Origin of the sequence: Fulvivirga marina (assembly GCF_016775155.1) — a bacterium.
GTDB classification, from domain to species: Bacteria; Bacteroidota; Bacteroidia; order Cytophagales; family Cyclobacteriaceae; genus Fulvivirga; species Fulvivirga marina.
Map to the genome: position 1 here is coordinate 230,685 of NZ_JAEUGD010000042.1, position 461,373 is coordinate 692,057.

The 461,373-nt window shown below is 39.8% G+C and carries 364 protein-coding genes, 8 tRNA genes, 2 pseudogenes, 3 CRISPR repeat arrays and 2 riboswitches (2 of these 379 running past the window's edge); of the genes and pseudogenes, 187 read left to right on the top strand and 187 right to left on the bottom strand.

Going from position 1 to position 461,373, the window contains the following annotated elements:
- The 6 genes from JMN32_RS11780 to JMN32_RS11805 all read left to right on the top strand — a co-directional run.
- Window positions 1-105: the end of a darcynin family protein gene (locus JMN32_RS11780; RefSeq protein WP_238354444.1), read on the top strand. 336 nt of this gene lie to the left of the window's left edge; the window shows 105 of its 441 coding nt (coding positions 337-441); the start codon falls outside the window, past its left edge; the stop codon is at window positions 103-105.
- 122 nt (window positions 106-227) lie between these two features.
- Window positions 228-1,088: a hypothetical protein gene (locus JMN32_RS11785; RefSeq protein ID WP_202856528.1), complete on the top strand. Its 861-nt coding sequence runs from the start codon at window positions 228-230 to the stop codon at window positions 1,086-1,088.
- 94 nt (window positions 1,089-1,182) lie between these two features.
- Window positions 1,183-1,719 (top strand): RNA polymerase sigma factor, encoded by a 537-nt coding sequence (locus tag JMN32_RS11790; RefSeq protein WP_202856893.1) that lies wholly within the window; start codon window positions 1,183-1,185, stop codon window positions 1,717-1,719.
- 32 nt (window positions 1,720-1,751) lie between these two features.
- Window positions 1,752-2,222: a hypothetical protein gene (locus JMN32_RS11795; RefSeq protein ID WP_202856529.1), complete on the top strand. Its 471-nt coding sequence runs from the start codon at window positions 1,752-1,754 to the stop codon at window positions 2,220-2,222.
- Between the two features lies 1 nt (window position 2,223).
- Window positions 2,224-2,700: a hypothetical protein gene (locus tag JMN32_RS11800; protein WP_202856530.1), complete on the top strand. Its 477-nt coding sequence runs from the start codon at window positions 2,224-2,226 to the stop codon at window positions 2,698-2,700.
- 11 nt (window positions 2,701-2,711) lie between these two features.
- Window positions 2,712-3,830 (top strand): hypothetical protein, encoded by a 1,119-nt coding sequence (locus JMN32_RS11805; RefSeq protein ID WP_202856531.1) that lies wholly within the window; start codon window positions 2,712-2,714, stop codon window positions 3,828-3,830.
- Window positions 3,831-3,916: 86 nt separating this feature from the next.
- On the opposite strand, the gene JMN32_RS11810 is transcribed toward JMN32_RS11805, so the two are convergent.
- Window positions 3,917-4,243 (bottom strand): GNAT family N-acetyltransferase, encoded by a 327-nt coding sequence (locus JMN32_RS11810; RefSeq protein WP_317191776.1) that lies wholly within the window; start codon window positions 4,241-4,243, stop codon window positions 3,917-3,919.
- Window positions 4,244-4,256: 13 nt separating this feature from the next.
- Window positions 4,257-4,544, bottom strand: coding sequence for a hypothetical protein (locus tag JMN32_RS11815; RefSeq protein ID WP_202856533.1), 288 nt, complete (start codon window positions 4,542-4,544; stop codon window positions 4,257-4,259).
- Window positions 4,545-4,615: 71 nt separating this feature from the next.
- Here JMN32_RS11815 and JMN32_RS11820 point away from each other — a divergent pair, with 71 nt between their 5' ends.
- Window positions 4,616-5,374 carry an SDR family NAD(P)-dependent oxidoreductase gene (locus JMN32_RS11820; protein ID WP_202856534.1) on the top strand — a complete coding sequence of 253 codons (759 nt, stop codon included), beginning with the start codon at window positions 4,616-4,618 and terminating at the stop codon, window positions 5,372-5,374.
- Between the two features lie 47 nt (window positions 5,375-5,421).
- Here JMN32_RS11820 and JMN32_RS11825 read toward each other — a convergent pair whose 3' ends face one another.
- Window positions 5,422-6,798: an MBL fold metallo-hydrolase gene (locus tag JMN32_RS11825; RefSeq protein ID WP_202856535.1), complete on the bottom strand. Its 1,377-nt coding sequence runs from the start codon at window positions 6,796-6,798 to the stop codon at window positions 5,422-5,424.
- Between the two features lie 113 nt (window positions 6,799-6,911).
- Here JMN32_RS11825 and JMN32_RS11830 point away from each other — a divergent pair, with 113 nt between their 5' ends.
- The 4 genes from JMN32_RS11830 to JMN32_RS11845 all read left to right on the top strand — a co-directional run bounded on the left by JMN32_RS11830 (window position 6,912) and on the right by JMN32_RS11845 (window position 13,078).
- Window positions 6,912-9,041 carry a WG repeat-containing protein gene (locus tag JMN32_RS11830; RefSeq protein WP_202856536.1) on the top strand — a complete coding sequence of 710 codons (2,130 nt, stop codon included), beginning with the start codon at window positions 6,912-6,914 and terminating at the stop codon, window positions 9,039-9,041.
- Window positions 9,042-9,077: 36 nt separating this feature from the next.
- Window positions 9,078-9,548 carry an NfeD family protein gene (locus JMN32_RS11835; RefSeq protein ID WP_202856537.1) on the top strand — a complete coding sequence of 157 codons (471 nt, stop codon included), beginning with the start codon at window positions 9,078-9,080 and terminating at the stop codon, window positions 9,546-9,548.
- A gap of 2 nt (window positions 9,549-9,550) precedes the next feature.
- Entirely contained in the window at window positions 9,551-10,546 is a 996-nt protein-coding gene (gene floA, locus JMN32_RS11840; protein WP_202856538.1) for a flotillin-like protein FloA, read from the top strand.
- 570 nt (window positions 10,547-11,116) lie between these two features.
- The gene (locus JMN32_RS11845) at window positions 11,117-13,078 is read left to right on the top strand and encodes a tetratricopeptide repeat-containing sensor histidine kinase (RefSeq protein WP_202856539.1); all 1,962 of its coding nucleotides are present in this window, start codon (window positions 11,117-11,119) and stop codon (window positions 13,076-13,078) included.
- Here JMN32_RS11845 and JMN32_RS11850 read toward each other — a convergent pair.
- The 3 genes from JMN32_RS11850 to JMN32_RS11860 form a co-directional block, all read right to left on the bottom strand.
- Window positions 13,037-13,333, bottom strand: a complete 297-nt coding sequence (locus tag JMN32_RS11850) for a hypothetical protein (RefSeq protein ID WP_202856540.1) — start codon at window positions 13,331-13,333, stop codon at window positions 13,037-13,039. The genes JMN32_RS11845 and JMN32_RS11850 overlap by 42 nt on opposite strands.
- Window positions 13,334-13,401: 68 nt before the next feature.
- On the bottom strand, window positions 13,402-15,186 hold the full coding sequence (locus JMN32_RS11855; protein WP_202856541.1) for a 4Fe-4S binding protein: 1,785 nt from the start codon (window positions 15,184-15,186) through the stop codon (window positions 13,402-13,404).
- Between the two features lie 10 nt (window positions 15,187-15,196).
- Window positions 15,197-16,522 (bottom strand): NAD(P)/FAD-dependent oxidoreductase, encoded by a 1,326-nt coding sequence (locus JMN32_RS11860; RefSeq protein ID WP_202856542.1) that lies wholly within the window; start codon window positions 16,520-16,522, stop codon window positions 15,197-15,199.
- A gap of 212 nt (window positions 16,523-16,734) precedes the next feature.
- Here JMN32_RS11860 and JMN32_RS11865 point away from each other — a divergent pair, with 212 nt between their 5' ends.
- Window positions 16,735-17,466 carry a DUF547 domain-containing protein gene (locus JMN32_RS11865; RefSeq protein WP_202856543.1) on the top strand — a complete coding sequence of 244 codons (732 nt, stop codon included), beginning with the start codon at window positions 16,735-16,737 and terminating at the stop codon, window positions 17,464-17,466.
- Between the two features lies 1 nt (window position 17,467).
- Here the strand turns inward: JMN32_RS11865 and JMN32_RS11870 are convergent, their stop codons facing one another.
- The 3 genes from JMN32_RS11870 to JMN32_RS11880 form a co-directional block, all read right to left on the bottom strand.
- Window positions 17,468-18,475, bottom strand: coding sequence for an ABC transporter ATP-binding protein (locus tag JMN32_RS11870; RefSeq protein ID WP_202856544.1), 1,008 nt, complete (start codon window positions 18,473-18,475; stop codon window positions 17,468-17,470).
- Window positions 18,472-19,512, bottom strand: a complete 1,041-nt coding sequence (locus tag JMN32_RS11875; protein ID WP_202856545.1) for an iron ABC transporter permease — start codon at window positions 19,510-19,512, stop codon at window positions 18,472-18,474. The genes JMN32_RS11870 and JMN32_RS11875 overlap by 4 nt, the downstream gene beginning before the upstream one ends.
- Before the next feature lie 92 nt (window positions 19,513-19,604).
- Window positions 19,605-20,741, bottom strand: coding sequence for an ABC transporter substrate-binding protein (locus JMN32_RS11880; RefSeq protein ID WP_202856546.1), 1,137 nt, complete (start codon window positions 20,739-20,741; stop codon window positions 19,605-19,607).
- A 69-nt stretch (window positions 20,742-20,810) separates the two neighbouring features.
- A riboswitch (cobalamin riboswitch) is annotated at window positions 20,811-21,050 on the top strand.
- A 102-nt stretch (window positions 21,051-21,152) separates the two neighbouring features.
- On the opposite strand from JMN32_RS11880, the gene JMN32_RS11885 reads away from it, so the two are divergent.
- From JMN32_RS11885 to JMN32_RS11925, 9 genes are all read left to right on the top strand, one after another.
- Window positions 21,153-23,069 carry a TonB-dependent receptor plug domain-containing protein gene (locus tag JMN32_RS11885; RefSeq protein WP_202856547.1) on the top strand — a complete coding sequence of 639 codons (1,917 nt, stop codon included), beginning with the start codon at window positions 21,153-21,155 and terminating at the stop codon, window positions 23,067-23,069.
- Window positions 23,070-23,082: 13 nt separating this feature from the next.
- Window positions 23,083-24,171 (top strand): YncE family protein, encoded by a 1,089-nt coding sequence (locus JMN32_RS11890; protein ID WP_202856548.1) that lies wholly within the window; start codon window positions 23,083-23,085, stop codon window positions 24,169-24,171.
- A 71-nt stretch (window positions 24,172-24,242) separates the two neighbouring features.
- Entirely contained in the window at window positions 24,243-24,629 is a 387-nt protein-coding gene (locus JMN32_RS11895; protein ID WP_202856549.1) for an acyl-CoA thioesterase, read from the top strand.
- Window positions 24,630-24,661: 32 nt separating this feature from the next.
- Complete coding sequence (locus tag JMN32_RS11900) at window positions 24,662-24,781, top strand: DUF5522 domain-containing protein (protein ID WP_238354461.1); 120 nt, start codon at window positions 24,662-24,664, stop codon at window positions 24,779-24,781.
- Complete coding sequence (locus JMN32_RS11905; protein WP_202856551.1) at window positions 24,778-25,281, top strand: bifunctional adenosylcobinamide kinase/adenosylcobinamide-phosphate guanylyltransferase; 504 nt, start codon at window positions 24,778-24,780, stop codon at window positions 25,279-25,281. The genes JMN32_RS11900 and JMN32_RS11905 overlap by 4 nt, the downstream gene beginning before the upstream one ends.
- Before the next feature lies 1 nt (window position 25,282).
- Window positions 25,283-26,335: a nicotinate-nucleotide--dimethylbenzimidazole phosphoribosyltransferase gene (gene cobT, locus JMN32_RS11910; protein WP_202856552.1), complete on the top strand. Its 1,053-nt coding sequence runs from the start codon at window positions 25,283-25,285 to the stop codon at window positions 26,333-26,335.
- Entirely contained in the window at window positions 26,332-27,105 is a 774-nt protein-coding gene (locus tag JMN32_RS11915) for an adenosylcobinamide-GDP ribazoletransferase (RefSeq protein WP_202856553.1), read from the top strand. The genes cobT and JMN32_RS11915 overlap by 4 nt, the downstream gene beginning before the upstream one ends.
- Window positions 27,090-27,650: an alpha-ribazole phosphatase gene (gene cobC / locus JMN32_RS11920; RefSeq protein WP_202856554.1), complete on the top strand. Its 561-nt coding sequence runs from the start codon at window positions 27,090-27,092 to the stop codon at window positions 27,648-27,650. The genes JMN32_RS11915 and cobC overlap by 16 nt, the downstream gene beginning before the upstream one ends.
- Complete coding sequence (locus JMN32_RS11925; protein ID WP_202856555.1) at window positions 27,643-28,356, top strand: Dph6-related ATP pyrophosphatase; 714 nt, start codon at window positions 27,643-27,645, stop codon at window positions 28,354-28,356. The genes cobC and JMN32_RS11925 overlap by 8 nt, the downstream gene beginning before the upstream one ends.
- Here JMN32_RS11925 and meaB read toward each other — a convergent pair.
- The gene (gene meaB / locus JMN32_RS11930; RefSeq protein WP_202856556.1) at window positions 28,351-29,328 is read right to left on the bottom strand and encodes a methylmalonyl Co-A mutase-associated GTPase MeaB; all 978 of its coding nucleotides are present in this window, start codon (window positions 29,326-29,328) and stop codon (window positions 28,351-28,353) included. The genes JMN32_RS11925 and meaB overlap by 6 nt on opposite strands.
- A gap of 117 nt (window positions 29,329-29,445) precedes the next feature.
- Between meaB and JMN32_RS11935 the strand changes: the two genes are divergently transcribed.
- Window positions 29,446-30,723 carry a CHASE2 domain-containing protein gene (locus JMN32_RS11935; protein WP_202856557.1) on the top strand — a complete coding sequence of 426 codons (1,278 nt, stop codon included), beginning with the start codon at window positions 29,446-29,448 and terminating at the stop codon, window positions 30,721-30,723.
- A gap of 112 nt (window positions 30,724-30,835) precedes the next feature.
- Window positions 30,836-31,729, top strand: a complete 894-nt coding sequence (locus tag JMN32_RS11940; protein ID WP_202856558.1) for a hypothetical protein — start codon at window positions 30,836-30,838, stop codon at window positions 31,727-31,729.
- 61 nt (window positions 31,730-31,790) lie between these two features.
- Here the strand turns inward: JMN32_RS11940 and JMN32_RS11945 are convergent, their stop codons facing one another.
- Window positions 31,791-32,213, bottom strand: coding sequence for an Hsp20/alpha crystallin family protein (locus tag JMN32_RS11945; protein WP_202856559.1), 423 nt, complete (start codon window positions 32,211-32,213; stop codon window positions 31,791-31,793).
- 215 nt (window positions 32,214-32,428) lie between these two features.
- Here JMN32_RS11945 and JMN32_RS11950 point away from each other — a divergent pair, with 215 nt between their 5' ends.
- Complete coding sequence (locus tag JMN32_RS11950; protein WP_202856560.1) at window positions 32,429-33,667, top strand: Nramp family divalent metal transporter; 1,239 nt, start codon at window positions 32,429-32,431, stop codon at window positions 33,665-33,667.
- A 122-nt stretch (window positions 33,668-33,789) separates the two neighbouring features.
- Window positions 33,790-33,863: transfer RNA gene (locus tag JMN32_RS11955), tRNA-Asn, on the top strand.
- 162 nt (window positions 33,864-34,025) lie between these two features.
- Here the strand turns inward: JMN32_RS11955 and JMN32_RS11960 are convergent.
- From JMN32_RS11960 to JMN32_RS11980, 5 genes are all read right to left on the bottom strand, one after another.
- Window positions 34,026-34,226, bottom strand: a complete 201-nt coding sequence (locus tag JMN32_RS11960; RefSeq protein ID WP_202856561.1) for a LysM peptidoglycan-binding domain-containing protein — start codon at window positions 34,224-34,226, stop codon at window positions 34,026-34,028.
- 192 nt (window positions 34,227-34,418) lie between these two features.
- On the bottom strand, window positions 34,419-34,940 hold the full coding sequence (locus JMN32_RS11965) for a response regulator (RefSeq protein ID WP_202856562.1): 522 nt from the start codon (window positions 34,938-34,940) through the stop codon (window positions 34,419-34,421).
- Between the two features lie 167 nt (window positions 34,941-35,107).
- Window positions 35,108-36,739, bottom strand: a complete 1,632-nt coding sequence (pruA, locus tag JMN32_RS11970; RefSeq protein WP_202856563.1) for an L-glutamate gamma-semialdehyde dehydrogenase — start codon at window positions 36,737-36,739, stop codon at window positions 35,108-35,110.
- Between the two features lie 78 nt (window positions 36,740-36,817).
- Window positions 36,818-37,513 (bottom strand): YjjG family noncanonical pyrimidine nucleotidase, encoded by a 696-nt coding sequence (locus tag JMN32_RS11975; RefSeq protein WP_202856564.1) that lies wholly within the window; start codon window positions 37,511-37,513, stop codon window positions 36,818-36,820.
- On the bottom strand, window positions 37,513-37,896 hold the full coding sequence (locus JMN32_RS11980) for an ArsR/SmtB family transcription factor (protein WP_155177223.1): 384 nt from the start codon (window positions 37,894-37,896) through the stop codon (window positions 37,513-37,515). Before JMN32_RS11980 ends, JMN32_RS11975 begins: the two co-directional genes overlap by 1 nt.
- Before the next feature lie 116 nt (window positions 37,897-38,012).
- Between JMN32_RS11980 and JMN32_RS11985 the strand changes: the two genes are divergently transcribed.
- Window positions 38,013-38,645 carry a carboxypeptidase-like regulatory domain-containing protein gene (locus tag JMN32_RS11985; protein WP_202856565.1) on the top strand — a complete coding sequence of 211 codons (633 nt, stop codon included), beginning with the start codon at window positions 38,013-38,015 and terminating at the stop codon, window positions 38,643-38,645.
- A gap of 319 nt (window positions 38,646-38,964) precedes the next feature.
- On the opposite strand, the gene JMN32_RS11990 is transcribed toward JMN32_RS11985, so the two are convergent.
- Both JMN32_RS11990 and JMN32_RS11995 read right to left on the bottom strand, forming a co-directional pair.
- Window positions 38,965-39,696 (bottom strand): tetratricopeptide repeat protein, encoded by a 732-nt coding sequence (locus tag JMN32_RS11990; protein WP_202856566.1) that lies wholly within the window; start codon window positions 39,694-39,696, stop codon window positions 38,965-38,967.
- A gap of 3 nt (window positions 39,697-39,699) precedes the next feature.
- A complete protein-coding gene (locus JMN32_RS11995) occupies window positions 39,700-40,284 on the bottom strand; it encodes an RNA polymerase sigma factor (RefSeq protein WP_202856567.1) in 585 nt (194 codons plus the stop codon).
- Between the two features lie 127 nt (window positions 40,285-40,411).
- Here JMN32_RS11995 and JMN32_RS12000 point away from each other — a divergent pair, with 127 nt between their 5' ends.
- From JMN32_RS12000 to JMN32_RS12015, 4 genes are all read left to right on the top strand, one after another.
- Window positions 40,412-41,413 carry a hypothetical protein gene (locus JMN32_RS12000; RefSeq protein WP_202856568.1) on the top strand — a complete coding sequence of 334 codons (1,002 nt, stop codon included), beginning with the start codon at window positions 40,412-40,414 and terminating at the stop codon, window positions 41,411-41,413.
- Between the two features lie 196 nt (window positions 41,414-41,609).
- The gene (locus tag JMN32_RS12005) at window positions 41,610-43,604 is read left to right on the top strand and encodes a PKD domain-containing protein (protein ID WP_202856569.1); all 1,995 of its coding nucleotides are present in this window, start codon (window positions 41,610-41,612) and stop codon (window positions 43,602-43,604) included.
- On the top strand, window positions 43,547-46,282 hold the full coding sequence (locus JMN32_RS12010; protein ID WP_202856570.1) for a CHAT domain-containing protein: 2,736 nt from the start codon (window positions 43,547-43,549) through the stop codon (window positions 46,280-46,282). Before JMN32_RS12005 ends, JMN32_RS12010 begins: the two co-directional genes overlap by 58 nt.
- Before the next feature lie 61 nt (window positions 46,283-46,343).
- Window positions 46,344-46,418, top strand: a tRNA-Pro gene (locus JMN32_RS12015).
- A 75-nt stretch (window positions 46,419-46,493) separates the two neighbouring features.
- On the opposite strand, the gene JMN32_RS12020 is transcribed toward JMN32_RS12015, so the two are convergent.
- The 14 genes from JMN32_RS12020 to JMN32_RS12085 all read right to left on the bottom strand — a co-directional run bounded on the left by JMN32_RS12020 (window position 46,494) and on the right by JMN32_RS12085 (window position 71,462).
- A complete protein-coding gene (locus JMN32_RS12020) occupies window positions 46,494-47,312 on the bottom strand; it encodes a CheR family methyltransferase (RefSeq protein WP_202856571.1) in 819 nt (272 codons plus the stop codon).
- Window positions 47,309-50,194, bottom strand: coding sequence for a PAS domain S-box protein (locus JMN32_RS12025; protein WP_202856572.1), 2,886 nt, complete (start codon window positions 50,192-50,194; stop codon window positions 47,309-47,311). Before JMN32_RS12025 ends, JMN32_RS12020 begins: the two co-directional genes overlap by 4 nt.
- A 3-nt stretch (window positions 50,195-50,197) precedes the next feature.
- Window positions 50,198-50,785, bottom strand: a complete 588-nt coding sequence (locus tag JMN32_RS12030) for a hypothetical protein (RefSeq protein ID WP_202856573.1) — start codon at window positions 50,783-50,785, stop codon at window positions 50,198-50,200.
- An 11-nt stretch (window positions 50,786-50,796) separates the two neighbouring features.
- Complete coding sequence (locus JMN32_RS12035; RefSeq protein ID WP_202856574.1) at window positions 50,797-52,536, bottom strand: chemotaxis protein CheA; 1,740 nt, start codon at window positions 52,534-52,536, stop codon at window positions 50,797-50,799.
- A 24-nt stretch (window positions 52,537-52,560) separates the two neighbouring features.
- Window positions 52,561-53,595 (bottom strand): chemotaxis-specific protein-glutamate methyltransferase CheB, encoded by a 1,035-nt coding sequence (gene cheB / locus JMN32_RS12040; protein ID WP_202856575.1) that lies wholly within the window; start codon window positions 53,593-53,595, stop codon window positions 52,561-52,563.
- An 11-nt stretch (window positions 53,596-53,606) separates the two neighbouring features.
- A complete protein-coding gene (locus JMN32_RS12045) occupies window positions 53,607-53,963 on the bottom strand; it encodes a response regulator (protein ID WP_202856576.1) in 357 nt (118 codons plus the stop codon).
- 4 nt (window positions 53,964-53,967) lie between these two features.
- Complete coding sequence (locus JMN32_RS12050) at window positions 53,968-54,423, bottom strand: chemotaxis protein CheD (RefSeq protein WP_202856577.1); 456 nt, start codon at window positions 54,421-54,423, stop codon at window positions 53,968-53,970.
- Between the two features lies 1 nt (window position 54,424).
- Window positions 54,425-54,964: a chemotaxis protein CheW gene (locus tag JMN32_RS12055; protein ID WP_202856578.1), complete on the bottom strand. Its 540-nt coding sequence runs from the start codon at window positions 54,962-54,964 to the stop codon at window positions 54,425-54,427.
- Between the two features lie 4 nt (window positions 54,965-54,968).
- The gene (locus JMN32_RS12060; protein ID WP_202856579.1) at window positions 54,969-58,439 is read right to left on the bottom strand and encodes a PAS domain S-box protein; all 3,471 of its coding nucleotides are present in this window, start codon (window positions 58,437-58,439) and stop codon (window positions 54,969-54,971) included.
- Between the two features lie 478 nt (window positions 58,440-58,917).
- Window positions 58,918-60,441: a sensor histidine kinase gene (locus tag JMN32_RS12065; protein ID WP_202856580.1), complete on the bottom strand. Its 1,524-nt coding sequence runs from the start codon at window positions 60,439-60,441 to the stop codon at window positions 58,918-58,920.
- 53 nt (window positions 60,442-60,494) lie between these two features.
- Window positions 60,495-62,741 (bottom strand): PAS domain-containing sensor histidine kinase, encoded by a 2,247-nt coding sequence (locus tag JMN32_RS12070; protein ID WP_202856581.1) that lies wholly within the window; start codon window positions 62,739-62,741, stop codon window positions 60,495-60,497.
- A gap of 88 nt (window positions 62,742-62,829) precedes the next feature.
- The gene (locus JMN32_RS12075) at window positions 62,830-68,019 is read right to left on the bottom strand and encodes a PAS domain S-box protein (protein WP_202856582.1); all 5,190 of its coding nucleotides are present in this window, start codon (window positions 68,017-68,019) and stop codon (window positions 62,830-62,832) included.
- 2 nt (window positions 68,020-68,021) lie between these two features.
- Entirely contained in the window at window positions 68,022-68,654 is a 633-nt protein-coding gene (locus JMN32_RS12080) for a response regulator (RefSeq protein ID WP_202856583.1), read from the bottom strand.
- Between the two features lie 690 nt (window positions 68,655-69,344).
- Window positions 69,345-70,822: direct repeats of the CRISPR family, unit length 30 nt; unit sequence CTGCTAATCGTACCTAGGAGGAATTGAAAT.
- Between the two features lie 424 nt (window positions 70,823-71,246).
- A complete protein-coding gene (locus tag JMN32_RS12085) occupies window positions 71,247-71,462 on the bottom strand; it encodes a hypothetical protein (protein WP_202856584.1) in 216 nt (71 codons plus the stop codon).
- Window positions 71,463-71,736: 274 nt separating this feature from the next.
- Here JMN32_RS12085 and JMN32_RS12090 point away from each other — a divergent pair, with 274 nt between their 5' ends.
- Both JMN32_RS12090 and JMN32_RS12095 read left to right on the top strand, forming a co-directional pair.
- Complete coding sequence (locus JMN32_RS12090; protein WP_202856585.1) at window positions 71,737-72,129, top strand: hypothetical protein; 393 nt, start codon at window positions 71,737-71,739, stop codon at window positions 72,127-72,129.
- Window positions 72,130-72,133: 4 nt separating this feature from the next.
- Window positions 72,134-74,758 carry a DUF4132 domain-containing protein gene (locus tag JMN32_RS12095; protein ID WP_202856586.1) on the top strand — a complete coding sequence of 875 codons (2,625 nt, stop codon included), beginning with the start codon at window positions 72,134-72,136 and terminating at the stop codon, window positions 74,756-74,758.
- Window positions 74,759-74,807: 49 nt separating this feature from the next.
- Here the strand turns inward: JMN32_RS12095 and JMN32_RS12100 are convergent, their stop codons facing one another.
- From JMN32_RS12100 to JMN32_RS12115, 4 genes are all read right to left on the bottom strand, one after another.
- On the bottom strand, window positions 74,808-75,512 hold the full coding sequence (locus JMN32_RS12100; RefSeq protein WP_202856587.1) for a LytR/AlgR family response regulator transcription factor: 705 nt from the start codon (window positions 75,510-75,512) through the stop codon (window positions 74,808-74,810).
- Window positions 75,509-77,497: a histidine kinase dimerization/phosphoacceptor domain -containing protein gene (locus JMN32_RS12105; protein ID WP_202856588.1), complete on the bottom strand. Its 1,989-nt coding sequence runs from the start codon at window positions 77,495-77,497 to the stop codon at window positions 75,509-75,511. Before JMN32_RS12105 ends, JMN32_RS12100 begins: the two co-directional genes overlap by 4 nt.
- Before the next feature lie 123 nt (window positions 77,498-77,620).
- Complete coding sequence (locus JMN32_RS12110; protein WP_202856589.1) at window positions 77,621-85,165, bottom strand: LamG-like jellyroll fold domain-containing protein; 7,545 nt, start codon at window positions 85,163-85,165, stop codon at window positions 77,621-77,623.
- 303 nt (window positions 85,166-85,468) lie between these two features.
- The gene (locus JMN32_RS12115) at window positions 85,469-86,566 is read right to left on the bottom strand and encodes an adenylate/guanylate cyclase domain-containing protein (protein ID WP_202856590.1); all 1,098 of its coding nucleotides are present in this window, start codon (window positions 86,564-86,566) and stop codon (window positions 85,469-85,471) included.
- Between the two features lie 323 nt (window positions 86,567-86,889).
- A CRISPR array of direct repeats spans window positions 86,890-88,642; the repeat unit is 30 nt; unit sequence CTGCTAATCGTACCTAGGAGGAATTGAAAT.
- Window positions 88,643-88,939: 297 nt separating this feature from the next.
- Between JMN32_RS12115 and JMN32_RS12120 the strand changes: the two genes are divergently transcribed.
- On the top strand, window positions 88,940-90,163 hold the full coding sequence (locus JMN32_RS12120) for an IS4 family transposase (protein WP_317191780.1): 1,224 nt from the start codon (window positions 88,940-88,942) through the stop codon (window positions 90,161-90,163).
- Window positions 90,164-90,788: 625 nt separating this feature from the next.
- Here JMN32_RS12120 and JMN32_RS12125 read toward each other — a convergent pair.
- Window positions 90,789-90,977 (bottom strand): hypothetical protein, encoded by a 189-nt coding sequence (locus JMN32_RS12125; RefSeq protein WP_202856591.1) that lies wholly within the window; start codon window positions 90,975-90,977, stop codon window positions 90,789-90,791.
- 48 nt (window positions 90,978-91,025) lie between these two features.
- Between JMN32_RS12125 and JMN32_RS12130 the strand changes: the two genes are divergently transcribed.
- A complete protein-coding gene (locus JMN32_RS12130; RefSeq protein ID WP_202856592.1) occupies window positions 91,026-91,211 on the top strand; it encodes a hypothetical protein in 186 nt (61 codons plus the stop codon).
- Here the strand turns inward: JMN32_RS12130 and JMN32_RS12135 are convergent, their stop codons facing one another.
- Window positions 91,212-93,152, bottom strand: a complete 1,941-nt coding sequence (locus tag JMN32_RS12135) for a tetratricopeptide repeat-containing sensor histidine kinase (RefSeq protein ID WP_202856593.1) — start codon at window positions 93,150-93,152, stop codon at window positions 91,212-91,214.
- Window positions 93,153-93,255: 103 nt separating this feature from the next.
- On the opposite strand from JMN32_RS12135, the gene JMN32_RS12140 reads away from it, so the two are divergent.
- The 11 genes from JMN32_RS12140 to JMN32_RS12190 all read left to right on the top strand — a co-directional run bounded on the left by JMN32_RS12140 (window position 93,256) and on the right by JMN32_RS12190 (window position 106,811).
- Window positions 93,256-93,978, top strand: coding sequence for a LytR/AlgR family response regulator transcription factor (locus tag JMN32_RS12140; protein ID WP_202856594.1), 723 nt, complete (start codon window positions 93,256-93,258; stop codon window positions 93,976-93,978).
- Window positions 93,979-94,095: 117 nt separating this feature from the next.
- Entirely contained in the window at window positions 94,096-95,127 is a 1,032-nt protein-coding gene (locus tag JMN32_RS12145; protein WP_202856595.1) for a hypothetical protein, read from the top strand.
- 29 nt (window positions 95,128-95,156) lie between these two features.
- Window positions 95,157-97,967 carry a hypothetical protein gene (locus JMN32_RS12150; RefSeq protein ID WP_202856596.1) on the top strand — a complete coding sequence of 937 codons (2,811 nt, stop codon included), beginning with the start codon at window positions 95,157-95,159 and terminating at the stop codon, window positions 97,965-97,967.
- A 15-nt stretch (window positions 97,968-97,982) separates the two neighbouring features.
- On the top strand, window positions 97,983-98,930 hold the full coding sequence (gene cas7d, locus JMN32_RS12155; protein ID WP_202856597.1) for a type I-D CRISPR-associated protein Cas7/Csc2: 948 nt from the start codon (window positions 97,983-97,985) through the stop codon (window positions 98,928-98,930).
- Window positions 98,930-99,598, top strand: coding sequence for a type I-D CRISPR-associated protein Cas5/Csc1 (gene cas5d, locus JMN32_RS12160; protein ID WP_202856598.1), 669 nt, complete (start codon window positions 98,930-98,932; stop codon window positions 99,596-99,598). Before cas7d ends, cas5d begins: the two co-directional genes overlap by 1 nt.
- Window positions 99,591-101,633, top strand: coding sequence for a type I-D CRISPR-associated helicase Cas3' (gene cas3, locus JMN32_RS12165; protein ID WP_202856599.1), 2,043 nt, complete (start codon window positions 99,591-99,593; stop codon window positions 101,631-101,633). The genes cas5d and cas3 overlap by 8 nt, the downstream gene beginning before the upstream one ends.
- Before the next feature lie 34 nt (window positions 101,634-101,667).
- On the top strand, window positions 101,668-102,465 hold the full coding sequence (gene cas6, locus JMN32_RS12170; protein ID WP_202856600.1) for a CRISPR-associated endoribonuclease Cas6: 798 nt from the start codon (window positions 101,668-101,670) through the stop codon (window positions 102,463-102,465).
- A 59-nt stretch (window positions 102,466-102,524) separates the two neighbouring features.
- Window positions 102,525-103,025 carry a CRISPR-associated protein Cas4 gene (cas4, locus tag JMN32_RS12175; RefSeq protein WP_202856601.1) on the top strand — a complete coding sequence of 167 codons (501 nt, stop codon included), beginning with the start codon at window positions 102,525-102,527 and terminating at the stop codon, window positions 103,023-103,025.
- Window positions 103,026-103,089: 64 nt separating this feature from the next.
- Window positions 103,090-104,094, top strand: coding sequence for a type I-B CRISPR-associated endonuclease Cas1b (gene cas1b / locus JMN32_RS12180; RefSeq protein WP_202856602.1), 1,005 nt, complete (start codon window positions 103,090-103,092; stop codon window positions 104,092-104,094).
- A 1-nt stretch (window position 104,095) separates the two neighbouring features.
- Complete coding sequence (gene cas2 / locus JMN32_RS12185) at window positions 104,096-104,356, top strand: CRISPR-associated endonuclease Cas2 (protein ID WP_202856603.1); 261 nt, start codon at window positions 104,096-104,098, stop codon at window positions 104,354-104,356.
- Between the two features lie 207 nt (window positions 104,357-104,563).
- Window positions 104,564-105,851: direct repeats of the CRISPR family, unit length 30 nt; unit sequence CTGCTAATCGTACCTAGGAGGAATTGAAAT.
- A 345-nt stretch (window positions 105,852-106,196) separates the two neighbouring features.
- Window positions 106,197-106,811, top strand: a complete 615-nt coding sequence (locus tag JMN32_RS12190) for a transposase (protein WP_202856604.1) — start codon at window positions 106,197-106,199, stop codon at window positions 106,809-106,811.
- 93 nt (window positions 106,812-106,904) lie between these two features.
- Here JMN32_RS12190 and JMN32_RS12195 read toward each other — a convergent pair.
- The 4 genes from JMN32_RS12195 to JMN32_RS12210 form a co-directional block, all read right to left on the bottom strand.
- A tRNA-Asp gene (locus tag JMN32_RS12195) sits at window positions 106,905-106,978 on the bottom strand.
- Window positions 106,979-107,157: 179 nt separating this feature from the next.
- The gene (locus JMN32_RS12200) at window positions 107,158-116,472 is read right to left on the bottom strand and encodes a Tc toxin subunit A-related protein (RefSeq protein ID WP_202856605.1); all 9,315 of its coding nucleotides are present in this window, start codon (window positions 116,470-116,472) and stop codon (window positions 107,158-107,160) included.
- A gap of 13 nt (window positions 116,473-116,485) precedes the next feature.
- Complete coding sequence (locus tag JMN32_RS12205; protein WP_202856606.1) at window positions 116,486-124,108, bottom strand: SpvB/TcaC N-terminal domain-containing protein; 7,623 nt, start codon at window positions 124,106-124,108, stop codon at window positions 116,486-116,488.
- 222 nt (window positions 124,109-124,330) lie between these two features.
- A complete protein-coding gene (locus JMN32_RS12210) occupies window positions 124,331-124,732 on the bottom strand; it encodes a hypothetical protein (protein WP_202856607.1) in 402 nt (133 codons plus the stop codon).
- A 440-nt stretch (window positions 124,733-125,172) separates the two neighbouring features.
- Between JMN32_RS12210 and JMN32_RS12215 the strand changes: the two genes are divergently transcribed.
- From JMN32_RS12215 to JMN32_RS12230, 4 genes are all read left to right on the top strand, one after another.
- The gene (locus JMN32_RS12215; protein WP_202856608.1) at window positions 125,173-127,755 is read left to right on the top strand and encodes a tetratricopeptide repeat protein; all 2,583 of its coding nucleotides are present in this window, start codon (window positions 125,173-125,175) and stop codon (window positions 127,753-127,755) included.
- Window positions 127,756-127,852: 97 nt separating this feature from the next.
- Window positions 127,853-129,466, top strand: coding sequence for an alkaline phosphatase PafA (pafA, locus tag JMN32_RS12220; protein ID WP_202856609.1), 1,614 nt, complete (start codon window positions 127,853-127,855; stop codon window positions 129,464-129,466).
- 128 nt (window positions 129,467-129,594) lie between these two features.
- Window positions 129,595-131,097: a sodium-dependent transporter gene (locus JMN32_RS12225; protein WP_238354445.1), complete on the top strand. Its 1,503-nt coding sequence runs from the start codon at window positions 129,595-129,597 to the stop codon at window positions 131,095-131,097.
- Window positions 131,094-131,213 (top strand): MetS family NSS transporter small subunit, encoded by a 120-nt coding sequence (locus tag JMN32_RS12230; RefSeq protein WP_202856610.1) that lies wholly within the window; start codon window positions 131,094-131,096, stop codon window positions 131,211-131,213. Before JMN32_RS12225 ends, JMN32_RS12230 begins: the two co-directional genes overlap by 4 nt.
- A gap of 164 nt (window positions 131,214-131,377) precedes the next feature.
- On the opposite strand, the gene JMN32_RS12235 is transcribed toward JMN32_RS12230, so the two are convergent.
- From JMN32_RS12235 to JMN32_RS12255, 5 genes are all read right to left on the bottom strand, one after another.
- On the bottom strand, window positions 131,378-132,274 hold the full coding sequence (locus JMN32_RS12235) for a hypothetical protein (protein ID WP_202856611.1): 897 nt from the start codon (window positions 132,272-132,274) through the stop codon (window positions 131,378-131,380).
- Window positions 132,275-132,405: 131 nt separating this feature from the next.
- Complete coding sequence (locus JMN32_RS12240) at window positions 132,406-135,060, bottom strand: ABC transporter permease (RefSeq protein ID WP_202856612.1); 2,655 nt, start codon at window positions 135,058-135,060, stop codon at window positions 132,406-132,408.
- Window positions 135,060-135,389, bottom strand: coding sequence for a PadR family transcriptional regulator (locus JMN32_RS12245; RefSeq protein WP_202856613.1), 330 nt, complete (start codon window positions 135,387-135,389; stop codon window positions 135,060-135,062). Before JMN32_RS12245 ends, JMN32_RS12240 begins: the two co-directional genes overlap by 1 nt.
- Window positions 135,390-135,548: 159 nt before the next feature.
- Window positions 135,549-138,176 carry an ABC transporter permease gene (locus JMN32_RS12250; protein WP_202856614.1) on the bottom strand — a complete coding sequence of 876 codons (2,628 nt, stop codon included), beginning with the start codon at window positions 138,174-138,176 and terminating at the stop codon, window positions 135,549-135,551.
- The gene (locus tag JMN32_RS12255; RefSeq protein ID WP_202856615.1) at window positions 138,169-138,495 is read right to left on the bottom strand and encodes a PadR family transcriptional regulator; all 327 of its coding nucleotides are present in this window, start codon (window positions 138,493-138,495) and stop codon (window positions 138,169-138,171) included. The genes JMN32_RS12250 and JMN32_RS12255 overlap by 8 nt, the downstream gene beginning before the upstream one ends.
- 176 nt (window positions 138,496-138,671) lie before the next feature.
- Between JMN32_RS12255 and JMN32_RS12260 the strand changes: the two genes are divergently transcribed.
- On the top strand, window positions 138,672-139,133 hold the full coding sequence (locus tag JMN32_RS12260) for a hypothetical protein (protein WP_202856616.1): 462 nt from the start codon (window positions 138,672-138,674) through the stop codon (window positions 139,131-139,133).
- Between the two features lie 17 nt (window positions 139,134-139,150).
- On the opposite strand, the gene JMN32_RS12265 is transcribed toward JMN32_RS12260, so the two are convergent.
- The 7 genes from JMN32_RS12265 to JMN32_RS12295 form a co-directional block, all read right to left on the bottom strand.
- Entirely contained in the window at window positions 139,151-139,978 is an 828-nt protein-coding gene (locus JMN32_RS12265; protein ID WP_202856617.1) for an alpha/beta hydrolase, read from the bottom strand.
- Between the two features lie 11 nt (window positions 139,979-139,989).
- Entirely contained in the window at window positions 139,990-140,895 is a 906-nt protein-coding gene (locus tag JMN32_RS12270; protein WP_202856618.1) for an SDR family oxidoreductase, read from the bottom strand.
- Complete coding sequence (locus JMN32_RS12275) at window positions 140,895-141,758, bottom strand: peptidylprolyl isomerase (protein ID WP_202856619.1); 864 nt, start codon at window positions 141,756-141,758, stop codon at window positions 140,895-140,897. The genes JMN32_RS12270 and JMN32_RS12275 overlap by 1 nt, the downstream gene beginning before the upstream one ends.
- Window positions 141,745-142,695 carry a hydroxymethylbilane synthase gene (gene hemC, locus JMN32_RS12280; protein ID WP_202856620.1) on the bottom strand — a complete coding sequence of 317 codons (951 nt, stop codon included), beginning with the start codon at window positions 142,693-142,695 and terminating at the stop codon, window positions 141,745-141,747. Before hemC ends, JMN32_RS12275 begins: the two co-directional genes overlap by 14 nt.
- Before the next feature lies 1 nt (window position 142,696).
- On the bottom strand, window positions 142,697-143,815 hold the full coding sequence (locus JMN32_RS12285) for a DNA polymerase III subunit (protein WP_202856621.1): 1,119 nt from the start codon (window positions 143,813-143,815) through the stop codon (window positions 142,697-142,699).
- 5 nt (window positions 143,816-143,820) lie between these two features.
- Complete coding sequence (locus tag JMN32_RS12290) at window positions 143,821-145,008, bottom strand: GlmU family protein (protein ID WP_202856622.1); 1,188 nt, start codon at window positions 145,006-145,008, stop codon at window positions 143,821-143,823.
- 191 nt (window positions 145,009-145,199) lie between these two features.
- The gene (locus JMN32_RS12295; protein WP_202856623.1) at window positions 145,200-145,445 is read right to left on the bottom strand and encodes a type B 50S ribosomal protein L31; all 246 of its coding nucleotides are present in this window, start codon (window positions 145,443-145,445) and stop codon (window positions 145,200-145,202) included.
- Window positions 145,446-145,700: 255 nt separating this feature from the next.
- Here JMN32_RS12295 and JMN32_RS12300 point away from each other — a divergent pair, with 255 nt between their 5' ends.
- From JMN32_RS12300 to JMN32_RS12320, 5 genes are all read left to right on the top strand, one after another.
- Complete coding sequence (locus tag JMN32_RS12300; protein WP_202856624.1) at window positions 145,701-147,386, top strand: hypothetical protein; 1,686 nt, start codon at window positions 145,701-145,703, stop codon at window positions 147,384-147,386.
- A 72-nt stretch (window positions 147,387-147,458) separates the two neighbouring features.
- Entirely contained in the window at window positions 147,459-149,282 is a 1,824-nt protein-coding gene (locus JMN32_RS12305) for an ABC transporter ATP-binding protein (protein ID WP_202856625.1), read from the top strand.
- Between the two features lie 75 nt (window positions 149,283-149,357).
- Window positions 149,358-149,705 (top strand): hypothetical protein, encoded by a 348-nt coding sequence (locus JMN32_RS12310; RefSeq protein ID WP_202856626.1) that lies wholly within the window; start codon window positions 149,358-149,360, stop codon window positions 149,703-149,705.
- Between the two features lie 6 nt (window positions 149,706-149,711).
- Window positions 149,712-150,290, top strand: a complete 579-nt coding sequence (lpcA, locus tag JMN32_RS12315; RefSeq protein ID WP_202856627.1) for a D-sedoheptulose 7-phosphate isomerase — start codon at window positions 149,712-149,714, stop codon at window positions 150,288-150,290.
- Window position 150,291: 1 nt separating this feature from the next.
- Window positions 150,292-151,830 (top strand): YifB family Mg chelatase-like AAA ATPase, encoded by a 1,539-nt coding sequence (locus JMN32_RS12320; RefSeq protein WP_202856628.1) that lies wholly within the window; start codon window positions 150,292-150,294, stop codon window positions 151,828-151,830.
- Window positions 151,831-151,957: 127 nt separating this feature from the next.
- On the opposite strand, the gene JMN32_RS12325 is transcribed toward JMN32_RS12320, so the two are convergent.
- A complete protein-coding gene (locus tag JMN32_RS12325) occupies window positions 151,958-154,105 on the bottom strand; it encodes a TonB-dependent receptor plug domain-containing protein (RefSeq protein ID WP_202856629.1) in 2,148 nt (715 codons plus the stop codon).
- A gap of 272 nt (window positions 154,106-154,377) precedes the next feature.
- On the bottom strand, window positions 154,378-157,548 hold the full coding sequence (locus JMN32_RS12330) for a sensor histidine kinase (protein ID WP_202856630.1): 3,171 nt from the start codon (window positions 157,546-157,548) through the stop codon (window positions 154,378-154,380).
- 361 nt (window positions 157,549-157,909) lie between these two features.
- On the opposite strand from JMN32_RS12330, the gene JMN32_RS12335 reads away from it, so the two are divergent.
- On the top strand, window positions 157,910-158,689 hold the full coding sequence (locus JMN32_RS12335; RefSeq protein WP_202856631.1) for a carboxylesterase family protein: 780 nt from the start codon (window positions 157,910-157,912) through the stop codon (window positions 158,687-158,689).
- 56 nt (window positions 158,690-158,745) lie between these two features.
- Here JMN32_RS12335 and JMN32_RS12340 read toward each other — a convergent pair whose 3' ends face one another.
- From JMN32_RS12340 to JMN32_RS12390, 11 genes are all read right to left on the bottom strand, one after another.
- Window positions 158,746-159,570: a CheR family methyltransferase gene (locus JMN32_RS12340; protein ID WP_202856632.1), complete on the bottom strand. Its 825-nt coding sequence runs from the start codon at window positions 159,568-159,570 to the stop codon at window positions 158,746-158,748.
- Window positions 159,570-161,675 carry a PAS domain-containing protein gene (locus JMN32_RS12345; RefSeq protein WP_202856633.1) on the bottom strand — a complete coding sequence of 702 codons (2,106 nt, stop codon included), beginning with the start codon at window positions 161,673-161,675 and terminating at the stop codon, window positions 159,570-159,572. The genes JMN32_RS12340 and JMN32_RS12345 overlap by 1 nt, the downstream gene beginning before the upstream one ends.
- Window positions 161,676-161,680: 5 nt before the next feature.
- The gene (locus tag JMN32_RS12350; protein ID WP_202856634.1) at window positions 161,681-162,229 is read right to left on the bottom strand and encodes a hypothetical protein; all 549 of its coding nucleotides are present in this window, start codon (window positions 162,227-162,229) and stop codon (window positions 161,681-161,683) included.
- A gap of 43 nt (window positions 162,230-162,272) precedes the next feature.
- Window positions 162,273-164,060, bottom strand: a complete 1,788-nt coding sequence (locus JMN32_RS12355; RefSeq protein ID WP_202856635.1) for a chemotaxis protein CheA — start codon at window positions 164,058-164,060, stop codon at window positions 162,273-162,275.
- Window positions 164,061-164,108: 48 nt separating this feature from the next.
- Entirely contained in the window at window positions 164,109-165,140 is a 1,032-nt protein-coding gene (gene cheB, locus JMN32_RS12360; protein ID WP_202856636.1) for a chemotaxis-specific protein-glutamate methyltransferase CheB, read from the bottom strand.
- Between the two features lie 3 nt (window positions 165,141-165,143).
- The gene (locus JMN32_RS12365) at window positions 165,144-165,509 is read right to left on the bottom strand and encodes a response regulator (protein ID WP_202856637.1); all 366 of its coding nucleotides are present in this window, start codon (window positions 165,507-165,509) and stop codon (window positions 165,144-165,146) included.
- A gap of 13 nt (window positions 165,510-165,522) precedes the next feature.
- Window positions 165,523-165,984: a chemotaxis protein CheD gene (locus tag JMN32_RS12370; protein WP_202856638.1), complete on the bottom strand. Its 462-nt coding sequence runs from the start codon at window positions 165,982-165,984 to the stop codon at window positions 165,523-165,525.
- Window positions 165,971-166,504 (bottom strand): chemotaxis protein CheW, encoded by a 534-nt coding sequence (locus JMN32_RS12375; protein WP_202856639.1) that lies wholly within the window; start codon window positions 166,502-166,504, stop codon window positions 165,971-165,973. Before JMN32_RS12375 ends, JMN32_RS12370 begins: the two co-directional genes overlap by 14 nt.
- 4 nt (window positions 166,505-166,508) lie before the next feature.
- On the bottom strand, window positions 166,509-170,705 hold the full coding sequence (locus JMN32_RS12380; protein ID WP_202856640.1) for a PAS domain S-box protein: 4,197 nt from the start codon (window positions 170,703-170,705) through the stop codon (window positions 166,509-166,511).
- A gap of 14 nt (window positions 170,706-170,719) precedes the next feature.
- Entirely contained in the window at window positions 170,720-171,469 is a 750-nt protein-coding gene (locus tag JMN32_RS12385; protein WP_202856641.1) for a ParA family protein, read from the bottom strand.
- Between the two features lie 762 nt (window positions 171,470-172,231).
- Window positions 172,232-173,020: an XRE family transcriptional regulator gene (locus JMN32_RS12390; protein ID WP_202856642.1), complete on the bottom strand. Its 789-nt coding sequence runs from the start codon at window positions 173,018-173,020 to the stop codon at window positions 172,232-172,234.
- Between the two features lie 203 nt (window positions 173,021-173,223).
- Between JMN32_RS12390 and JMN32_RS12395 the strand changes: the two genes are divergently transcribed.
- From JMN32_RS12395 to JMN32_RS12420, 6 genes are all read left to right on the top strand, one after another.
- The gene (locus JMN32_RS12395) at window positions 173,224-173,625 is read left to right on the top strand and encodes a YbjN domain-containing protein (protein WP_202856643.1); all 402 of its coding nucleotides are present in this window, start codon (window positions 173,224-173,226) and stop codon (window positions 173,623-173,625) included.
- Window positions 173,626-173,640: 15 nt separating this feature from the next.
- Complete coding sequence (locus tag JMN32_RS12400) at window positions 173,641-174,354, top strand: PspA/IM30 family protein (RefSeq protein ID WP_202856644.1); 714 nt, start codon at window positions 173,641-173,643, stop codon at window positions 174,352-174,354.
- Between the two features lie 164 nt (window positions 174,355-174,518).
- Entirely contained in the window at window positions 174,519-175,067 is a 549-nt protein-coding gene (locus JMN32_RS12405) for a DUF4178 domain-containing protein (RefSeq protein ID WP_202856645.1), read from the top strand.
- 37 nt (window positions 175,068-175,104) lie between these two features.
- A complete protein-coding gene (locus JMN32_RS12410; RefSeq protein ID WP_202856646.1) occupies window positions 175,105-175,830 on the top strand; it encodes a hypothetical protein in 726 nt (241 codons plus the stop codon).
- 23 nt (window positions 175,831-175,853) lie between these two features.
- Window positions 175,854-176,717, top strand: a complete 864-nt coding sequence (locus tag JMN32_RS12415; protein ID WP_238354446.1) for a DUF350 domain-containing protein — start codon at window positions 175,854-175,856, stop codon at window positions 176,715-176,717.
- A gap of 125 nt (window positions 176,718-176,842) precedes the next feature.
- Window positions 176,843-178,387, top strand: coding sequence for a polyamine aminopropyltransferase (locus JMN32_RS12420; RefSeq protein ID WP_202856647.1), 1,545 nt, complete (start codon window positions 176,843-176,845; stop codon window positions 178,385-178,387).
- Here JMN32_RS12420 and JMN32_RS12425 read toward each other — a convergent pair.
- The 5 genes from JMN32_RS12425 to JMN32_RS12445 all read right to left on the bottom strand — a co-directional run bounded on the left by JMN32_RS12425 (window position 178,384) and on the right by JMN32_RS12445 (window position 183,341).
- A complete protein-coding gene (locus tag JMN32_RS12425) occupies window positions 178,384-179,901 on the bottom strand; it encodes an NAD(P)-binding protein (RefSeq protein ID WP_202856648.1) in 1,518 nt (505 codons plus the stop codon). The two genes, JMN32_RS12420 and JMN32_RS12425, sit on opposite strands and share 4 nt — an antisense overlap.
- A 2-nt stretch (window positions 179,902-179,903) precedes the next feature.
- The gene (locus JMN32_RS12430; RefSeq protein WP_202856649.1) at window positions 179,904-181,013 is read right to left on the bottom strand and encodes a hypothetical protein; all 1,110 of its coding nucleotides are present in this window, start codon (window positions 181,011-181,013) and stop codon (window positions 179,904-179,906) included.
- A 3-nt stretch (window positions 181,014-181,016) separates the two neighbouring features.
- On the bottom strand, window positions 181,017-182,453 hold the full coding sequence (locus tag JMN32_RS12435) for a spermine/spermidine synthase domain-containing protein (protein WP_202856650.1): 1,437 nt from the start codon (window positions 182,451-182,453) through the stop codon (window positions 181,017-181,019).
- Complete coding sequence (locus tag JMN32_RS12440) at window positions 182,450-182,752, bottom strand: S-adenosylmethionine decarboxylase family protein (protein ID WP_202856651.1); 303 nt, start codon at window positions 182,750-182,752, stop codon at window positions 182,450-182,452. The genes JMN32_RS12435 and JMN32_RS12440 overlap by 4 nt, the downstream gene beginning before the upstream one ends.
- Window positions 182,753-182,900: 148 nt before the next feature.
- A complete protein-coding gene (locus JMN32_RS12445; protein ID WP_202856652.1) occupies window positions 182,901-183,341 on the bottom strand; it encodes a Dps family protein in 441 nt (146 codons plus the stop codon).
- A 195-nt stretch (window positions 183,342-183,536) separates the two neighbouring features.
- Between JMN32_RS12445 and JMN32_RS12450 the strand changes: the two genes are divergently transcribed.
- The 6 genes from JMN32_RS12450 (at window position 183,537) to JMN32_RS12475 (ending at window position 188,290) form a co-directional block, all read left to right on the top strand.
- Window positions 183,537-184,019: an NADH-quinone oxidoreductase subunit A gene (locus JMN32_RS12450; RefSeq protein WP_202856653.1), complete on the top strand. Its 483-nt coding sequence runs from the start codon at window positions 183,537-183,539 to the stop codon at window positions 184,017-184,019.
- Window positions 184,020-184,040: 21 nt separating this feature from the next.
- Entirely contained in the window at window positions 184,041-184,562 is a 522-nt protein-coding gene (locus JMN32_RS12455) for an NADH-quinone oxidoreductase subunit B (RefSeq protein ID WP_202856654.1), read from the top strand.
- 2 nt (window positions 184,563-184,564) lie between these two features.
- Entirely contained in the window at window positions 184,565-185,050 is a 486-nt protein-coding gene (locus tag JMN32_RS12460; RefSeq protein ID WP_202856655.1) for an NADH-quinone oxidoreductase subunit C, read from the top strand.
- Complete coding sequence (locus JMN32_RS12465; protein WP_202856656.1) at window positions 185,051-186,268, top strand: NADH-quinone oxidoreductase subunit D; 1,218 nt, start codon at window positions 185,051-185,053, stop codon at window positions 186,266-186,268.
- A gap of 2 nt (window positions 186,269-186,270) precedes the next feature.
- A complete protein-coding gene (locus tag JMN32_RS12470) occupies window positions 186,271-187,767 on the top strand; it encodes an NAD(P)H-hydrate dehydratase (RefSeq protein WP_202856657.1) in 1,497 nt (498 codons plus the stop codon).
- Window positions 187,768-187,921: 154 nt separating this feature from the next.
- Complete coding sequence (locus JMN32_RS12475) at window positions 187,922-188,290, top strand: T9SS type A sorting domain-containing protein (RefSeq protein ID WP_202856658.1); 369 nt, start codon at window positions 187,922-187,924, stop codon at window positions 188,288-188,290.
- 184 nt (window positions 188,291-188,474) lie between these two features.
- Here JMN32_RS12475 and JMN32_RS12480 read toward each other — a convergent pair whose 3' ends face one another.
- From JMN32_RS12480 to asnS, 3 genes are all read right to left on the bottom strand, one after another.
- Window positions 188,475-191,774, bottom strand: a complete 3,300-nt coding sequence (locus JMN32_RS12480) for a sensor histidine kinase (RefSeq protein WP_238354447.1) — start codon at window positions 191,772-191,774, stop codon at window positions 188,475-188,477.
- A 115-nt stretch (window positions 191,775-191,889) separates the two neighbouring features.
- The gene (locus JMN32_RS12485) at window positions 191,890-192,372 is read right to left on the bottom strand and encodes a glycine-rich domain-containing protein (protein WP_202856660.1); all 483 of its coding nucleotides are present in this window, start codon (window positions 192,370-192,372) and stop codon (window positions 191,890-191,892) included.
- A 458-nt stretch (window positions 192,373-192,830) separates the two neighbouring features.
- Window positions 192,831-194,273 (bottom strand): asparagine--tRNA ligase, encoded by a 1,443-nt coding sequence (asnS, locus tag JMN32_RS12490; protein WP_202856661.1) that lies wholly within the window; start codon window positions 194,271-194,273, stop codon window positions 192,831-192,833.
- Between the two features lie 149 nt (window positions 194,274-194,422).
- Here asnS and rpoN point away from each other — a divergent pair, with 149 nt between their 5' ends.
- Genes rpoN through JMN32_RS12505 form a run of 3 tightly spaced genes read left to right on the top strand, consistent with a single transcriptional unit; the run spans window position 194,423 to window position 197,279 of the window.
- Window positions 194,423-195,862, top strand: a complete 1,440-nt coding sequence (gene rpoN, locus JMN32_RS12495; RefSeq protein ID WP_202856662.1) for an RNA polymerase factor sigma-54 — start codon at window positions 194,423-194,425, stop codon at window positions 195,860-195,862.
- Window positions 195,863-196,483 (top strand): PA-phosphatase, encoded by a 621-nt coding sequence (locus tag JMN32_RS12500; protein WP_202856663.1) that lies wholly within the window; start codon window positions 195,863-195,865, stop codon window positions 196,481-196,483. It abuts the gene before it with no gap.
- Window positions 196,484-196,499: 16 nt separating this feature from the next.
- Window positions 196,500-197,279, top strand: a complete 780-nt coding sequence (locus JMN32_RS12505; RefSeq protein ID WP_202856664.1) for an enoyl-CoA hydratase/isomerase family protein — start codon at window positions 196,500-196,502, stop codon at window positions 197,277-197,279.
- Between the two features lie 74 nt (window positions 197,280-197,353).
- On the opposite strand, the gene JMN32_RS12510 is transcribed toward JMN32_RS12505, so the two are convergent.
- Window positions 197,354-198,118, bottom strand: a complete 765-nt coding sequence (locus JMN32_RS12510; protein WP_202856665.1) for a porin family protein — start codon at window positions 198,116-198,118, stop codon at window positions 197,354-197,356.
- Between the two features lie 194 nt (window positions 198,119-198,312).
- Between JMN32_RS12510 and JMN32_RS12515 the strand changes: the two genes are divergently transcribed.
- Both JMN32_RS12515 and JMN32_RS12520 read left to right on the top strand, forming a co-directional pair.
- Window positions 198,313-198,386 (top strand) — tRNA-Arg (locus tag JMN32_RS12515).
- Between the two features lie 340 nt (window positions 198,387-198,726).
- Window positions 198,727-200,244, top strand: a complete 1,518-nt coding sequence (locus JMN32_RS12520) for a family 43 glycosylhydrolase (RefSeq protein WP_202856666.1) — start codon at window positions 198,727-198,729, stop codon at window positions 200,242-200,244.
- Window positions 200,245-200,447: 203 nt separating this feature from the next.
- Here the strand turns inward: JMN32_RS12520 and JMN32_RS12525 are convergent, their stop codons facing one another.
- Both JMN32_RS12525 and JMN32_RS12530 read right to left on the bottom strand, forming a co-directional pair.
- A complete protein-coding gene (locus JMN32_RS12525) occupies window positions 200,448-200,696 on the bottom strand; it encodes a hypothetical protein (protein ID WP_202856667.1) in 249 nt (82 codons plus the stop codon).
- A gap of 165 nt (window positions 200,697-200,861) precedes the next feature.
- Window positions 200,862-201,692 (bottom strand): 5'-nucleotidase, lipoprotein e(P4) family, encoded by an 831-nt coding sequence (locus tag JMN32_RS12530; protein WP_202856668.1) that lies wholly within the window; start codon window positions 201,690-201,692, stop codon window positions 200,862-200,864.
- 277 nt (window positions 201,693-201,969) lie between these two features.
- Between JMN32_RS12530 and JMN32_RS12535 the strand changes: the two genes are divergently transcribed.
- From JMN32_RS12535 to JMN32_RS12565, 7 genes are all read left to right on the top strand, one after another.
- A complete protein-coding gene (locus tag JMN32_RS12535; RefSeq protein ID WP_202856669.1) occupies window positions 201,970-202,389 on the top strand; it encodes an HYC_CC_PP family protein in 420 nt (139 codons plus the stop codon).
- A gap of 82 nt (window positions 202,390-202,471) precedes the next feature.
- Window positions 202,472-206,278 (top strand): efflux RND transporter permease subunit, encoded by a 3,807-nt coding sequence (locus JMN32_RS12540; protein ID WP_202856670.1) that lies wholly within the window; start codon window positions 202,472-202,474, stop codon window positions 206,276-206,278.
- Window positions 206,268-206,978 carry an acetolactate decarboxylase gene (locus JMN32_RS12545; protein ID WP_202856671.1) on the top strand — a complete coding sequence of 237 codons (711 nt, stop codon included), beginning with the start codon at window positions 206,268-206,270 and terminating at the stop codon, window positions 206,976-206,978. Before JMN32_RS12540 ends, JMN32_RS12545 begins: the two co-directional genes overlap by 11 nt.
- 1 nt (window position 206,979) lies before the next feature.
- Complete coding sequence (locus tag JMN32_RS12550) at window positions 206,980-208,242, top strand: TolC family protein (RefSeq protein ID WP_202856672.1); 1,263 nt, start codon at window positions 206,980-206,982, stop codon at window positions 208,240-208,242.
- A gap of 70 nt (window positions 208,243-208,312) precedes the next feature.
- Window positions 208,313-209,386, top strand: a complete 1,074-nt coding sequence (locus JMN32_RS12555) for a class I fructose-bisphosphate aldolase (RefSeq protein WP_202856673.1) — start codon at window positions 208,313-208,315, stop codon at window positions 209,384-209,386.
- A 17-nt stretch (window positions 209,387-209,403) separates the two neighbouring features.
- Window positions 209,404-211,158 (top strand): efflux RND transporter periplasmic adaptor subunit, encoded by a 1,755-nt coding sequence (locus JMN32_RS12560; protein WP_202856674.1) that lies wholly within the window; start codon window positions 209,404-209,406, stop codon window positions 211,156-211,158.
- Between the two features lie 29 nt (window positions 211,159-211,187).
- A complete protein-coding gene (locus tag JMN32_RS12565) occupies window positions 211,188-211,805 on the top strand; it encodes a DUF3347 domain-containing protein (RefSeq protein WP_202856675.1) in 618 nt (205 codons plus the stop codon).
- A 155-nt stretch (window positions 211,806-211,960) separates the two neighbouring features.
- Here the strand turns inward: JMN32_RS12565 and JMN32_RS12570 are convergent, their stop codons facing one another.
- The 7 genes from JMN32_RS12570 to JMN32_RS12600 all read right to left on the bottom strand — a co-directional run bounded on the left by JMN32_RS12570 (window position 211,961) and on the right by JMN32_RS12600 (window position 220,534).
- Entirely contained in the window at window positions 211,961-212,548 is a 588-nt protein-coding gene (locus tag JMN32_RS12570) for a phospholipid scramblase-related protein (protein WP_202856676.1), read from the bottom strand.
- A gap of 171 nt (window positions 212,549-212,719) precedes the next feature.
- Window positions 212,720-213,124, bottom strand: coding sequence for a DUF1987 domain-containing protein (locus tag JMN32_RS12575; protein ID WP_202856677.1), 405 nt, complete (start codon window positions 213,122-213,124; stop codon window positions 212,720-212,722).
- 3 nt (window positions 213,125-213,127) lie between these two features.
- The gene (locus tag JMN32_RS12580) at window positions 213,128-213,688 is read right to left on the bottom strand and encodes a SiaB family protein kinase (protein WP_202856678.1); all 561 of its coding nucleotides are present in this window, start codon (window positions 213,686-213,688) and stop codon (window positions 213,128-213,130) included.
- Window positions 213,689-213,728: 40 nt separating this feature from the next.
- Window positions 213,729-216,299 (bottom strand): SpoIIE family protein phosphatase, encoded by a 2,571-nt coding sequence (locus JMN32_RS12585; RefSeq protein WP_202856679.1) that lies wholly within the window; start codon window positions 216,297-216,299, stop codon window positions 213,729-213,731.
- A gap of 20 nt (window positions 216,300-216,319) precedes the next feature.
- Window positions 216,320-218,395 (bottom strand): TonB-dependent receptor plug domain-containing protein, encoded by a 2,076-nt coding sequence (locus tag JMN32_RS12590; protein WP_202856680.1) that lies wholly within the window; start codon window positions 218,393-218,395, stop codon window positions 216,320-216,322.
- 23 nt (window positions 218,396-218,418) lie between these two features.
- Window positions 218,419-219,798: a fibronectin type III domain-containing protein gene (locus JMN32_RS12595; protein ID WP_202856681.1), complete on the bottom strand. Its 1,380-nt coding sequence runs from the start codon at window positions 219,796-219,798 to the stop codon at window positions 218,419-218,421.
- Between the two features lie 280 nt (window positions 219,799-220,078).
- Window positions 220,079-220,534: a hypothetical protein gene (locus JMN32_RS12600; protein ID WP_202856682.1), complete on the bottom strand. Its 456-nt coding sequence runs from the start codon at window positions 220,532-220,534 to the stop codon at window positions 220,079-220,081.
- A 307-nt stretch (window positions 220,535-220,841) separates the two neighbouring features.
- Between JMN32_RS12600 and JMN32_RS12605 the strand changes: the two genes are divergently transcribed.
- Both JMN32_RS12605 and JMN32_RS12610 read left to right on the top strand, forming a co-directional pair.
- Entirely contained in the window at window positions 220,842-221,123 is a 282-nt protein-coding gene (locus JMN32_RS12605; RefSeq protein ID WP_202856683.1) for a hypothetical protein, read from the top strand.
- A gap of 498 nt (window positions 221,124-221,621) precedes the next feature.
- Entirely contained in the window at window positions 221,622-222,269 is a 648-nt protein-coding gene (locus tag JMN32_RS12610) for a cation transporter (protein WP_202856684.1), read from the top strand.
- A gap of 139 nt (window positions 222,270-222,408) precedes the next feature.
- On the opposite strand, the gene JMN32_RS12615 is transcribed toward JMN32_RS12610, so the two are convergent.
- The 3 genes from JMN32_RS12615 to JMN32_RS12625 are packed head-to-tail and all read right to left on the bottom strand — an operon-like array spanning window position 222,409 to window position 225,394.
- Complete coding sequence (locus JMN32_RS12615; RefSeq protein WP_202856685.1) at window positions 222,409-222,645, bottom strand: acyl carrier protein; 237 nt, start codon at window positions 222,643-222,645, stop codon at window positions 222,409-222,411.
- Between the two features lie 51 nt (window positions 222,646-222,696).
- A complete protein-coding gene (locus JMN32_RS12620; protein WP_202856686.1) occupies window positions 222,697-224,052 on the bottom strand; it encodes a sensor histidine kinase in 1,356 nt (451 codons plus the stop codon).
- On the bottom strand, window positions 224,042-225,394 hold the full coding sequence (locus JMN32_RS12625) for a sigma-54-dependent transcriptional regulator (protein ID WP_202856897.1): 1,353 nt from the start codon (window positions 225,392-225,394) through the stop codon (window positions 224,042-224,044). Before JMN32_RS12625 ends, JMN32_RS12620 begins: the two co-directional genes overlap by 11 nt.
- A gap of 302 nt (window positions 225,395-225,696) precedes the next feature.
- On the opposite strand from JMN32_RS12625, the gene JMN32_RS12630 reads away from it, so the two are divergent.
- The gene (locus JMN32_RS12630) at window positions 225,697-226,365 is read left to right on the top strand and encodes a TapB family protein (protein ID WP_202856687.1); all 669 of its coding nucleotides are present in this window, start codon (window positions 225,697-225,699) and stop codon (window positions 226,363-226,365) included.
- A gap of 155 nt (window positions 226,366-226,520) precedes the next feature.
- Window positions 226,521-227,315 (top strand): SDR family oxidoreductase, encoded by a 795-nt coding sequence (locus tag JMN32_RS12635; protein WP_202856688.1) that lies wholly within the window; start codon window positions 226,521-226,523, stop codon window positions 227,313-227,315.
- 161 nt (window positions 227,316-227,476) lie between these two features.
- Here the strand turns inward: JMN32_RS12635 and JMN32_RS12640 are convergent, their stop codons facing one another.
- The 4 genes from JMN32_RS12640 to rsfS form a co-directional block, all read right to left on the bottom strand.
- On the bottom strand, window positions 227,477-228,292 hold the full coding sequence (locus tag JMN32_RS12640) for an NHL repeat-containing protein (protein ID WP_202856689.1): 816 nt from the start codon (window positions 228,290-228,292) through the stop codon (window positions 227,477-227,479).
- Complete coding sequence (locus JMN32_RS12645; RefSeq protein ID WP_202856690.1) at window positions 228,270-229,049, bottom strand: UDP-2,3-diacylglucosamine diphosphatase; 780 nt, start codon at window positions 229,047-229,049, stop codon at window positions 228,270-228,272. Before JMN32_RS12645 ends, JMN32_RS12640 begins: the two co-directional genes overlap by 23 nt.
- A gap of 102 nt (window positions 229,050-229,151) precedes the next feature.
- The gene (gene ftsH / locus JMN32_RS12650; RefSeq protein ID WP_202856691.1) at window positions 229,152-231,209 is read right to left on the bottom strand and encodes an ATP-dependent zinc metalloprotease FtsH; all 2,058 of its coding nucleotides are present in this window, start codon (window positions 231,207-231,209) and stop codon (window positions 229,152-229,154) included.
- Window positions 231,210-231,272: 63 nt separating this feature from the next.
- A complete protein-coding gene (rsfS, locus tag JMN32_RS12655; RefSeq protein WP_202856692.1) occupies window positions 231,273-231,650 on the bottom strand; it encodes a ribosome silencing factor in 378 nt (125 codons plus the stop codon).
- A gap of 42 nt (window positions 231,651-231,692) precedes the next feature.
- On the opposite strand from rsfS, the gene JMN32_RS12660 reads away from it, so the two are divergent.
- From JMN32_RS12660 to JMN32_RS12675, 4 genes are all read left to right on the top strand, one after another.
- Window positions 231,693-232,445: a biotin--[acetyl-CoA-carboxylase] ligase gene (locus JMN32_RS12660; protein ID WP_202856693.1), complete on the top strand. Its 753-nt coding sequence runs from the start codon at window positions 231,693-231,695 to the stop codon at window positions 232,443-232,445.
- 138 nt (window positions 232,446-232,583) lie between these two features.
- Entirely contained in the window at window positions 232,584-235,844 is a 3,261-nt protein-coding gene (locus tag JMN32_RS12665) for a WD40/YVTN/BNR-like repeat-containing protein (RefSeq protein ID WP_238354448.1), read from the top strand.
- Window positions 235,845-235,884: 40 nt separating this feature from the next.
- Complete coding sequence (locus JMN32_RS12670) at window positions 235,885-237,801, top strand: CocE/NonD family hydrolase (protein WP_202856694.1); 1,917 nt, start codon at window positions 235,885-235,887, stop codon at window positions 237,799-237,801.
- Window positions 237,802-237,935: 134 nt separating this feature from the next.
- Window positions 237,936-238,850: a glutaminase gene (locus JMN32_RS12675; protein ID WP_202856695.1), complete on the top strand. Its 915-nt coding sequence runs from the start codon at window positions 237,936-237,938 to the stop codon at window positions 238,848-238,850.
- A 4-nt stretch (window positions 238,851-238,854) separates the two neighbouring features.
- Here JMN32_RS12675 and JMN32_RS12680 read toward each other — a convergent pair whose 3' ends face one another.
- A complete protein-coding gene (locus JMN32_RS12680) occupies window positions 238,855-239,742 on the bottom strand; it encodes a cation diffusion facilitator family transporter (RefSeq protein ID WP_202856696.1) in 888 nt (295 codons plus the stop codon).
- 103 nt (window positions 239,743-239,845) lie between these two features.
- Here JMN32_RS12680 and JMN32_RS12685 point away from each other — a divergent pair, with 103 nt between their 5' ends.
- From JMN32_RS12685 to JMN32_RS12730, 10 genes are all read left to right on the top strand, one after another.
- A complete protein-coding gene (locus JMN32_RS12685) occupies window positions 239,846-241,177 on the top strand; it encodes a sialidase family protein (RefSeq protein ID WP_202856697.1) in 1,332 nt (443 codons plus the stop codon).
- A 114-nt stretch (window positions 241,178-241,291) separates the two neighbouring features.
- Window positions 241,292-242,650 (top strand): serine hydrolase domain-containing protein, encoded by a 1,359-nt coding sequence (locus JMN32_RS12690; RefSeq protein ID WP_202856698.1) that lies wholly within the window; start codon window positions 241,292-241,294, stop codon window positions 242,648-242,650.
- Between the two features lie 320 nt (window positions 242,651-242,970).
- The gene (locus JMN32_RS12695) at window positions 242,971-247,119 is read left to right on the top strand and encodes a hybrid sensor histidine kinase/response regulator transcription factor (RefSeq protein ID WP_202856699.1); all 4,149 of its coding nucleotides are present in this window, start codon (window positions 242,971-242,973) and stop codon (window positions 247,117-247,119) included.
- 292 nt (window positions 247,120-247,411) lie between these two features.
- Entirely contained in the window at window positions 247,412-250,522 is a 3,111-nt protein-coding gene (locus JMN32_RS12700; RefSeq protein WP_202856700.1) for a SusC/RagA family TonB-linked outer membrane protein, read from the top strand.
- Window positions 250,523-250,536: 14 nt separating this feature from the next.
- Window positions 250,537-252,129 carry a RagB/SusD family nutrient uptake outer membrane protein gene (locus tag JMN32_RS12705; RefSeq protein ID WP_238354449.1) on the top strand — a complete coding sequence of 531 codons (1,593 nt, stop codon included), beginning with the start codon at window positions 250,537-250,539 and terminating at the stop codon, window positions 252,127-252,129.
- Window positions 252,130-252,152: 23 nt separating this feature from the next.
- On the top strand, window positions 252,153-254,009 hold the full coding sequence (locus JMN32_RS12710; RefSeq protein WP_202856701.1) for a hypothetical protein: 1,857 nt from the start codon (window positions 252,153-252,155) through the stop codon (window positions 254,007-254,009).
- A gap of 19 nt (window positions 254,010-254,028) precedes the next feature.
- Window positions 254,029-255,648 carry a cellulase family glycosylhydrolase gene (locus JMN32_RS12715; RefSeq protein ID WP_202856702.1) on the top strand — a complete coding sequence of 540 codons (1,620 nt, stop codon included), beginning with the start codon at window positions 254,029-254,031 and terminating at the stop codon, window positions 255,646-255,648.
- A gap of 23 nt (window positions 255,649-255,671) precedes the next feature.
- Window positions 255,672-258,113, top strand: coding sequence for a beta-galactosidase GalB (gene galB, locus JMN32_RS12720; protein ID WP_202856703.1), 2,442 nt, complete (start codon window positions 255,672-255,674; stop codon window positions 258,111-258,113).
- A gap of 10 nt (window positions 258,114-258,123) precedes the next feature.
- A complete protein-coding gene (locus tag JMN32_RS12725; protein WP_202856704.1) occupies window positions 258,124-260,511 on the top strand; it encodes a glycoside hydrolase family 31 protein in 2,388 nt (795 codons plus the stop codon).
- Between the two features lie 109 nt (window positions 260,512-260,620).
- On the top strand, window positions 260,621-263,074 hold the full coding sequence (locus tag JMN32_RS12730) for a glycosyl hydrolase family 95 catalytic domain-containing protein (protein ID WP_202856705.1): 2,454 nt from the start codon (window positions 260,621-260,623) through the stop codon (window positions 263,072-263,074).
- Between the two features lie 190 nt (window positions 263,075-263,264).
- On the opposite strand, the gene JMN32_RS12735 is transcribed toward JMN32_RS12730, so the two are convergent.
- From JMN32_RS12735 to JMN32_RS12755, 5 genes are all read right to left on the bottom strand, one after another.
- Window positions 263,265-264,935 carry a M1 family metallopeptidase gene (locus JMN32_RS12735; RefSeq protein WP_202856706.1) on the bottom strand — a complete coding sequence of 557 codons (1,671 nt, stop codon included), beginning with the start codon at window positions 264,933-264,935 and terminating at the stop codon, window positions 263,265-263,267.
- 332 nt (window positions 264,936-265,267) lie between these two features.
- On the bottom strand, window positions 265,268-265,609 hold the full coding sequence (locus JMN32_RS12740) for a hypothetical protein (RefSeq protein WP_202856707.1): 342 nt from the start codon (window positions 265,607-265,609) through the stop codon (window positions 265,268-265,270).
- 93 nt (window positions 265,610-265,702) lie between these two features.
- On the bottom strand, window positions 265,703-268,678 hold the full coding sequence (locus JMN32_RS12745; protein WP_202856708.1) for a glycoside hydrolase family 9 protein: 2,976 nt from the start codon (window positions 268,676-268,678) through the stop codon (window positions 265,703-265,705).
- Window positions 268,679-268,863: 185 nt separating this feature from the next.
- Window positions 268,864-273,168, bottom strand: coding sequence for a hybrid sensor histidine kinase/response regulator transcription factor (locus JMN32_RS12750; RefSeq protein WP_202856709.1), 4,305 nt, complete (start codon window positions 273,166-273,168; stop codon window positions 268,864-268,866).
- A 209-nt stretch (window positions 273,169-273,377) separates the two neighbouring features.
- Window positions 273,378-273,665, bottom strand: a complete 288-nt coding sequence (locus JMN32_RS12755) for a hypothetical protein (RefSeq protein ID WP_202856710.1) — start codon at window positions 273,663-273,665, stop codon at window positions 273,378-273,380.
- 190 nt (window positions 273,666-273,855) lie between these two features.
- On the opposite strand from JMN32_RS12755, the gene JMN32_RS12760 reads away from it, so the two are divergent.
- Together JMN32_RS12760 and JMN32_RS12765 are read left to right on the top strand one after the other, a co-directional pair.
- On the top strand, window positions 273,856-274,872 hold the full coding sequence (locus JMN32_RS12760; RefSeq protein ID WP_202856711.1) for an ABC transporter ATP-binding protein: 1,017 nt from the start codon (window positions 273,856-273,858) through the stop codon (window positions 274,870-274,872).
- Window positions 274,873-275,122: 250 nt separating this feature from the next.
- Window positions 275,123-275,770, top strand: coding sequence for an NUMOD4 domain-containing protein (locus JMN32_RS12765; protein WP_202856712.1), 648 nt, complete (start codon window positions 275,123-275,125; stop codon window positions 275,768-275,770).
- A 108-nt stretch (window positions 275,771-275,878) separates the two neighbouring features.
- Here JMN32_RS12765 and JMN32_RS12770 read toward each other — a convergent pair whose 3' ends face one another.
- The 4 genes from JMN32_RS12770 to JMN32_RS12785 all read right to left on the bottom strand — a co-directional run bounded on the left by JMN32_RS12770 (window position 275,879) and on the right by JMN32_RS12785 (window position 279,599).
- Complete coding sequence (locus tag JMN32_RS12770; protein WP_202856713.1) at window positions 275,879-276,646, bottom strand: acyl-CoA desaturase; 768 nt, start codon at window positions 276,644-276,646, stop codon at window positions 275,879-275,881.
- 218 nt (window positions 276,647-276,864) lie between these two features.
- A complete protein-coding gene (locus tag JMN32_RS12775; protein WP_317191777.1) occupies window positions 276,865-277,521 on the bottom strand; it encodes a sigma-70 family RNA polymerase sigma factor in 657 nt (218 codons plus the stop codon).
- Window positions 277,522-277,581: 60 nt separating this feature from the next.
- On the bottom strand, window positions 277,582-278,928 hold the full coding sequence (locus JMN32_RS12780) for an MATE family efflux transporter (RefSeq protein WP_202856715.1): 1,347 nt from the start codon (window positions 278,926-278,928) through the stop codon (window positions 277,582-277,584).
- A gap of 119 nt (window positions 278,929-279,047) precedes the next feature.
- Window positions 279,048-279,599: an NUDIX domain-containing protein gene (locus JMN32_RS12785; protein WP_202856716.1), complete on the bottom strand. Its 552-nt coding sequence runs from the start codon at window positions 279,597-279,599 to the stop codon at window positions 279,048-279,050.
- A 134-nt stretch (window positions 279,600-279,733) separates the two neighbouring features.
- Here JMN32_RS12785 and JMN32_RS12790 point away from each other — a divergent pair, with 134 nt between their 5' ends.
- Complete coding sequence (locus JMN32_RS12790; RefSeq protein WP_202856900.1) at window positions 279,734-280,336, top strand: ribonuclease HII; 603 nt, start codon at window positions 279,734-279,736, stop codon at window positions 280,334-280,336.
- Between the two features lie 36 nt (window positions 280,337-280,372).
- On the top strand, window positions 280,373-281,134 hold the full coding sequence (locus JMN32_RS12795; protein WP_202856717.1) for an NRDE family protein: 762 nt from the start codon (window positions 280,373-280,375) through the stop codon (window positions 281,132-281,134).
- A 5-nt stretch (window positions 281,135-281,139) separates the two neighbouring features.
- Here JMN32_RS12795 and JMN32_RS12800 read toward each other — a convergent pair whose 3' ends face one another.
- Both JMN32_RS12800 and JMN32_RS12805 read right to left on the bottom strand, forming a co-directional pair.
- Window positions 281,140-281,835: a hypothetical protein gene (locus tag JMN32_RS12800; protein ID WP_202856718.1), complete on the bottom strand. Its 696-nt coding sequence runs from the start codon at window positions 281,833-281,835 to the stop codon at window positions 281,140-281,142.
- A gap of 48 nt (window positions 281,836-281,883) precedes the next feature.
- The gene (locus JMN32_RS12805) at window positions 281,884-282,237 is read right to left on the bottom strand and encodes a hypothetical protein (RefSeq protein WP_202856719.1); all 354 of its coding nucleotides are present in this window, start codon (window positions 282,235-282,237) and stop codon (window positions 281,884-281,886) included.
- A 125-nt stretch (window positions 282,238-282,362) separates the two neighbouring features.
- On the opposite strand from JMN32_RS12805, the gene JMN32_RS12810 reads away from it, so the two are divergent.
- The 15 genes from JMN32_RS12810 (at window position 282,363) to JMN32_RS12880 (ending at window position 294,627) form a co-directional block, all read left to right on the top strand.
- Window positions 282,363-283,310 (top strand): TetR family transcriptional regulator C-terminal domain-containing protein, encoded by a 948-nt coding sequence (locus tag JMN32_RS12810; RefSeq protein ID WP_202856720.1) that lies wholly within the window; start codon window positions 282,363-282,365, stop codon window positions 283,308-283,310.
- 44 nt (window positions 283,311-283,354) lie between these two features.
- Entirely contained in the window at window positions 283,355-283,795 is a 441-nt protein-coding gene (locus JMN32_RS12815; RefSeq protein WP_202856721.1) for an acyl-CoA thioesterase, read from the top strand.
- Window positions 283,796-283,815: 20 nt separating this feature from the next.
- The gene (locus tag JMN32_RS12820) at window positions 283,816-284,682 is read left to right on the top strand and encodes an alpha/beta fold hydrolase (protein WP_202856722.1); all 867 of its coding nucleotides are present in this window, start codon (window positions 283,816-283,818) and stop codon (window positions 284,680-284,682) included.
- Window positions 284,679-285,230, top strand: a complete 552-nt coding sequence (locus JMN32_RS12825; protein ID WP_202856723.1) for a hypothetical protein — start codon at window positions 284,679-284,681, stop codon at window positions 285,228-285,230. The genes JMN32_RS12820 and JMN32_RS12825 overlap by 4 nt, the downstream gene beginning before the upstream one ends.
- A 191-nt stretch (window positions 285,231-285,421) precedes the next feature.
- Complete coding sequence (locus tag JMN32_RS12830; RefSeq protein WP_238354450.1) at window positions 285,422-286,135, top strand: ABC transporter ATP-binding protein; 714 nt, start codon at window positions 285,422-285,424, stop codon at window positions 286,133-286,135.
- Window positions 286,136-286,147: 12 nt separating this feature from the next.
- A complete protein-coding gene (locus JMN32_RS12835; protein ID WP_202856724.1) occupies window positions 286,148-286,696 on the top strand; it encodes a cob(I)yrinic acid a,c-diamide adenosyltransferase in 549 nt (182 codons plus the stop codon).
- Window positions 286,697-286,779: 83 nt separating this feature from the next.
- Window positions 286,780-287,844 carry a branched-chain amino acid aminotransferase gene (locus JMN32_RS12840; protein ID WP_202856725.1) on the top strand — a complete coding sequence of 355 codons (1,065 nt, stop codon included), beginning with the start codon at window positions 286,780-286,782 and terminating at the stop codon, window positions 287,842-287,844.
- Between the two features lie 147 nt (window positions 287,845-287,991).
- Window positions 287,992-288,732, top strand: a complete 741-nt coding sequence (locus tag JMN32_RS12845) for a prolipoprotein diacylglyceryl transferase (protein ID WP_202856726.1) — start codon at window positions 287,992-287,994, stop codon at window positions 288,730-288,732.
- Window positions 288,722-290,116 (top strand): radical SAM protein, encoded by a 1,395-nt coding sequence (locus tag JMN32_RS12850; RefSeq protein ID WP_202856727.1) that lies wholly within the window; start codon window positions 288,722-288,724, stop codon window positions 290,114-290,116. Before JMN32_RS12845 ends, JMN32_RS12850 begins: the two co-directional genes overlap by 11 nt.
- Complete coding sequence (locus JMN32_RS12855; RefSeq protein ID WP_202856728.1) at window positions 290,113-290,319, top strand: hypothetical protein; 207 nt, start codon at window positions 290,113-290,115, stop codon at window positions 290,317-290,319. The genes JMN32_RS12850 and JMN32_RS12855 overlap by 4 nt, the downstream gene beginning before the upstream one ends.
- A 38-nt stretch (window positions 290,320-290,357) precedes the next feature.
- Window positions 290,358-290,864 carry a DUF2628 domain-containing protein gene (locus tag JMN32_RS12860; RefSeq protein WP_202856729.1) on the top strand — a complete coding sequence of 169 codons (507 nt, stop codon included), beginning with the start codon at window positions 290,358-290,360 and terminating at the stop codon, window positions 290,862-290,864.
- Between the two features lie 15 nt (window positions 290,865-290,879).
- Entirely contained in the window at window positions 290,880-291,371 is a 492-nt protein-coding gene (locus JMN32_RS12865; RefSeq protein ID WP_202856730.1) for a hypothetical protein, read from the top strand.
- Between the two features lie 103 nt (window positions 291,372-291,474).
- A protein-coding gene (prfB, locus tag JMN32_RS12870; RefSeq protein WP_202856731.1) for a peptide chain release factor 2 occupies window positions 291,475-292,570 on the top strand; the annotation gives its coding sequence in 2 pieces (ribosomal slippage) (window positions 291,475-291,534 and window positions 291,536-292,570; 1,095 coding nt in all).
- 167 nt (window positions 292,571-292,737) lie between these two features.
- Window positions 292,738-293,928, top strand: coding sequence for an MFS transporter (locus JMN32_RS12875; protein WP_202856732.1), 1,191 nt, complete (start codon window positions 292,738-292,740; stop codon window positions 293,926-293,928).
- A gap of 9 nt (window positions 293,929-293,937) precedes the next feature.
- Window positions 293,938-294,627 carry a lysoplasmalogenase gene (locus tag JMN32_RS12880; RefSeq protein ID WP_202856733.1) on the top strand — a complete coding sequence of 230 codons (690 nt, stop codon included), beginning with the start codon at window positions 293,938-293,940 and terminating at the stop codon, window positions 294,625-294,627.
- A 39-nt stretch (window positions 294,628-294,666) separates the two neighbouring features.
- Here JMN32_RS12880 and JMN32_RS12885 read toward each other — a convergent pair whose 3' ends face one another.
- Window positions 294,667-295,359 carry a head GIN domain-containing protein gene (locus JMN32_RS12885; RefSeq protein ID WP_202856734.1) on the bottom strand — a complete coding sequence of 231 codons (693 nt, stop codon included), beginning with the start codon at window positions 295,357-295,359 and terminating at the stop codon, window positions 294,667-294,669.
- A gap of 128 nt (window positions 295,360-295,487) precedes the next feature.
- On the opposite strand from JMN32_RS12885, the gene JMN32_RS12890 reads away from it, so the two are divergent.
- Both JMN32_RS12890 and JMN32_RS12895 read left to right on the top strand, forming a co-directional pair.
- Window positions 295,488-296,378: a hypothetical protein gene (locus JMN32_RS12890; RefSeq protein WP_202856735.1), complete on the top strand. Its 891-nt coding sequence runs from the start codon at window positions 295,488-295,490 to the stop codon at window positions 296,376-296,378.
- On the top strand, window positions 296,375-296,998 hold the full coding sequence (locus tag JMN32_RS12895; RefSeq protein ID WP_202856736.1) for an IMPACT family protein: 624 nt from the start codon (window positions 296,375-296,377) through the stop codon (window positions 296,996-296,998). Before JMN32_RS12890 ends, JMN32_RS12895 begins: the two co-directional genes overlap by 4 nt.
- Before the next feature lie 81 nt (window positions 296,999-297,079).
- Here JMN32_RS12895 and JMN32_RS12900 read toward each other — a convergent pair whose 3' ends face one another.
- The 4 genes from JMN32_RS12900 to JMN32_RS12915 form a co-directional block, all read right to left on the bottom strand.
- Complete coding sequence (locus JMN32_RS12900; protein WP_202856737.1) at window positions 297,080-298,906, bottom strand: PAS domain S-box protein; 1,827 nt, start codon at window positions 298,904-298,906, stop codon at window positions 297,080-297,082.
- Between the two features lie 164 nt (window positions 298,907-299,070).
- A complete protein-coding gene (locus JMN32_RS12905; RefSeq protein WP_202856738.1) occupies window positions 299,071-299,652 on the bottom strand; it encodes a 3'-5' exonuclease in 582 nt (193 codons plus the stop codon).
- A 3-nt stretch (window positions 299,653-299,655) separates the two neighbouring features.
- Complete coding sequence (nhaC, locus tag JMN32_RS12910; protein WP_202856739.1) at window positions 299,656-301,110, bottom strand: Na+/H+ antiporter NhaC; 1,455 nt, start codon at window positions 301,108-301,110, stop codon at window positions 299,656-299,658.
- Window positions 301,111-301,165: 55 nt separating this feature from the next.
- Entirely contained in the window at window positions 301,166-302,293 is a 1,128-nt protein-coding gene (locus tag JMN32_RS12915; RefSeq protein WP_202856740.1) for an NAD(P)/FAD-dependent oxidoreductase, read from the bottom strand.
- Window positions 302,294-302,470: 177 nt separating this feature from the next.
- On the opposite strand from JMN32_RS12915, the gene JMN32_RS12920 reads away from it, so the two are divergent.
- The 7 genes from JMN32_RS12920 (at window position 302,471) to JMN32_RS12950 (ending at window position 308,463) form a co-directional block, all read left to right on the top strand.
- Entirely contained in the window at window positions 302,471-302,977 is a 507-nt protein-coding gene (locus JMN32_RS12920) for a DUF4442 domain-containing protein (RefSeq protein WP_202856741.1), read from the top strand.
- A 109-nt stretch (window positions 302,978-303,086) separates the two neighbouring features.
- Entirely contained in the window at window positions 303,087-303,569 is a 483-nt protein-coding gene (locus tag JMN32_RS12925) for an Mpo1 family 2-hydroxy fatty acid dioxygenase (protein ID WP_202856742.1), read from the top strand.
- Between the two features lie 10 nt (window positions 303,570-303,579).
- Window positions 303,580-303,969, top strand: coding sequence for a sugar 3,4-ketoisomerase (locus JMN32_RS12930; protein WP_202856743.1), 390 nt, complete (start codon window positions 303,580-303,582; stop codon window positions 303,967-303,969).
- A gap of 11 nt (window positions 303,970-303,980) precedes the next feature.
- Window positions 303,981-304,898 carry a hypothetical protein gene (locus JMN32_RS12935; protein ID WP_202856744.1) on the top strand — a complete coding sequence of 306 codons (918 nt, stop codon included), beginning with the start codon at window positions 303,981-303,983 and terminating at the stop codon, window positions 304,896-304,898.
- Between the two features lie 6 nt (window positions 304,899-304,904).
- The gene (locus JMN32_RS12940; protein ID WP_202856745.1) at window positions 304,905-306,308 is read left to right on the top strand and encodes an oligosaccharide flippase family protein; all 1,404 of its coding nucleotides are present in this window, start codon (window positions 304,905-304,907) and stop codon (window positions 306,306-306,308) included.
- Window positions 306,305-307,225 carry an O-fucosyltransferase family protein gene (locus JMN32_RS12945; RefSeq protein WP_202856746.1) on the top strand — a complete coding sequence of 307 codons (921 nt, stop codon included), beginning with the start codon at window positions 306,305-306,307 and terminating at the stop codon, window positions 307,223-307,225. The genes JMN32_RS12940 and JMN32_RS12945 overlap by 4 nt, the downstream gene beginning before the upstream one ends.
- On the top strand, window positions 307,219-308,463 hold the full coding sequence (locus JMN32_RS12950; RefSeq protein ID WP_202856747.1) for a hypothetical protein: 1,245 nt from the start codon (window positions 307,219-307,221) through the stop codon (window positions 308,461-308,463). Before JMN32_RS12945 ends, JMN32_RS12950 begins: the two co-directional genes overlap by 7 nt.
- Here the strand turns inward: JMN32_RS12950 and JMN32_RS12955 are convergent.
- Both JMN32_RS12955 and gmd read right to left on the bottom strand, forming a co-directional pair.
- Window positions 308,460-309,383: a GDP-L-fucose synthase family protein gene (locus tag JMN32_RS12955; RefSeq protein WP_202856748.1), complete on the bottom strand. Its 924-nt coding sequence runs from the start codon at window positions 309,381-309,383 to the stop codon at window positions 308,460-308,462. The genes JMN32_RS12950 and JMN32_RS12955 overlap by 4 nt on opposite strands.
- Window positions 309,380-310,456 (bottom strand): GDP-mannose 4,6-dehydratase, encoded by a 1,077-nt coding sequence (gmd, locus tag JMN32_RS12960; RefSeq protein WP_202856749.1) that lies wholly within the window; start codon window positions 310,454-310,456, stop codon window positions 309,380-309,382. The genes JMN32_RS12955 and gmd overlap by 4 nt, the downstream gene beginning before the upstream one ends.
- 67 nt (window positions 310,457-310,523) lie before the next feature.
- On the opposite strand from gmd, the gene JMN32_RS12965 reads away from it, so the two are divergent.
- Window positions 310,524-311,384: a glycosyltransferase family 2 protein gene (locus tag JMN32_RS12965; protein WP_202856750.1), complete on the top strand. Its 861-nt coding sequence runs from the start codon at window positions 310,524-310,526 to the stop codon at window positions 311,382-311,384.
- Here JMN32_RS12965 and rsgA read toward each other — a convergent pair whose 3' ends face one another.
- The 4 genes from rsgA to JMN32_RS12985 all read right to left on the bottom strand — a co-directional run bounded on the left by rsgA (window position 311,385) and on the right by JMN32_RS12985 (window position 314,777).
- Complete coding sequence (gene rsgA, locus JMN32_RS12970; protein ID WP_202856751.1) at window positions 311,385-312,308, bottom strand: ribosome small subunit-dependent GTPase A; 924 nt, start codon at window positions 312,306-312,308, stop codon at window positions 311,385-311,387.
- Window positions 312,308-313,549: a 3-deoxy-D-manno-octulosonic acid transferase gene (locus tag JMN32_RS12975; RefSeq protein WP_202856752.1), complete on the bottom strand. Its 1,242-nt coding sequence runs from the start codon at window positions 313,547-313,549 to the stop codon at window positions 312,308-312,310. Before JMN32_RS12975 ends, rsgA begins: the two co-directional genes overlap by 1 nt.
- 71 nt (window positions 313,550-313,620) lie before the next feature.
- The gene (locus tag JMN32_RS12980) at window positions 313,621-314,250 is read right to left on the bottom strand and encodes a peroxiredoxin (RefSeq protein WP_202856753.1); all 630 of its coding nucleotides are present in this window, start codon (window positions 314,248-314,250) and stop codon (window positions 313,621-313,623) included.
- 32 nt (window positions 314,251-314,282) lie between these two features.
- Window positions 314,283-314,777, bottom strand: a complete 495-nt coding sequence (locus JMN32_RS12985) for a Fur family transcriptional regulator (RefSeq protein WP_317191778.1) — start codon at window positions 314,775-314,777, stop codon at window positions 314,283-314,285.
- 144 nt (window positions 314,778-314,921) lie between these two features.
- Between JMN32_RS12985 and JMN32_RS12990 the strand changes: the two genes are divergently transcribed.
- Window positions 314,922-315,944 (top strand): DUF6588 family protein, encoded by a 1,023-nt coding sequence (locus tag JMN32_RS12990; RefSeq protein WP_202856754.1) that lies wholly within the window; start codon window positions 314,922-314,924, stop codon window positions 315,942-315,944.
- Window positions 315,945-316,020: 76 nt separating this feature from the next.
- Here JMN32_RS12990 and JMN32_RS12995 read toward each other — a convergent pair whose 3' ends face one another.
- Complete coding sequence (locus JMN32_RS12995; protein ID WP_202856755.1) at window positions 316,021-316,794, bottom strand: enoyl-CoA hydratase-related protein; 774 nt, start codon at window positions 316,792-316,794, stop codon at window positions 316,021-316,023.
- A gap of 266 nt (window positions 316,795-317,060) precedes the next feature.
- On the opposite strand from JMN32_RS12995, the gene JMN32_RS13000 reads away from it, so the two are divergent.
- Window positions 317,061-317,552: a low molecular weight protein-tyrosine-phosphatase gene (locus JMN32_RS13000; RefSeq protein ID WP_202856756.1), complete on the top strand. Its 492-nt coding sequence runs from the start codon at window positions 317,061-317,063 to the stop codon at window positions 317,550-317,552.
- Here JMN32_RS13000 and JMN32_RS13005 read toward each other — a convergent pair.
- Window positions 317,549-318,796, bottom strand: a complete 1,248-nt coding sequence (locus tag JMN32_RS13005; protein WP_202856757.1) for an aspartate kinase — start codon at window positions 318,794-318,796, stop codon at window positions 317,549-317,551. The two genes, JMN32_RS13000 and JMN32_RS13005, sit on opposite strands and share 4 nt — an antisense overlap.
- An 86-nt stretch (window positions 318,797-318,882) precedes the next feature.
- Here JMN32_RS13005 and fbp point away from each other — a divergent pair, with 86 nt between their 5' ends.
- Window positions 318,883-319,875 carry a class 1 fructose-bisphosphatase gene (fbp, locus tag JMN32_RS13010; protein WP_202856758.1) on the top strand — a complete coding sequence of 331 codons (993 nt, stop codon included), beginning with the start codon at window positions 318,883-318,885 and terminating at the stop codon, window positions 319,873-319,875.
- Here the strand turns inward: fbp and JMN32_RS13015 are convergent.
- Genes JMN32_RS13015 through yihA form a run of 3 tightly spaced genes read right to left on the bottom strand, consistent with a single transcriptional unit; the run spans window position 319,872 to window position 321,278 of the window.
- Window positions 319,872-320,183, bottom strand: coding sequence for a hypothetical protein (locus tag JMN32_RS13015; RefSeq protein WP_202856759.1), 312 nt, complete (start codon window positions 320,181-320,183; stop codon window positions 319,872-319,874). The two genes, fbp and JMN32_RS13015, sit on opposite strands and share 4 nt — an antisense overlap.
- Complete coding sequence (locus tag JMN32_RS13020; RefSeq protein ID WP_202856760.1) at window positions 320,183-320,629, bottom strand: DUF5606 family protein; 447 nt, start codon at window positions 320,627-320,629, stop codon at window positions 320,183-320,185. The genes JMN32_RS13015 and JMN32_RS13020 overlap by 1 nt, the downstream gene beginning before the upstream one ends.
- A 49-nt stretch (window positions 320,630-320,678) precedes the next feature.
- Window positions 320,679-321,278 (bottom strand): ribosome biogenesis GTP-binding protein YihA/YsxC, encoded by a 600-nt coding sequence (gene yihA, locus JMN32_RS13025; RefSeq protein ID WP_202856761.1) that lies wholly within the window; start codon window positions 321,276-321,278, stop codon window positions 320,679-320,681.
- 215 nt (window positions 321,279-321,493) lie between these two features.
- Here yihA and JMN32_RS13030 point away from each other — a divergent pair, with 215 nt between their 5' ends.
- The 4 genes from JMN32_RS13030 to JMN32_RS13045 all read left to right on the top strand — a co-directional run bounded on the left by JMN32_RS13030 (window position 321,494) and on the right by JMN32_RS13045 (window position 325,971).
- Window positions 321,494-323,605, top strand: coding sequence for an OmpA family protein (locus tag JMN32_RS13030; protein WP_202856762.1), 2,112 nt, complete (start codon window positions 321,494-321,496; stop codon window positions 323,603-323,605).
- A 201-nt stretch (window positions 323,606-323,806) separates the two neighbouring features.
- A complete protein-coding gene (ubiE, locus tag JMN32_RS13035; RefSeq protein ID WP_202856763.1) occupies window positions 323,807-324,529 on the top strand; it encodes a bifunctional demethylmenaquinone methyltransferase/2-methoxy-6-polyprenyl-1,4-benzoquinol methylase UbiE in 723 nt (240 codons plus the stop codon).
- Window positions 324,478-325,215, top strand: coding sequence for a type IX secretion/gliding motility protein PorT/SprT (porT, locus tag JMN32_RS13040; protein ID WP_202856764.1), 738 nt, complete (start codon window positions 324,478-324,480; stop codon window positions 325,213-325,215). The genes ubiE and porT overlap by 52 nt, the downstream gene beginning before the upstream one ends.
- Complete coding sequence (locus tag JMN32_RS13045) at window positions 325,216-325,971, top strand: SDR family NAD(P)-dependent oxidoreductase (protein ID WP_202856765.1); 756 nt, start codon at window positions 325,216-325,218, stop codon at window positions 325,969-325,971.
- Here the strand turns inward: JMN32_RS13045 and JMN32_RS13050 are convergent.
- From JMN32_RS13050 to cdd, 12 genes are all read right to left on the bottom strand, one after another.
- Window positions 325,966-326,604 (bottom strand): alpha/beta hydrolase, encoded by a 639-nt coding sequence (locus JMN32_RS13050; protein WP_202856766.1) that lies wholly within the window; start codon window positions 326,602-326,604, stop codon window positions 325,966-325,968. The genes JMN32_RS13045 and JMN32_RS13050 overlap by 6 nt on opposite strands.
- Before the next feature lie 65 nt (window positions 326,605-326,669).
- Window positions 326,670-327,104 carry a hypothetical protein gene (locus JMN32_RS13055; protein WP_202856767.1) on the bottom strand — a complete coding sequence of 145 codons (435 nt, stop codon included), beginning with the start codon at window positions 327,102-327,104 and terminating at the stop codon, window positions 326,670-326,672.
- 18 nt (window positions 327,105-327,122) lie between these two features.
- Window positions 327,123-328,025, bottom strand: a complete 903-nt coding sequence (locus JMN32_RS13060; protein ID WP_202856768.1) for a hypothetical protein — start codon at window positions 328,023-328,025, stop codon at window positions 327,123-327,125.
- A gap of 79 nt (window positions 328,026-328,104) precedes the next feature.
- Entirely contained in the window at window positions 328,105-331,209 is a 3,105-nt protein-coding gene (locus tag JMN32_RS13065; RefSeq protein WP_202856769.1) for an ATP-binding cassette domain-containing protein, read from the bottom strand.
- Between the two features lie 51 nt (window positions 331,210-331,260).
- Window positions 331,261-331,623, bottom strand: coding sequence for a DUF1987 domain-containing protein (locus JMN32_RS13070; protein ID WP_202856770.1), 363 nt, complete (start codon window positions 331,621-331,623; stop codon window positions 331,261-331,263).
- Window positions 331,624-331,660: 37 nt separating this feature from the next.
- Window positions 331,661-332,191, bottom strand: a complete 531-nt coding sequence (locus JMN32_RS13075; protein WP_202856771.1) for a SiaB family protein kinase — start codon at window positions 332,189-332,191, stop codon at window positions 331,661-331,663.
- Window positions 332,192-332,298: 107 nt separating this feature from the next.
- Entirely contained in the window at window positions 332,299-335,838 is a 3,540-nt protein-coding gene (locus tag JMN32_RS13080; protein WP_202856772.1) for a PAS domain S-box protein, read from the bottom strand.
- A 48-nt stretch (window positions 335,839-335,886) separates the two neighbouring features.
- Window positions 335,887-336,744 (bottom strand): GAF domain-containing protein, encoded by an 858-nt coding sequence (locus tag JMN32_RS13085; RefSeq protein WP_202856773.1) that lies wholly within the window; start codon window positions 336,742-336,744, stop codon window positions 335,887-335,889.
- 6 nt (window positions 336,745-336,750) lie between these two features.
- Window positions 336,751-337,344 (bottom strand): chemotaxis protein CheB, encoded by a 594-nt coding sequence (locus JMN32_RS13090; protein WP_202856774.1) that lies wholly within the window; start codon window positions 337,342-337,344, stop codon window positions 336,751-336,753.
- Between the two features lie 15 nt (window positions 337,345-337,359).
- Entirely contained in the window at window positions 337,360-338,178 is an 819-nt protein-coding gene (locus JMN32_RS13095) for a CheR family methyltransferase (RefSeq protein ID WP_202856775.1), read from the bottom strand.
- 108 nt (window positions 338,179-338,286) lie between these two features.
- Window positions 338,287-340,629, bottom strand: coding sequence for a GAF domain-containing protein (locus JMN32_RS13100; RefSeq protein ID WP_202856776.1), 2,343 nt, complete (start codon window positions 340,627-340,629; stop codon window positions 338,287-338,289).
- 56 nt (window positions 340,630-340,685) lie between these two features.
- Window positions 340,686-341,171, bottom strand: a complete 486-nt coding sequence (cdd, locus tag JMN32_RS13105; RefSeq protein WP_202856777.1) for a cytidine deaminase — start codon at window positions 341,169-341,171, stop codon at window positions 340,686-340,688.
- Window positions 341,172-341,382: 211 nt separating this feature from the next.
- On the opposite strand from cdd, the gene JMN32_RS13110 reads away from it, so the two are divergent.
- Window positions 341,383-342,717 (top strand): saccharopine dehydrogenase family protein, encoded by a 1,335-nt coding sequence (locus tag JMN32_RS13110; protein ID WP_202856778.1) that lies wholly within the window; start codon window positions 341,383-341,385, stop codon window positions 342,715-342,717.
- A gap of 35 nt (window positions 342,718-342,752) precedes the next feature.
- Here JMN32_RS13110 and JMN32_RS13115 read toward each other — a convergent pair whose 3' ends face one another.
- Both JMN32_RS13115 and JMN32_RS13120 read right to left on the bottom strand, forming a co-directional pair.
- A complete protein-coding gene (locus JMN32_RS13115) occupies window positions 342,753-343,271 on the bottom strand; it encodes a hypothetical protein (protein WP_202856779.1) in 519 nt (172 codons plus the stop codon).
- 45 nt (window positions 343,272-343,316) lie between these two features.
- On the bottom strand, window positions 343,317-344,612 hold the full coding sequence (locus JMN32_RS13120) for a tetratricopeptide repeat protein (protein WP_202856780.1): 1,296 nt from the start codon (window positions 344,610-344,612) through the stop codon (window positions 343,317-343,319).
- Between the two features lie 139 nt (window positions 344,613-344,751).
- Between JMN32_RS13120 and clpB the strand changes: the two genes are divergently transcribed.
- Window positions 344,752-347,358, top strand: coding sequence for an ATP-dependent chaperone ClpB (gene clpB / locus JMN32_RS13125; RefSeq protein WP_202856781.1), 2,607 nt, complete (start codon window positions 344,752-344,754; stop codon window positions 347,356-347,358).
- A 154-nt stretch (window positions 347,359-347,512) separates the two neighbouring features.
- On the opposite strand, the gene JMN32_RS13130 is transcribed toward clpB, so the two are convergent.
- The 5 genes from JMN32_RS13130 to rlmD form a co-directional block, all read right to left on the bottom strand.
- Entirely contained in the window at window positions 347,513-348,040 is a 528-nt protein-coding gene (locus JMN32_RS13130; RefSeq protein ID WP_202856782.1) for a hypothetical protein, read from the bottom strand.
- 332 nt (window positions 348,041-348,372) lie between these two features.
- Window positions 348,373-348,591: an ion channel gene (locus JMN32_RS27740; RefSeq protein WP_202856903.1), complete on the bottom strand. Its 219-nt coding sequence runs from the start codon at window positions 348,589-348,591 to the stop codon at window positions 348,373-348,375.
- A gap of 123 nt (window positions 348,592-348,714) precedes the next feature.
- Window positions 348,715-349,062: a TM2 domain-containing protein gene (locus tag JMN32_RS13140; protein ID WP_202856783.1), complete on the bottom strand. Its 348-nt coding sequence runs from the start codon at window positions 349,060-349,062 to the stop codon at window positions 348,715-348,717.
- A 2-nt stretch (window positions 349,063-349,064) separates the two neighbouring features.
- Window positions 349,065-349,373: a DUF2752 domain-containing protein gene (locus tag JMN32_RS13145; protein ID WP_317191779.1), complete on the bottom strand. Its 309-nt coding sequence runs from the start codon at window positions 349,371-349,373 to the stop codon at window positions 349,065-349,067.
- A gap of 4 nt (window positions 349,374-349,377) precedes the next feature.
- A complete protein-coding gene (gene rlmD, locus JMN32_RS13150; RefSeq protein WP_202856784.1) occupies window positions 349,378-350,799 on the bottom strand; it encodes a 23S rRNA (uracil(1939)-C(5))-methyltransferase RlmD in 1,422 nt (473 codons plus the stop codon).
- A 61-nt stretch (window positions 350,800-350,860) separates the two neighbouring features.
- Here rlmD and JMN32_RS13155 point away from each other — a divergent pair, with 61 nt between their 5' ends.
- Complete coding sequence (locus tag JMN32_RS13155) at window positions 350,861-353,530, top strand: T9SS type B sorting domain-containing protein (protein WP_202856785.1); 2,670 nt, start codon at window positions 350,861-350,863, stop codon at window positions 353,528-353,530.
- A gap of 7 nt (window positions 353,531-353,537) precedes the next feature.
- On the opposite strand, the gene JMN32_RS13160 is transcribed toward JMN32_RS13155, so the two are convergent.
- On the bottom strand, window positions 353,538-354,269 hold the full coding sequence (locus JMN32_RS13160; protein ID WP_202856786.1) for a hypothetical protein: 732 nt from the start codon (window positions 354,267-354,269) through the stop codon (window positions 353,538-353,540).
- A 224-nt stretch (window positions 354,270-354,493) separates the two neighbouring features.
- Here JMN32_RS13160 and JMN32_RS13165 point away from each other — a divergent pair.
- Window positions 354,494-354,566: transfer RNA gene (locus JMN32_RS13165), tRNA-Lys, on the top strand.
- A 108-nt stretch (window positions 354,567-354,674) separates the two neighbouring features.
- Here JMN32_RS13165 and JMN32_RS13170 read toward each other — a convergent pair.
- Window positions 354,675-354,800 (bottom strand): annotated as a pseudogene (locus JMN32_RS13170) (transposase); the annotation flags it as partial.
- A 146-nt stretch (window positions 354,801-354,946) separates the two neighbouring features.
- Here JMN32_RS13170 and JMN32_RS13175 point away from each other — a divergent pair.
- Entirely contained in the window at window positions 354,947-355,777 is an 831-nt protein-coding gene (locus JMN32_RS13175) for a DUF6597 domain-containing transcriptional factor (protein ID WP_238354452.1), read from the top strand.
- An 82-nt stretch (window positions 355,778-355,859) separates the two neighbouring features.
- The gene (locus JMN32_RS13180) at window positions 355,860-356,333 is read left to right on the top strand and encodes a VOC family protein (protein WP_202856787.1); all 474 of its coding nucleotides are present in this window, start codon (window positions 355,860-355,862) and stop codon (window positions 356,331-356,333) included.
- Between the two features lie 105 nt (window positions 356,334-356,438).
- On the opposite strand, the gene JMN32_RS13185 is transcribed toward JMN32_RS13180, so the two are convergent.
- Complete coding sequence (locus tag JMN32_RS13185) at window positions 356,439-358,937, bottom strand: PAS domain-containing sensor histidine kinase (RefSeq protein WP_202856788.1); 2,499 nt, start codon at window positions 358,935-358,937, stop codon at window positions 356,439-356,441.
- 213 nt (window positions 358,938-359,150) lie between these two features.
- Between JMN32_RS13185 and JMN32_RS13190 the strand changes: the two genes are divergently transcribed.
- Complete coding sequence (locus tag JMN32_RS13190; protein ID WP_202856789.1) at window positions 359,151-361,358, top strand: helix-turn-helix domain-containing protein; 2,208 nt, start codon at window positions 359,151-359,153, stop codon at window positions 361,356-361,358.
- Window positions 361,359-361,490: 132 nt separating this feature from the next.
- Window positions 361,491-362,408 carry a tetrahydrofolate dehydrogenase/cyclohydrolase catalytic domain-containing protein gene (locus JMN32_RS13195; protein WP_202856790.1) on the top strand — a complete coding sequence of 306 codons (918 nt, stop codon included), beginning with the start codon at window positions 361,491-361,493 and terminating at the stop codon, window positions 362,406-362,408.
- Window positions 362,409-363,500: 1,092 nt separating this feature from the next.
- Here the strand turns inward: JMN32_RS13195 and JMN32_RS13200 are convergent.
- The 6 genes from JMN32_RS13200 to JMN32_RS13225 form a co-directional block, all read right to left on the bottom strand.
- Window positions 363,501-364,040: a response regulator transcription factor gene (locus tag JMN32_RS13200; RefSeq protein WP_202856791.1), complete on the bottom strand. Its 540-nt coding sequence runs from the start codon at window positions 364,038-364,040 to the stop codon at window positions 363,501-363,503.
- A gap of 310 nt (window positions 364,041-364,350) precedes the next feature.
- Window positions 364,351-364,809, bottom strand: coding sequence for a YybH family protein (locus JMN32_RS13205; RefSeq protein WP_202856792.1), 459 nt, complete (start codon window positions 364,807-364,809; stop codon window positions 364,351-364,353).
- On the bottom strand, window positions 364,796-365,182 hold the full coding sequence (locus JMN32_RS13210) for a KTSC domain-containing protein (protein ID WP_202856793.1): 387 nt from the start codon (window positions 365,180-365,182) through the stop codon (window positions 364,796-364,798). Before JMN32_RS13210 ends, JMN32_RS13205 begins: the two co-directional genes overlap by 14 nt.
- Before the next feature lie 126 nt (window positions 365,183-365,308).
- Window positions 365,309-365,851: an O-acetyl-ADP-ribose deacetylase gene (locus JMN32_RS13215; protein WP_202856794.1), complete on the bottom strand. Its 543-nt coding sequence runs from the start codon at window positions 365,849-365,851 to the stop codon at window positions 365,309-365,311.
- A complete protein-coding gene (locus JMN32_RS13220; protein ID WP_202856795.1) occupies window positions 365,832-366,269 on the bottom strand; it encodes a cytochrome B in 438 nt (145 codons plus the stop codon). Before JMN32_RS13220 ends, JMN32_RS13215 begins: the two co-directional genes overlap by 20 nt.
- 71 nt (window positions 366,270-366,340) lie before the next feature.
- Complete coding sequence (locus tag JMN32_RS13225; protein WP_202856796.1) at window positions 366,341-367,987, bottom strand: S8 family peptidase; 1,647 nt, start codon at window positions 367,985-367,987, stop codon at window positions 366,341-366,343.
- 432 nt (window positions 367,988-368,419) lie between these two features.
- Between JMN32_RS13225 and egtB the strand changes: the two genes are divergently transcribed.
- The 6 genes from egtB to JMN32_RS13255 all read left to right on the top strand — a co-directional run bounded on the left by egtB (window position 368,420) and on the right by JMN32_RS13255 (window position 372,930).
- On the top strand, window positions 368,420-369,676 hold the full coding sequence (gene egtB / locus JMN32_RS13230; RefSeq protein ID WP_202856797.1) for an ergothioneine biosynthesis protein EgtB: 1,257 nt from the start codon (window positions 368,420-368,422) through the stop codon (window positions 369,674-369,676).
- Between the two features lie 13 nt (window positions 369,677-369,689).
- Window positions 369,690-370,640, top strand: coding sequence for an L-histidine N(alpha)-methyltransferase (egtD, locus tag JMN32_RS13235; protein WP_238354453.1), 951 nt, complete (start codon window positions 369,690-369,692; stop codon window positions 370,638-370,640).
- Between the two features lie 191 nt (window positions 370,641-370,831).
- A tRNA-Leu gene (locus tag JMN32_RS13240) sits at window positions 370,832-370,916 on the top strand.
- Between the two features lie 53 nt (window positions 370,917-370,969).
- Window positions 370,970-371,053: transfer RNA gene (locus tag JMN32_RS13245), tRNA-Leu, on the top strand.
- A 185-nt stretch (window positions 371,054-371,238) separates the two neighbouring features.
- Window positions 371,239-372,249 (top strand): LacI family DNA-binding transcriptional regulator, encoded by a 1,011-nt coding sequence (locus JMN32_RS13250; RefSeq protein WP_202856798.1) that lies wholly within the window; start codon window positions 371,239-371,241, stop codon window positions 372,247-372,249.
- 204 nt (window positions 372,250-372,453) lie between these two features.
- Window positions 372,454-372,930: a helix-turn-helix domain-containing protein gene (locus JMN32_RS13255; protein ID WP_202856799.1), complete on the top strand. Its 477-nt coding sequence runs from the start codon at window positions 372,454-372,456 to the stop codon at window positions 372,928-372,930.
- A 40-nt stretch (window positions 372,931-372,970) separates the two neighbouring features.
- Here the strand turns inward: JMN32_RS13255 and JMN32_RS13260 are convergent, their stop codons facing one another.
- Both JMN32_RS13260 and JMN32_RS13265 read right to left on the bottom strand, forming a co-directional pair.
- The gene (locus JMN32_RS13260) at window positions 372,971-374,380 is read right to left on the bottom strand and encodes a tetratricopeptide repeat protein (RefSeq protein WP_202856800.1); all 1,410 of its coding nucleotides are present in this window, start codon (window positions 374,378-374,380) and stop codon (window positions 372,971-372,973) included.
- Between the two features lie 151 nt (window positions 374,381-374,531).
- On the bottom strand, window positions 374,532-374,681 hold the full coding sequence (locus tag JMN32_RS13265; protein WP_202856801.1) for a hypothetical protein: 150 nt from the start codon (window positions 374,679-374,681) through the stop codon (window positions 374,532-374,534).
- A 510-nt stretch (window positions 374,682-375,191) separates the two neighbouring features.
- Here JMN32_RS13265 and JMN32_RS13270 point away from each other — a divergent pair.
- Window positions 375,192-375,413 (top strand): hypothetical protein, encoded by a 222-nt coding sequence (locus JMN32_RS13270; protein WP_202856802.1) that lies wholly within the window; start codon window positions 375,192-375,194, stop codon window positions 375,411-375,413.
- A gap of 243 nt (window positions 375,414-375,656) precedes the next feature.
- Here JMN32_RS13270 and JMN32_RS13275 read toward each other — a convergent pair whose 3' ends face one another.
- The 8 genes from JMN32_RS13275 to JMN32_RS13310 all read right to left on the bottom strand — a co-directional run bounded on the left by JMN32_RS13275 (window position 375,657) and on the right by JMN32_RS13310 (window position 385,813).
- Complete coding sequence (locus JMN32_RS13275; protein WP_238354454.1) at window positions 375,657-376,652, bottom strand: hypothetical protein; 996 nt, start codon at window positions 376,650-376,652, stop codon at window positions 375,657-375,659.
- A gap of 493 nt (window positions 376,653-377,145) precedes the next feature.
- Window positions 377,146-379,512 carry a penicillin-binding protein 1A gene (locus JMN32_RS13280; protein WP_202856803.1) on the bottom strand — a complete coding sequence of 789 codons (2,367 nt, stop codon included), beginning with the start codon at window positions 379,510-379,512 and terminating at the stop codon, window positions 377,146-377,148.
- A gap of 4 nt (window positions 379,513-379,516) precedes the next feature.
- The gene (locus tag JMN32_RS13285; protein WP_202856804.1) at window positions 379,517-381,964 is read right to left on the bottom strand and encodes a leucine-rich repeat domain-containing protein; all 2,448 of its coding nucleotides are present in this window, start codon (window positions 381,962-381,964) and stop codon (window positions 379,517-379,519) included.
- Entirely contained in the window at window positions 381,951-382,790 is an 840-nt protein-coding gene (locus JMN32_RS13290) for a hypothetical protein (protein WP_202856805.1), read from the bottom strand. The genes JMN32_RS13285 and JMN32_RS13290 overlap by 14 nt, the downstream gene beginning before the upstream one ends.
- A 180-nt stretch (window positions 382,791-382,970) precedes the next feature.
- The gene (locus JMN32_RS13295) at window positions 382,971-383,546 is read right to left on the bottom strand and encodes a hypothetical protein (protein ID WP_202856908.1); all 576 of its coding nucleotides are present in this window, start codon (window positions 383,544-383,546) and stop codon (window positions 382,971-382,973) included.
- A 31-nt stretch (window positions 383,547-383,577) separates the two neighbouring features.
- On the bottom strand, window positions 383,578-384,126 hold the full coding sequence (locus JMN32_RS13300; protein ID WP_202856806.1) for a nucleoid-structuring protein H-NS: 549 nt from the start codon (window positions 384,124-384,126) through the stop codon (window positions 383,578-383,580).
- A 284-nt stretch (window positions 384,127-384,410) separates the two neighbouring features.
- Complete coding sequence (locus JMN32_RS13305) at window positions 384,411-385,313, bottom strand: Cbp1 family collagen-binding glycoprotein adhesin (RefSeq protein ID WP_202856807.1); 903 nt, start codon at window positions 385,311-385,313, stop codon at window positions 384,411-384,413.
- A 62-nt stretch (window positions 385,314-385,375) separates the two neighbouring features.
- The gene (locus tag JMN32_RS13310) at window positions 385,376-385,813 is read right to left on the bottom strand and encodes a response regulator (RefSeq protein WP_202856808.1); all 438 of its coding nucleotides are present in this window, start codon (window positions 385,811-385,813) and stop codon (window positions 385,376-385,378) included.
- A 243-nt stretch (window positions 385,814-386,056) separates the two neighbouring features.
- On the opposite strand from JMN32_RS13310, the gene JMN32_RS13315 reads away from it, so the two are divergent.
- Window positions 386,057-386,473: a DUF1801 domain-containing protein gene (locus tag JMN32_RS13315; protein ID WP_202856809.1), complete on the top strand. Its 417-nt coding sequence runs from the start codon at window positions 386,057-386,059 to the stop codon at window positions 386,471-386,473.
- A gap of 26 nt (window positions 386,474-386,499) precedes the next feature.
- Here JMN32_RS13315 and JMN32_RS13320 read toward each other — a convergent pair whose 3' ends face one another.
- The 10 genes from JMN32_RS13320 to JMN32_RS13365 form a co-directional block, all read right to left on the bottom strand.
- A complete protein-coding gene (locus tag JMN32_RS13320) occupies window positions 386,500-386,973 on the bottom strand; it encodes a hypothetical protein (RefSeq protein WP_202856810.1) in 474 nt (157 codons plus the stop codon).
- A gap of 75 nt (window positions 386,974-387,048) precedes the next feature.
- Window positions 387,049-388,404 carry a sigma-54-dependent transcriptional regulator gene (locus JMN32_RS13325; protein ID WP_202856811.1) on the bottom strand — a complete coding sequence of 452 codons (1,356 nt, stop codon included), beginning with the start codon at window positions 388,402-388,404 and terminating at the stop codon, window positions 387,049-387,051.
- 116 nt (window positions 388,405-388,520) lie between these two features.
- The gene (locus JMN32_RS13330) at window positions 388,521-388,982 is read right to left on the bottom strand and encodes a response regulator (protein WP_202856812.1); all 462 of its coding nucleotides are present in this window, start codon (window positions 388,980-388,982) and stop codon (window positions 388,521-388,523) included.
- A 2-nt stretch (window positions 388,983-388,984) separates the two neighbouring features.
- Window positions 388,985-391,597 carry an ATP-binding protein gene (locus tag JMN32_RS13335; protein WP_202856813.1) on the bottom strand — a complete coding sequence of 871 codons (2,613 nt, stop codon included), beginning with the start codon at window positions 391,595-391,597 and terminating at the stop codon, window positions 388,985-388,987.
- Between the two features lie 290 nt (window positions 391,598-391,887).
- On the bottom strand, window positions 391,888-392,541 hold the full coding sequence (locus JMN32_RS13340; protein ID WP_202856814.1) for a phosphoadenylyl-sulfate reductase: 654 nt from the start codon (window positions 392,539-392,541) through the stop codon (window positions 391,888-391,890).
- Window positions 392,542-392,549: 8 nt separating this feature from the next.
- Complete coding sequence (locus JMN32_RS13345) at window positions 392,550-393,134, bottom strand: precorrin-2 dehydrogenase/sirohydrochlorin ferrochelatase family protein (RefSeq protein ID WP_202856815.1); 585 nt, start codon at window positions 393,132-393,134, stop codon at window positions 392,550-392,552.
- Entirely contained in the window at window positions 393,124-393,876 is a 753-nt protein-coding gene (gene cobA / locus JMN32_RS13350; RefSeq protein WP_202856816.1) for a uroporphyrinogen-III C-methyltransferase, read from the bottom strand. The genes JMN32_RS13345 and cobA overlap by 11 nt, the downstream gene beginning before the upstream one ends.
- Window positions 393,873-395,999 (bottom strand): HEPN domain-containing protein, encoded by a 2,127-nt coding sequence (locus JMN32_RS13355; protein ID WP_202856817.1) that lies wholly within the window; start codon window positions 395,997-395,999, stop codon window positions 393,873-393,875. Before JMN32_RS13355 ends, cobA begins: the two co-directional genes overlap by 4 nt.
- Window positions 396,000-396,168: 169 nt before the next feature.
- On the bottom strand, window positions 396,169-397,347 hold the full coding sequence (locus JMN32_RS13360) for a trans-sulfuration enzyme family protein (protein ID WP_202856818.1): 1,179 nt from the start codon (window positions 397,345-397,347) through the stop codon (window positions 396,169-396,171).
- Between the two features lie 21 nt (window positions 397,348-397,368).
- Window positions 397,369-397,716, bottom strand: coding sequence for a 4Fe-4S binding protein (locus JMN32_RS13365; RefSeq protein ID WP_202856819.1), 348 nt, complete (start codon window positions 397,714-397,716; stop codon window positions 397,369-397,371).
- 273 nt (window positions 397,717-397,989) lie between these two features.
- Window positions 397,990-398,115, bottom strand: a riboswitch (SAM riboswitch).
- Window positions 398,116-398,384: 269 nt separating this feature from the next.
- Between JMN32_RS13365 and JMN32_RS13370 the strand changes: the two genes are divergently transcribed.
- On the top strand, window positions 398,385-399,434 hold the full coding sequence (locus JMN32_RS13370; RefSeq protein ID WP_202856820.1) for a M42 family metallopeptidase: 1,050 nt from the start codon (window positions 398,385-398,387) through the stop codon (window positions 399,432-399,434).
- Window positions 399,435-399,455: 21 nt separating this feature from the next.
- Window positions 399,456-400,094 carry a carboxypeptidase-like regulatory domain-containing protein gene (locus JMN32_RS13375; RefSeq protein WP_202856821.1) on the top strand — a complete coding sequence of 213 codons (639 nt, stop codon included), beginning with the start codon at window positions 399,456-399,458 and terminating at the stop codon, window positions 400,092-400,094.
- Window positions 400,095-400,142: 48 nt separating this feature from the next.
- On the opposite strand, the gene crcB is transcribed toward JMN32_RS13375, so the two are convergent.
- The 3 genes from crcB to JMN32_RS13390 all read right to left on the bottom strand — a co-directional run bounded on the left by crcB (window position 400,143) and on the right by JMN32_RS13390 (window position 402,146).
- Window positions 400,143-400,523, bottom strand: coding sequence for a fluoride efflux transporter CrcB (gene crcB / locus JMN32_RS13380; protein WP_202856822.1), 381 nt, complete (start codon window positions 400,521-400,523; stop codon window positions 400,143-400,145).
- A gap of 3 nt (window positions 400,524-400,526) precedes the next feature.
- Window positions 400,527-400,970, bottom strand: coding sequence for a hypothetical protein (locus tag JMN32_RS13385; RefSeq protein WP_202856823.1), 444 nt, complete (start codon window positions 400,968-400,970; stop codon window positions 400,527-400,529).
- A 132-nt stretch (window positions 400,971-401,102) separates the two neighbouring features.
- Window positions 401,103-402,146, bottom strand: a complete 1,044-nt coding sequence (locus tag JMN32_RS13390) for a hypothetical protein (RefSeq protein ID WP_202856824.1) — start codon at window positions 402,144-402,146, stop codon at window positions 401,103-401,105.
- Window positions 402,147-402,599: 453 nt separating this feature from the next.
- On the opposite strand from JMN32_RS13390, the gene JMN32_RS13395 reads away from it, so the two are divergent.
- The 4 genes from JMN32_RS13395 (at window position 402,600) to JMN32_RS13410 (ending at window position 405,660) form a co-directional block, all read left to right on the top strand.
- A complete protein-coding gene (locus JMN32_RS13395; protein ID WP_202856825.1) occupies window positions 402,600-403,139 on the top strand; it encodes an RNA polymerase sigma factor in 540 nt (179 codons plus the stop codon).
- A gap of 4 nt (window positions 403,140-403,143) precedes the next feature.
- A complete protein-coding gene (locus tag JMN32_RS13400) occupies window positions 403,144-403,932 on the top strand; it encodes a HEAT repeat domain-containing protein (RefSeq protein ID WP_202856826.1) in 789 nt (262 codons plus the stop codon).
- Window positions 403,933-404,008: 76 nt separating this feature from the next.
- Window positions 404,009-404,779, top strand: a complete 771-nt coding sequence (locus JMN32_RS13405; RefSeq protein WP_202856827.1) for a DUF4097 family beta strand repeat-containing protein — start codon at window positions 404,009-404,011, stop codon at window positions 404,777-404,779.
- 131 nt (window positions 404,780-404,910) lie between these two features.
- Window positions 404,911-405,660, top strand: a complete 750-nt coding sequence (locus JMN32_RS13410) for a hypothetical protein (RefSeq protein WP_202856828.1) — start codon at window positions 404,911-404,913, stop codon at window positions 405,658-405,660.
- 107 nt (window positions 405,661-405,767) lie between these two features.
- On the opposite strand, the gene JMN32_RS13415 is transcribed toward JMN32_RS13410, so the two are convergent.
- A complete protein-coding gene (locus JMN32_RS13415; RefSeq protein ID WP_202856829.1) occupies window positions 405,768-406,211 on the bottom strand; it encodes a DoxX family protein in 444 nt (147 codons plus the stop codon).
- 199 nt (window positions 406,212-406,410) lie between these two features.
- On the bottom strand, window positions 406,411-406,905 hold the full coding sequence (locus JMN32_RS13420) for a hypothetical protein (RefSeq protein ID WP_202856830.1): 495 nt from the start codon (window positions 406,903-406,905) through the stop codon (window positions 406,411-406,413).
- Window positions 406,906-407,034: 129 nt separating this feature from the next.
- Between JMN32_RS13420 and JMN32_RS13425 the strand changes: the two genes are divergently transcribed.
- The 3 genes from JMN32_RS13425 (at window position 407,035) to JMN32_RS13435 (ending at window position 414,904) form a co-directional block, all read left to right on the top strand.
- Window positions 407,035-412,623, top strand: coding sequence for an alpha-2-macroglobulin family protein (locus JMN32_RS13425; protein ID WP_202856831.1), 5,589 nt, complete (start codon window positions 407,035-407,037; stop codon window positions 412,621-412,623).
- Between the two features lie 227 nt (window positions 412,624-412,850).
- A complete protein-coding gene (locus JMN32_RS13430; RefSeq protein WP_202856832.1) occupies window positions 412,851-413,432 on the top strand; it encodes a hypothetical protein in 582 nt (193 codons plus the stop codon).
- A gap of 11 nt (window positions 413,433-413,443) precedes the next feature.
- On the top strand, window positions 413,444-414,904 hold the full coding sequence (locus JMN32_RS13435; RefSeq protein ID WP_202856833.1) for a flotillin family protein: 1,461 nt from the start codon (window positions 413,444-413,446) through the stop codon (window positions 414,902-414,904).
- Between the two features lie 282 nt (window positions 414,905-415,186).
- Here the strand turns inward: JMN32_RS13435 and JMN32_RS13440 are convergent, their stop codons facing one another.
- The gene (locus JMN32_RS13440; protein ID WP_202856834.1) at window positions 415,187-416,755 is read right to left on the bottom strand and encodes a hypothetical protein; all 1,569 of its coding nucleotides are present in this window, start codon (window positions 416,753-416,755) and stop codon (window positions 415,187-415,189) included.
- A gap of 168 nt (window positions 416,756-416,923) precedes the next feature.
- On the opposite strand from JMN32_RS13440, the gene JMN32_RS13445 reads away from it, so the two are divergent.
- From JMN32_RS13445 to ilvA, 10 genes are all read left to right on the top strand, one after another.
- The gene (locus tag JMN32_RS13445) at window positions 416,924-418,090 is read left to right on the top strand and encodes a 2-isopropylmalate synthase (protein ID WP_202856835.1); all 1,167 of its coding nucleotides are present in this window, start codon (window positions 416,924-416,926) and stop codon (window positions 418,088-418,090) included.
- A 14-nt stretch (window positions 418,091-418,104) separates the two neighbouring features.
- Window positions 418,105-419,505, top strand: a complete 1,401-nt coding sequence (gene leuC, locus JMN32_RS13450; RefSeq protein WP_202856836.1) for a 3-isopropylmalate dehydratase large subunit — start codon at window positions 418,105-418,107, stop codon at window positions 419,503-419,505.
- Window positions 419,506-419,509: 4 nt separating this feature from the next.
- Window positions 419,510-420,100, top strand: a complete 591-nt coding sequence (leuD, locus tag JMN32_RS13455; RefSeq protein ID WP_202856837.1) for a 3-isopropylmalate dehydratase small subunit — start codon at window positions 419,510-419,512, stop codon at window positions 420,098-420,100.
- A 76-nt stretch (window positions 420,101-420,176) separates the two neighbouring features.
- Window positions 420,177-421,253, top strand: coding sequence for a 3-isopropylmalate dehydrogenase (gene leuB / locus JMN32_RS13460; protein WP_202856838.1), 1,077 nt, complete (start codon window positions 420,177-420,179; stop codon window positions 421,251-421,253).
- Window positions 421,254-421,498: 245 nt separating this feature from the next.
- Window positions 421,499-422,389 (top strand): branched-chain amino acid transaminase, encoded by an 891-nt coding sequence (locus JMN32_RS13465; protein ID WP_202856839.1) that lies wholly within the window; start codon window positions 421,499-421,501, stop codon window positions 422,387-422,389.
- Window positions 422,390-422,392: 3 nt separating this feature from the next.
- Window positions 422,393-424,072 (top strand): dihydroxy-acid dehydratase, encoded by a 1,680-nt coding sequence (gene ilvD / locus JMN32_RS13470; protein WP_202856840.1) that lies wholly within the window; start codon window positions 422,393-422,395, stop codon window positions 424,070-424,072.
- Between the two features lie 3 nt (window positions 424,073-424,075).
- Window positions 424,076-425,806, top strand: a complete 1,731-nt coding sequence (ilvB, locus tag JMN32_RS13475) for a biosynthetic-type acetolactate synthase large subunit (RefSeq protein ID WP_238354455.1) — start codon at window positions 424,076-424,078, stop codon at window positions 425,804-425,806.
- Between the two features lie 2 nt (window positions 425,807-425,808).
- Window positions 425,809-426,348: an acetolactate synthase small subunit gene (gene ilvN / locus JMN32_RS13480; RefSeq protein WP_202856841.1), complete on the top strand. Its 540-nt coding sequence runs from the start codon at window positions 425,809-425,811 to the stop codon at window positions 426,346-426,348.
- 55 nt (window positions 426,349-426,403) lie between these two features.
- Window positions 426,404-427,450, top strand: coding sequence for a ketol-acid reductoisomerase (gene ilvC, locus JMN32_RS13485; RefSeq protein ID WP_202856842.1), 1,047 nt, complete (start codon window positions 426,404-426,406; stop codon window positions 427,448-427,450).
- 121 nt (window positions 427,451-427,571) lie between these two features.
- Window positions 427,572-428,834, top strand: coding sequence for a threonine ammonia-lyase IlvA (ilvA, locus tag JMN32_RS13490; protein ID WP_202856843.1), 1,263 nt, complete (start codon window positions 427,572-427,574; stop codon window positions 428,832-428,834).
- A gap of 87 nt (window positions 428,835-428,921) precedes the next feature.
- Here the strand turns inward: ilvA and JMN32_RS13495 are convergent, their stop codons facing one another.
- A complete protein-coding gene (locus JMN32_RS13495; protein WP_202856844.1) occupies window positions 428,922-430,097 on the bottom strand; it encodes a M57 family metalloprotease in 1,176 nt (391 codons plus the stop codon).
- Window positions 430,098-430,279: 182 nt separating this feature from the next.
- Between JMN32_RS13495 and pbpC the strand changes: the two genes are divergently transcribed.
- From pbpC to JMN32_RS13510, 3 genes are all read left to right on the top strand, one after another.
- Window positions 430,280-432,652, top strand: a complete 2,373-nt coding sequence (gene pbpC, locus JMN32_RS13500; RefSeq protein WP_202856845.1) for a penicillin-binding protein 1C — start codon at window positions 430,280-430,282, stop codon at window positions 432,650-432,652.
- An 89-nt stretch (window positions 432,653-432,741) separates the two neighbouring features.
- Window positions 432,742-433,974, top strand: a complete 1,233-nt coding sequence (locus JMN32_RS13505; RefSeq protein ID WP_202856846.1) for an OmpA family protein — start codon at window positions 432,742-432,744, stop codon at window positions 433,972-433,974.
- 80 nt (window positions 433,975-434,054) lie between these two features.
- Window positions 434,055-435,323: an OmpA family protein gene (locus JMN32_RS13510; RefSeq protein WP_202856847.1), complete on the top strand. Its 1,269-nt coding sequence runs from the start codon at window positions 434,055-434,057 to the stop codon at window positions 435,321-435,323.
- A 58-nt stretch (window positions 435,324-435,381) separates the two neighbouring features.
- Here JMN32_RS13510 and asnB read toward each other — a convergent pair whose 3' ends face one another.
- The 3 genes from asnB to JMN32_RS13525 all read right to left on the bottom strand — a co-directional run bounded on the left by asnB (window position 435,382) and on the right by JMN32_RS13525 (window position 442,380).
- A complete protein-coding gene (gene asnB / locus JMN32_RS13515; RefSeq protein WP_202856848.1) occupies window positions 435,382-437,280 on the bottom strand; it encodes an asparagine synthase (glutamine-hydrolyzing) in 1,899 nt (632 codons plus the stop codon).
- A gap of 12 nt (window positions 437,281-437,292) precedes the next feature.
- Window positions 437,293-439,386: an ATP-binding protein gene (locus JMN32_RS13520; RefSeq protein WP_202856849.1), complete on the bottom strand. Its 2,094-nt coding sequence runs from the start codon at window positions 439,384-439,386 to the stop codon at window positions 437,293-437,295.
- A 69-nt stretch (window positions 439,387-439,455) separates the two neighbouring features.
- Window positions 439,456-442,380, bottom strand: coding sequence for an FAD-binding and (Fe-S)-binding domain-containing protein (locus JMN32_RS13525; RefSeq protein WP_238354456.1), 2,925 nt, complete (start codon window positions 442,378-442,380; stop codon window positions 439,456-439,458).
- A 120-nt stretch (window positions 442,381-442,500) separates the two neighbouring features.
- Between JMN32_RS13525 and JMN32_RS13530 the strand changes: the two genes are divergently transcribed.
- From JMN32_RS13530 to JMN32_RS13540, 3 genes are all read left to right on the top strand, one after another.
- On the top strand, window positions 442,501-442,971 hold the full coding sequence (locus JMN32_RS13530) for a C40 family peptidase (RefSeq protein WP_202856850.1): 471 nt from the start codon (window positions 442,501-442,503) through the stop codon (window positions 442,969-442,971).
- A gap of 34 nt (window positions 442,972-443,005) precedes the next feature.
- Window positions 443,006-443,079, top strand: a tRNA-Ala gene (locus JMN32_RS13535).
- Between the two features lie 230 nt (window positions 443,080-443,309).
- On the top strand, window positions 443,310-443,921 hold the full coding sequence (locus JMN32_RS13540; protein WP_202856851.1) for an Lcl C-terminal domain-containing protein: 612 nt from the start codon (window positions 443,310-443,312) through the stop codon (window positions 443,919-443,921).
- A 21-nt stretch (window positions 443,922-443,942) separates the two neighbouring features.
- On the opposite strand, the gene JMN32_RS13545 is transcribed toward JMN32_RS13540, so the two are convergent.
- Window positions 443,943-445,106 carry an acyltransferase family protein gene (locus JMN32_RS13545; protein WP_202856852.1) on the bottom strand — a complete coding sequence of 388 codons (1,164 nt, stop codon included), beginning with the start codon at window positions 445,104-445,106 and terminating at the stop codon, window positions 443,943-443,945.
- 432 nt (window positions 445,107-445,538) lie between these two features.
- On the opposite strand from JMN32_RS13545, the gene JMN32_RS13550 reads away from it, so the two are divergent.
- Entirely contained in the window at window positions 445,539-446,090 is a 552-nt protein-coding gene (locus JMN32_RS13550; RefSeq protein WP_202856853.1) for a hypothetical protein, read from the top strand.
- A 126-nt stretch (window positions 446,091-446,216) separates the two neighbouring features.
- Here the strand turns inward: JMN32_RS13550 and JMN32_RS13555 are convergent, their stop codons facing one another.
- A complete protein-coding gene (locus JMN32_RS13555; RefSeq protein ID WP_202856854.1) occupies window positions 446,217-446,795 on the bottom strand; it encodes a Crp/Fnr family transcriptional regulator in 579 nt (192 codons plus the stop codon).
- A gap of 105 nt (window positions 446,796-446,900) precedes the next feature.
- Between JMN32_RS13555 and JMN32_RS13560 the strand changes: the two genes are divergently transcribed.
- From JMN32_RS13560 to JMN32_RS13570, 3 genes and pseudogenes are all read left to right on the top strand, one after another.
- Complete coding sequence (locus JMN32_RS13560; RefSeq protein ID WP_202856855.1) at window positions 446,901-447,476, top strand: HD domain-containing protein; 576 nt, start codon at window positions 446,901-446,903, stop codon at window positions 447,474-447,476.
- A gap of 505 nt (window positions 447,477-447,981) precedes the next feature.
- Window positions 447,982-448,323: pseudogene (locus JMN32_RS27525) on the top strand (transposase); the annotation flags it as partial.
- A complete protein-coding gene (locus JMN32_RS13570) occupies window positions 448,320-448,931 on the top strand; it encodes a transposase (protein WP_202856857.1) in 612 nt (203 codons plus the stop codon). The pseudogene JMN32_RS27525 and the gene JMN32_RS13570, both read left to right, overlap by 4 nt.
- Window positions 448,932-449,022: 91 nt before the next feature.
- On the opposite strand, the gene JMN32_RS13575 is transcribed toward JMN32_RS13570, so the two are convergent.
- The 3 genes from JMN32_RS13575 to JMN32_RS13580 all read right to left on the bottom strand — a co-directional run bounded on the left by JMN32_RS13575 (window position 449,023) and on the right by JMN32_RS13580 (window position 450,060).
- Window positions 449,023-449,646: a hypothetical protein gene (locus tag JMN32_RS13575; RefSeq protein ID WP_202856858.1), complete on the bottom strand. Its 624-nt coding sequence runs from the start codon at window positions 449,644-449,646 to the stop codon at window positions 449,023-449,025.
- Between the two features lie 118 nt (window positions 449,647-449,764).
- Window positions 449,765-449,956: a DUF6686 family protein gene (locus tag JMN32_RS27745; protein ID WP_394369170.1), complete on the bottom strand. Its 192-nt coding sequence runs from the start codon at window positions 449,954-449,956 to the stop codon at window positions 449,765-449,767.
- Window positions 449,914-450,060: a hypothetical protein gene (locus JMN32_RS13580; protein ID WP_202856859.1), complete on the bottom strand. Its 147-nt coding sequence runs from the start codon at window positions 450,058-450,060 to the stop codon at window positions 449,914-449,916. Before JMN32_RS13580 ends, JMN32_RS27745 begins: the two co-directional genes overlap by 43 nt.
- A 274-nt stretch (window positions 450,061-450,334) precedes the next feature.
- On the opposite strand from JMN32_RS13580, the gene JMN32_RS13585 reads away from it, so the two are divergent.
- From JMN32_RS13585 to JMN32_RS13600, 4 genes are read left to right on the top strand one after another with little or no spacing between them, the layout of a single operon-like run.
- The gene (locus JMN32_RS13585; RefSeq protein ID WP_202856860.1) at window positions 450,335-450,796 is read left to right on the top strand and encodes an OsmC family protein; all 462 of its coding nucleotides are present in this window, start codon (window positions 450,335-450,337) and stop codon (window positions 450,794-450,796) included.
- Between the two features lie 10 nt (window positions 450,797-450,806).
- Window positions 450,807-451,202 carry an amino acid-binding ACT domain-containing protein gene (locus JMN32_RS13590; protein WP_202856861.1) on the top strand — a complete coding sequence of 132 codons (396 nt, stop codon included), beginning with the start codon at window positions 450,807-450,809 and terminating at the stop codon, window positions 451,200-451,202.
- Between the two features lie 7 nt (window positions 451,203-451,209).
- Window positions 451,210-451,899 carry an ArsR/SmtB family transcription factor gene (locus JMN32_RS13595; protein WP_202856862.1) on the top strand — a complete coding sequence of 230 codons (690 nt, stop codon included), beginning with the start codon at window positions 451,210-451,212 and terminating at the stop codon, window positions 451,897-451,899.
- 40 nt (window positions 451,900-451,939) lie between these two features.
- Window positions 451,940-452,410 carry a DinB family protein gene (locus JMN32_RS13600; protein ID WP_202856863.1) on the top strand — a complete coding sequence of 157 codons (471 nt, stop codon included), beginning with the start codon at window positions 451,940-451,942 and terminating at the stop codon, window positions 452,408-452,410.
- 1 nt (window position 452,411) lies between these two features.
- Here JMN32_RS13600 and JMN32_RS13605 read toward each other — a convergent pair whose 3' ends face one another.
- The 4 genes from JMN32_RS13605 to JMN32_RS13620 all read right to left on the bottom strand — a co-directional run bounded on the left by JMN32_RS13605 (window position 452,412) and on the right by JMN32_RS13620 (window position 457,494).
- The gene (locus tag JMN32_RS13605) at window positions 452,412-453,164 is read right to left on the bottom strand and encodes a LytR/AlgR family response regulator transcription factor (RefSeq protein ID WP_202856864.1); all 753 of its coding nucleotides are present in this window, start codon (window positions 453,162-453,164) and stop codon (window positions 452,412-452,414) included.
- A 1-nt stretch (window position 453,165) separates the two neighbouring features.
- Window positions 453,166-454,992, bottom strand: coding sequence for a sensor histidine kinase (locus JMN32_RS13610; protein ID WP_202856865.1), 1,827 nt, complete (start codon window positions 454,990-454,992; stop codon window positions 453,166-453,168).
- Window positions 454,993-456,195, bottom strand: a complete 1,203-nt coding sequence (locus tag JMN32_RS13615) for a histidine kinase (protein WP_202856866.1) — start codon at window positions 456,193-456,195, stop codon at window positions 454,993-454,995.
- A 141-nt stretch (window positions 456,196-456,336) separates the two neighbouring features.
- A complete protein-coding gene (locus JMN32_RS13620; RefSeq protein ID WP_202856867.1) occupies window positions 456,337-457,494 on the bottom strand; it encodes a hypothetical protein in 1,158 nt (385 codons plus the stop codon).
- A gap of 204 nt (window positions 457,495-457,698) precedes the next feature.
- Here JMN32_RS13620 and pyrF point away from each other — a divergent pair, with 204 nt between their 5' ends.
- The 4 genes in view from pyrF to JMN32_RS13640 are tightly spaced (at most 43 nt apart) and all read left to right on the top strand, a layout consistent with a single transcriptional unit that may run on beyond the window.
- Window positions 457,699-458,517 carry an orotidine-5'-phosphate decarboxylase gene (gene pyrF / locus JMN32_RS13625; RefSeq protein WP_202856868.1) on the top strand — a complete coding sequence of 273 codons (819 nt, stop codon included), beginning with the start codon at window positions 457,699-457,701 and terminating at the stop codon, window positions 458,515-458,517.
- A gap of 4 nt (window positions 458,518-458,521) precedes the next feature.
- Window positions 458,522-459,799, top strand: coding sequence for a DUF2851 family protein (locus tag JMN32_RS13630; RefSeq protein ID WP_202856869.1), 1,278 nt, complete (start codon window positions 458,522-458,524; stop codon window positions 459,797-459,799).
- On the top strand, window positions 459,796-461,067 hold the full coding sequence (locus JMN32_RS13635; protein WP_202856870.1) for a hypothetical protein: 1,272 nt from the start codon (window positions 459,796-459,798) through the stop codon (window positions 461,065-461,067). Before JMN32_RS13630 ends, JMN32_RS13635 begins: the two co-directional genes overlap by 4 nt.
- Before the next feature lie 43 nt (window positions 461,068-461,110).
- Window positions 461,111-461,373: the 5' portion of an acetyltransferase gene (locus JMN32_RS13640; protein ID WP_202856871.1), read on the top strand. It continues 376 nt past the right edge of the window; the window shows 263 of its 639 coding nt (coding positions 1-263); it begins with the start codon at window positions 461,111-461,113; the stop codon falls past the right edge of the window.

Consider the following 461,373-nt stretch of genomic DNA (forward strand, 5'->3'; position numbering starts at 1 on the left):
GATACGGAGCTTTTTAGCAAACCATATATTGAGCTAAATGATGTAATCATAGGGGTAGAAAATGGCTTTCAGCGTTTTGAAGAAGAGGAGTTTAATAAAGAGTGATATTCTTTTATATTTTCTAGCTTCTCACTAATAGAGAAAAGATTTATAAAAAAAATCGTTTCTCCATTAAACCTTTTCATAGCAGCCACATCTAACTGGCACAAAACAAAACTAATACGACTATGAAAAGAATCAGCACATTAAAAAACGTGATATTTTTTGCAACATTTGCAGCTTCTTCGTTTTTGTTTCAGGCCTGTAGTGAAGACGAGAATGAGGTGACTACCGTTTCTGCAGAAGAAGAGCTGGGTATTGTTGAAAATAGTAGTGAAACAGAAACCGTTGTGGATGAGGATCTGCTGCTTATGGATCAGGCAGTTGCAGAAATATCAGCTTCCGGTGGGAGAATCGAAGGGGACAGTCTTTGTGTAATTGTTATTCGTGATGAGGTAGCAAAGACTATTACATTAGATTTTGGAGACAGTTGCATTGGTCCATATGGCAGAGAGCGTTCGGGAAAAATCATCATTACTTACGGAGGCACTTTTGACGATGATATGGCAAACAGGGTAATAACTTTTGAGAATTACTATGTGAATAACAAGAAGATCACCGGTGCTATTTTACTTCGTGATATGAATAGAAATGTAGATGGTAACCTGACTGCTACCAGGGCTTTAGAGGGTTATACTATTCATTATCCTGATGGAAATACTTTTGTAATGAATGGGGCAACAACCAGAGAATGGATTGAAGGTGAAGGAGATGGAATAGTTGCCAGCAATGTATTCAAAATTACCGGTGCCTATGAAGGTGTTTCAACGAGAGGCAGGGGCTTTACACATACTATTACTGAACCAATAATTATGAACTTTGGCTGCCGGGCCAATGGAGGGTTTGTTAGAATTAGTGGAGTTAAGGAAATGGTTATCAATGGTATAGACCGAAACAGGACAAGAACAGTAGATTACGGTGACGGATCATGTGATAATGAATTTACGGTAACCATTAACGACAGGGTTTACACAGTCACTGCTTCTTAATCGAGATTTATATTTAGGAAATTAATAACTTATTGTGGAAGAAGTTGTCATAAACGGCAACTTCTTTTATCTACTTGAAGCGAAACCTCTAATTGTGGAAGAAGCAGAGTTAGTCCGGTTATTTCAACAGGAAGGTTCTAAGCGTGATACCTTTGCTAAGCTGGTACAGCAGTATCAGCAGAAGGTATATGGTATAGTAAGAAAAATGGTTGTTAACCATGAGGATGCTGATGATGTGGTTCAGGAGGTGTTCGTGAAAGTATGGCATAATTTGGATAAATTTAAAGGAGAGTCTGGATTGTTTACCTGGATTTACCGGATAGCAACAAATGAAAGCCTGCAGTTTCTTCGTAAAAAGAGGAGACGCATGTTTTTCAGTGCTGACATTACTGAAGTGCTTATTAATAACCTGACGAGTGAAGTACATTTAGATGGGAATGAAATACAACTAAAGCTACAAAAAGCGATATTACAGTTGCCAGATAAGCAAAGGCTTGTATTTAATTTAAAATATTATGAAGGATTGAAGTATGAGCAGATAGCAGAGATAACAGATAGCAGCATAGGAAGTCTAAAGGCCAGCTACCATCATGCTACAAAAAAAATAGAAGAATATTTGCAGCGTGATTAAACCTTTAACCATGAAGAACATCTAATAAGTAAATGGAAAGGGATAAAAGAAATATTGATCTTAATAAAATCCCCAAAAAGGATATTTATACGGCTCCGGAAGGTTATTTTGAGGCCTTGCCGGATAATGTCCTGAAGAAGATCGATGAGGGTGATAAAGGAAAAGAGATAACCTTACGGGTTAATTGGAAGGTTGTAGGGTATGTGGCTGCAGCTTCAATACTACTGCTGGTTGCTACACTTATTGGTTTGCAGAATAATAAAACTGATAGAGTTAGTGCAGAAGATTTTCTTGCCAAGGTTTCAGATTCAGACTTGGTGTTATACTTACAGCAATCTGAAATCGACGCTTATGAAATTATGGAGGTCACAGATATAGAAAACCTGGGGCTGACCTTTGGTAATACTGGGGATTTTATAGAACCTCAGTTGAATGATCCGGATTTGGAATTGCTATATGAACAGTATGGAATATCTCCTGATGAAAATTTACAAATGTTTTGAAATGAGAAAGTTAATAATGGTTTTGTCGTTGGTGTTTATAAGCACTTTTTTGGTGGGCCAGAGTAAAGAGGGGCTGAAGAAAATAGAGAGCGCTCGCATAGCTTTGATTACCGAAAGGCTGGAGTTGACACCAGAGCAGGCTGAAAAATTCTGGCCCCTTTACCGTGAGTATAGTGAAAAACGCAAAGCTTTACGTCAGGAGTTTGTTGAGGCCCGGCAGTCGGTTGATAGAAAGAATATGACAGAAGAAGAAAGCAAAATGCTGTTGAATAAAGGCCTTGAATTAAAAGAAAGACAGCTGAATATAGATCGTACCTATGCCGAGAGACTTACGAGGGTGATAAGTACTCAGCAGCTACTCCAGCTTCGAAAAGCAGAGGATGATTTTCGGAGGATGCTGTTAGAGCGTCTTGAAAGGAGGAGGGACCAAAGAGACAGGATAAACAGCAGACAGGAAAGAAGAGATAACGATTTTTAGACGGGTGTACATTGAATAACATAGCACGTTATATATCCATGCTTCGGAGGTTATTTTTCCTCCGGGCCATTTTGGTTGTGGCTCTGCTCATGGCTCAGAGTCCACTTTATAGTCAGCAAGAAGAACAGAGCCCTTCGCTAGAGGAGCTATATAGCGAATTGGACTCACTATTTGCTAATGAAACTATCCCTGATGAGCTTTTTAACCTTGTTGATAGCCTATTGACTTTGGATAGTGCCAAATACTCTTCACTTAACTTGAGGCTGGGATATGTCAGTAATATAGTTAGTGCAGGTCGTAATTTTGGTTTTGATCAATATGGATTCTCACCAGGAATTGCTTACTATCATCACTCTGGTATTTTTACCGGTATAACCGGTTATTTTAGCAATGAATATAATCCGGGTTATTACCTGAATACCTTTAATTTTGGGTATATACATACTTTGGGTGAAAAGTGGGTGTTGAGCGTAGCACATGACTTCTATTTATTTAATGACAGTATTGAATATCATAGCTTTGATAAAGTAGCACAAGCTTCCATTTATTTTCAAAAAAAATGGGCTGATGTAGGTGCTGACTATGCTCTTCTCTACGGTAACGATAAAGCACATCGATTAACTGTCCGTGCTAATGGAAGATTGAAAATCAAGACGTTGGGGTTCATTAACAGTATAACCTTCATGCCCGGAGCATCATTTCAGTGGGGGAATGCCAATGTATTTTATTTAAGGCAACCAAGAACAGCTGCTACTGACCTGAATCAGATTGTTCAGGAAAATAACTATCCAAAATTGGAGTACGGAGGGTATCGTAGGCTGGTTTATTTGCTGGAGTCAGACCGTCAGCTTGCTGCTGCCTCTTATTTGAGAGAGAGAGGTTATACCAGAGACCAAATTGAACACACAATAGCATCCTATTACAATGGAGAGTTTACAGTCGAGGATACGTTTGGGTTTATGAACTATAGTTTTTCGTTGCCGGTATCTATAACGGCAGGTAAGTGGAACCTCCTGCTTAACTATGCCTACAACTTACCCGTAGCTCTTCCAGGTGAGGAAATTGAATACTCGGCTAATGGTTATTTTAGCACTACATTGTCTTACCTCATTTACTGGCAAAAGAAGTAAAAACTATCCTTTCTGGATTAACTGGTGTGAAAGGGGTTATTAAATAAAGCATTGTTTATATTAACTCCCATCCTGAAAAAGAGAGGTTAATTAATACTCTTTTTCATAATTATGTAGTTAATGCCGGCTTTGGAAAACTTTTGTTTGGTCTGTTTTAAACCAAACCTTTCATAAAACAAGCACTTTTCTTCTCTGGCGTTACACCAGATGCTATGAATTTCTGATGAGAGGTACTCGTTCATGACATAACGGAGTAACTTTGATCCATATCCCATGCCCTGCTTATCTACAAGGGTGGCGAATTTTCTAAACTGGAGTTGATTATCCTTTAGGAATAGAGAAACAACAGAGACCAATTTGTCATCTACAAACAGTCCGTAATGGGTTCCTGAGTGGTCTTCTGGTAGCTGCACAAATTCTAAAGGTCTATCTGGCCACATAACCATATGGCGCAGAGGCCATGTTTCTTTGGCCTTGATCTTTCGTATTTGCATGAAATGCTGTTGCTACCTTTTTGCCGTTAATCCGGCCACTTTGAATGGGAACATCAAAATGGCTGTTACTAGGTTGAATATACCACTGATGGCAAAACCCAAAAGCTGGAAAGGCAATAAGATCAACCAGATAAATATTACCAAAAGCGCTAATGGCCAGCAAAGAGCCAGCAAGATGAACCACAGTATAAGTCCTATAAAAAATCTCATAATTTCTCATACGCTTAAAAATTAAAAAGGTTGGTGATCCGAGGTATGACTTTTAGGAGATAAAATGTCTAAATTTACCCTATGCAAATAGATTTAACTCATAAAGTTGTTCTTGTTACAGGGGCCAGTCGCGGCATCGGCAAGTCCATAGCAGAGGTATTAGGGGAAGCTGGGGCTTCGGTGGCCGTACATTGTAATAATAACTTAGAATCAGCGCAAAAAATAGCTGGGAGTATAGGGAATGCCTCAAAAGCATTTCAGGCAGATCTGGGGGGTGCTAAAGCTACAGCGGAGCTACTCAACAAAGTGTTGTCTCATTATGGTCATCTGGATGTTCTTATAAATAATGCTGGCATTGCCATATCCTCTAATTTGGAAATTGATGATGAGCAATGGCTGCAACAATGGAACAAAACTATAGCCGTAAACCTTACTGCCCCAGCTATACTTTGCAGACTTGCCATTCCTCATTTTATTGAAAGGAAAGAGGGAATAATAATTAATATTAGTTCACGTGCTGCCTTCAGAGGGGATACTGCGGACTACCTGGCATATGCAGCTTCGAAAGGAGGGCTTGTGGCTTTAACCAAGTCCATTGCCCGAGCCTATGGTAAACAGGGAATAACCGCTTTTGGTGTTGCTCCTGGTTTTACCAGGACAGAAATGGCGCAGGATTTTATTGATGCCTATGGTGAAGACTATGCTACTAAAGATATTGTGCTTTCAGAGCTAACCGAACCTGTTGATATAGCCCACACGGTTTGCTTTCTTGCCAGTGGCCTGTCAAAACATGCTACAGGAGCAACTATTGATATTAATGCGGGAAGTTATGTGCGATAATTGAAAGGGCTTCCGAAGCCTTTGAAAACTTCGGAAGTCAATAATATTTATGCCTCCACAGCCTCGCTTTCAATTTCTACCCCTGTATCCTTAATAGCTCCAAAGCCACCATACACATTGATGGGGTTTTTAAACCCTTCTTTTTTCATAATGGAAGTAGCAATCATGGACCGGTAACCTCCGGCACAGTGTACTATATAGTTTTTTTCCTTATTCAGACTTTTAAGGTTGCCAGGCATATCTGATAGTGTGATGAACTGAGCTCCTTTAATATGAGCCGTGTTGAATTCACCAGGTTTGCGTATGTCAATTAAAGTATCCCCTTTTTGTAAACGTTCAGCTACATCAGAGGAATTTATAGAATTTATTTTTTCTAGTTCCTCATCCCAGCTTTCAAGACCTCCTTTCAGGTAACCTTTTACCTTTTCATACCCCACGCGAGCTAATCTCAAAACTGCGTCATTTTCCATACCAGGCTCCACGATCAATACCAAAGGTTGATTGATATTAATGAGGGTACCTACCCAAACAGCATACTGGCCGTTAAGCCCTATATTGACCGCGCCATTAATAAAGCCCTTTTCAAAGTCATCAGGTATTCTTGTATCCAGAACTAAGGCCCCTTCTGCTATCAGTTTTTTAAACTCGTTAAGTTCTAATGCAGCCTTATTTTTATCCATAATGCTGTCGATGGAATCATATCCTTTCTTATTGATCTTTGCATCTTCAAAGAAGTATTTAGGAGGAGGGAGCATGCCATCTGTAACTTTGGTAATAAACGCTTCTTTACTCATATCCTGAAGCGCATAGTTGGTGGCTTTTTGTATGCCAATGGTAGAGTAAGTCTCTTTGCCTATGTTTTTTCCGCAGGCAGAGCCTGCACCGTGTGCTGGATAAATGATCACGTCATCTGCCAGGTTTTTTATTTTTGAATTGAGCGAGTCATACATCATTCCAGCGAGTTCTTCCTTGCTCATCACACCGTCTAGCAAGTCAGGTCGACCTACATCACCTACAAACAAAGTATCACCTGTAAAAATCGCATGGTCTTTTCCTTCTTCATCCTTTAACAGGTAGCATGTTGACTCTGGTGTATGACCGGGGGTATGTAATACTTTAAGGGTAATTTTTCCTAAAGTGAAAATTTCTTCATCTATAGCATTATATATTTCATATTCTGTGTTGGCATTGGGGCCATAAATAATCTTTGCACCGGTTTTTTGTGATAAATCTATGTGACCGGAAACGAAATCAGCATGAAAATGTGTTTCGAATACGTACTTGATCTTTGTGTTGCGTCTTTCAGCTAATTCGAGGTATGGTTCCACTTCTCTAAGTGGATCAATAATGGCAGCTTCACCATCTGATTCGATATAATAAGCTGCTTCAGCAAGGCAATTAGTGTAAAGTTGCTCTACGTACATAAATTCAGGTTTTATCAAATGGCAAACTTAAAACCAAAAACTTCGAAATAAAATTAAAAGGCTGATTTTCACTTGAAAATAGCATATTTTAGCAATTGAGATTACCGTGTCGAATGAAATACTTTTTTTACCTCATTATTTTTTTAACTTCTCAGAGCATTTTTGCAAGTCCGGATTACAAAAGTTCTGATTATCAATTATTTGAAACGAAGGGTAAGCAAGGGGTCAAAGATAATCAGGGGAATGTGCTTATTCCTGCCCAGTATGAAGAGTTGGGTTGGAGCAAGGGAGGCTTTGAAATAGTCAATAATATATTGGGCTACCGCACAAATAATATGTGGGGGCTGATTAGTCTGGATAATCAGATTATAACAGAAACTACATATACAAAGCTTTACCCCGGCAATAAGGGACTCTTAATTGCAGCAATGAAGGGTAAAGTCTCTCAAAGAGATTTTTTGGGGGTATTATCTACCGATGGTAAGATAGTGATCCCATTTAAGTATGCCTCAGTGAAGCTGACAGATCTGCGGGCCATTGTGGCCAGCAAGCCTGGCAGGCATTATATGTACGGAGTAGTTGACCTTGGAGGTAAAGTTATTGTTCCATTAGAATACAAAGAGGTTACAGCATTGGGCGGTTTGCGTTTTGCAGTTAAAAATTTTGAAGGAAAAACGGCCATTTTCAGTGATAAGGGTAAGCAGATCATTGGTTTTGGCCTTGATAGTATCAGCAATTTTCGAAATAACCTTGCCATTATATATGATAATCACCTAAGGGGACTTATTGATGCTCAGGGCCAGATAGTTGTGCCGCTAGGAAAGAAAAACTTCAGAATCTCTAACGATGAAGTTGAGGTGCTTTCCTTTAGTCAGTGGGATGTTTTGGATCATAAAAACAATACTATAGGGAGTTATAGTTATGATCAACTTGAGATCTATGATGCGGAAAAACTACAAGTGTATGCCAATGGCAAAAGCTGGCTTATAGACCAGGCTGGTACTGCGTTAACCCCGCAGCACTATACTGACCTCGGTAAGGAAGAGGGGGGGCATTTTGCTTTTGAGTATAAAGGGCAATGGGGGGTTATGAAGCAAGGAGGGGAATTGCTTATACCTGCCAAGTTTGACTCCGTATTCCTTTTTGAGGATATGATATATGCCAGGGAAAACGTGGCTGGAGTATTTAAATGGTCACTTTATGATGGCTATGGAGTTAAAAAGTCAAATCACTATTACGATAATATTCGAGAACGTACCAATTATTTCTTTCCGGTGAGTCGGCAAGGGTACTGGGGGTTTATTGATAGAGCAGGAGAAGAAGTTGTACACTGCGTCTATGATGATGTGTCACCTTTCATAGAAGGTATGGCGGTAGTTAAGTTTCATGGAGAGAATGGTATAATTGATAAGTTTGGTTCATGGGTAGTACTGCCTCAAAAATCTAGGGTGGAGATCATCAATAGCAAATATTACATTACCCAGAAAGGTAAGCTCACTACACTGAAGAGCTTTGAAGAAGGGACGGTATACTTTACTGAAAACAAGGTAGAGATCAAGGAAAATTACCTGCTTGAGCATCTTTCCGAAGGAGGGCTCTGGAAAATTGATTTTGAAGGCAGGATATTCAACTCATTGGGAGAAGACAGGTATCAGGAAGTAAGGCCTCCGTCAGAAGGCTTTTATGCCGTAAAGATTGATGGTAAGTATGGATTTATCGATGCTCAAAATCGCTTACGAATAGCAAACCGTTATGATGAGGTAGGCTCTTTTCAGGAAGGCCTTGCTGCATTTAAGCTTTTGGGGCGTTGGGGTTTTTTGGATAAGTGGGAAAGGATAATAATTCAACCTGCATACAAATCATCCTCAACATTCGAGAGTGGTCTTGCCATTGTATCTAATGATAAAGGGAAAGGCTTAATAAACTCCAAAGGTGAGCAGCTCTGCACATTTGAATACGACGAAATTCAGCGACAGGATAATGATCGGTTTTTGGTTGCAAAATCGGGTAAACTGGGTCTGCTTAGCAGCACAGGTAAATTAATGATCAATGCCAAATATGATGAGCTTAAAGACCTGAACAATGGCTTTGCTATTGTTAAAAAATTCGGCAAATATGGTTTGGTCAATATCAATGGAGTAGACATAATACCGGTCATGTATGATCAGCTTATTTATAACATGCACAATGACCAGTACCTGGCTATGAAAAAATCTGAATGGGAAGAAGTGCGGCTTCCATAAATTTATTAGTTTTAACTTTCCAATTTTTACATATTTATGGCTGAGTGGATTACCGTAATCGCCCTAGTTGTGATAGGGTTATCATTGATTATTGCAGAAGTGATTTTTGTGCCTGGTACTACACTCGTAGGCATTATCGGAATGGCCGCGACTGGTTTTGGTATATTTTTGAGTTTCTCGTACTTTGGGAGTGAAGTAGGCTGGGGGATTACTGTCGGCAGTGTCATTTTGTTTGGAATATCCTTATATTTCAGTCTCAAAGGCAATACCTGGGATAGGTTTTCATTAAAGAGTACCATAGATAGCAAAGTGAACGAAGGCCTTACCAGTAAATTAAAAGTGGGAGATGAAGGTATAGCTATGTCAGCCATCCGGCCAATGGGAAAGGCCGATTTTCATGATGTCGAGTATGAAGTACGGTCGATGGGTAATTATATCGACAGTGGTACGACTGTTAAAATTATTAAAATTGATATTAATAACATTTTTGTAGAACCAATCAACTAACCATGGAAGGAATAGTTTTAATATTTATTGTTATCCTCGGAATTGTAGTACTTTTTACATTCTTCTACTTTATCCCTGTTGGATTATGGATTACGGCCAGATTTTCAAATGTAAAAGTTGGTCTGTTAGAATTAATGCTGATGAGGATTAGAAAAGTTCCTCCTGGAGTAATTGTAAATTCACTTATCACAGCTACTAAAGCTGGTTTGATACTTACAACAAAGGAACTTGAAACTCACTACTTGGCCGGAGGTCATGTGCCATCTGTGATCAAAGCACTTATATCTGCTGATAAGGCAAATATTAACCTTTCATTTAAGCAGGCAACCGCCATCGATCTGGCAGGTAGAGATGTATTTGAAGCTGTACAGATTTCGGTAAACCCTAAAGTTATTACAACCCCTAAAGTAGCAGCGGTAGCTGCTGATGGTATTCAGCTTATCGCCATAGCGAGAGTTACTGTAAGGGCTAACATTCAACAGTTGGTTGGTGGCGCCGGAGAAGATACTATTCTGGCAAGGGTTGGTGAAGGTATTGTAACCTCCATTGGTTCTGCTGATTCCCATAAAAATGTATTGGAGAATCCAGATAAAATATCCAAACTTGTATTGCAAAGAGGTTTGGATGCTGGTACCGCGTTTGAAATTCTGTCCATTGATATTGCTGATGTGGATGTGGGTACTAATATTGGTGCAAAACTTCAGACAGATCAGGCGTCTGCTGACTTGAAAGTAGCTGAAGCCAAAGCTGAAGAAAGACGAGCGATGGCTGTGGCTCATGAGCAGGAGATGAAAGCTAAGGCTCAGGAAGCTCGTGCTAAAGTAATTGAAGCAGAAGCAGAAGTGCCTAAGGCTATGGCAGAAGCTTTTAGGAGCGGAAACTTGGGCATTATGGATTACTATAAAATGGATAACATCAAAGCTGATACAGAGATGAGAGAATCCATTGCCAAACCTAGTGGTAAGTCATCTTCAAAAGACAAAGGTGATAAAAAATAGAAAAGGCCTAGTTTAGTTATATATTGAAAAGGCTGTGCTGAGAGGCATGGCCTTTTTATTTATTTCAGAGAAGCCTGGTTAATCGATTCAAACTTTGAAAAAGCTGGCTGAATTCTTTAATGTTGATCGGCTTTTTTATATTCACATACAGCTCGGAACCTCTCCCACCACTTAAGTATGGCTTTGTTTTGTAAACTTTTTCCATGGCGACAGCAGGTTTTTATTCAAAGATTTCAATAAAGTAACTGTCTGATGCGCCTATGACTAAATATGTACGATCAGTTACCAGTTCTTTTTTAGCATCGGCAAATGGTCATCAATTACTTTTTTGAGCTCATTTTTGCTTACCGGGTAACGGACGACAAGCTAAATGACTATTTTATCCATAATATTTGTATATTAGTTTGTTAAGTCAAGATAGAAATACCTTTAGTTAAGGGCTGACTATGATAGTGATAATTTCGCCTTAAGGTGTTACCCATAATGACTATCAGATATATATAATCTGATAATATATAACAACTCCTTACGTGTGACGTTTTTCTGGAGTTGATTAAAGAAATCTATTTAATGAGTAGGAGAACAGGTAAAGTAATGATTGTTCTGTTAATGCCTTTATGGATATCCGTACCAATAGTGGCGCAGGATGCTTCATTGATAGATTCGCTAAAGGTAAAACTTGACCAATCAGCTGATACTGCTCATATTGACATCTTGTTTCTTCTCTCTATTAAATACCAGCACTTCAAACCTGACTCAGCCATGTATTTTGCCAGGCAGGCCTTAAAGGAGTCTCAGAGTATAGACTACTTTAAAGGACAGGGAGATGCTTTAATAAGTATCGGGAGGTTAAAACGTGATAAAGGTAACTACAGCGAAGCGCTTGAGGACCTTTTCAGGTCGTTGAAAATTTACAAATCTATTTCAGATTCTAGTCAGATTGGTAATGCCTTGAATGATATAAGCATAGTTTATGCGTATTCTAAAGATTATGATCAATCCCTGGTTTACTTTAATGAAGCTCTGGACATTTTTCGGAAGACAGGTAATGAAAAAGGGGAATCGCAGGCATTAAATAATATTGGTCTTATTTATCTGGAGAAAAATGATCTGGAACAAGCCGAGACGTATATGCTTCGCTCTTTAGCTATAAAGAAAATTAGAAATGATCTTCCTGATATATCAAGTGGATATGCTAACCTAGGGTCAATTATGGCGCAGGCGGGAGAGAAAGAAAAAGCCTTACAATACTACCTTCAGGCCAATGATCTATTTTTAAAAACAAACAACAAAACCGGGTTAGCTAGTAATTATATTGCGGTTGCCGGTTTGGAATTAGACGCAGGCAATATTGAGCAGGCTAATATTTATGCACAGGAAGCCCTGGCTACTGCTGAGAGTATTGATTCTAAACCTTTTATTGAAGAGTCGAGTGCCCTTCTTGTTGGTATTGCGGAGGTAAAAGAAGACTACAATACCGCATTTAAATATTTGAAGATCAATAGTGCCGTAAGGGATAGCTTGTATAACGAGACCAACTCTCGTCATCTGGAGGAGTTAAAAGCCAAATTTAACGAAGAGGAAAACCTGAGGGAAATAGCACTATTAAAAAAAGATCAGGAAATCCAGAAGGCCAATATAAGACAGAAGGACATTTTTGCTTATGCATTAATTGCCGTTACTTTTCTCTCGTTGATCATACTGGCACTGGTCTATGTTGCTTATAGGACAAACAGAAAGAAAAGAGAAATGCTGGCATTTAAAAACGAGAAAATACGCAGCCAGCGGGAAGATCTGAGAAGGTTAAATCAGGATAAAGACCAGCTTTTCTCCATTATATCTCATGACATTAAAGGGCCACTTAATTCTTTAAGGGGATTTTCTCATCTATTGATCCATCATGTAGATAAAATATCTCCAGATGAAATAAGAGAAATGGGAGCTCAGATCAATCAGTCACTTGAAAACCTGAATGAACTTTTAGATAACTTATTAGCCTGGTCTACCCGGCAGTCGGGGCAGGGAAAACTGAGAATAGAAGAAATTAATATCAATGACCTAATACACAAAAATATTGAGTTATACAGCTTAACAGCTGCATCTAAACAGATTAGGCTGGTTGACAACACCGAAGGGGATGTTATTGCGCTTGCAGATTATAACTCAGTGCATACTATATTGCGTAACCTGATATCCAACAGCCTCAAGTTCTCATACCCTAATAGTGATATTGTAATTGGCGCAATGCAGTATCAGGACCATGTATCTGTTACGGTTAAGGATGAAGGTGTGGGTATGTCAGAAGCAGTGGTTTCGGAGCTTTTTAATTTGAGTAAGCAAAAGAGCCAAAAAGGGACTTCCAATGAGCGGGGAACTGGTTTTGGTTTGATCCTGTGTCAGCAACTCGTGACTGAAAACAATGGTACGATAAGTGTCAAAAGTGAGGTCAGGAGGGGGAGTGAGTTCACTTTTACCCTGCCAGTACCTAACTCACATAAAGTATCTCATAATACCATGGGCAGCGAGGCTTAACAAGGCTGCTGATACAATTACCGAAATGCAAGCTACTAAAATCATTTTTATAGTATCGTTTCGCCTTTGTTCAATTACTTTGCCTCTGATTTTTAGTAATTCTTTGGTAGATGCCTTTCGGTAAACCAGATTTTCCTTTTTGGATATTTTACGGTAGGCCTCCTTCATTTTGAAGTATCCGGATTTGTTAAGAAGATTGTTGTTATTCCTCATCCGGGAAATCATGTCATAAATATGTCCTGCACCTCCTGCCATATTTTAGTTGTATGAATCATAAGTGAACTTGGCTAAGACTATTGCCGAAATCTGTGTGTTTGCCATTGTTAGGTTTTCATCTTAACACCCTCATTTCCAATAAGTATTGCCTCCCCAAATCTGCCTTTAGGGTCTTTGTTTTCCAGCTTTAGAACACCTCGAGGACATACAGATGAGCATACTCCGCAGCCGACACAAGATGCTCTTACAATGTTTTGCCCCTTTTGAGCATACGATCGTACATCAATTCCCATTTCACAATAGGTAGAGCAGTTACCACAGCTAATGCATTGGGCACCATTAGTAGTAATTCTAAATCTTGATTTGAACCTCTGGACTATGCCCAGATAAGCAGCCAATGGGCAACCAAATCTGCACCATACTCTACTGCCCATAAAAGGATAAAACCCGACCCCAACTACACCGGCAAATGCCGCGCCGATAACAAAACCATATACAGACCTGAAATCATAAGTGCTAATGCCGATGATTTCACTGCTTCCGGTAAAATAAGTGTAGAGAGTGCCAAATGTCATAACCACAACAAAGACCAGTACACTATGGATCATCCAGCGCTCAATTTTCCAGGCTTTTAATGATTTGTCAGAAAGCTGTCTGTATGGATCACCCAGAGTTTCGGCAAGTCCACCACAACCACAAACCCAGGAGCAGTACCACCTTTTTCCATAAAAATAAGTGATGATGGGTACACCAATTAATGTCAGGATGATTCCCCACATGAGCATTCCTAATCCTATAGAACCAGTTTGGGTAAGGTTTTCGATGTTGTAGTCAAAGAAAAAGGTATAGTTCAGTGGCCAGATGTTCTTTAGGTCCATGCTGGGCTTGTTCAGCCGAATAAGTATTTCCGGGATTAGGAAAGCAAAGGCCACTTGGAAGAAAATGACAGAATACGTTCTTATCATTTGATATTTGCTATGCCGGTATTTAATGATCATTCTAATCCCCATTACACCAATGGCAAGTGTGTACAAAAATCCGTAAAAGAACCATTGACTTGCTTCGTTTCCATTCAGGACTAAACTAATCGGGTCCACCAGGATCATCCAGCTTGTCATATATTCAGGAAACCAGTAAAGAATTACGTAAAAGCCAATCAACAGGAAGCCTACCATATATCCAATCCAGCCCCTTCCACTATTAGGACTATGGAAAATATGATCATTCTTTATCCCGGGCAGAAGTCCCAGTTTAGGGAGAATGTACATCAGGGCACCTACCACTCCAAGGCCGATGGTAAGTAAAAGCCACAAAAGTGTATTTTCAGTGATAGGCCCAAAACTTGATTGGCGAGTAAGTGCCAGTTTTAAGGCCTTGATCTTATGATCGCCATAACCCTTTTCATTGATAACGTTAGCGTTAATATTATTTTTGGTGTTTTTCAGGTGTTCCTCCAGGCTGGCTAAGTCTGAATATTCCCTCCCTTCCATCCAACTGGTATAATCCTTCAGCTTTTGTACTTTGAACTTACCCTCCTCACTTCCATCAAGTGCACCTGAAATTTTCTCAGTACTATACTTAATGCCTTGCTCTGAAAACTGAGTTAATACATTATTTATATCTTTATTAGTAAGTGAGAATCGAGATTTCACCTCTTTATTTGAAGATTGAAGATAATGCTCAATGTCCTTGTTGAAGTTGACATTAAAACTGTAGGTTTTGTCCTTCATAGGAGCAAGATCCCTAGCTATCATTTTAAGTTCGGAATCACTGGAAACAGCGCTCATAAATGCTTGTTCCGTCAGTTGATACTGGTTAAGAAATAGTACAGAAATCAGCATGACAGAAGCCGTTATAAAAATGGACATTCCGGTTTTTTGTAATGCACTCATAGTTCTTTAATTAAAAAATGCCCAGTACTTTTTTTCTTTTTATGGATACTTTAGAGTCAGGGTAGTCAGCTTTATAGGCGCTGATGATATCCTCTTCATAAGACTTAAAGAATTCAGGATCAAAATTGGCTTCTTTTAAGTGCTTCAATACATGATCGATACTTACACTGTTTTTCAGCCATTGATCGAAAAATTCATGTCTGAGTCTAATGCCAAAAGAATTGATGCCCAAAAAAGTTTTGCTTACTTTATCGAAAACAAAATGCATGGCCAGTTGCTCCGATTCATGCTCCCAATAAAATTCAGCTTCATTTTCTTTAAGTTTATTCCAAACCCGACCATAAGTCTGGTATTCTATATCAAAAAACTTGGCAGAGTTAAACCAGGGGCCTGGTTGATAAGCCGTTTTATTACCACTTACGGTTTGGGCGACTGTTTCTCCCATTATTCTTCCGGTGTACCATACCTGCTCTACAGGTGCCCGTCCTGGAGGTGGGTGCTTATGTTCAGCGCAGTCACCAATGGCATAAATGTCAGGAATGTTAGTCTCCAAAAACTCATTGACCAGGATACCACGATTGGTCTCTATCGTGGACTCTTTTACCAACTTAATATTAGGATGCACGCCAGCAGTGAGTCCTACAAACTGACAAGGGATTTCTACGCCATCTCCAGTGACTACAGCCCGTACGTACCCATGATCATCCGATAGAATCTCCTTTAATTCAGTTTTGAGTCGCAGATCAATATGATGTTGTTTGATATGGCGACTGATCATAGAAGCCTCCTGTTGAGGAAGTACATTATCCCAAAATTGACTCTCCCTGACTAGGAAACTTACAGGAATATTTCTGGAGTTAAGCATCTCGGCTAACTCAATACCAATGAGACCACCACCTATTATTACTCCCCTGTTTATATTTTTGGTATGATCTTCAATTTTTTTCAGGTCCTGCAAACTGACCATGCCACTTACACCTTTGAGGTCTTGCCCCGGCCAGCCAAACTTGTTAGGCTGTGCACCAGTGGCTAGTATCAAAATGTCATAGGAGAGTGGCTTATTCTGGTCAAATAAGAGCTTTTTTGACGAGGTATCGATCGCTTTTACATAATCGTGAACAAGGTTGATCCTATTTTTTTTCCAAAACCAGTCTTCGTAAGGTTTGGTATGCTCGTACTTCATATGGCCCATGTAAATATACATCAGGGCAGTTCTGGACCAGAAATATTCAGATTCGGCAGATATTACAGTGATATTGAAATCGCTGTTCTTACGAATGTGCCGGGCGGCTGTTATCCCCGCTATACCGTTTCCAATAATCACCACATGCTTCATAGTAAAAGTTAGTTAAACCAGGTGTTGACTTCTACGGACATAATGCATCAGACGTTCAATAAAATATGTATGATGTCAACTGCCCGACATGATCCGTTAAATTACAATTTACTTAATTGTGAGCACATACATAAATCATCAATATGTCTGATTACTGACAAAACGCTTTTGACGGCATTGCGTATATAGGCTTAGTTTCAAACACAAAAATTATGAAAAAACTGGTTATTGCAATTCTATTAGGTATTATATGGGCGCCGGTAGCTAATGGTGCCGATAGCTACAACTTTAATAATTTTTTTAAGCAGTCTGACGACTTTTTTAAGAAGTACGTACAGCATGGAAGAGTGGCTTATGAAGCTATTAATAGCCAGTTCTCAGAGATAGAATCATTGTATAACTCAATAGGTGATGCTGATCTATCTAATGCTTCAGATGATGAGGTGAAGGCCTTCTATATAAATGCTTATAATCTTATAGTAATATATCAGGTGTCAAAATACTATCCCCTCAAGTCACCCCTTGATCAAAGCGGTTTTTTTGATAAAGTGAAACATAAGGTAGCAGGGGTTCCCATGACCCTAAATTTTCTGGAAATTAAAAAACTGATATTAACCTATAAAGATCCCAGGATACATTTTGCTCTGGCTTGTGCAGCAGTAAGCTGTCCGCCTCTAGCCAATTTTGCCTATATGCCTGAGCAGCTTGATCAGCAATTGAATAGCAGAACAAAACTTTCCCTCAATGATCCTGTTTGGCTAAAAGTCAGGGCGGATCAAAACAAAGTGTACTTGTCAAAAATATTTGAATGGTATAGCAAAGATTTCGTAATGAGTGGTGAAGGCTCTGTTCTTCAATTTATCAATAAATATCGCTCTAAGAACATCCCGACATCATATGCTATAGCATATTATGAATATGATTGGAGCCTTAATGAGCGCTAGATTAAAATTGCTGGGTGTTTAGGTAGTTAATAAGCTCCTCAAGGGTATTGGTGACAACGTTACCTTTATGCTTTACTTCCCAACTTAGGTTTTTAGAAGCATTTACCACAATACCATACTCACTCTCGTTAGAGATTTCATAGCCATTCCTTTCCAGTGCATTTTTTGTCCAGAGGAGTTGATAACCAGAGCCTTGTAAAGAGACTTTCTTTCCCAGGCTTTTCTTTTTTAATTGCCCCGTTCTAAGGTCGAACCCCTTAAGTTCAAACACTTTGTCAATTGCTCCATTAAGCACCATATCTTCCGGAAAGCCTGAAAGCACCGGTACATGATGTCCTGCCAGCCATAGCCTGTCGGCAGACTGTAATGCGAGATCCAGCTCATGAGTGGCAATGAGTATAGATTTGCCCGTTTTTCGGGTTAGGTCTTTTAATAAATTAATAATGGCAACGCGGTTGTTCAGATCAAGGTGTGCTGTTGGTTCATCCAGGATCATGACGGGAGTATCCTGACATAAGGCACGTGCAATCATCATTTTTTGTAACTGGCCATCACTAAGTTCATGCACCTTCTTATCTGCATAAGCGGAGACCCGTGCCAGTGCTATGGATTCTTCAATTTTCTGGAGATCGTTGTTGCTGAAATCAACCCTCCAGCCCAGATATGGGTATCTACCTAGTCCTACTAGTTCCCGTCCGGTCATGTTTCCCGCGTTAATGCCATCTGTAAGTACAAGGCTCATTTTGGTGGAGAGTTCGGCTGTTGAAATAGCGGAGAGGTCCATATGGTCAATTATAACTTTGCCAGATAATGGGTTTTGTACCCCTGCCATGGTTCTGAGTAAAGTTGATTTTCCTACACCGTTGGGTCCCATAAAGCAAACAAGTTCACCATGCTTCAGGTCAAGGTTAATGTTTTTTAGAATCACCAGATCCTGCTTTCCCGTACGATACCCCACGGCAAGGTCCCTTATTGAAAGCGCTATATCGTTATGGTCTTCTTCTATCATCCTGAAAAAGAGTGTTTAATACTTCCTCTGCGTAGAATAACCCAAATTACCACAGGAGCTCCCAGAAGAGAAGTGATTGCATTAATGGGCAACACGTGTTCACTGCCTGGGAGTTGAGAGATGATGTCGCAGACCAACATCACTATTACACCACTCATAGCTACGGCTGGAATCAATATCTTGTGGTTAGATGTGTTGAATAAAAGCCGGGTTAGGTGCGGCATGGCAATGCCAATAAAAGCAATGGGACCACAAAATGCAGTAATACTCCCAGCGAGCAGGCTGGTGCTGATAATGATCCAAAAACGGGATGCCTTGATATTAATACCCATGCTCCGCGCATAGTTTTCACTCAACAGCAAAGCATTCAAAGGTTTTACCATAATAAAAGAGATCATTATCCCCATACCGGCAATTGCCAAAAGTGCAGTGATCTCATCCCAATTGAGTCCACCAAGACTCCCAAAGGTCCAGAAAAGATAAACCTGTATTTCTTCGCCAGAGCTGAAGAACTGTAAAATGCTAACAATGGCACCTGTAAGGCTTCCAAACATGAGACCTATGATAAGCAATGTCATACTGTCGCGGACTCGTAAGGAAACGATTACCACTAAAAGCAATACAAGCCCAGAGCCTAAACTGGCAGCCGATACTACCAGCCAGCTTGTTAGCCCCGAGGCAACCAGGCTACCGGTAATGGAAATCCCTGCCAAAAGTAACAAAGCCACACCCAGGCTTGCACCCGAGCTAATACCCAAAACAAAAGGTCCAGCCAGAGGGTTTCTGAAAAGTGTCTGCATCAACAGGCCGCTAATGGATAATGAAGCCCCAACGGCTATAGCGGTAGTTGCTTTAGGTAGTCGGAAATTAAGAATAATGTTTGTCCAGCTATTTTTGCTTGCTTCACCCCCAGATAATACATTCAGGACTTCATCAAAGGGAACGGAAACACTTCCCAGACTAATATTAATGATAAATAATATCAGGATGGCAAGGGGAAGTAACAATGTTAATTTTATGGTGTGTGATCTATCCAAGCATCCGAGGTTTTACCTGCCATTCATTTTATTACTTGTAAAGCTAGCAACTTTTGCACATTGCATTTTAAACATATTTGCTCTCACTGCTTCTAATTTAACTTTTCGTGAAAATAAAGCTCATGATCAGGAAGTAATTCAGGGTGAAATATCTTGATCAGGTCAGCCAGTATCAGGTCAGGCCTGAGGTAGCCGAGCTCCAGATATTCATTGCCACCAGTAGCGCCTATGCGTGCATTATAGCTATAGACATTTCCTTTTTTGAAAGCACTGAAACGGGAGTACCTCTGGTCCGCTTCCTTTATTTCCTCCAGTGAGTTGAAGGAAGCCACACCTACCCAGTAACCGGCATCATGAGCTTTTTCATATACAGATTCGAAACTAAGCTCAAGAAAACCAGTAGTAGAATCCTGCCACAAATAATGTGCACCGGCATCGGCAAATAGTTTGGCTGCATTATTTTTTCCGCCAGGAAGATACCATGTGTCTCCATAAACCACCCCGCTATATAAGGTAGGCATCGAATCTACCTTAGCGGCTTTAGCTTTCATATTTTGATAGTTGTTTTCAATGGCTTTGAAAACGGAATCAGCCAAATACGATTTATCAAAAAATAATGCCATGAACTTGATCCACTCTGCCCGGCCCAATGGATGTTTTTCGAGGTACTCTGCATTGATAAGTATTGGGATACCCGCTTGATTCATTTTTCGGAACTGCCCATAATCACCAGTAATGGTGTATCCCATTACTGCTTCGGGGTCAAGCTCCAGAAGGCGTTCCATATTCATTTCTTTATCAATACCTAATTCGGTTACAAGTCCGGCATCAACCCTTTTACGCATTTTCTCCGAACTAATGTAGTCAGTTGTGGTAAAGCCAACCAGACTCTCGGTTTCGTTAATATAATCGAGTAAAGGTATGTGAGTGGTAGAGGTGCATGCAATGCTTTGCAAAGGGACCTCCACAACCTGGACATCGTTTTCATGATCGGGGATTGCCTGACCTCTAGGAACTAGTAAATACTTAAAACCTTCTTCTGCACCCTGGTAGGGCTTGGGCACCTCTACAAATGAATATCCATTTTTAACGGATACCCTGAAGCCGGTGGCATACTGAATCTCTATTGGGGTAACGTCCATTTTTTTATGGATTATACGTTCTTTAGAGGGGGTATTGCAGGCTATGGCTAAAATTGAAAAAATAGAAATAACTACTTTTAGCTTCATGATCAATGGTTTTTCGTGAATTGCATAACAATATTAACCATTTTGCTTAGAGCTATTTAATTCTTTCCTAACTTTGACACGATTATTGGTTCATGATCAGCCGTTTCGGACTTGTCATGATGAAAAGGGAATCCGGTGATTCAGCTATGGGCTGATTATTCCGGAGCTGTCCCCGCAACTGTAATCCCGACCTGTACATCTGTGCAGATAATACGCTTTGATCATCTTTGCCACTGTTCCGGTTAGCTGGAATGGGAAGGTTCTCAAAGTCGGGTAAGCCAGGAGACCTGCCAGTAGTTTTTTTAATCTGAGCCTTCGGGAGTTGAGGCTATAAGAAATGACGCTAGGGTATATATTATTCCGCCCATTTCTTAAATGGCTTCTATTTAAGGCTTATTAAAGAGTTGATGAATGAGCTATTTGCGATTTATTTTAATGACTTCACTTGTGGGGTTTTTAGTGCAGCATGTGACTGCCCAAGAAGATACCACTGCTTTGATTCTTGATGCGGTTAACATCCAAGGGTCGAGGTTGGATAAATTTACCATTGGTGAGAAAGTAGAGAAAATTTCATCTATACATAGAGAGTCGACGGCTTACAGTAGCCTGTCTGAATTATTATTCAACTTTTCAGGAGCTAATATCAGATCGTATGGGGTGAGCGGCCTTTCTACACCATCAGTAAGAGGTACAGGTAGCAATCATACAGCAGTTTTTTGGGAAGGTGTAAATCTGCAAAGCCCTACCAATGGAAGCTTGGATTTAACCCTTATGCCTGTAAGCTTTGTAGATGATGTTTCTCTTCAGTATGGTGGCGCAGGGTCACTTTTTGGTTCAGGTACATTAGGAGGAGCGATTCATCTAGGTACGGCAGTGGCCATATCAGAAGGCTTTAGTGGTAAGTTCTTTCAGCAGCTGGGTAGTTTTGGCAGCACCTATACGGGGGCAAATATAAACTGGAGGCATCAGCGGGTTCGCTTGTCCTTGAGAGGTTTTGTAAATCATGCCGATAACGATTTTACATATTATAACCGATATACCGTTAGGGATGAAGAGCAAAAGAACGCATCGATAGATCAGCAGGGGGTACTATCTGAACTGTATTACCAGCTGACCGACAACAGTGATATTACTTTTAAATATTGGTATCAGGATAACCTGGTACATATTCCTGATCCAGCTTCTGCTGGTGGTAATACTAAAGCCACACAGGCTGATGAGTTTCATAGGGTGGTTTTAAAGTGGAAAAACCAGTCAGCGAATAGAATGCTTCGTGGGCAGTCGGCTTTAGTACTTCACCATTTGGAGTATGATGATAAAATCACTGATGTATCCAACACACAATCACTGTCCTGGATCAGTGAGTTTGAAGCAACTTACAAATTAGGTAAATCCACATGGCTGGATGCAGGTATAAATAATACTTATGATCGGGCAGAAGTAGCTAGTTATGGAGATGAAATACCACTGCGAAACCAGACAGGTCTTTATATTTCATCTAAAAAATTAATTGCTGAAAAGCTTGAGGTTAATTTGGGATTGAGGGAAACATTGAGCAGCGGAGATTTGTCTCCGATCATGCCATCGTTAGGTTTGAACTATGCCTTGACTAATGATTTTTCTTTAAAATCTAAAGTGGCCAGAAGTTATCGCATCCCTACTTTTAACGACCTTTATTGGAAGGGAGCAGGAGCTATGGGTAATCCTGATCTGGAACCGGAACTGGGTTGGAGTGCAGAAATAGGTGTATTATCAGAGAAGGAATTTGACAGATCTCGTTTGTCATTGGAAGTTACTGGTTTTAGCAATACCATTTCGCAATGGATACAGTGGGTGGAGGTGGAATCTGTATGGAGTCCGGTCAATGTGCAGAAAATCTGGGCGCGGGGAGTAGAATTAGGCCTGAAATATGGATATCAATTGTCAGATGATTGGAAGTTACAAACATGGAGTAACTATAGTCTTACCAAGTCTACAAAGCAGGAAGTTGGCAATGGCGGTAGCATTCAGGAACTTGATAAGCAGGTGACCTATACACCTTTGCATCAAGCCAAGGCGGCTGTTAATCTGGTGCACAACCGTTTTGCGTTTGGAATAAATCAAATTTATGTAGGAGAGCAGTATATAACTGGTGACAATAGAAGAACACTGGATGCATATGTGGTGACAGGAGTTTCTGCGTCCTGTCAGTTCCTGCTTTCTCAAAAGCATAGTTTCAAAATTTCAGGACAGGTAAAAAATGTCTTTGACAAAGATTATGAGGCACGTAATGCCCGACCTATGCCTGGGCGTAATTATCATTTAAGTATTATATATCAATTTAATTAGAGAATAAACCAAAATGAAAAATCAGTTTTTAAAGCGAGTATTGTTTGGCCTTTTAATCACCTCTTCTGCTTTATTAGGAGCATGTTCTGATGATGAAGGTGCCAGTCCGCAGCCAGGGCAGGATGGCTTTTTTGTGCTTAATGAAGGCGGTTTTGGTAATGGTGATGCCAGTCTTTCATATTTTGACAAAGCCACTAATACTATGATCAACGATGTGTTTTTTAACAACACAGACAGGCCTTTGGGCGATCAGGCACAGTCTATGAGCATACACAATGGTAACGGTTATATTGTAGTTCAAAACTCTGAAAAGATAGAAGTTATTAATGCGGAGAGCTTCGCTTCTTTAGGAACTATCAATACAGAAGCAGGAATAGCTTCGCCAAGGTATTTTTTGGGTATAGATGAAACGAAAGGTTATGTGACTGATTGGGGAGCTGATAAAGTGACTGGAACTGTCAAGGTTGTTGATCTTCAGACGCTAAAAGTGATTAAAACTATTGATGTAGGTCAGGGAGCTAACAAATTGGTGCGCGTAGGAGATAAGGTATATGTGGCCAATAATGGTGGCTGGGGGTATGATAATAAAGTGGTTATTATTGATATCAATGCAGACGAGGTTGTTGGAAACATCATAGTTGGTGATAATCCTTCAGCGATTAAAGTTGATAGGAACAATAATATTTGGGTAGCAGGTAATGGTAAGAAGGTATATAACTCTGACTGGTCGGTGGATGAGGCCAACAGTACTGCACCTTTTATTGCCAAGATAGTTAATGATAAAGTTTCATTGAAGTTGGAATTTGCCAGTGTATACGAAGGATTAAAAGAGGTGGTAATGAATAATGCTGGAGATCAGTTTTATTTTAACGCTTCAGAAGCAGTTTATAAAATGAGTATCGATGCAACCGAGCTACCGTCAACTCCATTTATTGAAAAATCTTTTTATGGTTTGTCAGTAGATCCTTCTACGGATAATATTATAGGTGCAGAAGTTCCTAACTACACCTCCGCCGGTACCGTATATCGTTACAGTAGTGCTGGTGAACTCATCGACAAGTATACTGCGGGTATTGCGCCAAACGGATGCGCATTCAGATAATGTAGTAAACAGAGACATTCTATAGAGACTCACAGCAGTTTCTGTAGAATGTTTTTTAAAATAAAAGATTAATGACGGATATTGAAACAAGAATACAACAGTCTAAAACGTCCATTTTTAAGGCTGTTTTCCCAAATACAACAAATCACTACGATACCCTATTTGGAGGTGCAGCTTTACAATTAATGGATGAGGTGGCCTTTATTGCAGCTACTCGGTTTTCCCGCAAACGTGTAGTTACCGTTTCTTCAGAAAGGGTCGATTTTAAACATCCAATCCCTGCTGGTACGTTGGTGGAATTGATTGGTACGGTGTCGCATGTTGGAAAAACGAGTCTTAAGGTACAGGTCGACATTTTTATAGAGCAGATGTATTGCGAGGATAGAGAAAAGGCTATTCATGGGGAATTTACCTTTGTGGCTATAGATGATAATAAGAACCCAGTGAGCGTACTATGAAGCTGCAAAAGGGGAGGGAAGTAGAGGAGTCCATGTACTACATCGAAAACGGGCTGTATGTCTTCACGGAAGCCTGTCATTTGAAGCGTGGATACTGCTGTCAGAGCGGTTGCCGACATTGTCCGTACGGGTTTAAAAAGAATAAGAAATGATCATTTTCATTACGGGGGGAGAAAGGTCGGGTAAGAGCAGATATGCTCAGGATTTGGCCTTGGCTCAATCAGGGAACCCTTACTATCTGGCAACTTCCAAAATTTGGGACGATGATTTCAAGGAAAGGGTAAAGCGACATCAGGAAGAAAGGGATGATCGCTGGACGAGTATTGAAGAACAATTTGAGATATCAAAAGTATTACCTGAAAAAGGAGCGGTGGTTGTAGACTGTGTTACCTTATGGCTTACCAATTATTTTTCAAAATATAAAGGAGATAAGGAACAAGTAGTAAGTGAAGCCAAAGCTGAACTGAACAAATTGTTAGGCTATCAGGGGGTGCTGATCATTATTTCCAATGAGTTGGGAATGGGATTACATGCCAGTACAAAATCCGGGCGTGACTTTGTAGAATGTCAGGGCTGGATCAATCAATTTATAGCATCAAATGCAGATGAAGTCTATTTCATGGTTTCAGGTTTACCCTTAAAAGTAAAATAACATGGCAAGCATAAAGTTTTGTGACCGCAAGGTACTGAATGATATTCAACATAAAATAGATAATAAGACCAAGCCGCAGGGAGCATTAGGGGGGCTTGAAGAGATAGCTCTTCGGGTAGCACTGATCCAACAAACTGATTCATTGCAGCTGTCAAAACCCTGCATGGTTGTTTTTGCAGCTGACCACGGCATAGCCAGGGAAGGAGTTAGTGCTTTTTCGCAGGAGGTTACAGTACAGATGGTACAGAATTTTTTGCACGGAGGGGCCGCGATCAACGTATTTTGCAAGCAGCATGATATCAAATTACATATAGTTGATGCAGGTGTTAATGCAGACTTGTCAGACCACCCGGGCCTTATACACAAGTCGGTTGGTAAGGGTACGAAAAGCTTTCTGTCAGGAAAGGCCATGAGCTTTGAGCAATGTGGGAGGGCGTTAAAGGCAGGTGAGGAAGTAGTTCTGGAAGTTGCTGCCACTGGTAGTAATATTATTGGGTTTGGAGAGATGGGGATTGGGAATACATCTTCAGCCAGTATGATTACCAGTTTGCTTTGTGGGCTGCCTTTGAAAGATTGTGTGGGTAAAGGTACTGGACTTGATGAATCTCAATGGCACAAAAAGCTGGAAGTGCTTCAAAGAGCACTTGATTTTCATCGATTACCTGCACAAAGTGATGGAATAGAAGTACTGACTACCTTTGGCGGTTTCGAAATAGCGATGATGTCAGGCGCTATGATGAACGCGGCTGAATTGGGTATGGTGGTACTGGTTGATGGATTTATTGCAACTTCAGCTTTTCTGGTGGCCCATGCGCTCCAGCCTGCTATCCTGGATTATGCTATTTTTTGTCATGTTTCTGAAGAGCCTGGGCACCAAAAGGCTCTGGAGTTTCTGGGAGTGAAACCGGTACTTCAGCTTAATATGAGACTGGGAGAGGGAACAGGTGTTGCTGTAGCCTATCCGGTTATTCAATCATCCATTAACTTTTTTAATGAGATGGCTTCTTTTGAGGAGGCCGGAGTTTCCGGAAGAGACGAAGTAAACCGCGTATGAAACGAGAGGTACGACTGTTTTTTACAGCGTTGATGTTTTATACACGCATTCCATGTCCAAAGTGGGTAGATCATTCAGCCGAATACCTTAATCAATGCACTAAATATTTCCCTTTGATCGGTTGGCTGGTCGGAGGTGTATGTGCGGCTGTTTTGTGGCTGTCTATGCTCATTTTTCCGGTTTCCGTTGCGGTTATTCTGTCTATGACTGCTGGTATACTGGTTACGGGTGCATTTCATGAAGATGGGTTTGCTGATGTGTGTGATGGGTTTGGTGGAGGATGGACAAAATCAAAGATTCTTGAGATTATGAAAGATAGTCTTATTGGTGCGTACGGAGTAACAGGCCTGGCACTCATCTTATTGATGAAATTTTCTTTGCTGACTTCAATAACAGAACAAGTGGATGCTCTAATGTTATTGGGTGTTTTGATAGCTGCGCATGCCATAAGCAGGATGGCTCCCGTATTTATGATCTACTTCGGGGAGTATTCCAGAGAAGATGCTACCAGCAAAGTAAAGCCTGTAGCTAAAAAATTATCTTCAATCAATTTTGCGATCTCTATTGTTATAGGATTGTTGTCCATAGTGTTGTTGCAAGATGTGTGGTATCTGCTTTTACTCATACCTGTTCTTATGGCTACGTGGTTATTGTATCGGTATTTTTATAAGTGGATTGATGGGTATACAGGGGATTGTCTTGGGGCAACACAACAGGTAACAGAAATAATTTTCTATCTTTCAATATTCGTTATATGGAAGTTTACTTAATTCGACATACCACTCCACATATTGAAAAAGGCGTATGCTATGGTCAGTCTGATCTTGATCTTGTTGAGACTTATATTGAAGAGTTTAAGACCGTTGAAAGCAAGTTGCCTGGAGAATTTGACGCCTACTATACTAGTCCTTTGAAGCGTTGTCTGAATCTGACCAAACACCTGACTGAAGATTTTTCAACAGATCATCGACTCATGGAGTTTAATTTTGGTGATTGGGAGATGAAGAAGTGGGATGATATACCCAAAGCACATATTGATCAATGGATGAAGGACTTTGTGAATGTAATGGTGCCTTCAGGAGAAAGCATGGCAACTATGGAAGAACGAGTGCGGGCATTTTTCACTGAATTGGTCGTAAAAGAATATGATCGTGTTGCTGTGATCACCCATAGTGTTGTGATTCGGATTGTGTTGTGCCATGTGGAGGGGTTGCCATTGAAAAGGGCTTTTGAAAGACCTTTGGATTATGGAGATGTGGTTAAGGTGGAGCTGGATGACCAGATTTTGAGAGCCAATAAGAAACTCAATGCCTAAAATTCCCATTACAGTGAGTTGGAGCGGGGGTAAGGACTCCGCATATGCATTATTCAAACTTCTGACGTCAGGTGAATACAAAGTGAAAAGCCTGCACACTGTCTTTGATGCCGAATTAAAAAGAGTGGGCTTGCATGGAGTGCCTGAACATTTGATTGAGGCGCAGGCGCTTGCTCTGGATATTCCTTTGGAGAAAATTTACCTGCCTAAAGATGATTCACACCAGTCTTACGAGGAGGTGATCAGGAAATTTTGTGAATTGCAAAAATCCGCAGGAATAGAGCATGTTATGTATGGTGATATTTTTCTTGAAGACCTGAAAGCTTATCGGGATAAACAGTTAAGCTCGATGCGTATGCAGGGAGTTTACCCAATATGGAAGATGAATACGCTGGAATTAGTCCGGCAGTTTATCGATGATGGGTTCAAGACCACAGTCTGTGCGGCTAATACTGCTATGTTTAACAAAACGCAGGTAGGAAAGACGATTGACCACGAGTGGATTGATCATTTAAGGGAAGGTGTAGACCCCTGTGGTGAAAATGGTGAATTTCACTCCTTCGTTTACGATGGACCTTTGTTTCGCACTAAAGTAGATTTTAGAAAGGGCGGAATTGTGGAGAAACACTATGAATATAATAAAAGGGAGGATGATGGTAGTGTTACTCCTATGCGGTCCGGTTTCTGGTTTCAGGAGCTGCTATAGCCTAATCAACTCTCTTGCTGCTGCCTGCGGTGTTATTTTTCCAAAACCAACCTGCTTTTCCATTTCAGGTATTAGTTTGGCTACTTCCGGCTTATGGTAAAAATTGTTCTTCAACAAATAGCCTATGGTTTCATGCATCCAGCTTACATTTTGGTGTCGTCGAAGCTGATCAAGGCCTGATGTCATGTGATCGAAATATTGTTCTATCATTTGCCATATTTCATCCAGCCCTTGCTGCGTTACGGCAGAGCAGGTCAATACTTTGGGAGACCAACCCGTGTCAGATGGAGGGAATAAATGCAGGGCATTTTGATATTCAGCCTTGGCTTTTTTCGAAGCAGCAATATTTTCCTGATCCGCCTTGGTAATGGCAATTGCATCAGCCATCTCCATGATGCCCTTTTTAATGCCTTGTAGTTCATCTCCAGCACCGGCAAGCATAAGTAATAAGAAGAAATCAACCATGCCTTTGACGGCCACTTCGGATTGTCCTACCCCTACAGTCTCAATGAAAATGGTTTCATAGCCAGCGGCTTCGCACAAAAGCATGGTTTCCCGGGTTTTATTGGCGACCCCTCCCAGCGATGCTCCGGTAGCAGAGGGTCGAATATAAGCGTTACGATGGTGTGACAGCTGTTCCATGCGTGTTTTGTCACCTAATATACTTCCCCCACTTTTTTGGCTGCTGGGGTCTACAGCGAGTACGGCCAGCTTCTTTCCCATTTCAGCAAGATGCAACCCCATGGCTTCTATAAAAGTGCTTTTCCCAACGCCCGGTACACCGGTAATGCCTATTCGCTTCGAGCTTCCGGTGTGAGGAAGGATCTTCGCAAGTACCTGTTCTGCTAATATCTGATCTTCGGTAAGATTACTTTCGACAAGGGTGATGGTACGGCTTAAAACTATGGTATTACTTTCTAGTACACCGTCTACATATTCGTTTACACTTAGTCTTTTCCTTCTTGATGTCATACGCAGCAAATCAAGGCATTAATTTAAATTATATTACTTAAAACTGCCTAAAATTTATATTTTTACTATTGCGTTGTCCGAAAAATGGGCTGAATTACTTTAAAATTATCTGTGTCTATGGGAAGGAAATTCTGGATAGATTGTATCCTCGGAACCCTCTTTATTTTTTGCATTATGTTGGTGATATTCAATATATCCCAATTTCAGATTTTTGATGCTTTTGACCCTGTAGGTGAAGCATTGGAAGATATGGAGATGACCGATGTTGCTTTTTCACAGCTCAGAGAGGATCCGGTCCCTGATACGAACATTGTCATTGTTAATATTGGAATGTTGAGCAGGGCAGAAATTGCCCGCCAGCTTCAGATTATCAATCAGTATGACCCCTCCGTTATTGGATTTGATAGCTTTTTTAATTTTAGAAGTGCAGATACATTAGGTGATCTTGCCCTTAGCAATGCGTTTTCTGAGGTTAAGAACCTGGTGATGGTTACCAAGTTGCTTCAAACAGACTCTTTAAAAATAAAACGTTCGGGAGATGATATTTATGATTCACTGGAGGTTTCACATGAGCTTTTCCGTCAAGGGGCGCACCTGGCTTTTGCTAACCTTGATACAGATGCAGAAAATCAGGAGGACTATAAAACCTGTCGGGCATTCCCTACAAGACGTATTGTAAAAGGGGAGGAGCAAGTGGCTTTTGCAGTTAAAATGGCAGAATTATATAATCCGGCTAAGGTAGAAAAACTGAAAGGGAGGAATAAACCCACTGAAGTAATTAATTATAGAGGCAACCTCGTAGATTTCTTTGGTCGTACAGGGTATCCCAACATGTTTTATGCTCTTGATGTAGACGATGTTTTTAATGAAAATTTTGTCCCTGAAATGATTAAGGGTAAGATAGTCTTGTTTGGTTTTATGGGGTCGGATTTTTTTGACACCTCCTGGGACGATAAATTCTTCACCCCGTTAAATAAAAATTACGCAGGCAAAGCTAACCCAGACATGTATGGTGTAGTGGTACATGCTAACATTATTTCTATGATACTCAAGGAGGATTATGTCAATGAACTAACGGATAAGGAAGGTGTAGGAATACTGGTAGCTATATTAATATGTTTTCTTAACGTAGCGCTTTTCTCTTACGTGTATTTCAAGCTGCCTGATTGGTATGACGGGATAACTAAGTTAGTGCAACTGGCTGAAATAATGCTTATTATATTTTTAATGGTAATTGTTTTTAGTGAATATAGTTTTAAGCTAAATTTGGTGATTACACTTGCTGCAATTGCGCTTGCAGGTGACGGTCTGGAGGTCTTTTATGGGGTGGTTAAGAATCTATTTAACAGAGAAACCAGGAAACAACTGTTTACCATTCGCCGTAAAAAAGTATAAAAGATTAAATTATTTAAATAATCTTATTTACTATTGAAATTATAAAATAATAAATCAGATGTGTGAAGATCGTATGGTTTTCATTTAGATTATCAAAAATCAATTTAAACTCATGAAAAAGAATGTATTTGTTTTAACGTTCATGCTCATTTTTGTGGTGGGGGCATCCTTTGGTCAAGGGTATACTTTTAAAGTATTGGCCAATAAAGGAGCAAATAAGGTGAAGTCAGGTTCAGAATGGCAAGCGCTTAAAACCGGGGCCTCACTGCAGGATGGTGATGAGCTTATTATTTCTGAAAATGCTTATCTGGGTTTGGTGCATGCAAGTGGAAAAACACTGGAGGTAAAAGCACCAGGAAATCATAAAATAACAGATTTGGCTGCCAAGGTGAATACTGGAGGGTCCAGTGTTGCAAGCAAATATGCCGATTTTGTATTGAGCAAAATGTCGGCAGAAGGAAAGAAGAACAGATTAAGTGCAACAGGGGCTGTGCATAGAGGAAGTGGCGATGCTATACAAGTGTTTATGCCTAGTTCTGTAGGAGTGTTTAATGATAACGCCATTATTAGATGGGACTCTCTGGATGGTCAGAACATGTATGTGGTTACGCTGAAGAATATGTTTGATGACGTATTACTTTCTATGGAAACTGAAAATCCGAACATAGAGCTTGACCTGACAAACAGCAAAATTGCTAAAGAGAATGTGGTTTTACTTTCAGTAGCATCAAAAGGTGATGCGGAGATCAAATCAGGCACTTATGCTATTAAGCGTTTGACTAAGGCAGATGCTGAGCGAGTAAAAGGGACATTAAATGAGTTGATGTCAGATGTTAATCAGGAGACTGCACTTAATAAGTATATACTCGCAGGGTTCTATGAAGAGAATAACCTGCTGATTGATGCGCTTACCAGCTATGAAGAGGCTATAAAACTAGCTCCTGAAGTGGAAAGCTATAGAGAGGCATATGTAGAGTTTCTGTTGAGAAACAGGTTGAATGAATAAAGAGAAAGTCAAAAGCAATAAAAAAGCGACTGTTTTGCAGCCGCTTTTTTATTGCTTTTAATTAGCTAACTTTTATTGTGCTTTTAGAATCTTTTTTCTCAATCAGCGGCAATTTGATAGTTAGGATGCCATCTGCATAATTAGCGCTGACTTTTTCTTGATTAATTTCTTCTGAAAGATTAAATGCTCTTCTGAATTTCCCATAACTGGATTCTTGTTTTTGAAGTTTCTCCTTCATCTCATCTTTTAAAATCCTTTCTCCACTTATTTCCAGTACATTGTTCTCAAGGTTGATTTCAAAATCTTCTTTTTTCATGCCTGGAACAAAAAGCTGTAGTTCAATTTCTTTTTCGCCTTTAAAGATGTCAACCGCCGGCTTGAAGTTAATATTACTGTTTGTTTTTTCTCTGAGAACACTCTCTATCAAATCTCCAAAAGTGCCTGGTACAAAATCGTTTAGTGGATTGTATCTTACTAATGTCATGGCTTATAAAAATTTAAGTTTATTATTTTATTCATTTTACCTCTACACCATTGAAAATTGTACCAGAGCAAATTTCACCCCCTAAAACCTTAATTAATGCGTCATAATGTCACTTATTATATTCTTTTAACACTGAATTAATGTCAACTTGACTTGTTTTGGGTATTTAGTTTTGGAAAAGGAATTTTATATCTTGTGGCGCAAAATGCTTAAACATGAACGATAAGGTTAGAAACTTTCTAAAAACGTTAGGTCCGGGAATTGTATTTGCCGGAATGTGTATAGGTGTATCTCATCTGGTGCAGTCCACTCGGGCCGGGGCTGATTATGGGTTTACATTATTGATAGCTGTTATAGCGGCAAACCTTTTTAAATATCCGTTTTTTGAATTTTCATCTCGTTATACCGGAGCTACAGGGTTAAGTATACTAGACGGTTATGCTAAAGTGGGTAAGTGGATATTATGGGTATATGGTATCATGACGATTGTTACTATGTTTATTGTAAGTGCTGCCGTTACTTTTGTTGCAGCAGGTCTGCTTAGTAATCTAATGGGAGTAGAGTTAAACACCAACTGGTGGGCGGCCATCATTTTGGGAGTTTGTATTATTGTGCTAGGTAGTGGTAGGTACGGAGCTTTAGATAGTCTTTTAAAAATTGTAAGTATAGTATTGCTAATCTCTACAATTACAGCAGTGGTTGTTGCCTTTGCAAAAGGGCGTCCTGATCCGGTAGAGGGCTTTATTCCAAAGGAGCTGAATAGTACTGGTGGTCTCATATTTCTGATAGCTCTCATGGGCTGGATGCCTACGGCCGTAGATATGTCAACGTGGACAGGTCTTTGGGCTGAAGCCAGGATAAAGCAAACAGGTTATAAGCCCACGCTAAAAGAAACTTTGCTGGACTTTAATATTGGCTACTCTATTACTGCTTTGCTGGCTGTTATCTTTTTGTCGCTTGGAGCTCTGGTAATGTATGGTAGCGGTATTGAATTGTCAAACAGTGCGCCTGCATTTGCAGGGCAGCTTTTGGGTATGTACACTTCTTCCATAGGGCCTTGGAGTTACTTTATTATAGCAGTAGCCGCTTTTAGTACTATGTTCAGTACGTCTATTACAGTACTGGATGGATATGGGCGGACAATGGAGCGAATTGTGAAATTGATTTTTGATGGAAAAAAGAAGGTAGGCTACATTTATTGGATTGCACTGATTGCCGTTGGAGCTTTCCTTGTGATATCTCAATTTTTAAATGATCTGAAAAGCCTGGTTGATCTGGCTACTATTGTTTCATTTGTAATAGCACCCTTGGCGGCATTTTTGAATTATAAAGTCATTTTCTCAAAGGATATTACCGGAGATTTTGTGCCGCCTAAGTGGCTGAAATTACTTGCAATGGCAGGCTTGGTATTTTTATCAGCTTTTACTTTGATCTATTTTTATGTCCTTATTTGACGTTTTCAAAGGGGAATGAAAATTTCTTTAAATTTTTAGAAATTATTATTGCATATATTAAACTGAAGTTTTAATATTGCACACCCAAATGAGGGAAACATATCGAAAAGATACTTAATCATTCCCCCTTAGCTCAGTTGGTTAGAGCGGCTGACTGTTAATCAGTAGGTCCTTGGTTCGAGCCCAAGAGGGGGAGCAGAAGCCTGACGAAAGTCAGGCTTTTTTTGTTTAGGGTTTTAGGTATCTATTTTTTTAAGAGTTACACTATTTTCAGGTTTCACCTTGAAGAAGCGGGGAGCCTAGTGTAAAATACTTCTCATTTGTGGAGTACTTATTCCACAATGTTTTAACTTCATTGCTATTTAGGAAGATTTGGTATGATCAGTTTCTGGCCTGTTTTTATGTTGTTGGGACCTTTGATTTTATCAATATTGGCTTCGTAAATATGCTTCCAGAGTGAAGGGTTTCCGTAAAATTCTCTGGCTATAGTAGTGAGAGATTCACTTTCCTTGACTATATGTATTGTTCTGATGCCTTTACTTTTTATTTGTGTTGTCATGGTTATGGAGGGGTTGTGGATTTTGGCCTTTGAGCGAATCCAGTTATACGATACTTTATTGAGTAATGGTGTAAAAAGTATGCCAGAGTAAATTTCAGGGGGTGGGTAGTGGTATCTGGACAATGATTAGCAACTGATCGAAAAGGCTGGGTTAAATAGTGATTTGGTGAAGATTGAAGCGTCTAATTAAGGTTAATGGTTCAGGATATCAATAACCAGTCTGTTAAGCTCCATTAGGGCTTCATTGTCTTTGATGATGTAATCCCGGAGACCATTTTCAACAAATGCATCCCGAAGATTAACATCGATGTCATTTAAAATGAGTACCTTCTGATTTGGGTTTGTGTTAGTTATTTTTTCTAAAGTTTCCTGACCTGTTAGGGCATTAGGGAGGCCTTTGTTAATATAGAAGTTAAGTAAGATAAGGTCAGGGTTCAGTGAGAGGTTTTCGATACAACTTCTACCAGTTGCAAAATTTCTTACCTTGAATTTGTAGAGGTTGTCTGTGTCTGATTTGATCTCCAGTTTGCTGAAATGTGTATTTAATATCTGAAGAAAATGAGGGTCATCGTCAACCACAAACACCAGTAATTCTTCTTTTTTAACCTCCTTGGCGGCAGCCAATTCTGAAGGGAATTTAATACGGATAATATCGTTTTGAAGCGATCGCGTATTGCGGTAATCGTCTACCTTGCTCAAAGAAAATCGTGGCATTCAGGTAAGGGTTATGGGGTGTTTAAGGTTTTTCTTCCTTTACAAAACTTACATGTATACAAAAATAGCATTTTTGATTTATTTTCATAACTTTTTGTAAAATACTGTTTAAGATACAAAAAAAGGCGAGGTTTAACCCCCGCCTTTGCTATTTCAGTATTTATCTTTTACCCCTCCTGAAGAAAAGGATATCTGTAATCTGTTGGTGGTATAAAAGTCTCCTTAACAGTTCTTGGAGATACCCATCTCAGCAGGTTGAGTGCTGAACCTGCTTTGTCATTGGTTCCTGAAGCTCTTCCTCCTCCAAATGGTTGCTGACCTACTACTGCACCTGTTGGTTTGTCATTGATGTAGAAGTTACCAGCAGCGTTTACCAGTTTTTTAGAAGCAAGCTCAATAGCATACCTGTCTTTGGAAATGATAGAGCCTGTAAGTGCATAAGGAGAAGTGCTGTTAACTAGTTCCAGAGTTTCCTCAAATCGCTCTTCCTGATATACATAAACTGTTACCACTGGTCCAAAGATTTCCTCGCAAATAGTTTTTGACTGAGGGTCTTTGGTTACTACAACTGTAGGCTCAATAAAATACCCTTTAGATTTATCACATCCACCACCTGCAATGATCTCACTCATGTCATTGTTTTTGGCATAATCGATATATCCGGCGATTTTATCAAAAGCTTTTTCATCGATAACGGCATTGACGAAATTGCTAAAGTCCTCAGTTCCCCCCATTTTGATATCTTTCAGGTCTTCCTGAATGTATTTTTTCACATCATCCCAAAGGTTGCCAGGAACGTAAACCCTTGAAGCTGCAGAACATTTTTGTCCCTGGAACTCGAAAGAACCTCTTACAATAGCAGTTGCAACTTCTTTGGCATTCGCCGACTTGTGGGCAACTATAAAGTCTTTACCTCCAGTTTCACCAACTATTCTAGGGTATGTTTTGTACTTGTCAATGTTCTGGCCGATAGTTTTCCATAGATGACGGAATACGCCAGTGCTGCCTGTGAAGTGAAGGCCAGCAAAATCAGGGTGGTTGAATACCACATCGCCTGCAACGGGTCCGTCAACGTATATCAGGTTGATAACACCATCAGGCAATCCTGCTTCTCTAAATACTTCCATGATAACCTGAGCAGAATAGATTTGCGTATAAGCAGGTTTCCAAACTACAGTGTTACCCATCAATGCCGCTGATGCAGGCAAGTTTCCGGCAATAGCAGTGAAGTTGAATGGAGTAATGGCGAACACGAAACCTTCTAAAGGACGGTACTCAAGCCTGTTCCATACACCTGGAGAAGACTCAGGCTGATCCTGATAGATCTCGGTCATGTAATGTGCGTTGAAACGGAGGAAGTCAATTAGCTCACAAGCGGAATCGATCTCAGCCTGGAAAGCATTTTTAGACTGTCCTAGCATAGTAGCTGCATTGATCCTGGCGCGGTAAGGACCGGCAATGAGATCGGCCGCTTTTAAAAATATGCTGGCTCTGTGCTCCCATGATAACTCTGCCCATGCTTCTTTAGCACCTAAAGCTGCATCTATAGCTTGCTGTACATGTGAAGAATCTCCCTCATGGAAATACCCCAGCACATGCTGATGGTCATGAGGAGGATTTAAGGGCAACTTTTTACCAGTTCTGATTTCTTCAGAACCGATGTACATGGGAATATCAGCCTGTTTAGCTCTGGCTTCTTCAATAGCCTTTTTCAAACTAGCCTTTTCAGCTGAACCCGGTCCGTAAGCAAGTACCGGCTCATTTTCAGGGAACGGTACATTGTAAACTCCTTTTGGCATACTCTATAAATAATTATGTAAGAAATGATGTGTTTAGGCATGCAAATTTAAGCCATTACTTTGTAAAATCCGACCGGGCTACAGGATATTCATAAGCTGGCTCAGGCAATTGATCTCCAGGTGTATACTTTCTCGGTGCTCTTTCTGCAACGGATTGAAATAGACGGAATCGATAGATGCACCCTTGGCTCCGAGAATATCAGCCAGGAGGTTGTCGCCAATCATCAAGGTGTTGTGGCAGGCCGAACCGGCTACCTCTAAAGCGTGGTTGAATATCTCTTTTGAAGGTTTGCGGTGGCCTATAGTCTCTGAGGTTATCATGCCACTGAAGTAGCTTTTTAGGTTGGATTTTGACAGCTTTATTTCCTGTACATCGTCGAAACCGTTGGTCAGGATATACATGTCATATTTTTGTTTCAGGTATGAGAGCGCATCATGAGCAAAAGGCAATAGGTTTGTTTTGGTAGGACAGATATTTAGGTAGTCGTCAGCCATGCGAAGAGCAAGCTCAGAGTCCTGGATGCGAAAATGATTCAGGATTCGGTTAAAGCGCTCCTTTCTTATCGTACTCCGATCAATTAGCCCATGGTCATACTGGCGCCAAAGCCCTGAGTTTACCTTGCTGAAGCGGTAGTTGAACTGATCAAAAGAAAAGCCGCAGAGGGTTTTGAGTTTGTAGTTGATGTAAATTTCATTCAGGGTTTCTCGAGAGTTTTTATCATAATCCCATAGGGTGTGGTCAAGATCAAATAAAATTACTTTGTATTTCTGCATTAGCTCTGCCAGTTTCTCGTCTGTAGTTTGTTTAATGCCAGTTCTCTGTTTGAATACATCGTTTTATAAGCCTCAAGGTCACCACGTAGAACCTGATCCTTTTGTAGGAATTGAAATATTTGGTTGATGATGTCATAGACCTCATCTTTTAAATGATAGAATACCCATTGGTCTTGCTTGCGTGTGTTCAATATACCTGAATTTTTCAGGTATATAAGATGTCTTGATGTTTTGGTCTGGGTGAAATCCAGGATCAGTTCTAAGTCAGAAATACACATCTCCTTATTTTTGAATATAAGGTGAAGTATGCGAAGCCGGGATTCATCAGAGCAAGCTTTGAAGATTTGGGAGCCAAAGGACAAACTAAAATTTTTTAATCTCATGGTTAAGGTCTGGTTGAATCAAAATTAAAATAAATACTGAACATTATAAGGAAAATTGGCGTTCAATTGATATCTTCGAAATCCTATACATCCATAGTTTTAGTACGTTGAAGTGTTTGAAAAAGGTTCGTGGAAAGTATTTATGGCTTGCGGTATTGCTGGTTGCAGTGCTCGTCCTATCCAAGGTTGATGCTCAGGCTCAAGGTAAGAAAAAAGTAATTCAGCTTTCTGGTATTGTACTGGGAGAGGACAGTGTGTCCGGCATTCCTGGAGTACATGTGTATGTGCCAAAAGCCGGGAGAGGAACAACCACTAACCGGGTTGGGTATTTTTCAATGCCTACGCTTGTGGGTGATGAAATCGTGATCAGTGCGATTGGCTATGAAAAGCAATACTACAGAATACCTGATACCGATAAGGAAAACCTGACGATATTGATTGAACTGGTTTCTGATACAACCTTTTTGGAAACCGTTGAGATCATGCCTTTTCCAACAGAAGAGGTTTTTAAAGAGGCTGTGCTAGCTCTTAATCTGCCTGTAAGAGAGGATGTAAATAATGAAAACCTAAATGATGAGTTGCTGGCCCTGATGTTGCAGACCACGCCTATGGATGCTAATATGAATCATAGATACTATATTGATAACTGGGTGCAGTATCAGGGGGATAAATTCGGCCCAAGACCCAACCCATTATTAAATCCATTTAATTGGGCCAGGTTTTTCAAATCCTTGAAAAATAAAAACTAATTGATCGGGTCTATATCGCAAAAGATACGATAATAAGAATAAATAGTACTAAGTACACCACGCCAATCAGCCACTTGTAAAATCTAAATTCTGCACCTTTCATTGTAGTAAAGTTTTCTTTTAATATAAGAACAGCAGAAGGCGTGCCAAATTCTAAAATCCTCTTTAAAGTGGTTTAATCGCTGCTTTTGAGATGGGTTTGTTGGTTTTGAGCTCTACTTTTGGGATTTTGTTTATTATTGGGAAGATTGAGCCAGGAAACGTAAATGGCAGAATTTGTTACCAGCAGACTATTTAAACTTACAAACAGGACCAAGGGTCAAAGTTTATCTAGTAACTCTTTTGATCTATTGAAATATGGGGAGGTTTCCGGTATTTGTTCTAGTTGCTTTTTACAGGCATTGGTCTTATCCTGTCTGAGATAGCCAAGAGCCAGATACCAACTTGCGGCTGACTGAAATACTGATTTGCCCTGTGCTACATCTGTCAGCAGATTTTCGGCTGCTGTATAGTTGTCAATTTCGATATATGAGATGGCCAGATAAACTTTTAATCTGGGGTTCTCAGGGTCCGCTTTGAGTAGTTGGTTTAGAAGTTTAGCAGCTTCAGTGTACTTCTTGCCGTTAAAAGCTTCTTCAGCAGCCATTGTAAGTGACTGATTTTCGCTTCTACTGGAGAGTGTCAGGGGCTCATAATCAGAGTAATCGTTATAGTTGGGGCCTGATGGCCAGCTAATAATAAATACAAAACTAAGAGCTAACACAATACATGCAGCGGCTGCCCAATAGATGTTGCGTAAGGGTATGGTTCTTCCATTTTTCTTTGATGATGCAAAAAACTCAGATGAAACGGCTTCTAATGTTAACTTAAGGTCTTCTTCCCCGTGCTTACTTTTCTCCTGGGCCTTAAGACTTTCGCTTACCTCTTTATATACCCTTACTTTTTTCGCAAATTGTTCATCCTCCATTCTGGAATCAAAATCGTTCTGCTCATCCTCAGTCAGGTCATTATTCAGGTATTTTTCTATAAGGTGATATTCTTCCGCATTCATAGGCTACAACTCGTTAATGTTCTTATATTCCTTTGATTTACGAACTAGCTCTGTTAAATGTCCCATGCATATCGATTTTTTCTTTCGCACATAGGCATACGATACGCCAAGTTTTTCAGCTACAGTTTTCATAGAGTCTATTTTCATGGTAAGCTTGATCAGCTCACGACATTTTTCACTCATTGCATTTAACTTATCTATTAGCAGCTTACTTTTTAGTTCATACAATTCAGTACTGTCAACAGTCTGTTCGCTTTGTCTGTCAACAGATGCAAGATCTTCTTCAATTGTTACCTCCTTACGGTCAGTATTTTTTAGTTTATTCCACCACCTTCTCTTGCACAGCAGAAAAAAATAAGCATCAAAAGGGCATGTGAGCACCAATTTTTTTTCGAATGCCTGCTTGTATATCACTATTAATGTTTCCTGTATAACATCTCTCGCATCGCTGTCATCACCATTATTCTTTTTTATAAAGGCTACCACTTTGCCGGAAAATTTTTCATAGATCTCTCTGACCATGACGCTGTCATTATGAAGAAGCGCTTCAATATACCGTTGGTCGCTATGAGCTTTTGGGCTATCCATTGTGGGCAAGAGTGCTAAACAAGTTCATTTTTTTGTCTTCTGAAATTTTATTTAAAAAAACTTCTTCCGGATGGGTAACAATTTGTGAGGCAGTTGATCTAGGGGTGTAATCAAAAAATTGAAAATCATGAAAACTTTGAAATTTTTAACCAATCTTGTTTTTATTTTTAGTATGATGTCTGTCACCCTCATTGGGTGTAACAATGATGATCAGGAGATACCTAACCCTGATGTGAAAGTTCCTGATGGAGAGGCATTGCAGAATAAGTACGTGGAGTTTCTGGAATCTGAAACCCAGACTTTCTCTATTAATATTGATAATGGAGGTTCTGTTACCAGTGCTCAGGGTACTTACCTATATTTTAGTCCGAACTCCATGCAGGACGCTCAGGGAAATGAAGTAACCGGTGATATCGACATTGAATTTATAGAGCTTTATGATAAGGCACAGATGCTTTTAGGGGATAAGTCTACCCGTGGTCGTCAGGAAGATGGTTCTATTGCTACTCTCGTTTCCGGTGGTGAGTTTTTTGTAAATGCACAAAAAGATGGAGAGCAACTGCAGCTTATGCCCGGTATTGGTTTTCAAATTATGGTGGAGACTGATAATCTTGATATGGGTATGCAGTTATTTGTAAATGAAAACGAGGATTGCGTGGAGGTAGATTGTGATGTGATATGGGAGCAGGCCAATGGGCGACTTGAGGCAGGAGATGCTCAGGGAGGGAATGGTGAAGGCGGAGGTGTATACTACGGCTTTGCAGATAACTTTGGATGGACAAATATTGACAGATGGTATAGCGATCCGAGGCCTAAAACAACTCTGTTTGTAGATGTGCCAGAAGGTTATGATAATACCAATTGCGGTGTTTTCCTTTCTTATGACGGAGAACCTACGGCATTGGCTAAGCTTGATGTGTATGATGAGGAAACGGAGCTTTTTACAGAGCACTACGGTCAAATTCCGATTGGGTTAGAGGTGCATTTCATAGTGCTATCAGTGATAGATGATCAGTATTACTATGCTATTCAAGGGGCTACAATTACAGAAAATCATGTAGAGATCATAGGTGATCTAAGCCCAATAACAGAGGCGGAGCTTATACAGCTGGTTGAAGCACTTCCCTAGTTGGGAATTATCAATAACTACCCAGTCCCTCTCCTTGGAAAAGGAGAGGGTTGAGCGATTTGTGGTGTGTCAGCTGGCAGGTTTATCAAAATTTGAAACACCTGCCATACGAACACTATATTTGGCTTGAACTATATTTTTGATATATTATCGCTTAGCTTTTCCCTCATAGGGAGATATCAACTTAACCACTACCATGCAACGGATCATTATTTTCATAACTATACTCTCTCACAGCTATATGGTGAAGGCTCAACTGGTTACGGATACCACTGCCAGAAAAGCTGAAATACTATATAATCAATATGAAAACAAAGTAGAGCTTAAAGCAGATGCCCCACCTTTGGTGCAGATTTCAGGTGCTCCGGAGGCGTTTTATACCTATTTTTGGGAGTTTGGAGATGGGCATTTCAGTTTTGAAGAGAAACCAGAGCATGTGTATAAGAATAGGGGAGAATATAACGTCAGACTTCAGGTTACTAATAATTATGACAATGGTAAACCACCGCCAAGCCGTCCTAAAACCATTAATGTAAGCAAAATAAACCATCAGTCGGATCCACTTTCTACCGAGAGGGATTTTCAGGGGCTGGCTATGCTGAAGACCAGAGAGCCGGTGCCCGATGAGGAAATGGTTGTAGTGATGAAATACAGAAACGATTTGGGCTATGCTACTAATGGGAAGTTGTATGTTTATTATAATGAGCGAAAATATAGAGCTAACAATTTTGAGATCAGTGATGTAAGAACTCATCATAATGAAAAGCCGGCTGAAGATATGCTTTTGTCAGCCCATTTCAATACCAATTCCAAGGGAGTACCTGACATGGCCTTGGCATCGGCTAGTCTGGGAGGGCGTCCGTTTCCCTTTTTTCAAAACCCGGGCGATTCTATAAGAAATCATGTTTTTATTACCGAAGAGGAGTCAGAGCAGGAGTTTAGGGATAAGCTCATATTTAGGTTTGAAGATCTTGCCCCAAAGGAGGAGAGAAATGTATTCTTCACCATTAAAACTACTCCCGAAATGCTCAAGGACACCAGTGCTATAGTAAAAATAAGAGGTGTCTTTGTACCTGATGAAAGATCTGAAAGTCACCATGTCAAAGATCTTGAAATGGAGATCACTACTTCTCACGACCCTAATAAAATGGCGGTTTCTGATACGCGGATTAATTATCGACTGGTGGATAAAAAGAGACTGAAATATAAAGTTCGCTTTCAAAATAATGGAGAGGGCCCGGCTACCACCATAAGGCTGAATGTTAATGTGCCCGAAATCATCGATAAAAATACCCTTAAAATACTTGATACTTATCCGGAGTGTCCTGTTTGTCCGGATAGTGACTCATTGCGTGTGAGTTATAGTTGTATCGATACGGTCTTTTCAGAAAAGCAGGTCTCTTTTATTTTTAATAACATCTATCTGCCAGGAAGCAACCAGAAAGGGGTGTATAAGTATGATTCTACTAAGGGTTTTGTGAGATATAGTGTAAAGATGAAAGACAAAGCGCCTAAAATAAACTCTGCCAGCCGTACAGCTATTATTTTTGATAAGAATGAGCCTATACTTACCAACTTTAGCAAGACTCATTTCAAGCCTGGGCTGTCATTGGGTGTAATGTCAGGCTACAATTCTATAGCACTGCTCCACAATAGTACGAATTACTTTATTGGTATCACGGCCTCCCCCTACAAGCCATATCGGGGATACTTGCAGGCCGAACTTCAGATTAGTAAAGGCACTTATGATAATAGCCGGAGTTATGAATTGAGAACGGAACTGGAGCCGGGCTCTGGTATTATGGACCTTACTGTAGTCGATGAGCAGATGGATTATGAGTATATGGATATTACTTTGGTTCCGATATCATACAGATACAACTTTAATAAATTTATTGGAGTAGGGGGAGGAGTACAGATATCTGGTAGATTGTATGAAGAGCTTGAGCAAACTTCTGATTACGAGTATTTTATTGAGTTTCCTCAAAATAGAATAGAGCCTAATCAGAATAAACCCAATGAAACTATTGTTTATGATGAGCGAGATAGTAGGTTCGAAATTAATCCAGGTGCTTTTGCAGACCTAAACTTGGGCTCGATCAGGATAGGTCCAATTGTGGGGGCAAGGTATATATGGCAGCTCAATGCCCCACACCACATCTGGGCATTTTACTTGCTCTGGAAATTTTAGATTTTGATATGTTAATCAGGTTTCTCCTTAGTTTTAGTATAGCCTTTTGTTCGATTGCTACTGAACAATCAGTTGCTGGTGGGGAGGCATTTCAGCAGCGAATAGATGAGCTTATCAAACAGGATAGCCTAGATGCGTTTATTTACACTTATCTGGATGAATTTCTGAAAGATCCGACTTACGAGCGTCTCTATTTATTTGAAGAGGCAGATGAGAAACAGTGGAGAGATCCCAAAAATAAGCAGGAGTACCTAGCCAGTACCATTTTTCTATGCAATAAGGGTTATTATCTCTTGCAGTACAGTCTAGTTGATGAGGCGGTAAGGGCCTATGAGATAGCCTGGAGTTATGATCAGAGGTTCGCTATTGATGGGTTTGATATTATTGAATATTGTCTCAAACCATTGGGGAATGCCTACAGTATACTTGGGGATTATGCTAGTGCAGAAAGTATTATTAAGAGCTATTTACTAGAGGCTCAAAAGAAAGGGTTGAGAGATCAGCAAGTTTCGGCATTGATTAACCTGTCCATTGTTTATCATGATACAGGCAAAAATAAGGAGGCAATAGAGGTTTTAAGCACGGCCCGAAATAGCAGTCCGGGAAAGGCGGGCCTTGTCTATTCTAACCTTGCGAAAAATTACCTGAATATAAATGAGCTTACAGAAGCCAGGGCATATGCCCTGAAAGCTGCTCAGGCTTTTGAAAAAATGGAGGCAGTGGAAGATTTAGGTTATTTAACCAATGTATATAGCATACTGTCATCAATCAGCCTAATGAAAGGCGATAGTGCGGAAGCCTTGAACTATTTGGGTAAAGCAAGACATTTAATGGAAGCTCATCCATTGGTAAAGTCAAGGGAGTATGCAAAAGTGATTGTGCTGGAGGCTGGGATACTTTCTGCGATGGGTGACTATGGTGGTTCTTTAAATAATTATAACCAGGCGCTTCAGCAGTTGATCCCTCAGTTTAAACCGTACAAATGGTTTCCCTCTGAGGAGATGTTGTATGCAGAGAATACGTTCAAAGAGATATTTGATGGTATGGCGAATGTTTTTGTATCACTTGATTCGCCGGATCAGGCCATTACCTGCTACAAGAAGAGTTTTAGTGTAGAGGAAAGGTTGAAGCAAAACTATGGATACAATGAGTCCAAGTACTTGCAGCAGGGCGAGAACCGCTGGCGTGCAGAGCAGATGCTGGCGTTATTTTATAGGTTATTTGTATTGACTAAAGACATTCGGTATATCAGAGAAGCCTTTGAGGTGGCTGAAATGACCAAGTCAATAGCGCTTAAAGATAAATTGTATAATCGAATGGCATGGGAAAGTTTTGCAGGAGACCCCTTATTCGTGAAAAGGAAGAAATTGGCTTTGCGCAGATCAAGGGCAGAAGCTGCTTTGGTGCAGGAGCAGCTAAAAGGGAAGCAGGCTGATATGGGCACTATTGAGTACCTGATGGACAGGAAGAACAAAGCTGCGATGGATCTAAAAGTGCTTGAAAGGAAAATGCCTGGTTTAGCTATTAAAAATAACGGGCAGACCAACCTCGATAGTTTACAGCACAAGGTGAGGCTTAATCAACTGACTTTAGTGGAGTATTTCTTTGGTACAGAGGCTTTGTATGCATTTGTGTTTGATGGTTCATCTGTAAAAATGTATCGAAACAATGACATCGAGCAGGTTAGAGAGGCCGTAATCCAATATGGTGCTCAGTTTACTGATGAGGTAAAGATCAATGCTGCTCCGGATATCTTTGCAGGCCTTTCGCAGAGGTTATTTGGTATACTGCTTCCTTTCAGCGTTGATCATGGCTTGCTGATTATCCCTGATGGCCTGCTCAACTTTATTCCATTTGAAGCTCTGTTGACTGGTAAGCCTACTTCAGCAGACTTTAGTCAATGGCCCTGGCTGATCTATAAAAGCCCCGTTTTTTATCAGTATTCTGCAGCACTTTATTTGAACGATTTTCAAAGAGGGGAGCTTTCTGCTGATAAGGTACTGGGTTTTTTTCCGCGCTTTGCGGATACTGACCGCTACCTGAAATACTCGCAAAATGAGCTTGATGAGATACGTAAATATTTTGATGGCGATTTTCTTAGCAATAATGAGGCTACTAAGCAGGCTTTTATAAGCCGAGCTCCTGACTATCCGGTCATTCATCTTTCTACCCATGCGAAGCCTGGCGGCTTTCATGAGCCACCCTCTGTGGCTTTTGCGGATTCAGCATTGTATCTGCCTGAGGTGTTTGGTCTTGATTTAAATACCCGGCTGCTGGTGTTGGGTGCATGTGAAACTGGTATAGGAAAGCTTTATAAAGGTGAAGGGCCTTTGAGTTTGGCCACCGGCTTTTTACATGCCGGGGTAAATAATATAGTACTGTCATTATGGAAAGTAAATGATTACTCCACATCAAGGCTAATGGCAAATTTTTACAGAAACTATAATGAAGAGCCATTGGCCTATGATGCTCTGCATCAGGCCAAGTTAGATTACCTGAAAGATAGAAACGTTGGTGTGGATAAAAAATCACCTTACTATTGGGCTCCATTTGTATATTATGGAGGTCATGATTCGGATGGTATAAATCAAGAGCTGGGATTCAGCCTTTACATGCTTTTTGTGGTAGTAGCAGTGGTTGGAGTGGGAGTATGGTCGTATTACCGGAAATTGAAGTGAAATTTTTTTGACTTTGTGCTTACGTAAGTAATAAAATATCCCTAATATTGCGGTCCGGTTTCGGGATGTGGCGCAGTCCGGTTAGCGCACCACGTTAGGGACGTGGGGGCCGCTGGTTCGAATCCAGTCATCCCGACAGAAATTAAAGCAGAATCTGAAGAAGGTTCTGCTTTTTTATTTTCTAACAATACAGAGAACTAAGTTTGAATGGTTAATTTATTCTTCTAAATATTCTTTGGTTTAGGTCATAAAATTCAAAGCGTTCTTTGTCTATAATTGGCACAAGAGCATCAAAAAAGCCTATGATTAACAATCCTCCTGTGTTTAAACAGTCATAAAATTTATTAAGTACTAACTTCTTGGCTCCACTATCAAAGTAGATCATAACATTCCTACAGAATATAATATCATACTTTTCATGATTTTGATCAGTAATCAGATTGCTCACTTTGAATTTGACATCTCTAATTAAAGATAAATCCATTGCTCCTACTTTACCTTGTTGTTCATAATATTTTTCTAATGAACCCTGACCTGCATATTTTAAATAATTATGATCATAATCTTGAAGTTTTAACAAATGATACTTTCCTTCTTGTGCGCTTTTTAATGCATCAGAATTCATATCAGAGGCCAGAGATCGCAACCTGCCTTCAAGTCCAATTTCACGAGTTAAAATATTTAGTGAAAAAACTTCTTCTCCTGTAGAACAGCCTGCATGCCATATTGATATACTTTTTTTATCTCCAATCAATGTTGGCAATATATCTTTTAGTCTTATCCAAAAACCAGGGTCTCTGAACATTGCTGTTAAGCCCACTGATAATTCATTAACAAAAGGACTTACAAACTCTTTTTCTTTAAGAATCTTAACCCACAGCTCATGAATAGAGTTTAATTTAAATACTGATAATGCCCTGATTATTCTTCGCTTCAGAGATTTAGGTTCATAACAAGTAAAATCAACGCCATGCCTCTGCATGATGGCTGCAGTTAAAGAATTGATTTCTTCATCAGATATATCTATCATTTGGCGGCTATTTTTACAATCATCTCTTTATCAATAAGTATCATAAGTATTCTGGTGATGTCATTACCTGAATTCTTTATGGGATGGAAGACAGCCCTAAATATTCTAATATTACCTTCCTGAGATACATGTGATATTATATCTTCCACTACCTGATCCCTTTCATTTTTTTTAACTATGTTGTTCATATGAGCAACACTGAAATCTGTCTTGAAAAAATCACTTATAGGGCGGTTACGTAATTCAAGTTTTGATATTCCAAAATCATTATGAAATATTTGATTTGCCTTAGCGCATTTGCCTTCAGGGGTTAATTCTATTACCGGTACAGTATTTTTAAAAGCCCCTAACAACTGAGTATTATTTATTTCTCTTTCCTTTTCCAGTGTATTAAATTGGGCAAACATTTTAAAGCTTTCAATTTCACCATTTGTAGACATCACCGGATTAAATGTTCCTAGTAGCCATAAATTTTTACCTTCTTTGGATTGCTGTTTAAATTGGCCTGTAAAAAAATGGCCTTCCATAAGGTTACTCCACATCATTTCATTTTGTGGCTTTTTGCTCTCCTCACTTGTTAGCAAAACCTCATACCCTTTACCTAGTAGGTCACTTAAATCATATCCGGAGATATCCAGATATACCTTGTTAGCATTTATAATTTTAGCGTCTTTATCAAACTCTAGAATGGCTATAGTTTTATTCAGTGTTTCTAAATGACTGCTTAACTCCTTTCTTTGATTTTCAGTTTGGATATGCAGCTCCTTTTCTTTTGTTACATCTGTGGCGTATTTTATTATTTTCACGGTCTTTCCCTCAATATCAAGCAAAGGGTTGTAGACACCTCTCATCCATATTTCCTCTTTATCACGATTGATCCTCCGAAATTCTCGATTTATAAACTTTCCGGATTTAAGGTCTGCCCACAATTGTTTGTACTCAGGAGAGTTGATATCTTCTTTAGGGATCAGAATTTCATGATGTTTGCCTATTAATTCTTCCCTTTTGTAATTAACTATCTTTAGAAAATTATCATTTACCTCTATGATGTTCCCGTTTATATCAAATTCTATAACGGCATTTGATCTGTTAATAGCTTCTAACTTATTTTTATAATCTAGTGCTGAGATTTTTGTTTCGGTAATATCGGCCTGAACTGAGATGTATTTATCTACTTCTCCATTTTCATTTTTTACAGGGTTTATAGCCATAGACACCCAATAGGAATTTCCCTCTTTATCATAGTTTAAGATTTCTTCATATAAAGATTCTTCAGATTCAAGTTTTTTTCTAATTCTTGCTAATGTGTCCTTATCAGTATTTTTCCCTTGTAAGACGTCACCTGGCTTCTTCCCAAACATATCATCCAGAGTATACTTAGTTAATCTTGTGAAACCAGGATTTACATATTCCACAAGTCCTTCAGCATTGGTTATAATTACTGAATTATTGGTGTTATCTGCTACCAGGGATAACCGTTCGAATTCCTTTTCTTTTTCCTTTCTTGCAGTAATGTTAAGTAAGAGAACTAAAATTTTGGATAGGTTTCCTGAAGCATCCTTTACTCCTGAATAGTTGGCATTTAGCCAAACTACTTTACCTGACTTTGATTTGATTTCAAGCTCACACTCATAGTTTTCACCTCCTTCCACTGAAGCCCAGAGATTTTCAATATGATTAGGAAGTAATAAGCTTGATCTATTTCTTAATTCATCAGTACTAAGGCCAATAATATTATTAATGCTTTCATTCGCAGTTATGATGTTGCCCTTTGTGTCAAACTCAACAAGACCTTGTGAGCTATTAATAGCTGAAAAAAGTCCATCAATTTCAATCTTGCCCCTTTGGAGCTCTTCTTGAGTAGATTGAAGCTTCTCCATATGATGCCTCATTTCCTCTTCCTGAGATCTCAACTCTTCAGACATTTGCTGAGACTTAGCAAGAAGATTCTTTGTATGTTGGTTTATTTTAGCCGAAGAAACTGTAGAGGCTACTACTTCAGCTACTTCTTTTAAAAATTCTACTTTATAGGGAGGTAATATTTCGAATGAAGCTAATTCAATTGCTCCGTAGCAAATATCATTTACTAAAAGTGGTACAATAATAATATTATTGGGAGTTGCCTCTCCTAAACCAGATGTAATATTGATATAATCATCAGGAATATCTGTGAGGAAGATAATTTCTTTTTCAAGCATTACCTGACCTATCAACCCTTGCCCCTCTTTAATTCTATTTTCTATAAATTTCTTTCTGTCATAGGCATAGCAAGCAGATAGCTCGAAAAATCGCTCATTCTCTTCTTCATACTGAACAAAAAAAGCGCCCTGATTTACCCCAACGTATTTTACCATATTACTAAGGATGATAAAGCTTAATTCCTTTAAGTCTTTATCATCTGTTCTTAATAGCTCACTAAATTTTGCCAACCCCTCATTTTGCCAACTTCTTCTTTTTTCCTCCTCATTTATTTTGATTTGATTCTCTGACAGGGCTACCAGTGTAGAACCAATGGGACCATTTACATCGAGGTGTTTAAACTGAAAGGTTTCATTACCGAGTGATTTAACAAAATCAATAACTTCCTGCATTTTGAAATGCATTGATTGGATGTGAAAAGTTATCTGAGAAAAAGACTCTGATACCTTTTGAACAGGAATTACCCCACTGTCAATCTGGGCTGAGAATTCCTTGAGATTTATAAGTTTATTTGCGATTTCATTCACTAACCAAAGTGTGGCTAAAAGACTTATTGCCAAAAATACAGTGGAAACAAGTGTATTATTTAATATATGTAGCGATGCAGCCGATATACAGGTAGATAACACAATCGCTATTATCAGAACGAGTACTTTTCTTCCTAGAAGCTTGAATTTTTTCATATCCTAGTTGTCTAAGTCATTGACTATTTCAAGTATGCGTTTGTCCATCTTCCAAAGAAAAATGGGTGATATCATTTTGTGATTTGCGAATAGGAATGTAGAATTTGTTAGAACATAATGACCTTCATCTTCCAATTTAAGTGAGTTGTGGAAATCGGTCATATTATCAAATTTCAGTAACGCTGGAACATCTCCATAGATCCTTAAATTGAGCATGTTGGAGAGCTCAGTTATTACAGCTGCTGAAATGATGTTATCGATTTCTAATAGTATAATATTTTCATCTAAGGTTGAATTTGAACCAAATGAAGCAAGACTCATTTGAGAAATAGTGATTTTCTCTTTTTCATTAAAAATCAAATAGCTAACTCCACTTAATTGACCTATTATTTCAGTCTGAAGAATAGTAAGGTTATCCTGGTGATTATATTTCTTTAGTAAATAATTATGATCTGAGCATAATTCAACATGGGCTACTTCAATCATTACTTGCTGTCCTGTAAGCTTAGAAAAGGATACTGCGGCATTTCGGTAGCCTTTTGAAATGATTTCACTCATTAATAATTGTTCTTTTTCGGTTATCGTTATCATCAGCCAGGAATTTAAATGGACAAAGCATTTTTAGTTGAGAAATTTCTTGAGAAGATCAGGTTGCTGATTTCCGCAACATTTAGAACTAGACATACGTGCCCATTTCCCATTATTGTGACTCCACTTATTAGCTTAACTTTATCAAATGGCCGCATTAATGGCTTTTCAACAATCTCCTTTTGTTGTAGAAGTTTGTCAACAACAAGCCCAATTGTGCGATTATTATATGACACAATAACAATATCAAGCTTCTTCTCAGGGTGGACTTCATTAAAGCTTTTATGCAAACTGTTAGGTCGGTAAACAGTTAGGTCGAGTATATCTTTCAGAAAAACAATTGATATTATGTTACCGAGATAGGTGGAAACAAGTCCGTTAGCAACTTTATGAATATCTGGTTTATAAAGTGATACTACTGCTTTAGTATAAGATAGGGGTATCGCAAATGTTTCGCTATCTAATTCAAATAGCAATGTGCCTTTTACAGCCATTGAAGATGGTAGTCTTAAAGAGAAAGTAGTGCCAATGCCTTTTTTAGTATCTACCGATATATTTCCACCAATTGAATCTAATGCTTTTTTGACAACATCCATTCCAACTCCTCTGCCTGATATGGCTGTCACTTGATTCATGGTACTAAAACCAGGTTCGAAAATTATCTGAACCATTTCATTATCGGATAATTGATTGGCATCATCTGGAGAAATAAGACCCTGTTTGATGGCTTTCTTTCTAGCTGCGTCAATGTCAATACCCGCTCCGTCATCAATTATCTCAATTATCACAGCATCACTTTCACTACGAGCACTTAGAGTAATTACTCCCTCTTCTTTTTTATTATTTTTCTTTCGTATTTCAGGTTTTTCAATCCCATGGCCAACTGAATTTCTGATCAGATGAATGAGAGAATCACTTATTATCTGGAGAATATTTCTATCAATTTCAGTTTCTGTACCTTTAAGCACTAGTCCCACTTTCTTTTTCTCAAGATTAGCCGCATCTCTAACTACTCTATGGAATTTATTAAACAAAAAGCCAACCTGAACTAACCTAACATCCATTACAGAATATTGGAGATCTGAAGATATTCTATTGAGACGTGTGTATTCATTAGTCTTTACTACTCCAGAATTAGAGGCAATTATTCTGTCTCTTTCAATTACCAATTCTTCAACCAGATTGAGAAGATTATCCAGCTTTCTCACTGGAACTTGAACGAGGTCTGAAAAGCTTATTTTTGAATTATCATTCTCAGGTTCTTCATCTAACGGATCAAAAATAGAATCTTCTTCAACCGATGTATCATTAGCTGGTGAAACATTATCTTCTACACTTTTTTCTTCTCCTGAAGATTTAGCTAATGCTTCATTTTTTGTAGTCCTTAAAAGGACTTCCATTTTCGTCTTTATCCCTCTAAATTTTACAGCTTTATTATCTTTAATGGCATTTATTAACTTTCCAAGGGTGTCTAAAGCTTTAAATAATGTGGTGAAAATTGAATCTTCAAGCACCAATTTACCTTCTCTTGCTTCACCAAAAAGATCTTCTAAAATGTGGGAAAAATCCGACACATTTTTAAACCCCATTCCTGCTGCATTACCTTTTAATGTATGTGTAATTCTAAATATTGCATTAATGGTTTTTTTATCGCCAGGGCTCTTCTCCAGTTGTGTCAATAGTCTATTCAACTCCTCATAATTCTCAAGAGCTTCAGCTAAAAATATTTCCTTATATTCTTCTTCTTTAGACATGACTATTTATGTTTAGACTTCATATTAAAAGCAGCTCATAACAAATCCTGGTATTTCATTTAGATTGACCACATAATCAATTGCACCAATGTCTATTGCAGACTGAGGCATCCCATTGACTACACATGATTTACCCTCCTGTGCGATGGTCAAACCGCCTTTTTCTTTCATTTTTAGAAGGCCCTGACTGCCATCTTTACCCATCCCGGTAAGGATGATACCGATACCTTTGGTACCATATATTTCAGCAACCGATAAGAACATGCAGTCCACTGAGGGGTTGTTAAATTCTTTAAAAGTTTTCTTACTTACTCTAAAATAAGCTTCACCCTTTTCATTTAACCCAATCTCGTAATTGTCCGTACCAGGTGTTATATAGATAGTACCCTTTTTTAGAGCTTCATTTCTTTTGGCTAATCTTATATCTAAAGGAACCAATGTATTCAAGCGATGAGCAAATGATTCCAAGAATCTCTCAGGCATATGTTGGACAATAACAACAGGAACCATTAGGTTTTCAGGTAGCTGTTTAACTATTAATTCAATTGCACGGGGACCACCTGTAGAAGATCCTATCGCTATTATATGGTAAAGTGAATTTTTATCGAATGTATGTTTATTCGTGTTTACTTTATTCTGCTGATGGTTTAGAACATTGGAATCAAATCCTGAGGCAATCTTGATTTTATCTTTTAGTTTTTTGAGTTCATTTTTAAAATCTTCCGGGTTTTTTGTTTGTGGTTTATCTATAAAATCAAACGCCCCAGCATTAAGTGCGTCAAATATTTCAGGTGTTGTTTTACCTAAAGAGCTTAATAAAATAATAGGTAATGGATTGTTTGACATGATTTCTTTCACGGCAAACAACCCGTTGAAATCAGGCATAAGCATATCCGTTACTACCACGTCTGGATGAAGTTTCCTTGCCATTTTTGCACCTTCCTTGCCATTAATTGCAGTGCCCACAACTTCAATTTCAGGGTCAGAACGTAACGCATCGGATATCATAATTCTCATGAGACCAGAATCTTCAATTAGCAGTGTTTTTATTTTTTTCAACTTCGCCAGATCTAAGCTTTAGCCACTGCACCAAGTAAAATTTCAGATGTAAAGGGTTTAACGATATAGTCTAAAGCTCCCAGGCTCATGCCTTCTGATATCACCGAATCCTGGCCAACAGCGCTTATCATGATCACCTTGGAAGTAAGGCCCTCTTCTTTGAATACTTTTAAAATATCGGTGCCTATCATATCCGGTAAAATGTTATCAAGTGTTATAATATCAGGCATTAATTCGAAGGCTAGGTCAATTGCTTCCTCACCATTGGCAGCTTCTCCAATGATGGAGTATCCACCTTCACTTAGAGCGTCCTTAATAAGTGTTCGCATATAAAGTGAGTCATCTACTACAAGTACACTTTTACTCATTTCATTAATTGTTTATATGGTTATGAAATTTTTGTTGAGGGGTACTAACTATTAACTCCCCAGTGGAAATATTCAATCTTGCGGTTCTACTCTCATTACCACCCAAGTCTTCTGATTCTATCAGTATCCTCATTTTTTTTAGATCCTTCTTTACTGAATCGACATTTCTTTTCCCGATGCAATAAGATTCCATGCTGAAAATATTTGCACCACCAACAAGTCTTGCCCTGATGGTTAAAGGCTGACTTCCTAGCAATAGCATTTCACTGATCATGGCAGTAATGATATTGAAGCCGCCACATTTATCAGAAGGTGTCATTATGTGTGCACCAGCTCCAATTCTTTTGAATTTGTCATAGAGGAACACACCAACACATGAGCCTAAACCGAAGCAAATAATTTCGCCAGGAGAATTAGAAACAGCCCACTCGCTCAACCCTAAAACATGTGTTTGTTTCATGTTATTGAGATTTCGCATCTTCAAGAGCGGCTAAGGTTTCTAATTCTGGCTCGTCGAGCACTTTGAAAATATCAATTAGAATAATTAGTCTATTATCTAATTTGACAAGGCCCTTGATATAATCTGAATTCAAGTTGTTGTCATGAATAACATTTACTGATTGCTCTATATTACTGGATTTAATAGTTAAAGTATTGGGCACTTCTGTTACTAAAATTCCAACCTTATAATCCTCACTTTCTATAACCAATGTGTAATTATTGGCCTCATTAGCTTCAGCGGTTGTTGTGGCTTCTTTTAACCCAAACTTCTCCTCGAGATCAACAATGCCAATAATATTACCACGAATGTTTGCTACGCCTTTTACAAAACTTCGTGTTTGTGGCATTTTGGTGATATTCGGAGTTAATACCACTTCCTTGATTTGATCAATATGGATTCCATATTCCTCATCACCTTGTCGAAATACTATCAATTGCTGAGAAGCGACCAGTTGCTCGGTTTCTACAGTTTTCGCTTCATGTTTTTCCTGATCTAACATGTTATTAGCGTTTTCTTAATGTGAATTGATTAACCCCTGCCTGAAGTTCAGCGGCAACAGCTGATAGTTGATCACTTGCTGCTGCTATTTCTTCCATACTAGAGTCAAGCTCTTGAGAGCTGCTAGCAACCTCCTGGGTGCCAGCAGCTGTTTCTTCAGCTACTACTACTATCTGCTCGATGTTTTTAACCACGGTATCTATCGACTTTTTCTGACCCGATGTAGCTTCCTGTATTTCTAATGAATAACTAAAAGTCTCATCACTTGATTTAGCTATTTGCTGGAAGATGCTTTCAGCTTCTACAGTGGCAGTATTGCCATGCTTAACGCTTACTTCCATTGTTTCAATGGCCTTGCTCGCTGATGAGGTGTCTTTCTGGACATCTTTGATGATTTTTTCAATATCAATTGCCGATTTTCTTGAATCTTCAGCCAGTTTTCTAATTTCTTCAGCTACAACTGCAAATCCACGCCCGGCATCTCCAGCCCGAGCAGCCTCTATAGCCGCATTAAGAGCTAATAAATTAGTCTGTGCTGCAATGTCAGTAATTACATTTAACGTCCTGGCTATTTCTTCTGCCCGTTCCGTCAATACTTTAATTGAAGAGGCTGTTAAATCGGCAGAAGAACTTATTCCTGTCATATTATCCACAAGCTCCTTAATTATTTTAAGTCCTAATTCAGAGCTTTCTTGTCCATTTTCAGCTGCCTTATTTATTAAATTTGCTTTACTCTCCATTTCAACTGCAGAGTTCATTACTTCCTCAGCTAATTTAGATGACTCATCTGTTTTTGAAGCCTGATCTTGCGCACCTTTAGACATTTGAGATATTGCAGAGGCAACCTCTGTAGTATTGCTCTTCATACTTTGACATTGCATCAGCATGCTGTCTGCCGAATTTGCTACTTGTTGAGCCCCATCATCTATGGTACTTAAAAGAGCATTCAGGTTTTCTAAGGCTTTATTGAGAGCATCTCCCATTTCTCTAACATATCCATCGGCATTCATTTCAAATGAGGTAGTCAAATCCCCTTCAGCCATTTTATTAACGATATCCTTAACTTCCATTACTGGGAATTTGACGAATGAAATGTCAGTAGCTATTTCTATTATTCTTGCAATATTTCCATTCTCATCGGCAACAGGAGCGTAAGCAGCTTGCAACCAAACTTTGCTGCTATCCTTTTTGATTCTAAGAAATTCCCCTTGTTGCACTTCACCGTTAGCAAGTGCTTTCCAGTAAGATTTATATTCTAAAGAGGATATATAATCCTCATCGCAAAATATTTTATGATGTTTTCCTTTAATGTCATCGACATTACTATAGCCCATGGTTTTAAGGAAATTATCATTTGCAGAAACTACGGTACCATCAGGATCATATTCGATAAAACCCCAACCGGTATCAACGGCCTTTTGTAGCTGAGAGGCTTTTAGTTTTGCTTCACGTTCTTGAGTTATATCTTTTATAAATGCAGTGTACTGCGTGGTTCCTGCTGCAACTACTTTACTAAGTGATAGATTTCCCCAAAAAGTACTACCATCCTTCCTTGTCATCTGAAGATCTCGGCCTAGGCCAACAACTTTATTCACTCCTGTATCTAAATTGGATTTTACATAATTGTCATGATTCGCACGATGTTCTACTGGCACTATCATTTTGACATTTTGACCAATGACCTCATCTCTACTATAACCAAACATTTTCTCTGCGGCCTTATTAAAAAAGGTCACAAGTCTGTCTTCATTAATTGTCACTACAGAATCTAATGCCTGCTCTAAAATTTCCCTGTTTTTTATCTTCTCTTCAACCTCTTCAGTTATGTCTTTAATAAAAGCGGTAAATTGAGTTTTGCCATTAAATTCAACCTTACTTAATGAAAGGTTACCCCAAAATTTAGAACCATCTCGTCTGGTCATTTCTAAGTCACGGCCTGAGCCAACAACTTTGTTCACTCCAGTCTCGATATTGTCACTGATATACTTGTCATGATTACCACGGTGTTCAATGGGAACAATCATTTTTACATTTTTACCAATTACTTCTTCTCTACTGTAACCGAACATTTTTTCTGCAGAACTGTTGAAAAACTCAATTATTTTATCAGAATTAATGGTGACAACAGAATCTACAGCTTGTTCAAGAATTTGAATATTCTTCTGCTTTTCCTCAACCTCATCTGTTATATTTTTAATGAAGGCAGTGTATTGAAGCTCACCACCAACATTAACTTTACTTAATGAAAGGTTACCCCAAAATTTGGAACCGTCTCGTCTGGTCATTTCTAAGTCACGGCCTGAGCCAACAACTTTGTTAACTCCGGTTTCAATATTGTCACTGATATACTTGTCATGATTATCACGGTGTTCAATAGGAACAATCATTTTGACATTTTTACCAATAACTTCGTCTTTTGAATAGCCAAATAAAAGCTCTGCTGAGTTATTATAAAATGTGATTAATTTGTTTGAATCTATTGTGACAATGGCATCAACAGCTTGTTCAAGAGTCTGTTCAATTCTCATTTGAACTCGTTTCATTTCTTCTTGAGTGGTGGTCATTTCCTCAAGATTTTGTCTTAATTCTTCTTCCTGAGACCTAACTGATTCTAGAGCTTCTTGAATTTCAGCTTTTTCGGCTGTTACATCAAAGGCCACTTTTATTACTTTTACAACCTCACCTTTTTCATTGCTTACCGGAGTGTATGATGCTTGAAGCCAAACCTCTCTTCCGTTTTTACCAAATCGCCTAAACTTTCCTGTTTGAGGTTCCCCATTTTTAAGTTTGTTCCAAAAGGCTTTATAGTCCTTTGATTTCGAATAATCTTCTTCAATAAAAATGCTATGGTTATTTTTGATAATATCCTTTTTGGCATAGCCCATTATCTTTAAGAATTTCTCATTTGCATCAATTATAATCCCTTTGGGGTCAAATTCGATGGATGCAAAGGCAGCATTAATAGCATCCAATTTGCCTTGTAGATTTATGTCAATATTTTTTTCTACTGATCCATTATCATTGCTTTTACTTGTAGGCTTATTTTCTTTTGATAATTTGGTGTTTGCCATAGTTGTATTGTTTGATATCCCGAGAATGTCTTTTTTTGTTTTGGAAACTATGTCCATAATTTCCTCTTGTATAGCCGTATCAATTTTTAGTGTTACTAGTGTGGAGGTTAAATGATTGGCTACTGCATTGAAATGCGTTTCGTTAAGTCCTTTCTTAAGCAGGGGTTTGTGAGCAGCGGCCAATGATTTTCCGGTATATTTGACGGGGGCTCCAAAAGCATACATCAAGAATGATGTCATTTTATGCTTTTGCTCACCAATGTCAATTCCATCAAAGAATGGAGTCAATAATGAATCCTCCATTATCTGCTTATATAGAATTTCACTTGCTTTTTCAAGCAACTTTTTTCCTCCAATTCTTTGATAAAGAGTTGATTCTGTAGTTATTTTTTTTTCAGTTGACATGCTGTTTTTTTAGTTTAAGATGCCGTGAATTATTGCTGTTTTTTCAGTATTCATGTCCAGATTCTTCGCTAATTTTCTTATCCTGATAGTGGGCGTTTGGCAACTCGCAAACCTTAATTGTTCGTACATACTCACATACGCACATATAGACGTTCGGGCGTGCATAGTATAAATACTTCTTCAAGGTTGGACTTTAAACCGCGTAGCCAAATTCTAATTTCGAATTCACTGCATTCCAATTCATCATTAGGGCTGTATTCTATACCTACTATCTTTTTTGATACCACACACTATACCGTTATAAAATTCCGCATGCACCTGAGTTCTAAGTGTCTTCATAAACAACACTTTATATAACTTGAAAGTAGCCTTAAACCTGAACTGATTAAATACCTGATTACTCGGTAATTAATGAGTGTGAAATGGAAATTTTAAGGAGTATGTATACTATTTCGTTACGTAGTTATACGTAACGCATCTATTGATTTTTCAGGTTTGCTTTCATTGAAATTAATCGTCCTTTTATATCATTAGGGACATTAACTTCTACTATGGTACCCTTTTTTACTTCTGAATTAACAGTTATAGTTCCATTGAGTTTATTAAGAGTTTCTTTAACTATATACAACCCTATACCTGAACCTTTCGACCGGTGTGTCCCTCTGAAGAACATGTCAAAAATATTAGGTAAATGACTGTCTGGAATGCCTATGCCAGTATCACGGATTTCTAACCATAGTCTATCAGGGTGATGGTGGCTATTAATTTCTACCGTATGTATTGCATTATTTGGGTCATAGAATAGTATTGCATTTTTAATAACATTGGTAATAATAACTTTCAACCGTTCAGAATCTGAATAGAAGGCAAAATCATCCTGACAATTAATACTAATTTTGGTGTTTTGATATTCTGTCTCATGGTGCAATTTATCTATGGTCTCCTTTATTAATTTTCTAGTGTCAATTCTTGTGCTCTGAACTTTAGAACCGGAATTTTGAGCCAGATCAATTGTATCCTCAAGTATACCCTTAAGTATGTTGGTACTTTTCTTTATCATTTGTGTATACTCGGATACAGCCTCAGGAATTTCTCTATCCATATCAAGAAGCTGGCATAACCCTAAAATTGTGGTAAGCGGTGACTTTAAATCATGGGATACACTATAAAAAAATCTATCAAGCTTTTGATTTAATTGTTTTAGTTCAGCATTTTTTTGTTGAAGAGTAATTTTGTTTTGGCTTAAGTCAGAAAGGCTTATAATGGAGAAATCAATAAACTTCTTATTTTCATTATCTACATATTTTGACCCGCTAAGAATACCTTCAAAAACTTGACCATACTTTTTCTTAAACATTATCAACTCATTAACGATAATGCCATCTGAGTCAATCAGATTAAGGATATTGTTGCTTTGTTCGGTGTTATTAAAAATTACCGACATAGAATTTTCTAGAAGTTCCCCTTCATTGGAATAGCCGAACAATTCCAGCATTTCATCATTGACGTATACAATATCACCACACTGATATGCACGAAAATTCGCATTATTTAGATTTTTGTGAATTGATTGAAGTATTAAATCTCTCTTGGTTACTTCTTGCTCTTTACGCTTAAACTCAGTAATGTCCTTAAAAGTGAAAATGAATAAATATGGCAGGTCTGCAACATTCAACTTTACTGAAATGCCTGTTATTTTTAACCATTTGCTATTATTGTCATTAAATACATGTACATCACTTTCAATATAATCTGTTTTTCCCTTAAACAGAGACTTTAGCTCTTTACCTATTTCTTTGGAATTCCCCCCAAGCATGTCGGGAATATTTCTCGGTATTAAAGCATTGGAAGAAAGGATATTCTTTGATATCTCAAGGGCCTCTAAGTTGTATTTTATGATTTTTCCTCTGGCATCAGATAAAACTAAACCCGTTTGTACTTTATGGATAAATGATCTTTTCAATAAATCAAAATCAGAGATATGTTTACTTGTAGCTTTCAATTTTCATTGTTTATGATTTGTATTCCAATGACTTTGACTCAGTAACATTTTGGTCAACTAATCAATTTTTCAAGTCCATATTTTGGAACTGTGTCTTCTTCAATAATCCAATGCTCAGGCAATTCAAAATAGATATCCGAAAAAGAGTTTATTATGACAATTACCTTCTTGAAATGAGTGTTAATCCATTCCTTTTCCGCCAACACTTCACTGGTATTTGCACCACTCCAATCAATAATTAATATCGAACTATTACTAATTTTCGATTTTTTTAAATACTTAAGAAGTCTAATGCCAGCAAACTCGATATTATCATCTATATACTTTTGCTTAAATAATACATGATTAGATTTATAGGTACTTAAATATCTTACCGAAGCTATATGCTCAATTTCTACAGGAAGATGTAGAGATATTTTGGTGCCCTGTTTTGGCTTACTAACAATTTCAATTTCACCCTTTAGTTTACTGACCAGTTCCTTTACGATGGCAAGGCCAAGTCCTGTGCCTCCTTCAGTTTTTTCTAAATAGTTATTAGTTGTAAAAAAAGGTTTAAATACCTTTTCTATATTCTCCGCCAGAATACCAACTCCAGTGTCTTCTAAAGTGATTTTCAACAGTGATTTTTCAATATCCGGAGCGAAATAAACAAAAGCCCCTCCGGAGCTGGTGTACTTTAAAGAATTTGACAATAAATAATAAAGAACTTGATAAATAGAATTGAAGTGACTTTTTAATGTTACAGCTTGATGTTCATTACATTCAACATCCAGGATTAAACCCTTTTCTAAAAACTTACTTTTAAATTCTGTTTTTATTGCTTGAATTACTTTACTCAAGAGGAATCTTGATTTCAGTAATGGGTAAACATTAGAACTTAATTCAGTGTAAAACAGAATATCATTAAAAACATTATTTAAGTAATGTGATGATTCTAAAAAGTCAGTTAGTAATTTTTTGTTTATTTGAATCTTGATATGCTCAGGTAAGGCTTCATTAAAACTTATTATTGTACTAATGGGAGTTCTTATTTCATGACTCATCATTGAAAGAAATCTATCCTTGACTTTCAAGGTGTTTATTGCTCTATTCTTTTCTTCGAGTAGCTTTTCTTCCAATAATTTTTGCTCAGTAATATCAGTGATTATACCAATGAATCTTGTCTCATTATTTCTAAGTTTAAAAGCACTAGATTTTATCCAAATCCACTTCATAATACCTGACGGTGTAACTATTCTATACTTCAGGTTTAACCGACCATCTTGGTGCTTATCTTTATGTTTTTGCACATAGTCTATGTCGTCTTCGTGGACGAAATCGATAGTAATGTTATTTTTACCATTAAATTCATTTGCATTAACCTCTAGTAAGTTGTTAATGGAAGGACTTACATATAATATCTTTTCATTTGTTCTTAAAAATAGTACCTCATCTAACCCTTCAGCGAGGTGCTGAAACTTCAGCTCACTTTCCTCGAGTTTGACATGCACTCTACTTTTGTAGGTTATATCATGCAAAGCCCCAACCACCTTTATGGGCTTGTCATTTAAATCACTAATTACCTGAAAAAAGCACTTTAAATTCAGCTCATTACCATTTCCATCAATAATTGGAAAATTCAATACCTGTCTCTTTTTAACAGACATTATTTCATCTAGATTTCTTTTTACAACCTCTTGGCCTCTGGGAGTTAAAAAGGGAATTACATCATTTAAAGAATTGACCTCTAATAAATTGATTCCAAATTTGACTTTACTGATATTTTCTGACCATGAAATGGTATCGGTAGCAATATCATATTCAAATGACAAATGATTCTTGGGATAAATGTTGGGAGCAAGACCTGGATAAGATTCCCCTATTTTTGTTTTATACCTTCTTTTATTAATTAAAATTTTTGCCGCTTGGCTAAGAATAACTTCCGCAATGAGTTTATGGTGTGCATTTAATTGATTTTCACCAAAAGCTATTTTGATTACGTAGTAATCGGCTGATGAAACTTCACTTCTTATGAGAATATATATTACACCCTTTTCATAATGGATGTAAGATTGATGGTTTATAAATTCTTGCAGTACTTCTGCAGGAACATCTATATCACCATTATTAAGCGCATTATTTTGGTAATAAAATAGCTGTTTGTTGCTGCTATTATGATTTCTAAAAAGCAATACAAATGCAGCACTAAAATTGTCTACTAGACTATCGGCAATTCTTAGCAGATATTTCTCGATAGAACCATCAGTCACGTCACTGCTAACCAGAGCTAGCAATACTTTCGAATAATTGATGTCATCCATACCCCTCTGTTGAAATTTAACTGAAAGGTATTACCCTTATTAGAAAGTTACAGTAAGTGTTTCTACGTTAAAATGGGGCAGGTTTTTACTAATCTATTAAGTATAGTAAATCATTAATTTTGAGTTGAATAATCTTAATATTACTCTTAAACCTACTATTAATTTTTTCAAGTGATTGACATTCATTAAATATTGTTAATAGCTTGGCGTGCTGTAATTGGCTGATTATTGGGCTAATTTTATGCATTTCTCTTTTAACATTAACTAAATCACCTTCATCACTATACTTCTTAATGTTGGCATTGAATATCTTCAAATCTTGTTTAAGTATATCTTTAAACTCTTTTAATTTGAGAGGCTCAGCTTGAAAAGCCCGCTCGTAATATTGAAAATTAAATGGTAAGTTTCTGTGCGACTCAACTCTATTGAGATATTTATCTAGCAAATCTAAAAGATGCTGGGAATTCATGGGTTTTGTTATGATATCATTCATGCCAGATTCCACAATTTTATTTTTAGCCATTTCACTGATATCTGCGGTAAAAGCAATAATGGGTATATTTTTTAATTCATCTGATCCTCTTCTTATTAACATAGAAGTTTCATATCCATCCATTCCTGGCATTTGAACATCCATCAAAATTAAATCATACTTTCTTTTTGATAATTTATTAATTGCTTCTTCACCATTATTGGCTATGTCACACACAATATTTAAATCCTCAAGAAAGGTTTGAACTAGAAATTGATTAGTATAAACATCTTCAATGTAAAGAATTCTCTTTCCATTAAATTCATTTCTTAAAGAAAGCCTTTTAGATATTGGTGCACTTTGATTAGCTTCATCAAGTATCGTTAACTCCAACGGAATTTCAACATGGAAACTAGACCCCTGACCAACTTCACTTTCTACGTCAATTTTACCATCAAAAAGACCCACCAATTTTTTGACAATAGCGAGACCAAGACCAGTTCCACCTTTCTGATGGCTAATATTCATTTTGCTCTGTTCAAATAATTCAAATATTATTTTTTTATCACTCTCATTAATTCCTATTCCTGTATCCTTTATGGTGAAGCGAATATTAGCTATTGACTTGGATAACTTAACCATTCTTGCTTGTATTGTTACCTCACCAGAATCAGTAAATTTGATGGCATTCAGTACCAGGTTATTTATTATTTGCTTTAACCGGGTAACGTCACCATTGACGTACTTGGGCAAGTCCGTACAAAGAAATAGCCTTAACAAAACCCCCTTTTCATTAGCCAATATTGCAAAAGTGTTTTTGGCTTCTAGCAGGAGATCATGCAGGTTAAAGGGCTGTTTAATAATTTCAACTTTATCTGCCTGAATCTTTGTGAAATCAAGTATATCTGTAATCAATCTCATCAAATTGTCAGCCGACAACTTCAATGTTTTTAACATTTTTAGCTGACTTTTCTTTGGATTTTTATTTAACAGTATTTCACTTAATCCAATTACTGAGTTCAAAGGGGTTCTGATTTCATGGCTCATTATAGAGAGAAAATCCTCCTTTATCCGAGAAGCTTTTTCCGTCTCTTTTTTCGATTCCTCTAACTCAGCTTCCCGTTCTTTTAATTTTGTAATATCACTGCTCAATGAGAAGTAATAATAATTATCACTTAAGCCATTGATTTTAAAAGGTACTATCGTTTTCAATAACCAAAAATAGGACCCATCCTTAGCCTTGTTCTTGACTTCCCCCCGCCATATTTTTCCAGCAATTATGGTATTCCACATATCTTTGAAGAATTCTTTGCTGTGGTACCCGGAATTAACAATTCTATGCGACTGCCCTATAACTTCATCTTCATCATACCCGGATATTTCTTCAAATTTCCGATTTACCTCTAATAAGTCTCCCTTATGATCTGTCGCCGACAAGATAGCTATTTCATTAATGGCATTGTTTCTTACGCTTAATTTGGTGTTTAATATCTCTAGCTCTGTTTTAGAGACAACAAGCTGTTTGTTTTGGCGTTTTATGAGTGAATTTTTTTGATCAACCTCCTCAATACGCAAGGTTAGTTCGCGAGTTAGGTCTTTAAATTTATTGTTGGATTTAACAAGATCAGCGTTTAATATTTTTAGCTTTTCCTGTGCTAACACCCTTTCATGGGTATTATGCGAAGTAGAAATAAACTGCTCGAAGTTTCCTTCAATATCATACGATAATTTAAGTGAATGCTCAAGCCAAATAAACTGGCCTTTTTTGGTTTTACACCTTGTCTCAATTACAAGAATCTCATTTTGTTGTTCAATGGCTTTACTTAATTCAGACCTCACCAGTTGAGCATCATCATCATGTACACAATCTAAAAATGCTAAATTTTTAAACTCTCTCAAGCTATAACCAAGTACTTGGGTGATGGAGGGAGACACATAAATATTTTCAAAATTTGAATTAAAAATACAAATTATATCAGTGACGTTATCAGCTAATAATTTGTACAGAGACTGGCTATCTCGCAATTTCTCCTCTGTTTCTTTAAGTTCCGTTATATCTACGAATGATGCATGCCGGCATTTTTCACCTTCGTAAATAATATCCTTAACAGAGACTTGACATTTGAATGGCTTTCCATTCGCTTTTAAGTATTCACAGATGAAAGTTTCGTTCAAAGGCTTTCCTTGCTCTACTTTTGTTAAGCGTTCTCGTAGAATACTTCTCCCATTTTCACTTGCGTGATCTAAAATGGATTTTGATAAAAAAGATTTCAATGAACTATAACCAAACATTTTAAACAAAGCGGGATTAGCAAATGATATTTTATTGCCCTTTGCTATTCCAATGCCCATTGAGGTACTTTGAACCAATGAACGGTATTTTTGTTGACTTTCGTTTAACTTTTGATTTGTAACCTCAAGTTCCTTTGTTCTTTTTTTAACTAACGCCTCAAGATTAGACCTGTATTTTTCAAGTTCAAGCTCGATATTTTTGTATTCAGTAATATCTGTTGCAGTACCTAATGATCTTAAGGCATTACCATTTTTATCTCTGGTGGTTTTGCATTGTTCATGTATATATTTAAGGTTGCCCTTTTTTGTAATTACCCTATGTACAATACTGTATTCAGAATTGTTATGAATATGATCTAAAAATGCAGCATTTACTTCATCATGGTCATCCGGATGAACTAATCCCAAAAAAACATCATAATTTGCAGGGCCTGAATTTATTGGAAGTTCAAGAAGTCTATAAACTTGTTCCGACCAGTATAATTTGTTTTCAACAATATCTAATTCCCAGCTACCGACTTTACCAATTTCCTGAGCTTGTTTTAATGCCAGTTCACTTGCTTCTAATTTATCCCTTTGATTTTTAAGATTACTTATATTTTTACTTACAGTAGCCATTTTCATAGGTTTCCCTGTAAGCGGATCATTGATTATAAAAATATCGAAGAGTACATCAATCAATTCTCCTGTAGAAATGTTCTTAAACTTACTTTCTCCAGCCCATCTTCCTTCTGTAGCTATCGCAGGGGATATCGTTTCTTTGATTTGTTTCTTTCCCTCATCATCAAAGTAATCAAGAATGTGTGTTTGTTGGTAATCGTCACCCATGCCTAATAGGCGATGAGCATAATCATTTACAAATTGTATATTACCGTCCAAGTCAGAAATCCCGATAATATCTTCAGCATTTTCAACAATTAAAGCTAATTGATGTAGTTCTTTTTCTACCTTTTTGTTTTCGGTAATGTCAGCAGCATAGCCAATCATTCCATAGGGAATACCCTTTTCATCCTTTAAAAGAGACAATGATATATCAAGGTTAATTCTATTACCTTGTTTGGTAATACCAATTGCTTCTGTCCTATGCGAATCATTTTGGATAAGTTTACCCATTATCTCATTAGCCAGGTGCTCATGTTGATCATCAGGGTAAAGCATAGTTATGTGATTCCCTAGCATCTCTTCACGAGAATACCCATTAATCAATACAGCTCCGTGATTTACATAGGTCATGATGCCATTCATGTCAACACAGATAATGGATAAATGGCTATCATCAATGGATTGTGATTGCTTTAGAATTTCATGCTCTTTTATTTTCAACTGAGTAATATCATTGCCAATGCTTAGTACTTCAATCAAATTACCGTTTTGATTAAACGGGTGATTGGTCCAACTCATCCACACACGTGTACCATCTTTTTTTACATTTTCATTTTCACAAATACCAAATGCTTCAGGGTCTGATAATACATCATTTACCATTTGAGAGAGGTCATTACCCAATGAATCAAATTCAGGTACAATAGTTCCAATCACCGGTTTTCCTATCAACTCATTTTCGTTGAACCCAAAATATTCATAGGTAAATTTGTTGGCAAAACCTATTGTGCCATCGGCTCTCAGTTTAATAATACAGCTGTTAGCATTTTCAACTATATCCCTATATAGTTTTTCGGTAGCAATAGGTGCTCTTTGAGATATTGCCTCAGAGGTAATATCCCTTGCTAGTATTAGACAACCAATCAACTCACTATCTGAGTCAAAAATGGGTTTCCCAAGAATAGAAAAGTGCTTTAAACCTTCAGGAGAGAGTATTTTTGTGTCAAAATTGGTTTCCTTTTTATGTTTAAAAACGTACTCAACATGCTTAACTGTCTTATTCTTTTCTTCAATATCTGGTTGAAAGTCAAGTAAATTTTTACCCACAAGTTGATCTTGTTTGTAATTGGATGTGTTCCTATTTACTTCATTTATTACAAGGTTTTTGTCGAGTACTAAAATGATGTCTGATAAGCAATTGCAAACCGATTCATATAACTCATACTGAGATTGTGTTTGTTCTTTCTCAGCTAATAATGAATAAGAATGTATGACCTGATCTAAGGCCAACTCAACGTAAGTAGCTGGAACAGGTAGTTGCTTTGAATTTGAAAAGCCTAAATAAAGATGGCCTTTGTATTTATTGTGAAGCACTGGAAAAACCCAATAGGTACTTATTAATTTGGATTTAAATAAGCCTACGAAATCTGCTTCAGTTTTATTGTTTCGCGTAATTAATTTAGGCTTCTTAAGACCTTTGTGATATGTATTATTTTCTACAACGTTATTAACACCATCACCATTTGTGAAAATTAATTTTGGATGAGATTTAAGCTCATCCTTCATAAATGTGATAACCGATTTTTTGAGACTACTTGAGTCGTTACTTTTCTGAATTAATTGATTTAATTGCCTTAAGAATCTGGTGCCTGGCTCGTGCTGTAATTCTCCATGGTTAATTGATTTTTCCAAGTTCAAATAATTTTGTTTTCAATAGCAATCTTTACCAGCTCAGCAGTGTTTTTAATTCCAAATCGATTTAAAATTCTGCTTCTGTGAGTTTCCACTGTTCTTTTGCTAAGCGCGAGGTTATTTGCGATTTCCTTACTTGATTTTCCCTCACTTATATATTTGATAATTTCCTTCTCACGGTTAGATAAAGAAGGAATTGACCCAAAATCATTCACCTTAGAGAAAACGTTATTAATTAGTATGGATGATACTTCAGAAGAATAATGCTTGTTACCTTTCATTACTTTTCTTATTCCATACACAAGGTCATCAGGGTCAACATCTTTATGGATATAGCCATCAACATCATATTCAATAGATTTTATTAGATAGAATTCCTCTTTATGCATGCTAAGCATGATGAGTTTGATGTCTTTACGCTTTCTTCTAAAACTGTTAACCAGTTGCAACCCACTTTTTTCTCCTAATGATATGTCAATTAAATATAAGTCTGGGTTATCAGTCTCACAATTCTTCAATGCATCATCAGGATCTGAGTATTCAGCTATCAGAGACATATCCTCCTCCTGTTTTATAATGCTTGAAATTGCAATTCGAAATAATTTGTGGTCATCAATTATTACAATTTTTATCATACCTGATAATTACTATTTTATACACAAGTTATGAAAAAACTCTGATTATTAACTTGTTATAATTAGAAAATATAGAGCGTTGCATCCCGACCAAGTTTGTCCAAAACTAAACACGAAGGTTATGTCTATTTGGGTCGATTAGGTCAAGAAACTTTTGCCACTATAAAATAAATACATTATTACACTTTATTGTATTGAGGGAAAAGTAAAAGAATAAAAGAACAATACCATTACGTATAAATACTTAATAGTCATCTTGTTTGCACTAGCTGTAAACTACTTGTCACTTTAGCTAAAGGCGTTTTTTCGAGGTCGGTGAGGTATTTTTAGGGTCCTTTTTATTATAAAAACCTTGTTACCTACTTTTGTGTAGCCGAGTAGTGCCTAGCTGATGTTTCTCTGCATTAATCCACGTTTGTGTTTCTCAAACTTTTCTATTCAGCACTTATTAAACATAATCTGCATGTCAGATAGCCATACACGCGTCGAACACATTGATTTTTCAGGTAAACCTCTTTAGTAAAGGGAAGGGTATTTGCTTTTTGTGTTGATGATCAGTGACTTAATCAAGTCGTCGATACCCGGATAAAATTATATGATCTGGGGTAGACGACTTTTGATGGTAAATTAATGCTTTGATAAGTTGATTTATTTCAAAATAAGGATGATTTTTACCATTGCCTATCACGGCTGCTAATCGTACCTAGGAGGAATTGAAATGCCCTTCAAACGGTTTTGGCTTGGTCGCCTTGGTTTCTGCTAATCGTACCTAGGAGGAATTGAAATTGGAGTGCCCCTGGTGAATTAACAAAAGTAGAAGACTGCTAATCGTACCTAGGAGGAATTGAAATCTAGCTCTTCATAATCCATTTTTGAGAAAGGTTTGCTGCTAATCGTACCTAGGAGGAATTGAAATTTTGCTGAGGCGGAAACGTCCATTCCGGATATCGAGGCTGCTAATCGTACCTAGGAGGAATTGAAATAAGTAATCCGACCTAATACAATCTTGTTGATCAGCTGCTAATCGTACCTAGGAGGAATTGAAATAACATAAAAAACTATGGAATACGCTAACGAAACCCTACTGCTAATCGTACCTAGGAGGAATTGAAATCTTGGGACTGCAAGCCCGATAAAACGGGCCTAGAACTGCTAATCGTACCTAGGAGGAATTGAAATTGATCTATAATGCTTTGTTCGATTGGAGTTATTTCCCTGCTAATCGTACCTAGGAGGAATTGAAATATTCATGACAGGACTTACAGAATGAATGATAAGTTCTGCTAATCGTACCTAGGAGGAATTGAAATAGGCCAAAGGAGGATTAAAAGCCGAGGCCCCCAACTGCTAATCGTACCTAGGAGGAATTGAAATAGAATCTGTTGCAAAGGCAGCTCCTTTTTCAGTTTCCTGCTAATCGTACCTAGGAGGAATTGAAATACCGTTATATGGGACTTCTTTGCCAAACATTTGAAACTGCTAATCGTACCTAGGAGGAATTGAAATAAGGCAGTAACTTACCAGCAATGGATGGAGATTGACTGCTAATCGTACCTAGGAGGAATTGAAATAGGGGGTAGTGACTATTTGGGATATATTCCAGCACTTCTGCTAATCGTACCTAGGAGGAATTGAAATAAGAATCACCCGTTGTACTCAGTTTATGCCCCGGACTGCTAATCGTACCTAGGAGGAATTGAAATTTTCGTGAAAAGCACCATATCTACGGTTTTACGGTTTCTGCTAATCGTACCTAGGAGGAATTGAAATTGGGAGACATTCCAGGTGCCCCAACAAATAGTGAATCTGCTAATCGTACCTAGGAGGAATTGAAATTCACGTAGCTTATAGCTGACTCAGAAAGCCTTACAGCTGCTAATCGTACCTAGGAGGAATTGAAATAGAACAAAAGTAAAAATCATAATGCATCATTTCCGGACTGCTAATCGTACCTAGGAGGAATTGAAATAAAGATAGAATGATGATGATCGAGAAAGTCAAATCAACTGCTAATCGTACCTAGGAGGAATTGAAATTTATACGCAAGACAATCAACATATGTCTGATCTAACTGCTAATCGTACCTAGGAGGAATTGAAATATGACGGGGCACACCCTTACCTGAAGCCAGGCTTTACTGCTAATCGTACCTAGGAGGAATTGAAACCAAGCTTTAGCCCGTGGGTAGGATAATGCGGCTTGGTTCACGAGGGGTAGTGCGGCATGGCAGCGGGTACGAGTAAATGGGTTTGTAGGGATACACCCTCTGCCTTTGGCATCTCCCTCGAGGGAGAATTTAGTGATTGTACCTAGGAGGAATTGAAATGTTTTTTGGCGTGATGAATGGTTTGTTAGCAATGTGGCTCTGCTAATCGTACCTAGAAGGAATTGAAACCAAGCTATTGCCGAAGGAGTGGTGATGGGACTTAGTTCACGTGCATTTGACTTTAAATTATACTTAATGTGTTTACAGTTACTAAGGCTGATTGCTAATCTATTTCAATATATTCTGACTTCCCACCTGTTTTGTCTCCGTTTAACCAATTCCAGTCAAACCTGAGTCCGATCCTGCCGTTTTGTTCTATGGTGATTTTACCTTGCGACTGTCCGGCATTGAAAAAGTAGTTCAATACGGTCTACACCTGTTTGCTTTCCAACGATTGAACCTTCAACAATAGCCCCTCCTTTGTAGGTTCCGGTAATTACCTCACCAGATTGTTTGTAATGAAATATGGTTTCATTTGAAGAGAGACCTTTGTTGTTTTCAATGGCAATAAATCTTTTGTCATGCAGGTTAATTTTTTTCATACGATAAGCTCAAAATAGTTAGAAATGCCAAGAATAACTTTTTTTGTTAAAAGTAGTCTGGTTTGTTGACTCCTGTTGTCTGTTGGAGCTTATAATATAGTTTTTGTGCCGTTTTTAATATAAATCATTATTGACCATTGAAATAAATTGATCGGGGAATTGGAGTGAATGGCTAAAGTATAGTTTGCCTTAGTTGCAATTAATGGTGTATTCTTATTAATTAGGCATTCAGAATATTGATGGCTTTTAATTTGTCTTTTTTAATCTTTCCTATATGCATTTGATTACTATCAAAGATGAAACCATTGGAGGTGACATTCTCAATGAAATAAAAATCCAGATTGACCGCGAAAGCATAAAAATTAAGGATCTGATTGCTTCTCGGGTTACAGCAGAGGTAAATGCCTATAACGACAGGCTTCCTGAATACTATAATGGCTTGGTAAAACCTTCTGATTCAGAGCAGACGCTGAATGGCTACAAAATGAAAAAGCGGAAGAAAGTAGATGCTGAAAAGCAGGTTTACATTGCTTTGGAAGCTTTCCAAGCTAACGGATTTTTCATTTTAGTAGATGATGAGCAGTGCGAAGACCTGGAGCAGGAAGTACTTGTGAATGAAAATACTTCCATTAGCTTTTTGAAGTTGACACCATTAGTAGGAGGTTGAGGAAATGCTTAAAAACTGGTTTAACAAAATCTCGAAGAAGGTTTCTTTACAGAGTGAAACGGCAATAGAATCTAAAAATGACCCTGATGGATTTGAACCCATGATCAGGGATTTGTTTCAAGAAGCCAAGGAGCATAATCGGAGTTTTTATGGCTCTCTAAAATTAACGAATTGCGCTACTTATGATAAAATCAAAAGCAGCAGTGATGAGTTTAAAATAAAACTGATCTTAAGCCTTCCGGAGGTTATTATCGAGGAGGTTAAATCTACAAGAGGGGGTGACAACTGGAAGAAGCTTGAAGAAAGGCGCCATATCAATGGCCTGAGGATACATATACTTGGCGCACTTCTCAGAACAAAAATTGCTTTTTCAGAGGATCACCTGATCAGGTTAATGGTTCTTTTCAAAAAGAACACTACCAATTACTTTACCTTTACTCAATGGCCGATTGGTTTAGCTATTACCCAGATAGAGAAGCATATCAAAGCCAATGGACTGTCAGAGTCGCTTAGAACTTACCTCGAAGACGTGTTGAAATGGTCGCACTTTGACAGCCAACGAAGTTATTGGGGGTCAGATGTACAGAAGGCCAAAACAAAACTCGAAACTATCCTTTTTGAAAATAGTGACTCCAAACTAGTAGCCCCTCCTTACCACCTGAATGAGCAGGATAAATTCGGACCTTTTGTGAACCAGAAAGTTGGGGCTATGGATGAAAAGGAGGCTCAATACTGGTACCAGTTTTTCTACCACGCCTTGACAGCTACCGGAGGAAAGCCCACCAAAAAATACCTGACCACCAGCAAGGCAATTGTTACTGATATTGGGAACCATAAATTCAAGTTATTTGCCACAGAGTGTGTCAATTTTGTGGCGCAACTGAAACCCGAGGAGACAACTCATACCCACCGTTATAATGATGGAAGAGAGTACACCTATTCTTCCTGGACCTTTCTGGAAGAGAAAAATGCTGTGATCCTGAAAGGAATGGTGTGGTCGCTGGTTCAGTTTCATGATAGTAAAACGCTGTCGTTGTTGGGTGATCTGACTGATCGCGCCTTTAAAAAGATTCCGGGAGTAGGGCCGGCAGCAGCAAGCGTTGGCAATGCTGCTATCTATGTATTAGCTCACAGTAAAGGCCTGACAGGGGTGAGCCAGTTATCGAGGTTAAAACTGAAAGTCACTCAAAACAATACTAAAAAACTTATACAAAAGTATCTCGATGAGGCATCATCTAAACTTGGTATCACTGCAGAAGAAATAGAAGAAATTTCTATCCCTGATTTTGGATTGTCAGACGGCAAAAAAGAAATTGAGTTTGATGATTACAAGCTTGTTGTTGAAATAACCGGAGTAGGAAAAACAACGCTGACCTGGCTAAAACCGGACAGAAAAGAGCAGAAATCTGTTCCGGCTTTTGTGAAGCAATCAGCAAAACTGAAGCAACGACTTACCAAAGCCAAAAGTGAGGCCAAAAACATTCAGAAGTATACTACAGCACAGCGAGACCGGATTGACCGTTCGTTTATTCTCGACCGGGTGTGGGATTATGAGCACTTTGAAAAGTATTACCTCAACCATGGGCTGGTATCATTCATTGCAAGGAAGCTGATATGGGTCATTAAGAATGGTGCTGAGCCTCAAAGCGCTATCTTCATAGACGGCAGGTGGCAAAACATCTCGGGTGAAGAAGTTCCTATATCGAAAGAAACAAAGGTTTCTTTATGGCATCCTATTTTTGATTCTACCGAGACTGTACTTCAATGGAGGAACAGGTTAGAAGAGCTCCGATGGCAACAACCCGTCAAGCAGGCCTATAGGGAGATCTATTTGCTTACCGATGCGGAAGTCAACACTAAATCTTACAGCAACCGTATGGCTGCTCATTTGCTCAAACAGCACCAGTTTAACTCACTGGCAGGGATCAGGAACTGGAAGTATCAGTTAATGGGAGCCTATGATGATGGGCGTGATAATGAAATAGCCACCTTGTCTTTACCCACCTGGGGACTGAAGGCAGAGTATTGGATTAATGAAGTATACATGGATGGGTCTTTCAATGATGCCGGAATTTGGGACTACGTGGCGACCGACCAGGTAAAGTTTGTGGATGACGATGGCCGTACAAAAGATTTAATCGAAGTGCCAAAAATCGTTTTGTCAGAAGTGATGCGGGATGCAGACTTATTTGTGGGGGTGGCTAGTGTAGGCAATGACCCAGCCTGGCAGGATTCCGGCGGCGAACGTGTGAGGCAATATGGTGACTACTGGCAACAGTATTCGTTTGGTGACCTGAATGAAATGGCTAAAACGAGAAAACAGGTGCTGGAGAAGATCGTTCCAAGGCTGAAAATTAAAAATGTAGCGAAAATAGACGGTAAGTTTTTGAGAATAAAGGGTAAGGTGCGAGAGTATAAGATACACATTGGAAGTACTAATATTTTAATGGAGCCTAATAATCAGTACCTGTGTATTGTGCCCGCATCCGGCTCAAAAGCGGAAACGAAGAATGTCTTCCTTCCATTTGAAGGTGACCGTGGGCTTTCCCTGATTATCAGTAAAGCCTTTCTTCTGGCCGATGATGATAAGATCGAAGACCCCACCATTTTAAGCCAGTTGAAAAGGTGATAGAAGTTCCAAAACTATAGCAGGCGGAGCATTTTTATAATATAGTGCTTTAATGATCTAATAGGGACAATAGGTTTTTGCGATACTTTTTAGAAACAGGTATCCTAACCGGAGGCAGAAAAACTGTAGTGTTAGAAATAGCTTTGATGTAGCTTGCATTGATGGCGTACCGCTGATGTACCCTGACGATGCTGGCGCAATGCAGCAATTCCAGGAAGGACTCCAGTTTTTCTCTGATGGTATATCTGCCCTCTTCAGAGTATATGTCTATATAGTTGCTATCTGACTTAATATATTGAATTTTGGCCACTTCCAGTTTTACTTGTAAACCTCGATTTTTTATAAAAATGGAATGATCCTTAGCAGGCTTTGACGGTTCAGGATTATAAAATGAGCGAAGTGCAATTGAAATCGTGGTTATTAATGTGGGCTCATTATAAGGCTTCATCAGATACCCATTGGGATGTAGCGTTTTTAGTTGATCCAGTGTGCTTTTATCACCATAAGCGGTAAGGAATATTAGCGGCATGTTGCAGTCTGACCGGATTTTTTGTGCGAGCCAAATCCCGTCATGCTCACCGGTTAGGTTGATGTCTACCAGCACAATGTCGATTTCTTTACTTTTTATTTCACTCCAGGCCTTTTCTGCACTTGCAGCGCTTCCTGCAATATCATAGTTGTTATCTTCTAAAGATTGTATTAGCGCCGCGCGGGCTACAGCCATATCTTCTACTACATATACTTTTTCCATCATTCATCTGAAAATTGAACGGTTACAGTTACCCCGTCTTCTCCCTTTATTTCAAGACTACCCTCCATTTCTTCAGCCAGCATGTAAATCAGGCGAAAGCCCATGGTTTTGGTCAGGTTCTTTTCAAAATTGTCAGGTAGTCCCTGCCCATTGTCGCTATATTTAAATACATACTGTTTTGTTTTATTCTGCACCATACTCAACTTTATACTTCCTTTATGCCCTTTAAAAGCATATTTCATAGCATTGGTGAGTAATTCACTAGTCATCAAGCCAATGGGGATAGCCTTATTTATAGATAGGTAAACATGAGATGCGGAGACAATAACGGTGATGTCATTTGCTTCGGAGTTATCAAAAATCCTTTCAGATAGTTTATTCAGGTATTTTTCCATCTGCACGGTTGAACCGTCCTCTTGCTGGTATAACATTTCATGAACCGAGGCTATGCTGCTTATGTAATTTTGAGAGTCATCCAATAGCTTAAGCATCTCCTTGCTTTTGATTTTTCTTGACTGTATCCTTAAGAGGCCGGAAATTACTTGCAGATTATTCTTTACCCTGTGATGAACCTCTTTTAACAGCAATTCCTTCTCTCTTACTGATGCTTGCAAACTTTTTCTTTGATGCTCGATAGTGTTTTTATCTTTTCTTGATTTGAAGTACAGGTAACCTGTTATCGTAAAGACCAGAAGCAAAAAAACTAAAACGAACCACTGCTGCATCGCTACTTTTTCCTTTATCAACAGCGCTTCTTTCATTTGCAGAAGGTCCCTATCTTTTTTTTTACTTTCGTAGCTTACTTTGGCTACCATATTGTCGCGTTCCACCTGAAGGCGCCTTATGGAGTCTTCCAGCTGATCCGCTTTATCAAAATATAGCATCGATCGCTTTGTTTCGCCTTCTAATAGTAAAATTTTCCCTTTTAATTGATAGCTTTCAATCTTTGTATCAGTATGTACGTAGGAGTTGATGCTGGCCAGGGCACTGTCAACATACAACTCGGCTAGTAAAGGCTTGTTGAGCGCCATGTAAGTTTGTGCCAGCTTAAAAAGCACTGCTGTTTTGATGGGATACTCTCCGCTTACAAAGCATGACTTTCGTTCTTCTTTATACACAGCCAGGGCTTTTTCGAATGCTCCACGATCAAAATCAATATCAGCGATGTTCCCTTTGATCACCATTTTAAAGCAGTTTTTGTATTCATCGGATTTTTCCGTAATACCCTTCCGGTTAGGTTTTTTGAGCTCCGAGAGAGCGCTGTTATAATATTCCATGGCTTTGGTGTAATTGCCAAGGTGATAATAACAAAGCCCGGCATTATTGTTCATGCTTGAAACCATAAGTTGATTGCCAATAGAGTCAAATACTTTCATTTGTCGGATAAAACCATTGGCGGCCTGATCATAATTTTCACTTTTGTAATTGATCATAGCAATATCGTAATCGGTCGTAAAACCTTTTGGCCTCCAGCCATTTTCCAAGTGTTGATATTTTTCCAGAAGAGGTATTAGCCCAATGATCTCACTATAGGCCTCCAGCTGCCTGTAATTGTTATACAGTATGCCGGATATTCTGTTAATATCATGAGGAGAATAATATTCTTCATATTCCAATAATTGATTGCCCAACTTTAGTGTTTGCTCCTGCCGCTTCAGTTTGTCAAACAATAGAAGCTTGAGGAGCTTATTCGACAGCACATCATCGATTTCCCCTTTTGATTTGCTCCATACTTCAGCCTCTTTAACAATAGGTAAAAGATCCTCATAAAAGCACATGCCATCGACCATATCATCTTTAATCAGGGCTTTAAGGCTTTGTAAAGCATCAAATTCACTTCTTGAATTAATTCTCGCGGGTAAGTTTTTTGCAAGAGAGTCAGGTGTAAAAGTCCGCCCATGTAAATAGGAGGTACTAACTATAACTATAAAAAGGGTAATGGCGTAGATGGACAACGCTCTGCATTTGCTGAGGTAGTGAAATAACATATCAATGGCTGAAGAACATGTATAAAATTGGAGGAAGTTTATATAAAACAGGCCATGGACGTACAGTTTTTTACATAGGAATACAGGAAAGAAACATTCCGTCCTGTATTCCAGTGTATTACATTACTCCACTTCCTTTATACGCCACCAGTTAAAATTCCAACTCTCACCATTTCCGGCAGAAGTAATAGTGAATTCTTCTGTCCCTGCTTCCAACTCTATATAGTGTGAGATGGTTTGCCAGTTTTGCCAATCTCCAGTGTTAGGTATGTCAAGTTCCTTTGTTGTACCGTTAACAGCTAGTGAAAGCTTTTGACCATCATATGGAGAAGCTACTCTGTACTCTATTTTATAAGTACAGGTATTAGGGATATTTATTTGGTCATATTTTAACCATTCATCAGAATACAATGACCCTACATCAACACCACCTCCATAATCAGAGCAAGTCTCTTGGGTTATTCGACTGCTTTTGTCCGAGTAATTTTCGGCCTGAATTAGGAGGGGAGCCTCTGAAATTCTCCACCAGTCAATATTCAAAAACTCGCCATGGCTTGATTCTGCCAACAGGCGGATATTACACATGCCTTTAGTCAGGTAAACCAACTGGGAAACAGTGGTCCAGTTTTGCCAATCTCCCGTATAAGGTATGTCGATAGTAGCTAAATCTGTATTGCCATTGTTGGTTTGAAGCTTCATTTTACCTGAGCAGGTGCTATCATTGCCAGCAACTCTAAATTCAAGATTATAGTAGCCATTAGCCGGAATATTTATGTAATCATATTGCAGCCAGTCACCATCTGCTATGTTGCCGGCATATACAATTCCGGGAGTTTCATAATGAATAACTATTCCCATTGACTCCGTGCAGTCTTCAGCCTGAATTTTTAAGCGGAAAAGGCCATCTTTCTGATCCGGAGCAATATAGGCAGCCATATAATTATGTAATTGATTGGCTAATTTTTGGGCCTGCAAATTTGGTAAACTCATAGACTCTACCAGCACGGCTATATTCTCATCGATAATCTGGATGCTTGGGGGAAAACCGGCATGTTGAATGGATGGCAACTCATCACGAACCTGTTGTTCATAGCCCAAAAGAACCTTAATAATAATACTGTTACGGGCAACGCTGATGTCATCCGGCCTTTGATTCTGGTTAGGTATAGTAACATGTTTTATGTTATCCGCATCTTCAGCATTTTCTTCCGGTGGTACACGATTTACATAGGTTACTCTATGAAATACCCGCCAAACATCATTAGGTCTGGTTAGTGCATCTTTCAAAGCAATGGCATTGGGATCATCCGGATTATCGAGCCAATCCTTATCAATAATCTGTTTGTCAGGGTGACTCGTTTTGGCCAAGGCGTCAAAATTTTCCTTGTCAGGATCCAGGTAGAAACTCATGAAGCGGTACCCCAGCACCTTACCCGGGCATGGGGCTGCCTGGTAATTGATTGGGTACTGCCCGGTTTCAACGAGTGGAGTAAAGTTAGCCTCATTGCCGTTGATCACTACACTAAATATGCCTGCTGTATCTTCTAAAATCCAATTGTCATTTGCATCCTGGTAGATGGTATAGTTAGTGGTATACTCTTCAGGTTGATATCGAACGCGGATTTTAGTTACTACCCCGGCATCGATCAAAGCGGAGGTCAACGAATCTGTAGGACTAAGATAACTAAAATCTCCAGGTGTTAGCGGACGTTTTCCCCAACCATCAACAGCTATATTTTCGATAGGGATTGCCTGCTTGCCCAGAAAGCCTTCACCATCTACTTTGGACTGGAGATTAAAGGAAGCAGTGTCTCTGTGGGCGCTGGTATGCAGGCCTTCCAATGTACCACTTAACCCTAATTTAAAATCACCTTCGCCTCCAAAATTCCATCCCATTCCAATTAAAAATTCAAATTCCCCTTCTAAATTATAGGAAAGTTTGCCCTTGAAATTAAGACCAACAGCCTCTCTTCTGGTAGCTCCTTCTGAAATCTCTTCGCTGAATAAGCCTCCATCTGCTGTCCACACATAGGTATTAGCTATGCTTCTGTTGGCAACTTCTTTTAACCAACTTTCTTTCGATCTTAGCGCATTAGGGGTTGCAGCTATTAAGCTGGAAAAATAGTTTGCATATTCAGCTTGCTGGCGCCTGATTTTTTCTTTTGTGCTATACGCTTCCTGCACCTTATAGTAACTTCCTTTTTCTGAAACGCCGAGGTCTTTATAATTAATATCCTTGTCAAAGCCGATGCTACCATCAAGAGAACCATTTTTTACATAATTGGGGTTAAGCTTAAACATAATGACATTAGTGTCTGGCGGAATATTCGAATCTACTACGGGTAAGTAGCCTAAAGTGGCCCCGGTACGTTTTGAGCGGACAGCGTAATAATCAGCCACCAATGATTTGACAATTGCGGCCCCCATATTATTTGGCCTGTAGATACGCTTAGGTTGTACTCCAAGCTGGTCAGCAGGAAAACTTCCCAGATTATATAGGTTCTGTTCAAAGGCCCCATCCACGATAATGTCACTGCTGGTTTGTGTATTGTGAGAAATGCGACCACTGGCTACCAATTGCCCACCAACGCTCATGTTTAGTGTAAAGCCTCCTGTTCCTGTAAAATCACCCGTAATAATATTGGCTTTTACGGGAAACGAAATACCTATATTGGCATCGCCTTCTGCTCCGGAAGTTATTGTTCCTGAGAAAGATGCGCCTCCCTTTAGGGTACTGATTCCATTATAAACCACCTCATCACCCTGTTCTAAGGAAATGCTTGACGCCCCCAAATACTTGTCAGGATTACTGGCTTGTTCGATACCTAAATTTTCACTAGGTAAAGGTGGAGCTCCTTCAATGAAACCAATGATCTGTGCATCGGTCTGTATTTGTCCCAAATAAACCAATTCCGTGGCGTCTGGTTCCTGGTCGGTGTCCAACAACCAAGAGGTACCGTCAGACTTGATACCAATATGTACGCGTCCGGCGCCTGCACTAAGTTCGGCAATAGCAGGAGGAGCACTGAGCGGCATATTTGCTGCTTCCTGCGTGGTAACGCCATTGCTGATGTTGATAGCATATTGCACATCATCGGATACAGGAGGCGGATACTGAAGGTCAGAGGTTTCACCCGGCCAGATTTGATTGGGAACATAAGTGTTTCCTGAATGAGATGAAAGCCTGGCATCACAAGGGTTAGAGGTTAGGTCAGTCAAGGCTATGGAGCTACCAGTTGTCACCCCTTGATTGTCACTGCATGGCCAATAGGCAACCAACCCTTCTTCATCTCCGCGTAAGGTGTGTTGCATGGTACTCCTGAGCTCTCTTTGTTTTCTCTCAATGTCCCATACCCTTACTTCTGCCAAATAACCATTATAAAAATTACCTCCGTTGGGTGACCCTAACCAGGATTCAGTAACCATATTTACGGTCCCCGTATTAAGCATTTCTACTTTGGCACCATCAATAAACAAAGTCCAGTAGGATGTGATTGGGGTTGGCACCCAAAAAGGGTCACCCTCATCTACACTATCAATATTCTTGACGCCCATAATTTTTCCCGGGTTGCCACCTGTTTCATCACGTACTTCCTGCCCCTTGCCTTCATCAAAACTCCAGTAAGCGGCGAGGTCAACGTGTTCTGAAGGGTTGTCAATGGCTCTTTTTTGGTAGTAGGTAAGCTGTTCAGGAAGCCGTGCAGTTGTCCATATACGGATGTCATCAACAATGCCCGACAGTATGCCAGAATCGTTTTCGTCCGTTTTACCTATGTAAGGCGTTGCGTCGCTATCAGCTAGTTCGGCAGGTACTTTACTTGAGTCAATTTCTGAGCTAATTGGATTAGCATTATTGATATATAGTGCTAATGAAGGCTCAATAGATGCAGCATAGAAATAAGCATCTCCCTGTACTTCAACACTTACGGAATTAACGGCGTTGGTAATACGAGGCTGAATGCTAAAATCCTCTCCAAAATCTGTTGCACTAGGTGGTGAGTCTAGCTTCCAGTAACCGCGTAATCCAGCCTCGGCTGTTGAAACCGGAGCGTTCAAGTGATCGATGATTTGTTGCTGTGTGCGAGCCATGGACCAAAGTCTTACTTCTCTCATGCCACCCTGATAGTGTTTTTGAATTCCAGAACCACTATTATCCAGCGCTGCGGCTAGTAGCCAGCCGGATGCAGGCATAGCAGAGGGCTTTTGGTAATTAGATAACGTTTCAATCTCATTTAATTGAGAAACCCCGTTGATATATACTGCATAATTTAGTTGGGAAGCACTTAGCCAGTTGATTACTAAAGCGATATGGGTATCGGCGTTTGCATCGTCTATATTTTCTGCAAAAGGTATTGCTATACCTGTGTTAAATGTCCTTAAAGCGCCAGCTTGAGGAATATAAATACGAACCTGCAACTCTCCATCATTTTGTAAGGCAAGTGAAAATAAAGAGTGTTGACCATCTTCACGCCCGCAAGATATTAGGGTGGATAAATCACTACTCTGGGATTTGTTTTCGGGGCGAACCCACATTTCAACAGTCATTGCATCCGACAGACCTTCATTTTGCAATACTTCAGCATATGCATTAATGGAGTCGGTGAAATAAAGCATATTTTGTGCTCCTGCTGCCTGGTAAACGCCGCTCAGGTGAGTCCATTCTCCGGCATTGAGGGCACTGGATCCTATAGCAGTATATTCTTCACCCTGGCTGTCATGGATCGAAAACATGGGCTTTCCCTCATCGTCAAGCGCCAGCATGAACCTTTGGTCATCTTTGGTATCTGCCCATTGAGATATGATTGGTTGAGGCTTTTCTTTATCTGAGCTCGGCTCATCAGGGCAAACCCAGGCCTCAACAGTAATGGCTTTGCCCGGCTGACGTTGTAGTTCACCACACTTTATATATGCTTCATCATGCAAATGGAGACCCCAACTGGAATGATAGGCAGCGGCCAGGTGTGTCCAGGTTGATGTATCAGGAATTGGCATTTTAGAGATGGCTATTACGGTATCGTCTCCCTCATTTTTGGCTGCGTATAATAGGTTATGCTCAGTTAGGCCAAAAACATAAGGGGTACCGTAGCCTTGATAAAGAATAGTATTGGTTTCGCTATGGGATTGGCTAATGGCCCAGGCTTCTACCGTTACGTCCCCGCTGAGTTTAAGTTTTTCACTTTCGGCAAGCTCAAACATTGCATTTTGAACTGCAGCCGGAATGGGGTCTAATACCCATCGAGGGTCCACACCTGCCATATAGGTATATTTTATGTCGGTCAGGTCGTCAGGCACAAATTGATCCAGGTCCTCATCTAGCTGGTGAATACCACTGGCAGCAAATAGTAGTGAAGCATGTGGCCTTAAGCGATCAGGCAGGTTAATTTCCTCTAGGGTTTCTCCATCATCAGTACGTGTCACATGGCTTGCATAGTCATATTTTGCAGGTGCATTAGGCTCTTCTGCTGAATCTGGCATTCGGCCGTTAACAATATCCACGATGTCCGAAAGTTTGGCAGGAAGGTTTGTCCATGTTTCACATAAACCGGAGCCATTGGTACCAAAGTCAACGGTTTGATTTTCTGTCATAGTGATGACTAAGCGACCTTCGTTATTTGAATCTTCTGCAATCTCTACCTGGCATTTATTAAAATCAGTACCCGCAGAGAGTGCTGTAAACAGCAGTTTGGCGGTATTTTTTGTTTCTTCCGGGTTTTTCCAGGAAAGGATTGTTTTTACCCTTTGTGTGCGGGTGTCATAATGCAAAGAACCCCAGAGATCATCATTTCGCCGGTAAGCCATACGAACCAAACCATCTGCACTGGGCAATAATGAAGCAGGGCCATTATTGTCAATGTCAGGGAGTAACGTGCCTCGGATACTTAGCATGCCGGCATCTCTTACGAGCATGGGCATACTTATTTGGGCAGGTGATGCTGCCCTTATCCAACGGCCACCTGTCACTGCATTTTCATCTGATGCGTTGTCAACACTATTGGTTAAAGTATTTCCCTGACCTTCGTCCAGTTGATAAATTAATTTGATATTGTTATGACCGGATACATCTATATTTTGATTTTCGATCAGTTCCTCCTGAGAGAGTTCTGTGTTCCATAGACGGATTTCGCTTACAGCACCTTTGAAGAACGAATCGGTTATTTTATCGCTTTTCCCGATCGAACAACATAGGGTTTGATAACTTAATCTTTGACCATAGAAGTTTTGAAAAGCTGCTCTTCCATTTATATATAAACTTATGTAGCCATTTGATGCTACAGTCATGGATAGGTGTGTCCAAATATTGGGTAATAATGGAGGTGAATCCGTCGGACATTCTACCAGAGTACCTAAATAGGCAAATAGACTCAGGTTGAATTCCTTATCTATTTTTATCCCAAAACTTTTATCATCGTCTGTTTCCAGTTCAACAAGATATTGATCTTGTTCGGGGTCTTCATAAGCCATAACCCAGGCTTCAATGGTAATACCACCATCAGGAGCAACCTGATTTGAACTTTGAGATGGCAGACTTATGTAGTTACTGCGTCCGTTTAGTTCCAGGGCAGTGCCATAGAAGGGGGCGTTGTCAGGGCTTAAAGCTATTGAAGCTAAGTCACTTTCCATCCATGTTTCGGTGGGTGAACCGGCAAGCCTTCCGTTTAAGCCCAGGTCAAGGTCTAATACTCCAAAAGGTGAATTGTGCTGACTGAAGCAGACTAAAATACCCGCATTAGTCAACATGCTGATGGAGTCTCCATCTTTTGTTTGCGCTGGTTCCTGGCGATAATAAACTGCTGCGGATATGTTACTTGCGTTGGCAGGCAATTGATACTTTGCAGAAGGTTCTAACAAAGGGTACCTGGTTCCATTAGTGTTAAGGTCAAAACCGTCCAGTTGTGACATATCGAAAGGTACCTGAAATGATCCCGGAATAGAATAGGTTAATAAGGCGCCCGGAGCAGTAAAAATGTGCCATACAAATTTCTTGTCGACAGAAACTTTAACCACATCAAAGCAATCTTTATTTGAAAGTTCTATACTGAGAGGGAGCAAATGGGCCGGTTCCGGAAAGGGTTCTCCATCCATGGATTGGCTTCCTAAACTATCCTTATCGGAAGCAGGAATATCTGCGTTTTCACTACGGATATAGCGGGTTTCTGTAGCATGAGTCAACGTCATGTTTTGCTGCTGGAAAATAAATCGGTCTACCAATAAACCGACAGGAAAGAGATTATCTGAAGTTTCTTCTCCTGATGAAGGAGGGATATCCGAGTTTAATGATGTAGTCCTGAATAAATAAATGTAATCTCCATCAGATACAATCACGAAGGGGTTGGCCTGTGTGAGTGATGCTGAAGTATTGGGGTTCCCATTAGCATCTACACCGGGGATATCCCGGGTGAGCAAATTCATGCCCGGTACACGAATTTGTGTAGCACAGTCTAAAGAAATTAGTTCTGTCCAGCCATCATCTATAGAGAGGTCGGCGGAGTCGATGTCTTCTGCTACTTCAGCACCCACTGAAGGATCTAGCACACACCAGAATACTTCATCATACTTATTGTCATCGCCTGACCGTTTTGTAGGCGATGAGGCGAAGGCAAAGGTGTAGCCCTGATGTGTAATGGTTTTAACATTACTGAAGGTACGTTCTTCGTTTCTGATTTTCATAGGTTGTTGATTTGTTGATTTAACACTAATCCGAATTTTCATGCATCAAGCGCAGTACATGAAAAGGGGCTATGAATCTGGTTCTTTTAAAGGGCGTTTCACAAAAATTGTGAAGTATGGGTGGTTTTTTGTGAAGTATTGATGCACTTTAAGTTAGCCCTAAGGAAATAGGACTCAGGTGATATGGGAGTAACCTCATCAATGGTTACCCAGCCGTTTGGGGTGAATATTCTCCAAAGGAAGCCGAGAGCGATACTATTGATCCGGTACCTGAAGGGTGTGTTCAGGACTTGAGGTGAAATACTAACTGCTCTTCAGTGTAAAAAGCTCCATAGCCTTGGCCCTGCCCCGGAGTTCCTGCGTGCCTATCGGGTAGAACATAAACTTTGTGTCAGGGGCGAGTTCATTGACTAGTTCTTTTGAAATGATAATATCAACATGGTAGGTGTTGCAGAGGCCTTGTATCCTGGATGTTGTATTCAGCACATCTCCGGTAAAGATAATTTCTTTTTTGAGTGCTCCGATCTCTCCAGTTGTTACCTTGCCACAATGTAGCCCGGCCTTAAAGGTCGGGGTGACACCAAATTTTTTTAAATACCATGAAGATTTTTTCTTCAGGTCAGCTTTCATGGCAAGAAAGCAATGGATACAGTGGTTGTTTTTAATGCCTTTCTCAAAAGGCCATGAAATCACAATTTCATCACCTATATACTGATATACCTCTCCGTGGTTTTTCAAAATGGCATCGGAGAGATCGTCATAATATTTTTTGAGCAATTCAAAGTACATAATGTGTCCAAGCTGTTCTGCTATGGCTGTTGAGGATTTCATGTCGAGAAACATAAACACCCGCTTCTCTTCCAAAGGCTTATGGTATTTACCAGTAAAAAAGTTAAAGAGTATTTTTTGTCCGATATTCTCGCTGATCTCTGCGTAGAAAAGTGAAATGAGCAGTGATACAGCCATCTGCACGCTGGTACTGACATTTCCAAGACTGGTTAGGTAGTCATAAAACCTCTGCCAGATCAAAGGATCAAATACATGAGTATGTAGCTGCATACTGACAGCAATAGGGAAAGCCACCAGAATAACCATAAACAGAAAAAGCGTGTAGACGAGAAGTTTATAGAGAATCTTTATGGCAAAGCTCTCATTAGAGAAAACCTTTTTAAGTAACACCACTTCAACTACGCCAATAAAAAGGCCGACCCCTAAAACGACCAGGCTGGCAAAAGCAAATATATCAGAGCTCATCTGTATGGCTGCTGTTGGGGAGTAATTATTCTGACGACCGATCGCAGCATATTCCACGAACAAAAATGTCCAACCTAAAAGTAACCAGATAAGCCCGAATGGAACAATACGGCTGATAGTCCTTTTAGTTTGAGGAGATAAAGACATAAGCTTAAAGCCAAAGTGAATTAATCGAGGTCGAACTTACTGATAATTTGTGGTTTTGGAAAATAGAGGTGGTTTGTTTCACTTCACGTTGAGGGTTAATCCAGATAGTTTTTTGTCGTCTACCTTTGTGAAGTCCTTTGTTTAATACATGCAGTGTGGTTGTGGTAATGGTTTTAAATTCTGAAAATCAAGTATTTACGTGAGTCGTCGAACCCAGGGGTAAATTATATGATCTAGGGAGGACGACTTTTGAGCTTAAATATTTGATAGGATAAGTTGCTTTATTTCGAAATTAAGGTGAATTTTACTCATATGCCCATCGGCTGCTAATCGTACCTAGGAGGAATTGAAATGTGCTTCGTGCACCTGGCTAAGCTTGAGGTAGGTTCTGCTAATCGTACCTAGGAGGAATTGAAATAGGCCTGAAAGTAATGCTGCTACGTTATTCATTTTCTCTGCTAATCGTACCTAGGAGGAATTGAAATTGATATTGCCGAACATCTTATTTTAAATTTCTCCATCTGCTAATCGTACCTAGGAGGAATTGAAATATATTATACTCAACCAACATGGTAAAGGGTATACAACTGCTAATCGTACCTAGGAGGAATTGAAATAATATCACTGCTTTTGTTGGCGACAAGATACAAGTCTGCTAATCGTACCTAGGAGGAATTGAAATTCGAGCAGGTGCCAAAGTTTGCTATCAGCTCTAACTACTGCTAATCGTACCTAGGAGGAATTGAAATATCTTTAATAGCAGCTCTGGAGGCTGAAAAATTAGCTGCTAATCGTACCTAGGAGGAATTGAAATTCTTTTGGGATGCTAACACGATTGTTTTTGATCATAAGCTGCTAATCGTACCTAGGAGGAATTGAAATTGGGCAATGAAAAAGGTAAAATTTCCTAACCCTACTGCTAATCGTACCTAGGAGGAATTGAAATCGGTGACAAGAAATGCCGCACCAGTTGCAGAGGGGCTGCTAATCGTACCTAGGAGGAATTGAAATTTCGATAGACTCATCATTGTCGATAAAAATCTGTACTGCTAATCGTACCTAGGAGGAATTGAAATTATGTGAGAATAATGTTACAACTGCAAAAAAAATAATACTGCTAATCGTACCTAGGAGGAATTGAAATCAACCGTCTATAATAGCCAAAAGATTATCTTGTATACTGCTAATCGTACCTAGGAGGAATTGAAATTCCATCCGCGATATTCTTTCCGGAGCTAAAGAAGCTGCTAATCGTACCTAGGAGGAATTGAAATATTGAAGGAGCAGGGCCAGAAGTATTAGGCCAAGTTCTGCTAATCGTACCTAGGAGGAATTGAAATGTAGCACGTAGCATTGATATATGTTTAGTTGAGTGCTGCTGCTAATCGTACCTAGGAGGAATTGAAATTGATAATACCGAAGGTATAGGGGAAGATATACTGGCCTCTGCTAATCGTACCTAGGAGGAATTGAAATCCTCGATAGGGTTAAGTTTCCTTGAGTGCTTAATGCCCTGCTAATCGTACCTAGGAGGAATTGAAATTGTATTAAAGGTCCTGTAATCGCATTGAAGCAAAGCGCTGCTAATCGTACCTAGGAGGAATTGAAATTTATCAGAAGGAGCTGCATGCGCTGCCTGCCGATGCTGCTAATCGTACCTAGGAGGAATTGAAATAGGATAATGAATGTAATGCTTAACCGATCCACAAAATCTGCTAATCGTACCTAGGAGGAATTGAAATGCGGGTCTTCGGTTGCAACTTTCTCGACCGCTTTTTGCTGCTAATCGTACCTAGGAGGAATTGAAATTTGACCTTTTGGTCATGGCAATTGAGAAGCTGGAAAACTGCTAATCGTACCTAGGAGGAATTGAAATAATATACGAAAATAAATTAAACAAACAGTGGGTACTGCTAATCGTACCTAGGAGGAATTGAAATTTCAGCTGGGAATATGAGTAAAAAGTAATAAAGCATAACTGCTAATCGTACCTAGGAGGAATTGAAATTGGGTAATTTCACACCCTTACTATGATCGAATTGTTGTCTGCTAATCGTACCTAGGAGGAATTGAAACCAAGCTTTAGCCCGTGGGTAGGATAATGCGGCTTGGTTCACGAGGGGTAGTGCGGCATGGAGGCGGGTACGAGTAAATGGATTTGGAGGGATACACCCTCTGCCTTCGGCATCTCCCTCAATGCTATTAAGTTAAGGAAAAAAAGCCGATCAAGCTGGACTTGATCGGCCGTCTCTTTTATCTTCGAGACATAATAAATATATCGAGATATGAATTTAAAGAAAGAAAATGAGATGGTGAAGAACTCTGGAGGTTCTTCAAAAAAAACTCTTTGATTTTTTACGAGACCCCGAGAAAATTTCCCTCTATAAACAATCTTCCGGGGATTTTAGCAGGTCATCAGCTTTATCCTTTGAAGTAGTTGTAGGCAGCATCCTTAATTTGTTCAAAGAGTCTGTAGAATTTAACCTTCAGAATATATTGCCCTCGCTCTCTGTCAGAGCAGTTACAGGTAGTGCTTTTTCGCAGGCGCGTTACAAGGTCAAACCTGAAGTTTTTCGTGACCTTCTGGAGTTTTTCAAAGAACCATACTGTGGTTTGGAAAAGAAACTTTGGAAAGGCCACATTCTTCTGGCCGGAGATGGAAGTACATTAAATTTACCTGCATCCAAGGATATTGAAGCTTACTTTGGGGTTCATTCAGTCAACCAATTAGGAACCAAAAGATATTTGGCGCGGGCTCTGCTGATCTATGATGTCCTTAACAACTTTATAGTCAGCGGACATATCTCCTCAATGAAAACCGGTGAAAAAAATCTTCTAAGGGAGTGGTTGTCCACTGCTTTAATAAATGATAACCACATTTTGATTCTTGACAGGGGCTTTGGTAATTTTTGCACCTTTAAAGAGCTACTTGGCAAAGGGATGAAATTTTGTGTCCGCCTGCCCACGAATAACAGCAACTTTGCCAAGAGGGTGATCGATGATGAGCGGGAGGACTTTATAACCCGTTGGGAACCTAGCCCTAAAGAAAGGGAAAACAGTCGGAGCAACCAGCTTGATTGTGTCCCTATTCAGGTAAGGGTGATTAAAGTCAGGCTCACTACCGGAGAAACAGAGATATTGGTCACCAACCTTTCTGATCAGCAGAAGTATACTTCCAAAGATATGGCTGACCTTTACAAGCTTCGGTGGGGAGTAGAAGAAGGGTTTAAAAACCTGAAACCAAAAATGAAAATAGAACAATTTGGATGCAAAAAGGCTGCAGGCATTTTTCAGGAATTCTATGCCCATATCTTCTGCATTAATATGGTATCCCTTACAGGTATTGTTGCCAATAAATTAATAGAGAAAAGAACGCGTCACAGAAAATGGAAATACAAATACAACTGGAAAAATGCTTACAGGTTTATAAGGGAAAAGCTTATTGAATTCCTGTTCTGCAAGGCAACCAGCACGTTACTGGATAAATGGCTCAAGCAGATATCAAGTTCTATTGTTCCTGAAAAACCAGATCGACACTTTCCAAGAGACACAAGATCCAGTAACAGAAAAGGCAGAATAACCCAATTTAACAAATAACACCAGCCTGCTCTAAAATAGTTAATTTAAAAATATCGCCACCCAAACCATGCTTCCAAACTGGGAGAGAGGGATTGCTATGTTATAATCTGCCAAACATAAAATTTAGACTAACTCAAAACATATGAGAAGAGTCTAAATAGACTATACTAAATCTTAACTTAATAGCATTGGCATCTCCCTCAAGGGAGAATTTAGTGATTGCACCTAAGAGGATTTGAAATACGTCTGGGTATTGTCTATAATCCCCAAGAGAAGCCTTCTAATCGTACCTTGAAGGAATTGAAAGACCTTTGCGCCGTAACCCATCCGCTTATAAACCGGACTGTTAATCGCACCTAGAAGGATTGAACCCGAACTACAGCTTGGGAGTACTATGGTCTTCCTCCCACACCCATAAGAATTATTGAATAACTCCCCCAAATAATGCCCTTTCATCCAGCATTTTGCCAGCATTCTCTTGGTGTGCTGTGTGACTGTATCATGTGTGTAAATTTCTTATTAACAGATTGTTAAAAATTATTTTTAGTATTTATAAGCATAGTTTTTCGGTGCTATGGGGTGCTGAACGCATTTTTTCACATTTGCTTCAGTTCCTGATGGCAACGTGCCAGATGGATGCATCCTAAGTAAGGCTATCACCGCGGAAAGAAGCCTTAATAGCACCGACATACTTTAATGGACCTGTTGTCCGGCCCAGGGTTGGACAAAGCCATAAACTAAAAAAGTATGTCATCAAGGATTGAGATGAAAGATAAACTGGTACAGGAAGGTCAGCTTTATCCGGACCCTCTTTCCTTCTTCCTCCTGCCATGAGGAGCATGTTTAAACATGTTTCACTGCTTAAAAAAAGGAGGGTTCAATGAGAAATCTACTTAAACAACTGATGGCTGTAATAGTACTAACTGTTAGTCTGGCGGCCTGCGAAGATCATGATGTAAAACCTGTAAATGCAGATGCGCCAAAGATTGATGTGCTGAATGGACAGGCGGATGGTACCGGAGATGGAGAAGATGAGGGTGATCCTATCATTCAGGAAACTCCATAATTATAAAAGGGTGGGTTTCGGCTCACCCTTTCTTTTAAAGCTCATTTCAAATTCAGATGATCCGTCTAAACCATACTCAATCGTTGCCCGCAGTTGTTTGCTAAGTAAATTGATAAGTGTATTCCCTTCGCCTTTTTTACTAATATTCTCAGAAAATCCTTTTCCTCCATCTTTAAGATTAAATATGATGACTTCATCATCTGTTTTCATGAGTTTCATGTCAAGGGTAAGGTGATCATTTTCATCTTTACCATACTTGATAGCATTAGTAATCACTTCATTAATAATTAAGGCAAATGGGTTGCACTGATGCTCTGGTATCCTAATAGGTTCCAGCTCACCTGTTATTGTATACTGCGAGCTATCCAAGGTTGAAAGGGAACACAGATTATGCGCTAGTTCATGGATGTAATCAGCCATATTGATCCATTTCCCTGCCGATTTTGAGGTATTACCCAATAGGTGGTATACGGAAGTGATAGCGTCTGCCTGGCTTCTTATTTTTGATATTGCCATATTTTCTTTGTTCTCAGGATCATTTTCCTGAATAGTGATCAGGCTACTAAAGATGGTTAACAGGTTGCTGGTTCGGTGATTAAGTTCCTGATATTTAATACGCTCTGTTTCTGCTTTTTGAGCATGTAGTTCGGCTTCAGCGGTGGCTACTTTAGCTTTGGTGTTTCTTAGTTTAGCAAATAACAGAGCTCCTATTAATAGCATGATAAAAACAAGGATTATCCACCGAGTGGTTATTTTATTTTGTTGGTAAGTGGCTGCTTCTTGCTGTCTTTTGACAGCTTCCAATTCAAAAGCATTTTTCCACTTGCTTACACTAAATAAGGCTTCATATCGGGTAGCCAGGTTTTGCTTTTCTTCATTATACAAAGAGTCTCTTAATGATAGGATCTGATCGTTCAAAGCCAGTGCTCCAGCATAGTTCTCTTGTCTTCTAAGCTCCTCCTGCTTTAATTCTAAGTATTCAAGTTTTATAGAAGGGACTAAGGATAAAGTCTGAGCCAGGGAGTCTGCCTGATGCATGTAATACTGAGCCTCATCATTTTTCTGTTTGATATGGTATAAGTTAACAAGCTCCAGGTAACTTTTAAATAATGACGAAGATGAGCCGTGTTCTCTACGAAGATGATAAGAAGTCAAAAGGGCTTCTTCAGCCTGATCAAAAAGCCCTTTATCCATATAAGCCTGTGCGAGATTGAGATAAGTAATAGCGAGCTTATTGGGAGCTGTTTTTAATTGTAAGCTTTGCTTGAAGTAATAAATGGCAGAGTCTAAGGCGCCTTTATCACGATAAAAATTGCCTAGATTATTGTAGACTGTTGAGATATGTGCTGTGTCCTTAAACTCTTCAGCCAGCGAAAGGGATTTGTTGAAATAATATTCAGGTGATTTGGCCCCGGATTTACGGATGGTAGTGGCCAAAAAATTATACCCTTTCATCAGAGCTTTTTTGTGATCTAATTTTTCAAGAACCGTGATCCCTTTGTGTAGGTTGACCATGGCGGAATCATAGATGTCCAGGTTTCGGTATGTCCACCCGAGATTGAGCAATGCTTCGCCATATAAGGTGTCAAAGCCATGCTCTTCATATGTGTTAATAGCTTCTAAATAAAGAGGAAGGGCATCACTTAACTTGTATTGGCTGACATACGAACTGGCAAGATTACTTTTGCACTTGCCTTCGTTTTTATAATTCTTTTCCTTTTGAGATAATGAAATACATTCGATGAATGCTGAGTCGGCAGATTGATACTTTCTCCGTATTAAATGTTGTATGCCTTGCTTTTTAGCCCGGTCAGAGTTGGTTTCACTGGGGCTTTGCTGGCTATAAGCACAAAACGGAAGGGTAGACCCTAATAAGCATGAGGAGAATATGAATAGTTTTAGGATACAAGTAATCCCTCGAAGTTTAATATTATTTATCATGCTGATAATCATGCACATAGATATATTGAGTTGTGGGTAGCCAAATCAAAACGTTATTTTATATTAATTTGGGAGTCTAATTTTAATAATAATATCTCGTAATATGAATAATATCAGGTCGGCGAAGATCATGTTAGTAGAAGATGATACGATGGTGGCACTTGAGCTTATAAATCGTTTAAAGCGGTTTGGACATTTTGATGTCATCACCTATGATACCGGAGAGGAAGCCATTAGCAAGTTTACCGAAGACAGGCCTGATATAGTGATCATGGATATTAAACTGGCGGGTGAGCTGGACGGAGTAAGTACTGCAGAACGTTTGCATCAATTGAGAAAGGTTCCGACCATATTTCTTACCGATCATGCCAACCCTGAAGTAATGCACCGGATATCTTTTCTGGATATTGTTAATTTTCTGGTCAAGCCTTTTGTTGATAGCCTCGTGATGCAAAGCATTGATAAGGCGCTGGCAGTTACTGAGAAATCTGACACCGTATTTATGCCTTTGAAAGAAGGCAGATATGAGAAAATGGCTATCAAAGACATTACCTATCTTGAGGCAGATGGATCATACTGTACGATTCACTGTACCCATGGAAAGAAGTTGGTCAATCATTCCAAAAACATGAAAGTTGTTCATGGGCTTATCATACAAAGTGCTTCACAACCTGAGAAATTCGTTAAAATCCACAAATCTTATATCGTCAATAAGGACCATATTACAGGCATACAAGGCAATCAACTCATCATGGATGGGGACGAGAAGGTCAATATTGGTAAATCCTTCCAGGCAAAAGTAAAGGCCATGCTGAATATGCTCTAATCCTTTCACAAAGCAATATCCTCTTTGGCAAAGTATTTCATGGCTTTGACAAAACGAATTATTAGCACCCAATTCTAATCATCAAATTGCCTTCATAATCATCAAAATGAAGACAATATGGCTGATAATGGTTATCCGGTTGAAGCATGCTTAGAATTACTGAAGGAGTTAGCTTACAAACATAATTATGGTCCTGACGGTCCCGGACTATATAAGCTGGGTAAAGATTGTGAAATAGGTGTACCCGCTGAGTATCTAAAAAACAGCTATTATGAATTCAGTAACCTACTGAAAACCAATCCTAAAGCAACTAAAAGCTTTAAGAATAATTATTTTGATGTAATTGCCAGAGAAGTAGGTTGTAGTGATTTAAAAGACTTTGTTTCCAGGAAAGGTTATAGCGTTCCACAACCAACAGAATATCAGGCCAGCCATCATGTTCTTTATCAAAGAAACCCACCAGAAGCGGCAGAATGGATCGACAAATATGTACTCGGAGCAAGAGTGCTTCCTGCGTTACTTGGCGTGATGCCTCTGATGATTCTTATATACGCCCTCCTGATCGACAGAAATGAGCGCTCATCTTCCATTTACATCATAGGGTTACTCATTTGCGTGGCCCTGGCCTGGGGATTGAGCGGTTGGCTGGCCACGCAAGGTAAGCGTTGGGAAAAACGGCTGTTCTTTTCTGAAGGACGTAAAGGTTTTGCTACGGCTTACATGATGCTTTTTAGCATAAGATCTAAATATTCAGACAATCAAAAGGTACAATATCGTCAAAAGATTACAAGATATTTTGGTATAGAGTTTCCCAGCAAAGAGGATGAGCTTGAGGATGATAAGCTTGCCTTGCAAAAGCTTCATCGGGCAGTTTTTACGCTCAAAAATGTCGTGAAGTCGGTAGTCATACGCTCTGCACTTATTCGCTATGGCTTTCTGCGCAACCTGATCCCTGCTGCTTTGCTTGCCGCAGTGCTATGTGCGCCAGGTCTGCTTTATGCCTGGTGGCAGGCTGACCTTTTATTCGTGATTTTACTCGGACTATACGCCTTTGCCTCTATCTACTACTATTTGTTTCATGAGAAAGCAGTACGAAGGGCTTCCGAAGCCTATGCCCGATACCTTATCGACGAATTTCTCAGCAGATAGTTCATTCACTTAACATTAATAAAATGGCTATGAAATACCAACTAATAGAAAATTACTTTGAAACCCCGCTTTTTCAGTCTGTAGTACAAGAGTACTTCGATTCCGTACTGGGAAAGTTAATGGCGAACCATACCACTACGGCGGCCAAAGGGCTATATATTGTGGATGGGCAAAAACGTGCAGATTACTACGACATGCCCTATCATATCCACATTCTTACCGGGCTCATTCCGGCGCTGTTTGTTTATGAGCAATACATGCTCAAGAAGGGCTATGCAGAAGACCCTGATGCAGAACTATACCTTCGTGTGTTCATGCTGGGTTTTACTTTTCATGATGCCAACAAACTGTTGCATGCCACACAAACTATAGATCGGTCTGATTTGGAAATAGCCGTGTCGCAGCTTGACGAGCATGTGGCTGAGTTGGGGGTATATGAGTTTATGCCTGAGTATGACCAGTACAAAAGCAATATCTATTACCTCGCTCTTTCTGTAGAGGATGGGAGCTGGGTGGCCTCTGAAGATTATCCGGTTACGCTCAATCGCGATGAGGTTGCGGGTGTACAACGACACCTCTGCCACCTGGCGGATGGATTGGCTTCAATTCAAAACGAAAATCTTGAGAGCATTGAAAGACTCTATGACAGTGTAAAGCGCAAGCTTAAAGGCATTATGGGTACAATGCCCATGGAAGTGTCTTATGTTAAAGTGCGCCACAATCCCTATACCTTGTTGAGTCAGAACCTTTTGAATGTAGCCAGAAAAGTGCTGCTGAAAAATGGTAAAAAGGTGATCTTGGCTTTAAGAGAAGGTTTTGTCTTTTGGGGTGAGCCGGTTACAGAGCAAGAGCATGACCTGATAGCGCAGGAGTACCAGAGCGGCAGTGCTGAGGATATCAAATGCGTTGACCTGACCAACATTGATGCACAAAAATGCAAGTTCGGTTTTGTCGGTTCAACACCCTTTACGGTTGAAGTGCTTGAGGAGATCATTACCTCCATGAAAAACAAGTTTTTAGCACTATCGCCGAATACCAATGTCAAAATCAGTGATTATGAAGGTTTCTTTGCCTTCACTAAACAGTTGATTGCCACCTATAACCTGCCTATGGAGTGTAGGGACGAGAACGGGCGATTGATACTGAACTACCAGGAAAGCTTCAACGATAGCCAGGATGAAGAATTCATGATTGTTTATAACCTGCACAAGGTACAATGGCTGAATGCTAAGGATAATGCTACCTGGCTGCAAGACCTGAAGCGACGGCAGGAGAGTGATGAAAATCTACCCATGCCAGTGGTTTTGAAGGATACAGGAGAGGAATTAAATGCCATACCGCAGTTTCTGGGGTACATCGATGAGCGCGTAAGCAGTACCAGTGCGCTTTATAAAACCTATCTCAACTTTATCAAGACCTGGAAGGTGACAATGGAGGAGGATGTTGAAGAGTACATTGTTCAATTGAAAGAAGACATCATTGCTCATTTCGAACCTGAGGAGGTCGGTGATTCCGTCAAACAGCAACTCTTCGACCGGTACTTCGAATGTCCCGGCAATGTTAACCTAAAGTTTTTAGAGACTTACAACCCTGAAGTGCCTGCCAAGCGGGAAATGTGTGCCTTTACCGGCTCTGAAGGTACGGTGCCCTATAAAGCGGAAGTTGCTTTTGCTATGAAGGCCAGGGGTTTTAGCAATCGTACCGTAACATCACTCAACAACAACACCAGTCACATATCGGCCCTTTTTGCTGAAGAGAATAAACTAAGGGCCTCCCTTTTTAGTGTGGGTGATGCAAACCTCGTCATGTATCATGACTTTTTCGAGGCGAGGCTGGACGTTGACCGCGATATTGTTACCAGTTGTGTAAAGGCCAAAAACGAATTAAGGCTGTTGGAAGATGGGACCATTGAGTTTGATAAAAGTTCAAAATTCCAATACAACTTATATAACCTCGATTTTATCAAGTTGCCACCCAAGGTAGAGCCTACCTTTTTCCTGGTCAGGAAGTGTCTCAGGCTAGTACAGCACATGGGCATTCGTACCTACCTGTCGGGTATTATGACACCTTATACACCGCACAAAGCTGTTTTTCATTTCGATAACCCGCCACGGTTTCTCAAACAATTGGGCTGGGACAGCATACGGCTGGTGGAGGTGCAGGAAGTATTGGACGAAATGTACCTGGTGTTGCTCTTCGGTAAAGATCGGATAGAAAGCAACCTGCTTAAAATAGCGCAAAGCAGACGCGCTTACTTCATGCTCTATTACCTGCTGCCCAAGGAGAACAGGAACAGAGTTCATGATACACTTAGCAAATTTTATAACAAGTATCTCAAAAATGATAATGCAATGACAGTAACAGAACAACTCGTGAAGCTGGCGGTACAAATAGATGTCGGCTTTAAAAGTGGTGCGGAAGAAACATGGATGATCCGCACCGCTACAGAATACCTGCGCAAATACCATAAGCAAGGCAGCAGCCGCGAAGATATCATCCAGAAGATATGCGGAGAGATCTACCGCAAGCTCAGAATGCAAAAACAGCAGGATATGGAGGTCATCAAGGCGTTTGCCACGGCAGTTTATGATGAGCTCTTTATCAAGGATTGGAAAGGGGTAATACCTTCAGTCAATGTAGAGAAGGATTGGATATACCAGTTTGCCTTTCTTTTCAAGGAGCATTCCCTGATCAGGATGAGGGAAGCTACCGCCCGAAGGGTGCAGCAGGAACTATTGGCCGAATCGCTTGAAATCAATGAAGAGAATGTGAAGGAAAAATTACCCAAGCAGAGTAAAAACTATGCTTCTGCATACCTCAGTATCATCAATAACCTTTAAATAACAAATATCATTATGAATACATTATATGACCTGATCCCGGAAAAACACTTTGCAGGCAGCCTCAAGCAAAATGCATTGGGTTCAATAAAAATAGCCATTCTACGCGAAGTAATTGGCAATGCTATTATACGAAGCAATTACCCGGATGAAACCATCACCTTCAAATTGTCAGAAAATCGCGATGTGGTAGAGGTGCCGGCACGTAAGCTTAAAAGCCGTGAGAAATTATTGGGCTTAAAGCTATGCAGGGAGTTTGGTGTAGTGGATGAGGAATTGCGTTATAACATCATCAAAAAAAGTGAGCAGTTGGCTAATCCGAATTCCGTGCTTTTTGGAGACAGCGTTACGGAAAGTGGAGATGCCGTAGCACTCACCAGCAGGGTTATTTACGACTGGGCCTACTCCTTACGCGATGTGAATCAAATAACCGCCACCTTACAGCACAACGCATTAAGTGAAGGTGGTACCATGTGGAATGAAGAGGAGGGCAAGCTTCGACAATCACTTTTTCAGGTGCAGTATGTGAAGCCAGGTACTTATCTACCTCACTTCATCACCCTGGAAAATGTAACTCCTGAGCTGTTCATTCATTTGCTGATTTGCGTCATGCATGAGTCTCGCTACTTTGCTCAAAGTACCACTACCAGCGCCGGAAATGTTAAAAATCATATACTGGGCGTTGGGTTCTCAGATTTTGAGCAGCCCGTAAATAGCTATGCAATCTCTAAAAACTGGAATGGCGATAGTGTAGATTATGAAAGTGTATCGGGTGCCATTAATGAGGTCATGGGCAAAGCGTATGGCAAGGATGGTTATGTGACTGGTGACAAGTTTACTGAGTTGATCAGTCAGCTATGGGAAGATAAGCAAGGTATGCAGCAGCTATATACCAAGGCCCAGGAAGATTGTACACAATACCTGAAGGATATCCATATCATCAACAAAAAAGGTAAGAAGTAATGGAGGCTCAGGTAGTTAGACTGACATTGCTCAGCCACCTGTTCTACTTCACTGAAGTCTCAGGTGGCAGCACATCGGCGGCTGTAACCGGTGACTTTTTAGGAGACCTGGCTCTTAACTATGCTTTCAGAAATGCATTTGGGCAGCGGGATTACACTTATCGAAAAAGACCGAATTATCAGGAAATAGCGGATTTCGGTTTCTATTGCACGGTAGCAAGACCGGTAGAAAGGCACCATAAAACGGAGGCCTACATTCAAAACACGTTGTTTAATGTAGATGGCTATATTGATGTTAAGGCCATTGAAAAGTCCGGTAAGTCACCTTTTAAGAATTTCCGGCAAGTTCAGGGTATACGTGCAGGGTCTGTTTTTGAAGCACTTCTTCTCTCTCAGCAGCCTGTTAAACTGCCACCCGTTATCAGAATGGGTCGTGCGCTCGAGACCATGGTATTGGTAGAAACTGTGCCTGAACAAAATGGGCAGGAGTTTTGGCTCAATGCTTTCTCACTCAAAACAGTGTTTGATAACCTGGATAAGGCCACGAGTGTAATGATGGAGAAAGGAAAGGTCAATTTTTCCTTCATACTGGAAAACTACAACCTCATCCGCCAAATGGATAAAGAGGAAGTGCAGTCCATATTTAAACCGGTGTTTGGTCATGGATAGTTTTAAAGTGAACATACTGCCGCAATATGTAAAGCAGACGGAGGAGGTGGAGCAGATCAACGGAAACGCCTGTCGTCTGCATGAGGTGCAGAAGCGGATCAAGCTTGACTTTGATAAGTTGCCGGAGTTTACGGTAATCACGGCGCCTACAGGTACAGGCAAGAGCTATGCTTTTCCCTTTCCTGCTCTTAATGCACAAAAACAAGTTAGGGGTATTGGAGGCAGTGCAAAAGTAAGGGGATTAATTGTGCTGCCGACCAATGCCCTGATCAAAGAACTAACGGCCAGCTTTCAGGCTACTTACCCTCAGCTTGTAACCTGCCAGCTTACAGGCACTGAGCTGACCAAAGCCGGAGTAAAAGGGCATGACCGATGGAAGAAAGCTATCGAACTGGCAGAGGGGAGTGATCTGATCATCACCAACCCTGACATACTTAATTTTGCGATGCATGGAGGTTATCATCAACTGGCGCATCATAACAAAACAGGGGCAACACGTTTTAGCCGGTTTCTAGGTGCGTTCAGCTATATCATTTTTGATGAATACCACCTCTATGACGAGGCCCAGATTGCCAATATTTTGACAATGGTCAAGCTGCGACACCTGTTTTTACCTCACCATGACCCTGCTAAAGGTATGGGCAGTAGTGTACGTTTCCTTTTTGTATCCGCCACCCCTGAGGAAGGGCTTAAGACACTTCTGGAAGGCGAAGGGTATGCCTATGAGGAAATTATTGAAGAAATAGTGGATGATAGTAAAGACGCTCGGCCGATCCATGGTCAGTTGGAAATAGAGCTGATCGATAGTAACAATATGCCTGAGCTGGTCATGTATAAGCTATCAGAGTTGCGTGAGGTGCTTAAAGAACAAAGGGTATTGCTCATTTTGGATCAGCTTCGGGATGTGCAGGAGCTGGCCGTTACCCTGGAGGCAGAATTGCCTGAATGTGTAATTTACCAGAGTACAGGGTATGCTCCTGATGATGAGCCGGAACGGGAGCGGATCAAAGCAGCCAATCTCATATTGGCAACCAATAAAGCTGAGGTTGGGGTTAATTATGATGTTACCTACTGCATCATGCAGCCGGGTAAGTATTACCAGAATTTTGTGCAGCGGTTTGGCCGGGTATCGCGTGGTGACATGGAAGGCAAAGTGGTTATCTGTACAGACAGGCGCTATCATCGCTTCAGGCATAAACTTTCAGGGAAAGACATGTGGTCTTATTATGATTTTCTTGAAGTAGTCAGAGAAGAGCTTCAGGGAAGAAAGTTCTATACGGAGCGGGTGCCTATGTATCTTGGAGAGTATGTGTGGTGCATAGAGGATAACATTCGAAGGTATCAGGACTATGATATTTACAGGTACCTGAAAAAACGCTTGGGAGAGATCAATTTCTATTCTGAAAAAGCGTATGGTCGTTATAAATTATTTAATGAAATCAACCGTGCGGTCAGGGCTTTAGTAAAGCAGGCTTTAAAGCTTGATAAGCTTCCACACAATCAGCATACGTGGCATAAACTCAAGATTGAACAAAGGCTGGAGAAAATGGCCCCACGCACATCACAATGGCTAAGCTGGTGGAGAGGCTTTATTGATACTTATCTCACCTTCAGGGATGGGGGGTTGGTGGTCAAAGTATACGATCGTATACTAACTAAGGAATTGGATTATTCGCTTGACTGGATCTTGCAACACAAAGTAATTGAAGATGTTGAAGTATTGCAGGAGGAGCCATATAGGGTGATGCAATACACTGTAGGCGACCTGAAGGATAGGGATAAAGACCTGCAGTATGAAGTCAGTACCTTACCCAATATTGGGTTGCACGGGAATAACTTTCTCAGTTATAAAGAGGCCCATGAGCCTGGAAAGGCCTTTGACCGGGCGGCAAAGGGTGTATACGACAAGCTAAGACGAGGAGGCACTGAAGAAGCCCAGATAGAGCTTAGCAAACGAATCATGCTTCTTGGTCAAACTTTTGATCGTAAGCGGCTTACTATAAAAAATATTGAATCGGACGCTACCTTTTTATAAGCAGTTATAGCGTAACATCTTAATCGAACAAATTATGAGATTGAACATTACATTTTCCTGCAGAAGAGGCAATAACTTCCTGCCTGTCAATTATCAATATGCTATTAGCAGTTGGATATATAAGAGAATTGCAGAAGCCAACCAAAAACTGGCTACATCGCTTCACCTCCAGGGTTATGGAGAAGGGAATAGAAAATTTAAACTATTCAATTTCGGTCCTCTCGACTTGCGGCCTTATCATTTTCATAGAGATCGTGGCGTTTTTGAGCTATTGGGCGACCAGGCTAAGCTCTCTATTGGGTTTTATCTGCCTGATATGGCCGAACCATTTATAAAAGGAGTTTTTCTGAATAATGAGGTTTACATAGGTGATAGAATCAATGGTGTATCTCTTAAAGTTGATCAGGTGGAGGTTGCTGATAGGCCCGGGTTTTCAGAAACCATGACTTACAGATTGCTATCCCCTTGCTGCGTTACACGTCCGCCTGGAGAGGAAGAAGCCTACGCAAAATACCTGTGGCCCGATCATGCTGAGTTTGTACCCCGCCTTATCAGAAACCTGGAATCAAGATATGAAGTTGCTTCAAACATATTCTCCATGGCCGGTGTCGATGACTTTGACCAGGAAGGCGGCAATATTGATTTCAAAGTACTTGGAAGTAAATTCAAATCAAAGTTGATAAAGATAAAGGCGCTTACAAGAAGTGAAACCAAGGTGCGTGGGTGGTTATTTGACTGTGAGCTTACGGCTCCGGTTGAGGTTCAAGAGTTTGTCTGGGACGTAGGCCTGGGCGAGAAAGGCAGTATGGGGTTTGGTATGGTGGAAGCCTAAACTCAACTATAAACCTCCAAGGTTTTCAAAACCTTGGAGGTTTATATTAAATAAGTAGAATGAACATCATCGCCACCCATATCAACTACTACCACATCTGCCATCGCAAGCTCTGGCTTTTCAGTCAGGGTATACAGATGGAGCACACTTCCTCCGTGGTGGATGAAGGTAATCTTATTCATGAGACCAGCTATCCACAGCGTGCAGCCAAATTTACCGAGCTGGAATTAGCGGGAGCCAAAATAGATTTTTATGATGAGAAGAGCCGTGTTGTACATGAAATCAAGAAAAGTAACAAAGTTGAAGCGGCTCATGAGTGGCAGGTAAAGTACTACCTGTTATTGCTTTTGCGGGCAGGAATTAGAGGTGCTACTGGTATTTTAGAGTACCCTAAGCTAAAGAAAATAACCCATGTGGAGCTTTTAGAAGATGATATACTAAAGTTGGAGGAAGCTGAAAAGTATATAGAGGAGATCATAAAGCATGATGTAGTTCCAGACAGAATCAATAAGAGCTTCTGCAAAAGCTGTAGCTATTTTGATTTGTGTTGGGTGGAGTAAAAAGACCTCCAATTTAAAAGACCTCCAAGGTTTTGAAAACCTTGGAGGTCTACAATGAATCAATATGAAAAAAACATATTACCTCTTTAATCCCGGCCGTCTCAGCCGGCGGGATAATACCTTGAAATTTACTCCGGTAGATGAAAGTGGCCAGGAACTCATGCCAAAATATATACCTGTAGAGTCCGTATCAGATTTATATATTTTTGGTAGTCTGGACGCTAATTCAAGTTTATACAACTTCCTGGGTAAGCAGCAGATCAATGTGCATTTCTTTGATTACTATGAGCACTATACAGGAAGCTTTTATGCCAAAGAATATCTGCTTGCCGGTAAGCTTCAGGTAAGCCAGACACAACACTACCTTTCTCATAAAAAGCGGCTCGCTATTGCAAAGTCTTTTGTAAAAGGTGCAGCCGCCAATATGCTGAGAAACCTGAAATATTACCAAACCCGGGGCAAAGAGCTCACCGCATGTATCGACACCATGGATTCGTGGTGTGATGGCATAGACGGAGCCAATGCCATTGATGAGCTCATGGGTATTGAAGGTAATATCCGGCAATGTTACTATGTTGGCTTTGATGAGATATTAAAAGACCTGAAGATGGAGGGGAGGAGTAAGCAGCCTCCTAAAAATGAAGTCAACAGCCTGATCAGCTTCGGTAACATGTTATGCTATACCATTTGCCTTGACCAGATCTATCATACCCAACTCAACCCCACTATCAGTTTCCTACATGAGCCTGGAGCCAGAAGGTTTAGTCTGGCACTTGACTTAGCGGAGATATTTAAGCCGATGCTCGTGGACAGGGTTATTTTCTCCGTATTGAACAAACAGCAACTCAAAGCCTCGGATTTTCATGAAGGTACCGGTCGCATAACACTAAAGGAAGGTGGTAAAAAGACCTTTTTGAAAGCCTGGGAGGAAAAATTAAGCCAGACGATTAAACATCGCAGTTTAGGTAGGCATGTCAGCTATAAACACCTGATCAAGTTGGAATGCTACAAATTGTGTAACCATATGATCGGGACGAGGGAGTACAAACCTTTCAAAGCTTGGTGGTGATATGTATGTGATCTTAATGTATGACATCAATGAGAAGCGCGTAGGCAAAATGCTGAAACTATGCCGGAGGTACCTGCACTGGATCCAAAACTCTGTGTTTGAAGGGGAGCTTACAGACGTTCAGTTAAAAAGACTTAAAAGTGAGGCTAAGGGAATTATGGAAGATGCAGATAGTCTGATCATATTTAAAAGCAAAGATGAGCGCTGGTTGGACAAGGAGGTTGTAGGTGATGAAAAGAACAAAATAGATAACTTCCTTTAGTCGTCGGTCAGGGGCATTTTACCCAAAGTAGCGGTTGTATGATCTACTGGTATGCAATAATTGTTTGAAAATGAGGTATTTAAAAGAGTCGTCTAAGGCCGGTGTAAATTATACCATTAGAGGTAGACGACTAGAGGAGTCAATTAAGGGCTTTGATATGTTGTTTTATTTTAAAATTGAGTTGATTATTACTCACGAGTCTAACGGCTGCTAATCGTACCTAGGAGGAATTGAAATATGGTCATATAATGTTTTGTATTAATAACTCTTACTGCTAATCGTACCTAGGAGGAATTGAAATTATATTTCAAAGCAGTAGCAAAAACAGCCTTCAAAGGCTGCTAATCGTACCTAGGAGGAATTGAAATAGGTAAGCCTGCCCATATCTGAGCTTGCCCATCACCCTGCTAATCGTACCTAGGAGGAATTGAAATGCTGGTAGTACTGTATGAAGTTGATGGCTGCGGCTCTGCTAATCGTACCTAGGAGGAATTGAAATTTCGGTATATGAAATATGAGTCGTCTGGTAAACGCTGCTAATCGTACCTAGGAGGAATTGAAATATATATCATCATCAACGAGGGCATTACTAGAAAATTCCTGCTAATCGTACCTAGGAGGAATTGAAATAAACCTCCATCATCATGGCCTCCTCAAGCCCAAAACTACTGCTAATCGTACCTAGGAGGAATTGAAATACAGAAATGAAAACTTCAACAGCAAATCAAATCGCAACTGCTAATCGTACCTAGGAGGAATTGAAATAATACTGGGTGGCAGAGTCTTGAAGTAATTGCAGATACTGCTAATCGTACCTAGGAGGAATTGAAATTTATTTTTATGGTACTCTAAACGGAATTGACGCAGGCTGCTAATCGTACCTAGGAGGAATTGAAATAAAAATGATGAGAAAAAGAAAATAGAGTATGACGATTCTGCTAATCGTACCTAGGAGGAATTGAAATGACAACAGTTTACCTCAAATCGCAGATCCTGAAGCTACTGCTAATCGTACCTAGGAGGAATTGAAATTCGTCAGTCCTAAATTTACCTATTTCAAATTTAATCTGCTAATCGTACCTAGGAGGAATTGAAATGCGCCTTTTAAGTTTGCTCCGGTGATTGAACACATTCCTGCTAATCGTACCTAGGAGGAATTGAAATTAGCATAACTTGGAACTGCTCAGCTGTTGAGTTTAGTCTGCTAATCGTACCTAGGAGGAATTGAAATCTGGACATTATAGACTTATGTACACATATTGTTTTACTGCTAATCGTACCTAGGAGGAATTGAAATTTGACCTGCTTACACTCAGTTATGAGATTCAAACACGCTGCTAATCGTACCTAGGAGGAATTGAAATAGTCGCGGCAGGGATCGAGAGGGTAGAAAGATTTCTGCTAATCGTACCTAGGAGGAATTGAAATTAATAAGAACGTCCCCAACGTTATCATAATAATTATACTGCTAATCGTACCTAGGAGGAATTGAAACCAAGCTTTCGCCTGTGGGTAGGATAATGCGGCTTGGTTCACGAGGGGTTTGTGCGGCATGGAAGCGGGTACGAGTAAATGGATTTGTAGGGGTATACCCTCTGCCTTCGGCATCTCTCTCGAGCGGGAATTTAGTGATTGCACCTAGGAGGAATTGAAATTTGGATATGAGTACCCCGGAAAACAAGATTATACTTGGCTGCTAATCGTACCTAAAAAGGTTAATCGCCAAGTCTTAAGTAAACTTTACCACCATCTATGTGAATGATCAAATAATTTGCTGTTAAATTGGAGAGCCCCATAAAAGTTGAACTTTATTCAAAGCAATAACAGCTTTTATAAACTTATGGCGCAACCAACCATTCCATTACTATCCGAAGCAATCTATCACATATACACCCATGCCAATGGCAGTGAAAACCTATTTAGGGAAGATGAGAATTATTACTATTTTCTGAGAAAGTATTCCGAATATATTCACCCTGTTGCTGAAACATTTGCTTATTGCCTCATGCCAAATCATGTTCATTTGATGATTAGGGTGAGGGGAGAGGAGGAGTTAGTAGCTTTTTTTAGGTCGAAAAAACCAAACCTCCAAGGTTTTCAAAACCTTGGAGGTTTAATTAGACAGCAATTCAGCAACTTATTTAATGGCTATACAAAAGCCTACAACAAACGATACAGCCGCAAAGGAAGTCTCTTTACCCCCAATTTTAAGCGAAAACCTGTAGAAAGCGATTCTTACTTTACGGCCTTAATAGCCTATATTCATAACAATCCTGTCCATCATGGTTTTGTGAAGAATGCCGAAGAATGGCGGCATAGTTCATATCATGGCTATTTGCTTGATAAAAGAACTAAAATAGCCAGGGAGGAGGGGCTTCAGTGGTTTGGAGGAAAAGAGGAGTTTGTAACTGTACATCAGCAGCTTAAGAAGCAAGATGTTGTGTCGTTAGATTAATTAAAGTCCTCCAAGGATTTTGAATCCTTGGAGGGCTAAAAAAAAAGCCTCTTAAATAATTTTAAGCGGCTCTTTATAATTAACTTTCATTTGCGGTCTGGACGGGACTCGAACCCGCGACCTCCTGCGTGACAGGCAGGCATTCTAACCAGCTGAACTACCAGACCATTATGTATTTCCCTATCGTTTAAGGGGCTGCAAATGTATAATTACAAATCTTATTATGCAACACTTTTGGAAAAGTCAGGCGTATATTTTTTAATATTTTTTTGTCACACTCAAATCCTTAGTTTTTTTAAGTTTTAAAAAGCTTGTCAAGCTCCAAGGAGAGCAGTGGGTAGCCGGCTTATTTGAGTATGAACCGGGCCACCAGTAGCGCTTTGTTTATTGCTTTATCTACATTTTTAATTGTTAGTTGCAGGCTTTCTGCTTTGATCTCCTCATCTCTGATGGTGAAAGATTTGACATTCCCAATTTTAACCCCTTCGGTAAAGTTGATCTCATTTTGCTCTTGTACCACTACCAGATCTGCTGCCTGCAAACTAGTATCGGCAGTTAGTATCAGATCGGTGATTTTGACATCTTTAGGTTCCCTAGGCTTACCCTCTTCATCGAGCCTGACATAATACGGCAGGTGCCTGGTCAGTTCATCGATGGTTAAGGTTCGTTCGGTATCCCCATCATCAGTTTGCATGGCTTTGTGCCATTCATTGGAGAGGTCGTGTTTCAGGTCTATGATAGAGAACAGGCCTTCCTGTTGCCCCAGCTCTTCGTTGTTTTTATTGAATTCAACTACTGATCCCAGTGCAGCCTTTTTCATAAGCTCTCCTCCCTCGTTAGAAGTATAACGCATATGAACGATCACATCAGAGATGGTATCATAGTCAAATTGTCTGAAGTCAGGCAGCTCTATACGCCACTTGCTAATGGCTCCGGCCCCCTCAAAGGGCAGGTAGCGCTCATCTTTGAAGTTGAGCTCAAACATACCGCTTTCATTTTGAGCAGAGCTGGCCGCAATGGCATTGACCGGAATGTTGAAGGTAGTGAACCGCCCGTCAGTTTCTTCAGTTTTCTCCGGATAATCGTTTTTATCTTTGGCTATGGCGCTATTACGAAATTTATTTTCAAGCAACCGTAAAGAGGCATTTAACCCAGTGTAAGGCCCTACTATACAAGGAATAGAAATAGAGACGGATTTAATGCGCCTTTTGTAGTGGCCAGGGTAGTCCATATCAAACAATATTTCTGGCAGATTGAATTCACATTTTCCAGTTTCCTTCAGTTGAATCAGCGCAATTGGGTTGATGCTGCGCAGAGAAATATGCTTGGATATTTCGTAATCATGACCTTTCTTCTCTTGGTAGGCTGCTTCCAGTTGTTTCAGTCCCACATACAATTTTTCACCGGCGAGCAAACCATCTCTACCCGATTCCCAATAGCCAGGTTGAATGAAGTCCGAGCTAGTCAGGCCTCTTTCAAAACGGTATACCTTCTCGGCTTTTTTGCCCAGTTCATAAGCCAGGCTGTAGACCTGATGGTAAAGTGTTCTTAAATTACCTTTCATCCAGGTGTAAAGCTCCTCGTTGGTATACTTGTTTTTGATGAAATCTTCCACCTCCTGGTTGTGGTCTATCATTTTTTGCTGGTTAGCGATCTCCTTGTTGGCTATATCGATCCTGATCTGCTGTGAAAGGATTTGCTTGTCGATTTGCTTGATCTCTAATCCGGCTGAGTTTGCCTGCATAACACGTTCTTGCATTGCTCTAAGGAATCCTCCTTTTTTGCTTGCTCTGGTTGATGCATAGACATGTTCGGCAGCGTCAGTTTGCATCCAGCGTGCAATAGCCTGCGTAATATTTCCAAGGTTTGAGCCTCCAAATGTAAAATTGGCACCAACACCGATTGGAGTGGCAAAAGCTCCAATAGTAGGGATGGCGTGCAGTACACTGGCTAATGATTCTATTTTTCCGATAGTGTCTTGTAGATCATGAGCCTCTTTGGCTTTATCCATATCTTCCTTCTCATAATCGTTAATCTTTAAACCGCTTTCTTCAAGTGGAGTTTTTATGGCATTGGCCAGCTCAGTAAAGTCGGTATCCATGTCAGGAACCTTGCTGACTTCTTCACCTATCAACTGCAGGTAATAACGCATGCGGTGCTCAGGTGATTTTCTGTTTTGCCATAAGCCATCCATAGCCTTCTCTGCTTCTTCAAGCTGCTTCTTTTTGACCTCCATGACGAGATTATGCATTACACCTTCATGTTTGGACCGGATCTGTGAAATTGCCTCTCCATCCTTTTTCTCAAGGGCAGAAAGCATAGCACTGCCCAGTGACTTCAATTCGCCACACAGTTCCAGCGATTTTTGTAGCAGGTAATAAAACCTGTAATTAGGCATGGGAGTATTGAGGTCATTTAAAACCGAGGCAATACTCAATCCCTGAGCTACTGCTTTGACAAGTAATGCAGGGTCAATTGGAGGTTCGAATAGAGGAAGTTTGCGGAATACCCCTTCAATGTTGAGACAATGTCGAATTTTGTATAAACGATCCTCGATAGTATCCCAATACCCAATGAGTTTTGGGTTATTGGGAATGCAGAAGTACAGTGTAGAGTCGAATCCAAATATATTAGCAAAACCTACTACACCATTTTCAATACCGATTGGCAGAGTAGTTTGATTACTGAAAGGTACCGCCAACTCAAGTTCCACCATGGCATTGGAGAATGCATCCCATTTACCCAATAGAGATTTGTAGGTTTGAGGTTTGATCTCGCCTCTTCGGGGAATAGTTTGTGGTCTTCTACCCATAATATGGTAGGCCAGTACATAAAGTTGTGTAGCCTGGTTAACCGTTTCAATGGTATCCTGCCTGAAAAGATAATCTCCCCATTCAATCAGATTGTCAATATACTTCATCACTACCCATTTCATATAGGCGACAGGTCGGCTTCTGGCTACTAAATGAGGTTTGAACGGATCGCTACGCCACTCATTAATAGCCTGATCGGCCGTATTGGGTTTTAAGTTGGAGAAAATTTGATCTAGTATATCCTGGGTGTTGATTTCTTTGAACGGACGGAATTGCCAAAACCTTTTGTCATCAGCTCCTTTGGCCATGGGATTGAAAACAAAATGATACCACTTCATGGCTTCCTCAAACTGCTGGGCTTTACTCAAGGCATCAGCAAGCATGAGGGGTGTATGGAAAAACAGTTCCCAATTGTATAAAGAATAAGGCCTTTTTAATTCATGATAAGATCCGTTGTTTCCTCCGTATGCTTCATGCTTATCAATGCTGTTGTTTAAGTTGTGCTGAAAAAATCCGGATAGCTGTCCTTTGTTGAGGTAGCTAAATAGCTTTTTTGTAAATGGGTGATACAGGTCAAAGAACTCTTGCATAGAAAGCTGATTGCCCTTATTAACCGTAGGTACTTGCCCAAAGTATTGAAGTTGAGAGCCACTAACCTGTAAGGAGTATAAATTTGAACTTGTATAATGGAAATTAGATGGTAACGATGGAAAACTGCCAGGTAAATTGCCAGCAACCGTAATGTTGGCTCCATCGAATTTGAATGAATCTACCAGGTTATTATTTACTCCATAAATGCCAAGTTCTATAAAGTCTGACTGACTTCTTGAAACAAAACTATACTTCCTGAGATCAGTCAGGAACTTACGAACTTCTTTGATCGTAGTGTCACCGGTGGTTTGAGATTTGGAAGATTCTCCAAAATCATAAATAGCATCTTTTGAAAGTTGTTTTTGAGTCCATTTGTGATTTTTTAACTCACTCATTCCTAGTTTTATTTCCCAAAATTCGGAAGTTGCCCCATCACTCATTGGGAATGCAGATAATTCTTCCGGGGTTAATTTTCTTTCGGCTCCATTTCCTTTTTTTATAGTCTGTTTTACAGGCTCAGTCTTTTTCATGATCTGGGGAAAAAATATAAGTAACCTGTCATTCCAAACCACGGGTATTAGATAACATCCATTCCCGATGATCTTACCATCATCGTCCTCAACATCATAACTTGGAATATCCATTTCAATTTTAGTCCATGGATTCCAGTTCATTTGGTCCAAGGCCAGATATCTGTGAAAGAAGAAGTAAGGGGCATTACGGGTGCGTGAGAAAATATGAAGTTTACTTGCTTCATTCCATAGCCCATTGGAATTTTTGGAGCCCTCTATGTACAGACCTAAAACTTCCATGTTAGCCACTTCATCTACTTGATATAGGTATGACTTAAGTGCATTTTCTACATTTTCTTTATTGATATCGTTTTGTAGTAATTCACTTTCGAGCGCTTTGAAAAAAGGTGATTTATCATCTCTCAAATTACTTTCGATCCAGTTTTCGGGATAGAGGAATACTTTGCGGTTGGCCTCCCATACCCGGTAACGTTGCATCCATTCCCAACGCCCTCTATCGAGGATGTCAGGGGTAATACTGTTGTGAGGTTCTTCCAGACCAAGGAAGCACCTTTGAACGAATAGCTGTACGGAAGAGATTGCCTGCTTAATGCGGGAAGTCTCCATACAGGCATCCATTTGCACATCAATCAAAAAGAACTCAAAGAGCCCGTCGGCATCAGTAACTCCCCATTGAATGAGTTCTGATTGCTGTAAAAGATAAGCTATGAGTGCTGATTGCTGATGGTTTCTGATGGTGTCATTTAGAGGTTTCACTACCTGCTCCCAATCTTCCTGTCTGTATTTGACTCGAAGAGAGTTTTGTATGCTATCAGCTATTTTTCGGCATTTCTTGAAATTTGAAGTAGGTTTTGCCCAGTCAAACAGCAAATCAATGTCCATTCCGATTTTATCTGCTATGTCCAGCGCTTTCTGAAGCTTTAACAGGTTGATTTCATTATAGAAATTTTCCGGGGTTTCCAGCTCAAAATGATCTTCGGCTATAAGTTTATCTATTGATTCTTGTTTCCACTGGGTCAGATCCTCTATTTTTTCACTGAGTAATGCAGGATCGTCGGGGTTTTGGACCCACTGGAAGAAGTCTGTGAGCGTGGTTTCGGTCTCAGGCAGCGAGTTCCTTAAGCGGATGTAGGCTTCGAGTCTCAACCACTGTTTTAGTGTTAGGCTGTTAAAGTCCAGGCCTCCAAAATCCATTTTGAACTTATCGAAATGCAGGAATTCCTCTGCTTCAATTTCAAAGATTGAAGCCAGTATGGAAGTCTTATGCAGTTTAACATAAGCTTCCTTGCAGTATGCGGTGGTAAAGTCTGGCAGCAATAGTGCAGGAGGTATGTTTCCTATATCAGAGGTTGGTGTTTTCCAGTAAACATTTTTCAACTCCTGAGCAGTTACCTGTAGCTCGTAGAGCTTGGCAGATTGTAATTCCATAGGAGTAGCCCACCATTCATTGGTAGGGTCTTCCTGCTGGGTAAAGGTAAGCGTGTGCCCATCAATGGTTATTGAAGGAGCAATATTGCTGTCTCTGACAATCAATGTGTAGTCTTCACTTTTTGAAGGGATGAGATAGCCGGACCAGTTGTTGTCAGCGGGCTTTGCACTTTCCTTGATCGATTCGAAGATCTGGTAAATAGGGGCAGCCGGGGTACCGGAGGTGAGTATTTTAGTGACAAGGATGTCAGTTACCTCTGGTTTCAATCCGGTGCTTTGTGACAGTGTATCTACTACAAACCGATGAGTGAGCTGGTCTCTTAAATAGGGGAGGAAGACTGCCATAAAAGCCCGACTTTTTTTAGGGGCAGTATTCGGGTTTTCCTGCCCCTCAGGGATTTCATTGAAGGGCACATTGATATCGCCGGTTTTTAAGGTGGTTTCCGCCTCTTCCACTATGACTTTATATTCGGGGGATTTTTGCTTTTCTGTTTCAAACACCCCACCCAGAACTTCTTTAAACAGTTTGGTTTGTTGCTTTTCAATACGTTCCAGAGATTTGCTCCACTCGGCATCGTTGCTTAAGGTCTGGTAATCCGTTTTTTCCGCCAGGGTAAGTATGCCGGTGATTTGAATACTTCCACCTTCTGCATTGTAAAGCAGTTTGTTTTTGAGCGACTTGCTGTCATCTATAATGAACGACAGGTTTTTGGGAGCATTGGTCGTAAAGGTGCTTGAACCTTCTATTATTCCGATTATTTTTTCGGTGACAGTCTGAGGAAATAGCAAAGACCCCTTATCCCGAGCCATTTCTGTAGTTACTTCATCGCCTTCCTTAATGTCTGGGTGAGCCAGGTCTATGGCATTTAAGCCGTCATACAGTGTTTTGGCCAGTTGCAAGATTGTTTTGTCATCAGGAACGAGAGGTCTTTGAGAATCATTATAACCTTTGATGATGTAATTAAGCTGCCTGTAATTAAAACCGGCATCCTCCATCTTAGTCCAGTTTTCGATAAAGCCCAGTGAAATATGGGCACTGCCAAATGGGTTGCCGAAGAGTGGGATGATGCTTATAAAATAGGGGATTTTGAGCCCGACGGCTTTGGACAATAACCGGTATCTGTACATCAAAGAGAGGTTGGCCAGATTGAGCAGATCTTCCATGCTTTCAGCCTCCATAATAGCCGTTATATCATCTGCTGATAGATTGAAAGCTGCCATAACTACGGTTAGGTGATCGGTGATCCTGGTATTTTTGGTCAGGTAATTTCCGTTTTTGTCTGCTGAAAATACTTTGTCAATACCCAGAATATTGTGAGAGAGGAAAAGGCGTTTGTATAATGACTGCTCTCCTGAAATGCTGATGTCTGACCAGAAGACCAATAGTTTGATCAATTCAATGCCGGTCAGATCCAGTAGTTTCTTAATGGCTACCAATTGATGCAAAAAGTCAGGCGTAATTTCACAATGGATCTTCGCTGGTGTTTTAAAGCCATTGCAGTCATCATCTTCATCGTCATCATTACAGCTGCCAGGCTCTTCAAATAATTCGTCACAATCATCATCACAGCCGTCATCGTCGGGCATCAAATCATCCGGACAGGAAGTTTTTTCAACAGCGAGGCCAAGCAAAGCTTTGTCTACTTCATCAATGGTCCAGCCCAGCTTGCGCCATAGCCTGATAAACCGGTGAATATGGTCATATTCTTCAGGGGTAACAGCGCTGCCATCCAAATGGATCAACCTGACTGTTTCCAGGTCACATGAGTCAGCTTTGCCTACTGAAAAAGGCAGGTTCCTTTTTTCGCTTACAAGGTAGAATTTGTTGTTAACCTTAATGATCTTCCCTTTTTCACCATCAGAACTCACAAAAGTGATCAACTCCCATCCGCTATTGTTATTGGTGTCTGGGTCATTGAATGTAATTAGTCCGGTATGCTTGTCAATGGTGCCAATCATTATTTCTTCGCCTGTTTCAGGGTCGGTCATGATGATCTGGCAATTTTTGACTTTGGCCAGAACGATCTCTATCGGGTTGTCGGAGGCATTATATTTATAGATGAATTCTCCATCGATACAAGGTGTTCCATTTTCCAAAACAATGATCTTTCCAACCCTTTCGAAGTAGCAGTATACCCAATGTTCAAAGTCCTTGTTTTCGTCACAGATATCGAGCACTTCACTACATGGATCGGGGTTGATGGTGGCCTCCAACAAAGGAATGAGTGGCTGATATTTGTTCAGGAAATCGATCAGTTTTTTATATTTTGCTTTGGGAGTTCCTGCACTGTTGTCTACCAGTGATTGCATGAAGCGATAGCTAAAGCCAATACTCTGCATCACTGCCAGAGCTTTACCTGTGGGTACGTTAGGATTGAGGCATCTGGTTTTCAGTAGCTCTACCAGATCCATGTAGCTGACTCCTGTACGTCTCAGTAACTGGTCTTTCACAAAAGTGAGCCCTGTTTTTGTGACTTCATCGTCATTGAGCATTTCTGCTTCTGTACCATATCCATAATATTCGTGCACTGGTTTTAAACCAATTTTTGTATGATACTCGTCCAGAGTGTGTTCCTTTTTGCACTGTTTGTCCCAGTATTCTTTAGAAACAAAAGCTTCCTTAGTTAGGATGACATACTCTTCCTGGGTGAGTCCAAGAAATTCTGCATCCACAGCCCTGTCGATATAGGCGGTATGTAGTTTATCCAGTTCTTCTTTTTCAGCTTCAGTAAAGTCCGGGGTTTCTTCAGGAGTATTTTCTTCTTCAGCAACCGGCGCATCTTTCTCCTTCCTGGGTGAGCGGAAAGTGTCGATTAATTCATGCCTGCTGGTTTCCAGATAATCGAGATAAACCCTGGCTACGTCTATGGGCTGGTGATAGGGCAGAGTAAAAGGGTAAACCGCTTTATGCAGGATACAGTAGGCCTCATATTCCGTATGTTGTGGCTGAGCCAGTAGCTCGCTGCTGGTCTCATTTTCAGTAACGTTAAAAGGTTTTGGATAATGATAGACCAGATAGTTTTCCAGCACTTCGTTGACAAGGTCAATATAGGGGAGAATCGTGTTGGTGTTTTTGCAGGTAAGCTGCAGGCATCCAAGGTCTGGGCGGCGCTCAAAGAGTTTTTCCAGTGGGGTATTGGAGATGTCTTTAGGATCAGGGTTGATGGGAATGTTGCCGTTGGGGTCAAGGTTATTGTTACGCAGGTATTGTAGTAAGTCTACAAAATAGGCTGCAGCACTGTAAACGGAGTTACATTCGCCACATTCGCAAAAATCAGCATCTCCAAACAGCATGTCCCAGCTGAGGTTGTGCTTTTGAAGCTCGTCACGAGCCACCATGCTTATGGATCGCGGTGCATTTTCAGTCGAGAATGACCTGTTCATAGACATGGTTTCTCTCTGTGCGGAATAGGTATTTAGTGATTTGTCAATAAAGTCCACTCCGGTACCTTGTCCGGCTTCCTTCATGGCAATAAGTGCCTGCTCATTTCTGATGCGGGCATTGGTGGCATTGGTGTGTAACTGTTTGGCCATGACTTCACCGTCCTCACCAAAATTTTGGGAGTAACTTTTGACAAACTGCTCCTCAGGCATCTCACTGATCCTGTAAGCTGAGGACATGTTCGTATCCAGTAATACCGCTATAACTTCTGGTGCCGGACTGATGGCAGCTATCCGTTGAAGGCTTTTTAAGCTATTTGCAACTTCGGCACGTGCTTCTTGCGGAATGTTATCAAATGCTTTTTCGTTTTTAAAAGCTTCGTAAACAGAGGTGGTTTTGATGTTGAAATCTTCTGACTGATTGTCCAGAAATGTAGCAAGGTTACCACTCAGTGTTTGGTTGGTTACAGGAGTCTCCTTAGGGTCGGCCAGCATGCGTCTGAGTGAAGCTGTAGGCTCCAAGTTGAAAAGCTTCGTGTGCATCTCGCGGGCTACACTTTCAGGAGCTTTGTCATCCGTATCAACTTCGGCTAATTTTATTTTTTTAGCGAGGGACTCCCTATTGAAATTAAGGGCAATATCTCTCATTGTCTTGATTTTTGTGTCTTTTCTGAAGAGGTCAATGATCTTTTCATTTTCGCCGGCTAGGTCAGCCAGGTCATAAGTAAAGCGGAGTTTTTTTATGGTTTCCGGCTTAAATTCTTTATCGGCTTCGAGGTCTTTTTCTATAGCTGTCCAATTACCATTTCGTTCAGTATATATGGAGCTGAATCTTTCATTAATGGCTTTGTTTTTGCCTAGGTCTGCTTTGAATAGGTTGAGGCGGGATGATATGTTTGGGTTGTTGGTTTTCATAATAAATTTTGGGTTAAAAGCAGAATCCGGGACCACCAAAAAGGCATTCCATAACTTCTATTTCAACAAATGGTCTGGATTGCTTGGTTTCTGCTTGTCTTCTGTCTACTTCTTTATTTGTTTCATCTATTATAAATTCGGCTGGTGCTGTTAGCCAACTCATAGGATCCAATAAATTATATCTATCGGTTGCTATTATTGTTTCGTCTAATGCGGTTCTTTCAGATTTTGGTTTGGCTTGCGCTTCACTCGCCCATAGTGACAGGCCTATACCTATAGTTAACCCCACAATGATGCTCGTGATATTTCCCGCTTTACCTTTTGGTTTTACTTTAGGTGGTTTTGCTTTTACTTTAGACGGGACTTTTTCAGTTATTTCTTCCACTACTTCTTCTACTGCTTCCTTTGCCACTTTTTTAGGTATGAAGTTACTTCCACTCATAGTTCCGGCTTTTTCAGCTTTGCCAATTAAGGCTGTTTCTTTTTTCACTACATATGTTACTGACCCATCTGCATCTGTCCATTTGACGGCATCTGCATGTGGGGCAACCCTCTGGATTGTCTTATCCATATAATCACGGAAATAACGATCAATGGCAGCATCACTTGGTTTTCGTCCTAATGTTCTTGCTGCCTGATCTCCAGCATCATACATTTGCTTATATATTTGAGTCCTTATTTGTTTTCCTTCGACAGTATCTTGAAGTGCTGTGGTAATGTTTTTTCCGGCACCGGGTCGTTTGCTGAGTTCATCCAGATCAACTATTCTATCCGTCGATATTTTTTGTTTTACAATCACATCTCCCGTAGCTCCAGAAGTATTAGAAATATTTGGTGTATCCCTCCCATAGAAACCTTTTCCAGCCCATACATGTCCTTTGCTTACATCTAGCTTAACCCCTTCTTTAGCCATGGATTTTGCACCTGATTCCGTGGTCCTATGATAAATTGTAACTTCATCCGTTCCCTTGCTGTCATATTTAATTACTGGGTTGTTACTTACATAGCGATAAATATTTAATCCATCGGCAATGCTATTTGGGTCTGTTTTGATCCACCTCCCCAGCCACGGTAAATAATACCTGGCAGAATGATATTCCAATCCCGTTTCCTCGTCACGCTCCATACCTGTATAACGATAGCGCTTGGCTGCGGCTTTGATCGCAGCGTTTTTGGCCTGGTAGGCTGTGGTGCCATACGGGTGGTGTTCTTCGTAGCTGATAACTTCGGCATTTTCATTAAGTTCAAGGCTCGATGAACCCAGATGGTTACCGAGTTGATATCTGATGGTAGTGGTGACCGTACTGCCAACCTTAATACCTAGGAAGAATTTAGGCTCTGTCTCCGTATCGATCATGGCAATCCGTTTTTGGTCGTCCATGATATGCAGCGTTTCACGTTCGAGTCCATTTTCGTGGCGATAAACCTCAAAAGCACCCAGGTAAAGCCGTTCATCTTTCAGAGTTGGTGTGTTGCCTTCACTGGCTTCATTTTCAGTGACCTTTCTTACCCTTTGCCCGCCAGAGTCATAGATATACCAGGTGGTTTCGGGGGTGCCGTCATTTTTTACCTGCTTGGAGGTGGCAGCCAGTTCTTCTTTGAAATTCCATACCATCAACGGTAAGTGTGGCATTTCAGTAATGTAGCCATGCTGAGTGTGGTGCTGGTAGGTGTAGCTGGAGTTGGCAATATCTGTGCTGACCAGCCGGTTGTTTTTGTTTTCATAAGCATAGTCACGCGTCCATGAGTGGGTACCGGCTACATGTTTCATTTGCAGGATATTTCCCACCTGGTCGTACAGGTATTTTTGGGTGTATTCATGCATGGCCATTGGGTCTCCGCTATTGTGGCTTATTTGCGAATGCCCGTCATTCCAGTTGTCACCGGCGCCATAGTTAGGCGAGTTGGTATTCTGCTCACGTCCGGTGGCGGCCATTAACCGGTAGAGCGCATCATAGGTATATTCATTTTTGCCGTTGACTTTCTGGTTGTTGTAAAATACTGTAGGAATGGCCTTATCATCTATCTGGGTAATATTCCCGGAAGGGTCATAAGTGTAATTCAGGTCCTGAAGCACCTCATTGTTGTTTTTCGTGCTACGAAGCTGATGGAGACGGAAAGTTTTGGGGTCATAATCGTATTTGGTAAGCACATTGTTTCCATACATTATACTCTTTCGTTGCCCCTTTTCATCATAATCTATATTTTGGACATAGTCCGTAGTGCTGCTTCCCTTTTTAAGACTTACTTTCTCCAAGAAGCCGGCCGGATTGAAAATATGGCTGGTTTCACTGCCATCGGGGTTAATGTGTTTTACGGGGCGGTTTACTGCATCAAATTCAGTTGATGAACCAAAAGTGTAGTCACTGCCTTCGAGCAGGTCATCCGGATTGGATACATCCCAGTTGGGTATGTTCTTATATTTTTTGGCAAAGATGCGTGTGGAGGAAAGCAGGTTCCCTTTGAAATCATAAGTGTCGGAGGTCACCTTACCTGCCGAGTCATATAAGATGGCGGCCTGTCCACGCAGGTTTTTTTGTTTATCATCTGGTTGGCCTTCGCCATAGATCAGGCGTTCAAAAAGTATGTTGACGGGTACAGTATCTTCACCTCCCCGTACCCATTTTTCAGTAGGGCGATGCAATGCATCATACTTAAATGAAAATTCATACTTGCGCTCATCCCAGCTTTTGACGGGGTTACCTAGGACATTGCTCAACATCCAGCGCCTGCCGGCATCCATGCTTTTTTGAGTTACTCTATGGCCCAGCATATCATACCTGTATTCCATGACTTTGTTGCCACGAGCGTCGGTTATGGAAAGGATGTTTCCTTCAATGTCAATTTCGGAATAGGTGTATAGCAGCTCTTTTTTCAGGTTGTTATCTGCATCTTTGAACCGGTTATGGTCAATCGCCAGTATTGGCCTGCCTAACGTATCCTGAATCATGCAGGATGGTGTGTCATAGTGTAGCTTGGCTTTGATGGCAGCTTTCTTCTCCGGGTTGTTGTCCGGGAGAGCCATCCGTTCGAGATACCAGTTGCTGTCGATTACGGTGTCATTGGTATCATAGGTGTATTGCTTCCAGGCATTAAATTCAACTTTGCTAAAGGTGCCGTCCGGGAGCTCTGTTCTGATCAGCCTGCCAACTGAGTCATAAAAAAGCGTAGGGCTTACACCCGTTTCTACCAGTTCTGGTGCATTTTCATACGCCGGAGTAACCGAAAAATAGGGCTCATACTGCTTTATGGGGTTGCCTTTATTGTTGAGTACACTTCGGCCATTGCCGACCCATCTCAATTGGTTGCCGGTATCTAAAGCTTGCACATCATATGATCCGTCGGGCTGTAAAGTGGCTTTTTTCGCGATACCAGCTTCAGCCTGAACCTTCTTCATGGCTACTTTGCCAAAGCCGTCGCTATACTCAAAGCTGATGCTTAAAGGACTTTCCGTACCTAGTGAAGCGTGTTCTTCTCTGACAATGCTGGCTACTACCACAGGCTTTTGATTCAGCAGATACACCATCCGGGCACTGGCGGATTGTAGTAAGCCGCGAGCAACACTTTCCAGCTGGGTATAGTTGCATATACCGCCACCCTGAGCTATTGCGAAGAAGTTATCAATCTGGGCCTGTTCGGGATCGTCCGTTATAGCACTGAGGCCAGAGAGGTTGTCCCCTTCTTCTCCTGTGAGATCATTATCATTGTCTTTGCCTTCTACCGAGGAGGCTTTTACCATGCCCAGCTCATCCGTAATAATGGATGAAATATTATCATTTAAGTCCCGGCTTTTTACGGGTGACAGTGTGCGGTAGTCAAATTGCAGCACTTGGGTCTCATTCCCCAAGGCATCCAGCGTGCGGTTAATGAATAGGTGCAGAGGATCGTAAAATACTTCGGATTTGGTGCCGAAAGGATCGGTATAAGCTGTAGGGCTTAAAAACCTGTTTTTAGCATCGTCAAGGGTTCCCCCGGTATCTACAAACTGCGTGGTTCCTGATCTGATCCACCAGTTTGTGTTGTCCTGATAAAATTTACCGTTGAGCATGTCACTATCTGTCACTTCGAACGCTGTGGCATGTTCGCTCGGCGTGAACAGATCCTGTAACAGGCTAGGGGTGTAGGCCAGTTGATAATTTTCGTATTGTAGTGGCCATTGTCCCAGCTGGCCATCGGGCAGGGGCGACGTCAGGTCATTGCTATAGAACTTGGTTTTGATATGCTCTATCAGTCTTTTCTGCGGTGTGGTGCCAGGTGCAATTTTATGGTATTCTAAGGCTTCCCAGTTATCAAAATCCTGAAACTCGCTGGGTGCGAATATTGATTTGTTTGGCGTCAGACCAGTGACTTCAAATGTACGTGTTTGCCAACCCTGCCTTAAAAGGTAGGTGTCTGGTGAGATGGAGTCATTGGTATAATCATTTTGAGCAAAGGTGATCAGGTATTTCTTTTGGGCATTTCTGGCGTGCATTTTGGCCACTCTGATGTGTGTGCTGTCGGTAGGTTCATCAGTGAGTATTTCTTCGTCCTTCCTTCGTGGGTATACAATAGCCACTGATTTGAGGATGTTTCCATAGTCATCTATTTCCAGGTTGAGGTTGTGGGCTATTCTCGGGTCTTCAACATTTCTTTCATAGCTGTAAGTGATGGCCTCGCTTTCTTTCACCACGAAGGCAGCGTGTTTGTTGTCCCCTCTGGGCTGGATAAGCTGGATATTACAATTGTGAGTGGCTACGGTATAGGGTGTTGCCTGCTTCCTGATATCCTCTGAACCTGGCGTTTCACCTGCATCCATAGCGAATACTTCCTGCCTCAGTACCATGCCCTTGCAGGCTCTTAAAGCTTCACGACACTCCTGGGCATTGAGGTCATCAACATCACTGTTTTTCAGGTTAGGAGAGGCTGTAATTATAGCATCAGGCAGTTCATATTCATCAGTCACCACTTCAAAGCCAAGGTCTTTCATGGCTTCGTACCAATATTCTTTTTTGAATTGGGTGAGTATCTTGTTTTTGTTGATATAGGCCCCTGTATGATACCATGTTTTGGTTAACACCGGAGGCTGATGGTGCTCTGGTTCAACCACATTGCTGGCTTGTGATGCAGAGAAAATATCAAAATACTCAGTATCCAGTTGCTCTACCCGACCAAAGCCCCTAAACTCTCTTTCGGCATGGTCGTAATAGCCATGATGATATGAATATTCGCTGGTAAATCGTACCTGAGTTACCTCTTCTGTTATTACAAGCTTACTCACGCACTGCACCGGGAATGGGAGTTTGGTAATCCACGGCATGCCTTTTTTCTTATCCGCGAGATAATAGGCTGTGGAACTTTTGTAAGCTATTTCGGTCTTTTTTCCTGTCCCGTTTTCAAAACAGACCATAATGTGAGGTTTCTTTCCTCCCATGAGGTCAATATATTTCATTGGGGCATGTTTATAGGCCGGTAGTGGGGAAGACCAGACCAGACACGAGGTGCCATTGCCCAGCAGGTCGGTTACATGGATTCTGTTGGGTTTTTCTGCCGGAAAGAATGGATCAATGAGCGTTGCACTACTCCATGAGTTACCACTGAAATTGAGATATGCTTTAAATGTATTGGTGCCGAGATAAATAATATCCGTGGCTCCCGTACCACTGATGTCTGCCAAGTGTATATAGTCAGAGTTATACAGGTCGGGCAGGTCGAATATAGGGGAATTGCTCATAGCCACTTTGGCTCCAAAGTACCCGTAACCCAGATTGGGCCAGTAGCTGATTTCTCCGTTGCGTATTCGTACAATGTCTGTAAGCCCGTCGCCACTCATATCTGCCAGGTAAATGCGCTGTTCCCGATCATGAAATACTATTGTGGGACCTTGCTCTTCATCATATGGCTTGGGAACATGCTGAGCAGGGCCATAGCCCTTTTTGCCCAGGTTCTCCCACCACCAAAAAGCCCCCTGATCAGATAGTAACACCTCTGGCTTACCATCGCCATTAATATCAAGCATGCGTACATTGGGGTCTGATAAGTTGATGTCCAGTTGATGGATAAATGCCTTAAAAGGCTCCCATTGTCCCGCTTCATCCATGGCAAAATAGCCTTGGGTGCCAGGCGAATTGATAGTTATTTGTTTCAAACCTTCTCCTTCAAGATCCTGTAGTTGAAGGGTGCCGCCACTCAGGCCTGAAAAAGAAGGCTTTGGAATGACTGCTTTGGCGGGGGTAAAGTGTAAATGCCCCTGTTCATCGGTGCCTAGGTTACTTTTGTAATACCAAGAATCTGCCTGTTCTGTAAGTATGCCATTGATGCCTTCACTGAATAAATCAACCCATTGGTAAGTATTGGAAAGGCCTGAGGGGGCATGCACCAGGCTGGTATCCTGCACTTCTTTGATTTCTGTATCCCAATGCAGCCACTGATAGTCGAAACTCATTTTAGGCAATGATTTTACCGAATAGCTACCATCCTGTTTTCTGATGTACCCGTTTTGGGTTACTCCTATCAGGTAAGAGCATTCGCAGGGGCGTGTTGATTTTTTTTCCAGCTCGGTAGATGGTAGGTATTCTGTATCCAGTGAGCGTACAAGAGTAGGTACACCAGCATTTAGCTCAGGGAAAGTGTGAAACATGAGTACCCTTTTGCAGCGCCGGTTTGTTCTTATTTCAAAGCCTGAACGATAAGAGGAAAAAGCATCTGGGCGATAATCCCAGGGTTCCGTTTCTTCCATAGAAGGTGTGGCCTCGTGATGTTCGCCATAGTCGAAAACAGCATCAAAGAAGTATGTGCCACCGTAGGCTGGAGACGTGTAGGGTTGATTGGGTTCCGGGTAGAAAGCATCTTTGTTGCCGTATCTTATTTTCTTCAGGTATTTGTTGGTAAATAGTGCTATGCCGTTGATCCTGTTCTTTTCAAATAGGGCATGGGGAACATTGTCAAGGTTCTCCTCTTTATATTCATAGTATATGAGATCACCTTTGTTGTCATATGAAAATTCCGGTAGCCATTCATAGATCCGGCTGCTATCGGCAGGGTCAGCAATGCGAGCGTTGGCAGTAGCACCAAAAAAGGTGACTACATTGGTATTGGAGGTCACTTTCCAAAAGGTGTTGTCACCTCCACTTATCTTTTCAATCTTTGAAAAAACACCTTCTATTCTGGGGCGATACTGCTTGATCGTTAACCCATTTTGCTGGGTGATGTTGATCTTCCAGTCTTCTCCCTCTTTATTAATAAGAAGAGGTACCAGGTCTTCGGCACCGGAGAGCATAAATGTATCTTCAGCATGTGAGTCCTGATAACGCGGGAGTTCTTTATCTGTTTTGCGCTTGATGGAGTTGATGCCCACTGACCAACCAAGGCCGAATATGCTGTTGCCGGCGCCGGAATTATAACTTAGACCGAGCGATGGCGAAAAATTATTTCTGCCAGAAGATAGAGGTAGGGGTATATTGAAACCAGCTGTACCATTGGCAGAGTTGATCTGAAATTTTTCGTCTATACCTTTAATGGCGCCACCACCTTTTGGTAGAGATATGGAAGGTATTTCAATGGCATTGGACTTGGTTGCACGTTCCTGAGACGGCGCGTCAATTCTAACGGAACCTGAGCTGTCAGAGTCATCATTGCTATTTTGAGACTTGTTTTTCATTCAGAGGGCGTTAGGTTTTACTACTTATAAAAACATGAACAAAGCAAGGTTTTGAATGACAATAACATTCCTGGTAGTACAAGGATAACCAGATACAATCAGGGAATGTTTAAAAGTGCTATGTGTAAAGGTAGTCCTTGGGAGTAGTGTCTTTCAAGGGGAAAAACCCCTGAATGTTTGACCCGGTGACTCAACTTATAAAGAGTACCAGGTTTGTAGGTCTTAAGAGTAGTTTGTGGTCAGGAAGTTAAGTTCATTTACCCAGTTAAAGGCAGCTTCAAGGGTGTAAAAGGGTTTGAATTTCAAGACTTCCTGACACTCTTGATTGGCAAGTATAGGGAGCACCACTTGATCGGGCTTTTGCATAATCAGAGCCACCCTGGCGTTTAGAAAGCAGTCAATATTCTCTTTGTAAAAGTTGGCAATGTCTATAGCCATGTGTGGGGGTGCAAGCAGATCGGCTTTTCGGTAATCTAGGATAAATTTTTTGACTCCTTGAGGGATCTTGCCTTCATTAATAAGCTGTGTCCAGTCAGATACGAGATCTTTGTATTCAATGTCTCCATAATAGTATTTGTAGAATATGCTAAACTCGGTATCATACCAATGTGTGATTTTTTTCATTATCCTTGTCTGAGTATGTAAAGCTGTTTGAGGCGTATTGCATAAGGTCACTGCTAATATAAGTATGCCAATAAAGTTGGTTATTTTGATAATGTCAAGTAATGATTATCAAATAGTTACCATTAGATTTGGATTGCTGTCACATTTGAAAATGCATAAACAATGGAGTTTTTGTGAATTAGTAAAAAGCCAGTTTGTCCTTTTTGAAAAATTCAATAAAATGGCGTATTTATGATTCAAAATTTGTGAATAGAGGCCTTTTGTTGAGTATCTGAAGGGGTAAGTTATTATTCAGGCACATTTCTACAGCGTATTCTCCTCATTTCTCTCATATTATAAGACTCTTAATTCTCTCCTATTTAACCCTAAAATAGAGGCAATGAGGGGTTGTTAATGTTTTTTTATTCAAAAATGGGCATATTCGTGTTCATTATTTGAAAATGCGCATTTTAACAAGCTTCATATTATTTTTTGTAATACATGTTTCTTATGGTCAGGTTGGGCTTGCCAAACGGGCTTTGAAGCAACTTGAAAAGGGGGACTGGGTGAAGTCGACTGTTTTGGTAGATAAGGCTTTAGAGAAAGATAGCCTGTTACCAGCCACTTTGTATGCCAAGTCCAGGGTTCTGATAGATACTACCAGCTTACGGCCGGAGATTGATTCAGCTTATTTTTTTATACTTAAGGCTCGCGTTGTTTATGATAGCCTTGATGAAAAAGTAAAGAAACAACATGTGAAGGTCGGCATAGATAGTTTGGCTTTGGAGTTATTGAAGAACCGAATTGACAGTATTGCCTTCCAACGGGCACTGAAGACGAACAGTGAGGCTGGTTTTGTCAATTTTCTTGAAAAATTCAGTACTGCGGCAGAGATTGAAAAGGCCAAAAGGCTTCGAAATGAATTGGCGTATGCTTCGGCAAAAGCTGAGAATACTTATAAAAGCTATCAGCTTTTTATGGAGAAATACCCTGATGCTAAGCAGGTTGGTGAAGCCAAACAGCGGTATGAAAAACTTTATTTTAGTAAAAGTACGGCTGATGGAAAACTTAGAAGTTACCTGAAGTTTCTTAAAGAAAATCCAGATACCCCTTATCGGTATGAGGCTGAGGTAAATATCTATGAAGTAATGACAGCGGATAATAGCGTAGATAGCTATATCAACTTCATCAGGCAGTTTCCAAGAAGTAAAGTGAGGCCAAGGGCTATAGCCTTTTTATACCATGTGCTCAAAGAGGAGGGGAAGTACCTGCCAAAATCTATGGTGACAGACTCGTTGGCCAGGGTTATAACACTGGAAGGTAGAACTTTCGTGCCGGTACTTGAAAATGGTAAGTATGGATTTATGGATACTCAGGGAAACGAGATCATATCTCCTGTATTAACCCGAATTTTTGAAGGCGAACTTTGTGGTGGGATCAGGCGCGATTACTTGCTGACGGGTGATGAAATAGTAAGCCCGGGTAATGCATTAATCTATGCAGGAAAATACGAACAGGTTGATGATCTTGGCTATGGTCTGTTAAAAGTACGCCATGATGAAAAGTTCGGAATAGTGCATAAGTCTGGCAGGGTATTGCTGCCGATTTTATATGACGATGTGAGGCTGCTCAAGGGTATCTTTATAGCGTTTAAACGTAATGATCTGTGGGGGCTGAAAACAATTTCGGGAAGGGAAATAGTTGGAAGCGAGTTTACGGATATATCCATTCATGAGACTTTTGTTATCCTTGAGAAAGGGGATCTTATATATGCAAAAAATATAAATTCGCTGATAGTTTCGGTAGATAATAAGAAACTTGATCTGGGGCGCGCTTACAGCGACTTTGAATTGGTGAATGAAACTCAGCTATGGCTGGACTCGGATAATGGGGAGGCTGTCATTGATGCTGAACTCCATGAGATCATTCCTTATGCTGATCAAAAAATAAAGATACTGAAGAAAGGTTTTTTGATTAATAAAGATGGACGGTACTATGTGCTGAATGAAACGTACAGACCTGTGGATAAGGAACCGGCTTTTAAGGCTAGTGTAAATGAAGCTTGGGTGGCTCTAAGGAGCAAAGCAGACTGGTTGCTTTATGATAAAGATAGTTATACGCTGCGAAGCAGGAATCTGGATTCTCTGAATTTGTTGGGAGACTACTATGCTGTTATGTATAGGAATGATTCTGTGGTTGTGGTAACCCGTGAAAAATCATTGCTATTATCTTCTGGAGAAAAGTTGTCATTACTTTCATCTGTAAATGCTTCGCAATACCTGATTATTGACGATGGCAGGAAAAAGCGGATCTATAACCCAATGGGGCAACTAGTGTTTAGTGGTACCTACGATGATGCCAAACCTCTGGGTCCTCATTATATTGTTATCTCTCAAAGAGGCCGTAAAGGTATATTGTCAGATAGCGCCCAGGTATTACTTAGGGCAGAGTATGATGCCATTGCCAACTATCAGGATGGTTTTGTTTCTCTGCTTAAAAATAAAAAATTTGGACTTTACAATAAGGAAGCGAAAGTTTTGATTTCTGCGGAGTATGAAAAAAACATTCATCGGTATAACGATTGGGCATTTATTGCTATGAAAAGAGATAAACTTGGTCTGATCAGCCAGAACAATGATCAACTTACGGATTTCGCTTATGATGAGATCATGTACTGGAGTGATAGTGTTGCTTTGGTAAAAACTGATTACAGGTGGTCTCTATACAATTTCCAGTCTAAGCAAACCATTGATGAGGGCATAAAGACGTTGCAAATAGTGGCTCACAATAATGAAGAGCAGATTGCCATTGTCTTAAGAGATACAGGGTATGGTGTGCTAAGCAATAGGAGGGGTAAGATTATTTCAGCAACCTATAATGATGTGATCAATGTTGGTACTGAAGCTGAACCCATATTTTTTGCTGAAAAGCACATAGCAGAGGCAGATCTATACATTGTCATTTATTATGATATGGCTGGACACCCCATTCGCAAACAAACCTTTGAAACAGCTGATTATCCGTTGATATATTGTGACAACTGATTGTGTTCGAAGGTGGTGCTATTCAGTTCTATTTTCTTAATATTGTGCGCATTGGATATTTTTGTTTATCCGTGTTACATTGAAATTAATCAGACTAATGAAGAAATTATTACTGCTTGTACTGTTTATTAATCTGGCTGTTATTGCTGAAAGTCAGGCCCAAAAGCCCAAGCTAGTGGTTGGAGTTATAGTTGACCAAATGCGTCAGGAGTACCTGGTGCGTTTTCAGCCTAGATTTGGAGAGGAGGGTTTTAACAGAATGATGCGTGAGGGATACGTTTTAAAAAATGCACATTTCAATTATGTGCCAACCTATACTGCGCCGGGTCATGCTTCTGTATACACAGGCTCTACCCCGGGTGTGCATGGAATCATTGGCAACAACTGGTATAATAAAGAATTGAAGCGAATGGTTTATTGCACTGATGATGAAAGAGAAAGTACAGTAGGTAGTCTTTCATCGAAAGGCGAAATGTCTCCGCACTATTTACTTTCGACCACCATAACAGATGAACTCAGGCTATTTACCAAAAGGCGATCTAAGGTTGTGGGTGTTTCTATCAAAGATCGTGGTGCCATTTTCCCTGCTGGCCATCTCGGTCAGGCTTACTGGTACGACAAGGAAACGGGAGATTTTATAACCAGTACTTACTACAGGGAGAAGCTTCCGCCATGGGTCAGTCAATTCAACAGCAAAAAGAGAGCGAATTATTATTTGTCTAAGACGTGGGAGCCACTTTATGATATAAATACATATACGGCTAGTGATTCGGACAGGTCAAAATATGAAATGCCTGTAGGCGATAGAGAGGCCGTTTTTCCTTACGACTTGTCTCAGAACAAGGAGGACTATGAAAGTTTGGCGACTACCCCTTTTGGTAATGATATACTAGCTGAATTGGCCATGGCTGCTATTGAAGGCGAAGAGCTTGGTAGAGGTGATGATACCGATTTTCTTGCGGTAAGTTTTTCATCTACTGATTATATTGGTCATCATTTTGGCCCCAACTCCATAGAGCTTGAAGATACTTACCTGAGGCTAGATAAGAATTTAGCTGAGCTAATAAGTATGCTTGACAGGAAGGTGGGAAAGGGTAACTATGTTTTGTTTTTAACCGCAGATCACGCTGTAGCTGAGGTGCCCCAGTATTTAATAGATAACAAGGTGCCTGCTGGCTATTTCACGGAGAATATTAAAGAAAAAGTGAGAGAAGCCCTAACATCAAAATATGGGGAAGGAGACTGGGTTGAAAACTTCAGTAATCTGCAGGTCTTTTTTAACAGAAAGCTTATGCTGGAGAGAAAGGTGCCTTTACATGAAGCTCAGGAGTTTGTAGCAGATTACATAATGCAATTTGATGGTATAGCAGAAAGTTATCCGGCATATGTTATTAACTGGATGGATTATGGTACTCAAGGCATAAAGGGACTTTTGGCCAGAGGCTATCACCAAAAAAGATCGGGAGATGTGTTATTCAGTCTGCAGCCAGGGTGGTTCATAGGTTGGGACAAAACAGGTACCACACACCACTCTGCATTTACTTATGATACACACGTGCCTATGCTTTGGTATGGGGCAGGGGTTAAAAAGGGGGAATCTTATCAGTACCATCCGGTTACAGATATAGCACCTACACTTTCCATGATGTTAGGTATAAAATTACCGAGTGCAGCTACAGGGCAGCCTATATTGGAATTGTTGCAAAAGTAGTCAGTACGATGGTGAACAATACGTTTTTACCTGCTTACAGTCAAAAATTAGCAGAAATGATAGCGTTTGTATACTAATTATTAAATTAGCCTCTAGCGTGCAAACATTGATGAACATAAAATATTCATATGCAAGAGCAATTTAGCAATCGCTGGGGTATAGTACTGGCCTCTTTGGGTATGGCCATTGGTGCTGGTAATCTTTGGCGATTTCCACGGCTTGCCGGGCAATATGGCGGCTCCTTCCTGATCCTCTGGATCGTATTTCTGTTGATCTGGTCTATACCACTCCTGATGGCTGAATTTTCCATCGGGAAAAAATATAAACTCGGCGTTATTGGCTCGTATGGTAAAATAGGTGGTAAAGGGATGACTTGGGGAGGCTTCTTTATAACACTTTGTACACTAGGTATTGCCTTTTACTATGCTATCGTTACTGGTTGGGCTTTGCAGTATCTTGGCCTGTCGACTAAAAATCTATGGGCGTTTATAGGTGGAGGCAATACGCTGGCTGATGAGTTGGCAGCAGATCCTACATATCTTGATCAGTATTGGAACTCTATAGCCAATAATAATCCCTGGACGATTGTCTTGTACATAATTGCCGTTATCGTGGGTATATTTGTGCTCACCAAGGGTATTCAGAATGGCCTGGAAAAAGCCAATAAAATTCTAATCCCTACATTATTCATTCTGTTGCTGGTGATCACCGTTATGGCGCTAAATATGGAAAATGGATATAAAGGCCTGGAATATATGTTCTTAATTGATATCCGACACTTTTCAAATCCGACCATCTGGATTGAGGCATTGTCACAATCTGCCTGGTCAACGGGTGCAGGGTGGGGTCTGATCATGACTATTTCTTCATATTCGCGGAAGAGTGAAGATGTTGTTTTAAATACTTTTATAGGAGGTTTTGGTAATAATACAGCTTCGTTGATGGCCGGAATGGCCATACTACCCGCAGTTTTTGCTCTGGCAGCCAGCGAAAGTGAGGCTATTTCTTATCTTCAAAGTGGTAATCAGGCCCTAACTTTCACTATCATACCTAAGCTGTTCGCGACAGTTAGTGGAGGTGCCGTGCTTTCTTTTATTTTCTTCTTTGCTTTCTTTCTTGCTGCTTTTAGCTCCCTGCTACCTATGCTGGAGTTGTTTATCAGTAACCTGAGGGATATGGGGATCACACGTACTTCAGCAGCAATCAGGGCTGCTGCATTTTGTATAGTTTTCGGGTTCCCTTCGGCATACTCGCTCAATTTCTTTAACAATCAGGACTGGGTATGGGGTATTGGACTTATTGTTTCAGGACTTTTAATTATTGTGGCGGTTCTTCGGTATGGGGTATCGAGGTTTAAGAGAGATTATATCGATTCAGATTCGGATTTTAATGTACCTTCAAAGTATTTTGCCATTGCCCTCATCTTTAATGTGTTCTTTGGAGCTATTCTGATCTATTGGTGGATGTCTCAGGGGTACTCTCAGAATCCCTGGTTTAATGATAGTGGAAGTTGGAATGTCTTTGATGTTTATAGCAATGCATCAATAGTTACGCAGTGGGCTATGGTGATCATCGCAGGAATACTTTTGAATAAATATTTATATAACACCTTTGTAAAAAATAAGTCATGAGTACAGCAGCAATAATATCTATGATCCTCATTGTTGGTACTGTCATGGGTGGCTTTATTTTTTTCCTCAGGTTAGCTATGAAAAAGGAGTCTGAGAGGAAAAAGGGTGCAGAGTAATCTGTTTTATCAGTTAGTCTGCTCCCTTTCAGAAAGACATGAGATATAAGTAACAAACCCTTAAGGTGATATGTCTTACCTTCCTCATAGTGCTTATTTCAACGGAAGGGATTAAGGAATATCGATTTTAGAAACGACAGGTTGTTTCAGTGCTGCGGCCTTTTTTAATCAGTAGAGGGTGATTGATTGACTACAATAGCTATTTGGTTGCCATCAGGATTAATGGTAAGGCGGGTTATACCTGATAAACCAAACTCAGAAAGATCAGCTACTTTAACCCAGTCTCTGTCAAAAGCAGCATGGAATTTATAAAGAGTACTGTCACTGCCCATAAACATGGTGCCATCGGGCGCCCAGCACATGTCTTCCGACCCATTCACGACATTAATGATCTTTCTTGTAGTACCAGCCACTGGTTCAAAAGATTTGATTTGCCAGGGGGCTTGCTCCTTGCTTATAAAACTGATCGACGAGGTGTTGGGTATTCTATGTAGTGATCGACCTATATTTGAGTGTTTGGGTGAACATTCATCTTTGGCAAGATTACAAATTTGTAGGGTAGGCGGTTCGCCCAATACAAATACTGCCAGTATATTTTCATCAAACCAGCAGTGATATCCTATTTTTAGGTCTTTAATTAAAACTTGGGACTCCTGCGTATCTTGAAAGTGTCTGTAAAGTAATTGAAGTCCATTGGTGTCAAGCCTGATATATGAAAAATCCTGGCTATTGGGAATTGGAGTGGGAGAGTATTCGCTGCCACCTTCTGTCCAGGTAAGCCAACTCCATGAGTATTCCTGAAATTCAACCTGGGCTATGTCGGTTTGGCTATTACGGGTTGATACGTAATACATCGAACCATCAGACAAAAAGTGAGGTTGGTTGTCGTAACCGACATTTTGATAGGTAACATTGAACGGATCCGAAATAGAATAGTCGGTTCCGTCATGGCTCAAATCAAACACATAAATTTCAGTGTCGTTTTGCGCGGTCCCAATTAAGGGATTAAAAAATAGCGCAGAGAGCAAGGACAAAAGTTGAGTTTTGGCAATTCGTCTCATTAGAATAGGTCTGTAAATTGATTGAGTGGGGTCTTCAATTTACATAATTTTTCAAATGATGTAACCTGTTTTGTAAATAATTGAAGGTTTTACAGTTTTAACTCTTGTTTTGCCCTTGTTCTACATGTTAATTACTCATCTTTTAATGAATCTACAGGGTTTCGTAAAGCAGATTGTATAGACTGCCAACTGATGGTACTTAGGGCTATGAAAATACAGATGAAGGCCGCTACAAAAAATACCCCGGGTCCCATCTGCATTTTATAAGCAAAGCCATCAAGCCACCTGTTCATAACAAACCATGATATGGGAATGCCAATGAGTACGGCTATAATAAAAAGTTTGATATAATCCTTAGATAATAAGGTTACTATGCTGAATAGCGATGCGCCTAATATTTTTCTGATACCTATCTCTTTAGTTTTTAAGGCAGCTGCATATGTCGTAAGGCCAAACAAACCCAAGCAGGCAATCAGGATCGCGAGTCCGGAGAATGCAGTGAAGATTTTTCCAAAACGTACATCTGCTTCATATTGCTTATTAAAGCTGTCATCCAAAAAACTGTAGATAAATGGACGCTGTGGAACTAAATGTGCCCATTGCTGTTCAATATCAGAAATAGTTGTGTTCATTTCATCTGCAGATACCTTTAATGATAAGTGGCGTAACGAATTGGATGGAGCATAGCGAATAGAAAGGGGCTCTACTTTGGTGTGGAGCGATTTGTAATTGAAATCCTTTACTACCCCTACTATTGTGCCCTCACGTCCCCATTGAGTGAATTTTTTACCGATAACATCGTCCATTTTTGTGTAGCCATACAATCTGGCGGCGGCTTCATTGATAATGAGTGCTTGCGTAGTATCTGAAGGAAAATCTTTTGAGAAAGCTCTACCCGCTGCCATTTCTATTTCATAGGTCGGAATAAAATCCTGATCGATCTCGTAAATTCCAGGGTTATGCATGATCATTTCACCGTCTGCAGATTCGATGGTTGTGCCTGCATTTGGAAAGAAAGCCCCGGGTACAGCTCTGGAGGCACTGACCTTACTAACTTTTGGATGTGCCTTTAGCTCAGCTTTGATAGACTCGGCTTGTCGCTGTACTGCACCATCCCAGCCAAAATCAATAACCAGCATTTGATCATCAGAGAACCCCAGGTCTTGTGTGCGCAGATGGTTAAGCTGTGTATAAATAACAGCGGTGCCTACAATTAGAGACATGGAAAGCGTAAACTGGAATACGACAAGAACCTTTCTTAATGAAGTGCCCCCTGAGGAAGTTTTGTAATTGCCTTTTAGTACCTGAGAAGATTTGAATTTTACCAAAATCCAAGCCGGATAACTGCCCGAAAGAAGCCCTATTAGAAGGATAGAAACAGCAAACAATAATGTGAACTGCCAGGAAAGCAAGTCTGAGAATAAAAGTGCTTTACCTGATAACTCTCGTGTGAATGGCAGTACAAGGGCTATTAATGCTATGGCTAAAGTGGCTGCCAGTATAGTTAACAATATCGACTCTAAAAGGAATTGGCCAATCAATGAGTGCCTTTGAGCTCCAACTGTTTTTCTCACACCAATTTCTTTTGCCCTTTCCATAGACCTGGCAGTAGAGAGATTCATGAAATTGATACATGCAATGAACAAAATAAAAGCGGCAATAAACGAAAATATATAGATGTTGGTGTAGCTCCCGGTTGTCCCTGGTTGTCTTGCTGCCTTGGAGTGCAGGTAAGCATCAGAGAGAGGTTCCAGGGCTATGGTATTATCCGCTTTGTACCATTCGGGTCCGTTGTGCTCAATGAAATCAGGTATCCTGCTTTCTAAGGACTCAATATGAGTATTTTCTTTAAGCAGGAAGTAAGTATAAAAATCGACATATCCCCATGCATCAAATATCTCTGGTCGCCAGATTTGAAATGTTGTCATAGAGATCAACCCGTCAAAAGTAAAGTGTGAGTTAGAGGGGACATCTTCCATAATGCCGGTAACTACAAACGTTTCAGTTTGGTCTATAGTAATGGTTTTTCCTAAAGGTTCGTCATAGCCAAAATACTTCATGGCCGTACTTAAGGTAAGTACAATGCTGTTAGGCTCTTTTAGTGCTGTTTTTGCATTTCCGGAAATGAGGTTCCAACTGAATATATCAAAAGCAGTCGAGTCAGCAAAAACCATATTGTCTTCCTGAAATCTTTTACTTCCATGTTCAAATAATAGCTCAACAGGACTGGTGAACCGGAAGTAGCTTTCTATTTCCGGGAAATCGGCTTTCAATGCAGGGCCTACGGGTGCACTGCCCCAAACCTGGAATTCTTCCGGGGAAGGCGGTGGTAAAGTTCCCGGGCTTTCCGCATTTCTATAGACATGCAATACCCTATATATACGATCGAAATTCTTGTTATAACGGTCATATGACAGTTCATCGTTAATGTAGAGCAAAATGAGCAGGCAACAGGCTATACCTATTGCCAGACCAGTAATATTGATTATAGAAAAGGCTTTATGCCTTAGTATATTTCTTATACCTACTTTGAAATAATTTTTGAACATTCCGTATTGGTTTAGTTGATAACTTCCTGATAAAGGACGAATGATACCGGGTCTAAAGAGTCGGGCTACATCTTTTGTGTAGTTCCATTTTGCCGCTTTTACTCCTTTTACTCTGGTAGTTGTTTCAAACCTTTCGATCAGGTCACCTTCAATATCCTCCAGGTAGTCTGGATGACAATACCAACGTAAAAAAAGGCTGGGCCAGCGGGGTGGGGTAGGGTTGCTTATTTGATCCATTATTTGTTTAATGAAAAGTTAGGGATTGCTTCCCAAAGACTAAGTCGTTGCTCTTTAACTTCGGTCAGTACATTTTTTCCGTAAGTGGTTAGTGAAAAGTAACGCTTCCGCTTACCGCCTCTTACATTGGTAGCTTCACCAAATTGCGACGATAGGTACCCTTTTTTTTCAAGCCGTCTTAACACGGTTTGTAAGGCTCCGATACTTACCTGCCTACCGAGCCTACTTTCCATTTCGTTGATAATGGCTACTCCATAAGCTTCATCAGCCAGAATTGCTACCGTCAGCATTACGATTTCTTCAAACTCTCCAAGATGATGTTTACTCATTTTTGTATATTTTTCTCAAATGTAGTTAAAATGATTTTCTATAAAAGAACAACGGAATAATTTTTTTCTTAAATGTAGTTTTTATGGAAGACAGGGTAAATGTACATTACCCTGTTTATTCTATTTATTCATCTTTAAGACACTTTACAGGATTGGCTCTTATTCTGATTGAAGGTTCTTTATCGGATTTAACAATGCAGCTTTAATAGTGCGATAGCTTACGGTAATGATGGTGATAGCAATTGCAGCCATACCGGATATTCCAAATACCCACCAGGAGATCTCGATTTTGTAATCATAGCTGTGAAGCCAGTTGCTAAAAATATAATAGGCAATGGGTGAAGCGATAAGACATGCGATGATAACCGGATAAATGAAATTCAGAGATAAGGTCCGCCAAAGGTTAGATAGTGAAGCTCCCAATACTTTTCTAATGCCAATTTCTTTAGTTCTTTTTTCAGTAATAAACGAGACAAGCCCGAACATCCCGAGGCAGCTGATAAAAATGGCGAGGATGGCAAATATAGAGACAAGTTTGCCAGCCCGCTCTTCAGCCCTGAACTTTGCACCATACTCCTCATCTATAAAATTATAGTTAAAGGGTGCTGACGGTGCAATACCTTTGACTACTGTTTCCATACGGGTTAAAGCTTCGGCAATGTGAAGTTCAGGGGTAAGCCTTACGAACATAAATGGGAGCTCATGATCCGTTAAAAACATTATTGCGGGTCGTGGAGCCTGGAAAGGGTCGCCTTTAATCATATCCTTAACAACTCCTACAATGGTAAACCTGTTGCCGCCAAAGTAATCTCTGGAAAAACGGAGCTCTTTACTAACAGCTTTGTCAAATCCCATCAGCCTTTTTGCTGATTCGGTAATAATAACTGATTTGGAAACGTCAGAAGGAAGGTCGCTGGTAAAGTCGCGGCCTTCGGTTATTTCCCAGTCAATTGTTTTTCCATAATCATAGTTGACCACTATTGTATTGAATGAGGGGTCAAATGAGGGCGATTTTCCATCCCAATCGAAACCATTATTATTTCCTAAGGTATTTGTGATGGGGTAATTAGCTTCTCCCACTTCCATTACAGCGCCCGATTTCTTTAATTCTGTTCTGAAGGTTTGGTATTTGCCATACATCTCTCCTGATCGCTTGGGAATTACCAAAAGGTTGGCCTTTGAATAACCTGAGGGACGGTCTTTGGCATGTTGGATTTGCTGATATACCAATATGGTGCCGCTTATGAGTAGTATGGATATGGTAAATTGGAAAATTACCAGTGTTTTTCGAAATAAAACCCCCTTTCTACCCGCATTGAATCCGCCTCTCAATGATTTTATAGGATGAAGCGCTGATAGGTAGAGTGCTGGGTAAGTGCCTGATAGCAGGCCCGTTATAAGGGAGAGGCCTATTCCAAATGACCAAAACCAGGGATTACTTACCGGAAGGGTTATTTCCTTAACTGCTATGTTGTTAAACCAGGGGAGGACAAGGGTCGCAATAATCAGGGCTGATAAAAAGCTTAAAAATGCTAGAAGGGAAGATTCAATTAGGAATTGACTCATGAGCTGCATGCGTAGAGAACCAAGGCTTTTCCTTATGCCTATTTCCTTAGCGCGCCTCTCGGCAGCTGCAGTACTTAAATTCATAAAGTTGATGCAGGCCAGAGCTAAAATAAAAATTGCAGCAGCACCGAAGAGCCAGACAAACTTGAGCCTTTTACCATTGACAGGTTGTCCATTTTCAAATTCCGAATGTAAGTGCCATTTATCCATGGGAAGAAGAAAAAGATATCGTTTGCCTGATTCTTCATCCGTATGGGGTAACATGAGTTCTTTGATCAGTGAGGATACTGTTGATTGTTTTACATTGGGTTTGGTTTGTACATAAGTGTGGATAAAGTAATTGTCCCAAGCTGTTAAGTCAGACCACCCATGGATGTAAAGGTCCAGTGGAGCAAAGTATGAAGCATTACTAAAACTGGTGTTGTGTGGGAGGTCTTGATATATACCTGCAACCACGAGATTGGTGTTACCATCCATAGTTATCGACTGATCCAGTGGATTTTTATCTCCAAACAGTTTTTTAGCCAGGGTTTCGGATATAAGTATGGAGTGCATATCCTTCAACCCATTGATGTCTCCTTTTAGCATATTTAGGCTGAATATTTTAGCACCTGCAGGTTGCATAAAGTACCCTGACTCTGTAAAGTGACCTTTATCAGAAGTGAAAATTCTTTCTTCAGGCCGTGAGCGTATCATGGCCACTTCGTCAAAATAATTAGAATAGTTATCCTTTAGCAAAGTGCCAAGAGCGGGAGGCAGGGAGGAACCAACCTTAATATCCTCTCCAGGACTGTGATATGCCATCATTACCTGAGAGATATTGTCCATATTGCTATGGTAGCTATTAAATGAAAGTTCATCGTAGGTCCATAGGCCAATGAGAATTACGACAGTCAGGCTAACCGTAAGTCCTCCCAAGTTAATTAATGAATAGCCTTTGTTTCTAAGAATATTTCTAAGACTGATCTTGAAGTTGTGTTGATACATGATGTTGAGTTTTGAGTTATTTGACCGATAATTTTTAATAGCAAATGGCCGCAGGTATTGGAATACCTGATACCAGTAGTTGACCTTAGCCCGCAGTACTGACCTGTGTACAGCGGTATAATGAAATTTCTCTTCCAGATCACCCAGTACTTCTTCTGCTAATTCCTCTTTTAGGAACCAGAGCAGTAGAACCTCAGCTAACCGGGGTGCCGTATGGTTGTTGTTATTATCCATTGGCAAAGCCTGGATATTGTTCCCAGAGTGATGTTTTGAAGTCCCGGGCTTCTATAAGCACTCGTCTTCCCGTTGCAGTTATGGTGTAGATGCGTTTTCTGCGCCCACCTCTTTCGGGAGATGAATTACCCATTTCAGAGGTTAGGAACCCTTTTTCTGATAGTCGGTTAAGTGTTGAGTGTACTGCTCCTATTGATACTGCCCTTTGAGTCTGTGATTCAAACTCCTCAGCAATTTTAAATGCATAGGCCTCATCTCCCAAAATGCCAACCAAGAGGAGTAGTACCTCTTCAAACTCTCCTAAACGTGTTTCTTTCATTATATTCTAAATTGTAGAACTAATATACAGAGTTAAATTTAATTTGTTCTGCTTTTTAGAAACATATGTTTGGTTGATGTGTGGCAAACGATTGGTTTCAGTGACTTTATAAAACCAGAAAAAATGATGTTAAATGTGATTATTTAGTATTTTGAACATCGTAAATCAGGTAGACAATGGCAGAAAATCAAGAAGGCAATTCTTTAGCAGATCAAAAAGCGAAAGCTCAGGAAATACTTGAGCGCAGTCGTACGGAAATAGCCGAAAAGCACGTGAAGACCTCCAGAAATACACTGTATGTTTTGGCAGCACTCTTCTTTTTATATGCCATCCTTTATGGTACTGGTGTATTGGCCAATGATATTGTGTCTTTGGTGTTTTACTCGATCATAGCAATTATTTACATTTTGTTAGCCTTATGGACGAAATCCAAGCCACAAACGGCTGTTATTTTAGGTTTGGTGTTGTATCTTCTGAACATTGCATTAATTGCCTCTATTGATATCAATACGCTTTATCAGGGGTGGCTGATCAAAGGTATAATCATTACTTATCTCGTACGGGGAATATTGGAGGCGCGTAAAATACCTAAGAAAAAGACAGTGGATACTGATACGCTTGATGGAGGCTTGGTGTAGGCGTTGGATAAATAGTCTTATTTGTTTTGAGGGGAGAAGAATTCGTGGCTCAATATTAATGTTTCATGATATTTGTCAAACAGGCTTAAGTCATTGTGTGTGCCTTGCGGTATAATCACCAGTTTCTTTTTACCAGAATAGGCCTTATGAAGGTTTTGTGCATGAGAAACAGGAATTAGGGCATCATTGCCTCCATGGATCAGCAGTATTGGACAATTAACAGAATCAAGCTTGCCGATGTTATCAAAATGGAACTGTAGAAATAGCGAAGGAAAAAGGAAAGGCATCTTTTGAGTAGCTAATTTTTTCAGGTTTGAAAATGGAGATTCCAGTACCAACCCTTTTGTGAGACGTTTACTGGCCAAGTCAGTGGCTATACCACTGCCAATAGAGCGTCCATAAATAATGATCTCGTCAGGGGAGAAGTCTTTCTTATCAGTTAGAAAGTGAAACGCAGCAAAGGCATCGAGGTATAAGCCTTTTTCTGTAATTTTTCCAGAACTCTTCCCGTAGCCGCGATAATCGATGATTAGAATGCTGTAACCGAGTGAGGTGAAGTCATCAGCTACTTGTTGCCAGCCCGCCAGACTTCCTGCATTGCCGTGGAAGTACAAGATAACCTCACTTTTATTACCAGGAAAGAATAAGGCATTGATTTTCTCCTGATCTTCGGTGGTAAGAAATAATTCCTCTCCACCTTTAGCGAGGTCAAACCGGAAGTTTTTTGGTAGCTTTTCCGGATGGAATATCAATTTCTCCTGGGATAGAAATGCGGCCATAACGAGTATCAGATAAAGCGTAGTAGCTATAAAGATGAGTTTTTTAAGGCGATTTCCCATCTTCATAGATTTACAAATTAAGCCGTTTGCATTTGCTCATTCAGCACTTCAAGTCCTTCTTCAAAAGAATGAGGTTCATACCCCAGATCCTTGCGGGCCTTATCAATGATAAACCCTGTTTTTGGAGGCCTCTTGGCGGGCTGTTTGAACTTCGATCCATCTGTTTTGTGAATCAGGCTTTTGTCAAGCTTGAAGAAATCAGCGGTTTTGATAGCCATATCATATGGCGTAAGCATGTCTTTGCCGCTAATGTTGTAAATGCCCTTGGCCTTCTTTTTGGCAATGAGATAGCATCCTATAGCCAAATCTTCAGCAAGTGTAGGCGTACGCCACTGATCATCCACTACATTAATTTCTTTGCCATTTTCGAGGCTGTTCTTTACCCATAAAATGATATTGGAACGACTCATATCATTAGCAATACCAAATACCAGTACAGTCCTGGCAATTGCCCAGGAGATATTACTATTGATAATCAGGTTTTCAGCTTCCAGTTTGCTTTCTCCATAAAAATTCACTGGATTGGGCTTTTCATTTTCGTCCAATGGTCCATGGGAGCCATCGAAAATAAAATCTGTTGAGCAGTGTACCAGGTGTGCTCCGGTTTCTTCACAAGCTTTGATCAGATATTTTACTGAATTGACATTGAGATCAATACAACCTTCTTTTTCGGTTTCACACTGATCTACATTAGTCATGGCGGCTGTGTTAATGATAGCGTCTGGTTTGTATTTGCCTACCACTTCTAACACAGCTGCCTCATCGGTAATATCCAGCGGGTGGAACTCATAGTCGGCATAATTTTCAGGAAGCCGGTCAGAGTTTCTTGCTGTGGCAATTACGTCAATGTCCGTTTTGCCTGACATTAATTTTACTAGTTTTTGACCTAGCAGACCGTTGGAGCCTGTTATCAGTACCTTCATTACTTGTCTTCTTTTGGAAATTCGTAACCGTAGAGTTTGGTTATTTTTTTCTTTGGCATTTCTTCTACTTCAACCATCATTCTGATGTCAGAAGTAGGACGATCACGCTGGTCGGTAGGTTGAGCAGCTATTTTGTCAATAACCTCTAATCCATCTATTACCTTACCGAATACAGTATATTCATCATCGAGATGAGGTGCTCCACCTATCGTGGTATATGTCTCTAATCTTTCGGGGGCAATTTCTTTGGTAAGGTCCATTTGCATTACTTCAGAAATGTAGTCGCGCATCTCTATCAGTTTATTGCCGTAGGCTTCAGGGCCTTCTGTCTGGTAAATGTTAATTAACATTTGTTTTACAGAGTCCTGGTCTCCTCTTTCCATGAGCTGTCTGGCAGCAGCGCCACACTTATTCATATCGGTAGTAAGCTCTTTTTCAGTCCATTTCTTGCCCTGAACAATGTAAAACTGACTGCCGCTTGATTTTTTCTCAGGGTTGTTAGTTCTGGCGGCCGATAAGGCTCCTTTGGCATGGTAGAAGTCTTTGTCGAATTCGGCTGGAATTTGGTATCCGGGGCCTCCTGAACCAAGCGGCCTGCCAGGTTTTGCATTTTTAGAATCAGGATCTCCGGTCTGGATCATGAAATCTTCAATTACTCTATGGAACAACAAGCTGTCATAAAAACCCTCTTTAGCCAGTTTAACGAAGTTTTCTTTATGCTGGGGAGTCTCATCATAAAGAATGGCGTGCATATCGCCGTATTCAGTTTTAATGGTTATCAGGTAATCTTTTTCTGAAGCGCAGGCACTAAAAAGCATTGTACCAGCCAGCAACAGCATCAATAAGAAGTTACTTGCTCTCATGAGTTTGTTTTTGATTTAACTTTTCTTTTATATCTTCTAAAATTTTATCTCCACCTGCTTTTAGCACTTCTTCGGCCAGTTCCCGACCAATGGATTCAGCGTTTTCTGCAGACCCCATAATTCTTTTTCTTATGATTTTTGTTCCTTCCAGATCAACTATCCCACCTTTTATAGTGAGTGTATCTTCCTGAAGATCTGCAAGTCCAAAAACAGGTATGCTACATCCTCCCTGAAGTGTTTTCAGGAAGCCTCTCTCACAACGCAACCTTTTTTCGGTATTTTCATGGTTTACATATTTGCGTATAGCCTGCCTTTTCTCTTCGTGTAGTGAGGTGTAACATTCTACCGCTACGCTTCCCTGCCCTACAGGGGGGATAAATTTATCCAGTGGCAGTTTTGAGATTATCATGTCATCGTAGTCCATGCGGTGTACACCCGCGTAGGCCAGAAGTAGGGCATCACATACACCATCTTTCATTTTGGCGATACGCGTCTGTAGATTGCCTCGAACGGAAACCGTCTTCACATGAGGATAAAAATGTTTTAAAAGGGCTACCCTGCGAGTAGAAGAGGTGCCCACCACAATGTCCTCTTTGTCTAGAGAAAGGCACATATCCATACCCACCAAAACATCATTTACTACTTCTCGTTCTGTAAAAGCAATCAGCTCAAAGCCTTGGGGCAATTCTGATTGCATATCTTTAGCGCTATGCACGGCAATGTCAATGTTACCAAGTTGAAGTTGTTCTTCTATCTCCTCGGTAAATACCCCTTTACTTCCTATCTTGGAAATTGAAACATCTAATATTTTATCACCTTTTGTATCAATGGTGATTATTTCAGATTCAATTCCTCCTTGCTTTAGCAAAGCTGCCACGTGATCGGCTTGCCAAAGGGCCAGTTTGCTTCCTCGCGTCCCTATTCTGATTTTTTCCATATTATTTGATTATTCTGGCGATATGTAATGAAAGATCTAAAAACACCATTTTTGGGCTTGCATTTCGCTCTAAATGATAATGTGCTTCATTAATTAATGAAGAAATTCTGCTCACCTTGTCTCCATCCATGACCTTACTGAAATTTTCGATAAAGCTATCGATTTTACCACTGACTCTTTTAAGTTGTGGTGCGGCCTGGTAAACCAGTGATTCGCGCAACATGTTCAGGGCGTACACAAACAAACTCTTTTGAGCCACTTTGTTCATGCTGTGGAACTGGTCACTGCGGTTGACAAGCTGAGTGTAGTCTTTTTTGAAGCAGTCTCGCATCCAGTCGGTAAATAACTGGTGACTGTTATCTTCAAGGTTGCTAATTAGTTTAATGGCCTGGTTAAGGTCTCCGTCGGCTAAATGGGCAAGTTCTGCTGCCTTTTGCGAATCAACATTATACTGCTCTACAAGCGTAGCGGCTACATTTTCGTCAGTATATTTGGGTATTGTAACAATCTGAGTCCGTGAAAGGATTGTAGTTAATAGCTTTTCAGCATCATTGGAAACTAGTAGGAAAATAGTTTGCTCTGGTGGTTCCTCTAGTATTTTTAATATGCCATTGGCTGCAGAGGGGTGCATATACTCTGGTAGCCAGATGATCATAATCTTATAGTCACCTTCAAAAGCCTTTAGAGATAGATTTTTAACGATCTGACGGCTTTCTTCCTTTGAAATATTAACTTGTTTGTCTTCACCTCCAAATACACTTGTCCAGTTGTCAAGGTTTCCAAAAGGTGATTCTGTAAGGAATGTTCTCCACTCTTTCAGGAAGCTCGTGCTTACGACATCTTTCCCAGTAATATTTTTTGTTGCACTCACAGGCATAACAAAATGCATGTCCGGATGAATGAATTTAGTATTTTTAGAACAGGAAGGACACTTTCCGCATGAGTCGGTTTCGCTTTTGTTGGTACAATTGAGGTAGGCGGCAAAGGCCAGAGCCATAGGTAGGTTAGGGCTACCCGGTTTGCCTAAAAACAACTGTGCATGAGCAACCTGTCCATGGTTTACAGCATTGATTAGCCTTTCTTTAACATCTTCCTGCCCCTTGATATTGGCAAATTGCATAAGCTTTATTTTTTCTCCCAGTACCTGAATTCGGCGGTTATATCAAAAACATTTTTTATAATATCCTGTTCGGAGCTATCATATATCATACCACGTCGTTGCATGACCACATCTATAACTTCATTAACCCTATCAAGTTTGTAGGTAGTAAAGCCATTGGCACCACCCCATGAAAAAGATGGAATGAAGTTTCTTGGGAAGCCTGAGCCAAATATGTTGGAAGATACCCCTACCACGGTTCCGGTATTGAACATAGTATTGATACCACATTTCGAATGGTCTCCCATAATCAGTCCACAAAACATTTGGTCTGTATTTTTAAACCCACGTTTTTGGTAATCCCAAATTTTAACATCAGCATAGTTATTTTTGAGGTTAGAGGTGTTGGTATCAGCTCCTAAATTACACCACTCTCCGATAACGGAGTTGCCTAAAAAACCATCATGGCTTTTGTTACTGTAGCCAAACATTACTGAGTTACTCACTTCACCACCAACCTTGCAGTATGGTCCTATTGTGGAGTCTCCACGCATTTTAGCTCCCATGCCTATCTGGGCGCCTTCACATAACGCTAAAGAACCTTTGATAATGGCGCCTTCGTTAACTGATGCATTTTTACCTATATAAACAGGGCCGGTTTCTGCGTTGATAATTGCAGCTCTTATACTGGCTCCCTCTTCCACAAAAAGGTTTTCTTCTCCATAAACTACAGTGTGAGGATCTATAATATCCTCAGAGATGCGATCGTGTGTGAGTAGGTCAAAATCAAGCCTGAGTTGGGCGGCATTTTCATTGAATATTTTCCAGGGCTGGTCAATAATTACAGCCTCACCAGCGAATTGCTGTTGCTTTAATGTTTTTAGATGGTCATATTTATTTGAGCTGGTGTGTGCCGCCAGTATAGTCCCATCTTGTGCTAATGCTGTTTCAGCAGGCAGAGATCCTATTGCCTGTATTAACCCCTGGTTGGGACAAAGTGCTCCATTTATCCATATTTGGTTACTGCCGCTCAGGAAAGGATATTTTTCCGTAAGGTAGTCAGTAGTGTGAAAGGAAATATTACCTTCTAGCCTCTTATCCCACTTGTCAGAAATGGTGAGTATTCCCACGCGAATTTCTGCTACCGGTCTGGTAAACGTTAGCGGTAAGAGAGATTGTCTGATGAAAGGGTCATCGAAGAGAATAATATTCATGTATTTCAGTTTACCGTCAATGGGGTCTTGCGCAGCAACATGCTACAAAAACATATCCCGGCCTTTATTGGTCTTGTAGCTCATTTGAGCAGGGATGGGTTTGCTGTTTTGTTGCTTCACAGTACAAAAATAAAAAAGTCTTCAAGATAAGTTTATCCTGAAGACTTTTAATTCAATGTTCTATAATAGAATTACTTCTTCCTGTATTTTCTGTTAAATTTCTCAACTCTACCGGCAGTATCCACAAATAGTTTTTTACCAGTATAGAATGGATGAGAAGCAGAACTAACTTCAACTTTTATCAAAGGGTATTCGTTACCGTCTTCCCATTTGATAGTTTCTCCAGTAGTCATTGTAGACTTCGTCATGAATTTGTATTCACTTGAAGTGTCGTAGAAAACTACGTCTCTGTATTCCGGATGTATGTCTTTTTTCATTTTATATAAATACCTTTTCTGTTCAATCTTCCCAAAGAGGGCACAAAATTACCTATTTAAAGTTTAAGTGCAAAACTTTTCAAAACTTTATTCTGTAAAGATAAACACTATTTTTCCTTATTTTGCAGGATATTCAAATTTCTTAAGTGATCTGGAGGAATATTGCTGCTATATGAAATGTGCAAGTTGCCAGTATAATCTGGTGAAGCTTGCTTTGGTCTTTCCGAATTACACTTGAAAGTTAATACATATTATATGAAACGTCTCCTTTTAGTTTTTTTATTTATGGGTCCAGGGATGCTGCTAGCGCAAAGCACTAATGCACCTCTGAACAGTGATTATTATCATTTAATAGATAGGTATGAAATTCAAAGGGGTAAGATATACCCTGATTTTTTTAGTGCCTGGAAGCCTTATCAGAGAAAGTATATTGCTGAGTTTGTCGATAGCCTTAAGCATAGCGATGTGCAATGGTCGGCAACTGACAGGTTTAATATTGAATACTTGAGTAATGATAACTGGGAATGGGCGGATAGTTCCGGCAATACAAGTCGCAAGCCTTTTCTAAAACGCTTTTATAGGCTGAAGTCTGATCTTTATCACGTAAATACAAAGGATTTTGACTTACACATTAACCCTGTACTATACTTTGGGGGAGGTAGAGAAACGGAGAGTGAGGAGAAAACTTTTATTAACACCCGGGGAGTGGAAGTAAGAGGAATGATAGATCGGAAGTTAGGATTTTATTCATTTATAGGAGAAAATCAAGCCATATTCCCACAATATACGAGAACTTATATTTTTTCAGGCAATAATGTGGTGCCACATGAAGGGTTCTGGAAAAAATTTAAAGATAATGGTGTCGATTATTTCACTGCCAGAGGTTATATCAGTTTTGCAGCTACCAGGCATATAAATTTACAATTTGGTCACGACAGGTTTAAAGTTGGGAATGGATACAGGTCAATGATACTCTCTGATTATGCTCCTGCGTATCTTTTCCTGAAAATGCAAACTCAAGTATGGAAAATAAACTATACCAACTTGTTTACGGAAATGACAGCTGACGTCCTTACATCAGGCAAATCTCTGGTAGGTAATGGCAGATACCCTAAAAAATATATGGCACTGCATCACCTGGGTATAAACATTGGTAAAAAACTAAATGTGGGTGTATTTGAATCCGTGATTTATAGTAATGCAGATTCATTGAGCGATGGACATATAGAACTGAAGTATCTTAATCCTATCATTTTTTACCGGGCAGTTGAACAACAGAATGGAAGTTCGGATAATGTGCTTTTGGGTATGGACTTTAAATGGTTGGCTGCAAAAAAAGTTTCATTCTACGGGCAGTTGGTTCTGGATGAATTCCTGCTTGAAAATCTTAAGGAAGGAGATGGCTGGTGGGCGAATAAGTATTCGGTTCAATTGGGTGGTGAATATATTGATGCTTTTGGTCTTAATAATCTTGATTTGCAGTTGGAAGGTAACCTTTCAAGGCCTTACACCTATTCCCATGGAGATATTTACAATAATTACTCTCATTACAGACAGCCTTTGGCGCATCCTCTAGGGGCGAACTTTACAGAGGTTGTAGCACTGGCAAGGTACCAGCCTCTGGGAAGGTTAACACTGACAGGGAAGTTGATCTTTGCTAATTATGGATCTGATACTACTGGTGTTAATTATGGAGGCAATATATTAAAAAGCAATACTACCCGGGAAATGGATCGTGGTAATGAAATTGGTCAGGGAATAGGTAATGATCTTTTCTTTGCTGACTTTACAGCTTCCTATCAATGGAAACATAACTTTTTTATTGACTTAAAGCACCTTTTTAGAAAGGTGGATAGTGACTTACCTGCACTGAATCAAAAGACTAACTACACCTCAGTTGCACTGAGGTGGAATATTCCCCAACGTTTAAACGAGTTTTAGGAGTAAAGACCTAAATTGCAAAATCTTTTGATGAAGGAAGGATCGATGGGTCTTCGGAATGAAAAATAATTGATGAAAACATTTTTTAGAGTATTTAGATACGGACGCAATCTGGCGGCATTCCTGCCGCAATATGCAACCTATATTTTATTGGCGGTTGTTTTTAGTGCAATCAATTTCACTTTGCTCATACCATTGTTGAGCGTTTTATTCGGAACTGAAGGAGCTAAGGAAGTTTCTGATCCGGGAAAGCTTGAGCTGAGTACTGATTATGTGGTTGATTACTTTTACTACACCTTCGGTAGTATTATTGAACAACACGGTAAACAGGAGGCACTCTTGTTTGTGTGTATTATAGTTATCGTTTCAGTATTTATTACCAATATTTTTAGATATCTGGCTACTATTATTGTAACTAAAATCAGACTTGATGTCGTGAAGTATCTTAGGATGGACATCTATAATAGGGTGGCATCTATGCATTTGGGGTATTTTACCAATGAGAGAAAAGGTGATTTGATGTCACGGATTACGAATGATGTTCAGGAAGTTGAGGCTTCTATTCTAAGTAGCCCAAAAGCCCTGTTTAGAGAGCCGGTTACTATTATTATTTATTTTATTTTCTTGTTTACCATTTCGGCCAAGTTAACCATTTTTACCATACTTGTGTTACCTGTTACGGGTGGAGCATTGGCAGAAATCGTAAGACGGCTTAAAAAAAGAGCAGTTCAAAGCCAGGAGTCTCTTGGGCGTATAGTTAATATTCTTGACGAAACATTGGGGGGTATGCGTATTGTGAAGGCTTTCAATGCCAGAAAATATGTAACAGATAAAATTGACAAGGAAACAGATTATTATCGGAGCGTGAATCTGTCGTATTCTTACAAAAGGGAGCTGGGGTCTCCGGTTTCTGAATTTCTAGGCGTAGGCATTGTTTGTATAATTATTTATTATGGCGGATCACTGGTGCTTTCAGCTGATGGAAGCCTTGACGGCCCTCAGTTTATAGCCTATCTGGCTATTTTCTCTCAGATCATATCTCCTGGTAAGGCATTTGCGGCAGGTATATCAGGGTTGCATAAAGGTATTGCATCGGCAGAGCGAATCTTTAAAGTAGTTGACTCTACCCCGGCGATTGTCAATAAACCGGATGCTGTTGAGATCAAAGAGTTTACAAAGAATATCATTTTTGATCATGTTAGTTTTGCTTATGACAAGGAAAAGGTGTTAAAGGATATCTCTTTTACTGTGGAGAAGGGCAAAACTATAGCACTGGTGGGACCTTCGGGTGGTGGTAAGTCTACCCTTGCGGATCTTATTCCAAGATTTTATGATCCTACTGAAGGAGCTGTTAAGATTGATGGTACTGATGTAAAAGATTATGATGTAGAGTCTGTTCGTAAATTAATGGGTATAGTAGCGCAGGAATCCATACTTTTTAATGATACTATTTTCAATAACATTGCTTTTGGTATTGAAAATGCAGACCGTGAGAAGGTTATTAATGCTGCTAAAATTGCTAATGCGCACAGTTTCATCGTGGAGATGGAAAACGGGTATGACACCAATATAGGTGACAGGGGTATGAAACTTTCCGGTGGTCAAAGGCAGCGGATAAGCATTGCCAGAGCTGTAATGAAGAACCCTCCTGTACTGATTCTTGATGAAGCAACTTCTGCTCTGGATTCTGAGTCGGAGAAGCTGGTGCAGGAAGCGCTGTCGAACCTGATGAAGAACAGGACATCGATAGTTATTGCACACCGGTTGAGTACAATACAACACGCGGACGAAATACTTGTTATACAAGGAGGAGAAGTGGTTGAGAGAGGTACGCATAATGAATTAGTGAACCGCGACGGGTTGTACAAAAAATTAAATGTGATGCAGAATACTTAATAAATTTTCTTTACTTTTAATTGTAATGAGTTTATCGTTCATGCTATATTGCCAGTTGTCTAAACGAAGAGTTTTATGAGAAAACCAAGGTCAATTTTTTATATAATTTATTTCCTATTTCATATCGGCCTTTTATTGGTGTCTATTTATGTGAATTACAAATCGGAAGACTTTGAGTTTCTTTTAAAGCTTCGTGAGAGAATGGACCTTATGATCTATGTTACCATATCCGGTCTTATTCTATTTTTTATAGATATCGTTTTGATTTCGATGGAAGCAAGAACTCAAAAAAAGGCCAAAGAGAAATTGGAACATGAAGTTAATTCGCTAAAAGCCAAAATGTTTGACTTGCAGGAGGCTACCAGGTCAGCTTCTTCTCATACCGAAATGGAGCAGAAAGAACAGAAAGAAGACCAGGAATAAGACAGTATGGATAATAACCAATTAATAAAACAGGAGCTGCTTCAGGCTTCTGACGTGCTTGATAAATTTTTAACAGACCCCAATAGTTTTAAGCAAATCAACGCAGCGGTTGACCTTCTGGTTGCTGCCTTTAGAAATGGAGGTAAAGTTATATCGTGCGGCAATGGAGGTTCGCACTGTGACGCCATGCACTTTGCTGAGGAGCTTACAGGAAGGTTCAGAGATGAACGTGCCCCACTTCCTGCCGTAGCGATATCAGATCCGAGTTACATGTCATGCGTTGGTAACGATTATGGCTATGAAAGGGTTTTTTCCCGGTTTACGGAAGCATTTGCCGGGGAGAATGATGTGCTATTGGGAATAAGTACTAGTGGAAAATCTAAAAATGTAATAGAAGCTGCAAAGGCAGCTAGAAAAAAGGGTGCTAAAGTAGTAACCCTTACTGGAAATGGAGGAGGAGAGCTTGCTGAGCTATCCGATGTAGAAATCCGAGTGCCCTATTTTGGTTATGCAGACCGTATCCAGGAAATTCATATCAAAGTCATACACATAATAATTTTATTGATCGAAAAATCTTTATCATAGAATGCTGGCAAAAACGTTTGGGGCCGCCGTTTATGGCGTAGATGCCAAAGTCATTACCATAGAAGTAAATGTAGGGCAGGGTACAAAATTTCATATGAGCGGGCTGCCAGACAGTGCCGTAAAGGAAAGTGAACATCGTGTTGAATCAGCCATAAAAAATCATGGTTTCAAAATGCCACGTATTAAGGTGGTTGTTAATCTAGCCCCCGCTGATATACGCAAAGAAGGAAGTGCCTATGATCTTCCGATTGCACTATGTATTTTGAAGGCCTCGGGTCAGATCGTTGCCGAAAAGCTTGATCAGTATATGATTATGGGAGAGCTGTCGCTTGATGGTACGCTCAGGCCTATCAAAGGGGTGTTACCTATTGCCATTGAAGCAAGAAAGAATAAATTCAAGGGTTTCGTACTACCTAAAGAAAATGCCAAAGAGGCCGCTATAGTCAATGATATTGATGTAATTGGAGTCAGCAATATTAATGAAGCTGTAGAGTTCTTTGAGGGAGATAGAGAAATTGAGCCATTGGAGGTGGATACCCGTGATGTGTTTATGGCTGAACTTAACAACTATGATGTTGACTTTAAGGATGTTCAAGGGCAGGAAAATATAAAGAGGGCCTTGGAAATAGCGGCTGCCGGTGGGCATAATGTGATCATGATAGGTCCCCCGGGAGCGGGAAAAACCATGCTAGCTAAGCGACTTTCTTCAATCTTGCCGCCGTTATCCCTCCATGAGGCCTTGGAAACGACAAAGATACATTCAGTGGCAGGCAAAATGGGATCAGATTCATCTTTGATATCGACACGCCCCTACCGTTCTCCTCACCATACTATCAGCGATGTAGCGTTAGTTGGAGGGGGAGGTAACCCTCAACCAGGTGAGATATCATTGTCTCATAATGGTGTATTATTTTTAGATGAACTGCCCGAGTTTAAAAGAACAGTGCTCGAGGTAATGCGTCAACCAATGGAAGAAAGGAGGGTGACTATTTCCAGGGCCAGAATTTCGTTGGATTACCCAGCTAACTTTATGCTCATAGCCAGTATGAATCCATGCCCTTGTGGGTATTATAATCATCCGGAAAAGGAGTGTGTCTGTGCTCCGGGGGTAGTACAGCGGTATCTAAGCAAAGTAAGCGGTCCGCTACTGGATAGGATTGACCTTCATGTAGAGGTTACTCCAGTGTCATTTGATGAAATGACAGCAAACAGGAAAACAGAAAGTAGTGAAGAAATACGGGATAGGGTGATCAGAGCCAGAGAAAAGCAGGCTGAGCGATTTGAAAATAATGAGTCTATTCATTCCAATGCAATGATGCCCTCTCATAGGGTGAAAGAGGTGTGTGAGATCAATGAGGCAGGCAAAACATTGCTGAAAACAGCTATGGAAAAGTTAGGACTTTCTGCCCGGGCCTACGACAGAATATTGAAAGTATCAAGAACCATAGCCGACCTGGCAGGTTCAGATCAAATTAAAATTGAACATTTGGCGGAGGCGATTCAATACAGAAGCCTGGACCGGGAAGGCTGGGCAGGTTGATTGACTATAAAAAGAAGCTGCCTTAGAAGGGACAGCCTCTTTTTCAGTTTTCTTTAAATTACTTTCCTGTTGTTGAGTGTTTTACCTATTAATCGAGCTACTCCAGATAACTTGAAGTGCCCCTCCTCTAGAAAGCCACCCTTAACCCTCCCAATAGTAAAGCTCCATTTTCATCAGCTCCCATAAATTCACGGCTTTGATCATTAAGTGCATTTCTGGCATTGATATATAGGTTGATATTTTTTGTAATGTCATACGAGATTTTTGCATTAAGAATGAATTTGCTGTCAATTTCCCCAGAAGTGGTTGCAGGGTTCATCAGACTGTAAAAACTGTACTGATGCTGGCGGCTCATGTAATAAGGGTTAAGGTTAACATTAAGCTGCTTAAACTTATAATTGACATAAATACCTCCAAATAAAGATGGTGTTTGATCATTGGATACCGTAGCTGTATTGTTAATGTTATTGACAGGGTCTACTGCTTCGGTATTGAAACCTGCAGGCATATCCTCAACCTCAGTTTTCTGCCAGGTTATAAATGGTTTGACTTGAAGTTTGTTATTGGGTACATAATTAGCTGATAGGGTAATTCCATTTTGAATGGCTTCGGCATCTATATTTTGAAAATAAAAATATTGAGAAGCCTCTGCGATGTAAGGTTCTGGAGCTTTACCTTGAAGCATGAAATAGATGTCTTTTCCTGTTTGCCTGAAAAGTTCAACATCAAACTCCAGGTTTCTCATGATTTTTGAACGGAAGCCAAGTTCCATCATACGTATTTGAAACAGTTTCATATCTTTATTTCCAGAGTAACTGATCAAAGCTTTTGCTTCCGGTACATTGGGAATTGATACTTCTCCATATATGTTGGCATAATTAGGACCTATAAATGAGCCACTATTGGATTTTGAATAAACAGCTCTTACCACATTATTTTCATTCATGTGGTACGTTCCGGATAATTGATAGGCTACGTAAATATCATCGGGTGATGAGAACTTATCAAGCCGGGTTCCCCCAATGAGCCTTAAAGATTCAGTCAGGTTATAGTCAACACTCATTGAAAGAGCGGAATTTGTCATTGTTTGCTTTGCATTAAGAACACCAACTACCCCTGATTGTGGTAGTACGTAATCTTTGTCACTGTAAGTGGCTGACTGATAAAATGCACCTGGCCTGATGGATAAGTCATCATTGAGAATCCAATTGTACTCAACTGATGCGTCCAAAGTCTCATATTTATATTTAAGCAATGGAAATGACATACCTTTACTAAAGTGGTCTTTACCATTAACATAGGATACCCTTCCCTTAAGGTTGCCTTTGGTAGTGCTAAGGTTTAAATACTTGGTTTCATACTCAGAAGAGGAAAGTGGAGCCCAGTCGTTAGTGATGTATACTTTTTGAACTTGAGACTTTTGCATGCCCGATTGAAACCGGATGTTCATATCATCTACAGGGTTGTAGTTTAGAAACAGGTTCACCCCATGTTTGTCTATAGATCTTTTGTAATCAGATAGAAATGCTTCAGGTACCGGCTGCTGTAGTCCGTCAAATGATATTAACTCGCTAACGGGTTTGTAGCTGTCCGAAGTATACTCAAAGTATAAATCATCATACCTGTCACGTATTTCATAATTTCCTGATACATATGCACTGATTTTATCATTGAATTTATATCCGGCACCAATCCCCCCAATTTGAGTGCGGTGTGTACCAGCCCTAACATCTGCATTTACCGTAAGGCCATCCTTTTCTATTTTTTTTGTAATAATGTTGATTACACCCGCTACAGCATTGGGACCATAAAGAGGTGCGGAAGGCCCCCTGATGACCTCGATCCTGTCAATATCGATTAAGTTTATGGGTATAGTTTCCCAATAAACCCCGCCTTGGTTATTGTTAAAAACAGGCCTGTCATCAATCATGATAAGGGTTATGTGGTTTGCTGCATCAGCCCCTCTGCTGTACCTTGTAAGATTATCAAAACCCCTCAAGTGGACATCGTATGTGCCATTGGCTTGCTCTCTTACTATAAGGCCGGGAATTAGTCTCAGGGCCTCAGGGATACTAGTCGCTCCTGAGTTAATTATTTCATCAGATGTAAGTGTTGAACTTGATAATGGTGCGTCAAAAAGTGATTCTGTTTTTTTTGAAACAGAGTATATTTCGATTTGCATGAGCTCTTCCATAGTAGTTTCATATGGGTCCAACTCCTGAGCCATGACTTTTGTACATAAAGAAAATAGCAGCAATAATAAAAATGATCTCATATTTTAATGGTTTAAAAGTGTATCCATCAGTCTGTTAATCAGGATGTGTCAATCTGCAATTCTAAGCCTGTTGGTTTTTCTTTTCTTTCATCACCCGGGTGACAAAAAGGGGGGTAATTAGGTGGACAAAACGGTGTACATCAATTAGTTAAATATGATTGATTTTTATGTTTTCTCACTTTTCCGTAGTGGCTGACCCTGGTAAATCTGCATTTTCACTTTCCGTGATTCGGGAAATACCGAATCACAGTTATGGTGCTGTTTCGTATTAGCTATTGAGGTATTGTAAAGGTGAATGTACTTCCTTCATCTGGAGTCCCTTTTATATGGAGATTTCCACCGTGTAGTTCAGCAAACTCTTTACAGAGCATAAGACCTAGTCCGGAGCCTTTTTCTCCGGCAGTGCCATGCTTTGTGAAGAATTCCTTGCTTAATATTTTGTCAATTTCTTTTTTAGTAAGTCCAACTCCGGTATCTGTTACCGAAATATGGATGAAACCTTGTTTCATTTGAGACTTGATGGATACCACGCCATTTTTTAGGGTGAATTTGATGGCATTGCCCACAAGGTTTCGTAATAACAACCTCATCATGTCCTTGTCCGCAAATACTTGTAAGTCATCATCTACCGTGCTGATGAGCTGTAGCTCTTTTGTTTCAGCCTGACCCTTTAGCAATCTCAGGGTTTCGTCTATAATCTCAACCAGTTTGAACTTTGTTCTTTTCACATCAATACCTTTCATCTGACATTTTGCCCAATGTAAAAGGTTGTCAGTCAAATTTGATAAGTTTTTGGAGGCTTCTTTGAGATTGGGAATGCAGGATTTAAACTCTTCGTTAGTAATATATCCGGAGTCAAATAGGTTCAGTAGTTCAGGGATTTGTTTTACAGAGCCTCGGAGATCGTGGGATATGACAGAAAAGATTTTATCCTTGGTAAAGTTTAATTTCCTAAGTTCTTCAGCTTGCTTGGCTATCTCTTGATTTTTTTTGTTGATATCCTCGTTTATAGAAGTAATTTCTTCATTCATAATAAGCAGCTCCCTGGTTTTTTCAATCACTTCCTCCTGTAATAGAATCTTTTGACGTTCTACTCTTTTTGTTTTCATTCGGATAATCCAATATACCGATAGTATGCTCAGTATCACATAATTTAGGTAAGCCCATGGTGTTCTATACCAGGGAGGTCTAATGTAGAATTTAAAATACACGGGTTTCCCTACATTATTGTAGACATTTTTGGCTCTGACCATAAAGACATAGTCACCTTCGGGTAGATTGGTATACACTGCCTTTCCCGAGTTGCTCCAGCTTGACCAATTCTCCTCAAACCCATCCAGTTTGTACTGGTAATAGAGCTTTTCTGCACTTTCGAAAAAGGTACTGGTAAATTGGAAATGCAGGCTGTTCTTATCATATGATAGTTTGTGTCTGGCTGATTCTTGCCAATTTGAATGGATCAGTGAATCTTTTGCCCATACTTGTTTAATGTAAGTGCGAATAGTGTCATTGTAAAATGTTTCCCGCCGGGGATTATATGCCATCAGGCGTTTTCTGTTGCCGATCCATACCTCATCCGGGCCGAGGGAAAGCAGTGGGGCATCCACATCTATACTGGTCTTGCGTATGGATTCTGCTATTTTTCTGAATGGTACTGTTATTAAATTATAATGCCCGCCGGTTTGTTTTTTCAGTAAGCCAGCTGTTGCCTCCCCGGGAGTGAGCATGCCCCAAAAATATATATCTCCTTTAGGGGTTTCTGTTATAGAATAGACTAAGGTGTTTTTTCCAAGGGCTTCATTTATACTTGGTTCAGGCTCAAAGCGGTCGGTTTGTTTGTTATAGTGATATACGCCGTTGGTAGTAGTAACTACTAACCTGTTGTTGTTTAATTGGTATATTCTGTTGTTAACATTAGAGGGAAGTCCATTTTTTACATTATAGAATTTCAATGAGATCACTGAATCCATCCGATCATTTAATCGTAATTTCCAGATGCCTTCCATGTCGTGACTAACCCATATATTACCTTCCAAATCGGCCTGCATAAAGCGGGCGTATTCCTCAAAGCCTTTTATTTGGGTTTTCTCCCATTTGTTGGGTCCCTTTTTAAGTAGCCATAGACCTGTATTGTATGTCCCGATTATTAGGGTGCTGCTGTCTTGGGGTGTTCCACATAATGACATGATGTAATCATGTCCTATAATTTTCGTTGCTTTTTCCCCTTCTACTTCATAAATACCGTATGAGTGTGCTGCATATAATTGTTTGCCATTATGATGAAAGTCCCAGATATCTCCTGAATGAGCCGTGGAGGATAGCATAAAACGGGATTTTCCCTTCCTAAAATATAAGCCCTTTTCGGTGCCTACATAGTCATATCCGCCATTTTTTGCAAAAGAAAGTATATACCCCTGCAGACCATCATGTTTATTATAATAATGGAGTGGAGAGCTGGTACTTATTAAGAGTATATCTGATGGATATACCACCCAGAGATTGTGGTTAGAATCTATAAAGGAATCTTCGTAATAATAACTCTCTAAAAAACCCGAGCCTACTCGGGTATTTATTTCGCCTTGTTCATTAATGAATATGATTTCATCGGATGTGAAAAGGGCTATTTGATTGTGTTTGATGTAGCGTATCCTTGAAATTTTACTTTCTTTAAGTTCATTGAGGTAATTGCCTGGAAGCAGAGTCCATTGATTTTTTTCTGGAGCTTCAGGGGTGAATATCCAGATGCGACTTTTGTCATCGACCGCAAGCCCCTTGTTTTGGTGATAACCTGACATAGAATGAATATAAATATCATTATTGAGGCTGATTTTAACCAGTCCCATGTCAGTATACCTGTATAGTTCATTGTCCAGATTTATAATGTATAAATTCTCATCAAGTATAAAAGACGATCTGAAAGGGGCTGTTTTTATATCATGTACTTTAAACTTCTGGTCATTATAAATATAAACATGCTCTTCATCAAAAAAGAACACAGACTCATTAAAGACTGTTGTTTCATGCACATTACCAGGAGGGGCATATTTTTTGGTTAGAGCGGGTACTAATGAAAAATAGGAATATTGACCTGAAGAGTTTTTTGTTAAATATCCAATTGCACCGTTTGAACCTGTATATATTTTTTCCGAGTTGTCAATAGCAATTGAAAGTGTAAACAAATTGTCAGGAAGAGCTATAAGATCCCAGCTGGTGCCATCGTAAGTAAGCAGGCCTTCTGTATTGGTTACATAAATAATCCCTTGTTTATCCTGCGCTATCCTGAAGTTTTGGCCACCTTTATATACTTCCTGCGGAAAGCTGCGAACAAACAATTGCTGGCCGGAGGCCTGAAAACATATAAATAGAAAGAGTATTATGCCCGAAGCTATTAGCCTTAGGTCTCTTTTTTGAATTAGATAATGGGAATTGATTATATCAGCCATACTAAATGCTGTGAAAGGGATAGTTTAGGTTCAATGCTTGTAACAAGCGGTTTTACAAATGCAATTAAAAAAGGTTAAGACCTGTTTTAACAAGTAAATTATTAACTGATAATTGTTGCTTTCCAGCATCTGAAAAGCAAGGTTTAGATATTGTGATTAATTTGGTCAACTATCAAATATAAGGATTGCTTAATTGTTGATACAGAGGGAAATAGGATTGTCTACCTAATTGTCAACCTTGCAATACACGCAAAGCTGGCCAGGAAGGTTTTGTTATTGATCTATGTTGTGACGCATATAATTGATATGCATTTTATATATTGTTCTTGATTTACTAATCCCGTTAATGGCTCATCAGTATATGGAAAAGTCGAAAACCAAAAGGTATGTTTTGCTTGTAGTAGTCTATTTGTTGGTAATAGGCTCAGCATTGTCGCAGGAAATTAAATTTGACATGAAACAATTTACCAGTGATAGGGGGGAAGTGATGAATTACCGCTTACTTACTCCCGATTATGATACACTGCGCAAATATCCGTTGATTGTCTTTTTGCATGGTGCTGGGGAAAGGGGGAATGATAACCGGTCACAGCTCAAATGGGGTGTGATGAATTTTGCTACAGACGAAATGATGTCATTGCACCCGGCTTTTGTTGTTGCTCCTCAGTGTCCTGAAAACTTGTGGTGGTTTAATTTTGATTTTGTTGAATCATCAAACAATCTGAAGTTACGACCGGAACCTTCTAAGCCGATGGAGTTGGTTATAGGTCTTGTTGAGCAGTTAAAAAGTACTTTGCCTATTGATATTGATCGCATTTATATTACAGGTGTTTCCATGGGAGGAATGGGGACTTTTGATGCTATTCAAAGATACCCTGATCTTTTTGCTGCGGCTGTTCCTGTTTGTGGAGGGGGAGATATTTCAAGAGCTAATGAAATTGCACATATACCAATTTGGGTATTTCACGGGGCTGAGGATCCTACAGTAAGTCCGCAACTTTCGTCCAAAATGGTTGAGGCGCTGACACTGGCAGGCGGACATCCCGGCTTTACGCTTTACCCGGAAGTGGGACATTTTTCATGGCTTATGGCTTATAGCGATCACTTGATGATTGAATGGATGTTCCGGCAGCATAAATAATTCTCGACCTTTATCCTGAGTTTGATTTAAAACTACTTCTCAATAGTTATGAAAGACTATGCTTTTTTGAATATTTTATTATTCAGGTCGAATATTTGAAACCTGGCCTTATCTATTATAGGTATTAGAGCGTCAAAAAAACCGATGATCAGCAAACCCCCGGGGTTAAGGTTATTATGCAGTTTTTCAAGTACCATTTTCTTGGCTTCTATATCAAAGTAGATCATGACATTCCTGCAAAAAATGATATCAAATTTTTGCTGGATAGTGTCGGTGATCAGGTTGTTTTTTTCGAAAATAACATGTTTAACAAGCTCTTGTTGCATAGTCCGATACAGACCATCATTTGAATAATACTGAGAAAGCCCTGATCCATTGTTATGATATTGTAAGTAATTGTAGTTATAGTCCTTAAACTTCATCTGGTGGTATTTACCTTTTTTTGCTTGCTGTATAGCATTAGTATTTATATCCGTTGCTAATGCATCTACTTTTCCCTCCAGGCCGAGTTCTCTGAGTATAATACTTAGCGTATAAACCTCCTCGCCGGATGAGCACCCTGCGTGCCAAACATTGATATTGCCTTTTTCATGGATGAGAGCAGGCAACAATGTGGCTAATTTTTGCCAAAAAAAAGGATCCCTGAACATCTCTGTCAGGCCTACAGATAATTCATTGATAAATGGATTTACAAAATCTCTTTCGTTGAGTATCTTCAACCATAAATCGTGGACTGAATTAAGCTTGAAAATTGATAGGGCCCGGCTGACTCTTCTTTTTAATGACTTAGGTTCATAACAGGTAAAATCGATACCATGCCTGGTCATAATGGCAGAGGTTAGCGAATTCAACTCTTCATCCGTAATTTCTATTCTATGCATTATGTTAATTCGGTATCACTTTCAAATACTCCTAATATTTTAGTTATTTCGTTGTCAGCATTTTTTATTTTATTAAATGTGACCCTTCGCTTTATTTCCTTATCTGATTTTGTAACAAAAACTAAATTCCATTGAGTTGAGAGGTTTTCATGATCATCAATAATGGTCTCTAAAATATTATTTGTGTTTTTTATCAACAGGTGGATGGACTTGTTTCTAACTTCTGTTCTTGAATATTCAAGTGTTTCCAAAAGCTCCTTATTGGCGCTTTTAACTTTATAGTCTGGAGAAAGTTCTAGAAATGGTGTGGAGGACTTAAATGCATTTATGGTCTGGATCATGTCCTCCATTCGCACTTTTTCCTGAGTGATAAGTTGGGCAAACATCATAATTTTGATTATGGTACCCTCATTATTCGTAATTGGGTTAAGTGTTCCGCTTAACCAAATGGACTTCCCATTTTTGTCCTTTTGCCTGAATTGACCATTGAAATAGTTGCCACTTTTTAAGCTTTGCCACATCAATTGGTTCTGAGGTTTCTTGGTTTCATCTTCAGGCAATAGGTCTGTATAATTTTTCCCTAAGATATCCGAGGGCTTATAGTTTGTAATGTTTAAGAAGACCTCATTAACAGAAGTTATTTTGCCATTTGTAGTAAACTCCAGTGAAATAAGGGTCTTGTTGAGAGTTTCAAGGTGAGATTTAATTTCTAATTCCTGCTTTTTTCTCAGGGAAATGTCCTGGCATAATATTAATACTCTCTTGAAATTTTGGTCTTTATCGAATACTGGAGAATAGTGGATGTTGAGCCAAACCTGCTCATGGAATTTTGATAAAACCTGAATTTCTTTTTCCACACATTTACCTTGTTTTAAAAGATCGCAGATCTCTTCTTTTTCTGTGTTGTCTATTAATTGGTTGTTGCAAGGTGCTAAATCCTCATTATCAAACCCAAGCCTGTCGATTAACCATTCGTTGATTCTGATAATATTCCCTGTTGTGTCAAATTCGGCCAGACCTGAATGACTTTCGATCGCTTTAAAAAGGCTGTTTAACTCGGCTTGGTGTTTTTCCATTTGCTGGTGAGTCGTCTCAAGTTGGACCATGTTTTGCTTGAGTTCTTCTTCCTGAGTTTTAAGTTCCTCTGCCATCAGGTGCGATTTATTAAGCAAAATTTGAGCATTTTCACTTGCCTTAACCGTAACAATAGTTGAGGCTATGCTTTCGGCAACCTTTTGGATAAAGTCGATCTTGTACTGTTCAAATACCTTAAAGGACGCCAATTCAATGGCGCCACAAAAATTGTCTTCTATCACGAGAGGAACGACCAATAAATTGGTAGGAGTTGCTTCACCCAGACCTGAGGTGATAGTGGTGTACCTGTCAGGTATTTCCGTACGATGGATGAGGTTTTTTTCTAACATTGCCTGACCTAACAACCCATCACCTTCTTCAATGGTTTTGTTTAGAAATTTGGTTCTGTTATAGGCAAAGCAGGCTGTGAGTTCTAAAGTTCGTTTTCCGTCGTTTTCAGCTGCTATGAAAAAACCACCCTGGTTGGCTCCTACATATTTAATGAGGTGTGTTAGAATTTTAACACTGGCCTCTTCCACACTTTGCTTATCTACCCTGAGTATATCGCTGAATTGAGCAATGCCTTCATTGACCCAGGAGCGTCTTCGCTCTTCCTCAGCATATTGCTTTTGTCTTTCTAATATCCCTGTGAGTAATATCCCTGTTTTGTTATTAGGGTCTATGTAATTAAACTTGAATTCACCTTTATCCAAAGACTGGATGAAGTCAATAACCTCCAGGTATTTAAAGTGTATCAACTGTAAATGTTTTACAGTCTCAACTTTTTGTAACTTTTCTGCTATTTCGGGAATAGTCCCATTGGCAATTGAACGGGATACATTATCCAGCTTTTTGAAAATGTCTGCAGTTAATTTTAAGGTGGTAAAAAAACTTACTGCAACTAATGTTATGCTGGCTAATGCAATTTTTGTAGTGCCGATAAATATGGAAATTATTGATAAAATGATGCCGATGATTAATAAGGCACATGTAACTAAAACCCCTCTATCCGTAAAATATGAATTCTTCACTTGTATTAATTTATGTGCTTGGCAACTCCTAAAAACTCTTCACTCATCCTGAAGATGAATGTAGGTTTTACTTCTTCAAATCCTTCAAAATCAAAATACCCTTTAATGAGAATAGGGTATTTACCATCGTGAATATAGTTGTTGAGGTCATCTCCTCTATTTGTTAAAAGATCAGGAACACCTCCATAAATACTGATATTGAGTGAATTGGATATTTCTGTTATAGTTGAAGCAGATATAATATTATCTAACTCCAGAAGAAATTCTGGTTCATCAATTGAGACGGAAGTACTAGCAGGAATTGGGCTTTTGGAGTTTATAAATTTTCGTTCACTTTCACTGAGTATCAATAGACTTTCACCATTGGTTTCGCCAAATATTTTTGTGCGTAGTATGGTGAATTTCTGCTTAAAAGGCATTTCATACGGTGAATGATTTGCTTTATTGAAAAGTTCAATGGCCAATATCCCCTTTTTTATTTCCAGGCCGGCCAATTGGGAAAATGAACGGGCAGCATGTTGATATCCCTTCTCAAATATTTTTTTGATAATCATTTTTTCATTGCTTACCATCTTTTCTATTATTTATTGCAGTTAGCTAATTCTTTTTGTTTGTATAATTTCTGATGAATATCAGATTAAATAGGGTTGCTACATTCAGAACTGGACAAACATGACCGTTGCCGAGGATGGTGACTCCATTAATCATTTTTGAATTGTCAAAAGGTTTTGAGAGTGGTTTTTCTACTATTTCCTTCTGCTGTAGCAGTTTATCTACCGCTATCCCCATAACCCTGCTGTTGTATGATACGATAACTATGTTTAAAGCTTTTTCAGCTGAGGTTCTGTCGTATGTTTTGTGGAGGATTTTTGATTCATTTACTAAATTGGCATAAGACAGCTCGAATATATCTTTCAGGAAAACCAGTGGGATAGTTTTTCCTAAATGGGAGGTTACCAGACCATTGCTCACTTTGTAAATGTCCTTTTTGTGGATAGATAATACCGCTTCCGTGTAGGAGAGAGGAATGGCATAGGTTATATTTTTTAATTCAAATAGTAGCGTACCCTTTACTGCCATTGAAGCTGGTATCCTTAGAGAAAATGTTGTTCCCACCCCTTTGTGAGTGTTAATTGAAATGGTACCTCCAATGGAATCAAGGGCTTTTTTTACTACATCCATACCAACACCTCGGCCTGATATTTCACTAATATTATCAGCTGTACTGAAGCCAGGTTCAAAAATCATTAAAACAATATCATCATCGCTGAAGTTTTTTGCTTCTGCTTCAGTGAGAATACCTTTTTGTATGGCCTTTTCTCTGATTTTCTGGGCGTCAACTCCACGTCCATCGTCACTTACGTCAATAATTACAGCGTCACTTTCGCTTATTGCTTTTAGTGTAAGGTGTCCTTCGGCGGGCTTTCCAGCATTTTTACGGTCTACAATGGATTCTATTCCGTGACCTATCGCATTTCGTATCAGGTGTATTAGTGAATCACTAATAATTTGAAGGATATTTCTGTCGATTTCAGTTTCAGTACCTTTCAGGGTAAGGGATACACTTTTATTTTCCTGATTGGCAGTGTCTCTGACTATTCGGTGGAACTTGTTAAACAGAAAGCTTACTTGAACCAGGCGGACATCCATGACAGAATACTGTAGGTCTGACGAAATTCTATTTAGTCTTGAGTATTCATTGCCCCCCATGTTTTCAGCATTCAGTCCGATAATCCTGTCCCTTTCTATTACAAGCTCTCCTACCAGGTTCAGCAGGTTATCGAGCTTTCGTACTGGTACCTGTACATGGTCAGAAAAAATGATCTTGGCATTTTCCTCAGGTTCCGGTTCGCTCATGCTCTCCTTTTGAACCGTGTTTGCAGCATGGTCACTGGGGGCTATCCTGTTCTGGTTAGACACAGTTGTAATCGAGTGATCTTTAGTTGAGGGATCAGTATTTGAGTTAGCTTCTTCATTATCTTCAGGGGCTGATTGTTCTCCTTCCTTTAATGACTTTAAAATGACTTCAAGCTTGGTTTTTATTCCTCTGTATTGGACTTTAGCTCCAGTCTTAACGGAATGGATCAAATCTCCCAGAACATCTATTGACTTAAACAGACTACTAAAGATCTGCTCATCCAGTGCTAATTTTTTTTCTCTGATTGCGCTAAAAATATCTTCAACCACATGAGCAAAATCGGCTATGGTCTTAAAACCCATTCCAGATGCATTTCCCTTTAATGTATGTGTAATTCTGAATATGGCATCAACAGGTTTGTTATCGTCAGGCTTTTTTTCAAGCTCAGTGATCAGACGATTGAGTTCCTCGTGACTTTCCACCGCCTCTGCAAGAAATATTTCCCTATATTCGTTTTCTTTTGACATATTTAGTCTGTTTTGAGGATCTGTTCATGATCCTTTGTATTCAATACTTTAAAAGCAACTCATTAAAAAGCCTGGAATATCGTTTAGTTTAACTACATAATCTGCGGCTCCCAGTTCAACGGAGGCTTTAGGCATGCCATATACCACACTGGACAAGGCATCCTGAGTTATAGTCAATCCACCTTGATGTTTTATTTTTAGCAGACCCTGGCTGCCATCTTTACCCATGCCTGTAAGTATTACTCCTATAGCTTTAGAGCCATAAACCTCAGCCACTGATTCGAATAAACAATTGATAGATGGACGGTCATATTCTTTATATATTTTGTCTGAGTATTTAAAAACAGACAGGTCATTTTGATTGGCAACTTCCATATTTCCATCACCAGGCAAAATGTAAATAACACCTGATCTAAGGCGTTCACCCTTTTTTGCAAGTTGAACCTCGAAAGGTAACAGGCTGTCTAATCTTTCTGCGAAAGATACCAGAAAACGTTCTGGCATGTGTTGCGCAATGATCACCGGGATGGGAAGGTTGATAGGTAATTGACCAAGGATTGTACTGACCGCACTTGGTCCTCCTGTAGAGGCACCAATGACCAGAATGCTATACATTGCAGCATTGCTAAAAGAATGAACTTGGTGGTTTACCCTGCTAACGTTTTTTTTTAATAAGGCCAGGTTCGTTTCGTTGGCGGCCTTGATTGTTTGTATTAATTTATTAAGGTCCTTTTTAAACTGTATTGAATCTCTGCTTGTTGGTTTGTCAATAAAGTCAAAAGCACCTGTATTCAAGGCTTCAAAAACCTCCCGGTTGTTCTTCCCTAATGAGCTTAATAAAATAATAGGCACTGGAGTCTCTTTCATGATGTTTTTTACTGCATATAACCCATCATAATGAGGCATGAGCATATCAGTAACAACTACATCGGGGCGTAGTGCTTTAACTTTTCTAACCCCGTCCTTTCCATTATTAGCGGTGCCTATTACTTCAATAGTAGGATCGGATCTCAAAACGTCGGATATCATTATGCGCATTAGGCCTGAATCTTCTATTAGCAGGGTTTTAATCCTTTTCACCTGTCATTCCTTTATATTCTGGGATATCGTACTTAATAAAGTTTCAGATGTGAAGGGCTTTACAATGTATGCCAGTGCTCCGAGGTCCAAACCCTGGCTTATTACGGAATCCTGACCAACGGCACTGATCATGATTATTTTTGACGACAACCCTTCTTCCTTGAATACTTTTAAAATATCGGTACCGATCATGTCCGGAAGGATGTTGTCCAGTGTAATAATATCAGGCTCCAGCTCAAAAGCCAGATCAATGGCCTCTTCTCCATTGGCGGCTTCTCCTGCTATTTGATACCCTGCTCCTTGTAAAGCATCCTTGATTAGTGTTCTCATATAGAGAGAATCGTCTACTATTAGCACACTCTTATTCATTTTTAAAGCTTAATTAGATTGTGATATATTTTCTTCCTGAGTTCACCCATAATGTCCCGGATTGAATATCCATTCTGGCGGTTCTGTGTTTACTTCCTCCTACTTCCATAGCCTGGATCATTATTTTGTTACTACTCAATTTCTTTCGTATATAATCAATATTTTTTCTTCCTATTTGGAAACTTTTCATTTTCATAACATCCGCACCGCCAACCAGACGGGCACGAATGGTTAGCGCGTTGCAGCCCACGTTCAGCATTTCTTGTATTAAATTATCTATAAGGTTATTCTGGGAATCAGGGCGATCCGGAAGCATGATATGAGCCCCTGCACCGATGCATTTGAATTTATCATATAAAAAAACTCCGATACAAGACCCTAATCCAAAGCAGATGATCTGTCCTGATTCTGAAACCACCTTTGATTCTCCCATAGATAAAACATATCGTGTTGTATCAGTTTTAGCTGGTCTCATTTTGAGCTAATTCAATTTTTTCAGCTTCATCTTCAGTCAATACTCTGAATATATCAATCAGAATAACCAGTTGCCCCTCTAACTTGACAATGCCTTTGATGTATCCAGTATCAACATTTTTATCATGTACAAGATCTACTTCTTCCTCAATAGCAGAAGCGTCAATTGTTAAGGTGTTTGGTACTTCAGTTACCAGAGCTCCCATTTTGAAGGTATCGCTTTCAATCACCAGTGTATAATTGCTCCTTTGGTTAACCTCATCCGTCGTAATGCCTGGCCTGATCCCAAACTTTTCTTCCAGATCCATAATGCCAATAATGTTACCCCTGATGTTGGCTACGCCCTTTACATATGGAGGGGTTTGTGGCATTTTAGTAATATTTGGAGTCAAGACGACCTCTTTTATCTGAGAGATATGGATACCGTAATCCTCTTCACCTAACTTAAATACAATCAGTTGCAGAGATTCCCCGGTATGCTCCATCTCTTGTTTTAATTTGCTTTCCTTCTTATCCTGCATGCGCTTACAATTTGGCTTTGGTTTCTCTTAACTTAAATTGATTTACGCTGGCTTGAAGCTCAGTAGAAACCGATGCGAGTTGTTCACTTGCTGCGGTGATCTCTTCCATGCTGGTATCTAGCTCTTGAGAGCTGCTGGCTACCTGCTGAGTACCGGAAGCAGTTTCTTCGGCTACTACTACAATTTGTTCTATATTCTTCACTACTGAGTCTATGGCATCTTTTTGCCCTTTGGCTGAGTTCAGGATCTCTCTGGAGTAGTCAAAGGTTACTTCGCTGGAAGCGGCAATCTCTTTAAAGATTGTTTCTACTTCTGAAGAGGCAGCATTTCCGTGTTTGACACTTTCTCCCATAGTGTCAATGGCCTTTCCGGCGGATTGCGTGTCCTTCTGAACATCTGCAATGATCTTTTCTATATCCACGGCGGATTTTCTTGAGTCTTCGGCCAGTTTCCTGATTTCTTCAGCTACAACGGCGAAGCCTCTGCCAGCATCACCAGCCCTTGCTGCCTCTATGGCTGCATTTAGAGCGAGTAGGTTGGTTTGAGCAGCTATGTCAGTTATTACATTCAGCGTTCTACCTATTTCCTCTGCTCTTTGGGTAAGTACTTCTATAGAGTCAGAGGTGAGACTCGCCGAAGAGCTTATTCCCTCCATGTTTTCAACAAGTGTTTTGACAATTTTCAACCCGTTTTCAGAGCTCTTTTGTCCATCTTCTGCCGTTTTGTTGATCATTTCGGCTCGCTTCTCCATTTCTTCTGCAGAGGTCAACACTTGTTGTGACAGGTTAGATGATTCATCTGTTTTTTCAGCCTGATCCTGAGCTCCTCTTGACATCTGTGCAATGGCGGAAGCCATTTCATTAGTGTTGTTTTTCATGCTTTGGCTTCTGTCCTGCAAATTGTCGGCGGAATCAGAGACCTGTGTAGAGACTTCGTTTATGGTATACAATAGGCTATTTAGGTTTTCAAGTGCTTTGTTAAGCGCTTCGCCCATTTCCTTTACATACCCATCAGCATCCATATTAAATTCATTGGTAAGATCTCCCTCAGCGAGTTTGTTAACAATGTCGCTTACGGCAAGAACGGGCATTTTGATCTTTGAAATATCCGTAGCAATTTTAATGACCCTTGCCACTTGGCCGTTGTCGTCTTTGATAGGCGTGTATGCCGCTTGCAGCCATGCTGTCTCTCCATTTTTCTTTATTCGGGCAAACTCTCCATTTTGTACTTCACCACGTGCCAGGTCTTTCCAGAACTTAGTATATTCCATACTTGATGCGTAAGTGCTGTCAACAAAAATGCTGTGATGTTGATTTTTCACTTCTTTGATGTTGTTATAACCCAGCGTATTTAGGAAAGCGTCATTGGCTTCTATGATAGTTCCGTCGATATCAAATTCTATATATGCCCAACCAGTATCTACTGCTGCTTGTATATTTTCGCCTTTTTTCCTGGCATCGACCATGTCAGTGATATCATTGGCAATTTTGATGACTTTAATTACATGGCCTTCACTGTCTGTTACAGGTGTATAGGAGGCATTAAGCCACACTAGTTCTCCGTTTTTTGTTATTCGAGCGAATTCTCCGGCCTGAACTTCACCATTGGCCAGGTCTTTCCAGAACTTTTTATATTGAGCAGACTTTGCATAAGTATCGTCAACAAATATCTGATGATGATTGCCCACTAGCTCTTCAATAGAGTAGTTGAGTGTTCTTGCAAAATTCTCATTAACAGATAGAATAGTTCCGTTAGGCTCAAACTCAATCGAAGCCCAACCAGTATCCACAGCTGCTTGTAAATCTTCACCTGTTTTCCTGGCATCAACCATGTCAGTGATGTCATTAGCAATTTTGATGACTTTAATTACAGTACCTTCACTGTCTGTTACAGGTGTATAGGAAGCATTAAGCCATACTAATTCTCTGTTTTTTGTTATTCGAGCGAATTCTCCGGCCTGAACTTCACCATTGGCCAGGTCTTTCCAGAACTTTTTATATTGAGCGGATTTTGCATAAGTATCGTCAACAAATATCTGATGATGATTGCCCACTAGCTCTTCAATGGAGTAGTTGAGTGTTCTTGCAAAATTCTCATTAACAGATAGAATAGTTCCGTCAGGCTCAAATTCAATCGAAGCCCAACCAGTATCCACAGCTGCCTGTATATTTTCACCTGTTTTCCTGGCATCGACCATGTCAGTGATGTCATTAGCAATTTTGATGACTTTAATTACATGGCCTTCACTGTCTGTTACAGGTGTATAGGAAGCATTAAGCCATACTAATTCTCCGTTTTTTGTTATTCGGGCAAATTCTCCGGCCTGAACTTCACCATTGGCCAGGTCTTTCCAGAACTTTTTATATTGAGCGGATTTTGCATAAGTATCGTCAACAAATATCTGATGATGATTGCCCACTAGCTCTTCGATGGAGTAGTTGAGTGTTCTTGCAAAATTCTCATTAACGGATAGAATAGTTCCGTCAGGTTCAAACTCAATCGAGGCCCAACCAGTATCTACAGCAGCTTGTACATTGTCTGCTTTCATTTTATTTTCACGCTCTTCGGTAATATCTTTTATGAAGGCAGTATATTGCAAATTGCCTGATACTTCGACTTTGGTAAGGGAAAGGCTTCCCCAAAATTTGCTGCCGTCTTTTCTCGTCATCTCAAATTCTCTGCTTATTCCAATGACTTTATTGACCCCGGTTTGCATATTGTCATCAATATACTGATCATGATTTTGACGATGGGTCAAGGGGACGATCATTTGGATATTTTTACCCAGAACTTCAGAGCGAGAGTAGCCAAACATTTCCTCAGCTTTCTTATTAAAGAAGGTAATAGTTTTGTCACTGTTGATAGTTACTACACTGTCAACAGCGGCTTCAAGGATTTGCAGGTTTCTTTGCTTCTCAAGCACTTGTTCTGAAACATCTGCTGCAATTTTTACTATTTTAACAATTTTCCCATTGTTGTCTTTTACAGGTGTGAATGCCGAGTTTACCCAGACCTCCTTGCCACTTTTTGTCAGTCGTTTATATTCACCCGATTTGCTGAGTCCTTTCCCAAGATCGTTCCAAAAGATTTGACATTTATTACCCTTCAAATCTTCAGAGGTACAAAATATTTTATGATGCTGACCTATGATTTCATCTGCTGACGAGTATCCCATTAGAGTTACAAAATTCTCGTTGGCAGATAATACAGTTCCATCCGGTCCTAATTCAGCAGAACTCCAACTCAAATCAACGGCCTGTTTTAATGCACTGCCTTCATCCTTGGCTTCCATGAGGTCGGTAATGTCAAAACGCACCCCTATATAAGCTTCTGGCTTGCCATCAGCACCCATAATTGGCGCTATGTAAGCATCTACCCAGTAGTAACTTCCGTCTTTGGCTTTATTTTTAATAAAACCGTTAAACATTTCGCCTTTGCCAATGGTGGCCCAAACCTCTTTAAATACAGACTTGGGCATATCCGGATGACGGACTATATTGTGATTTTGTCCGATCAGTTCTTCACGGGAGTATTTCGCTAATTCACAAAATTTATCATTTATATAGGTGATATAGCCCTTTTTGTCGGTCATGGAGATTAGACATGAGGCATCCAGTATTTTGTTTTTAAGGTCAAGTTCCTTGATTTTTACCTGAGCGTCTGCCGGTAGCTGATCAAAAACGCTCGTCGCCAGCTCTTTTGCCATCGTTTCGGATGTCAAATTAACGGAGTTGTTGCTTTTTGAAATTACTTTACTTTTTTCAATTGTTTCTTTTTTACCCTCTGCCATCTTGTTCAAATTTTGTTTTTGTTCTGGAAATGTATCGTCACTTATTGCAAAAGCCCTGAACGCATCTGTGGCATCTACAATTTGTTGAATAAATGTTTTCTTAATTTTTAATTCGTTGAGTGTTTTTTTTAGGTGATCATTGATAGCAATGATCTGGGACTTATCAGGTTTTTTATCTGTCAATAGAAAATCAGCCTTATTGTCGAATGTTGATCTCCCTCCTAAAATGAAGGAGAAATATTTAATATATTCAGCTTGCTGGTTGATTGCATCATTCCCATTTAATAATGGTTTTAGCAGAATGTCTGCTTTGATCTTCTCAAGCAGCAATTCAACCATTTTTTGGATGACGGGCTTACCGCCCATCTCATTAAAAATTGATTTCTGTTGATTATTTCTTCTTTTGGCCATTTTATATATTTTGCTCATTTATAATTCATTGCCATCAACTCTTTGGCAAGGTTTAGATAATCTGATGAGCTTTTGGAGTTTGGTTTTTGACTTATAATGCTTTTAGAGTGCATGGGAGCTTCAGCCAACTGTACACTTGTGTGTATGCATGACTGAAAAATATTTATGTCATACTCTCTTTTTATTTTGTCTATTATAATTCTGTCGAGTTTTTTTCTTCTATCGATCATTACTGGAAGTATACCTGCTATGCCTAATTCATGATTGAGACTTTTTTTTATTTCGTCTACAGTGTTTAAGATCAGTTCCAATCCCCTTACGCTTAAGATTTCAGGTAAAACCGGAGTTAGTACCAAGTCTGCAGCAACGAGTGCATTTACAGTTAAAATGGACAGAGAAGGAGGGCAGTCAATTAATACAAAATCATAATTGCTCACCGCTAAAAGGTCTTTCAGGATCCTTTCCCTGTTGTTCATTTTAAGCATATCAATTTCTGCATCCGCCAACCTGATTGTTGTGGGAATTACATGAAGCCCTTCAGTTTCTACTATTGTATCCTTGAGCTGAGTTTCATTGTATATAAGGCTTTCAACTCCAGTGTGAACTTCGTTTATGCCTAAGCAAAACGATAAACTTGCCTGTGGATCCATGTCAATCAAGAGCACTTTCTTGCCATAGTAAGCAAGAGCTCCACCCAAACTCAATGTTGTGGTGGTTTTTCCGGTACCTCCTTTCTGATTTACGATGGAAATGATCTTCTTCACAGGCTTGTTCTAGCTTCTGCAGGGGGTGATATCAAAACTGGACATAGTTCTCCCCCAACCAGAGAACGGCAGTCAGTAATTAGAAGCCTAGACAAACTTTTGAGTGCTTATGGTTTGTTATGGGTGCATTCAGAAAAAAAATTTAGTTAAATGAATTATCTCTATACCAAATATTCACGGATAGTTTCCGCGACTTTTGTGTTATCAACCCCTATCAACAGGTCTTGTACATTCGTAATAGTTAATAGAGTACATTACCTGTTTAAAATTGTACCTATTCAGATGGCTTCGGCATTCTTTCTAATAGTTTAGAGCAGCCTCAAGAGAGTGTTTTTAGCTTACTGAATGGTAGACAAATGTTTTGCAACATAAATATAAATATTGCACGATTTAGGGGGTGTTAGCAATTGTCCACCTAATTGTCAACCTTTTTTGAGGGCTGTAGGTCGTTTTTACAGGACAAGTCTGTAAAGAGATAAAGTTCTTAGCCGTTAAGCTTCATTTGGTAAATGAATTTTTGACTGAACTTGTTTACATTCAGATGTAGACCTTCTTCAGTTTTCTTGCATAAACTTGCCCTGTAGTATTCCCCTGTTTTGCCTTTTATTAATGGGTTTTTATGTCCTTGAAGAAAGTGTAGTATTAGCTAAAATTTGTAGTAATATTATTTAACTAAAGCTAGACCTAGTTCAAATACGAACTATTAAAGTGCAGCAGCTAAGGAATGGCTATTAAATAAGAGCCAGATGAAATACCTGGCTGTTATTTTTTCTTTTCAAATTTTAGTATCCTTTTTTCTAGCTCTTCCTGTCGTTTTTCAAGGAGCATTACTTTTTCATCAATAAGTTTCGGAGGATTCAGGTAGGTGCTGTACACCCCTTTAACCAGCCATAGTTCTTTAATATCTTTTAGAGTCAGTTCTATGGGAGCATAATTGGGGTCATCACTTACAAAATTAAGGGTATTATTATTACATGATTGTAACCTTTTGGTTAAAATCCCATCTTGGTGAACAATTACAAACACATTGCCTGGTGTGGGTTTACTGTTGTCCCATAATAGGCAGAGGAGGATGTCATTATGGTGGAGGCCATTCTGATGATATTCCATTTCACTACCATTTAACTCAAACGCCCTCGTTATACCCTTAAAATTGACAGGAAGTTCGATGTAAGGTAGGTGCGATAGAAAATCTCTGTTTGTACAATTGACAATGTATTCGACATAATGAGATGTCTTGACCAGGCCTATGCCTCCTTTCCTGTAAGTGGGTTCTTGTTTAGAGACAAACTCATGAGCTTTATTGAGCTTTTGAGTCAGTATGTCAAAACTGTAAAGCTCATTTACCGATAGCTCCTTATTTAGTAAAAGGTCTATTGATATACCAAAATAATTGGCTATTTGAATGATGGTGTCAATTTTGGGTTCGGCTCTGCCTTCTTCATATGCCCCAATACTCCCACGTGTAATATCAAATATATCAGCAAATGCAGCTTGGCTTAGTCTTTTAGCTGTTCTTATCTTTTTTATGTTCTTTCCTATATACGACATACTGAATTGCTAATTTTTTTTGCTATTCTAAAACCTTTAGCATATGTTTGGCGTAAACATAAATTATATTTGCTTAAATATAAAATTTACTGTTGGTAGAAGTTGCATTCAGGTTAAATTAGTTAGGTCAAAATAGGAGGAAAACAATAGTAAATTTTAAATTTGACAACCTTTTTTAATATAAACCAAAACCATTTTTGATTATGGACAATAATTTCCTCAAGGTCAAAGACTACTTACTCGAATTAGACTATAACATCACTTACGAAAATGAAGAAGATGGCATTTTTATGGTTGAAAATGAGGAAACCGGCATCAATAACCTGGTTCTCGTGGTAGCAGATCCGCTTTTGATCGTAGAACAGTTTGTTTTTGAAGTCAAGGAAGGGTCAGATCCTGATGTGTATAAAAAGTTAATGCAGAAAAGTCGTGATATAGTGCATGGAGCTTTTGTGCTAGATGAGTCCGGTACAAGAGTACTGTTTAGAAATACACATGAACTGCAGAACCTGGATTTGAATGAGCTGGAAGCGACAATTAATTCGCTGACACTACTTCTGGGAGAGTATTCAAAAGAACTAATAAAATTTTCAGGTATACACTAATACATCAATAAAACTATGGGAATATTTAAAAGACTATTTAAGATTGGAGAGGCAGAGGCTAACGCCGCAATTGATAAGTTAGAAGACCCTATTAAACTCACGGAACAAGGTATTCGAGATTTGAAAGCAGATCTGGATAAGAGCTTACAAGCTTTGGCCGAGGTTAAGGCCATGGGAATCCGGTCAAGAAATGAGGTGAAAGCTAGCGAAGCTAAGGCCAGAGATTACGAAGAGAAAGCCATACTTTTATTAAAGCGTGCACAAAGTGGAGAGCTTGACCCGGCTGAAGCTGATCGGTTGGCTACTGAAGCTTTGAATAAAAAGGAAGAGGCTCTGAAAGATGTGGAAAGAGCAAAAGGAGAGCAGGCACATTTCGAGTCCAATGTGGCTCAGCTGGATCAAAATGTAAAAAAGATTAGATCTACTATAAGTAAATATGAGAATGAGCTAAAGACCCTTAAAGCCAGGGTTAAAGTGAGCTCCGCTACAAAAAAGCTTAACAAGCAAATGGCGCAAATTGACTCATCCAGCACCATGTCTATGCTTGAGAGAATGAAAGACAGGGTAGCGGAAGACGAGGCTTTAGCAGAGTCCTACGGTGAGATTGCTAATGAAAGCAAAACCCTGGATGATGAGATAGATAAAGCCCTTGAGGGTGGTAGCAGTGTAAAGTCCTCAGGTGAACTGGAAGCTTTAAAAGCGAAGTTAGGAATGGATAAGAAAGACTAATCTTTCTCAATAATATATATAATAACTACTTAACCGGTGTCTTCGCAGGACACTGGTTAATTTTTTTATTTTCTTAGCAGCTCTTGTTCATTAAAGGGCTTTTTGCTAAAGCTTGCAGTAATCTTTAACTCTAGTCAGACAATTTAAACTAACCGGAATATATCATGGGATTATTTGATTTCTTTAAAAAGAAGAGCCCTGAGCCATCATATGATGTTACTAACCTAAATGTTAGAAATCTGAATAAAGGTTTCATACTTGATTATAACCTTAAATCGTGGGAGGTAACAGAGGTTTACCGCTATGATTGGGGCAATAATAATTTTACCGATGAGTATAAGTTGGACTCAGGGGATGAGGTAGTTTATCTGCATGTGGAAGATGATGGGGAGCTTGAGCTTACCGTGACCAAGCCTATAAAAATTAGAAAGCTAGATGAGGATATTATTGATAAAACCATTGAGATGGAGCACCCTCCCAAGAAGTTGAGTTACGAGGGAATTAAATATTTTTTGCATACTGATTGCGCCGGTTATTTCAATGATGTAAGTGCAGGGAAGGATGATTGGGAGGAGTTGATAGCCTGGGAATACTACGATGATGAAGAAGAAAACATACTTACCATAACCCAGTGGGGAGAAAGAGAGTTTGATGCTGTTGTGGGAAAAGTTATAAAAGAATTTGAAATATCCAATATCATTCCAGGTAATTGATGAAAAGTCATTATATTAGCTGCTAAATTTTTATTCTATGGTTAAAGGCTATAACATACTTTCCCTTTTTTTGATTCTTGTGTTATTTGGTTGTGGAGGCAAAGATTTTTCTAAACCTCCTGTAGATGGTTTGATACGTGATATGCCTTCCGGTCGTGTGTTTTCGATTATATTACATGATATGGATGTAAAGGGTACCTTTTTTCATGATTATTACCATCAGTATAAAGTTATACAGGAAAAAGAGCCTGGTAAACCTGAGGAGTATATCACCGGCTGGAGTCAGGTTAGTAAAGAATATTTCACTCGTCATGTTGATGATATGGGGATGGAGATCGCCTCCAGGGGTGAAGATGGTAAATTAAGAAAGAGTGTGAATCCTCCAGGGTATAATAATTATATTGGCAATGCAAGGTATGGAAGCTGGCATACGAGTGGGGGAAGTAGTTTTTGGCAGTTTTATGGTCAATATGCTTTTATGAGCCATATGTTTAATTTGGCTACTTACCCTGTTAGGAGATCCTATTATGATGACTACAGGGGGCGTTATTACGGATCGGGCAGGTCTTACTATGGGCCCACAGTGTCTGGCAGGCCATATTACGGAACCAACAGTGCCTATACCCGAAGCACTCGTCCGAGTTCTACCTGGAGTCGCAATACATCAAGCTTCAAACAAAGAGTAAGCAGCCGTACCTCAAGGTCAGGATCTCGATATGGAGGTTCTAGTAGCAGGTCGAGAGGCGGAGGTTTCGGTAAATAAATTCGATATAAATTAACATGTCTATGATATCCATTCTTGATGGCCTGTTGGCAACTTTAGTATATCTTGTTGCAGCTTTCTTCTTATTTTTTATTGGCAAAGTAGTTTACCAGTTATTTCACCCAAAAGTAAAGGTGTCACATGAGTTGGTTGTTAACGATAATTTTGCCTTTTCGCTGGCATATGTCGGTTATTTTATAGGTCTGTTACTGGCTATAGGAAGCGCTTTGATGGGGGAAAGTGAGGGATTGGTCAATGATTTGATTGATATCGCTATTTATGGTGCCCTTTCCATCATACTTCTCAATTTGTCAATCCTTATTAATGACAAGCTAATACTCAGACATTTTAGTGTAAAAAAAGAAATACTGGAAGATAGAAATAATGGTACCGGTGTGGTGGAAGGTGCTATGGCAGTGGCTACCGGTTTAATTATCTTAGGAGCAATTCATGGAGAAGGGCATGGGCAAGGAGGCCCTATTGTTACAGCATTGGCCTATTGGGGGCTGGGACAGGTACTACTTTTTATCACCGCTTTGGTTTACAATGCAATAACCCCGTATAATATTCACGAACACATTGAAAAAGATAATGTTGCAGTGGGGATAGGTTTTGCAGGTGCATTAATAGCTATAGCCAACCTTATTCGTTATGCATTGATGCATGACTTTGAAAGTTGGATAATTACTTTGGAGGATGTAGGAATTGATGTGGGTATCGGATTGCTGTTTTTGCCACTGGCCAGATTGCTAACGGATAAAATATTACTGCCCGGTCAAAATCTTACTGATGAAATTATTAATCAGGAAAACCCAAACTGCGGAGCGGCTTTAGTTGAGGCTTTTGCTTACATAGGAGGTTCAGTATTGATTGCCTGGTCTTTGTAAATTAGAAATGCTTCCATTGATAGCGTAATGTATTTTAATAATGTATTACGCTTTTTTATTTTTGCCATTTTAAAATAAAACTTATCACCAGATATTCTTGTGACCTTCGAAAATTATAAGTGTAAATGAAACTAAGGTCAAACCTTCTTAAGCTAGCATTATTCGCCACCGGATTGTCAGGTATAGTAGCTGAATATGTGCTTTCCACTCTGGCAACTTATTTTTTGGGTGATTCTGTTTTTCAGTGGACCATGATAGTCTCGATCATGCTATTCTCCATGGGGCTTGGGAGCAGGTTGAGCAAATGGTTTGTCAATAGTAATTTGCTCCAAAATTTCATTTATATAGAGTTTACACTATCTATACTGGCAGCGTTTGTTTCTGTAATAACCTACATCACTTCAGCTTTTTATGGATATGTAGGCTTTGCGATCTATGCCATGAGCGTGGTCATCGGTTTACTGATAGGGATGGAGATACCATTGGTAATAAGGCTTAACGATGAATTTGAGGATCTCAGAGTTAATGTATCTTCTGTCATGGAGAAGGATTATTATGGCAGTTTGCTGGGAGGTGTTTTTTTTGCCTTTATTGGGTTACCCTATTTGGGCCTTACTTATACTCCTTTCATATTGGGAAGTATCAACTTTATGGTGGCTTGCGGTCTTTTCCTGATGCTGAGGAGTAGTCTTGGTTCCCGACTGAAACTGAAGCTTTCCGGTATGAGTTTTCTTGTTTTTGCTATGCTTGTTGTGGGCTTCGTTTTTGCTAAACCTATTATAGACTACGGTGAAGAATCCAGGTACCAGGATAAGATAGTTTATCAGGAGCAGAGCAAATATCAAAAAATTGTAATAACCAAGACCAGAGAAGACTTTTGGCTATTTATTAATGGTAATCAACAGCTGAGTAGTGTTGATGAGGTGATGTACCATGAGCCTTTAGTACATCCTGTGATGAAGCTCTCAAAAACTCCTCAGCAAGTACTTGTAATGGGAGGTGGAGATGGAGGTGCAGTTCGGGAAATTTTGAAATACGATCAGGTTGAGCAGGTCACTCTTGTTGACCTAGATCCTGCTATGACCCGTCTGGGGCAAGAGCACGAATTGCTACTGCGTATGAATAAAAATGCATTGAACCATAGAAAAGTTGATATCATTAACACAGATGGTTTTAAATACCTGGAAGATTGTCGGCAGTATTTTGATGTTATAATAGTGGATCTTCCAGACCCCAAGACTGTAGAATTGGGAAGACTTTATTCTTATGAATTTTACCGACTCTGTTTCTCGAAACTTAGACCCAACGGTCTAATTATTACGCAGGCTGGAAGTCCATATTATGCAGCAAGAGCATTTAATTGTATAGAAGCCACCATGCAGGCAGCAGGGTTTGCTACGGTACCTTTACATAACCAGGTTTTAACTCTTGGTGAGTGGGGGTGGGTGCTGGGAAGTAAGGTAGGAAGTACTGAGGAAATTAAAAACGCACTACAGCGTTTGAAGTATAGTGATATCGAAACACAGTGGATCAATCATGATGCCATGACCTTAATCACCTCATTTGGTAAGGAAATATTTCCAGATGGCCAGCGCACTGTAGAAGTAAACAAAGTCCACAACCCTGTATTATATAAGTATTACCTTAAAGGGAAGTGGGACTTGTACTAACCTTCTATCAGTTTTGAAGCCATTATACCAGAGTCCAGGGCCTCAATTAAAAGAGGGAGTCGGCCATTGTCAACACCTGCAAATACCATGTTCTTGTCAGGGCGTATTTTATTCTTATCATTGAAAAGGTACCCGGCAGAAGGTATCGGCATGGCATGGCCCATAGCTTTAATGAAAACCTTTAAGACATTCTTATCTATTGAAACCCCAAAATATTCATTGATTCTGGCTATAGTAACTTCTGCTATTTTTTGTTTGTTTTTTTCAACATTGATTAAATCAGCCCTTGAGTCAGGTGGCAGGCAATAATATGCAGTTAGTATCCGCTGTTCGTTAGGAGATGGGTGTTGAGCCATTGAATCTGTAAATCCCATAAATGATTTATCATCGGTTAGCATTTCGTTTTGCCAGTAGCCGATAGAAGGCAGGGCGTTGTTTTTCTCAACTACAATGTTGACAACCATCCATGGAGCGTAGATAGTATTTTTAAAAAGTGGAGCGGCTTTGGGGTATATATACTTTAGGGCATGTTTTTGCCCTGCATAGATAATGTTCTTGACTTGTAAAACTTTAACGACTTGTTGCTTTATATCTATAATGCGTACTTCGTAGCCATTTTTTGACTTGCTGATGGAGCTCACGAGGTGACTCGGCTGCAGCCTTTCTTTACCGACATGGTCTATCATTTTGTTTATGAAATAATGGTTGCCTTCTGGCGGAGAAAAAAGTTCAACAACCTCCTTGTAGTATGGTCTGCAGGCATAGTAGTGTATGCCTGCTAAAGCTGATACGTGTTGGGCCCCCGCTCCGTAATCATCTTTCATATGATAATCCACGCCACAAATAAATTCGTCGTTGACAGATATTTTGCTCTTTATGAAATCGAGAAAGGTGATATTATTGAGGTAGTGATAATCTGAGTTAATCATTCGACCAGGAAGTGTCATTTTTCCTGAATAAGGTGCAATAAGATTTATAAGTTGATCTTTTTGTTCCTGATTAGATATGACATCATGAGTAAACGTACCCTTGTTATAGCATTGATTTTTTCTGCGGTGTTTAATCAGGTGTTGCTGATCTTTAAAACTCCAGGTTTCGTTCCAGGGCAAATACTCTATAATATTTAACTTTTCTAGTAGGTGAAGAGCTTCAGGGCCATAGTTTTTGGGGTAGGCATGATCATAATGTGCACCTTGAGAAAATAGGCTGCCATTAAACGAGCCAGAGGAGGAACTTCCGCCGAAATCCTCAGATAATTCACATAGTAGGAAGTCCTTATCCTTTAGTTTGCATGCGGCAGCCATTCCTGCGATGCCACCCCCCACTATCAGTGTATTTACAGGAGAAATGTTTCTAATAGTAAAATCTCTGTTTTTCAATAGCAGGTGCCCTGTAGAGGCATCAGATTTAACCTCAATATCAAAGCCTTTGCTGGTTGCCAGCCAATGGCATGACTTAAGCAGGATAGGTATTGAGAGAAGGGATGTGGTTTTTACAAATTCTCTGCGATTCATGACTACCGTAAAATTACAGTTTTGATATAAGGGTTAGTCTTGGTTTTCCAGATAAATCCATCTAGAATGTAATGTGTGACTTGAGGAACCGAAAGGGCTGCCAAGGCCAAAGCTTGCATCAGATAAGTTTTCAGAGCAGGAAATGGGTAAGAAAATAGTTTGGAGAAAAAAGCCTCATTTTCTCGGAACAAAAACATATCCCACAAATATTCCTCCCCATAAGCCAGTACAAATATTGCCAATATCATCAAGCAGATATTGCTAATTGCTTTAATGTGTGAGACGTTTGATTTGATTTGCCTTTTGCCTTCTACATAGAAGAAAATCAAAACCATGTAAGGCACCCCATGGGCAACAACGTTGGTCAGCGAGAATGCCAGATCTGAATTAAAGTAAACAATACCTAAATACCAATTACCTGATGTTGTCAGTATCCAGAGTACTTTACCCCAAGGAAATCGGAGGTTGTTGTTCATGTGAAGATAAACTTCTTCGAACAGCCAGAAGATCAGAATACAGAAGTATATGAAGGAGGTGAATTGGTTGAACGTATTTATGGTGACGTCATTCCATATAGGGACAGTGTTTAACCAGGTTCTTATGTTTAGAAAGTCTCCATCTATAAACCAGTTAAAGTGTCGGTCATAGTTAATGTGCCAATAAAATAAAGGGTATAACATACCAACGTAAATGGCAGTTTTATCTGATATTCGTTTTTTAAGATTGAGAAAGCCATATTTTGCTCTATAGATCTGCATAAAGCCGTATTGCTGCTTGATGAAGTGGTAAACCGCCAGGTAGGCAAGAATGCTCCAAAATAAAGTGGTTGATGATAGGGCCAGAATAAAGAACAGTATTAGTCCAATCAATGGAGCACTTATAAGTAATTTTTTATGTGAGTGAAACTCTTCTTTATCCAGATATGTCCGGAAGATTGTACTCCATACATGAGTTACGTCAATGCCCAGGATTATGACCACCCAAAACCATAGTGGTATGCTTTGCTGAAGAATATTTTCGGGAAGCAGAAAACAAATTAGCCATGTGAGCCATACAGGCAAGCTCAGTAACCAGATATCCGTTGGTTTATTGAAAATCCAGATTTTCTTCATAGGCTAAAAAATCCACGTGCCTGATTTGTAATATTCATGTATAACAGGTTTTTTTAACGTATTTATATCAAAGGTATCCATATGTACTGGAGGCTTTCCGAAGGACATGACCAACTGCATGGCTTCATGATTAATCCATTTGGTATTAAGGCCTTCAAAAGTACATTGTCGCGCTTTATTGTGTAGTTCGGTTTCAGAGATATCTTTGGCTCCAATGATCCACCCCCATTCACCAATTGTTAGTACTTGGTTGTGCAGGGGCAAAGTGGTAAATCTTGCAGCTTTAATAGTATAATCTATAGTATAGAATGCAACTGTGGCAAGGTATGGACTCCCGGCCTGAGTAACCAGGAGTCCGTTATCGTTTAGTGCCTTGTGGCATAATTCATAAAACTCTACAGTGTAATATTGGCTTAATTCAATGTCAACAGGGTCAGGTACATCTACAAATACCAGATCATATTGCGAAGAGTCAGAAGCGAGTAAGCGAAAAATCTCACCGTGCCTGACCTTTAGTTTATCACTTTTCAAAGAGTGATTATTTAAGTTAGTGAACCAGTTGAGCTTGGTGGAAATACTGAGAAGAGCTGTGTCCACTGGGGCCAGGTCAATTTGTGTTACATCTTTGTGTTTTAAAACTTCATTGACCAAAAGGCCGTTTTCTCCTCCGATGATCAGTATTTTTTTTGGGACAGAGCTAATCTCCATGGCAGGGTGTACCATAGGCTCAAAGTAAAGGCTTCTATCGATAGAGCTAAACTGGTTGATGTTATCATAGTAAAACCATTCATGCCCCTTCCAGGTTGTTATATCTATTTGGTGATATGGAGTTTGAGCAGAATAAAGGACCTTGTCGTAATATCTCTTTTGACTTTCATACATTCTGGTATTGTTTGGAATCCAGGCACTGATCAATATAACTATAAGAATACCAGTTGCCCATAGTCCGGACTTCTTCCACTTCTCATAAAGCGGATCATTTAGAAGGTGCAGCGTAGCAAATGGTATGAAGAGCCATTTGGTCAACGGGTAGTATCCAGCCCAAAATGCCAAAGCAGCTATTGGGATAAACCATATTGTTAGCTGAAAATTCCTTGACTTTATAAAAATACCCATGGTGGCTGCCAATATGGAAAGTGTAGTATATGATACAATATTTGACCAATCTACATATCCATAAACCCAGAAAACTAGTTCGAAACCCCAAAATATTGTGGCCAGGAATAGTAGGCTGATAACTACAGAGACTGATCCTTTCAAGTCAATATATTTTACTGCTACAGCAAATGATGCGATTAGAATCAAAAATACAGGTGCCCAATCAACAAGGTTGTTTTCGTAGAAGTAATTGAGCAGATCGAATTGCTGCCTAAGTGCTGTGCCCAGTAATAAGGCTGCGATGAGAAGGTGTAAGTGTAGACCTATATTCCGAAGTGTCATTTTACCACATTTTTGCATTCCTTATATTCATCCAGCAAAACCAGAAACCTGTCATACATTTCCGAGTTGCAGCTACTCAGCTCGATATAGGTTTTGTGTTCCTCTGGGAAGGTGTGAATGGCAAAATGACTTTCTGATAACAGCCACAGGCAGGTATAGCCCTGCGGACTAAAATGATGCTCCATACAGTTAAGAAGACCAAAACCTGAAGAAAGCAATATTTGCTTAAAATCTTTTTTTAAGCTTTCAGGGTTTATGTCTTTAATCCAGCACGAAAAGTTATCAATCTTAGCTTCCAAAAATGCTTTTTTTTAGGTGTATTCTCTAATAGTCAAAAGCAAAAATATGATTTTTTTTGGATGATCTATAGTTTGGAGCTTTCAAGGTTCAATAAAAAAGCAGCGATGAAATATACGCTGCTTTTATTGAAATCAAATGTAGGGGGTATTATTTCATCCATGCTTTCATCATCCAAAGCGTTTTTTCCTGCTCATCGATGAAATCTGACATTAAATCCTCGGTGCCGTCGTCGCCGGCTTGGGCAGCCATCTCTTTTATTTCTCTTTCAAGATCAAGGATGTTTTTCAGGTCATCAATTATAGAAGAAACAGCCCCTTCACCATCATGAATATTCTTTTTTGCTTTAATAGTTGAGTTTTCTATATAATCGTTAAATGAGTGTAAAGGCTTTCCTTCAATAGTAAGGATTCTTTCAGCTATATCATCAATTTTCAGAGCAGAGTCAGTGTATAATTCTTCAAATTTGTCATGTAACTGAAAAAAATGTTTACCCTGAATGTTCCAATGAAAACCTCTAAGGTTTTGGTAGTAAATCTGGTAGTCAGCAAGTAAAATATTCAGTTTGTCTATTATTTTGTCGTTTTTCATTCCCTGTTTTTTGTTTTGTTTGATCATCAATTTTATAAACGTAAAGGTGTCACTAATTGATTGGCAAATCAAATTGATTATGTTTATAAGGGCATAGTTCAAGTCTATATCAATATTTCTTGTGACTTCTGAGGGCTAAACTTAAATTCTTAGCAGTTTTGATATATATTTGATATAAATGTTAGTCAAATAGAAATGGATATTGAGATTTCAGCATTTGGAGAGATATTGATCTTCCTCATCGGAGGTGTACTTTTTATTATGGGAGGGTTGGTGACCTCATGGATTATCAGGCCTGACCGACCCAATGAAGAGAAACTTCAAACCTATGAAAGTGGAGAACAACCATTGAGCTCTGCGTGGGCTCGTTTTAATATCAGATTTTATATTATAGCATTGCTATTTGTGTTGTTTGAGGTGGAAATAGTGTTTTTGTTTCCGTGGGCGACCGTATTTGGCAGAGGAGAGCTTGTGGAACAAACAGATGGGCTATGGGGGTGGTTTGCTTTAATTGAAATGGTGGTATTCATTCTGGTATTAGCTTTAGGGCTTGCCTGGGCTTGGGTGCGCGGCTACCTGGAGTGGCCTAAGACTGAGCAAAGAGAAGAGGAAGGCTATAAATCACCAGTGCCTAAAGAACTTTACGATAACATTAATAATAAGTATAGCCGCAGCTAGAACTTATGAGAAATAGAATCTATGGGCTTATTAGATAAAAAATTCAATAGCGGGGGTGTTATCATTACTAAGGTTGATGACCTTATTAACTGGGCAAGGTTGTCATCGATGTTTCCCATGACCTTTGGTATCGCTTGTTGTGCTATTGAGTTTATGACAACAGGAACATCCGTTTACGATATGGACAGGCTTGGTATGGCCCCCAGGGCTTCTCCCAGGCAAGCTGATGTTATGATAGTCGCTGGAACGGTTACGTTTAAAATGGCAGACAGGATAAGGAGGCTTTATGAGCAAATGTCAGAACCAAGATATGTTATATCTATGGGGTCATGCTCTAATTGCGGAGGCCCATATTGGGAGCATGGTTATCACGTGGTTAAAGGTGTAGACAGGATTATTCCTGTCGATGTTTATGTGCCAGGATGCCCCCCCAGGCCAGAAGCACTAATTGGAGGGTTCCTTAAACTGCAGGAAAAAATCAGAAATGAATCTTTAATGGCTCCTAAAGCCTTGGAGAGATTGATGAAGAAACAAGAAGCTTGATCATGGAATTAGACAAAATTATATCCTTGCTCAAAAGTAAATTTGGAGACGAAGTTATTCATGAAATTGATGAAAATGCTTCTCCAAAAGCCGTTGTAGTAGGTGTTGCCGATATACATCGTGTATGTATGGAGCTTCATACCAATGAGCAAACTTACTTTGATATGCTCTCATGCCTTACCGGGCTTGACAATGGGCCGGATGCAGGTACAATGGAAGTTGTTTACAACCTATACTCTGTTCCTTTTGAAATGGGTCTGATGATCAAAGTGAAACTGGATAGAAATAAACCGGAAATAAATACGGTAAGTGATATCTGGAAGACGGCTGACTGGCATGAAAGGGAAGCTTATGACATGTTCGGGATTAAGTTTGAGAATCACCCGGATCTGCGGCGTATACTTTTGCCTGCTGACTGGGAAGGGTATCCAATGCAAAAAGATTATCAACATCAGGAGTATTACAGAGGTATAAAAGTAGAGTATTAGGTGGCCAACGAAATACAATATCAATATCAGGAAGATAACCTGATTAAATCGGAACCCAATAAGTATAGGGAGGAGGATCTGAAGTCTGAGGAGATGGTTGTCAACCTTGGCCCACAGCACCCTTCCACACATGGTGTTTTAAGACTTGAGGTGGTGTATGATGGTGAGGTGGTCAGGGATGTGATACCTCATTTAGGATATCTGCACCGGTGCTTTGAAAAGCACGCAGAGTCATTGCCTTACAATCAGATAATTCCTTTTGTGGACAGAATGGATTATCTGGCAGCTATGAACTCAGAGCATGTGTATGTTATGGGCGTGGAAAAAATGTTGGGAATAGCCGACAAACTGCCCAAGAGAGTTGAATATATCCGTGTTTTGGTTACCGAACTGAATAGGATAGCATCTCATTTTGTGGCTGTTGGTACCTATGCTATGGATATTGGTGCTTTTACCCCTTTCTTTTGGTTGATAAGAGATAGAGAGCACATACAGCGAATGTTGGAATGGGCTAGTGGTGCCAGAATGCTTTATAATTATTTATGGGTTGGTGGTTTGTTTTATGATCTGCCCGTGGGTTTTGAGGAGCGGTGCGCTGAATTTGTTAAATATCTTCGACCAAAGCTAGCTGAACTGGAAGGACTTGTTATGGAAAACAAAATCTTCATAGATCGTACGGCAAATGTAGGTGTACTACCTTTAGATCTTGCGCTTAACTATGGTGTGACAGGTCCTATGCTACGAGGCTCCGGGCTACGTTACGATCTTAGAAAGGTAGATGGTTATTCTGTATACTCAGAAATTGATTTTGATGTGCCGATAGGGGAGGGAAAGGTAGGTACAGTTGGTGATTGTTGGGATAGAACCGATGTACGTGTAAGAGAGATACATGAGTCTTTGAAAATTATCGAACAGTGTTTGGTAAAACTTACCAAAGAACATAAAAGAACCAAAGAATTCGATCCTCAAGAATTGGTTCCTAAGAAAATCAGGCCGAAGGCTCAGGATTTTTATATACGTGGGGAGACGCCAAGGGGAGAGTTAGGTTTCTTTTTTAGAGCCGATGGAAAAAGCGATATACCATTCAGGTGTAAAGCAAGATCTTCATGTTTTGTAAACCTTTCCATTATTTCGGAGTTATCCAAGGGAGGCCTTATTGCTGACCTTATAGCAATTCTTGGCTCTATTGATATTGTTTTAGGAGAAGTCGACCGCTAAATATGAAAGTACTATCTGCAAATCAGATCAGGAATGTAGATAATTTCACTATAAAAAATGAACCGATCCGCTCTGTAGACCTTATGGAAAGGGCGGCAAAGGAGTTTACACGTTGGTTTACAACACGGTTTAGTCCCAAATATCAGATTGCTATAGTTTGTGGGACAGGCAATAATGGAGGTGACGGTCTTGCAATAGCCCGCATACTTTATGAAAAAAATTACAAGGTTGAGGCCTATGTTATTAGAAAATCAGGATCTGCTTCTGACGATTTTAAGATAAATGAAAAACGTCTGGGGGGGCTGGTTGACTTAATCGAGATAAGAAGCTCTGATGGAGTACCTGAATTTAGCCCTTATCACATTATTATCGATGGTATCTTTGGCTCAGGTCTAACTAGGGAGGTCGAAGGCTTGTACGCAGATGTTATCGAGGCTATCAATTACTCTGATAACATTAAAGTTTCCATTGACATCGCTTCAGGGTTGTTTTCAGACAGACATACTTGCTCTGGAGCCATAGTTAGACCGGAATACACGGTCTCGTTTCAAATCCCCAAACAAGCGTTTTTTATGCCTGAAAATGCGGAGTACGTTGGGGAATGGCACATTGTAGATATAGGGCTGATGGCCGAGGCCATTGATAAGGAGTCTACAAGTTACTTTATGCTGACAAACGAATCAGTCAGAGGCTTATTAAAGGAAAGAACAAAGTTTTCTCATAAAGGCACATATGGAAGGGCGCTGATTATGGCAGGAAGCTATGGCAAAATGGGGGCAGCAGTACTATGTGCGAAGGCAGCACTTCGGGCCGGAGTTGGCTTACTTACTATGAATATTCCTGCGTGTGGTTATGATATTATGCAATCCACAGTCCCTGAAGCTATGGTGCTGCCTGATGAAGGTGATCATTATCTAACAAGTTATGGCGATGTGGCGCAATATGATGCGCTTGGTATCGGCCCTGGTCTTGGAAAAGAGCAGGAAACGGTTTACAGCTTGATGCAGGCTATTCAGGTATTTGGAAGACCATTGGTCATTGATGCTGATGGACTTAATATCATTTCTGAACACCGGGAAATATTAGAAGTACTACCCCCTGATACAATATTAACGCCTCATCCCAAGGAATTTGAAAGGTTAGCGGGTTCTTGGTCCAACGATTTTGAGCGATTAAAGAAACAGGTAGCCTTTGCAAAAGAACATAAGGTTATAGTAGTGCTTAAAGGTGCGCACACGTCTATTACTTTTCCTACAGGCGAGGTCTATTTTAATAGTTCGGGTAATCCAGGTATGGCTAGTGGAGGGAGCGGGGATGTCCTGACAGGAATGATCACTTCATTACTTGCTCAAAAATATTTACCGGAAAATGCAGCAAAGGTGGGAGTATATCTACATGGTGTGGCAGGTGACCTTGCTGCCGAAGTGACAGGTCAGACAGGAATGATCGCTTCAGATTTAATAGATTTTATACCGGATGCGTATCAAAATATTAGATAATTTTCTTTTATTTAGTAAATACACAACATATTGAAAGTTTATACGTATCTAAAAGGAGGTCTGCAACGAGAGGCGCTCAAAAAAATTGTGAAGGAGGAAGAATTGTGGATCGGTTTTTGTTCAATAGTTGATAAGAATTGACATCCGATTGCGCATGAAAATATATATACTTACTTTTTTATCAGCACTAATTTTAACCTTTAGCGGATCATCTCTACTTGCGCAGAATGGAGAGATCGATCGATTCAAGGACACTTCTCTGGAGAGAAAAATTAATGAAGTTAGAATGTTTCCTAACCCTACCGCTGATTATTTAAGTGTTAAGATTAATAACTCCACACTTGAAGAAGCAAGTTTTACCGTTCACAATATTATTGGAAATGTGGTGGATGTGCCGGTAGAAATTATGGGAAAGAATGAATACCGATTCAGGGTGAAAGACTTGGCTCCTGGGTATTACCTTTTAGCCATAAGGGATGATCAAGGATATTTTAAAGAAACTTATAAATTTTTAAAAAGATAGTTTGAACAGGTTATTGAAATTTGACCTCTCAAGAAATTGGGAGGTTTTTTTGTTTAATGCCATTTAGACAATAGCTCGTTTGATCAAGGTGTGTATGGAAGAAGTGTGGGGTAATAGTCTATATTGACTGAGCTGAAATGCTTATATGCACCTTAGAGTTTTGAAGAAAGGAGATGTGTTGACTTCATACCGGTATACTAATCGTAAATTCGGTAAATTCATTTTCCTGGCTAGCAACCTCAATGCTGGCCTTTAATTTATCCACACACATTTTAACCAGATATAATCCCAAACCACTACCTTTTGATTTGTCTGAGCCCCTAAAGAACATTTGAAATATCATATTCAGGTGTGGCGAATGGATTCCGATGCCATTATCTTTAATCTTTATTTCGAAGATACCATCCTTGATACTAGTGGAGATGTGGATATGATGAGGATCATCACTTTCAGTCTTTCTGAAAATAAGTGCGTTCTCAATAATATTCTTGATAATTATACCCAGTAAATAGCGATCTGATGTGATGTTTATCACCTTTAGGTCGAAAGAGTATTTTGTATGGAACCCTTTGTCATGAAATTTGATAAGATCCCTTATTTCACTGAGTAGGGATGGGATGTCTATTTCCTCTTTATGAGGTTTACTATTGATGATCTCATGAACTTGGGCCAACTTGGATAGTAATACTCCCATATCTTTTGCCGTATGCTCAATCATATCAAAATACTTTCTATTGATATCATCAGGGGATTCAAGCTTGGCCAGTGACGTTATGCCATTAATTCGGCTGATAGGGCCTTTTAAATCATGAGATGCCCTGTATACGAAAGTGTCCAACTCTCCATTAATTTGCTGAAGCTTTTTTAGTGTGGCTTTAATTTTAGAAGTTCTTTTTTCAACCTTTTTTTCGAGATACATGTTCAGCTCCGTCAGCTTCTGATTCATATTCAATATCTCTTCCTGTGAGTCTTTTAGCTGGATGTTTTTCTTCTGAATATCGTCTTTCTGAAGGCTAATCTCTTCATTTTTGGTCATTAGAAGGTGATTTTGCTGTTCGATTTCCCTCTTTTGAGTCATCACTTCATAAGTTCGGTCTGCCACAATGAGTTGAAGTTTCTTCCTTTGGGTACGTACTCTGACTGAATAGGCTATGGTAATAAACCATACCACAAAACCTGCCAGTGCAGACCACAATACATAAGCCCATGCAGTTTGGTACCAGGGAGCCAATACCTTGAATTTGTAAGTGGCTAACCTACCCTCAGTGCCATATATATTTTTTGACTTAACAAAGAAGATGTACTCTCCCGGGTCAAGGTTGTTGTATTCTTTTTTCGTTTCTGTCGACCAGTTAGACCAACCGCGGTCGTTGTTTTCTAAATAATAGCTAAACTGGTTTTTCTCCGGAACCTCATAACTTGTAGCAGAATACTCAAAAGTGATGCTATTATCATCATAAGTGAGTATTGGCTGCATGTCTTCAGGTTGAATAATACCAATTCCCGGGATGTCAGAGCCGTCTACTTTGACCGGATAAAAGCCATGAAAGATTACTGAGTCCCTAATAGCAGCCTTTCTAATAATAGTATTGAATGGAATGGTATAGTCTTTCTTTACTTTAGAATCATAGCGAAAAAGGCCTTCTGAGCCCGCAATCCACACAACTCCGTTTTTCTCAGGGTATATGGCAAGTATTTCCATTTCAGGAAGCCTTTTAAAGGGGGTAGTTTCTCTTAAATATTCATCTCCAACTTTATAAAAACGTTCTATATGTTCCGTTCTGTCATCTTGAATGACTGATGCATAGTAATCCCCATTAGCTGCTTTGGATATTTTCCCAATGTTAACGGGGCTTTTTATTAAGCTTGAGTCTCTTACAAATTTTATGTTGCCGTTTGAGTTAATGTGTTTATAGATTCCATGATCGGTAGTGAAAAGTATATCACCTGCATGTTTTATGATATTGATCTTGTTTACATCGGGCAGTTCATTTTCTTTATTTAGTAAATCTATAATGGGAGTATTACTGTTCAAGGGTATCTTATATACCCCGGTGAACTTAGATGATGCCCATAAATTGTAGTCATCCATTAACATACTTGTTACTGTATTATTGCTAGTATTCATAAGCGGATGTACTGTATATCTATCATTGTTATAGCTTAGTTTGCTTATGCCGGCCCATAATCCTACATATAATTCTTTTTCATGACCATAAGGTTTAAAAAGTTTATTTATGGCAGGTAATTCTTCAATTAAATTAGCTTTGCCTTGGTCAACCTCATAGAGTCCTGTTTCTGTAGCTACTATTAAAGTTGTTGAGGATGCGCTTTTTGATATTGAACTTAATGACCATACCTTGTTACCTATACCTGGAACCTTATTGAATCGGTTTTCTTTTAGGTAAAACAAGCCTTTTGTTGTTCCAATGTAAAGTGTATCACCTAGTCTATATATATCCCATGGAGTTCCTTCTATACCATCTTTGTTATTCCAATATTTCCATGGTGAAAGGAATTCAATTTTGGAAATTCCTTCTTGCATAGCACTCCAAAGGTTGTAATCGTTATCGATATACAAAGTTTTTATAAAGTCACTTTGAAGACCCGAAGCTTTGTTGATAACGGTGAAATTTTTAAGGTTGGAATTTGTTTCAACAATTCCATTTTTGAATGTTCCAAGTAGTAGCTTTGTTGAGTCAGGTGTATTGACTTCAATTCCGGTAAATAATATATTTTCAGCTAAGTACTTTGAAAGGTTATTTTGAATTGGTGTGTAGTTTGATCCATTTTTGCTGAAAAATAAGCCGTTTTTAAAGCTGCCGATTATGGTGCTGTCGTTTCCTCCATTACTCATAAATGTTAGTATCCCTATATTGGAGATATCTGTACCTAGTATGCTTGTATTGTTATTTTTGTCAATACTTATCAAGCCCTTGTCTTTTTGTATGCTATATAGGTTGCCTTGATTTTTATATAATGAAAATTGAAATGGGTAGCCATCCGATTCAATAGTTTCTATTGTTCCGTCTTCGTTAAGTACGAAGATGACTTCAGGTGAAAGGAAATATATTCTTTTATTGAAGGGGATAATTTTTCTGATTGACGAAAAAGAGGACTGGTGATTGCTCTCTTTTAGTAACGAAGTGAAGGAGAGTTGGCCGTTTTTAAGTGGTTTTAGGAATCCGAAATCTTCCTTGCTGCCAACATAAATCCTATTATTCAAGTCTTTTGCAATACAACTTGCTATAGCATTGCTTGGAATAGCATTGAATTCCCACCAACTGCCGTTGTAGATTAGTACTCCGTCAAAATTCGCAGCATACATCATCCCATCATGCCCCTGTATTATATCAAAATTCGATATCGAGGCTTGATAGTCACTGCGGTTGTAATTATGAATAAAATAATTCCCATTATTTTGACCTAAGGCATATATTGTCAATAGGAAGTGTAATGAGAGGAACAGTGTTTTTTTGAGCATTATGATGAAGGCCCTCTATAAATCCATAAAGCAATCAATTTGACAATAGAAAACTACTGTCAAAAGGACTAAAATAACTTTTGCTGACTAGAAAAAAAATCAGATTAGATATTTTTTATTTCTTTATGGATTGAATGTATTCAGGGGTGTATTTCTCAGCCATGGTTTCGTACCATTTTAACAAAGTTTCTGCGCCTAAATTATCATATATAATACTATATTGTTTTTTAAGCCTTTCCTCATGCTCTTTTAATGCTTTCGTGGGATTCTCAATTAATGAGTTACGTTGCTCTTGTTTAATGTTGGGAGGGGTGGGGTCATGATGAATAAACCTTTTGAAGTGCTGTATGCAAAACTTGTAATATAATTTAGTATGTAGGATGAAATTGTGCCACATTTCATCTATTATGAGCAATGGCTTATCTATGAATAATGCTGTTTCGGAATTTTGTGTTTTTGATGCTAGCCAAAGCCATTTTTTTGTTTCTATAAAGATATCCTTGGCCTCTTCATAACTAACATTGTATCTTTCCATAAAGCCTTCGATTACAATCTTCTCAGTATCGCAATCTGTTGCTTCCATTAAATCAATAGTCATGTGAATTTAAATTAGTGGTGAGAAAAATATTTGGAAAGTAGAAGTAACTTTCCAAATATTTAAGAAAAGGGTGATGGCTTAGCCAGCAGCGCATGTTGAGATACAAGCTACCTTGTTGTCATTCAAATTTTTAGCCACTAATTTTTGAATTAAATCTTTTTTGTCTAGATTTAAAGACGGGTTGTTTGCCAACTGATAGTTCATAGTTTGTAAGTTTTAGTTGTTGTTTGTAATTCGGGTGCAAAGTTAATTTATTATTTTTTGCATCAAAAACTTACATACGTGATTTTGTTAAGAAATCGAAATTTCTTGGACTAATCAAATATTATCTTGGATTGACAACAAAACTTTGTAATTCAAATTGAGGTTTGTAGAATATTTTACATACCGGGAGTAAAAAAGGGCTACCATTAGGTAGCCCTTTTTTACTTTTTAACATTTTCTTACATCAACTTACATCAGAACTCAGCATTGTCAGGAGTTCTTGGGAATGGTATTACATCGCGGATGTTGGTCATTCCTGTTACGAATTGTATCATGCGTTCAAAGCCTAAGCCAAATCCACTGTGTGGTGCGGAGCCAAACTTCCTAAGTTCCAGATACCACCATAAGTCTTTTTCCGGGATGCCTATTTCGTCAATACGCTGTTTTAGAATACCATACCTTTCTTCACGCTGAGAACCACCTATTATTTCGCCAATGCCAGGGAAAAGCACATCCATGGCTGCTACAGTTTTTCCATCATCATTTTGACGCATATAGAAGGCTTTTATGTCTTTAGGGTAGTTGTAGAGTATTACTGGTTTTTTGAAGTGTTTTTCAACCAAAAACCTTTCATGTTCAGATTGTAGGTCAGCCCCCCAGCCTTCGATGAGGTATTGGAATTTCTTCTTTTTATTAGGTTTTGAGTTTCTTAAGATATCTATGGCTTCGGTATAAGTAACCCTCTCAAAATCATTTTCTGCTACAAACTTCAATCTTTCCAGTAAGCTTAACTCACTTCTTTCCTGTTGAGGTTTAGTTTTTTCGTCATCAAGGGCTCGCTGGTTAAGGAAAGCCAGGTCATCACTACAGTTATCTAAGGCATAGTTTACAAGGTACTTGACGAATGCTTCGGCCAAATCCATGTTGTCGTTGATGTCATAAAATGCCATCTCTGGTTCTATCATCCAAAATTCGGCCAAGTGACGTGATGTATTGGAGTTTTCTGCACGGAAAGTGGGGCCAAAAGTGTAAATTTCGGACAATCCCATACATGCTGTTTCACCTTCAAGCTGACCTGATACTGTAAGGTTTGTCTCTTTGCCAAAGAAGTCTTCTTTATAATTTATATTACCATCCTCATCTTTAGCAGGGTTGGCTGGGTCCAGCGTAGTTACTCTGAACATTTCTCCGGCACCTTCTGCATCAGAACCTGTAATGATTGGAGTGTGGACGTTGTAAAAGCCTCTATCTGTGAAAAATTTATGTACTGCGAAAATCATCGCATGGCGAATTCTATATATGGCACTAAACGTATTGGTCCTTACTCTGAGGTGAGCTATCTCTCTTAAAAACTCCAGAGAGTGTTTTTTTGGTTGCAGGGGAAACTTTTCAGGATCAGCATCGCCGAGTATCTCAATGTTCTCTACTATTATCTCTACACTTTGACCTTTTCCTTTGGATTCAGCAAGATCACCGGTAACCGAAATACAAGCGCCGGTAGTTATTCTTTTGAGGAGTTTCTCGTCAGTATTTTCAAAGTCTACTACGCCCTGAATATTGTTGATAGTTGAACCATCATTTATTGCTATAAACTGGTTGTTACGAAATGTTCTAACCCAACCTTTCACGTTTACTTTTTTGCCAATGACGGGGGCATCAAGAAGTTCTTTGATCTTTGTTCTTTTCAAGTCTTTCACAACTAAAATATGATTGATTTGTTAATGCTTAACGGAACTGTAAGCAGTCGGCAAAAAAACGATAATTTGAGCTTTTATTCAAAGAATCATAGAAATATAATAACTTTGATGTAAATTTATTTGAAGCAAGATTTAAGAAAAATCAGAGGATGCAGAAGCTTGGATTAACCCAAAGTTTACAACAGAAATTATCTCCACAGCAGATACAGTTTATCAAGCTGTTGCAGATTCCTACTGCCGAGTTAGACACCCGCGTGGAGGAGGAGCTGGAAGACAATCCTGCTTTAGAGGAAGGCAAAGAAGAGTCAGACGATATTACCGACGAATACGAAGATACAGATACGGATACATCTGATGATAATGAGTTAGATGTTGAAGATTATCTTAGAGATGATGATTTCAGTGGTTATAAAATGCACGGCGATGGTGACAATGAAGATAAGGAAATGCCAATCGCAATGCAGAGTACGCTGAATGAACATCTTATGGACCAACTTGGGTTCCTGAGGCTGGATGATCGTCAGTATACTATAGGGAAACAACTTATCGGAAGTATAGAAAGCGACGGTTATATTAGAAGAGATCTGGAATCTATAATTAATGACTTGGCTTTTTCCCAAAATATAGATACAGATATTGATGAAGTAGAAGAGATCCTGCGTAAAATTCAGGACTTTGATCCTCCGGGTATTGCTGCACGGGATTTGCAAGAATGTCTTTTGCTACAGTTGGAAAGACGTGCGGATGACCAAAATGTAGATGTTATAGTTTCGAAACAAATCATTTCTAATTGTTTCGAGGAGTTCACAAAAAAACACTATAACAAGATCATGAAAAAGCTTGATCTTGAAGATGAGGATTACATCAAGGATGCTATAGAATTGATACGAAAGCTCAATCCCAAACCAGGAGGGAGTTCTTCAGGCTTGGTTCGTACTCAATACCTTATACCTGATTTTATATTGAGCAATAATAATGGTGAGCTGGAGTTGGCCCTTAACTCCAGAAATGCACCTGAGTTAAGGGTGAGCCGCTCTTATTCAGAAATGCTTCAGGCTTATGATAAAAGTGATAAATCAGACAAAAAACTGAAAGAAACAGTCTCTTTTGTGAAGCAAAAGCTTGATGCCGCAAAGTGGTTTATTGATGCTATTAAGCAAAGGCAACATACGCTGTTGAATACCATGAGAGCCATTGTTGACTTTCAATATGAATATTTTCAGGAAGGGGATGAAAGTAAGTTAAGGCCCATGATCCTAAAGGATATTGCTAATATCATTAATATGGATATTTCCACAGTGTCAAGGGTTGCCAACAGCAAGTCTGTTCAGACAGATTTTGGAATATTCCCACTTAAATACTTCTTCTCAGAGGGTATTGCTACAGACTCCGGTGAGGATGTGAGTAGCCGTGAAGTTAAAAATGAATTGAAACAAATTATAGAGGCAGAAGACAAGAAAAAGCCATTGAGCGATGATAAACTGGAAAAATTATTAAAAGCTAAAGGGTATAACATAGCCAGAAGGACTGTTGCTAAGTATAGGGAACAGATGAATATTCCGGTGGCCAGATTAAGAAAAGAGTTATAAGTGCTAAAGAGTCTGGCTAATATCATTTCGGTTGTGTTCCACCCGTTGTTGATGACAACGCTATTGGTGGCGTCGTTGTATTTCTTTGCTCCTTCAAGTATCCTTCCTATCAATAGTAATTCGATACTGTTGATCTTGCTGATGGTGGTTATTCTAACCTATATTCTACCTATGTTAAGTGTAGGTATGCTTAAATTGACTAAAAGTATAAGCAGTATTCAGCTCAAGAATAGAAAGGAGCGTATTATGCCCTTTTTCTTTATTACAGTCTACTACGGGGTGACTTCTTATTTCTTTTCAGAAAGGCTTGTGCTGGGTAATGCCTTGGTAATTATGCTGGCTTCCATAACGGCCACTATTTTTCTGATAACTGTTATTAGCATGTTTTTTAAAATTAGTGCTCATGCAGCAGGCACGGCTGGGATACTTGGTTTTTTTGTGGCTATTCATTTCCGTTACCTTGACAGTCTTTTGTTTTGGCCCATAATTGCAGCCTTGGTATTGCACGGTGTAGTTAGTTCTGCCAGGTTGTATTTGCATACCCACAGCCCTAAAGAAGTTCATTTTGGTGCCTTGTTAGGATTTATTGTTAATTTCGGGGCAGCTTATATTTTTACATAAAAAGTATCAATTGACGATGTACGAATTTATAAAATACGATAATAGCAATGGTATAGCTACCATAACACTTGATAGACCTGAGGTTTACAATGCACTTAATGATGGTATTACTTATGAGCTTCAGGATGTTTTTAAGCAGGTAGGGAAAGATGCATCTGTACGTGTGGTAGTACTAACCGGAGAGGGTAAGGCATTTTGCTCAGGGCAGGATCTTAAGGCGTCTTCAGGGCAGGAGAAAAGATCTTTTATTGATTCTCTTCATAAGCGTTACAATCCTATCATACGAGCTATGAGAAATTTGCCTAAGCCAATCATTTGTAGACTGAATGGTGTTGCTGCGGGGGCTGGCTGTTCCATAGCTTTGGCATGTGATCTTATAGTAGCAGCAGAAGAGGCTATGATGACTGAGGTATTTGTAAATATAGGACTGGTGTTAGACTCAGGGTCATCCTATTTTTTGCCACGACTTGTTGGAAGTGCTAAAGCATTTGAGTTAAGTACTATGGGATCGAGAATAAAGGGTAAAGATGCATATGATATGGGGCTGATCAATAAAGTTGTTCCACTTGATCAGCTTGATGAGGCAGTGAAGAGTTACACGAATTATTATGCACAAGCGCCTACGAAAGCTATTGGGTTAATGAAGAAGATGCTAAATAAAGCTGGTAACGCTACACTGGATGAGATGTTGGAATACGAAGCTTATTGTCAGGAAATTGCCGGTAATTCTGAGGATTATAAGGAAGGTGTTACAGCATTTTTGGAGAAAAGAAAGGCCGAGTTTAAAGGAAAGTAAACTTCAATTGAATCATAAAAAAAGAGCTGGTTTGAAAATCAAATCAGCTCTTTTTTTATGATTCTTGTCTTTTGTTAAAATCCTGTAAAGGAAAGTCCGACAGTTACGTTTGTTAGGTTTTCAGTGTTTTCCGGACCATCATCAAACATTTCAGAAAGACTATGATAGTAGAACAAGTTAAAACCGCCTATACCGACTCTTCCGGTGACCCCATAACGAAATCTGTTTAGGCCATAATCTTTTTTAATTTTGGTTTTAATGTTTTGATCGTCGTCTTTATACTTCAGTTTAGTGTGTGAGCTAAACCTGATTCCAGCTCTACCACCAATGCTTACGTTGAAGCTCCTTTTTTTGTCATCAGGGTTAGTGTAAAAGCGAAGTTCAAGAGGTATATCGATATAGTTAGCTATAAGTTGAGATTTCTTAACATCCCAACCTTCGTCTAAATCTTCAACTGTAACCACAGTATTGCCATCTGTATCAATACTTTGAACTAAGGTAACATCGTTGTCAAATTTGAATTTATTAAGACCAACACCAATGCCAGGCATGAGTACAAAGTTTGAATTGCCTATCTGCATGTCGTAGTAGTAATACAGGTTGACAGTTCTTGAGCCAATTAAGTTAGTCTCAAAGTTGTCAGGAGCACTTTGAAGCATATTCCAACCAAAGTCAATTAAAAATGTGCCGGGAACATCAGGTCTAGCAGCTCGGTCTCGTATTTTCATGGGAGACAATTGTGCTAATGGTTTGTCACCATTTTCAGGTTTGTCATTATCACCAGCATAAGTACCGGTAGCAATGCCTAAAGTAAATATATAAATAAAAATTTTTTTCATAATATCTTAACCTAAATCCCTCATTTTTATTGTTTGGTGGGCAAAGATAAGGTTTTTTAAAAAAGTACGAATCAATAAGACTTTTTTTAAGAATAATAATTATTTACATTTGCACCGCGTTAGCAAGTAACCGTTCGAAACATTGATATGCACCAGTTGTAGAAAGTGTTTACGAGTTAAGCGGTTATCTATATGGCCTCGTAGCTCAACTGAATAGAGCACCTGATTACGGCTCAGGAGGTTTCAGGTTTGAATCCTGACGAGGTCACTGAAGGTGAAGTTACAGTTGTAATTTCACCTTTTTTATTATATTGCATTTATGTCATAGTCTCTGCATACCCCTTGGCAGAGTACTAAAGCTTGAGTTGCCATCCCCCCCTTAGGCTTCTCTGGGTTTTTAATGGCATTGTAATGAATAGTTGGGTTGGCCAGTTCAAGAGAAATTTTAATGTAGCGATTGTTCAGGCATAGCATAAACCTGCTACTCAGAGAAAGTAAATTTTAAGCTTACGATTGTTATCCTCATATGTTTAACCGTTGGCATGCTGCAACTGTAGAAGTTGCAGCGCAGAGATCATATTAAAAACACTTACATTTTACTTACCGACATGAAAAAAATAATTACTACGCTATTTCTGTCAATCATAGTATGCATAATATTGAATGCTCAACATCAAATGGATGACAGGTATTCAAATACCAATCAGTTTATTAACCCTGTATTTTATGGAGACTATCCTGACCCTAGCATTTTAGTGGATGGAGATGACTATTACGTGGTTCATTCCTCCTTCGAATATTATCCGGGGTTAACTATATGGCACTCAAAAGATTTGATCAGCTGGAATCCTGTTACAAGTGCATTGACCAAATATGTAGGTTCTGTCTGGGCCCCTGATTTGGTAAAGTACAAAGGTAAATACTATATATATTTCCCTGCTAACAATACCAATTATGTTATTGTTGCTGATTCAATCGGTGGGAAGTGGAGCGACCCTATCGATTTAAAAATTGGTAACATTGATCCGGGGCATGTGGCGGATGATAAAGGGAACAGGTACCTGTATTTCAGTAGTGGAGGTTATGTGCCTTTGTCAGAGGATGGTTTATCGGTAACAGGTGATTTTCAACATGTATACGATGGCTGGCCTATTCCGAGAGACTGGACCATTGAGTGTTTTTGTATGGAAGGGCCAAAATTATTTAAGAGGGGAAAGTATTATTACATGACTGTAGCGGAAGGGGGAACAGCTGGTCCGGCGACTGGCCATATGGTAATTTCCGCTCGCTCAAAATCACCTCTTGGCCCATGGGAGAATTCCCCTTATAATCCAATTATTCGAGCAGAGAGTACGTCTGACAAATGGTGGTCTGTAGGGCATGCAACCATTTTTGAAAATGCAGCCAGTGAATGGTGGATGATGTTTCACGGATACGAAAAAGATCATTATAACATGGGCCGCCAAACATTACTTGCCCCTGTTGAATGGACTGAGGACGGATGGTATAAATTGCCTGATAACTTTGATCTGACAAAAGCAACCAAAAGACCATCAGCAAAGCCTTTAGAGTCAAACTACTCACTTAATGATGATTTTGAGGGCAAAGAACTTAAACCTCAATGGAAGTTTTTCGGTAAGTATGATGCAAGCCGCTATGATTTTGTTGAAAACAATGGTATTGAAATTAAAGCTAAGGGAAGTTCAATACCCGAAAGTTCACCACTGCTTTGTATACCCGCTGATCATTCCTATACTGCCCAGATAGAAATTGATCTTGAAGGTGATGCAGTCGCCGGCTTAGTATTGTTTTACAGTCATAAAATTTATTCGGGAATACTAGCTGACAGTAAAAACATTTTAGCAAACCTGAGAGGTTGGCAGTTTCCCACTGAGAAAACCGTAATTGATAATCATGTTTACTTAAGACTTAAGAATATAAATAATGTGGTAGATATGTATTATAGCACGGATGGTGTAAACTGGATAAAAATTGAAAATTCTTTTGATGCGTCTGGTTATCACCACAATGTGCTAAGCGACTTTTTAAGTTTACGAATTGGCTTGGTCTCTATGGGGGAAGGAAAAGTAAGGTTTAAGAATTTTAAATATGAACCGATAAAGTAAAGTGCAGGATATTACGGACTTATTCAACCGTACTTAGTTTCAACTGTTTCATTGCAGAATAACAGAAGTGAAAGAAAAAAGCTTATGGGAAGTTTGGCAATGACTTCCTAAAGCTTTCCATAACAATGGCTGAGAGCTGGCAACGGCTCCCTATTGGGAAAGTAACATGATGATTCAAAAATACTTTGCCATGCAGCTTCATATTAAGCTATCTCTCTGGAGTTTAGGTAAGTAACCCTTTGTTGGTTATCATAGCAGGTGATTTCAACCTGATATTTATCGGCTGTCTGCTGACCAGTTTTTCTTCTGTAAATATTGCTGGTCATTTTATGGTCTAGTGCTATGAAATGAATCTTACCATGTTGGTGATCCTTGTTAAACTTGATGGTAACTTCGCTTCTATCCGGAGTAGAGCTACCGTGAACAGCGTTGATCTTTAAAGTATAAAACATGATATAACTGCTTTTAACAGGAGTAAATTTTCAACTTTTAAAAGCAGTTATGTCAAATTATAAATTATGGATTAATTAAGAAATTGAGGCTGATTTTACCGAATTGTAAAGCTCTTATTTCAGTCAGACTTCAAACTATTTGTTGTCAGAAGTTTAGTACAGGGATTATTTGTCTATGGCCTGTAATCGTTTTTGAACCTTTGATTCATTATCTATACTATAATCATTGTTATAGATAGCTCCTTCCCATTCTCCATACATTGGGTTGGGCAGAATCACGAAGTTATATAAAAGCTCACTTTTATTTTTCTTAACCAATTCTTTACCCATGTCATTGCCTCTATCTGCATAAAGCTCCGAATAGTCAGTAAGATTGTCGCCTACAAATACCAATATGGTATGCGAGTTGGCAACTTTTTCCCTTCGTTCGGTTTTATCACTGGTACTACTTTTCAAAATCACATGTTTGGTATCGGCATCGGGGAATCTGTATTTTTTTAAGTTCTCAATAGTAGCGTCAAGCTCATCAGTGTCTCTATTGGAAATGTAAAATATTTCTAACCCCTTTTTCTTGGCAAAATTCACAAATTCAAGAGCTCCGGGAAGTGCTTTGGCTCGAGCTTCGCTTGTCCAGGCCTTCCAGGTAGAAGGCTGATATATTTTTCCTTTTTCAATGAGTTGACCTTCATAAGGGCTATTGTCCAGCACAGTCTCATCGATGTCTAATACCACTGCCAACGGTAAGCTTGATCGTACAGTTTTTAACTTAGAGTCAAGTAGCATTTCAGCATATTTATAAGCCTGTTGATAAGCCGCAACCATCTCAGCTGATTTTTGGTACCATAATACACCCATTACAAGTTGCTGAGACATCTGTTTTTTTGCTGATTCAGATGTAGCTTTTGAGGTAGCTGTAGTTGTTTTTTTCTCCGCGGCACAGGAGATTAGTAATGATGAAGTGATGAATATGATATAATACTTTCTTAGCTGTTTCATGAAATTTGGTTAGGTTTTGATTTTTTCATTACAATTATATCATAATTTAAATAACAATACGTACTTTCTTATTTAGCATTTGATATGGAAAAAGGATACCTTAATAGTTGCGACAGGCTGGAAGTTGTATGTAATAGTCCTTACTAATTATTTGTTAAAGGGGCGAGGTTTGACCTTCGGGAGGATCATAATTTTGCTTTTTTTTGAAACCTTTGTACTTTTGGTTTAGTTAAAGGCATTGTAAGACTTTGAATAGATGTACAATAATGTGAAAAATATGATCAGAAAAATATCGGCCCTTGGTTTGGCGGCGATCATATTTATTACTAGTACGGGTTTTCAGGTTAGCGCCCATTATTGTTCAGGGCAACTCAAGTCCTTAAAATTGTTTGGTACGGCAAAGGCCTGCAAATATGAGCGGCAGGTGACCAAACCTTGTCCTATGCATGGGCAAATGGTCATCAAGTCAAAAAAGGATTGCTGTGATGATGAAAATATCAAGCTTGATCCTTCAGCTTATGAAGTTACTGCTCAAGCGAAGGTTATGGTGGAGCATAACTTTGATTTTATTTCGCCTAAGTACTTTACCTTTGAACATATTGCCTTTCATGTTGCACATGTAGATTTTGCCACGTTATATAGACCCCCTCCGATTGACCGCGACATCCCAGTCATGGTTCAATCCTTCCTTTTATAAAATATTCTGTTGACAGTTTTATCTGCAGGGTGATCAATATTGCTCTGCCAGAACTATTTCTTTATGCTCAATAGATATTTTTATGCTCAACAAAGTAATACGTTTTTTTCTGGAAAATAAGCTGGTTACAGTCCTGATTATAGTGCTTTTTGCTGGTTGGGGATTGGTAACGGCACCTTTTGACTGGGATCTGGACTTTCTCCCTCGAGACCCAGTGCCGGTTGATGCTATCCCTGATTTAGGGGAAAATCAGCAGATAGTATTTACAGAGTGGCCAGGCCGCTCACCTCAGGATATTGAAGATCAGATTACTTATCCTCTAACGACCTCTTTATTGGGTATTCCTGGTGTTAAGTCTATTCGCAGCACTTCACTGTTCGGTTTTTCCAGTATCTATATCATTTTTAATGAAGATATAGAGTTTTACTGGTCAAGGTCAAGAGTGTTAGAAAAACTGAGCTCCATGCCCTCAGGTTTATTGCCAGACAACGTGCAGCCTTCATTGGGGCCGGATGCTACGGCGCTGGGTCAGATTTATTGGTATACCCTCGAGGGGCGTGACACGGATGGTAATCCTACTGGGGGCTGGGACCCGCAGGAGCTAAGAACTATTCAGGATTTTTATGTCAGATATGCTCTTTCTTCTGCGGAAGGGGTGTCAGAAGTAGCTTCTGTGGGAGGCTTTGTGAAAGAATACCAGATAGATGTTCGCCCTGAAGCATTAAAAGCCTATGGGCTTGGGTTGCAAGATGTAATGATGGCTGTAAAGAATACCAATCGTGATGTTGGAGCTAAGACACTTGAAGTAAATAAGGCTGAGTATCTAGTGAGGGGATTAGGCTATATTGAAACGGTTGAGGATATTGAAAAAGCAGTTATTAGGTCTGTAAATAACGTACCGATAAGAATTGGAGATGTGGCCGTTGTTTCCCTCGGGCCAGCTGCCCGGAGAGGGGCTCTGGATAAAGAAGGGGCAGAAGTCACCGGTGGTGTAGTCGTAGCCCGTTATGGTGCTAACCCGTTGCAGGTGATAAAAAATGTAAAGGAGAAAATAGCTGAAGTAGAAAAGGGACTTCCGGTTAAAACTCTGGAGGATGGCAGCGTTACGAAAGTGACCATTGTTCCTTTTTACGATCGTACGCAGCTCATTTATGAGACACTTGGTACCTTGGAGCAGGCTCTTTCACTAGAGATATTGATCACAATTCTGGTGATCATTGTTATGGTTGTTAACCTGAGGGTGTCTATAGTTATCTCTTTTTTATTGCCATTGGCAGTGCTAATGGTATTTATAGCGATGCGGTATAGTGGTGTGGACGCAAACATAGTGGCGCTTAGCGGTATTGCTATTGCCATAGGTACCATGGTTGATCTGGGGATAATACTGACGGAGAATGTTATTAAATACCTGGATGAAAATAAGAATAAAAGCTTGTTGGAGACTGTTTATGACGCTTCTGCGGAAGTAAGTGGAGCTATTGTAACTGCTGTTTCAACTACTATTATCAGTTTTATACCTGTGTTTACCCTTGAGGCGGCTGAGGGCAAACTTTTCAGGCCATTGGCTTTTACCAAAACATTTGCATTGGTAGCAGCAGTTGTTATTGCATTGTTTATTCTTCCAGCTCTTTCTCATTGGCTTTTTGGAATGAAAATCGAAAGAAAGCAAGTGAGAAAGTGGGTTAATACTCTACTTATTCCTGCTGGAGTGTTGATCTTTTTCGCATTTTCCTATTGGGCCGGAATAGTGATACTTCTGTTTGGAGTTGTAGGGGTGATTAAAGGTTTTACCAGCTATAATAATTGGTTTGTTCGCCATAGTGAAGTGCTCGTTTCAGTGCTGGCAGTGGTTTGGCTTTTAGCAATATACTGGCTTCCATTAGGGGCCGACAAAAGCTTGTTGCTTAATATCATATTCGTGGTGCTTATAGGAGCAGTTGTTTTAGGGGGTTCTTTATTGATGATCAGGTATTATGCATACATTTTGACATGGTGCCTCACTAATAAATTCAAATTCATAGTTGTACCTGTGTTTGTTGTGCTTTTTGGTATCACCGTTTGGCTGGGTTTTAACAAGGTTTTTGGTTTTGTGGCAGATGGGTTAGATACAATTAACATTAATATTCGTGTTACCCGGGTATGGTCAGCTCTTGCCCAAGGTTTTCCGGGAATAGGAGAGGAGTTTATGCCTTCCCTGAATGAGGGGTCTTTTCTTTTGATGCCTACTTCAATGCCTCATGCTGGAATAGAGGAGAGCGTTAAAACTTTAAAGTCATTAGACATGAGGGTAGCTTCTATTCCTGAGGTAGACATGGTAGTTGGTAAACTTGGTCGTGTGGAAAGTGCACTTGACCCGGCTCCTATATCCATGTATGAGAATGTTATTAACTACAAACCGGAATATGTGGTGGATGAGCAGGGCAGAAAAGTGAGGTTTAAGACTGATGATGAAGGTAGGTTTTTGCTGAAATCAGGGGATTCACTTTCCAGAAATGAGTTTATCGCTTTGCGATTGTCTCCGGAAAAACTAGTAAAAGATAAAAATGGTAGCTACTTCCGGAACTGGAGGGATGAAATAAAAAGTGCTGATGATATATGGAATGAAATCATAAAAGTTACAGACTTGCCCGGTATCACGTCGGCACCTAAACTTCAACCTATCGAAACGAGGTTGGTGATGTTGCAAACAGGTATGAGAGCCCCTATGGGAATTAAAGTAGCCGGACCTGACTTAAAAACCCTTGAATCATTCGGTTTTGCCCTTGAGGAAATTTTAAAGACAGTACCGTCGGTGAAAAGGGAGGCCGTTTTTGCAGATAGAGTAGTAGGGAAGCCTTATATTCAGATAGATATAGACAGAGATGCCATTTCACGCTATGGGCTGAGTATAGAACAGGTACAAATGGCTATTGAAACAGGAATTGGAGGAATGACCTTAAGTACTACTGTGGAAGGCAGGGAGCGCTTTCCGATAAGGGTAAGATATCCACGCGAGTTGCGTGATGATCCGCGTGAATTGGAGCAAATGCTTATCATGACTCCATCCGGAGCGCAAATACCCTTGGGGCAATTAGCTACTATTGAATTTCTGCGAGGTCCCCAAATGATCAGGAGTGAAGAAACGTTTTTGACAAGCTATGTACTATTTGATAAAAATACAGGTTTTGCTGAAGTGGATGTAGTGAATGATGCTCAAAGAGCTATTCATGAAAGAATTCAGTCTGGTGAACTGAAGGTGCCTGTTGGGGTAACCTACAGATTCTCGGGTACCTATGAGAATCAGTTGAGGGCCGAGAAGCGATTGAGTATCATTGTGCCGCTGGTTTTAGTAATTATTTTTCTGATCATGTATTTCCAATTCCGATCGATTACCACATCGCTGCTGGTATTTACAGGGATTGCCGTTGCATTTGGAGGAGCGTTTATCATGATTTGGCTATATGGGCAGGAGTGGTTTGCTGACTTTTCATTTTTCAATATTCCTGTCCGTGATCTATTCCAGATGAAAACCATCAATCTAAGTGTAGCAGTATGGGTTGGCTTTATTGCTCTATTCGGCATTGCTACTGATGATGGTGTGCTCATGGCCACTTATCTGGATCAGAAATTTGCAGGTCAGACATTTATATCAAAAGAAGCTATTAGACAGGCAGTAGTAGAGGCAGGTATGCGCAGGGTTAGGCCTGCTATGATGACTACGGCTACTACTTTGATTGCACTTATTCCGATTCTTACTTCTACAGGCAAAGGTTCAGACATTATGGTGCCCATGGCTATTCCAATTTTTGGAGGAATGGCCGTAGCAGTGATTACAATTTTTGTGGTGCCCGTTTTATACGGATGGCACAAGGAAAATAAGTTTAAAAAGATACAGCACAATGAAGAATAATATTAAATGTTTCATACTGGTAGCAGGGATGTTGGCGACAAGCTGTGCAAATGACCAAAAAGGTGGTTATGAAGTGAAATATGCAGGGAAATTGAGGGAAATTATGCATAAGAACGATATCTCTGGCAAGATAGCCATAGATTCACTTTTGGAACGTCCCGGCTTATTTGCCGTAGGTGCACTAGATTCTTTAAGTGGAGAGATACTTGTAGAAGAGGGTACGCTTTATATAAGCAGAGTGGAGGGAGAAGAAGTGAGTCTATCTAAAGCCAAAAATGCTCAGGCCACGCTATTGGTTTATGCTCATGTCAACGACTGGAAGCGGGTGCAATTGCCAGACAGTTTAAATTCTATGGAGGAGCTGGAAGGATTTTTAGCTCATTTAGCAAATACCCAAAGAGTGAGTAAACCAATGCTGTTTCGTTTATCAGGTATGCCCACTAATATACGTTATCATATTATTCGTCCTTTAGGGGCAAATGCTACTCATAGGGAAAGAAAAGCTGCTGGTTTTTCAGGAGTCTTGACCGGAGAGCAGGTGTCAATTATAGGCTTTTATTCAGACCAACACCAGGGGGTTTTTACACATCGAGACTCCAATGTTCATATGCATGTAAGAAATGATAATGAGAGTATTGCAGGGCATGTTGATGATATACAGCTAGGAAGTAATGTTCAACTATATATTCCGGTAGAGTAGCATGAGGAATTATTTGATACATATTGCTTTCATATGCGTGACAATTCCAGCATTAGCGCAAGATCCACTGGAGGGTTATTTGAATGTTGCCGTGGAGAACAATCCTGGCTTAAAGGCTCGATATGCAGAGTTTGAAGCGGAGTTGGAAAAGATTCCGCAGGTTAAAAGCTTGCAGGAGCCCTCTTTATCTTTTGGGTATTTCATTAGTCCTGTAGAAACCAGGGTAGGACCGCAGCGAGCAAAGCTTTCCCTTAGCCAGATGTTTCCATGGTTTGGTACGCTGAGAGAGCGGGGTAATGTGGCTGCTTTGCAGGCAGAAGCAAGTTATATCCAGTTTATAGATGCGAGAGAGAAGCTGTTTGAGCAAGTGAGAACTCAATATTATCAGCTTTGGGAAACCCACAAACTCATTGCATTGGAAAAGGAAAACCTGGAGATACTTAAAACTTATGAAAAAATGGCACAAACCCGATTTGGTACCAGCGAAGGCCGTCTTTCCAGTGTTTTCAGAGTTCAGTTGGAGCAAAAGCAGGTGACCACCAGTTTAGAGATACTAAAAAGCAGGATAGCTCCATTGGAGAGTGTATTCTTGCGTCTTATAGGGAATGAGCCATATGGAAAGGGAGTAGAGGTTTCTGATTCAATATCGCTACCGGTAGGTATGCCAATAGTTAGGAGGGATAGCCTGATGAACCATCCAAATATTAAATTTTATGAGCTTCAGAAAGCTTCAGCTATTAAAAGCAAGCGAGTGGCAGAGAAAAGTGCGTATCCGTCCATTGGAGCTGGGATTGATTATGTAGTGGTAGGAAAAAGAACGGATATGTCTGTGACCGATGATGGGAAGGATGTTTTGATGCCTATGGCAACTATAAGTATCCCCCTCCGGAGGAAAAAGTATAAAGCAGCAGTCAAGGAAGCAGAATTTAAGGAAGAGCAGTTTCAGTTTGAGAAGGAAAATGTGAGAAACTCTTTGACTTCACAATGGGATCTAGCTATGTATGAAGTGCAATCGGCTATGAGTGAAATGAAACTTTATAAAGAGCAGCTTGAAATTGCAGAACGTACTTTGGAACTGACATTGTCAGATTATACCAATGACTTGGAAGATTTTGAGCAAATACTGGAAGAGCAGCAAAGACTTATTCAGTTTGAAAGAAGCTACTACAAAGCATATAAGGAGTGCTTGATAAAATACGCAGAAATTGAATATCTGACCTATCAAGTAGCAGGAAGTGGTCATTATTTAAAAACCATAGAGTAGTCTAAAACAATTTGGGCATGACACTGATTTAAATGTTAAATTATTAAAGGAATTTAAACATTAAAGAATTATGATGACAGCTAACCAAACCATCGACAAAATCGCCTCATTACTTGGTGATGATGCATCAAAACTACTTGACCATACTAGCAAAACGGTAGACAAGGATTCTTTGTACACTCCAGGTCCTGGGCGGATCGACGATATTTTTGCAATGAGTAATCGTTCTCCACAGGTGATGAGAAGCCTTGCTGCTCTTTACGGTCATGGCCGTTTGGCAAATACTGGTTATTTATCCATTCTTCCTGTTGATCAGGGCATAGAACATTCGGCGGGCAGCGCTTTTGCGCCGAACCCTATTTATTTTGACCCTGAAAATATTGTTAAACTGGCTATTCAAGCTGGATGTAATGCAGTGGCAAGCACTTTTGGTGGTCTTGCTCTGATGTCTCGAAAATATGCGCATAAAATCCCTTTCTTGGTGAAGATCAATCATAATGAACTACTCACTTACCCCAATAAGTATGATCAGATCATGTTTGGGTCAGTACATCAGGCTTGGGAGTTGGGGGCAGTAGCTGTTGGGGCTACTATATATTTTGGCTCGGAGGAGTCGAACAGACAGATAGTGGAGGTAGCTCAGGCCTTTGAAGAGGCACATGACTTGGGTATGGCGACTGTGCTATGGTGCTATACCAGAAATGAAAATTTTAAACAGAATGGTACTGATTATCATGCATCAGCAGATCTTACCGGTCAGGCGAACCACCTGGGGGTGACTATCCAGGCAGATGTGATCAAACAGAAACTTCCAACCAGTAATGGCGGGTATAAAAATATAAAATTTGGTAAGTCGCACCCTGACATGTATGACAAGCTAACCAGTGAGCATCCTATTGACCTTTGCAGGTATCAGGTGCTTAATTGCTATGCAGGAAGGGTAGCTCTTATTAATTCCGGAGGTGAGTCAAAGGGAGCTTCTGATATGCAGGAGGCAGTAAGAACAGCAGTAATTAACAAAAGAGCCGGTGGTAGTGGACTGATACTGGGAAGAAAGGCATTTCAGCGTCCATTCAAAGATGGAGTCGAGCTTTTAAATACAGTTCAGGATGTGTACCTCAATGAGGATATAAATCTGGCTTGATAATATGAAAAACTAAAATGAAAAAGATTCTAGAGAATAAGTGGGTGACAGCCTCATTAGCTTTGGCTATGGGGCTGTTTCTGGGGTATGTTTTTTGGCACAATGGTAGTGAAGGAGGCCGTGTTGAACACGGTATAGCTGACCATGCTGACGAAACCATTTGGACATGCTCCATGCACCCCCAGATCAGACAGCATGAGCCTGGGAAATGCCCAATTTGTGGTATGGACCTGATTCCATTACAATCTGGCGGGGATAATATTAACCCGATGGCTGTTTCTATGACCAGCACGGCGGTAAAGTTAGCCGGAATCCAAACCATAATGGTTGGAGGTGGTGAAGGTATTGTTGAAAAATCCTTACAATTAAATGGTACTGTAGTACCCGATGAACGGTTGGTGAAAACGCTTACTGCTCATGTTGCAGGAAGGATTGAGCAGCTTTTTGTAAATACCACCGGTGAGTTTGTGAAGCGGGGACAGAGGCTGGCCAGCATTTATTCTCCTGAACTTATTGCAGCCCAAAGAGAGTTACTGCAGACAGCGGATATTAAAGAGTCGCAACCAGCGCTTTATAAGGCCGCTTTTGAGAAGCTTAAAGCTTTTAAACTTTCTGAAAGTCAAATCAAAAATATAGTAGAATCTGGAGAGATTAGACAAACAGTAGATATTCTGGCAGACCAGTCAGGTGTGGTCTTCGAAAAGAAAGTAAATGTGGGTGATCACCTGAAAACAGGGGAGGCATTATACATTATTGCAGATCTCTCCAAGGTATGGGTTGAGTTTGATGCCTATGAGAGTGACCTTCCATGGATAGCTGTTGGAGATAAGGTAGCTTTTATTGTTGCCTCCTTACCAGGGCAAAAATTCGAAGGGAAAGTAGCTTTTATCGAGCCTATGGTTAACCGGCAAAGTCGTGTTGCACAGATTCGTGTGGAGATACCCAATCCGGATCAGAAGTTAAAACCGGAAATGTTTGCTACAGGTACCATTGTTGCTAAAGTGTCTGCTGAGGGTGGGCAGATCACACTGCCCAAGTCCGCCGTTATGTGGACCGGCGAGCGGTCGGTAGTTTATGTAAGGGAGAAAGACCGTGAAGCGCCTTCTTTTATGATTAGGGAGGTGGTACTTGGCCCCTCCTTGGGTAGTTCTTACCTAATTGAAGCTGGGTTAAATTCTGGGGACGATGTAGTGGTCAATGGCACTTTTACCGTTGATGCAGCAGCGCAGTTAGCAGGAAAACCCAGTATGATGAACCCTCAAGATGGGGTAGACGTGACGAGGCATGGTCATAAAGCTACTGAGAAACCTAAGCAGGTTCATGTATCAGATCAGTCCAAAAAACATATAGAAGGACTGATCACGAAATATTATAAACTTAAAGATGCTCTGGTCGCTTCGGATAAAGAAGAGGCTATAGCCTCAGCGGGTGCTTTTAAAAAACAATTAGGTCAGGTACCGATGGGAGCTTTTAAAGGCAAAGCACATGACAGTTGGATGAATTTAGAGAAACTTATGAAAAATGCTGTAGATAGCATACTTTCAGCTGGTAATATTGATCAGGCCCGTAAGTCGTTCATTTCCCTGTCGGAAGTTATGGTGGATGCGGCTCATACTTTCGGACCTTTTGATGAGGCTGTTTATGTGCAACATTGCCCAATGGCTAATAATGACCTTGGGGCGGATTGGTTGAGTGAAGTAAATGAGGTAAGAAATCCATACTATGGTGATATGATGCTTACGTGTGGAGAGGTGACTGAAACGATTGAATAATTTTAAACCCAAAACATATATAACAAACGATGAAAACTCGAATTTTTAATTTTTTAATTGTGGCTCTATTAATGTCTTTTGTAATGGCGTGTGGCAATAAGTCATCTGAATCTGAAGTGACAGAGGGGGAAGTTGCTCACGATCATGAAATGGAAGGGGAGAGCCATGATCATGAGGGAGGTGCTAAAAGTGAAGAAGTTGCTGATGTTATTATTACGGTCGAAGATTTTATGCATCTTTCAGAGAAGGTGGCCAAGAGTATTACGGAATCTTATTTGCAGCTTAAAGATGCACTGGTAGAAAGTGATGCTGATAAATCTAAAGAGGCTGCATCAAGTATATTAGCAGCTCTTGAAGGTACTGAAACCACCACTGCAGTGAAAGGCCTTAAGGAAGATGCTCAACATATAGTAGATACTGATGAATTGGAGCATATCAGAGAGCATTTTGATATGATGTCGCAAAATGTTTATGTTTTAGCAAAAGCTAAGAAAACGGGCGTTACTTTGTATAAGCAATTCTGCCCTATGGCATTTGATAATTCTGGAGCTTTCTGGTTGAGTTCAAGTGAGGAAATCAAAAACCCGTATTTTGGAGATAAGATGTTGAAGTGTGGAAAGGTTCAGGAGACAATAGCTGCAAACTAAGAGTTTAATTAATAAGTAGTTTCTTTCCTTAAACCCAAATTAAATTGAAAAGGCCATTTCGCATGAGAAATGGCTTTTTCAATAGGTTTGTCCTATCCTTAAATAAGTTGCATAAAGTTAGTTCATTTAAGGATGGAGCAGTTAAAATGAAGTTTCTACTCTTTTAATACCATATCTATGCACATTACAGCTGCCATGATCAGTATTCTTATCGGGTTGTCACCGGGGATCTTTTCATCAATTTTAAGGACATAATTGTCCGCACTAGTAAACAGTTCCTTGCCAAGTCCAGCCCATTTTTTGCTTACATGAGCCATTTCAATATCATCTTTTACAAATTTGAAATCCCAACTGGTCCACTTGCCCTTGAGCGTGCATAGATGGTTCTCTTTAGCATCTAGTACTTTAAATTTACCGCCAATTGAGAAAAACTGTTGTTTAAACTTTCCTATGAGTTTCTCATTCTCATCAAATACTTCAACAGTGGAGACAAAGAAGGAGACTCCACGCTTTACAGTAAGAACTTTATCACCTGTGGGAGTTTTGATTTCTACGTGAAATGGAGTCATTCTCTTATAATCCGTAAATCGTAGCAATTTTGTGAAAAATCCTAATTTTTCTTCTCTGCAATTCATTATAATCTGCTGAGTGTCCGGGTCGTATATATCATAATTGTTGGCTGCTTTAAACATACCAACGTGTTCTTTTACTAGGAATAAGTTTTGACTTAGGGTAGTGTTCATGTTATAAGTTAAGTTTTAAAATAGTGCGGTAAGTCGCATGAATTTTTAATATCCGCAAAAAATACTGGGTTTGCCTCTCCTTTTAATAGGGGTGAATCCAAATTATTGTCGCATTATCAACCCTACGCCAATTGACTAGCAGCGGGTAAACGTGGAGTTGATCTGTATGGTTTACATTTCTTCTTCCATTTCATATTCGATCATATTAATTTCCAGGCCGCTTTCCTCCATAAAGTCTTCACCTTCCATTAATACTTCCTCATCGTCAGGGTCAGGGTAATGCCAGTTTACAGTTACTCCTTTTCCTTCGTCCCCATGGCCTTTTAATACTCTTAACATTTCAAGAATAGCTCTTGAAGAACTGGTGTTGAAGTAAGTCAACTTTAGATCTAGTTGAAGGCTTTTGTTTCCTTCAGCGAAAAAATCAGAAAACCAAGCCGAGATCTTTTCATAAAACTCAAACGGCTCTTCGAGGTATGATTCACCTGTAATGCTACAAATACCTGTCTCGGCATTTAATTTTACATGCGGGGTGAAGTACGTGTCTCTACTTCCTTCAATAATTAAATTCTGCATATTTTATAAGGTTTGCTGTTTTAATACATTTACTGATATTGTGAAAAAGGAGTGCTCTTTGTCTACTTCTTTAATGTCAAGTTCCAAAGGCAGGTCTGATTTTAACGCAACTTGTATCAAGCCTATATTTCCCCCTTTGTGGTTGGCTTTTATTTCGCTGCTTCTGTACTCACGTTTCATGGCTCGCAGGCCCTCATGGTCCAGATTGTTTATTTCTTCACATTTTTCTACAATTTGTTTCAGTACATCATTTTTAACCAAATTCCCTGAAATCAAAATGTAAGATTCTTTTGTTTCATAAACTGCTATTGTACCAACACCCCATTTCAAGCCAGACTCTAACTGATTTTTTTCGGCAGAGTATAGGGAAATGTTTTGTGCAAGTTCCATAAAAACGGAAAAGAGCCTGTGCCCTATTTTGGGAGGATCAAAAATCTTTTTCCTGATTTTTGTGCCTATCTCAGATAAAATAATCTCATCAAATGGGCCCTTGTAGTAGACTATTATGTTCCGATTCATGCTACTATAGAAATCGACAAGGTTCTCGTATTTTTGATTTTCCATTTAATATTAATTTATAGCTAGTTTAAAAAATTTATTTGCGTCAAACCCTTATGGCTATAAGAGTGATATCATCCCTTTGCTCGGCATCTTTTTTATGATCAGCCAATGCATTTTCGAATTTTTGTTTTTGGGATTGAAGGTCTAGGTGATTTACTTCCTCAATAAGTGATTTGAATCTTTTCTTGTTAAACCGCTTTCTGTTAGGGTTGTTTTGATCGATATACCCATCTGTGGTTAGGTAAAGTGTTGCGCCTTTGGATAATTCCAATGTCTTATTTGTAAAGTTCCTTTGGGCTGTAGTGTTGGCTCCACCTATTGATTTTCTATCTCCATCGATCTCTAGTAGTTCTCCTTCATTCACAATGAATAGGGTATGCTTTGCACCCGCATAGGTTAATTTTACCTTTTCATTGCCATTAGGCTCGATTACACATATACCCAGGTCCATACCATCATGGTTTTGGGTTTCTGTCTGACTCAGTTTTCTCCTTATGCCCTCATGTAATTGGTTAAGAGCCTCGGCAGGGTTGGTTACCCCTTTTTGATCTATTATTTCATTTAGGGTTGTACTGCCTATTACAGACATAAGTGCTCCGGGTACTCCATGGCCAGTACAGTCAACAATGGAGACTATTTTTTTTCCATTAACTTCTTCCATTCTATAGAAATCACCGGAGACAATGTCCTTTGGCATATAAGTGATGAAGTTATCAGGGAATAGTTTACTCTTTATACTGCTGGATGGAAGTATAGAACTCTGTATGCGTTGAGCATATTGAATACTAAAGGTAATCTTTCTGTTTTGTACTTCCAGTTGCCCTTTTTGTTGTTCCAATACATCCTGAGTGGCCTGAAGTTCTTCCATGTTTTGTTGAAGCTCTTCGTTCTTCTCTGTGATTTCAAACTGCTGGGCCTTAAGCATTTTGTTGGCCTTTCGTTTTTGAACAAAGCTGAAAATAATTATTCCAAGAATCAGAGCAAATAAGCCAAACATCCAATAGGTATACTTGAGTTGTTCGCTTTGTAGTTTTTTGTCAGCTTCCAAAAGCTGTATAGCCTTTTTCTGTTTCTCATCTTCCAGTGCTTTTCTTTTCAATTCAAGGTTTTGAAGCTCCTTTTCTTTTTCCAGAGATATTAATTCTCTATTCTTTTTCTCAGTTTCAAGTTGCTGTTGTGCAAGAGCCAGAGCCTGCTCGGTTCGCTCTTTTTCCAACAACTGGTTTTTGTACTCAATTTCTCTGAGTTCCTGATCACGTTTGAGTAGAGCCAGCTCTTTTTCTTTAAGTTTTATTTCATTTTCCTTCCGCTCGTCTTCCACTGCTTGTCTTTCTTCTTCGGCAAGCAATGTTTTAATCTCTTCCTCATTTCTTTCTATTTCCAGCTGCTTTTTGAGCATTAGCTGCTCTCTTTCCTTCTCTTGATCTTTAAGCTTTTCATCGAGCTTTTTATGCAGTTCCAGATACTTTTTAGCTTTAGCAGTATTATTATCCATCGTATAGATCATATGGAGGATCTTGTAGCTTGTTAGTAAAACTTCTTCAGCCTGTAATGGCTCTGCTAGTTCGATTGCATCAGTAACAGATTTTAAAGCCTGGGAAATATTTCCGCTGATATAGTAATTACCTGCCAGGTAGTTTTTTGTGTTGGCTATTTCTATCTGGTTTTCTTCTTTTTCTCTGATCTTTAGAGCTATTTGATAGTTTTCTTTGGCTCTGGTGTATGACTTTAAGGTGGTGAAGGCTACCCCAACATTAATATGTAGCAGGGCTTTGTCACTTTCCTTAAGGTTTTCAGGTTGTTTGCTAACCAGCTCTGTTACCATATTAAAGTAGTCCAGTGATGTTTTTAAATCGCCGGTTCGTTTATGTATAAAACCTATGTTGTTATAAGCTGATGACAGCGCTACCAGATCATTTTCCTTTTTATAAACCTCTACTAACTTGGTATTGTATTTTAAGGCTGATCGATACTGGTTGTTTAACTCGCTTAGTAAAGAAAGTTCCTTGTACGTTTCTATAACTTTATCCTTGTTCCCTGTTCTCTCATACTCAGATAGCAACTTAGTCTCTGTCGACATGGCATGAGGATAGTCTTCCAACTGTTTATATGAGTAGGCAATATTTTCTAATAATACTATGCGCAGATGTGGTTTACTTTTGATTTCAAGAGCTTTCTTAAAAGCCTTTTCAAAGTAGCTTATGGCCTGGTTGTGGGCGTCCTGGTTTTGATATAAACTCCCGATATCAATAAGCGTATTGATATTCATTTGCGGGTTATTTAGTAGATCAAAAGCCTGAATAGCCACAAAATAGTATTTCAAAGCCTCATTGTATTCTTTTTTCTCAGTGTAGGCTTTTCCTAATACCTGACTGCTGTTTGCTTCCCCGGTAAGGTAAGATGCCTTTTTAGCGAGCTCATAGGCATTTCTGGCTGTTGAAATTGCCAGGTCAAAACTCTTCTGTTTAAGGAGACCTTGAGCTTCATTAAGTAATCGTGCTGATTTTACAGAATCTGTAGCCTCATTTTCCTGAGCCATGGCATTAAATTGTATCGTTACCGCCAGTAAAGAGGTAAGGCCGAGGAGTAAAGGATGAAATATTTTTATGTTCATTTTATGAAAATCTTGAGGTTTTAAAATTTGATTTTTGCTCCGATGAGATATATCCCAGGTATATCGTCGGCAAAAATGAACTCTTTGCTTTTAGAGCCGATGGGGTTCCGCACATTGATGAATAATGCGTTTTCCTGCCACACTTTGTATGAAACCTTTAGCGCAGGGAGCAGCTTGGCGGGTATTTTTCGAATTCCGTTCAAAGCGACCATTTCATGTTGGCCAAAGGCATAGAGGCTGACTGCAATATTTAGTTTGTCAAGCATGGTCCTGTAATTGGCGGTTATTCCTCCAAAGTATTTAGGGGAAAGGCCAGAGCCAGAGGCAGTAGTGTCATTGTCAAAGCGGGTGCTCTGGAACGTTGCAAACGTATGAACTTTGAGCTTTCCTGATATTTTTGCTGTAAGGTTTACTGTTATGCCATTCCTCTTCAATATTACCGATGAGTTAACGATTTGGCTGTTAATGGTATCGTTATTTACAGCAGCGATTATCGGTATTTGGCTATTAGAATTTTGAACGTGAAAATAATCAACTCCTAAGATGATCTTATCAGTAACATTTATCCGTGTACCAAGGCTGTAACTTTTAGATATAGCTACGTCAAGGTCATTGTTGATGATATTTCTTATAACTGAGCCATCCGCATTTGTTATTGTACTTTCGTTGAAAGCATTATTGGCAAATTCACCTTGGTTTCCCTTTGCGTAAGAAGCTCTTACCAGCACCTTTTTGATGGGTGTATACGCTGCTGCTGTCTGGTAACTTACTACGGACTGGTCATCGTAAAGGTCGTAGCTTATGCCTCCATCCAATGTCAATTTTTTCTCTAGAAATGATGCATTAGTTTTAAGAAATCCCCCATAGTATGTCAGGTCTTTTTTTCCATTAATGATGTTAGGGTAGGCATTGTCATCCGAAGTTTGTTTTGAGTCATCAAACATTGAAGACTGATACCTTAAACCGGGGGTTAATGTAAGCCCCTTCATTGAATGGTTATAAAATACCCTGGTGTTGATTTTGTCTACTTCAAAACTGTATCCGGGATAACCCACGGCGAGATTTTGATCAGCAGTGATATAAGACGCCTGAAAGTGCAGGTTGCTCCATCGGGTATTTAAATTGAGAAACTGTGAAGACGATGAACGTCTTGTGAAGGTCAGTTCTTCAAAACTATAATGTACACTTTGTGCTTCTGAGTCCTGAGAGGAGATAGATACATTGATGTCTGTGTTGTCATTGGGAGAATACTGAACAAAGGCATTTATACCCATATCCTGTCTGGCGAGAGTACCATAGAGGTTGGTTTCTTCTACATTAGATTGGAAGAAGAGTAAAGAGTCGGCTGGAATGTACCTGTTCTCGCTGGCCACATAGTATTCATCCTGAAATCTCCTGGTGTCGATATATTTTCCCGACAACCTAACCAGTACTTTGTCATTAATGCCGAAACCTATCGCAGCATTGTTGACCAATGTGTGTGGTGTACCACCCTGAATGTTAGCAGTTACACTGAGGCTGTTGCTCTCCGGTTTTCTAGTGATAATATTAATAAAGCCATTGGCTGCATCACGTCCGAATAGCACAGAGGAAGGTCCTGCCACTATTTCAATTTTTTCGACATCACCTAATGTTATTGGTAGAGTTTCCCAAAAAATGCCTCCTGTAAAGTGATCATTTACAGGCATGTTGTCAATCATTACCAACGCCATGCTGCTTTTGTACTGAAAAAGACCTGTTTGTCCTGGAATATTATCTGTGCCTAATAGGTGTACTTCATACAGGCCATTAGTTTTTTGCCTGACAAGTAAGCCCGGAGCCAGCCGTAAAGCTTCAGGTATGGTGAGAGTACCTGCGTTTTCAATTTCCTCACGGGTAATTACGTATGCCTGATAGGGTGTACGGTTTATATCTTCCTTATTGCCAGTGGCAGAAGAAATATGGACTGTGGCATCTCCTTCAAACTCCAGGTTAAGTATATCCTGATCTACAGTGAATCTATAAATATCATCGGTCGGTGTCTTTACATCTTCGTCTTGAGCAAAAGCAGACCCTGTTAATAGCACCAGTATTAAGGTGAAATATTTGATTTTCATGATAAGAGAAAGTTTTGCTTTATTTAAAAATTGCACCCGGTGAATTCGTATTGAAGTCCATAATACCCCCTTCTTTGATAGGCAACATCTCTTTCATTTATGTCGTAGATAAATACCTCTTCTTCAAAAAAACTAGGGTCACTAGGGATGAAGTTTCCTTTAGCGTAAACCGGGTTGCTAATACCATGGTATGGCCTGTGGGAAAATCCGCTGAAGTCATCAGTAATGAACTGTCGAATTCCGAATGGAATTAGCACTTTTGGGTTGAAATTAATATCGTACTTGAATTCACCTGTTTGTTGCCCGTCTGAATTTAACACTCTTGTAACATTGCCATCCTCGTCTAATTCGTAATCCTCGTAAATAAGGACATTTCCAATAGGGACATCATACTTGCGGAATCCTGTGAGCTGACTGTTGCTGTTATAGATGAATTCACTGACCTCGGAGGATGAATAAAGTGGTTTGAATGTTTCCATGGAGACTAGAACACCATCGGAATAGTTTAACTTATGCTCGGCAGTTAGAATGTTGGCATAGTAATACTTTACGCTATCCAAACGGTTATTGGCATCATAGTGTATGTCCCACCTTTCTAGGGCAGGAGAGCCTGTAAATGCATAGTTGATGGTGCTAATTTGTCCGTCGCCGTTATAAGCGAAAGCAACTTCATAACCTGAAGGTTGTAAAATCCGGGAGAGTTTACAGTCTTTGGTAATATAAGGATCAACCCTGACCACGTTAGAGTATGCCGAGGTTTTATTCAGGCGCTTGGTCAATACCCTATAGTAATACGTTAGTCTGTAATCCAAATCTTCGACTAAAATGGAGTTTGTTATAACCTCCTTACGGTTGTAGGTGCTCAGTATATTCGTAAAGCCGGAGTCTGAGGCTACTTCTATCAGGTAGCTGGCAGCTTCATCTACTGTATCCCAATTGGCTACAAACTCAAATACTTTTTGGTCAGAAGCATTCAGAGCAACGGGAGCAGGTAACAAGCCTGTTTCAACTGAAATTATATTCGAGTTACCAGAGATGGTATTACCCTTCTTAGCCCTGACCCGGTAATAGTAAGTTTCTTCCACAGATAGGCCGTTGACAATAACGGATGTGCTATGTATTTCCAGGGACTGGAATCCGCTAACGAAGCTTGCGAAGTCGGAGTCAGGAGAGACATCTATATAATAAATATCACTGCCTAATACAGGCTCCCAAGATGCTGTGAAATTAGCAGAAGTGATATCTGTTGCTTCAAGGGCAATTGGGGTTGGTTGGATAAAATTGGTTTCTTGAAGTTCACAGCCAGCTGAAAAAGCTAATAAAACACTGATAAGCAGTGCGTAAACCTTTCGGTTTAAATAGAATAGTGCCATTTTACTATAGTATGTAGTTTTACTGTTCAAACTGAACGTTTTACAAAAAATGGGGCGATACAGAGCGACTCATTGACTCTTGGCGGGAGCTCCTCGCAATAGGAGTGCCAACTCGTTAAATGGTCGTAATGAAGTGATTTAAATGGGAAGGTAAGAAAAAAAATCCAATTCTGGGACAATTGGATTCAATTTGGTATCAATAAACACTGGGTGGTTTTATGTAATATATGTGTGCTGTTTGAGCTTTTCTACTCTTATTGCTGATACTAGTCATATTTAGTACATGAAACTGCTCTTAAAATTAGTGAGTCTAGTGCAGGTCTTCCGCACTTTCATACTCAAGCCCTGGACCATCGCATATTTGCCAGGTTCCTATAAGTCTGTTTTTGTTGTCTACCCTAAGTAATTCTTTGGTGGCTGAAGTACAGCTTGCAACAAGATCGCTCTGGACTTTGTGAGTGAGTTCCAGGTACTCTCCATCTGAAAGGTTAACATACTGGTATGTCCCGGTAGCTTTTTGTGTTTGATTATCCTGTATACGGGTTTTTAAGAAGGTTCCATCCGGTTTTAGGGAAATAGTTTCCTGCCAGGCCATATCGTTTCCAGTTGTTTCGGAGCCTTTAAGGCTTCCTGACATTTGAACGAGTCTCCACTCTTTTATTTTTTGTTCGGCTTCTGAGTTTGGTTTTTCGGAATCCATATTATTATCTGTTGAACAGGAAAACAAACTTCCAATTGAAATAAGAAATAACAAAATTAGTTTCATAATTAATTAAGTTTAGCATAATGGTTTCTATTCTATAAGACCCGATAAATCTCTTCAAGGTTGTAAAACTGGAAATGCTTATGAGACTGTAAAGCCACAGGAAAATAGTGGTGCTTACATCTCTTAATAGTACTTCTGCTAGTATAACACGTTAGTCTATAGACATGTTGCAAAGAGGGGAAGGGCATTTTTATAAAAACTGTCCTTTTGTTTTTTGTTGATTTTCAGTAAATTACATATGCAGGCCCTCTGCAGGTTTTCTTGAAAAAAGTGAATCAATAGAGCAAAGTCATCAAATTCAGCTGACATGGTATCGTTTGAGCACTTAAATGGCATTCTCAATAAAATTACTCCTGCCGGAGGTAATGAGACTTTCAAAATCGAATGTATTTATTCTGACGGCATGGGGTATACAATATTAATGATTTATTTCTTTAATATTCCTGACTTGACAATTTTTGGCAGAATTGCATTTGAACAAGAAAGTGGAAGGGTCCAAAAATGCATATTTAGAAATCACTGTTTTGGAAGGTGTGATAATATTATTGATGCGCTTCTGGATGTTTATAATTATCAGCGTTCGGTATAAACTATTTGCTTTCTTACTCAGATAACACCTCAAGAGAATTTACAGTTGATGGGGTTTCCAATGAAACGGAGTTTTATGACATTTAGACCCACTTTTCTCACTGCGGAGGTTGTTTTTATGGTTATGGCGGTATTTATATCAATGGATATTACATTTGTAGTTAGACTGACTTGTTGGTTTATATTAGGGGATAATTTTTTTAGTTTCTTTCGGTATTTTTTCAAAACCATCAGTATATATTAAGGTATGATGCTTTATCCTCCAGGATTAAAAGTGCAGTCAAGGTGCGCAGGATACTTATTTCTCCAAATTCTAATACTTGCAACAGCGAAGATGACATTAAGTCTCGTCCGTTTATCGTTTTTAATATACCATAGGGGGGGGTAAGTGTTGTAGAGGATATATGCAGGTTGGTGATCTGGTAGCTGTTCGGTAATACTTGAGTATTCCTGAATGTACTGAGAGATACCGAAATTGAGGGCAGAATACAGAAGGTATATGAGTAGCAACAAAACTAATAAAAGACTTCTTGATTGGGCTTTTAAATTAAGCCTTGTTACGATATTCTATAATCTCATAGAAGGTGGCCTGTCCACATTTTACGGAGCGGAAGATGAAACACTGGCCCTGTTTGGTTTTGGTGTAGATAGTTTTGTGGAGGTGATTTCAGGTCTTGGTATTGTTCATATGGTATGGAGAATGAAAAGTCACTCGATAGAAAGTAGGGATAAATTCGAAAGAGCAGCATTGAAAATTACCGGCAGCGCCTTCTATTTGTTGGTTTTAGGATTAATTGTTGGGGCGGTGATAAACATTTATGTCGGTGCTAAACCTCACACCACAAAAGTCGGCGCTATCATTGCTCTTTTTTCTATTGCCACTATGTATTTCTTATATAAGGCAAAAATCAAAGTTGGAGAGAAATTGAATTCTGCCCCTATCATTTCCGATGCTCATTGTACCAAAACATGCTTCTACCTATCTTTTATTCTCTTGGGGTCTGCTTTAATCTATGAAATTTTCAGGGTACCTTATGTTGATGCATTAGGTAGTCTTGGTATAGCTTGGTATGCACTTAAGGAAGGTAAAGAAGCTTTTGAAAAAGCAAGAACTAATGCCTTGGGGTGCACTGACTGTTGCTCGTGATACCAAGTTAGTTTCTGATGACTTATTTCGAAGCATCAGTAGTTTCGGTAAGGCTCAACAATGCTGAAGTAACACTGCCATTTGATTATAAAATAAAATACCGGCATGAAACCTGCCGGAATAGTGGCAAAACCTCTGTTTAAGCCTTCATTTTATTGTCAATGTAATTTACAGCTTGATTGATGGTCTGAAGCTTTTCTGCATCCTCGTCAGGGATACGGATATCAAAAGTCTGTTCGAATTCCATCACCAATTCAGCATAATCCAGAGAATCTATACCCAGATCTTTTACGAAGTTGGCATCCGGAGTTACTTCTGTTTCAGCTATTCCTAACTTGTCTACTAATATTTTTGTGATGGTTTCGCTTATATTCATCTCCTGTTTGTTAAGTAATAATTCGTAAATCTAGGAAATATTGTGGTTTTTCTAAAACCTTAAAAAGAACTCCGTTCCCTCATCCATTTTAGATTTTACGCCAAGCATTCCCTGATGCTGTCGCATGATCTGTCGAGATAGGCTGAGACCAATGCCAGAGCCATTTTTTTTAGTTGTAAAAAAGGGTATGAAAATCTTTTCAAGAGCCTCATCATCAATGCCATTACCGTTGTCTTTTACACTAATTACAGGTCGGCTTTTTTCATCAAAGTATGCATTGAGTTCAACCAGTCGGTTGGTCTGTTCATCAAAGGCTTGAGTAGCATTTTTGATAAGGTTGATCAACACTTGCTCTATTAGTTCTTTATCTGCATTGATGGTCATATTAGCAGGGTCTACCCTTATATTGGCATTTACTTTATTGTCTTCTATTTCCCGTTTATGTAGCATGAGCATTTCCTTAAGAAGCTCCTTTACGTTTATCTCAGCAATTTTTGGTTTGGGAATATGTGTAAGGTTCCTGAAATCTTGAACAAACCTGATTAAGCCCTGGCTACGTTTTTTGATGGTTTGAATAGCCAGGTGGAGGTCTGCAATTTCTTCATTGGAAATTTGATTGATCTCCTGGTCATTGTTGAGTTGCTCATTCAGTTCATCTTCTACCGTATTGGCGAGGGAAGAGATAGGGGTGACGGAATTCATGATTTCATGAGTAAGTACCCGGACCAGGTTTTGCCAGGCTTCCATCTCTTTTTCTTCCAGTTCATTTTGTATGTTTTGAACTGATACCAGTTTGAATTCTTCACCACGAAGCGTGAGCTCTATTGCATAAATAGCCAACTGTACAATGTCTCCACCAATTTCTAACCGTATGAGGTCTCTCCCTCCGGTTTTTAGTCTTAAGAAAATGTCTACCAGGTTTTCACTTACGGATGATAAGTCTTTGATATTGTCAATGTTGTTAACCCTTAAGAGCTTTTTGGCGGCAGTATTTATGATTTGTACTTTACCTGTACGGTTAAAGGTGATCAGACCTATTCCCACATGCTGAACAATGTTTTTTAGATATTGAAAATCAGCTTCTTTTTCTTTCCTTACCTCACGCAGGTCTTTCAGTGCTTTGTTAAGTTCGTTGTTGAGCCTGTTAGTATCCTCATTTTTAAAGTCAGTCCTATAGTTATGTGAGATGTCATCATGTCGAATGGAATCCAGAAAACTGATTAGCTCCTCATTATTTCTTTCAAGAGATTTGATCAGAGAAATAATCTGCAAACCTAATAGCACAAACAACACCAGTTCTGTAACAAAGTAGCCATCATTGAAGATCAGCCACGACAGCAGGAAAATGGTCACCGTGAGTGTTCCTACTCTAAACAAAATGGCTTTTCTGGTATTACTAAAGTCCATGTTTTTCAAGCCTTCTGTAGAGAGAGGCCCTGGTTAAGCCAAGTTCTTTGGCTGCTTTTGAAATATTACCGTTATGAATATTGATAGCTCTTTCTATAACCGATTTTTCAACCTCGTCTAGATTCAGGTTATCAGTTTTGAGGTCCTGGGAAGAAGATTTGTTATGCGTAAGGAAAAAGAAATCCTCTGGCTCAAGCTCAGTATTATCGCTCATGATAATAGCCCGCTCTAAAGCATGCTGAAGTTCACGGATATTTCCTGGCCAGTCGTATCTCTGCAGTTTATAGATTGTGTCTTCATTTACAGAGCGGATCTCTTTCCTGTATTTCTTAGAATATATCTCTACAAAATGATCAACCAGCAGAGGAATATCTTCAATCCTGTCGCGCAGAGGAGGGAGTTTTATTTCAACGGTATTGATCCTGTATAACAGATCCTGCCTGAAAGTACTTTCAGCTACCATTTCCTGCACAGGCATATTGGTAGCACAAATAAGCCTGATATCTATGGGTATAGGGGTGTTGGTACCCAGCCTGGTTACTTGTCGGTTTTGTAGCACTGTAAGCAGTTTAGACTGTAGGGGCATGCTTAGGTTCCCTATTTCATCAAGAAATAGTGTTCCTCCATTAGCAATTTCAAACCGGCCTGGCCTATCTTCTTTAGCGTCAGTATAAGAGCCTTTTTTATGTCCGAATAGTTCACTCTCAAAGAGTGATTCTGTAATGGCCCCCATATCAACAGCAATAAAACTGTTCTCTTTTCTGAGAGAGCGTTGATGAATGGCTCTGGCTACCAGCTCCTTACCAGTTCCGTTTTCACCTAGGATCAGTACATTAGCATCTGTTCTGGCAACTTTGTCAATCAGGTTAAACACTTCCCTTAGTGCATCACTATGACCAATGATATCTTTAAAAGGTTGGTTAATATCTTCCTCTAACTGTTTTTTAGCTTTCTTTAGTTTGTCAACCTCTTTGTATGACTTGTTAAGCTTAATGGCTGTGGATATAGTAGCTAGAAGTTTTTCATTTTGCCATGGCTTCAACACAAAGTCTGTGGCCCCCTCTTTCAATGCCCTGACTGCCATTTCTACATCCCCAAAGGCAGTGATCATGATGACTACTGCTGATGGGTCTTTTTCAAGAATCTGGCTAAGCCAATGAAAGCCTTCTTTGCCACTTGTGATATCTTTGCTAAAGTTCATGTCTAGCAGAATTACATCATAAGTGTCATTATTTAGAAGGAAGGGGATCTTCTTGGGGTTCTTTTCAATAATTACCTGATGAGCGTGTTTTTTTAATAGCAGTTTTGCAGCTAATAGCACATCCTCATCATCATCTATCATCAAAATCTTACCAATTTCTTTATCCACGCAGTGTCTTGTTTAAGTTAACCAATTCTTTAGATAAAAATAGTGCCAAAGTGAATACAGCAAGCAATGGGCCTTTTGCTAAATTAATATGTTCTTATTTGTACAAAACTGACCGAATATGAACACAAATTACTGAAAATTAATTCATTTTACATCATTGGTAATCTTTAATGTCTTATATAAATTTATTCCAGTCTAAATATAAAAATAAAAACAGCGTAAATTAAAACATGTTGAAGGTCAATGACCTCGTCTAACTACTTAACCCCATAAACATGAAAAGAGTATTTTTAATATTATTTGTTATAGCTCTAGGTTCAGGAAAAGGATGGACTCAGTGCAATCCGTTCTACAATCTTAAAGAAGGTTCTAAATGGGAACTGACATCATATAATACCAAAGATAAAGCAACAGGCCGACAGGTCAATGAATTGAAATCCTTAGATGAAAGCCCTACTGGTTGGACCGCTATGGTATATTTTCAAAGCTTTGACAAAAAGGACGAGCTTGTGTATGAAAAGGAGGTGGAGCTTGTGTGTGAGAACGGCATAATTAAAATGGATATGGAACGATTTATTCCTGAAGAATCATTGCAGGCTTTTCGGGGTATGAATATGACCGTGGAGGTGGACAACCTTGAGTGGCCTGCTGACCTTTCTGAAGGAAAGGCTCTTGATGATGGAGCTATCGTTATTAGTGCAGATTTTTTCAATATGAAAGTCGACGTAACAAATAGGAAAGTTGAAGGCAAAGAAAAAATAACTACTCCGGCTGGGACTTTTGATGCTTTTAAGGTGTCATATGATGTGAAAATGAAAATGATGATGAACAGAGAGAGCAAAGCCGTTGACTATATTGCTGAAGATGTGGGTATTGTGCGCTCAGAGTCATATAACGGCAAGGGTAAGCTGATTGGGTACACACTACTCACTATGTACGAATAAAAAAGATTATTCTTAGCGATCTTTTTTATTCAATATTTGTTATATTAGTGTTGTTGTTATTGGATGAATTAAGAATTTATCCTATTTATTTTGAGTTTTTGACCTTGGAAGTGCTCTTGACCGGAGCACTTCTTTTTTTGCTTAATTTTATCATAATGGCTTCAACTACCGTGCTGATTACCGGCGCATCGAAAGGTATTGGTCTCACTATTGCCAAGCATCTTGCACAGAATAAGGGGTACAAAGTTTATGGAACTTCCCGGAATCCAGATCAGCAATTGGCAGTTAACAACGGCTTTACTATGTTGGCGCTGGACCTTAACGACCCTACCAGCATTGAGAGTTTGGCTAACCAGTTTCCCGAAGGTGTCGATATTTTGATCAACAATGCCGGTCAGTCTCAATTAGGGGCTTTTGAAGACATTCCTCATGAGAACTTCCAAAATCTCTTTGAGACAAACTTTTTTGGGGCACTCAAGCTAACTAGAGCACTTTTGCCAGGAATGAGAAAACGAGGTGAAGGACTTATCATCAACACCAGTTCTTTGATAGCTTCATTTCCATTACCTTTTTATACCAGCTATACGACATCTAAAGCCGCTTTATCTGCCTTCAGCTTTAGTCTTAATATGGAATTAAAGCCATTTGGGATCAATGTGGTAGTGGTTGAACCTAATGACCTGAAAACAACGATTGAACCTGAATTATTTTTAAAGGAAGGTAGCGCCTATACGGAAAAAGTTACTAAAATGAGGGAAAAGGTCCGTACTAACATGAGCAAATCTCAGGATGCTGGGATTGTTATCAATGTTATAGATAAGATCATTGGATCAAAAAATCCCAAGCCCAAATATGTTGTAGGAGGAAATTCAAACATGTTGATTTTTGTAAAGAGGTTCATATCCTCAGCCATGCAGTTGAAACTTACCATGGGTTCATATAAAGATTAGTCAGTTAAAGTTGCTTCATTACATAACACGACCATGTTAAATAAAAAACTTCCCTCGTACTTTGCGGAGCATCATATAGGGAAGTTTTTTGAATCAATCAGAACTTGAAAGCAATATCCGAATTTAAAGTATCTGGCGAATCCCCCAAATAGGGGTATTTTTCAATTTTCTTTTATTGAATAGGTGTTCAGTGCCTTTTCTGAGATCAGAGCTAGTTTGTTGTTGTCATATAGGAAGGCAAACAGCGCATCTTGTGGTAAGGATAGAGTAGATCTTTTGTCAGAATAGATATTCACTTTTATCAGCACGTCGTTCCCAGAGATGTAATACAACTCATCTCCTGTAAAGCTGAAATGGTTAACCCCTTTGACCTGTATTTTTTTTAGGTAGTTACCCAGGTTATCAAATACCAGTATCCCGCTATTTTTATCGCTTATGAAAACCAGATTTTGATACTCTCGGATAAATGTTATTTCGTATTTATCAGGGTTAAGGATAAGGTCAAATGGGGTATTGATTGTATAGTCTCCAAAGTTGATGTCGTATTTTTTTAGGCCAAAGTTTATATAATCTACTATCCAGAGATTGTTGTCGTTGCTTAGGGTCATCATGCCGCTAAAGCGGGAAAGCTCCGGAGCCTGGTATCTCTGTGATGCTGAAAGAAACCTGTCCAGAAACAGGTATTCCTGGAAGTCCGCGTAAAAAATAAATATTTTTAGGGGATTCCATGCCTCAATAAGGGTGATGTTGCCGGTTTGTTGTGGTGAAAAAATCTGTACAAGATGGGTGTTCTTGTACTGGCTCAGATTACCTCTTTTATCAGCAATGTAGATTTGGTTGAGCCTGTCTATGGAGGCGCTTACAGGGGCATTGATAAGTATAGAGTCAATAAGTTGCAATTGCTGTCCATAGACCAATGGAGGGCATATAAATAGAATGATAAAAAAAAACAGCCTAGAGACTATCTTCTTTCTCAAATGTATGGAGCTCAAATTTTTCGCCATCATAAGTGCCGTAAGTCTGAAAATTGACCCACTCACCCAGATTGAAGTAGCGGCTATGTTCACCAACTTCTAGGTTAAGGGGCAGATGTCTGTGACCAAAAATATAATAATCGTGGTGCTCTTTTTGTTCCACTTGCTTACAATATTGCCAAAGGAATTCCTTATCACCCATAAAACGGTCATCTTCGCCACTGCTACTGATTCGGCTTTTCCTGGACCAAAAGTTGGCTATACCTATGCCGGCATTGGGATGTATTCTTGCAAACAGCCATTGGCATAATTTGCTACTAAATACCTTTTTGAGGATTTTGTAGGTGTGATCTCCCGGGCCAAGACCATCTCCATGTCCAATCAACAGTTTTTTGCCATCCACCACCAACTGCTGAGGCTTTCGGTAAATAGGAATATTCAATTCTTCAGTAAAGTAACTGAACATCCACATATCATGATTTCCGGTAAAGAAAATTACAGGTATGCCAGCATCTGTTAGTTCTGCCAGCTTACCCTGTAACCTGATAAAACCCTTGGGAATAGCATGTTTGTATTCAAACCAAAAATCAAAAATATCTCCAAGCAGATAAATTGAATGAGCGTCTTTTTTTACTTGGTCCAGCCAGCTGACAATCCTCTTTTCTCTTTCCAGGCTTTTGTTTTTGGTGGGTACACCCAGATGGAAATCAGAAGCGAAGTATATTTTCTTTCCACTTAGGGTATCTATGGTCTGCGGCATATCTTTTTATAAGAGCGCTAAAATAAAAAGAGGTTGCTTCAAAAGCCAATCATAGTATGATTTTGACCTTTAAAACAGCCTCTTTACAAACATGGTTATTTTTTATATATCCTTTTTAGTAGTGTCTACATCAAGAGGTTTTGTTGAGTCCTCAGGAGCTGAAGCACCACCCATGCTTGAAGGTTTATGACCTTCTTCCTCTTCTTTCTTATCCTGACCATTGGTAAAGGCTTCATAGCTGGTAGGCTGTGAGAATGGCCTCTTACCGATCAGCCTTTCAAGGTCAGACTGGAATATGATCTCTTTTTCAAGAAGCTCTTTGGCTACTATTTCCAGTTCATCTTTTCTATGTAGAAGTAAGTCTTTTGTTCTTTGGAAGGCATCCTCGATAACTTTTCTTGCCTCCATGTCAATAGTTTCTGCTGTAGCTTCTGAATATGGTTTGGTGAAGCTGTATTCAGACTGTTTTGAGTCATAAAAAGAAACATGACCTACTTTATCATTCATACCGTATACAGATACTATGCTATATGCCATTTTAGTAACCCTTTCAAGGTCACTCAGGGCACCGGTGGATATTTTGTTGAAGATGATCTCTTCAGCAGCCCTACCCCCCAGAGCCATACACATGGCATCTATTAACTGTTCAGTTTGATATAGAAATTGTTCTTTAGGCAGGTATTGAGCATATCCTAATGCGGCAACACCTCTTGGTACAATGCTGACCTTAACCAATGGATCTGCATGTTCCAGAAACCATCCTGCTACGGCATGCCCAGCCTCATGGTAGGCAACAATTTTCTTTTCTTCGGGAGAAATGATCTTATTTTTCTTTTCAAGCCCTCCAATGACCCTGTCGATAGCATCATGGAAATCCTGCATTTCAACAGCTAGTTTATCCTTTCTGGCAGCGATCAATGCTGCTTCGTTACAAACATTGGCTATTTCAGCACCTGCAAAGCCAGGAGTTTGAGCTGCCAGTTTTTTTGGATCTACGTTTTTGCCTAGTTTCAAAGGTTTCAGGTGTACTTTGAATATGGCTTCACGGCCAACAATATCTGGCTTATCTATACTGATCTGACGATCAAACCTACCTGGCCTCATTAATGCAGAGTCAAGTACGTCAGGTCGGTTAGTAGCAGCAAGTATAATCACGCCGCTATCCGTTGAGAAACCATCCATCTCAACTAAAAGAGAGTTCAAAGTGTTTTCTCTTTCATCATTAGAGCCTGGCATTTGTCCTTTACCCCTTGAACGACCAATAGCATCGATCTCATCTATAAATACGATACAGGGTGCTTTTTCTTTAGCTTGTTTAAAAAGGTCTCTAACTCTGGCAGCACCAACACCCACAAACATCTCAACAAAGTCAGAACCAGAAAGGGTAAAGAAAGGTACAGCGGCTTCACCTGCAACAGCTTTTGCCAATAAGGTTTTACCAGTTCCCGGAGGGCCAACAAGCAGTGCACCTTTAGGAATCTTACCTCCTAACTTAGTGAATTTGCTTGGAGTCTTAAGGAATTCAACGATCTCCCTTACTTCTTCTTTAGCTTCATCAAGACCTGCAACATTATCAAAAGTAACTTTTACTTTATTTTCGGCATCAAACAATGCTGCTCTTGATTTACCAATATTAAATATTTGTCCACCAGGGCCTCCGCCACCGGTCATTCTACGCATCAGGAACCAGAACCCAAAAAGGATAAATATGAAGAATCCCCATTGGAAAATGTAGTTGGTAATGTCAGACTTGTCATCTACTTCATAGTCGACCTGTTGATCAGACGGTAGTTTTTCGTTCAGTTCCTGGTATTGTGAAATGAAACTGTCAACTGAGCCAATATTTAACTTGTAATGAGGTCCCGAGCTTACGCCAAAAGGACTGCTGGTTTCCAGTTCGTTTCTGTATTTTGCATTATCTAAAGCCTCGGGCTTTAGTGTGATTTCTACATATTTCTGGTTTCTTATGAGCACCACTCTCTGCACATCGTTACTAACCATCATACTCTCAAACCTATTCATGGTGATAGGTACCAGTGTGCTCGACTGGTTGAATATCATAATACCAAATATAACAGCTATCAGGATCACGATGACCCATACCTGATAATTTGGTTTTTGGGGTTTGTTAGGAATTATATTTTTTTTCTTATCTGGCATATCTGTTTAAAAAAATTGCACTACATCAACTGTGTAACGTTATCTATCTATTTAAGTTTCTCTTTAAATCCCATCATCAATGGTTTCTATTTTTGCATCACCCCAAAGGTTCTCCAGCGCATAAAACTCTCGTTTATCCCTCTTGAAGATGTGGGCGACCACATCTACATAATCCAGTAACATCCATTCTTTGTTGTTTTTGCCTTCCTGGTGCCATGGATCCTGATGGAGTTCTTTTGAAACTAATTCATCAACGGAGTCTGCAATTGCATCCAACTGGGTGTCAGAGTTTCCTGAGCAAACCACAAAAAAATCTGCAATTGCATTTTTAACCTCACGTAAATCCATTATTACAATATCGGAAGCTTTTTTCTCCTGCATACCTCTCACCACCGCGTGACTCAATTTTTCGGAAGGAGCTAAATCTTTATTTACATTCATTAATTATCTTTGAAATATACTAAACAAAACTAACAAAAATACTTGTATAAAATTCCTGCCAAAACATTATTTCTGGGCAAAAAGGTCATTTTTCTGCCAACTTGTCACTCTACTAATGATGAAGCTGCTCATCTGCTTGAAAAACATCCGGTTATGGAAGGGACAATTGTGATCACTAACAACCAAACCGCTGGAAAGGGACAACGTGGAAATGCATGGCTAACCGAGCCTGGCAAAAATCTTACTTTCACTTTAGTACTAAAGCCAAATTTCTTATCAATAGTTCAGCAATTTAACCTCAACATTGTTATATCACTGGGAATTGTTGATTACTTAAACAGTATTAGAAAGGGATTTCAGGTGAAATGGCCAAATGACATCTATTATAAGGAGCAAAAGATATGTGGCGTTCTTATTCAAAACGTGTTAAAAAGCAATAGGATTGAATACACCATTGTGGGGATTGGTTTGAATGTGAATCAACTAAAATTTCCTGAAGAAAAGGCTGTGTCACTAGCTCAGGTAACAGGTGAAATTTATGACCTTCAAATGGCTTTAAATTCACTATGTGAATACCTGGAAAAGCAGTACATGCAGTTGAAAAGAGGTGAGCTGGATGCCCTGAGAAATGAATACCTCAATAATATGTATCGCTTTGGAGAGGATCATTTATATAAAGATAAGGAAGTTTTTCAGGGTAGGATTACAGGTATCTCAGAGCATGGATTGTTGGAGATAGAAACGTACAAAGGGCTGAGAAAATACAATTTCAAAGAAGTGGAATTTCTTTCCTGATGCAGAGTTCCTTTAGGGTGCCGTGTACTAGTACATTTTAACCTTTTATAAAATAGCTGGATACTTCCCCATGCTAAAGTTTGTATAACGTAATTCATATCGGCATCTTTAATTATAAGATATAAACTCATATTGAACATGTTGAAATCATTTCTAGACCATCTTTTTGTGGTCACAATACTATTATTTGCAGTCCCAGGCTTTTCACAGAAGCTAGACATGGATAAACTTAAAGAGATGAAACCAAGGAGCATTGGCCCTGCTGGTATGAGTGGGCGAGTTACTGCTATTGATGCTGTGTATGATCAGCCTGATATCATTTATGCCGGGACTGCATCAGGTGGTTTGTGGAAGTCTGAAAGTGGAGGAGTGGGTTGGAAACCTGTTTTTGATGAGGTTAAGTCAATGTCCATTGGAGCTGTCGCCATACAACAGGATAACCCGGAAGTTGTATGGGCTGGTACAGGAGAAGGAAACCCCCGAAATAGTCTGAATGGGGGGTATGGTGTTTACAAGTCGTTGGATGGAGGTAAAACATGGGATCTGATGGGGTTGGAGAAGACCCGTCATATTCATCGTATAGTTATTCACCCTGATAATCCGGATATTGTTTATGTAGGAGCTATAGGTTCCCCATGGGGTGAGCATCCGGAAAGAGGTGTGTATAAGACCACTGATGGTGGTAAGAACTGGAAAAAAGTACTCTATGTAAATGAAAAAACCGGAGCCGCTGATCTGGTAATAGACCCAACCAATCCCAACAAGCTGTTTGCTGCCATGTGGGAGCATAGACGTAAGCCTTGGACGTTCCACTCGGGAGGGCCAGGCTCAGGTTTATATGTGACAGTTGATGGGGGTGAGAACTGGAAAAAACTCACTGCTGAAGATGGACTGCCAGAAGGTGATCTGGGGAGAATTGGTGTCGCAGTTTCCAAAAGCAATCCTAAGAGGGTTTATGCCTTGATTGAATCCAAGAAAAATGCCTTGTATAGATCTGAAGATGGGGGATATAAATGGCAGAAAATTAACGATAATACTAATGAAATAGGCAATAGGCCATTCTATTATTCGGAGATATATGTTGATCCTCAAAACGAAAACAGGCTATACACTATATTCACCTATGTCAATGAGAGTGAGGATGGGGGAAAATCATTTACACAACTTATGCCTGCTTATAATACAAGTCGGGGTGTGCACCCTGATCATCATGCATGGTGGATCAACCCAAATGATCCAAGTTACATGATTGATGGTAACGACGGAGGCCTTAACATTACGCACGATCGCGGGCAAACCTGGCGGTTTGTTGAAAATCTTCCTATTGCTCAATTTTATCATATTAATGTGGATATGGAGTACCCCTACAATGTTTATGGTGGCATGCAGGACAATGGCTCCTGGGCAGGGCCTGCCTATGTATGGAAGTCACAGGGGATCAGAAATTCATATTGGCAGGAGATATCTTTTGGGGATGGCTTTGATGTGATCCCTGATCCCGATAACTCTCGATACGGGTATTCTATGTCGCAGCAGGGCTTTGTGGTTCGTTATGACAAAGAGACAGGGCACCAAAAGTTTATGAGACCAACACATCCTGACCCTGATATGAGGCTAAGGTTTAACTGGAATGCTGCAATTGCTCAGGATCCGTTCGATAATTCCACTCTATATTTTGGAAGTCAGTTTGTGCACAAAAGCATGGATAAAGGAGATACATGGGAGGTAATTTCTCCTGATCTGACTACCAATGATCCGGAAAAACAGAAACAGGACGAGAGCGGGGGGCTTACAATAGATGCAACTGGTGCTGAAAACAATACCACGATCCTGGCTATTTCGCCAAGCCCTTTGCAACAAGGTGTTATCTGGGTAGGTACAGATGATGGCTTTATACAGATAACAAGAGATGGCGGCAAGTCCTGGGTCAATGTTACTCCTAATATCACGGGCATGCCCAAGGCAGGTTGGGTAGCCCAGATAAAGCCTTCAACCTATAATGCGGGGGAAGCTTTTGCAGTAGTCAATAATTATAGAAACTCTGATTACAAGCCATACCTTTTCCATACCACTGATTATGGTAATACCTGGAGGAGTATGGTCAATGAAAGTCAGGTGTGGAACTATACCTTATCTTTTGTTCAAGATCCCGTGGAAGCCAAACTGATGTTCCTTGGGTCTGAGGGGGGATTGTATGTTAGTATTGATGGAGGAAAAAACTGGACTCAGTGGACTAATGGTTACCCTATGGTACCAACAATGGATTTGGTGATTCATCCCAGGGAGCATGACCTTGTGATAGGTACCTATGGAAGAGCGGCCTATGTGCTGGATGATATCAGGCCGTTGAGAGCTATTGCCAGAGAAGGACAGCGGGTTTTGAATAAGCAGCTTGAATTATTCAAGGCCCCTGATGCTTATCTCACGCTGAATCAGCAGCCCTCAGGAACAAGATTCAGTGCTGATGCCATATACAGTGGCGAAAATAGAAAAACAGGGGCTATGATAACTTACCTGATCAATAGGCCTGAAAAAAAAGATAAACCAAAAGGGGAGTCTACAGTTAAGAAGAAGGGTAAGCAAGGAAATACGAAATTGGTGGTGGAAAAGCCATCTGAAGATTCCACGAAAGTGGCTTATGACTCCCTTACATTAGAGGTGTTTGACCAGAAAGGTGAATTGCTCAGGACGCTCAAACGGAAGGCTCCTAAGGAAAATGGTGCTCACAGAATGTATTGGAGACTTGATGAAAAGGGGGTGTATGGGCCAGGCAGAACAAAACCTGGGAAAAATAGCCCTGAGCCTGGGGGCGTGAGTGTATTGCCTGGGTCTTATAAATTAAAAATGACCTTTGGTGAGGTGTCAGATTCAACCACAGTCAATGTCAGGTTTGATCCGAGAGTTGATATGTCTGTGGAAGTACTTAAAGCACGGAGGGCAATGCTGAAGCAGATAGAAAAAGGACAGAAGTTAGCTGGTTTAGCTACAGCAAGACTCGTCGAATCAAAAAAAATAGCGGATGATTTTATTAAGAAAATGAATGACAAGGATATGGAGGCTTTTAAGGAGGCCATCGAGCGAAGCAAGGCTGCTAAGGATTCCATAGATGCATTGCTGGTTCCTTTTGTAGGAGAGGATAACAGCAAAAAGCAAGGTATAATCAGATCCCTAATACCTGACATAGGTGATCGCTTTGGCACAGCAAGCTATTATATACAATCGTCGTTGACTGCACCGGGCGATACTGAGAAAATGTTGATAGAGCAGGCTGAGACCAAACTAGAAGTGGCATTAAAAGAGGTTGATAGTTTCTTTGAAACTGAATGGGAAAACTACAAACAGGAAATGGAAAAACTCGACCTGTCACCGTTTAAAGATTATGAACCTCTGCAGAAGTAAATCAAGTAAGATTAGAAACTTAAATAAATTAAAAATTGATATGAACTTTAAAATTTTGGTGGCGACCCTATGCTTAGGGTTGGCTGCTTTTAGTATTGACACAATAGCTCAAAATCAGGACTCACTTTTTGTGAGGAACAACTATGACAAAAACGAATACCAGATTCCCATGAGGGACGGCACCAAGTTGTTTACAGCTGTCTATACTCCTAAAGATAAGTCTAAAAAGTATCCTTTTTTGATGCAAAGAACGCCATATAGTGTTGCGCCGTATGGAGAAGATAAGTATAAGAAAAGTCTGGGGCCTTCACCCTACCTGATGAGAGAACTGTACATATTTGTTTATCAGGATGTACGTGGAAGGTGGATGTCTGAAGGAGACTATGATAACATGCGACCTTTTATAAAGGGTAATAATCCTAAGAACAAGAAGGACATAGATGAGAGCTCGGATACATTCGATACCATAGAGTGGTTATTAAAAAATATAAAGAACAACAATGGTAAAGTAGGACAGTGGGGTATTTCATATCCAGGGCATTATACGGCTGCTGCACTCCCTGAGGCACACCCTGCTTTGGTGGCTTCATCGCCACAGGCGCCCATTGCAGATTTCTTTTTTGACGATTTTCACCACATGGGGGCTTTTTTGCAGAGCTACTTGTTTGCCTACCCGGTTTTTGGACACCAGACGGAACCTACTACTGAAAGCTGGTATATGGACAAATGGTCCAAACTTCAGGCTTCCGGAAATACTGCTGATGGTTATGATTTTCATATGAATCTGGGGCCTCTGAAAAATGTAAAAAAATATTACCCTGATGATTTCTTCTGGGAGCAGACTGTTGAACACCCAAACTATGATGAATTCTGGCAAAAAAGAAATATTTTACCCCACCTCAACGGTATTGATCATGCAGTAATGACAGTAGGTGGATGGTATGATGCGGAAGACCTTTACGGACCGTTGAATATCTACAAAACAGTAGAGGAGAATAACCCAAAGGCCAAAAATAGTATAGTTATGGGGCCCTGGAGCCATGGTGACTGGGCCAGAGAGAAAGGGTATCAGGCTGTGAATCATATCTTTTTTGGAGATAGTGTGTCTACCTATTATCAGAAAAATATTGAAAAGCCATTTTTCAATTATCACCTAAAGGGTGAAGGGAAACTTGATTTGCCTGAAGCATATATGTTTGATACTGGTCTTAAAACCTGGAAACAATTTGCAGTGTGGCCTCCAAAAGATATACCTCCGGTGAAACTGCGATTTGCTAAAGATGGTAGATTGCTGATCAACGGACAGGCTGAAGAAGAGGCTACGTTTAAATATATCAGTGACCCCAATAATCCGGTACCCTACACTTCTGAGACTGAGTCGGTAACATTTACTCCCCGTAGATTTATGACAGATGATCAACGACATGCTTCAAGAAGGTCGGATGTGTTGACATTTGAAAGTGACATACTAACTGAAGATCTTACACTGGCGGGTGAAATTGTTGCACGTCTTAAAGTGGCACTTTCATCTACTGATGCTGATTTTGTGGTTAAACTTATAGATGTATATCCTGAGGATGCTAAGCCAAGCAAAATAACCCCTGAACATGTTGTAATGCCCGGATATCAGCAGTTGGTGAGGCATGAAGTGTTTAGAGGCAGGTTTAGAAATAGTTTTGCTGAGCCGGAACCTTTTAAACCAGGAGAGATTGAAGAGGTTAATTTCCCGTTGCAAGACATCCTTCATACTTTCCAAAAGGGACATAAGGTTATGATCCAGATCCATAGTACTTGGTTCCCTTATATAGACCGTAATCCTCAGAAGTATGTAGATAACATTTACAAAGCCGACGAATCTGATTTTCAGAAAGCAGAGATCACGGTTTATGGTTCATCAGTTATTGAAATTGGTGAAGATCAATCTATGAATGTTCCGGTGGATATCTATAAAAAATGATTGCTGCATTTTCCTAATCATTTAGGCATATACCTCAGCCACTTCCTTTTATAAAGGAGGGGCTTGAGGTTGTTCACTTCTTAGATTTTCCTACTTTTGGAAGCGCCTGCGGGAATGTGCTTAATTTTTTATATATGGATTATCAAAAAATACTGGAAGAGATACACCAGGAAGTATTACCCTTGGTAGATAAAGGTAAGGTAGCTGATTACATTCCTGAATTGGCTAATGTGGATAGAAATAAATTTGGGATCTACTTGCTAACTCTTGATGATAATGCTTATGCGGTAGGTGATGTCCTCGAAAAGTTCTCTATCCAGAGTATTTCAAAGGTTTTCATGTTGGCCCTCACTATTTCGCATCTGGGAGAAAAGGTGTACGACCGGGTTGATGTGGAACCGTCTGGTGATCCGTTTAATTCTCTGGTTCAACTGGAGCATGAGAGTGGCATACCCCGTAACCCATTTATTAATTCTGGAGCACTTGTAATTACCGATATGATGATTTCCTCTTTTGCTGATCCTCGTGCGGAGTTTTTAGAGTATGTTCGTGATTTGGTAGGGCAGGCAGATGTTTTTTGTAATAAAAAGGTGGCAGCTTCTGAAAAGGAACATGGCTTTAAGAATGCTGCGATGGTCAATCTGATGAAGTCGTTTGGAAATATCGAGAATGATGTCGATGAGGTGCTTGATCTATATTTTGAGTTTTGTTCTATTGAAATGACATGCAGTGAGTTGGCTAGGGCCTTTAGGGTATTTGCCAATCATGGTCGTGGTGTAATAGATACCAAAAAATATATTACAGAAAGCCAGTTTAAAAGGATTACGGCCATAATGCAGACGTGTGGCTTTTATGATGAAGCCGGTGAGTTTGCTTTCCGGGTAGGTTTACCTGGAAAAAGTGGTGTAGGTGGCGGAATAGCGGCAATACTTCCCGACAAATATAGTATTGTAACCTGGAGTCCAGGGTTAAACAAGAAAGGAAATTCTCTGGCTGGCATGAAGGCTTTGGAGCTTTTTACTACCAAAACAGGAACGTCGATTTTTTAATAAATTAGCAATGTTCCAGTTCGCAAGTCTCATTCTCAGTTTCAAACTCAATGGTGGCATGCTTGATGGAAAACGATTTTAGGAGATTTCTTATCTCCTCTTTTATTTGTGCTAATTCCTCCATTCCCTTTTCGGCTGTCACCACAAGATGTGCACTGAAAATATAGTATTCACCGTCCATTGACCACAAGTGGCAATCATGTATGTCTTTGATTGCAGCATTCTTTCTTATTTCATCTGCAATTTCATCTATCTCTACACCTTTTGGGGTGCCCTGAAGTATAATTCTGAAGCTCTTTTTAATATTCATAAAAACATTATATAGAATGTAAATTGCTATGCAAAGTGATAGTATGGGGTCAATAATGGGAAGGTTATAGTATCTCATAATGATGGAGCCTATTAATACGGCTACCCACCCCAGCACATCTTCAAGCAAGTGTAGTGATACAACCTCTTCATTTATTGATGAGCCTTTTCTTAACTTGAGTACTGCAGCTCCATTAATCACAATGCCAAGTATAGCCAGATACATCATACCTTGGGCATCTGGCTGTTCGGGGTTAAAAAGTCTTGGGATAGCTTCGTAAATGATGATGCCAGAACCAGTGAACAGCACAACCGAGTTAATGACCGCTCCCAATAGGGAAAACCTGCTGTAACCATAAGAAAAGGTTTTGTCACGCCCTTTACCTGAAAGCTTTTGAAAATACCATGAAAGCCCTAGACTAAGACTGTCTCCCAGATCATGCAGAGCATCGGAAAGAATGGCGACACTATTAGTGAAAAGTCCGCCAATGATCTCAATAACCGTAAAACCTAAGTTTAAGAAAAAAGCTAATTTCAGGTTTTTCACCCCGTGGTGATGATGGTGTCCGTGATCGTGTCCCATATATTTATTTTATCTTCCCTGAATTAATATTTAAATTAACAACAAGCCAATCAGTTGCACAGTTTTAAGGCAATTGTATATTTGTTTAACTAATTTATCAACTATGCGGTATATTTTCAGTGTACTACTGACCATAATTTTTGCAGAGTCATATGTTTATGGCCAATTCAAGAATATCGTGCTTGACAGGCAGGATTCCATAACTCGAGCTCCTGCGGAACCCAGTGTGGCTATTTCGTATAAAGATCGTGACAACATTGTAGGGTCGGCTATTTTAGACAAAGTATATGTAACAAAAGATGGGGGTAAGACCTGGTCTAAGAACAGGCTTACTTCATCCTTGGGCGTATGGGGAGATCCGGTAGTGATATCTGATAGGAAGGGCGACTTTTATTACTTTCACTTATCAGACCCTACAGGCAAAAATTGGCAGAGTGAAGAGATTCTGGACAGGATTGTTTGCCAGAAGTCATCTGATGAAGGTGAAACCTGGTCTGATGGAGCTTCAATAGGGGCTAATCATCCCAAAGACCAGGATAAAGAGTGGGCAGTGGCAGATCCCAATTCAGGAAATATCTATGTAAGTTGGACCCAGTTTGATGATTATGGATCGAAAGAAGAGGGCTGCTACAGTAATATTCTGTTTTCAGAAAGCAATGGTGGTAAGAAGTGGTCTGATCCGATCAAAATAAACCAATTGCAGGGTGATTGTGTAGATGATGATAATACTGTGGAGGGAGCTGTGCCCGCGGTCGGTCCGTTGGGGCAGCTTTACGTGGCATGGTCTTATGGAGGCAAAATATATCTCGACAGGTCATTAGATAAAGGGAAGAACTGGCTTAGGAATGATATTGTAGTGACTGAGCAGCCTGGAGGATGGTCTTTGAATATACCGGGGCTAAACAGGACTAACGGTATGCCCGTACTTATTTGCGATAACAGTAATAGTCAGTATAGAGGATTTCTCTATCTTAACTGGTCAGACCAGCGCAATGGAGAGGATGATACGGATATCTGGTTTATGAAGTCTGCCAATCATGGCGATACATGGTCTACGCCTGTCCGTGTTAACGATGATGCACCGGGAAAGCACCAGTTTCTTTCATGGATGACCATGGATGAAACCAGTGGGTTTATTTATATAGTATACTATGATCGAAGGGAACATGATGATCTGCAGACGGATGTTTATTTAGCCTATTCTACTGACGGGGGAAACTCTTTCACTAATAAAAAAATCAGTGAAAAACCTTTTTCACCTGATGAAGAGAATTTCTTTGGGGATTATACCAATATAGCTGCTCATGATGGCAGAATTGTGCCCATGTGGACCCGCATGGATGATGGTCAAACTTCTATTATAACCACTGTTATTGAGCAGGAAGCGCTTACTGGTGTAAAAAGGCAAGAGAAGAAAAGGAAAAAAGCAAAATAGATCTAAATCCAGGTGTGGTAAACGGTATAGCGAAAGCTGTTATCGATATACTGTTTAACTAATTGGATATTAGTAAGATTTTGATAAATTGCCTGTCTTTAAAACCAGTAAATAATGAATCAACCTACCCAAACCGTTTTAAGCTTTTTGCTTTATTTCTTCTTTATTGCCTTCTTTTCGATGAGTTGTTCGCAGAGCTCTTCGCAAGAGAAACTGGCAATTGAAAAGGATACTTTGCAATCGCCACCTGTTTTATTATTTGCTATGCCAGAGGATGTAGGCCTAAGTACTGACAGCTTAAAAAAGGTTGATGAGTTGATCTCCCGGTATGTAAAGGAAAAAAAGTTTCCGGGAGCTGTAGTACTTATAGCCAAGGGGGGCAAGATTATCTATGAAACAGAAGTTGGGTGGAGTGATTCCATGCATACCGAACCCTACCGTAAGGATCATATTTTCAGAATGGCCTCCATGACTAAACCTCTGACTTCGGTTGCTGCCATGCAATTATATGAGCAGGGAAAGTTGGACCTTAATGATCCTGTATCTAAGTACATTCCTGAATTTGCCGATGCAACGGTGCTTACAGCGTTTCACAAGGAAGATACCACATGGGAGAGCCGCCAGGCTCGCCATGCACCAACGATACACCATCTTTTGACGCATACATCGGGTATCCCTTATGGGTTCATAACTCCTGAAGTGAATGGAGCCATCATGGCCAAGTATGATATACCGGACCTTGCCACTCATCTTGATGTAAAACTTGAAGAAAGCATGGCGTCCCTTGGTAAGTTGCCATTAGCCCATGACCCGGGAGAAAGATTTACCTATGGACTGAGTACTGACGTTTTGGGAAGAGTTGTTGAAGTTGCTAGTGGTATGAGCCTGGCAGATTATTTTAAAAAGAATATTACGGGGCCGCTGGGAATGGAGGATACAGATTTTTTTCTTGACGAAACTCAGGCATCCCGCTTGGTAGACAATTATATGCTAAATGATAGCGGGAGAATAACAAGTACCTATGATTTAGGCAAGTTGTATGATCCGGACTTTCCTGTTAAGGGGGCTTCTTACTTCTCAGGGGGAAGTGGCCTGAGCGGAACAGCCCGAGACTATTTTGTTTTTAGTCAAACAATGTTGGAAAAGGGTACATTTCAAGGGGTGCAACTGCTGAAGCCTGAAACTGCTAAAATGATGGAGATAAACCAATTGGATACAGTATCTTTCCCTTGGGCGGATTCTGGTTTTGGGTATGGTTTTGAAGTGGCTAATAAGCATCCGGTAAAGCCCTCCGGTACTTTTTACTGGGGAGGGGCTTTCAGTACAACTTTTTGGATAGATCCTGAAAATGAAATAGTTGCAATCATGCTTAGCCAGGTACTCTTTGGCTCAAATGAGATGTTCAAGGAATTTGAAAATCTGGTTTATAATGCGATGGATGAAGAAAACGTAGCTGAGTTGGCGAATAATTAATATAAATAGCTATTAACCCTTTATTGTAAATTCCCCATAGTTTAATACTGGTTCAAATGTCAGTATCTGGTCTGTACGTTATACTCTAAAAGGCCAGGGTAAAGAGTAGTAGCAGTTATATCACAGTTTTGAAGGCGATATTATGGATATATTTTGCGTTAGAACTTGTTATATACATACTGTTGATTATTTAAGCTGTTCATTATTTTTTGTATTGATTATCATGTGAATATAATGTCTTTTGACATTGAAAGGACCATTATCAGTTCTCCTTTTTGCAGTTTTAAAATGTGAAATATTGTAACAATCTTACTTGACCGATGAAGATTAAGATTCTTGTGTTATTGGTGTTCGGTGGTATACTGATAGGAAGTTTAGCTGCTCAGCCGCAAATACCGCTCACTTTTAAATTTGAACATCTCAATGTGGAGACAGGACTGTCTCATGGAGAGGTTAACTGCATTCTTAAAGATAGCCGAGGTTATGTTTGGATAGGAACTTCTTCGGGGCTTAATCTGTATAATGGCTATTTTATCAAAAACTTTATTAATGATCCTCGCGATTCCAATTCTATTGGTTCAACAATAATATCCGATCTTTTTGAGGGGCCTGATGGTAATATTTGGGTGAATACCCAGCAGGGTATGAATATATATGATCCAAAACTTGAAATATTTGAGCAGGATATTTCTGGTTATATCGAAAGGTATGAGCTGCCAGCAGGCCCTGTAACCGATATCGCTCAAACTGATAATGACGTATATTGGTTTATTAGCTCAAATGACGGTGTAACCTGTTATAATAATCAGGATAACTCATCAATACGCTTTGCAAGGGGTACGGAACATCCAATAGGTTCAAACGGAGTCTCAGCAATTCATCAGGATGGTGATGGTGATATTTGGTTTATTCATAATAATGGTCTACTGGAAAAAGTAGATGGGAAGACTCTACAGGTTACGGAGCAGTATTCGTACTTGGTAGACCAGTTTAAAGGACAGTTGCAGAATTTTGAGATGATTGTTGATAGAGACAATGACCTTTGGATATATCTACCATTTGCTGCTCATGGCGTATTTCATTTTAAACCAGACGAAAGAACAATAGTTAACTATAGCAAAGACTCAAGTCCAATACAACTCAATACCAACCTTGTCACTGGTATAGTGGAAGATCCGGATGGTAGAATTTGGGTTGGTACAGACCATGGAGGTATTAATGTTATTGATAAGGAAACAGGGGCGGTTAGTTATCAGTTGCATCATCAAGAAGTGGAAAGCAGCCTTTCTCATAACAGTATTTACTGTTTATATAAAGATAATCAGGGAATTATTTGGGTAGGAACCTATAAAAAGGGAGTGAATTACTACCATAAAAAGATTAAAAGATTTCCTCATTACAGACATAATATCCTAACGCCTGGCAGTCTGCCTTTTGATGATGTAAACCGCTTTGTGGCTGATGATGAAGATAACATTTGGATTGGTACAAATGGAGGGGGACTGATTTATTTCAATCGGGCTGATAATACTTTCACACAATACAAAGCCAATCCAAATGACCCCAAAAGCATTAGTAGTGATGTGATTGTTAGTATGCTGATTGATAAATTCAATACACTATGGATAGGTACATACTTGGGAGGCTTAAATCAATTTGACGGAAAGCATTTCAAGCACTATAAAGCAGGCACTAAGAATAAATCGAGCCTTTCCGGTAACAATATATGGGAGCTGTTTGAGGATTCCAGGGGACAGTTATGGGTAGGAACACTAACTAGTGGTTTGGACAGATTTGTAAGAAATACAGAAGAGTTTGTGCACTATGGGGTGGGGGGAACAAAAGGAGATACTACTTTGCGAGTCACTTATATACAAGCATTGGCTGAAGATAGTAGTGGTAACCTATGGGTTGGTGGTGGAGGAGGGGTGGATATTATAGACAAGGCTACGGACCGAGTCAGGTTGAACCCTGAAGATCCGGCTACACCATACCTTTTAACCGCTCATACTGTAGTCAGTTTGTACAAGGATTCTCAAGAACGTATGTGGGTAGGTACACAACAAGGCCTATATGTTTATGGAGAGGAAGGTGAGTTGTTAAATATGTTTACCTCAGAAAATGGCCTTCCTCATAATACAATCCTGAATATACTGGAAGAAGATGAGCATAACTTATGGTTTAGTACTCCGAATGGTATTTCTAATATGGTGATAGATGACGTGGTTGATCTTTCGAAGATCCGTTTCGTTAATTTTGATGAAAGTGACGGCCTTCAAGGAAAAGTATTTAATGAAAATGCGGCATTAAAAACCGCCAGCGGTGAACTGATATTTGGAGGAGCCAACGGTTTTAACATTTTCGATCCCAAAGAGCTTAAGGTTAAGGAAGAAACATCGGAAATTGTTTTTTCAGACTTTCAGTTGTTTAATAAGAGTTTGAAAGTAAACGAGCTGTATCAGGGAAGGGCTATACTGACCAAGTCCCTTCCTTTTACCAATGAGGTTACTTTAAAATACGATGAAAATGTTTTTTCCATAGAGTTTGCTGCCATCAACTTTTTACATCCCGGCAAAACTAAATACAAATACAAATTGGAGGGGTTTGATAGTCAATGGCGAATGGCGGATCAGACAAGGAGGGCGACCTATACCAATCTTGATCCGGGTAACTACACCTTTAAAGTAATTAGTTCTAATAGTAACGGAGTCTGGAATGATCAGAATGCAGCTAGTATGGATATCTCCGTATTACCTCCTTTTTGGAAAAAAAATTGGGCATATGCAATTTATGCGGTATTAATGTTGGCTTTACTTTTTCTTGTAAGAAGAGTGATGCTCCAACGCGAAAGGGTGAAATTCAGAATAGAACAGGCACGTAGAGAGGCGCAGCAAATGCATGAGTTGGATCTATTAAAGATTAGGTTTTTCACAAACTTAAGTCATGAATTTCGTACGCCACTCTCTCTCATACTGGCACCTTTGGAAAAGCTGATGGACAATGCTCAGAGTCAGTATCAGAAAATGCAATACCAAATGATTGATAGGAATGCCAGAAGGTTGCTTAACCTGCTCAATCAGCTATTGGATTTTCGTAAACTCGAAGTAGATACTATTGAACTTTATACCTCCGAAGGAAATATTATCAAATTTATTGAGGAGTCTGTACACTCTTTTTCGGACCTGTCAGAAAATAAAAGCGTAACACTTCACTTTCACTGCAAAGTAGAAGAATTATATGTTTTGTTTGATATGGACAAACTGGAAAAGATCCTTTTCAACCTTTTGTCTAATGCATTCAAGTTTACCTCGGAGAATGATCGTATCGATGTTGTTGTTGATTGTTATGATCAAGAAAAGGGGGTGAAGCTGATTGAGATCAAAGTAACTGATACAGGAATTGGTATTCCAAAAGAACAGCAGGAAAAAATCTTTGAACGTTTCTTTAGAAATGATACGCCCGGTAGCATGGTTAATCAGGGTAGTGGAATTGGTTTGGCCATTACACGCGAATTTGTAAAAATCCATGGTGGTACCATTACGGTGGAAAGTGACCAGGGTAAAGGTACATGCTTTACGGTTCACCTTCCTGTGGAGGAAGTTGGCAGAAAGGATGCTGCAAGTCAGAAAGAGTTAGCGAATAGTAGCAGTAAGGCGGGTGTCTCTGAATGTTATGAGCCGGAGCGAGTCTATGATGAGGGCACACCGTTGATACTTCTTGTAGAAGATAATGAAGACTTTCGTTTCTATTTAAAGGATAACCTGAGTGTACATTTTAAGGTAGTGGAGGCTAAAAATGGAAAGGAGGGTTGGCAAAAAGCACTTTCTTGTCTCCCCGACTTGATAGTGAGTGATCTTATGATGCCGGAGCTCAATGGTATTGCGCTTTGCGAAAAGCTTAAAGGAGATGCCCGAACTTCTCATATTCCCGTGGTTTTGCTTACAGCTGACTCAGCAGAAGACAAACAGATCAAAACCCTGTCCTTGGGGGCTGATGACTATATGACTAAGCCATTTAATTTTGAAATCTTATTGTCAAGGATTAAAAACCTGATCATACAGCGTAAATCTTTGCAAGAAATCTACCAAAAGAAGATCAGCGTTCAGACCAGTGAAATGGAAATCACATCATTGGATGATAAACTTATTCAAAACGCCATCAGTATAGTTGAAAAGAATATATCAGATCCTGAATTTACAGTAGAAATGTTTAGCAAGGAGCTTGGCCTGAGCCGGGTACACCTTTATAAAAAGCTGGTATCATTAACAGGAAGTACACCCATAGAATTCATTCGCAATATAAGATTACAGCATGCGGCTCAATTTCTCAAAGAAAGCCAGTTAACCGTGGCTGAAGTTGCATATAATGTGGGGTATAACAATAGGAAGTATTTTACCAAGCATTTTAAAGCTGCTTATAAGATGCCGCCATCAGAATATGCTGCAAAGCAGTCGGTGAGTAGTAAGTAATACCCTGGATACAAAATTTAATATTGCTTCAAATGAGTAATGCCTAATAGGATTACGTGTCTTGCTTAAAAACTTCCGATTTCTTTGTCTAAAATCCCGTTAGAGCTTGTCGAAATGGCCTATTTAACCAATCAAGGTCATATTTGAAACATTTGATACCTCTCTCAATTTCTTAATCTAACTACATTGTATGTCGCAAACGTTTGCTAAAATCTCAGCAAACGTTTTAGATCATTTGAAATGTTTTGCCAGCCAAAATATTTATAGAACCAAATTAAAAAGCACATGTAATATGAAGAAAGTCTTACTACTAGTGATGTCACTATGCTTATATCAAGTGACATACGGACAGCACACCGTTAAGGGTAAAATTACCTCAGGAGGAGAGGCGTTACCTGGCGTGGGTGTTATTGTTAAAAATACCAATATCGGTACGGTTTCGGATATTGAAGGAAACTATATCCTTAACATTTCAGACCCTGAGGAAACATTGGTTTTTTCCTTTATAGGTTTTGAAACCCAGGAAATAGCCGTCGGTAGTCGCTCGGTTATTGATGTCGAGATGTTTGAAGATATTACACAGCTAGCAGAGGTAGTGGTGATCGGCTATGGTGTAGAGCAAAAGAAATTGCTAACAGGTGCCACTGGACAAGTTAAAGGAGATAAGGTGGATAAACTAAGCACCACTGGAGCTTTAGATGGTCTTCAGGGGCAGATTTCAGGAGTTAATATTGCTGCTACATCGGGTCAGCCTGGAGAAAGTCTTAAAGTAACTATCAGAGGCGCAGGCACCATTAATAATTCCAGCCCCCTTTATGTGGTCGATGGAGTTCAGACTGGAGACATATCCTATCTCAATACGGCTGATATAGAAAGTATCGATGTGTTGAAAGATGCGGCATCCGCTGCCATTTATGGTGCCCAGGCAGCCAATGGTGTTGTATTGATTACTACCAAAACAGGTTTCTCAGGCAGGACCCGATTTACATTTGATTCTTATTACGGTATACAGGAGCCTTCAAGACAGATCAGAATGCTCAATAGTAGAGAGTATGCAACAATCATGAATGAGGCTGCAATCAACTCGGGCAAAGGACCATATTTTACCAGTGCAGAGATCGCTGCGATGGATGAAGGTACCGATTGGATTGATGAAATGATGTATAATAATGCAGTGATGCAAAACTATGCTTTTGGGCTGAATGGAGGGAATGATGTTTCTGTTTATTCCTTGTCAGCGTCATATACAGGACAGGAAGGTATAGTAGGTGGTCCTGATGTTTCCAATTACGAGCGCTATTCATTACGGCTAAATACAGAGCACAAACTTTTTGATGGCGTACTAACGTTGGGGCAACATCTGACAGGTTCCTATATCAAGAAAAATGGAATTGCGGTAGGAAATCAATACAATAATGCACTAAGAGGAGCCTTCAACACTAGTCCCTTTTTACCTATGTATGATGATAGTGGTAACTTCCTTAACAACAGTGGCGATAGCTCAGCAATTTATAACGGTGTAGTTTGGGAACCCTGGGCACCCGGGGAGAGCAACCCTTACGCATCCATGATCTATAACAATCAGAATGATAACAATAACCAGAAGATTTTTGGGGACTTTTATGTGGAGCTGTCTCCCATTAAAAAACTGAAATTCAGGACTCGGTTTGCTTACGACTACTATGTAAATGAGAGCAGGGGGTACCAACCAGTGTATGAGCTTTCAATTTACGCACAACGATTAAATGATGTGGCCTATCAAAGTATGAGTAAAGGGCTGGCATTGACCTGGGACAATATCATTACTTACGATATGGAGTTAGGAAGTCATAACCTCACTGTGCTAGGGGGTACATCAGCCTATACCAATGAAGGAACCTTTATAAATGCCAGTAATTCAAAACTGTATTTCTCAGACCTTGATCATGCATATATAGACAATGCCACTAATACTGATTTGGCCAATTTATCGCTGGGAGGAGGTCCTTTCGACCCCTATAAGCTGCTGTCATACTTTGGGCGGGTTTCTTATGACTATCAAAATAGGTATCTGCTCAATGCTACATTCAGAGCTGACGGATCAGCCAATTTTGCCAAAGGAAAAAGGTGGGGTTACTTCCCTTCAGTATCAGCAGGGTGGGTGATTTCGGAAGAAGGTTTCTGGTCAAACCTGAATTTAGAAGATAAGATAGACTTCCTGAAATTGAGAGCAAGCTGGGGGCAGGTTGGTAATGCTGCAATAACGGCTTTTCAATATATAACCCCTATCGAAGTAGGTTCTTCAAACTACTATTTCGGATCTGCCGACTATGATGGTAGCGGTAATACGACAGGAGCCTATCCATCACGTTTGTCTAATGAAAATGTGAAATGGGAGACCTCTGAGCAGTTAGACATAGGTTTAGATGCTGCTTTGATAGATGGTAAAATGGACATAAACGTAGACTGGTACAAAAAGACCACAAAAGATTGGTTGCTGGAAAAGCCAGGTTACGCAACTGATGGAGCATTACCTCCTTTCTTTAATGGGGGAACAGTGGAGAATACCGGGGTGGAGATGACCTTGTCATGGAAAGACAAAATTGGGGATATTAACTACTATGTCAATGTAACAGGTGCTAAAAACAAAAATGAAGTAGTTGAGGTACCTACCAGTGACGGCATAATTCATGGCCTCGACAATATGTTGTACGCCAATGCTGGTGAGTTTTATCACAGAGCAGAGTCAGGTTTTCCTATAGGTTATTTCTGGGGGTGGGAAACCGCAGGAATATTCCAAAATGAAGAGCAGATCAATGCTTACAGAAGTTCCGAAGGGGACCTGATCCAGCCAAATGCACAACCCGGAGACCTTATTTATGTAGATCGTGATGATAATGGTGTAATCAACAATGCAGATAAGACCATCGTAGGTGATCCGAACCCTGACTATACTTTCAGTTTGTCATTTGGACTTGACTACAAAGGTTTTGATTTTTCAGTACTAGGGTATGGAGTAGCTGGCAACGAGATTGTTCAATCCTACAGAGATCATTCAAATGGCTTTGCTAATTATACTACGGCTATACTTGACAGGTGGCATGGAGAAGGCACCTCAAACAGTACACCGCGTGTAACAGCAACTAATGTAAACTACCAGTTTTCAGACGTTTTCATCCATAAGGGTGATTTCTTCAGGATCAATAATATTACTCTGGGATATGACTTTACCAACTTGCTGAAGTTTGATTTCTTCACCAAACTCAGGTTATATGCAACGGTTCAAAATGCTTTTGTATTTACAAAATATGAAGGCATGGACCCTGAAGTAGGTTACGGACTTGAAAATGGTTCTGCCGGAGTGGATTTGGGATTCTACCCAAGACCTAGAACGTATATGCTGGGCTTAAATGTGAACTTTTAATAACCTGAATAGCTATGAAGAATTTAAATAAATATCTACTTGTATTGATGGTTACAGTTTTTGGGGTGAGCTGTACTGATGATTTTTTGGATACTGAGCCCAAGACTACTTTGACCGATGACAGTTTTTATCAAACTAAAGAACACGCAGAGCTGGCAATAGTCGGGTGCTATGATGGTGTACAGCAGTTATATGCATCAGGTGTGGCGTTCCCGATTTTATCAGAAGTTTTATCAGATAACTGCTTTGGAGGTACCGGTAAAGATGACGCATACAACTATAGGGTGCTTGATGAGTTTGATCTGTCAGTATCTCCGGGAGAGGTTAATGTGCTGAACGGTAATTGGGTAGCCTATTATAAGGCTATTTACAGGATCAATGTACTCCTTCAGAAGATGGATCAGATTAATTGGGAAGGAGATGAAACATATCGTAATCATATAGAAGCCCAGGCAAGGTTTTTAAGGGCCTATTGTTACTTTGATATGGTCAGGATTTGGGAAAAAGTACCATTGGTTACCGAGCCCACCACGGATAATGTACCACAAGCTGAAGTTGATGACATATATATACAGATCACTCAAGACCTTTTATTTACAGTAGAAAATGGCAGTGAAACTATTGAACCCGGCAGAGTTAACAAATGGGTAGCCAAAGCTTATCTGGCCAGAGTTTTCTTGTTCTATACAGGGTATTATGGGAGCAGCGACCTGGTAGGCCTGGTATCTAAGGCGGAAGCCTTGCAAGGACTTGAAGATGTTATTGGTAGGGGGGCTTATGACCTGATCGAAGAGTTTAAAAACCTGTGGCCTGCTGCCTCGTCAGTCCCAGATGGTGAAGGTCTTTCTACAACTTATGCAGGTAAAGATAATGCAGAGACCGTCTTTGCCATTAAATACAATATTACATCTGATTATGATGGAGGTAATACTGACGGCAATCATTGGTTGGTTTTGTTGGGCTTTCGTGGACAGACCTTTAGCCCCTACGGAACGGGATGGGGGGCATGTACGGTCAATCCTGACCTTTATGCGGTTTATTCTGCTGAGGATACTCGAAAAGAAGCTTCTATTATTTCTATAGATGGTGAAGGCCTGGACTATGATAATGCAAGTCACAGAGAGTACACAGGATATACAGGAAAAAAATATATACCATTGGCTAACCCTGATGGAAGTGATGTGGCTGTTGCAAATGGAGGATTCGACTTTCAGATTGGGCAATATCAGGACTATGTAGTGATGCGCTATGCTGATGTGCTGCTGATGGCGGCGGAGCTGGGAAGTGCCAATGCACAGAGCTATTTTGACGAAGTACGAGGTAGAGCGGGACTTACTTCACTCCCTGCCACCTTTCATAACATAATGAAGGAAAGAAGATTGGAGTTTGCCTTAGAAGGGATTAGGTATTGGGATCTGTTGCGTCAGGGAGTTAATGTCGCAGCAGAGGCTATCGCAGTGGATACTAAAGTAATGAATGCAGGAGAGGAAGCGGATAAGTCAATACTAGGTGTCAATGTTTTGAAAACCAGAGGATTCCAGATGATTCCTCAAAACCACGTTACCCGATCAAGTGGGGTATTGATACAAAATGCCGGCTGGGAATAATATTAAATTTTAAAAGCATGATTATGAAGCGAAATATTTTAAAATACTGGTTTTTCATCATGTCTGTGGGCCTATTATTCACAGCCTGTCAGGATGAGTATGAATTGGGAGAAGTACTTCCCGTTGAAAGTTTGCAGTATGAAATAACACAAAACCCGGATGACCCTAACATGGTTATTTTGGAGAGCTTAACCCCTAACGTTACGCCTTTATGGACAACGCCTATGGGGCCTTCCACCAGAGTGAAAGACACAGTGCTTTTGCCGTTTAGTGGCGTGTATCAATTTGTTTATGGTGTGGAAAGTGCCGGTGGATTTGTCAGCGCTGATACGGTAGAGTTGAATATCACCACCCAAAATTTAAGCTATGTAGATCACCCCTTATGGGATCTACTTACCGGGGGAGGTGTGGGCTTCTCAAAAACATGGGAGCTTGACTTGAATGCTGAGGGTATTTCCAAATATTTTGTCGGCCCTCAGTATTTCTATGGTACGGATAATGGCTGGCTCGGAGAATGTTTGGTAGAAGGAGGGAATTGTTGGAGTTGGGAGGCAGATTGGCCAGGTAACCAGTGGATTGCTGATGTTGGAGACTATGGGGAAATGACTTTTAGTTTGGAAGGAGGAGCATTTTTAACTGTGAATCATAGCATGATCCCAGCACGAGGAACAGAGAGTGGTACCTATTTCCTTGATGTGGATAATTACAGCATGACATTTAATAATGCTTCACCACTTCATTCACCTAATACTGAAGCTTGCGTTCCCAATTGGTACGCAGTTAGGGTTTTTTCAATTGCAAAAGATTATATGCAGCTGGGCTTCAAGAGAGACGCGTCTTGTGATGGCGAACTCTGGTTGGTATTCAATTATATTTCTAAAGAATACTCGGATAACTGGGTGCCTGACGATGCTCCTGATCCTGAGCCTCCTTATAACGGAGATGCCAATTCAGACCTGACTACTAATGTGTCTACAACAAAAACATGGAAGGTTGACTTGGATTACCCATACAATTGGCATGACTTGGCGGGCACACCGTTAAATGATGTGGCTACTTATGGAAGCGATCCGGAAGGCTTTGCCTTTACCACTTGGACACCTCCTTATGACGAAACTGTGTTTTCATCAATATCGGTTGAATTGACCAAAGTAGGTGAAAGTGATGGCACATACGTGATTCAAACCGAGACCGGAGAGGTTACAGGCGATTACACTGTAAATGCAAAGAATGAAATTGATTTTGGCCAACCCATTACATTCTTTTCAGGAGTTGGGGGATGGTTGGGCTTTTCTACAACTGCAGAAAACACATTGCGGATCATAGCTGCAGAAAATGATGCATTTGGTAACGTTACAGGCATATGGCTGGGACAGAAAGCCGTTGATAAAGATGAGTATTTTTCACTGCATTTAAAGTCGGTAGCAAATAGCGGTGGCCAACCATCAGGTACAGGAGTTGCCTTTGATAATACAAAGCTCGCTTTTGGTGACCTCGAAGGCAATGGTAATCTGCGATTGGAGTTGTATAATGACTTTGGTTCTACAAAAGCAGACCCTCCTTTAGACCCTACTGCCGTAGTCTTTAACAATCGAATTGAAATTACATTCACACTTCAGGGAATTACTCTAACTGGTGGTGCTGCGGGTAGCTATAATACTGCTGTAGGCCTTGCCGATGGTGATTGGTCAGCTCAATACTGGGGTGACGGACCAGGGGAAGTTGCTGTAACAGGAGATGGAACCTATACAGTTTATGCGGAACCGGGAAGTATATATGAAACAGCGCTGGTATTTGTCGTTGATATAAAAGGTATGGCGGCAGAAATCGCTGATCTTGGAGCGGTGACCGTCACAATTGATAGCATTGTTATGTACTGATCGATGATAAGAACCAATAATGAAATTTTTAAATAACGAATTCAGGCTTTGGAAACTGATGTTTTCAGAGCCTTTAAATAATGTTTGGAACGATAAGAAATTTATGGAAAAGAGAAGTATGAAGTATCTGGCACACCTGGGTAGTCTGCTAATTATAATATGCGGCATAACATTACCCCTAAGTGGCTGCGGTGATGATGAAGGAGGGATTATTGAAAAGCCACAAGTAGAGTTGGGTGTAAGTGACGGCACATTAGATTTTGAAGCATCAGGAGGGAGTAAAGAGCTTAAAGTTACAAGCAATGCCCTATGGAAGTTTAATTATGATGTAAATCTGTGGAGCAGGCCAAACATTCAGACATCAAAAGGTGACGTAACTGTACAAATCACAGCCGATGCCAATGAAACTACAGAGGCCCGAAGCATGGTCTTAAAGCTTGCCGGTGAGGGTGTTGATACTATACAGATTACAGTTAACCAGGCAGCGGGCACAATTGATCCGGAACCTGTAGAGCCAGAATTACCTGATTACATTGATCCTGATAATACAGATATGAGAAATTTGACATCTGTACAATTGACAGAGTTAATGGGAGTTGGGTGGAACCTTGGTAACTCACTTGAAGCAATGATTGAAAATGGTGGAATACTATCGGGTAACGAAACTTCATGGGGCAACCCGGTAGTTTCTAAAACTTTGATAGATTCAGTAAAAGCCGCAGGGTTTAATACAATTAGGATACCGGTTTCATGGTCACATATGTTTGATGACCCTGCGACATACAAAATCAGTTATGCCTGGAAGCAGCGTGTGGAAGAAGTGGTAAACTATGCCCTTGATAATGATATGTTCGTTATGATCAACATCCATTGGGATGGCGGGTGGATGGATCACCCTACTTATGACCAGCAGAATGCCATTAATGAAAGGATTACCATGATGTGGAAGCAAATAGCCAAGTTCTTCAGAGACTATGATGACCGTTTGCTATTTGCCGGGACAAACGAAGTTCATGAAGAAGGTGACTTTAATGCCCCAACAGCTGAATATGCTGAGGTGCAAAACTCCTTTAACCAGACTTTTGTAAACACTGTGAGAGCAACGGGAGGGAGAAATACCTACCGTCACCTTATAGTACAGACGTATGTAACCAATATCGCTTATGGAGTGGATCATATGACCATCCCTAGCGACGATACAGCTGATCGCCTGATGGTAGAGGTTCACTTCTACGATCCTTATCAGTTTGCATTGCAGAATACGGATGAGATCTCATTATGGGGTGCGGCAAATGCAGGTAGTGCAGCGCATGCTGGTTGGGGGGATGAAGATTGGGTAGACGAGCAGTTCAGCAACGTAAAAACAAACTTTGTTGACAAAGGCTACGGCGTGATCTTGGGGGAATATAGTCCTACGCTAAAGACTAATCCCGCTAACTCAACCTATGAGGAGCATGTGACATCAAGAAATTATTATATCAATTATGTAACTAAAACTGCATTGACTAATGGTATGGTCCCTGTTTTCTGGGACAATGGACATACAGGAAACTATGGATCCGGATTGTTCAATAGAAATACAGGAGAAATAGTGCATGCTGGAGCGGTTGATGCGGTGATCTCTGCTTTGGGTAAATAATTAGGATATAGCGCGTGAATCATTTGTATAAAGTTTTATTAGTGTGTCTGTTAGCTCTGGCTGCTGTTTCATGCCAGAAAATCAATGATACAAGAGTTATTCAAAGCTTTAATGATGACTGGTACTTTATGCTGGCCGATAGTACAATGGATGCCAGTGTTCCTGATTATGACCATTCATCTTGGCGAACATTATCTGTCCCTCATGATTGGAGTATTGAAGGGGAATTCTCCAAAGAGCACCCTGCCACTGAAGGCGGAGGTGCTTTGCCTGGGGGCGTAGGTTGGTATCGGAAAACTTTTCAGTTGGATGAGGCAACCAAAGGGAAAAGAGTATACCTACAGTTTGATGGTATCTATATGAACAGTGAAGTTTGGATCAATGGACACTATCTTGGTAAAAGACCATTCGGATATATTTCTTTTGAGTATGACCTGACACCTTACCTCAGCTATGGGAAGGATTCAAACGTAGTAGCAGTTAAGGTGAATAACTCTAAGCAGCCTAATTCCAGGTGGTATTCCGGTAGCGGTATCTACAGAAACACAAGGCTTGTTATAACTAGTTCAATTCATGTTGCTCAGTGGGGCACCTATGTGAAGGTACCTGAACTTAGCAAACAACAAGCTTTGGTTAAAGTACAGACAACCGTATTGAATACTACAGGCGAGTCCACAAAGGCTAATGTCCATACCTTCATAAAGAGTAAAGACAACAAAGTAGTTACGGAGGCCTCTTCAGCTCTGCAACTGTCAGAGAGTGAAACTGTTTTAGACCAGGAACTTCTGGTAAGTTCTCCTCAAATATGGAGTATCAATGACCCTAATCTGTATACAGTACATACGGAGGTCAGCATCAATGGTGAAAAAATAGATACTTATACCACACCACTAGGCATAAGGACTTTCAGTTTTGATCAGCAAAAGGGGTTTACTCTCAATGGTGAACAGGTTAAGATCAAAGGAGTGTGTCTACACCACGACCTGGGTTGTCTGGGAAGTGCTATAAATACAAGAGCTATAGAGAGGCAACTGGAGATCATGAAGGAGATGGGGGTGAATGCGATCAGGACATCTCATAACCCGCCGGCACCTGAGCTGCTTGATCTGTGCGATAAGATGGGACTGCTGGTGATGGATGAAACATTTGATATGTGGAGCATGAAAAAATCTGAGTATGACTATTCACTCTATTGGGACGAGTGGCATGTGCGCGACCTTACAGACCACATAATAAGGGATAGAAATCACCCTAGCGTATTTGTCTGGAGTATAGGTAATGAGATTACTGACCAGTGGCATCCCATCGGAGATTCATTAGCCAGGGAGCTTACGCAAATTGTAAGATCGCTGGACGACCGACCCATTACCTCAGCGATGAACCCTCCCAACGAAGGCAATACCATAGCATTGTCAGGAACACTTGATTTGATAGGATACAACTATGCTCATGATAAGTATGAGTTGCATAATGACAAATATCCTAACACCCCGTTTATTGCCACTGAAACTACTTCTGCATTGGAAACCCGAGGGTATTACGATCAGAAGTCCGATACCATAAAAAGGTGGCCCATCCAATGGGACAAGCTATTTGTTGAGGGCAATCCGGGCAATACTGTATCTGCTTATGATCAGGTGAGCACTCCGTGGGGATCTACACATGAAGAAACTTGGAAGATCATTAAAAAGCATGATTTTCTTTCAGGAATGTTTATATGGACGGGTTTTGATTACCTCGGAGAGCCTACACCTTATGCCTGGCCGTCGCGAAGCTCTTATTTTGGAATCGTTGATCTGGCAGGCTTCCCTAAAGATGCCTACTACATGTACCAAAGCGAATGGGCTGATAAGGATGTGCTACATGTACTTCCGCACTGGAACTGGACAGGGCGCGATTCTGTAGACGTATGGGCATATTATAATCATGCGGATGAAGTGGAGTTATTCCTCAACGGTAAATCCTTAGGAGCTAAAAGCAAAGAAGGTGAAGAGTTGCACGTCATGTGGAGGGTAGCTTATGAACCGGGAGAGTTAAAAGCGGTTTCCATAAAAAACGGTGAGCTCTTGCTGGAAAAAGCTGTAGTAACTGCAGGAGAGCCGATATCTATTAGGTTGACTCCTGATCGAAATGAAATTTTAGCGGATGGAAAAGATCTCAGTTTTATCACAGTAGAGGTATTGGATAAGGACAATAATCCGGTGCCTGTTGGGGCTAATGAAATTCAATTTTCAATCGAAGGGTCTGGGAAAATTGTGGGTGTGGGTAACGGTGATCCTACAAGTCATTTGTCTTTGAAGGGTGATAAAATGAAAATGTTCAACGGAAAGTGTCTTGTAGTCATTCAATCTGGTCAGCTATCCGGAAAGGTGGTGGTACACGCCACTTCTAAAGGGCTAAAAGATGCAGAAACAGTTATCAAATCATATAACATTAAACAGGGAATTAACTTAAATAACAATTAAACATACGAAGATGAGTTTTTTAAAGAGATATAGAACGATGTTGATGGCGTGCGTTGGTTTTTTTGCATGCCTGACCAGCTTTGCACAATGGCAAAACTCCGGAGTACTTAATGAACCACCTGATGTAAGCAAAGATTTTACCGATGTAAGGAACACTTACTACCTGGCTGATGACCTTACCAATTTTGATCCTAATACGGGGAAAGGAACGATACAATTTAAGAGACATAACCTAACAACCAGGCAAGCATTTAACAACATGCTAATGGGGCTGTCGCCCGTAGAGGCTAATGAATTCCCTGGAACAGAGTATGCGGCCTCACCAGAACACCCTTTCTCAGTAGAGTTTGTTTCTGCAAAAACGGTGCGTATACGTCTGACTTCCGGTCCTCAGTTTGTAAAAAGTGGTGAGTCGCTGATGTTAGTTGATGGAAAAGCAGCAGAAGACAAATCTTCATGGAAATATGCAAAAACATCGGCAGGGCATGAATACTCCAGCCAGTTTGGAAGAATTGTGATTACTGAAAAACCATGGCATATTTATATCTACGATGCGACGGGTAAATTATTGACACATACAGTTCATAAAAGTGATGTGAAGAATACCTATACACCTGTTACACCTTTTTCTTACGTACGAAAGGCCGAGGATTATTCACGTAGTATGGACGCTGCATTTAACCTTTCGCCGGGAGAAAAGATATTCGGTTGTGGAGAATCCTTCAAGGCATTTGATAAGCGTGGGCAGAAAGTGACTTTGTGGACAGACGATGCCAATGGTACTCAAAATGAAAGCATGTATAAGCCTATACCTTTTTACATGAGTAGCAGAGGATACGGTATGTTTATGCACCATTCCAGCCCTATAACATGTGATTTCGGTAAATACTTCAATGGCGTCAACAGCATGATGATCGGCGATGATGAATTGGATTTGTTTGTATTTATAGGTACTCCAAAGGAGATCCTTGACGAGTACACAGATCTTACAGGAAAAGCCCCAATGCCGCCGTTGTGGTCATTTGGTTTTTGGATGAGCCGTATCACTTACTTCTCAGAGGAAGACGGAAGAAAAGTTGCTGCCAACTTGAGAAAGCATAAAATCCCTTCAGATGTGATCCATTTTGACACTGGGTGGTTTGGCGTTGATTGGAGGTGTGATTATCAGTTTGCTACTGATCGTTTTGTTGACGCACCCAAAATGATCAAAGACCTTAACAAAGATGGGTTTGAGATATGCTTATGGCAATTGCCATACTTTACGCCTCAAAACACCCTCTTTAATGAATTGGTGGAAAATAACCTTGTAGTAAAAGATAAAAAGGGCAACATTCCTTATGAAGATGCAGTACTGGATTTCTCTAACCCACAAACGGTAAAATGGTATCAAAATAAAATTGGTAACCTTCTGGACGAAGGGGTTGCCGTGATCAAGGTAGACTTTGGAGAGGCCGCTCCTGCTACAGGTATCTACAAGTCTGGAAGAACAGGTTTTTATGAGCACAACCTGTTCCCACTTAGGTATAACAAGGCCGTGGCAGACATAACAAAGGAAAAGACGGGGCATGGATTTATTTGGGCCAGAAGTGCATGGGCCGGTAGCCAGCGTTATCCTGTTCACTGGGGTGGAGACCCTGCTACAACGAACTCAGCTATGGCTTCAACCTTGAGAGCGGGGCTTTCTTTAGGTTTGTCAGGGTTTTCATTCTGGTCGCACGATATAGGAGGTTTTGTAACAGCAACACCCGAAAATCTATATCGAAGATGGACACCATTTGGTATGCTTACCTCTCATGTGAGAAGCCACGGGGAACCACCAACAGAGCCTTGGGAGTTTGGTAAAGACTTCATGAATGCATTCAGACTGGCTGACAATATGAGATATCAGCTTATGCCATACATTTATGCTCAGGCAAAGCACTCCAGCGAGAATGGTCTACCTATGGTACGTGCGCTATTTGTTGAGTTTCCCGATGATCCCGGTTCATGGTTAGTGGATGATGAGTACCTGTTTGGTTCCGATATATTGGTAGCGCCCCTGTTTGAGGATGTGACCAGTCGTGATGTTTATTTGCCTAAAGGTGACTGGATTGATTACCAGACTGGTAAGACCTATAGCGGAGGCTGGCACCACATAGAAGCGGGTAAAATCCCTGTAGTAATGTTGGTAAAAGACGGGTCGGTGATCCCTCATATTAAACTAGCGCAATCAACTAAGGAGATGGATTGGTCCAAACTGGAACTCAAAGTGTTCAGTAAGAACAAAGGGGGAGCTAAAGGGTACATCTATCTGCCTGGAGCCGAAAAGCTGGAGACAGTTACAGTAGGAGAAGATGGAAAAGTAGTGAATGCAGCTTCTTATGGCAAAGGCGTTTCATTGCAGATCAGTGGTTTGTAGTCATTATTAGACCAATCAGTAAAGTATTAGCTGACAGGCTGTACATTGGTGTGCAGCCTGTTTAATTCTTAGACTCCTTGTATTTCGGCACATGTTAATAAGAACTAATATGGTTTTTTCTGCATCAGCATCCCTAAAGAAAGTTGGTTCCATGATACTACTTACCTTAATGGCAGGCAGCGTAGTACTGGCACAAAACACGTGGTTCAAAGCCCCAGAGAGAGGCATTACAAGCTGGAAGCCTGCACCAAACTGGGAACATGGGCTGTTAAGTGGTAATGGTACCATGGGGGCAATAGTTTTTGGAGATCCCCATGAAGAAACCATTATTTTGAACCATGATCAGTTGTATGTACCGCGAGAGCAGTCTTCCGAATTGATCAACCAGGCAGAGAGGCTTGAGGAGATTCGTGAATTGATCAAAAATGGACAATATGAAGAGGCAGCGAAGATACCTGTAGAGATAAGAAAGGCAGCAGGTTATAATGATGATCGTGACCCTTATATGCCTGCTTTTGATTTAAGTATCATGCAGGAACCCGCCAATATTCAGCAATATGTCCGGGCAACTGATTTTGAAACAGGAGAAGCCATAACTACATGGAAGGATGATGTGGGTAAATTTCAAAGGAAGCTGTTTGTATCCCGGGCTGACAGTATCATAGTACTATCAATTAAAGCAGATAGTCCAATAAACTGTAAGGTCCAATTTGACAACAGGCCGGTGGAGTGGAATCAATGGTCATTTGTGAATGAGCATATCGATGAAATGACTGCTGAAGCTGAGGGTATGTGGTTGACTTATAAAAGCAAGTTTAAAAAGAAAAATAAAGGAGGCCTGGAAGGGTACGAAGGGGTTGGGAGAATTATACTTTCAGGAGGCACTGCAAAGTCCGATGGGAAGTCAATTGAAATATCGCAGGCTGATGAAGTTCTGATATTGATTAAGATCAGGCCTAACTATAACTATGAACAATCCTTAATTCCTCAAATTAAAGAAGAATTATCAGGAATGGGAGGTAGTTATGGACAGTTACTTGAGCAGCATAAAACCATACATGCCAAAATATTTAACCGGGTGCGACTCAGCTTATCGAGTAAAGCGGAAGATAAGCGCTTACATACTGAAGAAATATTATTGAGGGCCAAAGAGGGTGATGTACCCCTGGCATTAATAGAGAAAGTGTTTGATGCAGGTAGGTACAATATTTTGAGCAGTACCGGAATGAACCCTCCCAACCTTCAGGGGATATGGAGTGGTACCTGGACCCCTGCATGGTCTTCCAGCTTCACCCACGATGGCAACCTGCCTTCAGCTATGTCTGTAGTGATGCCCGGTAATATGCCGGAACTGATGAAATCTTATGTGCAATACCACCAGCGGTATTTGGAGGATTATAAGGAAAATGCAGAGAAGCTGTTTGGAACGAGAGGGATTAACTTACCCGTACACACCACCACGGAAGGATGGCCTACTGACTTTAATGAGATCTGGTGCCTTACCCTTTGGACAGGAGGTGCTGCATGGGCTGCAGACATCATGTATGATTATTACCTTTATACACTAGACAAGGATTATCTGGCAAAATATGCCTATCCCTGGCTAAAACAGGTGGCCTGGTTTTATGAGGATTTTCTGTATGAGGGCGCTAATGGGAAATATGTATTCAACCCTTCATACTCACCGGAAAACAATCCACGGAATAGCTCCTCTCAGGCGGCTCTTAATGCTACCATGGATGTAATGCTCGCCAAGCAAGTGCTAAGTAGTGTCATTGAAGCCGGTGAAGTATTAAAAGAAGATAAAAGCCAGTTAAAGAAGTGGCAGGAAATGCTGGACAAGCTGCCCGGATATGAAGTAAACCAAGAAGGCGTACTTAGGGAATGGATCTGGCCAGGATTCGAAGATAATTACCGCCACAGGCACGTTTCGCAGCTCTACAGCTTGTATAACCACAGAGATGCAGATATAATTGAAAATGAGATGTTAAGAAAAGGAGCAGTTAAGCTGATTGAGAAGAAGTTAGAGTTCAGGAGAGAAGAAGGAGGAGGGGAAATGGCATTCGGCCTGGTACAGTTAGGGCTTAGTGCAGCGCACTTGGGAGAGGCAGGGCAGGCAGAAGAAGCCGTGAACTGGCTTAGCAGTCGGTACTGGTCCGCTGGGTTTGGCTCATTTCATAATGTTGGTGCCTTATTGAATACTGACATAAGTGGCGGCCTTCCGGCAGTGATCATACATATGCTTGCTTACAGTGGAGGTAACAATTCAATTTATTTGCTTCCTGCATTACCTGAAGATTGGAAAACAGGGAACATTACCGGAATATCGTTAAGAAACAGAATTACACTTACTGAGCTCAAATGGAATGAGCGTGAAGTGCTTGCTACTCTTGAATCACACTTAAAGCAGGGAGTAAAAATAAAACTCCCGGGTGGAGTAGAGGAAGTTTACCTGTTAAAAGGGGCTGAAGAAATTAAGTTAAAAGTTACCAACAGGGAAATTAAAGTTGACCTGCCAGCCCAGACTGGAACAAAATTGCGGCTGATAATGAAAAAGCAATAGAAGACAATAAAAAAAGGCCGTTTGAAATGGCCTCTTTTTATCACTTACTTTCCTGCTGATTTTAAGTTCGCTTGTTCCCTCTACTTCCCTACTTCCCAGCCGAGTCTCTCGCAGATCTCGCAGAGGACTCGGCGTCCATCCGGAGGAACAACACTCACTTTCGGAATGAGCCTCATCCACTTAGAAAGGCTTATTTCCCGGGTTTCACCTCACTATACCTACCCATTACATTCAGTTCACCCACATAAAAGTTAGGATCCACTTTAACCTCAAAGCCTTCGGGTAAACCTTCCAACGTATTCCAGGTGGTGGTTGGCTCTAGCCATTTTACTTCATCATTGATGTATAATTTAACAGGCATATTAAAACCATAAACAGCATTGTTCCACCGGTACATAAGGTTATTGCCTTTTTTTCTGTATTCCAATGTAGGTATTTTGGTGTTTCGCAGATATTGATCAAAGAAAGAAGACAGATCTCTTCCTACATGTTTACTCAGGTAGCTTTCAACCTGCTGAGTTGTTACTACTTGATGGTAAAAGTCCTTATTCAGACCACGGAGGATACCACGCCATTTCTCATCATCGTTAACGATCTGCCTCAGTGTGTGAAGCATGTTCGCACCTTTGTAGTACATATCTCCCGAACCATGATGACTAACATTATAATGACCTATGATAGGTCTATCATTCTGAATGGCTGATCTTGTGCCCAGAACATAAGCAGCACTGGCTTCTTTGCTATTATGGTAGTTAAGGAAAAGGTTTTCAGAATATGCCGTGAATGACTCATGGATCCACATGTCAGCAACATCTTTATCCGTAATGTTGTTGGCAAACCACTCATGGCCCGATTCATGGATAATGATAAAATCAAAAGTAAGTCCCCAGCTCGTACCACTCAGGTCATTGCCTTTATAACCGTTTTGGTACCCATTGCCATAAGTCACAGCGCTTTGGTGTTCCATGCCAAGGTATGGTACTTCAACTAGTTTGTAGCCATCTTCATAGAATGGGTAAGGTCCAAACCAGTATTCAAAAGCTTCCAATGTTCGCTTTGCATCTTTAAACTGTTCTTTGGCTTTTTCCAGGTTATAGCTCAGTACATAATAATTACAGTCCAGTTTGCCCTTTTCTCCATCATAAACTTCACTAAAATGTGCATAATCTCCGATGCTGATATTAACACCATAGTTATTGATAGGGTTGTTGACCTCCCAATGATAAGTTTTGGTTTGAGCCTTTTTGTTGTGATCTACTTTAACCAATCTCCCATTGGACACATCCATTAGGTTTTCAGGTACAGTAACGCTAACCTTCATATTCTCAACCTCATCATAAGGATGGTCTTTACAGGGCCACCAAACACTTGCACCAATTCCTTGATTAGCGTTTGCAATAAAATGGTTGCCATTTCTATCCTTTTGCCAGGTAAGACCACCATCCCATGGAGGTCTTTGGGCGATTATCGGAGAACCATCGAAATGTACTATTACTTCGTTCACACTTCCTTCATGTTGCTTTTCGACCAACTTTACCCAAAATACATTGCCTTCTCTTTTAAAGGTAAGATCCTTACCACTTTGCGTGATTTTAGTGATCTTCATGGGTTCCTGAAGGTCAATCTGCATTACATTGTTAGGCCTAAGTACCCTGTAGCGGATAGTGTTTTTACCACTGATAGTTTTGTTTTCAGGGTCAACCTTTACATTAAGGTGATAAAATGTAAGATCCCACCACTCGCGCTCTGGAGTAATGGAGCCCTTTAACGTATCCTGCCTTGTAAACTTTGTGGTTTTCTGAGCAAATGACATGGTCGCTATGGCTACTAGAATGAAGGTAAAAAAAGCTCCTCTATGCATGATCAAATGTTTTAGTGTGGTTTGAATATACAAAGTGCCTTTTATGTGTGCCAGAAGTAAGTTTGAAAAACTTTTTACTGGTATTATTTTAGTTTGAAAGGTCGGCTAACTATGGAGGTTGTTAAGATTGTATCAGAGGGTAAGCTACGAAGAAGGGCAAGGACTCGCTGATTGTCAGTAATATCCTTGCTCGATATTAAAAAAGTAGATTTTGAGAGCTCTTAATATATGTACTTAAGTTTGGGTGTTTGTATTAATGATGTACATGGCATTGATAAACATATTTCCGAACAGGGCTTTGTTGAGTTGCCTGATGCTATATTTTTCTATTCTCATAAGTAGAACCCCAAGGTTGTGTAAGTGAAAAGGATAGGGGAAAAGCGGCTCCAGATCTCAGCATCAATATCCCAGTTGTTGTCCGGCACATCCAGTATACTTTCAGCATAGCAGTTATCGAACCATTGAGGGGCATGCCTACTTATTCCGCGTAGCTGAATGGCATTACCACATTCATGGACAAGCCGCCCATTCGAAATACTTAACTTGGCATTAATACCTACCTGCGATCCGGCAGGGTATTGGGCCAATGAATCGAAATTGAATATGGACACCAGCAAGAAGATGATAAGGAGGAACTTTCGTGTTGAAGTCTTGAAAATCCAGCTATGTTTCATACAGTAATTGATTTATGTGCATGTGATGATCGACACCATCTATTGTATTCTTATAAAAGAAAGAGTGACCACCACACGCCACATGCCCGTTGGTTATTGTCTTACTACTTTAAAAGTATTTGTTGACTTGTCTGTTACTACCCGAATGATGTAAGTGCCCTTGGTACCCTTGCCAAGGTTCACTTTGTTTTCATTCGTAATTTTGTTGGTAGCTATTTTGCGTATCAATATTCCGGTAGGGTCATAGACATAAATGTTAGAAACCGAAGCGGGGTCTGCAATATAAATGATGACCTCATCCTGAGAAGGGTTTGGGTAGGCTAGTATTAGCCCAGGGTCTTTTGTCTCATTAGCTAAGCCTCTCGTCATTTCCCGTGTGGCTACGCCTTGTGCTGATTTTGCCTCAAAGTGTGACCATGGAAATGAACCCTGATAGTAAACAATGTATTGCCCATTCACTTTGGCTGGCAGGTTGTTAGACCAGGCGTTGGTATAATCTTGCCCATTGATCTCAATTTTTTCCATGTTCCAGGAATTGATGTAGCTTATATCGCCAGAAATGCTATAACAAAACTCACCAGCACCTTCTTTGGTGAAAGGTAATGAAACAGCAACCGGAGAATCACAGGCACTACCACCACCTTCTTCTTCAAATGTTGCTGTTACTGTTTTATTGGTTGACATAACAAGTGTTGCAGGATTTGCTATGCCGCTAAGATCTCCAGACCAACCAGTGAAGGTGTAACCTGCATTCGGAATGGCAGTTAAGGTAACTTCTGTGTTTGCATCATAAATTCCACCTACAGGACTTAATTGAATGCTTCCCTGTCCATTGATAATGGTGGTTAGCGCATATTCTTCAGGAGTTGTGTCCGTGGTAACCGTAACCTCGCTGCTGGCGGTATAACCACCATCTTCTGTAGTTGCCGTAATAGTAGCCGCCCCTTCTGTCAGGCCTGTTACCAATCCATTTGTATTGACCGAGGCTACGGCAGGGTTGCTTGAAGACCAGCTTACAGCTTTGTTATTGGCATTGGAAGGAGATACAGAAACTTGCAATTGAGCTGTTTGATTGAGATTGATTGAGATTGCATTGGGAGCTACACTTACACCTGTAACGGGAATGTCATTGGAGCCATTGCCTGGAGTTTCTCCAAAGACCAGTTCACCATCCACATACATGGGTATAGTTGTAACCTCCTGTAAGGTGCTGTTAACACCTTGAAAAGACCAGTCATTCGTGGGGTCCCATGCCGATGCCGGAGCTTCATAGGGTAGCCTGATACGCATTTGAGCCTCCTCTTTAGACTCTCCCTGGCCTGCAGGAAATATTTTGATATCAGGGTTGAAGGTGACTTCAGTAAAATAAACGTTGTTACTGGCGTCCCAAAGCTGTAGCTGAGTGTGGCTTACTACACTGGAGTTATTTGTAGAAACAACGTAGTCGGAGGCACTGTAACCTGCTGCTATACCTTCAGAAATATTTATAAAGAGGCGAAACTTGACCTCAGAAGGAATTCTTGTAGGCCATGCAGTGTGGTTAAGTGCCCATACGGCCCATTCTGTATGCGTACTACCCTGAGCGTTGACCTTGGCCTCTATAAGATATTCTCGAGTAGGAGTCTCAAGCACAGGGAAGTTGGTAAGAGCCGAGCCCCCATAACTTTCTACCAAGGCCGCCAAGGCACCGGAAAACCCGGAATTATAGTCGCAGGCAACCTCATTGTTGATATAGTTGGAGCGATCATCTTCATAACTGTCATCACTATTAGGTCCGCCCACCAAAGCCCCATAAAGAATATGGCGAGTTTGTACAGGAGGTCCATTTTGATTGTTCGCCCAAGCGCCATGAGCCGTCCGGTGATGTGGGTTTTGTGGGGCATTTGTTCCAAACCCTACCACATAACTGCTGTTTCGGGGGTTATCACCCAGGGCATAGTTGATCTGGCTAATAGCAAAATTGCGATACTTTTGAGCCTTGGAGGCTGAAGTAGCCTGATCGGCATAGTATAATGCTAGAAAGCTGGTATTAGCAGCATAGCGAAGAGCACCCCAAACATCTAGGTATGCCAGGCCACCGGATGTATAATTAACCCTTTCTCCATTATAGCCGTCTGTCCAGTAGTCAAGGTGTCTTTCTGCATCTGCCTTGTATTGTGCTTTGCCGATAAGTTTAGCCAACAATATGTAGCAGCCGTAAGACTTGTCATCCCATGCAAGTCCCCATTTGTACGATTTTATAGAGCTTTGAGGTTCACTACTGAGGTTGGCATAGTAGTTTTCTGCTTTTTGAAGATAGCTCATGTTACCAGTAGCTCGATACAGCCATATGGCTCCCCAGACAAGTTCATCATTATAGCCACTAAAGGAACGGTAGTAACTACCTGCATCAGCAATAGATTCAGAGTAAATTCCCCTGTAGTTATCAGCAAAATCATAAAGCTGTATGGCATGTTCCAGCAATGTTGCACTATATGTAGGATCATCGTTCTGAAAAACAATACTTGCAGCAGCCATAGCTGCAGCGGTTTCTGCTGCCAGGTCAGAGCCAGGCTGATTAGCGTCAATTTTGTATGCAGGCCTTTGCATGGGCATGATTTCAGCCGAGCCCCACCAGGCATGGTCTAGACCGCCATTACCAACCTGTCCCCATAATTCATTGGGAGCGGTATGGCACTTTATAAAATAATCATTAACCCACCTGAGGTTTCTTTTGAGATATGACAATTGACCAGCGGCGGTGTAGCCACTTTCGAAATCGATGGCTCCCCAGGCCAGTGCCGTAGCAGAAAATGCCATTGGGAAGTTGAACTTTACATGATCTCCGGCATCATACCAGCCACCCCTCAGATCAAGGCCTACATCCGAACCATCATTGAGTGCAGAGTTTCCTCGCCAGCTGACCCGGTTATCGGGCAGTAACTCGCCGGACTCCTGACACTCATAAAAAAACATCGATTTCTGTAATGCTTCGGCATAATTATAATCCTGAGCATTCAGTTGCAGGATACAGGTGAACAACAGCAAAAGTGCAATGCTGCTTACCGGTATGTTACTTGCATTGGTCATAGCAGTAAGGTTTAAGTTGAAAATAAATAAAGGAGTGTTGATGCCTCACATCATGAAGCATCCAAAAATAAAGTTAACCTCTTGCTGCATTGACAACTTTGACTATAATATCAAATCCATGTACTCATGATCCGGTGTGATTATTGTCTCATATATGAGACTATTGTAGCATTAGCGAGTTTTAATTAATGACTGTTTATATATTCTGAGGGAGGACAGGAGTACATTTCTTTGAAGCATTTGGTGAAATACCCAGGGTCACTGAATCCTACTTCATAAGCTACCTGCGAAATACTGAGATCATTACTTTTAAGTAGTTGACATGCCTTTTTGAGTCGGATATTTCTGATAAGGATGCTGACAGAAAGTCCTGTAAGACCTTTAACTCTTTTGTATAACTGAGATCGACTCAAGCCCATCATTTCGGCAAGTCTTTCTGGGCTGAAGTGCTCATCAGCCAAATGCTCATGGATAACTTTTAGAAGCCCATTCAAAAAGCTTTTGTCCTGCACGCTTTGAGGGGCAATATCCAGCGATTCGAAATTAGTGTCATCGTCCAGTTTACTTTTTAATGCTTGATTTAAGGCGAGTACGTTTTTGATCCGTGCCTTCAGCAGGAGCATATTAAAAGGTTTGCCGATGTAGTCGCTAGCTCCTGTTTGTAAACCTTCCAGTTCATGTTCGTTTGAAGTATGTGAGGTGAGCAGAATTAAAGGCAGGTTTCTTAGAGAAGGAGTACTTTTTACCTTGTGGCATAGTTCCAGTCCGTTCATCCCGGGTAGCATCACGTCAGCAATAATCAGATCGGGGTAGATTTTTGGAGCCATTTCAAGGGCCATTTCAGCAGAGTCCGTTCCATATACAATGTATTCATGCTGAAGGTTCATTTTTAAATACTTCCTAAGATCATCATTATCTTCAACCAATAGTAATATTGACCGCCCCACAAGTACATCAGGGTTCGCGTCTTTTTCCCAAGGTACGTTTTCTTCAAGTGATTCTTTTGGGACTCTTTCAGCAACAGTTTTTTTAACTATTTCATTAGGAGAGTACCTCTCCTTATATACAGGGAGCCAAATGACAAATCGGCTTCCTTCCCCAGGTTTACTTTGTACTTCAATAGTGCCGTGATGATGTTCAATCAATTGTTTGGTCAGTGTTAAGCCAATGCCTGATCCTTGTTGGTGACTTTGTACTTTAAAAAACTTTTCGAATATTTTACTATGGTGTTCTCTGGCTATACCAGATCCATTATCTGAAACTATTAATTTGATGAATTTACTATGCGGTGAAGTCTCCTTGATGTTAGCAGGACATTCAGGATGGTTTTGATCTGTAATTAATAACTGAAGTGAAACCTTTCCTGCTTTTGGAGTAAATTTAAGTGCATTAGATAAAAGGTTCATTAAAGCCTTTTCAAGAATATCGCTGTCGAAAAAAACCGCCTCTGATTCTTTATTGCATGAAAAACGAAGTTCAGTTTCGCGCAGGCTGGCAGAAAATGAGAAGGTTTCAATAATTGACTGACAAAAGTTGACAATATCCTGCTTACTGACTGCAAGTTTGATCTGGCCTGCATCTATTGCTGATATGTCCAAGACCTGGTTAACCAACTTTAACAATCTTTGAGAGCTTGATCTGACTATTTTGAAATGATCGTCTTGTTCAGCATCAGTCATTTTGTCCCTTTCCGTGATTAACTTGTTGACGGGGTCAAGGATTAAGGTCAGTGGGGTACGAAGTTCATGAGATATGCTGGTAAAAAAATTTAGCTTCATCATATCAACCTCATGTGCCTTTTTGGTTTCTAAATTTTGAAATTCCAGTCTGCTTTTAAAGCGTTCTTTGGCTATTACAACTTGTTTGTAGTAATAAATTAAAGCCAACAAAATGCCCATATAAAGAATATATGCCGGTATGGTTTTCCATATTGGAGGAAGGATGCTGATGTCTAAGACCCTTACATTTTTGTTCCATATTCCATTGCCGGAGGCAGCCATTACTTTAAAAGAATATTCTCCCGGAGGAAGGTTAGTGTAAGTAGCCTCTTTTCTGTTTTTAACATAGTTCCACTGAGAATCAAAGCCTTCTAAGATGTAGGCGTATTGTACTTTTTCGGGAGTTTTAAAGTCTAGGCCTGAAAACCGGAAGGAAACCATGTTTTGGTCATAATCCAGACGCAAGTGCGTGGTTTGGTCAAGTGTATTTTCTAAAGGAGCCTGTCCGGGGCTGATAGGTTCATTAAATAGTTTTAAACCTGTAAACTTGATAGCTATACCTGATGTATCTCCCTTAATGCTTTGAGGAAGGAAAGTAGTTAGTCCATTGATGCCACCAAAGTAAAGAGTACCTGACCATCCCTTATAGCATGCACCAGGAAAAAACTCATTGGATTGCAAACCGTCAAGGACGTCGTAGTTAGAAAAGGTGCCTTCATTAGGGGTGAATTTGGCCAAGCCACGATTGGTGCTTATCCATAAATTATTTCGGCTATCTTCAAGTATGCCATGTATGGTGTTGTTAGGTAACCCGTCTTTACAAAAGAAGGTGGAGAACCTTGTAGTTTCCTTGTTAAACAAATTGAGTCCATTGTCGGTACCTATCCAGAGGTTTCCGTGGGTATCTTCTAAAATGGATCGTACATTATTGTGACTTAAGTTTCTGTTTTCCTTGGTGTAACTAACAAAATTATCAGTCCCAGGCCTTAAAACGCTAAGACCAAATACGCTGCCTACCCAAACATTTTGAGCTCTGTCAATATAAAGTGTGTATACCCAGTCGTTGGATAATGAATTTTGCCAGTTGAGGTAATCAGCGTTATAGCTTTTGAAAGTTTCACTATTCTTATCAAAAACACTTACGCCATGACCATGGATTGCAATCCATAGCTTCCCATTTGTATCTTCTTCAATGGCTCTTACGTCGTTTCCACTAATGGTTTCCGGGTTATTTGGGTCATGTCTATAGGTTATGAAATTATTTTCTTTTGGGTTGAACATCTGTAGACCTCCTTCATAGGTGCCAACCCATATGTTATTGTCCGAGTCTTCAAATATTTCGAAAACGGTGCCTTTTCCTAAACCACCAGGTACATCCGGTTCATGGGCTAAATGAGTAACCTCATGGGTTACCGGGTTGTAAATATCCAGCCCCATGGTGTAATAACCTACCCAGATATTACCCTTACTGTCTTCGAGGACACTGGATACACTGGTTTTAGATAGTGCTCCGGACATATCAGGATAGTGTTTGAGATGAGTGAAAGGGATATTGCCAAGAGTAAGGTTGATACCTCCCTGGGTACAACCTACCCAAATATCCTTGTGCTTGTCTTCGAAAATGGCCTTAACTGCAGTGGATGAAAGACTATACTTGTCATTTATCCGATGTTGATATCGGGTAAACTTCTTTTCAGTTTTATTGTATCTGCAAAGACCATAGCTATCCCCAACCCATAATGTGCCCCGGCTGTCCACTATAATAGACTCAATATTTGAAGAGTTTCCCGGTAACTCATGACGAAGGAATTTTCCTGATTGAGGATCATATTGACTCAATGTTCCGCTTCTTGTACCAATCCATAAACCCGCATTATCCAGGGCCAGGCTGGAAACCTCATTGTTACCGATGCTTTGACTGTCATCTGCATCATGTTTGTAAATGTCTAATCTATTTGTTTTAGGGTTGAAATAGCCAAGCCCCTCCGTTTCATAACCTATGTAAAGGTTGCCAATACTATCAGCTTGCAAAGCCCTGATATGGTCAGCCGTGGCTTTCGAGCCTGAGTATTTAAGAATGATGGCTTTATACAACTCCTGTTCTTCATCAGTAAGGGACCTTTCCAGAGCTCTGAATAGTGCCCTTTCATTTTGGAATTCCTCTCCAATTAGCGTGGCAACATTGGTAATAATGTGGGTAGGTACTTGTGTCGCTTTAAGACTATCAATCGTTTGCGGGAAAATACTTACAGTAATTTCATGAAAATAGCGTTGGAATTTGTTCCGTTTTCGATCATACAGGTTAAGCCCCATAATCGTTCCAACCCAGAGATTTTTATCAGCATCTTCTGTTATGCTGGTAACATAGTGGTTGCTGAGTGTGCCAGGATTATATATTTCCGATTCAAAACTGATGAAGGTGCCACTTTTTTCATCGTACCGGCTTAAACCGTTGTTTTGGGTGCCAATCCATAGTTTTCCCTGATGATCAACAAATAAAGCACTGATGTAATTATCACATAGAGAAAGCGAATCATCGGGATCATTTCGAAAGACCTTGAAGGAGTGCCCATCAAAACGATTGAGACCATCCGTCGTACCAATCCATAAAAAACCATCCGGAGTTTGTGCAAAGCAGGTAGCTTTACTACTGGATAACCCTGATTCGCTGTTATACCTTTTGAATTTTAATTCCTTATGTTGGGCAGAAGAAACGGATGTCCCGAGGCTCAGAAGGGCAGCCACAAACAATAATATTTTTTTCCAATACATATTACCTTGTTATTAGCCAACCAGAACCAATATACAAATTCACATTTGAGATGAGTAGAACTGATGGTTAATCAGGTAGTATGGAGATGTACCTTATAATAATAAAATGGAAGTATTAATCAATATTTGTGAAGGTTTGCTGATGAGGCTGTCATAGTTAGCCTTTCCATAGTAACTCGTATACAATAAATATGAACACAGCTTAAAATTTAAAAGCCGAAGAAGGTAAGCGCTGCCCATATCAGCATAATCGAGATTAAGCCTGAGAGTACAAGCACCAGGGCCTTACGCCTTATATCTGCCTTTCTTAGCTCAACCATTTTATCATTAATGCGCTGTAACTGCTCCGGTGTAGCTTTTTTGAAGGTCCATTTTTTACTCTTATTAGAGGAGTAAAATGAGTTTTTCCTCTTTTCAAAACCTGAACCGCTGTTTAACATTGCCCTGTTTTGTTTCAGGGATTTATTCATTGCATCAAGTGCTCCGCCGCCGCCCATAGACATATTTTTTTAGTAAGACAAAAAACTGCTTTAAGCAAATTTTAAAATTGCTATAATCACTAATATAAAGAAAATCAATGATTTGTGATTGTAAATTGATATTTCTTTCAGTTAAAGTAAGCACGCTAAATATTTCACCATTCACCTCAGGTCAATTGTTAAACGGTATGTTGTCTTATATTTGTGCATGTCATTTCTTAGATTAACCAACGTGTCCAGGAAGTATCCCGGGCAAAATTTAGCTGCGGTGAATGATATATCCTTCGAGCTACAGAAAGGGGAGATACTTTCGATAGTTGGAGAAAATGGGTCAGGCAAAACCACACTTCTGAAAATCATTGGAGGCGTTGAAGATACCGATGGTGGTGAAGTAAGGTTGTTGGGGGAGCTGGTTACAGGGCCAGCATATAACTTGGTGCCGGGGCACGCTGAAATAAAGATGTTGGCACAAGACCTCAGACTTATGCCTAAACATACTATTATAGAGAATATAAGTTACAACCTTCGAGGGTATGTTCAGGAGTTTCAGGATGAAAGGTTGGAGTATCTCATCAGCCTGTTTAGGTTACAGGGGCTGGAAAACAAAAGGCCAGCCCAACTTTCTGGAGGTCAGCAACAACGCGCGGCCCTGGCTAGTGCTTTAGCAGAAGAACCGGCTTTACTTTTGCTTGACGAGCCATTTAGCAGCCTGGATATTATGCTGAAAGATGAAATCCGGCATAAGGTGATCCGTCAGGCCAGGGAGGATGGAGATACATTGATATTTGTGACACACGAAGTAAAGGATGCTCTGTCTCTTTCGGATAAAGTTGCTGTTATGAAGGCTGGAAAAATTGTGCAGATGGATAGGCCGCAGGCTGTATACGAGCAGCCTCGGGATGAGTATGTCGCCTACTTATTTGGTAGCGTTAATTTACTGTCAGCTAATGATCTCTTTAGGGCTTTCCCGGAATTAAAGAAAAACAAAGACTTGCACTGGAACGATAAAGTCTGTTTTCGCCCGGGGAAGATTTCTATTTGTGCTTCCGAAACAGGTATAAATCACGGGTTGGTTATAGGCGCTGATTATATGGGAGATACATACGAACTTGAGGTTGAAGTGGAAGGAGTTGTTCTTAAAGTAAACTCAAAGAAATGTTATCAGCGAGGAGATAAACTTGGTATTTATATTCACCCTGATGATATTCATGTTCTGGAAGAATAATAACTGTTGTTGACAAAGTAAACCCTTATACCTCAATTATTAACGTTAAAGTTAAGGTCATGAGACAGGATATGTATCAGGGTCAGCTTGAGATAGTTTCTGCAAAACCAAACATTTATGAAGAATTTTTGGATATATACCGTCAATTTTGCATTGATTGAGGTATGATTGCTCATAAAATGCTCCTAAATATATGATTTTTTCATTATGAGGTTTATGTTTACATATCGTAAACAAAACCTACTGAACCTTGTACCCATATCAAATTAAATCTCTCGAAGATTTACCTGAAGAGGAATGGAAACCTCTTAAAGACTTTGAAGACTATTATGCGGTTTCCAATCTAGGCAGGATTAAATCTCTCGACCGCTACGTTAAACATAAAAGTGGAAAGCCTTTATTAGTACCCTCAAGGGTATTGAGTCAAACAGTTTATAAGTACTATAATAAGTTTACAAAGGACCATACATATGCTCTGCGAGCGGCTATTTCCAAAGAAAATAAGCGTCACGACATACAGGTAAGAAGAGTAGTATACCAGGCATTTGTCGGGGAACTTGACCCTAAACAGTGTGTAATCAACATTGACCATGATGGTTTTAATAACCGGGTGGAAAATTTAATGATGGTGCCGATGTCCGTGAAGCAGAAGCGTGTAACTGATAATAACCGTACCCTGTCATATCTTTCCTATGCAGACCGAAGCACTTTTAAAAAAATCGGTGGAAATAGACGGAAAGTAGGAAGGTATAACCGTAATGGTGATTTGGTGAAAGCTTATGATAGTATTGCAGAAGCTTCCAGAAGATCAGGCTTCCTTTATGATCATATTTTGGATGTTGCTAAAGGAAGAAGACCTCACTATAAAGGTGTTGTTTGGAAATACATGCGTAAATGAACAGTGCTTTCTGGCATGTCGCCCGTGTTTGCTTAAAACCGGTGTAAAACAAAACATCCGCAACTTGAATAAAGCTGCGGATGTTTAAATGATTTATTAAGCGACTGTCTAAGCGGCTTTTTTCATTTCACTAAGCTGTACTTCTTTATTTTTGACCAGCTTTATAATACCTACTTTATCAAGTAGTTTGATGACCTGATAGGTGGGGTCTATTTCATGCCACCTTACACCGAAATTAGCTCGGTCTCCATGCTTGTGGTGATTGTTATGATAGCTTTCACCCATCATGAGAAAGTCTATCGGTAGGAAGTTTTTAGAGGTATCACCCACCTTGAAGTTGGTATAGCCGTACTTATGGGCGAACCAGTTGATGATGGCACCATGAACAGGCGACATTAGAAACTGGATGGGTAGCAGTAGCCATAACCACCATACTGTAGCAAACTGCCAATAGACAAATACATAGGCCGCGCCCCACATGAGGCGTGAAACCCACGAACGAGCAAATTTGTCGAATGAAGACCATTCAGGTATATCACGAGTGAAACGATCATCTACTTTTATAGTTTTATTGGTGATCCCTGAGTAAATGGTTTTTGTTTTCCACATCATCTTAAACAAGCTTTCATCGTACTTGGGAGAGTGTGGGTCATTGGGAGTATCTGCGTATGCATGATGCATACGGTGCATGATGCCATAGCCATAAGCGCTTAGGTAATTAGACCCCTGAAATATCCAGGTAAGCACAAAGAATACCTTTTCCCATGTTTTACTCATGGTAAATGATTTGTGTGCTGCATACCTGTGTAAAAAGAAGGTCTGAAAGAAAAGTGACAAATACCAGTGCGCGATAAAGAAGATAAGTACTACTTCCATTAGGTTTCTAATTATTAAAAATTTTCAATAGTTGCCAGAGGTTGCTTTATGCCTTGATTTAGTTTCTATTGAACTAATAGGGTAGAATCGAAATATGATGACTACCTAAGACTTCATACAACCTCTTTTTTATAAAGACAGTAATGCATGTAGTTTGTGACAAAAAAGAATATATTTTTTTGAGGGAGACATTATCTGCTCTTTTGAAGTGGCGAAGATTAACTAAGGGAGTTGCTGAGTTTTAGGTTAATCTCTCTTTTTACATCTTTGATGAAGTCTGCAGGCGATCCGAAATTACAGGCATTTTTAAAATTATCCAGAATGGAAGGACTGGAAGCTCCCATTTTTACCTTTCCGGTCTCTTCCGACAATTTACCTTTAGCTCTGCTAAAAAGCTGTCGGCAATTTTCTTTTTTCTTATCAAAGATGAGCTGAAGTTCCTCATAATCAAAGTCGAACAATTCCCTCAACACAAAAATACCTTTTTCCAGAGGTTCCAGCTTTTTATGAACGACATTGAGCGCAGCGGAAATTTCATTTTCCATATCAAACCTAAAGAACTCTTTTTCTTTATACCAGTCGATCAACTCAGAAGGACTTAAGTTTTGAAGGCATTCATCTTTTTTTCGTCTCAGGGCATCGAGGTGATTAATACAATTGTTGGTTACCGCTTTGATGAGGTAAGCTTTTGTATTTTCTATCTTCTCTGTATTAGCACTAAGCCATTTAAGAAACGTATCCTGAACAATATCTTCTGCATCAGCAATTGAACCCACCATTTTTAGGGCGATTTGCTGGAGCAGCGGCTGATATAATGCTATGGCCTGACTTTGATTCATTACCACAAAGGTACGATGTATAGTAATACAACTCACTAAACTTGTCAGGATTAATTGTACTCCTTTTGATGTTTTGAGTGTTGATCAAAGTTGTTCCTAACTCCTTGCCGATAGTCGTTTGGTAAGAAAGTTAAACCGCCAGAACATAACTACTGCTACTATTGACAGACCTATGAGGAGTCCATACCAAACTCCCTCGGCGCCCATTCCTTGTTTGAAACCAAGGTAATAACCCAAAGGCAGAGCAAGTACCCAGTAGGCAATGAATGTTAGGGCGGTAGGTATTTTCACATCTGCAAGGCCACGTAATGCCCCTAAACTAACTACCTGTACACCATCTGAGATTTGGAAGAAACCAGCAATGATCAGCAGGTGAGCTGCGGTTTGTATTACTGTTTCATTATCAATGTATAATGATGGGAGAAAGTATCTTCCTGTGATAAAAATAGTAGCACAAGCAGCCATGAATACGACCACCATACCGTAAATAGTAAATGCTGCTGCACGCAGGGAAGGGATATCTTTCTGTCCTAACTGGTTGCCTACCCTTACGGTGGCTGCTGCGGACAAGCCTGAAGCCATCATATAGCTGATGGCTGCGAGGTTAATGGCAATCTGATGAGCTGCAAGAGCTTCGGTACCAATCCAACCGATCATGATTACGGCGAATCCAAAAGCACCAACCTCAAATATAAACTGAAAGCCTGCCGGTAGCCCTAGGCTTAACAGCTTCCTTAGCATCATTTTGCTGTATCGGCCAATGGCAAACCCAGGCCTGTAAGCTTTGAAGTTGTGCCCCGTATAGATGTATGCAGCAATCCAGAGGGCAAGAATGATCCGTGAAATGAATGAAGCCCATCCGGCACCGTTTAACCCCATGGGCTCCAAGCCTAACTTACCATATATGAATATATAGTTTAGTACTACGTTGATCAGGTTAGATCCAATGACAATGATCATAGCCTGCTTAGTGTACGACAGCCCCTCGGCAAACTGCCTGAAAGTTTGGAAAAGCATAAGCGGGATTAGTGATAGGGTAACAATGTTAAGATAAGGCAAAGCCATAGCTACAACATCTTCCGGCTGATTCAAATAGAATAACCCTTGCCCCCCTATCGAGATGATTATAAACAGTACAATACCAGTTATGGTATTGATAAGTAGAGCATGCTTTAATAGTTCTCCGGATTTTTTCTTGTCATTGGCACCGTCTGCCGCTGCTACCAACGGCGTTACCGCATAGGATACACCAATGCCAAACATCAACAGCAAATGAAAAATAACATTGGCCAGAGAAGCCCCTGCCAGTGGTAAGGCACCAAGCTGACCTACCATAACACTGTCGGCTACATTGACCATCATATGGCCCAGTTGACTTAACATAACGGGGTATGCCAGAAAGAAATTCTTCTTTAGATGCTCTGTGTAGTTTTGTTTGGTCATTTGTTTTTGGTAGCCCGGTATTTGTAAAGGGGTGAATAACACTATTCAGAGGTGATGGGTAATGCACCTTCTAAGAATCAATGATATACGAAAGGCTAAAGCCTTTTGTTTGGAAAATGTCAGTATCCTTTCATTCGGGCGACCTTTAATATGCCTGCTACACTCATACTATCGGTTATTTTCTGGTCCATTACCATATGCAATACCTCTTCAAAAGGAAGTTTTTTAAGAAGAAGGTCAGACTCAGATTCTTCAAGCTGCCTTTCGCCGGGTGTGAGATCAGTAGCCAGAAATATCAGGCCTTCTTCATCTGTTACTGAGTTGGATGTATGGAATCTCATAATCATTTCCCAATTGCTGGCAGTTAAACCCGTTTCCTCTTTTAGTTCTCTCTGCGCTGCGGCAAGTACATCTTCATGCATAGGGCCCCCACCTTCAGGTATTTCCCATGAATATTCATTGAGGGTATATCTGAACTGACCTACAATCCATGTATTGTCTTCCTCATCCAAAGGGATAATCCCAAGAGCTTTATTTTTGAAATGTACCTTGCCATAAATGCCCTTTCCACCACCAGGGTTTATAATTTGGTGTTCTTCCACATTGATCCAGGGGTTGTCATATTTCTCTTCAGTAGATAGTGTCTGCCAGGGATTTTTAATTTCTTCCATGCTGCAAAACTATTAAATCCGAAGATCGTATTTAGAGAGAGTTTATTTTTATTTCAAATTAGGCACAATTTGTAATGGAAGGTAAATTTCAATTACTCCTTGAGTAATTGAAAAGGAAAGTTATTTTTGTGGGTATGCTCCTTTCATATTTTTCAGATAGTAAGCTAGAGGCCGGATGTGATGAGGCGGGACGTGGCTGTTTGGCAGGTCCTGTTGTTGCTGCAGCGGTTATTTTGCCGCGAGATTATAAACACGCTGAACTCAATGATTCTAAGCAGTTGCCCAGGAAAAAGCGAGAAGCCATAAGACTGGAGATTGAAAAGGAGGCCATTGCCTGGGCGGTATCTTTTGTTGATAATTATGAAATTGACAAAGTAAACATCCTAAATGCTTCATATCTTGCTATGAATCGAGCAGTAGATCAGCTTAAAAGTGTTCCGGAATTATTACTAATTGATGGTAACCGGTATAAGCCCCATAACGACATTCCGTTCGAGTGTATTATTAAAGGAGATGGCAAATATTACTCCATAGCAGCAGCTTCAATATTGGCTAAAACTTACCGGGATGAGTATATGTGTAAGATTGCAGAGCAGCATCCCGAATATGACTGGCATAGTAATATGGGGTATCCTACCACAGCCCATCGTGATGCTATACGAGTCCATGGGCTTACTGATTTTCACCGGAGGTCATTCAGGCAGCTGCCGGAGCAATTAGAATTATTTGAACATTAATTAACAAGGTCTTTTACTGGCGACCTGCATAAACATATGTGTCTGATATTATTTGCATATAAAACCCACCCTAAGTATAAACTTGTAGTGGCAGCTAACCGAGATGAGTTTTATAGTCGTCCGACAGAACCTGCTATGTTTTGGGAGGATAAGCCTTTAATATTGGCAGGGAAAGATCTAACAGCAGGAGGAACCTGGATGGGAGTCAGCAAGCAGGGAAAGATCAGCATGCTCACCAACTACCGTGACCTGAAAAATATTAAGCAAAATGCTCCCTCCAGAGGGCATTTAGTGTCTGATTTTCTTGAAAATGAAGTGAGTGCCTATGATTACCTGCAGCGGATAGCTAAGAATGGTAATCAATATAATGGGTTTAACCTAATTTGTGGAACAGTAGATGAACTCTATTATTATGGTAATTATAAGGCTGGGATATATCCCATCACTAGCGGGTATCATGGTCTTAGTAATGCATTGCTCGATACTCAATGGCCTAAGGTAGACAAAGGGATGAATAAGTTGAGGGAAGTATTAAAAGCCGTGAATATTGACCCAGGGCATTTGTTTGAGTCTCTTTATGATGATATTAAGGCCCCTGAACATTTATTGCCAGACACTGGGGTCGGCATTGAAAGGGAAAGTATGCTCTCTCCGATGTTTATCAAAAGCCCTGATTATGGCTCACGGTGTTCTACAGTGCTTTTGGTTAGTAATGACAACGATGTCCGGTACCTGGAACGCACTTATAATACCACAGACTTTAGCTATATTGACAGAGCTTATGAGTTGACAGTGTAACGTAGTTACCACCCTCTTTCTTTTGCTTGTTCCTTTAGCATAATGAACGCTGCTTTATTCTGACCGTCATAAGTTCTTAGACCCAGAGTCCTTAAGAATTCAATAAATTTATTTGCAGTGAGGCCATATGGACCAGCCAGTTGTTTGGCATCTTCAAGAGAAACATCATGGAGCCGTACCCAGTTTACTAGGGGTATCTGGGAGGCATGAGCGTCCCATGCCTGAAAAAACTGACAAACAAACTGAGCTTGTATCTGTTCGGAACTGGAGCAGGGGCTACTTGAGGGATATCCTACTTCCTGTAGGTATATCAGTTTATTTTTGAAAATTAAAGTTAGAGTGGCCAGGTCATTTGCAGGCACTTGCGGATTCTCTATTTCAAAGGTATTCTTTATGGGATAGTAGGTTACTCCCAATACATCCACAACATCAGCCAATGCAGTAAATACTCCGGCATCACTGAGGGGGCCATGAGTTAACCCTTTGTGAGTGGCAGTGAAACCTATTTTTAATCCTGGATATTGAGTGCCTGCGTAGTTGTTGATCTCCGAAAGGAAGGCCCCGTAATCACTCCGGAAATCAGGGTGCTCATTGCTGGTGTCATAGCCATCTATTTCATTGCCTACCTGGAGAGAGGTAAGCTTGTTATAATCAATTTTTGTAAATACGAAGTCTATTAGTGCCTTGAATCTACTTATCAAATCAGGATCACTAAATCAGGTAGTTTCGAGGTCTTTCGGTACAGTTTTTCATGTTAAGTCAATGGGCCGGATAGTTAGCCAGAACTTTAGGTTATTAGCCTCTATAAAACTATTGAAAGATGCCAGAGAGCCGAAGGGGTCTTCGTATGTCATGGGTTGCGGCTCCAGGCTTGTCCATAGTAAGTGCACACCAATGAAATCAATTCCTGCTTCTTGCGAAAGGGCGAAGTTGTTGAAAAAATCGCTTGACGAGGTTTCATCCAGCAGGTCCATGCCTATTAAACGGTTCCGCTTTGGGATACTTGTAGCAATACATTCTGTTGATTGAGGACTTTCACCGTCATCGGATGAACAACTAATAATAGAAATCAAAAACAGCAGGAGATAAATAACTTTTTGCATGAAACGAAGATATACTGATTGTGGTAACTAAATTTATAAAGAAATGGCATACTTATGCAAATAGACATATTTGCGATTAATCATATCTTTTCTTATTTTTGAGACCAACCGGTCGGTCTTTTGTTATGGGATTACAAGAATTATCTACGAGAGAAAGGATTATACAGCAGTCTGCAGAACTGTTTAATACTTATGGATACCATGGTTGTTCCCTCAGTCATATTATGGAAGCTACCCAGTTAAAGAAAGGTGGCATATATAATCATTTCAAAAATAAGGATGAGATTGCCGTTGAAGCTTTTAGCTATAACTATAACCGGGTACTGAAGAGATTTAGAGAGAGATTGGATCGGGACGAAACCTCTTTCGAGAAGCTTAATTCCGTGATAGATGTTTTTGTTTCTCTCATTGAAGACCCTATGGTAAAAGGGGGAGGCTGTCCGATATTTAATACAGCCATGGACTCAACAAACACTCACCCTGAGTTAAAAGAAAAGGCTAGGGAGGGAATAAAGGGACTGACCAAATATGTGGAGATTAAGCTGAAGGAAGGAATAGATGCTGGTGAGTTCAGGCTCGATACCGACGTTAAGGTTACGTCTACACTTTTAATTGCCACTTTAGAGGGAGCAATAATAATGTCGAGGGTAAATGACAATTATGGATGTATTGAGTTGGCTTCAAGTTACCTTAAAAACTATATCAAGGAAAAAATTCTGGTATCTAACGGGACCTCAGAGGGAGTCGTGGTTGAAGTATCTGATAATTACCCAAGTCATTTGAACTCTGCCAAAGCTACACTTTGGAACTTCTTAAAAGAAAAACAGCTTGAAGGGCGTGATTTTCGTAAGCACTATCCCATAGGTGATAATGTTTTGGATTTTTATTGTGTTGAGGAGAGATTGGCCATTAACCTGGATGAAAAAGAGAAGTTGAAAGCTGACGAGTCTGGTAATGACTTAGACAGTTTTGGTATCAAGATGTTGAGGTTTAGAAATATTGATATCTTTCAGAATATCAAGGTTGTTCTTGATGAAGTAAAGGCCAGCTTTAATAATACGGGCTCATCATAAACAAAATTTTTTACTTACAAGCAGACCGAACGGTCTTAAAAACTATGCGGAAATACACAACACAATTTGAAGTGAAATGGTCTGATGTGGACCCTAATATGCATATGAGGCACACCGTCTATCTGGACTATGCAGACCAGACTCGGATAAGATTTTTTAATGATCATGGGCTGCCTTTTAATAAACTTCAGCAATTGGGTATTGGACCTATAATATTTGGTACTCAAACTGATTTCAAAAGAGAGGTTATGCTTTCTGAGAAAGTAACGCTGGACTGCCACTTGATAGAGCTTTCTCCTAATGGTAGAAAGTGGATTATCAAGCACTATGTGTACAAGGAGGACGGTACAGTTGCTGCGGAATTGACTTATAGAGGTGCATGGCTTGATCTGAGAGCAAGGAAAGTGGTAGCTCCGCCAGAAGAGATAGCTGCTGTAATGAATAAAATGGAAAAAACTGAGCTTAAAGAACCCGTGGCTGGTTAGCCGATAAAACTGATCAAAATATGAAAAAGAAAATAAAGACTCCGATTGCGTTAAGGATAGTTGGTTGGCTTTTTCCTAGGGTTGAAAAGGTGGTTCCATGGCTGGCTAAAAGATGGTTTGTACGTATATTTTTCACCCCTGTTAGATATAAAATGCCATATGGGGAAGTAGAAATGGCCGAAAAGGCTGAAACTTACAAATTTGATTACGAAGGTAAAAAGGTTCAGGTCTATGAGTGGGGTGAAGGAAAGCCTGTTCTCTTTGTACACGGCTGGATGGGAAGAGGTACTCAGTTCAGAAAGTTTGTGGATGTTTTTAATAGGTCTGATTACAAGGTGGTATCTTTTGATGCTACGGGTCATGGTAAGTCCGATGGCAATAAATCACACCTACTGGAATTTGCCGGAGTGATCAAGGCGTTGCATGCCAAGTATGGAAGCTTTGATATGATAGTGGGACATTCGCTGGGGGGTGTGGCTTCTATGATAGCTATTAACGATGGACTCCCTACGGACAAACTGATTATGATTAGCTCTCCAACTCTGGCTCATAAAATAGTAGACGAGTTTATTCACAGGCTCAGAGCTTCCAACAAATGTAAGGATTACTTTAATGCTTACGTTTTGAAAAAATTTGGCAGGCGTTTTGAGGAATTTACTGCTTCACATATAGCTCAGGAACTCAGGAAAATAGACCTGTTGCTTATCTACGATGAGGACGATAGGGAGGTGGATATGGAAAACCCTAAGGCCATTTTAGACGTTTATCCTAGTGCACGTTTATTTACTACAAGTGGGTTGGGGCATACCAGAATATTGAAAGATGAAGAAGTAATCAAAACATGCTTGCAGTTTCTTGAACATTCAGAACTTGAGCCGGCTACATGAAGCATTTTCCAATCACTTATAATGAACCTGTCATTGAACAGGTGTTGGAGCATTATTCCGAACATTTGGGAGGTGATTTCCAAAAATATAGAAATCATGTCTACCGGGTGTTCCATTATGCCCTATACATTATAAGGAAATCGGAACATATGAACTCTAAGGTCAGAGGACAGATTGCTTATGCGTCTGCTTTTCATGACATAGGCATCTGGACACATAAAACCTTTGATTACCTGAAACCATCCATTTTTGCTATGCAGGAGTATCTGCAAAATACTCCTGATACTAAAATCATAGCCGGCATGATATTCTGGCATCACAAAAGATCAGCTTATGTAGGTAAACATCAGTTATTAATAGAGAGCTTTAGACGGGCTGATTGGATCGATGTGACTAAAGGCATCAAGAGTTTTGGGGTACCCAGAGAGTTTATGGAAGAAGTAACCAATGTTTTTCCATATCATCACTTTCATATTACTCTAATGAAAAAGTCGTTTAAGCACATGCTTAAACACCCATTCGCGCCTTTTCCTATGTTTAAAAATTAATGAGGAACGAGTAAAGGTTTGCTATCTGGTTTTATTTTATCTTTATGTGAGCTAAAATAATCAGTTTGTTTATTTCACTTAATCCCCTGATTAACCGCTTAAGTAATAATCATATCTTAAAGAAGAGTGTCTTGCGTAATTAGTGGTTGATATCAATATTTCCTATTTTTGACAAGACCACCTGTAGTGCTATGACAAAGATTATAGAAACCCGTGAAATTTCGAAAATTTATAGAATGGGTAATCAAACGGTAGAGGCATTAAAGTCTATCTCTATTGAAATCAATAAGGGGGAGTACGTTGCTTTTATGGGACCTTCCGGTTCGGGAAAATCCACTTTGATGAACATCATAGGTTGCTTGGATACCCCCACCAGCGGTAGCTACATTTTAAATAATAATAATGTTAGTGACCTGACTGAGAATGAGTTGGCGGAAATTCGAAACAAGGAGATCGGGTTTGTTTTTCAAACGTTTAACCTTTTACCCAGAGCAAGTTCTTTGGAGAATGTTGCGCTCCCATTGGTTTATGCGGGCTATAGCCGCTATGACCGTGAGGATTTAGCTATGGAAGCGCTGAACAATGTGGGTCTGGCAGATCGAGCAGATCATAAGCCTAACGAACTTTCAGGAGGGCAACGTCAAAGGGTAGCCATTGCGAGAGCCCTTGTTAATAGCCCCAGTATAATCCTGGCTGATGAGCCGACGGGTAATCTCGATTCTAAAACATCCTATGATATTATGGACCTGTTTCAGCAACTACATGATCGGGGAAATACCATCATTATGGTAACTCACGAAGATGATATTGCCCATTATGCTCATAGGATAATCAGACTGAGAGATGGATTGGTAGAAACAGACCAGGTAAATGAAAACGTAGTTCGCCAGGAGGTGGGGCAGTAAGCAAAATTGTGAATGAAGGTATATACAAAAACAGGAGATAAAGGTACTACAGCCCTTTTTGGAGGAGCAAGGGTGTCGAAATCACATGAAAGGATCGATGCTTATGGTACAATTGACGAATTAAACTCATATATTGGACTGGTTAGAGATCAGGAGGTAAATGCTGTCAGGAAAGATGTGCTTGTGGAGGTGCAGGACAGACTTTTTACGGTTGGGTCTATACTGGCAACTGAGCCAGGAAACGCTAAAGTGAAAGTTCCAAAGCTTCAATACGCTGATATTGAGTTTCTTGAAAATGAAATTGATAAAATGGAGGATGAGTTGCCGCCAATGAAAAGCTTTGTGCTACCGGGCGGGCATGCTTCGGTCTCTTTTTGTCATGTCGCAAGGTGTGTTTGTCGCAGGGCGGAGCGTTTGGTGGTTGCTTTGAATGATCATGAAACAGTAGATGCCACGGTAATACAGTATCTCAACAGGCTTTCAGACTATCTTTTTGTGCTCTCACGGAAAATGTCTAAAGAGTTAAATGCGGAGGAGACTCCCTGGAAGCCAAGAATGTAAAGCAGGTATTGCATTTTGAACTTGTGAAGATTTTGCTACTTTTGCGAAAGCCTAACGAGTGTTAGTTATATAACAATACAATTATGATTGCCACAGAAAATATGGACATTAAAAAGATTGCCCAATCTAAAATCGGTCAAGTTGATTTTCAGAATATCCAGTTTGGAAAAGTTTATTCAGATCACCAATTCATGGCTGATTATGTCGATGGACAATGGAAAAACCTCAAAATTGAGCCTTATGAGCTATTGCAAATTAGTCCGGCCAGCCCGGCATTGCATTATGGCATCTCGATTTTTGAAGGGTTAAAAGCTTATAAGCATGATAACGGCGATGTATTTGTATTTAGGCCTGATAAAAATATTGAAAGGTTGAATAAGTCTGCCATTCGTATGTGTATGCCTGAACTGCCTGAAAATATTTATTTTGATGCACTAAATACATTGTTGGATATCGATCGTGACTGGGTGCCAGAAGTAGAAGGCACTTCATTGTATATTCGTCCGTTCGTCTTCTCTAATGATGATTACATAGGTATTCGTCCTTCGCAGGATTTCAAGTTTATGATCATCACCTGTCCTGTAGGTGCATACTATGCTAAGCCGGTAAAAGTTAAGATAGAAAACCACTTCGTAAGAGCCGTGGAAGGAGGTAGTGGATTCTGTAAAACAGGTTGTAACTACGGTCCTGCTATCTATCCTGCAAAATTGGCTCAGGAGAAAGGTTATGATCAATTGGTGTGGACTGATGGCAAGGAGCATAAGTATATTGAAGAGTCTGGTACCATGAATGTAATGTTTGTAATCGATGGCAAACTGATTACTCCGGCATTGGGTGATACTATTTTAGCTGGTATTACCAGAGATAGCGTACTTACATTGGCCCGCGATTGGGGGTACGAAGTGGAAGAAAGGAAAGTTGAGGTGGCTGAGGTAATAGCAGCAGCTAAAGAAGGAAGGCTTCAGGAAGCCTTTGGAGCTGGCACTGCAGCTACTATTGCTCATATAGAGATGATCGGTTATGAAGGTACCGATTACCAGTTGCCAGCTGTTGAAGAGAGAGAGTTCTCTAATAAGGTTTTAAAAACTCTTGATGATATCAAACTTGGTAAAGCAGAAGATAAATTTAACTGGTTGCATAAGATATGAGCAACTTGGTTTATTATAAAGAAGGGCTGTTCTGAAGAAGAACAGCTTTTTTTTTACCCTTTGCCCGAAACCAAAAGGTGCATAACAGACGAAAGTGTTTGTTTACCAGGATAGGCTATCTACTTTATATATTTAATTACTAAACTTTTGAATATTCCATTTGAGCCTGTTGTTGCCGGAGTTCCCATTAATGTTCACCTTATTTTGGAGTACATAGCTTTCTTTGTGGCCTTTAGGTATTATCTCTTTTTGAGAAGAAAGGTGGCGGATCACCTTTCTACCTCAACACGGTTAACAATTATTTTAGGAGCTACTTTTGGAGCATTAATAGGCTCACGCATAATAGGGTTTATGGAAAACCCTGTGCTTGATTATTCTATAGCGGGGTTTATATACCTATTGAATGTAAAAACCATAATGGGAGGTTTGTTTGGAGGTTTGCTAGGGGTGGAAATAGCTAAATGGATAATTGGGGAAAAACAATCTTCTGGAGACCTCTTTGTATTGCCTATTACTCTGGGAATCTTTATAGGAAGGATTGGGTGCTTTCTGGCCGGTATTAATGAGTTTACCTATGGAACAGAGACATCTTTTTTCATGGGTATGGACCTGGGAGATGGAGTGCTGCGGCATCCGGTGACCCTTTATGAAATTATTTACCTGGCCGTACTTTTCGTTCTTTTTAGACGTTTGATGAAGGAGGAACTGGAAAACGGCATTTTGTTTCGCTGGTTCATGCTGTTATATTTTGGTTTCAGGTTTTTCATAGAATTTATTAAACCCAATATCTTTTATACCTTAGGATTAAGTAGCATACAGTGGTTATGCGTTGTATGTTTTATCTACTACCGCAATACTCTGATAAAGTTGTTTAAACATGCCTACTAGAAAATATACTTATTATGATTTCACGTTAAGCCTCTGCCCAGAGTGTTTGAAAAGGGTGGATGCTAAAATCGTGTTTGAGAAAGGGAATGTTTATATGCTTAAGCGCTGTAAGGAACATGGCAATTCTAAAGTGTTAATAGCTGATGATATTGCTTACTATAAGAATATAAGAAACTATAATAAGCCTTCGGAAACACCCTATAAATTCAATACTGAAACTGATTATGGTTGTCCATACGATTGTGGCTTATGTCCTGACCATGAGCAGCACTCTTGCCTTACGGTGGTTGAGGTAACGGACAGATGCAATTTGGCTTGCCCAACATGCTATGCTGGCTCTGCTCCCGGCTATGGGAGGCATCGAACTTTAGATGAGATCAAGGCTATGCTTGATGCGGTTGTGAGTAATGAAATGGAACCTGATGTAGTACAGATCAGTGGGGGAGAGCCAACCATACATCCTCAGTTTTTTGAGATTCTGGATTACGCCAAAACATTACCGATTAAGCACCTGATGCTTAATACTAACGGTATTGAAATAGCTAGAGACTTTAATTTTGCTAAGAGGCTGGCCTCGTATACTCCTGATTTTGAGATATACCTTCAGTTTGACTCCTTCAAAGAGGAGGTGCTGCATACCATGCGTGGGGCGGACTTGTTAAAAATCAGACAGCAGGCTTTGGATCATTTGAATGAACTCAATCTTTCAACAACATTGGTGGTAACGCTTCAAAAGCACCTTAATGATGATGAGGTTGGTGAAATTATTGATTTTTCCTTGAAGCAGAAATGTGTCCGTGGAGTTACATTTCAGCCAACCCAAATTGCCGGAAGGCTTGAAAACTTTGATGTGGAGACCGATAGAATTACTTTGACAGAGGTGAGAAGAAAAATTTTAGAGCAAACCCGTGTTTTTCAGTCAGATGATCTCATACCTGTACCTTGTAACCCTGACGCATTGGTGATGGGGTATGCATTAAAACTGGGAGAAGAGGTATTTCCTTTAACTCGCTATATTAACCCTGCTGACCTGTTAGACAATAGTAAAAACACTATTGTTTATGAGCAGGACGATCACTTAAAGGATAAAATGATTGAGTTATTTAGTACAGGGAACTCTGTAGATATGGCAACACAAAATCTCCATTCTTTACTCTGCTGCCTGCCTAAGATTGATGCGCCTGCTCTGGCGTATGATAACTTGTTTAGGGTGATTGTCATGCAATTTGTAGATGCACATAATTTTGATGTTCGGGCAATTAAAAAGTCCTGCGTGCATATTGTGAATAAAGACAACAAAATTATACCTTTTGAAACTATGAATCTGTTTTACAGGGATGATAAAAGGGATTACTTAACAAAACTTCAAAATCAGGAAATATGATGCTTCTGGAAGTAAATGGAGATGCACTACTTGGTCTACTGATAATGATCCTGGTCATTATGTTTGGACCACCCCTGCTTTTTCTCATTTTGGGAATTGTTTTTAGAAAGAAACATGCAAAACGTGCTAAGGTGTTTTTTATTTTGTCAGGAGTGTACTTGTTAATTGCCGGGGGTATTTGCGGTACATTGATGAATGCGTAGTTTTACTTTTTGAAATCACATAAAATAGCTTTTTATAAATGAGTGATGTAATCGACGAAAGTTACTTGCCCGAAAGTACTATGCCTGAGGAGAGATATCTGCAGGCATATTTCGGAAGCCAAGCCAATTATTACGTAGAGAAATACAAGGCCTACGTGGCGGGTGATAAATTTACTTTTAATATAGCCCCTTTTTTCATAGGGTTTATCTGGTTCTTTTATCGCAAACTATGGATAGAAGGTAGTATTATTTTTTTCTTTATTATATGCTCAAGTTATGTAGAGGAGTTTATTTATGGCTTGTTAAAAGTAAGTGCATCTGTTCAGACCACGATTTTTTATGTGTCATCATTTGTATTTGGCATGCTATGGGCCTTTTTAGGTAATTACCTTTATTTGAAAAGAGCAGAGAAATCTATCAACAATATTTTATCCTCGACGCATGATGAAGAGGAAAGACTGGGCCAGTTGACGAAAAAAGGAGGAGTTTCTCTGATTCCTTTTATTATCATCCTGTTAATTATTATCTACTTTTTGCTGGTTTGACCTTTTGTGATTTCGATGAATTTTAAGCTATCCTTATTTTTTATAATTGCATTTGCTTTGACCTCTGTGGGCTTTGCTCAGAATAAGTTACTAATTGGTAAGCCTGGTAACCCAGCCAGCTATGTATTTGTGGAAGGTGAAATGCTCCGTTTTAGGCTTAAAGGAGAAAAATACTGGAATAAAGCATACATACAAGGTTTGTACGAAGACCGGATCCGCTTTCATTACAATGTCATATTGATCGATGAGATCGAATATATAGATGTTCGTGATCGAGGCAAAGGAGGCTTTTTACATATTTTATCATGGGTAAGTACACGTGGAGGAGCAGGCTTTGCAACTATAGCCCAAATAAACAAAACGTTCGTAGCGGATGAGCCGGGTTTAGAGAAAACTGCTCTGGTTATTGGAGGCTCCATTTTTAGTGGAGGTATTATACTCTCACTTTTTAAAAGGCGTAAAGTGAAGCTTGGAGGCAGGTATAGACTCAAGGTTGATGAAATGTAGATTGATACACTTTTTGATAACCTATCGACTTTAGTAAAAGCTTCTAAAGTCCCGATTTTTCATTTAGCTTTGTGCCCTTACAACACTTATAAAAAAAATTGATATGACCACAGACGAGTTGAAAGACTTGAAGGCACGTGTAGAGGCCTTGAGGAGGTATCTTTGACTACGATAAGAAAGTAGAAGAAGTAAAAGAAGAAGAGTTGGTGACAGCTCAACCTGGTTTCTGGGATGATCCCAATGAAGCCGAAAAAGTACTCAAAGAAATCAGGAGTAAAAAAATGTGGACAGACAGCTTTGCTGAAGTGAAGCAACTGCTTGATGATCTGGAGACACTAAATGAATTTTATGAAGCTGATGAGGTAGAAGAAGAGGAAATGAATAGCGAGTATGAGAAAACTCTGAAAGCTGTTGAAGATCTTGAGTTTAAGAAAATGCTCAGTGGTGAGGAAGATCAGCTCGGGGCTATGCTGGAGATCAACCCCGGCGCAGGAGGAACTGAAAGTCAAGACTGGGCCGATATCCTTAACAGGATGTACATCATGTGGGGTGAATCTCATGGGTACAATGTGAAGCAAGTTAACTACCAACCAGGTGATACGGCAGGTATAAAATCTGCCACTCTTGAATTTGATGGGGAGTTTGCTTATGGAAATCTGAAAGCAGAAATTGGCGTTCACCGTTTGGTACGTATTTCTCCTTTTGACTCAGGTGGAAGACGTCATACTTCATTTGCTTCTGTATACGTATACCCGATCGTGGATGATGAGATTGAGATTGATATCAATCCCGCTGATATTGAGTTTCATACTTCAAGGTCAGGTGGTGCAGGAGGACAGAACGTGAACAAGGTCGAGACCAAAGTGCAGATTACGCATAAGCCGACAGGCATTGTTATCGTTTGTCAGGTGGAACGTTCTCAGTTGGCCAACCGGGAGCGTGCAATGAAAATGCTAAAGTCACGTTTATACCAAATGGAGATCGAAAAGCGAAATGCAGAGCGTGATAAGGTTGAAAGCTCAAAGATGAAAATTGATTTTGGTTCGCAGATCAGGAATTATGTGCTTCATCCATACAAACTGATTAAGGATGCCAGGACAGGCGTTGAAAGAACGGATGTCCAGAATGTACTGGATGGAGATCTTGATGATTACATCAAAGCCTTTTTGCTAGGGCAGCAAAAAGAGAAGAATAAGTAATAATTTAATAGTCTTTTCAAGGCCGTTCTCAAGTCTTTGAGGATGGCTTTGAGTTTTTTTACACACACTATTTTGGGAAGGTTTTTTAGATGATGATAATAATAAATGATTTAGAAATCAGAATATTACCCTCTAATCCTGATTTTTAGGTTAGCTTTGCTGGCATCATGCAGGCACAAGCAGTTAACTCTCCAAAAGAACGGACCTATACCTTACAATTCTGGCTTTTATGTGCCAGTTCGTTTCTCTTTTTTGCAAGTTTCAATATTATTATCCCGGAACTTCCTGATTTTCTCACCAACTTGGGAGGAGAGGAATATAAGGGACTGATTATTTCACTTTTTACACTTACGGCTCTTATTTCTCGCCCTTTTAGCGGAAAGTTTACAGATAATATAGGGCGTATACCTGTGATGATCTTGGGTGCTTTGGTGTGCTTTCTACTTGGCTTTATTTACCCAATGATCACTACAGTGATTGGCTTTTTTGTTTTGCGATTGGTGCATGGTTTTTCAACAGGTTTTAAGCCAACAGGAACTGTTGCATATGTTGCAGATATAGTGCCGCTTAACCGCAGGGGTGAAGCTATGGGGGTGTCTGGTATGTTTGGCACTTTTGGTATGGCGACTGGTCTCGGGATTGGTAGCTTGATTAAGGTATACTTTTCTATTGACGTACTGTTTTATACATCATCAGCACTGGCTATTTTGTCTATCCTAATACTTATTGGGATGAAAGAAACACTTCCAAACCCACAGCGTCTTAAGTTGTCGCACCTCAAGATCAAAAGTAGTGAAGTAATTGATAGAAGTGTGATAGACCCTTGTATTGTGATGTTTTTCACTGTTTTTTCCTTGGGAATTGTGCTCACCATCATTCCTGATTTTAGTGAATACCTGGGAATTGTAAACAAGGGATTATTCTTTGCTGTCTTTACCGTAGCTTCCGTTGTGGTCCGAGTCATAGCAGGAAAAGTGTCTGACAGGCATGGTAGAGAGCGCGTTTTGCTGGTAGCAGCACTGCTTTATGCAGCCGGAATGTTTGTAGTAGGCATTGCGGATAATACTTCTGTATTACTCACCGGGGCTGTTCTTTTTGGATTAGGCACGGGTATGAATTCTCCAACCATCTTTGCATGGACGGCAGACCTTTGTAAAGACGAAAACCGGGGAAAGGCGATGGCTACTGTTTTTATCGCTCTGGAGTTTGGGATAATGATGGGAGCATTACTCTCAGGTTGGGTTTACGCCAACAAGACCGAGAATTTTATGATTACTTTTTGGATCGGTGGATTTTTCGCGATTATTGCGTTTTTGTTTCTATTGGTTAAATTGATAAGAAAACAACGAATAAACTAACCGACTCAAGTGAAGAAAATAACCCTGACCCTATTTGTTATAGCTGCTGTAGGAAACCTTGCTGCTCACATTATAGAAAATGCCGACCTGTCATTTTACACCAAGCCTTTTTTGATGCCACTGCTGATGGTCTACTTCTCAGTTTCCAGCGTGGAAAAAAAGTCACTTCTCAATTTCGGACTTCTTGCATTACTGTTTTCGTGGGCTGGGGATGTGGTTCTTATGTTTCAAGATAGGGGAGAACTGTATTTTATGATGGGTCTTGGATCTTTTCTTCTTGCTCATGTGATCTATATTTTCACTTACAAAAAGGCACGGTGGGAGGAAGAAGAGAATGGTTTGCTACCCACGCAGAAAATACGCTATGTGTTTATCCTGGTTTTGGCCGGATGTGGCCTCGTTTATGTGTTATTGCCAAAGCTGGGAGAATTAACTATTCCTGTAATTATCTATGCCAGTATTATAGTGGCTATGACTATTTTTGCGCTTAATCGCTTTGGTTTCACCTCTCAAACAAGTTTTGGTTTGGTGTTTTTAGGAGCGGTCCTATTCATGATGTCTGATTCTATACTTGCTATAAATAAGTTTATGGAGCCGCTCCCTATAGCAGGTTTTTGGATTATGCTGACTTATATTTTGGCTCAGTTTACAATTGTGCAGGGTTTGTTGTTGCATAAAAAGAGGGAGCCATCTTCATAGCCCCCTCCTGATACCTTGAGTTACTGACCTTATGAAAAGTTAAATTTTTCGTATCCTGCCACTTCCTGACGAGCGGCTGTTGACATTTTCTGGGTTTCCTTTGTAATACACGCTACCGCTTCCACTGATAGATGCATCAATGGATTTTTCTGCATATACCTTGCAGCTTCCGGAACCAGATATTTTTATTTTATATGAATCAGACTTTAACTCTTCTGCCTTTAGACTTCCTGATCCACTAATGGAGATATCCACATCTTTTGCGGTGCCTTCCAGTAAAATTTTTCCAGAACCGGAGATCGACAGATCTAGATCATTAGCCATGGTATTTAGTTCGACACTTCCTGATCCGCTAACGCTAACTTCTAGGTCATCAGTTTTTATCATATTTTCTCCATATATTTTTCCAGAGCTTGAAACGTTCAATTCTTCAACCTGAGTCATGGTGATGAGAATTTCCAGGTCACCGTTAGATCCGCCAAACCAACTGGAGTTTTTCCTTTTGATAATCAGTCGTCCACCACGAACTTCAGTTTCGGTATTATCCAATACATCTTTAGATCCTTTGAGCTCAACTTTTTGTGTAGAACCTTGGGTTAAATGAACCTTGCCAGCCGTACTTAGTGACAGTTCTTTAAAGGATGAAACCTCTCTTATTTCGGATTGCTGAGCCAGCAATGAAATGGTTGAAAGAGAAAAAAGGATGAGTAATAGAGTTTTTGCCTTTGTCATTGTAAATATATTTTTATCTAAAGACCGAAGTTCCTTGTCAGGGTTGCATCAATTTAGACTCAAATTTTATGAGGAGGTTACAAGTACGTCGAAAATTATCTTATTTTGCGCCCCTCAAACTCTAGGATATGCTGGATATATTATTTTGTGTCTTAATGAATGTGACCATTTTTATCTGTTTCAAGTTATTTTCAACATTTAAGATAGATACTTTTCAGGCGATTGTTTTCAACTACGTGGCATGTGTTATAACGGGAGCGATCTTCTTGGGGGATAGTGCAGTGCTTGAAGATATTACTATTGATGAACCCTGGGTGCTGATTGCCATGGGACTCGGAGGGGTTTTTGTAGCTACTTTCTATTTGATGGCCATTACCACTCAAAAATTCAGTATGACGGTTTCATCCATTTCCGCGAAAATGTCGCTTATCATACCTGTACTGTTCAGCATATTATTACTGGATATTGAATCACGATCGTACACTTGGTTTAACTATACAGGGGTGGTGTTGGCGCTTGCAGCGATTTTTATGAGCTCATATAAGGAGAAAAAGGTTGATGCAAAGAAATTGAAGGGGTTTGATCTGCTTCTTCCGCTTTTTGTATTCACTTTGGGAGGTATAATAGACTCAGTGATTAACTATACCAGCTATCATTTTATTACGGAGAGAGAATCTGCTGTTTTCCCTATGTTTGTATTTGTGTCAGCGGGGATTGTGGGTATTTTCTTGTTAATTAGCAAAAGAAGGAAGTTGACATTAGTTAGTTTAGGAGGAGGGGCTGTACTTGGTGTGGTCAATTATTTCTCCATTTATTTTCTTATTACATCCCTTTCTTCTTTTAACAATGATGGGGCTATTGTATACCCATTGATCAATGTGGGGATTATTGTTTTTGCAGCAGGGTTATCTGCAGCATTTTTTAAGGAACGGTTTTCAAAGCTTAATCAGGTGGGGTTGGTTTTGGCAGTTTTGGCCATTATTTTCATATCTTACCAAGAAATATTAGCTATACTATGAGTGAAAAGGCAGAAAGTTACTTGACTATTTCAGGGCCATCAGAAGGGCTTTATAAAGAGAAGGGAAGTAAATTTCTGGCATTTGCATATCCTGTTGCTTCTGAAGAAGACGTAAAGGATTGCCTGGATGAATTAAGGAAAAAATATTATGATGCGCGCCATCACTGTTATGCCTACGTACTAGGGGTAGATAGAAGCACTTACAGGGCTAATGATGATGGGGAGCCTAACCACTCCGCTGGGGATCCTATATTGGGACAGATCAATTCCAAGCAACTAACTAATACACTGGTAGTAGTGGTACGATACTTTGGAGGTACGAAACTCGGGGTAAGTGGCTTGATCAATGCATACAAGGTATCATCAGAAGAGGCCCTGAATAACGCGAAGATTAAAAAGGTAGAGATAACTCGAACAATCAATCTCAAATATGATTATGATGCAACGAATGAGGTGATGCGACTTGTTAATGATTTTGAGATTAAGATTGTAGATCAGGTTTTCGAAGCTGATTGTAGACTAACAGGGGAGGTTAGAATTGGCTTGCTTAACCAGCTTAAAGAGAAAGTACAGTTGTTGCAGGACACAAGTCATCAGGTAGATTTGGGGTGTCCTGAATAATAAATTAGTGCATTAGCAAAGTAAAACGAGGTGTCTATGATTAAATCTAGACACCCGTTGTTATTTTGAGAAATGAAGAAATTAGGAGTTTTCTTTCTTCAACCTGCTCATTTCTTCCTCCTGATACTTCAGAAGTTCCTGCTGTTCTTTTTCTCGGGTAATGTCATATGCGAACTTTACGACTTTTACAGGTAGTCCTAAATTGTTTTTAACGGGGCTATACATGCCTTTGATCCAAATGTTTTTTCCGCTTTTAGTTACTCTTTTAAACTCCCCATTAAAAGATTTTCCCTCAGTAAGGGTTTTCCAGAATTCGGCATATTGATCAGATTTGCTTTCTTTATCATCAACAAAGATCTTGTGGTGATGTGCGATGATTTCCTCCTTATCATACCCCATAAGTGTAAGGAAGTTGCTGTTGGCTTCCAGGATTATTCCAGAGAGATCAAATTCAACTGTAGCAATAGTGGAATTAATAATTCTTAGCTGTTCCGACATTTCGCTTGTAACTCTTTGCATTTCCACTTGGGTAGCCGTGACCTTTTCCAGGTGCCTTTCCATTTCAGCCTGTTGTGCCTTTTCTTTTGTAATATCGTAAGCAAACTTTACCACTTTTACAGGCTCTCCGGTGTTGTTAAGTATGGGGCTGTACATACCTTTAATCCATACGGTTTCGCCTTTCCGTGTCAACCTTTTAAACTCTCCGTCAAAGGATCGTCCGACAGATAGATCCTTCCAGAATTGTTTATATGAGTTTGACTCAACCTCTTCAGTGGTCACAAATATTTTATGATGTTTCCCTATAACTTCTTCTTTGTTATAGCCCATTAGAGACAGGAAGTTGTCGTTAGCATCTTTAATTATGCCTGACAGGTCAAATTCTATTGTGGCGATAGTAGCGTTGATCACCCTAAGTTGCTCCGACATTTCAGCAGATACCCGATGCATTTCTTCCTGAGTGGCTTGCAGCTCTTCCATATTCTGACGCATTTCTTCTTCCTGAGATTTCAGTTCTTCAGCTTGTTGTTGGGTGGCTTCTAGTAAACTTTTAGTGGTGGTGTTAATTTTAGCATTTGAAATGGTGGATGCAATGCTTTCTGCTAGTTTTTCGACAAAGTCAATTTCGAAAGTTTCAAATATTTTAAATGATGCAAGCTCTATTACACCATAGGAGACATCATTGACCTTCAATGGTACGATCAGAACGCACTTAGGTAGAGACTCTCCCAGGCCAGAGGTTATGTTGATATAAGAATCGGGGATGTCGGTCAATAATGTTTTATCCCCTTCAATCCAGCATTGACCGGTGAGTCCTTGTCCAGGAGCAATCCTTTTGTCTACAAACTTTTTTCTGTCGTAGGCATATGCAGCTTTCAACTCAAGGTATTGTTCATCGCCTTCTTCTTCTATTACGAAGAGTCCGCCCTGGTTGGCATTTAGGTATTTTACCAGATTACATATAATGCTATCAGCCAGTGTTTTCAGGTCACCATCACTGCGCAATATTTCTACGAATTTAGCAAGTCCCATATTAACCCAGTTTCGTCTTAAATCGTCTTCTGCGGTTGTACGAAGTTTTTCCTGCATTTTGAAAAGTTTTTGAAGTAACTCGTCATTTTCAGCGCTTAGATGGAGGTTTGCGTTGTAGTTTCCGAAGGAAATAGTTTCCACAAATTCAGCCATTTTGGCTATGCGGCTTTTTTCTGTTTCCAGCTTAGAGATATATTCATGTTTATTTTCCTGACAACTTTTGAGAGAACGGAGTGCGAGAAAACAGAGAAGAGTGAAGGATATAGAAGCTCCTATTATTGTGGTAGTAGCGGATTGCCCAGTGTAAATCATGGCAATAATAACTAAACCAGTTAAGGCTATGGTGGAGGGAAGTGTAAGTGTTTTTAAGTTTTTCAATTTTGTTCAATTTTTGTTTTTATTTGTTGAACAAATTTTTATACCAAATTGTTTTACTGGCTAAAATCAAATGGTTATACAATTTTAAAATGAATTCACAGTTCTTTTTGGGAATCTAGTCTATATAATGGATTTTTCCATAGAATGTCAATTTTGATTACGTACTATAAGTAACCTTTTCTTTCCAGTTCCCGGTACATTTCAATACAAACCCAAGCGTCGGTAGCAGCGTAGTTGACCTGTTTGTCACTCAATTTTTCACTTTCCCAATTTGATATCTGAGCACTTTTTGAAATTCTGAAGCCTAGAATTATTGCAGCGAGCTTTCTCAGGCCGTTACTTTCTATGCCAATACTCTTAACAATTTTATTAAGTTCTGTGAATCCTGCCGGGGTGAAATCTCTAAGCTTTCTCAAATCTTTGATATCATCCCTTAGGGCAACACCGATCTTTACTAGTTTTTTGTTTGAAAGGAATGCAATGATTTCGTTGGTAAGGCCCGTCAGGTTCACCCTGATAAGAAAAACTTCGGTAGAGGTTGCAATCTGAATAAGTGATACGTGATTATACTCCCCTTTTTTAAAGGCAGGTTTTGTTTCAGTATCAAAGCCAACGACTTTTTCATTGGCAATTTTTTGCATGACCTTAGCAGCCTGATCTGGTTGGGTGATAATATGAACTTTGCCTTCATAACGCTGAAGTTCTAGTTCATTAATTTCTTCACTGGAGATCGTAGCCGGATACATGTGTTATATTCGTTTTTCAGTTTGGTCAACCTTACGGATCTTGATATTAGCGGAAGCGAACAAAATAGTCATAAACGGACTCATGATGTTAAAGAAACAGTACGGTAGGTAGGCCGTGGTAGCTACTCCTAGTACGGAAGACTGATAGGCTCCACATGTATTCCAGGGGATAAGTACCGAAGTTACCGTTCCGGAATCTTCCAGTGTCCTGCTCAGGTTCTCCGGGGCAAGTCCCCGGTCTTCGTACTCCTGTCTGAACATTCGCCCCGGAACCACAATAGCAATGTACTGATCGGAAGCAGTCAGGTTGAAGGTGATGCAAGTCCCCGCAGTAGATGCAACTAAAGAACCCGTTGAATGGGCTAGTTTAATGATAGACTGAGCAAGCCGTTTGAGCATACCGTTACGTTCCATAATTCCACCAAATATCATTGCACAAACGATCAACCATACAGTAGGAAGCATGCCTTCCATACCACTTGATGATAATAAGGTGTCAACCATTTTATCACCTGTTTCTATATTAACGGCTGTAAACATAGCTTTTACTATGCCCTCGTATGCCGAAACCAGATCAAATGTCTTGGCATCTGTTACTGACATTACAATTTGAGGCTGAAAGATAAGGGCAAATATGGCCGCCAGAAGGGTGCCTATTAAAAGTGCTGGTAAGGCAGGTATTTTTTTAATGATCAGAAAAATGACTACGGCGGGTACTATGAAAAGGAACAGGTTAATTTCAAACTTAGATGCTATGGCTGACTGAACTTCGCTAACGGTACCCAGTGCGGTATCTCCTTCAATATTAAAACCCCAGATCAGGAAAATAATTAATGTTATGATAATCGATGGCCCGGTAGTTAAAGCCATATATCGAATGTGAGTGAAAAGGTCAGTACCTGCCATAGCCGGCGCCAGGTTTGTGGTGTCTGATAACGGAGACATTTTGTCTCCAAAGTAAGCTCCTGATATTACCGCACCGGCAATAACCCCTTGGTGGATGCCCAGCGCCTGGCCTATGCCCATTAAGGCAATACCTATGGTTGCAGATGTAGACCATGAACTACCTGTTGCCAAGGATACTACTGCACTTACAATGCATGCAGCAAACAGAAAAATTGTAGGGTTAAGGATTTCCAGTCCGTAGTATATCATAGCCGGTACCACCCCACTGATCAGCCATGTGCCGGCAAGAGAGCCTATCATTAACAAGATTAGAATTGCGCCCATAGCAGAGCTTATGCTACTGACTATGCCATCAAGTATGTCTTCCCAGGAGTAGTTGAGTTTTATGGAAATTACACCTGCAAGAGCAGCAGCGAAAATAAGCGCCATTTGATTTGGGCCGTAGGAAGCATTATCACTGAAGACATAAACATTAGAGGCCAGAAGTATTACCAGAAAAAAAATTGGTATTAAAGAAAGAATTAAAGAAGGCTGCTTATATGTTTTGTCCATGTGCAAGTTTTTAATTAAAGCATCGAAGATAGAAAAAGATTTTGATTTAGCGTATTCAGATCATCATTTCCGCAAGTTTTTCGCCCATACGGCTGCCGATGGCTACGCCCATGCCACCTAGCCTGACTCCCAGATAGATGCGGTCAGAGTGCTGTTTTAATACAGGCTGCTTATTTTGACCAAAGGCCATAATACCTGCCCATAAATAGTCCACTTCGTAAGGCGTTTTTGGTAATATTATTTCATCGAGTCGACGAAGAAGTTCCTTTTTAATATCCGTATTGATATCAAAGCTGGTGGTGGTTTCTGCTTCGTAGTCCAGATTGCGGCCACCACCAAAGATTACCCTGTCTCCATAGTTTCTAAAATAGTAATAGCCTTTTTCGCAGTGAAAAACACCTTTAAATTTTAGATTCTCAATGGGCTTGGTCACCAGCACAATGCCTCTGCCGGGGTTAAGGTCAATATCAGTGATAAGCTTTTTTGTAAATGCATTGGTGCAGATGGCCACAGAACCAGCCTTGAACTTCACATGACCATAAGTCTGATCGGCTACCAGAATATCAACATCTTTGCTGTTTTCCTCAATTTTACTGACACTGGCGCCGGTTAAAATCCTTATTTCAAGCTTTTGAGCCATATTGATCAGGCTCTTCATCATTTTTCCGGTATCTATTTGCCCTTCATACCTGGAGTAGATCAGCGATTTTACAACCTGATCATTGAAACCAAATGTTTTAACCAAAGACTTGTCTTCTTCGAAGGGCTTCTCATCAAACACATCTTTAAGTAGGTCATTAATAGTCTCAATTTCGTCTATGCAGTAGAGCTCTTGCTCACGAATGAGTTCATAACCACCATGATTGTGGTAGTCCAGGTTAGCATCCCCCAGACGCTCTCTAAGCTTTATCAGTCCAAGGTATCGTTCCATCACTAGTGTCAGGGCCTGTTCTTTACCCAGCACCTTGATATCTTCCAGTAACTCCGTAATACTTCCAAAGCACGCAAAGCCGGCATTTTTGGTACTTGCTCCCGTTGGCAATAAACCACTTTCAAAAACTACAACAGAGGCGTTGGGCTGTTTTTCTTTAATGGAAATAGCTGTGGAAAGCCCTACAATCCCACTTCCCACAACGGCATAATCATAAGCAGAAAATGTCTGCTTTTCCCAAAAACTTAACATTCAGGTATTGGTTTAAGCTTGATTTAATGATCCTCAAATATATGTAGTTAGGGTGTAAATTGAGGTGTTTTTTGATTTTATTAGGTTCTATGGTAAGCAATAAAAGATAAGCGGTTGATATTTTTAATGTGTCGTTATTGATCATTTCCTTATATTTCGATTTAATTCGATTAATTAATGGATACAAAGAAAATTGTTGAGAGGGCGAAGTCTTCGAAGTTTTATATGTGGTTATTAAATATGGGATTGGAAAGGATGATCCCTTTTAATAAACCTCATGGGTTTAAGGTAGAAGAAATAAAGGATGACTATATAAAAACATCTTTACCCTATAAAAAACGAAATTTTAATCATATAAGAGGCCTGCATGCGTGTGCGTTGGCAACATTGTCGGAGTTTACTACGGGCTTCTTGATGGTTTCAAGGTTAGATCCAAAAAAATACAGGATAATATTAAAGACCCTTGAAATGGATTACCACTATCAGGGGAAAATGAGAGCTTATGGTACTTTTACTTTAACCGAAGACTGGCTCAATGATCAGATATATAAGCCTTTAGAAGCCAATGAGGCGGTTGTGGTTATTTGTGAAATCAAGATCCATGATGAAGAAGGGAATCACCTTACAACCGGCAAGGTACACTGGCAGGTGAAGTCATGGAGTAAAGTAAGAACCAAGGCCTGAGGCAACTTTTTATGAAAAATTGTTAATTTAGAAGGTGACCTGACTACATCCAGTACTGATGATTCTGGAGTTGTAAAACAACAGGTAGTGAATTGTAAATTGAAATGCTATGAGAAAAATAGACCAACTACTCAATGAGTATGGTGAGAGTCATCAGAACTCTACCAATAAAACTATCCATTGGATTTGTGTGCCACTTATTTTTTTTAGTGTTGTTGCTTTGATATGGTCTATTCCTCATGGACCTTTAGAGCAATTGCTGGGTAATGCTGGTAATCCATATGTTAATTGGGCTACCGTAACATTAGTAGTTGTGCTGGCATATTACATTACACTTTCTATACCTTTGGCAGTTGGTATGATGCTGTTTTCAGTGCTTTGCCTTTTTGCAGCCAAAAATTTGGATCAGTCTGGTTTTGCCCCTTTATGGCTTATTGCCGTAGTTATTTTTGTGTTGGCCTGGATTGGTCAGTTTTATGGTCATAAGGTTGAAGGCAAGAAACCATCCTTTTTTAAAGACGTTCAGTTTTTGATGATAGGTCCAGCCTGGTTAATGCATTTTATTTTTAAAAAAATAGGAATTAATTATTAAGAGGAGGGAATTGCCGCGTATTATAGAGTTGCCCGAAACAGAAGCGAAAGGCGGCAGGCTAAGTTTTATTGAAGGAGAAAACATTCCTTTTGGGGTAAAAAGAGTTTTTTGGATTTACGATATTCAGGAAGAAACCGAACGTGGTGGTCATGCCCATTTGAATGCTGAGCAGGTGCTGGTTTGCTTGCAGGGGCATGTCCAGGTTTATCTGGAAAATACCAAGGGAGATAAGTATTCATTTTCTTTGAGTGACCCATCCAAGGCATTGTACTTTCCGAAACAGCACTGGTTGAAGATGAGCTGCGATACAGGTACCATATTAATGGTATTGGCTTCTAACGAGTATAATGAAGAAGGGTATGTCCGTGATTATGATGATTTCAAAGCACTTGAATTATAAAATCGTATGAAATGGAGTTAGGGGTTTATCAGGAGCATAATGTCTTTACTCCTTTACAGGACAATTCCTTTTTTTTTCATTCTCATGATTTTGTTCAGTACTCGGATGAGCTAACCAATTTTTGCTGGAGCCTTGAAAATAAGGAAGGTCAGGTGGAGGGAAGAATTTGTTTTTCAAAGCGGGGAAGTATGGCTGTCAGCCTTTTGAAAAGTTCATTTGGAAGCTTTGAGCTGGGTGAGGGAATTACGGAGGATCAGTTATCGTATTTCGTGGATCAAATGTTGCATAAGCTTAAGGTCAAGGGCTTTGAGAAGGTACAGATTATTTCATTTCCTGAAATATATAATATCAATCAGTTTAAAACTATAGATGGAGTACTCAGTAAATTTGATTTTAGAACTACTGAGATATACCCTAATCAATATCTGCCAGTGAACCCTCAAAGGAATTTTTTTAGTCTGGTTAAGTCGGAAGAAAGAAGGTATTTAAATAGGGGTAAAAAGTTAGGCTTTGATTTCAGGAGACTTGATATAACTTCTCTGCCATCAGCCTATGACCTTATTCGCAATTGTCGGGATGATAAGGGCTATAAAGTTAGTATGACTTATAAGGAGCTTGAGCAAACAATTTTGAAATTTCCAGATAACTATTTCATATTTGGGCTTTTTTATCAGGGGCAAATGATAGCATCATCTGTTTGTATAAAAATAAATCGGAATATTCTGTATGATTTTTATCATGGAGATGATCTGAACTTTAGAAAACATAGTCCTGTAGTTCCTTTACTTGAAGGAATTCATATGTATGCTCAATACGAGAATTATCAGATTCTTGACCTTGGGACATCCATAGAAGATGGTGTTTTTGCCTTCAAAAAAAACTTGGGGGCAATGGTATCGGAAAAGGTGGTTTTTGAACGATGTATTTAGTTGCCCATGAACTTTCAGAGGTTTCTGCTAAAACAACTTTTCGGTGTAGGTGTATACAAGTATTTTGGTGAACTTATTTTTTTTCTAAGTTCAGTGATTATTTCCAGGCTGCTGCTACCTGAGGAGTTTGGTGTAATTGCCATGGTTACCATTTTTTATAGCTTTTTGGCCCAGTTTACGGATATGGGGGTGAGTGAGTCTGTTATACGGGAAAGGGGTGATCAGCAATTTTATCAGAATATTCAAAATCTATATTTGTTAATCGGCCTTGTTGCTGGAAGTATTATGGCACTTTTGGCTTATCCAATAGCTGTTTTTTTTGAGCAAAGGGCTTTGTTTCCTGTTGGGCTTACCTATGCAGGGGTACTTTTTTTATATGCATTTCCTAAAGCGATGATAGCTTATCTGAAAAAAGAGGGGCAACTAGTCCTGATTTCTAAAATCGAACTTATTTTGGTCGTGTTTCAGGTAACGAGTAGTATATTAATGGCTATCGCCGGCTTTTCATACTGGTCGCTTGTTTTGCCTCAGGTGTTCAATCCATTGCTTTATTATTTCCTTTACAGAAGACATGTGAAAATAGAGTTCTTTAACTTTTCTAGTTCTGGGTTGGCAGATGTCTGGGAAAAAGTAAAATCTTTAGTACGCGTCTTTGGTGTATTGAATTTCGTGCAGTACTGGGAAAAAACTATTGACAATTTATGGGTAGGCAAGCTTTATGGAGAAACCGGTTTGGGGTTGTACAATAGGGCTTATATGCTTATGAACATGCCTGTAAATATGGTTAGAGGTCATATCAATGCAGTTTTATATCCTGTAGTGATTAATAAATCATTAACAGTGCAGGAAATTAAATTTGAAATGGTCCGTTTTATTAAGTTGGTAATTGCTGTCATTAATATTCCTGCAATTATTTTCATTCTTTTTCCTGTCAAACTTTCGGTTTTACTCTGGGGCGAGAATTGGTATGGAGTTGGGGAGTACTTGGGAATTCTGGGTATAGCATTGTTAATTCAAACCTTCATTCAACTTAGTAATAGTCTGTATATTATTCTTAGAAAGGAAAGAGTATGGTTTTTAAATGGTGTTATTTCAGGAATAACGACCATAACATTGATTTCAATAGGAATTATGTATTCTATTAGTGCTATGATTTATGGGTATATCATAGGCATATTGGTCATTGGTTTACCCATTACATTATATTTGGGGTACTACAAATCATTTTTATTTACGTTACGTGATATTGTTAATATTGTCGGCGCTAACTATATGGCGGCCGTTATATTATTGGCGCTGAAGTTGATGTCGGAGGATGCTTTATTGATTTACCCGGCAATGTTTATAGCAGTAATTTCTTCAATCAGGGTGACTCGCTATGTAAAACATTTTTGTAAAGAAAAGAAATGAGTAAGAGGAGTATCATTAATTCAGAGCGCTTGTCTCAATTAAAGAAAAGGGGGGCTATCTATGAGATAAGTTGCGCTATAAATGGGTGTCCCTGTGGAAGACCTCAAACAGGGTGTGGAAGAGGTTTTTTTTCTTTGTTTATACAGGCTATTTATGGAATAAAATTCGCTGGCCGTCTTAAAATGCCGTATTATGTGAATTTTGGAAATAGTAGCTATCCATATTCTGACCCTGAGAATATGGGAGGGAGTAACTTTTGGGATTACTATTTTGAGCAGCCTTTATCCGATTATAATGGAGAGACCAAAATGGTCAGTAATCAGTTTAATGAAGTTTACCCACTTAGAATATGGAGTCATGGGTTTTTAAGTGGCATACATCATGATGTAATTAAAAAGTTGAAGTATAAGCCTTCGGTTAAAAATATTTTAGATAATGCAAAAAAGCGGTTTGAAGAGTATGATGTATTAGGAGTGCACATTCGTGGTACGGATCATCCCGGAGAGATACCTCCGGTAGGCCTGGATAAATACCTCGCAGAGATTGATAAAAAAATAGAAAAGGTAGATAAGCTTTTTTTAGCTACTGATGAGCAGTATGTTGTTGATCTTTTTAGTGATAAGTATGGAGATAAATTAATTACCAATGAAGTAGTACGGTCCGAAGATAGTGAGGCTATCCATGCGGATTCACGAATTAGCGATAGATATCAGTTGGGGCTTGATGCTTTGCTAGATTGTTATTCCTTGTCGCTATGTACATCGGCAATACTTACGCATTCTAACCTTTCCTATGCTGCTCTATTCTTCAATCCAAAACTGAAATATAAACTAATGGAGCGTTGGCAACCCAGGGTGAAACGGTTTAAAACCCTTACCTTGTATTACCTTGATAAATGGGGCATCAGAAAATGGTAAAAACGGATCTGATAGAAATAATGCCTAAACCAGAAGTATCCGTTCGGTGCGTTAACTGTCAATCTCAGGCTGTTGATGTTCATGGGTATTTATTTGAGGGAATCCATGTGCTTTGGGATTGCATTTGCCCAAATTGTAACACCATATTTTATCAAACCTTACCCATTTCACACGATGCATTGTTTCCAATAGCTTTTTCTAAAGACGGGCTAAAGAGTAATTATAATAAGAGAGCAGAGGTATGGCTGGCTAAACCTTTAATACATGCTGTTACACGAAATATTATCATACGGCCTGCAATTGAAATAAAGCAGTTTAAAGAATTCGGAGAAGCTATTCTGCTGAATTGCCTGGATGACTGCTTTGGTCATGTGTACGCTAAGCTTTGGAATGCCCAGCGTCTTCTGGAGAAATACCCTGAAAAATCCGTCATAGTTTTAATCCCTAGAAAAATGCAGTGGCTTATTCCAGAAGGAGTAGCTGAGGTATGGTTAGTTGATGTGAGATTTAAGGAGATGGAGAAGTATATCGCCAACCTGGATGATCTGGTTAAGAAGGAAATGGCTAGGTTTTCTCATTTTTATGTGGCAGTAGCTCCTGTATTTTTAGATACGGATAAGGTAGATGACTATAAATTTCTAAAGGTTGAAAAGTTTGAGCTGAAGCAATTTAATGACCTGAAGCCTCAAGTTACTTTTGTGCTTCGTGAAGACCGTTTTTGGCATGCTAACCGTATGGAAGAGTTTCTAAACCGTGTCCTCATCAAATTCAAATGGCAGCGATATTTTCGTAGACTGTTGGTTTGGAGGCAGAATAAGTTGGTGAAGCAAGCAATCAGAAGAATCAAAGCATCTAGTTATGAGATCAGTTTTGTTATAACCGGATTAGGTAGTAATGGTTCTTTCGGTCGGCTGGCAAAGGATCGAAGAGTAGATAATATTTCAGTAGCTATTGAAAGAGAATGGTGTGAAATCTATGCGAAAAGTCATATCGTGGTTGGTGTACACGGCTCCAACATGTTAATCCCCACTTCTCTGGCGGCAGGTTTCATTGAGATACTTCCAGAGTATAAAATATCGCATATGGGTGAAGATACAGTCATGAGATACTCAGGAAGGTATGCTATGCTCTTGGGCAGGCATGTAGATGCTTTTATACATCCTGCTTTGCTGGCACAGCATGTTTTGCATATGCTTAATTTTGGGGAATTATATGAAGAGATAGAGAGTAATTCTTAGTCTTTGAAGGTTTGCTGGTACATGTTTGCAATACCTTCAGTCAATCCAATTTTTGCATGATAGCCTAATGCCTTAACTCTGGAAGTGTCCATGATCTTCCGTGGCGTACCATCAGGTTTGGTATGGTCAAACCATATTTCCCCGTCATACCCTACGACTTTCTTTATTAATAAAGCCAAATCAAGGATTGATATTTCTTTTCCGGTACCCACATTGATAAACCCACTTTCCGAATAATTGGTCATGAGGAAAATACATGCCCTTGCCAGGTCATCCACATGCATAAATTCTCTCATAGGCTTACCCGTTCCCCATAGCTCTACTGCAGGTGCGCCGGAAAGTCTGGCCTCATGAAATTTGCGCATTAAAGCCGCTAGTACATGGGAATTGTTCAAGTCAAAATTATCATTGGGACCATAAAGGTTAGGTGGCATTACGGATATAAAATCGCAGCCATACTGTGCTCTGTAAGTATCACACATCTTTATTCCGGCAATTTTTGCAATAGCGTAAGGTTCATTGGTAGGTTCCAACTCACCTGTAAGTAAGTACTCCTCTTTCAGGGGCTGAGACGCATGTTTGGGATAGACACAAGAAGAACCAAGAAAAAGCAACTTATTGACTCCGCTCTTATAGCTTTGATGTATTACATTAGTCTGAATAGCAAGGTTATCATAGATAAAATCTGCCTTATACATGTTGTTGGCTAATATTCCCCCGACCTTGGCTGCGGCCAGAAAAACATAATCAGGACGCTCATCGGTGAAGAAATCGCATACCGCTTTCTGGTTGCGAAGGTCTAGTTCCGAAGAAGTTCTTTTGACAATAGAGGTAAAGCCCTCCAATTCCAGTCTTCTCACAATGGCTGATCCAACCATGCCGGCATGTCCGGCTACATATATTTTGTCTTGCTTGTTCAATGTATATTCGGTGGCATTGTGGTTTTAAGATCACTTTCCAGCATTTCCTTTATAATGGCGTCCAATGAATATTCGGGTTGCCACTTCAAATGCTTTCTGGCTTTACCGGCATCACCCAAAAGTTCGTCAACCTCGGCTGGCCTGAAGTACTCTGGGTCGATCTTGATTACAATCTGGCCTTTTGTGAATTTATATTTAGGGTTAGTTACATTTTTTACAACACCCATTTCATCAATACCTGTGCCTGAAAATTCCAGTTCCACACCCAGAAGATCAAAGGTTTTAATTACAAACTCCCTGACAGTGGTAGTGATTCCCGTTGCTATCACGTAGTCGTCCGGTTTCTTCTGTTGTATAATGAGCCACAACGCTCTCATATAGTCCTTAGCATGCCCCCAGTCTCTTTTGGCTTCAAGGTTGCCAAGGTATAGTATTTCAGAGTCTCCCATAGCCATTTTACTAGCTGCTTTTGTTATTTTTCTGGTTACAAAGGTTTCTCCACGATGAGGAGATTCATGATTAAACATGATGCCATTGGCTGCAAAAATATTATAAGCCTCTCTATAATTAACAGTGGTCCAGTAGGCGAAAAGCTTGGCTACTCCATATGGTGATCGAGGGTAAAAGCAGGTATCTTCGTTTTGAGGTACTTCCTGTACCTTTCCATAAAGTTCTGAAGTAGAAGCTTGGCAAAATTTTGTCTTCTTATGCAGGCCTAGTAATTTAATAGCTTCCAGTATTCTCAGCGCCCCCATACCATTAACATTCGCGGTATATTCTGGAATTTCAAAACTTACCTTGACATGTGACATCGCCCCTAAATTATAAATCTCGTCAGGCTGTATCTTTTGTATGAGCGATGTAAGGCTCATAGAGTCTATCAGGTCTCCATAGTGCAAAATGAGATGTCTGTTCGGTTCATGAGGGTCTTGGTAAAGGTGATCGATACGTTCTGTATTCAATGATGAGCTTCGCCTTTTAATGCCATGGACTTCATACCCTTTCTTTAGGAGAAATTCGCTGAGATAGGAGCCATCTTGGCCGGTTATGCCTGTTATTAAAGCTTTTTTCATTTAGAGATTCTGTATTAACAGGTAAATTTAAAAAATTGGTGTGCCATACTTACTATTTTTGTTCTTTATGCATACACCACTCGTTTCCATCATATGCCTATGTTATAACCACGAAAGGTTTGTTAAAGAAGCAATTCTTTCTGCTCTTGAACAAACCTATGACAATATTGAGGTAATTGTTGTGGATGATGCAAGCACTGATGCCAGCCACGAGGCTATAAATGAAATGGTGCAAGAACACCCGGAAATAAAGTATTTACCTTTACCTGAAAATATTGGGCACTGTGCTGCTTTTAATAAAGGGCTTGAACAGGCTGGAGGGAAATTTATAATTGACCTTGCTGCCGATGATATATTGTACCCGCAAAGGGTAGAAGAAGGTATTAGGGCATTTCAGAGCGTGAATGACACGTATGGGGTGAACTTTAGCAATGCGGAGCGGGTAAGTGAATCTGGAAAGCACATCAGCTTTCATTATCAGATTGATGAGTTTGGACATTCTGTTTCTCCTGTGCCTGAAGGAGATGTGTTTGAGGAGGTAATCAGGCGCTATTTTATATGTTCACCTACGGTAATGTTTAGAAAGGAAGTCATTGATGAAATGGGGGGGTATGATGTGTCACTAGCCTATGAAGACTTTGATTTATGGGTGCGTTCCTCTCGTAACTATAAATATATATATACAGATAAGGTGCTGGTGAAAAAGAGAGTCGTTTTAGGGTCAGCAGGGCAAAGGCAGTTTAAAATGAGAAGTACCTATTTATATTCCACATATAAGGTTTGTAAAAAGATTAGTAAAATGATCCGTAAGGATAGTGAACGAGAGGCTTTAAGGAAAAGACTGAAATACGAAATAACTTTATCAGTCAGGTTATGGAGTTTTGAACTTACCCTTAAGTATTTAAGACTGTTAAAGTCTTTAAAATAATTACCTTCTGTTATCGTCCCCCTCAAGGATGCTTAAGTAGCTAATGTACCTGCTTTCTGATATTTGACCAGCTTCTACAGCCTCTTTAACAGCGCACTTTGGTTCATGAGTATGTTTGCAGTTATGAAATTTGCACTCGGAACGAATAGCCCTCATTTCAGGGAAATAGTCGGATAATTCTTCTGGGCTAATATCAATAATGCCAAGTTCTTTGATTCCTGGGGTATCAATAATAAACGAGTTGTCGTCTAACTTGAACATTTCTGCAAAGGTTGTTGTGTGGACGCCCTTTTGAGCGAAATCAGAAACAGAGCTGGTTTTCTGTTCTATATGAGGTGCTATTAAATTGAGTATGGTCGACTTTCCTACACCGCTATGTCCAGATAAGAGACTTTTTTTGTTATGCAGCAGGTTTTTGAATTCATCCAGCCCTGTATTTTCTGTTGCAGATATTTTTAAACAACTGATACCAATTTTTTCATACATATTGATAATTTGTTCCAAGGCATTAAAGTGCTCTTCTTCAAGTAAGTCAATCTTGTTGAATACCAAAACCTGTGGGATGCGGAATGACTCAGCAGTAACGAGAAAGCGATCAATAAAACCCAGTGAAGTGCGGGGGTATACCAATGTAGCAATAAGTATGGCCTGATCAATATTAGAGGCAATGATATGCCCCTGACTTTGAAGTTTTACCGATTTACGAATGATATAGTTCTCTCTGGGTTTAATCTCCTCGATTATTCCCTGGCCAGGTGCTTCATTATCAATTGCGATTTCAACGTAATCACCAACGGCGATGGGGTTGGTCGTTTTGAACCCTTTTAATCTAAGTTTCCCACGGGTACGACAGGTATAAGTTACATCGTTTTCTCCTAGTACATCATACCACGAACCGGTGGACCTCATTACCAACCCTTTCATTACTTAATAATGGTTTTACAATAGTCAATAATTTTTTTAGTGGCACCTGTGTTATCCTTTACATAACTGGTGTTGATTTGGCTGCCTATGTTGTATGTAGTTTCATCTGAAAAGGCCCTGAATTGAGTTCTAAGTTCATCATAGCCAGCAAGAGCAACGGCGCCACCTAGATTGGTAAGATCAACGGCTTCTCTGAATTTTGTATAGTTTTTATTTCCAAAGAATATGGGTATACCAAAGGTGGCGGGTTCTAGAATATTGTGTAAACCTTGTCCGTACGCTCCACCTACGTAGGCGTAATCGCCATATGCATAGAGGCTGGATAGCATGCCTATGTTATCAATCAAAAGTACATCAAAACTGGAAGAATCATTGAACCCCTTGATCTCTGAGTAGCGAACTACTTTCTTGATCAGATCGCGTTCAATTCTTCCAATAAATTTTTCTTCTATTTCGTGAGGAGCAATAATATACTTGAGATTCGTATCATTGATAAATGGAATGAGTACGTCAAGGTCTTCAGGCCAGCAGCTACCAATGACCATTACTTTTTTTTCGTTTTTAAACCCTGCTACTTCAGGAAGCTCTTTTTTATTTTTACAAATTGTCATTACCCGGTCAAAACGGGTGTCGCCACTTATGGCAGTGTTTGTAATGTCTATAGATTCAAGAAGTTTTAAGGATTTGCTATCCTGAACAAAGAAGTAGGTAAAGTTTTTTAGGATACCCCTGTAGAAACTTCCATACTTTTTAAAAAACAGCTGATTTTCTCTGAAAATAGAAGAGGTTGATAAAAGGGGAATATTCCTTTGCAGAAGCTCTTTCGCATAATGATGCCAGAATTCGTATTTAACAAAAATGGCAATTTTAGGATTGATCAGATCCAGGAATTTTTTAGCGTGTACTTTAGAATCTGTCGGTAAATAAAAAATATAATCTGCACCCGCGTAATTTTTCCTTACCTCATAACCTGAAGGGGAGAAAAAGGTTAGAAATATTTCGTAATGTGGATACTCTTCTTTAAAGGTATCAATTAAAGGTCTTCCTTGCTCAAATTCGCCTAGTGAGGCACAATGAAACCAAGCAATAGGAGCTTTGGATTCTGCTAGAGCTGTTTCGATTCTTTGAAGCAGGTCCTTTCTGCCTTCTACAAAAAGACGTGCCTTTTTATTAAACGGAGCCGCAATGTTGATGATGACATTGTAAAAAAATAGAGAAATATTGTATATGAATTCGCCCATATGTAATGGTACAAAATTAAAAACCCTCTGCAATACAGAGGGTCTTTTTCCCTATTTATTTTCCTGTCGGATTAATTCTTTGAAAGGTACTCAGCTACACCATCTCTAGTGGCAGACATTGCTTCTTTACCTTCTTCCCAGTTAGCAGGGCAAACCTCACCATGCTTTTGTACGTGTTGCCATGCATCAACGATTCTTAACATTTCGTCGATATTTCTTCCCAAAGGAAGGTCATTGATAGTTTCATGTCTTACAATACCATCTTTGTCAATGAAGAACGTTCCTCTATAAGATACAGGAGCACCTTCAAACACAAGATCTCCCTCTTCATTGTAGCTCCAGTCTCCAGCTAGCACGCCATAGTTGCTTGCAACAGTTTTTGAGCTGTCAGCTACTAATGGGTAAGTTACGCCCTCAATTCCACCATTATCTTTAGCTGTCAATAACCAAGCCAGGTGAGTTTCTTCAGTGTCGCAAGAGCAACCTACTACCTGTACACCTCTTTTTTCAAATTCAGCAAGCTTAGACTGAAAAGCGTGGATTTCAGTTGGGCACACGAAAGTGAAATCTTTAGGGTAGAAAAAGAAGATCACTTCTTTTTTACCGATGTAATCAGCTAACGTGAATGACTCAACGATTTCTTCTCCGTTTATTACGGCAGGAGCATTAAATACAGGAGCTTTTTTTCCTACTAGTGACATAGTTTTCAGATCAATTTTTATTTATTCTACATTTATTTAATTAAAACATCTTTTTCAGGATCAATTTTATCTCCATTAATCTGGAGGGTTATATTTTTGATCTTGAGGTTGCTGACCCTTTTATTTTTGAAGAAGCTAAGGATCATGTCATTTAGCTCGTCATCGAAATAGTCAATGATCTCACTTGTATTGGAACAATAGATATGACCATGGTTGTCTAGCTTAGGATCATACCTCATTTGCCCCTCGTTGGTAGAGACCTTAGATAACAAGCCATTATTTACAAATGCTTCTACAGTTTTGTAAACAGTTCCTAGTGAAATGCTAGGGTTGGCATCTTTAATACTTTCATAAATATGCTCAACCGTTGGATGGTTATCCATTTGGAGAACGGTGTTAAGTATCACAATCCGCTGATGTGTTACTTTCAGGCCAGACTCCGAAATTTTATCCTTAATATGTGAATAGCTTAAACTCAAAATGATTCTTAAATAAGAATAATTATCAATTAGGAATTTGTGTTGCAAACATAAGGAGTGATTGATTTAACTGCAAGCATTTGTGAGACTAATTTGGTTACCACTTCTATGGTACTTATATCAAAGAAAGCGCATGGCGCAAGAATTTAATTTTTAAATATTTATATTAGTATCTCACCACAACAAATATTTATGATGAAAAAAATTACGAAACTAATGATGGCGTCGGTCATTGTATTTTTTGGTTTTAATCAGGTGAATGCCCAGAATGATCTTGATCAGCTTCTTGAAGCAGGTATTGAAGATGCCACTATTTTGATTGAGGGCTATGTTGATCCGTTTATGGTAGGTTTCGGGACAGGCTTAAGCAATGGCTGGTATAACACTGCTAAAGCTCATAAGTCTCTGGGGTTTGATCTGACTGTTACTGCAAATGTTGCTTATGTTCCCGATGAGGATATGTTTTTTAATGTGAATGGTCTTAATCTACAAACCGTTGAGCTGGACGATCCCGTTTATTCGGACGGAAATATCCCTACAATGTTTGGACCGGATTCTGATACACCTACATTTAGGGAGATTAATACCGGAGAAACTTTTGAAGGACCAGCTGGTCTTGGTATTAAAGATGAAATTGGTTTTAATGCTGTACCTGTTCCTATGGCACAACTTGGTATTGGTATAGTGAAAAATACCGATTTAAAAATCCGATGGACGCCAGAAGTTGATATAGGTGATGATGGAAAGTTCAAATTATTTGGGTTTGGTGTTATGCATGATGTAAAGCAACATATTCCAGGGTTGAAGAATTTCCCTTTTGACCTTTCTGCATTTATAGGTTATACAAAAATGAAAACAACTATTGATTTCACGAATGGCGATCCTACACTAGATCAAACCGGAGATTTTGAGATTAGAACACTTACCGTTCAAGGGTTGATATCAAAGAAGTTTAGTGTACTTACTTTTTATGGAGGATTGGGATTTAACAGGGTACGTTCTGACCTGGGGCTAAGAGGAGAATATGATATTAACAATGATGGTGATTTTAATGATGCGAATGAGGTGAATCCTATTTCTCTTGAATTCAAATCCGGCGGGCCTCGCATGACACTAGGTATGAGGTTGAAGTTAGCAATACTTACACTACATGCCGATTATACGTTACAAAAGTATAAAACACTATCTTTGGGGGTTGGTTTCAGTGTAAGGTAACCGTTGGTAGTATTACAATAAACGAGGCCTCTCAAAGCATTTTGAGAGGCCTTTTCGTTACTTTTTTGATATATGATTACTTGCCTTTATACTCTGGTTTCCGTTTCTCTACAAATGCCTGCATGCCCTCAGTTTGATCCTCAGAAGCAAAAGTTAAGTAAAAGTTTTTACGTTCAAAGGTAAGTCCTTCATCGAGATGTGTTTCAAATGATCTGTTCACAGATTCCTTGGCAAGTTGAGTTGCTATAGGAGACATCTGTGCAATTTCCCCGGCAAGCTTCACAGCTTCATACATATACATTTCGATCGGTACTACCTTGTTCACAAGTCCATATTGCATAGCCTCTTCTCCAGAAATGAACCTACCAGTAAGAACCAACTCCATAGCTCGAGCTTTGCCAATGGCTTTTGTTAAGCGCTGAGTACCTCCTGCTCCTGGCATTACGCCTATTTTGATCTCTGGCTGTCCAAATTTAGCAGTTTCCGAAGCTATGATCATATCGCAGGTCATGGCCAGTTCGCAGCCACCGCCTAAAGCAAATCCTGAAACAGCGGCAATTAGGGGCTTTTTCGTTTTTCTGATCTGATCCCAGGTACTGAACTGGTCTATTTTGAGCATGTCTACGGCTGATTTTCCTGCCATTTGCTTAATGTCAGCGCCCGCAGCAAAAGCTTTTTCATTGCCCGTAATGATGATGGCTCTCACGCTTTCATCATCGTCGAGCTCTTTCAATGCATCTCTAAGCTCTCCCATCAATTGCAGGTTCAGTGCATTAAGCTCCTTCGGCCTGTTTAGTTCGATAAGGGCAATGTACGGTTTATAGTTAGGGGTTACTTTTATAAATTCCATATTATTAGTTAGCCATTTATTGAAAGCCGCAATAAAAAGAAAAGCCGCCTTTTTTCAAAGGCGGCTCCAACTAACCATACTAAACAGGTGAGTAAAAGTGCTATGTTAACGTTATATACCAGAGAGCTTTTGGAAGTAACCCTTGATTTCTTTCTTTTGTTGAAATTATTGTTATCAAATCGTTGTATTACAATTACCGTTAGAGTAGACGTAAATAAGTTAGATTTATATTGTCACAAGTTGAGCCACATTAATGTTTAAAAGTTATGATAAAAGTCCTTTTTGTATGTTTGGGAAATATTTGCAGATCACCGCTTGCACAGGGGTTATTGGAAAAGAAAATTAAAGAGCTAGGACTCAATGATCAGATGGAAGTTGACTCTTGTGGGACCAGTCAATATCATATAGGTGAACAGCCAGATGGACGGACTGTACAGAATGCGTTAAAAAACGGTATAAAGCTGGAGCATAAAGCGAGACAGTTCTCTAAAAAAGATTTCAGGGTCTTTGATTATATTGTGGCCATGGATAGTGCTAATATGGAATGTATTAGAAGGCTTGATCAAACCCATGAATTTTCTGATAAATTTATGCTCATCAGAGATTTTGATGCAGTAGACAAAGGAGCAGATGTGCCAGATCCCTACTTTGGTGGAGAAGAAGGTTTTCAACAAGTCTTCCTGATTTTACAACGCTCAGTAAACGAGTTTTTAAATCATGTGATACAAAAACATGGACTGAGAGTTTCAGTAAGTTAGGGTGCGATCAAGGCCCTGTAATTATTCCTTGATATTTGCTCTAGCAGTATCCTTTGGTCGGTTCTGTATTTGTTCAGTATTTCCTGAGCATAATTTTTTACGGTTATTAATTTCAGGCCGGTATTGTACCTGATTTCAAAATGAGATTTTAATGAGTCAAGTAATCTTTCTACTTTATTAAACTCATAATCTACTACTATGGAAAAGGAGATGGCTGAGTTTTGCATGATGTTGATTTTCATGTCTATTTCAGATAGACTTTTGAAGATAAGGCTTAGGTTTTCCTCATTAATAAAGGTATAGTCAATAACTTTGAAAGATACCAAGCACTGTTCATTTTTAATAATAATAGTAGGAGGAAGCGTTTCTAGCTTGCAGTCATGTATGATTGTGCCGGGCTTGTCTGGTTGGTCAAAGCTTCGTACATGAAGAGGAATTCCTTTGTTGGCCAGGGGTTTTATGGTTTTGGGATGAATAACTGATGCGCCATAGTAAGTCATCTCGGCGGCTTCTTTATAGGGAAGCTCATCAAATAATATAGCATCAGGAATCACCTTTGGGTCGGCATTCAAAATTCCGGGTACATCCTTCCATACGGTTACAGAGTCAGCAGAGAGGCAGTAGCCGAATATGGCGGCTGTAAAATCAGATCCTTCACGTCCTAATGTAATAGTGAAATTGTTTTTAGATCTTCCTATAAAACCTTGAGTAACAAGTATGTTTTCTTCTGCTTTTTGTGCTATGTCATGTCTTATCAACTCTTCAGTCAGCCTCCAGTCAACTCGTCCTTCTCTGAAGTTGTTATCAGTTCGAATGTATTCCCGGGCATCTAGCCATTCTGTATGGCAGTTCTTCTTGTTAAGGTAAGCGGCAATTATTTTTGTAGATATTAATTCGCCTTTAGAAACAACTTGGTCATAAAGCTGGTTATAGTTGAAGTCTTGATTAAGTTCATGTCTAAGGTCATTGAAAACCGCAGCAATTGTGGTAAAAATATGATCATTAGCCTCAAAAAGTTCTAAACAGATTTTGCGATGGTAGTTATGAATGGCTTCAATATCTTCCTCGAAGTTGCGATTGTTAAGCTTAGCAGCAATTACGGCTTCAAGTGCATTAGTGGTTTTACCCATTGCAGATATCACCACAACCAGTTTATCCTTGGAGTAGTTGTTAATAATGTTACACATGTTTCTGATGGCATCAGCGTTTTTAACGGATGCTCCTCCAAACTTAAATACTTTCATCTCGCAATCGATTGAATAATTATTTTATGCTAAATTTGCCTTAAAATAGCAGTTAAAATTTCACATTATAAAGTCTTTACCAATTTATGGAGGATTCTCGCATAGCCTTACCGATAGGCACAACCTTGGATAGATACATAAAGAAAAAACAAGATGAGTTTCAGTATGCTACCGGTGAATTATCTCAATTGTTGCGTGATATAGCACTTGCAGGAAAAGTAGTGAACAGAGAAATCAATAAAGCAGGTCTTATTAATATTGTGGGGCCTATTGGAGCCCAGAATGTGCAGGGCGAGGACCAACAAAAACTTGATGTGCTAGCCAATATCAGGTTTATCAGAGCGCTTACTAAAGGAGGAGAGGCATGTGCAATTATTTCTGAAGAAGATGAGGAAATTACAGATCTTAATAATGATGGTAAATATGTAATAGCAATTGATCCGCTTGATGGCTCTTCAAATATAGATGTTAATGTATCCATTGGAACTATATTTTCCATATACCGCAGAGTGACTCCGGTAGGGACACCTATTACGAAGGAGGATGTTATGCAAAAGGGTAATGAGCAGGCAGCAGCGGGGTATTTGTTATACGGTTCATCAACCATGCTTGTGTATACTACAGGTCATGGAGTTAATGGGTTTACTTATGAACCTTCTCTTGGTGAGTATTTTCTGTCTCACCCTAATATGAGTATACCGGAAAACGGAAAAATATATTCAATTAATGAAGGATCGTATAGTAGCTTTTCAACTCCAGTTAAAAGCTATGTAAACTTCTGTAAGGAGAACAGCTATTCTGGTAGATACATTGGGTCTCTTGTAGCAGATTTTCATAGAAATCTTTTAAAAGGAGGCATTTACATGTATCCACCTACGGCTGCATCACCGAATGGAAAGCTTAGGTTATTATATGAGTGTAACGCTCTGGCATTTATTGTTGAACAGGCTGGAGGATCAGCATCTACAGGCGAGCAGCGTATCCTTGATTTGCAGCCTGAAGAGCTACATCAACGAACACCATTGTTTATTGGCTCAAAAAATATGGTAAGTAAGGTTGAAGAATTCTATGGAGTCTAACTACTATATTTTCTTCGGGTAATTACTTTTTGAAGTTCTCTCTCAATAATGAGCGTGGTCAGTTTGGGAGCTATATCACTTGGGTTGTCAACAGTTAGTATTTCTTTGACTTTGCTTTCACTAATGTCTATACGATACAGAGCATTGAGTAAGCGGGGCATATCTCTGTCAAGTAAATAGTTAATCACCGGAATCAGTAACTCTTTTAGATCATCTATTGATGTTACTGATTCCGGTAATGCATTTTGATCCAGAGAAAGATCTTTTTTTATTAAACTGACGGTTTGTAGAACGTCGTTTGATAACATTATTCGGACTTTTTCTTTTTGGCTTCCTTCTCAGGCTTCTTTTCTACTTTTTCTTCAAGAAGTTTTGGAGCATTTTCCTTTAGAGCATTATACCAATTAATTACTTTCTTGATATCGGAAACATATACACGCTGAGGATCATAGTCAGGAATGATGTGTTTAATGAAAGCCTTTAATTCATCAGGTGCTGAAGTAGGGGTGACGCCCAGATCATTGTTAAACTCTTTATTTATTTGCCTAAAAACATCTTCAAGTGGCCTTGATCCTTCCTGATCAGTGGTGTAAATAGAAATATCACTCAATACAGAGATTCTTTGGGTGGCACTTGCTACCAGCTTCTGCTTTTTGTCATCCAACGACTCCAGAATAACCCCTGTTCTTGTAGGCTTTACTATTTTGAAAAGACCACCTTTTCCGGCTACAGATGCGATGTCGCTATAATCCATATTATTAATTACTTTTAATTTTTGAACCTCAAAGCTACTTAATATTTTATTATTTACTAGCAGATATCAGGCCATCAATATAATTCAATAGCTCCTCCTTTCCTGTTCCCGTTTGTGATGAAGTGACTAACGAATCAGGAAGTTTCTCCCAGTACTTAAGAAGGTGTTTTTTGTACTTTGCGACAGATGACTGGGTTTTGTTCTTTGATTGTTTGTCAGCCTTCGTAAAGACTATGGCTAAGGGAAGGCCTTGTTCGCCGAGCCAGTTAATGAAATCTACATCTATTGGTTGAGGAGCCAGTCGTGAATCAACTAGCACGAAAATACAGATCAGATTTTTTCGGGTGATCAGGTAGTCATGGATCATTGCTCCCCACTTTTCTTTCTCAGTTTTGGCTACCTTAGCCCAGCCATACCCCGGCAGATCGACTAGGTACCAGCTTTCATTGATAAGAAAGTGATTGATTAATTGTGTCTTTCCCGGCTTTCCAGAAACCTTGGCTAATTTTTTATGGTTGGTTAGCATGTTAATTAGCGATGATTTACCGACATTCGAGCGGCCAATGAAGGCAAATTCAGGAAAATCGGCCTCAGGACATTGGTTATGATTGCTACTACTTGTAACAAAGTCTGCTTTGGTGATTTTCATTATATCGAGATATGGTTACGAAAAATAGAAACATTTAGCTATATTTATTAGCTAATCAGTAACCTTGTATTTTTTTAGTGTTAAAGTAATACTTCAATTCAATTTTAAGTATTATAATTGTTAATTAATAACTGAATAAAGTTTTTTACACATTAATACACTGCTATTTTTTTAACTTAAATATTTTTAAATTGAGCAGCAAATATCATTACAAAATGTATAAACGGCTTAGATTTTTATTTTTTATTGCATTTTTTCTCTGTTGTACATTAAACGTTTTTTCGCAAGTTAGTCCGGAGAATAAGAAATTAGCAGAAGATCTCGTGTTGACGGCAGAGGAGATTATGGCTGCAACTCAGGCCATGGATCAGGCACGTGAAATGTATGTGCAGGCAGTAGAGGCCGATCCAACTAATATAAAGGCAAATTATATGGCTGGTGATTTTCATTTGAGAACTGTTGGAAAGGATCGTGCAGTAAAATACTTTCTTAAAGTATTGGAGCTTGATCCCGATTACCGTTTCGATATTACCTACTGGATAGGTAGAAGCTACCAGTATGGGATGAATTTTGATAAGGCCCTTGCTTATTACAATCAGTATCAGGCTAAACTTATACAGCATGACGGCTACCGAGGACGCGACCGTACAGAACTTCCCGAAGTTGAAAGGCGAATTTATGAGTGCGAAAACGCCATCGAGTTTGTTGCGAATCCAGCGCATTATTCTATTGTAAATGTTGGGAATGCTATTAACTCAGAATATGAAGAATATGCACCCGTGTTGAATGAGGATGAAACAACCATGATATTCACTTCAAGAAGGAAAGAGGGTAACCTTAACCAAAACGTGGATAGGGATAACAAACCTTTTGAGGATATATTTATATCTAAGAAAGTCAACGGGAAATGGGGATCAGCACAAAACATCGGGGATGTTGTTAATACGCCATATCATGGATCAAGCTTAGCACTTTCAGCAGACGGTAATCAACTATTTCTGTATAAAGATGATAACAATGGAGATATTTATGTGTCTGAACGTAAAGATGATGATACCTGGACCTTTCCTCATCCTTTAAGTGAAAATATAAACTCCACCGGTTTTAAGGAAAATGCGGTTTCTATATCACCAGACCAAAGCATATTATTCTTTGCCAGCGATAGACCCGGAGGTCAGGGAGGTATTGATATTTACTACAGTACAAAGGACCGTAATGGAGAATGGGCCAGATCAAAAAACCTTGGTCCCGTAATTAACACATCTTATGACGATGATGGTCCATTTATAGATTATGATGGTAAAACCTTATATTTCAGTAGTCAGGGCCGTAAGGGAATGGGAGGGTACGATCTGTTTAAATCCGTATATGATAGTGCCGCCAATGAATGGAGTGAGCCGGAAAATCTGGGTTTTCCAATTAATACTCCTGATGATGATATTTACTTTGTTAGTACAAAGGATGGTAAGAGGGGTTATTATGCATCGGTAAGAGAAGATGGCTTAGGGTATACTGATATTTACATGGTTACAATTCTACAGGATGGGAAAATTGGGGAGACCGTTGCTTCGAAGAAGGTGGATAAGGAAAAAATAGAAGAACCTGAAGATAATGTTCGTAAAATTGATAAAGTTGAACAGGAAGAGACAAAGCAAGAACAGGTTGAGCAGAAGGAAGTAAAAGAAGTTAAACCTCAACTTCAACCGGTAACAGTTATCGTAACCGTGCTGGACGAGGGTAATCAGCCTGTTGATGCTAAAGTAAGTTTAAGAAGCCTGTCAGATAATGTTGTGGCAGGCAAAAGCAGTAGTGGTACAGGTTCTTATCACTTTAAAATTACAACACCTGATGCCAAGACATACCGATTATCTGTTGAAAAAGAAGGATATGTATTCCAGAACCTGGATATAGCTGTCAGGCCTTCTACAGATCCGCAGGTTATTGAAAGGACAGTAAACCTGAGAAAGCTTCGAATCGGTACGAGGTCAGTTCTTCGCAACATCTACTTTAACTTTGATAAAGCTACTTTTAAAGATGAGTCATATAACGAACTCAATAAGCTGGAGAATATGATGGCTCAGAACCCTGGTATGGAGATCGAAATTTCAGGGCATACTGATGATATAGGAGCAAAGGCCTACAATAAGATATTGTCTCAGAGAAGAGCTAACGCTGTTAAAGATTACCTTGTTAAAAAGGGTATAGACGCCAGAAGGGTAGCAGCGGTAGGCTATGGAGAAGAAAAACCACTAGCTAGTAATGATGATGAGAAAGAAGGCAGAGAGCTGAATAGAAGGGTAGAGTTCAAAGTAATAGGTGGTAAATAAATCATTATACGGGCTGTTTTAAAACTGTTGTTAGTTTTGACACAGCCCGTTCTTACCTTAATATTTTCAAATACTTTTTAGGCTACGTTTAGCTGTTTATTGCAAACTAGAAACCTTTATTAGGAATTACTAATGGGATATAGGATATTTGCAGCAGTTTTAACAAATCCTCCTTGGTAGGGTTATATAATGCAATATGCAATGGCGGTAGTACCATATAAAGAACAGCAGTCGGGTAAAAAGGAGCAGGTAGCTGAAATGTTTAACAGCATCAGCAAGAAATATGATTTTTTAAATCATTTTCTGAGTTTAGGTATAGACATTATCTGGCGGAAAAAGGCTATAAGTTTGCTTAAAAAGGATAGGCCCAAACTTATATTAGATATTGCTACAGGTACGGGCGATTTTGCAATTGAATCGCTCAAACTAAACCCTGATAAGGTTATAGGTGTAGATATCAGTGAGGGCATGCTGAATATGGGACGTGAAAAACTTAAAAAGAGACAGCTCGATAATAAAATTGAACTTCAGTTGGGAGATTCTGAAAAGCTACTATTTGATGACAATAAGTTTGATGCAGCTATCGTTTCTTTTGGTGTAAGGAATTTTGAAGATCTGGAAAAAGGACTAGCTGATATGTACAGAGTGCTTAAGCCAGGAGGGAAGACAGTTATACTTGAATTTTCGAGACCATCGAAATTCCCATTTAAGAACATATATAACTTTTACTTTAAAGCAATTTTACCTAAAATTGGTAGATTGGTTTCGAAAGACAAGGCAGCCTACACTTACTTACCAGAGTCTGTACAGGCTTTTCCTGATGGTGAAAGGTTTTTGGAAATATTAGAAAAAGTAGGTTTTAAAAATACTCAATGCAAGGCCCTAACATTTGGCGTAAGTTCAATATACACTGGCGTAAAGTAGTAATATCGGCATTTATAGTGCTGATTTGCTCTTCTGCGGCGTGGTCGCAACGCCAGGTAGGTATCAATAACCCTAATTATGACGATAGGTTCATCAGTTATGGCTTTTTAATTGGGCTACATACTTCTGCATATCAACTTAAATATTCTGATGAGTTTGTGAGCAGATCACTAGATTCATTATACTCTATTTCGCCCCGTTGGTCAGGAGGGTTTTCATTAGGATTTATTGTCAATATGAGGGTGGCAGACTTCTTGGATGTCAGAGCTTTGCCTACAGTAGCGTTTTATGAGCACTCACTTGAATACCAGAGGTTAGATTTACCTACCATTAATGAACTGGTTGAGACTACTGTTGTAGAACTGCCAATACTTTTAAAGTATAAATCGGAACGTAGGGGAAATGTGAGGATGTATTTTGTCGGGGGTATAAAGCCAGGTTTAGAAGCATCAGGAAAAAATGATGTTGAATCCGTTGGGGACGATAATTTGAGTGTCAGAGAATTTAACATGTCTGTAGATGTTGGTTTTGGTGTGGATTTGTATTATCCTCTATTCAAGTTTTCACCTGAAATACGTTTTTCCCGAGGTATCCAAAATATGTTAGGATCCGCTCAAAATGAATTCAGCGCTGGTATAGACCGGTTAAATACAAATACAATAACACTTTATTTCCTCTTTCAGTAAATGTCAAAACGTATAGCACTTATTACCGGAGCAACTTCAGGCATTGGTTTATCAACTGCCAAAGTGTTGGCTAAAAATGATTTCAATCTTATAATATGTGGAAGAAGAAAGGATCGCCTGCAGGAGTTGGAACAAGAACTAGCTGCATTTTGTGATGTGATCTCTTTATCATTCGACGTAAGGGATAGAGCAGGTGTGGAGGCTTCTGTCAATTCATTGCCTTCTTCATGGAAGCAGATAGATGTCCTGATCAATAATGCAGGGAATGCCCATGGCTTGTCCCCAATTGACCAGGGAAGTATTGATGATTGGGATGCAATGATCGATATTAATGTTAAAGGGCTATTGTATGTGTCTAAGGCTGTTATTTCTGGCATGGTAGAAAGGAAAAGTGGACATATCGTTAACATAGGCTCTATAGCGGGCAAAGAGGTGTATCCTAATGGGAATGTATACTGTGCCTCCAAACATGCTGTAGACGCTATTAATAACGGTATGCGAATGGATTTGAATCAGCATGGCATTAAGGTGACATCTATCAACCCTGGCCTGGTGGAGACAGAGTTTTCAATGGTAAGATTTAAAGGAGATAAGGAGAAGGCTGATAACACTTATAAAGGGATGACACCATTGATGCCCGAAGACATAGCTGAGACCATTCTCTTTGTTGTAACAAGGCCTGCGCATGTAAATATCAGTGATTTGATTATTTTTCCCACGGATCAGGCTAGCTCAACTATTGTAAATCGTTCATAGAAAGATATCCTTAAGAGGAGGAGTTACGATATCATGACCACCCTTGAAGGAAATAACTTTAGGGGATACTCCCAACTTTTTTGAGAGTTCCTTCATTTCATCCATACGCTCTTTGGTTAGAAATGGATCATCTGTGCCATAGACATAGTATATCATTTTATTTGAGAATTGGTGCGAAGCTTTTTCAAAGTCCATGTCAGGGGGGAATATTCCTGCCCACAGAATTAGTTTATCAAATGATATGAGGCTCATTGCTGCCCACCTGGAAGCTGTTGCTGCCCCTTGAGAAAAGCCGATTATTGATGTTTTTATATCTTGCCGGCCTGAGGTAAGCTTTTGATATATGGTGGTGAGGTAGTTGATGTAGTTTTTAATATCGGTAAGTCGTTCTTCTTTAGTCATCCATGTTGCTCCAACTCTGCCGCTGAATCCCGCAAGATAAAACCTGGAAAGCCCTTCTGGTGCTATTATACAAGTTTCATTATTCTGAAGGGCATCAAATTTGCGCATAAAGTACTTGGCCTGCTGGCCATACCCATGAATGACGAAAATAAGCTGTTTTGTATCGGCAGTAATTTCTGCTGACTGGAAATACCTTGCCTCAAATCCAAAGTTGATACACTCTTGTTTCATATTGGGAAAATAAAAAAGCAGGTTCCTAAAAGAAACCTGCCCGTTTGAAATTAGTTTATAAATATTTATCTCTTGAATCCAAGTGCACTTCCTCCGCAAAATTTGGTGCTGTTGTCGAAGGTGTATTGGATATAATAAATACCAGTAGTGTTGCAAGGGTATGCAATAGCTGAAATGAATTGACCATTTAGCTTGCTGCTTGCTACTTGATTTCTGTTGCTGTCAAATAGTGATACAATGATGCCATCTGTACTTTCTCCGGTGGCACATACATTGATCATGTATTGAGTGCCTTTGGTAAATACGTAAGAGTATTCCACCTTGGTTTTAGAGCCTCCCTGACCATCAATCTTATAGCTTTTCAGGAAGTTGAAGCCTGAAGCTAGTTTAGGGATACAGGCATCTGTATATTGTTCCGGATTGCACTGGCCCTTTGCAGAACCACCCGATAACAGGAAAAATAGACCCACAACAAAAACTGAATAAATTGCCTTTTTCATATTACGCATGTTTTCCTCTTAACTGATTACTTTTTTTCTGATGGAGTTAATTACATCTTTAATGTTATTGACGTTATCTTGTGTGATTTGTATCTCACTTGAGCTATTGTCTTTAATCACCATTACTCCATCTACAATTTCAAATGTTGATTCTTTATATGTCTTAATTATTTTAATTGACTCGTACTGTTGCTGGAGTCTTTTCATGTCCCCCAAAAGTGATGCCATATTTTTATCTACCTCCTGATAAAAAGATAAAAGCAGCACTATGTTCTCTAAAATTATTTTTTGCTCGCCAATTTTTTCTTGCAACTCTTTGTTAGAAGGATCTTTTGCGGAGACCTGACAAGTAATGTGCATTGCCTCTAGCCAACCTCCAGTGAGTAATAGTACACTTAAATTGGCTCGGTTTTGCTCTTGTAGATAGTGGTTAATACTGTTGAAGTTTTGTGTTGTGATCAGTAATAGTGAATCAAGGTTTTTGCTGTTGGTAGCCAAACGGCCTATGGTTTCGATATCGAAGAACTGACCTATGCTCAAACCATCAGCAAGTTCCTTGATGGCTGTCATATAATCCAGACCATCCTGATTTTGCTCATAGATGTTAGTATAGCCAAGGTCTGTACCATATATACCTAAGTTTAATGCTTTGCGGTAATTACTGTTGTACTTTGATATATTATCAGGGGAGTTTAGCAGGTTTTTGTCATATTTCGTGCCTGATTCCCGTAGCAATACCGATATCTCTAATGGAGATGGGATTTGCTGAATGATGCTGCTGATTACTTCTTCTGAGATGGCAGGGCCTTCAATTTTCGCTGAATCCAAGCTCTCCAGAAACGCTTTTTCATCTGGTTTTTTACTTGAATCACAAGCAGATATTATTAAAATCAGCAATAAACTGAATGATAAAATCCTCATAGGTAAAACATTAAAAAGTGATAAACAAAATTATAAATTCCTTTATCTATTACAAACCATAACCTGTTTTTCGGATAAGTTATACTTCTCCCTTACGCCCAAATTTAATTTTGCCAAAAGCTGAGATACCTTTTTTGAGCAATTCAAAGTAGAGTGTAAAATAGAGAATTAATGTCATTATCCAAATTACTATAATATTAAAATAATATGTATCCACATAACTTCCTAATAAGTACTTCTTTGGCGCAAAAAAATGCGTTCTGTAATCCAGTAAGTGTTCAGGTTTATCAGGGTCATTGTATATAGGGTTGATTTGCTGTATCAATTTCCCCTGATATTCTATGATCCTGTCCTTTTCATTGATGTTCATTACAAGATCAGCCAGACTTTCATTGTGGTACTTGTTTTTGTACTCATTGAGGTTGTAGTCGTACTCTTTGTTATTCTCAAAGGAGTATACCATATTGTCTCGTATGGCAACAGTTTTGTTATAAACATCTTGGTAATGTGCTTTAAACTTACCAAAGTACTGCTCCAGTTGAGTAGCTTTTTCTTTGTTGAAATTGCCAATGGTCAGGTCATTAATAACATCAATATTTTCGAGCCCTTCTCTATAAGGTTCGTCGGATAGCTCCTGACTTATGATAGATAAATCTTTGCCAACAATAGCTTTTATTGAATCATTGTCACTTTCGAAGTGGTCAGCAGCGTAACTCAGCCGTTTTTTTAAGTCTTCTACGATATAGGATGACTTAAAGTCAGCATCTGCTTCTATCTTTTCCAATCCATAATACGGCTTTTCATATGAGTTATGCTTAAATTGTTCAACGGCTAAAGCCTCATATGCCCAACGTGAAGCCATAAAGTCGGCAACAATAGGTACTTTACCTTTTGTACTAATGATGTTATTTAGTTTGTCGAAACTAAATAAAAGTCCGCTTAGGATCATCTGTGGGATTAGCAACAGCGGTATCAGTACATATACGGTGACGGCAGAGTTGAATGCACTGGAAATGTTTAGTCCTAGAACATTAGCCATGCAGGAAACCGTAAACAGTACAAGCCAGTATGAAATTGTCATTTCCCTGATCTCAAGTATCAGATTGCCAATAAGTACGAATGTGAGGGTTTGTATTGCTGAAAGAAGGAACAGAATAAATAATTTGGACATTAAATAGCTGTTCCAGCTGAGGTTAAGAAATGACTCTCTTTTTAGTATTTTTCGATCCCGTATTATTTCTTCGGCACTTACCGTTAGTCCCATAAACAGGGCTACAATTATGCTCATAAGCATAAAAGCAGGTATATTCTCGTTGAATCTGAAAAGGTACTCATCTCCATATGGTGAGCTTTTATACCTTATGATAAATGCCAAGATAAACGCTAATAGGGGAGCTTCCAGTAAGTTAATAAGCAGATACTGCTTATTACTTATTTTACTTAGCATGTCACGGGTGGTGAATATTACCGCCTGCTTTATTTTATTTGGAATATCTAGAGAATGTGGAGGTTCTTCATTTACATCTTCAACTTTTTCAATACTGAAGTTTTTCTTGAAGCTTTCATTCCACTGCTGAGGGTTGATTTTCCTTTTATTCGTAAGCTGACCATATTCATCAACTACCTTAGCCTCAATAATATTAAAAATCTGTTCAGGGTTAACATTTCCGCACGTTTCGCACTGTCCCCTTTGACTATCAACTTGGTTGGTTGCCTTTTTGAAATATGTAATTGCTTCAACAGGGTTTCCATAGAATACAGGATACCCTCCGGTGTCCATCATATACATTTTGTCAAACATTTTATAAATGTCTGATGATGGCTGGTGGATAACCACAAATATTAGTTTTCCTTTTAGGGAAAGCTCTTTCAGAAGGTCAATAACATTTTCAGAATCTCGTGATGAAAGGCCGGATGTAGGCTCATCAACAAAGAGTATTGCTGGCTCTCGTATCAGTTCAAGTGCAATATTCAACCTTTTTCGTTGACCACCGCTAATAGTTTTGTCCAGAACACTACCTACTTTAAGGTCTTTGCGCTGGTCAAGTCCCAGGCTTTCAAGTACGTCAAGAACTCTTTTACTTAACTCTTCTTCAGAATATGTGGCAAAGCACAGCTTCGCATTGTAGTAGAGGTTTTCATATACTGTTAGTTCTTCTATCAGGAGGTCATCCTGCGAAACATACCCAATTACGCCATGTATACTTTCCTCTTCTTCATGGATATCGAATCCATTGATCTTAATACTTCCTTTTGAAGGTTTTTCGATACCTGCCAGCACATTGAGGAGGGTAGTTTTTCCAGCTCCACTGGCACCCATTATGCCGATGAGTTTACCTGGTCCCTCAGCTATTCTAACGTCTCTAAGGCCAAGGGCACCATTCGGAAAGCGAAACTCTTCAATTTCAGCATTGAATGAGAGTTTTGTAGTGTTAAATTCTTCGTTAAAAAGCGAAATTAGGTCGCTGTAGTATAATGCAGCCCCTTGTGGGGTTTTAATTGTACTTCCGTGGGAGAATAGGTAGACTCTGTTTTTAAGCATGATAAAACCGTTGAGTACGATTTCATCTTTGCCTAGATATTTGGTGAAATACATGTCAACACTCTTAACTCTTAGAAAGATGAGGTCGCCATGTATTTCAGATTGAAGGTGTTTAGCTTCACTATCACCGCCATTGTTTTCATTGCTATTAATGAGCAACAGATCGTTGAAGTTAAGCTCTTTTATATCTTGTTGAATAACAAAGCTTTCGATTAGCTTGTATTCATCTTTAACTATATTAAATACGGTACTAATTGTATCTATGATCTCCATTCTTTGAGGGGTGAAGTTCTGGTCAGAACCTACCAACTCAAGAATTTTGATGAGTACAACAACCTTTTGTTTTTGAGTAAGGGTTTTATTGATCTTCTTGCAAAGGCCGAGGGTTTTTACCGAATCTCTTACCGATGTAAGTTTACGCTTTTTTGTTGTTTTTTCTTCTCCGGAATCATCATCTTTAGAATCTTGGTTATATCCGGAAAATTTATCATAAAGCTCCAGGTATTCTTTAACAGAATCCTGATCTAACTCCTGCTTAAAGAAACTGATAACAAACTGTCTTTCTTTCTCAGTAACGCCACCATCTTGCTTAGTAATAATAGCAAATAACTGTGTCAGTGCTTTAAGTATTTCCTCACTCATAGGTTAGTTCCCTATACTTAATTATTAGTTTAAAAAATTAGGAACGGGATATTAATAAGTTTTGAATTCGAATGGAATTTCAACTAGTTCAGAAAATTCCTCTCCGGCTTCTTCCATATCCTCGTCATCTTCATGAAAGTACCATAGAATATTTACACCATCAATGTCTTCAAGAGCTGATAGAACATCTAATATTAGCTTTGAAGAAGCAGTGTTGAAGTATTCTAGTTTGAACATGAAGTCCGTATTTCCATTTGGGGCTTTAGAGTACTCTTCAATCCAGTCGAGAACTGGCTGATAAAATTCAGCAGAATCTTCAGGAAGAGATCTTCCGGAGATTTCAAAGATGCCATTTCCTTTATCCAGTATGATTTTCGGGGTATCTTCAGTGCCTTCTAAATTAAGTATTTCCATTTTATGTTAATTTAAAAAATAGTGATTCAGTATGATTTTAAACTCTAGCAATTGAGGATTTTAGGCAAAAGAACGAATCTCCGTCTTCCATGTCAAGAAACTCATATTCTAGTTTTCTTCCAGATTTTCTGGCCATATCTACGAAGCCAAGGCCAGCTCCTCCTTTATCAGAGATTTCAGTGTTCTTAATTATATCTTTATATAAGGTCTTTAAGCCGTCTTTGTCAAGGCTATTGATCTGATCTAGTTTGCTTTTTAACCCATCTACTTTATCACGTTTGATCGGGTTACCAGACACAATGATGTATTCGTTATCCTGCTTACCTATCATGAATACAGCAGAATGATTGTGTTCAACGTCATCAGCATGCTTAACTATGTTTTGAAGGCATTCTACCATTACGTTAAAAACCTTACGCTTAATACTGGACTCCTCACCAGATGAATCCATATTTCTTTCAGCCATGGCTAATACTGATTTTGTAATTTCCTGGGTAAATTCACCTTCATAAACCAAGATGAGGTTTTGCTCCAACATGGTTTGGTGTAAGTCGAAAATATACTTCATAAGTCGTTATATGTTTATTCTTATTGCCGATTAATTGTTTGTGTCATTTTTCAGTCAAGCCTGTGACCATAATTTCCCCCCAAAATAGTACTTTTAATCTATAAGTTCTAAAATTTTATACCGATTAATAGCACATCGTCCGTTTGCTTTTCATCCGCCTTCCAATCTTCCCACTCTCTGTCAAAGTCCTTAAAGGCCTCTTTCATTGGCTTGTGATGTATTTTGGTAACTAATTCTCTTAAACGTTTAGGGCCAAACTTTCTGTTGTTAGGACCTCCAAACTGATCAGGGAATCCGTCAGAGCAGAAGTAAATAGAATCCCCTTTGGAAAGCGTCATTTGATAATTGGTGAAATTAGTCTGGTTCTTATAAATACCGCCACCAATAGCAAACTTGTTGCCTTTGATTTCCTCAAGCTCTCCTTGTTTTACGACATAAAGTGGACGGTGTGCACCTGCATATTCTACTTTTTGTGAATCGGTATTTATTTTACAAAGTGCTATATCCATACCGTCTTTGGTTTTTGAGTCGTCCTGATCTTGTCTCAAAGTGGTTGTCACTCCTTCATCCAGTTGGTCAAGAATGATTCCCGGATCGGATATTTTTCTACTGCGAACAATATCATTTAATAGGAAGTAACCGATTAATGATAATAGAGCACCAGGTACACCATGACCGGTACAGTCAACGGCTGCCATATAAATATCATTGCCAACCTGCACATACCATGGGAAGTCTCCACTTACCACATCTTTTGGCTTATATAGAATAAAAGAATCTGGTAAGACTTTATTGATTACAGCGGTGTTGGGCAAAATTGCATTTTGAATACGTTTGGCATAGTTAATACTGTCAGCAATTTTCTTATTCTTGTTTTGTATCTCCATCTCGATCATTTTGCGATCTGTAATGTCGTGAGATACAACCAAAACAGACTCTAGATGATCGGCCTCATCATATTCAGGAATAGCGTTGACCTGCATCACACGATCCCCCATTTCAGAAGGGAAATCCATCTCTGTAGCAACCTTTGCGTTTGAAGCATTTACCTGTTCCACAATAGTAAGCCATGACTCCAGGATTTTTTCATTTAAGTCGGTTTCTCCTACTTTATGGTTGAGGTAATCGATAGGTGTTTTACCAGTGTATTCTTCAATAACAGGGTTGATGTATGAGATCGTTTCGTTTTCAAGCCTGGTTATAAGGTCAGGCGAGTTTTCAGAAAGAGCCTGCATTTTACTTCTCATCCTTTGCTCTTGCTCGGCTCGTCTTCTTTCTGTAATATCGGTAGAGTTAACGATGAGACCATGAATTGCCGGGTTCGACATGAAGTTGGTTCCCGTTGACTCCAACCAGATGTAATTACCTTCTTTAGTTAGATATTCGTACTGGATGGTTACCTGATCATCTGGGTTGGCCTTAAGCTCTTCAAACATATTTTTGAAAGCTTCAACAGCTTCAGGATGCACTTTATCAACATCGGCGGTACCCATCATTTCTTTTTGTGAGTAACCTAATATTGGTTCTACGGATGGACTTATGTACCTGATAGTTTCGTCTTCTTCGTAGATGGTGATTACCTCTGAAGCATTTTCAAGCAGTAACTGCATACGCTTTTGTGTGCGGTTTACTTCTTCGATTTGCTCTTCCAGTTTTACATTTGACTTTTGCAGCTCTTCCTGAGTTGCCTGCATTTCCTCCGCATTCTGTCTTAGGATCTCCTGCTTTTCCTGAAGCTCGGAACTCATGGCTTGAGATTCTTCAAGAAGTTTTCTGGTACGTTCGTTGACCTTAATGTTAAATACGGTTCTAGCCAGGATTAAGCTGAGCTCCTCTACAAACTTCACTTTTCCTTGATCAAACTTGCCAAAACCTGCAAATTCCAGAACACCGTATACTTTTTCATCTGTAATCAAAGGAACAATGAGTATGCAACCAGGCCTTTGATCACCCAGAATACCGGAAGTAATGGTTACATAATCCTCAGGTATCTCTGTACGTAATACAGTATCCTTTTCTGCAGCAGCTTGACCAACAAGTCCTTCTGCAAATTTGAAGCTGACTTCAAGGTGTTTTTTGCGGTTGTAGGCATAGCTTGACATCATGGTCAGAACCATTTCGTCAATTTCAGCTTCATCATTGATTACATAAAACGCGCCCTGTACTGCGCCAATTTTTTCTATAATATACTTGATAGTTTCGTCCCCCAACTGCTCCAGGTTATCATGAGCTCGAAGGATTTCTCCTATTTCTGCAACACCTGTTACAATCCAGTTTCTTTGTTTATCCCTTTTTTCTGCTTCAATTAGATTATCACGCATGTTAACTAAAGAAATACCCAAAGCATCTTCTTCACTGATAGGTTTGTAGTTTGCATCAAAGTTTCCTTCTCCAATCTGTTGGGCGAATTGTGCGGTGCCTTTTAAAGTTTGTACCAGATAATCCAGGCTAACGGCCATCATACCGATTTCATCATTTGATTTCTTTTCCACCTTTTCAGGGAGAACTCCATTGCCAACTAACTCCAGATTTTTCTTGAGATAGAGCAAAGGGTTTATAAGGTACCTTGAGAAAATCAGAGATAGCAAAGTAGCTAGTAGAACAATGATAAAGCCGATAATAAGGAAGTAGTAAAGTTGATTTTCTGATTCTGCAAATATTTCGCTGGTATTAATTTTTGCAACCAGCCCCCAATTGATGTTTGGTATATGCCTCCAGGCAGCTACCACTTCATTTTCTTTATGATCCGTTCTTACACCATGACCAGAGCCACCTCTTGTCGCTTCCTGTACTGCTCTGCCTCTCTCGGCACCATCTTTCAAAGCTCCTACAGAAGTTAATGTGTCATTTCGTGATGTATGAAGAAAGTTAATTCTTCCGGCAAGTGTATCTATTCTTGCCAGTAATACTGAGCCTGTATGCAAAAGTCCGGTGGTATCCTGAATAATGGAGTACACCTCACTCATGTCAATTTCTATAAATAGCAGTGACTTACCGCTGGTGTGGTTAACAGGGGCGCCTGCATACATGTAGTATTTGCCATTTTCTTCATTCTTGGTGATGTTACTGAAGTAGATCTTTTGAGCAGACTGGCCTAACATGTGTCCATCTGCATCTTCCAGGTTAGAGCCCTTGCCTAATTTAGGATTGGTAGAGTAAGAAATTACGCCATTGGGCTCTGTAATATAAAGGTTTTCATAACCGTGGCTCTGTTTAACTTCATTAAGGAAGCCACTGACATCGTGATCGACTTTGGGTTCAGGTTCGAGAACTTCACCCGTATCAAAGCCTCCTGTATCGTCCATACCCATGCCAAAACCCATAGGATCTTCTTCAAATCCAATATCTGTAGCTGCCGAATCTGAATCAAAGGTAGGTTCCGGAGGAGCATTGAAAGAAGGTGAGGCTCCTTCTTTAATCGTTTTGGTCTCTTGTAGAAGTTTTAAGTTTGCTATAACATGGTCAAAATAAGCACCTATTTTGTCTGCACGGTTCTCGGCTATTACGCTTAAGCTTTTTTCATATCGTGCTACAATGGTATCTGTTGTGAGCTTGTATGATAATAAACTAATAGCAGCAACAGCCAAAATGACTACTGTGGCTACAAGCGCCGTTATCTTTGTACTGATCTTTAGATTTTTGAACATAAATTTTCAATATGTTTTTACGCCTCAATTTTTTCTTTTAGGGATACCTTATTCTCCCCCTTTTTTATTCAAATCACCCTCTTTAACCTCTTTGGTATCAGCGGTCTTTTTCGTGGTTTTAGCTGTACCAAACAGTTTCTGTGTCAATTGTTTGAAGGCTGCAGCCACCATTTCCGCATCAGCTTTTCCCAGATTGGTAAAGGAAGCAATTTCTACCACGCCATATAGTGAGTCCCCGTTTTTCACAGGAACAACCAATAAATGGGTTGGTGTAGCGCTGCCCAAGCCGGAAACTATTTTTACATAGCCTTCTGGGATATCATCAATAATAAGTGTTTTTTCTTCAAGTGCTACCTGTCCCACAAGCCCTTCTCCATATTCGAATTTAATCGTTTCAGACTCTCCAAGAATCAGGGCATATGATGCTTGCATTTCAACTATTCGCTTATCACCTTCTTTAGAGGTGGTGTAAAAAGCACCAATTCCAGCGTCTAAATGCTTGCACAAATGTGTTAATATCTCTTTTGCCAGCTTATCTTTATCTGATTCACTGGCAATTATATCTTTTACAGCACTGATGTCAAGAGTATGACTGTTTATGTTCTCCTCATCTTCTTTGCTTGATTGCTCGCTTGCTGATTTCTTCTTTTCAACATAGATAACTTCTGAGCTTTTCTTGTTGAGAGAGGTTGCCAGTGCAGCCATGCCTACAATCATGGTTATACCAACAACTACATATAGTTTCACGAATACGAAGCCTGTAGCTTTGAGGTCTCCTGCACTTAATACCTGACTACCATAGACCAGATCGTCAGGTAATTGGAATAGCTCATACGCTGTGAAAATCATACATGCTGAATATATAGCAATCAGAACAATGCTTAATTTTCTATATTCGAACTTCATCCTAATCTATTTATATTGTTTGTTTAATTCAGTAAAAAATTCTACTATTTCATCCACCTTCAATACATAATCAATGGCGGTGGCATTAATAGCAGCATTAGGCATTGTGTCTATCATGCATTCTTTAGGATCCTGAACAATGGTAAGGCCTCCTCTATCTTTGATATATTTCATGCCTAAGCCTCCATCACGATTAGCACCAGATAGTAAGATGCCGATCAGCTTATCTCTATAAACATATGCGGCAGTGCCCAAAGTTAGGTCTATTGCTGGTCTGGAATTATTGATCATTTCTTCAGTAGAAAGACTAAAATAATGACCAAGCTCAACACACAAATGATAATTGGCAGGTGCGAGATAGACCTTGCCTTTTTTTATACCCTCTTTATCATACGGCTCAGTTACTTCCATTATACTTTTGATCGACAATGCTTCTACAAAACCATTTCTCACATGTTTGAGTCGATGCAAACACATGATAATAGGCAAAGGAAAGTCTGGAGGTAAATGCGAAAGTATCTTTACAATTCCCTGAAAACTCCCCGCCGATCCGCCAATTACTACGGCTTTATATTTGTTATTTAATGTAAAACGGCTCATTCCCATTCAGCTACCTCAGTCCTTAATTTTCTTATATACCTTTTCCTCGTTATTGACTACAATGAATTTACTGGCAATATCACACCAGATAAGTGATTCCTTGGAGCCAATCGCCAGGTACCCATATTTGAATAAGCTTTCATGGAATTTCTTTAGAACCTCATTTTGTAATGTCTGATTAAAATAGATCATGACATTGCGGCATAAAACAAGGTCAAATTTGTTGAAAACCTCACCCTTAACGAGGTCATGTTTTCTATAAGATACATTTTCAACCAATGTTTTGTCCATCACAGCTTTTCCATTGGACTCCTTATAATACTTGCTTAGAGAAGAAGTACCTTGAAAGCGTATATAGTTCTTCTCATTAAGCTCCATGTTTTTCAGGTTGTATACACCTGCTTTTGCATTATCGAGTATGTTGGAGTCTAGGTCCGTTGCTATTAGCGATACATTGTCCAAGATGCCCATTTCACGTAGCATAATGGCCATTGAAAAGACTTCCTCACCAGATGAGCAGCCAGCATGCCATATCCTAATCTTTTGATGGTTAAGCATAATAGCTGGAATAATGTCATCTCTTAAAACTCTCCAGAAGGGAGGGTCACGGAACATTTCAGTTACATTAACTGTAATTTCATTTAAGAAGTCTTCCATAAATGCAGGATCATATAACTTCTTAATCAGTTCGTCAACATTGAGATTGTGGAGCTCGAGTATTCGAAGGATCCGCCTCTTAAATGATGACATGGCATAATTGGTAAAGTCATAGTTGTACTTGGTCTTCACCAACTCTGTTATTCTTTTTAAATCTGCAATGTCGATTTCCTTCATTATCTATATGCCAGCTATTCTATGAAAATGTAAATTGTGTAATTTAATAATTTTATCTTATAAAACTTAAAAACTATCAGGTCTAAAACTTTTCTGCGAAAAAAATATTTATATCCATATGATAAAGTTTTGGTTAAGCGCTGCATCGTGATAAACCTCAGCCTTAACATTTATTTTATCAGGTTTAGCTTTAAAAGTAATTTCCTTTTTGGAAATAGTTTCTTCAGTCAACAAATCTTCATCAACCAATTGGTTAATGCTCTGGCCTGTAATATCTGAGTCTGCAATATCGAGGACCTGCTGAGCAGAACGATTTATATGGGTGACAGTGCCTTCATTGTTGAAGATAACAATTTTAACCACATTATCCAGCAAGTTTAGAGTAGCTTCTGATGACTTTAGCTTTTGGTTGAGTTGTTCTTGGGTAATTTCTAATTCTTCGAGATTTTGTCTTAGTTCCTCTTCTACCTCTTTCATTTGTTCCCACTCAGCACTGTCTGTTTTTTCCGATTCCTGGGATTCAACGGATAAAATAAGCTCTATTACTTTATAGTATTCGCCATGATTGTTTTTCACAGGAGTATAGGTAGTATTTACCAAAACTTCTTCACCATTTTTCTTTCGCTTGGTGTAGTTTCCTGAGTGACTTATTCCATTATGCAGGTCTCTCCAAAGATCGGAAGTATCGCCAGAACTGATGGTGTGAAAAGAGATACCCTGAATGTTATCAAGCAGTTCATAGCCGAGTAGCTTAACATAATTATTATTTGCAGTTAAGAGTACCCCATCCATATTGTACTCAGCAGAAGAGAGGCTGTTGTTGATAGCTGTGAGCTGTGCTGTCATTTCTACTTCTTTCCTCGACATTTCTTCTTGTGTTGCTGAGAGCTCTTCCATGTTTTGGCGCATTTCCTCTTCCTGCGCCTGCATTTGCTCAGTTAGTGCCTGAGATTCTTCTAACAGAGTTTTGGTTTGCTGGTTGTTTTTCGTCCCGGCTATTGTAGAAGCAATGCTTTCTGCCAGCTTCTCAACAAACTCTATCTGGTAGTCTTTATATTCATTAAATGAGGCAAGCTCGATTACTCCATATATATCCTCATTGACCATTAATGGAACCAGAAGGATGGCTTTTGGGTTGGCACCACCCAAGCCTGAAGTTATGGCTATGTAGTCATGAGGTATTTCAAGTAGATAGGTAGTTTGCCTCTCCAGGTAAGTTTGCCCTACCAGACCTTCCCCAGCTCTATATGAGCGTTTATCATATTTTTTTGTATTAAAGGCATACAAGGATATGAGTTCCAGTATTTTGTTTTCTTCATCCTGATCATTTACAATAAAAATCCCTCCCTGGTTTGATTTGGTATAGGTTACCAGATTAGAGATAATAATATCACTCAATGCGTGTACATCATCATTGGAGGAACGTAAAATATCTACGAATTTAGCTAAACCCTCTGTTGACCATTTTCTTTCACGTTCTTCCTCCTCTACACGTTTCATTTGATCACGCATGGTAAGTAACGCTCCTTCAAGGCCTCTGTTTCTTAGGTCTTCACCTTCAGTACCTTTAAACTCGACGTCCAACTTGCCATTTTCAATAGCGTTTACAAAAGCAGTTGCATTCTGAAGGTTTTCGCTAATCTTATTAATTGATTTGGCCACTTTCCCTATTTCATTGTTGAGGGTATAGGAAGATCTTTTTGAAAGATCCCCATTGCTAACGTGAGATGCTATTAAATGAAGATCTTTCATCGGGACATTGATTTTTTTTCGGGTCCAGATCAATATACTAATAATAGCACCAATAAATACAAGCAGGAAAATAAGCGAAGTATAGGTAAGTGTGTTGCTTTGTGAGTCAAATGCTCTTGTTTTGGCAGATAAAACTCTTCTCGATGCTTTGGATAGCTCGGAGGAGTAGCTTTGTAAATAGTTGTTTGCTCTTTCCAGATTTGGGTTTCGAATATTCAAAACTTTCTGGGTTGTCTCTGTAGTAATTGTATTTAGAGAGTCGTATAAAGGTACTTCTTTAGACTCTTGTACTACTGTATCAATTGTCAACGGCTCGAACAACAGCTTGTCTATGTGCTTTTTTGATTTTAACCACTGCTTGGTGAGGTTGGCGTACATTCCACCATTTACCTTAAGCGTGTCATTCTCTTCCTGGTGCTCTGAATCCAGTGCCAGTAAAATCTCCTCGAAACGTTTTGCTGTTGTTTCAAGATTACCCCGTGCTCTGGTGTTCCCGTCAGCGAAGAGCTGAGCATTTGTCGCAATTTGCGGAGGGAGACTATGAAGTTCCTTGGCTGCTTCGATTTCTTTAGCAGCATTTGTGATTCTATTCTGAAGATAGGAAATCACAAAAAAGTTAATAATGGCCAGAATCACTAAGCCTAAAAATATCGCTATGGACTGACTTCGAAGTGATAAGTTTTGTAAGTTCAAATTCATTCAGAAATATGTTTTGAAGAGAACCGACTAATTTACAATTTCTTTATTAAAATCAATTATAATGCATCCTTATTAAAGCAAAAAGGTAAAAGCACTTCTGTTGAAAGTGTTTTAACCCATTTGTTCTCTGCTATTTGCATAATAACTTCTATGGGGGTGTTTTGCTTGATCTCATATTCAAGCATTACTTGTCTGCAACTGCCACAAGGGGTTACTGGTACAAAAAAGGAACTGTCTTTTTTTTGCGCAGTAACAGCAATTTTTTTGACTTTTAATGTACCATATTCAGCCCCCGCATGAAACAATGCTACTCTTTCTGCACATAAACCTGCAGGGTAAGACGAATTTTCCTGATTAGAACCTGAAACTATTTTGTCATTCTCGAGTAGTAGTGCTGCTCCAACCTGAAACCCTGAGTAAGGAGAATATGCCGTTTTACAGGCATTTCGAGCACTTTCGATAAGCTTTAGGTCTTCTTCTTCCAGTTCCGACTCATCGTTATATATGGCGTAATTTAATTCTGTATATTGGTTTGTTAGCATAATATCTTATCTAGCTATGCAATATAATACCTACCATCTAGTAGAAAAATTTTTATGCATAAGAATTGATAATAACCTTATGATTTCATTTACTTTGAACACCTAAATTGAAGTAGGGTGGGGGAATTTGTTTGACTTTTAAGTCTCTTTTAAGTATTTGGTAAAGAGGCAAGGTTGAGGCTTTCACCTGTCAAATATTAAAATTAAACTAATGAAAAATGTTTTGGTGCTTGGCGCTGGTCGGTCGGCTTCGTCACTTATAGATTATTTATTGCTACATGCGAAAAGTAACGACTGGCATGTTCGTGTAGGAGACTACAGCCTGGGGCTCGCTCAGGAGAAATGTACAGAAAGTAAAAATAGCAGTGCTTTTCAGTTTGATATTCTTAATGAAGCACAGCGTGTTGAGGAGATTGGCAAGGCAGATATAGTTATCTCCATGCTCCCTGCTAAGTTTCATCCGGTGGTTGCGAAAATATGTACTGATAAAGGTATTAACATGGTCACGGCCTCCTATGTGTCTGATGAGATGAAGGCTCTGGATAAGGCGGCCGAGGAGAAGGACATAATAATACTTAATGAGTGTGGGTTAGACCCGGGCATTGACCATATGTCTGCCATGAAGGTGATAGATCATATAAGGAATGCAGGGCATGAGCTTACCGCATTCGAATCTTTTACGGGAGGTTTGTTGGCGCCCAGTACGGATGATGATAATCCGTGGGAGTATAAATTTACCTGGAACCCAAGAAATGTAGTGTTGGCAGGTCAAGGGATAGTGAAATTTATACAAGAAGGGAATTATAAGTATATTCCATACCATAGGCTGTTTAAACGAACGGAGCAGGTACACATACCAGGTTATGGATATTTTGAGGGGTATGCAAACCGTGATTCATTAAAATACCTGGATGTTTATGGTTTAGATGGTGTGAAAACCATTTACAGAGGCACTTTTAGGAAACCAGGGTTTTGCCGTACCTGGGATGTTTTCGTTCAACTGGGAGCTACTGATGATACCTATGAAATGGAAGGGGTAGGAGAAATGACTCACAGGCAATTTATTAACTCCTTCTTATCCTATAATCCTTATGATACCGTAGAGTTGAAGCTGGCTCATTATATGAGCTTTGAACTTGATGGTCCCGAAATGCACAGGTTAAAATGGTCGGGGGTATTTGATGATGTTAAGGTAGGACTTGATAAGGGAACACCAGCTCAAATACTGGAACACATTTTGAAGAAAAAATGGACCCTTAAACCAGAAGATAAGGATATGATTGTGATGTGGCACAAGTTTGAATATCTGGAAGATGGTAAACAACGCGAAATACATAGTACATTAGTTGCTGTTGGAGATGATATGAAGAACACAGCTATGTCAAAAACTGTAGGTCTACCTGTTGGAATAGCTGCTAAACTAATCCTTGAAGGGAAAATAAAGTCGAAAGGAGTAAAAATTCCGATTGAGAAGGAAGTTTATACTCCAATTTTAAAAGAGTTATCAGAGCAGGGATTTGAACTCTCGGAAAAACAGGTCAAGTAATTGTAATTGATAAGAATAAATGTCATATAAAGGCTTCAACCGTATTGTTGAAGCCTTTTTAGTACCTTGTTCCCTCGGCTAATAAACCCTGCTGATCCATATGGCATTTGATCTTCAATGACTATCTGTAGCTCATTTTTAAGGTCGGGTTCTTTCTGGCAGATATTGGCAAGCACCGTCATGGCAAATACTTTTATAGCCACAGGTTCATCTCCAGAGGTCAGTATTTCAAAACCAATGTCTACCATATCTCCATGAAGACTGGGGGGAAGCTCTATGTTTTGCAAAACCCTTAATGAGTTTCTTTTTACCGCATCGTGTATATCATTTCTCAGGTTTAATACCAGTTGCCTTAAATATGGACGTATCAACTGAGGAGAGTTATCAACGCAAATACTCATAACCTGCGCGGCACGTTGGGTGATACGGTATTCATCACCTAAAAAGAGTTTCATAAGTACGTCAAAACGAGTTGCATCATTGGCAATATACTGAGCAATTCTAATGGCATTTGGCTTAGAATGTTCTTTTAATAATTCTTCTCTTATATTCACTTATTCTAAGGTGTTAATAATAAAGAATCAGCAATATTTATTTTGTTATTCTTTTCTCCTTCTTATCGTGGTAGACCGGTTGATCCAGCAGGTTACTTGTATTGACTGTCCCTCTTCGCGGTTTTCGGTAAAAATATCACTGATTGTTGGAAATTGAGCCAGAGCACTGTTCATGGCTTCTTGGTCTCCTGCCTTTTGATACATGTCGTAGGCAAGCCAATATACGGCGCGGTCGCTTACCCAGCTTTCTTCCTTTTTGCAGTCATTGAAACTGTTGTAATACAGGTCGCCGATAAATTTATATGCTTTTTTAAAGTTTGCATCTGTCTCTATAGCTTTTTCGGCGTACCTTCTGGCTTCAGCCTTGTTATTCATTTTGTTTTGTTGCACGGCTATGTCAAAATGTACTTGAGCCTTTTTTGAAGGTGTATCGGTAGCCTCCATAGCACGATTAAAATACTGCATGGACTCATCTATTTTTCCTTTCTCTGCAGCTTTGATAGCCAGAAACCTTAAGAGTGCATAATCCGGGTTGTCTATCATGAGTATTTTTGCGGCTTCTTCAAAATAGGGCTCATTAGTGCATCCTTGAGACAGTGACAAAGAGATAACCCTAGGTGCCATGTTTGGATCTTTCTGCATTCGAGGAACCAGATCGTTCTTGATTACACTACAGTCAATATTGATGATTTCCAGTAAGATTTTTGTGGCCACAGCCCTGATCTTTTCATAGGCCTCGCTTTCTTCTTCTTGTTCTTTATAATCAATGGCATCGATTACCCGATAATAGCGGTTGAGAACTTCATCCTTATTGAGGGGTTTGATTTTGTGATACTTGCGGGTTACATCCATATAGGTCGCTAGATTGTTCGTGCCTACATTTTTGTTATTCAACTCATAAGTGCGCTCAAAAACATTGAATAGGTACACGGTCTTGTCTTCCCTGTTTCGATAGTACTTGTATGCAGCAGAAGCTTTTCTGTCAATAAGATCTTTCTCATTATTAAAGTACTTTATGCGAAGGTCATATAATAATAAGACGGAATCCTGATATCCCTGGGCTTTGGGGTTGCTGTCGTCATCAGCTAATTCCTGATATAGCTTAATGCCATTAATGTATATGCTTTCATGGATATCTGGTGTGTTGGTTAACAACCATGCGAGATGCTTTCGCGCTTCTTTAATCTTTTTAAACTTATAGCTATCCGAGAACATAGCATGTTCATTTTGTGCTTTTTTACTTAGGGCGTCATCTTCTGGTAAGTTCAGTTGAGCGGCAGCTATTTTGTTGATGCCTGCTATGAGTAGACAAGTCAACAAGGTTTGTGTGAAAAGTTTCATGATATAGGTGGTTTACAGGACACTATGACATCAAAATAGCATTTTTTTACCAAAAAACTGACATAATTTCTGCTTTTTCTCTATTTCATAGTATGGCTGATTATTTGATGAGGATAACTTAAAGTGAAAACTACTAGATATGAATTTTGATAAATATACAATTAAATCACAGGAAGTGCTTCAGAAGGCGGCTGAGATAGCGACTGGCAATCAACAGCAGGCTATAGAGCCCGGTCACCTGATGAAGGCCATTTTGGCCTCGGATGAGAATGTAATTTCTTTTCTGGTCAAAAAATTAAATGTTAATCGGCAACATTTGGATACGAAGCTTGATGAGATCATTAATGGGTACCCAAAAGTGAGTGGACAGCAACCTTATCTGTCTAATGATTCAGCAGCAGCCTTGCAAAAGGCAGAGAAGGAATTAAAAGAGTTTCAGGATGAATATATTGCTGTGGAGCATATTATTCTGGGACTAATTGAGGGTAGAGAGAAAACAGCATCTTTACTGAAGGATGTTGGGTTTGAACGCAAAGGTTTAATAACGGGAATTAAAGAACTACGAGGAGGAAGTAAAGTGACAGATCAAAACGCAGAATCTAAATACCGCTCGTTGGAGCGATATTCCATTAATCTTAATGAGCAGGCCAAAAAGGGTAAGATTGACCCGGTAATTGGTCGTGATGATGAAATTCGAAGGGTGTTGCAGATTCTTTCGAGGCGAACTAAAAATAACCCAATACTACTTGGTGAACCCGGTGTGGGTAAAACGGCCATTGTAGAAGGCATGGCTCAGCGAATTGTAGATGGTGATGTACCTGAAAACCTGAAAGATAAGATACTTATTTCCCTTGATATGGGGTTGCTGGTAGCTGGAGCTAAGTATAAAGGTGAGTTTGAAGAGAGGCTCAAGGCAGTGATTAAAGAGGTTACTGATTCGGATGGCCAGATCATACTTTTTATAGATGAGATCCACACGCTCATTGGTGCCGGAGGAGGTGAAGGGGCTATGGATGCTGCCAACCTGTTGAAGCCTGCATTGGCCAGAGGAGAACTACATGCTATTGGAGCTACTACACTTAAAGAGTATCAAAAGTATGTGGAGAAGGATAAAGCTCTGGAAAGAAGGTTTCAGGCAGTAACTGTAGATGAGCCAACAGCTCAGGATGCCATTTCCATCTTAAGGGGGATTAAAGATAAGTATGAGATCCACCATGGGGTTAGGATCAAAGATGATGCTGTAATAGCAGCGGTTGAGCTTTCACAACGGTATATTTCAGACAGATTTTTGCCAGATAAAGCTATTGACCTTATGGATGAGGCCGCTTCAAAGCTTAGGCTTGAGATGGACTCGTTGCCCGAGGAACTTGATGAGCTTAATCGACGAGTAATGCAGCTTGAAATCGAGCGTGAGGCTATCAGAAGGGAAAAGGATAAAGATAAAGAGCGACAGCTGACCAAAGAGATAGCTGATCTGACTGAAAAGCGCAACGACCTAAAGGCTAAATGGGAAAATGAGAAGACAGTAATTGAGGGGATTAGGCATCAAAAAGAGGAGATAGACAGGCTGAAGTTTGAGGCTGAGCAGGCTGAAAAAAGCGGTGACTTTGGTAGGGTGGCTGAGATTCGTTATGGTAAAATAGGAGAGGCTGAAAAACAACTTGAAGAGTATCAGAAGAAAATATCGGAAATTCAGGAAGAGAGTTTGATGAAGGAAGAAGTCGATTCTGAGGATATTACTGAGGTAGTGGCGAGGTGGACCGGAATTCCGGTGTCAAAAATGTTGCAAAGTGAACGAGAAAAACTGTTATCTTTGGAGCAGGAATTAGGAAAGCGTATAGCAGGACAGGAGGAAGCCATACGGGCTCTATCTGATGCGGTGCGCAGGAGTAGGGCAGGACTGCAGGATCCTAAAAGGCCGATAGGTTCATTCATATTTCTTGGTACGACAGGCGTTGGTAAGACGGAACTATCAAAGGCTTTAGCTGAATATCTTTTTAATGATGAAAATGCAATGGTAAGGATAGATATGTCCGAATATCAGGAGAGGCATTCTGTGAGTAGACTGGTAGGAGCGCCTCCGGGATATGTAGGGTATGACGAAGGTGGTCAGCTTACAGAAGCTGTGAGAAGAAAACCGTACTCTGTAATTCTACTTGATGAGATTGAAAAGGCTCATCCTGATGTGTTTAATATCCTTTTACAGGTTTTGGATGATGGAAGGCTAACTGATAATAAGGGTCGTGTAGCAAATTTTAAAAATACGATCATAATTATGACTACAAATATTGGTTCTTCCATAATTCAGGATAATTTTGCAGCCTTAAATGAAGGCAACCTAGAAGAGGTTCTCGATAAAACGAAAGATGAGGTCTTTGAATTACTGAAGAAGTCGGTAAGGCCCGAGTTTTTGAATCGGGTGGATGAAACGATTATGTTTAGACCGCTTTCGAGACAGGATGTTCGTAAGATCGTCGACATCCAATTTAAGCAAATTCAGCAAAGGCTTGTGGAGTCTGGAGTTAAACTTGAAATATCTTCTGATGCATTGGATCATCTCGCTAAGAAAGGTTTTGACCCTCAATTTGGAGCAAGACCATTGAAGCGTGTGTTACAACGAGAGATACTCAATGAATTATCAAAAGAAATATTAGCCGGTAAGATCAATAAAGACGCTATCGTCGGCGTTAATCTTGGAGAAAACGGCCAGGTTGAATTTATAAATCTTGACGAAGTTGAAGTTTAGGTATGTGAAGTTGGTATTTGGGTTTAGGTTGAAGGTCCCGGGGGTGGTTCCCTGGGGCTATTTTTTGTATTCGTTTCTATTTGTTAGCCCATAGCTACGCAAAAGTAGATTACGAAGTTCGATATGCTACTTGATGGTTCGGGGATGTAGTAGTTTAAGCATCGGTTTCCCAATCAGTTAGTTTACCTTTATAGATTCCTTCTATGCTTTCTCCGTTATTCAGTTTTAAGTAAAATTCTATAACATATTTACCTTCCCACTGAGACACTTTTACAGTGCCACCGGTGGCATATAATGATTCGCCCTTTTTATGGTTGATGTCATAATTGATGAGTACTTCAGCACCTGTAAAAGTGAAGGGATTCCTCTCTTTGCCTTCTGATTCTTTAAAATCATAAGTCCCGGAACTAATGACCTGCGAACTATTGCTATGTAAATCCAGGTAGACGTAATTTAAGGCGGTTGTGTGTATAAATTCTGGTTTTGAGGTAGACCCTAAATGAAGGTCATAATCATATGATCGCGTATCAGGGTGCATTCCAAAATTTTCTAAATAAGCATGAGGAATTTGGTAGGTTTCCCCTCTGTAATCGAAAGTATTAGACTCCCTGGTTTTGTTGTGAAAGGCCAATATTCCAGTAAATAAAGAAACGAAAAAAAGTATTTTAACTGAAGTTTTCATAACCAGGCTGTTTTTATACAAATATGGTTATGTGAAATCAGAAGATTTTAAGGGTAAATACCTATTTTACACTAAGTAAAACTCTTATATTTTAAATTTTCGAAATATAATTTTCCTTTATATTGAAAATGCTTTTTAATGTTTTGTTTGCCAGCATGATAAGGTAGTTGCCTGTGGATATCTTAATAGTTTCTGAAGGCTTGCTTTTTAGGTTGGCATTATCCAAGGTTACTACAAAATTCAGGTTTTTATGATGTTTTTAAGTTTAGTGCATAGACTAGTTTTCAGTGTCATTGTTGAGGTAACAAATACAATGGAACTTTCGCGGATATTTACTTTATGAAGTAGGTCGGAATTATTGTAGCCGGAAACACGGTAAAAAGTACGTCATAGAAGCCGAGGCTGAAAATGAGGAATATTGAGCCGAAAAGTATGCCTTGGTCCGTTAGGGAATGTAAGTCTCCATAACCAACAGTTTTTAAAGTAGCTATAGAGAAACAAAGGGCATCGTCAAAGTTTTTGACATTGGCTTGTGGGTGTGAGGTCTCTATTTCAGTTTAGAATACTAAGCAATAGCACATAGATTATGATGAAGCTAAATACTATTGCTAGTAGTTTTATGCAGTTGGGTTTTTTAACATATATTGCTTTTTCATATGTTACTCATTTGGATTTTAGATGCGCATACCTAAGCGGACCTCGTCGGCAATCTTTTGGTTGTATTCAAAGGTCATTTTTTGATAATTAATAACGTCAATGATAGTACCAATGTAGCATAAACCCGCCGTGAAGAAGAATAGGATTCCCATACCTACCTGATTAAGAACAAAGCGCTGAATACCTGCTATACCCAATAGCCCGAGAAGAGCAAAAATAAGTATCTCTTGTGGGTTCTTTCTTCGGGCACGGTATATCCCAATGAAGTTCCTTGCTTGCTCGTCGTCCAACTTCTCTACTACTGCCTGAATATAAATGAGCTCTTCTCCCTGAAGCTCAGGCATTAAGTTAATTGCGTTCGCCATGGTCAGTTGTTATTATTTTTTGTTTTGATTGAATAAAATGATAGTGAAATTATCCTGTAAGATAGTATTATTATTGCGAATAATCCTAAGGGGTGGCTGTCAAAAGAAGCGGTGAATTGTCCGTGAAAAGCATGAGAAATAGATCTTCCCAACCCACAACCTGGACAGAAATCAAAGCCAAGGTTATTTAAAGGGCAGAGAGAAAAGTGAGCAGGTGAATCTGTAGGGAGGCATGCCAAAGCTATAAGGGCCATCAACCAAATGAGGGCTTCAAAAGAGAATAGAACCCTTATAGCTTTGATTTTTTTCACATTATTATTTTTTCAATTCCAGCAGTACAATGTTTTCAACGTGGTGAGTATGAGGGAACATGTCTACTGGCTGCACTGCTGCAACCTTATATTTTCTATCTAATATAGCAATATCCCTGGCTTGTGTGGCAGGGTTGCAACTTACATATACTATGCGTTCTGGTGCTGCGTTCAATATCACTTTGCAAACATCCTCGTGCATTCCCGCTCTGGGAGGGTCTGTGATGATTACATCAGGCCTGCCATGGGTTTGAATAAATTCATTATTAAGGAGGTCTTTCATGTCGCCTGCATAAAAATCAGTGTTATTGATGTTGTTGATTTCAGCATTGATTTTGGCGTCATCTATTGCAGCCTCAACATACTCTATGCCGATAACATTCTTTGCGTTATGTGCTACATAGTTGGCAATGGTTCCGGTGCCAGTATAGAGGTCGTAAACTAACTCTTTACCGGTTAAGCCAGCTAACTCCCAAGCTTTTTTATAAAGTAAGTTGGCCTGAGAAGCATTAGTTTGAAAAAACGATTTTGGTCCTATTCTGAACTTTACAACCTGATCGGGAGCATCCGGAAGAGGCATCTCTTCCACAATAAAGGGCCTTCCGTGCCAGTTGACTACTTCCAGGTCGTTAAAAGTTTCATTGCCTTTGGAGTTGATCACATAATTAAGGGAGGTGATCTCGGGAAATTTATTTTTAAGGTGGTCAAGTATTAATTCCAGAGCTTCCTTGTCTTCTCTGGCTACTTGGAGAATGACCATTACTTCGCCAATCGAAGTGTCCCTGATGATCAGGTTTCTAAGAAAGCCTTGTTGCGTAATTAGATCAAAGAAAGAGATGTTGTGCTTTAGAGCCAGTTCTCTTACTGCAAGTCTGATTGCGTTCGAGGGATCCGGCTGAAGGTAGCAATGCTCTATATCAAGAATTTTATCAAATCTTTTTGGAATGTGAAAACCAAGCGCATTCCTGTCGAGGTTTTCATCGCTCTCAATTTCCTCTCGGGTAAGCCACCTTTTATTGGAGAATGTAAATTCTAATTTATTCCTGTAATACTCTGTGTTCTCTGAAGGAAGTATCCGGCTTACATTGGAGAAGGGCACTTTGGCTATTCTCTCCAGACTATCGATCACTTGCTGGTGTTTGTAGTCAAGCTGTGTGTCATAGTTGATATGTTGCCACTTACATCCACCGCATGTGCCAAAATGATTGCAAAAGGGTTCGCGCCGTTTATCGGAATATTGGGAAATATGAACAGGGATAGCTTCCAGGAAAGACTTCTTTTTCCTGATTATTTTAATGTCAGCTATATCTCCCGGAGCCACGCCAGACACAAATACCACTTTTCCGTCATAGTGAGTTATGCACTTGCCTTCTGCCGCAATACCTTCAATTTCTATGTCTTTTAAAACTTTATTTTTTATCTTCATGTTTTATTGCCCCAATCAATCAGGTCTTTTTACTATCGTTCTAAATTTACGTGTGCTCACTATGAGAAAAATTTTACTTGTTTCAATTCTCATATTAATCTGCAAAGTTAGCTCATTTGCTTCTCATATTGTAGGGGGAGAGTTTGAATTAGTCTACCTCAGTGGGAATAATTATAGATTGAATCTGATTATTTATTTTGATGAGATTAACGGAGCGCCTGGAGCTAAATATTCTCCTCTTCCGCTGGCCTGGATATACAGAAAAAGTGACAATGCTGTAATGATGCAAGACATTCAGCTGTCATTGTTCTCTGAAGAGCCTGTAGCGTATACAGTCCCCTCTTGTGCAAATGATGCCATTGTGAAGACTACCAAATTGGTTTTTAGCAAAGTTATTACCCTGACCCCTGAAAGTTATAATCACCCGGATGGTTACTATATTGTATGGCAGCGCTGTTGCCGTAACTACAATATTGTAAACGTGGTGAGCGAAAATCCTGATGCAGGAGGAGTAGGTTCAGGGCTTACTTTTTATTTAGAGATACCACCTCTGGTCAAAGATGGAAAGCGCTTTATCAACAACACTCCTCAGTTATTTCCTCCTTTAAGTGATTATGCATGTGTTAATCGTGGTTACTATGCTGATTTTAAGGGGGTTGATGCTGATGGAGATTCGTTGGTATATTCTCTGGTTACTCCTTTGAATACACCATCTGCAGTGCCTCATCCGCAACCGCCATCTACAGCTCCGTATCCCCAGGTGATATGGGAGGCTACCTATAGTTTAAACAACATTGTTCATGGGAACCCTAATCTGACGATAACAGATGATGGGTTGTTGAGGGTTACACCTACTGAGGAGGGGATCTTTGTGTTTGCAGTGAAGTGCGAAGAATATAGAGATGGAGAGAAAATAGGAGAGGTAAGACGGGATTTTCAAATGGTGGTGGTGGACTGCCCTCCCGGAGGGAGTGAGCCTGATGTGAATATTGAGTTGGAAGATGGGTCTACCTACAATGAAGGAGATGTACTACACTTTCTTGCCGATGATGATAAATGTGTGAAGTTCACTGTTGAAGATGAGAAGGGTGGTAGGGTAAACCTTAAGCTTGATCCCATAGGATATGACGAGGAGAATTTTGAGATCCAAATTTTAAGTACATCCCCAAGTGGAGATCGGTTGACTGCGCAGGTTTGTTTTACTGATTGCCCTCCTGATAAAGACCTCCCTTTTGAGGTGAGTTTTATTGGTTTGGATGATACTTGTCCACAGCCATTACAAGATACGGTAAAGTTAACAGTCAAAATTACCCCGCCTGATAATGACCTGCCTGTACTTAAGCATAAAGAAGATGATGGTAGTTATTCGGTAGCTAGTCAGCGTTTGGTGACCGTGAATGAAAAGGCTGGAGGGGTAAAGATTGTGCAGTTGCTCGGACAGGATGCCAATAGTGATTTGATGGATTTTATGTTGGAGCCTGTTGGTTTTGAGTTGGCAGATTATGGCATGAGCGTTATTGATAAAGCTAATTCTGCAGGTGTTCGGGAAGTCTGGCTGCAATGGAATTATGATTGCCAGCAGGTGAGTTTTGATGGCAAAACCTCATTTGAAATAAAGGTATATCTTGAGGATGAAGATGATTGCCAATATGAGGAGCCAGTGCTGGTTACACTGTTTCTGAATGTGAATTTGCCAGACAATAGCTTGCCTAATGTGTATAGTGAGAAACTGGGAAGTAGTAATCAATATGTGAAAGTTACGGCACAGCTGGACGAAACGGTAACCTTTGATGTACGGGGGACTGATGAGGACGGAGATCTGGCGTTTATAGAGGCTGTTCCTGCAAATTTTAGTTTCTCTGATTACAATATCACATATAATAGAGTGCAGGGACAAGGTAAACCTTCTGCCACTCAATTAAACTCTACTTTTTCATGGACCTTGGCATGCAAGAAGTTTAAACTGGTGGAGCAGGACTCTTTCAGGGTATATTTCATGATGGAAGATTTTGATAAATGTGAGATCACAAACAGAGATACGCTGACTGTTGATTTTCTTTTATCGCCACCTCCTAACTCAGATCCATTATTGACGGTGCAAAGCGCTAACAAGTTCCCTATTGTCAATGATACCATACATATTATTATTGATGAGAATATTAGCCTTAGGCTGACAGGGCGCGATTTTGAAGGGGATTCTATTACCTTGTACCTTGTTGATGATCAGCCTGAGCGATTGGGTTATGATTTTGAATCGAAAACAGGAATGGGTACTGTAGCAGCGGACTTTGTCTGGTCGCCGGAATGTCATGTATTAGAAGGGCAGCCTGAGGTGTTTGTGCCACTTACTTTTGCGGTTCAGGATAATCACTGTACTCAGCCCAGGTCTAAACAGTATTCTTTAGTGGTACATATTGAAGATATTGATGATAAGAGTGAACAGTTTATTCCGCCCAATATCTTTACGCCAAATGGAGACGATCTCAATACTTATTTTGGTATGTATAGGGTCAATAATCAAACAGGAGTAGAGGAAAATATACTTCCCATAGATAACTGCGCCGGGCAATTTGAGAAAGTTGTAGTATATAATCGTTGGGGCAGAGAGGTTTACTCCAGTACGGACCGTTATTTTAAATGGTATGGGGATGATGTGTCCTCAGGTGTATATTTCTATTATATAGAGTATACCAATCGTGGGTATCGAGGTTCTTTTACCGTTCGATTTTAATCAACTTTTACAGTATAGAAATCTTTTTAAGTTTGTTTTCTTTTATGAAAACAGTCTGGCCATTCCATTCAGTCTGAGTCCAGATATCCTTTTGACCTTTCACGGGTAAGCGGTGACCTTTCCCGACAATAGCAATTACCTCGGCACCTGCTGATGGACCATCCATAATGTAGGTGTTGCTTTGGGTAATAATCACTTTTTGGTAGTCTTTTCCAAAGTTTAGAGTATAGAATAGTAATGCCAGCATAATAATTGTAAAAATACCACTGACCACAGGTTTTTGGTTGTGTTTCTTTTTACGGTATATCATAATGCCCATAAATAGTAAAGCAAGAATGAATAATGTGATAACTATGGCGTTGTAGAACTTGAAAAAGGTACTTTTAAAGAAATCAAAATCACTTAAACTATAGCCCTCCAGGTTTTTGGCTTTGGCAAGTTCTTCCATTTTATCCAAGGCCTTTTTATCGGCAGTCCGGAGGTAATACAAATTGATGTAGTAAAGGGCGTTGGTGTAGTCGCCTAAACCCTCCTTGATGAAAGCCATTTTTAGGAGCATAGCAGGGGATGCTTGATGTTCTTTTTCCAGTAAGCGTTGGTAGATGTCGAAAGACTCTGTATACTTTTTTATCTGGAAGAGAGAGTCTGCCTGAGCGAGCATATTATCCACCTGGTTTTGTGCCTTAACAGTAACCGAGCAGGTTACCACTAGAAGTGTACAAAATATCCGGAGCATCATAGGCTGTTCTTAAAGTTTTTAGAGCACCAAAGATAAATCATGAAAATTTATTAACGAAAAAAGTGCTCTAAAATTACAGGAAAGGCAGGTTTTTAATTAAAGTTCATTTTTTTTGATTTTTTTTTCAGTGAGGCTTTGCATTTTAAATCCGGAACATTACCTTTGCATCTCCATTACGAAAAAGGGCAACGAAAAAAGCTCTAATTCACAAGGGAGGACGTTAAGATTCCGTAGCTCAGTTGGTAGAGCATCTCCCTTTTAAGGAGAGGGTCCTGGGTTCGAGCCCCAGCGGGATCACTTCAAAAACCCGATCGAAAGATCGGGTTTTTTTATTTCTACTCAATCCATTTTTTTGTAGGTTTAAATAGGTCAAGGATCAAGCGGAAAACCTGTGGAGCAATTGTACTAAGCATAGATTCTGGAAAGCCTGTAAAGGAAGAAACTAATGTTTTTAACTCCTCTGAATTGACTCCTGAAGGCTTTAATTTTAGCATTGAAAGACTCAGTTGCGGCATTGGTGCTTCTACGTTCAAAGTAGTTGAGAGTAGTCTACCTCTCTGGGTTTACAAAGGGTTTTTATGTTTTTTAAGAGATTGATTAATGCAACTTTGCGGGTCTTCAATCAGTATTTGATCAAATGTTATTCCTGACCGTTTAAGTGCTAAAAGAAAGATAATTTGGCTTCACTTACATCACTTGACGTAAAGTCTTTTGAAAAACTCAGGCGCTCGTATAAGCCAATGCAGCCTACAGTGAGGAATATGGAGCATATTGGTTATAAGGAAGTACTTCCTTTAGCCATATTGCAGCCTTTCATCTATTGCTATTGGGAGTTGGTGTCTTTGACGGAGCTGGATAAACCATTCTCTTATCAAATAGTGACTGATGGTTGTATTGACATTTTCTTTGATGCTGCAAACCCTGCGGAAAGTTATGTAATGGGGTATTGTGATTCGCATACCTCATTTACTTTCACGGAAGGGTTTCATTATATGGGCATACGGTTTTTCCCAAGTGTATTGCCGCAACTTTTTAGGCTCAATGCGGCTGAATTGTCAAATCGCTCTGAATACCTCGATGCAATTTGTCCTATCACGGCTCAAATTTTCGCAGATCTGGAAGTGCCTGTTTCTTTGGATTCTGTCCGTGAGAAATTGGATAATCATTTTATTTACCTTTTTTCTAAAGCAAAATTTAAGGTTGATTCCAGGTTTTATAGTGCGCTTGATCTAATCTTTACCTATCAGGGCAGAGAACGTATAGAAACAGGCTTTGATGTCGGGGTGAGTCCGAGGCAGCTTCGCAGGCTTTTTGGGAATTATATAGGAGGCTCAGCAAAAACTTTCAGCAAAGTTGTTCGGTTTCAGCAAATGTTGCGAAGTATAGCCTCTGGGGCAAGTCTGCTCGAGAGCAAAGCTTTTTTGGATTATTACTATGATCAGGCCCATTTTATAAAGGAGTTTAAGCGTCTGTATGGCTCCACGCCTGGAAAGGCGCCAGGCTGGTGAAGTATATGTCCGATTTTTACAATATATCTTTTATTCCCTGCCATATGTTTGCCCTATAAGTCAAGATAAACCCATCAGCTTTATGAGGAGGATAAAATTTATAACATCAGCCGTATTACTGAGCCTTAGTGCTACCGTTTTTGCACAATCTGATACCGATAATAAAAGCATTATGAATATGAAAATGAATGCTGGAGTAATTACGAGAAAACTAAAAGAGACCAGAAAGTTCTACACCGAAGTCCTGGGGTTTGGAGTCACATTTGAAAACGAATTTTACCTGTTGATGCATACGCCAAATAAGCAGGCAGAACTTAGTTTTTTGTTGCCAAATCACCCCACTCAGCAGCCAATTTTCCAACCGGCCTTTGAAGGTAAGGGAATGTATCTTACTATAGAGGTGGATGATGTGGATGCAATTTACAGGGAGATAAAGCAAAAGAATGTTGAGATAATAATTGATATCCGTGATGAGGCTTGGGGGGACAGGCATTTCACAATTCAGGATCCCAATGGAATAGGTGTCGATATTGTTACATACTCAGGTCAGGGGTAGTATATAGGGTGTGAAGAGGACGCTGATTTAATACTTAGCCTTTTGTGGATAGGTTTATGGAGGGTTTTAATCAGGATATGAAAGGGAAGTTGTAATTGATATTTTCTAAAAATTAACCTTGAATGTGCTTCCCTTGCCTACCTGACTGGCGACGCTAATGCTCCCGCCCATAGACTCTACGTGGCTTTTGGTAATGTAGAGACCAACGCCTTTGGCTTCTGGGTTATCATGGAAAGTTTTGTTTAGTTTAAAAAGTTTATTTCCATGTTTGTCGAGGTCAATGCCTAGTCCATTGTCAGTGATTGTTAATGTAATGCCTTTTTCAGTGACGTCTGTTTTTACATGGATCTGTGGAGGTATGTTATGTGCCCTGTACTTAATGGAGTTGGTAAGCAGGTTGAGGAATATGCTTTCAAGATAATTTCTATTATAATTAATTACAGGAGCTGCAGAGAAGTCGCAGGTAATAACGGCCTTACTTTCCGTGATCTGGGCAGTGATGATATCTAAAGTTTTATTTAAAACTTCTTGGAAATCAATTATTTCTGTCTCCTTGCTGTTTGCTTCTTCGTTTTTTAGTGTTTCTATTAATGTGTTGAGGGTAGAGGAGAGATGTTGGATAACAATTTTGAATTTTTCAAAGATTAGCTCTTTTTCCTGTTTGCTTTCGGCTAGGTTGTAGAGATGTAATAGAGAAGAAAGGTTACTAACTGGAGACCTGAGGTTATGTGAGGTTATGTGTGCAAAATTGGCGAGTTGAGCATTTTGCTCTGTTAGCCTTTCTGTTAGTACCTCCAGGCTTGTTTTGGCTTCAAATAGTTTTTTTTGGTTTTCCACGCGTTCGGTGATGTCAGTTGCTATGCCTAAAAAACCTGTAATAGTATTTGTTTCATTTTTTATAGCGGTTACCGCCAACTGAACTTTTATTTTAGATCCATCTTTTTTGATGAAGGTCCATTCGCGCGATTCGGACTGTCCCTGTTTGGCATACTCAGTAAGAGCATCATAACCTTTTATTTTTTTATTCAACAGGTTGGAAAGTTCTTTTTCTCTCTGACTAATTTCATTTTTGTCATGGAAAATAACAGGAGTTTTTTTCATAACCACTTCTTCGGCCCGGTAGCCAAGCAGGTTTTCGGCACCTTTGTTAAAATGTTTGATTTTTCCGTTAAGGTCAGTGCTTATAATGGATACTTCAGTGGTGGCATCCATGATTGTTTTCAAATTTGCCAGAAGTGTCTTGATTTGATTTTCTGTTACTTTTCTTGAAGTGATGTCATAACTTATGCCCAATAGCCCATTGATTTTTCCTGTTTTGTCGCGGAGGGGGACTTTTGAAAACATAAACCAGGTTTCTGTGTTGTCACTTTTCACATGGCGGCACTCCATATTTTTAAGCGACTTACCTGTGGAGTAGACATATTGATCTTCTTTGACCGATTGTATGGCGGAATCTATGGCAAAGAGTTCGAAATCATCCTTGCCCAGGATGTCCTCTTCTTTAAGTCCCAGATAATCACATTCACTTTTATTGACAAGCGTCTTTCTCGATTGCAGGTCTTTGGTGTATACGTTAAGAGGTATGTTATCAATGATGGCTCTTAGAAGCTTTCTTTCCTCCTGAATTATCTGTTCATTTTTTTTGGCTTCATTAATATCCTGAAATACACCATAAAGTCTTTGGCATCTTCCATTTATGAATTCAGGCTGACCAATAACCCGCGCCCAGAGGGTGTTGCCTTTGTCTGTAACCAATTCCAACTCGAGATCATATGCTTTGCCCAGGTTTATAGCTTCAGCCACGGCTGTTTCTATGTCCGCCCTGTTTTTGCCTTTTTTGAAAAACTTGAAAATATAAGCGTAGTCTGCTTTGAAGTTTTCAGGTACTTCCAGTATTTGTTGGGTAACACTGTTCCATAAAATATAACCCGTATCAAGATCAATCTCCCAGGTACCAATACGGGCAACCTTGCTGGCTTTGTCCAGGGTATTCTCTACTCTCTTTCTGCCAAATTCTTTTTCCTTAATATCTGTAATGTCCGAAGTGTACATGATAAGACCACCTATAGTATTTCCCGAAATGTACCAAGGGCGTACATCCCAAGTGATCCATTGCACAGTACCATCTGCCCTTTTAAAGCTGGCTTCGTCGCATGTGTTAATGGCACCTTTAAGGCATTCCTGATGTATTTTTTTCCATTCATCGCCTATTTCAGGAAAAATGTCATAATGAGAAACTCCTGTAAGGTCACTTTGCTTTATGTCATAATCTTTCATCCACTGATGGGAGGCTACCATGTATTTCATGTTTTTGTCAAACATAGCTATAGCATGCGGAGCTTCCTCTATGATCTTTTTATATCTCTTTTCCACATCAGCGATTTCATTGTTTTTTTTGGGTCGAGGCTTCCTCTTCTCCGAAGAGGAGGGGTTAATCGCAGTCCAAAGTGCAATGAACAATGCAATGGCCAATACATAGATGGAGGAGGTGAGGGTAGGAGTGCCTGCCCTGCCATAGCTTTGGTTGTAAAATAGCACAATGAGTATTGCAATGGATATCAATACTATCAGCGCAATGATTGGGATATTCTTTTTTTGACCCATTGCAATTTTTTTAAAAGCCTGAGTTGGTTATTGCATTTGGCTCATTAGTTAAAATTTTAAGGATCAGGTGTTAATAGTATGGTTTTAGTAACTATCAATATACAAATCTTAATTCGATAAGTAAATTCAAAACATCATTATTTATTCCTGTTTCCAGACTTTTTGAAGACCATCAATTTGGTTATTTGTCTCCGACTTATTTAATATTATGGAATGAGTCAGAAATTAAGTGCAGTAGCTGAGTTAGCAGTTAAGTATGTAAATACTACCGACAGACATATTTTTCTTACAGGAAAGGCAGGAAGTGGAAAAACCACGCTGCTAAGATACCTGGTAGAGAAGACCTATAAAAATGCTGTTGTGGCAGCTCCTACGGGTATAGCAGCTATCAATGCGGGTGGGGTTACGCTGCACTCTTTACTTCAATTACCCTTCGGAACTTTTGTGCCTGAAGAACTGGTACGGGCAGGGCAGGAACTAAGTGAGAAGTTAAATACCCCGAAGTCGGTAATTGGGCAGTTGCAGATGGGAAGCACCAAGCGGAAGCTTCTTCGTGAAATTGAATTGTTGATCATCGATGAAGTAAGTATGCTTAGAGCAGATTTGCTTGACTGTATCGACTTGATTTTGAAGCATGTAAGGCGAAAGCGATCGGTGCCTTTTGGAGGGGTGCAGTTGCTTTTTATTGGGGATCTCAATCAACTTCCTCCTGTAGTTAAAAACTCTGAATGGCCATTGCTTTCAAGGCATTACAAGAGTGCTTATTTTTTTGATTCCCAGGTGTTGAAGCAAACACCTCCGGTTTATATTGAACTGGATAAGATTTATCGTCAGTCGGACCCTGAATTCCTGGGTATCCTCAATAGGTTAAGGGATAATAAATTGCAGCAAGGCGATGTCAAAACTTTAAATGCGCATTTCAAAAAAGATGTGAGTACTTATGCGGAGGATGGGTATATACATATCACCACGCACAATCGTAAGGCAGACTTGATCAATGACCGTGAGTTGGAAAAGCTGGAAAGCAGCCGGCGTGAATACAAGGCAAAAATTACCGGCGACTTTCCTGAGAATATGTACCCACTGTCAGATGCTGTTGTGCTAAAGGAGGGAGCTCAGGTTATGTTTATCAAGAATGATCCCAGTGGTGAGGCTCAATATTATAATGGTAAGATAGGTAAGGTAATTTCACTGACTTATGAGAGCATTGCGGTAGAGTTGGACGGAGATAGCGAAGTTGTAGAGGTGAAAACATACTTATGGGAGAATAAAAGATATAAACTCAACGCAGATACAGGGCAGGTGGAAGAGAAGGTGATTGGTACTTATGAGCAGTATCCGGTTAAGCTGGCATGGGCAATAACTGTGCATAAGAGCCAGGGACTTACATTTGAAAAGGCAATTCTGGATTTATCTGAGTCTTTTGCTCCCGGGCAAATGTATGTTGCGCTTTCACGGCTCACATCTATGGAAGGACTGGTGCTTTCTGCTCTTGTTCCGGAAAGTGGTATCAATACTGATAATGCACTTATGGGGTTTGTGGGCAGTAAAAAGGCTGTTGATGACCTTCAGGAAGAGTTGAAGCAGGACAGAAAACAGTTTTTGCTAAACTATGCCCAAGTAGCTTTTGATTTTACGGATATTTTGATTGAGCTAAATAACCACCTTAAAGGTTTTGATAAAGACGAAAATAGGTCTGCAAAACAAAAATATAAGGATTGGACCGTGGAACTCCTTAACGATGCTAAACCGCTTCAAGAGGTGGCGGTTAAATTTATCAGACAGCTCGCAAAAATTGTAATTGAAGAGGGGGAAGACTATTTAAAAATAATATACGAGCGAGTGCAAAAGGCAAGTGGTTACTTCCTGCCTTTGCTACAGTCGTTATCTCAAAAGATAAAAGAGCACAAGAAACAGGTGAATATTCAAAAGCAGGTAAAAGGATATTCTAAAGAGCTTAAAGATATTGAGAGTTTGTTTGACAGGAAAGTAATGCAAATTCAGAAAGTAGAGTTGCTGATATCACATGCGGTAGAAAATAAGGTATTAACAAAGGAAGATCTGACTTCTTCGGACTTCTTCAAGCGTACTGCTCGAAAAAAGGATAAAAAGGAATCCAAGGTACCTACAAAAGAAATAACCTATGGGCTATATAGGGGGGGGAAAAGTGTGGAAGAGATAGCGGAGTTGCGTGGCTTGACCCAGGGTACTATTGAAGGTCATTTATGTACTTATGTCATCAGTGGAGATCTGGAAGCTACGGATCTGATGGATGGAGAGAAAATGAAGAATATATTGACAGTAATGAAAACATTGGGTACCACTTCTTCGGGAGAAATCAAAAGTAAGCTGGGGGATGAATATGAATATGGGGAAATTCGTATTGCTCTGGCGTATCATCAATTTACTAACAAGGGTTAAGTATAGCTTGACGAACTTTACGGTGATTTAGCTTAACCTCAAGACTAACAGTAGATAAATGTTGCGCTGCTTTATCCAAATGGTTATTTTCGCAGTCGAAAATATTTTCCCAGCATTAATATTCATCCAGTAATGTCTAATACTCCTATTTTACTTGACGGTAAGGCCTTATCCAAGGAAATTGAAGAAAGCCTGAAAAAACGTGTGACCAATATTATCAGACAGACTGGCGTTGTGCCTGTATTGGCTACCGTGCTTGTAGGTAACGATCCGTCATCGGAAGTATATGTGAAGATGAAAGGGAATGCCTGCGAAAGGGTAGGGATGAAGTCTCTAAGGATTCACCTGCCAGAAGAAACTACAACAGGGCAATTGCTGGCAGAAATTGATAAGCTTAATGATGATGATTCCGTTTGTGGTATACTGTTGCAGCATCCTGTGCCTGGCCATATCAATGAGCGGGAGTGTTTTGATCGTATAGCTGTACATAAAGATGTAGATGGTGTTACTTGCACGGGGTTTGGGCGTATTGCCATGGGAGAACCTGCCTTTGGAAGTGCTACACCAGAAGGAATCATGAAGCTTATCAGGCACTATGACCTGCCTGTAGCCGGAAAGCATGCTGTGGTGGTGGGTAGAAGCCCAATATTAGGCAAGCCGGTGGCTATGATGTTGCTCAATGAAAATGCAACTGTTACTATCTGCCACTCTAAGACCCAGAAGCTCCCCGAGCTTGTTAAGGGTGCTGATATAGTAGTAGGGGCTGTAGGGAAGCCCGAATTTATAAAGGCAGACTGGATTAGAGATAATGCTATTGTGATTGATGCCGGATATCACGCTGGAGGGATTGGAGATGTCGAGATCAGCAAAGTTAAAGACAGGGCCATGGCCTATACCCCAGTGCCCGGAGGGGTTGGTCCAATGACTATTGCTACTTTGATCATGCAGACTGTTGAGTCTGCGGAGATACTACTTAACAGTAAAGCTCTATATCCGTTGGAGGTGGACAATGAAACTAAGGAAGTAGAAGAAGTGTCGGCGTTACTTTAGCAAAAGGTTTTAATTCCATCCTAGGCTGGATAATAATGGATCTGAAATAGTCCCTATTGCTATTTACACCAATATTAATAAGCCCTTAAGGTTTATTGTTATATTTTATGGCATTGCCAATGCGTTTAATCAAAACTTGTTGCAACAATATCATCTTGGTATAGAAAACAGGCATTTCAGGCTAAATGCTGATTTTTATGTTTGAAGGAGGCTGATGCAGGTCGGTAATGTCACTTTGCAAGTTTTTTAGTATCAACATTTTCAAGTATTACATCTTTTTGTCCAATTTTTGAATGCTCAGAAGGCCATTGATCAGTGCTTCTAGTATAAAAACGCGCCCATAGTGTTCGCAGGTTAGCCTTCACATCTTCAGGGATGCCATCTCCTAAACCTTCTTCTATCCATTTAGGTGGCTTGAAAATAGCGCGTAATGAAGCTTTGAGGCTATGAGAAACAACATAGGAGAATTAATTAAGTTCTCGGTTCTGCTTTTTGAGCAGTTCTGAGTGAGCAACAAGTTTATTTTGTTTTTTATGAAAATAGTCGGATTTGCTCTGTATTAAAGCTTGGTGGTGCCTCAATGGACCGGAATGAAAGTTGGTCATTCCTTCCGGTCACTGAGGTCTTTCATGGTGCTTATTTACCACAAAATCCAAATATTGAATTCGGATTAAATTTTTATTGAATTTTAAATGCTGCTCATAATAAACTAAAGCGAGTATTTAATGTGCAATTTTTATTTTTGACGATATGAAGATATTTAAAAAAACAAGGAATGTCAATTTTGCTGGTTTATCTGCGTTAAAATGGGCTTATAATGCATCAGGTGCATGTTAGGCCATTGCTATATTTTTGTACTACCAACTATAATTCGAGATATTGAGTTATATCCTTACATTTTATGAAGAAAAGAAAAACGCCCTCTATGGGTGTTATTTGGCTAATTATGGCGCAATGTTCCTTGATAAAAGTATTAATTAAGGTGAAAAATTACACGAGGAGAAAAAAAGACATATGTGCGCCTCATAAAAAAGACAGGAAAAGAGCATGATAACTCAAGCTCTGCCAGAGAAACTACACTAATCTATTTACTTACTTGCTCGATATAATGCCGTTTTCAATGGCATAAATAATTAGCTGCGTGGGCGATTTCAGATTGAGCTTTTGCAGAATATTCTTGCGGTGTGAGTTGATAGTGTGGATGCTTAGGTTAAGTTTTTCTGCTATACAACTACTGCTATTACCATCTATGATCAGGTGCATAACCTCTACTTCACGAGGACTCAGAGGCTCAAGCGCCGGGGAAGGCTGTTCGAGTATGACGTTGAGAATAGAAGAGCAAAAAAAACGTTGACCTTTGGCCAGGTTTTGTATGGCACTAACAACCTCATCACGTTCACACTCATAAGAGATGCATCCTTTGATGCCTGATTTTATAATATGGTCAATATCTTGTTTAGAGTAATCTCTTGCCAAAATTAGAATTGAGCTTTTAGGTAGACCTTTGCCTATGAGTTTATTAGAGTCGTTTAGATAGGTGGCCAGATCTAATATGGTTACATCGGGTGTGGAGTTGTCACTGTCCTGGTCCAAAAGGCGAAATCCTGGTTGCTCTTCAACCAGGGAAACCAAGCCGGCTTTACCCAGATAGGGCGTGTCTGACAGCGATATGGATACAGTTATTTGCAGTGTTTAGAATTTGTCTAAATAATTACGCAAATATATAAGACATTCTCTTATTTGGAATAATTCTAAACAGTAATTGAAAATAAATATAACTCCCAGGCTTTGCAGGTCTGCGAGTTACAGACTTTGATAGCACCCTGATACAATTTTTGTATTATTGATTTGTTCTATTTGTGCCTAATGTGAAAATCGAATGTGGAGTAATTTAGTTTTCTCATTTGGGAGAGAATCCAGGATTAATTCTGCAATTATGGGGTTATTGGACTTTATTGTCAGCATCAGGGCTTTTGGTTCCTGTATCTAATACATATTTCCATTTCCCGCTTTTATCCTTTTTCCAGATCGTAACATAATGTCCGTGCTCAGTAGTTTGCATGTGGGTTAAAGTGTATTTGCCAAAAGTATAACCCAAATCTCCTGAACTTGCGACCTCTACTTTTTCTGGGTGCCAAGAGAGCTTAAGGTCAGTTGGCGTATTTTTATGTAAGGAAGCAATGTTTGCAATTCCTTTTAGTGGGAGCTGCCCATTTTGCATAATGATGGCATTGCTATCAGCATAGGCTATGAAAGCGGCACCTACACCTATCTGGTGTGCCATATCAGCAAATTCCAGGTCAGTTTTGGTGAGTACTTGCTTATCAGCTTCTGTCAATTTTGTACACCCGGCGATAATGGCGACCAGGGATGTGAGTAAAAATTTATTATAGGCTCTCATATTTCTTGTCGATATGAGTACTATAGTAACCTATGGGGTCATTAGTGTTCGAAAACTCGTCCCAAACCTCTTGTGGGATGTTTTGGTATATTTTTCGACGGTCATCCTTTAGGTCTACTATTAAATACCCTGTCTGTCCATCGCATGAGTAAAAGAATGCCGCTTTTGGGCTGTAATAACGTGAAATTTTGATGGACTGCGTAAGCCTGAAAGTGGATTTTTCAATGACGTCTATAGCTTGCGAGGGAGAGTCAAATTTTTCAGGAAGCTCGTGGCAGTTGGTATTGGAAGGCTCCATTTCAAAGTTATGCTCTACCTGCGCCTGTAAACTTATGGTGGTGGCTAAGAGGATAGTTGTAATAAAGTATTTCATGCCTGCTAAAATAATTTCCAAGTTTATTCGGCCCGTCCGTTAACCGTGTGTTTATAACCAATAAATAGTACGAAAGGTTTGTTATGTAAAGCAGCTTTGATTGAAATTGTGAGCTCAGGGTAGTTTTTATTGTGCCTTCATTTGGGCATAAACCTTTTTCATGGCCAGGTAGTCTTCATGGCTGAAAGTAATTAATATTACTTTTTGAATGGTCTGGTTGTCATTCAAAAAGGCGTTAACCGTTGATAGGGCTATTTTACATGCTCTTTCGAAGGGAAATCCATAAACTCCGGTACTGATAGAGGGGAAGGCGATGGAGGTTAAGTTATTTTCAACGGCGACTTCAAGGCTGCGGTGATAACAGCTTGCTAGAAGGTCATCCTCATGATGGCTACCATCTTTCCATATGGGGCCTACAGTTGAAATTACAAATTGAGCAGGTAAATTAAACCCTGGACTTATTTTGGCGTCACCGGTGTTGCAACCACCCAATTTTCGGTTAAACTCAAGCAGCTGAGGGCCAGCTGCCCTATGTATGGCGCCGTCAACACCTCCACCACCAAGTAGTGAGTTGTTGGCTGCATTAACTATAGCATCTACCTTGAGTAGGGTAATATCGCCCTGCTCAAGGTGTATTTTTGAATCTATATTAAAACCACGATCCTCCATAATTCAAGAATGGCCAGGGAATACTAGCTAATATGAGTATAAGACCTATTAAATAGAAAACAAGAATAGATTTAAATTTCTTGCCATCCGTTTGAGCACGTTTGGATTTGCTGTAACCTATAGTGATTAGTATTATGGCAATCAGCATTATCGAAATGTGCTCTACCAGGAAAAACCTTAACACGTCACTTTTCATGGATGTGGCAGCAAATACAACCTTAGGGCTGCTAAAGTATAGCACTAGGCCAAGAACAAATTGCAAATGAGTGAAAATAAGAGCGAAAAGGCCGTACTTCTTATCTTTATCTGTGAAAGCTTTGGAGCCGTTGGTTTTTCCAACCGCATTAACTATTGCGAGAATTAAAGCAATAAGCACCAACCATCTGAGGCCTGAGTGTGCATGTCGTAATATTTCCATATAAATGTTTAAATGAATAAAACCAGCCTAAAGTTAGGCTGGTTTTATTTTCAAGACAATTTTTACATCTATTAGTTTTGCTTATCCATAACCATGGACTCGGCCATTTTTAATGCTTCGTAGGCATTAATCAACCCACCTGAAATTGACAGATCTTTGAAGTCAACTAACTCTTCCTTGCCTGGCTTGGTTACTTTTAGGTTGTCAAATTTTCTGGAAGATTTAGTAATGATGTCCTTTATCTGGAAAGCCGTGAGCTGGGGGTAATATGACATCAATAGTGCAGCAACTCCGGCAGTATTTGGAGCAGCCATACTAGTGCCGTCAAATGATTTGTAGTTGTTATCCGGTGTTGTAGAGTAGATGTCTACCCCAGGTGCGAATATGTCCACGGTTTCCTTGCCATAGTTAGAAAACTCTCCTACAAAATCGGATCCAGTGCCCCATGCGGAGGCTCCAACTTCCAGCCAGTTCGAGGCTTTTGCCTTGGAGTTATCGTATGTTTTTGTAGGGAAGTTAAGTCCTTTATCAATATCTTTGGAGCTGTTACCTGCTGCGTGTACTAGCAACACACCCTTGCTCTCGGCATACTTAACTGCTTTATCTACAGCCTCTTTTTGAGGTGAATAAGACTTTCCAAAACTCATATTGATAATTTGAGCACCATTATCAACTGCGTATATTATGGCGTTGGCCACATCTTTATCTCTTTCATCTCCGTCAGGTACGGCACGTACAACCATAATTTTCACGTTGTCGGCAATTCCTTTTATTCCTAACTCATTATTTCTATTGGCAGCTATGATTCCGGCAACATGGGTTCCGTGACTTGGGTCGTGTCCTTTTACATCATTATTCCCATACCCCTTTTCATATAGGTCTTCGTAGTTGTCCCCTACAATGTCTCTTGGGTTAAATTCTGTATTGAAAGCAAAATTTACCTGATTGCTAAAATGCTCTACTGCTCCGTCAAGGTCTTCGGTGATCTTGTCGAAATCAGCATCTTCACCCACATTTTGGTAGATCATTCCAATGATATTCCTTGCAGTGAGAACTATGGAGTCCTGGGAGTTAATACCTCTCAGGTCATCAAGCGAAATTTGCTCAACCCCGAGATAGGCTTTTAACAAAACATGGAACCTGACAATGTTGTCTCGGAGGTTTGAGTAGAAGTTGTATTGCTGGTGGGCTTCATCGTATGTTTTCTCAAAATCTTCTTTTACTTTAACCCAGTAATCATATTCTTCTCTATCTTTTTTTCTAACCTTCTTGGGTTCTATATCCCCATATTTCTCTTTAAGCTTTACGTATATTCTTGTGAGTTCGTGGGTATCTTGCTTTACATTTCTGCCATCTTTTCCTCCAATGAAATTCCAACCATACTTGTCGTCGATATATCCGTTTTTATCATCATCAATGCCATTATCTGCAATTTCCTTTTCGTTGACCCAGATTTTGCCCTGAAGGTCTTCGTGATCTATGTCTACACCTGAATCGATAACTGCTACAGTTACTGTTTTTGATTTTTTGCCTTTTAATATAGTATTGTATGCCTTTTCTGCACTTACTCCTTGCACATTATCTGTGGCAGGATCTAAAATGAACCATTCTTTTGGAGGGAGCTGGCTATTTTCTTGTACCGTTCCCTGCGCCTGAACGCCTGTAATTGAACCGGCAAGCATTATAATTAGCAGGAACCCTCTAACTCTTCTTTTCATAAGTTACCTTTATTGATTAATTGATATAAATAGTGCCAAGATACTTGAAATGTATCACTTTACCGTGTTAATTCCGGCAACTTGGCAATATTTGGAATTATTTTAAAAGCTATTTCAGATGTTTAACATTACATCTGTGCTTGCAAACCAAACTTTCGCTGGATTTGTTTCACAAAATGAGCGAATTTTACAAAACACTAAATTTAAAAAGAATGGAAATCCTTTTTTGTCTAGTGTCTATGGCTTTATTTTTTACAATGTTTTTTTATTTTACCATGAGGTGCCATAAAAGGTTTTCGAAGGAATAACACCTCTTTAGTTTAACATCAAGACCATTTTTGTTGTTCTGGATGCAGATGTGGGTAAATAATGACCGTTTGAATTTACAATTCTGCCCTACATCCGTTAATTTAGAAAAAACCTTTTGCAAAAATGGTACATGAAGATTTGCGCCTCAAAGAAAGATTTGGCTTTGTGAGGCAATGTACGGAAGCTATTTGTTCACCCTTAGCTCCTGAAGATCACGTAGTTCAGCCTGTGGTTGATGTCAGTCCACCTAAGTGGCATCTCGGACATACTACCTGGTTTTTCGAAACATTTATACTCATTCCTGAAATGAAGGGGTACCGAGCTTTCGATAAAAACTATAATTTTCTTTTTAATAGTTATTATGAGACAGTTGGAGCGCGAGTGGTTCGAACTGATCGTGGAAACATAACCAGACCCACGGTAAAAGAAGTATTGGACTACCGCAAGTATGTAAACGAGCATATGAACCATTTCCTTGACAGTCAGGAAGAGCTGAGTAAGTCGCTGTCAGATCTGATGGAACTGGGGATTCAACACGAACAGCAGCATCAGGAGTTGCTATGTTATGACATCAAATACATTCTGGGTAACAACCCTATTTTTCCAGTTTATTTAAATAAAACACTCCAGGAGTTTAATGAACCTGCCAGACCAGAATTTCAGCATGTAGACGGAGGGGTATATGAAATTGGTTATAATGGTGATGGCTTCTGTTTTGATAATGAATTAGGCATCCACAAGGTTTACCTGCATGATTATGCGATAATGGATAGGTTAGTGACCAACGGAGAATATCTGGAGTTCATCCTCGCTAAGGGTTATGAGGATTTCAGGCATTGGCTTTCAGATGGTTGGGAATGGGTGAAAAACAATAGCATAAAAGCACCAGCCTACTGGTACAGCCTTGATGGGCACTGGTATGAGTATTCACTCAATGGTGGGTTGAAACCATTGGACCTAAATGCACCAGTAACCCATGTAAGTTTATATGAAGCTGATGCCTATGCTAAATGGAAAGGTCTCCGGCTACCGACTGAATTTGAGTGGGAAGTGGCATGCAGCCGACACTTGGGCGTGAATGATAATAGTAACTTTATGGAGTCTGAGAATTTTCAACCTATGCCTCAGAAGGGTAATAATAACCAAATGTATGGAGATGTATGGGAGTGGACCAATAGTGCATATCTTCCTTATCCTTTCTATAAGGCTCCGGAGGGAGCCGTTGGAGAATACAATGGTAAATTTATGATCAATCAAATGGTTTTGAGGGGTGGCTCATGTGCTACTCCTAAAGATCATATACGTGCAACATACAGAAACTTTTTTCACCCTCATCTTCGATGGATGTTTTCGGGGATAAGACTCGCAAAAAACCAATAAAAACAACTTTTCAATGAATGACCAACTTGTGATTACCCAGTTTGCTCAAGACGTGCTTAGTGGGCTTAGCGCAACACCGAAAACTTTATCTTCCAAATATTTTTATGATGAAAAGGGGGACAGAATTTTCCAGAAGATCATGAATCTGGAAGAATATTACCTGACCAAATGTGAATATGAGATCCTCGAAACTCATCAGCATCAGATACGAGACCTTTTTATGGAAGGAACGTCGAAATTTAACTTGGTGGAATTCGGAGCTGGCGACGGTTTTAAAACCAAAGTGTTATTGGAGTGTTTTTTAAATGCTGATGTAGACTTTCGATATCGTCCTATAGATATATCAGGGAATGTATTACAAATATTAGAGGAGTCTCTGGAAGAGGAGTTTCCTTCTTTAAAAGTAGAAGGTATTCAAAATGAATACATGAAGGCACTACGCGAACTGGAAAATGGAGGAACGCGAAATGTAGTGCTTTTTCTTGGCTCTAATATTGGTAATTTTAAACATTCTCAGGCCGTAACATTCTTAAAAGGGCTTTACGAAGGACTGAATGAGGGGGATTTGTTATTTATAGGGTTTGACTTGAAAAAGGACCCTGAGGTTATATTAGATGCCTATAATGACAAAAGTGGAGTTACCAGAGATTTTAACCTTAATTTGCTCAATCGGATCAACAGAGAGTTAAAAGGAAACTTTGATTTATCAGCGTTCAGGCATTTCCCTACTTATGATCCTCTTACGGGTACTACGACAAGCTACTTGGTGAGTACTAAAGCACAAACTGTTGAGATTATGGATACCGCTGTAGAGTTTGATCCATGGGAAGCTATCCACATGGAAATATCTCAGAAATACAGTATGAAGGATATCGAGAGTCTGGCTACACAGGTGGGTTTTAGTATTGTGCGTAATTTTTATGATGCAAAGCGTTATTTTGTCAATTCTGTCTGGAGAAAATAGTCGTTACCCTTTGGGAGGGTTTGTCTGGCGGCTCTTCAATGCAATCGTTAAGCATGATATAGTAGAAAAAAACATACTGATAGGGCTGGAATAAATAATGAAATTTTCTTTAAAATTGACCAGTAATAACTGTTGGTTATAAAATAAAACCTTATTACTTTTGTGGCCCTTTTGGGCCAATGATCATGTAAGCGCACGTGGCGGAATTGGTAGACGCGCCAGGTTGAGGGCCTGGTGGCCATTGCGGCCGTGGAGGTTCGATTCCTCTCGTGCGCACAAGTAACACAGATTGCTATCGTAAGCGAAGTTCTTTTAGAAAATTTTTTAATGCCGAAGTGGTGAAACTGGTAGACACGCATGTTTCAGGGACATGTGACCTTACGGTCGTGGGGGTTCGAATCCCTTCTTCGGCACTTTCTTTAAGACCCTAATACACATCTGATTATTTAAAGTTTCAACTGCCATCCCCTAAGTAGTGCTACTTTTATTTATTTATGATTAATACATATCAAAACCCATCAGATATTAATTTCTGTAACTAAAACTTCGTTATTATCCTTTCTAATGCGTTAATTTATACGACTTACTAAATATTAACATGAGCGTAACTATTAAAGATATTGCACTGGCTTTAGGCATTTCTCCATCTACTGTATCGCGAGCTTTAAACGGTCACCCGGACATTAGTGAGGAAACCCGTAAGTCAGTAAAAGACGTGGCGAAAAAGATGAACTACCATGTCAATCAAATGGCGAGTAGTCTTCGAACAAAGAAATCTTTCTCCATTGGAGTAGTTGTACCTAAAATAGCCAGTCATTTCTTTTCGTCAGCTCTGGGAGGTATTCAGGAAGTGGCGGTCTCCAATAACTATCAGGTGCTTATCTGTCAGACTAACGAATCACCCGCTCTGGAGAAAAAATATATTTCCTCGCTTTTATCGGCCAAAGTTGATGGGCTGCTCATCTCTCTGGCTAAGGGCAGTAAAAACATTAAGCATATTCAGCGTGTGATCGAACATAATGTTCCATTAGTGTTATTTGACCGTACCAGCGATAGCTTTGAGGTGCATAAGATAGAAGCTGAGGATTTTAAAGGTGCCCACCGGGCTGTTACGCATTTAATAGATGGGGGATGTAAAAGGATAGTACATCTATCGGGGCCGGATACTCTGACAGCAAGCCTTAACCGAATGCGTGGCTATAAAGAGGCGCTTAAGGATGGAGGCCTGGAGATTGATGATGAACTTATCGTTCCATGCGACTTTGATCCGGAAACAGGAAGAGAGGCGATAAAAAGGCTGCTGGATAAATACCCTGATATTGATGGGATATTTACAGTGAATGATGAGTTAGGTGTGGAATCTATACTAACTTTGAAAAGTATGGGAATTAAAGTGCCGGAGCAAATCTCAGTGGTTGGTTTTGGTGATTTCCCTATTTGCAGAATAGTAGAGCCACAGCTTAGCTCTGTTAGCCACCACCCGGATAGGATCGGTTATGAGGCTGCTAAGTGCCTTCTAGATCAAATTAAAAGTAAACATAAGGAAAGCAGTATAAAGAGGGTTATACCCTCAGAGTTGGTGGTAAGAGCTTCGTCTATAAAGAAGTAATGACGTATACCAATGAAGGCAGAAGTAACCTGCGGCTTTACTAAACCACTTTAGGCAGTTTGGTAAAGCTTGCTGTTTAGCAGTATGTGCAGGATATTTTAATGGTTTTTATATGTTTGATCTTTATGCGATGCAAACAAGATTCATGAATTGTGTTCGTTTTGAATGCATCAATGTGTGCAAGCATAATATATTGTAAACAAATTGAAAGTAATCACCGAAAGAATCTCACATTTCAGGAAGAAAAATAATTTGTCTCAAACTGAGCTTGGAGAACAGATGCAGGAGATCACGGGGCAATTGTTTACGCGCAGTGTAGTTTCTAATTATGAAAACGGCAGAAGGAAAATACCGGTAGATCTCATTCCTGTTCTGGCGAAAATATTCGGCATCACCACTGATGAATTATTTTATTCGCGTGAGGATATGGAGAAGTCCCACGAATACAGCTCCAGTATTTCCGAACTTCAGGAACTTGCCCATAGCGATGTTAAAGCGGCTTTTGAAAAGTCGTTGATAATGCTCAGGGAGAACAGCAATCAATTGAAAGAACTTCAGGAGCAATTGAAGAACTCTGAAGAGGAGGTACACAAGTATCAAAAGAAAGTTGAAGTGATGATAAATGCCTCTGACAAGCTTGCGGATACAATTATTGAGCTAAAAAGAGCCGCCCGGGAATAAATTAGTGGATAATAAAACTACTATATGTCAAGACAGCCACTTAAGATTGGCTGTCCCTGAGCATTTGTCTGATAGAATGCACCTGTTGGTTTAAGGTAAGCACCTCTTCTTCAAGCCTTGCGTGCAGCTTTTCTAGTTTGTTACTCTTTCTTTCTTGTTGATTTTTATAATTGCGATACATGATTAGCCTTTTCCTATATTTATATAGCACAAACATCAACAAAAGCAGGCCAAGGGCAGCGCTGATAGCATAAACGATGTTCATTAGATCTGCTTCCTGCTCTTTTTGCAGCAACTCATGCTTATACCTTTCTTCATTGTTCAAATGTGTAATCTCAGCTTCTGCCATATCAACACTTTGCTGCGCATACATCGACGAAATGAGTTTGTTTTGTTTTTCTAATGCTTCATTTCTCTTTTCCCTGATTAAAATGTATTCCTGCACGGGGACAACCACACCCGTCGCACGGGCAGAGGCATTGTTACTGAGGTCGCGGAGTGCGTTCAGGGCCATATGTAACTCTTCCGAAAGCAACTCTCCCTCAGCATCTGAAAGCCTGACCACCTGGTTATAATATTGCAATGCAGCTTTGTAGTCACCTTTGAGGGTGGCCAGTTCTCCCAAATAATTCAGGTTTGGTCGTTTATCGGCACCACCCAAAGCGATCTTTAATTGGAGTGCATCATTTAGCCATTTTTCGGCATGCTCGAGTTTGCTGGCTTTCATATAGCTCTCACCTATATTGCCATATAGAAAGGCTTTTTCTAGTTTCTGATCATCATTTAAATAGGTCAGGGCTTTTTCATAGTTTTTTATGGCTTCATCAAACCTTTGCTGTCTGAAATATAGCTCACCGTACGAAGCATACGCATTATATGTCCAAAATGATGACCCTAAAACAATACTGGCCTCAAGGCTTTTTGAAATATAGCGTTGTGCCTTGTCAAACTCTTCCAACCCTAAGTACACCAAGCTAATGTTATCAAATATGACAGGAAGTTTTTCAACTTGATTCAACTGGATATACAACTCTTTTGCATGCTCAAGATAATGTATAGCCTCAGCAGGTTTTTTAGCCAACCGATAAACGTTGCCTAAATTCGATGCTGCCTTAGCTTGCCTTAATTTATCTCCTAATTGTTCATAAAGTACCATTGCTTGCTTGTTGGATTTAATAGCTTCTCCATATTGATTATTCATTCTGTTGAGGTAAGCATGGTTGGCATAATATCTGGCTAGATATTCTTTGTTATCTAATTCAATAGCCAAGGTTTTCATTTCCTCGAGCAATTTAAAAGCTATATCAGGTTCCTCAACGTGTTTGAGATAGGTTTGATGGGTATTCTTTAAAACGTCAATTTTTGCTGGGTCGTGGGTATTGATCTCATCCTGAGTGCAGGCTACTACAAAGAGCACGCTCAAGACCGCCAGAGTTGTAAGTCTCGGCATAATACTAGGTTAAATTATAGGTTGAAAAGAATTGTAATAACACCGAGCAAAGATGTCGGTATTATTACAATTATCAAGGGGCATAAATTTGGAAAACCTTACGTGCATTAGAAATGAATAAGTTTCATTATCCTCTCTTGGTGATTACTTATCAAAATTCACCTGGACCTTCATCATGTCCTTCATTTACACCTTCGGTGTTAAGCACATTATCAGGTACTATTTCTTCTTCCTGGCAAGAGGTAAAGGTTAGCCCAAACAAGCCGAGCATGGCAATCAATGCAATTTTTCTGATTTTCATTTGTTTCTGAATTTAAAGGGTTTAGTTGTATTTCGGGTCATCAGGTAATTTTATGAGACCATTACAAACTTAGTGGTTTCTCAAATTACCGTCTAATGGTACTTGCAGGGCAATGTTACGCTGGTAATGAATCAGTTAGACTTATATTGTCTAATGTCAGACAACTAATGAGTTATCCATCGCAAGTAAAAGAAATTTTATAGAAACTGAACCAGCCTAATTGTGCTACAATAGAGGGATGAGGAAAATTGCTTTCCTAAAGTGTCATTTTGTAATCATATCTTACACGGAATTTTTAATGATTATCTATCGATGCAAACATTTTGCATGCTAAAAAACGTATAATCTCTTTCTGAAAGCGATTTATATTCAAAGGCTAATTAATACGGATGTATATACTCAATACATTAAGAGTTTCTTTATACATAAGAGTAATTAAATAGGCTGTTCATGTATTTTTCTTGTTCACGTTCCGTGAACATCTTGTATTTGTGAACAATGGGACAAGCGATGGAAAAAGAAGTAATACAGGTTGCTTTAGAAAATCTACATAAAACTGTCGGAATTGAAGCTTTTTGGCAAAATAATGGCCCATTAGACGGGGTGTTAAATTTTACACTTAACGGGCAGGTATTCACCTTTGTGGTTGAAATTAAGCGTGAACCGAGAACTTATCAACTGCAACAGATTGAAGAGCATTATCTCCAACCGGCGCGGAAGTTGCTTCCGTGACATATAGCCGATAAGCAAGACGAACTGATGACAAAAAGGATCAAGCATTTAGTAATGTAAGGACAAAGGAAAAGTTACTTTCAGGATGGAGTTGGTAATATGAAAAGCACGGAAATAACTTCCGCGCCAGAGTAAGTCAATAATTTATATCGGAAGTAGATTTCCGTGCCAGTAAGTGCACTTTACCAATCTCCCAAAGACCGGGAAAGTGCCTAAAAACCTTTGATTTCAGCAAATCAAACATCAATATGTCTTAACCTCGCCCATCTCCACAACTTCGAAATCAGAAACCTTCACATTTCGTAATCCCTTTAAGTCATCATTGTCCCATTCCTCATGGGGTGCTCCGGAAATAAACATAGATGATCCTACATCTGCCAGAATGAGTCCGTACTTTTTCATAGCTTGAAGTATTGCCTGGTTGGTTTCAGAATATCCGGATATGTCATAATCTGCTTTGAGCCTGAGTTTTGCTCCGAAGGGTAGCAGCTCATTGCCTGTAAGGTCTGAAACTTTATGTCGGGCAGGGTGGACATAGCCACCGTAAATTTTTGATTTTGGTAGTGTAAAACGGATGGCATGATCTATCTCACCATTTTCTTCAATTTCCGGGTGCCTGACCAGTAGAGGGAAGATGGGCAAACCTGCGGCATCGGCTGATGTCCAGGTTGCAGGCCGGTACTCTATCTGGTTGAGGTAGAATACAGCGCCTGAAGAAGCTTCCCAGCCATTACTACTTCGGCTGGCATTGTAAAGTTCATATAGCATGCCGTTGTCTACATCCACACTGATTACATGGCTGTCACCTTCTCCATTACCTTCAATCGGGGCATCTGGCGGAATGGGGAAGGGGCCTTCATCACTTTCATCACCATAGTTACCATCATAGTCGTTGGCCCTGTAGGTAATGGGTGTTGCTGTTTGCTTCTCGCTGACCACCGTGTAAGGTATACCAATGGGCTTGCCTTCATAAGTGCCGCTACCGAAATCCGGGAAAAGCCCTACGCTTAATCCAATATTATTGAGGATAACAGATGAATTAGCATCAACATTTTTAGTAGAGACGTCCTCATTTAACGGGTGTGAGGCTGGGAAAGTAGCAATATGCTCTGCATCAGAGAGTGACTTGGAGTTGTTGTCTCCAGGCTGGTCTCCATCGTCATCCGAGCAGGAGAAAAGAAAAGGTGATAAAATTAATAAAAGCGAACTACAGATCATCTTTATGCTCATTGCATTCATATGGGGTATTTTAAAGATTTTCTGTTAATTCCTGAAATTAGGTCATTTCTCTAAAAAATCTTAATAGATGTGATGTAATTAATGAAAAAGGACTTCTAAAGTTAAATGATAACCCTGATTGCATAAGTTTGACAGGAAATTACCACACCATCCGCTGCTGCCTATGTGATTTCTGAGTGGTTTAAAGCAATAACAGAACTCATTTTAATGAGTTCTGTTATGATTCAATTAATTACCAATCTTTAATTATAGATTGACAAATCTGAAATTGACGCATAGGGTTTAATACCACCGTCAAAAGATGCCAGGACTGTTAACTTATTTTCAAGGGCAACAAGTACATATTGCTCCAAATTTGAAGGAACAACAACGGTATAGTTGTCTCGTTGCTGGGATGAAAGTTTGCAAGTATTGACGCAGTTCATGAGATTCTGAATGTTTTTCATTAAAACTGCCCGAAACAATCCAATTATACACTGAAAATTTCAGGGGACTACTTATCTTTTTTCTTTTTGAAAATGCCTCCTATCTTGTCGAAAATATTTTTCTTTTTAGGAGCGTCTTTCCCGTTACCTTTGTCGTCAAAAGTAGTTTTCTTTTCGCCGCCTTTTTTATTTCCGAAGAGCCATTCCATAAATACTTTATCCTCTTTCTCTGTGCCGCAATCTATACTTCGGGCGATATAATCTGGTATTTCGGGAAATGAGGCATAGCCCTGTTTTCGGAATTTTGGATCAGATTGCATTTTGTGAAAGTATTTGGCCACAATAGGCATGGCTGTACTGGCACCTGACCCGAGGCTTGTGGTACGGAAACGGATGGCAGGGTTGTCAGCACCAACCCAGGCTCCAACAACCATCTCAGGGTTGTAGCCAATAAACCAACCGTCTGTATTGGATTGGGTGGTTCCTGTTTTTCCGGCCAATTCATGAGTCATGTGATATTTCCAGCGATAACTGCCAGCCGTGCCTGCATTTACCACTTCTTGTAACATAGCATTCATGATCATGGCCGTTTCCTTCATCATAATACGTTCTCTGGAAAGGTCAGTCTTAAATCTATCCAGTACCTTGCCTGAGTTGTCCGCTATGGCAGTAAGGTATCTGGGTTTAACTGCAAATCCTCCATTTGCAAAAGCACAATAGGCAGTAACCATTTCCATTAAAGAGATATTTGCCGTACCCAGAGCAATAGAGGGTACTTCAGGAAGCTCTGATTCTATTCCTGCTTTTTGGGCAAGGGAAATGGTCTCAGCAATGCCAACTTCTTCCAGAACTCTTACTGTAACGGTATTTACTGATTTGGCAAGAGCACCTTTAAAAGTATACTTCATGTCATACTCTTCTTCATCCGCATTTCCAGGAGACCAGTCAGCAAGATTGGTATACGTTAGTTTTTCACCTGAGATATATCTGCACGGGTTCATTCCTTTTTCAAGGGCCGCAGCATACACTAAAGGTTTGAATGTGGAGCCAACCTGACGTTTTGTATTCTTGTTTACGTGGTCATATTTAAAAAATTCATAATTAATGCCACCTACCCAAGCCTTGATGTTACCACTTGCAGGTTCCATGGCCAGCACTCCCGTTTGTAAAAATGTGAGGTAGTGCTTAACCGAATCAACTGGCGACATTTTCACCTCTTGCTCACCTTGCCATTGGTAAATTTTCATAGGTACGGGTTCCTGTAGTGCCTTCATGATCTCTTTTTCAGAGTGCCCTTTATCCTTCAGGTTTTTGTAACGGGAGGTGTTTTTTAAGGCTTGTAAGACTATTTCCTTATTGCTGCTCCAAGATGCTGTATTGCTCCAGTGTTTGTTGAATACAGCTTGCAAATCGCTCATATGCTTTTTCATGGCTTCTTCGGCGTACTTCTGCAACCTGGAATCAATAGTAGTATATATTTTAAGGCCGTCTGTATAGATGTTGTACCCACTTCCGTCAGGTTTGGAGTGGTTGTCGCACCACTTTTCCAGCTCCTTGCGAAGGTACTCTCTAAAATAAGTAGCAATACCAGTATTGTGAGTGATCTTGGTGTAGTTCAGTTTAAGAGGCAGGTTGCTTAGAGAGTCGTATGCAGCTTCTGTTATGTAGCCGTACTTGGCCATTTGGCCCAATACCACATTGCGGCGGGTAAAGGAATTTTCCGGGTAAAGCCGAGGGTTATAGCTGTAATTGGCCTTTAACATTCCTATTAATACGGCGGCTTCCTGTAGGTTAAGGTTTTTGGTCTTTTTATTGAAAAAGCGCCGGGCGGCCATTTCAATGCCGTATACATTATCTCCAAAAGGTACTGTATTGAGATAAAGCGTCAATATTTCCTCTTTGGAATAGATTGACTCCAGCCGGTTGGCAATAATAGCTTCTTTTACTTTGCTTACGGGTATGGATAGCCAGCCATGATCTTTCCTTGGGAAGAGGTTTTTGGCCAGTTGTTGACTAATAGTACTGCCACCTCCGGAAGACCTGTCTAACATAAGAAATGTTTTGAAAAAGACTCTGGTCAAACTTCTATAGTCAATACCCTCGTGCTCAAAAAAACGGGCATCTTCCGTGGCTACCAGGGCATCAATCACATGTTTTGAAAGTTCGTCGTATCTTGCATGTGTCCTTTCCTGAATATAAAACTTTCCTATTAAGACACTATCAGCACTATAAATCTCGGTAGCGGTATTATTTTCTATTTTTTGTAGTGTAGCACGCTCTGGCAGTTTGCCAAACACACCAAGTTTTACCGAGAAATAAAAAAACAGGAATGAAGCTGCTATTGTACCAATGGCAAGCAGTCCTATTTTGATTAATCGTTTTGGGGTCTTGTTTTGTTTTTTGTTGCTTCTCTTTTGCCTCTTCGTCTTTTTCATCTCCTCAATAGTATATCACATTGCAATCGGGGTTAGATTGCTTAAACTCTTCCACTCTTTTTGATGATATTCTGGTGTTGTAGCATTTCAATACTCGCAGAGCCAGGTGCACGACCTCGTCCAACCGTTTAACATTGGTATTGGAGCAATCCAATACGTGGAGGTTTACCAGGTTATCCAACGAATTCAACCTTTTTATCTGGGTGCCTGAGCAATTTACTTCTTGCAGGCGTTCCAACCCGGAGATAGCATTCAAATCTGTTACCGGGGTGTTGGATATGTCCAGAGTGGTCAGCTTTGCAAAATTAGCCAAAGCCGAGATATTATTAACAGGACTCTTGCTAATCTGAAGCTTCTCGAGCGATTTAAACTCTGTGAGTGGTGTAAGATCAGAAACTACTGTTCCTGAAAGCATAAGCTCTTTAATATTTAAGAAATTTTTTAGAGGGGTGAGATCGCTAACGGGAACCTCAGCAAACTGGATTGCCTGAAGTTCAATCAGTTTGTGTAATTGCTGTTTAGTAGGGGAGCTGTTTAGAGTAGTCTGCGTTGAGAAAATGTTTCGCCAGGCTGGGTCAAGATCCTCCCACCAGGCTTTTAGGTATTCTGTTTTAAATATTACCAGACACTCCGGATTGTGGCTAATAAATTGCTGAACATGGGTTTCATTAACTAACGTATTGTCTACTTCAATTTCTCTGAGCCTGTTGAGATTGCTTAGATCGTCAAGGTTAGACAGGGTAGTTTTATTGGCTTTGAATGTATGTAACCTGTTAAGTGAGGCAATCGCAGCAAAATTGTTTGCTTCAGTATCTGATATGTCGAGGTAACTCACGTTACGCAAATCTTTTAAAGGGGACAGGTCAAACACTGCTGTGTTTTTGAGAATAATAACCTCCAACTTTCGGAGCTTGGTAAGTGGCTCAATACTTTGAATATAGAGATTGTCAGCAATATTGATGGAGTCTAGTGAAGTGATCTTTGCCAGATCCTCTTTGGTTGGTTTTTTACCTTTAATATTAATTGATGTCTCTAAAATAGTTTTCCATGATACCGGTAGGCTTGTCCACCAGTTTTTCAGGTCTTCCGATTCAAATACTACTAATACACCAGGGTTTTGAGCCATAAATTCACTGGCAGCCTCTTGGGTGATCACGGTTCTGTCACAGTAAATGCGTTCCAGAGCGGTTAAATCGCTTAAAGGAGACAGGTCTGACACTACCGTATAGTTAACAGAGATTATTTTTAATGATTTTAAGCTGCTAAGCGGGCTTAGTGAAGGTATAGGAGTACTATCTGCTTTAATAATTTTAAGCTTTTCAAGCCCTGAGACAGGGGAGAGAGTGGTTATGTTAGTTGAGCTTATATTGAGTTCTTCCAGGCTGATTACAGGCTTGAGTATATCAATGCTAAGCAGAGGTGTATTTGCAAGCTGAAGGTTTTTTAAATCTGTCAGCTCAGCGATAGGGCTGAGGTCTGAAACTCTGGTTCCGTTAAGGTTCAATAATTGCAATTTGCCTAACCTTTTTAGAATGGTGATATCCTTAACAGGTGTGTTTTTTAACTCCAGATACCGGAGTTCTCCTGCGTACTTCAAAGACTCAAGGTTATCTACTGGTGTGTTTGATATGTTCAGCTCCTCCAGTTTGGTTAGGTTTCTTATCGGTTTTAGGTCATAGATGTTAGTGCCGGAAAGGTCCAGGTGTGTAAGACTTGATAGCTGGGATAGTGGGGCTATATTAGTAATATACTGGTTGCCTGAAATGTCCAGTTCACTTATTTGAGAAATATTCTTGATATCGCTGAAGGTAGCGCTGTCAATCAACTCGACTTTTCTTTTAAAAATGGCCTTCCATTCATAAGAGAGGTCACTCCACCAGCGGGTTAGTGCTTCTTTCTGGCTAAACTCATTAGTATATATGCTGGCAATTTTAAGATCTTGAGACTCTGGATTCAGGTTGATCTCTATAAATCGCTTCTTGGTGTTATTGATGGAGTCACCTTCTATTTCAATTCCTTTTAAGTTTCTGGTTAAGGATACTTTGAAGAATAATTCTCCCTGGTCATTGACATAGTGGCTGATATCTTCGATGTTAAAATCAAATTTTACTCCTTTGAAGAAGAAGTCAACATCTTTAAGATAAGCCTGTACATTTTTATAGGTGATTACATCACGAGCTTCATCCAGGTCGTCTTCTATCTGAACTTGTTCGTTTCTGAATATTTTTGTGTAGCTCTGGTTTACGATTACATCTTTATCACGGGCAGAAGTGGACCTGTTACCCAATGTATTGAGCACATACTCCAGAAATGAGACAATATCCTTAACTTTTGCTTCATGCTCAGCAAGCTCCTCCTGAGGAACATGGTTGTTTTGTGCCGCTACGTTTATAGAAAAGCCAATACATGCCAGAAGAAGACAGGCAATAGAAAAGGTTTTATTGATCTTCATAATAGATATACTTTCTCAAAAGGTCTTTATCCTTATCGGCAACTTTGATAAGGTCGGATATGAGCCAGCCTGTGTTGTAACCAGCCCGGTTGAATTCTGATAATTCGAAGTACCAGCCAGGAACCTGGAAGAAATGAAACTTTACGCTTTGTATGGTTTTGAATTTCAGGTTGCCACTTTTTATTTCATATAGAAACAAAGTAAGGTAGTCTGGACGGTAATCTTTAATAGCAAATTGAGTAGCCGTGGATCCATCGTTAAGTGCCTTTCGTAAGTTCATAAAGTCGAGTTCATGGCTTAAAGGGTGTAGAAACTTACCTAGTGAAGTATCTTTTTTCATATAGTCGCGAAAAGCATCTGAGTAGACTTTGTAAATTACCCATTTATAGCCCAACTTTTCCTGTTCCAATTTCATAAACAGTATGAAGGTTTTATCACGGCCTTTGTAATTGAACGTTGTTGTTACCTGCGAAAACCAATTTTTGCCATGAAAATCGAGCGTAACAGGGGTGCTTTTGTTGGTAACATAGTCAGAGAACTGACTTTTGAGGTCATCTTTTAGGTTGCGATTTGATGCATCAAATAATATGCTGATATACTTTTTTCGAAGCTTTGGGTCTTGGTATTCTTTATCATGTGCATAATATCTCTCTCCCTTTTCATCTTCCTCCCCATTAAAGCGTCTAAAAAACTGATTGACTTGTTTGGTCTCAGCATATAGGCGGCTTTCATCATCCATATCACTGACTATTTGAGCCTGTAAATAAATGGAAGGGAATGCAACAATCAGGAGTATTACTAAAAAAGAACGGTTAAAAAAATTCATGTGCATATTTTAGTATTGAGATATTAAAATTAAGTATTGAGATAAAGATCAGGGAATTGCAATACTACCCTTTCTTGTCTTTATCTCAATACTTATAGTTAAAGACACTTTAGGTCTTTAACTTTTACTGCATAAACTTATTATGGTTTTATGCATTTACCTTTAAAGTGTATGGTTAATTTATGCAGTAGTTTCTGTCACCCTTATGTCGCCCAATAATACATCCCAAAATTCAATTGTTCTGCCTTGAATCTGGGTTTTCTTTTTCTCGACATAAATCGTGATATCTTTTTTAGTAGTGTCCTTATAGCTCATACCATCATCGGAGGTGCCTTCAAAGCGTTGGTATATGGTAACTACACCTACATACCTGCCATCAGGTTGGCGTTCCAGGTCGCTGATGTAGTGTATGTTGTACCATTTTATATTTACCCTGTCATAATTGAGTGCCATAAGCCGCTCAAAGTATTGACGCACTTTGTAGTAGTTAATTTCTTTGCTGTTAAGAGAGGATACGCCCATTTCGCTGTCTTCAGCGAATAATTCTTCTGCGCGGTCCATTACCCGATTAGCTTCGGAAAAAGGAGTTTTTTTGTTGCCTATTATGCTGATATACTTGCTCAGGTCCCTCACTTTTTCAAGAGCCAAAGAGTCGATGGCCTGCTTTCTTTCAGGACTGATATTATCTTGGGCGGATACACTACCGATTAAAAACAGGCAAAAGAAAGCTGCTATAATGAATTTGAATTTATACATAGTTGACATTGATTTTTCGTTTTATCCCGTATTATTTTCTTTTGATAAGTTCTAATTCAGTGATCTTGCCAGAAGAATCGTACTGAAGGTCGCCTATACTATTAATGTTTTTCTTCTGGTCTTTGAGGTAGTTCAGGTATTCTTTGATCGTGGTGGGTCTGTCATAGTCCTTCTGGCCATTTACTTCACTTATTACGATTAGTACTGGTGTTTGAGGTGAGGCAAACATGGTTAACGCTTCATTAATGCTTTGGTTTGCAGATGTAGCGCTACTTGCGTTAGCAACAGCATTAAAATACGTTGAGAGCTTGTTTGCCGGGGCTTCTGCTTCTTCTCTGGCTTTTTCCCGAGCAAGCCTTAGCCTTTCCTCTTCGGCTCTGCGTCTTTCTTCTTCAGCACGCTGTTTTTCTCTTTCCAATGCTTCCTGTTCCATCTTCGCTTTTTCAGCAGCCGTATCAGTTACATCGCCTGCCTTCTTTTTGCTTTTACAGCCAATTCCCCCAATCATCATCGCTGCTATGAAGGCAAATAAAATCACTCGTGATGAGCGATATAGTGTGTTTGAAAATATTAGTGCCATTGTGTTTCTATAGTTTTTTTAATTATATCTTTTATTCAGTAAATAATATGCCAACAATCCAGCATAAGTTTATACGTTGCAAGCGCCGTTTTATTGAGTCAAATGTGTATTATAAAAACGAATATCGTAGAAAATTATCTACAATAAAACTTATAAAATAAGGCTGTCCTCAAAAGTTATAAATTCCGTTTATAAAATCATCTTAGCCAGTGAATAAGGCTAGATTTTATATGTTCCGGTTCATAACTTTTAATGACAGCCTATGTATATAGTCAGGCTAAATACTAGTTAACCACTACTACAAGGTATTTAGATGAATTCCAGAATTTGTCAGGGTCAAGAATTACCAGTTTTTCAACCTCTTCCTCATCATTTACAGATAGCTCATAAGAGCCTAGAGGGTGGTTAGTAACCAATTCCACTTTTTTTGCAAAAACGGGTATACTGTTCACTTTTGTTTTGTCAATTTTGCTAAATGCCTTGTCGTTAAAGTCACTTTTAAGCTTTTCTGTACGACCAATCCCTAAAAGACCTCCTTCTTTGGTTACTACTTTTTCATTTTCAAGGTCTTTAAAGGTACCAATGGCAACATAGGCCTCGTTGAGTACTTCTGTCTGGTTTTCTATTTTCTCTGTTTGAGACGCTATAACTTCAGATTGCTTACTTTTAATAGTCGAAAGTGTATCTACTGTATAGGTTAAGTCTTCAACATTCTTAGCAAGCTGCTCTTTTTCAATGTTGAGGTTTTCAAGATCTTCTTTTAAAGCTACCAGCTCTTCATCCTTCTCTTTTATTCTTCTGTTGAGGTTAGCTACCAATCTTTTGAACTCCTTACTGTTAGTATTTAATTTACTTTGAAGTTGCTCTATCTTTTGTCTGTTCTCGGCCATCAGAGTATTGATTGCCTGAATGTCGTTAACAACAGCTTCTTTTGAATCCCCTTCTTCATATTCTATGTTGTCAGAGGTGCTTAGGTTGATACTTTCTTCTCTTTCTTTAATTTCCTTCAGGTTGGTTTCTATATCATTGAAGGTTTTCATATATGCTTCAAGCTCAGAGTTTAACTCTTGCTTTTGATTTGAGAGCTCTCGGTTTTCAGCCGTAAGCTCGTCTACTTTTTCCTGATTACAAGCCACAAAAGCGGGGGCTAATAATAATGCTGCTATATAGGTCTTCATCTTTTTCATTGTGTTTTATATTTAGTTGTTAGTTTTTAAAATGATACCTTTTGAGGTGGTATCAGCCTTTGTTATATATAGTGGTCTAAAATTTTATCTTTTATTGCACGCTTAAGCGTAGACGATAGTCGTATTAATGTATCGTTGTCTTTTTCGATATACTCATATATGCCTATTCGAAATAGCTCAATGGCTACATCCTGATCCTTCTGGCCTGATACAATAATTACCTGACAGTCACGGCAGAACCCATTGATAATATTTAACAGTTCCTCCCCGCTGTAATGTAGGTGCATGGATGTGTTCTCCAGATTGTAATCAAGAATGATGATATCAATGCTCTTTTCCAGACCATTAATACACTCTTCTGCTGAGGAATAGTGCTTTATATCAAAAGTGATATTGGACCCTGCTTTAACCAGGTGATTTTGAATATACGCTTTAAGTGTTTCAGCGTAGTACTGATCATCTTCTACTATAGCTACCTTTATGTTACTTATTAAATTCATTTGTCATGATTTGGCGTTTCCTGTTTTCACTGATACGCATATGCCAAATCTTATTCCAAATAATTTTGTATTAGTAAATCATTGATAATCAAATATTTATGATTATATCTATTTAAAATGAATTTTCATTTTGACAACTTTTGCAAAATTGAAAAGGAAGTTTGTGTAGTAATTTTATCGGTGGCTTTATGATGTGATGTTGGAGTAGTAGCTTTGGCTATTCAAAGTTGAGTTCCATCGAGAATGAATAAATTCCAGAAGGTTGATTTTAAGAGTATTGATGATTTCCTGGACTACCTTCCAGAGGAAGAACTGAATATTGTTCAAAGGCTAAGGTCTTTGATCATAGATACGGTTCCGGAAATAAAGGAAAGGCTGGCTTATAATGTGCCTTTCTATTATCGACATTACAGGCTTTTATACATTTGGCCTTCTGCAATTCCCTGGGGAGGCCTTAAATCTGGTGTTTCTTTAGGTTTTTGCTATGGAGCGCTGATTGTTGATGGAGGGTATCTCAATAAAACGGATAAAAAGCAGACCGCAACCAAAAACTTTAAAAACGTAAAAGAAATTGATGTTTTTTTGCTGCGCGATCTGATCTATCAGTCGACTGAAATTGACAATGCATTATTTAAGAAAAAGCGTAATAAAACTAAATGATCAGTAGGTTTCATGCATCATAGTAATCAGACCCCTACATCCAGGGGGTCAGGCTTCTGATTGTAGTGACTTAAAACCTCTTTAGCCTCCTCTTTTGATAGAACTTTGAGTTTGGCATTTTCAAGTGTTTCTTCATCTGACATCATTGATCTTAATAGAATTAGCTTATAGGCCTCCTTTTTTGTGTTCAGGTCTAAATCATCAGGTTGACTGTTTATATAGTTTTTATATGCTTCAGCCATATGCATCCAGACGCCTATTTCGCTATCAACATTTGCTTCCCCTCTGAAATTTTTGAGTGTCTCTTCCAAGGTGAAATCGTATACTTCAGCAAATGCTGTGTGAAACTCCGTTATTTTTTCTATTTGACTGTCAGTTAAAGTGTTGCCGGAAGCGGTTTGGGATTCCGTAACTTCTGTTGAAGCGGATTCCTCTTTGGAACTACAAGAAATTAGTACAGTCAGTGATAACAAAGAGCCTAAAAAGAATGCATTTTTCATTATAAATAATTGCTTAAATAGGTATGAAGTTGCAAGGTAATGAATACCTTATGAATTTTGTCATTTTGACAAACCTTATTCATCGCTATCTACTTTTTCATTTCTTAATACTCTGTAAATAGTGGAATAGCCAATATCAAGTTCTTTAGCTGCATCCTTGATGTTGTTTTCGTGCTTTTTGAGATATAGCTTAATGATTCTTGTTGTATGCTCTTTCAGCGTCATGCCCGAAATTGGAGGGGCATAAAGTTCTTCATTGTTGCTAAAGTTGATATCATCTTCGGTAATCTCATTGTTGTTTGACATTACTGTAGCTAATTCCACAATTGACTTCAATTCACGAACATTTCCGGGGAAGCTGTAGTTGAGTAGTTTTTTTTGAGCTTTGTTGGTTAGTACGGCAACTTCTTGCTTGTTCTCTTTGCAGAAAGCCTGAATAAAATGCTTAGCGAGGATTATAATATCTTTGTCACGCATGCGTAGAGGAGGCATTTCTATGGTAAGCCCGAATAAGCGGTAGTAGAGGTCCTCGCGGAATCTGCCTTCCTTAACTTCTTGTAGAAGATTTTTGTGCGTAGCCACGATAATGCGGCAATCAGTTTTTACAACTTTGTTACTACCAATACGAGTAACTTCCTTTTCCTGCAGAGCTCTCAGTAACTTGGCCTGAATAGTCAGGTCCATTTCACCGATCTCATCCAGAAATAAGGTTCCTTTATCAGCTTCTTCAAACTTGCCTATGCGGCGGAAATTGGCTCCTGTAAATGCACCCTTTTCATGCCCGAAAAGCTCACTTTCGATCAGGTCTTTAGGAATAGCGACTACATTTACAGCTACAAATGGGAAGTTTCGCCTGGGAGAGTTATAGTGAATGGCTTTTGCTGCCAGTTCTTTCCCTGTACCGGTTTCTCCGGTTATGGTGACACTGATGTTATTGCCAATGGCCTTTTCAATGAGGGTAAATACTTTTTTGATACTATTGCTGCTTCCGATAATACTGTTGGTAAAACTGTATTTTTTCTGAACCTCCTTTTGCAATGTGGCCACTTTGGCCTGTAGGTGAGACTGCTTTTTGATATTACTAACTGTATTCAGTAGCTTATCTCTGATGTCACGAGATTTTACGATGTAATCATACGCACCGAGGTTTAACAGATTTACAGCAGTCTCTATTTTCTCCTGTTCTGAGATAATGATGACCTCTATTGCAGGATTGTAATTTTTTATTCTTTTGAGTACCTCTTCACCTTCCATATCTGGCAGTCGGTAATCGAGAGTAACTACATCAGGGTTTTTACCCAGTTCTTCGAGAAAAGATTTGGCGGTATCAAATTTCCGGATTTCATAATCAGGGTTAAGGGAAAGATTATGAGCGAGCAATTCGCGATACCACTCGTCATCTTCAACTACATAAATAGAAAATTTTGCCATATCTGTTTGGGCAACAAACGCTAAAAATAAAGCTTTTGTTGGTGGTTAAAAACTTTTATTGCATCGATAGGCTCTTATTTTTTTGATGGATGGGCGAATAACGCCTTGTTAGTTGATCAGATCAGGTCTATATCACTATGACGCATCATTTCTTTCAGGTTATCATAAAGGTTATCATCCTTTTTTAGGAAATCTGAAGCACCAAAATGCTTGAACTCTTCCTTAAAGTTTTCCCACTCATGCATCTGAGAGATCACGATGACTTTGATGTCTGCATTGTATTTTTTGATCTTTTCCAGAACATCATAACCCGTGAGGGTGATGTCATTGTTTTCATCCAAATAGAAATCGAGAATGACGTAATCAGGGTCTTTTTTTATTGCTTTGAGGCAGTCGGAGCCATTAAGAAAGCCCTGAGTCTCCATCAGTTGATTAATTTCAGTGCCTATTTTATTAATATACGATTGAAGTATATTGTTGAAGTATTCATCATCATCTACAATGAATACCTTCAAAGGTGCATTTCTTTTGCTGATGTCCAACTTACTGACTTCTTCTTGTTGTTTAATAATATCCATGGTTATGCTGCTGATTCGGAAATATCCTTCTGAATATTGGAAACTTCAGCTTCTATTACCGGTCTGATCTTGCGATAATTTTTGCTGATGTTTTTCACCAACTTGTCAATTTTATAAAAGTCTTGTTCATGCTCGCTCTCAGCTTCTATCTCCTTAAGAGACGTCATTAAAGTATTGAAGCCAAGATGGCGACAGGGCGGGATCATTTTATGAGACTTGCGCTGGAGTTTATTCCAGTCTTTATTTTTAAGGGCACCTTTGAGATCATTTAAATCAATATCAAAATTTTTGACAAAGATATTGAGCATGTTGACCACGAAAGCTGGGTTTCCATTCGATAACTCATGAAGATCGTCAAGGTTCATAGAGTCTGATGGTTCGGTAGCGTCTTCTGTTGAACGAGACTCTTCTTCAGTGGAAATGCCCAGGGTTTCTGCTATTTTAAGAAACAAGTTTTTTTGTGTGAATGGCTTTAGAAGGTACCCATTCATGCCATGTTTGATACAACTTTCCGCTTCTTCTTTAGACGCAGCGGCAGTAAGTGCAATTATAGGGGTATGCCTTTCATGTTGTTTTTCGTATTTCCTGATTTGCTTTGTTACCTCCAGCCCACTTATCTCCGGCATCTGTACGTCCATGAAAATCATGTCATAATGGTTCTCTTTAACGTTAGCAATAGCCTGTTCCCCTGAGCTGATTAGTGTACTGTCTATTTTCCATTTGTCAAATATGACCTTTATTAATTCCAGGTTATATTCCTGATCATCTACCACTAATATCTTTTTGCCCTCCAAAGGAATATGATAAATAGATGATTTTTTCTTGGCTTCTTTCAGGTCTTCCTTTTTGCCCGTTTTATATATGAGCTCTACTGTGAAAGATGTCCCTGTATTTTCTTCACTTTCTACGGAAATGGTACCGTTATGGAGGCTGGTGATTTTCTTAACAATGGATAAACCTAAGCCAGTGCCTCCATATTTTCTGGTGGTGCCAGAATCAGCCTGTGCAAAATTTTTAAAAATGGAATTAAGCTTGCTTTTGGGAATCCCTATCCCTGTATCAGATACAATCAGCTTTAATTTGACCTTCTCATGTTCTAGTGCCTGCTGGCTGATATTGACTGTAACTTGTCCTGCAGGAGTAAATTTTATGGCATTGCTTATCAGGTTAATTAGTATTTGCCTGAATCTTACCGGGTCTCCAACCAAAATTTCAGAAACGTCATCCTCTATATTGTAATGGAATTGGAGGTTTTTCTTTTTTATTTGGTTCTGGAATGTATCTACGACATCGATGAGCTGTTGCTCAACAGAAAAACCGATCTCTTCAAGGGAAAGGTTTCCTGACTCCAGTTTGGCATAATCCAGTATGTCATTGATAATAGTTAACAGGTGATCCCCTGAATGATGAATGTTTTTAAGGTACTTTTGCTGATTAGGGTTGAGCGCTGTGTATTCTAGTTGCTCGGTATAGCCAATAATTGAGTTGAGTGGAGTGCGAATCTCATGACTCATGTTGGATAAAAATTCTTCTTTAACCCTTGCCAGCTTTTCGGCTCGTTCTTTAGCCTCTTTAAGCTTATCCTTATTCTTTTGGTTTCTGGAGATATCGCTGATGATGATAAAAAGCAGAATGGCAAAGATGATCAGTGCGATGATCCAGGTCAGGCTCATAATATAAATAGCCTTATCTGTAGCCTTTTGTGCTGCCTCCGCCCGGTTGACGGATATAGTTTTTTCGCGATCTTCGATTCTGTTAGCCACTTCCCGGATCTCCTTCATAAGATCATTGTCGCGTTGGGTGAGTGCCAGTTCCTGTTCTTTTATTGCTTTGATATTCTCGTTTCTTTCCTGTCCGATCTTGGAAATAATCTGGCCAATGTCGCTGGAGTTAAGATCATTGGGTGAATCCTGAAAAGTGTAAAGTCGGTATTTGCTACTTTGAGTGACGGTATCTGATGTGTTACCGGCTTTTGGAGTTTCTTCTGCTAGTAATTCTGTTGGCTGATCCGTGGTTTCTTCGGGGTGGCTTTCATTTCCTCCACCAAAAATTCGTTGAAATATGGATACTTTTTTTTCTTGTTGTCGGGGCTCAGGGATTTTTACTTTTTTAATCCTGTCATAGTTTTCATCAGGATTGAAGCCTTCGGTTTTGGTAATTGGCTGTGGCGTAGAACTCTTTTCTCTTATTTTGGCTATGTTTTCAAGTACCCGCTCAAGAACTTCTTCTACGCCCTGATCTTTTTTGATGTCGATGAGCTGTTTAAGTATGCTATACTTTTTCTCTATAAGCACCTGCAACGAGTCCACCATTTTCAGTTGATCTTTATTTTTTGTTAGCTCATACAGGCTATTAATCTTGTTGTCTATGGTGGATATTGACTGGTAAAATGGCGTTAGGTTTTCTGATTCTCGGGTGATAGTGTATGTTCTTACGCTATTTTCAGCATCAGAAAGGTCACTGAGAATTTCCTTAAGAGAAATCAACTTAGGGTTAGGTTGAGATTCCTTTTTAATAGATACAATAAGCTGGGTTAGCGTATTTTGACCTACAAACCCTATTACTGTAAGTGCTAAAAGTGCTAACGCAAAGGTTAAAATGATTTTACCCTTCATGAAAAATAATTAGAAATTGGTGACCAAACGTCTGAAACATCTGCAAGTAGCATTCCATTTTAAGGTAAACGCATTTTTACAGATTTAGGGGCCATTCAAGGTTCTATTTTATTTTCAAATTGACAAATATTTTCAATATTGAAAATTATTGCCGGAACCTTAGTCCCTCTGGAACTTGGCGCAACTCTCTTTCAATTAGAACAACAAAGGGAAGGAAAGGTTTCAAAGGGCATGTTGAAGTAGGGGCTGCCCTTTAAAACTTTTATGGGGTTGTTTAGATCGTTGATAGTTTATGCATGGAGACCACATTCGGTCTTAGTCGTATCTGCCCATCGTCCACTTCTACCGGCACCTTTTTTTGTACAATGGAAACAGCCTATAGAGCTATATCCCTGTCCTGCCAGAGGGTGTATGGGGAGCTCATGTAAAAGCTGATAGAGAGCCACGTCAGAAGGTGACAGATCAATCAAAGGATGAAACTTTATAAGTTCGCCCTTACGCTGGAAGATATCCATGTCCTTACGGCTATCATTTTGATGAGCCATTAAACCCGAAATCCAGAACTTGAAAGGCTTTTTGACCTGATCCAGAGGCTCTACTTTATTGATGTAGCAGCACAGATCAGGATTGTACTTCCAAGTTTTGTTGTCATGAGTAAATTTATTTTTGTTGCTTCTGGCTTTGACATTAACCACATTCAGATTTAGTTGCCGGATCAATCTATCCTTAAAATCCAATGTTTCATCAAAATGAAAAGTGGTGTCAATAAAGTGTATGGGGTGTTCCGGTGCTACTCTGCTGATCATATGTAGTAGAACAACAGAAGAGGTTCCGAATGAGGAAGTAACCAGTATATCCGACGAGGGATGATTCTGGAAAAGCATTTTTAGTCGCTCTTCCGGAGTTTTCGACGAATACTCTTCATTAGCTTCTTGTAGATTCATAGTTGTCATTACTTTGAGACTAATTCTTTGGTCTTATCGTTTAATATTCTCACTTTCTCTGAAAAGGAAACTTTTAAACTGTTTCTTATTCTATTCAGGTTGTTAACCAATTCATTGGTTTCATCAGGGAGTATATCTTCCAGTACTTCCCTGAAACGTTTGGCAAATGTCGGGGACTGTCCATTGGTTGATATTCCAATTTTCAGATTCCCTTTTGTAACAGTTGATCCAAGATAGAAATCGCACAGATCGGGTGTGTCCGCTACGTTGGTCAGTATACCTTTAGCTCTTGCCATTCCATAAATGACTGCATTAAGGTCTCTGTTATTGGTAGCTAGTATTAGTAGTTGAATGCCACTGTGAAGATCGCTGGGTAAAAAGGCTCTTTGGTGTAACGAGATCGTATCAATACCATTTACCCGTGCTCTTATGTCCTCACTAATTTCACGCCCAACAAGTACAATGTTTGCCCTGGGATCATTTTTAAGCAGGGCATTTAATTTTTCCAGGGCCACATTCCCTCCACCAACAATGAGGGTCTTAAGTTGCCTTATCTTTAAAAAAACTGGAAACAGATTGTTGTTAGAATTCATCTTTTTTGGCATTTAATGGTTCATGAACATTAAGGTACTCACTGACTGATTCACCTATTACAATCAGTGCAGGAGCCGGGATGCCTTGACTTTGCTTCACTATGGAGCTTACAGTGCCAGTAACTACCCGCGCTGTAGGAAGTGAGCCCTGTGATATAATGGCGACCGGTGTGTCGTGCTTTTCCTGTGACTGATAGATTGAGACAATCTCGGGAAGCTTACCTAATCCCATGAAATAAACCACAGTGGCGGAAGATTGAGCCGCAAGTCGGGCGTCAGTAGACAGCTTACCATTTTTGTTTGTGGCTGTTACTACCCAAAAGCTTTCATTTACCCCCCTTGTAGTTAATGGGATGCCATAGTAGCCTGGTAAATTTAGGCTTGAAATACCAATAACTACGTCAGTATGAATGCCAAAAGCCTTAGCATAGTCAATCTCCTCCTTGCCGCGGGCGAAAATTAGAGGGTCACCACCTTTTAGTCGAACTACATGCTTGCCCTGAAGGGCATATTCTACTATGAGCTGGTTGATTTCATCCTGAGTCGAACTATGGGTGCCGGCCCTTTTTCCAACATATATTTTTTCGCAGGTACTTACAGCATATTTTAATAACTGTTTATTTACTAATGCATCGTAAAGCAATACTTCTGCTGATGCTATGGCCTTTACACCTTTTATAGAGATGAGGTCCGGATCTCCTGGTCCGGCCCCAACTAATGTCAATTGTCCTGTTTTACTCATGCCTTGTAGTAGTTAGAAATTACCTCTTTGTCTTTTCCATCCTGAGCTTCATCCTTTCTTAGGACAAGAGCCTTTTGGTAGAAGTTCTTTGCTTGTTCATGGTACTCCTTGGCAAACGCAGGCTCAGGAGTGTTTTGGTTGATCTGAAGAACAGTAGCTTCGAAATCGACCTGAAGGGCCAAGGCGTCAAAATGTTCAGTAAAGTCTTTGATGATACCAATGTGTGTGTTACAATGTACATCTCTGCTCAATAGCAACGCTTTGGCAGTAATTACAAAAGTGCTGTAACTATGGTAAATGGAGTCTGAATAATATCCGTTTTCCAGTGCTTCACCTGAGTAATGAAGCCTTTCTTCGGCATCATTAAATATGGTGCTTACGACATCAAAGCTTACACCGGCACATTCTCCAGTTCCAATTTCAGGCACAAAGGCTTCTGTTTCACCCCAATCCAGGTAGTCATCCTGGGTTAATGACTGGACGTCAGCAAGAGACTTTAGCAAGTTGTAGAAATACATTTTGCCCTGTCTCAGATAATAGTAGTTGAAGTATTCACCTTCCTCAGAGTTGGCATCAAAGTCATTCAGTAACCATCTTACAGCTTCAGGTATTTTTTTGGTTGGTAGCTTGATTACTTTGTCTGCAATAAAGCCACGTCCGTGTTCATCAATGCCGCCCCCTAATACTACCTGAAGTGCCGGAATAATTGATTTTCCATTTTTAATAGAGCTTCCGTGAAAACCTATGTTGGCAATCATGTGCTGGCCGCATGAGTTCATACAACCGCTTATTTTAATATGAATATCAGCATCCGCAATCAGAGAGTGGTATTCGTTGCTGATCATTTTTTCCAACTCTTCTGCCACACCTGTGCTGTTGGTTACGCCAAGGTTACATGTGTCAGTGCCAGGGCAGGCGGTAACATCAATAATGGTATCAGCACCAGGTGCTGCAATTCCAAGGTGATTCAGAACGTAATGCAAATATGGCAAGTATTCTTTTCTTGCGTATTTGAGCAGCAGTCCCTGGCCGACAGTTACACGGATGTCGTCAGCAATGTAGCCTTTAGTTAACCTTACAAGCTCGCGTGTTTTTTCAGCATTAATGTTACCTAGTGGCAGACGTACTTTGATAGCATAAAAGCCTTTTTGTTTTTGCTCAAATACGTTTGTGTCAAGCCATTTCTGGTATTCCTGCTCATTGGTGATTTTTACATCGGGGGTTTCCCGTTTTTCTGGTATTTCCACAGCAATAGCTTCTGTTTCAATCGGGTAAGTTTTGAATGCATTAGCTGTTTGCTCCTGTTTAACCAGTTCCATGAACTTTTCTAGTCCGAGACCTCTTTTTGGATCTATAAGGAATTTTAATCTGGCCTTGTGTCTTTTCTCACGCTCACCATAACGGTCAAAAACCCTTAAGCCAGCCTCCATGAACGGAATGATTTTGTCTGCAGGCAGAAATTCGTAAGCTGTTTGAGCTATGAAAGTCTGAGCTCCCAGACCTCCGCCAACTACTACTTTAAAGCCCTTTATGCCATCCTGGATTTTTGGAATGAAGCCAAAGTCATGGATGTATGTAAAAGCAGAATCTTTTTCACTTGAAGAGAAAGCAATTTTTATTTTCCTTCCCATGTCTTGGCATATAGGGTTTCTCAGGAAGAATTCAGAGGCAGCATGTGCATAAACTGCAACGTCAAATGGTTCTTCCGGATCTATTCCAGCCATTGAAGAGGCGGTGATAGTTCTTACAGTATTACCGCAGGCTTCTTTGGTTGTTACTCCTGTCTCTTCCAGTTTTGCCCACATTTCAGGTGTGTCTTCCAAGTGCACATAGTGCAGCTGAATATTTTGCCTTGTTGTAGTATGCAGGTTTCCATTAGTGTATTCTTCAGAGAGGTCAGCTATACGTATCAGCTGCTCGCCGGTAAGCTTACCGTAAGGTAGTTTAAGGCGGAACATCTGCACGCCAAGCTGACGTTGCCCATATACACCGCGAGCCAGTCGGAACGCTTTGAATCGCTCCTCCTGGATCTCTCCTTTTTTAAACTGTGATATCTTTTGTTGTAGCTCCTGAATGTCTTTTTGAGCTGCTTTGGAGATCTTTTGGTCTAGTACTATGCTCATATCACTACTTTTTTAAATTTTTTAAAATTCTTTTAATAAAAAAAGGCCTCTTCTGAGTATCCGGAAGAGGCCTTTTGATGCTTTTTATTCCTGACCGGATACAATTATTCCTTCATGTGCTTACAACAAGTACAACACATACAGAAAATGACGTTATTTAACACTTGCCTCATTTTGATGCTCTCAATGCGTTTTCTATGTCTTCCAGTATATCATTTACATTTTCCAGGCCTACTGATATCCTTACCAGTCCTGGAAGTATGCCTACCTCAGCCCTCTCCTCATCAGTAAGTTTTGAGTGAGTAGTTGAAGCAGGGTGTGTGGCAATAGTTCTGGAATCTCCCAGGTTAGCTGTAAGAGACATCATTTTGAGGCTATTCAAAAACTTACGGCCACGATCGAATCCTCCAGTGACTACAAATGAAACTAGTCCACCACCCAGTTTCATTTGCTTTTTAGCTAACTGACTTTGTGGGTGAGATCCTAAAAACGGATATTTTACCAGCTCAAGCTCGTCGTGCCCTTCCAGATATTCGGCTATTCTTATAGCACTGTCGCAGTGACGATCCATTCGTACAGCCAGGGTTTCGAGGCTTTTACTTAGCAACCATCCGTTAAAAGGTGACAGTGAAGGTCCTGTATGTCTGGTGAAAAACCTGATTTCATCGATCAGTTCTTTTGTGCCCAATATTGCCCCGGCAATGGTTCTGCCTTGCCCGTCTATAAACTTGGTGGCAGAGTGTGTTACCAGGTGTGCCCCATATTTGGCAGGTTGTTGCAAATACGGAGTAGCAAAACAGTTATCAACGTTTAAGATCAGGTTATGCCTTTTGGCTAGTAGTCCAAGCCATTCCAGATCAATAATATCTAAGCCAGGGTTTGAAGGTGTTTCAACAAAGATCATTTTGGTGTTGGGTTTGATCTTGTCTTCCCACTCATCCTGATTGTTGATATCTGCGTAAGTATGCTCAATTCCCCATTTAGGGAATACCTGCGTGAAAAGCTGATGTGTAGAACCGAAAACAGATCTTGAAGCCAATATGTGATCGCCGTTCTTCAAAAGAGCTGCCATGCTGCTAAACATTGCAGCCATTCCTGAGGCAGTGGCTATACCATCTTCTGTGCCCTCCATAGCGCAAAGCTTGTTGATAAACTCTGTGTTGTTAGGGTTAGAAAACCTTGTATATATATTGCCATCCAGTTCATCTGCAAATAATGCACGGGCTTGTTCCGCATCTTCAAAAGTAAAACTTGACGTCATGTAAACAGGTACGGAGTGCTCATTATACCCTGAGCGCTCACTCTGGTTACGTATGGCTTTGGTTTCAAAATGTTTGTATTCGGGCATGTTCAATCTTTCTGTTTTAATTTATGAGGCATGTAGCCACTGTTGTTTTTCTGATAACTCATCGTTTGTCTCTTCATAATCGGGGTCAGGTACGCAACAATCTACCGGACAAACGGCTGCGCATTGAGGCTCTTCATGAAAGCCTACGCATTCGGTACATTTACCTGAAACGATATAGAAAAAACTGTCTGAGACAGGCTCCTGTTGTTCATCTCCGGGGGTGACTGAGCCGTCTTCGAGCTCTACCTCCGAAAGTTCAGTGCCGTCACTCCACGACCACTCTTCGCCACCTTCGTAGATGGCGGTATTGGGGCATTCTGGCTCGCAGGCCCCGCAGTTAATGCATTCTTCAGTTATTAATAGTGCCATGTTAAATGTTAGGTTTTAGGTGTTTTAGGTATTAAAAATTTGTCTTGGATTTGGGGAAATGACATATGTTTATCCCCGTGCGTTGAAGGATGTTAACGCACCTGTTGATCAAGGGCCAAAGTGTTATGTTGCTTTAGCCTAACAGGTACAACAACAACAGCAACAACATATATTTATGTTGCCGTGCTTTGAAAAAGAAATATGTGATACCTGACCCTGCCGGTGTTTCTGTAACTCTAAGTAAGATAGATTTGAATTGTTCATTTTTTAGCCAATTTATATTCTCCCATTTCGCCACCTGACGAACATTCAGGATCAGGATTTGGCACCTGTATCACTTTTGATTGATGGTTGCCAGAGGGTCTTAGAGCCTGTCTCTCACCTCATTCTTTATAAATCAACTACTACAGAGTAGGTAATTGATGTTACAAATATAAAATTGTAAAAGTTAGAACTGCAAACTTTTCTGGAATTTTATTTTCATATAAGAAGAAATGTCGTCGATTTAACATTTAAAAACAATGTATAAAACAACTATTTTCATGAATGGGTATTATAAAATAACGAATTATTCCACATATTATAATTGGATTAATTCCTTTTTAGGTAATATTGAATAAGCCAAGGTTTTTAACTAAAAGAACTGATTAAATTAAAATATAGGAGCTATGGGAATAGACGTTAAACTACTAAAAAAGGTGTGCGAAGCACCTGGTGTTCCTGGTTATGAAAGTAGAATAAGAAATATTGTACTTGAAGAGATAGAGTCATTGGTAGATGCTGTTGAGGTGGATAACTTAGGTAATGTAATCGCTTTTAAGAAAGGAGCGTCAAGTGAGAAAAGAGCCATGGTAGCGGCTCATATGGATGAAATAGGCTTTATTGTTACTCATATTGATGATAAAGGGTTTGTTCGTTTCACCACATTAGGAGGTTTTGATCCCAAAACACTTACTGCTCAACGTGTAATTATCCATGGTAAGCAGGATGTAATGGGAGTGATGGGGACAAAGCCCGTACATGTTATGAGTCCGGAAGAGAAGACAAAGATGCCAAAGGTTCAGGATTACTATATTGATCTGGGTATGACTAAAAGCGAAGTGGAGAAAGTCGTGAGTATTGGTAATCCTATTACCAGAGAGCGTGAGTTGGTCGAAATGGGAGATTGTGTTAACTGTAAGTCTATTGACAACAGGGTATCGGTATTTGTGCTCATTGAAACATTAAGATCTATTAAGAAGTTACCCTATGATACATATGGGGTGTTCACCGTGCAGGAAGAAGTAGGAATTAGAGGTGCTAATGTTGCTGCTCATACGCTTGATCCTGATTTTGGATTTGGCCTGGATACAACAATTGCATATGACCTGCCAGGTGCTCAGGCGCACGAAAAGGTGACATCATTGGGAGAGGGAACGGCCATAAAAATAATGGATGCAATGACCATCTGCGATTACAGGATGGTAGATTATATGAAAGAAATTGCTGACAAGTTCATGATCAAATGGCAGCCTGAGCTCTTGACAGCTGGAGGTACGGATACTGCTGGAATACAGCGCATGGGAAAAAGAGGGGCTATTTCAGGGGCAGTTTCTATACCTACAAGGCATTTGCATCAGGTGATAGAAATGGCGCACAAAGAAGATATTGAAGGTAGTATAAAATTACTGAAAGCGTGCCTGGAGTCATTAGATCAGTATGATTGGGCGCACAAGTAAACGTATTGAAAAATTGAAATCATGAATATAAAAAAATATTGCTCGGCTTTAATATTTGTGCTGAGTTTGTTTATTGGGTTCTCTTCTTCTGGGCAAAAGAAGACATCTAAACCTGTTCGTATCAGTGGGGTAGTGCTGGATGCTGATGATCGAAAAGAGGTGCCGTATGTAAGTATCCGAATTGCTGGTACTATGTATGGTACAGCTGCTGATAATAATGGGTACTTTTCGTTGTTCATTAATCCGGGTGATACTTTGTTGTTTACTTCCATTGGCTATAGAGATGCCACCTTTGTCATGCCATATGACCTCAATTCAGAGCAGTATTCTCTGGTGCAGCTTATGAGGAAGGAAACCGTTATGCTGAGTGAAGTAGTAGTGTTTCCATGGCCCGATATCAAAACCTTTGAGAGCGCTTTTCTTGACGTTAAACCTAAGCGCAATATGGATGATCTCGTGTTTGAAGTGCAGAGAGATATTAAGAAAACGGTTAAGGACAATGAGGAGTATGAGTACTATTCTGACCAGATGCGTTATAATAGACTATATGAACTTCATGGTGTTATTCCTCCCAATAACTTTCTAAACCCTATTAGGTGGGTAAACTTTATACGAGATGTGAAGCAGGGTAAGTTTGAAGAAAAGAAAAAGGATAAGTAATAGTTAATTGGAGAAGGTTGATGGTGCCAGCTATCAACCTTTCCTTTGCTAGAGGATGCTTTTACCTACCCAATGGCCTGCGAAAACTGCAAGAAGACCCAAAGTCAGGCTGACAAAAATGTAAATGAAGGCTGTAGGAACCAATTTTTGGTTGATGAAAAAAAGATTTTCATACGCGAAGGTGGAAAAAGTAGTGAAACTACCACAAAAACCTACTGCTAATAGAAGTCTCATGGTATCATTGGGTATATTGTTTTTCAGTAGAAAACCTGTAATAATTCCCAGTATAAAACTTCCGATAACATTTACAGTAAGTGTACTTACTGGGTATATTGACGGGAATCGTTTATCAATGAGTATGTAAGTCAGGTAGCGGGCTATGCTCCCCATAAAACCACCAAGGCCGACAATGAGTACATTCTTAAACATACTTTAAGATCGCATTTTTTTTGCACATTTCTTTTTTAAGTAATTGACCACTTTGGGATAATCCGTGTGTTCCTGATAAGAAAGTGATAATTGCTTTTTATCGTCAAACTGGATTTCAAGCTCTTTATATGTGCCAGTGGCTGTTTTTACCTGAGTTTCCTTCCAGTAATCTATATCTTTTATTTTGTAGCTCTTTTTCTTGAAGCGGGTAGGGAAGGTAATATCCAGTTTTTCCTTGCCTATGGCTATTATCTTATATCCGAATATAACTTTGGCGGCAAGACCTAGAGATAAAGGGAACAGGATAATAACAATAACATATTGATACCAGGCTATATCGCTATTGTCAATCATGAAGGAAGCCGTGTAGATGGCCACGGCTAGGCTTATTGCAATGAACAGACCAAGAGAAAAAAGAGTGCCTACTTTAGGTTTGGCTACTATCATAAGGTTAAAATTTGGTGCAAAGAAAAGAAAAGGAGTAAAATAAGGCATCGTTCTAAAGAACAATTTGAGTGTTTAGACTTGTGAAAATCTCATACTTCATTAAAAGCAATGCTTAACCTTGGTGAAATTGTTTTAAGGGAAATGGTAGGATGGCTTTTGTTCTAGCACTGTATCGAGGCTTTTTTTTAAGATCTCACCCATTGAATTGCATCCTAGAAAATCTCTGTTTTTATAATGACGAGCAAGCTCCTGCCTTAAAGTATATACATTTTCAATGGGTGAGATCTCGTCTTCACTCATGGCTTTGAGTAGTTCTTCTATTTTTATCTTGCTGGCCTTTAGTCTAGTAGCGATAAGTGAGCGTTCTTCCTTTTGGTATTGTTTTACTGTTTCAGGAGTCATACACTTTATCCCTATTTCTATTAGAGGATTGTTTTGTTTGAAATATTGGGGTAGATAAATAGATTTCCTTCCTTCGTAGGATTGTTGATCAAAATCGATGGCTCTTATTCTGTAATCCACTTCCTCGAAGTCAGGAGTGATATCAATCACAAAATTACTGGAGTGCATGTCTCCTAATAGCCTTACAAAGCATCTTTCGTTAAACTTTACAAATTCTTTAGCCAGTCGGATTTTGTTAAGATTTTTATCATGGAGATGATATTTCATAAACTGATCTCCAGGGATACCTATGATGTGCTCTTCAATGAGTGTATCGCCGTCTACAAAATAGCTCATACGATTAGGGGATAGCAGGTGCTCTAATTCGAGGCCGTATATCCTGGAGGCATCGGCAGTTTTGATATAGAAGTAATCAAAGTTATCATTGATGCGGTTAACTATTCTTACCCGAAAAGGTTGAGTGTTGCCATAAACACAAAGGTCAATCCGGTCTACAAATAAGTGCTGCATAACTGACAGGTCGCCATCAGCCTTGAGAATAGCATATATCTTTTTTAGACTGTGATGAATATGCTTCATGTCATCCTGAGGGTAGAAAACAGATTCCCAAAGAGTGTCTTTATTGTTTTTGTCGAGCAGAGGAATGGAATTATCATACCTGAGAAGATCACTATACTTAATGGGGAGCCTTATTTCCCGGTCGTTGTCAATTAGGTAGTTGCGAAGGTTTTCGCTGATCTTATAGATGTTTTTCTTCTTGTCTATTATGGCCATCTGCTCCTGAGTCGTTTTATTGGTGAATATAAGCTTTTATTGTCGTTTAGAGAAAGTGGAGAATCTTGTATTCTTATAATCTTAAGCGGGGATATAGTCTCTTTTTGGGATTCAATTCCCAAAAGAAGTTCACCTTATTATTAAAGGTAAATTGTAAGTGTCTGATTTTCAGTTGAAAAATAATATTGTGTCAATTGGTACACATGTTGAATATATTAAAGCATAAAATGGTGAGATGAAAAGAGAATGGGAAGCCAGAAAGCTCATTCTCTTCAAAATATAAATGTTGGCGCATTAATACCTAAATAGTTGGTTTTTTTAGGCTGGTCCGGCTGCTAAGCAGTCGGGCCTTTTTTATTTTGTGCTCAAAAGTTTTTTAACTTCCCTGTAACCTTTTAAATCAGGTTCAGTATCCAACCCTGAAAATTCAAAAAAGGTAAAACTCAGGATCAGATGACAGATGAAATGCTCATGATGGCCGTAAAAAACGGAGACCTCCAAAAAGCCTCGGAACTCTTTGATCGCTATCATAAGCCGCTATATAATTTCTTTGTTAAGATCACCTTTGATAGGGATCTTGGCCATGATCTAACCCAGAATGTTTTTTTAAGAATGATCAAATACAGGTCATCATATCGTCAGGACAAACAATTCAGGCCATGGATCTATCAGATGGCCAGAAATATATATGCTGATCATTTTAGAAAAAGTAAGATACTGTATTCAGATTATACCGGGGTGGAAGACCTTAAGAATAGAATTGCTGCTGTAGATGAAGTGATTGAGGAAGATGAAAGGCAGAAGCTACTTTATATTTCGTTGTTCAAATTGTCGCCCGAGCAGAGAGAGGTCCTTATCCTTACAAGGTTTCAGGAAATGAAGTATGAAGAGGTAGCGCAGGTTTTAGACTGTTCGGTCGCCAATGTGAAGGTAAAGGTATACCGGGCAATAAAGCAGCTGAGAGAAAAATATTTAGAACTGGAAAAGATTTAATGTCATGGATGAACAGAAAATGAATGACCTGATGATTGACTATATCGATGGTAATCTCACGGGGGAGCTCAAAGAGTTCGTGACGAAATACATCGAAAAGAACTCTGAAAACAGGCGGAAATATGAGGAGTTGAAAGCAGCTATGTCCCTTTTGGAGCATGATACACAGCTGGAGCCTGACAATAGTCTGAAGACGGATTTTATGTTGGCCTTGATAGAAGAGGTCGAAGCTGAGCATGATCGTAAAGTAAAACCAATTAAGAAAAGTGTATGGAAATTATCACCTTTTCAGTTGGCGGCATCTTTAGCGCTTATCGTGTCAGGAGTATTTATAGGGATGTGGTTAATGAAGGCGGATAGTAATAATCAGCAAATCGCAGAGATAAAAAAAGAGATGGAAGATACTAAGCGTCTTGTGATACACTCTCTCACCGATAATTCATCTGCCAGCCGAAGGTTGCAAGGGGTCAATGCTTCATACTCGATTGGTGATGCAGATGATGAAATAGTGAATGCCTTGATCAGGACTATGAATAACGATGAAAATGCCAATGTGCGGTTAGCAGCAGTAGAGGCACTGGCAAAATTTGCTGATGAGCCAAAGGTGCTGAATGCCCTGATTGAATCTATGGAGACTCAGGCTGACCCTTTAATACAAATTACATTGATCAACTTGATGGTTAAGCTTAAAGAGAAAAAGGCATTGGACGAACTGAAAAGAATTATTGAAGATAAAAAGACCATGGAAACAGTCAAAGATGAGGCTCACATGGCAGTTTTTAAATTATCATGATCGCGAAGTATAAATGTGCACTAAGTATGATGGTGATCGGGACTGAAAATAAATAGGATAACAAAAGATAGAACAGATGAATGCTCAATTAAAAAATGTATTAGGTGTAATTGTATTTACTTTACTAGCGTTGCCGACTTTGGCTCAGCATAAAATAGCCATGACTTCAGGAATGTTGGAGTTGAAGGAGTTGACCAACGTTGCTGTTGAAGGATACTCTGGGAATGAGGTCGTAATCGAGACAGCCGGCTCATATAAAATACCGGAGCGGGCGAAGGGCCTGAAGCCCGTAAATGGCATGGGTTTGACTGATAACACGGGGATAGGTCTTTCAGTAAAAGATGAGGGTAAGGATCGTAAAGTGGTGCAACAGGTCGCACGGAATAACGATGCTAAATATCTTATTAAGGTGCCAAAAGGAGTGAAAGTAAAGTATGTTAATTCCAGTATACACGGTGATGATTTTCAGGCAAAGAATATTGCAGGTGAAATGGAAGTGCAGACACTAGGCGGTGATATTAAGATGATCGATGTTACAGGGCCAATGACGGTAAACTCAGTGCATGGGAATGTTGATGTAGTTTTCACTAATGTATTTCAGGACTTGCCCAGTAGTATAGCTACGGTGCATGGAGATCTGGATGTGACCCTGCCCAAATCCACTAATGCAAATTTGAGTTTGGCAACTAATTGGGGAGAGGTGTACTCTGACCTTGACATCAAAGTGGAGAATGCTGATGGTATGAAAGTGTACGGAGATAAAAAGATTAGTGGGAAACTAGGGAGTGGAGGTGTAAACTTATCGCTGTCAGCTACGCATGGTAATGTTTATCTCAGAGGCAAGTAAAACCTTGGTCAGGTTTTAAAAACTAATCTGATAACAACAATACAACAAAGTGCCTTTCCTGTTCGCATTCCTTGCAGGGCAGGAAAGGTGCACTTTCTCAAAACATTTACTAAGGTCTAAACTCAACAACAATGAAAAATTTACTGATCGCAGTGCTTTTTGTGTTGCCTGGTATTTTATATTGCCAGACAGAAATTAACCAGTCTTTTGATGCTTCAGCAGTTAGTTCTATTAGTTTGAATTTTACATATCCAGAATTGATACAGATTAAAACATGGGACAAAAAAGAGTTGCTGATTAAAGGAACGGTTATGATCAATAATGGTGAAAATGACAGTGCTTTTAAGCTCAAATCAACACATGATAATAGTAAGCTTGTCATTAACTCTGAAATAGAAAATCTCGACGATCTCCCTAAGAAAATAACGGTCAAGAAAGATGGAGAGACTTATGTGTTTAATACAGATAACTGGAATGATCCGGAGTTAAAGAAATTTTATAAGGAGAATGGGCAGGGGCATGAATATGTCACACATGGTGTTCATAAAGAGATAAAACTGGAAATTTTCGTACCATCAAACAAAGCACTTGAAGTCAATGCAAAATATGGTATTGTTGAGGTGCTTTATTATGAAGCTTCGTTGGAAATCAATGCAAAATATGGTGGAGTTGATGTTAGCGTTTCTCCGTCTTCACGGCGTAACATACAGGCTCGAACAAAATTTGGGGAGATATTTACCAATCTGGGCGATGATTTTGAATATACGCGAAGTGATGTACTTGATTATGGGAAATGGATCGTAGTGTCCAAAAAATTAAATGGAGGTGGAGTAAAGTGCTATTTAGAGTCTAAGTATGGCAATGTTTATATCAGGAAATAGAAAACCGCCTCGAAAGGTTTTTGATAGATATTTCTGACTTGTTTGAGGTGTTTAAATGAAGATGAAACTTTCGAGGAAGCCTCCTATTAAATTAATTCCTTCGTTTGTTAGTGGGTTTTTAAATGATCAACCCTTTTTTGTCTTTCGTCAAGTGAAAATTTTCCTGATCCAGTAATAAATACCAAGATCAATAACGCTAATATGATAACTGCCATGGGTAATTCCATATAGTTATCGGAAGTAAGCATCATTTTATAATTAAAAATGACTGCTCCGGCAAGTATGGGGATGTTCAAAAAGCTCATAAGCCGGGTGTAAGCTCCTAGAATAAGAATTATTCCACATACCAAATGAACGAAAACGATAACCTGTCCGAGGTGTGCTGCAATGAAAATCCAGCCCACCGAGGCTATGTTTTCCGTAAAACTTTCAAAATTGATGGTAAAAATCGCTCCCTTGTAAACGATAAACAATCCTACCGCAATTCTAAGGAAATCTACCCATATCGGAGGGTGGATAGAATCCAGCCAATGGTTGAATTTATTGACCATAATGATTCTATTTTATCTATATATAATTTAGACAATATTACTGAGAAAATCAATTCCTGGATGTGTGATAAGTTTGGAGAAGGAAAAAGACCAGAGAAGGGTTAGTCTATGATGGTTGTTTCGATTGAAGAGCTAAGACAGGCTACAGGGCTTTAGTGTGAGCCCTGTAGCCTGTTTTAATCTTAGGATGGAAATTGGATTATTCTTGAGTCTGAATATCCTTAAGTTGGTCTTTTGCGTTTTTCATAGCGCTCAACATCAATTTTCTGACTTTTTCTATTTCAGCTTTTTGCAGTGTGTAGTAGTTTATCACTTGCTCATGATCCTCTACGTTATCCTGAGGTTCAAAATCGCGCATCCATTGCATCATTGCTTCATCTGCCTCTTCTAGCTTCTTTATGCCATTTTCTAGCGCCTGGAGAACTTCTTTATTGCTGTCCTTCTTTTCTCTGACCAGATCCAGTTTTACCTGAAGTTCACCTTTTAGTTTCATCATATTGTCCATTTGAGGCATCACTTCATCGTGTACGGCCATCACTTCGTCATATAATGCCTTTTCAGCCCTTTCTTCTGCAGGCAATTCCTTGTCTTCAATGGTTATGTCTTCCGAACTCTGTTTTTTGCCTTCTCCGCATGATGAGGCAAATACTCCCAATGTTGTGCAAAGGCAGATGGTGTATATTAGTTTTTTCATGATTTTGATTTTGGTTCTGACAAAAATATTGATTAGAAAAATTTCATACAAGCAACTATGTAATTAGCCTTATTTTTTAAATTATTTTCCGATATTGTTGTCCTTAGAATATATAATCTTATAACTACTATGACTGAAGTCAAAAGGACAAACAAAAATAAGTATTTCATTGGGGCGGGTATAGGCGTTGTTGTCGTGCTACTTGCATTTTTTTATTTTAATCGGACCGGTAAAGCAGGTAGTATTGAAGAAACTAAGGTAAACCCTGCCTTTTCAGCGTATATCTCCTCGTACACGGCAGGAGTGGTTTCCTCGAGTTCAAGTGTTCGTGTTCGTCTTGCAATGGATGTTGCTGATTCTACCCAGGTTGGTCAGGAAACGGACAAAGATGTCTTCAGTTTTGATCCAGGTATAAATGGTAAGGCTGTTTGGGTTGACTCAAGGACGGTGGAATTTCAACCTTCGGAAAGACTTAAGTCAGGGCAGATTTATCAGGTTAAGTTTCATCTGGCAAAAGTTGCTAAAGTTGCAGAGGATCTGCAGGAGTTTGAATATCAGTTTCAGGTAGTAGAACAGAACTTTGATATAGAAATTGAAAATATCGAAACTGTTGATAAAACCACACTCAAGGAGCAGCAAATTGTTGGGGTGGTATACACAGCAGATGTAGCAGACAATGAAGATGTTGAAAAAACGGCTCAGGCTGTACAAGATGGAACAACTCTTCCTATGGCATGGAGTCATAACCAGAATGAACATAGATTTATCATAGGAGATGTCAAACGTAAAGATCAGAAAAGTACGGTTAGTGTCAGTTTGGATGGGTCTCCATTAGATGTCGAAAAAAAATTGAATGAAGAGGTAGTAATCCCTGCTTTAGGTGATTTTACTATGGTTGATGTTAAGGTGGTACAAAGCCCGAATCAATATCTTATACTGCAGTTTTCTGACCCTATAAAACCAAAGCAAAACCTTGAAGGGCTTATTACCATTCAGGGGTTACGTACTTTGGACTTTGATATCAAAGGGAATCAAGTCCTTATTTACCCTCCGGTAAGACAAACAGGGGAAAAAACAGTTACAGTCTCTCCTGGTATTAGGAATATTCTCGACTATAAAATGAAATCGGGAGATTCAAGGAACATTACCTTCGCCCAACAGAGTCCGGCAGTGAAACTGGTTGGGCAAGGAAATATCCTTCCAAGTTCTGATGGTTTGATCTTTCCATTTGAGGCAGTAAGCCTGAAAGCTGTTGATGTTGAGATTATTAAAATATATGAAAACAATGTAATTCAGTTTTTGCAGACTAATGATTTTGATGGCAATCAACAACTTAGAAGGGTAGGAAAACCAGTGTTGCGCAAAACTATTCCTTTAAATACTTCAGGTATTGTTGATCTTGGAAAGTGGAATCGCTTCACCCTGGATATTTCAGAGTTGATAAAAACAGAGCCTGGAGCAATATATCAGGTGCGATTAAGCTTCAGAAAGCACCACTCAGCTTACTACTGTGGCGAAACTGAGGCTGAAGAAAATATGGTTCCTCTTGAGGAACAGGCCTGGGAGAATGATGAAGACGAGTTTAATGCTTATGATTCTTACGAATCTTATCACTATGATCCTGAATATCGCTGGGATGAGCGGGACAATCCATGTCATGTTTCATATTATAGTAGCTACGGTAGAGATAAAAGTGTGAAAAGAAATGTATTGGCCTCTGACCTCGGTATGATTGCCAAGCGAGGTAATAGTGGTGAATTAATGATTGCCGTTACAGACCTGAAAACGACAGAGCCTATAGCAGGTGTTCGGGTGGATGTCTATGACTTTCAGCAGCAAGTACTAGCTTCTGCCATTACTGATGCTGATGGTTTTGCAGTGATGCCTCTCAGTAAAAACCCGTTTGTAGTAGTAGCCAGTAGAAATAGTGAGAAAGGATATCTGAAAGTGAACGATGGCGCTTCTTTGTCATTAAGTAATTTTGATGTTTCTGGTTCAAAAATTGAAGAGGGGCTAAAGGGCTATATCTATGGCGAAAGAGGTGTATGGAGACCCGGAGATACACTGCATTTGACCTTTGTATTGGAAGATAAGCTTAAGAAACTTCCAGAGACCCATCCTGTAATATTTGAGTTGTATAATCCTTCTTATCAGTTAGACCGGAAAATGGTTCGTTCCACAGGTGAGAATGGCTTTTACAACTTTAGTGTGCCTACTAGTGCAGAAGCACCCACCGGTAACTGGTCTGCTAAAGTAAAAGTTGGTGGTGCAGAATTTTCTGAGCGGATCAAAATTGAAACGGTAAAGCCTAACAGGTTAAAGATTAACCTTGACTTTGGAAAGGATAAAATAACCTCAGAAGATAGTCAGGTCAAGGGAGACCTTGAAGTGAAGTGGCTACATGGAGCACCTGCACGAAACCTAAAAGCCGAGTTTGAAGTACTGCTGGTTCCTTCAAAGACGAAATTTGATAAATTTCTGGCGTATAATTTTGATGATCCTGCAAGAGACTTTCAGAGTGAAAGCCAAAAGGTTTTTGAAGGTTATGTGAATGACGATGGTAAAGCAACTGTAAATGCTAACCTGTCTACAGAATCTGCAGCGCCTGGTATGTTAAAAGCTTTCTTTAAAGGTAAAGTATTTGAAGAGGGTGGTAATTTCAGTATCGATAACTTTTCAATGCCTTACTATCCTTATAACTCATTTGTGGGTATGAAGCTTCCTGAATCCAAATCATGGAGCAGGTTGTTCTACAATAAGCCTAATCAAATTGATATTGCCACCGTTAATGCAGAGGGGCAGCCGATTTCAAGAAATAATTTGGAGGTAGAAGTTTATAAGCTAGGCTGGCGCTGGTGGTGGAATCAGGATGGAGAGTCGGTAGCCAATTACATTAGCCGTAGCAGCATGGACCCCAAAGTAAAGGGTAAAGTTAATACTACCAATGGGAAGGGTACATTTAAATTTGAGTTAGATGACTGGGGAAGGTACTACGTTAGAGTATGCGACCCCGTTAGCGGACATTGTACAGGAGAAATACATTACACATCATGGGGCGGAGATGGAGGCAGTGTGCCCGGTGGTGCTACCATGTTAAACTTCACTTCTGACAAACAGAAATATCAGGTAGGAGAAAAAGTTACCGTTACCATACCAAGTAGTAATCAGGGGCGAGCTCTTGTAAGCATTGAAACAGGCAGCAGAGTACTGGAGACACATTGGGTGCAGACTCAAAAAGGAGAAACTACCTTTACATTTGAAGCATCCGGAGAAATGGCTCCTAATATTTATGTCTTTGTCACCTTGCTTCAAAAGCATGAGCAGACGGTGAATGACCTGCCAATTCGTATGTATGGAGTGATACCGGTTGCCGTTGAAGATCCCAAAACAATTTTAAAGCCGGTAATCCAGATGCCAGATGTGCTTGTGCCTGGTGAGGAGGTGACCATTAAGGTTTCCGAGGAGGCTCAAAAGAAGATGACTTACACCGTGGCAGTGGTGGATGAAGGACTTCTTGATCTTACTAAATTTAAAACGCCTAATCCATGGTATACTTTCTATGCTCGAGAGGCACTTGGTGTGAAAACCTGGGATTTGTATGAATATGTTCTGGGGGCGTTTGGTGGTAAGCTGGAAAGGCTGCTCGCTATTGGTGGTGACGATGAAGGTGTAGAAAAGCCTAATACAAAAGCCAACAGATTTGAACCTGTAGTCAAATATCTGGGGCCGTTTACGCTGGAGAAAGGAGAGATCAATACCCATAAGTTTATAATGCCGCAATACATAGGTTCTGTCAGAACGATGGTGGTTGCAGGCTATGAGGGTGCTTATGGCAGCGCAGAAAAGGCAACTCCGGTGCGTCAGTCGTTGATGGTATTAGGTACTCTGCCAAGGGTATTGGGCCCTGAAGAAACGGTTAAGCTTCCGGTTACAGTCTTTGCTCAGGAGCAGAGTGTGAAAAACGTAAAAGTGAAAATTGAAACAAATGACCTAATAGAAATTGTGGGATCTGCCACTCAATCGGTTACTTTTAATGAGGTTGGCGATAAGGTGATATACTTTGATTTAAAAGTCAAACCTCAGTTGGGGATAGGAAACGTCGATATCGTAGCTACATCGGGAGGTAAAACAGCGAATCATCACATTGAACTTGATGTGAGAAACCCAAATCCGCCTGTGGTGAAAGTGATGGATGCATTGCTGGAAGCAGGGCAGGCCTGGAATACAAATTTCGATCTTGTGGGTATGTCAGGTACAAATACTGCGACGTTGGAAATATCTAACATTCCTCCTATCAACCTTGAGAAGAGATTGAAGTACCTCATTAGGTACCCTCATGGTTGTATAGAGCAAACAACATCTTCAGTTTTTCCTCAGCTTTACCTTACGGATATTACAGAGCTCAATGACGCTGAAAAGGCAAAAATTGAGTCAAACATCAAAGCTGGTATCGAGCGTCTGAAAACCTTCCAGAAGAGTGACGGAGGATTCTCTTACTGGCCGGGAGGGGAAGACTCCAATAGCTGGGGATCAACATATGCAGGTCATTTTCTCGTAGAGGCTGAAAAGCGTGGATATAACGTGCCGGGAAATATGCTCAGACAGTGGAAGCGCTATCAGAAGCGGAAAGCGGCAGAATGGAGGGAAAGAAGTAACAGCTACTACAGTTCGGAATTAATGCAGGCCTATCGCCTTTACACCCTGGCTCTGGCGGGAAATGCGGAAACGGGAGCTATGAATCGTTTGAGAGAAAAGGGTAATCTATCTTCAGCCGCAGCGTGGAGGTTAGCGGCTGCTTATGTGAAAGCAGGTCAAAAAGAGGCTGCAGAGAAACTGGTGGAAAACCTGGAGACAGTGGTGAAGGACTATCGTGAACTGAGCTATACCTACGGTTCTTCGACAAGAGATGAAGCTATGATCTTGGAAACATTGAGTATGCTGGACCAAAGGAAAAAGGCTGTTCCTGTTTTGCAAAGGCTGTCCGCTGCCCTTGGTGACAACGGCCGTTGGATGAGTACACAAACCACAGCCTATAGTCTGATTGCTATAGGTCAGTTTGCCGGTGGTGAAAATCGCACAAAGGAAATAACTTTCAGCTATAAACTGAATGGAGCGGGAGCTGTAGAGACAGCAACGCAGCTTCCGGTTGCTCAGGCAAATCTCAATGTGCAAAAAGTAAATGGAAACAATATTGAGGTAAACAACCCTACTTCAGGAATCCTTTATGCACGGCTTATTATGGAAGGTACACCTACCAGAGGGCAGGAGCAGGCATCGGAAAGCAACTTGAAAATGAAAGTGTCATATACCAATACCGATGGAGAGTACATCAATCCTGAAACTCTGGAGCAGGGAACGGACTTTGTAGCAGAGGTTACTATTACCAACCCTGGTGTAAGAGGTACATATGAAAATATGGCACTTTCCCAGATCTTCCCGTCAGGTTGGGAGATACATAATGCCAGATTGAATGATATGGAGGACTATACAGCAAAAGATAAGCCCGACTATCAGGATATTAGGGATGATAGGGTTTATACTTATTTTAGTTTAAGGCCCAATGAGAAAAAAACTTTCAGAGTACTGCTGAACTCGAGCTATCAGGGAGGTTACTATATGCCTGCCATCAGCTGTGAAGCTATGTATGATAATACAATCAGTGCAGTTATTGCTGGGAGGGAAGTGAAAGTAATTAAAGCAGGTAGTGATACTCCTTAAATAATTATTAGGCTTCTATAAAAAGGTGCCCGGAGATTCAAGGAAGCTTCGGGCATTTTTTGACCCAACTCCATTATCTTTCTGTCCTGTTGCTGATGTTTTTCTGCTAACAACTAAATGTTGTAGTCACAAAGACCTCTTTCGAATATTAATACCTTTATTATCTATAAATTTTTTTAGAATAATCCAGAAAATAATAATACCTTGCGGATTGATTTTTATGAGTTATGTTTGAAGATTTTCCTGCTTGGTGGGATGCCCTGAGTATAATTGAGAAGATTTATTGGGGGTTTGCTATTCCATTTACTGTTTTATTTGTGCTTCAGATGGTGTTGACCCTCATTGGTGGAGAAGTTGAAACTGAAGGAGGAGCAGATTTTGATATTGAAACAGACCATGGAGCAGGCTTTCAGTTCTTTACTATAAAGAACTTTGTTGCATTCTTTACCATATTTTCATGGACCGGTATCGCCTGTCAGGACGCAGGTCTGAGTATTTTAGGGACTATTGCGGTTTCAGTGATTGCCGGAGTACTCATGATGCTAATCATGGCGGCATTGTTTTATTCCTTCAGCAAGCTTACAAGTAGTGGGACCTTAAAATTGCAAAATGCTAAAGGGGGTGTTGGAGAGGTCTATCTTACGATAAAAGCAAAAAGGGGTAATATAGGCAAAGTGTCTATTATGGTGCAAGGCTCTTTTCGCGAGCTTGACGCCATTACGGATGATGATCAGGACCTTACCAATGGGATGGTTATCACAGTTCGGGATGTTATAAACGGCAATTTATTACTAGTATCTAAAAGTTAACTTCAGTTTCAATGGGTGAATCATTTATTATTATCGTAGCGGCCGTAGCCGTTTTTATTTTCGTCCTTTTAATAGGGCTTTTTAAGCGCTACAAGCGATGTCCTTCCGATAGAATACTGGTTGTTTATGGTAAGGTAGGTAAAGGTGGCGATGATCTGGGGCGTTCCGCCAAGTGTATCCATGGTGGGGCGGCATTTATCTGGCCTATTATTCAGGATTACGAGTTTTTGGACTTGACCCCAAGTTCTATTGAGGTTAATTTGACCAATGCGCTAAGTAGGCAAAATATTCGGGTTGATGTACCCTCAAGATTCACCGTAGGTATTTCTACTGAAGAGGGGGTTATGAATAATGCTGCTGAGCGACTCTTAGGACTTACCCAGCAAAATATACATGACCTGGCCAAAGATATCATATTCGGTCAATTGAGGCTCGTAGTGGCCACAATGGATATAGAAGAAATTAACAGCAACAGGGATAAATTCCTGGCTAACGTGGCGTCCAACGTTGAAGCTGAATTGAAAAAGATCGGCTTGAAGTTGATTAACGTTAACGTAACAGATATAAAGGATGAGTCCGGTTACATTGAGGCGTTAGGTAAAGAAGCTGCTGCAAAAGCTATAAATGATGCACGTAAAAGTGTAGCGGAAAAGACCAGAGATGGTATGATTGGTGAGGCCAATGCCGTGCAGGAGCAAAGGGTTAAAGTTGCTGATGCAGATGCAGGAGCCGTGGAGGGTGAAAACCTAGCCAAAATTAAAGTGGCTCAATCGGATGCTTCGAGGAGAGAGAAGGAAGCAGAGGCACAGAAAATAGCCATAGCTGCTGAAAAAGTTCAGGCGGCGAAGGCACTAGAAGAGGCGTACGCCGCAGAGCAGGAAGCTGAAAATGCAAGGGCCACAAGAGACAAAGCTTCGCAAACCGCTGATATTGTAGTGCCTGCCGAGATTGATAAACAGAAGGTGGAAATAGCCGCAGAGGCAGAAGCTGAGATGATAAGGAGAAAAGCAAAGGGTGAGGCTGATGCTATTTTATTTAAAAAACAAGCAGAGGCGCAAGGTCTCTATGAAGTACTTACTAAGCAGGCTCAAGGTCTGGAGCAAATAGTGAAGGCAGCAGGAGATAATTCTAAGGATGCTGTGTTGTTGTTGGTTGCAGACAAGCTGCCTGAACTCGTAAGAATGCAAACTGAAGCCATCAAGAATATCAAGATTGATAAAATCACTGTATGGGAAAATGGTAGTGAAAAGGATGGTAAAACATCAACGGCGAATTTCATATCAGGAATGTATAAATCAGTTCCTCCGTTACAGGAGATGTTCAATATGGCTGGTATGGAGCTTCCTGAATATCTCAAGGGAAAATCATCTGGAGAAATTCAGCAAATGGCAGAAGAAGTAAAGGGAAAGCAGGTTGCAAAAACTCCTGATAAACCCAAAACACCACCTGAAGAAAAAGGTAAAAAGGAGTAGACCCAATACGGGGAATTCTTATGCCCGGAGTTTCAAAGAAGCTTCGGGCATTTTTCTGCCAGGCTCGAATACAGCCACCCTCAGTTCTGTCATCACAACAAGGACAGCGGGAAGTTGTCCCTTTATTCTGCAGAAGCGTACCGGTTAGCTATTCGGATTGAGCTTGTTTCCCATAATAGAAACTTGCTTCTTCATTCGTGCTTCTTTCATGGCAATAAACTGTGCTTTATTTACCAACAACCCTACAGTAAAAGTGTCTGACACTACCCAAAAGCAAGGTCATCAAGCCGCTTTCCTTTGCTTTTTTAATATGACCTGAGCCTTCTCACTAATGACCTCCGCTACCGAACGCTTTTGTATCTTACATTCGAGCCAAGCAATAATGTCAAAATAAATAAAAGCCCTTTTTTCATAAGGATTACTTTGTAATGGGAGAAGCTGTTTTCTCAGTTTCTTAAACTCAGGTATAAGCTTGTCTTCGGTAAATCTATAGCTGAGCTTTTTCAGAAACTTGAGAATATATTTTTGGAAATCATACATATCGTCCTTTTTGAGTAGGAAGCGATAGGTCGATCTGATGTAGTAGTCTATTACATCTACATTGCCAAGTTCGTAATGGCTAATCAGGTTTAGTATTCTGGCAAACGAGTGAATGTCTTCTCTGATATCTACCTTGTCAGAATTGATTATCCGATTCAGCCATGAGATGGCATCGCTGTAGTTGGAGTTTCCAAAATAAAGACAGGCAATTTTATAGTACATGATCATGGTGGAGTGGTTGTCCAGTTGAGTGATGAACTGCTCCAGACCCGGTTTGATCTTGGTGAGTAGCGAAACCCCAAGGTCAAAATCACCCAGCATAAAAAAACGATTGAACTCATGTACATAAGAATATTTTAACAACTTCAACCGGATGTTTTCGTTGATCACGTTTTTGGGAAATTGTCTGATCTCTCGTAATTGTCTGCTGGTTTCTACAAACTCATAATATTTGTAGATTTTATATTGCGCAATCATCAGGTTGTTGATAGCGCTCAAGTACATATCTACTTTGGATATTCTGATCTCCTTGTGCTTGTCAAAAAGGGCTACCCATTTTTTAGCAAACTTATAACCGTTCTCAAAATCCTGGATGAAAAAGTAATAGTTTACAAAAAGACTGTACAGGTTGAGTTTTTCGTTCAGTGAAAGCTCCTCTTCATTGAAGCTGGGCATGCTGATACTGAACATATTCACTATTTTCTCATAATCAGACTTGTTTCTGATAAAGCCTATTTTATAATATAATGAGTTTAGCTTTACTGACAGGTTAGTAAATGAATTGATATTGTTGATCCGGTTGTTTGTGTCCTGCACTTCTTCAATGATCCGGTTTACCCGGTTTTGGTTACCCGGTCCAACCGTTTGGGTAAGTACATTCTTTTCCCATTTTAGTATCTCCAGCTGTAGTTCAAGGTTATCAATCTTATGGGCTTGCTTTTTAGCCTTTTTCAAAACTGTAGCACACTGATCATACAAACTCCTGTTAAATAAAATCTGTGCATGATCAATCATTTCCCTGATCTGAATGTCCAGAACTGTGGATTGGTTATATTGTCTGATACCCTGTAATATCTTTTTATAAAGATGGGCTTTAAGGTTTGAAAGCTGTTTTGGATTAATAGAAGGGTCCTTTTTTAATAATGCCTCTTCATCAAAGTGCCCCTGAGTATCTATCAGATCAAAGAGTCTGATATACTTTTTGTCATGGCCGCTTTCTTCAGCGCTTACAAAGAGTCTGAAATAGCGTTTCTCACTTTTCTTTAGGGACTTTATCAGGTGGAACAAGGCGTCAGACTTCTTCTTTGACATCGTAATTATAAGGTAAATAATATTAGCCCAATTTAGGTAATATTATTGTTTTATGCTAAAAGTATTCTTTTAGAAACTGTAATTAATCGATTTTTAGGTATTTACAGCGGCTGTTATTCCCCATACATTTGATCTAATAAAGTTGATTATAATGAGAAGAAATAGCCTATGAGTAACCGCATTCAAATTTTCGATACTACCCTAAGGGATGGAGAGCAAGTGCCAGGGTGTGGATTGTCTAAGAAAGAGAAGATAATTATAGCGAAAGCACTGGAAGAGCTGGGGGTAGATATCATAGAAGCCGGTTTCCCTATTTCCAGTCCTGGGGATTTTGAGGCTGTCAAAGCTGTGTCAAAAGAGGTTGGAGATGTTACGGTATGCGCTTTGTCACGAGCAGTAGAGAAAGATATAGAGTGTGCAGCAGAAGCACTTAAATACGCAAAAAGGCCAAGAATACATACAGGGATCGGTACGTCGGATCAACATGTATTTACAAAAATACGAACGACCAGAGAAGATATACTTGAGCGTGCTAAAGGATGTGTGCGCTACGCTAGAAAGTTTGTTGGCGATGTAGAGTTTTATGCCGAAGATGCTGGGCGTACCGATAATGAGTTTTTGGCTCAGGTTGTAGAAGCTGTAATTAAAGAAGGAGCAACCGTGGTCAATATTCCTGATACCACTGGTTATTGTTTGCCTGAAGAATATGGTAAGAAGATCAAATATTTGATTGATAATGTTAAAGGAATAGAAAATGCAATAATATCTACCCACTGTCATAATGACCTTGGACTTTCTACTGCTAATAGTATTGAAGCGATCAAAAACGGAGCTCGTCAAATAGAGTGTACTATTAACGGAATCGGGGAAAGAGCAGGGAATACTTCACTTGAAGAGGTAGTTATGATCCTGAAAAAGCATCACTGGCTCAATTTTGAAACCGGTATCAATACACGTCAGATCTATCCGATCAGCCAACTCGTATCAACTACTATGAACATGCCTGTACAGCCCAACAAAGCTATTGTTGGTAGCAATGCATTTGCTCACTCTTCTGGTATTCACCAGGATGGTGTGATCAAAAACAGGGATAACTATGAAATTATCGATCCCGAGGAGGTTGGTGTAAATGAGTCTTCAATCATTTTAACGGCAAGAAGTGGCAGAGCTGCATTGAATTTCCGAATTGGCAAATTAGGTGTGCAGTTGAGCAAAGATCAATTGGAGCATGTGTACCAGAGGTTTTTGCAGGTAGCAGACAGGGTTACAGTTGTCAATGATGCAGAGCTTAAAAACCTCGTCAGTAAATACCTTATCACCAACGTTAATTTTTAAAAAGAGAGTTTCTTATGGCGGGTAAAACATTATTCGATAAGATATGGGATAAACATGTGGTTCATCAAGTAGAAAATGGACCGCAAGCTTTATATATAGACCGTCACTTTATTCACGAAGTGACGAGTCCACAGGCATTTAATGGGTTAAAGGCGCGGGGCATTGGTGTGTTCAGACCAGAAAAGACCATAGCTACTGCTGATCATAATGTGCCTACAGAAAATCAGCATTTGCCAATTAAAGATCAGCTTTCAAGGCACCAGGTAAATACCCTGGTTGAAAACTGTAAAGAGTTTGGAGTTGAGTTATATGGTCTGGGGCATCCTTACCAGGGTATTGTACATGTAATTGGCCCGGAGTTAGGAATCACACAGCCAGGGATGACAATCGTATGTGGTGACAGTCATACTTCTACTCATGGAGCATTCGGAAGCATTGCCTTTGGTATTGGTACTAGTGAAGTAGAGCAGGTGTTTGCCACACAGTGCATTCTTCAGAAGAAGCCTATGAAGATGAAGATACAGGTAGATGGTAAGCTCAAAAAGGGTGTGTTATCAAAGGATATTATACTACACATTATTTCGATGCTAACTACCAGTGGTTGTACTGGGTATTTTGTGGAGTTTATGGGAACAACTATACAGGAATTATCCATGGAAGCTCGCATGACAATCTGCAACATGAGCATAGAAATGGGGGCACGAGGAGGAATGATAGCTCCGGATGAGACCACTTTTAGCTATTTGAAAGGTAGAGAGTTTGCTCCTAAAGGGGACGTTTGGGAGAAAAAGCTTGAATACTGGAAGACCTTAAAAACAGATGAAGATGCTGTTTTTGATAAAGAGTTTTATTTCAATGCCGATGATATTGATCCTATGATCACCTATGGTACCAATCCAGCTATGGGCATTAGCATAACAGGAAATATACCTGCTACATCAAATGGGAGTACTGATCCTAACCTGAAAAAGGCCTTGCAATACATGGACCTGCAAGGAGGTGCTCAATTATTGGGTAAAAAGATAGACTACGTTTTTATTGGTAGCTGTACCAATTCCAGAATAGAGGACCTTAGGCTGGTAGCTGAGTTGGTAAAAGGAAAGAAAAAAGCTGACCACGTACATGCCATGATCATACCAGGGTCACGTCAGGTTGAATTGCAGGCTCGGTCTGAAGGATTGGATAAAATATTGGAAGGTGCAGGCTTTGAGTTAAGGCAGCCAGGCTGTTCCGCTTGTCTTGGAATGAATGAAGACAAAGTTCCTAAAGGGATGTACTGTGTTTCAACCTCTAACAGAAACTTTGAAGGGCGGCAAGGGCCGGGAGCGCGCACTATGCTCGCCAGCCCATTAACGGCAGCAGCAGCTGCTATTAATGGCTATATAACAGATGTAAGAGAGATGATTGATAAATAAAAGCATGGAAAAATTTACAACCCTGACATCAACTTGTGTTCCAGTGCCATTGCAGGATGTGGATACAGATCAGATAATTCCAGCCAGATTCTTAAAGGCAACTACCCGAGAGGGGTTTGGTGACAATCTTTTTTGTGATTGGAGATACAAGGAGGATGGTCAGCTCAATGAAGAGTTTGTGTTGAACGATAAAAAATATAAGGGAGAAATTTTGGTAGCAGGGAAGAATTTTGGCTGTGGATCCAGCCGTGAGCATGCTGCATGGGCCATCTATGACTATGGTTTTAAAGTAGTTGTATCTAGTTTTTTTGCAGATATTTTTAAGAATAATGCATTAAATAATGGCTTGCTTCCTGTACAAGTTACAGATGTTTTTCTGGATCAGGTTTTCGCAACCATTGAGAATGACCCTGAAGCAAAGATTAGAATCAGTCTGCAAGATCAGGAAATAAGCGTTGTTGGATCCAACCTCGTGGAGAACTTCGAGATTAACCCATATAAGAAGCTTTGCCTTCAAAAAGGGTATGATGATATAGATTTCCTTTTGAGCAAAATTGATGAGATCGAAAAGTATGAATTGATGGAGAAGGATTAATGACAGTTGAGACGGTCCTGGGGGAGCTTTTGGTTTGATTTTTCAGGACTGTTTCTTTAACCATGTAAAATATAATATGAAAAAACATATAGCAGTATTATCTGGAGATGGTATAGGCCCGGAAGTAACGGCCCAGGCATTAAAGGTGCTAAAAGCAGTTGGAGAAGTTTATGGCCATGAGTTTGCTTACAAAGAAGCTCTAGTAGGTGCCTGTGCTATTGATGCCACAGGTAACCCGTTTCCGGAAGAGACAGAGCAAGTGTGTCAGCAAGCTGATGCTATTCTTTTTGGAGCTATTGGTCACCCAAAATATGATAACGATCCCAAAGCTAAAGTCAGACCAGAGCAGGGGTTATTAGCTATGAGAAAGAAGCTGGGCCTGTTTTCCAATGTCCGCCCGGTTAAGAGTTATAAAGCACTGTTACCCATTTCCCCACTTAAAGAGGAAATTATAGATGGTACTGACTTTGTTGTTTTTCGTGAGTTGACCGGTGGTATTTATTTTGGGCAGCCTAGAGGTCGTTCTGAGGATGGTAAAAATGCTTTTGATACCTGTGCATACTCAACAGATGAAATTACCAGGGTTTCCAGGTTAGCATTTGAAGCTGCGCAGAATAGAAGAAAGAAAGTGACACTAGTGGATAAAGCCAACGTATTGGCTACTTCCAGGCTATGGAGAGAAACAGTTAAAGAACTGGTGTCAGAATACCCTGATGTAGAACTGGATTTTATGTTCGTTGATAATGCGGCCATGAAAATCATTCAGAACCCGCGTGATTTTGATGTAGTGCTCACTGAAAATATGTTTGGAGATATCATTACTGATGAAGCTTCTGTTATTTCAGGGTCTCTTGGTATGCTGCCTTCAGCATCCATTGGCTTGAACCAGAGTTTATATGAGCCAATTCATGGATCATATCCTCAGGCAGCAGGAAAGAATATTGCTAACCCCTTTGGAGCCATACTTTCAGCAGCTATGCTTCTCGAGTATTCATTTGGGATGATAGAGGAGAGCAAGGCTATCAATGATGCTGTGATGCAGGCCATGGATGAAGGTTTTGTTACTGAAGATATCAATAAAGATCAAGCTAAGGGAACCGAGGAAGTAGGTGATCACGTGACAGAATATATCAAGCAATTGACCACAGTTTAAATATAGGGCTATGAAAAAAAATAATAAATGCAGTTGCGCTTTCAGGAATTTTTTGCCTAGCTTTATTTCAAGAAATAAAAATGAAGAACCAGAATACCATCATATCACTAGTCATTATTAGCGTCATTATTATGATAGCGACAGGGGACTGGTGAACATAGGTATATCTAAAAATATGTAAAGCGCCATCCCCTACGGATGGCGCTTTTTTTATGTCCAATTTTTAATAAACAACTTCTAAAGCCATGTATTACAACGACGACACCATAGTTTTCCACGACGGAAAATGGCTAAAAGCCGGAGAGGCTAAAGCGAGTTTGTACGACCAGACCTTACATTACGGAAATGGAGTATTTGAAGGAATACGCTCGTACAAAAATGTAAACGGATGTAACATTTTCAAAGCGAAGGAGCACTACGACAGGTTACAGTACTCCGCTGAAAAAATGCACGTCAACCTGTCATACTCAACAGAAGAGCTGATTAACATTACTTACGAGCTTCTGGATAGAAATAACCTGCGCGATGCTTATATCCGTCCGGTAGTCTACTCTGGTCCATACATGGGGTTAACTCCTGCAGAAGAAACGCACGTGTTTATTGCTGCTTGGGAATGGGCTAAATATTTGGGTACTAATCCGCTGCACGTCATGGTGTCTTCGTATCAGCGGCCTAACCCGAAATCATGCCACGTTGAGGCTAAAGTTGTCGGACATTACACAAATTCTATTCTTGCTACCACCGAGGCCAAGCGTCTGGGGTATGATGAGGGCTTATTGCTAGACATGCATGGGAATGTTGCAGAAGGCTCGGGTGCCAACTTCTTTTTTGAAAAAGAGGGTACACTTTACACTCCGCCAGCAGGAAATATTTTACCGGGAATAACCCGCTCAACAGTGATAGAACTTGCCCGCGAACTAGACATCAGGGTAGTGGAGAAGCATTTCACTGTAGATGAAGTGTATGGTGCAGATAACGCCTTCTTTACGGGCACGGCCGTTGAGATAGCACCAATCGCTTCGCTTAATGGAGAAAAATTTAAAGGTAATTGGGAAGATTCTGCCGGACATAATATCTACCTCATGTACAGGCAGAAAGTAAAGTTTAATGAATATCAGGGATTGACAATCGTTTAAATAATGCAAAAAGTATTAAATAAATATAGCCAAAAAGTAACTCAGGATCCTACACAGCCGGCTGCACAGGCCATGCTACACGCCATTGGTCTTACTGATGAGGATCTTAAAAAACCTCAGGTAGGTATAGTAAGTACAGGGTTCGAAGGGAACCCTTGCAATATGCACCTGAATGATTTGGCAAAGGTAGTGAAGAAAGGAACCATCAGTAACGAACTGATTGGGCTGATCTTCAACACTATTGGAGTTAGTGATGGTATTTCTATGGGCACACCTGGCATGCGATATAGCTTGCCATCAAGAGATATTATTGCTGACTCCATTGAAACTGTGGTTAACGCCCAGTCATATGATGGGTTGGTAGCCGTGGTTGGATGTGATAAAAATATGCCTGGTGCCATGATGGCCATGGGGCGTTTAAACCGTCCGGCGATATTGATTTATGGGGGGACCATAGCACCTGGGTGTTACCGCGACAAAAAGCTTGACGTAGTTTCTGCATTTGAAGCTTTGGGGCAAAAAATGGCAGGCTCAATTTCTCAGGAGGATTTTCAGGGAATAGTATCTCATGCCTGCCCCGGCCCTGGCGCATGTGGTGGTATGTACACTGCCAACACCATGGCCTCTGCAATAGAGGCTCTAGGATTGAGTCTTCCATTCAGCTCATCTAATCCTGCACAAAGTCCCGAAAAGGAAAATGAGTGTGTGTTGGCAGGAGAAGCCATTAAGTATTTGATATATAATGATATCAAGCCAAGAGATATCGTTACAGCGAAGTCATTTGAAAATGCGGTAGCACTGATAACCGTGCTGGGTGGCTCAACAAATGCTGTACTACACCTGCTGGCTATTGCTAAAGCTTTTGAAGTACCGCTTACCCTTTCAGATTTTCAAAAGGTGAGTGAAAGAACACCTCTGTTGGCAGATCTTAAGCCAAGTGGTAAATATCTCATGGAGGACCTGCACCGGGAAGGGGGAGTGCCCGCCGTAATGAAAATGATGCTGGACGAAGGCCTGCTTCATGGGGATTGTTTGACTATTACCGGTAAGTCAATCAAAGAAAACCTTGAAGCTGTAAATGGTTTGAGTGACAGTCAGCCAATCATTAGTCCGGTTGATAAACCGATTAAGGAAACTGGGCACATCAGAATATTAAAAGGTAATCTAGCCCCAGAAGGAGCTGTAGCAAAGATCACTGGTAAAGAGGGAGAGGTGTTTGAAGGGACAGCCCGGGTTTTTGAGGGCGAATTTGATGCCAATGATGGGCTGGCGGCAGGCAAAGTAAAATCGGGTGATGTAGTTGTGATCCGATATGAAGGACCTAAGGGGGGGCCCGGTATGCCTGAAATGTTGAAACCGACCTCGTCTATCATGGGAGCAGGGTTAGGTAAAGAAGTGGCATTGATCACCGATGGTAGGTTTTCGGGAGGAACCCATGGGTTTGTAGTGGGACATATAACCCCTGAGGCCCAGGAAGGAGGACCGCTTGCCATCGTAAAAGATGGTGATGTGATCCGTATTGATGCCAAAAATGACACCATTGATTTACTCATTGATGAGGCTGAGATGAAAGACAGATTCAGTAAATGGGTAGCACCGCCACTTAAGAAAACAAGTGGAGTACTGTATAAATATGCTAAGAATGTTTCATCCGCATCGCAGGGATGCATAACTGATCAATAAATTATGGAGACACTAACCAAAACAGTTGGAGCTGAATTAAAAATGACACAGACAATGACCGGTGCTGAAGCCGTCATTCAATCGCTTCTTGCAGAAGATGTCGATACTGTCTTTGGTTATCCCGGAGGGGCCATCATGCCCATTTACGATGCACTATTTGATTATCAGCATTTTATTAATCATGTATTGGTACGTCATGAACAGGGGGCAACACATGCAGCACAGGGCTTTGCCCGTGTAAGTGGTAAGGTTGGAGTATGTTTTGCCACTTCAGGGCCGGGGGCCACCAACCTCATTACCGGACTGGCAGATGCTATGATTGATTCCAACCCATTGGTGTGTATAACGGGGCAAGTGGCATCACATCTTTTAGGAACTGATGCTTTTCAGGAGACTGATGTACTTGGTGTTTCAATGGCAGTTACCAAATGGAACTGCCAGGTGACAAAAGCTGAAGATATTCCCGGAGCGATAGCCAAAGCTTTTTATATCGCTCGTTCAGGAAGGCCAGGCCCGGTATTGATAGATATTACAAAGGATGCTCAATTTGGACAGCTTGAGTTCAATTATGAACCCTGTGGAATAATCAGGAGTTATGTTCCAAAACAAAAGCTGGATATTGAAAAGGCCAGAGAGGCAGCAGAACTGATCAATAATGCCAAAAAACCTTTCCTTCTCGTAGGCCAGGGGGTAATACTGTCACAGGCTGAACAGGTAGTGTTAAATCTTGTTGAAAAAGCGGATATACCGTTTGCCTGGACGCTAATGGGACTTTCTGCAATGCCTACCGACCATGAATTAAATATGGGTATGCTCGGTATGCACGGCAACTATGCACCAAATATAAAAACCAATGAGTGTGATGTGTTGATTGCTGTGGGTATGCGATTTGACGATCGTGTTACCGGCGATGTTTCCAAATATGCCAGGCAGGCGAAGGTTATCCATATCGAAATAGATCCGGCTGAAATCGATAAGATTATTCCTGCTGATGTACCGTTGTTGGCAGATGCAAAAGAAGCAGTATCAATTCTTAGTGAATTGGTGCTCCCTAATAAGCATGCAGACTGGGTGGATAGCTTCCGCGAAATGGCTGCTATTGAAGAAGAAAAAATAATCACGAAAGACTTATTCCCTCAAAAAGAAGGGATGACCATGGGAGAGGTGGTTAGAAATGTATCCCAAAAGTTGGATGGAGATGGGGTGCTGGTTACGGACGTTGGTCAGCATCAGATGGCAGCTTCCAGGTACTTTCAGTTCAAAAGAACACGCAGCAATGTTACATCAGGGGGTCTTGGCACTATGGGGTTTGCTTTGCCGGCCGCTCTGGGTGCGAAGCTAGGGTGTCCGGAAAGGGATGTGGTAGCTGTTATAGGAGATGGAGGGTTCCAAATGACATTACAGGAGCTTGCAACCATTTACCAAACCAAAGCTGCTGTCAAAATCCTTGTTCTCAACAACAATTTCCTAGGTATGGTACGGCAGTGGCAACAGCTGTTTTTTGATAAGAGATACTCTTTTACAGAAATGGTCAACCCTGATTTCGTCAAGGTCAGTGAGGCTTATGGGATACCTGCCCTTAAAGTAGAGGGCAGAGAAAATCTTGACGAAGGCCTCAAAACCATGCTCGAAACAGAGGGACCTTTCCTGCTGGAAGTTATGGTGGAGAAAGAAGATAACGTATTTCCAATGGTTCCTACCGGAGCTTCAGTTTCAGACATAAGATTAGAGTAAGCATGATACGAAAATATACCATAAGCATATTTACAGAGAATTTTTTCGGCCTTCTCAATAGAGTAACTATCATATTCACCAGGAGAAGGATCAATATCGAAAGCCTGACGGTCTCAGAATCAGAGATCAAAGGAGTACACCGGTATACACTGGTGATAAAATCTGAAGAAGAGAGAGTCAAGAAACTGGTAAAACAGATTGAGAAGTTAGTAGATGTGCTTAAGGCCTTCTACTATATCAATGAGGAAACCGTTTTTCAGGAAATAGCCCTTTACAAAGTGTCTACTCACGCACTAAAAGAGGGTAGAAATTTTGAGCGGCTGATCAGAGAACATCATGCACGAATGTTGACAGTGGAGTCTGAGTTCGTGGTTATTGAAAAGACCGGACATAAGGAGGAAACACAGGAACTGCTGAGAGAACTGCAGCCCTTTGGAGTGCTCGAGTTTGCAAGGTCAGGTAGAGTGGCGGTTTCAAAGCCCATGAAAAAGCTTTCATCTTACCTCAAAGAGATGGAAGAAGAACAACTAGTAAGTGCATAATGCCTTACAACATCATTTAAAAAGAATAATTAATAACAATAACCCTAATTAAGCTATGGCTAAAATTAATTTCGGCGGAGTAATCGAAGAAGTAGTTACCAGGAATGAATTTCCTTTGGAAAAAGCACGGGAGGTGCTAAAAGATGAAACGGTAGCCGTGATCGGATATGGAGTACAAGGTCCAGGACAAGCATTGAACTTAAGAGATAATGGTATCAATGTGATTGTAGGGCAGAGAAAAGACTCTAAAACCTGGGATAAAGCTGTTGCCGATGGTTGGGAGCCAGGTAAAACGCTTTTTGAAATAGAAGAAGCTTGTGAAAGAGGTACTGTGATTCAATATCTACTTTCTGATGCGGGGCAAATTACTCTATGGCCAACCGTAAAGAAGTATTTGACACCGGGTAAGGCACTATATTTCTCTCATGGCTTCGGAATCACTTATAAAGAAAGAACAGGAATAGTTCCCCCTGAAGATGTAGATGTAATCCTTATTGCACCAAAAGGTTCAGGTACCTCGCTGAGAAGAATGTTCCTGGAAGGGCGTGGACTTAACTCTAGTTATGCAATATTTCAGGATGCTACTGGTAAAGCTAAAGACCGTGTTGTTGCACTTGGTATAGCTGTAGGTTCGGGCTACCTTTTTGAGACTACTTTTAAAAGAGAGGTTTATAGTGACCTTACTGGCGAAAGAGGTTCTTTGATGGGAGCTATCCAGGGTATTTTTGCAGCTCAGTATGAAGTTTTGAGAGCCAATGGTCATACACCATCTGAAGCTTTCAATGAAACTGTTGAGGAATTGACTCAATCATTGATGCCACTTGTTGCGGAAAATGGTATGGATTGGATGTACGCCAATTGCTCTACTACCGCGCAGAGAGGTGCTCTGGATTGGTGGAAGAAGTTTAGAGATGCTTCTAAGCCTGTATTTGAAGAGCTGTATACTGAGGTGGCCAAAGGAAATGAGGCTCAAAAATCAATAGACAGCAATAGCAAAGCGGATTATCGTGAAAAGCTCGAAGAGGAATTGAAAGAGCTGAGAGAATCTGAGATCTGGCAAGCTGGAGCTGAGGTAAGGAAGCTACGTCCGGAGAGTGCATAAACGACTCCCTGGAAATTAAAATTTCATCAAAAGTCCTTCAATTAAAGAGTTAAGGGCTTTTGATAATTTTAGTAGAACTTCACGATGTGTAGAAAAGTGAGAGAGATAAATTATTAATGAAATGCCTCGGACAAAAGTCAACAGAATATCGATAGACAATATACTCGCAGCAGCGGAAAATCTTAAAGGTGTAGCGATAAGAACCCCTCTGATGCCCAATCTTCATTTATCAGAGCGCTATAATGCCAAGATTCAACTTAAAAGAGAAGATCTTCAGGTGGTGCGGTCTTATAAAATTCGTGGGGCATATAATATGATCCAGAGCCTGAATGATGAGCAACTAAAAAATGGTGTGGCATGTGCCAGTGCAGGTAACCACGCACAGGGAGTAGCTTTGGCTTGTAGCCTGAAAAAGATCAAGGGCACAATTTTTATGCCTTCACCAACGCCAAGTCAAAAAGTAAATCAGGTGAAGATGTTTGGTAAGAAGTATATTGATGTAGTACTTACAGGAGACACATTTGACGATGCTTTCCATGAGGCTATTGCTTTTTGTGAAAAGGGCGATGTGGCTTTTATTCCGCCGTTTGATGATGAAAGGATCATCGAAGGGCAGGCCACAGTAGGCAAAGAGATACTTGAAGATAGTACTGAATCTGTTGATTACCTTATTTTGCCCATTGGAGGTGGTGGATTAGCATCCGGGCTGGCCAGCTACTTTAAGGTACTATCCCCATCTACCAAAATCATTGGTGTGGAACCTGAGGGAGCTCCTGCAATGAAGAATTCCATAGAAAAGGGGGAGCTAGTAACACTGGATAATATTGACAAGTTTGTGGATGGCGCGGCAGTAAAAAGAGTGGGAGATATAACTTTTGATATCTGTAAAGACCTGCTTGATGAAGTAATAACGGTGCCTGAAGGTTTAGTTTGCGGGGAGATATTGAGGCTGTATAATGAGCAGGCAATAGTGGTTGAGCCTGCCGGAGCCTTGTCCATAACTGCGTTGAACGTTTTGAAAGATAAAATTAAAGGAAAAAATGTGACCTGCGTTGTCAGTGGTAGTAACAATGATATTACTCGAACTATGGAAATCAAGGAACGTTCTTTACTATACGAAGGGCTAAAGCATTATTTTATAGTTAACTTCCCACAGAGAGCGGGAGCGTTAAGAGAATTTCTAACCGAAGTACTGGGTAAGAATGATGATATTACTCATTTTGAATACTCCAAAAAGAATAGCAGGGAAAGAGGACCGGCATTGATAGGTATTGAATTGCAAAACAGGTTAGATCTCAAGCCATTAATGTCGAGGATGGAAGTGAAGAGGTTTAAATATGAGTATATTAATGATCAGCCCCAGCTATTTCATTATTTAATTTAAAATCCCTAAGTTGAATTTTAATAGAAAAGGCTTCCGATTTAAAACCGGAAGCCTTTTTGTTTATTCGTGTGCTAAGTGACTAGTGAATTAAGGGCATTGCTCTCCTGGTTTGAGAGGTCTCGAGCTTTGAGAAACTGAGATTGTTTTAGTGCCAGCAGCTCCGCCATTAACAGTAACTGTACCTCTTCTTGAAGGTTCACATACCATATTGTATGGAGCTACACTAATAGTAAAAGACCCACTATTGGAACCACTTGAAGGAGAAACAGAAATCCAGCTGGCATTGTCGGTAACCGTCCAGCTTACGTTAGCGGAAACTGTAATAGTACGACTGCCTGATGTATAGCCAAAACTTACTGAAGTAGGAGAAACAGATAAAGTAGGATCACCGGGAGGGTTAGTTGATCCAGGGTACAAGGTGGTTAAAGCTGTAGCGTCATAGTTACTAAACTCCCCGTTTTCAGAACCGTTGAAACATGCAAGCATAATGGAGTTCATGTCAACATTTGTAGTAGATGGCGTACCTGGTATGTGTATGGCACCTACACCAGCGCTACCTTCATTACCTCCAGAACCACATGAAATTGAACGATTGAAGTAGTCTGTATGTCGTAGGCCTACACAATGCCCAATCTCATGAGTCATAACATGCTCAACTACGTTTAGACCATAATTGGAGGTTCCAGACTGGATCTCAACCCATTTATATGGATTTCCTCCCGATGGAAAACCAGCTCTTCCTCCACCACTACCAGATACTCGTGTTACTACAATGTCATAGTTGCTTGAGTTTGTTCCAAAGGCAAGTGTAAACGTAAGACCCAGGTTTAGATTGTTGTAATTGTCAACCGCCATCTGTAGAGCAGATCGCATAGTAGCATCCAGGTAAGAACTATTGGTGCCGCTGGCGTAGTAACCAAGTACTTTGATGGTTTTTGGAGAACTTACCTGGTTGGTAGTCCGATACTGCTCTGTTTTCGGGCCGTTACCCTCGTTATGTAACATTTCTTCCAGTAGTTTTGGAGAGATTTTGATGTCATTTTCAAGAACATAAACCTGTTCAGACTCTCCAGTAACGACATTGTTGAATGTTTCAAATCGGATGTCGCTAACATCGAAGCCAAGTTTTGAAAACTGGGATAAGGTCTGTTCGTCTACCTGCGGTTCTTGAACGGGGTCAACATTAGGTTCTTCCGAGCAGGAGAACACCATAAATGCCAAGAACGCAACGATTCCCAGCAGTGAAATTCTGATCTTTTTCATTTTCAGTTGGTTAAGTGAATTAATGATTGTTTGATTAATTTTTATAAAGATATCGGGTGTGGGATATGGGGGAAATACCCGCTTTCGGGTAAAATTTTTTATACCTGAAAGTAGCTATGGGTTACTGATAAAAGATGGTTGATTTTCCTTCTTTTGAGTATTGATTTTACGACTTTTGCAATGTGTGGAGCTATATTCGAAATAAAAAGAAGTGGTTTGTAGTGCTGGTCAGCTTAATGGTAATGCTAGGCTATTACCTGATGTTGCCGGAAAAACTATTTGATGCCCCTTATTCAACTACATTGGAGAGTAGAGATGGACAATTGTTAGGAGCAGCAATTGCTTCTGATGGACAATGGCGTTTCGCAGAAGTAGATTCGGTGCCTGTTAAATTTGAAGAGGCACTTATACACTTTGAGGATGAAGATTTTTACTACCACCCTGGTTTCAATCCATTTTCATTGCTAAGGGCTACCTGGCAAAACCTGCGTTCGGGTAAGGTGGTAAGCGGAGGAAGTACCATAACCATGCAACTCGTAAGGTTGAGTCGTCGCGATAAACCGCGTACCCTATGGCAAAAGTTAATTGAAATTGTATTGGCTACTCGCATTGAGTTTACTTACTCGAAAGAAGAAATACTTAATATGTATGCTTCCCATGCACCTTTTGGAGGCAATGTAGTTGGTCTCAATACAGCTACCTGGCGATATTTCAACAGAGGGGCCGAAGATATTTCATGGGGAGAGGCAGCTTTGCTGGCTGTACTACCTAACAGCCCAGCTCTTATTCACCCAGGCAGGAACAGGGATGACTTGAGGGCTAAAAGAGATCGTTTACTGGATAAGTTACTTTCAGAAGGTGTGATTGACTCTTTGACCAATCAACTTGCGAAATCAGAATCCATACCAGACAAGCCCTTGCCACTGCCTCTGTTAGCGCCTCACTTACTGACCAGGGCTATAAAGGATGGTCATGAACAACGGAACATTACGAGTACAATAGATCTTTCTTTACAAAGGCGAGTATCTAGAATTGTTGATAACCATCATAGTACTTTGAGAGGTAATGAGGTGCACAATGCTGCGGCTATAGTTGCCAACGTTCGTTCAGGGGAAGTGCTTGCCTATGTAGGCAATGTTCGGCAGGCAGGTCGTGAACATAACAATTATGTAGATGTAATCACAGCTCCGAGAAGCACGGGCAGTATACTGAAACCCTTTCTTTATGCAGCTATGTTGGATGAAGGGCAGATCCTACCGTCATCACTTATTCCTGATGTTCCGGTTTTTATTAGTGGGTTTGCTCCTAAGAATTTCTCCCGGACATATGATGGTGCTGTACCGGCAGATCGGGCTTTGTCACGGTCACTGAATGTGCCTGCTGTACAAATGCTCAGACAATATCGCTATGAAAAATTTCATTCCCTGCTGAAGGAACTCGGAATGACCACGCTGGTACAATCCCCTGATCACTATGGCTTGTCCCTTATACTTGGTGGGGCAGAAGGTACACTTTGGGATATCAGTGGTATGTATGCAGGTCTTGCGAATACATTGAACCATTATAATAGTCATAGTGATAGATATCGGTATAGCGAGAGTAGTTACAAACCTTTACATTATACAGTACAGGTATCAGGTAGTCAGGAGGAACGCTCGGATACCGGGATTCTTAGTGCAGCGGCAATTTATCATACCATGGAGGCCTTGCTTGAAGTTTACAGACCTACAGAGGAGTCATCTTGGGAAATGTTTGATTCATCTCAAAAAATAGCATGGAAAACAGGTACCAGCTTTGGCTATCGGGATGCCTGGGCTGTGGGCGTAACTTCTGAGTACGTGGTAGGTATTTGGGTAGGAAATGCCGATGGAGAGGGGAGGCCAGGGCTGACAGGTTTACAGGCTGCAGCACCTTTAATGTTTGATGTTTTTGACATTTTACCTAAATCGTCCTGGTTTGATCAACCACTATCGGAAATGTTATCTATGAATATATGTAGGGAAAGTGGTTTCCGTGCCACGGAGTTTTGTACTCAAATAGATACGATGCAGATCATTAAGTCAGGTGATCGGGTAAGGGGCTGCCCGTATCATAAGCCAGTACATCTTGATGTTAACGGATATCGTGTTCATGCGGACTGTGAACCAGTGAGTAATATGGAGCATACTTCTTGGTTTGTATTACCACCTGTGCAGGAGTATTACTACAGGTCAAAAAATCCGGCCTATAGAAAACTTCCGCCCTATCGTAAAGATTGCCTTTCAGATCAGGTGAGCATTGCCGCTATGGAGGTTATATATCCTAAAAAAAATTCTATTATTTATATTCCTAAGGAGCTGGATGGAAGCTTGGGAAGTGCTGTTTTTGAAGTAGCTCACCGACGTCCCGAAACCACCATTTATTGGCATCTTAACAATCAGTTTGTTGGGGCAACAACCAGGATTCATCAGCTTTCTGTGAGTCCGCCGGCAGGAAATTATGAATTAACGCTAGTGGATGACAAAGGAAAATACATTGCTCAAAAATTTAAAATCATTTCAGAATCAGGTAAATAACGGTCACTTTGGTTGGTAAAAATTGGTGAGTTAGTTATCTTATTTTAATTTTTACTATCTTTATCTAGTAAATTTTTTAAACTAAAGATATGTTAGGCCAAGTAATTTCATGGAGGCTCAGGTTCTTGCCTCTGTTTTTTGTCGTTTTGCTAGCTTTCTCGAATACAGTATTTGCATCGGGAAATAATTCAGAACCTAATTCCACTGAAACTAGCTATGTTGTTATTGGTGCATTTGCTTATCAAAATAATGCAATTCGCTTTACTGCATTTGCCAGGGAGCAAATGCTTGATGCCAACTATGCACTCAACCCTAATCGCAACTTATATTACGTATATGTATTTTCCTCGCCAAATGTAACTGAGGCGATTGAAGAAGTTCGTCGAGTAAGGACTATTCCAGGTTTTAGTGATGCTTGGGTGTATCAGGGACCTTTGGGTGAATCAACTATGTCCACACCAAGTGTTATTACATACAAAGAGGAAGACATTGAAGAAGTTGATGAGAGATACGAACCGGAAGAAATGAACGAAGAGCAGGTGGAGGAAAAAGATGAGCCGGAAATGGTTGAAGAGAAAATAGACAATGGAATAGGTAAAAAGGAAGGGTACTACTATTTATACTTCAATGCAACTAACAAAAAGACATTGAAGGAAGTAAAAGGTAATGTTAAAATTCTGGATCTTGAAAGAATAAAGGAGATAGGAGAGGGGAAAACGCATGAAATTGTGGAACTGAAAGACCCGAATAACGGAACGGGTCGGATTAAATTAATCAGCGACATATTTGGCTTCAGGGAAATACAACATGAAATTGACCTCGATGAGCCCGTTAATGATACTACCAGGACATATACATCTATGGTAGGAGATTCTATCATAGTGGACTTTGAACTTGAAAGATTTAAAAAGGGAGATGTGTTAGTGATGTACAATGTGTACTTTTTTATCGATGCTGCCATTATGAAGCCTGAATCTGTATATGAACTCAATAATTTCCTTGATATGCTTTCTGAGAATGATAAATTAAAGGTGAGGATCCATGGACATACCAATGGAAACTCTAAGGGTAAAATAATTTACCTGAATCAGGATGATAAAAACTTTTTTAATATCAATGCCAACCATAAAGAAACTATCGGGAGTGCCAAGAAGCTATCCTTGTATAGGGCAGAGACCATTAAGCAATGGATGTTGGAGCAAGGCATAAGTGAAGACCGGATTGAAGTAAAAGGCTGGGGTGGCAAAAGAATGTTATATGATAAGTTTGATCCTTTAGCCTATAAGAATGTTAGAGTGGAAGTAGAGATACTTGCAGAGTAAAAAATATTAAGTTTGAACATGTACTTCTGCTATTTAGGGAACTTTTACACTTACCCTCACTTGTTTTTATGTTTTTTAACATGAGCCCACTGACTAAAAGAGCCTTTGCTTTTTGTATTAGCTTGTTTTTAGCGATACAATTTACCTCCTTTTCTCAAAAGCAAAAGCCTGTTGAGATGGAGGCTGGGTACTACTTGGTAGTAGGAGCATATTCACCTAATAAAGAGTACTATGCTAAGCGGTATGTAGCTGAAATAAAAAAAAGTGGCAAGGTGGCTGATTACGGTTTCAATAGTAAGAAGAACCTTTATTTTGTTTATCTCGACTTTTCTAAGAATTATAAGGCTGCCATAAACGAAATGCGTAGTACTAGAGAGAGTGAGCAGTTTAGAGATGCCTGGGTTTTTGTTTGTTCAGGGGGTACAGGTATGGATGTGGGTGAAAATCAACTTACAGATGTGAATAAAGACAGTAATCAGCCTGATACTGATGCAGGTAAGGTTCAACATACTGACGAAAAGAAAGGCAAAGAAGCCAAGAGGGGTAATAATACTGCCGAAGAGGATGAAGTTGAAGAAACTTCTGATGAGACAATGGAGGGAGACAGTTCGGGGAAAGAGAAAACAGGGACTTTAAAGGACTATAAGATAATGTTTCAGTTGGAAAATGCCCGTAACAGTAAAAGTGTTAAAGGTGAGGTCCAAATTATTGATTCTGAAAGAGCTAAGTTGTTAACTGTAGCTAAGAGTGAAAAGGAAGTTGATCTGCCAGACCCTAATAACAGTACTGGTAACCTGGTACTTATTTGCGATGTGTTTGGGTACAGAAAAAGTCAAAGGAATATAAACTATTATCACCCCTTTAAGGATACCACTTCAGCGGAAATCGATGTAAAGGAGGATGTATACGTGGTTAATTTTGATCTGGTGCGTTATCACGTAGGAGATATTGTGGTTATGTACAACGTCTATTATTTCAATGATGCCGCAATCATGCGTCCTGAATCCAGGTATGAGGTGAATAACCTCTTGGAAATGATGCAGGAAAACCCCAACTACCGTATAAGAATACATGGACACACCAATGGCAAAAGTCCGGGAAAGATCATAAAAATGGGAAGAGCTGGTAGTTACTTTAATTTGTCTGATTCCAATAAGCAAGGTTTTGGCTCTGCAAAGCAACTTTCCAAGGAGAGAGCTGAAATTATTAAATCTTACCTTGTAGAAAAAGGTATATCTGCAGATCGTATGGAGATTAAGGCCTGGGGTGGAAGACGCATGTTGTATGATAAGTTCAGCGTTAAGGCGAAGCACAATGTAAGGGTGGAAATTGAAATCCTTGCCGAATAAATATATTCACCAGTAAATTGCCAAAAGTTGGTACAAAGTTGGGCTTTGTACAACAGCACTACGTACAATGCCTTTTCCACCACCATTGAAAAACTATCAATCCCCATATACGTGCATGCACATCACCTGGGTTTGAAGAGAAAAGTTTACGTTTTAGTTTTCTGGTTTCTGCAACATTAAAGATACCCTGTTCCTCAATAAAGTCATCTCTAAGTAGATCATCGTTAATCATAGATTTCATTTCTCTTCTGAACCATTTGAGGAGAGGAACTTCAAAACCTTTCTTAGGTCTGTTATATAGCTCCTGCGGGAGAATATCTCTAAAGCTGTCTTGCACTATTCGTTTCCTGATATGTCCGTTTATTTTAGATGAAACTGGCAATGAAAAGGCAAACTCAACAACCTCATGGTCCAAAAAGGGTACGCGGACTTCAAGGCTGTTTGCCATTGACATTCGGTCTACTTTTGTGAGCATGTCATCTGGCAATACAAGATTTATATCAGTATAAAGTATATCATTGATATCTTCTTTCTCAGGAATCTTCTGGAGAATATTATGTTTGAAATTGAGGTAATTCTGGCGGTTAATTGATGACAAGGTGTTGGGACTTAGTAGTCTATTGATGTCCGGTTCAGAGGCAAAGCCTGCCCATTGCCAGTAACGTTCTTTACTGGTGAGTTTCATGCCTTTGCCAAAACGGTGTAATTGGCGAAATTTGTTTGTCAAAGGGTTACTTCTTGATTTGGGTAGAAGTGACCATACAGGAGTCAGAGTACCTACCGCTTGAGCTGCGATGCCGCCCTTTATCATTTTTAGAAATGCAGAATGTTTATTGTATCCAGAAAATAACTCGTCTGCTCCATCTCCAGAAAGCGCGACTACAGAGTGTTTGCGAGTTTCCTTTGAGAGTATATATACGGCAATAGCTGAGGAGTCGGCAAAAGGTTCATCAATATAGTCGAGAATATCATTTACATGTTTGTAAAGATCATTGTTGGTCAGGGAGAAAACTGTGTGCTCTGACCCGATCTTTTTTGCAACTAAACGTGCATATTCGGTTTCGTCAAAGAATTTTTCGTCTTTATAGCCAATAGAGAAGGTGTGCAGATCAGGTTTGTGCCGATGTGCCAGCGTGGCAATTACGGAAGAATCTATACCACCACTTAGAAAGGAACCTATCGGAACATCAGCAACCAGCCTTCTTTGAACGGATTGTTCCATGAGCTGGAAAAGCTTGTCTTTTTGATCACCATAGCTTAACGAGGTGTATTTATTTTTGTCAAAAGGAACTTTGTAGAAGCATTCGGTTACAACTTTTCCGTTTTTAATGAGAAGCGAATGGCCAGGCAATAGTTTCTTTACATCCTTGAAAATGGTTTTTGGCGCTGGAATATAATTAAGTTGTAGATAAGTATATAATGCTGTATAATCGATGTTTTTTTCAATACCATAAGTAAGGATTGATTTCATCTCGGAGGCAAACAGCACCCTGTTTTCATCGTTCATATAATAAAGGGGCTTGATTCCCATTCTGTCACGGGCAATAAAAACAGATTGCTCTTCCTTATCGTAAATGGCAAACGCAAAAAAGCCATTTAGTTTTTGAAGACAGTCCTTACCTTCAGTAATATAAAGATAGAGTAGCACTTCAGTATCGGAGCTCGAGGAGAAATTTATTCCTTTGGCCATGAGGCCTTGTTTTAAGCTCTTGTAGTTGAAGATTTCGCCGTTGAATACAATAACATAGCGGCCACTCTCATCAGTCATTGGCTGGTGGCCACTGGCAGTGGTGTCAATGATTGATAGCCTTCTGTGTCCCAAGGCTACGATGTTGTCATTATAAATATCCTGAAAATCTGGCCCTCTACGATCCAAGGCCATGGTGGCATTGTTAACATTGATCATGCTAATCCTGCCGACCATATTGAAAGCATAAACTCCGGTTATTCCGCACATATCTGCATAGTTTTAAGCTGTAGGGATGTGCAAAGTAAACTCACTGCCCTTATTTAATTCTGATTTCAAGTCAATTTTTATTCCGAGAATAGATGAGGCTTTCCAGGCAAGGTAAAGCCCTAAGCCGTTGCCTTTTGATTGGGCACTAGCCTTAAAAAAAGCATTGAATACACTAGGTTGGAACTCCTTGGGAATGCCTTCGCCGTTATCAGATATTGTTATACAGTATTCTTTTTCCTGTCTTCTGCCATTTATATTCACATGAAGTGCTTTTTTATTACCATAAGTAAGGGCATTTTCAACAATATTATGAATAACCACTGCCAGAAGTTCCGAGTTGCTGTTAATCACGGTTTTTTCTATATCAACATATAATGTAGCCTTGTTAAGTTTCTCGGTATCTTTGTTAAGCTCAATCACTTTGTGAGTTAATTCCTGCAATTCCACGTCTTCCAGTTTAGAAGGGGCATGGTTTACCGTATGACTTATTTGCAATTTACGCAGCATATTGTCCATCCGGTTGGCGGTAGCTTTAAGGCGCTCTAATATATCTGTGAGATCGGGACTGGAGACATGTTTGCGGGCAAGGTTTTCAAGGCCTAAAATGGTGGCAATGGGCTGGCGTATGTCGTGAGACGCATGGTATAGAAAAATATCCAGCTCCTCATTAATACTTTTCAGGCTCTTGGTCCTTTTTTCTACTTCTAACTCCAGGTTATCATTTATGACCTGAATTACTCTATTTTGTTCCGTCAATTGTTCACTTTGAGACTCAATACGCTGCTTTTGTTCTGCCAATAGCCTGTTATCCCTTTTCCTGGCGTTGAGGTTAATGTAGAGCAAGGCGGCCACTATGATAATAATGCCTAAAGCGGCTGCACTGGCTATGATAATAATATTTCTATACTCAATTCGCTGCTCTTGAAGTTCATTGTTTTTGGTAAGAAGATCTATCTCTTTTAGTTTACTATCAAAATCATAATTGGCCTTTACCTGAGCCAGTTCTACCTGTTGTTTCTTGTTTAGCAATGTATCCTTTAGAGCTGCGTATTTTTGTTGATAAGTCAGTGCACTTTCAAACTCTTCTTTGTTGGCATGCCAGGCGGAGAGGTTTCTATAGTAATGAGCTCGTATGATGTCTGTATTGTTGACTTTGCTCCCAAATTCGTACAAGGAGCTGTCAAAGTAAACTTTTGCTAGTTCCTCATTACCAATATTACTGTAAATTTCACCAATTGTCATGGCGGAATTTGCAGCACTTATCCATTCTTTAAATTTCTTGCTAGCTCGGAGATCCTGCTTAAGGTAGGTGAGTGCTTTTTCATATTCACCCTTAAGCATATATACTGAACCCATGTTTCCAATAGTAAGGTTTACCCAAAACTCATTGTCTAACTGTAGTGCCAGGCTTCTTGAAGCATCTAGGTAATAGATAGCACTATCATAAGCCCTTAAACCTCTATAAGAAATGCCAATAGTGTTAAGTAGGTGCATGAGGTTGTACTTGTATTTATTGGAGAGTCTGCTGGTGTCAATCCTGTCATATATTCTTTTGGCCGTATAGCTATAGCGTATGGCATCTTCCAGGTTGCCGGTGCTGTAATTCAGGTTAGCCATAGTGTATTGAACCTGGGCGGCTTCCAGAGAGTCGATCTTTATCAATACTTCATAGGCGTGAAGTAAGTGTTTGAGTGCATCATCTTTTTTTCCCAATGCATCATAGACACCCCCCATGCTTACCAGGATGTCCCCCAATAGCCGGAAGTCTTGCCTGGATGTGGCGAGTCCTGCTGCATGGTTAAAATGAGCCATGGCCAGTGAAAGATTATTTCTATTATTGTAAAGCTGGCCAAGGTTGCGGTTGCACAATAATTTGATAAGGAAAAGGTCCTCCTTTTCGGCAAAAGATAAGAGCGATTTTTGTAATACCTCAGTCTCATCGGAATAGTTATTATATAGAGAATCAAAATACGATATTAATTCTTCATCTGTTTTCTCTTTAATTTCCTTAAAATGCGAGGGAAAAGAATCAAGTTGAGCCAGAGCATGACCATGTGAAAAAAATACAAATACTATAAAAGTTATAAAAACTTGTCGAACTCTCATGGAAGACACTTTATCCAATTTTAAAAAAAATAGCCTGATATCAAAACCTATTAGGTAACGATCAGGTGTTTATGATAAGGCTGCATACAATATTTCTACGGGGTGTAGTGCCTTTCGCGTTGTTCCGTCCTTTATCTGGTGTCTGCAACTAGTACCATTAGCAGCAATGATCACATCTTCTGGTTGTTGCCTTACAGTTGGAAATAATACAAGCTCACCAATGTTCATAGATACCTCGTATTTTTCCTTTTCGTAACCAAATGAACCTGCCATACCACAGCACCCAGAAGGTATCATGTGTACCTCGTAGTTTTTAGGTAAGGATAAAACACGCTTGGTAGGTACTAATGATGACAAAGCTTTCTGGTGACAATGGCCATGAAACTTGATTACCTTTTTATCTTCACTAAAACTTGATTCTGTTATCAGACCTTTTTTTATTTCTCTTTCAAGGAATTCTTCAATCAGAAATGTGTTTTTCGCCAACTTCTTGGCAGTCTCCAGGTCTACTGTTTCTGCCAGATCAAGATACTCATCACGAAAACTTAATATAGCAGATGGTTCAATGCCAATTAAGGGAGTCTCCTCAGAAATAATTGACTTAAAAATATCAACATTCCTTTTGGCAACCGTTTTTGCCTTGTCAAGCAGGCCTTTTGATAAAAAGGTACGACCACTTTCTTCATGGTCAATGAGCCTAACTTCATATCCCAACCGATCCAGTAACTTAATAGTTGTAACACCAATTTCTACGTCGTTGAAATTAGTAAACTCATCACAGAAAAGGTAAACAGCTCCAATCCTTTTTTGAGCAGAAGGGTTGTAATTTTTTTTATACCATGAGCGAAGTGTATGCTTGTGTAACAATGGCATGGACCGTTCAATGGCAAATCCTGAAATTAACTTGGCCAACTTCGAAGTTATGGGGTTAGTAAATGTGAAATTGTACAGGCCGGGCATCAAGGCTGCCAGTTTGTTTAAACGGGTAAAGCTGGCAATGAGCTGTGTTCGAAATGGAACACCATTGCTTTTATAGTATTGGTGTTGCCATTCAGCTTTCAGTTTACCTACATCCACATTAGAGGGGCATTCGGATTTACAGCCTTTGCATGATAGGCAGAGATCCATTACTTCTTTTATTTCTTTGCTATCAAAGGGATTGGGTTTTGTTGAGTTGGTTAAAACTTCTCTAAGAATATTTGCTCTGGCCCTGGTAGTGTCTTTTTCATTTTTGGTAGCCATATATGAAGGACACATAGTACCCCCGGTTAAATGTGTTTTTCTACAATCACCGGAGCCATTACATAGTTCTGCTGAGCGAAGAATCCCTTGGTATTGACTGAAGTTCATGGTGGTGTCAAACTCACGTGTTTCTTGCCCTGGCTTATACCTGAGGCTACTATTCATGGGTGGGGTATCCACAATTTTTCCCGGGTTGAACAGGTGGTTTGGGTCCCATGCATTTTTAATTTCCTTTAGTAGCTGGTAGTTGGCATCACCGATCATAAACGGAATAAATTCACCTCGAAGTCTTCCGTCTCCATGTTCACCGCTAAGAGACCCTTTATATTTTTTGACAAGGTGAGCTATTTCATCTAATATGGTCTTGAAAAGTTCATTGCCCTCTTGTGTTTTTAGGTTGATAATTGGTCGCAAGTGTAGCTCCCCAGAACCAGCGTGGGCATAATGAACGCAGTATAGGTTATGTTTGGTTAGTATTTCATTGAAATCCCGGATGTATTCAGGGAGATCATTTACATCAACGGCCGTATCTTCAATTACTGGTACAGGCTTAGCGTCACCAGGGATGTTGCTGAGTAAACCTAACCCTGCTTTTCTTAGTTCCCACACCTTTTTGGTATCGGGGCCGGTAACAATAGGGAAGTGGTAACCCATTTTTTCTTGCTGTAGCTCCTCGATAAGTGCATTTGCCTTTTTCATCAACTCTGCCTCACTTTCTTCACGTAGTTCAACCACCAAAATAGCCTGAGGGTCATCTTTGATAAAAAAGCGATTTTGTCTTTGCTGAATGTTGCCTTTGGTGCATTCGAGAATGTAGTTGTCCATCAACTCGCATGCAGTGGGTTCATACTTCAGAGCAATTAAATTGCCTTTAAGCGATTCATAAACTGAAATAAAGTGAACACATACCAATGCCTGATATGCTTTTGGTAGAGGCTGTAAAGCAAGTTTTGCTTCAGTTATAAAAGCAAGAGTCCCTTCTGAACCGGCAATGAGCTTACAGAAATTAAATGGTTCGTTAACCTCTTCAAAGACACTACAATGCTTTAACAGGTCAATAGCATAACCCGTATTCCTGCGAGGAACAGATTTTTTAGGAAAGTTTTCATCGATCTGGACCTGGTTGGCCGGATTGGATAGAATACTTTTTATGTTCTTATATATACTTCCTTCCAGATTACTCTGGTCGCATTTTTTTTCAAATTGTTCGTCTGTAAGTGCTTGAAAAGCAACTTCAGATCCATCACTTAAAAAGGCATTAACAGCTATGAGGTGCTCTCTGGTACTGCCATAAATGACAGAATTTGAACCGCATGAGTTATTTCCTATCATACCCCCGATCATAGCCCGGTTGGCCGTGGAAGTTTCTGGTCCAAAATATAGCCCATATGGTTTGAGGTGCATATTTAGCTCATCTCTGATAACACCAGGTTGTACACGAACCCATTTCTCCTCTTCATTGACCTCAAGTATGCCAGTGAAGTAACGGGATACATCAACGATTATGCCTGCTCCAACTACTTGCCCGGCCAGTGAAGTTCCTGCTGTTCTGGGGATCAGGGATATTTTGTGTCTATTGGCAAAGCTTATAAGCAGTTGCAGGTCATTATGATCTTTTGGGAACGCCACTGCCATAGGCATTTCGCGATACGCGGAGGCATCCGTAGCGTAAAGTGATTTATAGGTTTGATCATAATGTAGCTCGCCGGCTAGGGCATTTTTCAATTCCGTAAGTTCCTTCTCCCTGATCAAAATTGTTTTTGTTTATTTTGAGTTTGAAAATTAATCGCTTTTTTTTTTTGTAAAAAGGTCTTTAGCAATTATGTTGAGGACGATTTTCATTTTTTTAACTTTTTTGCTTCCATCTGACCCATGAGACAAGCTCAGTCATTATTTTTTATTGCTTTACTTATAATTATGGCCTCTTGTGGTTCTGCAAAGAAGGCACAGGTACGGCTGAATAAAGTTAACACAGTAATCAAAACGGCACGCAGTTATATTGGCACCCCATACCGATGGGGAGGTACAACCCGTGCAGGTATGGATTGTTCAGGTTTGCTGATCAATAGCTACTCGTCTATTGACTATCCTTTGCCCAGAACTTCAGCTGCCCAGAGTAAGGTGGGGCAAAAAGTGAAAATGAAAAACCTCGAGCCCGGCGATCTGGTGTTTTTTGCTACAGGTAAAAAACGACGGAAAATTACTCATGTTGGCTTAGTTACTTATGCAAGAAAGGATAAGGTAAAGTTTATCCATAGTTCATCGTCTTTAGGAGTAGTTGAGAGTAATCTGAACTCGAAATATTACCGGAAAAGATTTATTGTAGGAAGAAGACCATTCTAGATTTTTTTAATATATTTGCTGTCCATTTCAAAATGGGGGATTAGCTCAGCTGGCTAGAGCGCTACACTGGCAGTGTAGAGGCCACCGGTTCGAATCCGGTATTCTCCACAAAACCCAGTCAAATTTGGCTGGGTTTTTTGTTTTCATGGAATGTATTCTATATACGAGTAAAACCGGATCAAAAAATCATTTACAGTTCTTAATGGTTCAAAGCGTGTCCAACAATATCTACCAAGCTGATAACAGCTTGATCTGTTTCAATCATTTTTTTACGTGTAAGAAATTAAGAGAAGATACCAGAGGTATAAATTAAAGGTTGTCCGTTTATATTGATAGCTATGAGAAGTACTTTTTCAATAGTATGTATGGTGATCACCATTACCGTGGCATGTACCAATAGAAAAATAAAAGAGATAGCTCATGTGGATAGTGCTATTGTAGTGCTTAGGGCAGATAGTGTAAACACAAATGTTAATAATAGTATAGTGTTGACCGACCTGCCTTTGATAGATTCTACACTTATTGTTGTGGATACAGTGACAGGTTTGGTATGGATGAAGTATGACTTTAGCTATCAGGAAGGTCGTTTTCTAAGTGTCTGGGAAGAGATCTTTGAATGGAAGAGTAAAATGAATGAACTAAAATATGCTGGTTTTGATGATTGGCGAGTACCAACAATTAAAGAATACCGGACAATAAACAAAAATAGTACGGACCGAAAGCAATATGCTATTAAGTTTAATGAAATCGATTCTATTTCAGCTTGGGGCGACGGGGCATACGCCTTTTGGAGTGCTACTACACCGAATAAATATACAGCGAGTTATATGAGTTTTATTGAGGGATTTGCAACCTCGGGCCATAGGGAAAAGCAAATGGGATATGGTAAACTTAAAGGTGAATTGGGTATGAGTGTGCGGTTGGTGAGAGAGGGTAATGTTAATTTGTGATACATTTGATTTTATTTGATCTCATTTATCTATCATCTTTTTGTGAATTGTTAGGATAGCAATATCAGAGGTTAGAACCTCTTTTCTCAGCCTTAAGCATGGTTTCTCAACCAACAAGTAAAGAATTAAACTAACACAGCCCGCAGCAATGAAGCAAGCCCAGAAAATCCAATCACTTAAAAGTGTTATTTCAAACTCTCTTATCCAGCGTTTGGTAAGGTTAAAGATCAACTTATGGGTCAGGTAAAGCGAATACGATAATGTAGCCACCACTAAAGTTATTCGGGACCTGATTTTATAAAAAAAGCATGTAGGGCTAATTGCCGCAATCAGAATAATACCATAGGCTAGGGAGATCATAGTAAAACCATAGGCTGTTGTATTGAAAGAGACTAGGTTTTCTGATATTTTGTAGGCATAGAGTAGCATGCAGATTCCAATCAAAAATATCAGGTTTCCATGCTTTTTTAACCTACTTAAGAGCTTTGAGTCGAAGGCAGCCATGGACGCTATAGTGATTCCTACAACTAAACCATCCATCCTGGTGTGACTAGGGTAATAGATTTTTTCAAAAAAACTGAAGGTCATGGCTTTTGCATCGATGTCTATTAGTGGCTGAACATATTCCGACCAGCTATATAGCCTTAACACTATACTCAAAAGTATCAATCCGGTAATTAAATAGAATACCTTTTTTCGAAAGTTGAGTGTCCCGATCGTAAGTAGGATCAGGGGGAAGATAACATAAAATTGCTCTTCAATACACAAAGACCATGCATGAGAAAAGGTGTTTTCAGTTTCAATATCCAATCCCAGGTTTTGGGTAAAGGTTAGGAATTTCCATAAAGGAGGCATACCTCTGCCTCCCCGTAGGTTTGGCAAGGCGTAGTAAACGATCAATACTGTAAAGTATGCCGGTATAATCCGGAAAGCCCTTTTCAGATAGAACCGTTTAAAGGAGATGCTATTTGATGTTTTGACCTCACTGAGTAGTTGATAACCGATAAGATAACCGCTTAATACGAAAAACAGATCTACACCTGACCACCCGATAAGGGCCACTGGCTGCAACCATTTTGGGGTTCCTGGACCAAAATGAAAGACCATAACCAGAATAATAGCAATGGCTCTTAGGTGATCCAGTCCGTGCAGTCTGTTTGTTGAGTAGGGGAAAAGCTTGGACATTAAAGTATTTGTCAGTTGAAGGGGAGTTTGCCGATGATCCTGATAATTAATATTTCTAAATTACCGAAATTTAATTTTATGGCGTTAAGCAAATGAGAGAATCTAAGCCGTCTAAGGTTAGTATTTATGCTGTGGTCGTCATTATTATCAGATTAAAGTACTTCTGTAATCCTGTAGTAACCATTGTTGTGATTTGCATAATGAGGGTTGTTATTCTTTGTTTTAACAATGAAATGACCATACTTTCTATAGTTGCTCTTTGGTGAATGAGTGCTGGGCATTCTCTTAAATGATGATTAATTGCTCATATTCACAAGTAAATCTTACTTGCTAGTAACGAAGGGATAAATATCATTATAATGAAAATGCCTTAATTTGCATCTTAGAAATAGTTGGAAAGGCGTTATTTTTGAAGGCAAATATGATTTTGACATGACTAAGTTTGTTAAGGATAAAAGTGCTAACATCCTTAATTTTTTGGCAATGAACAGAGTTGTAGCTCAATTTTCTCGGGTGAAGAAGGGAAATGATCGGTCGGGGGTATTAAATATTTCCAATGATGTTTTTGCTGATTTTTTTGAAGAGCTTAATGAACGAGAAATTCATTATTTGGCAGTTGGGGATATTGCAGGTGCATATCATGGCTATCCGAGAACTAGCGGGGGCCTTGAACTATGGCTGTCTCATGATGACGAAAACATACAAAAAATACAGCACTTGTTAGAATTAGGGGCACCGATAAATGCGGATAGTGAGGGAAGGGTTGTTAAATTTCGTGGTGAAACTTTTAAGCTTACCATATACCTTCAAATGTTGCACTATACTCAGCAGGATTTTTGCCGTTGTCATTCAGAATCGGAGTTAGCCGTTGTTTTGAATACTACCATACCGGTGCTTGGAAAAAAGGACTATACTCGTGAAATGGGGATACCATCAAAAACGGGAAATAGAAAAATGATCAAGAACCAGGAAAGTCAGAACTAATTGGCGTGTTGTAAAACTTATGCTTGGGTTGACCGTTTAAATAAATGTATAAAAATATTAAGTCCGGGAACTCTACTAAACAGGTGAAAGTGCTGGTTTATGTAGGCCTTCCCGGCACCAATTACCTCACATTAAATCAAATTTCTTTCCCATATCACTTAGTGTTCTATTAAGGCTACGTGCAGTTACACCAAGATAATTGGCTATATCCTGTTTTGAGATATGCTGTAATAATTCGGGAAATTCATTCATAAGCCGAAGAAGTTTATCTTCTATGGTATGAGACTGATTGTACCCATGTCTGATAGCCTTGTATTTTACTTTATTGGCAAATGCTTTAAGTATCAACTCATTGAATTTACTGTTTGATCTCAAAAGCTTATGAAACTTATCTCCTTTAATTTCAAATACTTGTAAGTCAGTGATGGCTTCTATAGAACAAAAGCTAAGGTGCTCATTGATTGTTTCGATCTCACCAAAAATCTCCCCATCAGAAAAAAACTCCTGGATAAAATCCTTTCCATTATCCTCACTTAAATAGCATTTTGCTATACCACTTTTTATAATAAAAACAGAGAAAACCTTTTTGCCCTGCTTAATTAGACTTTGTTTAGGAGAGTAGTTTTCTAAGAAGAAATGGTTGAAACTTTCAGTCTCATAAAGCCTGCTTACAAACGCTAATAAATCTTTGTTTATTCTTACCATATTTTACCGGAGGGACAAATGTCCTTTGTTATGAAAAGTGGTTGCTTTTCCTTTGCAAAAAAGAAATGACCGGTTAAGGTCTTACAAAGATAAAATTAATCAAAGATGCAACTAGATAACTTGTCAAAGCAGTTAGAATTTATCAAGGAGATTGATAAGATCAAATATATTCAGCGCAAGACTCGTCTGTTCAATAGTGACAGAAATGAGAATGATGCTGAACATAGCTGGCACCTTGCCGTGATGGCACTTGTGTTGGTAGAGCACTCCAATGAAGATATTGATTTGTTAAAAGTTCTTAAAATGGTGTTGATCCATGATATTGTAGAGATAGATGCAGGGGATACATTTTTGTTTGATAGTCAAAGAGATGATTCTAAAGAGTCGGAAGCGTTAGCTGCAAGACGCATATTTGGAATGTTGCCTGAGAAACAGGCAGAGGAGTTTATGGCTATTTGGGAAGAATTTGAAGAAGGTAGTACTCCTGAGGCCAAATTTGCCCATTCTCTTGATAGGTTAGAGCCCGTTTTGCAAAACGATTCAAATAATGGAGGTACTTGGGCGGAGCATGATGTGCCTCATGAAAAGGTGATCAAGAAGGTCAGCGTAATGAACAACGGTTCGACGATATTGTGGAGCCATGCTGAGAAATTGATAGGAAGGTTTTATTCTGAGGAGTGACGGCTTGAAAATTGCGTTCAGTCTCGGGGCGACTGCTGGTACGGTCGGCCTTATTACCTGTAGCTGGTGCGAGCTCAATGCCGTTAAGTTAAGGTAATTTGGATTTTTTTTGGTATTATAGAAGAGTAATAAGAAGAAAGTAGGAATCGGAGCCCTGTTTATAGAAGGGCTTTTTTAAAACACAATAAAAACTATTGATAATGAGTGATTTATCAATAGGAGTAAAACTGATCCTAAGGCATTCACCCGTACCAGAAAACTTTCTTTCAAAGGGCTCCTACTCAATATAGCAAGCTTTACAAGACCCGGGGTTCAAACAGAATTAGATCGATTTTTTAAAGCCATCTCCAATTCATCAACTTCATTTGAATCGATATCTAAAAGTGCATTTACGCAATCCCGAAGAAAATTAAAACCAGATGCCTTTATTGAGTTAAGAAGAAACCAACTGGAATACTTTAACCAATTTGCACCTGATAAAAGGAGGTAGAAAGAGAAAAGAGTAGTTGCAATTGATGGCAGCCTTTTAAATTTGCCGCATACTGATGAAGTAAAAGCTGGATTTGGATCTGTCAAAAACCAACATGAAGATGTGGTAAGTGCAAGATGTTCATTTGCGTATGATGTGTACAATGAATTGATATTAGATGCATCTATTGCACCGAGAAGAAGCTGTGAAAAAGAGTCGGCCCTTAATCACTTATCCAGGCTAAACCCCTCCAGCGATATACTGGTTTTCGACAGAGGCTATCCAAGTCAGTGGCTGATGGGTTTACTTGATAAGAAGGGCTTTAAATTTTGTTTTCGCTTAAGCACTGCCTGGAAAAAGATACAGGTGATCATATGAATAGCAGTAAAGATGATATAGACTGGACGATGGTTAGGTCCTCCAATCGGGAATGGGGTAAGCTCAAAACTTATGGATTGGGTAGAAAATTGGAAGGATTGAGATTACTATCCATATCATTATCATCAGGAGAAAAGGAAATACTAATAACCAATTTGACTGATCGTAAAAACTATAGCATTGATGACATAAAAGAACTTTATAATCTACGATGGGGAGTGGAAGAGGGGTATAAATCCTTTAAAAAAGTATTACATATTGAGCACTTCTCTGGTAGAACAGTACAGGCAATAAATCAAGACTTTCATGCGCGGGTTTTCATGTTGAATATGGCATCCATTATAAGAAAGCAGGGCTTATACTTTTCAAAGTCCTCACCCATAAACAAGAAAAGGCATAGATATACGGTAAGTAAAACACAAGCTATCGCAAAAACTAAAGATTTTTTGCTCGATATCTTCTATAGCAAAAGGTTAAGAAAAATTATTCAACAAATGCTGAAAATATTAAATAGAAGACTTGAAATGATACGGCCGGGCAGATCCTTTCCAAGGCCTAAAACATCTTCAAGGAGAAGAAGTAAAATTATCAATTTAAAAGGTATTTAAGCTTAACTTAACGACATTGGGTGCGAGCTTGTAGCTCGCATCAGCTACAGTAAGTGCCAATCGATTTGCATCATACTTATCCAAGGTATTTTTAATGGCTCTTTTTAAAGGTGGAGTTTTTCCATACACGCATCATCTCCTTTTTGTGTTCTTCATCGTTATAATTGATACTTACCCCAAAATCAAAACCATTGATGTGTCTGCTGTACATGTTCTGATTGAGTATGACCTCACCTCCATTTCCATATACCGTAATTTTAAATAAAGCAAAGTTTAGCCCGTCGACAACTTCTGAGGATGACGAGGTATCTATCTTGATACCTTGATTTATATAGGTTTGATAAAGTAATTCTTTTAACGCAGCGTTGTTATCTTCCCATTCTCCTTCATAGCTCAGTGGGAATGGTTCGGAGCTGGATTGGAAAATGTTGAAGCTATTTTTTTGAAAACTGATCAAATGCTTTAGTCCACTATAGTTAATACTATCTTTCATAACCTCCTGCATAGCTTGTTTGCCCTTTTCATCATTGGCATCCAATTGATCTTTTTTTACTATTTCCCATCCCTTAGGGATTTCAATTGTCCAGCCTATTTCATGGCTACGATAAATATTTCCTTTGATTAGCCCCTCATCGGTTTGCTTGGCAGGTTTACTTTTATTGCAGGAAAGGAACATTGAAAAGAGAAGTATAGTTGCTATTGATTTGTAAGGCATGAATGCTGTTTTGGGTTTGCAGAAAAGCTTAATCTACAAATTAATAGACAAACTTATAATTGTTAGTGGGAGAATATGGTTTTGAGTTGGTGTTGATTACCAACTGGATAAGGATTTTCTAGATATTATACACCTTCATCGACCTGTTAAACTCGCCTGGGGTAAAGCCGATAATCAGGTTTTTATATGTTAACCCTATCCTTTGGCAAGTCCTGCATTGGGTTATGATGCCGCTTCTTGGGATCATGAGTTTTTTAATGTCACATTTCATTTTTGACTGGGAGTTATTGCGTTTTTCAAATAAGGACATTTTGACTCTTCAATGATTGACCTGATCCTGGTCTTGTTTTTATGCTTGTCTTCAAGTTCCCGATTCAGTTGAGCCATTAGGGTGTCGTAATTATTGTATTCCATAGTCATTGAGTTTTGGTGCTTTGATTGACCCTGTACAGCCGCATGTCTTAATATGTATGCAGGATCAATAAGGACTTTATTATTTAGATTAATTATAAATAGCATAAAGCTGCTAGTAAACTTTTAAACTGTCAATGCCTATTTTTAGCGATTTTAATCACTAGAGGTAGGTAATTAGCTCAGGTTCACACCAGGATTCCATACTTCATTTCAGAATGAAATGTCAGAGAATACTACCCGCTACCTTAGCACCAACATCAACATTTTGAGTTCAATGAAATACACAACAAGAGTGGTTTGGAATAAGGGGCCAGAGGAGCTGTTTACCGATAATAAGTATAGTCGGAGGCATCAATGGTCTTTTGATGGAGGCTTAGATGTTAAGGCATCTTCATCACCTCATGTGATACCAGTACCCTTGTCTGATGAATCTGCTGTTGACCCAGAGGAGGCTTTTGTTGCAGCACTTTCCAGTTGTCACATGCTCTTTTTTCTTTCCCTGGCAGCGAAGGAAACTTATGTGGTCGAAACCTATGAGGATCAGGCAGAGGGAGTTATGGAGGAAAATGAAAATGGTAAAATGGCTATGATCAGCGTAACCTTAAAACCCAGAATTGTTTTTTCAGAACAGCATAAAGTTCCCGATTTAAGTGAGGTGGAGGCATTGCATGAAAAAGCGCACAATAGCTGTTTTTTGGCTAATTCAGTACAATCAAAAATTAATATTAATTTATAAAAGTTGCATTATGAAAGATTTGGTAATACGTTTAAATGATAAGCCAGGGGCTCTGGCAGACATGGGTGAAGCTCTGGCAAGTGCAGGGGTAAGTGTAGAAGGTGGCGGAGCCTGGGTGGTTAACAGTGAAGGAGTAGCCCACTTTTTGGTTGAAGATGGTGAGAAAGCCCGAATGGCATTGGAGGAAAAGGGCATAGAGGTTGTTCGGGTAAATGAAACATTAGTGCAGCGTCTTAAGCAGGATCAGCCAGGCCAATTGGGGAAGATAACCAGAGCCATGGAAAAAGCTGGAGTAAATATAGAAGTACTCTATAGTGACCACGATAATCAACTTATATTAGTGGTAGATGATTATGAAAAGGGTAAAGTAGTCTCTGATAACTGGACCCGTGGTGTATATGCATAAATAATTTATGGAAGAATTGGAAAATCAGTTTAGCCAAATTGCGGTGCTCATAGGGGATAAAGCACGCTCAATAATGCTCTGGAATCTTTTGGATGGCAGAGCCTATACCGCTACGGAGCTGTCGGTGTGTGCCAATATTTCACCTCAATCCGCCAGCAATCATTTAGCTAAACTGGTTGATGCCAATATCCTTTCTATCAGCAAGCAAGGCAGGCACAGGTATTACAATTTTAAGAATGATGCCGTAGCACAGGTAGTAGAGTCTATGGCAAGTCTTCTGCCTTTACAGGATGAGGGTAAACCGAAAGTTAAGCCCGTACCCCCAGGTATAGCCTATGCCCGAACCTGTTATGATCACGTAGCAGGAAGGTTAGGTGTAAGTTTAACAGAATCGTTAGAAGCTAATGGTTTCATAAAAGCCTCAGGGAAGGAATATGATCTTACAGATAAAGGGCGGGAGTGGTTTCATACTTTAGGTGTAGATACCGAAGGTTTGAAACAGCAAAAACGATCTTTTGCCCATCAATGCCTGGATTGGAGTGAGAGAAGGTCTCACCTGGCCGGTGCCTTGGGTGCATCGATGTTACAAGTTATGCTCCAAAAAGACTGGGTCAGGAAAAAGAATAATACCCGTGAGCTACTCATCACTCCTAAAGGTAAGTTGGAACTGAGCGATCTGTTGAAGCTGAAAATATAATCCTTTTACTTTCAATTATTTAAATTTATTAGAACTGGCAATGAATGCGAGAGAAGTTATACTATTGAATTTTTCTGAAACAAGAAGACGCAGTATTAAGCTGTGGCGGGCAATACCTCATGAATTTCTGGGGTGGCGACCGGATAAAGAGGCCTTTACCATTATAGAAATGATTCGACACGTGCTTGAAGGTGAACACCTATTTCATAAAATAATTGAAAACAGAGGTAATTTGGGTGATTATAACTCACCCTGGCTCGGGGAGGAATATACTGATGTGAGTAATGAACTGCGATTTGCTGATCAATACAGGTCAAGATTTATGAGTATGGTTGAAAATCTGGAAGAGGAAGAGTTGGAAAACGTAGAGATTGTAAGGACTGAAGTGGGACAGCGTAAAAAACTGGGCGACTACCTCAACCGGATGGCCTACCATGAATCGGTGCATACCGGGCAGATGCTGGCATACCTGAGAACCTTGAATATAGGCAGGCCGTTGGTGTGGGATTAAGTTACGATAAGGCCATCATTCTTTCCATAAACTCATCGCGCTTGCTTTGAGAGATAGCTATCTGAGTGCTGTCATTCATCAGGATGTAGCCGCCCTCTGATTTTACAAACTTTTTGACCTCATGCAGGTTGATCAGGAAGCTATTGTGTACACGCATGAAATTGTGGTCAGAAAGCAGGTTCTCATATTCTTTCAGGTTTTTACTTACGATCAACTTTACATCAGGCTTGATGCTGAAATTGGTATAGGAACCGTTGGCCTCACAGTGCGATATGTTTTGTATATCTATAAACTCGAGGCCTTCAGATGTTGCCAGACATATCTTTTTGCGTTGATTGGGTTTGTTACCCATGTTCTTGAGTAGCAGGTTTAGCTGTTTTGATGACTCCGCCTTGTCCAACCTCTCTCTTGCTTTTTCCAGAGCTTCCTGTAGCTCATCTATATCTATAGGCTTAAGAAGGTAGTCCAGAGAACTAAATTTGATGGCTTTTATGGCATATTGTTCAAAGGCTGTGGTGAAAATGACATCGAAGTTTCGTTCTTTGATCCGGTTGAGTACGTCAAAGCCAGTACCTGTTTGAAGCTCGATATCCAAAAATATCAAATCTGGTTTAACTTTGTTGATGAGAGCTACGGCATCGTCTACATTACCTGCCATGCCAAGTACATTTACGTCATTACAAAACTCTAAAAGTAGTGACTTTAGTGTCTCTTGGCTTCGTACTTCATCTTCTATTATTACTACATTTAGCATCTTACATTTTGGGTATGTTAATAATCACTTTAGTGCCCTTGTCAGAATCTTCAAACGAAACAAGGGTCTTTTGGGGCCTGTTCATATTTATCAGGTCAAGCCGCTTCTTGGTTACAGACATGCCCCTGGATACGTAGACCGTTTTTTTTCTTCGTGCCTTGGCAGCAGCTCTTCCAATGCCATTGTCGCTGATCACACAAAGAATAAAAGCATCCTGTTCGGAGAATTCAATATTGATTTGTTTGTCGTTATGAGCTGCTGGCATCAGGCCATGAATTATTGCATTTTCAACATAGGGTTGAATGAGAAACAGCGGCATTTCCAGATTATGGATGTCAAGCCGTTCATTCACATTGATAGCGTATTCAAAACCTCGGTCAAACCTTAGCGATTCCAGCTCCAGGTAAAGGTTTAAAAGCTCGATCTCCCTTTTTAAAGGTACATTGACTTCTATTGAGTTTTCAAGGATCTGCCGGAGGAGGTGTGAAAACTTGGTGAGGTACTTGAGGGCGCTTTTTTTATCGTTAACTGTGATCAGGTGCTGTATCGAATTCAGTGCATTAAAAATGAAGTGAGGATTGATCTGAGCTCTTAATGCACTTTTACTAGCGGCAACGGCTTCCTTTTCAAGGTTTAATTTATCCTCATATACCATTTTGATCCGGTAGGCCAGACCTGTGGCAAATACAAAGCTCTCTATACTTGCACCGGCCAGCATATACTTTATCTTCAATAAAAACATGGTAAATAGCGCGCCGGTTACAAATGTGGCAGTACCTATAACTACAAAATAGACAAGGTTCGATTTTTTGAAAATCAGCAGGTGAATGATACCGTATAGAGCAAACAAACTCATGAAATATCGCTGAAAATCCATAAGCATTGTCTGATATGAAAAGAAGGGGTTAACCACCAGTATGATGGTGTCTGCGATCACTAAGATCCCCAGAAAATATGCAATTAACTTTACAGCCTTATCAAGCTTTGGGTAGTCAGTCGGCATTTCTAGGAACGAGCGAATAAATAGCAGGTACATCAGGTTTATGGCTATCTGGGTAACACTGGTTACCACGTAGAGCAAATGAGGGTGGTTGGCTTCAAAATAAGTTATGATGTTAAGGCTTAACTGAGAATAGTAAGCACTTTGAAATAAAAGGAACAGGCTGTAAAACAGGTAAATAGAATTATTTGAATTAAGGTATAGCAGTACATTTAAAATGAACAGTGCCCCGGCCAGGCCAAGAAAAAGATAAATGGGGGTTTGCCTTTCGAACGATCGCCTAAAGAAAGAATAGTCCTGGATGACGCTTTCATTATCCTCCGCAAGGTAAAAACCAGAATGCTTCCAGCGATAGCCCCCCAGAAATTCTTCTGTTTTGATAATTATGAACCGCCCCATTAATAGGTTTGATTTTGTGACAGGCAGGTAGGATCGTTTTACTTTATTACTCTTAAAACGATTGATTTCAAAAAAATTAATCTCTAAAGGTTGTACAGTAGAACCTTGCTGTATGTAGTAAGCCCCTCGGAAAAAGTTTGGCGTATTGAGGTAGATGGTATCGTGTTTTTCGAAAAGATTCATGTAAGCGCTGAAGTCAAAACGAAGCCAGTAAGTAGAGCCTGAAGGTACTTCTATTATTTTATCAGGGGCTTCAAATCGAAGTTGCTCTTTTTCTAAAATATCTTCAGGAGAGTATGACTGCGTTTCATTTTCCGTTTCAACAGAAGGAGTGAGTGGCAGGTCGTTGTATAAATAAATATTATGCTGCCCTCTAGCCCGAGGTATAAGGCAGCCAATAAACATCAAGCAGATCAGGTACTTCTTCATTTACTCTTGTACAGGAATAATAAGCTCTATCGTTCTGCCAGTCACTTCACCCTTATCATTTTTTAACTCGTCAACCTGGCGTAATATCTTAAGGTGTTTTATTTTATTTAATAAGTCAATATGTTCCTGCCACGTAAATAAATTGGCCCGGTAATCATTGGGATCGTTGCGTGTAAAGCCCAGCAGCATGTCTACTTCCAGAGAAGCTTTAAATTGTAAGCATCCGACCTGATAAGTGAAGTCCAGAATAAGATCACCTTCTCCGGTATTAGACATGACCATACGCTCAATCAACTCCTCAATGACCAACTGAATTATCAGTGTTGGAATGTGAAGACTGTAAAGTTTCTCAGGTACATTGATAGTATAATTAAAGCGATCCTCATACCGCAACTGCTGCAGTTTGAGATACCAGTTGATCATCCTGATTTCTTCTTCCAGTTGGATCTTGGCCTCATCGAGGTGTAGCATGTACTTTCGGATCAATTTGCTGAACAAGCTGTGATACCTCAACGCCAACCTTTTTTTATCTGCAGTAATGAAATATTGGATAGCATTTAAGGCATTAAACAAAAAATGAGGGTTCATCTGTCTCCTTAGGGAGTTTATACGCAAGTTCATTAGCTCTCTTTCTGCATCCATAAGGGCCTTTTGCTTTAATTTAAGCTCTTGTTCAGCGTTAACTCGTGCCAGTTTTACAGCGCATATGGAGGCAATGGCATTGAGTGTTTTGAGATGGCGATCGGTGAAAAAATGCTTTTCAGGATGTTCACAATCTATAACCCCCCAGACTTTGCCATCCTGAGTAATAGGTACGGCAATTTCTGAGAGACGCATTTCATCATCCACGACATACCTTTCATCTTTACTGGTATCGTGGATTAGTTCTGGCTTACCTGTTGCGGCAACGGCTCCAGTTATGCCAGCTCCCAGAGGTATCTCGATGGGTTGTAATACTTCGTAACTACGCGGGTTTTTGGGGCCGTGGGCAGCTTTCTGAATAAGAACATCGCGTTCGTAGTCAACTTTATATATTACACAATCTAGAAAACCTAACCTTGAAATACAGTTTTTTGCAAGATCCCATAGGACCTCTTCTTCTGTACTCTTGCTAATTATGGAAGTAGCGAAGTATACCAGGGTCTCCTCCAAGTCATCAAGTTTTAATTTCTTAGCCAATTGTACTTCACTGTTTTTTGCCATAATAGAACAAAATTAAAACACCTGCAATTTTTGATTCCTCAAATTCAATTCTGGTTAAGATTGTAAAACTGATTAGTTATATTAAAATACCTAAGCCCTGAGAGGATACTATCGCTCTCAGGGCTTGTTCCGGTATTTAGCTTAGCCTTGCTTGGCAAGAATCAGAATTATAGGGTCAAGAGACTCCTCATCATAGCTAGAGACAATTAATATTTGATCATTTCCATTTACAAGTAAAGCTGCCGCCATTTCCGAGACATCATTATCATCATCAAAATTCATACTGCCCAGTACGCGACCATTGACAACGTTTTCCACCAGTATTACTGCACCTTCCTGGCTATCTACCGTGCCGGTTTCAATATTTGTGAAAGGATAACCAGTGCCTATTATGTTATCCTGATCATTTTTTGAAAATGATAGCTTCACTGGCAAGGTCTGATCATCATTATTTTTAGGCAAGTAAGCTATACCATTGTAAGTGTTATTCAAAAGAGCATCTTTTGTGGCAGAATTATCCGCCTTTAGGGCAAATACACCACCATTGCCATAGCCAAAGTCCATCATCATAGCACCAGCATTGGTGAACTGACCCTGAGCAACGGTTTTTCCTCCATCTACAATTTCCACAAAACCGTTGTTAACACAAGAGGCAATAGGGAGGCCCTCAATGGAACCAGTATCTGTACATGCACCGCCATTGATACAGTCAAGACTGAATTTGTAGCCGGATATATCGTAACCATTACCTGACGCAGCAAACTCTACATAACCAAATGCTTCATCAGTGATCGGGTCAAAGTCTGACTGTCCTCCGGGTGCAGTAAGTATGTAGTTGTATGCTCCCGGTATGTTGGCGCAGTCTCCTTCGGGTACCATAGCAATTATATCGCCTTTAATACTGCCTTCAGGCTTAATGATCATAGCCATATCAGGTATTTCCAATGCATAAAACCACGCAGTACCGTCTGTGGGAATCTCCTCATTGCCAGGCTCGACATTGGTGATGGTCACTTTTAAAAAGCCCGATGGTAAAGCCTCAAACGTTCCTTCAATAGAAATATCATCACTGGTGTCATCGAAAGTGCCGTAATCCCATGAAGCAGTCATATGCCCTTGCTCTTTGTCCAGGTTCCAGGTCCATACATCGCCAGGGCTCTGAGTACCTACATAAACCTCAGCTACATCAGGGTTTATAAAAGGCTTGTCGCCAGGGGTAACCTTTTCATCATCATCACTACAGCTTACCATCAATATGATGCCGGAAAGTATCAGTGCGTTTAGAAATATCTTTTTCATAATTTCAAGAGTTTGCTTTTGTTTACTTTCACCAATGTATGAGGTCTGTAAGTGTTACACTTTGATATATTTATGGATGCATCCTTTCAGTTGACGGATTGACATTTTGAATTGACGGCATAAAAGCAGAGTATAGTGTTGGGAGCATAACATTAAATGCCTTTAAATAAAGCATGTTCCTTAACATATTCATATTTTTGTTTCATGAACAAAGTCCAGCTATTTCAGCAAATACAAAAGAAACATTCCTATCTCTGTGTAGGTTTGGATACTGACTTATCAAAAATACCAGCCCATCTACTAGGGCTTGAAGATCCGGTTTTTGAGTTTAACAGGCAGATTATAGATGCCACGAAAGAGTATGCAGTGGCTTATAAGCCCAATATAGCTTTTTATGAGGCGCTAGGACCCAAAGGGTGGGAAAGTCTTGCTAAAACATTGGAGTACATTCCTAATGATATATTTACCATTGCAGATGCCAAGCGTGGAGATATAGGTAATACATCAAAGCTGTATGCCAAAGCCTTTTTTGAAACGATGAACTTTGACTCTATTACTGTAGCCCCCTATATGGGGGAGGATTCCGTAACACCATTTCTGGAGTTTGATGGTAAGTGGGTGATACTTTTGGCCCATACATCAAATACAGGGAGCAACGACTTTCAGTTGTTGACGGATAGAGAGACAGGGCAGGCCTTTTATGAAAAGGTAATACTGAAGAGTCAGAAGTGGGCAAGTTCTGATCAGTTAATGTTTGTTGTGGGAGCAACAAGAGCGGATAAGATAGAGAGGATTAGAGAACTGGCTCCTGATAACTTTTTTCTGGTGCCAGGTGTAGGAGCACAAGGAGGAAGTCTGGAGGATGTTTCAAAGTACGGTTTGAATAAGGAATGTGGCCTGTTGGTAAACTCTTCCAGAGGAATAATTTATAGCTCAAATGGAGAAGACTTTGCTGAGGCGGCTAATCGTGAGGCTTTAAAGATCCGGGAAGATATGAGCATATATTTAGATAAGTATATGTAGAAGCATGCAGGAAGCTTTTTTACATTTCATTTGGCAATATCAGTATTTCAATAAAGCTGCCCTGGCAACGGTTGATGGCTCAACAGTTAATGTAATCTACCCAGGCATGTTTAATACTGATGCCGGTCCGGATTTTAAAGAGGCCATTATTAAGATAGATAACATAGAGTGGAGGGGCAATGTAGAGTTGCATATTAACTCTGCGGACTGGACCTACCATAGACACCATACTGATCAGGCTTATAACAACGTAGTGCTGCACGTTGTGTGGCAAAATAATCAGGAAGTAAAACGGGCTGATGGATCTGCACTTCCGGTTGTTGAGCTTCAGGGACTTGTAGATGAAAAAGTGATTTTTGACTATAAAAAGCTTATTAACCACCCTTCGGAGATCAGGTGCGAAAAACAACTGAAACAAGTTTCTAATATCAGCTGGCTCTCAATGTTGGATAAAGTTTTAATGGAGCGCTTGTCAGTAAAGGCAGAGGTAATCAAAAATCTTTATCAAAGTAATGGAAATGACTGGGAAGAAACAGCCTATCAACTTTTAGCCAGAAACTTTGGTTTCAAGGTCAATAGTGAGCCTTTTCAGGCTTTAGCTCAGTCCTTGCCTTATAAAATAATTAAAAAACACGCGGACAATCAGCTCCAGGTAGAAGCACTTATTTTCGGTCAGGCGGGGCTATTAGTTGCCGAATCCGACGATGCGTACCAGCAGGCCCTCTTAAAAGAATATGACTTTCTTAAACATAAGTATAGCCTTACCAGCCGGCTCTCGGCTATAGAGTGGAGGTTGCTAAGGCTACGGCCCGCCAATTTTCCTATGGTAAGACTAGCGCAGTTTTCCAGTGTTTTGAGTCAAATGCCTTCACTTTTTCAGAATTTACTTGAGATAAATTCTATCCAGGAGCTCAAAAAGCAATTAAAAGTGCAGGTGTCGGAGTATTGGCAGCATCACTATCAATTTGGTACTTACTCTTCCAAAAAAGTGCCTACCTTGGGTAATAGTAGTGTTGAAAATATTGCCATCAATACCATAGTTCCATTGCTTGTTTCCTATGGAAAATATGTTGATGATCAGTCATTTGTTGATAAAGCCATTACCTTGTTGCAGGAAATAAAAGCAGAGAAAAATAAGATTATCAATCACTGGTCTGCAATTGACATCGCAGTATCCACAGCATTTGATTCACAGGCATTGATTCAGCTTTACAACGAGTACTGTACCAAAAGAAAATGTTTATCCTGTAATGTAGGAGCTTCTTTAATACGTAGAAAGTGACCTGGCTCAACTACATATTTGCCATTACTGTATTATTTCTGCTTACCGGCCTTTTGTTTCGAAGTAGTATAAGCACTCCGTTGAAGAAGTTCTTTGTTCCGGCTCTTTTACTAAAACTGGTAGCAGGTATATTGGTAGGGTGGCTCTATATGAGCTATTACGAAGGAGGAGATACATGGGTATATTACAATGAGGCCATTAAGCTGACTTCATTATTCAAATCCAGCCCATCAGACTATGTCAGCTTTCTCTTTCTTTCCAGTGGTGATGTTTTGGAATATATGCAGTATGCCGGTCAGCCACGTGCACTGTTTGTTGTTAAAATATTGAGCATAGTAAACCTCATTACTGGTAACAACTATTGGTTATCCTCAATTTGTTTTTCACTTTTTAGTTTTGCAGGCCTGTGGTTTCTGGCCAACCGGCTTGCCAGGATTTATCATCAAAGAAAATTAGCTATCATCTTATCCTTACTGTTTTTTCCATCAATCGTGTTTTGGAGCTCAGGCATTATCAAAGAGTCCCTGGCAGTTGGAGCAATGGCATTTTTGATATATTCACTTCTTGGCTACATATTCAGACAGAAGCGCTTTAGTGGTTATATGGTGATTGACCTGATAATGATATATATTTTGTGGAGCACCAAATACTATTATGCAGGCTTACTGCTACTTCTTATTGTAGCCAATGGTCTTACATTATATATCAAGAGTAAGTCTGAAGTGATAGGGCATTCGCCGACTTATCAAGTAGCACTTTTTGGATTGCTTTGTATGTTATGCCTTACGGCGGCTACTTCTTTACACCCAAACTTCTACCTGCACAGGCTACCCTCTGTGATTTTTGATAATTACCAGGCATTTTTAGAAAAGTCCGAGGCCAATGATGTTATTTATTACTATTCATTAGAAGCTAACTGGACCAGCATTTTGATCCACTCGCCTAAAGCATTACTTTCCGGTTTTTTTAGGCCATTTCCTGGTGAATATTTTGATCTGCTAAAAATAATAGCCGGAATAGAGAATTTTTTCATACTGCTACTCACCGTAAGTGCTTTCTTTAAACTTCCGAAGAAACTCACTGATGAAAACAGGGTTTTGCTACTCAGTGCGGCGATTTATTGCATAGGGCTGAGTATATTCCTGGCGTTGTCAACTCCGAATTTTGGTACCTTAATAAGGTATAAAGTAGGTTTTTTGCCTGTTATGCTTTTGATAGTTACCCTAAACAATCCTTTAATAGAAAAATTGAATAGATTGGTTAAGTAAGGTTAAGCGCATAACTTTGTTGTTCAAATCTTAAAGAAATACTATGAAGAATCCGGTGATCATATTTGGTGCGAACAATCTGGGGCGCGCTGCAAGGGACATATTTGAAAGTAACGATATTGTAATTTACTGTTTTCTTGATGATGATAAGTCGTTGCATGGTACCGAGATGGATGAAATCAGCGTGCTAGGCAAGACCGATGATGATGGCTACCTGAAGCTTATTGGTAAAAAGTGTGAAGCGTTTGTAGCAGTCGATGAAAATAAATACCGGAAAGGTATTGTTAAAATGCTGAATGAGCGTAG

Coding starts and splice junctions, on each gene's coding strand:
- JMN32_RS11995 (WP_202856567.1), bottom strand. CDS start 40,284: ATGGATAGCCCAAAAGCTCATAGCGACCAACGGTATATTGAAGCGCTT.
- JMN32_RS12705 (WP_238354449.1), top strand. CDS start 250,537: ATGAAGAATTTAAATAAATATCTACTTGTATTGATGGTTACAGTTTTT.
- JMN32_RS12375 (WP_202856639.1), bottom strand. CDS start 166,504: ATGCAGGATAAGAAGGAAAGCAAATTAAAACAAGAGATGGAGCATACC.
- JMN32_RS12570 (WP_202856676.1), bottom strand. CDS start 212,548: ATGAACACTACCCTAAGTCAAAACTTATTCCTAGTAAAAGAACACGTT.
- JMN32_RS12795 (WP_202856717.1), top strand. CDS start 280,373: ATGTGTCTGATATTATTTGCATATAAAACCCACCCTAAGTATAAACTT.
- JMN32_RS12405 (WP_202856645.1), top strand. CDS start 174,519: ATGGGATTATTTGATTTCTTTAAAAAGAAGAGCCCTGAGCCATCATAT.
- JMN32_RS13620 (WP_202856867.1), bottom strand. CDS start 457,494: ATGAAAAAGATATTTCTAAACGCACTGATACTTTCCGGCATCATATTG.
- JMN32_RS11900 (WP_238354461.1), top strand. CDS start 24,662: ATGTACTACATCGAAAACGGGCTGTATGTCTTCACGGAAGCCTGTCAT.
- JMN32_RS13140 (WP_202856783.1), bottom strand. CDS start 349,062: ATGGCGAACGCAATTAACTTAATGCCTGAGCTTCAGGGAGAAGAGCTC.
- cas1b (WP_202856602.1), top strand. CDS start 103,090: ATGAAAAAAACATATTACCTCTTTAATCCCGGCCGTCTCAGCCGGCGG.
- JMN32_RS12995 (WP_202856755.1), bottom strand. CDS start 316,794: ATGGAATTTATAAAAGTAACCCCTAACTATAAACCGTACATTGCCCTT.
- JMN32_RS12890 (WP_202856735.1), top strand. CDS start 295,488: ATGCTGGATATATTATTTTGTGTCTTAATGAATGTGACCATTTTTATC.
- JMN32_RS12550 (WP_202856672.1), top strand. CDS start 206,980: ATGAGGAATTATTTGATACATATTGCTTTCATATGCGTGACAATTCCA.
- ftsH (WP_202856691.1), bottom strand. CDS start 231,209: ATGCCAGATAAGAAAAAAAATATAATTCCTAACAAACCCCAAAAACCA.
- egtD (WP_238354453.1), top strand. CDS start 369,690: ATGAATGACCAACTTGTGATTACCCAGTTTGCTCAAGACGTGCTTAGT.
- ilvD (WP_202856840.1), top strand. CDS start 422,393: ATGCAAAAAGTATTAAATAAATATAGCCAAAAAGTAACTCAGGATCCT.
- JMN32_RS11895 (WP_202856549.1), top strand. CDS start 24,243: ATGACGGATATTGAAACAAGAATACAACAGTCTAAAACGTCCATTTTT.
- JMN32_RS12020 (WP_202856571.1), bottom strand. CDS start 47,312: ATGATAGATATATCTGATGAAGAAATCAATTCTTTAACTGCAGCCATC.
- ilvC (WP_202856842.1), top strand. CDS start 426,404: ATGGCTAAAATTAATTTCGGCGGAGTAATCGAAGAAGTAGTTACCAGG.
- JMN32_RS13050 (WP_202856766.1), bottom strand. CDS start 326,604: ATGAAACAAGAGTGTATCAACTTTGGATTTGAGGCAAGGTATTTCCAG.
- JMN32_RS13300 (WP_202856806.1), bottom strand. CDS start 384,126: ATGGCACTAATATTTTCAAACACACTATATCGCTCATCACGAGTGATT.
- JMN32_RS13195 (WP_202856790.1), top strand. CDS start 361,491: ATGTCTAATACTCCTATTTTACTTGACGGTAAGGCCTTATCCAAGGAA.
- JMN32_RS12235 (WP_202856611.1), bottom strand. CDS start 132,274: ATGAGACGAATTGCCAAAACTCAACTTTTGTCCTTGCTCTCTGCGCTA.
- JMN32_RS13305 (WP_202856807.1), bottom strand. CDS start 385,313: ATGAAAAAGATGAAGACCTATATAGCAGCATTATTATTAGCCCCCGCT.
- JMN32_RS11830 (WP_202856536.1), top strand. CDS start 6,912: ATGAAATACTTTTTTTACCTCATTATTTTTTTAACTTCTCAGAGCATT.
- JMN32_RS11785 (WP_202856528.1), top strand. CDS start 228: ATGAAAAGAATCAGCACATTAAAAAACGTGATATTTTTTGCAACATTT.
- JMN32_RS13045 (WP_202856765.1), top strand. CDS start 325,216: ATGTCAAAACGTATAGCACTTATTACCGGAGCAACTTCAGGCATTGGT.
- JMN32_RS13560 (WP_202856855.1), top strand. CDS start 446,901: ATGCAACTAGATAACTTGTCAAAGCAGTTAGAATTTATCAAGGAGATT.
- JMN32_RS13060 (WP_202856768.1), bottom strand. CDS start 328,025: ATGAGGATTTTATCATTCAGTTTATTGCTGATTTTAATAATATCTGCT.
- JMN32_RS11835 (WP_202856537.1), top strand. CDS start 9,078: ATGGCTGAGTGGATTACCGTAATCGCCCTAGTTGTGATAGGGTTATCA.
- JMN32_RS13215 (WP_202856794.1), bottom strand. CDS start 365,851: ATGGAGGATCGTGGTTTTAATATAGATTCAAAAATACACCTTGAGCAG.
- JMN32_RS12915 (WP_202856740.1), bottom strand. CDS start 302,293: ATGTTAAGTTTTTGGGAAAAGCAGACATTTTCTGCTTATGATTATGCC.
- JMN32_RS11850 (WP_202856540.1), bottom strand. CDS start 13,333: ATGGCAGGAGGTGCAGGACATATTTATGACATGATTTCCCGGATGAGG.
- JMN32_RS12140 (WP_202856594.1), top strand. CDS start 93,256: ATGAATAATATCAGGTCGGCGAAGATCATGTTAGTAGAAGATGATACG.
- JMN32_RS11885 (WP_202856547.1), top strand. CDS start 21,153: ATGAGCTATTTGCGATTTATTTTAATGACTTCACTTGTGGGGTTTTTA.
- JMN32_RS12850 (WP_202856727.1), top strand. CDS start 288,722: ATGCCTACTAGAAAATATACTTATTATGATTTCACGTTAAGCCTCTGC.
- JMN32_RS13290 (WP_202856805.1), bottom strand. CDS start 382,790: ATGAATTTTTTTAACCGTTCTTTTTTAGTAATACTCCTGATTGTTGCA.
- JMN32_RS13000 (WP_202856756.1), top strand. CDS start 317,061: ATGATAAAAGTCCTTTTTGTATGTTTGGGAAATATTTGCAGATCACCG.
- JMN32_RS11990 (WP_202856566.1), bottom strand. CDS start 39,696: ATGAATGCGGAAGAATATCACCTTATAGAAAAATACCTGAATAATGAC.
- JMN32_RS12835 (WP_202856724.1), top strand. CDS start 286,148: ATGAAGGTATATACAAAAACAGGAGATAAAGGTACTACAGCCCTTTTT.
- JMN32_RS13205 (WP_202856792.1), bottom strand. CDS start 364,809: ATGAGAGCCTATAATAAATTTTTACTCACATCCCTGGTCGCCATTATC.
- JMN32_RS12250 (WP_202856614.1), bottom strand. CDS start 138,176: ATGGATAATAACAACAACCATACGGCACCCCGGTTAGCTGAGGTTCTA.
- JMN32_RS12840 (WP_202856725.1), top strand. CDS start 286,780: ATGATTGCCACAGAAAATATGGACATTAAAAAGATTGCCCAATCTAAA.
- JMN32_RS12935 (WP_202856744.1), top strand. CDS start 303,981: ATGGAGTTAGGGGTTTATCAGGAGCATAATGTCTTTACTCCTTTACAG.
- JMN32_RS12215 (WP_202856608.1), top strand. CDS start 125,173: ATGCGCATTTTAACAAGCTTCATATTATTTTTTGTAATACATGTTTCT.
- rsfS (WP_202856692.1), bottom strand. CDS start 231,650: ATGAATGTAAATAAAGATTTAGCTCCTTCCGAAAAATTGAGTCACGCG.
- JMN32_RS12585 (WP_202856679.1), bottom strand. CDS start 216,299: ATGAACATAAAAATATTTCATCCTTTACTCCTCGGCCTTACCTCTTTA.
- JMN32_RS12685 (WP_202856697.1), top strand. CDS start 239,846: ATGCGGTATATTTTCAGTGTACTACTGACCATAATTTTTGCAGAGTCA.
- JMN32_RS12400 (WP_202856644.1), top strand. CDS start 173,641: ATGGGAATATTTAAAAGACTATTTAAGATTGGAGAGGCAGAGGCTAAC.
- JMN32_RS13630 (WP_202856869.1), top strand. CDS start 458,522: ATGCAGGAAGCTTTTTTACATTTCATTTGGCAATATCAGTATTTCAAT.
- JMN32_RS13385 (WP_202856823.1), bottom strand. CDS start 400,970: ATGATAGTAGCCAAACCTAAAGTAGGCACTCTTTTTTCTCTTGGTCTG.
- JMN32_RS12275 (WP_202856619.1), bottom strand. CDS start 141,758: ATGAGAGCAAGTAACTTCTTATTGATGCTGTTGCTGGCTGGTACAATG.
- JMN32_RS13415 (WP_202856829.1), bottom strand. CDS start 406,211: ATGGTCAATAAATTCAACCATTGGCTGGATTCTATCCACCCTCCGATA.
- JMN32_RS12700 (WP_202856700.1), top strand. CDS start 247,412: ATGAAGAAAGTCTTACTACTAGTGATGTCACTATGCTTATATCAAGTG.
- JMN32_RS11905 (WP_202856551.1), top strand. CDS start 24,778: ATGATCATTTTCATTACGGGGGGAGAAAGGTCGGGTAAGAGCAGATAT.
- JMN32_RS13360 (WP_202856818.1), bottom strand. CDS start 397,347: ATGCCCGAATACAAACATTTTGAAACCAAAGCCATACGTAACCAGAGT.
- JMN32_RS12905 (WP_202856738.1), bottom strand. CDS start 299,652: ATGTATCCGGCTACGATCTCCAGTGAAGAAATTAATGAACTAGAACTT.
- JMN32_RS12285 (WP_202856621.1), bottom strand. CDS start 143,815: ATGCAATTTGCCAATATCAAGGGGCAGGAAGATGTTAAAGAAAGGCTA.
- leuC (WP_202856836.1), top strand. CDS start 418,105: ATGGCGGGTAAAACATTATTCGATAAGATATGGGATAAACATGTGGTT.
- lpcA (WP_202856627.1), top strand. CDS start 149,712: ATGGATAATAACCAATTAATAAAACAGGAGCTGCTTCAGGCTTCTGAC.
- JMN32_RS12055 (WP_202856578.1), bottom strand. CDS start 54,964: ATGTTAGATCAGGAAAAACATGAAGCGAAAACTGTAGAAACCGAGCAA.
- JMN32_RS11950 (WP_202856560.1), top strand. CDS start 32,429: ATGAACGATAAGGTTAGAAACTTTCTAAAAACGTTAGGTCCGGGAATT.
- JMN32_RS12365 (WP_202856637.1), bottom strand. CDS start 165,509: ATGAATAAGAGTGTGCTAATAGTAGACGATTCTCTCTATATGAGAACA.
- JMN32_RS12825 (WP_202856723.1), top strand. CDS start 284,679: ATGAAGCATTTTCCAATCACTTATAATGAACCTGTCATTGAACAGGTG.
- JMN32_RS13530 (WP_202856850.1), top strand. CDS start 442,501: ATGAGACAAGCTCAGTCATTATTTTTTATTGCTTTACTTATAATTATG.
- JMN32_RS12790 (WP_202856900.1), top strand. CDS start 279,734: ATGCTCCTTTCATATTTTTCAGATAGTAAGCTAGAGGCCGGATGTGAT.
- JMN32_RS12745 (WP_202856708.1), bottom strand. CDS start 268,678: ATGACCAATGCAAGTAACATACCGGTAAGCAGCATTGCACTTTTGCTG.
- JMN32_RS11855 (WP_202856541.1), bottom strand. CDS start 15,186: ATGAGTGCATTACAAAAAACCGGAATGTCCATTTTTATAACGGCTTCT.
- JMN32_RS13095 (WP_202856775.1), bottom strand. CDS start 338,178: ATGAAGGAAATCGACATTGCAGATTTAAAAAGAATAACAGAGTTGGTG.
- JMN32_RS12095 (WP_202856586.1), top strand. CDS start 72,134: ATGCTTAAAAACTGGTTTAACAAAATCTCGAAGAAGGTTTCTTTACAG.
- JMN32_RS13330 (WP_202856812.1), bottom strand. CDS start 388,982: ATGGATATTATTAAACAACAAGAAGAAGTCAGTAAGTTGGACATCAGC.
- JMN32_RS12805 (WP_202856719.1), bottom strand. CDS start 282,237: ATGCAAAAAGTTATTTATCTCCTGCTGTTTTTGATTTCTATTATTAGT.
- JMN32_RS12340 (WP_202856632.1), bottom strand. CDS start 159,570: ATGCATAGAATAGAAATTACGGATGAAGAGTTGAATTCGCTAACCTCT.
- JMN32_RS13395 (WP_202856825.1), top strand. CDS start 402,600: ATGACAGATGAAATGCTCATGATGGCCGTAAAAAACGGAGACCTCCAA.
- JMN32_RS13340 (WP_202856814.1), bottom strand. CDS start 392,541: ATGAATCTACAAGAAGCTAATGAAGAGTATTCGTCGAAAACTCCGGAA.
- JMN32_RS13595 (WP_202856862.1), top strand. CDS start 451,210: ATGGAAGAATTGGAAAATCAGTTTAGCCAAATTGCGGTGCTCATAGGG.
- JMN32_RS12420 (WP_202856647.1), top strand. CDS start 176,843: ATGAAACTAAGGTCAAACCTTCTTAAGCTAGCATTATTCGCCACCGGA.
- cas6 (WP_202856600.1), top strand. CDS start 101,668: ATGAGATTGAACATTACATTTTCCTGCAGAAGAGGCAATAACTTCCTG.
- JMN32_RS12335 (WP_202856631.1), top strand. CDS start 157,910: ATGGAAAAGTCGAAAACCAAAAGGTATGTTTTGCTTGTAGTAGTCTAT.
- leuB (WP_202856838.1), top strand. CDS start 420,177: ATGAAAAAACATATAGCAGTATTATCTGGAGATGGTATAGGCCCGGAA.
- JMN32_RS13390 (WP_202856824.1), bottom strand. CDS start 402,146: ATGGCCATAATAGACAAGAAGAAAAACATCTATAAGATCAGCGAAAAC.
- JMN32_RS13260 (WP_202856800.1), bottom strand. CDS start 374,380: ATGCCGAGACTTACAACTCTGGCGGTCTTGAGCGTGCTCTTTGTAGTA.
- JMN32_RS12860 (WP_202856729.1), top strand. CDS start 290,358: ATGAGTGATGTAATCGACGAAAGTTACTTGCCCGAAAGTACTATGCCT.
- JMN32_RS13120 (WP_202856780.1), bottom strand. CDS start 344,612: ATGAAACTTTTCACACAAACCTTGTTGACTTGTCTACTCATAGCAGGC.
- ilvN (WP_202856841.1), top strand. CDS start 425,809: ATGATACGAAAATATACCATAAGCATATTTACAGAGAATTTTTTCGGC.
- JMN32_RS13225 (WP_202856796.1), bottom strand. CDS start 367,987: ATGAAAAGAAGAGTTAGAGGGTTCCTGCTAATTATAATGCTTGCCGGT.
- JMN32_RS12110 (WP_202856589.1), bottom strand. CDS start 85,165: ATGAAAATCAGAAACGAAGAACGTACCTTCAGTAATGTTAAAACCATT.
- porT (WP_202856764.1), top strand. CDS start 324,478: ATGCAAGGCCCTAACATTTGGCGTAAGTTCAATATACACTGGCGTAAA.
- JMN32_RS12125 (WP_202856591.1), bottom strand. CDS start 90,977: ATGGCAGGAGGAAGAAGGAAAGAGGGTCCGGATAAAGCTGACCTTCCT.
- fbp (WP_202856758.1), top strand. CDS start 318,883: ATGGAGGATTCTCGCATAGCCTTACCGATAGGCACAACCTTGGATAGA.
- JMN32_RS12690 (WP_202856698.1), top strand. CDS start 241,292: ATGAATCAACCTACCCAAACCGTTTTAAGCTTTTTGCTTTATTTCTTC.
- JMN32_RS12885 (WP_202856734.1), bottom strand. CDS start 295,359: ATGACAAAGGCAAAAACTCTATTACTCATCCTTTTTTCTCTTTCAACC.
- JMN32_RS13270 (WP_202856802.1), top strand. CDS start 375,192: ATGGAAAAAGAAGTAATACAGGTTGCTTTAGAAAATCTACATAAAACT.
- JMN32_RS11870 (WP_202856544.1), bottom strand. CDS start 18,475: ATGATAGAAGAAGACCATAACGATATAGCGCTTTCAATAAGGGACCTT.
- JMN32_RS12940 (WP_202856745.1), top strand. CDS start 304,905: ATGAACTTTCAGAGGTTTCTGCTAAAACAACTTTTCGGTGTAGGTGTA.
- JMN32_RS12710 (WP_202856701.1), top strand. CDS start 252,153: ATGAAGCGAAATATTTTAAAATACTGGTTTTTCATCATGTCTGTGGGC.
- JMN32_RS12815 (WP_202856721.1), top strand. CDS start 283,355: ATGCGGAAATACACAACACAATTTGAAGTGAAATGGTCTGATGTGGAC.
- JMN32_RS13615 (WP_202856866.1), bottom strand. CDS start 456,195: ATGGCAAAAAACAGTGAAGTACAATTGGCTAAGAAATTAAAACTTGAT.
- JMN32_RS12245 (WP_202856613.1), bottom strand. CDS start 135,389: ATGAGTAAACATCATCTTGGAGAGTTTGAAGAAATCGTAATGCTGACG.
- JMN32_RS13605 (WP_202856864.1), bottom strand. CDS start 453,164: ATGCTAAATGTAGTAATAATAGAAGATGAAGTACGAAGCCAAGAGACA.
- JMN32_RS13435 (WP_202856833.1), top strand. CDS start 413,444: ATGGGTGAATCATTTATTATTATCGTAGCGGCCGTAGCCGTTTTTATT.
- JMN32_RS13505 (WP_202856846.1), top strand. CDS start 432,742: ATGTTAGGCCAAGTAATTTCATGGAGGCTCAGGTTCTTGCCTCTGTTT.
- JMN32_RS12305 (WP_202856625.1), top strand. CDS start 147,459: ATGAAAACATTTTTTAGAGTATTTAGATACGGACGCAATCTGGCGGCA.
- JMN32_RS11795 (WP_202856529.1), top strand. CDS start 1,752: ATGGAAAGGGATAAAAGAAATATTGATCTTAATAAAATCCCCAAAAAG.
- JMN32_RS13410 (WP_202856828.1), top strand. CDS start 404,911: ATGAAAAATTTACTGATCGCAGTGCTTTTTGTGTTGCCTGGTATTTTA.
- JMN32_RS13265 (WP_202856801.1), bottom strand. CDS start 374,681: ATGAAAATCAGAAAAATTGCATTGATTGCCATGCTCGGCTTGTTTGGG.
- JMN32_RS12025 (WP_202856572.1), bottom strand. CDS start 50,194: ATGAAAAAATTCAAGCTTCTAGGAAGAAAAGTACTCGTTCTGATAATA.
- JMN32_RS13425 (WP_202856831.1), top strand. CDS start 407,035: ATGACTGAAGTCAAAAGGACAAACAAAAATAAGTATTTCATTGGGGCG.
- JMN32_RS13420 (WP_202856830.1), bottom strand. CDS start 406,905: ATGAAAAAACTAATATACACCATCTGCCTTTGCACAACATTGGGAGTA.
- rpoN (WP_202856662.1), top strand. CDS start 194,423: ATGCAGAAGCTTGGATTAACCCAAAGTTTACAACAGAAATTATCTCCA.
- JMN32_RS13190 (WP_202856789.1), top strand. CDS start 359,151: ATGAGTCAGAAATTAAGTGCAGTAGCTGAGTTAGCAGTTAAGTATGTA.
- rsgA (WP_202856751.1), bottom strand. CDS start 312,308: ATGAAAGGGTTGGTAATGAGGTCCACCGGTTCGTGGTATGATGTACTA.
- cobC (WP_202856554.1), top strand. CDS start 27,090: ATGGAAGTTTACTTAATTCGACATACCACTCCACATATTGAAAAAGGC.
- JMN32_RS13285 (WP_202856804.1), bottom strand. CDS start 381,964: ATGAAGATCAATAAAACCTTTTCTATTGCCTGTCTTCTTCTGGCATGT.
- JMN32_RS13070 (WP_202856770.1), bottom strand. CDS start 331,623: ATGGAAATACTTAATTTAGAAGGCACTGAAGATACCCCGAAAATCATA.
- JMN32_RS13155 (WP_202856785.1), top strand. CDS start 350,861: ATGAGAAAAATTTTACTTGTTTCAATTCTCATATTAATCTGCAAAGTT.
- JMN32_RS12030 (WP_202856573.1), bottom strand. CDS start 50,785: ATGATAACGATAACCGAAAAAGAACAATTATTAATGAGTGAAATCATT.
- JMN32_RS12270 (WP_202856618.1), bottom strand. CDS start 140,895: ATGAAGGTACTGATAACAGGCTCCAACGGTCTGCTAGGTCAAAAACTA.
- JMN32_RS12005 (WP_202856569.1), top strand. CDS start 41,610: ATGCAACGGATCATTATTTTCATAACTATACTCTCTCACAGCTATATG.
- asnB (WP_202856848.1), bottom strand. CDS start 437,280: ATGTGCGGAATAACCGGAGTTTATGCTTTCAATATGGTCGGCAGGATT.
- JMN32_RS12310 (WP_202856626.1), top strand. CDS start 149,358: ATGAGAAAACCAAGGTCAATTTTTTATATAATTTATTTCCTATTTCAT.
- nhaC (WP_202856739.1), bottom strand. CDS start 301,110: ATGGACAAAACATATAAGCAGCCTTCTTTAATTCTTTCTTTAATACCA.
- floA (WP_202856538.1), top strand. CDS start 9,551: ATGGAAGGAATAGTTTTAATATTTATTGTTATCCTCGGAATTGTAGTA.
- JMN32_RS13575 (WP_202856858.1), bottom strand. CDS start 449,646: ATGCCTTACAAATCAATAGCAACTATACTTCTCTTTTCAATGTTCCTT.
- JMN32_RS13210 (WP_202856793.1), bottom strand. CDS start 365,182: ATGAAATACTTTATTACAACTATCCTCTTAGCCACCACCATAAGTTTA.
- JMN32_RS12425 (WP_202856648.1), bottom strand. CDS start 179,901: ATGAATCGCAGAGAATTTGTAAAAACCACATCCCTTCTCTCAATACCT.
- JMN32_RS13110 (WP_202856778.1), top strand. CDS start 341,383: ATGAAAAATGTTTTGGTGCTTGGCGCTGGTCGGTCGGCTTCGTCACTT.
- JMN32_RS13465 (WP_202856839.1), top strand. CDS start 421,499: ATGTATTACAACGACGACACCATAGTTTTCCACGACGGAAAATGGCTA.
- JMN32_RS12200 (WP_202856605.1), bottom strand. CDS start 116,472: ATGAAAACCAACAACCCAAACATATCATCCCGCCTCAACCTATTCAAA.
- JMN32_RS12190 (WP_202856604.1), top strand. CDS start 106,197: ATGGCGCAACCAACCATTCCATTACTATCCGAAGCAATCTATCACATA.
- JMN32_RS12925 (WP_202856742.1), top strand. CDS start 303,087: ATGAGAAAAATAGACCAACTACTCAATGAGTATGGTGAGAGTCATCAG.
- cas5d (WP_202856598.1), top strand. CDS start 98,930: ATGGAGGCTCAGGTAGTTAGACTGACATTGCTCAGCCACCTGTTCTAC.
- JMN32_RS13315 (WP_202856809.1), top strand. CDS start 386,057: ATGAATAAATTCCAGAAGGTTGATTTTAAGAGTATTGATGATTTCCTG.
- JMN32_RS12540 (WP_202856670.1), top strand. CDS start 202,472: ATGCTCAACAAAGTAATACGTTTTTTTCTGGAAAATAAGCTGGTTACA.
- JMN32_RS12460 (WP_202856655.1), top strand. CDS start 184,565: ATGGAATTAGACAAAATTATATCCTTGCTCAAAAGTAAATTTGGAGAC.
- JMN32_RS12975 (WP_202856752.1), bottom strand. CDS start 313,549: ATGGGCGAATTCATATACAATATTTCTCTATTTTTTTACAATGTCATC.
- cdd (WP_202856777.1), bottom strand. CDS start 341,171: ATGCTAACAAACCAATATACAGAATTAAATTACGCCATATATAACGAT.
- JMN32_RS13180 (WP_202856787.1), top strand. CDS start 355,860: ATGAGGAGGATAAAATTTATAACATCAGCCGTATTACTGAGCCTTAGT.
- JMN32_RS12535 (WP_202856669.1), top strand. CDS start 201,970: ATGATCAGAAAAATATCGGCCCTTGGTTTGGCGGCGATCATATTTATT.
- JMN32_RS12130 (WP_202856592.1), top strand. CDS start 91,026: ATGAGAAATCTACTTAAACAACTGATGGCTGTAATAGTACTAACTGTT.
- JMN32_RS12520 (WP_202856666.1), top strand. CDS start 198,727: ATGAAAAAAATAATTACTACGCTATTTCTGTCAATCATAGTATGCATA.
- JMN32_RS12865 (WP_202856730.1), top strand. CDS start 290,880: ATGAATTTTAAGCTATCCTTATTTTTTATAATTGCATTTGCTTTGACC.
- JMN32_RS11965 (WP_202856562.1), bottom strand. CDS start 34,940: ATGCCACGATTTTCTTTGAGCAAGGTAGACGATTACCGCAATACGCGA.
- JMN32_RS11960 (WP_202856561.1), bottom strand. CDS start 34,226: ATGACAACACAAATAAAAAGTAAAGGCATCAGAACAATACATATAGTC.
- JMN32_RS13250 (WP_202856798.1), top strand. CDS start 371,239: ATGAGCGTAACTATTAAAGATATTGCACTGGCTTTAGGCATTTCTCCA.
- JMN32_RS13065 (WP_202856769.1), bottom strand. CDS start 331,209: ATGAGTGAGGAAATACTTAAAGCACTGACACAGTTATTTGCTATTATT.
- JMN32_RS12450 (WP_202856653.1), top strand. CDS start 183,537: ATGGATATTGAGATTTCAGCATTTGGAGAGATATTGATCTTCCTCATC.
- JMN32_RS13495 (WP_202856844.1), bottom strand. CDS start 430,097: ATGAAAAAGATCAGAATTTCACTGCTGGGAATCGTTGCGTTCTTGGCA.
- JMN32_RS12810 (WP_202856720.1), top strand. CDS start 282,363: ATGGGATTACAAGAATTATCTACGAGAGAAAGGATTATACAGCAGTCT.
- JMN32_RS12965 (WP_202856750.1), top strand. CDS start 310,524: ATGCATACACCACTCGTTTCCATCATATGCCTATGTTATAACCACGAA.
- JMN32_RS12415 (WP_238354446.1), top strand. CDS start 175,854: ATGATATCCATTCTTGATGGCCTGTTGGCAACTTTAGTATATCTTGTT.
- JMN32_RS12240 (WP_202856612.1), bottom strand. CDS start 135,060: ATGGATCAAATAAGCAACCCTACCCCACCCCGCTGGCCCAGCCTTTTT.
- JMN32_RS12470 (WP_202856657.1), top strand. CDS start 186,271: ATGAAAGTACTATCTGCAAATCAGATCAGGAATGTAGATAATTTCACT.
- JMN32_RS12430 (WP_202856649.1), bottom strand. CDS start 181,013: ATGAAGAAAATCTGGATTTTCAATAAACCAACGGATATCTGGTTACTG.
- cobA (WP_202856816.1), bottom strand. CDS start 393,876: ATGAGTAAAACAGGACAATTGACATTAGTTGGGGCCGGACCAGGAGAT.
- JMN32_RS12045 (WP_202856576.1), bottom strand. CDS start 53,963: ATGAGTAAAAGTGTACTTGTAGTAGATGACTCACTTTATATGCGAACA.
- JMN32_RS12105 (WP_202856588.1), bottom strand. CDS start 77,497: ATGTTATTTCACTACCTCAGCAAATGCAGAGCGTTGTCCATCTACGCC.
- JMN32_RS11915 (WP_202856553.1), top strand. CDS start 26,332: ATGAAACGAGAGGTACGACTGTTTTTTACAGCGTTGATGTTTTATACA.
- JMN32_RS11880 (WP_202856546.1), bottom strand. CDS start 20,741: ATGAAGCTAAAAGTAGTTATTTCTATTTTTTCAATTTTAGCCATAGCC.
- JMN32_RS12555 (WP_202856673.1), top strand. CDS start 208,313: ATGATGACAGCTAACCAAACCATCGACAAAATCGCCTCATTACTTGGT.
- JMN32_RS12455 (WP_202856654.1), top strand. CDS start 184,041: ATGGGCTTATTAGATAAAAAATTCAATAGCGGGGGTGTTATCATTACT.
- JMN32_RS12920 (WP_202856741.1), top strand. CDS start 302,471: ATGGATACAAAGAAAATTGTTGAGAGGGCGAAGTCTTCGAAGTTTTAT.
- JMN32_RS13130 (WP_202856782.1), bottom strand. CDS start 348,040: ATGAAAACTTCAGTTAAAATACTTTTTTTCGTTTCTTTATTTACTGGA.
- JMN32_RS13085 (WP_202856773.1), bottom strand. CDS start 336,744: ATGAAGTTCGAATATAGAAAATTAAGCATTGTTCTGATTGCTATATAT.
- JMN32_RS13610 (WP_202856865.1), bottom strand. CDS start 454,992: ATGAAGAAGTACCTGATCTGCTTGATGTTTATTGGCTGCCTTATACCT.
- JMN32_RS12070 (WP_202856581.1), bottom strand. CDS start 62,741: ATGGATGACATCAATTATTCGAAAGTATTGCTAGCTCTGGTTAGCAGT.
- JMN32_RS13100 (WP_202856776.1), bottom strand. CDS start 340,629: ATGAATTTGAACTTACAAAACTTATCACTTCGAAGTCAGTCCATAGCG.
- JMN32_RS11815 (WP_202856533.1), bottom strand. CDS start 4,544: ATGAGAAATTATGAGATTTTTTATAGGACTTATACTGTGGTTCATCTT.
- JMN32_RS12625 (WP_202856897.1), bottom strand. CDS start 225,394: ATGATAGATGATGATGAGGATGTGCTATTAGCTGCAAAACTGCTATTA.
- hemC (WP_202856620.1), bottom strand. CDS start 142,695: ATGGAAAAAATCAGAATAGGGACGCGAGGAAGCAAACTGGCCCTTTGG.
- JMN32_RS12395 (WP_202856643.1), top strand. CDS start 173,224: ATGGACAATAATTTCCTCAAGGTCAAAGACTACTTACTCGAATTAGAC.
- JMN32_RS13325 (WP_202856811.1), bottom strand. CDS start 388,404: ATGGCAAAATTTTCTATTTATGTAGTTGAAGATGACGAGTGGTATCGC.
- JMN32_RS12600 (WP_202856682.1), bottom strand. CDS start 220,534: ATGAAACTAATTTTGTTATTTCTTATTTCAATTGGAAGTTTGTTTTCC.
- JMN32_RS13580 (WP_202856859.1), bottom strand. CDS start 450,060: ATGGAATACAATAATTACGACACCCTAATGGCTCAACTGAATCGGGAA.
- pafA (WP_202856609.1), top strand. CDS start 127,853: ATGAAGAAATTATTACTGCTTGTACTGTTTATTAATCTGGCTGTTATT.
- JMN32_RS12080 (WP_202856583.1), bottom strand. CDS start 68,654: ATGATAAAAATTGTAATAATTGATGACCACAAATTATTTCGAATTGCA.
- JMN32_RS11825 (WP_202856535.1), bottom strand. CDS start 6,798: ATGTACGTAGAGCAACTTTACACTAATTGCCTTGCTGAAGCAGCTTAT.
- yihA (WP_202856761.1), bottom strand. CDS start 321,278: ATGAAAATCACCAAAGCAGACTTTGTTACAAGTAGTAGCAATCATAAC.
- JMN32_RS12510 (WP_202856665.1), bottom strand. CDS start 198,118: ATGAAAAAAATTTTTATTTATATATTTACTTTAGGCATTGCTACCGGT.
- ilvA (WP_202856843.1), top strand. CDS start 427,572: ATGCCTCGGACAAAAGTCAACAGAATATCGATAGACAATATACTCGCA.
- JMN32_RS13090 (WP_202856774.1), bottom strand. CDS start 337,344: ATGAGCCGTTTTACATTAAATAACAAATATAAAGCCGTAGTAATTGGC.
- JMN32_RS12590 (WP_202856680.1), bottom strand. CDS start 218,395: ATGAAAATCAAATATTTCACCTTAATACTGGTGCTATTAACAGGGTCT.
- JMN32_RS12990 (WP_202856754.1), top strand. CDS start 314,922: ATGATGAAAAAAATTACGAAACTAATGATGGCGTCGGTCATTGTATTT.
- JMN32_RS12010 (WP_202856570.1), top strand. CDS start 43,547: ATGGCAGCTCAATGCCCCACACCACATCTGGGCATTTTACTTGCTCTG.
- egtB (WP_202856797.1), top strand. CDS start 368,420: ATGGTACATGAAGATTTGCGCCTCAAAGAAAGATTTGGCTTTGTGAGG.
- JMN32_RS12350 (WP_202856634.1), bottom strand. CDS start 162,229: ATGATTATCAAAAAAATATTTGAGAAGGGATATCAACATGCTGCCCGT.
- JMN32_RS12565 (WP_202856675.1), top strand. CDS start 211,188: ATGAAAACTCGAATTTTTAATTTTTTAATTGTGGCTCTATTAATGTCT.
- JMN32_RS13430 (WP_202856832.1), top strand. CDS start 412,851: ATGTTTGAAGATTTTCCTGCTTGGTGGGATGCCCTGAGTATAATTGAG.
- JMN32_RS11860 (WP_202856542.1), bottom strand. CDS start 16,522: ATGAAGCATGTGGTGATTATTGGAAACGGTATAGCGGGGATAACAGCC.
- JMN32_RS13030 (WP_202856762.1), top strand. CDS start 321,494: ATGTATAAACGGCTTAGATTTTTATTTTTTATTGCATTTTTTCTCTGT.
- JMN32_RS12715 (WP_202856702.1), top strand. CDS start 254,029: ATGAAATTTTTAAATAACGAATTCAGGCTTTGGAAACTGATGTTTTCA.
- JMN32_RS12980 (WP_202856753.1), bottom strand. CDS start 314,250: ATGTCACTAGTAGGAAAAAAAGCTCCTGTATTTAATGCTCCTGCCGTA.
- JMN32_RS12290 (WP_202856622.1), bottom strand. CDS start 145,008: ATGAATATTATTCTCTTCGATGACCCTTTCATCAGACAATCTCTCTTA.
- JMN32_RS12225 (WP_238354445.1), top strand. CDS start 129,595: ATGCAAGAGCAATTTAGCAATCGCTGGGGTATAGTACTGGCCTCTTTG.
- JMN32_RS13375 (WP_202856821.1), top strand. CDS start 399,456: ATGAATATAAAAAAATATTGCTCGGCTTTAATATTTGTGCTGAGTTTG.
- JMN32_RS13555 (WP_202856854.1), bottom strand. CDS start 446,795: ATGGTAAGAATAAACAAAGATTTATTAGCGTTTGTAAGCAGGCTTTAT.
- JMN32_RS13320 (WP_202856810.1), bottom strand. CDS start 386,973: ATGAAAAATGCATTCTTTTTAGGCTCTTTGTTATCACTGACTGTACTA.
- JMN32_RS12615 (WP_202856685.1), bottom strand. CDS start 222,645: ATGAATATAAGCGAAACCATCACAAAAATATTAGTAGACAAGTTAGGA.
- JMN32_RS12755 (WP_202856710.1), bottom strand. CDS start 273,665: ATGGGCGGCGGCGGAGCACTTGATGCAATGAATAAATCCCTGAAACAA.
- JMN32_RS13600 (WP_202856863.1), top strand. CDS start 451,940: ATGAATGCGAGAGAAGTTATACTATTGAATTTTTCTGAAACAAGAAGA.
- pruA (WP_202856563.1), bottom strand. CDS start 36,739: ATGCCAAAAGGAGTTTACAATGTACCGTTCCCTGAAAATGAGCCGGTA.
- JMN32_RS12210 (WP_202856607.1), bottom strand. CDS start 124,732: ATGAAAAAAATCACACATTGGTATGATACCGAGTTTAGCATATTCTAC.
- rlmD (WP_202856784.1), bottom strand. CDS start 350,799: ATGAAGATAAAAAATAAAGTTTTAAAAGACATAGAAATTGAAGGTATT.
- JMN32_RS13370 (WP_202856820.1), top strand. CDS start 398,385: ATGGGAATAGACGTTAAACTACTAAAAAAGGTGTGCGAAGCACCTGGT.
- JMN32_RS11890 (WP_202856548.1), top strand. CDS start 23,083: ATGAAAAATCAGTTTTTAAAGCGAGTATTGTTTGGCCTTTTAATCACC.
- JMN32_RS12770 (WP_202856713.1), bottom strand. CDS start 276,646: ATGGAAGTAGTACTTATCTTCTTTATCGCGCACTGGTATTTGTCACTT.
- JMN32_RS12670 (WP_202856694.1), top strand. CDS start 235,885: ATGAACTTTAAAATTTTGGTGGCGACCCTATGCTTAGGGTTGGCTGCT.
- JMN32_RS12355 (WP_202856635.1), bottom strand. CDS start 164,060: ATGTCAAAAGAAAACGAATATAGGGAAATATTTCTTGCAGAGGCGGTG.
- JMN32_RS12780 (WP_202856715.1), bottom strand. CDS start 278,928: ATGACCAAACAAAACTACACAGAGCATCTAAAGAAGAATTTCTTTCTG.
- cas7d (WP_202856597.1), top strand. CDS start 97,983: ATGAATACATTATATGACCTGATCCCGGAAAAACACTTTGCAGGCAGC.
- JMN32_RS12445 (WP_202856652.1), bottom strand. CDS start 183,341: ATGAAAAACGACAAAATAATAGACAAACTGAATATTTTACTTGCTGAC.
- JMN32_RS11925 (WP_202856555.1), top strand. CDS start 27,643: ATGCCTAAAATTCCCATTACAGTGAGTTGGAGCGGGGGTAAGGACTCC.
- cas3 (WP_202856599.1), top strand. CDS start 99,591: ATGGATAGTTTTAAAGTGAACATACTGCCGCAATATGTAAAGCAGACG.
- JMN32_RS12050 (WP_202856577.1), bottom strand. CDS start 54,423: ATGAAACAAACACATGTTTTAGGGTTGAGCGAGTGGGCTGTTTCTAAT.
- JMN32_RS12085 (WP_202856584.1), bottom strand. CDS start 71,462: ATGAAAAAAATTAACCTGCATGACAAAAGATTTATTGCCATTGAAAAC.
- JMN32_RS13160 (WP_202856786.1), bottom strand. CDS start 354,269: ATGATGCTCCGGATATTTTGTACACTTCTAGTGGTAACCTGCTCGGTT.
- JMN32_RS13440 (WP_202856834.1), bottom strand. CDS start 416,755: ATGTCAAAGAAGAAGTCTGACGCCTTGTTCCACCTGATAAAGTCCCTA.
- JMN32_RS11845 (WP_202856539.1), top strand. CDS start 11,117: ATGAGTAGGAGAACAGGTAAAGTAATGATTGTTCTGTTAATGCCTTTA.
- JMN32_RS27745 (WP_394369170.1), bottom strand. CDS start 449,956: ATGTCCTTATTTGAAAAACGCAATAACTCCCAGTCAAAAATGAAATGT.
- JMN32_RS13545 (WP_202856852.1), bottom strand. CDS start 445,106: ATGTCCAAGCTTTTCCCCTACTCAACAAACAGACTGCACGGACTGGAT.
- JMN32_RS12135 (WP_202856593.1), bottom strand. CDS start 93,152: ATGATAAATAATATTAAACTTCGAGGGATTACTTGTATCCTAAAACTA.
- JMN32_RS12580 (WP_202856678.1), bottom strand. CDS start 213,688: ATGGAAAATCAAAAATACGAGAACCTTGTCGATTTCTATAGTAGCATG.
- JMN32_RS11945 (WP_202856559.1), bottom strand. CDS start 32,213: ATGACATTAGTAAGATACAATCCACTAAACGATTTTGTACCAGGCACT.
- JMN32_RS13520 (WP_202856849.1), bottom strand. CDS start 439,386: ATGAGAGTTCGACAAGTTTTTATAACTTTTATAGTATTTGTATTTTTT.
- JMN32_RS13075 (WP_202856771.1), bottom strand. CDS start 332,191: ATGAAGTATATTTTCGACTTACACCAAACCATGTTGGAGCAAAACCTC.
- JMN32_RS13400 (WP_202856826.1), top strand. CDS start 403,144: ATGGATGAACAGAAAATGAATGACCTGATGATTGACTATATCGATGGT.
- JMN32_RS12895 (WP_202856736.1), top strand. CDS start 296,375: ATGAGTGAAAAGGCAGAAAGTTACTTGACTATTTCAGGGCCATCAGAA.
- JMN32_RS12320 (WP_202856628.1), top strand. CDS start 150,292: ATGCTGGCAAAAACGTTTGGGGCCGCCGTTTATGGCGTAGATGCCAAA.
- JMN32_RS12525 (WP_202856667.1), bottom strand. CDS start 200,696: ATGTTTTATACTTTAAAGATCAACGCTGTTCACGGTAGCTCTACTCCG.
- JMN32_RS12090 (WP_202856585.1), top strand. CDS start 71,737: ATGCATTTGATTACTATCAAAGATGAAACCATTGGAGGTGACATTCTC.
- JMN32_RS13335 (WP_202856813.1), bottom strand. CDS start 391,597: ATGAAGGGTAAAATCATTTTAACCTTTGCGTTAGCACTTTTAGCACTT.
- JMN32_RS13510 (WP_202856847.1), top strand. CDS start 434,055: ATGAGCCCACTGACTAAAAGAGCCTTTGCTTTTTGTATTAGCTTGTTT.
- ilvB (WP_238354455.1), top strand. CDS start 424,076: ATGGAGACACTAACCAAAACAGTTGGAGCTGAATTAAAAATGACACAG.
- JMN32_RS12730 (WP_202856705.1), top strand. CDS start 260,621: ATGGTTTTTTCTGCATCAGCATCCCTAAAGAAAGTTGGTTCCATGATA.
- JMN32_RS12820 (WP_202856722.1), top strand. CDS start 283,816: ATGAAAAAGAAAATAAAGACTCCGATTGCGTTAAGGATAGTTGGTTGG.
- clpB (WP_202856781.1), top strand. CDS start 344,752: ATGAATTTTGATAAATATACAATTAAATCACAGGAAGTGCTTCAGAAG.
- JMN32_RS12630 (WP_202856687.1), top strand. CDS start 225,697: ATGAAAAGAGTATTTTTAATATTATTTGTTATAGCTCTAGGTTCAGGA.
- cas2 (WP_202856603.1), top strand. CDS start 104,096: ATGTATGTGATCTTAATGTATGACATCAATGAGAAGCGCGTAGGCAAA.
- JMN32_RS13055 (WP_202856767.1), bottom strand. CDS start 327,104: ATGAAAAAGGCAATTTATTCAGTTTTTGTTGTGGGTCTATTTTTCCTG.
- JMN32_RS12435 (WP_202856650.1), bottom strand. CDS start 182,453: ATGACACTTCGGAATATAGGTCTACACTTACACCTTCTCATCGCAGCC.
- JMN32_RS13310 (WP_202856808.1), bottom strand. CDS start 385,813: ATGAATTTAATAAGTAACATAAAGGTAGCTATAGTAGAAGATGATCAG.
- JMN32_RS12390 (WP_202856642.1), bottom strand. CDS start 173,020: ATGTCGTATATAGGAAAGAACATAAAAAAGATAAGAACAGCTAAAAGA.
- JMN32_RS12695 (WP_202856699.1), top strand. CDS start 242,971: ATGAAGATTAAGATTCTTGTGTTATTGGTGTTCGGTGGTATACTGATA.
- JMN32_RS13295 (WP_202856908.1), bottom strand. CDS start 383,546: ATGTATAAATTCAAATTCATTATAGCAGCTTTCTTTTGCCTGTTTTTA.
- JMN32_RS11935 (WP_202856557.1), top strand. CDS start 29,446: ATGGGAAGGAAATTCTGGATAGATTGTATCCTCGGAACCCTCTTTATT.
- JMN32_RS13015 (WP_202856759.1), bottom strand. CDS start 320,183: ATGTTATCAAACGACGTTCTACAAACCGTCAGTTTAATAAAAAAAGAT.
- JMN32_RS13020 (WP_202856760.1), bottom strand. CDS start 320,629: ATGGATTATAGCGACATCGCATCTGTAGCCGGAAAAGGTGGTCTTTTC.
- pyrF (WP_202856868.1), top strand. CDS start 457,699: ATGAACAAAGTCCAGCTATTTCAGCAAATACAAAAGAAACATTCCTAT.
- JMN32_RS12035 (WP_202856574.1), bottom strand. CDS start 52,536: ATGTCTAAAGAAGAAGAATATAAGGAAATATTTTTAGCTGAAGCTCTT.
- JMN32_RS12530 (WP_202856668.1), bottom strand. CDS start 201,692: ATGAAACAGCTAAGAAAGTATTATATCATATTCATCACTTCATCATTA.
- JMN32_RS12725 (WP_202856704.1), top strand. CDS start 258,124: ATGAGTTTTTTAAAGAGATATAGAACGATGTTGATGGCGTGCGTTGGT.
- JMN32_RS12665 (WP_238354448.1), top strand. CDS start 232,584: ATGTTGAAATCATTTCTAGACCATCTTTTTGTGGTCACAATACTATTA.
- JMN32_RS12505 (WP_202856664.1), top strand. CDS start 196,500: ATGTACGAATTTATAAAATACGATAATAGCAATGGTATAGCTACCATA.
- JMN32_RS12145 (WP_202856595.1), top strand. CDS start 94,096: ATGGCTGATAATGGTTATCCGGTTGAAGCATGCTTAGAATTACTGAAG.
- meaB (WP_202856556.1), bottom strand. CDS start 29,328: ATGACATCAAGAAGGAAAAGACTAAGTGTAAACGAATATGTAGACGGT.
- JMN32_RS11980 (WP_155177223.1), bottom strand. CDS start 37,896: ATGAGATTAAAAAATTTTAGTTTGTCCTTTGGCTCCCAAATCTTCAAA.
- JMN32_RS12635 (WP_202856688.1), top strand. CDS start 226,521: ATGGCTTCAACTACCGTGCTGATTACCGGCGCATCGAAAGGTATTGGT.
- JMN32_RS13280 (WP_202856803.1), bottom strand. CDS start 379,512: ATGAAAAAGACGAAGAGGCAAAAGAGAAGCAACAAAAAACAAAACAAG.
- JMN32_RS12575 (WP_202856677.1), bottom strand. CDS start 213,124: ATGCAGAATTTAATTATTGAAGGAAGTAGAGACACGTACTTCACCCCG.
- JMN32_RS12750 (WP_202856709.1), bottom strand. CDS start 273,168: ATGTATTGGAAAAAAATATTATTGTTTGTGGCTGCCCTTCTGAGCCTC.
- JMN32_RS12295 (WP_202856623.1), bottom strand. CDS start 145,445: ATGAAAAAAGACATACATCCGGAATACAGAGACGTAGTTTTCTACGAC.
- JMN32_RS12785 (WP_202856716.1), bottom strand. CDS start 279,599: ATGGAAGAAATTAAAAATCCCTGGCAGACACTATCTACTGAAGAGAAA.
- JMN32_RS13405 (WP_202856827.1), top strand. CDS start 404,009: ATGAATGCTCAATTAAAAAATGTATTAGGTGTAATTGTATTTACTTTA.
- JMN32_RS11820 (WP_202856534.1), top strand. CDS start 4,616: ATGCAAATAGATTTAACTCATAAAGTTGTTCTTGTTACAGGGGCCAGT.
- JMN32_RS12475 (WP_202856658.1), top strand. CDS start 187,922: ATGAAAATATATATACTTACTTTTTTATCAGCACTAATTTTAACCTTT.
- JMN32_RS12205 (WP_202856606.1), bottom strand. CDS start 124,108: ATGAAAAACAAGTCTCAAAATAGCAATGATGACTCTGACAGCTCAGGT.
- JMN32_RS12760 (WP_202856711.1), top strand. CDS start 273,856: ATGTCATTTCTTAGATTAACCAACGTGTCCAGGAAGTATCCCGGGCAA.
- JMN32_RS13080 (WP_202856772.1), bottom strand. CDS start 335,838: ATGTTCAAAAATCTAAAGATCAGTACAAAGATAACGGCGCTTGTAGCC.
- JMN32_RS13345 (WP_202856815.1), bottom strand. CDS start 393,134: ATGAATTCTAACAACAATCTGTTTCCAGTTTTTTTAAAGATAAGGCAA.
- JMN32_RS12370 (WP_202856638.1), bottom strand. CDS start 165,984: ATGAGACCAGCTAAAACTGATACAACACGATATGTTTTATCTATGGGA.
- JMN32_RS12620 (WP_202856686.1), bottom strand. CDS start 224,052: ATGGACTTTAGTAATACCAGAAAAGCCATTTTGTTTAGAGTAGGAACA.
- JMN32_RS12950 (WP_202856747.1), top strand. CDS start 307,219: ATGGTAAAAACGGATCTGATAGAAATAATGCCTAAACCAGAAGTATCC.
- JMN32_RS12875 (WP_202856732.1), top strand. CDS start 292,738: ATGCAGGCACAAGCAGTTAACTCTCCAAAAGAACGGACCTATACCTTA.
- JMN32_RS12480 (WP_238354447.1), bottom strand. CDS start 191,774: ATGCTCAAAAAAACACTGTTCCTCTCATTACACTTCCTATTGACAATA.
- JMN32_RS13590 (WP_202856861.1), top strand. CDS start 450,807: ATGAAAGATTTGGTAATACGTTTAAATGATAAGCCAGGGGCTCTGGCA.
- JMN32_RS13570 (WP_202856857.1), top strand. CDS start 448,320: ATGAATAGCAGTAAAGATGATATAGACTGGACGATGGTTAGGTCCTCC.
- JMN32_RS11975 (WP_202856564.1), bottom strand. CDS start 37,513: ATGCAGAAATACAAAGTAATTTTATTTGATCTTGACCACACCCTATGG.
- cobT (WP_202856552.1), top strand. CDS start 25,283: ATGGCAAGCATAAAGTTTTGTGACCGCAAGGTACTGAATGATATTCAA.
- JMN32_RS13445 (WP_202856835.1), top strand. CDS start 416,924: ATGAGTAACCGCATTCAAATTTTCGATACTACCCTAAGGGATGGAGAG.
- JMN32_RS12000 (WP_202856568.1), top strand. CDS start 40,412: ATGAAAACTTTGAAATTTTTAACCAATCTTGTTTTTATTTTTAGTATG.
- crcB (WP_202856822.1), bottom strand. CDS start 400,523: ATGTTTAAGAATGTACTCATTGTCGGCCTTGGTGGTTTTATGGGGAGC.
- JMN32_RS13275 (WP_238354454.1), bottom strand. CDS start 376,652: ATGAATGCAATGAGCATAAAGATGATCTGTAGTTCGCTTTTATTAATT.
- JMN32_RS12645 (WP_202856690.1), bottom strand. CDS start 229,049: ATGCCGCAGACCATAGATACCCTAAGTGGAAAGAAAATATACTTCGCT.
- JMN32_RS12945 (WP_202856746.1), top strand. CDS start 306,305: ATGAGTAAGAGGAGTATCATTAATTCAGAGCGCTTGTCTCAATTAAAG.
- JMN32_RS13550 (WP_202856853.1), top strand. CDS start 445,539: ATGACTAAGTTTGTTAAGGATAAAAGTGCTAACATCCTTAATTTTTTG.
- JMN32_RS12735 (WP_202856706.1), bottom strand. CDS start 264,935: ATGCATAGAGGAGCTTTTTTTACCTTCATTCTAGTAGCCATAGCGACC.
- JMN32_RS12150 (WP_202856596.1), top strand. CDS start 95,157: ATGAAATACCAACTAATAGAAAATTACTTTGAAACCCCGCTTTTTCAG.
- JMN32_RS12610 (WP_202856684.1), top strand. CDS start 221,622: ATGAGTAGCAACAAAACTAATAAAAGACTTCTTGATTGGGCTTTTAAA.
- JMN32_RS12605 (WP_202856683.1), top strand. CDS start 220,842: ATGGTATCGTTTGAGCACTTAAATGGCATTCTCAATAAAATTACTCCT.
- JMN32_RS12115 (WP_202856590.1), bottom strand. CDS start 86,566: ATGTCTTTATCTCCTCAAACTAAAAGGACTATCAGCCGTATTGTTCCA.
- JMN32_RS12300 (WP_202856624.1), top strand. CDS start 145,701: ATGAAACGTCTCCTTTTAGTTTTTTTATTTATGGGTCCAGGGATGCTG.
- JMN32_RS12740 (WP_202856707.1), bottom strand. CDS start 265,609: ATGAAACATAGCTGGATTTTCAAGACTTCAACACGAAAGTTCCTCCTT.
- JMN32_RS12560 (WP_202856674.1), top strand. CDS start 209,404: ATGAAAAAGATTCTAGAGAATAAGTGGGTGACAGCCTCATTAGCTTTG.
- JMN32_RS12680 (WP_202856696.1), bottom strand. CDS start 239,742: ATGGGACACGATCACGGACACCATCATCACCACGGGGTGAAAAACCTG.
- JMN32_RS12545 (WP_202856671.1), top strand. CDS start 206,268: ATGAAGAATAATATTAAATGTTTCATACTGGTAGCAGGGATGTTGGCG.
- JMN32_RS12230 (WP_202856610.1), top strand. CDS start 131,094: ATGAGTACAGCAGCAATAATATCTATGATCCTCATTGTTGGTACTGTC.
- JMN32_RS11940 (WP_202856558.1), top strand. CDS start 30,836: ATGAAAAAGAATGTATTTGTTTTAACGTTCATGCTCATTTTTGTGGTG.
- JMN32_RS13185 (WP_202856788.1), bottom strand. CDS start 358,937: ATGGGTCAAAAAAAGAATATCCCAATCATTGCGCTGATAGTATTGATA.
- JMN32_RS12410 (WP_202856646.1), top strand. CDS start 175,105: ATGGTTAAAGGCTATAACATACTTTCCCTTTTTTTGATTCTTGTGTTA.
- JMN32_RS13585 (WP_202856860.1), top strand. CDS start 450,335: ATGAAATACACAACAAGAGTGGTTTGGAATAAGGGGCCAGAGGAGCTG.
- leuD (WP_202856837.1), top strand. CDS start 419,510: ATGGAAAAATTTACAACCCTGACATCAACTTGTGTTCCAGTGCCATTG.
- JMN32_RS12260 (WP_202856616.1), top strand. CDS start 138,672: ATGGCAGAAAATCAAGAAGGCAATTCTTTAGCAGATCAAAAAGCGAAA.
- gmd (WP_202856749.1), bottom strand. CDS start 310,456: ATGAAAAAAGCTTTAATAACAGGCATAACCGGCCAAGATGGCTCCTAT.
- JMN32_RS11800 (WP_202856530.1), top strand. CDS start 2,224: ATGAGAAAGTTAATAATGGTTTTGTCGTTGGTGTTTATAAGCACTTTT.
- JMN32_RS13540 (WP_202856851.1), top strand. CDS start 443,310: ATGAGAAGTACTTTTTCAATAGTATGTATGGTGATCACCATTACCGTG.
- JMN32_RS12855 (WP_202856728.1), top strand. CDS start 290,113: ATGATGCTTCTGGAAGTAAATGGAGATGCACTACTTGGTCTACTGATA.
- JMN32_RS11865 (WP_202856543.1), top strand. CDS start 16,735: ATGAAAAAACTGGTTATTGCAATTCTATTAGGTATTATATGGGCGCCG.
- JMN32_RS12325 (WP_202856629.1), bottom strand. CDS start 154,105: ATGAGATCATTTTTATTATTGCTGCTATTTTCTTTATGTACAAAAGTC.
- JMN32_RS12830 (WP_238354450.1), top strand. CDS start 285,422: ATGACAAAGATTATAGAAACCCGTGAAATTTCGAAAATTTATAGAATG.
- JMN32_RS12675 (WP_202856695.1), top strand. CDS start 237,936: ATGGATTATCAAAAAATACTGGAAGAGATACACCAGGAAGTATTACCC.
- JMN32_RS12485 (WP_202856660.1), bottom strand. CDS start 192,372: ATGACTATTGATTTAATGGAAGCAACAGATTGCGATACTGAGAAGATT.
- JMN32_RS12100 (WP_202856587.1), bottom strand. CDS start 75,512: ATGATGGAAAAAGTATATGTAGTAGAAGATATGGCTGTAGCCCGCGCG.
- JMN32_RS12330 (WP_202856630.1), bottom strand. CDS start 157,548: ATGGCTGATATAATCAATTCCCATTATCTAATTCAAAAAAGAGACCTA.
- JMN32_RS12380 (WP_202856640.1), bottom strand. CDS start 170,705: ATGGCCAAAAGAAGAAATAATCAACAGAAATCAATTTTTAATGAGATG.
- JMN32_RS13005 (WP_202856757.1), bottom strand. CDS start 318,796: ATGAAAGTATTTAAGTTTGGAGGAGCATCCGTTAAAAACGCTGATGCC.
- JMN32_RS12060 (WP_202856579.1), bottom strand. CDS start 58,439: ATGTCAACTGAAAAAAAAATAACTACAGAATCAACTCTTTATCAAAGA.
- JMN32_RS12265 (WP_202856617.1), bottom strand. CDS start 139,978: ATGAAGATGGGAAATCGCCTTAAAAAACTCATCTTTATAGCTACTACG.
- JMN32_RS13220 (WP_202856795.1), bottom strand. CDS start 366,269: ATGGAAATATTACGACATGCACACTCAGGCCTCAGATGGTTGGTGCTT.
- cas4 (WP_202856601.1), top strand. CDS start 102,525: ATGAACATCATCGCCACCCATATCAACTACTACCACATCTGCCATCGC.
- JMN32_RS13365 (WP_202856819.1), bottom strand. CDS start 397,716: ATGGCACTATTAATAACTGAAGAATGCATTAACTGCGGGGCCTGCGAG.
- JMN32_RS12255 (WP_202856615.1), bottom strand. CDS start 138,495: ATGAAAGAAACACGTTTAGGAGAGTTTGAAGAGGTACTACTCCTCTTG.
- JMN32_RS13355 (WP_202856817.1), bottom strand. CDS start 395,999: ATGAGCATAGTACTAGACCAAAAGATCTCCAAAGCAGCTCAAAAAGAC.
- ubiE (WP_202856763.1), top strand. CDS start 323,807: ATGGCGGTAGTACCATATAAAGAACAGCAGTCGGGTAAAAAGGAGCAG.